This window comes from Achromobacter sp. 10T422, assembly GCF_056394065.1.
In genome coordinates, this window is record NZ_JBFTHD010000002.1 from 227449 (window position 1) to 681718 (window position 454270).

Annotated in this window: 405 protein-coding genes, 9 tRNA genes, 1 other RNA gene and 2 pseudogenes (2 of these 417 running past the window's edge); 265 read left to right on the forward strand and 152 right to left on the reverse strand. The window is 63.7% G+C overall.

The window, feature by feature from the left end:
• Positions 1–1517, reverse strand: the beginning of a protein-coding gene (locus tag AC1DB0_RS05185) for an Rne/Rng family ribonuclease (RefSeq protein WP_476757705.1). The gene continues 1615 nt to the left of window position 1, outside the view; 1517 of the gene's 3132 nt are visible here — the first part of the coding sequence; its start codon is at positions 1515–1517; the stop codon falls past the left edge of the window.
• 524 nt (positions 1518–2041) lie between these two features.
• On the opposite strand from AC1DB0_RS05185, the gene AC1DB0_RS05190 reads away from it, so the two are divergent.
• From AC1DB0_RS05190 to msrQ, 4 genes are all read left to right on the forward strand, one after another.
• Positions 2042–3004 carry an RluA family pseudouridine synthase gene (locus AC1DB0_RS05190; protein ID WP_175169603.1) on the forward strand — a complete coding sequence of 321 codons (963 nt, stop codon included), beginning with the start codon at positions 2042–2044 and terminating at the stop codon, positions 3002–3004.
• Between the two features lie 2 nt (positions 3005–3006).
• Positions 3007–3672: an HAD family hydrolase gene (locus AC1DB0_RS05195; RefSeq protein WP_054424046.1), complete on the forward strand. Its 666-nt coding sequence runs from the start codon at positions 3007–3009 to the stop codon at positions 3670–3672.
• Between the two features lie 171 nt (positions 3673–3843).
• Positions 3844–4806, forward strand: a complete 963-nt coding sequence (gene msrP / locus AC1DB0_RS05200; protein ID WP_054424696.1) for a protein-methionine-sulfoxide reductase catalytic subunit MsrP — start codon at positions 3844–3846, stop codon at positions 4804–4806.
• 8 nt (positions 4807–4814) lie between these two features.
• Complete coding sequence (msrQ, locus tag AC1DB0_RS05205) at positions 4815–5462, forward strand: protein-methionine-sulfoxide reductase heme-binding subunit MsrQ (protein WP_476757704.1); 648 nt, start codon at positions 4815–4817, stop codon at positions 5460–5462.
• A gap of 26 nt (positions 5463–5488) precedes the next feature.
• On the opposite strand, the gene AC1DB0_RS05210 is transcribed toward msrQ, so the two are convergent.
• Genes AC1DB0_RS05210 through AC1DB0_RS05220 form a run of 3 tightly spaced genes read right to left on the reverse strand, consistent with a single transcriptional unit; the run spans position 5489 to position 7586 of the window.
• On the reverse strand, positions 5489–6274 hold the full coding sequence (locus AC1DB0_RS05210; protein ID WP_342067119.1) for an N-acetylmuramoyl-L-alanine amidase: 786 nt from the start codon (positions 6272–6274) through the stop codon (positions 5489–5491).
• 2 nt (positions 6275–6276) lie between these two features.
• Positions 6277–6987 (reverse strand): SAM-dependent methyltransferase, encoded by a 711-nt coding sequence (locus AC1DB0_RS05215; protein ID WP_476757703.1) that lies wholly within the window; start codon positions 6985–6987, stop codon positions 6277–6279.
• Complete coding sequence (locus tag AC1DB0_RS05220) at positions 6984–7586, reverse strand: Maf family nucleotide pyrophosphatase (protein WP_476757702.1); 603 nt, start codon at positions 7584–7586, stop codon at positions 6984–6986. The genes AC1DB0_RS05215 and AC1DB0_RS05220 overlap by 4 nt, the downstream gene beginning before the upstream one ends.
• Before the next feature lie 119 nt (positions 7587–7705).
• On the opposite strand from AC1DB0_RS05220, the gene AC1DB0_RS05225 reads away from it, so the two are divergent.
• The 18 genes from AC1DB0_RS05225 (at position 7706) to AC1DB0_RS05310 (ending at position 24602) form a co-directional block, all read left to right on the forward strand.
• On the forward strand, positions 7706–8302 hold the full coding sequence (locus AC1DB0_RS05225) for a YceD family protein (protein ID WP_054424694.1): 597 nt from the start codon (positions 7706–7708) through the stop codon (positions 8300–8302).
• 52 nt (positions 8303–8354) lie between these two features.
• Positions 8355–8537 (forward strand): 50S ribosomal protein L32, encoded by a 183-nt coding sequence (gene rpmF / locus AC1DB0_RS05230; protein WP_006218037.1) that lies wholly within the window; start codon positions 8355–8357, stop codon positions 8535–8537.
• A 59-nt stretch (positions 8538–8596) separates the two neighbouring features.
• Positions 8597–9664: a phosphate acyltransferase PlsX gene (plsX, locus tag AC1DB0_RS05235; RefSeq protein WP_054424035.1), complete on the forward strand. Its 1068-nt coding sequence runs from the start codon at positions 8597–8599 to the stop codon at positions 9662–9664.
• Positions 9664–10650: a beta-ketoacyl-ACP synthase III gene (locus AC1DB0_RS05240; RefSeq protein ID WP_054424033.1), complete on the forward strand. Its 987-nt coding sequence runs from the start codon at positions 9664–9666 to the stop codon at positions 10648–10650. The genes plsX and AC1DB0_RS05240 overlap by 1 nt, the downstream gene beginning before the upstream one ends.
• Positions 10651–10743: 93 nt before the next feature.
• Positions 10744–11679: an ACP S-malonyltransferase gene (gene fabD / locus AC1DB0_RS05245; protein ID WP_054424031.1), complete on the forward strand. Its 936-nt coding sequence runs from the start codon at positions 10744–10746 to the stop codon at positions 11677–11679.
• A gap of 4 nt (positions 11680–11683) precedes the next feature.
• Positions 11684–12433 carry a 3-oxoacyl-ACP reductase FabG gene (gene fabG, locus AC1DB0_RS05250; protein WP_054424028.1) on the forward strand — a complete coding sequence of 250 codons (750 nt, stop codon included), beginning with the start codon at positions 11684–11686 and terminating at the stop codon, positions 12431–12433.
• Positions 12434–12647: 214 nt separating this feature from the next.
• Entirely contained in the window at positions 12648–12887 is a 240-nt protein-coding gene (gene acpP / locus AC1DB0_RS05255; RefSeq protein ID WP_003813816.1) for an acyl carrier protein, read from the forward strand.
• Positions 12888–13072: 185 nt separating this feature from the next.
• Positions 13073–14302 (forward strand): beta-ketoacyl-ACP synthase II, encoded by a 1230-nt coding sequence (fabF, locus tag AC1DB0_RS05260; RefSeq protein WP_175169606.1) that lies wholly within the window; start codon positions 13073–13075, stop codon positions 14300–14302.
• 492 nt (positions 14303–14794) lie between these two features.
• Positions 14795–15394, forward strand: coding sequence for an RNA polymerase sigma factor RpoE (rpoE, locus tag AC1DB0_RS05265; RefSeq protein WP_006218045.1), 600 nt, complete (start codon positions 14795–14797; stop codon positions 15392–15394).
• 12 nt (positions 15395–15406) lie between these two features.
• The gene (locus AC1DB0_RS05270; protein ID WP_476757701.1) at positions 15407–15919 is read left to right on the forward strand and encodes a sigma-E factor negative regulatory protein; all 513 of its coding nucleotides are present in this window, start codon (positions 15407–15409) and stop codon (positions 15917–15919) included.
• Complete coding sequence (locus AC1DB0_RS05275) at positions 15919–16998, forward strand: MucB/RseB C-terminal domain-containing protein (protein WP_476757700.1); 1080 nt, start codon at positions 15919–15921, stop codon at positions 16996–16998. The genes AC1DB0_RS05270 and AC1DB0_RS05275 overlap by 1 nt, the downstream gene beginning before the upstream one ends.
• 40 nt (positions 16999–17038) lie before the next feature.
• Positions 17039–18514, forward strand: coding sequence for a DegQ family serine endoprotease (locus tag AC1DB0_RS05280; protein ID WP_476757699.1), 1476 nt, complete (start codon positions 17039–17041; stop codon positions 18512–18514).
• Between the two features lie 228 nt (positions 18515–18742).
• Positions 18743–20536: a translation elongation factor 4 gene (gene lepA / locus AC1DB0_RS05285; protein WP_054424018.1), complete on the forward strand. Its 1794-nt coding sequence runs from the start codon at positions 18743–18745 to the stop codon at positions 20534–20536.
• A 23-nt stretch (positions 20537–20559) separates the two neighbouring features.
• Positions 20560–21444, forward strand: a complete 885-nt coding sequence (gene lepB, locus AC1DB0_RS05290) for a signal peptidase I (RefSeq protein WP_054424016.1) — start codon at positions 20560–20562, stop codon at positions 21442–21444.
• A 2-nt stretch (positions 21445–21446) separates the two neighbouring features.
• Positions 21447–22208: a ribonuclease III gene (rnc, locus tag AC1DB0_RS05295; protein WP_006218051.1), complete on the forward strand. Its 762-nt coding sequence runs from the start codon at positions 21447–21449 to the stop codon at positions 22206–22208.
• Positions 22205–23095, forward strand: coding sequence for a GTPase Era (era, locus tag AC1DB0_RS05300; protein WP_054424015.1), 891 nt, complete (start codon positions 22205–22207; stop codon positions 23093–23095). Before rnc ends, era begins: the two co-directional genes overlap by 4 nt.
• Positions 23088–23675: a DNA repair protein RecO gene (gene recO / locus AC1DB0_RS05305; protein WP_054424013.1), complete on the forward strand. Its 588-nt coding sequence runs from the start codon at positions 23088–23090 to the stop codon at positions 23673–23675. Before era ends, recO begins: the two co-directional genes overlap by 8 nt.
• Before the next feature lie 18 nt (positions 23676–23693).
• Complete coding sequence (locus AC1DB0_RS05310; RefSeq protein WP_054424011.1) at positions 23694–24602, forward strand: LysR family transcriptional regulator; 909 nt, start codon at positions 23694–23696, stop codon at positions 24600–24602.
• 44 nt (positions 24603–24646) lie between these two features.
• Here the strand turns inward: AC1DB0_RS05310 and AC1DB0_RS05315 are convergent, their stop codons facing one another.
• From AC1DB0_RS05315 to AC1DB0_RS05355, 9 genes are all read right to left on the reverse strand, one after another.
• Entirely contained in the window at positions 24647–25747 is a 1101-nt protein-coding gene (locus AC1DB0_RS05315) for a pyridoxal-phosphate dependent enzyme (RefSeq protein WP_476757698.1), read from the reverse strand.
• Between the two features lie 3 nt (positions 25748–25750).
• On the reverse strand, positions 25751–26731 hold the full coding sequence (locus AC1DB0_RS05320) for a M14 family metallopeptidase (RefSeq protein ID WP_476758617.1): 981 nt from the start codon (positions 26729–26731) through the stop codon (positions 25751–25753).
• A gap of 31 nt (positions 26732–26762) precedes the next feature.
• Entirely contained in the window at positions 26763–27719 is a 957-nt protein-coding gene (locus AC1DB0_RS05325) for a Bug family tripartite tricarboxylate transporter substrate binding protein (RefSeq protein WP_476757696.1), read from the reverse strand.
• A 90-nt stretch (positions 27720–27809) separates the two neighbouring features.
• Positions 27810–29099, reverse strand: coding sequence for an NTP/NDP exchange transporter (locus AC1DB0_RS05330; RefSeq protein WP_346552284.1), 1290 nt, complete (start codon positions 29097–29099; stop codon positions 27810–27812).
• Between the two features lie 3 nt (positions 29100–29102).
• Positions 29103–30020 carry an aldo/keto reductase gene (locus tag AC1DB0_RS05335; RefSeq protein WP_175169614.1) on the reverse strand — a complete coding sequence of 306 codons (918 nt, stop codon included), beginning with the start codon at positions 30018–30020 and terminating at the stop codon, positions 29103–29105.
• A gap of 83 nt (positions 30021–30103) precedes the next feature.
• On the reverse strand, positions 30104–30814 hold the full coding sequence (locus AC1DB0_RS05340) for a Bax inhibitor-1/YccA family protein (protein WP_054423999.1): 711 nt from the start codon (positions 30812–30814) through the stop codon (positions 30104–30106).
• A gap of 134 nt (positions 30815–30948) precedes the next feature.
• On the reverse strand, positions 30949–31353 hold the full coding sequence (locus AC1DB0_RS05345; protein ID WP_054423997.1) for a hypothetical protein: 405 nt from the start codon (positions 31351–31353) through the stop codon (positions 30949–30951).
• 67 nt (positions 31354–31420) lie between these two features.
• The gene (locus AC1DB0_RS05350) at positions 31421–31891 is read right to left on the reverse strand and encodes a DNA polymerase III subunit chi (protein WP_054423995.1); all 471 of its coding nucleotides are present in this window, start codon (positions 31889–31891) and stop codon (positions 31421–31423) included.
• Positions 31892–31913: 22 nt separating this feature from the next.
• Positions 31914–33425, reverse strand: coding sequence for a leucyl aminopeptidase (locus tag AC1DB0_RS05355; protein ID WP_342067110.1), 1512 nt, complete (start codon positions 33423–33425; stop codon positions 31914–31916).
• A 57-nt stretch (positions 33426–33482) separates the two neighbouring features.
• On the opposite strand from AC1DB0_RS05355, the gene lptF reads away from it, so the two are divergent.
• Positions 33483–34604: an LPS export ABC transporter permease LptF gene (lptF, locus tag AC1DB0_RS05360; protein WP_054423991.1), complete on the forward strand. Its 1122-nt coding sequence runs from the start codon at positions 33483–33485 to the stop codon at positions 34602–34604.
• 107 nt (positions 34605–34711) lie between these two features.
• Here the strand turns inward: lptF and AC1DB0_RS05365 are convergent, their stop codons facing one another.
• On the reverse strand, positions 34712–35632 hold the full coding sequence (locus AC1DB0_RS05365; RefSeq protein ID WP_476757695.1) for a LysR family transcriptional regulator: 921 nt from the start codon (positions 35630–35632) through the stop codon (positions 34712–34714).
• Positions 35633–35836: 204 nt separating this feature from the next.
• On the opposite strand from AC1DB0_RS05365, the gene AC1DB0_RS05370 reads away from it, so the two are divergent.
• The 4 genes from AC1DB0_RS05370 to AC1DB0_RS05385 all read left to right on the forward strand — a co-directional run bounded on the left by AC1DB0_RS05370 (position 35837) and on the right by AC1DB0_RS05385 (position 40254).
• Positions 35837–37054: an ABC transporter substrate-binding protein gene (locus tag AC1DB0_RS05370; protein ID WP_476757694.1), complete on the forward strand. Its 1218-nt coding sequence runs from the start codon at positions 35837–35839 to the stop codon at positions 37052–37054.
• A 97-nt stretch (positions 37055–37151) separates the two neighbouring features.
• Positions 37152–38645, forward strand: coding sequence for a CoA-acylating methylmalonate-semialdehyde dehydrogenase (locus tag AC1DB0_RS05375; RefSeq protein WP_054423987.1), 1494 nt, complete (start codon positions 37152–37154; stop codon positions 38643–38645).
• Between the two features lie 95 nt (positions 38646–38740).
• Positions 38741–39685, forward strand: a complete 945-nt coding sequence (locus AC1DB0_RS05380) for a CysB family HTH-type transcriptional regulator (RefSeq protein WP_054423985.1) — start codon at positions 38741–38743, stop codon at positions 39683–39685.
• Positions 39686–39930: 245 nt separating this feature from the next.
• Positions 39931–40254 carry a DUF2325 domain-containing protein gene (locus AC1DB0_RS05385; protein ID WP_035212827.1) on the forward strand — a complete coding sequence of 108 codons (324 nt, stop codon included), beginning with the start codon at positions 39931–39933 and terminating at the stop codon, positions 40252–40254.
• Positions 40255–40439: 185 nt separating this feature from the next.
• On the opposite strand, the gene AC1DB0_RS05390 is transcribed toward AC1DB0_RS05385, so the two are convergent.
• A complete protein-coding gene (locus AC1DB0_RS05390; RefSeq protein ID WP_054423983.1) occupies positions 40440–41102 on the reverse strand; it encodes a C40 family peptidase in 663 nt (220 codons plus the stop codon).
• 219 nt (positions 41103–41321) lie between these two features.
• Here AC1DB0_RS05390 and AC1DB0_RS05395 point away from each other — a divergent pair, with 219 nt between their 5' ends.
• The 6 genes from AC1DB0_RS05395 (at position 41322) to ltaE (ending at position 49499) form a co-directional block, all read left to right on the forward strand.
• On the forward strand, positions 41322–43277 hold the full coding sequence (locus AC1DB0_RS05395; RefSeq protein WP_082387099.1) for a propionate--CoA ligase: 1956 nt from the start codon (positions 41322–41324) through the stop codon (positions 43275–43277).
• Positions 43274–43681 carry a heme-binding protein gene (locus AC1DB0_RS05400; RefSeq protein ID WP_006218075.1) on the forward strand — a complete coding sequence of 136 codons (408 nt, stop codon included), beginning with the start codon at positions 43274–43276 and terminating at the stop codon, positions 43679–43681. Before AC1DB0_RS05395 ends, AC1DB0_RS05400 begins: the two co-directional genes overlap by 4 nt.
• On the forward strand, positions 43678–45021 hold the full coding sequence (locus tag AC1DB0_RS05405) for an MFS transporter (RefSeq protein WP_476757693.1): 1344 nt from the start codon (positions 43678–43680) through the stop codon (positions 45019–45021). The genes AC1DB0_RS05400 and AC1DB0_RS05405 overlap by 4 nt, the downstream gene beginning before the upstream one ends.
• Before the next feature lie 367 nt (positions 45022–45388).
• Positions 45389–47368 carry an acetate--CoA ligase gene (acs, locus tag AC1DB0_RS05410; RefSeq protein WP_054423977.1) on the forward strand — a complete coding sequence of 660 codons (1980 nt, stop codon included), beginning with the start codon at positions 45389–45391 and terminating at the stop codon, positions 47366–47368.
• A 126-nt stretch (positions 47369–47494) separates the two neighbouring features.
• Entirely contained in the window at positions 47495–48382 is an 888-nt protein-coding gene (locus tag AC1DB0_RS05415; RefSeq protein ID WP_156336619.1) for a DMT family transporter, read from the forward strand.
• A gap of 106 nt (positions 48383–48488) precedes the next feature.
• The gene (gene ltaE / locus AC1DB0_RS05420) at positions 48489–49499 is read left to right on the forward strand and encodes a low-specificity L-threonine aldolase (protein ID WP_476757691.1); all 1011 of its coding nucleotides are present in this window, start codon (positions 48489–48491) and stop codon (positions 49497–49499) included.
• A gap of 15 nt (positions 49500–49514) precedes the next feature.
• Here ltaE and aptA read toward each other — a convergent pair whose 3' ends face one another.
• Both aptA and AC1DB0_RS05430 read right to left on the reverse strand, forming a co-directional pair.
• Entirely contained in the window at positions 49515–50840 is a 1326-nt protein-coding gene (aptA, locus tag AC1DB0_RS05425; protein ID WP_454668423.1) for an omega-aminotransferase AptA, read from the reverse strand.
• Between the two features lie 147 nt (positions 50841–50987).
• Entirely contained in the window at positions 50988–51869 is an 882-nt protein-coding gene (locus tag AC1DB0_RS05430; protein WP_476757690.1) for a GntR family transcriptional regulator, read from the reverse strand.
• A gap of 212 nt (positions 51870–52081) precedes the next feature.
• On the opposite strand from AC1DB0_RS05430, the gene AC1DB0_RS05435 reads away from it, so the two are divergent.
• The 5 genes from AC1DB0_RS05435 to AC1DB0_RS05455 are packed head-to-tail and all read left to right on the forward strand — an operon-like array spanning position 52082 to position 58412.
• Complete coding sequence (locus tag AC1DB0_RS05435; RefSeq protein WP_476757918.1) at positions 52082–53182, forward strand: C45 family autoproteolytic acyltransferase/hydolase; 1101 nt, start codon at positions 52082–52084, stop codon at positions 53180–53182.
• 21 nt (positions 53183–53203) lie between these two features.
• On the forward strand, positions 53204–54799 hold the full coding sequence (locus AC1DB0_RS05440) for an ABC transporter substrate-binding protein (RefSeq protein ID WP_476757689.1): 1596 nt from the start codon (positions 53204–53206) through the stop codon (positions 54797–54799).
• Between the two features lie 6 nt (positions 54800–54805).
• Positions 54806–55750 carry an ABC transporter permease gene (locus tag AC1DB0_RS05445; protein ID WP_054423966.1) on the forward strand — a complete coding sequence of 315 codons (945 nt, stop codon included), beginning with the start codon at positions 54806–54808 and terminating at the stop codon, positions 55748–55750.
• 8 nt (positions 55751–55758) lie between these two features.
• Positions 55759–56595: an ABC transporter permease gene (locus AC1DB0_RS05450; RefSeq protein ID WP_476757688.1), complete on the forward strand. Its 837-nt coding sequence runs from the start codon at positions 55759–55761 to the stop codon at positions 56593–56595.
• Complete coding sequence (locus AC1DB0_RS05455) at positions 56592–58412, forward strand: dipeptide ABC transporter ATP-binding protein (protein ID WP_476757687.1); 1821 nt, start codon at positions 56592–56594, stop codon at positions 58410–58412. The genes AC1DB0_RS05450 and AC1DB0_RS05455 overlap by 4 nt, the downstream gene beginning before the upstream one ends.
• A gap of 4 nt (positions 58413–58416) precedes the next feature.
• On the opposite strand, the gene AC1DB0_RS05460 is transcribed toward AC1DB0_RS05455, so the two are convergent.
• The 3 genes from AC1DB0_RS05460 to AC1DB0_RS05470 form a co-directional block, all read right to left on the reverse strand.
• Entirely contained in the window at positions 58417–58761 is a 345-nt protein-coding gene (locus tag AC1DB0_RS05460) for an antibiotic biosynthesis monooxygenase family protein (RefSeq protein ID WP_054423959.1), read from the reverse strand.
• An 87-nt stretch (positions 58762–58848) separates the two neighbouring features.
• The gene (locus AC1DB0_RS05465) at positions 58849–59685 is read right to left on the reverse strand and encodes an NAD-dependent epimerase/dehydratase family protein (RefSeq protein ID WP_476757686.1); all 837 of its coding nucleotides are present in this window, start codon (positions 59683–59685) and stop codon (positions 58849–58851) included.
• 112 nt (positions 59686–59797) lie between these two features.
• A complete protein-coding gene (locus AC1DB0_RS05470) occupies positions 59798–61444 on the reverse strand; it encodes an electron transfer flavoprotein-ubiquinone oxidoreductase (protein WP_054423955.1) in 1647 nt (548 codons plus the stop codon).
• Positions 61445–61557: 113 nt separating this feature from the next.
• Here AC1DB0_RS05470 and AC1DB0_RS05475 point away from each other — a divergent pair, with 113 nt between their 5' ends.
• From AC1DB0_RS05475 to AC1DB0_RS05485, 3 genes are all read left to right on the forward strand, one after another.
• A complete protein-coding gene (locus AC1DB0_RS05475) occupies positions 61558–62007 on the forward strand; it encodes an acyl-CoA thioesterase (RefSeq protein WP_054423953.1) in 450 nt (149 codons plus the stop codon).
• A 291-nt stretch (positions 62008–62298) separates the two neighbouring features.
• Positions 62299–62997, forward strand: coding sequence for a CoA transferase subunit A (locus AC1DB0_RS05480; protein WP_054423951.1), 699 nt, complete (start codon positions 62299–62301; stop codon positions 62995–62997).
• A 12-nt stretch (positions 62998–63009) separates the two neighbouring features.
• A complete protein-coding gene (locus AC1DB0_RS05485) occupies positions 63010–63663 on the forward strand; it encodes a CoA transferase subunit B (protein WP_054423948.1) in 654 nt (217 codons plus the stop codon).
• Between the two features lie 95 nt (positions 63664–63758).
• Here AC1DB0_RS05485 and AC1DB0_RS05490 read toward each other — a convergent pair whose 3' ends face one another.
• The gene (locus AC1DB0_RS05490) at positions 63759–64217 is read right to left on the reverse strand and encodes a GNAT family N-acetyltransferase (RefSeq protein WP_054423946.1); all 459 of its coding nucleotides are present in this window, start codon (positions 64215–64217) and stop codon (positions 63759–63761) included.
• 193 nt (positions 64218–64410) lie between these two features.
• Here AC1DB0_RS05490 and AC1DB0_RS05495 point away from each other — a divergent pair, with 193 nt between their 5' ends.
• The 9 genes from AC1DB0_RS05495 to AC1DB0_RS05535 all read left to right on the forward strand — a co-directional run bounded on the left by AC1DB0_RS05495 (position 64411) and on the right by AC1DB0_RS05535 (position 75606).
• Positions 64411–65286 (forward strand): MurR/RpiR family transcriptional regulator, encoded by an 876-nt coding sequence (locus AC1DB0_RS05495; protein ID WP_054423944.1) that lies wholly within the window; start codon positions 64411–64413, stop codon positions 65284–65286.
• Positions 65283–66263 (forward strand): isoaspartyl peptidase/L-asparaginase family protein, encoded by a 981-nt coding sequence (locus AC1DB0_RS05500; protein WP_054423942.1) that lies wholly within the window; start codon positions 65283–65285, stop codon positions 66261–66263. The genes AC1DB0_RS05495 and AC1DB0_RS05500 overlap by 4 nt, the downstream gene beginning before the upstream one ends.
• 44 nt (positions 66264–66307) lie before the next feature.
• Positions 66308–68194: a dipeptide ABC transporter ATP-binding protein gene (locus AC1DB0_RS05505; RefSeq protein WP_476758618.1), complete on the forward strand. Its 1887-nt coding sequence runs from the start codon at positions 66308–66310 to the stop codon at positions 68192–68194.
• Between the two features lie 66 nt (positions 68195–68260).
• A complete protein-coding gene (gene gsiB / locus AC1DB0_RS05510; RefSeq protein WP_054423938.1) occupies positions 68261–69814 on the forward strand; it encodes a glutathione ABC transporter substrate-binding protein GsiB in 1554 nt (517 codons plus the stop codon).
• A gap of 89 nt (positions 69815–69903) precedes the next feature.
• A complete protein-coding gene (gsiC, locus tag AC1DB0_RS05515; RefSeq protein WP_054423936.1) occupies positions 69904–70824 on the forward strand; it encodes a glutathione ABC transporter permease GsiC in 921 nt (306 codons plus the stop codon).
• A 7-nt stretch (positions 70825–70831) separates the two neighbouring features.
• A complete protein-coding gene (gene gsiD, locus AC1DB0_RS05520; protein WP_054423934.1) occupies positions 70832–71731 on the forward strand; it encodes a glutathione ABC transporter permease GsiD in 900 nt (299 codons plus the stop codon).
• 109 nt (positions 71732–71840) lie between these two features.
• Positions 71841–72935: a DmpA family aminopeptidase gene (locus AC1DB0_RS05525; protein ID WP_476757684.1), complete on the forward strand. Its 1095-nt coding sequence runs from the start codon at positions 71841–71843 to the stop codon at positions 72933–72935.
• A gap of 20 nt (positions 72936–72955) precedes the next feature.
• Positions 72956–73801, forward strand: a complete 846-nt coding sequence (locus AC1DB0_RS05530; RefSeq protein ID WP_175169624.1) for a M55 family metallopeptidase — start codon at positions 72956–72958, stop codon at positions 73799–73801.
• Positions 73802–73815: 14 nt separating this feature from the next.
• Positions 73816–75606 carry an aminopeptidase P family protein gene (locus tag AC1DB0_RS05535; protein ID WP_476757683.1) on the forward strand — a complete coding sequence of 597 codons (1791 nt, stop codon included), beginning with the start codon at positions 73816–73818 and terminating at the stop codon, positions 75604–75606.
• A 107-nt stretch (positions 75607–75713) separates the two neighbouring features.
• Here the strand turns inward: AC1DB0_RS05535 and AC1DB0_RS05540 are convergent, their stop codons facing one another.
• Positions 75714–76688 carry a hypothetical protein gene (locus AC1DB0_RS05540; protein ID WP_476757682.1) on the reverse strand — a complete coding sequence of 325 codons (975 nt, stop codon included), beginning with the start codon at positions 76686–76688 and terminating at the stop codon, positions 75714–75716.
• 223 nt (positions 76689–76911) lie between these two features.
• Here AC1DB0_RS05540 and AC1DB0_RS05545 point away from each other — a divergent pair, with 223 nt between their 5' ends.
• The 4 genes from AC1DB0_RS05545 (at position 76912) to ftsB (ending at position 80872) form a co-directional block, all read left to right on the forward strand.
• Positions 76912–78564: a CTP synthase gene (locus tag AC1DB0_RS05545; protein WP_175169627.1), complete on the forward strand. Its 1653-nt coding sequence runs from the start codon at positions 76912–76914 to the stop codon at positions 78562–78564.
• Between the two features lie 217 nt (positions 78565–78781).
• On the forward strand, positions 78782–79066 hold the full coding sequence (locus tag AC1DB0_RS05550; RefSeq protein ID WP_006223888.1) for a DUF1330 domain-containing protein: 285 nt from the start codon (positions 78782–78784) through the stop codon (positions 79064–79066).
• Between the two features lie 4 nt (positions 79067–79070).
• Positions 79071–80357: a phosphopyruvate hydratase gene (gene eno / locus AC1DB0_RS05555; RefSeq protein ID WP_054423924.1), complete on the forward strand. Its 1287-nt coding sequence runs from the start codon at positions 79071–79073 to the stop codon at positions 80355–80357.
• 71 nt (positions 80358–80428) lie between these two features.
• The gene (gene ftsB, locus AC1DB0_RS05560) at positions 80429–80872 is read left to right on the forward strand and encodes a cell division protein FtsB (protein WP_175169628.1); all 444 of its coding nucleotides are present in this window, start codon (positions 80429–80431) and stop codon (positions 80870–80872) included.
• A gap of 140 nt (positions 80873–81012) precedes the next feature.
• Here the strand turns inward: ftsB and AC1DB0_RS05565 are convergent, their stop codons facing one another.
• The 14 genes and pseudogenes from AC1DB0_RS05565 to AC1DB0_RS05630 form a co-directional block, all read right to left on the reverse strand.
• A complete protein-coding gene (locus AC1DB0_RS05565) occupies positions 81013–81759 on the reverse strand; it encodes a TadE/TadG family type IV pilus assembly protein (RefSeq protein WP_476757680.1) in 747 nt (248 codons plus the stop codon).
• Positions 81760–81850: 91 nt separating this feature from the next.
• A complete protein-coding gene (gene hslO / locus AC1DB0_RS05570; protein WP_175169630.1) occupies positions 81851–82780 on the reverse strand; it encodes an Hsp33 family molecular chaperone HslO in 930 nt (309 codons plus the stop codon).
• 73 nt (positions 82781–82853) lie between these two features.
• Positions 82854–83375: a gamma carbonic anhydrase family protein gene (locus AC1DB0_RS05575; RefSeq protein WP_054423916.1), complete on the reverse strand. Its 522-nt coding sequence runs from the start codon at positions 83373–83375 to the stop codon at positions 82854–82856.
• Positions 83376–83596: 221 nt separating this feature from the next.
• Positions 83597–85243, reverse strand: a pseudogene (locus AC1DB0_RS05580) (acetate--CoA ligase); the annotation flags it as partial.
• A 129-nt stretch (positions 85244–85372) separates the two neighbouring features.
• The gene (locus AC1DB0_RS05585) at positions 85373–86245 is read right to left on the reverse strand and encodes a UDP-2,3-diacylglucosamine diphosphatase (protein ID WP_156336610.1); all 873 of its coding nucleotides are present in this window, start codon (positions 86243–86245) and stop codon (positions 85373–85375) included.
• Positions 86246–86348: 103 nt separating this feature from the next.
• Positions 86349–87260, reverse strand: coding sequence for a DUF2167 domain-containing protein (locus AC1DB0_RS05590; RefSeq protein WP_476757679.1), 912 nt, complete (start codon positions 87258–87260; stop codon positions 86349–86351).
• Between the two features lie 129 nt (positions 87261–87389).
• A complete protein-coding gene (locus AC1DB0_RS05595) occupies positions 87390–87905 on the reverse strand; it encodes an RDD family protein (RefSeq protein WP_054423913.1) in 516 nt (171 codons plus the stop codon).
• A gap of 244 nt (positions 87906–88149) precedes the next feature.
• On the reverse strand, positions 88150–88338 hold the full coding sequence (locus AC1DB0_RS05600) for a hypothetical protein (protein WP_035212795.1): 189 nt from the start codon (positions 88336–88338) through the stop codon (positions 88150–88152).
• 256 nt (positions 88339–88594) lie between these two features.
• Entirely contained in the window at positions 88595–89950 is a 1356-nt protein-coding gene (locus tag AC1DB0_RS05605; RefSeq protein WP_476758637.1) for a THUMP domain-containing class I SAM-dependent RNA methyltransferase, read from the reverse strand.
• Between the two features lie 556 nt (positions 89951–90506).
• Positions 90507–90935: a CopD family protein gene (locus tag AC1DB0_RS05610; RefSeq protein ID WP_006218118.1), complete on the reverse strand. Its 429-nt coding sequence runs from the start codon at positions 90933–90935 to the stop codon at positions 90507–90509.
• Positions 90936–91076: 141 nt separating this feature from the next.
• Positions 91077–92528, reverse strand: coding sequence for a bifunctional 2-methylcitrate dehydratase/aconitate hydratase (locus AC1DB0_RS05615; RefSeq protein WP_476757678.1), 1452 nt, complete (start codon positions 92526–92528; stop codon positions 91077–91079).
• 72 nt (positions 92529–92600) lie between these two features.
• Positions 92601–93794, reverse strand: a complete 1194-nt coding sequence (gene prpC / locus AC1DB0_RS05620) for a bifunctional 2-methylcitrate synthase/citrate synthase (protein ID WP_476758619.1) — start codon at positions 93792–93794, stop codon at positions 92601–92603.
• 96 nt (positions 93795–93890) lie between these two features.
• Complete coding sequence (gene prpB, locus AC1DB0_RS05625) at positions 93891–94781, reverse strand: methylisocitrate lyase (protein ID WP_054423906.1); 891 nt, start codon at positions 94779–94781, stop codon at positions 93891–93893.
• Positions 94782–94966: 185 nt separating this feature from the next.
• Entirely contained in the window at positions 94967–95956 is a 990-nt protein-coding gene (locus tag AC1DB0_RS05630) for a malate dehydrogenase (protein WP_054423904.1), read from the reverse strand.
• 372 nt (positions 95957–96328) lie between these two features.
• Here AC1DB0_RS05630 and AC1DB0_RS05635 point away from each other — a divergent pair, with 372 nt between their 5' ends.
• The 9 genes from AC1DB0_RS05635 (at position 96329) to AC1DB0_RS05675 (ending at position 104445) form a co-directional block, all read left to right on the forward strand.
• On the forward strand, positions 96329–97108 hold the full coding sequence (locus AC1DB0_RS05635) for a GntR family transcriptional regulator (protein WP_054423901.1): 780 nt from the start codon (positions 96329–96331) through the stop codon (positions 97106–97108).
• Between the two features lie 121 nt (positions 97109–97229).
• A complete protein-coding gene (gene sdhC / locus AC1DB0_RS05640) occupies positions 97230–97646 on the forward strand; it encodes a succinate dehydrogenase, cytochrome b556 subunit (protein WP_006223904.1) in 417 nt (138 codons plus the stop codon).
• Positions 97647–98030 carry a succinate dehydrogenase, hydrophobic membrane anchor protein gene (sdhD, locus tag AC1DB0_RS05645; protein ID WP_054423899.1) on the forward strand — a complete coding sequence of 128 codons (384 nt, stop codon included), beginning with the start codon at positions 97647–97649 and terminating at the stop codon, positions 98028–98030. It abuts the gene before it with no gap.
• Positions 98031–98033: 3 nt separating this feature from the next.
• Positions 98034–99812: a succinate dehydrogenase flavoprotein subunit gene (gene sdhA, locus AC1DB0_RS05650; protein ID WP_054423897.1), complete on the forward strand. Its 1779-nt coding sequence runs from the start codon at positions 98034–98036 to the stop codon at positions 99810–99812.
• 18 nt (positions 99813–99830) lie between these two features.
• Positions 99831–100547 carry a succinate dehydrogenase iron-sulfur subunit gene (locus AC1DB0_RS05655; RefSeq protein ID WP_006218127.1) on the forward strand — a complete coding sequence of 239 codons (717 nt, stop codon included), beginning with the start codon at positions 99831–99833 and terminating at the stop codon, positions 100545–100547.
• Positions 100548–100588: 41 nt separating this feature from the next.
• The gene (locus tag AC1DB0_RS05660; protein ID WP_006218128.1) at positions 100589–100849 is read left to right on the forward strand and encodes a succinate dehydrogenase assembly factor 2; all 261 of its coding nucleotides are present in this window, start codon (positions 100589–100591) and stop codon (positions 100847–100849) included.
• A gap of 20 nt (positions 100850–100869) precedes the next feature.
• Positions 100870–102180, forward strand: coding sequence for a citrate synthase (locus AC1DB0_RS05665; protein WP_025141293.1), 1311 nt, complete (start codon positions 100870–100872; stop codon positions 102178–102180).
• A gap of 100 nt (positions 102181–102280) precedes the next feature.
• On the forward strand, positions 102281–103402 hold the full coding sequence (locus AC1DB0_RS05670; RefSeq protein WP_441370650.1) for a hypothetical protein: 1122 nt from the start codon (positions 102281–102283) through the stop codon (positions 103400–103402).
• 146 nt (positions 103403–103548) lie between these two features.
• Positions 103549–104445, forward strand: a complete 897-nt coding sequence (locus AC1DB0_RS05675; RefSeq protein WP_476757916.1) for a LysR family transcriptional regulator — start codon at positions 103549–103551, stop codon at positions 104443–104445.
• Here the strand turns inward: AC1DB0_RS05675 and AC1DB0_RS05680 are convergent.
• From AC1DB0_RS05680 to mdeB, 3 genes are all read right to left on the reverse strand, one after another.
• Positions 104435–104887: a DUF2214 family protein gene (locus tag AC1DB0_RS05680; RefSeq protein ID WP_054423893.1), complete on the reverse strand. Its 453-nt coding sequence runs from the start codon at positions 104885–104887 to the stop codon at positions 104435–104437. The two genes, AC1DB0_RS05675 and AC1DB0_RS05680, sit on opposite strands and share 11 nt — an antisense overlap.
• Before the next feature lie 196 nt (positions 104888–105083).
• Complete coding sequence (locus AC1DB0_RS05685; RefSeq protein ID WP_054423891.1) at positions 105084–107381, reverse strand: NADP-dependent malic enzyme; 2298 nt, start codon at positions 107379–107381, stop codon at positions 105084–105086.
• A 181-nt stretch (positions 107382–107562) separates the two neighbouring features.
• Positions 107563–110250 (reverse strand): alpha-ketoglutarate dehydrogenase, encoded by a 2688-nt coding sequence (gene mdeB, locus AC1DB0_RS05690; protein ID WP_175169634.1) that lies wholly within the window; start codon positions 110248–110250, stop codon positions 107563–107565.
• A 220-nt stretch (positions 110251–110470) separates the two neighbouring features.
• On the opposite strand from mdeB, the gene AC1DB0_RS05695 reads away from it, so the two are divergent.
• Entirely contained in the window at positions 110471–112522 is a 2052-nt protein-coding gene (locus tag AC1DB0_RS05695; protein ID WP_476757675.1) for an OPT family oligopeptide transporter, read from the forward strand.
• A 41-nt stretch (positions 112523–112563) separates the two neighbouring features.
• On the opposite strand, the gene AC1DB0_RS05700 is transcribed toward AC1DB0_RS05695, so the two are convergent.
• From AC1DB0_RS05700 to puuE, 4 genes are all read right to left on the reverse strand, one after another.
• On the reverse strand, positions 112564–114069 hold the full coding sequence (locus tag AC1DB0_RS05700) for a nucleobase:cation symporter-2 family protein (RefSeq protein ID WP_175169636.1): 1506 nt from the start codon (positions 114067–114069) through the stop codon (positions 112564–112566).
• Between the two features lie 282 nt (positions 114070–114351).
• Complete coding sequence (locus tag AC1DB0_RS05705; RefSeq protein ID WP_346552302.1) at positions 114352–115581, reverse strand: M20 family metallopeptidase; 1230 nt, start codon at positions 115579–115581, stop codon at positions 114352–114354.
• A 4-nt stretch (positions 115582–115585) separates the two neighbouring features.
• Positions 115586–117364, reverse strand: coding sequence for a 2-oxo-4-hydroxy-4-carboxy-5-ureidoimidazoline decarboxylase (uraD, locus tag AC1DB0_RS05710; protein ID WP_476757674.1), 1779 nt, complete (start codon positions 117362–117364; stop codon positions 115586–115588).
• A gap of 11 nt (positions 117365–117375) precedes the next feature.
• Positions 117376–118320, reverse strand: a complete 945-nt coding sequence (puuE, locus tag AC1DB0_RS05715; protein WP_476758620.1) for an allantoinase PuuE — start codon at positions 118318–118320, stop codon at positions 117376–117378.
• Positions 118321–118516: 196 nt separating this feature from the next.
• Here puuE and uraH point away from each other — a divergent pair, with 196 nt between their 5' ends.
• Both uraH and AC1DB0_RS05725 read left to right on the forward strand, forming a co-directional pair.
• Positions 118517–118867 (forward strand): hydroxyisourate hydrolase, encoded by a 351-nt coding sequence (gene uraH / locus AC1DB0_RS05720; protein WP_054423877.1) that lies wholly within the window; start codon positions 118517–118519, stop codon positions 118865–118867.
• 331 nt (positions 118868–119198) lie between these two features.
• Positions 119199–120404, forward strand: a complete 1206-nt coding sequence (locus tag AC1DB0_RS05725) for a urate hydroxylase PuuD (protein WP_175169640.1) — start codon at positions 119199–119201, stop codon at positions 120402–120404.
• Positions 120405–120485: 81 nt separating this feature from the next.
• On the opposite strand, the gene AC1DB0_RS05730 is transcribed toward AC1DB0_RS05725, so the two are convergent.
• Positions 120486–121502: a 1-aminocyclopropane-1-carboxylate deaminase gene (locus tag AC1DB0_RS05730; RefSeq protein ID WP_346552305.1), complete on the reverse strand. Its 1017-nt coding sequence runs from the start codon at positions 121500–121502 to the stop codon at positions 120486–120488.
• Between the two features lie 192 nt (positions 121503–121694).
• Here AC1DB0_RS05730 and AC1DB0_RS05735 point away from each other — a divergent pair, with 192 nt between their 5' ends.
• The 8 genes from AC1DB0_RS05735 (at position 121695) to AC1DB0_RS05770 (ending at position 133616) form a co-directional block, all read left to right on the forward strand.
• Positions 121695–122165: an Lrp/AsnC family transcriptional regulator gene (locus tag AC1DB0_RS05735; RefSeq protein WP_054423870.1), complete on the forward strand. Its 471-nt coding sequence runs from the start codon at positions 121695–121697 to the stop codon at positions 122163–122165.
• 327 nt (positions 122166–122492) lie between these two features.
• The gene (locus AC1DB0_RS05740) at positions 122493–125360 is read left to right on the forward strand and encodes a 2-oxoglutarate dehydrogenase E1 component (protein ID WP_054423868.1); all 2868 of its coding nucleotides are present in this window, start codon (positions 122493–122495) and stop codon (positions 125358–125360) included.
• Positions 125361–125463: 103 nt separating this feature from the next.
• Entirely contained in the window at positions 125464–126696 is a 1233-nt protein-coding gene (odhB, locus tag AC1DB0_RS05745) for a 2-oxoglutarate dehydrogenase complex dihydrolipoyllysine-residue succinyltransferase (RefSeq protein ID WP_476758621.1), read from the forward strand.
• 129 nt (positions 126697–126825) lie between these two features.
• Entirely contained in the window at positions 126826–128253 is a 1428-nt protein-coding gene (gene lpdA / locus AC1DB0_RS05750; RefSeq protein ID WP_054423864.1) for a dihydrolipoyl dehydrogenase, read from the forward strand.
• Positions 128254–128332: 79 nt separating this feature from the next.
• On the forward strand, positions 128333–129424 hold the full coding sequence (gene zapE / locus AC1DB0_RS05755; protein ID WP_175169642.1) for a cell division protein ZapE: 1092 nt from the start codon (positions 128333–128335) through the stop codon (positions 129422–129424).
• A gap of 111 nt (positions 129425–129535) precedes the next feature.
• Entirely contained in the window at positions 129536–130066 is a 531-nt protein-coding gene (locus AC1DB0_RS05760) for a sigma-70 family RNA polymerase sigma factor (RefSeq protein ID WP_476757673.1), read from the forward strand.
• Positions 130059–131018, forward strand: coding sequence for a FecR domain-containing protein (locus AC1DB0_RS05765; RefSeq protein ID WP_342066435.1), 960 nt, complete (start codon positions 130059–130061; stop codon positions 131016–131018). Before AC1DB0_RS05760 ends, AC1DB0_RS05765 begins: the two co-directional genes overlap by 8 nt.
• Before the next feature lie 138 nt (positions 131019–131156).
• Positions 131157–133616, forward strand: a complete 2460-nt coding sequence (locus tag AC1DB0_RS05770; protein WP_441370727.1) for a TonB-dependent siderophore receptor — start codon at positions 131157–131159, stop codon at positions 133614–133616.
• Positions 133617–133707: 91 nt separating this feature from the next.
• On the opposite strand, the gene AC1DB0_RS05775 is transcribed toward AC1DB0_RS05770, so the two are convergent.
• The 8 genes from AC1DB0_RS05775 to AC1DB0_RS05810 form a co-directional block, all read right to left on the reverse strand.
• Positions 133708–134727, reverse strand: coding sequence for an extracellular solute-binding protein (locus AC1DB0_RS05775; protein WP_476757672.1), 1020 nt, complete (start codon positions 134725–134727; stop codon positions 133708–133710).
• 34 nt (positions 134728–134761) lie between these two features.
• Positions 134762–136414 (reverse strand): ABC transporter permease, encoded by a 1653-nt coding sequence (locus AC1DB0_RS05780; protein ID WP_054423852.1) that lies wholly within the window; start codon positions 136412–136414, stop codon positions 134762–134764.
• On the reverse strand, positions 136411–137460 hold the full coding sequence (locus tag AC1DB0_RS05785) for an ABC transporter ATP-binding protein (protein ID WP_054423850.1): 1050 nt from the start codon (positions 137458–137460) through the stop codon (positions 136411–136413). The genes AC1DB0_RS05780 and AC1DB0_RS05785 overlap by 4 nt, the downstream gene beginning before the upstream one ends.
• Before the next feature lie 63 nt (positions 137461–137523).
• Positions 137524–138324, reverse strand: coding sequence for an inositol monophosphatase family protein (locus AC1DB0_RS05790; protein WP_054423848.1), 801 nt, complete (start codon positions 138322–138324; stop codon positions 137524–137526).
• A gap of 9 nt (positions 138325–138333) precedes the next feature.
• The gene (locus tag AC1DB0_RS05795) at positions 138334–139944 is read right to left on the reverse strand and encodes an FAD-dependent oxidoreductase (RefSeq protein WP_476757671.1); all 1611 of its coding nucleotides are present in this window, start codon (positions 139942–139944) and stop codon (positions 138334–138336) included.
• Positions 139941–141161 (reverse strand): NAD(P)/FAD-dependent oxidoreductase, encoded by a 1221-nt coding sequence (locus AC1DB0_RS05800; RefSeq protein WP_476757670.1) that lies wholly within the window; start codon positions 141159–141161, stop codon positions 139941–139943. The genes AC1DB0_RS05795 and AC1DB0_RS05800 overlap by 4 nt, the downstream gene beginning before the upstream one ends.
• 20 nt (positions 141162–141181) lie before the next feature.
• A complete protein-coding gene (locus tag AC1DB0_RS05805; RefSeq protein WP_342066440.1) occupies positions 141182–142114 on the reverse strand; it encodes a 4-hydroxyproline epimerase in 933 nt (310 codons plus the stop codon).
• A gap of 201 nt (positions 142115–142315) precedes the next feature.
• Positions 142316–143230: a dihydrodipicolinate synthase family protein gene (locus AC1DB0_RS05810; RefSeq protein ID WP_054423837.1), complete on the reverse strand. Its 915-nt coding sequence runs from the start codon at positions 143228–143230 to the stop codon at positions 142316–142318.
• 253 nt (positions 143231–143483) lie between these two features.
• Between AC1DB0_RS05810 and AC1DB0_RS05815 the strand changes: the two genes are divergently transcribed.
• The 5 genes from AC1DB0_RS05815 to AC1DB0_RS05835 all read left to right on the forward strand — a co-directional run bounded on the left by AC1DB0_RS05815 (position 143484) and on the right by AC1DB0_RS05835 (position 147978).
• A complete protein-coding gene (locus tag AC1DB0_RS05815) occupies positions 143484–144116 on the forward strand; it encodes a DUF4198 domain-containing protein (RefSeq protein WP_476757669.1) in 633 nt (210 codons plus the stop codon).
• Between the two features lie 23 nt (positions 144117–144139).
• Positions 144140–144421, forward strand: coding sequence for a DUF3649 domain-containing protein (locus tag AC1DB0_RS05820; RefSeq protein WP_175169648.1), 282 nt, complete (start codon positions 144140–144142; stop codon positions 144419–144421).
• Positions 144418–146166, forward strand: a complete 1749-nt coding sequence (locus tag AC1DB0_RS05825) for a PepSY-associated TM helix domain-containing protein (RefSeq protein ID WP_476757668.1) — start codon at positions 144418–144420, stop codon at positions 146164–146166. Before AC1DB0_RS05820 ends, AC1DB0_RS05825 begins: the two co-directional genes overlap by 4 nt.
• On the forward strand, positions 146163–146486 hold the full coding sequence (locus tag AC1DB0_RS05830) for a DUF3325 domain-containing protein (protein ID WP_054423829.1): 324 nt from the start codon (positions 146163–146165) through the stop codon (positions 146484–146486). Before AC1DB0_RS05825 ends, AC1DB0_RS05830 begins: the two co-directional genes overlap by 4 nt.
• A gap of 172 nt (positions 146487–146658) precedes the next feature.
• A complete protein-coding gene (locus AC1DB0_RS05835; RefSeq protein WP_054423828.1) occupies positions 146659–147978 on the forward strand; it encodes a tryptophan--tRNA ligase in 1320 nt (439 codons plus the stop codon).
• A gap of 109 nt (positions 147979–148087) precedes the next feature.
• On the opposite strand, the gene AC1DB0_RS05840 is transcribed toward AC1DB0_RS05835, so the two are convergent.
• Together AC1DB0_RS05840 and tex are read right to left on the reverse strand one after the other, a co-directional pair.
• A complete protein-coding gene (locus tag AC1DB0_RS05840) occupies positions 148088–148600 on the reverse strand; it encodes a hypothetical protein (protein ID WP_054423826.1) in 513 nt (170 codons plus the stop codon).
• Between the two features lie 289 nt (positions 148601–148889).
• Complete coding sequence (tex, locus tag AC1DB0_RS05845; RefSeq protein ID WP_175169651.1) at positions 148890–151268, reverse strand: RNA-binding transcriptional accessory protein Tex; 2379 nt, start codon at positions 151266–151268, stop codon at positions 148890–148892.
• A 213-nt stretch (positions 151269–151481) separates the two neighbouring features.
• Between tex and AC1DB0_RS05850 the strand changes: the two genes are divergently transcribed.
• A complete protein-coding gene (locus AC1DB0_RS05850) occupies positions 151482–153599 on the forward strand; it encodes an ATP-dependent DNA helicase (RefSeq protein ID WP_476757667.1) in 2118 nt (705 codons plus the stop codon).
• A gap of 132 nt (positions 153600–153731) precedes the next feature.
• Here the strand turns inward: AC1DB0_RS05850 and AC1DB0_RS05855 are convergent, their stop codons facing one another.
• Positions 153732–154520: an outer membrane protein assembly factor BamD gene (locus AC1DB0_RS05855; RefSeq protein WP_054423821.1), complete on the reverse strand. Its 789-nt coding sequence runs from the start codon at positions 154518–154520 to the stop codon at positions 153732–153734.
• A 107-nt stretch (positions 154521–154627) separates the two neighbouring features.
• Between AC1DB0_RS05855 and AC1DB0_RS05860 the strand changes: the two genes are divergently transcribed.
• The 10 genes from AC1DB0_RS05860 to AC1DB0_RS05905 all read left to right on the forward strand — a co-directional run bounded on the left by AC1DB0_RS05860 (position 154628) and on the right by AC1DB0_RS05905 (position 164085).
• Positions 154628–155647: an RluA family pseudouridine synthase gene (locus tag AC1DB0_RS05860; RefSeq protein WP_082387097.1), complete on the forward strand. Its 1020-nt coding sequence runs from the start codon at positions 154628–154630 to the stop codon at positions 155645–155647.
• Positions 155635–156444, forward strand: a complete 810-nt coding sequence (gene pgeF / locus AC1DB0_RS05865; protein ID WP_476757666.1) for a peptidoglycan editing factor PgeF — start codon at positions 155635–155637, stop codon at positions 156442–156444. Before AC1DB0_RS05860 ends, pgeF begins: the two co-directional genes overlap by 13 nt.
• Positions 156445–156567: 123 nt before the next feature.
• Entirely contained in the window at positions 156568–158205 is a 1638-nt protein-coding gene (locus tag AC1DB0_RS05870; protein WP_447981224.1) for a PHA/PHB synthase family protein, read from the forward strand.
• 77 nt (positions 158206–158282) lie between these two features.
• Positions 158283–159020 (forward strand): acetoacetyl-CoA reductase, encoded by a 738-nt coding sequence (gene phbB, locus AC1DB0_RS05875; protein ID WP_054423812.1) that lies wholly within the window; start codon positions 158283–158285, stop codon positions 159018–159020.
• A gap of 121 nt (positions 159021–159141) precedes the next feature.
• On the forward strand, positions 159142–159720 hold the full coding sequence (gene phaR, locus AC1DB0_RS05880; RefSeq protein WP_054423809.1) for a polyhydroxyalkanoate synthesis repressor PhaR: 579 nt from the start codon (positions 159142–159144) through the stop codon (positions 159718–159720).
• 209 nt (positions 159721–159929) lie between these two features.
• Positions 159930–160466, forward strand: coding sequence for an iron transporter (locus AC1DB0_RS05885; RefSeq protein WP_054423806.1), 537 nt, complete (start codon positions 159930–159932; stop codon positions 160464–160466).
• 32 nt (positions 160467–160498) lie between these two features.
• The gene (locus AC1DB0_RS05890) at positions 160499–160822 is read left to right on the forward strand and encodes a cupredoxin domain-containing protein (protein WP_056322182.1); all 324 of its coding nucleotides are present in this window, start codon (positions 160499–160501) and stop codon (positions 160820–160822) included.
• 13 nt (positions 160823–160835) lie between these two features.
• Complete coding sequence (locus AC1DB0_RS05895) at positions 160836–161687, forward strand: FTR1 family iron permease (RefSeq protein WP_054423804.1); 852 nt, start codon at positions 160836–160838, stop codon at positions 161685–161687.
• Positions 161688–161726: 39 nt separating this feature from the next.
• Positions 161727–163124: a 4Fe-4S binding protein gene (locus tag AC1DB0_RS05900; RefSeq protein ID WP_054423801.1), complete on the forward strand. Its 1398-nt coding sequence runs from the start codon at positions 161727–161729 to the stop codon at positions 163122–163124.
• Between the two features lie 88 nt (positions 163125–163212).
• On the forward strand, positions 163213–164085 hold the full coding sequence (locus tag AC1DB0_RS05905) for a PhzF family phenazine biosynthesis protein (RefSeq protein WP_476757665.1): 873 nt from the start codon (positions 163213–163215) through the stop codon (positions 164083–164085).
• A gap of 97 nt (positions 164086–164182) precedes the next feature.
• Here the strand turns inward: AC1DB0_RS05905 and AC1DB0_RS05910 are convergent, their stop codons facing one another.
• From AC1DB0_RS05910 to AC1DB0_RS05920, 3 genes are all read right to left on the reverse strand, one after another.
• Positions 164183–164521 carry a BON domain-containing protein gene (locus AC1DB0_RS05910; protein ID WP_054423796.1) on the reverse strand — a complete coding sequence of 113 codons (339 nt, stop codon included), beginning with the start codon at positions 164519–164521 and terminating at the stop codon, positions 164183–164185.
• 95 nt (positions 164522–164616) lie between these two features.
• Entirely contained in the window at positions 164617–164781 is a 165-nt protein-coding gene (locus AC1DB0_RS05915; protein WP_006218179.1) for a DUF1328 domain-containing protein, read from the reverse strand.
• A gap of 44 nt (positions 164782–164825) precedes the next feature.
• Positions 164826–165026: a CsbD family protein gene (locus AC1DB0_RS05920; protein ID WP_054423793.1), complete on the reverse strand. Its 201-nt coding sequence runs from the start codon at positions 165024–165026 to the stop codon at positions 164826–164828.
• A gap of 369 nt (positions 165027–165395) precedes the next feature.
• Here AC1DB0_RS05920 and AC1DB0_RS05925 point away from each other — a divergent pair, with 369 nt between their 5' ends.
• A complete protein-coding gene (locus tag AC1DB0_RS05925; RefSeq protein WP_476757664.1) occupies positions 165396–165518 on the forward strand; it encodes a hypothetical protein in 123 nt (40 codons plus the stop codon).
• A gap of 121 nt (positions 165519–165639) precedes the next feature.
• Here AC1DB0_RS05925 and cphA (AC1DB0_RS05930) read toward each other — a convergent pair whose 3' ends face one another.
• Entirely contained in the window at positions 165640–168210 is a 2571-nt protein-coding gene (gene cphA / locus AC1DB0_RS05930; protein ID WP_175169655.1) for a cyanophycin synthetase, read from the reverse strand.
• Positions 168211–168224: 14 nt separating this feature from the next.
• On the reverse strand, positions 168225–170840 hold the full coding sequence (gene cphA / locus AC1DB0_RS05935; protein ID WP_175169656.1) for a cyanophycin synthetase: 2616 nt from the start codon (positions 170838–170840) through the stop codon (positions 168225–168227).
• A 270-nt stretch (positions 170841–171110) separates the two neighbouring features.
• Between cphA (AC1DB0_RS05935) and AC1DB0_RS05940 the strand changes: the two genes are divergently transcribed.
• Complete coding sequence (locus AC1DB0_RS05940; RefSeq protein ID WP_054423783.1) at positions 171111–173396, forward strand: cyanophycin metabolism-associated ABC transporter; 2286 nt, start codon at positions 171111–171113, stop codon at positions 173394–173396.
• 21 nt (positions 173397–173417) lie between these two features.
• Positions 173418–173888, forward strand: coding sequence for a cyanophycin metabolism-associated DUF1854 family protein (locus AC1DB0_RS05945; protein WP_175169657.1), 471 nt, complete (start codon positions 173418–173420; stop codon positions 173886–173888).
• Between the two features lie 31 nt (positions 173889–173919).
• Here the strand turns inward: AC1DB0_RS05945 and AC1DB0_RS05950 are convergent, their stop codons facing one another.
• Positions 173920–175050: a GNAT family N-acetyltransferase gene (locus AC1DB0_RS05950; RefSeq protein ID WP_476757663.1), complete on the reverse strand. Its 1131-nt coding sequence runs from the start codon at positions 175048–175050 to the stop codon at positions 173920–173922.
• Positions 175051–175148: 98 nt separating this feature from the next.
• Between AC1DB0_RS05950 and AC1DB0_RS05955 the strand changes: the two genes are divergently transcribed.
• From AC1DB0_RS05955 to AC1DB0_RS05970, 4 genes are all read left to right on the forward strand, one after another.
• On the forward strand, positions 175149–175973 hold the full coding sequence (locus AC1DB0_RS05955; protein ID WP_476757662.1) for a ferritin-like domain-containing protein: 825 nt from the start codon (positions 175149–175151) through the stop codon (positions 175971–175973).
• A gap of 24 nt (positions 175974–175997) precedes the next feature.
• A complete protein-coding gene (locus tag AC1DB0_RS05960; protein ID WP_476757661.1) occupies positions 175998–177224 on the forward strand; it encodes a lytic murein transglycosylase in 1227 nt (408 codons plus the stop codon).
• 112 nt (positions 177225–177336) lie between these two features.
• Positions 177337–177750 (forward strand): YidB family protein, encoded by a 414-nt coding sequence (locus tag AC1DB0_RS05965; RefSeq protein WP_054423777.1) that lies wholly within the window; start codon positions 177337–177339, stop codon positions 177748–177750.
• A gap of 86 nt (positions 177751–177836) precedes the next feature.
• A complete protein-coding gene (locus tag AC1DB0_RS05970; protein WP_476757660.1) occupies positions 177837–178760 on the forward strand; it encodes a DUF4434 domain-containing protein in 924 nt (307 codons plus the stop codon).
• Positions 178761–178775: 15 nt separating this feature from the next.
• Here AC1DB0_RS05970 and AC1DB0_RS05975 read toward each other — a convergent pair whose 3' ends face one another.
• The 16 genes from AC1DB0_RS05975 to ompA form a co-directional block, all read right to left on the reverse strand.
• A complete protein-coding gene (locus tag AC1DB0_RS05975) occupies positions 178776–179906 on the reverse strand; it encodes an acyl-CoA dehydrogenase family protein (protein ID WP_175169661.1) in 1131 nt (376 codons plus the stop codon).
• 9 nt (positions 179907–179915) lie between these two features.
• Positions 179916–180587, reverse strand: a complete 672-nt coding sequence (locus AC1DB0_RS05980; protein WP_346552324.1) for an alginate O-acetyltransferase AlgF — start codon at positions 180585–180587, stop codon at positions 179916–179918.
• A 3-nt stretch (positions 180588–180590) separates the two neighbouring features.
• Entirely contained in the window at positions 180591–182069 is a 1479-nt protein-coding gene (locus tag AC1DB0_RS05985; RefSeq protein WP_476757659.1) for an AMP-binding protein, read from the reverse strand.
• A 31-nt stretch (positions 182070–182100) separates the two neighbouring features.
• Positions 182101–182340, reverse strand: a complete 240-nt coding sequence (locus tag AC1DB0_RS05990; protein ID WP_054423768.1) for an acyl carrier protein — start codon at positions 182338–182340, stop codon at positions 182101–182103.
• 25 nt (positions 182341–182365) lie between these two features.
• Complete coding sequence (locus AC1DB0_RS05995; RefSeq protein ID WP_346552326.1) at positions 182366–183946, reverse strand: MBOAT family O-acyltransferase; 1581 nt, start codon at positions 183944–183946, stop codon at positions 182366–182368.
• 9 nt (positions 183947–183955) lie between these two features.
• On the reverse strand, positions 183956–185053 hold the full coding sequence (locus tag AC1DB0_RS06000; protein WP_476757658.1) for an alginate O-acetyltransferase AlgX-related protein: 1098 nt from the start codon (positions 185051–185053) through the stop codon (positions 183956–183958).
• Positions 185054–185057: 4 nt separating this feature from the next.
• Entirely contained in the window at positions 185058–186050 is a 993-nt protein-coding gene (locus AC1DB0_RS06005; RefSeq protein ID WP_054423762.1) for an alginate O-acetyltransferase AlgX-related protein, read from the reverse strand.
• A 31-nt stretch (positions 186051–186081) separates the two neighbouring features.
• Positions 186082–188895 (reverse strand): NfrA family protein, encoded by a 2814-nt coding sequence (locus tag AC1DB0_RS06010; RefSeq protein ID WP_476757657.1) that lies wholly within the window; start codon positions 188893–188895, stop codon positions 186082–186084.
• Positions 188892–190589 (reverse strand): glycosyl transferase family protein, encoded by a 1698-nt coding sequence (locus tag AC1DB0_RS06015; protein ID WP_175169666.1) that lies wholly within the window; start codon positions 190587–190589, stop codon positions 188892–188894. Before AC1DB0_RS06015 ends, AC1DB0_RS06010 begins: the two co-directional genes overlap by 4 nt.
• A 12-nt stretch (positions 190590–190601) precedes the next feature.
• Complete coding sequence (locus AC1DB0_RS06020) at positions 190602–192818, reverse strand: hypothetical protein (RefSeq protein WP_476757656.1); 2217 nt, start codon at positions 192816–192818, stop codon at positions 190602–190604.
• Between the two features lie 34 nt (positions 192819–192852).
• Positions 192853–194013 carry a non-hydrolyzing UDP-N-acetylglucosamine 2-epimerase gene (wecB, locus tag AC1DB0_RS06025; protein ID WP_476757655.1) on the reverse strand — a complete coding sequence of 387 codons (1161 nt, stop codon included), beginning with the start codon at positions 194011–194013 and terminating at the stop codon, positions 192853–192855.
• Positions 194014–194436: 423 nt separating this feature from the next.
• Positions 194437–194826: a transfer-messenger RNA gene (gene ssrA / locus AC1DB0_RS06030) on the reverse strand.
• A gap of 92 nt (positions 194827–194918) precedes the next feature.
• On the reverse strand, positions 194919–196097 hold the full coding sequence (locus AC1DB0_RS06035) for an MFS transporter (protein WP_476757654.1): 1179 nt from the start codon (positions 196095–196097) through the stop codon (positions 194919–194921).
• 352 nt (positions 196098–196449) lie between these two features.
• Entirely contained in the window at positions 196450–197124 is a 675-nt protein-coding gene (locus AC1DB0_RS06040; protein WP_054423750.1) for an HAD-IA family hydrolase, read from the reverse strand.
• Positions 197121–197849, reverse strand: coding sequence for a bifunctional 2-polyprenyl-6-hydroxyphenol methylase/3-demethylubiquinol 3-O-methyltransferase UbiG (gene ubiG, locus AC1DB0_RS06045; RefSeq protein ID WP_054423749.1), 729 nt, complete (start codon positions 197847–197849; stop codon positions 197121–197123). Before ubiG ends, AC1DB0_RS06040 begins: the two co-directional genes overlap by 4 nt.
• A 152-nt stretch (positions 197850–198001) precedes the next feature.
• Positions 198002–198583, reverse strand: coding sequence for an outer membrane protein OmpA (gene ompA / locus AC1DB0_RS06050; RefSeq protein ID WP_006218200.1), 582 nt, complete (start codon positions 198581–198583; stop codon positions 198002–198004).
• A 413-nt stretch (positions 198584–198996) separates the two neighbouring features.
• On the opposite strand from ompA, the gene gyrA reads away from it, so the two are divergent.
• The 15 genes from gyrA (at position 198997) to cysM (ending at position 215733) form a co-directional block, all read left to right on the forward strand.
• Positions 198997–201666, forward strand: a complete 2670-nt coding sequence (gene gyrA / locus AC1DB0_RS06055) for a DNA gyrase subunit A (protein ID WP_054423747.1) — start codon at positions 198997–198999, stop codon at positions 201664–201666.
• Positions 201666–202796, forward strand: a complete 1131-nt coding sequence (gene serC, locus AC1DB0_RS06060) for a 3-phosphoserine/phosphohydroxythreonine transaminase (protein WP_167390130.1) — start codon at positions 201666–201668, stop codon at positions 202794–202796. The genes gyrA and serC overlap by 1 nt, the downstream gene beginning before the upstream one ends.
• Positions 202789–203874, forward strand: coding sequence for a prephenate dehydratase (gene pheA / locus AC1DB0_RS06065; RefSeq protein WP_054423743.1), 1086 nt, complete (start codon positions 202789–202791; stop codon positions 203872–203874). Before serC ends, pheA begins: the two co-directional genes overlap by 8 nt.
• 11 nt (positions 203875–203885) lie before the next feature.
• Positions 203886–205007 (forward strand): histidinol-phosphate transaminase, encoded by a 1122-nt coding sequence (gene hisC, locus AC1DB0_RS06070; RefSeq protein WP_175169668.1) that lies wholly within the window; start codon positions 203886–203888, stop codon positions 205005–205007.
• On the forward strand, positions 205004–205906 hold the full coding sequence (locus tag AC1DB0_RS06075; protein WP_476757652.1) for a prephenate dehydrogenase: 903 nt from the start codon (positions 205004–205006) through the stop codon (positions 205904–205906). The genes hisC and AC1DB0_RS06075 overlap by 4 nt, the downstream gene beginning before the upstream one ends.
• A gap of 5 nt (positions 205907–205911) precedes the next feature.
• Positions 205912–207234: a 3-phosphoshikimate 1-carboxyvinyltransferase gene (aroA, locus tag AC1DB0_RS06080; RefSeq protein ID WP_476758622.1), complete on the forward strand. Its 1323-nt coding sequence runs from the start codon at positions 205912–205914 to the stop codon at positions 207232–207234.
• A gap of 12 nt (positions 207235–207246) precedes the next feature.
• Positions 207247–207933 carry a (d)CMP kinase gene (gene cmk, locus AC1DB0_RS06085; protein WP_054423736.1) on the forward strand — a complete coding sequence of 229 codons (687 nt, stop codon included), beginning with the start codon at positions 207247–207249 and terminating at the stop codon, positions 207931–207933.
• Positions 207934–208170: 237 nt separating this feature from the next.
• Positions 208171–209883 carry a 30S ribosomal protein S1 gene (rpsA, locus tag AC1DB0_RS06090; RefSeq protein ID WP_006393619.1) on the forward strand — a complete coding sequence of 571 codons (1713 nt, stop codon included), beginning with the start codon at positions 208171–208173 and terminating at the stop codon, positions 209881–209883.
• Between the two features lie 3 nt (positions 209884–209886).
• Positions 209887–210246 (forward strand): integration host factor subunit beta, encoded by a 360-nt coding sequence (locus AC1DB0_RS06095; protein WP_054423734.1) that lies wholly within the window; start codon positions 209887–209889, stop codon positions 210244–210246.
• A gap of 180 nt (positions 210247–210426) precedes the next feature.
• On the forward strand, positions 210427–210741 hold the full coding sequence (locus AC1DB0_RS06100; RefSeq protein WP_050447861.1) for a LapA family protein: 315 nt from the start codon (positions 210427–210429) through the stop codon (positions 210739–210741).
• Between the two features lie 60 nt (positions 210742–210801).
• Positions 210802–212016: a lipopolysaccharide assembly protein LapB gene (lapB, locus tag AC1DB0_RS06105; protein WP_054423732.1), complete on the forward strand. Its 1215-nt coding sequence runs from the start codon at positions 210802–210804 to the stop codon at positions 212014–212016.
• Complete coding sequence (rfaE1, locus tag AC1DB0_RS06110) at positions 212013–212954, forward strand: D-glycero-beta-D-manno-heptose-7-phosphate kinase (protein WP_175169671.1); 942 nt, start codon at positions 212013–212015, stop codon at positions 212952–212954. The genes lapB and rfaE1 overlap by 4 nt, the downstream gene beginning before the upstream one ends.
• Positions 212951–213940: an ADP-glyceromanno-heptose 6-epimerase gene (gene rfaD / locus AC1DB0_RS06115; RefSeq protein WP_054423726.1), complete on the forward strand. Its 990-nt coding sequence runs from the start codon at positions 212951–212953 to the stop codon at positions 213938–213940. The genes rfaE1 and rfaD overlap by 4 nt, the downstream gene beginning before the upstream one ends.
• A 230-nt stretch (positions 213941–214170) precedes the next feature.
• Positions 214171–214731: a ComEA family DNA-binding protein gene (locus tag AC1DB0_RS06120; protein ID WP_054423725.1), complete on the forward strand. Its 561-nt coding sequence runs from the start codon at positions 214171–214173 to the stop codon at positions 214729–214731.
• Positions 214732–214824: 93 nt separating this feature from the next.
• Positions 214825–215733, forward strand: coding sequence for a cysteine synthase CysM (gene cysM / locus AC1DB0_RS06125; protein ID WP_054424663.1), 909 nt, complete (start codon positions 214825–214827; stop codon positions 215731–215733).
• A gap of 129 nt (positions 215734–215862) precedes the next feature.
• On the opposite strand, the gene AC1DB0_RS06130 is transcribed toward cysM, so the two are convergent.
• On the reverse strand, positions 215863–216843 hold the full coding sequence (locus tag AC1DB0_RS06130) for a Bug family tripartite tricarboxylate transporter substrate binding protein (RefSeq protein ID WP_476757649.1): 981 nt from the start codon (positions 216841–216843) through the stop codon (positions 215863–215865).
• Positions 216840–217616, reverse strand: a complete 777-nt coding sequence (locus AC1DB0_RS06135) for an IclR family transcriptional regulator (protein ID WP_476757648.1) — start codon at positions 217614–217616, stop codon at positions 216840–216842. Before AC1DB0_RS06135 ends, AC1DB0_RS06130 begins: the two co-directional genes overlap by 4 nt.
• A 66-nt stretch (positions 217617–217682) precedes the next feature.
• Between AC1DB0_RS06135 and AC1DB0_RS06140 the strand changes: the two genes are divergently transcribed.
• On the forward strand, positions 217683–218732 hold the full coding sequence (locus tag AC1DB0_RS06140) for a cyclase family protein (RefSeq protein WP_175169675.1): 1050 nt from the start codon (positions 217683–217685) through the stop codon (positions 218730–218732).
• A 105-nt stretch (positions 218733–218837) separates the two neighbouring features.
• Here the strand turns inward: AC1DB0_RS06140 and mltB are convergent, their stop codons facing one another.
• Complete coding sequence (mltB, locus tag AC1DB0_RS06145) at positions 218838–219992, reverse strand: lytic murein transglycosylase B (RefSeq protein ID WP_476757647.1); 1155 nt, start codon at positions 219990–219992, stop codon at positions 218838–218840.
• Positions 219993–220002: 10 nt separating this feature from the next.
• Between mltB and AC1DB0_RS06150 the strand changes: the two genes are divergently transcribed.
• The 17 genes and pseudogenes from AC1DB0_RS06150 to AC1DB0_RS06230 all read left to right on the forward strand — a co-directional run bounded on the left by AC1DB0_RS06150 (position 220003) and on the right by AC1DB0_RS06230 (position 240435).
• Positions 220003–220926: a histone deacetylase family protein gene (locus tag AC1DB0_RS06150; RefSeq protein ID WP_082387094.1), complete on the forward strand. Its 924-nt coding sequence runs from the start codon at positions 220003–220005 to the stop codon at positions 220924–220926.
• A 70-nt stretch (positions 220927–220996) separates the two neighbouring features.
• A complete protein-coding gene (locus AC1DB0_RS06155; protein ID WP_054423710.1) occupies positions 220997–221746 on the forward strand; it encodes an electron transfer flavoprotein subunit beta/FixA family protein in 750 nt (249 codons plus the stop codon).
• A 2-nt stretch (positions 221747–221748) separates the two neighbouring features.
• Positions 221749–222678: an electron transfer flavoprotein subunit alpha/FixB family protein gene (locus tag AC1DB0_RS06160; protein WP_054423708.1), complete on the forward strand. Its 930-nt coding sequence runs from the start codon at positions 221749–221751 to the stop codon at positions 222676–222678.
• A 194-nt stretch (positions 222679–222872) separates the two neighbouring features.
• Entirely contained in the window at positions 222873–224564 is a 1692-nt protein-coding gene (gene aspT / locus AC1DB0_RS06165) for an aspartate-alanine antiporter (protein WP_054423706.1), read from the forward strand.
• A gap of 112 nt (positions 224565–224676) precedes the next feature.
• Positions 224677–226500: a bifunctional aspartate transaminase/aspartate 4-decarboxylase gene (locus tag AC1DB0_RS06170; protein ID WP_476758623.1), complete on the forward strand. Its 1824-nt coding sequence runs from the start codon at positions 224677–224679 to the stop codon at positions 226498–226500.
• A 33-nt stretch (positions 226501–226533) separates the two neighbouring features.
• Positions 226534–228234 (forward strand): aspartate-alanine antiporter, encoded by a 1701-nt coding sequence (aspT, locus tag AC1DB0_RS06175; protein WP_054423702.1) that lies wholly within the window; start codon positions 226534–226536, stop codon positions 228232–228234.
• A gap of 72 nt (positions 228235–228306) precedes the next feature.
• Positions 228307–230133 carry an acyl-CoA dehydrogenase gene (locus tag AC1DB0_RS06180; RefSeq protein WP_346552336.1) on the forward strand — a complete coding sequence of 609 codons (1827 nt, stop codon included), beginning with the start codon at positions 228307–228309 and terminating at the stop codon, positions 230131–230133.
• Positions 230134–230225: 92 nt separating this feature from the next.
• The gene (locus tag AC1DB0_RS06185) at positions 230226–230867 is read left to right on the forward strand and encodes a peroxiredoxin (protein WP_054423700.1); all 642 of its coding nucleotides are present in this window, start codon (positions 230226–230228) and stop codon (positions 230865–230867) included.
• Between the two features lie 213 nt (positions 230868–231080).
• The gene (locus AC1DB0_RS06190; protein WP_054423699.1) at positions 231081–232109 is read left to right on the forward strand and encodes a sulfate ABC transporter substrate-binding protein; all 1029 of its coding nucleotides are present in this window, start codon (positions 231081–231083) and stop codon (positions 232107–232109) included.
• Positions 232110–232133: 24 nt separating this feature from the next.
• Positions 232134–233024 (forward strand): sulfate ABC transporter permease subunit CysT, encoded by an 891-nt coding sequence (gene cysT / locus AC1DB0_RS06195; protein ID WP_054423698.1) that lies wholly within the window; start codon positions 232134–232136, stop codon positions 233022–233024.
• Positions 233021–233923, forward strand: a complete 903-nt coding sequence (gene cysW / locus AC1DB0_RS06200; RefSeq protein WP_054423696.1) for a sulfate ABC transporter permease subunit CysW — start codon at positions 233021–233023, stop codon at positions 233921–233923. The genes cysT and cysW overlap by 4 nt, the downstream gene beginning before the upstream one ends.
• Positions 233924–233949: 26 nt before the next feature.
• Positions 233950–235014: a sulfate/molybdate ABC transporter ATP-binding protein gene (locus tag AC1DB0_RS06205; RefSeq protein ID WP_054423694.1), complete on the forward strand. Its 1065-nt coding sequence runs from the start codon at positions 233950–233952 to the stop codon at positions 235012–235014.
• Positions 235011–235781 carry a phosphoadenylyl-sulfate reductase gene (locus AC1DB0_RS06210; protein WP_082387093.1) on the forward strand — a complete coding sequence of 257 codons (771 nt, stop codon included), beginning with the start codon at positions 235011–235013 and terminating at the stop codon, positions 235779–235781. The genes AC1DB0_RS06205 and AC1DB0_RS06210 overlap by 4 nt, the downstream gene beginning before the upstream one ends.
• Positions 235782–235821: 40 nt before the next feature.
• Positions 235822–236730, forward strand: coding sequence for a sulfate adenylyltransferase subunit CysD (gene cysD, locus AC1DB0_RS06215; RefSeq protein ID WP_054423693.1), 909 nt, complete (start codon positions 235822–235824; stop codon positions 236728–236730).
• A gap of 41 nt (positions 236731–236771) precedes the next feature.
• On the forward strand, positions 236772–238070 hold the full coding sequence (locus tag AC1DB0_RS06220) for a sulfate adenylyltransferase subunit 1 (protein WP_342066462.1): 1299 nt from the start codon (positions 236772–236774) through the stop codon (positions 238068–238070).
• 212 nt (positions 238071–238282) lie between these two features.
• Positions 238283–239572: pseudogene (locus AC1DB0_RS06225) on the forward strand (PA0069 family radical SAM protein); the annotation flags it as partial.
• Positions 239573–239946: 374 nt separating this feature from the next.
• Positions 239947–240435 carry a hypothetical protein gene (locus AC1DB0_RS06230; protein WP_054423689.1) on the forward strand — a complete coding sequence of 163 codons (489 nt, stop codon included), beginning with the start codon at positions 239947–239949 and terminating at the stop codon, positions 240433–240435.
• Positions 240436–240449: 14 nt separating this feature from the next.
• Here the strand turns inward: AC1DB0_RS06230 and AC1DB0_RS06235 are convergent, their stop codons facing one another.
• Positions 240450–241322, reverse strand: coding sequence for a DMT family transporter (locus AC1DB0_RS06235; RefSeq protein WP_342066464.1), 873 nt, complete (start codon positions 241320–241322; stop codon positions 240450–240452).
• Positions 241323–241531: 209 nt separating this feature from the next.
• Here AC1DB0_RS06235 and rplS point away from each other — a divergent pair, with 209 nt between their 5' ends.
• Both rplS and AC1DB0_RS06245 read left to right on the forward strand, forming a co-directional pair.
• Positions 241532–241912 carry a 50S ribosomal protein L19 gene (gene rplS / locus AC1DB0_RS06240; protein ID WP_054423686.1) on the forward strand — a complete coding sequence of 127 codons (381 nt, stop codon included), beginning with the start codon at positions 241532–241534 and terminating at the stop codon, positions 241910–241912.
• A 123-nt stretch (positions 241913–242035) separates the two neighbouring features.
• Entirely contained in the window at positions 242036–242767 is a 732-nt protein-coding gene (locus AC1DB0_RS06245) for a CoA pyrophosphatase (protein WP_054423683.1), read from the forward strand.
• A 185-nt stretch (positions 242768–242952) separates the two neighbouring features.
• Here AC1DB0_RS06245 and rsgA read toward each other — a convergent pair whose 3' ends face one another.
• Positions 242953–243915, reverse strand: coding sequence for a ribosome small subunit-dependent GTPase A (gene rsgA, locus AC1DB0_RS06250; RefSeq protein ID WP_254600527.1), 963 nt, complete (start codon positions 243913–243915; stop codon positions 242953–242955).
• The gene (locus tag AC1DB0_RS06255; protein ID WP_054423682.1) at positions 243912–245162 is read right to left on the reverse strand and encodes a M48 family metallopeptidase; all 1251 of its coding nucleotides are present in this window, start codon (positions 245160–245162) and stop codon (positions 243912–243914) included. Before AC1DB0_RS06255 ends, rsgA begins: the two co-directional genes overlap by 4 nt.
• Before the next feature lie 61 nt (positions 245163–245223).
• Here AC1DB0_RS06255 and orn point away from each other — a divergent pair, with 61 nt between their 5' ends.
• Complete coding sequence (orn, locus tag AC1DB0_RS06260) at positions 245224–245769, forward strand: oligoribonuclease (protein WP_054423681.1); 546 nt, start codon at positions 245224–245226, stop codon at positions 245767–245769.
• Between the two features lie 147 nt (positions 245770–245916).
• Complete coding sequence (locus tag AC1DB0_RS06265; protein WP_427946617.1) at positions 245917–246543, forward strand: NAD(P)H-hydrate epimerase; 627 nt, start codon at positions 245917–245919, stop codon at positions 246541–246543.
• Between the two features lie 88 nt (positions 246544–246631).
• Here AC1DB0_RS06265 and paaX read toward each other — a convergent pair whose 3' ends face one another.
• The gene (gene paaX / locus AC1DB0_RS06270; RefSeq protein WP_346552341.1) at positions 246632–247564 is read right to left on the reverse strand and encodes a phenylacetic acid degradation operon negative regulatory protein PaaX; all 933 of its coding nucleotides are present in this window, start codon (positions 247562–247564) and stop codon (positions 246632–246634) included.
• Positions 247565–247736: 172 nt separating this feature from the next.
• On the opposite strand from paaX, the gene paaA reads away from it, so the two are divergent.
• The 9 genes from paaA to paaK all read left to right on the forward strand — a co-directional run bounded on the left by paaA (position 247737) and on the right by paaK (position 255941).
• A complete protein-coding gene (gene paaA, locus AC1DB0_RS06275) occupies positions 247737–248726 on the forward strand; it encodes a 1,2-phenylacetyl-CoA epoxidase subunit PaaA (RefSeq protein WP_054423676.1) in 990 nt (329 codons plus the stop codon).
• A gap of 109 nt (positions 248727–248835) precedes the next feature.
• Positions 248836–249120, forward strand: a complete 285-nt coding sequence (paaB, locus tag AC1DB0_RS06280; RefSeq protein ID WP_050447891.1) for a 1,2-phenylacetyl-CoA epoxidase subunit PaaB — start codon at positions 248836–248838, stop codon at positions 249118–249120.
• 15 nt (positions 249121–249135) lie between these two features.
• On the forward strand, positions 249136–249900 hold the full coding sequence (paaC, locus tag AC1DB0_RS06285; protein WP_175169684.1) for a 1,2-phenylacetyl-CoA epoxidase subunit PaaC: 765 nt from the start codon (positions 249136–249138) through the stop codon (positions 249898–249900).
• The gene (gene paaD, locus AC1DB0_RS06290; protein ID WP_054424656.1) at positions 249897–250403 is read left to right on the forward strand and encodes a 1,2-phenylacetyl-CoA epoxidase subunit PaaD; all 507 of its coding nucleotides are present in this window, start codon (positions 249897–249899) and stop codon (positions 250401–250403) included. Before paaC ends, paaD begins: the two co-directional genes overlap by 4 nt.
• Before the next feature lie 13 nt (positions 250404–250416).
• On the forward strand, positions 250417–251502 hold the full coding sequence (paaE, locus tag AC1DB0_RS06295) for a 1,2-phenylacetyl-CoA epoxidase subunit PaaE (protein WP_175169685.1): 1086 nt from the start codon (positions 250417–250419) through the stop codon (positions 251500–251502).
• Between the two features lie 45 nt (positions 251503–251547).
• On the forward strand, positions 251548–253212 hold the full coding sequence (paaN, locus tag AC1DB0_RS06300; protein WP_476757645.1) for a phenylacetic acid degradation protein PaaN: 1665 nt from the start codon (positions 251548–251550) through the stop codon (positions 253210–253212).
• A 13-nt stretch (positions 253213–253225) separates the two neighbouring features.
• A complete protein-coding gene (gene paaG, locus AC1DB0_RS06305; RefSeq protein ID WP_054423669.1) occupies positions 253226–254014 on the forward strand; it encodes a 2-(1,2-epoxy-1,2-dihydrophenyl)acetyl-CoA isomerase PaaG in 789 nt (262 codons plus the stop codon).
• Positions 254014–254484, forward strand: coding sequence for a hydroxyphenylacetyl-CoA thioesterase PaaI (gene paaI, locus AC1DB0_RS06310; protein WP_175169687.1), 471 nt, complete (start codon positions 254014–254016; stop codon positions 254482–254484). The genes paaG and paaI overlap by 1 nt, the downstream gene beginning before the upstream one ends.
• Positions 254485–254621: 137 nt before the next feature.
• Positions 254622–255941: a phenylacetate--CoA ligase PaaK gene (gene paaK, locus AC1DB0_RS06315; protein ID WP_054423660.1), complete on the forward strand. Its 1320-nt coding sequence runs from the start codon at positions 254622–254624 to the stop codon at positions 255939–255941.
• A 99-nt stretch (positions 255942–256040) separates the two neighbouring features.
• Here the strand turns inward: paaK and AC1DB0_RS06320 are convergent, their stop codons facing one another.
• From AC1DB0_RS06320 to radC, 6 genes are all read right to left on the reverse strand, one after another.
• Complete coding sequence (locus AC1DB0_RS06320) at positions 256041–257444, reverse strand: MATE family efflux transporter (RefSeq protein ID WP_175169688.1); 1404 nt, start codon at positions 257442–257444, stop codon at positions 256041–256043.
• Positions 257441–259171, reverse strand: a complete 1731-nt coding sequence (locus tag AC1DB0_RS06325) for an ArnT family glycosyltransferase (protein WP_054423656.1) — start codon at positions 259169–259171, stop codon at positions 257441–257443. The genes AC1DB0_RS06320 and AC1DB0_RS06325 overlap by 4 nt, the downstream gene beginning before the upstream one ends.
• A gap of 124 nt (positions 259172–259295) precedes the next feature.
• Positions 259296–259562: a type B 50S ribosomal protein L31 gene (locus tag AC1DB0_RS06330; RefSeq protein ID WP_006218255.1), complete on the reverse strand. Its 267-nt coding sequence runs from the start codon at positions 259560–259562 to the stop codon at positions 259296–259298.
• Between the two features lie 271 nt (positions 259563–259833).
• Positions 259834–260682, reverse strand: a complete 849-nt coding sequence (kynA, locus tag AC1DB0_RS06335; RefSeq protein WP_054423651.1) for a tryptophan 2,3-dioxygenase — start codon at positions 260680–260682, stop codon at positions 259834–259836.
• Between the two features lie 184 nt (positions 260683–260866).
• The gene (gene kynB, locus AC1DB0_RS06340) at positions 260867–261493 is read right to left on the reverse strand and encodes an arylformamidase (protein WP_006218257.1); all 627 of its coding nucleotides are present in this window, start codon (positions 261491–261493) and stop codon (positions 260867–260869) included.
• A 137-nt stretch (positions 261494–261630) separates the two neighbouring features.
• Positions 261631–262308, reverse strand: coding sequence for a RadC family protein (gene radC, locus AC1DB0_RS06345; protein ID WP_175169690.1), 678 nt, complete (start codon positions 262306–262308; stop codon positions 261631–261633).
• A 49-nt stretch (positions 262309–262357) separates the two neighbouring features.
• Between radC and AC1DB0_RS06350 the strand changes: the two genes are divergently transcribed.
• From AC1DB0_RS06350 to maiA, 3 genes are read left to right on the forward strand one after another with little or no spacing between them, the layout of a single operon-like run.
• Positions 262358–262834 (forward strand): FKBP-type peptidyl-prolyl cis-trans isomerase, encoded by a 477-nt coding sequence (locus AC1DB0_RS06350; RefSeq protein WP_156336599.1) that lies wholly within the window; start codon positions 262358–262360, stop codon positions 262832–262834.
• Positions 262834–263811 (forward strand): 4-hydroxy-3-methylbut-2-enyl diphosphate reductase, encoded by a 978-nt coding sequence (gene ispH / locus AC1DB0_RS06355; RefSeq protein WP_175169692.1) that lies wholly within the window; start codon positions 262834–262836, stop codon positions 263809–263811. Before AC1DB0_RS06350 ends, ispH begins: the two co-directional genes overlap by 1 nt.
• 47 nt (positions 263812–263858) lie before the next feature.
• Entirely contained in the window at positions 263859–264503 is a 645-nt protein-coding gene (gene maiA, locus AC1DB0_RS06360; RefSeq protein ID WP_054423640.1) for a maleylacetoacetate isomerase, read from the forward strand.
• A gap of 131 nt (positions 264504–264634) precedes the next feature.
• Here the strand turns inward: maiA and AC1DB0_RS06365 are convergent, their stop codons facing one another.
• The 4 genes from AC1DB0_RS06365 to AC1DB0_RS06380 form a co-directional block, all read right to left on the reverse strand.
• Complete coding sequence (locus AC1DB0_RS06365; protein WP_476757644.1) at positions 264635–266077, reverse strand: DegQ family serine endoprotease; 1443 nt, start codon at positions 266075–266077, stop codon at positions 264635–264637.
• A 78-nt stretch (positions 266078–266155) separates the two neighbouring features.
• Entirely contained in the window at positions 266156–267490 is a 1335-nt protein-coding gene (locus tag AC1DB0_RS06370; protein ID WP_427945197.1) for an ATP-binding protein, read from the reverse strand.
• On the reverse strand, positions 267487–268146 hold the full coding sequence (locus AC1DB0_RS06375; protein ID WP_054423629.1) for a response regulator: 660 nt from the start codon (positions 268144–268146) through the stop codon (positions 267487–267489). The genes AC1DB0_RS06370 and AC1DB0_RS06375 overlap by 4 nt, the downstream gene beginning before the upstream one ends.
• Before the next feature lie 152 nt (positions 268147–268298).
• Positions 268299–268374 (reverse strand) — tRNA-Thr (locus AC1DB0_RS06380).
• 232 nt (positions 268375–268606) lie between these two features.
• On the opposite strand from AC1DB0_RS06380, the gene AC1DB0_RS06385 reads away from it, so the two are divergent.
• The 4 genes from AC1DB0_RS06385 (at position 268607) to AC1DB0_RS06400 (ending at position 271605) form a co-directional block, all read left to right on the forward strand.
• Positions 268607–268682, forward strand: a tRNA-Asn gene (locus tag AC1DB0_RS06385).
• Between the two features lie 145 nt (positions 268683–268827).
• Positions 268828–269829, forward strand: coding sequence for a CobW family GTP-binding protein (locus AC1DB0_RS06390; protein WP_427945193.1), 1002 nt, complete (start codon positions 268828–268830; stop codon positions 269827–269829).
• Between the two features lie 115 nt (positions 269830–269944).
• Entirely contained in the window at positions 269945–270850 is a 906-nt protein-coding gene (locus AC1DB0_RS06395) for a LysR family transcriptional regulator (protein ID WP_476757643.1), read from the forward strand.
• A 473-nt stretch (positions 270851–271323) separates the two neighbouring features.
• Entirely contained in the window at positions 271324–271605 is a 282-nt protein-coding gene (locus tag AC1DB0_RS06400; protein ID WP_476757642.1) for a hypothetical protein, read from the forward strand.
• Here the strand turns inward: AC1DB0_RS06400 and AC1DB0_RS06405 are convergent.
• Positions 271584–271660 (reverse strand) — tRNA-Met (locus AC1DB0_RS06405). The two genes, AC1DB0_RS06400 and AC1DB0_RS06405, sit on opposite strands and share 22 nt — an antisense overlap.
• A 62-nt stretch (positions 271661–271722) precedes the next feature.
• Here AC1DB0_RS06405 and scpB point away from each other — a divergent pair.
• The 8 genes from scpB to typA all read left to right on the forward strand — a co-directional run bounded on the left by scpB (position 271723) and on the right by typA (position 283443).
• Positions 271723–272835, forward strand: coding sequence for an SMC-Scp complex subunit ScpB (scpB, locus tag AC1DB0_RS06410; RefSeq protein WP_476758624.1), 1113 nt, complete (start codon positions 271723–271725; stop codon positions 272833–272835).
• Positions 272836–272870: 35 nt separating this feature from the next.
• Positions 272871–274712: a pseudouridine synthase gene (locus tag AC1DB0_RS06415; RefSeq protein ID WP_054423623.1), complete on the forward strand. Its 1842-nt coding sequence runs from the start codon at positions 272871–272873 to the stop codon at positions 274710–274712.
• Between the two features lie 518 nt (positions 274713–275230).
• Positions 275231–275737, forward strand: a complete 507-nt coding sequence (gene rimP, locus AC1DB0_RS06420) for a ribosome maturation factor RimP (RefSeq protein WP_054423621.1) — start codon at positions 275231–275233, stop codon at positions 275735–275737.
• Positions 275734–277212 carry a transcription termination factor NusA gene (nusA, locus tag AC1DB0_RS06425; RefSeq protein WP_054423619.1) on the forward strand — a complete coding sequence of 493 codons (1479 nt, stop codon included), beginning with the start codon at positions 275734–275736 and terminating at the stop codon, positions 277210–277212. Before rimP ends, nusA begins: the two co-directional genes overlap by 4 nt.
• 95 nt (positions 277213–277307) lie before the next feature.
• Positions 277308–280406 carry a translation initiation factor IF-2 gene (infB, locus tag AC1DB0_RS06430; protein ID WP_476758625.1) on the forward strand — a complete coding sequence of 1033 codons (3099 nt, stop codon included), beginning with the start codon at positions 277308–277310 and terminating at the stop codon, positions 280404–280406.
• Positions 280407–280429: 23 nt separating this feature from the next.
• Positions 280430–280831 (forward strand): 30S ribosome-binding factor RbfA, encoded by a 402-nt coding sequence (rbfA, locus tag AC1DB0_RS06435; RefSeq protein WP_006218273.1) that lies wholly within the window; start codon positions 280430–280432, stop codon positions 280829–280831.
• A gap of 39 nt (positions 280832–280870) precedes the next feature.
• Entirely contained in the window at positions 280871–281623 is a 753-nt protein-coding gene (gene truB / locus AC1DB0_RS06440; RefSeq protein WP_054423615.1) for a tRNA pseudouridine(55) synthase TruB, read from the forward strand.
• Positions 281620–283443, forward strand: a complete 1824-nt coding sequence (typA, locus tag AC1DB0_RS06445; RefSeq protein ID WP_054423613.1) for a translational GTPase TypA — start codon at positions 281620–281622, stop codon at positions 283441–283443. Before truB ends, typA begins: the two co-directional genes overlap by 4 nt.
• Before the next feature lie 101 nt (positions 283444–283544).
• On the opposite strand, the gene AC1DB0_RS06450 is transcribed toward typA, so the two are convergent.
• Positions 283545–283943, reverse strand: coding sequence for a tautomerase family protein (locus tag AC1DB0_RS06450; RefSeq protein ID WP_054423611.1), 399 nt, complete (start codon positions 283941–283943; stop codon positions 283545–283547).
• A gap of 106 nt (positions 283944–284049) precedes the next feature.
• On the opposite strand from AC1DB0_RS06450, the gene AC1DB0_RS06455 reads away from it, so the two are divergent.
• Together AC1DB0_RS06455 and AC1DB0_RS06460 are read left to right on the forward strand one after the other, a co-directional pair.
• Positions 284050–284913, forward strand: coding sequence for a LysR family transcriptional regulator (locus tag AC1DB0_RS06455; protein WP_476757640.1), 864 nt, complete (start codon positions 284050–284052; stop codon positions 284911–284913).
• Between the two features lie 125 nt (positions 284914–285038).
• Positions 285039–286463, forward strand: coding sequence for a M20 family metallopeptidase (locus tag AC1DB0_RS06460; RefSeq protein WP_476757639.1), 1425 nt, complete (start codon positions 285039–285041; stop codon positions 286461–286463).
• A 92-nt stretch (positions 286464–286555) separates the two neighbouring features.
• Here AC1DB0_RS06460 and AC1DB0_RS06465 read toward each other — a convergent pair whose 3' ends face one another.
• Positions 286556–287236 (reverse strand): LOG family protein, encoded by a 681-nt coding sequence (locus AC1DB0_RS06465; protein WP_447577317.1) that lies wholly within the window; start codon positions 287234–287236, stop codon positions 286556–286558.
• Here AC1DB0_RS06465 and polA point away from each other — a divergent pair.
• The 3 genes from polA to AC1DB0_RS06480 all read left to right on the forward strand — a co-directional run bounded on the left by polA (position 287235) and on the right by AC1DB0_RS06480 (position 291834).
• Positions 287235–289952 carry a DNA polymerase I gene (polA, locus tag AC1DB0_RS06470; protein WP_054423605.1) on the forward strand — a complete coding sequence of 906 codons (2718 nt, stop codon included), beginning with the start codon at positions 287235–287237 and terminating at the stop codon, positions 289950–289952. The two genes, AC1DB0_RS06465 and polA, sit on opposite strands and share 2 nt — an antisense overlap.
• Positions 289953–290150: 198 nt before the next feature.
• The gene (locus AC1DB0_RS06475; protein WP_175169697.1) at positions 290151–290990 is read left to right on the forward strand and encodes a ZIP family metal transporter; all 840 of its coding nucleotides are present in this window, start codon (positions 290151–290153) and stop codon (positions 290988–290990) included.
• A 55-nt stretch (positions 290991–291045) separates the two neighbouring features.
• Positions 291046–291834: a dienelactone hydrolase family protein gene (locus AC1DB0_RS06480; protein ID WP_054423599.1), complete on the forward strand. Its 789-nt coding sequence runs from the start codon at positions 291046–291048 to the stop codon at positions 291832–291834.
• Positions 291835–291979: 145 nt separating this feature from the next.
• Here AC1DB0_RS06480 and AC1DB0_RS06485 read toward each other — a convergent pair whose 3' ends face one another.
• Positions 291980–293641, reverse strand: coding sequence for a Na/Pi cotransporter family protein (locus tag AC1DB0_RS06485; protein WP_054423597.1), 1662 nt, complete (start codon positions 293639–293641; stop codon positions 291980–291982).
• Between the two features lie 175 nt (positions 293642–293816).
• Between AC1DB0_RS06485 and AC1DB0_RS06490 the strand changes: the two genes are divergently transcribed.
• Positions 293817–295208, forward strand: a complete 1392-nt coding sequence (locus AC1DB0_RS06490; protein ID WP_175169698.1) for an L-serine ammonia-lyase — start codon at positions 293817–293819, stop codon at positions 295206–295208.
• A gap of 179 nt (positions 295209–295387) precedes the next feature.
• Here the strand turns inward: AC1DB0_RS06490 and htpX are convergent, their stop codons facing one another.
• Positions 295388–296269, reverse strand: coding sequence for a protease HtpX (gene htpX / locus AC1DB0_RS06495; protein ID WP_054423593.1), 882 nt, complete (start codon positions 296267–296269; stop codon positions 295388–295390).
• Between the two features lie 155 nt (positions 296270–296424).
• On the opposite strand from htpX, the gene AC1DB0_RS06500 reads away from it, so the two are divergent.
• Positions 296425–297279: a DMT family transporter gene (locus AC1DB0_RS06500; RefSeq protein ID WP_175169699.1), complete on the forward strand. Its 855-nt coding sequence runs from the start codon at positions 296425–296427 to the stop codon at positions 297277–297279.
• Positions 297280–297309: 30 nt separating this feature from the next.
• A complete protein-coding gene (locus tag AC1DB0_RS06505) occupies positions 297310–298167 on the forward strand; it encodes a sulfurtransferase (RefSeq protein ID WP_175169700.1) in 858 nt (285 codons plus the stop codon).
• An 89-nt stretch (positions 298168–298256) separates the two neighbouring features.
• Here the strand turns inward: AC1DB0_RS06505 and AC1DB0_RS06510 are convergent, their stop codons facing one another.
• A complete protein-coding gene (locus AC1DB0_RS06510) occupies positions 298257–298826 on the reverse strand; it encodes a phosphonate degradation HD-domain oxygenase (protein WP_054423586.1) in 570 nt (189 codons plus the stop codon).
• A 54-nt stretch (positions 298827–298880) separates the two neighbouring features.
• On the reverse strand, positions 298881–299744 hold the full coding sequence (locus AC1DB0_RS06515) for a LysR family transcriptional regulator (RefSeq protein ID WP_054424647.1): 864 nt from the start codon (positions 299742–299744) through the stop codon (positions 298881–298883).
• Positions 299745–299891: 147 nt separating this feature from the next.
• Between AC1DB0_RS06515 and AC1DB0_RS06520 the strand changes: the two genes are divergently transcribed.
• The 5 genes from AC1DB0_RS06520 (at position 299892) to AC1DB0_RS06540 (ending at position 305966) form a co-directional block, all read left to right on the forward strand.
• Complete coding sequence (locus AC1DB0_RS06520) at positions 299892–300965, forward strand: putative 2-aminoethylphosphonate ABC transporter ATP-binding protein (RefSeq protein WP_054423584.1); 1074 nt, start codon at positions 299892–299894, stop codon at positions 300963–300965.
• A gap of 100 nt (positions 300966–301065) precedes the next feature.
• Positions 301066–302814, forward strand: a complete 1749-nt coding sequence (locus AC1DB0_RS06525; protein ID WP_476757915.1) for a putative 2-aminoethylphosphonate ABC transporter permease subunit — start codon at positions 301066–301068, stop codon at positions 302812–302814.
• Positions 302815–302829: 15 nt separating this feature from the next.
• A complete protein-coding gene (phnX, locus tag AC1DB0_RS06530) occupies positions 302830–303660 on the forward strand; it encodes a phosphonoacetaldehyde hydrolase (RefSeq protein WP_175169701.1) in 831 nt (276 codons plus the stop codon).
• A gap of 139 nt (positions 303661–303799) precedes the next feature.
• The gene (locus tag AC1DB0_RS06535; protein ID WP_054423577.1) at positions 303800–304822 is read left to right on the forward strand and encodes a putative 2-aminoethylphosphonate ABC transporter substrate-binding protein; all 1023 of its coding nucleotides are present in this window, start codon (positions 303800–303802) and stop codon (positions 304820–304822) included.
• Positions 304823–304835: 13 nt separating this feature from the next.
• Positions 304836–305966 (forward strand): TIGR03364 family FAD-dependent oxidoreductase, encoded by a 1131-nt coding sequence (locus tag AC1DB0_RS06540; protein WP_447577318.1) that lies wholly within the window; start codon positions 304836–304838, stop codon positions 305964–305966.
• Positions 305967–306100: 134 nt separating this feature from the next.
• Here AC1DB0_RS06540 and AC1DB0_RS06545 read toward each other — a convergent pair whose 3' ends face one another.
• The 3 genes from AC1DB0_RS06545 to AC1DB0_RS06555 all read right to left on the reverse strand — a co-directional run bounded on the left by AC1DB0_RS06545 (position 306101) and on the right by AC1DB0_RS06555 (position 309755).
• Complete coding sequence (locus AC1DB0_RS06545; RefSeq protein ID WP_054423573.1) at positions 306101–307246, reverse strand: aromatic ring-hydroxylating oxygenase subunit alpha; 1146 nt, start codon at positions 307244–307246, stop codon at positions 306101–306103.
• 292 nt (positions 307247–307538) lie between these two features.
• Positions 307539–308549 (reverse strand): acyltransferase, encoded by a 1011-nt coding sequence (locus tag AC1DB0_RS06550; RefSeq protein ID WP_346552357.1) that lies wholly within the window; start codon positions 308547–308549, stop codon positions 307539–307541.
• Positions 308550–308786: 237 nt separating this feature from the next.
• Positions 308787–309755, reverse strand: coding sequence for a Bug family tripartite tricarboxylate transporter substrate binding protein (locus tag AC1DB0_RS06555; RefSeq protein ID WP_054423569.1), 969 nt, complete (start codon positions 309753–309755; stop codon positions 308787–308789).
• A 174-nt stretch (positions 309756–309929) separates the two neighbouring features.
• On the opposite strand from AC1DB0_RS06555, the gene AC1DB0_RS06560 reads away from it, so the two are divergent.
• From AC1DB0_RS06560 to AC1DB0_RS06615, 12 genes are all read left to right on the forward strand, one after another.
• Entirely contained in the window at positions 309930–310784 is an 855-nt protein-coding gene (locus tag AC1DB0_RS06560; protein WP_476757637.1) for an IclR family transcriptional regulator, read from the forward strand.
• 82 nt (positions 310785–310866) lie between these two features.
• Positions 310867–311133, forward strand: coding sequence for an exodeoxyribonuclease VII small subunit (locus tag AC1DB0_RS06565; protein WP_054423561.1), 267 nt, complete (start codon positions 310867–310869; stop codon positions 311131–311133).
• Between the two features lie 7 nt (positions 311134–311140).
• A complete protein-coding gene (locus tag AC1DB0_RS06570; protein ID WP_054424643.1) occupies positions 311141–312052 on the forward strand; it encodes a polyprenyl synthetase family protein in 912 nt (303 codons plus the stop codon).
• 53 nt (positions 312053–312105) lie between these two features.
• On the forward strand, positions 312106–313968 hold the full coding sequence (dxs, locus tag AC1DB0_RS06575) for a 1-deoxy-D-xylulose-5-phosphate synthase (protein WP_476757636.1): 1863 nt from the start codon (positions 312106–312108) through the stop codon (positions 313966–313968).
• Positions 313969–314156: 188 nt separating this feature from the next.
• On the forward strand, positions 314157–314954 hold the full coding sequence (folE2, locus tag AC1DB0_RS06580; protein WP_054423559.1) for a GTP cyclohydrolase FolE2: 798 nt from the start codon (positions 314157–314159) through the stop codon (positions 314952–314954).
• A 7-nt stretch (positions 314955–314961) separates the two neighbouring features.
• Positions 314962–315885: a DUF817 domain-containing protein gene (locus tag AC1DB0_RS06585; RefSeq protein ID WP_476757635.1), complete on the forward strand. Its 924-nt coding sequence runs from the start codon at positions 314962–314964 to the stop codon at positions 315883–315885.
• Positions 315886–316126: 241 nt separating this feature from the next.
• The gene (gene rpsF, locus AC1DB0_RS06590; protein WP_054423556.1) at positions 316127–316501 is read left to right on the forward strand and encodes a 30S ribosomal protein S6; all 375 of its coding nucleotides are present in this window, start codon (positions 316127–316129) and stop codon (positions 316499–316501) included.
• A gap of 51 nt (positions 316502–316552) precedes the next feature.
• The gene (priB, locus tag AC1DB0_RS06595; protein ID WP_054423554.1) at positions 316553–316876 is read left to right on the forward strand and encodes a primosomal replication protein N; all 324 of its coding nucleotides are present in this window, start codon (positions 316553–316555) and stop codon (positions 316874–316876) included.
• Between the two features lie 110 nt (positions 316877–316986).
• Entirely contained in the window at positions 316987–317259 is a 273-nt protein-coding gene (rpsR, locus tag AC1DB0_RS06600) for a 30S ribosomal protein S18 (RefSeq protein WP_006218308.1), read from the forward strand.
• Positions 317260–317274: 15 nt separating this feature from the next.
• Positions 317275–317730, forward strand: coding sequence for a 50S ribosomal protein L9 (rplI, locus tag AC1DB0_RS06605; RefSeq protein ID WP_054423552.1), 456 nt, complete (start codon positions 317275–317277; stop codon positions 317728–317730).
• 126 nt (positions 317731–317856) lie between these two features.
• Entirely contained in the window at positions 317857–318696 is an 840-nt protein-coding gene (locus tag AC1DB0_RS06610) for a hypothetical protein (protein WP_476757634.1), read from the forward strand.
• Entirely contained in the window at positions 318693–320075 is a 1383-nt protein-coding gene (locus AC1DB0_RS06615; protein ID WP_054423547.1) for a replicative DNA helicase, read from the forward strand. The genes AC1DB0_RS06610 and AC1DB0_RS06615 overlap by 4 nt, the downstream gene beginning before the upstream one ends.
• Before the next feature lie 66 nt (positions 320076–320141).
• Here the strand turns inward: AC1DB0_RS06615 and AC1DB0_RS06620 are convergent, their stop codons facing one another.
• The 5 genes from AC1DB0_RS06620 to AC1DB0_RS06640 all read right to left on the reverse strand — a co-directional run bounded on the left by AC1DB0_RS06620 (position 320142) and on the right by AC1DB0_RS06640 (position 323987).
• Positions 320142–321119 (reverse strand): bile acid:sodium symporter family protein, encoded by a 978-nt coding sequence (locus AC1DB0_RS06620; protein ID WP_054423545.1) that lies wholly within the window; start codon positions 321117–321119, stop codon positions 320142–320144.
• A gap of 111 nt (positions 321120–321230) precedes the next feature.
• Complete coding sequence (gene pdxA, locus AC1DB0_RS06625; protein WP_476757633.1) at positions 321231–322211, reverse strand: 4-hydroxythreonine-4-phosphate dehydrogenase PdxA; 981 nt, start codon at positions 322209–322211, stop codon at positions 321231–321233.
• Positions 322208–322516, reverse strand: a complete 309-nt coding sequence (locus AC1DB0_RS06630) for a hypothetical protein (RefSeq protein WP_054423541.1) — start codon at positions 322514–322516, stop codon at positions 322208–322210. Before AC1DB0_RS06630 ends, pdxA begins: the two co-directional genes overlap by 4 nt.
• Before the next feature lie 254 nt (positions 322517–322770).
• Complete coding sequence (locus AC1DB0_RS06635; RefSeq protein ID WP_050446088.1) at positions 322771–323229, reverse strand: Lrp/AsnC family transcriptional regulator; 459 nt, start codon at positions 323227–323229, stop codon at positions 322771–322773.
• Between the two features lie 152 nt (positions 323230–323381).
• Entirely contained in the window at positions 323382–323987 is a 606-nt protein-coding gene (locus AC1DB0_RS06640) for a hypothetical protein (protein ID WP_054423539.1), read from the reverse strand.
• A 174-nt stretch (positions 323988–324161) separates the two neighbouring features.
• Here AC1DB0_RS06640 and AC1DB0_RS06645 point away from each other — a divergent pair, with 174 nt between their 5' ends.
• Together AC1DB0_RS06645 and AC1DB0_RS06650 are read left to right on the forward strand one after the other, a co-directional pair.
• Positions 324162–324407 carry a hypothetical protein gene (locus AC1DB0_RS06645; RefSeq protein WP_054423536.1) on the forward strand — a complete coding sequence of 82 codons (246 nt, stop codon included), beginning with the start codon at positions 324162–324164 and terminating at the stop codon, positions 324405–324407.
• Between the two features lie 222 nt (positions 324408–324629).
• A complete protein-coding gene (locus AC1DB0_RS06650; protein ID WP_245636340.1) occupies positions 324630–324860 on the forward strand; it encodes a hypothetical protein in 231 nt (76 codons plus the stop codon).
• A gap of 7 nt (positions 324861–324867) precedes the next feature.
• On the opposite strand, the gene AC1DB0_RS06655 is transcribed toward AC1DB0_RS06650, so the two are convergent.
• Positions 324868–325437 carry a DedA family protein gene (locus tag AC1DB0_RS06655; RefSeq protein ID WP_441370695.1) on the reverse strand — a complete coding sequence of 190 codons (570 nt, stop codon included), beginning with the start codon at positions 325435–325437 and terminating at the stop codon, positions 324868–324870.
• Positions 325434–326873: an aminotransferase-like domain-containing protein gene (locus AC1DB0_RS06660; RefSeq protein WP_476757632.1), complete on the reverse strand. Its 1440-nt coding sequence runs from the start codon at positions 326871–326873 to the stop codon at positions 325434–325436. The genes AC1DB0_RS06655 and AC1DB0_RS06660 overlap by 4 nt, the downstream gene beginning before the upstream one ends.
• A gap of 170 nt (positions 326874–327043) precedes the next feature.
• Between AC1DB0_RS06660 and AC1DB0_RS06665 the strand changes: the two genes are divergently transcribed.
• The 4 genes from AC1DB0_RS06665 (at position 327044) to AC1DB0_RS06680 (ending at position 329634) form a co-directional block, all read left to right on the forward strand.
• Positions 327044–327421, forward strand: a complete 378-nt coding sequence (locus AC1DB0_RS06665) for a hypothetical protein (RefSeq protein WP_054423530.1) — start codon at positions 327044–327046, stop codon at positions 327419–327421.
• 24 nt (positions 327422–327445) lie between these two features.
• Positions 327446–327522, forward strand: a tRNA-Met gene (locus AC1DB0_RS06670).
• Between the two features lie 196 nt (positions 327523–327718).
• Positions 327719–328063, forward strand: coding sequence for a hypothetical protein (locus AC1DB0_RS06675; RefSeq protein WP_054423528.1), 345 nt, complete (start codon positions 327719–327721; stop codon positions 328061–328063).
• Between the two features lie 320 nt (positions 328064–328383).
• Positions 328384–329634, forward strand: a complete 1251-nt coding sequence (locus AC1DB0_RS06680; RefSeq protein WP_476757631.1) for a TIGR03862 family flavoprotein — start codon at positions 328384–328386, stop codon at positions 329632–329634.
• Between the two features lie 56 nt (positions 329635–329690).
• Here the strand turns inward: AC1DB0_RS06680 and AC1DB0_RS06685 are convergent, their stop codons facing one another.
• The 4 genes from AC1DB0_RS06685 to AC1DB0_RS06700 form a co-directional block, all read right to left on the reverse strand.
• Positions 329691–330092 (reverse strand): hypothetical protein, encoded by a 402-nt coding sequence (locus AC1DB0_RS06685; protein ID WP_054423525.1) that lies wholly within the window; start codon positions 330090–330092, stop codon positions 329691–329693.
• Positions 330093–330158: 66 nt separating this feature from the next.
• Positions 330159–330518 carry a hypothetical protein gene (locus AC1DB0_RS06690; protein ID WP_054423524.1) on the reverse strand — a complete coding sequence of 120 codons (360 nt, stop codon included), beginning with the start codon at positions 330516–330518 and terminating at the stop codon, positions 330159–330161.
• Positions 330519–330694: 176 nt separating this feature from the next.
• Complete coding sequence (locus tag AC1DB0_RS06695; RefSeq protein WP_054423523.1) at positions 330695–331735, reverse strand: LLM class oxidoreductase; 1041 nt, start codon at positions 331733–331735, stop codon at positions 330695–330697.
• Between the two features lie 110 nt (positions 331736–331845).
• On the reverse strand, positions 331846–332481 hold the full coding sequence (locus tag AC1DB0_RS06700; RefSeq protein ID WP_476757630.1) for a glutathione S-transferase family protein: 636 nt from the start codon (positions 332479–332481) through the stop codon (positions 331846–331848).
• Positions 332482–332614: 133 nt separating this feature from the next.
• Here AC1DB0_RS06700 and AC1DB0_RS06705 point away from each other — a divergent pair, with 133 nt between their 5' ends.
• The 6 genes from AC1DB0_RS06705 (at position 332615) to AC1DB0_RS06730 (ending at position 337887) form a co-directional block, all read left to right on the forward strand.
• Complete coding sequence (locus AC1DB0_RS06705; RefSeq protein ID WP_476757629.1) at positions 332615–333529, forward strand: LysR substrate-binding domain-containing protein; 915 nt, start codon at positions 332615–332617, stop codon at positions 333527–333529.
• 144 nt (positions 333530–333673) lie between these two features.
• Positions 333674–333805 (forward strand): entericidin A/B family lipoprotein, encoded by a 132-nt coding sequence (locus AC1DB0_RS06710; RefSeq protein ID WP_054423521.1) that lies wholly within the window; start codon positions 333674–333676, stop codon positions 333803–333805.
• A gap of 127 nt (positions 333806–333932) precedes the next feature.
• Positions 333933–334364 carry a BPTD_2524 family lipoprotein gene (locus AC1DB0_RS06715; RefSeq protein ID WP_476758626.1) on the forward strand — a complete coding sequence of 144 codons (432 nt, stop codon included), beginning with the start codon at positions 333933–333935 and terminating at the stop codon, positions 334362–334364.
• Between the two features lie 3 nt (positions 334365–334367).
• Positions 334368–334778: a hypothetical protein gene (locus AC1DB0_RS06720; RefSeq protein ID WP_054423519.1), complete on the forward strand. Its 411-nt coding sequence runs from the start codon at positions 334368–334370 to the stop codon at positions 334776–334778.
• A 101-nt stretch (positions 334779–334879) separates the two neighbouring features.
• Positions 334880–336172: an aspartate carbamoyltransferase gene (locus tag AC1DB0_RS06725; RefSeq protein WP_054423518.1), complete on the forward strand. Its 1293-nt coding sequence runs from the start codon at positions 334880–334882 to the stop codon at positions 336170–336172.
• Positions 336173–336465: 293 nt separating this feature from the next.
• Positions 336466–337887, forward strand: coding sequence for a diguanylate cyclase (locus AC1DB0_RS06730; RefSeq protein ID WP_175169715.1), 1422 nt, complete (start codon positions 336466–336468; stop codon positions 337885–337887).
• 87 nt (positions 337888–337974) lie between these two features.
• On the opposite strand, the gene AC1DB0_RS06735 is transcribed toward AC1DB0_RS06730, so the two are convergent.
• Positions 337975–338874, reverse strand: coding sequence for a recombination-associated protein RdgC (locus tag AC1DB0_RS06735; protein WP_175169716.1), 900 nt, complete (start codon positions 338872–338874; stop codon positions 337975–337977).
• A 150-nt stretch (positions 338875–339024) separates the two neighbouring features.
• Here AC1DB0_RS06735 and AC1DB0_RS06740 point away from each other — a divergent pair, with 150 nt between their 5' ends.
• Positions 339025–339234 (forward strand): hypothetical protein, encoded by a 210-nt coding sequence (locus AC1DB0_RS06740; RefSeq protein WP_054423516.1) that lies wholly within the window; start codon positions 339025–339027, stop codon positions 339232–339234.
• Positions 339235–339766: 532 nt separating this feature from the next.
• Here the strand turns inward: AC1DB0_RS06740 and AC1DB0_RS06745 are convergent.
• From AC1DB0_RS06745 to AC1DB0_RS06755, 3 genes are all read right to left on the reverse strand, one after another.
• On the reverse strand, positions 339767–341428 hold the full coding sequence (locus tag AC1DB0_RS06745; RefSeq protein ID WP_054423515.1) for an MFS transporter: 1662 nt from the start codon (positions 341426–341428) through the stop codon (positions 339767–339769).
• Between the two features lie 221 nt (positions 341429–341649).
• Positions 341650–343026 (reverse strand): sensor histidine kinase, encoded by a 1377-nt coding sequence (locus AC1DB0_RS06750; RefSeq protein ID WP_156336667.1) that lies wholly within the window; start codon positions 343024–343026, stop codon positions 341650–341652.
• Between the two features lie 115 nt (positions 343027–343141).
• Complete coding sequence (locus AC1DB0_RS06755; RefSeq protein WP_006225021.1) at positions 343142–343831, reverse strand: response regulator transcription factor; 690 nt, start codon at positions 343829–343831, stop codon at positions 343142–343144.
• A 306-nt stretch (positions 343832–344137) separates the two neighbouring features.
• Between AC1DB0_RS06755 and recA the strand changes: the two genes are divergently transcribed.
• Complete coding sequence (recA, locus tag AC1DB0_RS06760) at positions 344138–345199, forward strand: recombinase RecA (protein WP_054423513.1); 1062 nt, start codon at positions 344138–344140, stop codon at positions 345197–345199.
• 92 nt (positions 345200–345291) lie between these two features.
• Entirely contained in the window at positions 345292–346056 is a 765-nt protein-coding gene (recX, locus tag AC1DB0_RS06765) for a recombination regulator RecX (protein WP_476757628.1), read from the forward strand.
• 47 nt (positions 346057–346103) lie between these two features.
• On the opposite strand, the gene AC1DB0_RS06770 is transcribed toward recX, so the two are convergent.
• Positions 346104–347021 (reverse strand): LysR family transcriptional regulator, encoded by a 918-nt coding sequence (locus tag AC1DB0_RS06770; protein ID WP_054423509.1) that lies wholly within the window; start codon positions 347019–347021, stop codon positions 346104–346106.
• Positions 347022–347172: 151 nt separating this feature from the next.
• Here AC1DB0_RS06770 and metE point away from each other — a divergent pair, with 151 nt between their 5' ends.
• The 12 genes from metE to ppa all read left to right on the forward strand — a co-directional run bounded on the left by metE (position 347173) and on the right by ppa (position 363625).
• Complete coding sequence (gene metE / locus AC1DB0_RS06775; protein WP_476757627.1) at positions 347173–349470, forward strand: 5-methyltetrahydropteroyltriglutamate--homocysteine S-methyltransferase; 2298 nt, start codon at positions 347173–347175, stop codon at positions 349468–349470.
• A 135-nt stretch (positions 349471–349605) separates the two neighbouring features.
• Positions 349606–353631 carry a Pls/PosA family non-ribosomal peptide synthetase gene (locus AC1DB0_RS06780; protein WP_476757626.1) on the forward strand — a complete coding sequence of 1342 codons (4026 nt, stop codon included), beginning with the start codon at positions 349606–349608 and terminating at the stop codon, positions 353629–353631.
• Positions 353632–353766: 135 nt separating this feature from the next.
• A complete protein-coding gene (locus AC1DB0_RS06785) occupies positions 353767–354369 on the forward strand; it encodes a DUF2889 domain-containing protein (RefSeq protein WP_175169766.1) in 603 nt (200 codons plus the stop codon).
• 10 nt (positions 354370–354379) lie between these two features.
• On the forward strand, positions 354380–355540 hold the full coding sequence (gene sucC, locus AC1DB0_RS06790) for an ADP-forming succinate--CoA ligase subunit beta (RefSeq protein WP_476757625.1): 1161 nt from the start codon (positions 354380–354382) through the stop codon (positions 355538–355540).
• Between the two features lie 103 nt (positions 355541–355643).
• Entirely contained in the window at positions 355644–356525 is an 882-nt protein-coding gene (sucD, locus tag AC1DB0_RS06795; RefSeq protein WP_054423501.1) for a succinate--CoA ligase subunit alpha, read from the forward strand.
• Between the two features lie 283 nt (positions 356526–356808).
• On the forward strand, positions 356809–357507 hold the full coding sequence (locus tag AC1DB0_RS06800) for a TerC family protein (RefSeq protein WP_175169720.1): 699 nt from the start codon (positions 356809–356811) through the stop codon (positions 357505–357507).
• A gap of 110 nt (positions 357508–357617) precedes the next feature.
• Positions 357618–358337, forward strand: a complete 720-nt coding sequence (locus tag AC1DB0_RS06805) for a TerC family protein (RefSeq protein ID WP_054424631.1) — start codon at positions 357618–357620, stop codon at positions 358335–358337.
• Positions 358338–358455: 118 nt separating this feature from the next.
• On the forward strand, positions 358456–359403 hold the full coding sequence (hemC, locus tag AC1DB0_RS06810) for a hydroxymethylbilane synthase (RefSeq protein ID WP_054423497.1): 948 nt from the start codon (positions 358456–358458) through the stop codon (positions 359401–359403).
• The gene (locus tag AC1DB0_RS06815; protein WP_346552372.1) at positions 359403–360203 is read left to right on the forward strand and encodes a uroporphyrinogen-III synthase; all 801 of its coding nucleotides are present in this window, start codon (positions 359403–359405) and stop codon (positions 360201–360203) included. The genes hemC and AC1DB0_RS06815 overlap by 1 nt, the downstream gene beginning before the upstream one ends.
• Before the next feature lie 37 nt (positions 360204–360240).
• Positions 360241–361434 (forward strand): uroporphyrinogen-III C-methyltransferase, encoded by a 1194-nt coding sequence (locus AC1DB0_RS06820; RefSeq protein WP_054424630.1) that lies wholly within the window; start codon positions 360241–360243, stop codon positions 361432–361434.
• A gap of 5 nt (positions 361435–361439) precedes the next feature.
• Positions 361440–363062, forward strand: coding sequence for a heme biosynthesis HemY N-terminal domain-containing protein (locus AC1DB0_RS06825; RefSeq protein ID WP_175169722.1), 1623 nt, complete (start codon positions 361440–361442; stop codon positions 363060–363062).
• A 32-nt stretch (positions 363063–363094) separates the two neighbouring features.
• Positions 363095–363625, forward strand: coding sequence for an inorganic diphosphatase (gene ppa, locus AC1DB0_RS06830; protein WP_046802833.1), 531 nt, complete (start codon positions 363095–363097; stop codon positions 363623–363625).
• Here the strand turns inward: ppa and AC1DB0_RS06835 are convergent, their stop codons facing one another.
• The 4 genes from AC1DB0_RS06835 to AC1DB0_RS06850 form a co-directional block, all read right to left on the reverse strand.
• Complete coding sequence (locus AC1DB0_RS06835; protein ID WP_054423491.1) at positions 363626–364462, reverse strand: IclR family transcriptional regulator; 837 nt, start codon at positions 364460–364462, stop codon at positions 363626–363628. It abuts the gene before it with no gap.
• A 15-nt stretch (positions 364463–364477) separates the two neighbouring features.
• Positions 364478–365239, reverse strand: a complete 762-nt coding sequence (locus AC1DB0_RS06840) for an SDR family NAD(P)-dependent oxidoreductase (RefSeq protein ID WP_447981261.1) — start codon at positions 365237–365239, stop codon at positions 364478–364480.
• On the reverse strand, positions 365239–366450 hold the full coding sequence (locus tag AC1DB0_RS06845) for an ABC transporter substrate-binding protein (protein ID WP_054423487.1): 1212 nt from the start codon (positions 366448–366450) through the stop codon (positions 365239–365241). The genes AC1DB0_RS06840 and AC1DB0_RS06845 overlap by 1 nt, the downstream gene beginning before the upstream one ends.
• Positions 366451–366553: 103 nt before the next feature.
• Complete coding sequence (locus AC1DB0_RS06850; RefSeq protein WP_054423485.1) at positions 366554–366952, reverse strand: cupin domain-containing protein; 399 nt, start codon at positions 366950–366952, stop codon at positions 366554–366556.
• Between the two features lie 174 nt (positions 366953–367126).
• Between AC1DB0_RS06850 and AC1DB0_RS06855 the strand changes: the two genes are divergently transcribed.
• From AC1DB0_RS06855 to AC1DB0_RS06885, 7 genes are all read left to right on the forward strand, one after another.
• A complete protein-coding gene (locus AC1DB0_RS06855) occupies positions 367127–367906 on the forward strand; it encodes an SDR family NAD(P)-dependent oxidoreductase (RefSeq protein ID WP_054423483.1) in 780 nt (259 codons plus the stop codon).
• Between the two features lie 11 nt (positions 367907–367917).
• A complete protein-coding gene (locus AC1DB0_RS06860) occupies positions 367918–368685 on the forward strand; it encodes an ABC transporter ATP-binding protein (protein ID WP_342067497.1) in 768 nt (255 codons plus the stop codon).
• Position 368686: 1 nt separating this feature from the next.
• Positions 368687–369379, forward strand: a complete 693-nt coding sequence (locus AC1DB0_RS06865) for an ABC transporter ATP-binding protein (protein WP_054423479.1) — start codon at positions 368687–368689, stop codon at positions 369377–369379.
• Between the two features lie 13 nt (positions 369380–369392).
• The gene (locus tag AC1DB0_RS06870; protein WP_054423476.1) at positions 369393–371270 is read left to right on the forward strand and encodes an ABC transporter permease; all 1878 of its coding nucleotides are present in this window, start codon (positions 369393–369395) and stop codon (positions 371268–371270) included.
• A complete protein-coding gene (locus AC1DB0_RS06875) occupies positions 371270–371572 on the forward strand; it encodes a Dabb family protein (RefSeq protein ID WP_175169727.1) in 303 nt (100 codons plus the stop codon). The genes AC1DB0_RS06870 and AC1DB0_RS06875 overlap by 1 nt, the downstream gene beginning before the upstream one ends.
• Before the next feature lie 82 nt (positions 371573–371654).
• Positions 371655–372350, forward strand: coding sequence for a fumarylacetoacetate hydrolase family protein (locus tag AC1DB0_RS06880; RefSeq protein ID WP_476757624.1), 696 nt, complete (start codon positions 371655–371657; stop codon positions 372348–372350).
• A gap of 44 nt (positions 372351–372394) precedes the next feature.
• Entirely contained in the window at positions 372395–372526 is a 132-nt protein-coding gene (locus tag AC1DB0_RS06885) for an entericidin A/B family lipoprotein (protein WP_008164311.1), read from the forward strand.
• An 81-nt stretch (positions 372527–372607) separates the two neighbouring features.
• Here the strand turns inward: AC1DB0_RS06885 and AC1DB0_RS06890 are convergent, their stop codons facing one another.
• From AC1DB0_RS06890 to AC1DB0_RS06900, 3 genes are read right to left on the reverse strand one after another with little or no spacing between them, the layout of a single operon-like run.
• Positions 372608–374308, reverse strand: coding sequence for a PhoH family protein (locus AC1DB0_RS06890; RefSeq protein ID WP_054423471.1), 1701 nt, complete (start codon positions 374306–374308; stop codon positions 372608–372610).
• 55 nt (positions 374309–374363) lie between these two features.
• A complete protein-coding gene (locus AC1DB0_RS06895; protein WP_054423469.1) occupies positions 374364–374828 on the reverse strand; it encodes a peroxiredoxin in 465 nt (154 codons plus the stop codon).
• On the reverse strand, positions 374825–375286 hold the full coding sequence (locus tag AC1DB0_RS06900) for an Mth938-like domain-containing protein (protein ID WP_054423467.1): 462 nt from the start codon (positions 375284–375286) through the stop codon (positions 374825–374827). The genes AC1DB0_RS06895 and AC1DB0_RS06900 overlap by 4 nt, the downstream gene beginning before the upstream one ends.
• Positions 375287–375548: 262 nt before the next feature.
• On the opposite strand from AC1DB0_RS06900, the gene alaC reads away from it, so the two are divergent.
• The 4 genes from alaC (at position 375549) to AC1DB0_RS06920 (ending at position 379914) form a co-directional block, all read left to right on the forward strand.
• Positions 375549–376736, forward strand: a complete 1188-nt coding sequence (alaC, locus tag AC1DB0_RS06905) for an alanine transaminase (RefSeq protein ID WP_476758627.1) — start codon at positions 375549–375551, stop codon at positions 376734–376736.
• 47 nt (positions 376737–376783) lie between these two features.
• On the forward strand, positions 376784–378088 hold the full coding sequence (locus AC1DB0_RS06910) for a homoserine dehydrogenase (protein WP_054423463.1): 1305 nt from the start codon (positions 376784–376786) through the stop codon (positions 378086–378088).
• Positions 378085–379494 carry a threonine synthase gene (gene thrC / locus AC1DB0_RS06915; RefSeq protein WP_476758628.1) on the forward strand — a complete coding sequence of 470 codons (1410 nt, stop codon included), beginning with the start codon at positions 378085–378087 and terminating at the stop codon, positions 379492–379494. Before AC1DB0_RS06910 ends, thrC begins: the two co-directional genes overlap by 4 nt.
• Before the next feature lie 198 nt (positions 379495–379692).
• Entirely contained in the window at positions 379693–379914 is a 222-nt protein-coding gene (locus AC1DB0_RS06920) for a YgdI/YgdR family lipoprotein (protein WP_054423458.1), read from the forward strand.
• A 71-nt stretch (positions 379915–379985) separates the two neighbouring features.
• Here AC1DB0_RS06920 and AC1DB0_RS06925 read toward each other — a convergent pair whose 3' ends face one another.
• Together AC1DB0_RS06925 and pepN are read right to left on the reverse strand one after the other, a co-directional pair.
• Positions 379986–381005, reverse strand: a complete 1020-nt coding sequence (locus AC1DB0_RS06925; protein ID WP_054423457.1) for a class 1 fructose-bisphosphatase — start codon at positions 381003–381005, stop codon at positions 379986–379988.
• A 10-nt stretch (positions 381006–381015) separates the two neighbouring features.
• On the reverse strand, positions 381016–383721 hold the full coding sequence (pepN, locus tag AC1DB0_RS06930; protein WP_441370709.1) for an aminopeptidase N: 2706 nt from the start codon (positions 383719–383721) through the stop codon (positions 381016–381018).
• A 149-nt stretch (positions 383722–383870) separates the two neighbouring features.
• Between pepN and AC1DB0_RS06935 the strand changes: the two genes are divergently transcribed.
• Positions 383871–384509, forward strand: coding sequence for a DUF4136 domain-containing protein (locus AC1DB0_RS06935; protein ID WP_054423455.1), 639 nt, complete (start codon positions 383871–383873; stop codon positions 384507–384509).
• Between the two features lie 86 nt (positions 384510–384595).
• Here the strand turns inward: AC1DB0_RS06935 and AC1DB0_RS06940 are convergent, their stop codons facing one another.
• Positions 384596–384976, reverse strand: coding sequence for an H-NS histone family protein (locus tag AC1DB0_RS06940; RefSeq protein ID WP_054423454.1), 381 nt, complete (start codon positions 384974–384976; stop codon positions 384596–384598).
• 883 nt (positions 384977–385859) lie between these two features.
• On the opposite strand from AC1DB0_RS06940, the gene tldD reads away from it, so the two are divergent.
• The 10 genes from tldD to glcF all read left to right on the forward strand — a co-directional run bounded on the left by tldD (position 385860) and on the right by glcF (position 397503).
• Positions 385860–387320, forward strand: coding sequence for a metalloprotease TldD (gene tldD / locus AC1DB0_RS06945; protein ID WP_175169731.1), 1461 nt, complete (start codon positions 385860–385862; stop codon positions 387318–387320).
• A gap of 242 nt (positions 387321–387562) precedes the next feature.
• On the forward strand, positions 387563–388672 hold the full coding sequence (gene aroG, locus AC1DB0_RS06950; RefSeq protein ID WP_476758629.1) for a 3-deoxy-7-phosphoheptulonate synthase AroG: 1110 nt from the start codon (positions 387563–387565) through the stop codon (positions 388670–388672).
• Positions 388673–388772: 100 nt separating this feature from the next.
• The gene (locus tag AC1DB0_RS06955) at positions 388773–390182 is read left to right on the forward strand and encodes an FAD-binding oxidoreductase (protein ID WP_342067558.1); all 1410 of its coding nucleotides are present in this window, start codon (positions 388773–388775) and stop codon (positions 390180–390182) included.
• Between the two features lie 277 nt (positions 390183–390459).
• On the forward strand, positions 390460–391428 hold the full coding sequence (locus tag AC1DB0_RS06960; protein WP_476758630.1) for a Bug family tripartite tricarboxylate transporter substrate binding protein: 969 nt from the start codon (positions 390460–390462) through the stop codon (positions 391426–391428).
• A 6-nt stretch (positions 391429–391434) separates the two neighbouring features.
• Positions 391435–391953 (forward strand): 2,4'-dihydroxyacetophenone dioxygenase family protein, encoded by a 519-nt coding sequence (locus tag AC1DB0_RS06965; protein WP_476757621.1) that lies wholly within the window; start codon positions 391435–391437, stop codon positions 391951–391953.
• Positions 391954–391963: 10 nt separating this feature from the next.
• Positions 391964–392680: an SDR family NAD(P)-dependent oxidoreductase gene (locus AC1DB0_RS06970; protein ID WP_476757620.1), complete on the forward strand. Its 717-nt coding sequence runs from the start codon at positions 391964–391966 to the stop codon at positions 392678–392680.
• 5 nt (positions 392681–392685) lie between these two features.
• Positions 392686–393510, forward strand: coding sequence for an IclR family transcriptional regulator (locus tag AC1DB0_RS06975; RefSeq protein ID WP_476758631.1), 825 nt, complete (start codon positions 392686–392688; stop codon positions 393508–393510).
• A 132-nt stretch (positions 393511–393642) separates the two neighbouring features.
• Positions 393643–395142 carry an FAD-linked oxidase C-terminal domain-containing protein gene (locus tag AC1DB0_RS06980; RefSeq protein WP_054423441.1) on the forward strand — a complete coding sequence of 500 codons (1500 nt, stop codon included), beginning with the start codon at positions 393643–393645 and terminating at the stop codon, positions 395140–395142.
• Between the two features lie 12 nt (positions 395143–395154).
• Complete coding sequence (gene glcE / locus AC1DB0_RS06985) at positions 395155–396261, forward strand: glycolate oxidase subunit GlcE (protein ID WP_054423439.1); 1107 nt, start codon at positions 395155–395157, stop codon at positions 396259–396261.
• Between the two features lie 6 nt (positions 396262–396267).
• On the forward strand, positions 396268–397503 hold the full coding sequence (gene glcF / locus AC1DB0_RS06990; RefSeq protein WP_054423437.1) for a glycolate oxidase subunit GlcF: 1236 nt from the start codon (positions 396268–396270) through the stop codon (positions 397501–397503).
• Between the two features lie 83 nt (positions 397504–397586).
• On the opposite strand, the gene AC1DB0_RS06995 is transcribed toward glcF, so the two are convergent.
• The 5 genes from AC1DB0_RS06995 to AC1DB0_RS07015 form a co-directional block, all read right to left on the reverse strand.
• A complete protein-coding gene (locus AC1DB0_RS06995) occupies positions 397587–399026 on the reverse strand; it encodes an NAD(P)(+) transhydrogenase (Re/Si-specific) subunit beta (RefSeq protein ID WP_054423436.1) in 1440 nt (479 codons plus the stop codon).
• Positions 399023–399340, reverse strand: a complete 318-nt coding sequence (locus AC1DB0_RS07000; RefSeq protein ID WP_006388447.1) for an NAD(P) transhydrogenase subunit alpha part 2 — start codon at positions 399338–399340, stop codon at positions 399023–399025. Before AC1DB0_RS07000 ends, AC1DB0_RS06995 begins: the two co-directional genes overlap by 4 nt.
• Before the next feature lie 2 nt (positions 399341–399342).
• Entirely contained in the window at positions 399343–400461 is a 1119-nt protein-coding gene (locus tag AC1DB0_RS07005; protein ID WP_054423435.1) for a Re/Si-specific NAD(P)(+) transhydrogenase subunit alpha, read from the reverse strand.
• Positions 400462–400726: 265 nt separating this feature from the next.
• Positions 400727–401602: an N-formylglutamate amidohydrolase gene (locus AC1DB0_RS07010; protein ID WP_476757618.1), complete on the reverse strand. Its 876-nt coding sequence runs from the start codon at positions 401600–401602 to the stop codon at positions 400727–400729.
• A gap of 70 nt (positions 401603–401672) precedes the next feature.
• The gene (locus AC1DB0_RS07015) at positions 401673–402662 is read right to left on the reverse strand and encodes a Bug family tripartite tricarboxylate transporter substrate binding protein (RefSeq protein ID WP_054423433.1); all 990 of its coding nucleotides are present in this window, start codon (positions 402660–402662) and stop codon (positions 401673–401675) included.
• Between the two features lie 224 nt (positions 402663–402886).
• Between AC1DB0_RS07015 and AC1DB0_RS07020 the strand changes: the two genes are divergently transcribed.
• The 3 genes from AC1DB0_RS07020 to AC1DB0_RS07030 all read left to right on the forward strand — a co-directional run bounded on the left by AC1DB0_RS07020 (position 402887) and on the right by AC1DB0_RS07030 (position 405870).
• Entirely contained in the window at positions 402887–403813 is a 927-nt protein-coding gene (locus AC1DB0_RS07020) for a LysR substrate-binding domain-containing protein (protein WP_175169738.1), read from the forward strand.
• Positions 403814–403821: 8 nt separating this feature from the next.
• Positions 403822–404940 (forward strand): tRNA 2-thiouridine(34) synthase MnmA, encoded by a 1119-nt coding sequence (mnmA, locus tag AC1DB0_RS07025; protein WP_175169739.1) that lies wholly within the window; start codon positions 403822–403824, stop codon positions 404938–404940.
• Between the two features lie 108 nt (positions 404941–405048).
• Positions 405049–405870 (forward strand): sulfite exporter TauE/SafE family protein, encoded by an 822-nt coding sequence (locus AC1DB0_RS07030; protein ID WP_054423430.1) that lies wholly within the window; start codon positions 405049–405051, stop codon positions 405868–405870.
• Positions 405871–405979: 109 nt separating this feature from the next.
• On the opposite strand, the gene AC1DB0_RS07035 is transcribed toward AC1DB0_RS07030, so the two are convergent.
• Entirely contained in the window at positions 405980–406591 is a 612-nt protein-coding gene (locus tag AC1DB0_RS07035; protein ID WP_054423429.1) for a glutathione S-transferase, read from the reverse strand.
• Positions 406592–406752: 161 nt separating this feature from the next.
• Here AC1DB0_RS07035 and purB point away from each other — a divergent pair, with 161 nt between their 5' ends.
• Positions 406753–408129 carry an adenylosuccinate lyase gene (purB, locus tag AC1DB0_RS07040; RefSeq protein ID WP_054423428.1) on the forward strand — a complete coding sequence of 459 codons (1377 nt, stop codon included), beginning with the start codon at positions 406753–406755 and terminating at the stop codon, positions 408127–408129.
• A gap of 58 nt (positions 408130–408187) precedes the next feature.
• On the forward strand, positions 408188–408646 hold the full coding sequence (locus AC1DB0_RS07045) for a c-type cytochrome (protein ID WP_175169740.1): 459 nt from the start codon (positions 408188–408190) through the stop codon (positions 408644–408646).
• 93 nt (positions 408647–408739) lie between these two features.
• Here the strand turns inward: AC1DB0_RS07045 and AC1DB0_RS07050 are convergent, their stop codons facing one another.
• The 3 genes from AC1DB0_RS07050 to AC1DB0_RS07060 all read right to left on the reverse strand — a co-directional run bounded on the left by AC1DB0_RS07050 (position 408740) and on the right by AC1DB0_RS07060 (position 410924).
• The gene (locus AC1DB0_RS07050) at positions 408740–409432 is read right to left on the reverse strand and encodes a cytochrome b/b6 domain-containing protein (RefSeq protein WP_054423426.1); all 693 of its coding nucleotides are present in this window, start codon (positions 409430–409432) and stop codon (positions 408740–408742) included.
• A gap of 110 nt (positions 409433–409542) precedes the next feature.
• A complete protein-coding gene (locus AC1DB0_RS07055; RefSeq protein WP_054423425.1) occupies positions 409543–409827 on the reverse strand; it encodes a hypothetical protein in 285 nt (94 codons plus the stop codon).
• 737 nt (positions 409828–410564) lie between these two features.
• On the reverse strand, positions 410565–410924 hold the full coding sequence (locus AC1DB0_RS07060; RefSeq protein ID WP_054423423.1) for a hypothetical protein: 360 nt from the start codon (positions 410922–410924) through the stop codon (positions 410565–410567).
• Positions 410925–411069: 145 nt separating this feature from the next.
• On the opposite strand from AC1DB0_RS07060, the gene AC1DB0_RS07065 reads away from it, so the two are divergent.
• The 4 genes from AC1DB0_RS07065 (at position 411070) to AC1DB0_RS07080 (ending at position 413901) form a co-directional block, all read left to right on the forward strand.
• Complete coding sequence (locus tag AC1DB0_RS07065; protein WP_476757617.1) at positions 411070–411576, forward strand: GNAT family N-acetyltransferase; 507 nt, start codon at positions 411070–411072, stop codon at positions 411574–411576.
• Between the two features lie 122 nt (positions 411577–411698).
• Positions 411699–412403, forward strand: a complete 705-nt coding sequence (locus AC1DB0_RS07070; protein WP_175169744.1) for a DUF3053 family protein — start codon at positions 411699–411701, stop codon at positions 412401–412403.
• Between the two features lie 67 nt (positions 412404–412470).
• On the forward strand, positions 412471–413562 hold the full coding sequence (locus tag AC1DB0_RS07075; protein WP_175169745.1) for an AI-2E family transporter: 1092 nt from the start codon (positions 412471–412473) through the stop codon (positions 413560–413562).
• A gap of 117 nt (positions 413563–413679) precedes the next feature.
• On the forward strand, positions 413680–413901 hold the full coding sequence (locus AC1DB0_RS07080; RefSeq protein ID WP_054423419.1) for a hypothetical protein: 222 nt from the start codon (positions 413680–413682) through the stop codon (positions 413899–413901).
• A gap of 31 nt (positions 413902–413932) precedes the next feature.
• Here the strand turns inward: AC1DB0_RS07080 and AC1DB0_RS07085 are convergent, their stop codons facing one another.
• Positions 413933–415795 (reverse strand): DUF4153 domain-containing protein, encoded by a 1863-nt coding sequence (locus AC1DB0_RS07085; protein WP_476757616.1) that lies wholly within the window; start codon positions 415793–415795, stop codon positions 413933–413935.
• A 271-nt stretch (positions 415796–416066) separates the two neighbouring features.
• Between AC1DB0_RS07085 and AC1DB0_RS07090 the strand changes: the two genes are divergently transcribed.
• The gene (locus tag AC1DB0_RS07090; protein ID WP_175169747.1) at positions 416067–417641 is read left to right on the forward strand and encodes a sensor domain-containing diguanylate cyclase; all 1575 of its coding nucleotides are present in this window, start codon (positions 416067–416069) and stop codon (positions 417639–417641) included.
• A 521-nt stretch (positions 417642–418162) separates the two neighbouring features.
• Positions 418163–419071 carry an aromatic amino acid DMT transporter YddG gene (gene yddG / locus AC1DB0_RS07095; RefSeq protein WP_054423415.1) on the forward strand — a complete coding sequence of 303 codons (909 nt, stop codon included), beginning with the start codon at positions 418163–418165 and terminating at the stop codon, positions 419069–419071.
• Positions 419072–419103: 32 nt separating this feature from the next.
• Here the strand turns inward: yddG and AC1DB0_RS07100 are convergent, their stop codons facing one another.
• Positions 419104–419295 carry a hypothetical protein gene (locus AC1DB0_RS07100; protein WP_054423414.1) on the reverse strand — a complete coding sequence of 64 codons (192 nt, stop codon included), beginning with the start codon at positions 419293–419295 and terminating at the stop codon, positions 419104–419106.
• Positions 419296–419557: 262 nt separating this feature from the next.
• Between AC1DB0_RS07100 and AC1DB0_RS07105 the strand changes: the two genes are divergently transcribed.
• The 3 genes from AC1DB0_RS07105 to AC1DB0_RS07115 all read left to right on the forward strand — a co-directional run bounded on the left by AC1DB0_RS07105 (position 419558) and on the right by AC1DB0_RS07115 (position 421264).
• A complete protein-coding gene (locus AC1DB0_RS07105) occupies positions 419558–419809 on the forward strand; it encodes a hypothetical protein (protein WP_476757614.1) in 252 nt (83 codons plus the stop codon).
• Between the two features lie 133 nt (positions 419810–419942).
• Complete coding sequence (locus AC1DB0_RS07110; RefSeq protein WP_054423412.1) at positions 419943–420134, forward strand: hypothetical protein; 192 nt, start codon at positions 419943–419945, stop codon at positions 420132–420134.
• A 209-nt stretch (positions 420135–420343) separates the two neighbouring features.
• Entirely contained in the window at positions 420344–421264 is a 921-nt protein-coding gene (locus AC1DB0_RS07115) for a hypothetical protein (RefSeq protein WP_054423411.1), read from the forward strand.
• A gap of 211 nt (positions 421265–421475) precedes the next feature.
• Here the strand turns inward: AC1DB0_RS07115 and AC1DB0_RS07120 are convergent.
• From AC1DB0_RS07120 to egtD, 3 genes are all read right to left on the reverse strand, one after another.
• A tRNA-Met gene (locus AC1DB0_RS07120) sits at positions 421476–421552 on the reverse strand.
• A gap of 120 nt (positions 421553–421672) precedes the next feature.
• Positions 421673–422989, reverse strand: a complete 1317-nt coding sequence (gene egtB, locus AC1DB0_RS07125; protein ID WP_476757612.1) for an ergothioneine biosynthesis protein EgtB — start codon at positions 422987–422989, stop codon at positions 421673–421675.
• A 35-nt stretch (positions 422990–423024) separates the two neighbouring features.
• Positions 423025–424002, reverse strand: a complete 978-nt coding sequence (egtD, locus tag AC1DB0_RS07130; RefSeq protein ID WP_054423409.1) for an L-histidine N(alpha)-methyltransferase — start codon at positions 424000–424002, stop codon at positions 423025–423027.
• A 330-nt stretch (positions 424003–424332) separates the two neighbouring features.
• Here egtD and AC1DB0_RS07135 point away from each other — a divergent pair, with 330 nt between their 5' ends.
• Together AC1DB0_RS07135 and AC1DB0_RS07140 are read left to right on the forward strand one after the other, a co-directional pair.
• Positions 424333–424665 (forward strand): ElaB/YgaM/YqjD family protein, encoded by a 333-nt coding sequence (locus AC1DB0_RS07135; protein WP_054423408.1) that lies wholly within the window; start codon positions 424333–424335, stop codon positions 424663–424665.
• A 135-nt stretch (positions 424666–424800) separates the two neighbouring features.
• On the forward strand, positions 424801–426165 hold the full coding sequence (locus AC1DB0_RS07140; protein ID WP_175169769.1) for a phospholipase D-like domain-containing protein: 1365 nt from the start codon (positions 424801–424803) through the stop codon (positions 426163–426165).
• A 99-nt stretch (positions 426166–426264) separates the two neighbouring features.
• Here the strand turns inward: AC1DB0_RS07140 and AC1DB0_RS07145 are convergent, their stop codons facing one another.
• The 4 genes from AC1DB0_RS07145 to AC1DB0_RS07160 all read right to left on the reverse strand — a co-directional run bounded on the left by AC1DB0_RS07145 (position 426265) and on the right by AC1DB0_RS07160 (position 431361).
• A complete protein-coding gene (locus tag AC1DB0_RS07145; RefSeq protein ID WP_054423407.1) occupies positions 426265–427905 on the reverse strand; it encodes an FMN-binding glutamate synthase family protein in 1641 nt (546 codons plus the stop codon).
• A 127-nt stretch (positions 427906–428032) separates the two neighbouring features.
• On the reverse strand, positions 428033–429259 hold the full coding sequence (locus AC1DB0_RS07150) for a YeeE/YedE family protein (protein ID WP_054423406.1): 1227 nt from the start codon (positions 429257–429259) through the stop codon (positions 428033–428035).
• 220 nt (positions 429260–429479) lie between these two features.
• Entirely contained in the window at positions 429480–430436 is a 957-nt protein-coding gene (locus AC1DB0_RS07155) for an AEC family transporter (protein WP_054423405.1), read from the reverse strand.
• Positions 430437–430464: 28 nt separating this feature from the next.
• Complete coding sequence (locus AC1DB0_RS07160) at positions 430465–431361, reverse strand: DMT family transporter (RefSeq protein ID WP_476757912.1); 897 nt, start codon at positions 431359–431361, stop codon at positions 430465–430467.
• Positions 431362–431473: 112 nt separating this feature from the next.
• On the opposite strand from AC1DB0_RS07160, the gene AC1DB0_RS07165 reads away from it, so the two are divergent.
• A complete protein-coding gene (locus tag AC1DB0_RS07165; RefSeq protein ID WP_082387090.1) occupies positions 431474–431932 on the forward strand; it encodes a GNAT family N-acetyltransferase in 459 nt (152 codons plus the stop codon).
• Between the two features lie 107 nt (positions 431933–432039).
• Here AC1DB0_RS07165 and AC1DB0_RS07170 read toward each other — a convergent pair.
• Positions 432040–432124 (reverse strand) — tRNA-Leu (locus tag AC1DB0_RS07170).
• Between the two features lie 161 nt (positions 432125–432285).
• Between AC1DB0_RS07170 and AC1DB0_RS07175 the strand changes: the two genes are divergently transcribed.
• The gene (locus tag AC1DB0_RS07175) at positions 432286–432897 is read left to right on the forward strand and encodes a tRNA-uridine aminocarboxypropyltransferase (protein WP_476757611.1); all 612 of its coding nucleotides are present in this window, start codon (positions 432286–432288) and stop codon (positions 432895–432897) included.
• 221 nt (positions 432898–433118) lie between these two features.
• Here AC1DB0_RS07175 and AC1DB0_RS07180 read toward each other — a convergent pair.
• A tRNA-Leu gene (locus AC1DB0_RS07180) sits at positions 433119–433203 on the reverse strand.
• 84 nt (positions 433204–433287) lie between these two features.
• Positions 433288–433372: transfer RNA gene (locus tag AC1DB0_RS07185), tRNA-Leu, on the reverse strand.
• A gap of 225 nt (positions 433373–433597) precedes the next feature.
• Here AC1DB0_RS07185 and rnr point away from each other — a divergent pair.
• The 12 genes from rnr (at position 433598) to AC1DB0_RS07245 (ending at position 446407) form a co-directional block, all read left to right on the forward strand.
• Positions 433598–436066 carry a ribonuclease R gene (gene rnr, locus AC1DB0_RS07190; RefSeq protein ID WP_054423402.1) on the forward strand — a complete coding sequence of 823 codons (2469 nt, stop codon included), beginning with the start codon at positions 433598–433600 and terminating at the stop codon, positions 436064–436066.
• Positions 436067–436208: 142 nt separating this feature from the next.
• The gene (gene rlmB, locus AC1DB0_RS07195) at positions 436209–436946 is read left to right on the forward strand and encodes a 23S rRNA (guanosine(2251)-2'-O)-methyltransferase RlmB (RefSeq protein WP_054423401.1); all 738 of its coding nucleotides are present in this window, start codon (positions 436209–436211) and stop codon (positions 436944–436946) included.
• A gap of 48 nt (positions 436947–436994) precedes the next feature.
• Positions 436995–438239, forward strand: coding sequence for a cystathionine gamma-synthase family protein (locus AC1DB0_RS07200; RefSeq protein WP_342067570.1), 1245 nt, complete (start codon positions 436995–436997; stop codon positions 438237–438239).
• 58 nt (positions 438240–438297) lie between these two features.
• The gene (locus AC1DB0_RS07205; RefSeq protein ID WP_054423399.1) at positions 438298–438978 is read left to right on the forward strand and encodes a Fe2+-dependent dioxygenase; all 681 of its coding nucleotides are present in this window, start codon (positions 438298–438300) and stop codon (positions 438976–438978) included.
• Between the two features lie 357 nt (positions 438979–439335).
• Positions 439336–439608, forward strand: coding sequence for an HU family DNA-binding protein (locus tag AC1DB0_RS07210; protein WP_003812968.1), 273 nt, complete (start codon positions 439336–439338; stop codon positions 439606–439608).
• A gap of 156 nt (positions 439609–439764) precedes the next feature.
• Positions 439765–439840: transfer RNA gene (locus tag AC1DB0_RS07215), tRNA-Val, on the forward strand.
• A gap of 451 nt (positions 439841–440291) precedes the next feature.
• Positions 440292–441089: an energy transducer TonB gene (locus AC1DB0_RS07220; protein WP_054423398.1), complete on the forward strand. Its 798-nt coding sequence runs from the start codon at positions 440292–440294 to the stop codon at positions 441087–441089.
• A 1-nt stretch (position 441090) separates the two neighbouring features.
• Entirely contained in the window at positions 441091–442056 is a 966-nt protein-coding gene (locus AC1DB0_RS07225) for a MotA/TolQ/ExbB proton channel family protein (protein ID WP_082387088.1), read from the forward strand.
• On the forward strand, positions 442056–442562 hold the full coding sequence (locus AC1DB0_RS07230; RefSeq protein WP_054423397.1) for an ExbD/TolR family protein: 507 nt from the start codon (positions 442056–442058) through the stop codon (positions 442560–442562). The genes AC1DB0_RS07225 and AC1DB0_RS07230 overlap by 1 nt, the downstream gene beginning before the upstream one ends.
• Before the next feature lie 66 nt (positions 442563–442628).
• A complete protein-coding gene (locus AC1DB0_RS07235) occupies positions 442629–443300 on the forward strand; it encodes a response regulator transcription factor (RefSeq protein ID WP_006218435.1) in 672 nt (223 codons plus the stop codon).
• Between the two features lie 156 nt (positions 443301–443456).
• Complete coding sequence (locus AC1DB0_RS07240) at positions 443457–444482, forward strand: sensor histidine kinase (RefSeq protein WP_054423396.1); 1026 nt, start codon at positions 443457–443459, stop codon at positions 444480–444482.
• A complete protein-coding gene (locus AC1DB0_RS07245) occupies positions 444479–446407 on the forward strand; it encodes a potassium transporter Kup (RefSeq protein ID WP_054423395.1) in 1929 nt (642 codons plus the stop codon). The genes AC1DB0_RS07240 and AC1DB0_RS07245 overlap by 4 nt, the downstream gene beginning before the upstream one ends.
• Positions 446408–446947: 540 nt before the next feature.
• Here AC1DB0_RS07245 and argG read toward each other — a convergent pair.
• Positions 446948–448288: an argininosuccinate synthase gene (argG, locus tag AC1DB0_RS07250; RefSeq protein WP_054423394.1), complete on the reverse strand. Its 1341-nt coding sequence runs from the start codon at positions 448286–448288 to the stop codon at positions 446948–446950.
• Positions 448289–448557: 269 nt separating this feature from the next.
• On the opposite strand from argG, the gene AC1DB0_RS07255 reads away from it, so the two are divergent.
• The 3 genes in view from AC1DB0_RS07255 to AC1DB0_RS07265 are tightly spaced (at most 4 nt apart) and all read left to right on the forward strand, a layout consistent with a single transcriptional unit that may run on beyond the window.
• Complete coding sequence (locus tag AC1DB0_RS07255) at positions 448558–450057, forward strand: efflux transporter outer membrane subunit (protein ID WP_476757608.1); 1500 nt, start codon at positions 448558–448560, stop codon at positions 450055–450057.
• A 4-nt stretch (positions 450058–450061) separates the two neighbouring features.
• Complete coding sequence (locus AC1DB0_RS07260) at positions 450062–451234, forward strand: efflux RND transporter periplasmic adaptor subunit (RefSeq protein WP_175172019.1); 1173 nt, start codon at positions 450062–450064, stop codon at positions 451232–451234.
• A protein-coding gene (locus tag AC1DB0_RS07265) for an efflux RND transporter permease subunit (protein WP_476757607.1) crosses the window boundary here: on the forward strand, positions 451231–454270 show its 5' portion. 143 nt of this gene lie beyond the right edge of the window; 3040 of the gene's 3183 nt are visible here — the first part of the coding sequence; its start codon is at positions 451231–451233; its stop codon lies beyond the right edge, outside the window. Before AC1DB0_RS07260 ends, AC1DB0_RS07265 begins: the two co-directional genes overlap by 4 nt.

Consider the following 454270-nt stretch of genomic DNA (forward strand, 5'->3'; position numbering starts at 1 on the left):
GGGGCTTCAACCAGCTCGAAACTGGTCTTCAGCTCTTCCAGGCGCGGGTCATCATGGCGCAGGCGTTCGATGTGGTGATGCGGCGTTTCCAGATGCTTGTTCGGAATCAGCATCAGGTTGACCTTCAGGCGGGCTTCCATCTTGGTGATGTCGGCGCGCTTTTCGTTCAGAAGGTAAGTGGCCACATCGACCGGCACCTGGGCGTGGACCGCCGCGGTGTTTTCCTTCATCGCTTCTTCTTGCAGCAGGCGCAGCACGTGCAGGGCGCTGGACTCGGCATCGCGGATCACGCCGGTGCCGTTGCAACGCGGGCAGGTGATGTGCGAGCCTTCGTTCAGGGCCGGACGCAGGCGCTGACGCGACAGTTCCATCAGGCCGAAGCGCGAAATCTTGCCCATTTGCACGCGGGCACGGTCGAAATGGAGCGCATCACGCAGGCGCTGTTCAACAGCGCGCTGGTTCTTGCTGTCTTCCATGTCGATGAAGTCGATGACGATCAGGCCACCCAAGTCGCGCAGGCGCAACTGGCGGGCCACTTCGTCGGCGGCTTCCGAGTTGGTGCGCAACGCGGTTTCTTCGATGTCGGCGCCGCGCGTGGAGCGGGCCGAGTTCACGTCGACGGAAACCAGCGCTTCGGTGTGGTCGATCACGATGGCGCCGCCGGAGGGCAGTTGCACCGTGCGCGAGTACGCCGTTTCAATCTGGTGTTCGATCTGGAAACGCGAGAACAGCGGGATATCGTCGCGGTAGCGTTTGACGCGCTGGACGTTGTCCGGCATCACCACGCTCATGAACGCGGTGGCCTGGTCGGCGATCTCGTCGGTATCGATCAGGATCTCGCCGATTTCGGGCGAGAAGTAATCGCGAATGGCCCGGATGACCAGGCTGGATTCCAGATAGATCAGGATGGGCGCGGAGTTGTCGCGGGCCGCGCCGTCAATGGCGGTCCACAGCTGCAACAGGTAGGACAAGTCCCACTGGAGCTCTTCGACGTTGCGGCCAATGCCTGCGGTGCGAGCAATGATGCTCATGCCCTGGGGCAGCTCAAGCTGCTCCATGGTGTCGCGCAGTTCCTGGCGGTCTTCACCCTCGACACGGCGGGAAACGCCACCGCCACGGGGGTTGTTGGGCATCAGGACCAAGTAGCGGCCAGCCAGCGAGATGAACGTGGTCAGGGCTGCGCCCTTGTTGCCGCGCTCTTCCTTTTCGACCTGAACGATCAGTTCCTGGCCTTCGCGCAGCGCATCCTGGATGCGGGCGCTACGAACGTCCACGCCTTCCTTGAAGAAGCTGCGGGCAACTTCCTTGAAGGGCAGAAAGCCGTGACGGTCTTCACCGTAGTTGACGAAGCAAGCCTCGAGGCCGGGTTCGATCCGGGTAATGACACCTTTGTAGATGTTGCCTTTGCGTTGTTCGCGGCCGGCAGTCTCGATGTCGAGGTCGATGAGTTTTTGCCCATCAACGATAGCGACGCGTAATTCTTCCTGATGCGTCGCATTGAACAGCATGCGCTTCATGAGAGGGTTTCTCCGTTGTCATGACGCGCCGATATCGGCGCGTGACCTCGGGTCACTCGGGCTGCGGCTGAAGCGGGCAAGAAATGCGGACCGTACCTGGGCGGCGCCCAGGCGTATCCGCCGCGGGTCAGGCGGGCACGTCGTGCCGTGGGGCACGGGGTTCTGTCAGCAGGAGGGTCAGCTTCACTGAATGTGGTTTGACGGAAAAATTGCTGTGAACGGCAGTTGCGGTCGGATTGGTTGCCTACACGCAGCTGGTGCTTTAAATATGCGACGATTCTTGCAGTGCTTCAGAGCCGCTTGCGGCATGCAACGGACCTGCTGGGACAGCGGGCAAAGTGAATGCCACACCACTATCCGGCAGGGCGCGGTTGCGCCGGCGACCAAGAGACCCAGGGGTTGAATCAGCAGGCAGTACAATAGCGGCCCGCGCGCTCGACGGAGTTGCGTACTTGTTTGCATCTCTACGCCAGGCGGCTAGTTCAGCCCCTTAAGGCTGTCCCGATTATATGTCGCTTTCCGCAATGCGCAAAGAAACTTCCTCCCCCATATCCCCCTCTAAAGCCCCCCCCGCCGTCCGCATGGTGGAGGTCGATGCCGAGCAAGCTGGCCAGCGTCTGGATAACTTCCTGATGCGCCTGTGCAAGGGCGTCCCCAAAACACATATCTACAAAGCCATCCGTGGCGGCGAAGTGCGTGTAAACAAGGGACGCATCTCCGTCGACTACCGCATCGCCGCGGGCGATATCGTGCGTATTCCGCCTTTGCGGCTGCCCGACCCCGGCAAACCCCGGCCCGTGCCTGGCGCGGAATTTCCGGTGGTGTTTGAAGACGATGCGCTGCTGGTTGTGGACAAGCCGGCGGGCGTGGCGGTGCACGGCGGCAGCGGCGTGTCCTTCGGCGTCATCGAGCAATTGCGCGCGGCCCGGCCCGACGCCAAGTTCCTGGAACTGGTGCACCGGCTGGATCGCGAGACCTCGGGTCTGCTCATGGTGGCCAAGAAGCGCAGCGCGCTGCTGGCCCTGCACGCCATGCTGCGCGAAGGCAAGGGCGACAAGCACTATCTGGCCCTGGTTGAGGGCGACTGGGTCAATGATCGCCAGCACATCAAGCTGAGCCTGTCCAAGTGGACCACCCAGTCCGGCGAGCGCCGCGTCAAGGTGGACCCGGACGGCCAGACGGCGCACACCATCATCACGCTGAAGCAGCGCTTCGGCGGTTATAGCCTGGTTGACGCCGAGCTGCGCACGGGCCGTACTCACCAGATCCGCGTTCACCTGGCGGCCAGCGGCTTTCCCATCGTGGGCGATGACAAGTACGGTCATGATGATGTGCGCGCGGAGTTCTCCCGCATGGGATTCGGCCGGATGTTCCTGCACGCCCATCAATTGACGCTGGCCCACCCGGTGACGGGCGAGCCCCTGACCCTTACCGCCGAACTGCCCCCCGCGTGCCGGCAAATACTGAAAAAACTGGAGTCGGTCTGATTATGTCGTCGTATTCGCTGGTCGTTTTTGACTGGGATGGCACCTTGATGGATTCCACGCACAGCATCGTGGCCGCCATTCAGGGCGCGTGCCGCGATCTGGAGTTGGCGGTGCCGTCGGCGTCCGAGGCCAGTTGGGTCATTGGTCTGTCCCTGGAAAGCGCCTTGCGCCGTGCCGTGCCGGAATTGACGCAGGCCATGATGCCGCGCTTCCTGGAGCGCTATCGCACTCACTACCTGCTGCGCGATCCGGAACTGCGGCTGTTTGACGGCATTCCCGAATTGCTGGCCGAATTGGCCGGCCAGAACGTCCGGTTGGCTGTTGCCACGGGCAAGAGCCGCGTTGGCTTGACGCGTGCGCTGGCCGCGACCGGCCTGGGCCCCTTGTTTGATGCGACCCGTACCGCTGATGAAACCTTCAGCAAGCCGCACCCCGCGATGCTGCATGAACTGATGCAGGAATTGGATGTGGACCCCGATCGCGTCGTGATGGTGGGCGATACCTCGCATGACTTGCAGATGGCGGTCAATGCGGGGGTGCATGGGTTGGGCGTGACGTACGGTGCTCACACCCTGAAGGAACTTCAAGGTTGTGCGCCGCAGGCGGTGCTGGATAGCGTGCCGCTCGTGCGCGATTGGTTGCTGCCGCGCGTAACCGCCAGCGTCTGACCGGCCATACTGATCGTTGCGTTGCCGGACGGGAACGTCCGGCAACGCCAAAGGTCAATCTGAAAGTTCCTATCCGCAGGCGTGCCGCCGCGGAATATCATGGGACCGCGCAACGTCTATGACATGCGCTGGGTGCGGCCATGGCTGGCTGGCGCCGAACCGGAGACCATGATGTTGATACGCAAGCCCGACGATATTCTTCCGTCCGAAATCACTGACGAGGCCGTCTGGCGCTCGCGCCGCGACCTGATGCTGCGCGCCGGGCTGACCGCCGCCGCCGTCGGTTTGCCGGGTTGGGCAACCCGCAGTGCGTTCGCACAAGAGGCCGGTGCGCTGCCAGCCAAGCCGAACGGCTCGCTCAGCGTCATGGACAAACAGACGTCGCTTGCCGACGTCACGTCCTACAACAACTACTACGAATTTGGCGTCGACAAGGGCGACCCCGCCGCCAATGCCGGCAAGTTGCAGACGCGCCCTTGGACGGTCACCGTCGAGGGCGAGGTCGCCAAGCCGCGCACCTTTACCATCGAAGAACTGCTGAAACTGGCGCCCATGGAAGAGCGGGTCTATCGCCTGCGCTGCGTGGAAGGCTGGTCCATGGTGATTCCGTGGGTGGGCTATTCGGTATCGGAACTGCTCAAACAGGTCGAACCCACCGGCAACGCCAAGTATGTTGAATTCGTCACGGCCGTGCAGCGCGAGAACATGCCGGGCGTGCGCGCCGCCATCCTGGAATGGCCCTACGTGGAAGGCCTGCGCATCGACGAAGCCATGAATCCGCTGGCCATGCTGGTGTTCGGCCTTTATGGCAAGGTGCTGCCCAATCAGAACGGGGCGCCGCTGCGCTTGGCCGTACCGTGGAAATACGGCTTCAAGTCGGCCAAGTCCTTGGTGAAGATCCGCCTGGTCGAAAAGCTGCCGGTGTCGTCCTGGATCAAGGCCGCGCCGCAGGAATATGGTTTCTACGCCAACGTGAACCCCAACGTCCCGCACCCGCGCTGGAGCCAGGCCACGGAACGCCGCATCGGCGAAGACGGCTTGTTCAGCCCCAAGCGCAAGACCTTGATGTTCAACGGCTATGGCGAGCAAGTGGCGTCGCTCTATCAGGGCATGGACCTGAAAGCGAACTACTGAGCGCGCTCATGCCTGACGTTTCAACGCGGTCTTCGGTGGCGCCGCCGCGCAAGACACAGCTGTCCGCCAAGACGGTGGGGCGGTTCAAGCCTGTCTTGTTTCTCTTGGGCCTGGCGCCGTTCGCGCGCTGGATCTGGTTGGGCGTGAATAACGGCCTGACTGCGAACCCGGTTGAGTTTCTGACCCGGTCGTCCGGCACGTGGACGCTAGTCTGCCTGCTGGTCACCCTGGCGATCACCCCGTTGCGCCGTCTGACCGGCCAGCCCGCCTTGGTGCGCCTGCGCCGCATGTGCGGCTTGTTTGCGTTCTTCTATGGCGCCATGCATTTCACGGCCTGGGTCTGGTGGGATCGCGGGTTGGACCCGGCCGCCATGCTGCAAGACATCGGCGAACGCCCCTTCATCACGGTGGGATTTGCGGCGTTCGTGTTGATGACTGCTCTGGCTGCGACCTCCACGCAGTGGGCCATGCGCAAGCTGGGCAAACGCTGGCAGCAGCTGCATCGTGCCATTTACGCCATCGGCCTGTTGGCGGTGCTGCATTATTGGTGGCACAAGGCAGGCAAGAACGATCTGGCGCAGCCCGCCCTGTATGCGGCGGTGCTGGCCTTGCTGCTGGGCTGGCGGATCGTGGCGTGGTGGCGGCGCAGGAGCTGACGTTCGCCAGCCTGCTTTGCCATTCCCTACGGAATCGCCAACATGATCGCAGCGGTTTCCGCGTCGGGCTGGCCATCGTATCGCGCCGGGCGGTAGTGCATCTGGAATGCCGCCAGCGTGTTGATGGTGGCCGGGTCCAGCACGCCATTTTGCGGGCTGGTGTAACCCAGGCGCTGCAATTGCGCTTGGAACCAGGCCACGTCCGGCACGCCTTGCGCTTGCAGGCGCGTCAGATGCTCGGCAGCGCCGGTTTCGTCGTACCAGCGTCCAATGCCGGCTGCGGCCAGCGTTTTCCACGGGAACAGCGGGCCAGGATCAACCTTGCGCTGCGGCGCGATATCGCTATGGCCCACAACGTTCTCGGGGGCGATGCCGTGGCGTTGGATGATGTCGCGCAGCAGTATCGTCAGCGCCCGCACCTGACGGTCGTTGTAGGCGTGCCAGACGGGTTTGCCGTCCGGGCCTTCCGTCCAGCCGGGGTTCACGATTTCGATGCCGATAGACGTGCTGTTCATCGCAATGTTGCCGTACCAGGAGCTGGCGCCGGCATGCCAGGCAGCCCGGTTCTCATCGACCAGCCGATAGGCGCGCCCGGCATCGTTGATGAGATAGTGCGCGCTGACCTTGCCGCGCGACAGCAGTTTCATTGAGGTCGCGTCGTCGACCGTGGTGTAGTGCACAACGATGCTGCGCACGCGGCTGGCCTGGCTGACGGCGGTGACTGAGGTGTCCAGGTCCAGTCCGGCCGGGCCGCGCGTGGCGCAGCCGGCCAGCACTGCTGTCGCCAGCAGGGTGGTGATAAGGCGGAACATGGTCAGCGGGCCAGGTAGAGGAACAGCGTGGGCAGCTTGTCCAGTTGCGGGGCGGGCAGCTTCTTCCAGTCGGCCACCGTGTGCGTCACGACCCATTCATCGGCTGTCGTAACCGAGCGCGCCACGCACAGCTTGGTGTCGCCCTTCAGGCTGGTCAGGAGCGTCGCGAACATGGCAGCGTTGCGATACGGGGTTTCGATCAGCAGTTGGGTCTGGTTGTGCTTGGCAGAGTGCTGTTCCCAGGCTTTCAGCTGCTTGGCGCGCTCGCCCGGATCGACGGGCGCATAGCCGTGGAAGGCGAAGCGTTGGCCGTCCAGGCCGCTGGCCATCAGGCCCAACAGAATGGAAGAGGGGCCAACCCAGGGCTTGACGGTGATGCCCAGCCGATGGGCAGCGTCCACGACCTTGGCGCCGGGGTCCGCCACGGCTGGGCAGCCGGCTTCGGAAACCAGTCCGATTTCCGCGCCTTGCTTGATGGGGGTAAGCCAAGTCTTGATCTGGGCGGCGTCCACCTTGTCGGTCAGCGTGTGGATGGTGATTTCCTGCAGCGGCCGGGTGGTGCCGATCAGCTTCAGGAAGGCGCGAGCCGTCTTGGCGTTTTCGGCGATGTAGGTGTCCAGCCGTCCGGCCAATGCGCGAACTTCAGTGGGCAGCCAGCGTTCGGCCGGCGCGTCACCCAGGCTGACGGGAATCAGGTGCAGCGCGCCGCTCATGCCGGCGCGCCCGGTGCGTCCAGCGGGTCCAGCCCGAACAAGCCCAGCATGCGGGTGAGTTCGATCAGCGGCAGGCCGATAATGGCGGTCGGGTCGTTGCTCTGGATGCTCTCCATCAGCGCGATGCCTAGGCTTTCCGCCTTGGCGCTGCCTGCAGTATCGTAAGGTTCTTCGGCCCGCAGATAGGCGTCGATAGCGTGATCCGACAGTTGGCGGAAGCGGCAGCGCGTGATGATGTCTGCTTTTTCAACGCGCTGGCCATCCGTCACGGCCAGTGCGCTGTGAAATTCCACGGTTTGACCCGACAGGGCGCGCAATTGCGCCTGGGCGCGAAGGAAATCCCCCGGTTTGCCGATCGGCGCGCCGTCCACGGTGGCGACCTGATCCGAGCCGATCACAAGGCTGCCCGGGTGCTTGGCGGCAACCGCCATGGCCTTCGCAACCGACAGGCGCAATGCCAGCGCCGCGGGCGTTTCTCCCGGGTGTGGCGTTTCGTCTACATCGGGTGAAATGGTCGAAAAGGGCAGTCGCAGGCGCGACAGCAATTCTTTGCGGTAACGCGAGCTGGACGCGAGGATCAGGCTAGGCTTGGAAGGCATGCGGTATTTGACGGTTAAGCGTAAGTCGCAGTATTATCTAACGTTTTGCGGGATTTTTGCACCAAAGAGCCTCTGGGCACGTGGCGCAACCCGTAAATGCAGAAGACATCTGCAAAGGACTGATCATTAAGCGCATCGATGCATTCGCATTTGCCCATAGTGGCAAGGAAGCGCATGGCACCATACCTCTTGTGCGGTTTTCGCGCGCGGTTGAAGGGTTACCCGAACAACCGCTGGGCGACGCCGGGCTTGTGACTTGGTCCGTGCGGGGTGAGGTGGGCAAATCTGGTTTGATGCTTGGCCGGCCCTTGCTGCACGTTCACGTGCAAGCGAACCCGGTGCTGGTGTGCCAGCGGTGCAATGTGCCGTTCGTGTATCCGGTCGATAGCGATGTCCTGTTGCAGCTGGTTAAGTCTGAAGCTGATCTCGATGATGGTTTCACCAACGGTGATCAAACCGATGGTTATTCCCGCGAGGACGATGAAGACGAAGAAGGAAATGGTTTTGTGTCCAGCCAACCTGAAAAGGTGGTGGGTTCACATCATTTTGATCTGCTGGCCCAGATTGAAGATGAGCTCATTCTGAGCGTTCCGTATGTGCCCAAGCATGATGTATGCCCGGGCGCGCAGGCCAAAGTCAGCGAAGCTCCTGAAGAGCCCGCTGTCAAGCGTCCGTCGCCGTTTGCGGTGCTGGAACAACTGAAGCACAAAGATTGAGATCAACATCGGGCCGCATCGCGTACAATGCGCCCCGTTTCTAGGAGTCATCATGGCCGTTCAACAAAACAAGAAGTCCCCCTCCAAGCGCGGTATGCACCGTTCGCACGATTTTCTGGTTGCTCCGTCGACCGCCATCGAGCCGAACACCGGTGAAACGCACCTGCGTCACCACATCAGCCCCAACGGCTTTTACCGTGGCCGCAAGGTCCTGAAGACCAAGGCCGACGAATAAGGCCCCCGGGCCGAACTCGTACTCGGACCAATTCGGCTACGCGCTGATACCTGGCACCCGTGATACGCATCGCCATAGACTGTATGGGCGGAGACTTCGGTCTGCCCGTCACGATTCCGGCTGCGATCGAGTTCGCCCGGCAATTTCCGGATACCCGGCTGTTGCTGGTCGGGCTTCCCGACGCTATCGAAGCGGCGCTCTCTGAGCACCGCGACGTGGCGCGCGATCGTATGGAAATCGTGGCGGCTTCTGAAGTCGTCACCATGGACGACCCGGTTGAGGTCGCCCTGCGCCGCAAAAAAGACTCCTCCATGCGCCTGGCCGCCCAGTCCGTCAAGGACGGGCGCGCCGACGCCTGCGTTTCCGCGGGCAATACCGGTGCGTGGATGGCCATTTCACGCTACGTGCTCAAGACGCTGGACGGCATTGACCGCCCCGCGATCGCCACGTCCATTCCGAACCAGACGGGCCGCGCCACCACGGTGCTGGACCTGGGTGCGAATGTGGACTGTTCGGCCGAGCACCTACTGCAATTCGCCATCATGGGCGCCGCACTCTCGCAGGCGGTGGACCATCGTGAGAACCCCACTGTGGGCTTGCTCAACATCGGCGAAGAAGTCATCAAGGGCAATGAAGTCGTCAAAGAAGCGGCAGAGCTTCTGCGCGGCAGCCCCTTGAATTTCTACGGCAACGTGGAAGGCAATGACATCTTCAAGGGCACGGTCGACGTCGTCGTTTGCGACGGTTTCGTCGGCAACGTTGTGCTCAAGTCCGTTGAAGGGCTGGCGAAGATGCTGTCCAGCATCATTCGCGAAGAGTTCAAACGCAACATCTTTACCCTGCTGGCCGGCGCCATCGCCAAGCCGGTGCTCAACCGTCTGCGCAATCGCGTCGACAACCGTCGCTACAATGGCGCCGCGTTGTTGGGTTTGCGCGGCGTGGTCATCAAGAGCCACGGTTCCGCGGATGTCTACGCCTACGGTTTTGCGTTGCAACGAGCTCGCGAAGCTGTAGTGAGTAAACTGCTGGAGCGCACCGCTCAGACGGTCGCTCAGATTACCAAGCGCGTTCAATCAGAAGAGGGCGTCGCAACGCCCTCGCAGAACGTGGCTGGGGACACCGCTTGATGGATACCGCAATGAAATATTCCGTGATCGCGGGCACCGGCAGCTTCCTGCCGGAACGCGTGGTTTCGAATGACGAACTGGCAGCGGAACTGGCGACGCGCGATATCGCCACGTCCGATGAATGGATCGTCGAGCGCACGGGCATCCGTCAGCGCCACCTTGCCGAGCGTGGCGTCACGACCAGCCAGCTCGCCACCGAAGCCTCGCGCCGCGCGCTGGCCGATGCGGGCGTTGAAGCGTCCGACATCGACCTGATCATCGTCGCCACGTCTACCCCCGATTTCGTCTTTCCCAGCACGGCTTGCCTGGTGCAGGCCAACCTGGGCGCCAAGGGTTCCGCCGCGTTCGACGTGCAAGCCGTGTGCAGCGGCTTCGTCTATGCGCTGACTACCGCTGACAGCTTCATCCGCGCGGGCCGTGCCCGTTGTGCGCTGGTGATCGGCGCGGAAGTGTTTTCGCGCATCCTGGACTGGAACGATCGCAGCACCTGCGTGCTGTTCGGTGACGGTGCGGGCGCGGTGGTGCTGAAAGCCTCCGACACGCCCGGCATCATGGCCGCGCAATTGCACGCCGACGGCAGCCAGATGAAGATCCTGAGCGCCGCGGGCAACGTGGCGTATGGCGACGTGACGGGCGATCCGTTCCTGCGCATGGACGGCCAGGCAGTGTTCAAGCAGGCGGTCACGGTGCTGGACCGCTCGGCGCGCGATACCTGCGCCGAAGCGGGTGTCGAGCTTGCCGAGGTCGATTGGCTGATCCCGCATCAGGCCAACGTTCGCATCCTGAATTTCCTGGCGCGCAAGCTTGCCGTGCCCGTTGAAAAAGTCGTCATTACCGTTGATAGCCACGCCAACACCTCTGCGGCCAGCGTGCCGCTGGCCCTGGATGCCGCGCGCCGCGATGGCCGCGTCAAACCCGGTCAGCTCATTCTGATGCAAGGCGTGGGCGGCGGATTCACCTGGGGCTCGGTGCTCGCCCGCATGTAAGGGCGCGTCCGGGCTGCGCGGCGCAATGCGCCGCCGCCTGGAGAGCGCGCCTGACATTCCTCACAGATACTGAATCAATCAAACCGGTCACTCATGAAAATCGCTTTTGTCTTTCCCGGCCAAGGTTCGCAAGCTGTCGGCATGCTGGATGCCTGGTCGGATGTTTCCGCCGTTACCGATACCGTCGCCCGTGCCTCGCAGGCGCTGGGGCAGGATCTGGGCGCGCTGATCGCCCAAGGGCCGGTGGAACAGCTCAACCTGACCACGAACACTCAGCCCGCCATGCTGACCGCAGGTGCTGCGTTCTACGCCGCCTGGTCCGCAGCGGGCGGCCGCAAGCCTGATGTCGTCGCCGGCCACAGCCTGGGCGAATACGCCGCGCTGACGGCCGCCGGCGCGCTTGCGCTGGAAGACGCCGTGCGCCTCGTGCGCGTGCGCGCTGACGCCATGCAAGCCGCAGTGCCGGTCGGCACGGGCGCAATGGCCGCCATTCTGGGTCTGGACGACGATGCCGTGCGTGCCGCGTGCGCCGCCGCCGCGCAAGGTGAAGTGGTCGAAGCCGTGAACTTCAATGCGCCCGCCCAGGTTGTGATCGCGGGCCACAAGGCCGCCGTCGAACGCGCTTGCGAGCTGGCCAAGGCTGCGGGCGCCAAGCGCGCGCTGCTGTTGCCGGTGTCCGCCCCGTTCCACTCCAGCCTGCTCAAGCCCGCCGCCGATGTGCTGGCTGGTGCGCTGGCTGGCGTGACGGTGTCGGCGCCCCAGATTCAAGTCATCAACAACGTCGACGTGGCGTCCCCCACCGACCCCGCTGCCATCCGCGATGCGCTGGTTCGCCAGGCGTGGCATCCTGTGCGCTGGGTTGAAACCCTGCGAGCCATGAAGGCGCAAGGCGTCACGCACGTCATCGAATGCGGTCCCGGCAAGGTGCTGGCCGGTTTGACCAAGCGTATCGACCCCGAACTTACCGGCCTGGCCATCACCGACCCCGCTTCGCTTGAAGCCGCGTTGGCCGTCGTTAACGGAAATTAAAGACATGGATAACTCGATCGAACTGCAAGGCAAGATCGCGCTGGTGACCGGCGCCACGCGCGGCATCGGCCGCGCCATCGCCCAGGAATTGGCTGCGCGCGGCGCAACCGTTGTGGGCACCGCCACGTCCGAATCGGGCGCGGCCGCCATCACCGAAGCGCTGGCGCCGTTTGGCGGCCGGGGCGTGGTGCTGAACGTGACCGACGCCGAAGCCTGCGACGCCCTGATCGACGCGCTGGGCAAGGAAGGCGGTGGTCCGCACATCCTCGTCAACAACGCCGGCATCACTCGCGACACGCTCGCCATGCGCATGAAGGACGACGATTGGTCGGCCGTGCTGGATACCAACCTGACGTCGGTGTTCCGCCTGTCGCGCGCCGTGTTGCGCAGCATGATGAAGGCCCGCTGGGGACGCATCATCAACGTGACTTCCGTGGTGGGCTCGAGCGGCAACGCCGGCCAGGCCAACTACGCCGCCGCGAAGGCGGGCGTGTCAGGAATGTCGCGCGCGCTGGCTCGTGAGTTGGGTAGCCGCAACATCACCGTGAACTGCGTCGCACCGGGTTTCATCGACACCGACATGACGCGTGCGCTGGCTGAGAGCCAGACCACCGCCTTGCTGCAGCAGATTCCGCTGGGCCGTTTGGGTTCGCCCGAAGACATCGCCCATGCGGTGGCCTTTTTGTCCGGGCCTCAAGCGGGTTACATTACCGGCACCACCCTGCACGTCAACGGCGGGATGTACATGCAATAAATCACGAATTGCGCGCAAGGCGGCCCACGCTGCCGTGCCTCCACCGGGTTCCGGGCGGGGCTGTGCGCGATTCACCGGAAGCGCCGCATACCGGTATTTCTGAGCCCTCTCGGGCAACAGATCCAGTGCGCGGTGTTATTTTTGTCACGGCCAGGCGTTGCTTTCCTCTACGCTTGGCTATAATTCGCGGGATTTTTCCCAATTGGAGATCTGCATGGAAAGCATCGAACAGCGCGTCAAGAAGATCGTCGCTGAACAACTTGGCGTGAACGAAGCCGAGATCAAGAACGAATCCTCCTTCCTTGACGACCTCGGTGCCGATTCGCTCGACATGGTCGAACTGGTCATGGCGCTCGAAGACGAATTCGAGACCGAGATCCCCGACGAAGAGGCCGAAAAGATCACGACCGTGCAACAAGCGATTGACTACATCAATTCGCACGGTAAGCAGTAAGCTCAGCCTATATCCTTCTGGTTGCCCGAATTTCGGGGCCAATCAGGAAACGGGGCGGTTTCAGGAATTTGCCGTGTGGTCCGCGTGCGGGAAGGGCGTTGTAAAGCCCGACCCGCTTTCGCGTGGATCACACGAGCAGCGCATCCCGAAAGCCGCCTTTCTTTTGTCTGTTTGAGGAGTCATCCGTGAAGCGACGTGTCGTCATCACTGGCCTTGGTATCGTTTCGCCCGTAGGAAGCGACCTGACCACCGCTTGGGACAATATCGTCAACGGACGTTCTGGCATCAGCCGCATCACCCGTTTCGATCCCTCGGCCATCACCACGCATATTGCTGGCGAAGTCAAAGACTTCGACATCAGCACCTATATCTCGTCCAAAGAAGCCCGCCAGATGGATACCTTCATCCATTACGGCCTGGCCGCCGGGATGCAGGCATGGCGCGATTGCGGCCTGGAAGTCACTGAAGCCAATGCCGAGCGCATTGGCGTGATCGTGGGTTCCGGTATCGGCGGTTTGCCGCGCATCGAAGAAACCCAGGTCGAATATATGGCCAAGGGTCCGCGACGGATCTCTCCGTTCTTCGTGCCGGGTTCGCTGATCAACCTGATCTCCGGTCATTTGTCCATTGCCTACGGCATGAAGGGCCCCAGCTACGCTGTCGTGTCGGCTTGCACGACCGGCCTGCACTGCATCGGCGACGCTGCTCGCCTCATCGAGTACGGTGATGCGGACGTCATGGTGGCAGGCGGCGCTGAGTCGACCGTGTCGCCGCTGGGCATTGGCGGTTTCGCTGCCATGCGCGCCTTGTCGACCCGTAACGATGATCCTCAGACGGCTTCGCGTCCCTGGGATCGCGACCGCGACGGTTTCGTCCTGGGCGAAGGCGCAGGCGTACTGGTGCTGGAAGAGTACGAACACGCCAAGAAGCGTGGCGCGCGCATTTATGGTGAGCTCGCCGGTTATGGCATGAGCTCCGACGCGCACCACATCACGGCTCCGGACAAGGACGGCCCGCGCCGCGGCGTCATCAACGCGCTGCGCAACGGTGGCCTGAATGCCGACGACATCCAGTATGTCAACGCACACGGCACGTCCACGCCTCTGGGTGACAAGAACGAAACCGAAGCGCTGAAGCTGGCGTTTGGCGATCACGCCAAGAAGCTGGTGGTCAATTCGACCAAGTCCATGACCGGGCACTTGCTCGGCGCGGCCGGCGGCATCGAGGCCGTGTTCACCACGTTGGCGGTGTACAACCAGGTTTCGCCTCCCACGATCAACATCTTCAATCAAGATCCGGAATGCGATCTGGATTACTGCGCGAATGAAGCGCGGCAGATGAAGATCGAGGTCGGCCTGTCCAACTCGTTCGGCTTCGGCGGCACCAACGGCTCCATGGCCGTGCGCCGGGTCTGATTTGGCAGGCTCCGACGCAGGGCGCTGGTCGTTTCAGGTGCCTGTGGAGCACCCGCGCCGCGTCAGCACGCTTTGCGCGCTGGCGCTCGCGGCCACCGCAGCATCCGTGCTGACCGTGGCGTCCTGGTACGGCATGGCATGGGCAGCGGGCGCGATAATCGCGCTGCTGCTTATGCCCGCCGGGCTGTTACACTCGGCACGAAGTGGCCCGTCCCCGGTATCGGCATTACGCACGGCAACCGGAGCGGGGCGCTGGCAGGTATGTTTGCCGCAAGGCTGGCAAGATGCCGAGCTGCGGCATCAGCAGCGCGGCTCGCGCTGGCTGACGCTCACTTTGCAGCCTTTGCCCACCGGGAGTACGGCCTTTACAAATAGCACCATTACCCTCACCGTCTGGCAGCGGACGTTGCGACCTGAGTCCTGGCGGCGTCTGTGCCTGCTGACGGGCACGGCGCGGCGCGCGCGCACGGCGGCACGCCCGCAGGAGGCGTCATGAGCGAACGCGAAGTCGACGCAGAATTGGTCGCGCGCGTTCAGCGGGGCGACAAAAAGGCATTCGATCTGCTGGTGCTGAAGTACCAGCGCAAGATTCTCCGACTGCTGGCCAGAATGATCCGCGATCCCTCGGAAATCGAGGACGTAGCTCAGGAAGCGTTCATCAAGGCCTATCGGGCCTTACCCCAGTTCCGGGGGGATAGCGCCTTCTACACCTGGCTGTACCGTATCGCCATCAATACGGCGCGCAACTGGCTGGCCTCGCAAGGCCGGCGTCCCAGCGCGCCCAACGCGATAGAAACGGAAGACGGTGAAACTTTTAACGAAACCGACAACCTAACCGATATAAGCACGCCGGAATCCATGGTTGCCAGCCGCGAAATCGCCGAGACGGTGAACGCGGCGATCGAGGAATTGCCCGAAGAGTTGCGCACCGCAATTGTCCTGCGTGAAATCGAAGGTATGAGTTACGAAGACATCGCCCAGAGCATGGATTGCCCGATCGGTACGGTGCGCTCCCGCATTTTTCGTGCGCGAGAAGCCATTGCGACCAAATTGCGTCCATTGCTTGGCACCGATGCCGAGCGTCGCTGGTAAGGAGTGGCAGTCATGCAAACCGCAGCCAAGTCCGTTGAAATCACCGAATCCTCCTGGGAGGAATCGGTTTCCGCCTGGATGGACGGAGAAGATTCCGACGATATATTTCCCAGTCTGTTGTCCAAGGAAGGACGTCAGACCTGGGACGCCTATCATTTGATCGGTGATTCCCTACGTAATTCTGATCTGGCATTGACGCCCAGCGCGGCTTTCCAGTCGCGCCTGGCGCGAGCGCTCGACGCTGAATTGCCTATCGTGGCGGCGCCTCGGCGCCGTTCGCCATTGCGCGTTGGCCTGTCCGGCCTGGCGGTGGCGGCAGCCGTTGCCACGGTCGCCTGGGTCGCGCAGCCCTACCTGACGGGCACGCCCGCCACGGAAGTGCGCGTGCTGGCCGATGCCAGCGGCACTCCCGCCACTGCCTCCGCCGATGATTCGGGTCTGCGCGACTACCTGGAGGCCCATCGTCAGATGGCGGGTCCCAGCGCCGTGCGTCAGGTCTCGTTCGACGTCGGAGCGGGGCGTTGATGGCGGTGGTGTTACCAACTCGTTGGCCGCGCGTCGCCTCCTGGCACGCACACCGCGCTGGCTGGTTCGCCGCCACCCTGCTGACCGCTTTTCTGGCCGCGCACGAACCTGCGCGCGCCGCTGACCCGGCGCCGGCCACGGACGACGTCGTTCAGCTCTTGTCGCGTATTCAACAGGCCGCCCGCAAGCAGGACTACGCGGGCGTGTTCATGTATCAGCAAGGCGAGATGATCCAATCGTCGCGCCTGGTGCACGTTTTGGACGGTACCGGCGAGCGCGAGCGTCTGGAGATTCTGGACGGCCAGCCGCGCGAGTACCTGCGTCATAACGAAGACGTTCAGTGCCTGATCCCCGAGCGCAAGACCGTGCTGATCGAGCGTCGCCGCGGCGATCGCTTTCCCGGCTTGCTGTTGGGCGATCCGGCCAATCTTTCCGAGCACTACAAGATCCGTACAGAACCCGCGCTACATCGTGTGGCAGGCCGCGAATGCCGCTTGATCACGATCGAGCCGCTGGATAAGCTGCGTTACGGTTATCGCCTTTGTGCCGACGTCGAAACCAATCTCTTGCTGAAAGCGCAGACGCTGAACGCCGCGCGTGGCGTGGTTGAGCAGGTGTCGTTCACGTCGTTGCGCCTGGGCTCGGAAGTTGATCCGCAGTTGTTGACCTCGCGCTGGAGCACGCGCGACTGGAAGGTGCTTGAGCCTTCGATGACGCCGGTCGACCTGATGGCCCAGGGCTGGCGCATTCCTGCGCCCAAGGGCTTCAAGGTGATCATGCAGGTGGCGCGTTCGATGGGGCGCGGCGCAACGGTCAGCCAGATGGTCTTGTCCGACGGGTTGGCGGCAATCTCGGTGTTCATCGAGCCTTACGACAGCCAGCGCGGCCATCATCCGCCGCACGGCGCCGCCCAACGCGGCTCCATTACGGTCTATGGCGCGCGCATCGCAGACTTCTGGTTGACGGCCGTGGGCGAAGTGCCCGTGGCGACGCTGGAACAGTTGGCGGAAGCGACAGAATATGTGCCCGCCGCACCTGCGGCAGCAGCGCCGGCGGCCGGGGCTGCTGGGTCCAAGTGACCTGCGGCTCGGCCAGCAAGCAGCAATTTCGGAGTTACTTATGAAAGCAATGACGGTGTCGAACGCTTTTTTCCGGCGCTTTCTGGCGGCTGTGGCGGCAGGGGTTTTCCTGTCCACGGCCTACGTGCCCGCTTCGGTCGCGCAGACGCCGACCGTGGCGTTGCCCGATTTCACGGGCATTGTTGAAAAGGCCGATCCCGCGGTCGTGAACATCCGCACGACGGCCACCGTGCCCGTGCGCGGCCCTGGTCCTGGCGGCAGCGGCACCGACCCGTATGAACTGTTCCGCTGGTTCTTCGGCCCCGACATGCAGCCCCCGGGCCAGTCGCCCACTCCCCGCCAGCGCCCGCAGCCTTCACAACCTGAAGAGCGCACCGTACCGCGCGGCGTGGGTTCCGGCTTTTTTGTGTCCGACGATGGCTACATCCTGACGAACAACCACGTGGTGGTAGACGCCACGGATATTTACGTCACGCTGACCGACGGCCGCGAGTTCAAGGCCAAGGTCATCGGCACGGACGAGCGCACGGATGTGGCGCTGATCAAGATCGAAGCCAAGGACATGATTCCGCTGGTCATTGGCGACCCCAAGAAGCTGAAGAAGGGCCAATGGGTGCTGGCCATCGGTTCGCCGTTTGGCCTGGATTCCACGGTCACCTCGGGCATCGTCAGCGCCATCGGCCGCGACACCGGTGAATACCTGCCGTTCATCCAGACGGACGTGGCGGTCAACCCCGGTAACTCCGGCGGCCCGCTGATCAACCTGGATGGCGAGGTCGTGGGCATCAATTCCCAGATCATCTCGCGCAGCGGCGGCTTCATGGGCATTTCGCTGGCAATCCCGATCGACGAAGCCATGCGTGTGGTGGACCAATTGCGCGCCACGGGCAAGGTGACGCGCGGCCGTGTGGGCGTGCAGATCGGTGAAGTGGGCAAGGATGTGGCCGAAGCCATTGGCCTGCCCAAGGCCGAAGGCGCGCTGGTCAGCAGCGTGGAAGCCGAAGGCCCCGCCGAGCAAGCTGGCGTGCAGCCGGGCGACGTCATCCTCAAGTTCAACAATGAACCGATCAAGCGCTGGTCTGACCTGCCGCGTATCGTGGGCGAGACCAAGCCGGGCACCAAAGCCGACATGGAAGTGTGGCGCAAGGGCAAGAGCATGACGCTGTCGGTCAAGGTCGGTGAAATCCCGACCGAGAAGACCGCCGCCGCTGGCAAGAAGCCCGCACCGGTGCCGGAAGTGACCAACGCTCTGGGTCTGGGCGTGGTGGATGTGCCGGCCGATGTGCAGAAGAAATTGCGCATCAAGGGCGGGGTTCAGGTCAAGGTGGCTGAAGGCGCAGCAGGCAAGGCCGGCTTGCAGGAAGGCGACATTGTGTTGGCTCTGAACGACACTGACGTCACCGGCGCCAAACAGTTCGCCGAGCTCGTGGGCAAGCTGGATAAGACGCGCGCCGCAGGGTTGCTGGTTCGCCGAGGCGATCAGACGCAGTGGGTCGCAGTGCCCGCCTCGAAGTAACAGGGCGACAGGCCCCCTGACAGGGGCTTTTTGCCAGGGGCTGGTCCCTAGGCAAAAAAAATTGCCCAAGACCAGCTAAAATGGCTGGTTGCCGCAAGAGGGGGCGCTTGGCGCCCCCTCGTTTTGCCCGGGCTTTGCCCGCCAGCGCCCCTCTCGTCAGCCGTGCGTACTCCGGCGGCGGTGTCTTCCGGCTTAGTGCCGAGTGTTCCGTCCCTTATAATTTCAAGCATGCAGCATATTCGCAACTTCTCCATCATTGCCCACATCGATCATGGCAAATCGACCTTGGCCGATCGCCTGATCCAGCGCTGCGGCGGATTGGCGGATCGCGAAATGTCGGCGCAGGTGCTCGATTCCATGGAAATCGAGCGCGAGCGCGGCATTACCATCAAGGCCCAGACGGCCGCTCTGCACTACAAGGCGCAGGACGGCAAGATCTACAACCTGAACCTGATCGACACCCCGGGGCACGTTGACTTCTCGTATGAAGTCAGCCGCTCGCTGTCGGCCTGCGAAGGCGCGCTGCTGGTGGTGGACGCGTCGCAAGGCGTGGAAGCGCAAACCGTCGCCAACTGCTACACCGCCATCGAGCTGGGTGTGGAAGTGGTGCCCGTGTTGAACAAGATGGATCTGCCGCAGGCCGATCCCGAAGGCGCCCGCCAGGAAGTCGAAGACGTCATCGGCATCGACGCCTCTGAAGCCGTGCTGGCCAGCGCCAAGACGGGCATGGGCATCGACGAAATTCTGGAAACCATTGTGGCCCGCGTGCCGGCGCCCAAGGGCGACCCCGACGCACCGCTGCAAGCGCTGGTCATCGACTCGTGGTTCGACAACTACGTGGGCGTGGTCATGCTGGTGCGCATCATCAACGGCGTGCTCAAGCCCAAGGACAAGATCCTCTTGATGGCCTCCGGCGCCACCCACCTGTGCGAGCAGACCGGTGTGTTCACGCCGAAGTCGCAGCAGCGCCCGCATCTGTCGGCGGGCGAGGTTGGCTTCATCATCGCCGGCATCAAGCAGCTGGAAGACGCCAAGGTGGGCGATACGGTCACCCTGGCCAACAAGCCGGCCGCCGCTGCGCTGCCGGGCTTCAAGGAAGTGAAGCCGCAGGTGTTCGCCGGCCTGTACCCGGTGGAAAGCTCCGAATACGACCAACTGCGCGATTCGCTCGACAAGCTCAAGCTGAACGACGCCGCTCTGATGTTCGAGCCGGAAGTCTCGCAAGCGCTGGGCTTCGGTTTCCGCTGCGGCTTCCTGGGCCTGTTGCACATGGAAATCGTGCAAGAGCGCCTGGAGCGCGAATTCGATATGGACATCATCACCACCGCGCCGTCGGTGGTGTATGAAGTCGAGCAGCGCGATGGCTCCGTCATCACGGTGGAAAGCCCGTCGCGCATGCCGGAAGTGGGCAAGATCCAGGACATTCGCGAGCCCATCGTGAAGGTCACGCTGTTCATGCCGCAGGACTATGTCGGCCCCGTGATGACGCTGTGCAATAACAAGCGCGGCTCGCAGGTCAACATGAGCTATCACGGCCGTCAGGTTCACCTGGTGTACGAGATCCCGCTGGCGGAAATCGTGCTGGATTTCTTCGACAAGCTGAAGTCGGTGTCGCGCGGCTATGCCTCGATGGACTACGAGTTCCTTGAGTACCGCTCGGCTGATGTGGTGCGCGTGGACTTGCTGATCAACAACGACCGCGTTGATGCGCTGGCCGTGATCGTCCACCGCAGCAATGCGCGCCATCGCGCCCGTGATGTCGTGACCCGCATGCGTGGCCTGATCCCGCGCCAGATGTTCGACGTGGTAATCCAGGCAGCCATCGGCGCCGAAATCATTGCGCGTGAAAACGTGAAGGCGCTGCGCAAGAACGTGTTGGCCAAGTGTTATGGCGGCGACATCTCGCGCAAGAAGAAGCTGCTTGAAAAGCAGAAGGCCGGCAAGAAGCGCATGAAGCAGGTGGGTAGCGTTGAGATTCCGCAGGAGGCGTTCCTGGCCATCCTGCAAGTGGAAGACAAGTAGAACCAAAAGAAGGCGGTTAGCTGATGAGTTGGAACTTTGCCCTGATCCTGTTTGTTCTGCTGGTCTTGACCGGCATTATCTGGGTGCTTGATCTGGCAGTGCTACGGCGTGGCCGTGAAGCACGGGCGCAAGCGGCAATGGCGCAGTACGATGCGGCCCTGATCGGCGACGCGCACGAAGCCGAGCGGCTGCGCCGCGAAGCCGGGGACGCCGCCCGCCGCGTGCCGTGGTGGATCGAATACGCCGTCAGCTTCTTTCCCGTCATCCTGTTCGTGTTCATGCTGCGTTCGTTCGTGGTTGAGCCGTTCCGGATTCCGTCGGGTTCGATGTTGCCGACCTTGCAGTCTGGCGACCTGATCCTGGTGAACAAGTTCAGCTATGGCTTGCGCTTGCCCGTCATCGACAAGAAGGTCGTCGACATCGGCAAGCCCGCGCGCGGCGATGTGTTTGTGTTCCGCTACCCGGTTGATCCGGACGTGGATTACATCAAGCGCGTGGTCGGCCTGCCTGGCGACGAGATCGCTTATCTGGACAAAAAACTGTACGTAAACGGCGAATTGGTGCCGCATGTGCGCGACGGCGACTACTTCGAGCCGGATCGTGTGTCGTATATCGCACAATATAAAGAGAAGTTGGGCGACGTTGAGCACAAGATCCTGCTAGATGAAGGCAAGCCGCAAGATTATTCGCCGATGTGGCAATTTCCTCACCGCGAGAACTGCCAATACAGCCGCAATGGGGTACGCTGCAAAGTACCCGAAGGCAGTTATTTCGCCATGGGCGATAATCGGGATAACAGCGCAGACAGCCGATACTGGGGCTTCGTTCCGGAATCCAATATCGTCGGACGCGCCTTCTTCATCTGGATGAATTTCAGCGATCTCAGCCGCATTGGCCGGTTCAACTGATTATGTCGCTAGCCACGCTAGAAAACCGCCTGGATCACCACTTCGGTGATCCAGCCTTGCTTGAACAGGCACTGACGCATCGCAGTCATGGTGCGCGTCACAACGAGCGTTTGGAATTCCTTGGGGATTCCGTGCTGAACTTCGTTGTGGCCGCCATGCTGTTTGAACGCTATTCCAAAATCGACGAAGGCGACTTGTCGCGGCTGCGGGCCAATCTGGTCAAGCAGGCCTCGCTGGCCGACATCGCCCAACGCCTGGAGCTGTCGCAGTATCTGCGCCTGGGCGAAGGCGAACTGAAAAGCGGCGGGTTCCGCCGTCCGTCGATTCTTGCCGATACCGTCGAGGCGCTGTTCGGCGCCGTCTTCCTGGATGCGGGCTTTGATGCCGCGCGTCGCGTGATCGTGCGCCAGTACCAGCCGGTACTGGCCTCGGTCGACCCCAAAACGCTGGGCAAGGACGCCAAGACCTTGCTGCAAGAATTCTTGCAAGGCCGCAAGCTGGCGCTGCCGTTGTACACGGTGGTGGCCACGCATGGCGCGGCTCACAGCCAGCAGTTCGAAGTCGAGTGTGCCATTCCGGCGCTCGAGATCAAGGTTACGGCGCCCGGCGCCAGCCGCCGTGCCGCCGAGCAATCGGCGGCCAAGCTGGCTTTGGAGGCCGCGCTGGCCATCAGCCCGGCCACCAAGGCTGCCCGCAAGTCGGGCAAGGCGCGCAAAACCGCGCAATTGTCGCTGCCTGTGGCAGTGGCTCAAGAGACTAAATGAGCGATACCCCTTTTCGTACCGGCTTTATTGCCATCGTTGGCCGCCCCAATGTGGGCAAGTCCACGCTGACGAACGCCCTGATCGGTTCCAAGATTTCCATCGTGTCGCGCAAGGCGCAGACCACGCGCCACCGCATCCATGGCGTGCTGACGCGCGAGCACGAGCAGTTCGTTTTCGTTGACACCCCGGGTTTCCAGACGCGCCATGGCGGCGCCATGAACCGCATGATGAACCGCGTGGTGACGCAGGCTTTGGCCGACGTTGACGTGGTGGTGCATGTCGTCGAAGCCGGCAAGTGGTCGGAAGGCGACGCGAAGCTGCTGCCGCTGTTGCCCAACCCCGAGCGCACGATTCTGGTCGTCTCGAAGATTGACCAAATGAAGAATCGCGATGATCTCTTCGCCTTCGTGTCCAAGATCATGGCGCTGCATCCGTTCGGCGCCGTGGTGCCCGTCAGCGCCACGAAGAAGCAGCAGCTGGATCAACTGCTGGAAGAAATCGCGACCCGCCTGCCGGAAGGCGAGGCGATGTTCGAAGAAGACACGCTGACCGATCGCCCCATGCGCTTCATCGCCGCCGAACTGGTGCGCGAGAAGATCTTCCGCCTGGTCGGCGACGAACTGCCGTACGGCTGTACCGTCGTCATCGAGCAATGGGAAGAAACCGACAAGGGCGCCAGCATCAACGCCTGCGTGGTGGTCGAGCGCGACAGCCACAAGCCCATCCTGCTGGGCACGGGCGGCATGCACATGAAGCGCATCGCCTCGGAGGCGCGGCAAGACATCGCCAAGCTGCTGGACAAGCCCGTGCACCTGGAGGTCTATATCAAGGTGCGCAAGGGCTGGTCCGACCGCGAGGGTGCGCTCCGCGATCTGGGCTATGAGTAGACGGGCGCCTCGCGTCCAGGACCGCCCGGGATTTATGTTGCACGCCACTGCGTGGCGTGAAACTTCCCTTATTGTTCAAACGTTCTCCCGCGATCATGGCTGTGTGGCCATGGTCGCCAAGGGCGCCAAGCGCCCGTACTCCGTGCTGCGCCCTGTCTTGTCGGCCTTTCAGCCCTTGCTGCTGTCCTGGACCGGCAATGGCGACGTCAAGACGCTGACGCGCGCCGAGATCGCCGGCATCCGTCCGCTGACGGGCACCGCGCTGATGTCCGCCTGGTACATGAACGAGCTGCTGCTGCGTTTGCTGCCACGCGAAGACGCCCACCCCTTGCTGTTCGATGCCTACGACATGGCCTTGCAGCAGTTGTCCAATGGCACGCGCGCCGCTGGGGCCTTGCGCCGCTTTGAATGGACGCTGCTGCGCGAAACCGGCTATGGCGTCGATGAGGCCGCCCCCGATTTCGAAGACACCACGATCGAGCCCGCATTGCGGCGCGATCTGCGTGAGCGATTGTCCGAGATTCTTGCCGGCCGTCCGCTGTCCACGCGGCGCGTGCTGATGGATCTGCAACGCATCTGAGCGCGTGTCGCCCCGCCTATGACCTTCACGCTAAAACAGGTCGAGACGTTTCGCACCGTCTATGAAACGGAAAGCGTGACCGCGGCGGCGCGCCGGCTGGACGTGTCGCCCGCGACGGTCAGCGCCACCTTGGCGGCACTGGAAGCCAGCATTGAATTGCGCCTGTTCGAACGCGTGCGCCAGCGCATGCAGCGCACGCCGGAAGCCACACTGCTGTACGAGGAAATCCGCCGCCTGAATGTGGGCCTGGAAAGCCTGGGGCGCAAAATCCGCGCGATCCGTGGCGCTGCCCAACCGCGATTGCGCATCGGCTGTATCCACGCCTATAGCGGGGCCATCGTCAGCGACGCCATCTCGCGTTTCCGCGAGCGCTATCCCGATACGCCGCTGTACCTGCAAATTCGCGACTCCAATACCCTGCGCGACATGGTGGTGTCGGGCGAACTCGACCTGGCCATGGTGGCCGATGAGTCCGAGCTGGAAGGGCTGCGGGGGCATCGGCTGGCCAGCTTGCGCGCCGTAGCCGTCTTTCCGGCGGGGCATGCGTTATCGCGCGTGGAGCGTGTCGATTTTGCCCACCTTGCTGACGAAGATGTGATTGCGTTGAACGCCGAGGATGGCTCGCGCAAACGATTGGATGCGTTGTTGCGCCAAGCGGGCCAGAGCCTGCGCGTGGCGATCGAGACCCCGTATTCCAGCACCGTGTGCCAACTGGCGCTGGCCGGGCACGGTGTGGGCATCGCCAACCCGGCGACGGCGGTGGGCATGGAGGCCGCAGGGCTTTCCTATCGACCTCTTACCGCCTTGGTGCATTTTGAATGCCACATGATCCTGCATGGCAGCCGGCCCTTGTCCGAGGCGGGTAAATTCTGGGCCACCTGCCTGCGCGGCGTGCTGGCTCCGCTGGTGGATCGCTTCGGTGTCTAGCGCCGGTTCCTGCGCTGTTGCAGGAACCAGCGACAGACAACAGATCAGCCGCGACGTCCGTCGGAAGTCACCATCAGTACGACCGAAGACTCGGCATCCAACACGCCCGCGCGGCGCAGCTGGGACACGGCCGCCAGCGCGGCGGCGGACGACAGCTCGGCGCTGATCCCCTTGCGTGCCAGACGCTGCTGCGCCTGGGTGGCTGCTGCGTCAGACACGTCTACGGGCGTTCCCCCCGACCGTTCCAACGCGGCCAGCGATTGCAGCGTGCAGGTGCCACCTGCAATCGAATACTGCTCCGTTGCGCCTTCCCACAGGCCGCGCGCATCGCCCGTAGCCAGGGCCTGCGACAAGCGCGCGTACGGTTCGACGGCGTGCAGGCGGGGCAGGCGAGCGATGCGCCCGGTGTCGAACAGGTGCTGCCACCCCAGAAAAATTCCCCACAGCAGATCCCCGCGCGCCGTGGGAACGATGATGTCCGTGGGCGCGCCGCATTGATCGAAGATTTCCCGCGCGATGGGCTTATAGCCTTCGACGCCATAGGGATGCGTGCCGACCGGCGGATTCAGGTAGTTGGTGCCGGCAAACGCCCCGTGGTTGCGGCACAGGTCTTCCACATAGGGCCAGCGCGCCAGGCTGTCGTCAAAGGCGCTGAGCGTGGCCCCGAAGCGTTCCATGGCCTCCCGTTGCAGGGGCGGGCAGTTGCGGGTGATGGCGATATCGGCGTGCAAACCGGCAGCGGCGCAGTACGCGGCGATCGAAACGCCAGCGTTCCCGCTGGACGCGGCCGCCACGCGGGTAGCGCCGCTTAAGGCCGCGCGCGACACCAACTGGGCTGCCATCCGATCCTTGTGGCTGCCGGTGGGGTTGGCGCCTTCGCACTTGAGCCAAAGCTGCCCGACGCCTTCGGCTTGTGCAAGGTCTGCGGCGTCCAGGCAGGGTGTGGCGCCTTCGCCCAGCGTCACCGGCGCCAGCACCGGCAAGGGAATCGCATCGTCCCTGTCCGTGGGCGTGTAGCGGCATTCCAAGGTAGCGGGGTGGCCCGCTGCCAGGCAAGTGGGGCAGCCTTCGGGGTAGTCACCGGGGGGCCACAGGCTGGCGCACCGGATACAACGCAGGCCGGACAATCTAGGGTTCATCTGCATGGGTCAGTATTGTGAAGCAAGGGAGTCCAGGGGACGGGCGGGCGCGACTTGAATCAGGCAATCGCCCGGGTCGCTTCGGGCGATGGCGCGTAGGCAGACCACGGTGCCCGTCTGCGGGCTAAGCAAGCCCTGCATGGGCTTATCGGGCCGGGCAGGCTCAATCAAACGGCCAATGCGTTGGCCCGCCGTGATGATCTGCCCCAGCTCGACGCTGGGCACGAACACACCGGCATCGCTTGCCCGCAGGGTGGCGGCAGGCACGTCCAGGTCGTAAGTCTGAACGGCGGGATACGTCGGGCGCGGGGCGTTCGGCAACAGGCCCAGTTCGCTCAGGCAACCCAGCAGCCCATCCCGGCACCCATCGGCAAGGCTGCTGCGGGTTTCCCGGCCGCCTCCAATTTCTGCGCTCAGGCGCAACACGCCGTGGCGGCTGGCGGCAGCAGGCATCGAGCCGGCTTCATTGCCGCGAAAGAACATGCAGTGTGGCAAGCCGAAGGCGCGCGCCAGCGCCGGCAGGCGTTCGTCGAAGGCGTCGTCGCCGTATCGCGTGATGACGGACGACGGCACATAGCGCAGTGACGCGCCGCCGCTGTGTACGTCGATCATGGCCTGGATGTGCGGCAACAGCTTCGCTTCCAGGGCGGCGGYCACGCTTTCGGTATAGCCACGCGCCGGCGCGCCCAGGAAGGCGCGGTTCAAATTGCCGCCGTCATTGGGTGATAGCCGGGTGCCAGCCAGCGAGGCTTCGGCATTGACGGCGGGCAGCAGATAGACGGTGCCGCGTTGCAGAACCGTGGGCAGGTGGTGCCACAAGTCCAGGATGGCCGCCTGGCCTTCCCATTCATCGCCGTGCACGCCGGCAATCAGGGCAACGGCCGGGCCAGGACCCGCCTCAACGCGCAGCATGGGAATGGTGACGCGGCGGTACGCCGACTCGTTGGTGGCGGCGGCGACGGAAAAATCTTCGCGGCTTACGCGGACCATGCGGCGCCTCCGGCGGGGCTGCACATCCGGTTCAATCCAGCGTAGCGGCCTTGATGATGCTTTCCCATTTGGGCAGCTCCTTGCGAATCTGGGTTTGTACATCCTGGGGCGTGCCTCCCAGGGGTTCTTGCGAACGGCTGCGCAGTTCTTTTTCGACGTTCTCTGATCGCAACGCCTGGTTCATGGCGGCATTCAATTTGGCGACGACGGCGGGCGGCGTGCCGGCCGGTGCAATCAGTGCGCTCCAGGCCGATTGCTCGTAGTTGGGGTAGCCCTGTTCGGCCACCGTCGGCACATCGGGGTTGGACGCGGCGCGCGACTTGGTCGTTACCGCCAGCGCACGCAGTCGGCCGTCCTTCAGATTGCCGATCAGGGGAGGCAGGTTTTCCATCATGGAATCGACGTGGCCGCCAAGCAGGTCGGACAGTTGCGCCGCGGTTGCCTTGTAGGGAATCTGGCGCACGGCAGCGCCGGTTTGCGCGATGAATAGCTTCACGCCGACTTCGCTGGTCGTGCCCGGGTCTGCCGACGTCATGGTCAGGCGGTCGGGCTGGGCGCGGCTGGCTTCGATGAAGCTTTTCAAGTCGCGGTACGGCGACGCGGCGTTCACCACGATGACGTTCGGCGTTTCAGCCACCAGGCCGATCGGCGTGATATCGCGGTTCAGGTCATAGAGCTGCTGCTTGAATAAAAAGCGATGCAGCACCAGCGTGCCAACGTGGGCGTAGCCGATGGTGTAGCCGTCGGCGGCGGCTCGCACGACGGCCTGCGTGCCGATGCGGCCACCCGCGCCCACGCGATTTTCCACAACGACGGGTTGACCCAGCTGCCGGCTCATTTCCTGGCCGATCAGCCGGGCGGTGATATCCGCATTACCGCCTGCGGCGGCGGGCACGATCAGCGTGATCGCGCGGGCCGGATAGTCGGCGTGAGCGGCCGTTCCGGCAAGGCAAAGCAACACAGCGGCAAGACAGGCAGTGCGTTTCATGACGATTCCCGAGGCGTTGAGAGCTGCGCCATTGTGCGGTCGTCATCCGTGTATGCCGTTTGTTTTTATAAGATGGATGTTTGGAAAAATCTAACGGTTGTATTTCTGCTTTGCGTCGGCCTTGGCCCCCAAGCCGTAGCCCACTGCCGCGGCGGCCAGGGCAACGGCTGCGCCCAGCAGCGCAATCAGCGCGGCGCCGTAGCCAAGCGTGTCCACGCCAGTCTTGACCCATCCACTGGCGGCATCCCCGCCCCGGTACACCACGGTGTCGATGACGCTCTTGGTTTTGTATTTATCTTCGGCAGGCACCGCGGTGAACAGCATTTCGCGCCCCGGCCGGATCAGGGCGTATTCACCCGCGCGGCGCAGGATCATCGCGGCAGCCAGAACGCCAAAGACAGGAAAGGCGGCAAGCGCCAGAAATGACACCCCTACGGCGAGCGGCACCGCAGTCAATAGAAAGCGCAGCCCCAGGCGCGCGGCAATCCGGCCAGACAGAAAGAGTTGCGATAGCAGCGCCAGCGTCTGCACGGTGAAGTCCAGCGCGCTGAACACGCGCAGGCGTTCGGCCGTAGTGGGGAACGTGTCCGCAACAAGCCGCGCCTGCTCCATGTACAGAAAGGTATTCAGCGTGGCCAGCAAAATCACCAATAGCGAAATGCCCAACAGGAAGCGCGACCGGAAAATGCGGGAAATGCCAGCCAGGATGGCGCCCTGGATGGGTTGCTGCATATCCTCTGGGCCAATCTCCATGCGCGTTTCGGTGCGCCAGCGCAGCAGCCACTGCTTCAGGGGCAACGTGGCCGTCAGCAACAGGGCTGATAACAAGAGCAGACCGGCCGGACCCAGCGCGCCCGCCAACAACGCGCCGAGTAACGGCCCGCACAGCCCGCCCGCGCTGGCGCCCGCAGCGATCAGTGCGAACAGGCGCTTGGCCGATTCCATGCGGAACACGTCGGCCATCAGGCTCCACGCGATAGAGACCACGAACAGGTTGAACACTGACAGCCACACATAGAACGCACGCGCAGCCCACACGCTGTCGGGCCGAAGATAGAGCAAGGCCGCAAACCCCGCCATGGTCAGGGCGAACAGACTGTAGACCCAGGTCAACAACGTGGCGCGCGGCACCCGGGCGGACAGCCAGCCGAACAACGGCACCACCGCCAGCGTCGCCACGAAGGTTGCCGTGAACAGCCATTGCAATTGATTCACGCCGGCTTGGATGCCCATCGTCTCGCGGATGGGGCGCAGCATGAAATAGCCGCAGAACAGAAAGAAGAAGAACGCGAAGCCGCACGCGGCGGGCGCGATTTCGTCTTCATGGATGCCCAGCGCCCGCGCCGCGCGTTGGCGCAGGGAGTAGAGGGCGTCAGCCATCGCTTAAGCCAGCAGGGCGGCGATGCGTTCGCGCATGGCGGCGTCGGGCTGCCGGCCAAACCCGGCGAGCACGTTGTCGGCCATGTTGGCTGGCTTGGACGTGGCGGGAATGACGGCGGTGACGGCGGGGTGTCCGATGATGAATTTCAGGAACAGCTGCGCCCACGAGGTGCAGCCGATTTCCGCGGCCAGGGCAGGCAGGGCGCGGCCCTTTACCTGGCGAAATAGCGCGCCGTCTTGGAACGGACGGTTGATCAGCACCGCCACGCCGTTAGCCTGGCAGGCAGGCAGCAGGCGCTTTTCGGCGCTGCGCGCACCCACGGACAGATTGATCTGAAGGAAGTCGGGCTTCTCGCTTTCAACCAGTTGGGTCAGTTCGTCATGCGCGTAGTCGGTGTAGTGCGTGATGCCGACGTAGCGGGTGACGCCTTGCTGCTTGAGCTCTCGCAGCAGCGCCAGCTGGTTGCGGGTGTCGATCAGGTTGTGGACCTGGATGAGGTCAAGCTTATCGCTGCGCAGCCGCTTCTGGGACTGGCGTACCTGTTCCATGGCGGATTCGCGGCCGGTCGTGCCGATCTTCGTCGCTAGAAACACCTGTTGGCGCAGGCCGCCATGACGCGCCAGCAAGGCGCCCACGACGGCTTCGGCCTGGCCGTAGCTGGGGGCGGTGTCGATCAGGAAGCCGCCTTCCTTCATGAAGGTGTCCAGCACCTGGGCCAGCGGCGCCATCGCCGCAGCGTCGTCGGGCGGTGCGTTGAAGGTGTCGGCCGTGCCTAGACCGATGACGGGGATTTGCTCGCCGGACGCGGGTATCGCCCGGCTGAGCATGGCCTGTTTGACGCTGAGCGCACGCGCGGCGCCGGCGGGTCCCAGCAGCGCGGCGCAGGTAGCGGTCTGAAGGAATCGGCGGCGGTCGGGCATGGAAAGCGCTCCTGGTGAAAAGCCGAAATAAAAAAAGGCCTACATGCGAATGTAGGCCTTTTGCTGAGTCTTGCGACCGGCGATTACTCGCGGTTGCCGCCGAAGATGCCCAGCAGCATCAGCAGGTTCGAGAAGACGTTGTAGACGTCCAGGTAGATGGCCAGCGTGGCGGACACATAGTTGGTTTCGCCACCATTCACGACACGTTGCAGGTCAACCAGCATGAAGGCCGAGAAGATGACAATGGCCATCACCGAGATGGTCAGCATCAGGGCCGGCAGTTGCAGGAAGATGTTGGCCAGGGCTGCGACCAGAATCACGACCGCGCCAATGAACAGGAATTTCTGCATTCCCGACAAGTCGCGCTTGATGGTGGTGGCCAGCGTGGCCATCGTGCCGAACACGATTGCCGTGCCGCCGAAGGCCGTCATGACCAGCTGCGAGCCGTTGCTGAAGCCCATCACGAAGCCGAGCAAGCGCGACAGCATGATGCCCATGAAGAACGTGAAGGCCAGCAGCAGGACAACGCCCATCGAGTTGTTCTTGTTTTTCTCGATGGCGAACATCATGCCGAATGCGCCGACCAGAAACACGATGGCGGACAGACCGGGGCTTGCGCCCATGACACGGTTGATGCCGGTGTAGAGGCCGACCGCGGCGCCCAGCACCGTGGGGATCAGCGAAAGCGCCAAGAGCCAGTAGGTGTTGCGCAGGACCTGGTTGCGAGCGACCTCGCCCGGCGCGCCGGCAACCGAGCCGGAACGATTAAAAGGGGACGGACGATATTCGTTCATGGAGAACTCCTGTGTACGGCAAAAATGGTGATTGCCTAGAAGGCTTAGATGGGAAGGATACCTTACAGTTCCCTGAAGAATCCAGTTTTTGGAAGATTTAGACCGGCTGTCGGACGCGCTTTTCGCGCCGGGCGTTAGCCGGGTTTTACCTCGCTAAGCACACGGGCAACGATACCCGGTAATTCAGCATCCATGCGCGTTTGCATGTGGTCGATGGCGTCGGCCAGGGCGCGGCGCATCAGCTGTTCCACCTCGGCTTGCAGGCGGGCGGACAGCACCGAGGCGTCGGGTAGAGCGGCGGGGGCGGGCGTTTGCAGCGCGGCGGCGTAGACGGCCGGCGCCTCGTCCACATCCCAATCATGGCCTTGCCCATCGGCGACATCGGTCAGCAGCGGAAATGCGTCGTCGGCGTCCGTGTCATCGGCCAGATCCGTCAGCAGGGGGGCGTCGGGCTCCGCCGGACCCAGAGGCGCGTGCAGCGTCGGCTCGGCCCGTTGGGTCAAGGTAGGGATGCCGGGATCAGTGGGGCGAGCGGGCATGGGAACTCCCGAAGTTTTCAAATGGCGTGGCGGGCGGGGCGATGGCCCGCCGTGCTGGATGGGGCAATCAGGCGCCAGGGGGCTGGCGGCTGAGATCGTGGCTTTGCGGCGTGTGGCCGGCGTTCTGGTAGACGCGCCAGCGCTGACGGGCGGCCTGCTTGTCGTCCGGGTCATCCGACACGATTTCAAGCAGGCGCTCGAAGGCGTCAAAGCCGGGCGGGCAGTCGTTGTCCAGATTCAGCAGCCAGAGCGGGGACGTGTCGCCACTGTCTGCGGGCCGGGCGGCCAGCGCCGCTTGTTGCGGATCGCCTGCCGTCAGCACCACGGGCGTTTCGGACGCCAGCGGGTCATTGGCCAGCACGTGCGGCACGAAAGCCGTGTCGTCGAACGCCCACAGCATGCGGTCAAACGCGGCCAAGCGCGAGCCGTCTTTACAGTACACCACCAGCCGCTGCCCAGCCAGGAAGCGCTTGCGCACCACCTGGCAGGCGGTACGCAAGCGGTCGGGCGCGCCGAAGGCGAAGTCGATCCGCGTCATGCCCGGTTCCGTTGCAAGGGCTTCAAACCTGGTCCAGCAGGTATTGCATCAGCAGGGGCACGGGGCGGCCGGTGGCGCCCTTGTCCTTGCCGCCGCGCCACGCGGTGCCGGCGATGTCCAGGTGGGCCCACGGATAGGCCTTGGTGAAACGCGACAGGAAGCACGCTGCGGTCACGGCGCCGGCCGGGGGGCCGCCGATGTTGGCCAGGTCGGCGAAGTTGGACTTCAGCTGTTCTTGATAGGCGTCGTCCATCGGCATGCGCCAGGCGGTGTCCAGCGACTGGCGGCCGGCAGAAGCCAGGGCCTCGGCCAGGGCGTCGTCCTTGGAGAACAGGCCGGTGTTGACGTTGCCCAGCGCCACGACGCAAGCGCCGGTCAGCGTGGCGATGTCGATGACGGCGGCCGGCTTGAAGCGTTCGGCGTAGGTCAGGGCGTCGCACAGGACCAGGCGGCCTTCGGCGTCGGTGTTCAGGATTTCGATGGTCAGGCCGGCCATGCTGGTGACGACATCACCCGGCTTGTTGGCCGTGCCGCTCGGCAGGTTTTCGCAAGCGGGGATGATGCCGACGACGTCCAGCGGGAGCTCAAGCTCGGCCAGTGCGCGGAACGAACCCAGCACGCTGGCGGCGCCGCACATGTCGTACTTCATTTCGTCCATGGTGGCGGCGGGTTTGAGCGAGATGCCGCCGGCGTCGAACGTGATGCCCTTGCCCACCAGCACGATCGGGCCTTGCGCCGACTTGGCGGCCTTCTTGGCAGCCGCCTTGGCGCCCGCGTGGCGCAACACGATGAAGCGCAGCGGTTCAGCGGAGCCGCGTGCGACGGACAGGAACGAGCCCATGCCCAGCGCTTCGACCTGTTTCTTGTCCAGCACTTCCACCTTCACCGACTTGAACTCGCGGGCCAGGCGCTTGGCCGTGTCGCCCAGGTAGGTCGGGGTGCAGATGTTGCCGGGCAGGTTGCCCAGGGTGCGGGTCAGCTCCATGCCGTTGGCGATGGCGTTGCCTTCACGCAAGCCCTTCTGGGCCTGGGCGGACTCGGCGCGCTCGACGATCTGAACGATCTTCTTCAGCTTGGGGCGGGCGTCGCGGTCGGGTTTGCCGAAGCTGGCGTCGTAGTGATAGGTGGCGTTGCCGGCTGCGATGGCGGCGCTGCGGGCGCGAGCAATGACGGGCACGTCCGCGATCGCATTGGCGACCAGCGTGGACACGCCTTCGGTCAGTTGGGCGGCAACGCAGACCGAGGCGAATGCCTGCTCGGCCGACGCGTGCGCGCGGGCGGAGTATTCATCTTGCTTGCCCAGGCCCACCAGCACCACGCGTTGCGCGGTAACGCCGGGCAATGCGCGCAACGTCAGGGTGGAGCCGGCGCGTCCGCGGAACTCGGCCTTGACCACGGCGCGCACGGCGCCGTTGGATGCACGGTCGATGATGTCGGCGGCGGGGCTCAACACGCCATCCGCGAACACCCCGACAGCCAGGGCGGCGGTTTTAACTTGGTGCAGGGAAGCAGTGGTCTGTGTGCTAAATTCCATGAGGGTTTCCCGTGTGCGTCTGTGTATGATGCGGTCGATTATCCCGCATATTCTCCCATGTCTCTATTTAAACGCTCTGTCGTCAGCGAGATCACCAGTCACGCTGGCGTTGTCTTTTCCACGTTGCTCATCGTGTGGCTCAGCGTGCTCCTTGTGCGCCTGCTCGGTGAAGCCGCGGGCGGCAACATCGGAGCCGACGTCGTTCTCGTGCTGGCCGCGTTGTCGACCATCACTGCGTTGCCGACCATCCTGGCCGTCTCGATCTTCATCGCGGTGCTCACGACCGTCACGCGCAACTACCGTGAATCCGAAATGGTGGTGTGGTTCGCCAGCGGCCTGTCGCTGGCGGATTGGCTAAAGCCCGTGCTGCGCGTGGCCGTTCCCGTTGCCTTGGCGGTGGCGGGCCTGACGCTTGTGGCCGCGCCTTGGGCGTACCGCCAGATCGGCGAATACCACGAGCGCTTTGAACAACGTTCCGACTTGTCCAAGGTCACGGCTGGGCAGTTCGCGGAATCGTCCGGCGGCAACCGCGTGTTCTTCTCCGAAGACCCCATCACGCCCTCTGACGAACTGGGTAACGTGTTCGCGCGCGAGACCGGCCCTGAATGGTTGAGCGTGTTGACCGCAAGCAGCGCCCACAGCGAAACCTTGCCCAATGGCGACCGTTTCCTGGTGCTGGGCGAGGGCCACCGCTATGACCTGAAGCCCGGCACGCCTGAGATCCGGCTGGTGCACTTCGATAAATACGGGCTGCGTCTGGAAAGCAAGGCGGGGGGCGACCCGATCGGCGAAGCGCGGGCTGCGGCCGAGCGTTCGTCCAAGGCGCGCACCACGATGCAGCTGGTGGCGGACAACACCGACAGCAGCTGGTCACAAGTGATGTGGCGGATCTCGTTGCCGCTGGCGGCGCTGAATCTGGCGTTGCTGGCCATTCCGCTGGGAGCGGTGAACCCGCGCCTGGGCCGGTCGGGCGATTTGCTGATCGCGGGTCTGGTCGGTTTGCTCTATATGAACCTGATCAACCTGTCGCGCGCCTGGATTTCCAACGGCAAGCTCAGTTTTGGCGTGGGCGTGTGGGCCATCCATGGCGCGGTGGCGCTGCTGACCGTGTTCCTGCTCATGCGGCGCTTGCGAGTGAAGGCGCCCAAGAACGGCGCCAACAGCGCGGCCCCCACGTAACGATCAGGCGAGCGGCTGATGCGGGGGGCTGCGGCCCTCGCGCCTATCTTGCCGTTCCTGCTGTTCCTGCCGCCCCTGCCTTTCCTGCCTTTCCTGCCGTTCTTGCCTCAAGGCAGGTATTTCATCGTGCCGCGCTTGCCGGCCAGCAGGTCGGCATTCTTCAGCACCGACTTGCGGATGAACTCCCACAAGACTGTCACGCGCTTGAGCTTGCGCAGGTCTTCGTGGCAGTACATCCAAAACGATCGTGTGATCTCTACTTCATTTTCCAGCACCGGTTTCAGCCGCGGGTCTTGCGCGGCGATGAAACACGGCAGGATGGCCAGCGACTGCCCTTGCAGCGCGGCGTGATACTGCGCCACCACGCTGGTGCTACGCAGCACCACCTTGCTGGCCGGCAGCAAATCTTCCAGATAGCGCAGGCGCTCGCTGAACAGCAATTCGTCGACATAGCCGATGAACGTGTGCTCGGCCAGATCCGTGCGGGTTGCGATCGGTTTGTGGCGTGCCAGGTAACCGGGCGTGCCGTACAGGCGCAGGGTGTAATCGCACAGCTTGCTGCACACATAGGGACCACGCTGGGGACGTTCGATGGTGATGGCCAGGTCTGCTTCGCGCTTTGACAGGCTGACAAAGCGCGGCACCGGCAGGATGTCCAGCGTGATGTGCGGATAGCGGCGCTGGAAGTCGGCCGCAAGCGGTGTCAGCACATAGCTGCCGAAGCCTTCGGTGGCGCCAATGCGTAAATGGCCCGACAAGGCCTGGCCGATGCCCGACAAGTTTTCGCGCGCGGTATGCACCGTGCTTTCCATCTGTTCGGCGTGGACGAACAAGCGCTGGCCGTCGTCCGTCAGCACAAAACCCGCGCTGCGTGATTTTTCGAACAGCAGGGTGTCGAGCTCGGTTTCCAGGGCCCGGATGCGGCGCGACACGGTCGTGTGCTCCACCCCCAATTTGCGTGCGGCGGCGCTCACCCGCTGGGTGCGGGCCACTTCCAGAAAGTACCGCAGGCTGTCCCAATCCAACACGATTTCATCCTTATGGCGCGCGGCGCCGAACCCAATACTGCTTGTGCATGAATGCACAAGGAATGTGCATTTCTAGTGTTGCTTGTTGATTTTCACACATCTACACTGGGCCGGCAGGCCTCGGGGCATTGCCCTGAGAGTCGCAGGCCGCAAAGACGGCGCATAACGCTACACATCAGCGCATAACACTCAGGAGACAAATCCATGAAATTGCACGCACGCGGGCTGGCCGCAGGCTTGTGTCTGGGCGCATTGTTGGTGAGCCAGGCGCAGGCGGCCGACAAGCCGCCAGTGAAGATCGGCATTCTGACGGACATGTCCGGCACCTACGCCGGGATGGGCGGGGCGGGTTCGGTCGCGGCGGCGCAATTGGCCATTGACGATTGCCTGGCCGCCGAGTGCAAGGGCATGAAGATCGAACTGGTCTCCGCCGACAATCAGAACAAGGCGGACGTGGGCGCGGCCAAAGCGCGCGAATGGTTTGACCGCGACGGCGTGACGGCGATTGCCGACCTGACGAACTCTGCCGTGGCGCTTGCCGTGCAAGTCATTGCGCGCGAAAAGAACAAGGTCGTGATGTTCTCCGGCCCGGCCACGACGGCGCTGACCAACAAGGAATGCTCGCCTGTTGGCTTCCATTGGATGTTCGACACCTATTCGCAATCCGCGGGCGGCGCCAAGGCCACCGTGCGTGCTGGCGGCAAGTCCTGGTACTTCATTACGGTGGATTACGCCTTTGGCCATTCGCTGGAAGCGGACACGGTGAAGGCCGTGAAGGCGCTGGGCGGCACCGTCGCCGGCAGCGTGCGCCATCCCTTGAACGCGCCTGACTTCGCGTCCTATCTGTTGCAGGCGCAAAGCTCCAAGGCACAGGTCGTGGCGCTGGCCAATGGCGGGCAGGACACGGTCAACGCCGTCAAGCAGGCGCGCGAATTTGGCATCGTGGCGGGCGGGCAGCGGCTGGTGTCGCTGCTGATCTTCCTGTCGGACCTGCGTGCCCTTGGGCTGGAAAGCGCTCAAGGCTTGTCGTATGTGGACGGCTTTTATTGGGATTACGACGACGCCTCGCGCGCCTGGTCCGCGCGCTTCGAAAAGGCCTTCCGTGGCCTGAAGCCCACGATGACGCAGGCCGGCGTGTATTCCAGCGTGTTGCATTACCTGCGCGCGACAGCCGCCGCCAGCAGCACCGACGGCAAGGTCGTGGCCGACAAGATGCGTGAACTGCCCATCAAGGACCCGATCATGCGCAACGCATCGATCCGCCCCGATGGCCGCGTCATCCACGACATGTACCTGTACGAAGTGAAGAAGCCCGCGGACTCCAAGGGCGGCTGGGACTATTCGAAGCTGGTGGCCACCATTCCGGCGGCCGAAGCCTTCCAGCCCCTGGCCGATTCGAGCTGCCCGCTGGTGAAGAAATAAGCCTGGCGCGCTGGCCGGGCCATTGTCCGGCCGGCGTGTTTGACGATTCATGAACGCGGATTCATCCGCATCGACTACGCAGTGTGAGGAGCATCAAATGAGTGAAGTCCCCCGCGTTCCGCTATTGATCGGCGGCAAGCTTGTGCAGTCCCAAACCACCGAATGGCGAGACGTGATCAACCCCGCCACCCAGGAGGTCGTTGCCAAGGTGCCCTTCGCGACCCGCGAAGAACTGGACCTGGCCGTCTCCAACGCCAAGGAAGCATTCAAGACCTGGCGCAACAGCGGGCAGGGCACGCGCATGCGCGTCATGCTGAAGTTCCAGGAGCTGCTGCGCGCCAACACCGGCAAGCTGGCCGAGATGATCACGCGCGAACACGGCAAGACGCTGCCTGACGCCGAGGGCGAGATCGGCCGTGGCCTGGAAGTGGTGGAGCACGCGTGCTCGATCGCCAACCTGCAATTGGGCGAGTACGCCGAAAACGCCGCGTCCGGCATCGACGTCTACACCCTGATCCAGCCGCTGGGCGTGTGCGCGGGCATCACCGCGTTCAACTTCCCGGTGATGCTGCCGTGCTTCATGTTCCCCATCGCCGTGGCCTGCGGCAACAGCTTCGTGCTGAAACCCTCTGAACAGGACCCGACCGCGTCCCTGTTCCTGGCCCAGCTGGCGCTGGAAGCCGGCCTGCCCCCGGGCGTGCTGAACGTGGTGCATGGCGGTCCGGATACGGCCAACGGCCTGTGCGAACACCCGGACATCAAGGCCGTGTCGTTCATCGGTTCGACCCGTGTCGGCACGGAAATCTACAACCGCGCATCGGCGGCCGGCAAGCGTTGCCAGTCGATGATGGGCGCCAAGAACCACTGCGTGATTCTGCCGGACGCCGATCCCGAAGTGGCGCTGAACCAGCTGGTGGGCGCGGCATTTGGCGCAGCCGGCCAGCGCTGCATGGCGTCCTCGGTTGCCGTGTTGGTGGGCGATGCCCGCAACTGGCTGCCCGACTTCGTTGAGCGTTCGAAGAAGCTGAAGGTCAACTCGGGCACCGATCGTGAAGCTGATCTGGGCCCGCTGGTGTCGCCCAATGCCAAGAAGCGTGTCGAAAGCCTGATTCAAAAGGGTGTGGACGAAGGCGCCAAACTGCTGCTGGATGGCCGCAACCTGAAGGTGTCGGGCTTTGAGCAGGGCAACTTCGTGGGCCCGACGATTTTCGACGGCGTGAACGAAGACATGACCATCTATACCGAAGAAATCTTCGGACCGGTCCTGTGCTGCGTCGGCGTCGAAACGCTGGAAGACGCGGTGGCGTTCATCAACCGCAACCCCAACGGCAACGGCGTGGCGCTGTTCACCCAGGACGGCGGCGCGGCGCGCTACTTCCAGAACAACATCGACGTGGGCCAGGTAGGCATCAACGTGCCGATTCCCGTGCCGGTGGCGTGGTTCAGCTTCACAGGTTCGCGCGGTTCCAAGCTGGGTGACCTGGGCCCCAACGGCAAGCAGGCGGTTCAGTTCTGGACGCAGACCAAGACCGTGACGGCGCGCTGGTCCGCACACGCCAAGACCGTGAACACCACGATCTCGATGCGCTGAAAGGGGGACGCCTTGCTCCTAAGCTTATATTAATAAGTTATATAACAAGGCGTCCTTATTACTTATAATTGGCCCATCTATCAGGGGCCAATTTTATGAACCTCCAGCAATTTCGCTTTGTGCGCGAAACCATCCGGCGCGACTTCAACCTGACCGAAGCCGCCCGGATGCTCTATACCTCGCAGCCCGGAGTGTCCAAGGCCATCATCGAGTTCGAAGATGAGCTCGGCATCAAGATTTTCGAACGCCATGGCAAGCGCATCAAAGGCCTGACCAAGCCGGGTCTGGCGGTGTCGCAGGTGATCGACCGCATCATGCGCGAAGTCGACAATCTGAAGAAGGTCAGCGACGAATTCGCCCGCCGCGATGAAGGCGGTTTGGTGATTGCGTGCACGCACACGCAGGCGCGCTATCTGCTGCCCCGCGTGATTCCTGCCTTCCGCAAGCAATTCCCCAAGGTGCACTTGTCGTTGGCTGAAGGCAGCCCCGCGCAGTTGGCGGAAATGGTGCTGCACGAGCAGGCCGACCTGGCGCTGGCAACCGAGTCCTTGGCCTTGACGCCCGGCTTGGCCACCTTGCCCGTCTACGCCTGGGAGCACACCGTGGTGGTGCGCCCGGATCATCCTTTGGCCGAGCTGACCTCCAGCGCCGCCAAGCGCCTGTCGCTGGCGCAACTGGCCGAATTCCCCATCGTGACCTACGACCGCGCCTTCACGGGCCGCAGCACAATCGACGAAGTGTTCGCCAACCAGGGCATTCACCCGGACATCGTGCTGGAAGCCATTGATGCCGACGTCATCAAGACCTATGTCGACGTGGGCCTGGGCATTGGCATCATTGCTGGCGTGGCCTATGACCCGCGCCGCGACTCCAATCTGGTTGGCCTGCCCGTGGGTCACCTGTTCGGCACGCACACCACCCGCGTGGGCGTGAAGTCGGGCGTGTTCCTGCGCGACTACGTCTACACCTTCCTGGAAATGCTGGCGCCGTCGTTGACTCGCGCCGTCGTGACCGAGGCGGTGCAGGGCGCGCCGAAGTAAGCGAATTGGACGGCTGGCTTGCCCGGCAAAAAGAAGCGCGGCGTCTTGAGATGCCGCGCTTTTTTTTGCCCCTGAAACGGGGCGACCGGCTGGAGAGCCGCGAGTTCCCTAGCTGATAGCAAATCTCACTATCCCTCTTGATAAGCTCATAAATATAATTAAATAAGAACCGATCTCATTTAAGTTGACTAAAAAATAGGAATCATTATCATTACATCCAGGCTCAACGACCAGTGAGGTTCATCATGACGGCAGGACTCAGTGCAGTAGTAGTTGGCGCAGATCGACTGGGCAATATTCCGGATCTGCTGAAAGGACACAATATTTCGATCACGCACCACATCAGTGGCCGCGATCCGTCGCACCAGAAGAAGACGCTTCAACTGCCTTCCGGCACGCAACTGGTCATCTTGCTGACCGACTTCCTTGGACACAACGTCATGAAGACCTTCCGCAACGCCGCGCAGCGTGGCGGCATCCGGGTCGTGGCTTGTCGCCGTTCGGTATGCAGCATGCAGCAAGCGTTGCAGCAGTGCGGCCTGTGCCCGCGCGCTGGCACCGTCCACTGAATGCCTGTTTTGCCGCTGGAACACAAAAACACTGGGGAGGCCGAAACGGCCTGCGGCTGAAAGGGCGATAGGCCCTGGACCGCGAAGAGCAAAAGCAAAACGCCGTCAGACTGATGTCTGACGGCGTTTTGCTTTTGGGGGATGGCGCCTGGCGCATCGCTTCTGCGACGATGCCAGGAACCGAATCAGTTTGCGGCGCGGGCGGAAGCCATCAGGCTGTTGTCCAGGCGGCGGGCGCCGTTGTAGCGCTTGGTCCAGTAGGCCATGGTCATGCTTTCGACACGCACGACGCCACCGGCGCTGGGCGAGTGCACGAAGCGGTCGTCGCCCAGGTAGATGCCCACGTGCGAGTAGCGGCGGCCCATCGTGTTGAAGAAGACCAGGTCGCCGGCCTTGAGTTCGTTCTTGGCGACCGACACGCCTTGCTGGGCGATTTCGGCAGCGTTGCGCGGCAGCTTCAGGCCCAGCGAACGTTCGGCCGAGTAGGCGACGAGGCCGCTGCAATCGAAACCGGTGTCGGGGGTGCTGCCGCCGAAGCGGTAGCGGATGCCCAGGTAGTTCAGGGCTTCGCTGACCATGGCGTTGTCGCTGTTGACGCCCGATTGGGCTTGGCGTTGACGTTCGCGCTTGAATTTTTGCACCACCAGCATGCCGATGGGGTCATCGGCGGTGGCTACCCATTCCATTTCGTACGGATCAATCTCGGACGTATGGGCGGTTGACTTCTGGTTAGTGCCAGCACAACCTGCCAGGCCGGCCACACATGCCATCAACGCGAGCGTACGCAGCCCGCGCTTTGCCTGGCCAGTGGATGAATTGAATCGCGCGATTATGGAGTGTCGATGCATTCGCCTGGGATGACTTGCCGGATGACAGCAAAAACCACGGGATTAGCCGTGGATCGGGCCGAAATGTCAGCAAAATCAACAATTATCTACAACTTCGCGGGGATTCTACCAAACTTTCACTACCGTTCTTGGACAGATCGGTAATGATTCCATGCAGCGTGGACATTTGGCGGAACTTTTTGACTTGTGGCAAGCCTCGTGCAAGGTTCGCCTACCAGAATGACCAAAAGATTCGAGAAGAAATCAATCAGCCTTAAGGCGTATGAACAATACCAGGAGACACAAATGCAAAAAACCCGGGATTTCCATTACAGATCATTGCATGACCGCGATGCGTTCTGGCGCGAGGAGGCCGGGCGCGTGCATTGGGAGACGCCGTTTCAGTCTGTCCTGGATTTCTCCAAACCGCCATTCGCCAAGTGGTTTGTAGGCGGCAAGACCAATCTTTGCTACAACGCCGTCGACCGCTGGCTGCCCACGCAGGCTGACAAGCCCGCCTTGATCTGGGTGTCCACCGAGGTGGATCGCGAACAGATCTACACGCGCCAGGACATCTACGAAGAGGTCAACGCCGCAGCCGCCATGCTCAAGGAGCTGGGCGTGGGGCGGGGCGACCGGGTGCTGCTGTACATGCCGATGGTGCCGGAAGCGGTGTTCACGATGCTGGCCTGCGCCCGGATTGGCGCGGTGCACTCGGTGGTGTTCGGCGGCTTTGCGTCAGTCAACCTGGCCCAGCGCATCGACGACGCGGCGCCCAAGGTGGTGGTGTGCACGGATGGCGGGTCGCGCGGGGGCAAGGTCGTGCCGTACAAGCCCTTGCTTGACCGGGCGCTGGGGCTGGCAAAGTCGCCGCCTGCCGCCGTCGTCGTGTTTGACCGCGGCCTGGCGCCGTTTGAACCCGTGGCGGGCCGTGACCTGGACTACGCGACGTTGCGTGCGCGCCATCGCGGTGCGCGGGTGCCGGTGCAATGGCTGGAATCGTCCGAGCCCAGCTACATCCTCTATACGTCTGGCACCACCGGCAAGCCCAAGGGCGTGCAGCGCGACACGGGCGGTTATGCCGTGGCGCTGGCGTCGTCCATGGAATACCTGTTCAACGGCCGTGCGGGCGACACTTTTTTCTGCACCAGCGATATCGGCTGGGTGGTTGGCCACTCTTATATTGTGTATGGCCCCTTGATCGCCGGGCAGGCGACCGTGCTGTACGAAGGCACGCCCGTGCGCCCCGACGGCGCCATTCTGTGGAAGCTGGTGGAGCAGTTTGGCGTGAACACGCTGTTTTCGGCGCCAACGGCCGTGCGGGTGCTCAAACGTCAGGACCCGGCGCTGCTCAAGCGCCACGACGTCTCCAGCCTGCGCGCTGTGTACCTGGCGGGCGAGCCGCTGGATGAGCCGACCGCGCACTGGATTGCCGATGGCTTGGGCAAGCCCATCATCGACAACTACTGGCAGACCGAATCCGGCTGGCCCATTCTGTCGGCCCAGCCCGGCGTGGAGAACGTGCCCACCCGCTTTGGCAGCCCCTCGTTTCCCGTCTATGGATTCGACGCGCGCATTGTCAGCGAGTCCACCGGCGAAGACCTGGGGCCGGACGAAAAAGGCGTCGTGGCCATTGTGCCGCCCCTGCCGCCAGGCGCCATGTCCACCATCTGGGGCGATGACGAACGGTTTGTGCAGACCTATTTCACGTCCATCCCCGGGCGCCAGGTGTATTCGACCTTTGATTGGGGGCGGGTGGACGCCGACGGCTATTGGTTCATCCTGGGCCGCACCGATGATGTGATCAACGTGGCGGGCCACCGGCTGGGCACCCGCGAGATCGAAGAATCGGTCAACAGCCATAGCGGAATTGCGGAATGCGCGGTGGTGGGCGTGGCCGATGCGTTGAAGGGCCAGGTGGCCATGGCCTTCGCGGTGTTGAAGAATCCCGCCGGGGCCGAGACCGCCGAAGGGGCAAAGCAGCTGGAAGGCGATATCATGCGGCTGGTGGAAGATCAGCTGGGAGCGGTGGCTAGACCCGCCCGGATCCGATTTGTGGGCGCGTTGCCCAAGACCCGATCCGGCAAAGTCTTGCGCCGTGCGATCGTCGCCGTGTGCGAAGGCCGCGATCCCGGAGACCTGACGACCATTGAAGACCCAACCGCCCTGGAACAGATCAAGGAGTCGCTGCAATGAATACCAAACCCGTGCTGAGCGCCGAAGACGTCAAGAAGATCCTCGCCGCGGCCGAAGCACACGCCGTGCAAAACAAGTGGGCCGTGACCATTTCGGTGGTCGATGACGGTGGCCACCTGCTCGGCATGCTGCGTCTGGACGACGCCGCCCCGATCTCGGCGCACATTGCACCCGCCAAGGCCAAGACCGCCGCGCTGGGCCGCCGTGAATCGCGCATTTACGAAGAAATGATCAACAACGGCCGCGTGTCGTTCCTGTCGGCGCCGCTGATCGAAGGCATGCTGGAAGGCGGCGTGCCGGTTACCGTCAACGGCCATGTCGTGGGCGCAGTCGGCGTGTCGGGCGTGAAGTCGACCGAAGACGTGCTGATCGCGCAAGCTGGCATCGCCGCGCTGGGCCTGTGAGTCAGACGAACCTGCCGGAGCCGTCGCCTGACGGTTCCGCGCCGAACGCCGGGGACACGGGCGCAAGCCCGTTGAACCCTGGCGTGAAAAAACGCGAAGTCTGGGCCTGGGCCATGTACGACTTCGCGAATTCCGGCTACACCACCGTGATCCTCACGGCGGTGTTCAGCACCTATTTCGTTGGCGTGGTCGGTGGGCGCGCCCCATGGGCCACGCTGGCCTGGACCGCGGCGTTGTCGCTGTCCTATCTGCTCATCATGCTGACGATGCCCACGCTGGGCGCGCGCGCGGACGCAAACGGCAGCAAGCGCCGCCTGCTTTACACCAGCACCGTCGGCTGCGTGGCGGCCACGCTGGTGTTGACGCAAGCGGGGCCAGGCGATGTCTGGCTGGCATTGGCCGCCATCGTCGTCTCCAACTATTGCTACTGCGTGGGGGAATCCGTGGTGGCCGCCTTCCTGCCTGAACTGGCCCGGCCGCAAGCGCTGGGGCGGGTGTCGGGCTGGGGCTGGAGCTTCGGTTATTTCGGCGGCATGCTCACGCTGGGGCTGTCGCTGGTTGTGGTGACGCAGGCCGAAGCGCGTGGCATGACGGCGGAACATTTCGTGCCGTGGGTCATCGTCGTCACGGCCACCGTCTTTGCGCTGGCCGCGCTGCCGTCTTTCTTCATGCTGAAGGAACGCACGCGCCCGCAGGCAGACAAGCCCGAAGCGCTGCACATGCTCAAACGACTGGCTTATGCGTGGCGCGAGACCGGGCAGCACTATCCCGAATTCCGCCGGCTGCTGATGTGCATCGCCTGCTATCAGGCGGGCATTGCGGTGGTGATCACGCTGGCCGCGGTCTACGCGTCCGAGGTCATGGGGTTCACCACGCCGCAGATCATGCTGCTGGTGTTCACGGTGAACATCGGCGCAGCGGTGGGCGCGTTTTCATTCGGCTATGTGCAAGACCGCATCGGCCATAAGCCCGCGCTGGCCATTACCTTGTGTGGCTGGATCGTGATGGTGCTGGTGGCGTACGCGGCCACGACCGCGCCCGTGTTCTGGGTGGCCGCCACCTTGGCCGGGCTGTGCATGGGCACGACCCAAAGCGCGGGCCGCGCCATGACCGGCGCGCTGGCGCCTGCCGGACGCCTGGCCGAGTTCTTCTCGCTGTGGACCTTTGCGGTGCAATTGGCCGCTGTCATTGGTCCGCTGACCTACGGCATGGTGACGTGGCTGACGCACGGCGATCATCGCCTGGCCATCCTGGTGACGGGCCTGTTCTTCGTGGGCGGACTCATCCTCTTGTCGCGCGTAGACATGAAGCGCGGCCTGGCCCGCCGCGCCGCGATCTGATCGTCATTTGATCTTGATGTGATCTTCATCTGATCTTCACGCGCGCCCAGTGCCGCGCGCCTGATCGGGCTGCTATCCTTATGAACTGCCTTCGAGGCATCGCGTGCAGCACGCGATGCCTCAAGCTGTTTGCTTTGCACTGCTATGCAGGTGCGTTGTTTGCTTGTTGTGCCGCTTGAGTCAACGCCGTTTCGGCGTGTTTGCCTTAAGTCCGCATCGTCAGGTTGCTGCGTTCAGGCGGGTTTGCGGGCTCCGGCCCGCATTTTGCGTAAGGTGCCCGTAAGAGCGTGGCGATACGGTGGTGGGTGAATAAGAAAAGTGCAAAACAGCGGCATCAACAACAAAATCACCGATTGGAGACAAGATCATGTCGAATGCTATTGAGTCCGTACTGGTAGAAACCCGCGTCTTCCCGCCGCCCGAGCGTGCGGCGCAGGGCGCGGCGATTCCCAGCATGGACGCCTATAACGCGCTGTGCGCCCAGGTCGAGAACGATTTCGATGGCTTCTGGGCCGGTCAGGCCCGCGACAACCTGCAATGGACCAAGCCGTTCACGCAGGTGCTGGACGAATCCGACGCCCCGTTCTACCGCTGGTTCGGCGATGGCGAACTGAACGTCTCCGCCAACTGCCTGGACGTGCACCTGACCAACGGCAACGCCGACAAGACCGCCATCATCTTCGAAGGCGATGACGGCACGGTGAACAAGGTCAGCTACCGCGAACTGCTGGCGCGCGTGTGCCGCTTCGCCAATGGCTTGAAGGCACTGGGCTACAAGAAGGGCGACCGCGCCATCATCTACATGCCCATGTCGATTGAAGCCGTCGTGGCCATGCAGGCCTGCGCGCGCTTGGGCGTGACGCACTCGGTGGTGTTCGGCGGCTTTTCGGCCAAGAGCCTGCAAGAACGCATCGTGGACGTGGGCGCGTCGCTGGTCATCACGGCTGATGAACAGGTGCGCGGCGGCAAGACCATTCCGCTGAAACCCGCCGTGGAAGACGCCATCGCCATGGGCGGTTGCGAGGCCATCTCCAAAGTCATCGTGTACCGCCGCACCGGCGGCAAGGTGGCATGGAACGAAGGCCGCGATCTCTGGATGCATGACGTCGAGGCCAACCAGCCCGACACCTGCGAGCCTGTGCCGGTCAACGCCGAGCACCCGCTCTTCATTCTTTACACCTCCGGCTCCACGGGCAAACCCAAGGGCGTGCAGCATTCGTCGGCAGGCTATCTGCTGTGGGCGCTGCTGACGGTGAAGTGGACCTTCGACGCCCGCAAGGACGACGTCTACTGGTGCACGGCCGACGTGGGCTGGGTGACCGGCCACACCTACATCACCTACGGCCCGCTGGCCGCCGGCCTGACGCAGGTGGTGTTCGAAGGCGTGCCCACGTATCCCAACGCCGGCCGCTTCTGGGACATGATCGCGCGCCACAAGGTCACCACCTTCTACACCGCGCCGACCGCCATTCGTTCGCTGATCAAGGCGTCCGAAGCCACGCCCGACGCGCATCCGAAGAATTACGATCTGGACAGCCTGCGCATCATCGGCACGGTGGGTGAACCAATCAACCCCGAGGCCTGGATCTGGTATCACAAGAACGTCGGCCGCGAACGCTGCCCGATCGTCGATACGTGGTGGCAGACCGAAACCGGCGGCCACATGATCACGCCGCTGCCGGGCGCCACGCCGACCAAGCCGGGCTCGTGCACGCTGCCGCTGCCGGGCATCGCCGCCGCCATCGTCGATGAAACCGGGGGCGACGTCGAAAAGGGCAATGGCGGGTTCCTGGTCATCAAGCGCCCGTGGCCCGCGATGATCCGCAACATCTGGGGCGACCCGGAACGCTTCAAGAAGAGCTATTTCCCGTCGGAACTGCGCGGTTACTACCTGGCCGGCGACGGCGCGCAACGCGACGCGGACGGCTATTTCTGGATCATGGGCCGCATCGACGACGTGCTGAACGTGTCGGGCCACCGTCTGGGCACGATGGAAGTGGAATCGGCGCTGGTGTCGCACGAGCTGGTGGCTGAAGCCGCCGTGGTCGGCCGCCCCGACGACACGACCGGCGAAGCCGTGGTGGCGTTTGTGGTGCTCAAGCAGGCGCGCCCGGAAGGCGAAGAGGCGCAAGCCATCGCCAAGCTGCTGCGCGACTGGGTGGCCAAGGAAATCGGCCCCATCGCCAAGCCCAAGGACATCCGCTTTGGCGACAACCTGCCCAAGACGCGTTCGGGCAAGATCATGCGCCGCCTGCTGCGTGTCGTGGCCAAGGGCGAGGAAGTCACGCAAGACGTGTCCACGCTTGAAAATCCGGCCATTCTGGAGCAGCTGGCCAAGCCCTTGTAATCACATCTGGCCATGAATGGCCCGTTACGCTCTTTATGACAGGAGCATAATGTCAGACGCCCGCACCGGTTAATCGCTGGTCCGGGCGTCTTTTCTTTTCCCCCCTTACAAGACGGAGCCATGGAAGTGAGCCGCAGCAGTTTCGATCGCGCAGGGCTAGCCCTGATGTTCAGCACCATCGTGGTCTGGGCGGGCAGTTGGATCGCGATGAAACTGATCGTGCCTTACATCGGCCCCTTCGACTTCGTGGCGTTGCGCTACGTGGTGGGCAGCCTGGTGCTGTTCGCGATGGCCATCGTCACCCGGCGTCCGCTGGGCATGCCGCCCTGGAAGCTGACCCTGCTGATCGGCCTGACGCAGACAGCGGGCTTTCAGGGTTTCGTCCAGACCGCGCTGGTGTCGGGCGGCGTGGGCAAGGTGTCGCTGATGGCGTACACGATGCCGTTCTGGGTGGTGCTGTTTGCATGGTGGCTGCTGGGCGAGCGCCCGTCGATTCGTCACGGCCTGGGCATCGGCCTGGCCGCCATCGGACTGGTCTGCTTTGTGGAACCCTGGAATGGGCTGGGCGATATCCGGCCCGTACTCTTGGGCCTGGGCAGCGGCTTGTGCTGGGGTATTGGCACGGTGCTGTCCAAGCGCATGTTCGAGCGCCACGCGCCGGACGTGATGACGTTTACCGCCTGGCAGATGTTGTTTGGCGGGCTGGTCATGGTGCCTGTGGCCTATCTGGTTCCGCAGATAACGGCGCAGTGGGGCTGGCAGCTGTGGACGGGCATGACCTATATCGTGCTGATCGCCACGGCGGCGGGCTGGCTGCTGTGGTTGCAGGTGGTGCGCCGCGTGCCCGCGTCGATTGCCGGGCTGTCGAGTCTTGGCGTGCCGGTTGTGGCCATGCTGCTGGCGTGGGTGGTCCTGTCCGAACGCCCCTCGATGGGGGAGCTGGGCGGCATGGTGCTGATCCTGGCCGGCATATTTGTTGTGAGCCGTGCCGCGCCTGCCGCGCGTTCATCCTGATTTCGCATCCTGATTCTGCACGCTGATTGCGCCTCTGCATTCCGCCATTGCATTCCGCCATTGCATTCCGCCTCTGAATCCTCTTCTATTTCCCCAAGGACTTCCCATGATTGATCTGCGTAGCGACACTGTCACCCGGCCATCCGCGGCCATGTTGCAGGCGATGGTTTCCGCCCCGTTGGGTGACGACGTGATGGGCGACGACCCCACCGTGATCCGCTTGCAGTCGGCGGTGGCTGAGCGTGCCGGCAAGGCGGCCGGCCTGTTCTTCCCGTCTGGCACGCAAAGCAATCTGGCGGCGCTGATGGCGCATTGCGACCGGGGCGACGAATACCTGGTGGGCCAGCTGGCGCACACCTACAAGTACGAAGGCGGCGGCGCGGCAGTGTTGGGCAGCATTCAGCCCCAGCCGATCGAACACGCGGAAGACGGCTCGCTGCCGCTGGAAAAGTTGGCTGCGGCGGTCAAGCCTGAGGGTGACCCGCACTTCGCCCGTACGCGTTTGCTGGCCTTGGAGAACACCTTCCACGGCAAGCTGATTCCGGCCAGCTACATTCAGGCCGCAACCGACTGGGCGCGTTCGGTGGGCCTGGGCACGCACCTGGATGGCGCGCGCGTGTTCAACGCGGCCGTGGCCAGCGGCAAGCCCTTGGCTGATATGTGCGAGCCGTTCGACTCGGTCTCTATCTGTTTTTCGAAAGGGTTGGGTGCGCCGGTGGGTTCGGTGCTGGTGGGCAGCCAGGGGCTGATTTCGCGCGCGCGCCGCTGGCGCAAGATGCTGGGCGGCGGCCTGCGCCAGTCGGGCGTGCTGGCGGCGGCGTGCCTGTATGCGTTGGAGCACAACGTGGACCGGCTGGCCGACGACCACGCCAATGCCCGTGCCTTGGCCGAGGGCTTGCGCGGCATTCGTGGCGTCAAGGTGCTGAGCCAGGACACGAACATGCTGTTCGTGCAATTCGAACCGGCCCGCTGTAATGCCTTGACGGCCGCACTCGCCAATGAAGACATCCTGTTGCGCGCGGTTTATGACGGCCCGACGCGCCTGGTCACGCACCTGGATGTGTCCGCTGGCGATGTGCAGCGGGTCATCCAGGCGGTGGCGAAGCACCTTCGCTGAACGGCGGCCGGCCCTTCAGGCGCTGGCGCGCAACACGTCCGCCAGCACTGAGAACAGCTCGTCGATCTGAGCGCGCTCGATGATCAGCGGCGGCGACAGCAGCATGGTGTCGCCCGCCGACCGGATCAGGCAGCCGCGTTCCAGGCAGGCGTTGTGCACGGCATAGGCGCGCTGGCCGGGCTGGCCTTCCAGCGGTGCAAGCTCGATGGCGGCCAGCAGGCCGATGTTGCGGATGTCGACCACATGCGGCAGCCCCTTCAGGCTGTGCGCCGCGTCCTCCCAGTACCGCGACAACTCCTGGCTGCGTTGGAACAAGCCTTCGCGGCGGCAGATCTCCAGCGTGGCCAGCCCGGCGGCGCAGGCCACCGGATGGCCCGAATACGTATAGCCGTGCGATAGCTCGATGGCGCTTTCCGGCCCTTGCATGAAGGCGTCGTACACGTGCTGGCGCACCAGCGTGGCGCCCATCGGAATGGCGCCGTTGGTCAGGCCCTTGGCGCTGGTGATGATGTCGGGCGTGACGCCGAAGTACGGCGACGCGAAGGCGCCGTCGATACGGCCAAACGCGCAAATCACTTCATCGAAAATCAGCAGGATGCCGTGCGCGTCGCAGATTTCGCGCAGCCGTTGCAGATAGCCGCGCGGCGGCACGATGACGCCCGTGGAACCCGCTACCGGTTCAACGATGACGGCGGCGATGGTCGATGCGTCATGCAGGGCCACGATGCGTTCCAGCGTGTCGGCCAGGTGGGCGCCCCAGTCCGGCTGACCGCGCGTGTAAGCCATCTGCTGGCGGTCATAGGTGTGCGGCAGGTGGTCCACATAAGGCAGCAGATTGCCGAAGGGCTTGCGATGCCCGGCAATCCCCGACACCGACAAGCCGCCGAAGCCCACGCCGTGATACGACCGTTCGCGCCCGATCAGCCGCACGCGCTGGCTCTGGCCGCGTGCGCGGTGATAGCCCAGCGCAATCTTCAGGGCGGTGTCCACCGCCTCCGATCCGGAGTTGGAAAAGAACACGTTGGAAAAGCCGGCGGGCGCTTCCTCGCACAACGCATCGGCCAGTTCGAAGGCCAGCGGGTGGCTCATCTGGAACGAGGGCGCGTAATCCAGTTCATACGCCGTGCGCGAAATGGCCTCCACGATTTCCGGGCGCCGATGGCCCGCGTTCACGCACCACAGGCCCGCAATGCCATCCAGCACGCGGCGGCCGTCAGGGCGGATGTAGTGCATGCCTTCGGCGGCGGCAAACAGAACCGGATTGCGCTTGACCCGCCGGTTGGCAGTGAACGGCATCCAGTAGGCGTCGGAATGAGAGGGAAGGGTGGGGGTTGAAGACATGACGATCCTGCTTTGGGGTAAGTTCAGGTTCGGCTATTTTGTATTAAAGAAACTATAAATACAATACTGGCAGTCAGGCATCCGGTGCGTACAGGCGTGCGCCATCCTGCCCGGCCAGAGGGGCGGGCAGGTCAAATCGCAGGGGAATCAGGAGGCTTGGAGCGACGTCTTCAGGTGGCGCCGCATCAGTTGCGCCGCCCATTCCTGGTCGCCGGCTTCCAGCGCTTCGATGATTTGCAGGTGTTCGTTGCTGGAGTTCACGAAGCGGGCGTCGCGATAGAACGCCGCGTGTTCTTCCAGACGGCGCAATTGATTCTGTTGCTGCACCGCTTGCAGGATGTAGCGGTTGCCCGAGAAGCGCGCCAGCAATTCGTGGAACGACGCATTCAGGCCGAAGAACTCGGTGGCCGAGATGCCGGCATCGTCGCGCTGAATCAGGGCTTCGTGCGCGGCGCGCATGCGCGCAAGCGCCGCCTTGTCTACGCGGAAAGTGGGTTCCAGCAGGCCCGCGCATTCGATCGTCATGCGGAAACGGTAGCTCTCGCTAAGCGCCTCGGCGCTTTCCAGCGATGGCGCGAACTGCCATCCGTGCCCTTTGCGTTTTTCGATCAGCCCATCTGCCGACAGTTGCAGCAAGGTCTTGGCGAGCACGCTGCGCGGCACGTCATAGCGTTGGAGCAGATCGCGTTCGGTAAAGGTTTCGGGCAGCCCGCGCGCGGCGCGGTCATCGATCAGCCGGCGGGTCAGCTCGTCTTGCGACGGGCCTGCTCCTTCGATGGCGGGCGCCGATCCCGCCGCGTGTTCCGCCACCGTGTAACCGCTGTTCGGCCGGTGCGTGATCAGGCCCTGGGCGGCCAGCAGCCGCAGCGCGCCGCGCACCGGCGTGCGCGATACCTCATAGGCCGCGGCCAGGGTTTCTTCAGACAGGTGGTCGCCCGGCTGGTGCCGCCGCGCCACGATGTCTTCCGCAATATGGCGCGCCAGGTCGACTTGCAGCGGCGTGGGGCGAGCAGGGGCGGCGGTGGACATGGCGCGTGGGGAGGTGGCGTGGGCAGCAAAGGAAGAATGTTACTTGAGACCCGCACTTGGGAACCGTAGTGGATACCGCTCTTTTTCGGTCAGGCTGGGCAAACCCTAATATTGAACTTTTATCTATATTAGTACAAAATCTGGCCGTCGATTCTGACCGTTTTCTTGCAGGCCGCTTGGCCGGCCTTACTCGGAGTGTTGCGAGCGTGACAATGCCTACCCCGTTTCCCCTGGTCGACGTCCAGGGCAGTGCTTATGAACGTGGCCGCCAGCATGGCGCCGCCGTGCCGGAGCGCGTGGCGCGCAGCGTGGCCTTGTACCGGGGCCAGCTGGAGCGCCGTGGCGTGAGCGCGGCCCGTCTGAAGGAACTGGCCGCCGCGATGGTGCCGGTGGTGGGGGACTACGACGCCGCCTATCTGGAAGAGCTGCGCGGCATTGCCGACGGGGCGGGCCAGACGTTGGAAGACGTGGTGGTGATCAACTGCCGCACCGAAATGATGTTCGGCCACGCCGAGCTGGGCCGTGCCAGAAAAGGGCTGGACGATGGCTGCACTGGCCTCATCGTGCTGCCCGAAGCCGCGGCGGGCGGCAAGCTGATGCATGCGCATAACTGGGACTGGCGTGAAGAATGCGTCGACACCGGCATCGTGCTGCGCATGCGCCGCGAAGACGGCCCCGACCTGCTGATGTTCACCGAAGCGGGCAGCCTGGCGCGCCACGGCTTCAACAGCGCGGGCGTATCGCTATCGGGCAATTTCCTGTCCTGCGAGCAGGACTACCAGCGCCCGGCCGACGTGCCGCTGGTGCTGGTGCGCCGCAAGATGCTGGAATCCACCAACATTTGCAACGCCATGAAAGTGCTGTGGGCGTCGCGCCGCTTCTGCTCCAACAACCTGATGCTGGCGCAGGCTCAAGGCGAGGCCGTGGACCTGGAGTGCGCGCCCGACGAAATCTTCTGGATCACGCCCGAAGACGGCCTGCTGGTGCACGCCAACCATTGGGTGAGCCCGCCCGCACGCGCCAAGCTGTTCGACAAGGGGCTGGCCGCCAACCCCGATTCCATCTACCGCCAGCGGCGCGTGCAAGCCATGCTGGCCCGCGCCCAAGGCAGCGTTGACTGGGACACCGTCAAACGCATTCTGGCGGACGACTTCGCCGCGCCCGATGGCGTGCTGCGTTCGCCCAAGGCCGCCAGCTTCGACAGCATTTCGGCCACGGTGGCCACCACCCTCATGGAGCCGGAAAGTGGCGTGATGTGGATCGCGCGCAAGCCCTATGAAGGCCGCAACTTCGTTGAGTACCGGCTGTTCTGAGCCGCGCTTTAAGGACATTCCATGACTCTGCAAGCCTTGCGCGTAAAGCGCGTGCTGATGTTATCCGCAGCCCTGGCCGGCGCCTTCACGGGCCTGCCGGGGCTGACCCAAACCCCAGCGCAACCCCAAGCGCAAACCCCGGCCCCCATGCCCGAGATCCGCTATGCGGAAGGCTCGGGCACGCCGACGTCCGTGCCGGGCGGCCGCTCGCGCAACACCTCCACCGACAACGTGCTGGCGCATGTGGTTGAAGCGCTGGTCGCGTTGCGTGCCGACATGAGCGTGGCGCCGATGCTGGCCGACAGCTGGACGCTGTCCGCCGACAAGCGCAGCTACACCTTCACGTTGCGCCCCGGCGTGACGTTCCATGACGGCTCTCCCATGACCTCGGCCGACGTCAAATGGAGCTACGACTACCTGACTGGCGCAAAGTCCGAGTACAGCTGCAAGAACCTGTACGACGGCACCAAGGGCGCCAAGGTCGTCGGCGTGGAAACGCCCGACGCGGCCACCGTCGTGTTCAAACTGGACCAGCCTTACGCGCTGTTCCTGGATCAGATGGCCAGTGTGCAATGCCCGATGCCCGTGCTCAGCCCGAAAAGCGTGGGCGCCGACGGCAACTGGGTCAAGCCGGTCGGCACCGGCCCGTACGTGCTGGCCGAATGGAAGAAAGAGCAATACGTCCTGTTGACGCCGTACGCGGGCTATAAACCGCGCAGCGAAGCGGCCAGCGGCATGGCCGGCAAGAAAACGGCATCGGCGAATGTGCGCTTCGTGGTGATTCCCGACGCGGCCGCGCAGAAGGCGGCGCTGATGGCGGGCCAGGTCGATGCCTACAACGCCGACGAAGACAATCTGCCCGCCAAAGACCCGCGCTGGAACATCGTCACCGAGCAAGGGCTGGACACCGTCAACCTGCTGATGCAGACGCGCGCGCCGTTGCTGTCGGATGCGAACATGCGCCGCGCGATTGCGCTGGCGCTGGATTTTCCGGCCATCGCCCGCGCGTTGAACAACGGCCAGGCCGCCTACAACCCGTCGCTGGTGCCGGCGGCAAGCCTCTATTACTCGGACGCTGACCGCGCGGGCTACGAAAAGAATCTGAAAGAGGTCAAGCGCCTGCTGGAGGCCGCCGGCTACCGCGGCGAACCGTTGAAGCTGCAAGCCAACAAGCGCTACCCGTACCTGTATCGCGTGGCGGTCGTCACGCAGCAATTGCTGAACAAGGCCGGCATCAAGACCGAGCTGGACATGTTGGAGTGGGGCACGCAGGTGACGAATTTTCGCGAAGGCAAATTCCAGTTGATGGCGTTCGCCTATTCCGCGCGCACCGAGCCCGCGCTGATGTTCCGCGACGTGATCGGCGACAAGGCGAAGACGCCCATGGCGCAATGGGAAAGCCCCGAAGCCGCCGCCATTCTGGAAGGCATCGAAGCCGAATCCGACCCGGCTGTGCGCAAGCAGGCGTTCGACAAGCTGCACACGCTGATGCTGCGCGATACGCCGCTCTTGATGTACTACAACAAGCCGGGCTATGTCGTTGTGTCGAGCCAGTTGCACGGCTTTACTGGCTGGCCGCTGCGCAAGCCGCGTTTTTTCAACGTCACCAAGAACTGAGGCGCCGTGCTGGGCTATCTAACGAAGCGCATCGCGGCGGCGGTGCCCACGGTCATCGTGGTGACGGTGCTGGTGTTCGCGATGATCCGCGCCATTCCCGGAGACCCGGCGTCGCTGATGCTGGGCGACATCGACAACCCCGCGCTGCTGGCCGAAATGCGCCACGCGCTGGGGCTGGACCAGCCGGTGGCCAAGCAGTTCCTGATCTGGGTCACGAACGCGTTCCAGGGGGATCTGGGCATGTCGATCGCCCGGCGCGAACCTGTCATGCATCTGGTGTTGACGCATTTTGCGGTGACGGCGCAGGTGGTGTTGACGGCCACTTTGCTGGCCTGCCTGGTGGCCATTCCCGCCGGCATGATCGCGGCGTGGCGGCAGAACCGGCGCGCCGATACGGCCATCGTGTCCACCTCCATTCTGTTCGTGTCCATGCCCAGCTTCTGGGTGGGCATCCTCTTGATCTGGCTGTTCGGCGTAAAGCTGAATTGGCTGCCGGTGTATGGCTTTGAATCCCTGGCGCAAGGCGGCGTGGGGGCGCTGAAGTATCTGGTGCTGCCCGTATGCGCGATCGTGCTGACGGAAATTGCGGCCATCACGCGGATGATGCGCGCCAGCACCATTGAAACGCTGCGGCTGGAATACGTGGCGCATGCGCGCGCCAAGGGCCTGCCTGAGAAGCGCGTGATGCTGCGCCACGTGCTGCCGAATTCTTTCGGCCCCACGCTGACGGTCATCGGCTTGATGCTGGGCCATCTGCTGTCGGGCGCGGCGGTCATCGAAACCGTGTTCACCTTGCCCGGCATCGGCCGGCTGCTGGTGGAAAGCATCTATGCGCGGGACTACCCCGTGGTGCAGGGCTGCCTGCTGTTTATTGCGTTGTTGTACGTGGCGGTGAATCTGGTGGTGGATCTGCTGTATCCGCTGTTCGACCCGCGCGTGAAGCTTCAATAGGAACCGTCATGACGGGTATCAAACCGGGTTTCAAACACACCAACGCCGTCCTGGGCGGCGTGTTGGTCGGGGGCGTGGTGCTGCTGGCGCTGGTCGGGCTGGTGTACACGCCGCACGATCCGCTGGAAGGCGACCTGCTGGCGCGCTTTTCGCCGCCGTCGGCAGAGTATTGGCTGGGCACCGACGAGTTCGGCCGTGATGTGCTGTCGCGGCTGATGGCGGGCGCGGGCGTCAGCGTGGCGGTGAGCGTGTTTTCGGTGTTGCTGGCGCTGGTGCTGGGCACGACGATTGGCGTTGCCGCGGGCTATGCGGGCGGCTGGGTGGATCGCGGCATCAGCGTGGTGGTCGAGTCGATGATGGCGTTTCCCGGCTTGCTGTTGGCGCTGGGCATCATGACGGTGCTCGGCCCGTCGAAGTGGGGCGTCGTTCTGGCGCTGGGCCTGGCGTATTCGCCGTCGGTGTCGCGCATTGCACGCGGCGCGGCGTTGTCACTGCGGCAGCGCGACTTCGTCATCGCGTCGCGCGCCACGGGGCATAGCGGCTTGTGGACGGTGTTTCGCCATGTGCTGCCCAACTGCGTGGCGCCTTTGCTGATTTTTGCGACGTCGATTTTCGGCTCGGCGCTGTTGGCGGAGAGCGCGCTGTCCTTTCTGGGCCTGGGCGTGCCGCCGCCGCTGGCCACTTGGGGCGGCATGCTGTCCGAAAGCCGCAACGCCATGGACCAGGCGATCTGGCTGGCGCTGTTTCCCGGCGCGATGATTTCGTTGAGCTTGCTGGGCATCAACTTGCTGGGCGATGCCGTGCGCGACCGGCTGGACCCCCGCATGCGTGGAGTGATGGCATGAACGCTCGTGGCTTGAACCCTGGCGCGACCACCGAGCCTCTGCTGGCCGTCCGCGATCTTGAAATCCGCTTTCCCGGCAAGCGCGACGCCGCGCCCGTCGTCAACCGCGTGTCGTTCGACCTGCACGCGGGCGAATCGTTGTCCATCGTGGGCGAATCCGGCAGCGGCAAGACGCTGATCGGCAAGGCGCTGTTGGGCTTGTTGCCGGACGCCGCGCGCATCACCCACGGCCGGGCATTGTTCGACGGAAAAGACGTGCTGCCGCAAAGCGCACGCGATTGGCAGGCCACGCGCGGCACCGGGATCGGCATGGTGTTCCAGGAACCGATGGTGTCCTTGAACCCGGCGTTTCGCGTGGGCGAACAATTGATCGAAGCGCTGGTCTTGCGCCGAGGCATGACGCGTCGCGCGGCGTGGGATGCGGCCATCCAGATGCTTGAACGCGTGCGGGTGCGCGATGCGCGCGATTGCATGAAGCGGTATCCCCACGAGTTCTCTGGCGGCATGCGGCAGCGCATTCTGCTGGCGGGTGTGATGCTGTTGAAACCCCGCTTGCTGATTGCCGATGAGCCCACCACGGCGTTGGATTGCGTCGTGCAAAAGGAAGTGCTGGACCTGATGGTCGAGCTGACGCGCGAGCAAGGCACGGCGCTGATCTTCATCAGCCACAACCTGGCGCTGGTGGCCGCTTACACGCAGCGCGTGCTGGTGATGTGCCGGGGCCGCGCGGTGGAAATGGGCGAGGTGTCGCAAGTGCTGTCGCGTCCGGCGGACCCGTACACCTTGAGCCTGCTGGATGCGCTGCCCAAGCGCGGCCCGGCGCGCGCACCCGTAACCGCTGCGCCGATTCTGCAAGTGGAGCGCTTGGCGATCGACTACGCCGTGCGTGGCGGCTGGCGCCGCAAGCGCACCGTGCGCGCCGTGCATCAGGCGAGCTTTCAGGTGGCCCCGGGCGAGACGCTGGCCATTGTTGGCGAATCGGGCAGCGGCAAGACCACTGTCATGATGTCGATTCTGGGCCTGGTGCCGCAGGCGCAGGGGCGCATTGCGCTGGATGGCCAAGCGTTGCCGCCTGGCGGCGAGGGCAGCATCTGGCGCACGGCGCGCCGCCGCATCCAGATGGTGTTCCAGGACCCGTACTCGTCGCTCGATCCGCGCATGACCATCGGCGCGCTGGTGGGCGAGGGGCTGCGGCTGGAGGCGGGCATCACGCCAGATGCCCGGAAACAGCGCGTGGATCAGGCGTTGCGCGATGTGGGCTTGGCCGACGGCTATGCCGAGCGCTATGCGCATGAGCTGTCGGGCGGGCAACGCCAGCGCGTTGCGATTGCGCGGGCGCTGGTGATGCGGCCGGAAGTGATCATCGCGGATGAACCCGTGTCGGCGCTGGACGTGACCGTGCAGAAGCAGGTGCTGGAAACGCTGATGTCTTTGCAGCGTTCCTATGGCTTTGCCTGCCTGCTGATCTCGCACGATCTGGGCGTGGTTGAGCAGATCGCTGACCGCGTGGTGGTTATGTTGCGCGGGCATATCGTCGAGGAAGGATCGCGCGACGAAGTGTTCGATCATCCGACGCATCCGTACACGCGCCGGCTGTTGCAGGCCGTGCCCGAATTGCGCGGCAATGCGGCGGAGGGATTCCGTGTGGAAGTGCGCGACCTGCCTGCTGGTGCGCGCCGCGCCGATGCGGACTACTTTGATCCGTCCCACAACGCGGACGTGGCCGCGCCCGCCATGACAGCGGTGGCGGCATCCGGCGCCACGCATCGCGTTGCGCTGGCTGCCAGCGTGGCGTTGGCCGAAACGGTAGCAGCCTGACGCATCAACCGTGCCGGCTGCGGCTGTCGGCGGGCGCTTCGTCGCGGGCGTTCATGCCGTAGTCGCGCAGCACCTGCGCCACGCGCAGCCGATAGTTCTGGAACACGCCGCCGCGTCCCGCTTCCTGGGCGCGGCGGTGCGACTCCAGCGAGCGCCAGCGCTTGACGGCGTCTTCATCGCGCCAGAACGACAGCGACAACAGCTTGCCCGGCGTGCTCAGGCTTTGAAAACGTTCCACCGAGATGAAGCCGTCGATGGTCTTGAGCTCGTCGATCAAACTGGCGGCAATGTGCAGATAGGGATCGGGGTTGCCGTTGGCGGGTTCAACTTCGAATATCACGGCGATCATAGGGTGGGTTCCTTGAGCAAATCAGATCGGGACAGTATTCGCCACCTTTGCCATCAACGATTCGATGCACGCCGAACTGTGCCGGTGTCAGCCCGTGTCCGCCAGCAGCGCCGCGTACCCCTGGCGGGAATCTGGCCATTGCAGCGTGAAGCCGCTGGTGCGCAGCCGTGCGTTGCTGAGCTTCTTGCTGCCCACATTGGCAGGGGCCGGGGCGATACGCGGCGCGGGTGCGCCGATCATGGCTGCAAGCTCGGCGTAGAGCGTGTGCAGCGGCAGCGGCGTGTCGTCGCAGCCGATGTAAACCGGATCAACCTTGGGCAACAGCGCCAGATGCACCACGGCGGCGGCCGCGTCGTCGATGTGGATGCGGTTGGCCCAATGTTCAGGCTGTGTCGGCGCGCCTGCCGCGCCGCTGCGCAGCCGCTCGATCAATTGCAGCCGGCCTGGTCCGTACAGCCCCGCCAGCCGCAGCGCGGTGGACGACAGGCCGCGCGCGGCCAGCGCGGCTTCCGCTTCAAGCAGCACCTTGCCGTTGAAGCCTTGCGGCGCGGGCGGCGTGTCTTCGGTGACCCAGTCGCCTTGGTGTTCGCCGTACACCGCGCTGGATGACACGAACACCACGCGTTTGAGTTCGGACGTATTCAATGCGTTCAGCACGTTCTGCACGCCGTCGATGAAAACGCCGCGATACAAGGCCTCGTCGCGCCCGCCGGGGGCGGGCAGGTGGATCAGCCGCGTCACGCCTTGCGGCAACGTGGGCAGGGTGTCGGCGCGCGTGATGTCGCCTTGCAGCCATTGGATGCCGCTGTCGTCGGCGGGCGGGTGGCGGCGCAGCGCGTGCACGTGGTCGCCGCGCGCCAGGAAACGCCGGGCCACGCGCTGGCCAAGATCGCCGCAGCCAATGAGCAATATGCGTTCAGTCATGATGTGCCGCCTGAAAAAAAAGGCACCCCAAGAGGTGCCTTGTGGCAGGGGATGCGCCCCTGGCCGGGCGCCCCTAGCCGGGGGCGCCTAGCCGGGGGCGCCCTAGCCCTGATTACATGCCGCTGTACACCGGCCCTTCGCCGCCTTGCGGCGCCACCCAGACGATGTTCTGAGTGGGGTCCTTGATGTCGCAGGTCTTGCAGTGCACGCAGTTCTGCGCGTTGATCTGCAAGCGGTCGGCGCCGTGGTCGTCCTTGATGAACTCGTACACGCCAGCGGGGCAGTAACGCGCTTCCGGGCCGCCGTACTTGGCCAGGTTGACCTGCACCGGTACAGATGGGTCTTTCAAGGTCAGGTGGATAGGCTCGTTTTCTTCGTGGTTGGTGTTCGAGATGAACACCGAGCTGAGCTTGTCGAAGGTGAGCTTGCCGTCTGGCTTCGGGTAGTCAATGCGGGCGCATTGCGATGCCGGTTGCAGACAGGCGTGGTCTGGCTTGCTGTGGCGCAGGGTCCAGGGCATCTTGCCCTTGAGCAGCAGTTGCTCAACGCCAGTCATTACCGTGGCGATGGTGCGGCCCTTCTTGAACCACTGCTTGAAATTGCGCGCCTTGTTCAATTCGGCGTGCAGCCACGAGGCTTCGAAGGCCTTCGGGTAGGCGGTGAGCTCATCCTGGCGGCGGTCGGCGACGAGCGCGTCGAACGCGGCTTCGGCGGCCAGCTTGCCGGACTTGATGGCGGCGTGGCTGCCCTTGATGCGGGACGCGTTCAGGAAGCCGGCTTCGCAGCCAACCAGCGCGCCGCCCGGGAACGTCAGCTTGGGCAAGGACAGCAGGCCGCCTGCCGTGATGGCGCGCGCGCCGTAGGCAATGCGCTTGCCGCCTTCGAACGTGCCGCGGATGGCGGGGTGCGTCTTGTAGCGTTGGAATTCGTCGAACGGCGACAGCCAGGGGTTGGCGTAGTCCAGGCCGACGATCATGCCGACGGCCACGATGTTGTTGTCCAGGTGGTACAGGAACGAACCGCCGTAGGTGTCGGAATCCAGCGGCCAGCCAGCCGTGTGGATGACGAGGCCCGGCTTGGATTGCGCCGGGTCGACTTCCCACATTTCCTTGATGCCGATGCCGTAGGCTTGCGGGTCGCGGCCGTCGTCGAGCTTGAAGCGTTCGATCAGCTGGCGGCCCAACTGGCCGCGCGCGCCTTCGCCGAAGACGGTGTAGCGCGCATGCAGTTCCATGCCAGGCTGGTAGTGGTCGGTGTGCGAGCCGTCGCGGGCGACACCCATGTCGCCGGTGGCCACGCCGCGGACAGCGCCGTTTTCGTCGTACAGCACCTCAACCGCGGCAAAGCCCGGGAAGATGTCCACGCCCAGCGCTTCGGCCTGCTCGCCCATCCACTTGACGACGTCGCCCAGGCGGACGATGTAGTTGCCTTCGTTGTGGAAACAGGGGGGCAGCAGCCAGTTCGGCGTGGCGCGTGCGCCGTTCTGGGACAGGAACAGGAACTTGTCCTGCGTGACGGGCACGTTCAACGGCGCGCCTTTTTCCTTCCAGTCGGGGATAAGCTCGGTCAGGGCCAGCGGGTCCATCACGGCGCCAGACAGGATGTGCGCACCCAGCTCCGCACCCTTCTCAAGGACGCAGACACCGATTTCCTGATTCTTTTCAGCGGCCAGCTGCTTTAGACGGATTGCGGTGGCCAGGCCGGCGGGTCCACCGCCAACCACGACCACGTCATATTCCATCGACTCGCGTTCAGACATTTGCAAAGCTCCCCGTATGTATTCCATATTTGGCTGGAAGTATTATCGGCGATTGTATTGCAGGCGGAGGCCGTGCACGCCTTCGTATTTCTTTTAGCCTTCAGGAGTAATTGGTGAACCCGGACAATCTGTCTGCGCGGATTCTGGCGGTGGGCGATACCCATCAAGTGGAATTGCCTTTGCGTTGGGGCGACTCTGACGCCTTGAATCATCTGAACAACACGCTGTATTTCCGCCTCATGGAAGAGGCTCGCATGCAGATTCTGTACGACGCGGGCTTTGAGTTGCCCGCCGATAACGGCGCCATCCTGGCCCATGCCTCGTGCGATTTCCTGCGTCCGCTGACCTATCCCGCCACCGTCCGCGTGACGCACAAGGTGACGCGTATCGGCCGTTCCAGCGCGGAATTCGAGCTGCTGCTGGAAAAGGTGGGCGACGACGCCGGCCCCTATGCGCGCGGCCGCAATGTGCTGGTCTGGATGGACTACGTGGCCAATACGTCCGCCCCGTGGCCGCCCGAGGTGCTGGCGCAGATGGCCACGCAGTTCCAGGCAGCCGCTTGATGACGGTGCGTGCGGGCGGGGCGGGCTCCTCCATAAAAGCCCACGACGCATTGCCCGTCATGCCGTTAAAATCAAGCGCAAAATCACAAAAGAAATAAAGGGGCGCGCCACCCTCGGCGCCGTCACCCAGAGACATCGGGCCGTTTTTCGATGCCATCCGGGGCCGACGCCGGCAGCCGCGCTCCAAGGAAAAACAGGGCTCTCCCCGAATTTCTTGATCCCCAGGCGGGAACACCGTGCAAGCGGCGGGGCGGGCTCTCTTCGGTTAGACCTTAACTAGGAGTTGGAGCGATGGACAAGGTTTTTGCAAGCGCCCAGGAGGCGCTGGCAGGCATCGTCAAGGACGGTCAGATGATCGCCGTGGGCGGTTTCGGCCTTTGCGGTATTCCCGAAGCCCTGATCGCCGCGCTGCGCGATTCAGGCGTGAAGGACCTGACTTGCATCAGCAATAACGCAGGTGTTGACGGTTTTGGCCTGGGCCAGCTGCTCAACACGCGCCAGGTCCGCAAGATGATCGCGTCCTACGTGGGCGAGAACAAGGAATTCGAACGCCAGTTCCTGTCGGGCGAGCTCGAGCTTGAGTTCACCCCGCAAGGCACGCTGGCCGAGAAGCTGCGCGCCGGCGGCGCGGGCATTCCCGCGTTCTTCACGCGTACCGGTGTGGGCACCATCGTGGCCGACGGCAAGGAAATCCGCGAGTTCGACGGCCAGCAATACGTGATGGAGCGTTCGCTGGTGCCGGACGTGTCGCTCGTCAAGGCGCACATCGCCGACCGCAGCGGCAACCTGGTGTTCCGCAAGACGGCTCGCAACTTCAACCCGAACGTGGCCATGGCCGGCAAGTTCACGGTGGTMGAAGTCGAAGAGATCGTTGACACCGGCAGCCTGGACCCCGACCAGATTCATCTGCCCGGCATCTATGTGCAACGGATCGTGCTGAACACGACGCCGGAAAAGCGCATCGAACAACGCACCACTCGCCCGGCCTAAGGAGAAAACGACATGGCATGGTCCCGCGATGAAATGGCGGCGCGCGCCGCGCGCGAGCTGCAAGACGGTTTTTATGTGAACCTGGGTATCGGCCTGCCGACCCTGGTGGCCAACCACGTGCCCAAGGGCGTTGAGGTGTGGCTGCAATCTGAAAACGGCCTGCTGGGCATTGGCCCGTTCCCCACCGATGATGAAGTCGATGCTGACCTGATCAACGCCGGCAAGCAAACGGTGACGACGCTGCCGGGCTCGTCGATCTTCTCGTCCGCCGACTCGTTCGCGATGATCCGCGGCGGCAAGATCAACCTGGCCATCCTGGGCGCGATGCAGGTGTCCGAAAAGGGCGATCTGGCCAACTGGATGATCCCGGGCAAGATGGTCAAGGGCATGGGCGGCGCAATGGACTTGGTGGCCGGCGTAGGCCGTGTCGTGGTCCTGATGGAGCACGTGGCCAAGAAGAAGGACGGCACGGAAGACATCAAGCTGCTGCCCGAATGCAATCTGCCGCTGACCGGCGTGGGCGTGGTCGACCTGATCATCACCGACCTGGGCGTGATGGAAGTCACCGAAAACGGCCTGAAGCTGCTGGAAACGGCGCCGGGCGTGACGGTGGATGAAATCCAGTCCAAGACGGCTGCGAAGCTGGACGTGTCGGCGGTTAAGTGACCGGTAAACCCGTAACTCGGTAAACCCGTAAACCCGTAAACCCGCTGCCGAAGTTCCAATGAAAACGCCCCGCACGGGGCGTTTTCTTTTGGGCGCTAGGCCGTCTCGTTCAGCCGCATCCCCACATGCGGGATGCCATCTTCGATGTATTCCTCGGTGACCTGCACAAAGCCATGGCCGCCGTAGTAATTGCGCAAGCGGGCTTGCGCGCCCAGGTACATGGCGCGACCGGGCCAGCGCTGGCGGACTTCCGCCATGGCGTGGCGGATCAGCTCGTGGCCCAGGCCCTGGCCGCGCGTCCACGGCGCGGTGATCACGCGGCCGATTTCAATCTGCCCGTCTTTCAGCGACGGGTCCAGCATGCGGCAGTAAGCCGCCAACTGGCCGTCTTGCCACGCCATCAGGTGCGACGTCTGGCCCAGCAGATCCTTGCCATCCATGTCCTGGAAGATGCAGTTCTGCTCGATGACAAACACTTCCGAGCGCAGCCGAAGGATCGCGTAGATCTCGGGCACGGTGAGTTCCTGGTGGGGCTTACAGATCCAATCGGGCATTGCGTCAATCCAAGTCGACAAGGGGGTGAAAGTGGAGCGCGGATAGCGTACCTCAAACCGGCCCCGTTTCTTTTGATGCACTGTTACATATATTCACGGGTATACCCTTAGTATGAAAAGGAATTTTCTTATTTAAAATTTGTGTGTAAACAGATTTACACAAACATCCGCTACGACTCACCCCCCGGAATCGATGAACAAGGCCGCACTTACGATCGCTGATCGGATCGCCCGGGCTCAGCCCGCGCTGAGCCGGACGCAGCACAAGATGGCCGAGTACGTGCTGGCGCATCAGTTCCGCGCCGCCACGATGACCATCGACGAATTCGCGGCGGCGGTGGGCGTATCGGTGGCCACGGCGAACCGCTTTGCGCGCGCCCTGGACTTGCCCGGCTACCCGCAATTCCGCGCCGAACTGGCGCGCGGATTCGAAGCCGCGCTGGAACCCGTTGAAAAGCTGCGCACGGAACTGGCGCATTCCGCCAGCGCTGTGCAGATCTTCGCCGCCACGCTGGAAGAAGACATCCGCAACGCGCAGCGCAACCTGCAATCGCTGGATTCCGCGGCCTGTGAGCAGGCGGTGGACGCCATTCTGGCCGCCGACCGCGTGTTCATCATCGGCTTTGGCGCCAGCGGTTTCCTGGCTGGCCTGCTGCAACGCGGCCTGTGCATGCACCTGCATTCGGTTGAATCGCTGGCCGGTCCCGGCGGCGTGTCGCATGCGGCACGCCAGATGTCGCGCATGACCGCTAAAGATCTGGTGATTGCGATAGGCTTTCCGCGTTACCTGGCCGACACCGTCACGCTGGCCGCGGCCGCCAAGCAGGCCGGCGTGCCGGTGCTGGTGCTGACCGACAAACCCACGTCTCCGCTGGCGCCCACGGCATCCGTCGTGTTGTACGCGTTTTCCGCGCGCCAGCTGATCCCCAATTCCGAAACCGCCGCGCTGGGCTTGATCGAAGCCCTGTCCGCCGCGGTGGCTTATCGAGCCAAGAATTCCGTCGCGGCCGCCGCTGGGGTGACCCAGTCCGTGATGCCGTGGCTCATCCATGGAGTAGGTAAACGATGATTCAACCCGTGATTGCCATTCACGGTGGCGCCGGCGCGATGTCCCGCGCGGCCATGTCGCCCGAGAAAGAACAGGAATATCTGGCCGCCCTGGAGTCCATCCTGACCGCCGGCCAAGCCGTGCTGGCCAATGGCGGCAGCGCGCTGGACGCCGTCACTGAAGCCGTCCGCCTGCTGGAAGACTGCCCGTTGTTCAACGCTGGCCACGGCGCAGTGTTCACCAGCGCCGGCACCCACGAGCTGGACGCCTCCATCATGGACGGCGCGACGCTGCGTTCGGGCGCGATTGCCAACGTGAACTGCGTGCGCAACCCGATTTTCGCCGCGCGCCGTGTCATGGAAAACAGCAAGCATGTGTTCTTCGTGGGCGAGGGCGCTGAAGCCTTCGCCAAGGAAGAGGGCCTGGACATCGTTGACCCGTCGTATTTCTCGACCGAAGCCCGCCGCGAACAATTGCTGCGCGTGCAGCGCGAGACGCCGGATGCCGCTGTGCTGGACCACGACGGTCAAGCCATGGTCGCCCGCGGCCAACCCGCGCCGGCCGACCCGCTGGACGCCGACAAGAAGTTCGGCACGGTGGGCGCGGTAGCCGTGGACGCCCAGGGCAACGTGGCCGCCGCGACCTCGACCGGCGGCATCACCAACAAGCAGGTTGGCCGCGTCGGCGACGCGCCGATGATCGGCGCCGGCACCTATGCCAGCAACAAGACCTGCGCCGTGTCCACGACGGGCACGGGCGAAATGTTCATCCGCATGGTCGCGGCTTATGACGTCGCGGCGCAGATGGAATATTGCGGCGCGTCGCTGGAAGCGGCGGCCAATCGCGTCGTGATGGAAAAGCTGCCCACCATCGGCGGCAAGGGCGGTCTCATCGCCGTCGACGCCCAGGGCAATGTGGCTTTGCCGTTCAACACGGAAGGCATGTATCGGGGTTACGCCCGCGTAGGCGAGAAGCCCGTCACCGCGATTTATCGTTAAGCGGCGGCAGGTTCGTTTTTTCAGTATTTGGGGAATGAAAAGAGATGGTTGATCGCGCAAACAGCCTGGCGCTGCCGGAAAACCGCGTGGTCCAGGTCGACGACCTGACGGTGCGCTTCGTAGGGTCGGAGCGTACGGTCGAAGCCGTGCGCAACMTGTCGTTCCATGTGGACCGGGGTGAAACCCTGGCCATCGTGGGCGAATCGGGTTCGGGCAAGTCGGTGACGTCCCTGGCTCTCATGCGTCTGGTGGAACATGGCGGCGGCCGCATCGCCCAGGGCCGCATGGCTCTGCGCCGGCGCAACGGCTCCGTGATCGACCTGGTCGGTTCCAGCCAACGCGTCATGCGCAATGTGCGCGGCGCCGACATGGCCATGATTTTCCAGGAGCCGATGACCTCCTTGAACCCGGTGTTCACGGCCGGCGACCAGATCGCCGAATCGATCCGTCAGCACCAGGGCAAGGATGCCGCCGCCGCGCGCGCCGAAGCGCTGCGCATGCTGGAACAAGTGCGCATCCCGGAAGCCAAGTCGGTGCTGGACCGCTACCCGCATCAACTGTCGGGCGGCATGCGCCAGCGCGTGATGATCGCGATGGCGCTGGCCTGCAAGCCGGCGTTGCTGATCGCTGACGAACCCACCACCGCGCTCGACGTCACCATCCAGGCGCAGATTCTGCAACTGATCCGTCAGCTGCAAGAAGAAATGCACATGGGCGTGGTGTTCATCACCCACGACATGGGCGTGGTGGCTGAAGTGGCCGACCGCGTGCTGGTCATGTACCGCGGCGACAAGGTTGAAGAAGGCCCGTCTGAACAAGTGTTCTCGGCGCCGCAGCACACCTACACCAAGGCGCTGCTGTCGGCCGTACCGAAGCTGGGCGCCATGGAAGGCACCGATCTGCCCGCGCGCTTCCCGCTGCTGCAAGTGGAAGGCCAGGTTCAGCCCGTGGCGGAACCCGGCATCACCAGCACGCAGGAAGTGCCGGCCGCCAAGCGCGAACCGATCCTGAGCGTGCGTAATCTGGTGACCCGTTTTGATCTGCGCGGCGGCATTCTGAGCCGCGTGCAGCGCCGCGTGCACGCCGTGGAGCAGGTCAGCTTTGATCTGTACCCGGGCGAAACGCTGTCGCTGGTGGGCGAATCGGGTTGCGGCAAGTCCACGACCGGCCGTTCGCTGCTGCGTCTGGTGAACAGCCAGGGCGGCGAGATCAAGTTCGGCGGCCGTGACATCGTGCGCCTGAAGAACAACGAACTGCAATCCCTGCGCCGCGATATTCAATTCGTGTTCCAGGACCCGTTCGCATCGCTGGACCCGCGCGTCACCGTTGGCTTCTCCATCATGGAGCCGCTGCTGGTGCACGGCGTGGCCAAGGGCCGCGATGCCGAACGCCGCGTGGCTGAATTGCTGGAGCGCGTGGGCCTGCCGCCGGAAATGGCGCAGCGCTATCCGCATGAATTCTCGGGTGGCCAGCGCCAGCGCATCTGCATCGCGCGCGCGCTTGCCCTGAACCCGAAGGTGGTGATCGCGGACGAATCCGTGTCGGCGCTGGACGTGTCGATTCAGGCGCAGATCGTGAACCTGCTGATCGACCTGCAACGCGACATGGGCATTTCGTTCCTGTTCATCTCGCACGATATGGCCGTGGTTGAACGCGTCAGCCATCGCGTGGCCGTGATGTACCTGGGCCAGATCGTTGAGATCGGCCCGCGCCGCGCCATCTTTGAGAACCCGCAGCACCCGTACACCAAGAAGCTGATGTCGGCCGTGCCGATCGCCGATCCGGCACGCCGCCATCTGAAGCGCACCTTGTTGTCCGATGAAATCCCCAGCCCGATCCGCAAGCTCGGCGACGAGCCGGTGGTGCAGCCGCTGGTGCAGGTTGGAACCGATCACTTCGTCGCCCGTCATCCGGTCGGCGGCGCGTATTGAGTCCGTTGTCGTACTTGTTTTTCTTCCACCAAACCCCCTAATTCCATTCTGGAACCAGGAGTTGCAATGATGAAAGTTCTGCGCCCCACCAAGCTGATGGCCGCCGCTGCGGTGGCCTTCGGCGTGCTCACTTCGCCGCTGGCGCATGCTGCCAAGGACGTGACGTTTGCCGTCTCCATCGCACTGGAAACGCTCGATCCGTACAACACCAACAGCACGCTGAACCAAGCCGCGGGCAAGGCCTACTACGAAGGCCTGTTCGAATTCGACAAGGACCTGAAGGTTCAGAAGGTGCTGGCCACCGACTACACCGTCAGCGAAGACGGCTTGGTCTACACGTTCAAGCTGCGTCCCGGCGTGAAGTTCCACGACGGCACCGACTTCAACGCTGAAGCGGTCAAGATCAACTTCGATCGTCCGGCCAACCCGGAAAACCGCCTGTCGCGCTACATCCAGTTCAGCGTCATCGACAAGACCGAAGTGGTCGACCCGATGACCATCAAGATCACGCTGAAGAAGCCGTTCTCGGCCTTCATCAACGCGCTGGCCCACCCGGCCGCCATGATGATCTCGCCGGCAGCCCTGGCCAAGTACGGCAAGGAAATCGGTTTCCACCCGGTGGGTACGGGCCCGTTCGAATTCGTCGAATGGAAGCCGGCTGAATACCTGAAGGTCAAGAAGTTCGACGGCTACTGGAAGAAGGGCTACCCGAAGGTCGACACGCTGACCTTCCGTACCGTGACCGACAACAACACGCGCGCCGCCGTGGTGCAAACGGGCGAAGCGCAGTTTGCTTTCCCGGTGCCGTTCGAACAAGCCGCCGTGCTGTCCAAGAACGACAAGCTGGACGTGGTCGATCACAAGAACTCGATCATGGCCCGCTACCTGTCGATGAACACGCAGCAAAAGCCGTTCGACAACCCGAAGGTGCGTGAAGCCATCAACTACGCCATCAACAAGGAAGCCCTGGCCAAGGTCGCTTTCTCGGGCTACGCCACCGTCGTTGACGGCGTCGTGCCGACCGGCGTGGACTTCGCACACAAGACCGGCCCGTGGCCGTACGACATCAAGAAGGCCAAGGCCCTGCTGGCTGAAGCCGGCTACCCGAACGGCTTCGAAAGCCAACTGTGGTCCGCCTATAACGACGGCACCTCGGTGAAGGTGGTTCAGTTCCTGCAACAGCAGCTGTCGCAAGTCGGCATCAAGGTCCAAGTGGAAGTGCTGGAATCGGGCCAACGCGTGCAGCGCGTTCAACAGGTGCAAAAGCCTGAAGACGCCAAGGTCCGCATGTACTACGCCGGCTGGTCGTCCTCGACCGGTGAAGCCGACTGGGGCCTGCGTCCGTTGCTGACCACCGCCGCTTTCCCGCCGGTGCTGAACAACGTGTCGTACTACTCGAACAAGTCGGTGGACGACGGCATCCAGGAAGCCCTGGCCACGACCGATCGCGCCAAGAAGACTGAAATCTACAAGACCGTTCAGGAAACCATCTGGAAGGACGCCCCGTGGGCCTTCCTGGTGACCCAGAACAACCTGTACGTGAAGTCGAAGAACCTGTCGGGCGTGTATGTGGAACCGGACACCTCGTTCTGGTTCGGCGACATCGACCTGAAGCAGTAAACCTAGCAGTCACTCTCAGGGCCTTCGGGCCCTTGTAAGGCCACATACGGCGGGGGCGCGGTGTCCCCGCCGATGTTGCAGGAATTTCAATGCTGACCTACATCGTCAAACGTCTTCTGGGCATGATCCCCACGCTGCTGCTGGTAGCCGTGGTCGTGTTCCTGTTTGTGCACATGCTTCCGGGCGACCCGGCGCGACTGGCCGCGGGCCAGGAAGCCGACCAGCAAACCGTTGAGCTCGTGCGCAAGGAACTTGGGCTGGATCTGCCCCTGCCGCAGCAGTTCGTGCGCTACTTCAGCCACATGCTGCAAGGCGACCTGGGTACGTCCTTGCGTACCAAGCGCCCCGTCTCGACCGAGATTTCCGACCGCTTCATGCCCACCTTGTGGCTGACGCTCGCCAGTATGGTGTGGTCCGTGTCGTTCGGCATGATCATCGGGATCGTGTCGGCGGTCTGGCGCAATCGCTGGCCCGACCGGCTTGGCATGACCCTGGCGGTGTCAGGTATTTCTTTCCCCGCATTCGCGCTGGGCATGATGCTGATGCAGGTGTTCTCCGTGAACCTGGGCTGGTTGCCCACGGTGGGCGCCTCGACCTGGCAACACTACATACTGCCGTCCATCACCCTGGGCGCCGCGGTGGCCGCCGTGATGGCGCGATTCACGCGGGCATCGTTTGTGGAAGTCATTCAGGAAGACTTCGTGCGCACAGCGCGCGCCAAGGGCCTGACTGAGCGCCGCGTCATCATCAAGCACGCGTTGCGCAACGCGCTGATTCCCGTCGTGACCATGATGGGCTTGCAGTTCGGCTTCCTGCTGGGCGGCTCGATCGTGGTCGAGACCGTGTTCAACTGGCCCGGCCTTGGCCGCCTGCTGGTGGACGCCGTGACCCAGCGCGACTATCCGGTGATTCAGGGCCTGGTGCTGCTGTTCTCGCTGGAATTCATCCTGATCAACCTGATTGTCGACGTGCTCTATGGCGTCATCAATCCCAGCATCCGTTATAAGTGAGGCGGCCATGAGCAATACGACACCCGCCACGACCATCGCCGCCGTTCCGAAGAACGATGTGCGCACGCCCGCCACCGAGTTCTGGCGCAAATTCAAGAAGCAGAAGCTGGCCGTGGGCGCAGGGCTCTTCGTCCTGCTGCTGGTCGTGGTCGCGGTCTTCGCGCCCTGGATCGTGCCGTTCGACGCCGAGAACTTCTTCGACTATGACGCGCTGAACGCCGGGCCGTCACTGACGCACTGGCTGGGCGTGGACTCGCTGGGCCGCGACATCTTCAGCCGCATCGTGATGGGCGCGCGGATCTCGCTGGCTGCGGGCTTCCTGTCGGTGGCCATGGGCGCCATCGTCGGCACCTTCATGGGCTTGATGGCCGGTTACTACGAAGGCTGGTGGGAACGCATCACGATGCGCGTCTCTGATGTGCTGCTGGCCTTCCCAGGCATGCTGCTGGCCATTGGCGTCGTCGCCATCCTGGGCTCCAGCATGATCAACGTGATCGTGGCCGTGGCCGTTTTCAGCGTGCCGGCGTTCGCCCGCCTGGTTCGCGGCAACACGCTGTCGATCAAGCAGATGACGTATGTCGAAGCGGTCAAGAGCGTGGGCGCGTCCGACTGGACCATCATCATGCGCCACATCCTGCCCGGCACGATCTCGCCGATCGTGGTGTACGGCACGATGCGTATCGGCACGTCGATCATCACCGCCGCCAGCCTGTCGTTCCTGGGCATGGGCGCATCGCCTCCCACGCCGGAGTGGGGCGCGATGCTGAACGAAGCGCGCGCCGACATGGTCATCGCCCCGCACGTGGCGATCTTCCCGGCGCTGGCGATCTTCCTGACGGTGTTGGCATTCAACCTGTTGGGCGACGGCTTGCGCGACGCGCTCGATCCCAAGATCGATCGCAAGTAATAGGCGCCCCCGGCCCGCCCGACAGGCGCGGCGCAGGGGCAGCACCTTCCAGCCGCCGCTCCCGGACTCGGGGCGGCGGCGTTTTGCATTAAGGACCTTGGCGAAAACCATGGACACACAAGCGCTGGACCTTCCCCGCATCGGCGTGCTGCCGTCGGGTCCGCTGGATTCGATTTGCGACGTGGGCGATGTCACTGTCGGGCACAGCACGCTGGCCGACGGCGCGCAGCAGACGGGCGTCACCGTCGTGCGCCCGCACGCCGGCGACCCGTATCTGGACAAGGTGCCCGCCGCCGCAACCGTGTTGAACGGTTTCGGCAAAAGCACCGGCCTGATTCAGGTACAGGAATTGGGCGTGCTGGAAACGCCCATCGCACTGACCAACACGTTTGGCGTGGGGACCGTGGCCAACGCGCAAATCCGCCAGGCGCTTGCGGCCAACCCCGGCATCGGCCGCGGCATGGCGACGGTGAACCCGCTGGTCTTTGAATGCAATGACGGCTATCTGAATGACATCCAGGCGCTGGCGGTGCAGGAATCGCACTACGCCGACGCTTATGCCGATGCGGCCAAACCCTTCGCGCAGGGCGCGGTGGGGGCGGGGCGCGGCATGTCGTGCTTTTCATTCAAGGGCGGTATCGGTTCGGCGTCTCGCGTGGCGTCGATCCAGCCCGGTTTGGAATACACCGTCGGCGCGCTGGTGCTGGCCAACTTCGGCCGCTTGCCCAACCTGACCGTGGCGGGCCGCCCGTTCGGACGCCGGCTGGCCAGCAAGCTGGACCAAAGCCTGGCGCAGCAAGGCGAGAACGCGGTGATCGTGCCGGAGAAGGGCTCCATCATCTTGCTGCTGGCTACCGACGCGCCGCTGGATGCGCGCCAACTGCGCCGGCTGTCGCTGCGCGCCGGGGCAGGGCTGGCGCGCACCGGTTCCGTGTTCGGCCACGGCAGCGGCGACATCGCCCTGGCGTTTTCCACGGCCTACACCGTCCCACAATTGGCCGAGCAACCCATGCCGGCACTGGCGATGCTGCACGAAACCCGTATCGACCCCCTGTTCGAAGCGGCCGCCGAGGCCTGCGAGCAGGCCATCATTTCCGCGCTCTGGCATGCCGATGGCGTGACGGGGCGAGACGGCCATCACCGCGCCGCCATTCGCGACGCCGCGCCGCAATGGCGTCAGTGGCTGTCTGACACTGCATTCTGAATCTCTCGAAGGCTGATCCCATGAAGATCCTGATTTCCACCGATATCGAAGGCGTCGCCGGCGTCTTCCACCCCGAACAAGTCCGCGCCGGCAACGGCGAATACGAGCGCGCCCGCGCCTGGATGACCGCCGAGGCCAACGCGGCCGTGCAAGGCGCCATTGCCGGCGGCGCCGAAGACATCCTGGTCAACGACTCGCACGGAGGCTTTCGCAACCTGCTGCCCGACGGCCTGGACGAACGCGCACGCCTGGTGCTGGGCAAGCCGCGCTACCTGGGCATGATGGGCGGCCTGGAAGAGGGCTGCGACGCCGTCTTCATGATCGGCTACCACTCGCGCTCGCAAGGCCGCGGCATTCTGGCGCACACGATCAACAGCTTCGCGTTCGCGCGCGTGTTCATCAACGGCATGGAACTGGGCGAAGCGGGCCTGTACGGCGCGCTGGCGGGTGAAATGGGCGTGCCGGTGATCTTGGCGACGGGTGACGACGTATTCATCTCGGAAACCCGCGACACGTTCCCGGGCGCCGAATGGGTGCAGACCAAAGTGGCCCATGGCCAAGGCAGCGGCGTGACCTTGTCGCCCGCCGCGTCTCGCCGCGCCATTGCCGCTGCCGCCGAAACGGCCGTCCGCAACCTGAAAGCGGCCTCGGGCAAGTCCAGTGGCGGAAAAGCCATTCCTTTCCGCATTCCCGCCCCTATAGAATGCCGGTTGCAGACGCAGAGTGCGGCGCTCGCCGACCTGTTCTGCATGTGGCCCACGCTGGAACGCGTGGACGGCGTCACCTTGCGATTCACCGTGGATAGCATGCAGTCGGCCGTCCGCACGCTGAACAGCCTGGCCGCCATGTCTTTCATGTTGCGCTAAGGATTCCATCCCCCATGTCTAGCACCGACGCCCGTATTGCCCAATTGCGGCAGGCCATGAGCCGCCGCGGCCTGTCCGCCTATATCGTTCCGTCTTCGGACCCCCATCTGTCCGAGTATCTGCCGGCGCGCTGGCAAGGGCGGCGCTGGCTGTCGGGCTTCACGGGGTCCGTGGGCACGCTGGTCGTCACCGCTGATTTCGCCGGCTTGTGGGTGGATAGCCGCTACTGGGTGCAGGCCGAGGCGCAACTGGCCGGCACCGGCGTGCAGCTGATGAAGATTGCGCTGGCCTCCACCCCCGGCCATGTCGACTGGCTGGCTGCCAACACCCGCGCGGGCGACGTCATCGGCGTCGACGGCCAGGTATTGGGCCTGGGCGCGTTCCGCGCCTTGTCGGCGGCGGCGGCCAAGTCGGGCGCCACGCTGGAAATCCGCGAAGACTTGCTGGATGAAGTCTGGGCCGACCGCGCCGGCTTGCCTGACGCGAAGATCTACGAACACGTTGCGCCCGAAGCCTGCGTCACGCGTGCCGACAAGCTGGCGCAAGTGCGCGACGCGATGCGCGCCCAGGGCGCCGACGTGCATTTCATCTGCACGGTGGACGACATCGCCTGGCTGCTGAACCTGCGCGGCGCGGATGTGGACTACAACCCGGTGTTCGTCGGCCATGCGCTGATCGGCCTGGACCACGCCACGCTGTTCGTCGCCGACGGCAAGATTGATGACGCCTTGCGCGCCACGCTGGCCGCCGATGGCGTTGAAGTGGCTGCCTATGCACAGGCCGCCGATGCCCTGGCTTCGCTGGAGCTGGATCAGAAGCTGCTGATTGATCCGGCGCGTGTGACCTGCGGCGTGTTCCATGCCATGGACCCGGCGGTGCCGCGCATTGAAGCCATCAACCCGTCTACCTTGTTCAAGTCGCGCAAGACCGACGCGGAACTGGCCCACGTGCGCCAGGCCATGGCGCAAGACGGCGCGGCCCTCTGTGAATTCTTTTCGTGGTTCGAAGGCGCGCTGGGCAACGAGACCATTACCGAACTGACGATCGACGAGCAGATCACCGCCGCCCGCGCCCGCCGTCCGGCCTATGTCTGCCCCAGCTTTGCCACCATCGCCGGTTTCAACGCCAACGGCGCCATGCCGCATTACCGCGCCACGCCGGAATCCCATTCGACGATTGAAGGCGATGGCCTGCTGCTGATCGATTCGGGCGGCCAGTACCAGGGCGGCACCACCGACATCACCCGCGTCGTCGCCGTGGGCACGCCCAGCGCCGACCAGAAGGTGGACTTCACGCTGGTGCTCAAGGGCATGATCGCGCTGTCGCGCGCGTCGTTCCCGCGCGGCACCCCGTCGCCGATGCTGGACGCCATTGCGCGTGCGCCCATCTGGGAAGGCGGTGCGGAATATGGCCACGGCACGGGCCATGGCGTGGGCTACTTCCTGAACGTGCACGAAGGCCCGCAAGTCATTTCGTATCGCGCGATGCCTGGCCCGCACACGGCGATGGAGCCGGGCATGATCACGTCGAACGAACCGGGCATCTATCGTCCGGGCCGTTGGGGCGTGCGTATCGAAAACCTGGTGGCCAACCGCAGCTGGCTGACGTCCGAACTGGGCGAATTCCTGTGCTTCGAAACGCTGACGCTGTGCCCGATCGACACGCGCTGCATTGAACCGTCGCTGATGCGCGCCGATGAAATCGCGTGGCTGAACGACTATCACAAGACGGTGTTCGAACGCCTGTCGCCGTTGGTTGAAGGCGAGGCCCTGGCCTGGCTTGCGCGCCGCACGGCAGCGATCTGATCACGCGCGTGAATGCATGAAAAAAGGCCGCGGGCAATTTTGCCCGCGGCCTTTGTGCTTTGCCTGCGGCCTTTGTGTTTTGCGCGCGGCTTTTTTGTGTGCGGTGTTCAGTGGTCCGAAGCGTGCCGGGTGGAAGGGGTGTAAAGCGCCAGCTTTCCGACCAAGCAGCCCAACACCAGCAGCGCGGCATATACCAGCAGCGTCACGGCGGCCGTCACATTGGATTCCGCCACGCGCATCAATTGGCCCAAGCTCATGGCTCGAATGGCCAAAAAGCCCATGCCGACACCCAGCACCTGCGCCAGCCAGAAGGCCAGCGTGCCGTGGACCACCGCACGCGCTTGGCGCGCGGCGCCGATCGGTCGCGGCAGGATTTTCAGGCAGACCTGCGTGCACAGCACCAGGATGATGGCGGGCAGCGCCAGGTAGCCCAGCGCGTATTCCAGCCAGCCCGCGCTGAGCATCTGCATTTGCAGGTAGCCGCCCAAGGCGAGCGACACACTCAATTGCCAGCCCAGTACCGTCAGCCCAGAGCTCCAGGCCGCGTGGCGCTGTTCATACGCCGGACCACCGGCGGGGCCGGCAGGCTGCACGGTCCACGTGGCGATGCGCACGACGAGATACGCGCCAAGAATTTCCAGGACGATGGTCAAGGCTCGGATGAACAGCCCCATGGCAATGAAGTTGCCCACCCCGCCGGCGCGCTCCATGACGTACTGCATCATCACGTTGTGCAGGTACGCCGAGGCGGCCGACACGATCAACGAGTAGAGCAACAGCAAGGCGATGAAGGTGCCGAAGAGCTTGCGGGGTTCGTCCACGGCCTGCGTGTCGTGCTGCCGCAGCCAGCGGTGCATGGCGCCCCACACGGTCAAGCCGACAAAGACGGTCGACGCGGCAATGGTGGTCAGCAGCGGCAACAGGAATTGCGGCTGGCTGTACATGTCGCGCAGCAGCTCGGACTGGGGCAGCCCGAACACCGAGTAGCTTTGCACCAGCGCGGCGTAGGCCACGCGCACGATGACTGCCGTCAATGCCAGACGCCAGGCAAGCGAGGAGGGGGGGCGGGCGGGATCGATCATCAACATTGTCCGAAGCGTGTTGAGAAAAAACAGCAGTCGAAAAAAATAGGGATCGAACATAGCACGGCGCTGGGGCGCGCCATGCAACAGGCTGGCCGTGCTTGCGTTTCTAGTGCTGCCAAATGTTACGCGTCATCGCTAGGGGAAAACCCAAATAACCTTCGCCTCCCGGCTATAATCCAAATTTCCCGCACGCGCCCGCTCGTCCCGGGTGCTCATTACGATGACCAAATACGTATTTGTCACCGGCGGAGTGGTGTCTTCCCTGGGCAAGGGCATCGCCGCTGCGTCGCTCGCCGCCATCCTCGAGTCGCGTGGTTTGCAGGTCACCATGCTGAAGCTCGACCCGTACATCAACGTCGATCCGGGCACGATGAGCCCCTTCCAGCACGGTGAAGTGTTCGTCACGGAAGACGGCGCCGAAACCGATCTGGACTTGGGCCACTACGAGCGTTTCATTTCCGCTCGCATGCACAAGGTGAACAACTTCACCACCGGCCAGATTTACGAATCGGTGCTGCGCAAAGAGCGCCGTGGCGACTACCTGGGCAAAACTGTCCAGGTGATTCCGCACATCACCAACGAAATCCAGGACTTCATCGCCCGTGGCGCCGAAGCCGGCTGGAACGGCAACACGGACGTCGCGATTGTTGAAATCGGCGGCACCGTGGGTGACATCGAATCCCTGCCTTTCCTGGAAGCTGCTCGCCAGATGAGCCTGCGCATGGGCCGCAACAATGCTGCCTTTGTGCATCTGACGCTGGTGCCCTTCATCGCCTCCGCCGGCGAACTGAAGACCAAGCCCACGCAGCACTCGGTGCAGAAGCTGCGCGAAATCGGTATCTATCCGAACGCGCTCTTGTGCCGTGCCGACCGTCCCATCCCGGACGACGAGCGCGCCAAGATCTCGATGTTCTCCAACGTGCCCCTGGACGCGGTCATTTCCGTCTGGGACGCCGACTCGATCTACAAGATTCCCGCCATGCTGCACAAGCAAGGCGTGGACAACATCGTCTGCGAAGCGCTGGGCCTGACCCCGCCGCCGGCTGATCTGTCCATGTGGGACAACCTGGTCGAAGCCCTGGAGCACCCGCAGCACCAGCTGACGATCGGCATGGTCGGCAAGTACGTCGACCTGACCGAATCGTACAAGTCGCTGACGGAAGCCCTGGTCCACGCCGGCATCCATACGCGCTCGAAGATCAACATCGAGTACATCGATTCGGAAGACATCGAAACCCGCGGCACCGACCAACTGAAGCACCTGGACGCCATTCTGGTTCCGGGCGGCTTCGGCAAGCGCGGCACCGAGGGCAAGATCGCCGCCATCCGCTACGCCCGTGAAAACGGCGTGCCGTACCTGGGCATCTGCCTGGGCATGCAGCTGGCCGTCATCGAGTTCGCGCGCCACGTCGCCGGTCTGGGTGGAGCCAACAGCACGGAATTCGATCCGTCGGCGCCGCACCCCGTGGTGGCCCTGATCACCGAATGGATGGACCGCGAAGGCAAGGTCGAAAAGCGCGACAACTCGTCCGACCTGGGCGGCACCATGCGCAAGGGCGCGCAACGCGTGCCGATCAAGCCGGGCACCCGTGCGCAGACCATCTACGGCGACGAAGTGAACGAGCGTCACCGTCACCGCTACGAGGTCAACAACGTCTACGTGCCGCGCCTGGAAGAGGCCGGCATGGTGATCAGCGCCCGTACGCCGTCCGAGAACCTGCCGGAAATGATGGAACTGCCCGACCACCCGTGGTTTGTGGGTGTGCAGTTCCACCCGGAGTTCACGTCCACGCCGCGTGATGGCCACCCGTTGTTCTCCAGCTATATCCGCGCCGCCATCGAGCAGAAGTCTCGCCGCGGTCAGGAGGCGTAATGCCCGTCTGCGGTCTCGAGTTCCGTAAGCGGATCTTCGGGGCCGCGGGCCGTTCGCCCAGCGCCGCCCTATACGGCGGCGCTTCTTTCGGATACAACCAATTAGCATCGGATATGCGTCGCCGTGCCGCCTTGAGCGACACTGGCGGCTTTGCCGTATCCGGCGTGCCGTATCACGCATCAGATACCAACCAACGCAACTGCTCTGAAGGAACCCCATGAGTGCTTATCTCATCGCCGACGTCACGGTGACCAAGCCCGCGCAATACGAGGACTACAAGCGTCTGTCCACGCTCGCCATGCGCGCGTACGATGCCAAGATCCTGGTGCGAGGCGGAGAGTCCAAGCACCTTGAGGGCCGTGAGCCTGGCCGCACCGTCGTCATGGAGTTTCCGTCCATGGCCGCCGCCCAGGCCTTCTACGACTCCTGGCAGTACCGCCGCGCCCGCAATGCCCGCGAGGGTGCGGCCGTCATGAATATGTTTATCGTTCAGGGAATGTAAAGTCATGAGTGCAATCGTCGATATCATCGGCCGCGAGATTCTGGATTCGCGCGGCAACCCCACCGTGGAATGTGATGTGCTGCTGGAATCCGGCGCCATGGGCCGTGCGGCTGTGCCGTCCGGCGCATCCACGGGCGCCCGCGAAGCCATCGAGCTGCGCGACGGTGACAAGAACCGTTATCTGGGCAAGGGCGTGCTGCGCGCCGTTGAAAACCTGAACACGGAAATCTCCGAAGCGCTGATGGGCCTGGACGCCCAGGAACAGACCTTCGTCGATCGCACCCTGATCGAGCTGGATGGCACCGAGTCCAAGGAACGCCTGGGCGCCAACGCGATCCTGGCCGCCAGCATGGCCGTGGCCCGCGCCGCCGCCGATGAATCCGGCCTGTCGCTGTACCGCTATTTCGGCGGCAGCGGCCCCATGAGCATGCCCGTGCCGATGATGAACGTCATCAACGGCGGTGCGCACGCCAACAACACGCTCGACCTGCAAGAACTGATGATTCTGCCGGTGGGCGCAGGCAGCTTCCGCGAAGCCCTGCGTTGGGGCGCTGAAGTCTTCCACATGCTGAAGAAGCTGATTCACGGCCAGGGCATGTCCACGGCTGTTGGCGACGAAGGCGGCTTTGCCCCCAACGTGCCCAGCCATGAAGCGGCTATCCAGCTGATCCTGAAGGCCATCACCGAAGCCGGCTACGAGCCGGGCACGCAGATCGCCCTGGGCCTGGATTGCGCCAGCTCGGAGTTCTACCGCGACGGCAAGTACACGCTGGCTGGCGAAGGCGGCATCTCGCTGTCCTCGCAAGAGTTCACCAACCTGCTGGCCACGTGGTGCGACAAGTACCCGATCATCTCCATCGAAGACGGCATGGCCGAAAACGATTGGGACGGCTGGAAGCTGCTGACCGACCAACTGGGCAAGAAGGTGCAATTGGTGGGCGACGACCTGTTCGTCACCAACACCAAGATCCTGCGCGAAGGCATCCAGAAGGGCGTCGCCAACTCGATCCTGATCAAGATCAACCAGATCGGCACGCTGACCGAAACCTTCGCCGCCATCGAAATGGCCAAGCGCGCCGGCTACACCGCCGTCGTGTCGCACCGTTCGGGCGAAACCGAAGATTCCACCATCGCCGACATCGCCGTGGCGACCAACGCCATGCAGATCAAGACGGGTTCGCTGTCCCGTTCGGATCGTATGGCCAAGTACAACCAGCTTCTGCGTATCGAGGAAGAGCTGGCTGAAGTGGCGTCGTATCCTGGCTTGGAAGCTTTCTACAACCTGCGTTGATGGGAAGCGCGGTTGCGGCGCCTGGCGCCGCGGCCGCATCCGCGCCACGACTGCTCTGAGGGTTCTCGCGTATGCGCCTGTTGTTCCTGGTGCTGTTCGTGCTGGTAGGCTTGATCCAATACCCGCTGTGGCTGGGTAAGGGCGGCTGGTTCAAGGTCTGGGATCTGCAACGCCAAGTGGCCGAGCAGCGCGAGACCAACGAAGGCCTGCGCGCGCGCAATGCGGCGCTGGAAGCCGAAGTGCGCGACCTTGAAGGCGGTTCTGGCGCGGTTGAAGAGCGCGCCCGTGGCGAGCTGGGCATGATGCGCGACGGTGAAGTGTTCGTTCATATCCTGCCGCAAAACACGCAACCGCCCGCAGCCGGCGCCACGCTGTCGACCGATGCCGGCGCCAAGCCGCCTGCCACGCCTGCGCGTGCCAGCGCACCGGCTGCCAAGCCACCCGCCAGCCGCGCGGCGGCGACGGCGCCCAAGCCCCCTGCCAACTCGGCAAACAACGCCACGACCCGGCACTAGCGCTTGCAATTGCGCTTGCACTTGCACTTGCACTTGCACTTGCCCTAGCACTAGCACTAGCACTAGCACTAGCACTTGCCCTCGCACTTGCACTAGCACTAGCACTAGCCATAGCCCTAGCGCTAAAGCTGACCTCGGTGTCAGCCTCGGCCTGCGCCGCAATGCATCTTGCGGCAGGCGCCGATCACCATGCCCGGTGGCATGGGCTTGAGCCCCGCCCAATCGACCGGGTGCGTGTGCATCTCCATTTCCAGTTCCAGCTGTATCGGCAATAAGCCCCTGGCCTGCGCCTGGCCGGCATAGCTGGTGGCGTCTGCTCGCGCGAGCAGGGCCAGCACGGCTTGCATCGGCGGCAGCAACGGTTTGTGCAGATAGGTCAGCCGCAGTGTCAGCGTGTTGGCGTCGAAGATGGTCGCGCTGCCCGGCCTGGCCGGCCGGCGCACGTGCTGCAAGTCTTGGTAGTCATTGTCGATGGCGCGCCGGCCGGGCGCCGCTTGTACGCGTAAATCGGCCCGGCCGTGTTCGCGAAACGCGCGGGCGTCGGGCTGAAGGATTTCGATTCGCCACGGCGTCAGGCCGCTTGTTGCGGACAATGCGGCGTGGCCGAGCTTCAGCCGGGCGCGCGCCCCGTCTTCCCCTTGCGGGCCGACATAGAGCGGCAGCAATCCTTGTAGAAATGCATCGCGCATAGGTGCCGGATGCCCGTGCGCGGTGGCGCCCGCGCGGCCGGCTTCGATCAGCGCCTGATGCGCCATCTGACGCACGGTTTGCCAGCGGGCGGCCTCGATGCCGAGCAATCCCAGCAGTAGCACCATGGCCCCGGCGACGGCAAATTCGAGGGCGGCGGCGCCGCGCTGCCGGGAACGGGCAAAGAAAAAGGCGGTCATGGCTGCGCAGTGTGGCGCGGGCATGACCGCCTGTCGATACGGATAAGCCGAAGGGATGAAAACGTCCCGCCAGGAGGCGGGACGCGGGAAATCAGTGCACCGTCGGGGGCGCGTCGTCCGGCGGCGGTTGGTTCGGCGTGAACAGGGCGGCGCAGTCAACGGCATCGAACTTGTACGGCTTGCCACAGAAGTCGCAAGACACATCGACCTGGCCGCGTTCAGCCAGGACGCTGTTGACTTCTTCTTCGCCCAGCGAGCGCAGCATGCTGGCCACGCGTTCGCGGGTGCACGGGCAGTGCCAACGCACCGACGCGGGCTCGAAGGCCACCAGCGTGTCTTCCCAGTACAGGCGGTGAATCAGCGTGTCGATATCGGCTTCCAGCAGCTCGTCGCGCTTCAAGGTGCTGGCCAGCGCGTTGGTGCGGTCCCAGGTTTCAGCGGCCGACTGTTCGGTCAGCAGCGGGGCGTCCGTGCCGCCATGGAAGGGCAGGCGCTGGATCAGCATGCCGGCGGCATGGTCGGCATCGGCCGCCAGCCACAGGCGCGTGTCCAGTTGCTCGGACGCTTTCATGTAGTGTTGCAGGGCCTCTGCCACCGTGTCGCCTTCCAGCGGCACGATGCCCTGATAGGTCTGCTGGCCCGGCAGCTTGCGCTGCGGGTCCAGCACCACGATGAAGCGGCCGTTGCCGCCCGGGTTCAGCAGGCTTTGCATGGTGCCGTCGGCCGGCACGTCCTGGCCTTCGCGCACCTTGACGGTGGCGCGCAGGCTCAGGTCAGAGCGGCATTCCACCACCAGCAAAGCGATGGGGCCGTCGCCCTGGATCTGAAGCACCAGCGAGCCATCAAACTTGATGTTGGCGGCCAGCAGCGTGGACGCGGCCACCAGTTCGCCCAGCAGGTGGGTGATGGCAGGCGGGTAGTCGTGATTGGCCTGAACGGCCTTCCAGGTTGCGTCAAGGCGCACGGCCTGAATGCGGACGCTGCGGTCTTCGGTGAGGTATTTTTTAAGCTGATCGGTCATAGCGGAATGTTAGCCGATCAGGCCGCCTATTCCCCCTGCTGGCAGCAGGGGGTTCGGCGATTGCCCGGGGGGATCAGGCCAGCCGTTTCAGGGCCGTCTTGTAGTGTTGGCCCCGCGCCACGTAATGCGCGGTGTTCTTGTGCAGATTGGCGATTTCTTCTTCCGAGAGTTCGCGCACGATCTTGCCAATGCCGATCACCAGCGAGTTGTCGGGAATGACCCGGTCTTCGGGAATGATTGCGCCCGCGCCGATCAGGCAGTTGCGGCCGATGACCGCATTGTTCAGCACGATGGCCTGCATGCCCACCAGCGCACCTTCGTGGATCGTACAGCCGTGCAGCATGGCCTGGTGGCCCACGGTGACGTTGGGGCCGATCGTCATGGGACAGCCGCTGTCCACATGCAGCACGCTGGATTCCTGGATATTGGTGCCATGGCGGATCACGATGGCGTCGTTGTCGCCCCGAATCGACACGTGCGACCAGATGCTGACGCCTGCCTCCAGCGTGACATTGCCGATGATGTCGGCACTGTCCGCCACGTAAGCGGCGGGGTCGATGCGGGGGATCAGGTCGTCAAGCTGGTAAATGGGCATTACGTCTCCGATTGCTGCTCAGGGCCTCTGGGGGCCGGTTCAATGTTGTCGTCGGCCACGGCGGTCACCGCAGGCGGGGCGGGGGCAGCCGCAGGTTCCGGCTGGGGCGTGGCCCCCGGCGCGGCTCCCTGCGTGGGCGCCGAAGTGGGCCCGGAAGGTGACGCCGGCGCGGCCGTCATCGGCTCGGACACGGGCGGCGGGGCCGCCGCCGCGATGGCGCGGGCGCGTTCTTCTTCGCGCAGGCGCAGAATGCGGCGCTGGATCTTGCCGGTGGTGGTCATCGGCAACGCGTCGACGAACTCGATCTCTTTCGGGTACTCGTACGGCGCCAGGCGCTCGCGCACATGTTCCTGCAAGTTTTCGATCACATCGGACCGGTCTCGATGGGCGAACTCCGGCGTCAGCACCACATAGGCTTTGACCAGCGCGCCGCGTTCGGCATCCGGCTTGGGCACGACCGCGGCGTTGGCAACCGCCGGATGCCCGATCAGGCAGCTTTCGATTTCTCCGGGGCCGATCCGGTAGCCCGCCGACTTGAAAACGTCGTCGGCGCGGCCGGCGTACCAGAGGTAGCCGTCGGCATCCACCGAGGCCAGATCACCGGTCAGGCACCAATCGCCCTTGAACTTGGCCTGGGTGGCGGCTTCGTTGCGCCAGTAGCCCAGGAACATCACCGGGTCGGGAAAGCCGTGGATGTCCAGCCGGTTGACGGCGATCTCGCCGATTTCTCCGGGGGCGACAGGCTGGCCGTCATCATTGAGCACGGCCACCTGGTGGCCAGGATAGGGCCGGCCCATGCTGCCGGGCCGGGCGGGCCAGCGCCGTTGGCTGTTGCCCACCACGTAGTTCATTTCCGTCTGGCCGAACATTTCGTTGGGCGTCACGCCGAGCGCTGACTGGCACCATTCAAAGACGGTTTCACCCACGCTTTCGCCCGCGCTCATGATGGAGCGCAGCGCCAGCTGGTAGCGGCCGCGGGGTTCCGGCACCGCCTTCATCATCATCTTCAGCGCGGTGGGGAACAAGAAGGTGTTGGTGACCTGATAGCGCTCCATCAACTCAAAGGCGCGCTCGGCAGAAAAGCGCCCGCGCGTGCCGACGATGGGATGGCCGAAATACAGCGTGGGCAAGAGCGCGTCCATCATGCCGCCCGTCCAGGCCCAGTCGGCCGGCGACCAGAACACGTCAGCGGGCTTGGGGAACCAGTCTTGCGAAGCGACGAAGCCGGGCAGGTTGCCGATCAGTACGCTGTGCGGCAACAAGGCGCCTTTCGGGGCGCCCGTTGTGCCGGAGGTATAGAGCAGGATGGCGGGGTCGGACGAACGCGTCGGGATGGCCTTGAATTCGCTGGGCTGACGGGCAAGCAGGCTGCGCCAGGGCAACACGCGCTCGTCCGCGAAACCAATGCCGATCACTTGCTGAAGATTGGGGCAGTTGTCGCTCACGGCCAGCAGGTTAGCGCTTGAGGCATGGTCCACGATGGCGACGCGTGTTTCCGAGTCTCGCAAGCGGCTTTCCAATGCCTCGGGGCCGAACAAGGCCGACAAGGGCAGCACGACGCCGCCGACGGTGTAGATGGCCATGTGGGCGACGACGGTTTCAGGGCGTTGCCCCAAAACGACACCGACCCGATCGCCGCGGCCCACGCCCATCTTCACCAGGCCGTTGGCCAGCTGATTCACGGCCTCCGCCAAGCGGGCATAGGTCCAGACCTCGCGGTTGCCGGATTCATCTTCGTAGTAGATGGCAATGCGCCGCGCATCCGGACTACTGGATGCCCAGCGGTGGCAGCACGCATCCGCGATGTTGAACTGGGTGGGAACCAGCCAGCGGAATGATTGGTAGAGCGCCTGATATTGGTCGTTCATGGCCCTATGTTGTAAGCATGTTGCAGCTGCGTGAACGGGGCGGCTCGCCCGTTGCCTCAGATGCAAGCATGACCTAGAGGGCCGTGAACTGCAATATCCCCGTTGCGTAATGGGGACGCATACGGGTTATCACGGGTGTTTGCTTTGGCGGCGCAGCGCTGAGGGCAGGGCGGGCAACGACAGCGAACGCGGCGGCCGGACCGAGGGTTCCGTCTGCCGTTCGGCCTGAATGGCGGCCCAGTCCAGCAACTGCAACTGGCCGTCGTGGGTTTCGGCCAGGGCCGACAGGCTTTCCACCCAATCGCCATCATTGCAATAGAGGATGCCGCCCACGTCGCGCAGTTCGGCCTTGTGGATGTGGCCGCACACAACGCCGTCCAGCCCGCGCCGGCGCGCTTCGCCCGCCAGGGCTTCTTCGAAGTCGGTAATGAACGACACCGCGTTCTTCACCTTGTGCTTCAGGTATTGCGATAGCGACCAATAATGCATGCCCAGCCGGTGGCGCAGCCGGTTGAAATGGTGGTTAATCCACAGAGCCAACTGGTAGAGCCCATCGCCCAGATGCGCCAGCCAGCGGCTGTGCTGAATCACGCCGTCGAATTGATCCCCGTGCAGCACCAGCAGCCGCAGGCCTTTCGCGGTGACGTGCACGTCTTCATCCAGGATTTCAATGTCGCCAAACGCAAACCCCGCGAACTCGCGTGCGAATTCGTCGTGGTTGCCGGGGATGAACACCACCCGTGTTCCATTGCGCGCCTTGCGCAGAATGCGCTGGATGACGTCGTTATGCGCCCGCGGCCAGTGCCAATGCTTGCGCAATTGCCAGCCGTCCACAATGTCGCCCACCAGATATAGGGTGTCCGAATCGTTGTGGTCCAGGAAATCGAGCAGGAATTCCGCCTTGCACCCGGCAGTGCCCAGGTGAATATCGGAAATCCAGAGAGCACGCCAGTGCGCGGGTCGGATTTCGTTCACGGTCGCTTCCATGTGGGCTGTCGTCATGCTTCAGGATGAAATCATCCGGCGATGACGGGCGTGTGAAGCTTCCGTGACGCAGTTGTGACGGTAGGGCAGCCACCCGCCCCGCCACCGTCACGGGCTGGAATCAGCCGGGTTGCTGCGGGTCGGACTTCTTGCCGCGCAGACGCTTCCACAGCCCGCCGCCCAGCGCAGCCGCGGCCAGAATGCCAACCTTCGCGAACTTCGCCAGGAACGCGGCGATCACCGCAAACAGGCCAAGCTTCTTGGCGGCCACCCCCGCCACCAGCGCGGCCAGCCCATATTCCGCGACCTTGTCGGTGGACGAATCGAAGTCCGCGTAGCGTTTGCCGTCCACGTAGTTCAGGTTGTCCAGCAGCGCCAGCACCGCGGTCTTGTCCTTGGGCACCAGGCTTTGCTGGGTGATGAGGTCCAGCGTGATGTAGCCGTCGCGCCCGAGCGCGTAGGTGTTGTAGTTCACGGTCGGGTCTTCTTCCGCGCCCGCGCCCTTATGCTTGGCCGCCACCGACCAGACCAGGCGCTGGGTGTTGCTGTCGTACTTGGGCGCTTCGACCCAGCCGTCCACGCTCAGCTCCGGGAAGCCGCGCTTCTTGCGTTCTTCGTTGGATTGCTCGGTGCCTTCGCGCAGGCTGTCCAGCAATTCGCTGACGTTCCAATTGCGGGCGTCGTCGTCCTTGATGTAGCCGGCCTTGTCGAAATTGACGGTGACGACCCAGTCATCATCGTCGCTCTTGGGCATGACGACGCCCAGCAGCGACGGGTCTTTGCCATTGCCATAGGCTTGCATCAGCCGTTCGGCCTGCAAGCGCGGCACGAAGAACATGTTCTGCGGCAGGTGCACGACCGCCTGCTCGCCCAGCTTCACATCGGCCGGCCCTTGCTGGGCGGCGGCGAAAGCGGCTTTCATGGCGGATTCGATTTCTTGCTGGGCGGACGCATTCTGCGCCCAGGCCCCAGTGGGCAGAAAGAGAAGCGCGCTGGCGGCGGCCAGCGACAGGCGTGAAAGGAAAGCGCGCATGAGAGTCTGGAGGCGTCTGTTTAAAAGGGGCCTCATTGTCTTTGCGGTCGACTTTCAACTTTCTGAAAGCCCCCAGCGAATTCGCCGCAGGTTTTTTCGGGATGTAACGTGCTGTGTAAGGTTGGCCAATCAGCGCGCTTTCTGGCGCTGCGGCGCATTGCGCAGGCGGGTGCCTAGCAAGCGGTCGTGCAGGAATTGGCCGTCGGGGTCGAACCACGACCAGATGAAAATGGTGAAGGGCGCGGCCACGATGAACATGTCCATTGACGCCCAGCCCGTGAGGCTGGCGGCGCCCCAGACCACGGCAGCGCCTGCCAGCACCAGCGGCCAGACCAGCACGTAGCGCAGAATCAGGCGGGGGATGCCGGGGGTGTTGCCGTCGCGGTCAACGAGCCGGATGTTCCAGGTCTTCATGGGCAGCGTCTGCCCGCGCCGGCGCCAGCACAGCACGAAGTAGGCGCCAATCGCCACGAACAGCCACGCCTGCCGGGCCGAGCGCAGTTCCAGCGCATTTTTGCTCTGTGTGAGCGTATCCAACAGATAGCCCGCAAGAAACACCACGCCAAACAGCAGCACGGCTTCGTACATCATGCAGGCAAATCGGCGCAGCCGATTGGGGGTCTGGTCGAGGGCGTCTGTCGTCATGGGACGCCATTATCCAATAAAAGGGGGCCCCCACGGTGCGCCGCTACGCGGCTTCCTGCCCCCCGAGGGGGCTTTTTCCCCTTGGGGCGGCCCGGCGGGGAAAAGGGCGCCCCACGGTGCGCCCCTACGTGGCTCCCGAGGGGCGAAAAAAAACCCGCCGGTAAGGGCGGGTCTATAAAAGGGGCTATGCAGCCCCCAAGGGGAAAATCGTTCGGACCTTAGCGCTTAAGGCCCAGGCCTGTCTTTAGGCTGCGGAGTGCGCGTTCTTGGCGCTCGTCTTGCCAGCCAGGGCCTTGACGCCGTGGGCCAGCTTACGCAGGCCTGCGGCCAGAGCCCGCATCGGATGCGGACGGAATTGTTCTTCAATAGCCTGGAGCATCAGTTGGCGCTCGAGTTCGTCGGTCAGGCGGATGGTGTTGTTCGGGTTGATCACGTTAGCCTCCACGGGCTTGCACAGTTGTTTGCTACTAGGGATAACCCGAATTATAGGGTTTACCCTGAAACTGTGCAAGCGGGAGGTGCAAGCAGGTGCAACTTGGCAACACCTTGGTGCTGATAATGCCCCAAAACCGAGCGGCGGGGCACCATAAGCAAAGATACGGGCGCCATGTTGCGGCGCTTTTACAACGTGAGGGCGGACAGGCTTGTCGAGACTGCGCCCGGGGAGAAACCGCCCCGGGCGCGTGCGATCAGGCGTCGCGGTAGCCGGCGGCGACCAGTTCGAAGCCGAACAGGCGGCAGTCCAGCGCGCCGTTGTGCAGCGGCACGCGGCGCTTGGGCTTCAAGCGCATCTGATTGGGCAGGGTCAGGTCGCTGGTGATGACATGCAACTGCCAGCCGGCGAAATTGCGCTTCAGGCACGAGGCCCAATCACGCCACAGCTCGGCGTCCTGCTCGGTCAGCATGCGTTCGCCATAGGGCGGATTGGTGACAATCCAGCCGTGGTCGGCGGGCGCCGTGATCTCGCGGGCGTCACCCACTTCAAAGCGGATCGAATCGGCCGTCAGCCACGCGCGTTCGGCGTTGTTCTGGGCGAATTCGATGGCTTGCGGGTCCAGGTCGTAACCCACCAGCGGGGCGTCCAGCTGGGGCAGGATGCGCGAGCGGGCATCGTCCTTCAGGTCGCGCCAGCGGTAGGCGTCGTGATCGCGCAGGCGCTCGAAGCCGAACGGGCGCGAAATGCCCGGGGGCACGCCCAGCGCAATCCAGGCCGCTTCGATCAGGATGGTGCCCGAGCCGCAGAACGGGTCCAAGAGCGGCGCCGCCGGGTCCCAGCCCGCCAGGGCCAGCATGCCGGCCGCCAGGTTTTCGCGCAGCGGGGCCTCGCCCTTGTCCAGACGCCAGCCGCGCTTGAACAGCGATTCGCCCGACGTGTCCAGATACAGCGTGGCCGTATGGCCCGTCAGGAACAGGTGGACGCGAGCGTCGGGGCGCACCGTGTCGATGCTGGGGCGTTCGCCTTCCAGTTCGCGCAGGCGGTCGCAAATGCCGTCTTTGGCGCGCAGATTGCAGTACTGCAGGCTTTGCACCGGGCTCTTGATGGCCGAGGTGTCCACGCGCAGTGTTTGTTCCGCGCCAAACCAGCGTTCCCAGGGCGTGTCGCGAGCCAGGTCCAGGATGTCGTCTTCGTGCGAAATCTCGGCGTGGGCGACTTGCACCAGGATGCGGGTGGCCAGGCGCGAATACAGATTCGCGCGCTGCACGCCCGCCCAGTCGGCGGTAAACGAGCAGCCCGCGCGGCCGGCCTTGGCGTCGTCATAGCCCAGCGCCTGCATTTCGGCGGTCAAGGCCTCTTCCAGCCCTTGGGGGCAGGGGGCGAACACCGTGAACACTTCCGCCTGGCGCGGTTCGCGCGGACGGCGGCTGCGGGTCTCGACCGTGGGCGTGCGCTCGCGGGAATAATCCCGTTCGTCGGCGGTGTGCGCTTCCGGTTCGTGCTGGTGTTCCGGCTCGGCCATGAATTCCGGCGCGGGGCCATCTTCTTCGAACGGATCGTAGAAGCGGCCGTCGGGCGTGGCGGGGGCGATGTATTGGTCGTCGCGCAGGCGCGGTGCGCGTTGCGGCGGGCGTCCCGAGCGCGCGCTGGGGGCGCTGGAGGGGGCCTCGCGGCGCGAGTCGTCGGAACGGCTGCGCGTGGACGGGCCGCGATCCGCAGAGCGGCGATCGGTCGGGCTGCGATCAGTCGGGCTGCGGTCAGCGGCGCCACGGCTGGGGCCACGACTGGGCTGGTTGCGATCGTACTGGCCGCGTTCGGACGAACGGCGGTCAGATTGACCTCGCTCAGACGGCCCGCGATCGTACTGGCCACGTTCAGAATGACCGCCGCGAGGCGCCTGTCCCCGCGCACCCGCTCCGGGCTTGCGGCGCGCCTCTTCTTCCTGGCGGCGTTGATAGCCTTCCGGGTCTTTCTGGCGTTCTACGTTTTCTTTGGTGCGCGAAATCTGCGCGACCAGCCGGGCGCGTGCGCCAGCTCGGACACGCTTGGGCGCCTCTTCGGCGTGGGCGTCGCGCGCCGTTTTTTTGATCGACAGCGTCTTGCGCGGGCGGTCCTGTTCATCAGAGGACATACGAATCCTGGCGAATGTGCAAAGGTAGGGGGAATCAGAAGGGTTTGACGACGACCAGCGCCACCACCACCAAGAGCAGCAAGACGGGAACTTCGTTGAACCAGCGATAGAACTTGTGCGAACGGGTGTTTTTGCCCTGTTCGAATTTACGCAGCATCAAGCCACAGGCGTGATGGTAGCCGATGACGAGCAAGACGAAAAAGAGTTTGGCGTGCATCCAGCCGTTACCCGGGCCCACGCCGATGCGATAACCCAGATACAGCCACATGCCGAACACGATGGCGACGACGGCCAGAATGGTGGTGAAACGGTACAGGCGGCGGGCCATGCCCAGCAGGGTGGCCTGCACGGAAGCGTCCGATTGCTGCGCCAGATTCACGAAAATGCGCGGCAGATAGAACAGTCCGGCGAACCAGGACGCGATGAAGACGATATGAAAGGTCTTGACCCAAAGCATGGCCATGGCGGTGTCCGATCGAGGAAAGCCGCATTGTAAGGCCGGTGGGTAGTGGCTGCGGGAGGGCATCGTAGGATGGGTGGCCCGCGGTGCGGCTGTTCTAAGAAATTGAATGCAGAACGGGCGCAACCCATCAAACGGCGCACCCTAAATCACGTACAGGTCTACGTATTCATGCACCGGCATGGCCTCAAGCGCCTGCTGGTTCAGCGATACGGTCAGGATGCGGCGCTGCTGCTTGGTGGGGAACATGCGGGCCAGGTTGGTGCGGAACTTGGCTTCCAGCAGCGGAATGCCGTCGGCGCGGCGGCGCTTGTGGCCGATGGGGTATTCGCAGACGACTTCATTGAGCCGCGTGCCATCGTTGAACTCTACCGTCAGCGCGTTGGCAATCGAGCGCTTGTCGGGATCGTGGTAATCGCGGGTGTAGGCCGGGTCTTCCACGCAGACGATCTTGTCGCGCAGCGCATCGATGCGCGGATCGCGGGCCACGTCGTCTTCGTAGTCGGCAGCTGTCAGCCGGCCGAACAGCACCGGCACAGCCACCATGTACTGGATGCAATGGTCGCGGTCAGCCGGATTGTTCAACGGCCCCTTCTTGTCGATGATGCGGATGCACGCCTCATGCGTGCGTATCTTGATGGCCTTGATGTCGTCGGCGGTCTTGCCCGCTGACTTCAGCTTGTCGTGGATTTCCATCGCGCATTCCACGGCGGTCTGCGAGTGGAATTCCGCCGGGAACGAAATCTTGAACAGCACGTTCTCCATCACGTAACTGCCATAGGGCCGCTGGAATTTGAACGGCTGGCCTTTGAAGAGCACATCGTAAAAGCCCCAGGTCTTGGCGCTGAGCACCGACGGATACCCCATTTCGCCCGTCTTGGCGATCAGCGCAAGGCGCACGGCGCGGCTGGTGGCGTCGCCCGCGGCCCAGCTTTTGCGGCTGCCGGTGTTAGGAGCATGGCGATAGGTGCGCAGGCTTTGGCCGTCGACCCAGGCCAGCGACACGGCGTTGATCACTTCATCGCGGTCCAGCCCCAGCATCTGCGCCACGACGGCGGTGGACGCCACCTTGACCAGCACGACGTGGTCCAGACCGACCTTGTTGAAGGAGTTTTCCAGCGCGATGCAGCCCTGGATTTCGTGCGCTTTGATCATGCTCGTCAGCACGTCGCGCATCAGCAGGGGTGCTTTGCCGGCAGCGACCGCCGTGCGCGACAGCCAATCGGCCGTGGCAAGAATGCCGCCCAGATTGTCCGATGGGTGGCCCCATTCGGCGGCAAGCCAGGTGTCGTTGAAATCGAGCCAGCGGATGGCGGTGCCGATGTTGAACGCGGCCTGGATAGGATCAAGCTGGAAAGAGGTGCCCGGCACTTTGGCGCCGTTGGGCACCACCGTGCCAGGCACGACCGGCCCCAGCAGCTTTTTGCACGCCGGATATTCCAGCGCTTCCAGGCCGCAGCCCAGCGTGTCGATCAAGCAGTTACGGGCGGTCTCGTACGCCAGGCTGCTTTTGATCTCGTAGTTAAGAACGTAGTCCGCGATATCAACCAGGACCTGGTCGGGCTCGGGGCGTACGTTAGAGATTGGGGCGGACATTGCGAACCCTCCTTAGCGAAGAAGTCAATACAGGTGGCCATGCCGCGCCGCTCTCGTTGTGGTGGGCTCGCCTTACTTGCGCTTGTCCAGCGGCACGAACTTCTGATCTTCCGGGCCGACGTAGTTGGCGGTGGGGCGGATGATCTTGTTGTCGATGCGCTGTTCAATGATGTGGGCCGACCAGCCTGCCGTGCGCGCGATGACGAACAGCGGGGTGAACATGGCGGTGGGCACGCCCATCATGTGATAGCTGACGGCCGAGAACCAGTMCAGGTTCGGGAACATCTTCTTGATGTCCCACATGACGGTTTCCAGGCGTTCGGCGATGTCGAACATCTTGGTGCTGCCGGCCTTCTTGGACAGCTTCTTCGCCACTTCCTTGATGACCTTGTTGCGCGGGTCGGACACGGTATAGACCGGGTGGCCAAAGCCGATGATGACTTCCTTGGCTTCGACGCGGCGGCGGATGTCGGCTTCGGCCTCGTCCGGCGTTTCATAGCGCTTTTGTACATCAAACGCCACTTCGTTGGCGCCGCCGTGCTTGGGGCCGCGCAAGGCGCCAATGGCGCCGGCGATCGACGAGAACATGTCCGAACCCGTGCCCGCGATGACGCGCGCGGTGAAGGTCGACGCATTGAATTCGTGCTCGGCGTACAGGTTCAAGGAGATGTGCATCGCCTTGACCCATTCGTCGCTGGGCTTTTCGCCGTGCAGCAAGTGCAGGAAGTGGCCGCCGATGCTGTCGTCGTCGGTTTGCACGTCGATCATGTGGCCGTTGTGGCTGTAGTGATACCAGTACAGCAGCGCCGAACCCAGGTTGGCCATCAGGCGGTCGGCGATGTCGCGCGCGCCCGGGGTGTTGTGGTCGTCTTTTTCAGGCAGCACGCAGCCCAGCACGGACACGGCGGTGCGCATCACGTCCATCGGGTGGCTGGAGGCGGGCAGCGCTTCCAGCGCCACTTGCAGCTGGGCGGGCAGGCCGCGCAGGCTCTTCAGCTTCTGCTTGTACGCGGCCAGTTCGGCCTTGTTGGGCAGCTTGCCGTGGACCAGCAGGTGAGCAATTTCCTCGAACTCGCTGGTGTGGGCGATGTCCAGAATGTCGTAGCCGCGGTAGTGCAGGTCGTTGCCGCTGCGGCCCACCGTGCACAGCGCGGTGTTGCCTGCGACCACGCCCGACAGGGCGACGGATTTCTTGGGTTTGAAACCGGCTTTCTCTTCCGGCTTCGCGTCCGGCTTGGCTTCTTGCTTTTTGGCAGCCGTGCTCATGTCTCTACTCCTTTTCTTTCGCTGTGGTCGATGCAATGGGGATACTCGTGGCGCCGCGCGGGTGGCGCGGCGCCGGATACCAAAGGCATGGCGGGATTACGCTTTGCCCTTCTGGAAGAGCGCATCCAGTTTGGATTCGAATTCGTGATAGCCGATGCGGTCGTACAGCTCTTCGCGCGTTTGCATCAGGTCCACCACATTTTTCTGGTGGCCGTCGCGGCGGATGGCGGTGTAGACGGCTTCGGCGGCCTTGTTCATGGCGCGGAAGGCCGACAGCGGGTAGAGCACCATGCCCACGCCCACGCTCTTGAGTTCTTCAACGGTGAACAGCGGCGTCTTGCCGAATTCGGTGATGTTGGCCAGTACCGGCACCTTGACGGCTTTGACGAAGCGGTCATAGGTGGGCAGGTCGTAGGCGGCTTCGGCGAAGATCGCGTCAGCGCCGGCTTCCACGCAGGCCAGCGCGCGTTCGATGGCGGCGTCCACGCCGTGGGACGCAATGGCGTCGGTGCGGGCGATCAGGTAGAAATCGGAATCGGTGCGCGCGTCGGCCGCTGCCTTGACGCGGTCGGCCATTTCTTCGGTGGTGACGATTTCCTTGCCCGGGCGATGGCCGCAGCGCTTGGCGCCGACCTGGTCTTCGATGTGGCAGGCGGCCGCGCCGAACTTGATCAGGCTTTTGACGGTGCGGCCGATGTTGAACGCCGACGGGCCAAAGCCGGTGTCGATGTCCACCACCAGCGGCACGTCGCACACGTCGGTGATGCGGCGCACGTCGGTCAGCACGTCGTCCATGGTGTTGATGCCCAGATCGGGCAGGCCCAGGGACCCCGCCGCCACACCGCCGCCAGACAGGTAGATGGCGCGATAGCCGGCGCGCTTGGCCAGCAGTGCGTGGTTGGCGTTGATGGCGCCAATGATTTGCAGCGGGCTTTCTTCGGCGAGGGCGCGACGGAAGAGGGCGCCGGGCGATTCGGGTCTGGACATGGAAGTCTCCGTTTCTTTTATGACTAGCCCACGACCTTATCGCGGGTCCGGAATATAAATCTGTCCCCTACGCGACAATCGCCGGCGGCGGGGCAGCGAGACAGATGTATGTTTCGGATGGATGTTTCGGTCTTGCTTAGGAATTGGGCCCGCGTGAGCGGGCCCAATTCTGATTCAAGCGCTGCTTACTTCAGCAGGTCCTTGACGCCGTCGCGCTCTTCCAGGAGCTCTTTCAGCGTGAAGTCCAGGCGCTCACGCGAGAAGGCGTCGATTTCCAGGCCTTCAACACGCTTGTATTCGCCGTTTTCGGTCGTGACCGGCACGCCGTAGATGATGCCTTCCGGAATGCCGTAGGAGCCGTCCGACGGAATACCCATCGTGACCCACTTGCCGTTGCTGCCCAGGACCCAGTCACGGACGTGGTCGATGGCGGCGTTGGCGGCCGAAGCGGCCGAGGACAGGCCACGGGCTTCGATGATGGCGGCGCCACGCTTGCCCACGGTCGGGATGAACGTGTCGCGGTTCCAGGCGTCGTCATTGATGAGCTTGGTGAGCGACTCGCCGCCGACGGTGGCGAAGCGGAAGTCCGGGTACATCGTGGGCGAGTGGTTGCCCCACACGACCAGCTTTTCAATGGCGGCAACCGGCTTGCCCGATTTGGCCGACAACTGCGACAGGGCGCGGTTGTGGTCCAGGCGCAGCATGGCGGTGAAGTTCTTTGCCGGCAGGTCCGGCGCCGACTTCATGGCGATGTAGGCGTTGGTGTTGGCGGGGTTGCCGACAACCAGGACCTTGACGTTGCGGCTGGCCACGTCGTTCAGGGCCTTGCCCTGCGCCGTGAAGATCTGGGCGTTGACGGACAGCAGGTCCTTGCGCTCCATGCCGGGGCCGCGCGGACGGGCGCCAACCAGCAGGGCCACGTCGGCGTCCTTGAAGGCGGTGCGGGGGTCGCTGTGGGCGGTCACTTCCTGCAGCAGCGGGAAGGCGCAGTCATCCAATTCCATGATGACGCCCTTCAGGGCCTTTTGCGCTTTCTCGTCGGGGATTTCCAGCAGTTGCAGGATGACGGGTTGATCTTTACCCAGCATTTCGCCAGAGGCGATGCGGAATAGCAGTGCGTAACCGATTTGGCCGGCGGCGCCGGTGACGGCGACACGCAAGGCAGGCTTGGACATGGACGTTCTCCGTAATGGTTTGGCGAGAAAAATCTCACCAATCAGTGTAATCGTTGGGGCATCAAAAACAGCGCGCACGAACAAGCCAGCGCGGGGCCCTGACAGCCGTGAATCCTAGAACGATTTCCAGGGGGCGTCAAACGCTCTTCTATCTTATATAAGACATAAGACGTTGGACAGCGTCCCGCCCGATATGCCACAATAGAGCGTTTATTCGAATGCGTTGCAGCACGGCCCGCTGTGCTCTTTCTAGCGCATTTTGGATGTGGGTTTACACCGTGCATCGGCATCGTACGTTTGCATTGTGTTTCGCATCGTTTTTTGCGCTGCCCTCCCATCATCCGGATGAACATGACACTTTCAAGAAGATCCATGGCAGAGCCTCGGCCCGAAACCTCCTTACGCACACGCGCCGCCCGTTCAACGGGCGAGGGGGCCGCTTTCAGTCCGCTCTATCGCCAGATCAAGGATCTGCTCGTTCAAAGCCTTGAGCGCGGTGAATGGAAGCCCGGTGAACTCATCCCCAGCGAAATCGATCTGGCCGCCCGTTTTCAGGTGAGCCAGGGCACGGTGCGCAAGGCGGTTGATGAGTTGGCCGCCGAGCACATGCTGCTGCGCCGCCAGGGCAAGGGCACGTTTGTCGCCACCCACCACGAAGCCCGCGTGCGTTACCGTTTCCTGCGCCTGGCCGCCGATGAAGAAGGCGAGCCCGGCCGAGCGGAAAGCCGTATCCTGGAATGCCGCCGCCTGCGTGCGCCCGCTGAAATCGCGCGCGCCCTTGACCTGCGTGCTGGCGAAACCGTTGTCATGATCCGCCGCCTGCTGTCCATGGGGCAGACGCCCACCGTCGTGGACGACATCTGGCTGCCCGGTTCCATTTTCCGTGGACTGACCCTGGAGCTGCTGACCGCCAACAAGGCGCCGCTCTATGGTCTGTTCGAATCCGAGTTCGGCGTCAGCATGGTGCGCGCGGACGAGAAGCTGCGCGCAGTGATTGCGCCGGCCGAAGTCTGTCCCCTGCTTAATGTTCCGGCCGGCACGCCGTTGTTGCAGGTGGATCGGGTGTCTTACACCTATGGTGACCGCCCCATGGAAATTCGCCGGGGTTTGTACTTGACCGATCGATACCACTACCGCAATAGTCTGAATTGATGAGCTTTTTAACTACGATTTGATACCAACCCAATCTCTGGGCGAAAATACTGTGTTTGCCCGAAAGGGCCACGGCACTTTCGCCGTCACGATTCCCTAGTTCCGAAACACCGAGGCCGTCATGTCCGACACCGCTGCCAAGCCACGTCCGCAGTTTCGCAATATTGGGCTTGCCCAAGTTGCGTTCTCCTATCGCCTGCCCCTGGCCGGCAAGCTGTCCATCCTGCACCGCATCAGCGGCATTTTGCTGTTCCTCTGTTTGCCCTTGGTCATCGTGCCGCTGTTCGCAGCTAGCGTGGCCGCACCGCAATCGTTCGCCTGGATCGCCTCCATCGCGGCAAACCCGATCGTCAAGCTTGTCTTCCTGGTCCTGATCTGGGGCTACCTGCATCACTTCTGTGCTGGCATCCGCTACCTGTTGCTGGACTTGCACATCGGTATCGACAAGCTGTCGGCCAAGAAAAGCGCCGGCGTGGTTTTCGGTGTCAGCCTGGCGCTGACGCTGGTGTTCGGTCTCAAACTGTTCGGAGTGCTGTAAATGGCCGCCGCTAAAAACTACGGACCCAAGCGCCTGGTCGTTGGCGCCCACTATGGGGTCATGGATTTCATCATCCAGCGCATCACCGCCGTCATCATGGCCGTGTATACGCTGGTGCTGCTCGTCGGCATCTTGACGATGCCTGCCTTCACGTATGAACACTGGGTCAAGCTGTTCAATTTCTACGTGGGCTTCATTCCGGTTGGCCAGATCCTGGCCTCCCTTGCATTCATTGCGTTGGCCTGGCATGCCTGGATTGGCGTGCGCGACATCTGGATGGACTACGTCAAGCCGGTGGGCCTGCGCCTGCTGCTGCAAGTGCTGACGATCCTCTGGCTGGTCGGTACGGTCGTTTACTTCGCGCAAATCCTCTGGAGCATTTAAGCCGTGGTCTCTGTCATGAAATCCTTGCCGCGCCGCCAGTTTGATGTGGTGGTCGTTGGCGCCGGTGGAGCCGGCATGCGTTGTTCGCTGCAACTGTCCCAAGCGGGCCTGTCCGTTGCAGTGCTGTCCAAAGTGTTCCCCACGCGTTCGCACACCGTTGCCGCACAAGGCGGCGTGAGCGCCTCGCTGGGCAACATGAGCGAAGACAACTGGTACTGGCACATGTACGACACCGTCAAGGGGTCGGATTGGCTGGGCGACCAGGACGCCATCGAATTCATGTGCCGTGAAGCGCCGAACGCCGTGTACGAGCTCGAGCACTTCGGCATGCCGTTTGACCGCAACCCCGACGGCACGATCTACCAGCGTCCGTTCGGCGGTCACACCGCCAACTTCGGTGAAAAGCCGGTGCAGCGCGCCTGTGCCGCCGCCGACCGCACCGGCCACGCGCTGTTGCACACGCTCTACCAGCGCAACGTTGCCGCGCGCACCCAGTTCTTCGTCGAATGGATGGCGCTGGACCTGCTGCGCAACGAAGCGGGCGACGTCGTCGGCGTCACCGCTCTGGAAATGGAAACGGGCGAAATCTACATCCTGGAAGCCAAGACCACGGTGCTGGCCACCGGCGGCGCTGGCCGTATCTGGGCCGCTTCCACCAACGCCTTCATCAACACCGGTGACGGCCTGGGCATGGCTGCGCGCGCAGGCATCCCGCTGCAAGACATGGAATTCTGGCAGTTCCACCCGACCGGCGTTGCTGGCGCGGGCGTGCTGATCACCGAAGGCGTGCGTGGCGAAGGCGGCATCCTGTTGAACAAGGATGGCGAACGCTTCATGGAGCGCTATGCGCCCACGCTGAAGGACTTGGCTCCGCGTGACTTCGTGTCGCGTTCGATGGACCAGGAAATCAAGGAAGGCCGCGGTTGCGGTCCGGACGGCAGCTACGTCGTCCTGAAGCTGGATCACCTGGGCGCCGACGTCATCAACAAGCGTCTGCCCTCGATCCGCGAAATCGCCATCAAGTTCGGTAACGTCGACCCGATCAAGGAACCGATCCCCGTCGTCCCGACCATTCACTACCAGATGGGCGGTATTCCGGCCAACTACCACGGCCAGGTGCTGTCGCGCGAAAACGGCGAGAACAAGGTCGTCAACGGCCTGTACGCCATCGGCGAATGCGCCGCGGTGTCGGTGCACGGCGCCAACCGCCTGGGCACGAACTCGCTGCTGGACCTGATCGTCTTCGGCCGCGCCACCGGCAACCACATCGTGAATTCGCACCCGGAGCGCCAGCGTGCGCACCAGGACCTGCCGAAAGAAGCCGTGGAATTCTCGCTGGACCGCGTGAACAAGCTGGAATCGCGCACCTCGGGCGAAAAGACCCAAGACATCGGCAACGCCATCCGCTTCTCGATGCAGCGCCACTGCGGCGTGTTCCGCACGCTGGAACTGCTGAACGAAGGCGTGACGCAGATCGAAGATCTGGCCAAGCAAGCCGACAATATCTACTTCAAGGACAAGTCCAAGGTGTTCAACACCGCGCGCGTCGAAGCGCTGGAACTGGCCAACATGACCGAAGTGGCCCGCGCCACGATCAAGTCGGCCGCTGCCCGTACGGAAAGCCGTGGCGCTCACGCGCTGGACGACCACCCGACGCGCGACGACGAGAACTGGCTGAAGCACACGCTGTGGTACTCCGAAGGCAGCCGCCTGGATTACAAGCCTGTGCAGATGAAGCCGCTCACCGTTGAGTCCTTCCCGCCCAAGGCGCGTACCTTCTAAGTCCGGATAGAGCCCATTATGAGCACCAAGAGAATCGTCAAGTTCGAAATCTACCGCTACGATCCGGACAAGGACGAGCGCCCGTACATGCAGAAGCTGGACGTTGAACTCCAGCCCACCGACAAGATGCTGCTTGATGCGCTGGTGCGCATCAAGAACGACGTCGATGACAGCCTGGCCCTGCGCCGCTCGTGCCGTGAAGGCGTGTGCGGTTCGGACGCCATGAACATCAACGGCAAGAACGGTCTGGCCTGCACGACGAACCTGCGCGAATTGAAGGAACCCATCGTTCTGCGTCCGCTGCCGGGCCTGCCCGTCATCCGCGACCTGATCGTGGACATGACGCACTTCTTCAACCAGTACCACTCGATCCGTCCGTACCTCATCAACGACGCGCCGCCGCCCGAAAAAGAGCGCCTGCAGTCGCCCGAGGCGCGCGAAGAGCTGGATGGCCTGTACGAGTGCATTCTGTGCGCGTGCTGTTCCACTTCCTGCCCGTCGTTCTGGTGGAACCCGGACAAGTTCGTCGGCCCGGCCGGCCTGCTGCAAGCCTACCGCTTCATCGCCGATAGCCGCGACGAAGCCACCGGCGAGCGTCTGGACAACCTGGAAGATCCGTACCGCCTGTTCCGTTGCCACACCATCATGAACTGCGTCGACGTCTGTCCGAAGGGCCTGAACCCGACGAAGGCCATCGGCAAGATCAAGGAACTGATGGTTCGCCGTACGGTCTAGTGTCTATCTAGCGTGAAGACTTTTGTATTTWTGGTGTAACGATGAGCAGGCTAACTGAACTGGAGCGGGCGCGTCTGCGTTGGCGGGCGCGCCGCGGCCTGCTCGAAAACGACTTGATCATCACTCGGTATCTTGACGCTTACGAGGCTGAACTTACCGATGATGATGTGGCCGCATTGACCCAGCTGTTCGAGATGGGAGACAACGATCTTCTCGACCTGCTGCTGGCCCGTAAGGAACTCGAAGGCGACCTGGACACCCCCAGGCTTCGGGGCATTATTGGCCAGATGCGCGCACTCTGATTAATGTGAGAGGAAATAACATGAACCTGTCTGACAAAAAAGCCACTCTATCCTTCTCGGATGGCAGCGCACCCATTGAGTTCCCTGTCTACAAGGGCACGGTCGGTCCGGATGTGATCGACATCCGCAAGCTGTATGGCCAGACGGGCATGTTTACGTTTGACCCGGGCTTCATGTCCACGGCCGCTTGCGAATCGGGCATCACGTACATCGACGGCGACAAGGGTGAACTGCTGTACCGCGGTTTCCCCATCGAGCAATTGGCCGTCAATTGCGACTTCATGGACATCTGCTACCTGATTCTGAACGGCGAACTGCCGAACCAGGAACAGAAGGCTGACTTTGATTCGCAAGTGACCCATCACACGATGGTCAACGAGCAGCTGCACTTCTTCCTGCGCGGCTTCCGCCGTGACGCTCACCCGATGGCCGTGCTGACGGGTCTGGTTGGCGCGCTGTCCGCGTTCTACCACGACTCCACCGACATCACGAACCCGCAGCATCGCCACATCTCGGCCATCCGCCTGATCGCCAAGATGCCGACGCTGGTTGCGATGGCGTACAAGTACTCGCAAGGCCAACCGTTCATCTACCCGCAGAACGACCTGTCCTACACGGGCAACTTCCTGCGCATGATGTTCGCCACGCCGTGCGAAGACTACAAGGTCAATGAAGTCGTCGAGCGCGCGCTGGACCGCATCTTCATCCTGCACGCTGATCACGAGCAAAACGCGTCGACCTCCACCGTGCGCCTGTGCGGTTCGTCGGGCACCAACCCGTTTGCCGCCATCTCGGCTGGCGTGGCTTGCCTGTGGGGCCCGGCTCACGGCGGCGCCAACGAAGCTTGCCTGCAAATGCTGGAAGAGCTGCAAGCCAACGGCGGCATCGCCAAGGTTGGCGAGTTCATGGAGAAGGTCAAGGACAAGAACTCGGGCGTGCGCCTGATGGGCTTTGGCCACCGCGTCTACAAGAACTACGACCCGCGCGCCAAGCTGATGCAAGAAACGTGCAAGGAAGTGCTCTCGGCCCTGGGCCTGGAAAACGACCCGCTGTTCAAGCTGGCCATGGAACTGGAACGCATCGCCCTGTCGGACCCGTACTTCGTGCAGCGCAAGCTGTACCCGAACGTGGACTTCTACTCGGGTATCGTCCAGCGCGCCATCGGCATCCCGACCTCGCTGTTCACGGCCATCTTCGCGCTGGCCCGCACGGTGGGCTGGATTGCCCAGTGGAACGAAATGCTGTCGGACCCCGATTACAAGATCGGCCGCCCGCGCCAGCTGTTCACGGGTTCCGTGACCCGCGACGTGCCCCCGATGGACAAGCGTTAATCCGCTTACCCTTCGGCAGGACACTCACAAGAAACCGCCTTCGGGCGGTTTTTTGTTGCCTGCCGCTTGGGTGCTTCTCCGGCGGGAAGAAGCGGATATCATGCTGGCCATGATTCCTGTCTCACTGCCATCAGCCAATTTTTACCTGTTGCTTTCCCTGGGCCTGCTTGCCGGGGTCGTGCTGGCCATTTGGGGCGTGGTGCTGGCCGTCAGCGCCAGCCATCGCCGAACCGTCCGTAAGCACTGGAAGAAGTCGGCCGTGCTGTTCGTGGTGTTGGCGGTGCCCTTTGCCTTCTTCGCCTGGGTACACACCATCGTCTGGCAAATTGAGCGCGAGAGTGAGCGGGCCGAGGCCGCGCGCAACGTGACGCTGGAACAAGCGGCTACCGTGGGCGGCGTGGCAATGCCCGCCGGCACCCGGCTGAAGTTGCAAGACGAAGGGCAGCTGGAAACGTACGTCGAGGCCGAATTTCCTGCGCCCACGCCCATCTTCGGCGTGCACACCCTGCTTGCGCGCCGATATCTGGACACCGAATACGAAAAAGACACGTACGAGCTGATTCGCCGGTATCCGCGAAATATCGTCCTGAAAGGCCAGGGTGACCAACTGGTGCAGGGGTGGCGTTGCGACAGCACGCAGGACATCGAATTTGACACCGAATCCGACGGCGCCATGAAGGCCCTGAACCAATGCACGCTGGGTAGCGGCAACGAGGTCGAGGGAATTGCGATCCATGCGGGTTCGGTGTTGTATGGCTCGACCGGCACGGTATATGTGGACGGCTCGAGCGACCCTGACCGCTGGCGCATCGAAGTAAAAGATCCCGTGGCGGTGAAGGTGTTCGGCCTGATGTTGAGCGAGCCCCGGATATATCTGGATATTGACCGGCGCTTGCTGCGAGTCAGCGACGCGGAGCTTGCCTGCCGCGTGCAGCGGGGGGGCTTTGACTATGCCGAGGGCACGCAGGTCAAGACCATCAGGCGCGTGATCGATGGGCAGCGCGAGCCTTTTCCCGGCGTACTGGTGTTCAGCCCGGGGGAAGGGCGGGTGGCCAGGCGCGAGGGCCATGCCGACGTGCCAGAAGGCATGTCAGTCATGCAAGCGTTCGACGGAACGCTCGCCGGCATTGTGACGAACGATGAAGTCGGCGTCTTTAAGTTCGCGACCTTCGTCGTCGGCGACGAGGAGCCAAAGCCCCCTGCGCGCGCACGCTGCCCGTAGCGGCATGAGGTGGCCGCGTTTGCAGCACCCATTAAGAAATTCTTAAAAGTCTGGCCCGACAATGCGGCTTGCCGCCGGTGTTGACACGCCGGCTAAACCGTAACGGAGACCCGCCGGATGAGACTGCCGTGAGAAGCCTGCACAGCATGGAGCTGTTTGCAGAGGTAGCCAAGGCGCGCAGCTTCAGCCGCGCCGCCGTCGTGCTGGGGCTGCCGAAATCGACACTATCGCGCCGGGTGGCGGAACTGGAGCGCTCGGTGGGCTTGAGCCTGCTGACCCGCAGCACCCGCAAGGTTGAACTGACCGGCGCGGGCGAGATTTATCTGGAACGCTGCCTGCGCATCGTGGAAGAGGCGCAGGTTGCGCACGAGGAATTGCAGGCGCTGACCGCCACGCCCTCGGGCCTGTTGCGCATCAACATGCCGGCCACCTTCGCGACCGATGTGATGGCGGAAATTTTCCTGGGGTTCTCGCGCCGTCACCCGGAGGTGGCGTTTCATGTGAATCTGGCCAGCCTGGAACATGCAGACCGCGTGGCCGAGCCCTGCGATCTGACGATCAAGATTGGCGAGTTGCCCGAATCTTCGCGCATCGCCAGAACGCTGGGTGCGCTGCGCGTGCATCTTTACGCATCGGAAGACTATCTGTTGACTCACGGCGCGCCCACGCATCCGTCGGAATTGACGGCGCATGAATGCATCGGATTTCGGGCGCAAGACAACGGGGCGTCGACGCGTTGGCAGCTTGTCCGCGGCAACGAGCAGGTCAGCGTCATGCCCGGCAGCCGGTTTTCGGTGAATGAAGCGGGCATGGCGCGCCGGCTGGCGATGCTGGGCGCGGGCATCGCCGCGCTAGGCGGCGACCAGACCGAGCTGGAATCATCCGGCGGTTTGCGGCGCGTGCTGCCTGAATGGAGCCTGGGCCCGTTTCCCGTGCACGTCGTCACGGAAACCCGCTTGCTGCCAGCCCGGGCCCGGGCATTCGTCGATTACCTGATCGCCTGCCTGGCCAAAGGCTGGCCGGCGTCAACGGCTACACGCTGATGTGGCGCGCCATCAGCACGGCGAACAGCGGCAGGAAGATGAACAGGTGCGACTCAATCATCACCCAGCGCCGTACGCTTTTGATCTCTGGCGCGGCCGGCACGAAGCCCGCCTGCTGACGGGATTGTTTCGCCCAGCGCAGGATCTTCAGCGTGGGTGGGATCGAACAGAGCGCAATGATGACGAACAGCGTGATCTTGGCGTGGAACCACGGTGAGCTCATGTAGAACGCCGCGCCTTTCGCACCCAAGGTCAGGCGCAGCAGGCCGGTGACCAGCACCAGGATGGCGCTGACGCCATAGAGGCGGTCATAGATGATCAGCCGCTTCACGCCATTGGCGGTAAGGTCGGGGCGCAGCAGCACGGCTTCGGCGGTCAGCACCACCACCATGACGAAGATAGCCAGGTAGTGGAACCAGGCATAGAGGGCATCGGCCAGCATGTCGTCTCCAGAAAAGTGACAAGCTCGGTTTTACCATCCGCCTGGGGCCGCAGACTATCTTCGCGCGTGAACTATCGCGACACGATGGCGGGTGGGATGCCGCTGTGGGGCGCGGCTGTGGGATGCGGCTGTGCGATGCCGCCCAATGAAAACGGGCGCCCCGTGGGGCGCCCGTGCGGCTAAAGCGCGTTGGTGATCAACGGCGCTTCTTGGCGGCGTCAGCGGCTTCCTGCTGCGCATCCACAACGGCCAGCGCCGTCATGTTGACGATGCGGCGCACGGTGGCGCTGGTCGTCAGGATGTGCACCGGGCGTGCCGCGCCCAGCAGGATCGGGCCCATCGCGACACCATTGCTGCCCGTCATCTTCAGCATGTTGTACGTGATGTTGCCGGTGTCCAGGTTCGGCATGACCAGCAGGTTGGCGCGGCCCTTCAGCGTGCTGTCCGGGTAGGCCAGAACGCGGATCTTTTCCGACAGGGCGGCGTCGGCGTGCATTTCGCCGTCCACTTCCAGGTCAGGCGCGCGTTCTTGCACGAGCTTGCTGGCGGCGGCCATCTTCTTCGACGACTCCGTCACGCGGCTGCCAAAGTTCGAGTGCGACAGCAGAGCAATCTTCGGCACCACGCCAAAGCGCAGCATTTCGTCGGCAGCCTGGATCGTGATGTTGGCCACTTCTTCCGACGTCGGGTTTTCGTTGACGTGGGTGTCGGTGACGAACAGGGTCTGGTCAGGCAGCATCAGCACGTTCAGGGCGGCGTACGTCTGGCCTTCCTTCTTGCCGATGATTTCGTCGATGTACTTGAGCTGGTTGTCGTATTTGCTGGCCACGCCGCACAGCAGCGCGTCGGCATCGCCACGGCGCAGCAGCATCGCGCCGATCAGCGTGTTGTGCTTGCGGATCATCGCCTTGGCGATGGCCGGCGTCACGCCTTCACGGCCCTTCAGCTGGTAGTACGCGTTCCAGGTTTCGTTGAAGCGCTCGTCGTCTTCCGGGTCAACGATTTCGAAGTGCTCACCGGCCACCAGGCGCAGGCCGGCCTTGTTGATGCGCATTTCGATGACCGACGGACGGCCGATCAGGATCGGGCGGGCCAGCTTTTCGTCGGCCACCGTTTGCACGGCGCGCAGGACGCGTTCGTCTTCGCCGTCAGCGTAGATGACGCGCTTGGGCGCCTTCTTGGCTTGGGCGAACAGCGGACGCATCAGCTGGCCGGAGTGGTACACAAAGCCCATCAGCTTTTGGCGGTAGGCTTCGATGTCTTCGATGGGGCGGGCTGCCACGCCGGAGTCGGCGGCAGCTTGGGCCACGGCCGGCGCGATCTGGAAAATCAGGCGCGGGTCGAAGGGCTTCGGGATGATGTAGTCGGGGCCGAACGACAGTTCCTGGCCGGCGTAGGCGCGGGCCACTTCATCGTTCTGCTCGGCTTGCGCCAGATCGGCAATGGCCTTCACGCAAGCCAGCTTCATTTCTTCCGTAATGCGCGAAGCGCCGGCATCCATGGCGCCGCGGAAGATGAAGGGGAAGCACAGCACGTTGTTGACCTGGTTCGGGTAGTCCGAACGGCCGGTGGCGATGATGCAATCCGGGCGGGCGGCCTTGGCCACTTCCGGGCGGATTTCCGGTTCCGGGTTGGCCAGGGCCAGGATCAGCGGACGGTCGGCCATGGTCTTGACCATGTCGCCCGTCATGACGCCGGCGGTCGAGCAGCCCAGGAACACGTCGGCGCCGTTGACCACATCGGCCAGCGTGCGCGCGTCGGTCTTCTGCGCATAGCGCTTCTTGTTGGGTTCCATGTTTTCATCGCGGCCTTCCCAGATGACGCCGCGGGAATCCACCACGAAGATGTTCTCGCGCTTGACGCCCAGGTGGACCAGCAGGTCCAGGCAAGCGATGGCGGCGGCGCCGGCGCCGGAGCAAGCCAGCTTGACCGAACCGATGTCCTTGTTCACGACCTTCAGGCCGTTCAGGATGGCGGCCGACGAGATGATGGCGGTGCCGTGCTGATCGTCATGGAAGACGGGAATCTTCATGCGCTCGCGCAGCTTCTTCTCGATGTAGAAGCACTCGGGCGCCTTGATGTCTTCCAGGTTGACGCCGCCCAGCGTGGGCTCCAGCGCTGCGATGATGTCGACCAGCTTGTCCGGATCGTTCTCGGCCAGTTCGATGTCGAACACGTCGATGCCGGCAAACTTCTTGAACAGGCAGCCCTTGCCTTCCATGACCGGCTTGGCGGCCAGCGGGCCGATGTTGCCCAGGCCGAGGACGGCGGTGCCGTTGGTGATCACGCCCACCAGGTTGCCGCGCGAGGTGTACTTCGAGGCGGCGTCTTCACCTTGGTCGAAGATGGCCATGCAAGCTGCAGCCACGCCGGGCGAGTAGGCCAGGGACAAGTCGTCCTGGTTGGCCAAGGTCTTGGTCGGCACGACCGAGATTTTGCCGGGGGTGGGATAGGCGTGGTAATCCAACGCCATTTTGGTAAGAGTGTCGTCCATGGGATCGGGGCCTCTGAGGCACTAACTAAAAAAGAAAACGGGATGACAAACGGCGGGCTCGCGGCCCGCCGGTTTCTTTGCGAAATGCTTAGGGAACGCCCGTATTTCACCAGAAAGCGCGCACGATTGGTTGTTGCAGTGCAGCGAGCGGACGCTTTTGATCAAGAACGAGTCGGATTTTTTACGATTCCCAGGGAGGCGTTCCTCGCGTATGGGCGTTAAGTTTCTTGCGCAGCGTGTTGGCGTCTTCCTGGCGGCCCAGGCTGTCCAGCGCGTACAGCACGATCCAGTCGGCGCTGACTTCGAAGAAGTCGCGCAGCTGCGCGCGCGTATCGCTGCGGCCGAAGCCATCGGTGCCCAGCGTGCGGTAGGGGGCGGGCACCCAGGCGCGGATCTGGTCAGGCACGGCGCGCACGTAATCGGTGGCCGCGATGACGGGGGCGTCGCTGCCGCCCAGGCACGTGCGGACCCAGTCGGCGCCGGGCGCTGCGTCCAGGCCCAACACGCGGGCGCGTTCGGCTTCGCGGCCGTCGCGGGCCAGCTCGGAAAAGCTGGTGACGCTCCAGACTTCGGCGTCCACGCCGTGCTGATCGCGCAAACGGTCGGCGGCCATTTCGGCTTCGCGCAGCATCGGGCCTGCGCCCAGCAGCCGCACTTGCGCCTTGCCGCGTGCGGCGCGCAGGCGATACAGCCCGCGCAGAATGCCTTCGCGCACCCCGGCGTCGGCGGGCATGTCGGGCTGCGCCAGGTTTTCGTTCGTGACCGTCAGGTAGAAGAATTCGTCGCGCTGCTCGTCCAGCATGCGCCGCATGCCGTGTTCGACGATGACGGCGACCTCGTACGCGTAGGCCGGGTCGTAGGCGCGGCAGTTGGGCACGGCGGCGGCCATGATGTGGCTGGAACCGTCCTGGTGTTGCAGCCCTTCGCCACCCAGCGTGGTGCGGCCCGATGTGGCGCCCACCAGAAAGCCGCGCGTGCGTTGGTCGGCGGCGGCCCAGATCAGGTCACCGATGCGCTGAAAGCCGAACATCGAGTAATAGATATAGAAGGGCAGCATCGGCAGGCCGTTCACCGAGTAGCTGGTGCCGGCCGCCGTCCACGACGAGATCGCGCCGGCTTCGGTGATGCCTTCCTCAAGAATCTGGCCGTCGCGCGCTTCGCGGTAGTACAGCACCGAGCCGATGTCTTCGGGTTCGTACAACTGGCCTTGAGCCGAGTAGATGCCGATCTGGCGGAACAGGTTGGCCATGCCGAAGGTGCGGGCTTCGTCGGCCACGATGGGCACGATGCGCGAGCCCACGGTGCTGTCCTTGAGCAACGCGGTCAGCATGCGCACGATGGCCATCGTGGACGACATTTCCTTGCCGTCGGCGGCCAGCGCGAAGCGTGCCCAGTGTTCGGCATCCGGCGGCGTCAGGCGCGGCGCTTCGGTGCGGCGGCGTGGGATGTGGCCGCCCAGCGCAGCGCGGCGCGCTTGCAGATGGCGCAGTTCGGCGCTGTCTTCAGCGGGCCGATAGAACTTGAGCGCCAGACAATCGGCGTCCGAAATCGGCAGCGCGAAGCGGTCGCGAAACGCCAGCAGGGCCTCGTCGTCCAGCTTCTTTTGCTGGTGCGTGGTCATCTTGCCCTGGCCGGCGGCGCCCATGCCGAAGCCTTTCTTGGTCTGCGCCAAAATCACCGTGGGCTGCCCACGGTGCTGCGCCGCGCGGAGATAGGCGGCGTGAATCTTCACCATGTCGTGGCCGCCGCGATGCAGGCGGTCGATGGCCTCGTCGGTCCAGTCAGCAACCAGCGCGGCCAGTTCGGGGTTCTGGTTGAAGAAGTGGGCGCGGTTGAACGCGCCGTCGTTGGCGGCAAAGGTTTGGAATTGGCCGTCAACGGTGTTGGCGAATGCGCGGGCCAGCGCGCCGCTGGTGTCGCGCCTGAGCAGAGCGTCCCAGTCGCTGCCCCAGACCAGCTTGATCACGTTCCAGCCCGCGCCCGCGTACAGCGTTTCCAGTTCGTCGATGATGCGGCCGTTGCCGCGCACCGGCCCGTCCAGCCGTTGCAGGTTGCAGTTGACGACGAAGACCAGGTTGTCGAGCTTTTCACGTGCGGCGAGCGTCAGGGCGGCGATGGATTCGGGTTCGTCCATTTCGCCGTCGCCAAAAATGCCCCAGACCTTGCGGTCGCCGCCCGGCACCAGCGAGCGGTGTTCCAGGTAGCGCATGAAGCGGGCTTGATAGATGGCGTTGATGGGGCCGATGCCCATTGAACCGGTCGGGAATTGCCAGAAGTCCGGCATCAGCCACGGGTGCGGATAGGACGACAAGCCGCGCAAGCCGCGTGACGTGGCCGTGATTTCCTGGCGGAAGTGCGCCAGGTCGGCCTCATTCAGAAAGCCTTCCAGATAAGCGCGGGCGTAGACGCCGGGCGCCGAATGCGGCTGCATGTAGACCAGGTCGCCCGGGCCATCTTCGGACTGCGCGCGGAAGAAGTGGTTGAAGCCCACTTCAAACAAATCGGCGGCCGATGCGTAGCTGGCAATGTGGCCGCCCAATTCACCGTGCGCCTGGTTGGCGCGCACCACCATGGCCAGCGCGTTCCAGCGGTTGATGCGGGCGATGCGTTCTTCTACCGCCAGGTTGCCGGGAAAGGGCGGTTCCTGGTCGGCCGGAATCGTGTTCAGGTAGGCGGTGCGCGTCTGGCTGTTGGCGCGCAGCCCCAGCGAGGCGGCATGCCCCAGCAGGTTATCCAGCACATAGCCGGCGCGGCCAGCGCCTTCCGCGTCAACCAGTGACTGCAAAGCGTCGCGCCATTCGGCGGTTTCGGCGGGGTCGGCGTCGTGCGGGTGATCGGCGTCGGGGGCGGGGTGGCTCTGGTCGCGCATCGTGAATATGTCTCCTGTTATCGCTCCATGCTAGACCTGTGTCGATGGCATGAGTGATCAAATTCCAGGGCGGATGTACCAGCTTTCAGCATAATCTTTTGCCAGCCTTTCCATTGCCGGCAGCTTCTGCCGCCAGGCGACGCTTACGCGTGGTGACCACTGGGTGGACGCTGAAGCGCTAGAATGCGCGGTTTAGCAGAATTCCAAACGGGAGACTTCAATGACTCAACCCGTCAGCGTCCCGGCAAACGTCACCCTTCCGGAGCTTACGTTCCGCGGCGTCTTGCTCGGCGCACTGATCACCGTGATCTTCACGGCCTCTAACGTCTTCCTGGGGCTGAAGGTGGGCCTGACGTTCTCATCCGCCATCCCCGCTGCGGTGATTTCGATGTCGGTGCTGCGTCTGTTCAAAGACGCCAACATCCTTGAAAACAATATGGTGCAGACGCAGGCCTCGGCCGCGGGCACCTTGTCTTCCATCATTTTCATCCTGCCTGCGCTGGTCATGATGGGCCACTGGCAGGGCTTTCCGTTCTGGCAGACGCTGGGCATTTGCGCGGCCGGCGGCATGCTGGGCGTGATGTTCACGATTCCGCTGCGCCACGTGATGGTGGTGCAAAGCGACCTGCCGTACCCCGAAGGCGTGGCCGCCGCAGAGATCCTGCGCGTGGGTAGCGCCGAGCGGGCGCAAGATGCCGCGGAAGACAGCGGCGGTGCATCGGCCAAACCGGCTGCGACCGGCATGGGCGACATCGTGGCGGGTGGCGCGGTGGCTGCGGTCGTCAGCTTTGCCGCCAGTGGCTTGCGGGTGCTGGGCGACAGCGTCAGCGGCTGGTTCGCGTGGGGCGGCGCGGTATTCCGTCTGCCGATGGGATTTTCCTTGGCGTTGCTGGGCGCCGGCTACCTGATCGGCATCGTCGCGGGCTTGGCCATGCTGACCGGCCTGATCATCTCGTGGGGCATTGCCGTGCCGGTGCTGACCGCCATGGGCGACATGCCCGTTGATATGTCACTGGCCCAGTACGCCACCGGACTGTGGTCGTCGCAGGTGCGCTTCATCGGCGCGGGCGTGATCGGCGTGGGGGCAATCTGGACGTTGGCCACCTTGTTCATGCCGATGGCGCGTGGCGTCAAAGCGTCGTTCTCGGCGTTGACGAAGGCGGGCGCGGCGCGGGCCGGTAAGGCGCCGCGCACCGAGCGCGACTTGTCCGCGGGCTGGATCTCGGTAGTGACGCTGGTGCTGGTGGTCGTTCTGGTGATTACCTTCCAGGTGTTCCTGGCGGGCGCGCCCTTGTCGGCCGCCGCCATCTGGAAGCTGGTCGCCTATGCCGTGCTGTTTGCATTCGTATTCGGCTTTCTGGTGGCCGCGGCTTGCGGCTACATGGCGGGCTTGGTGGGTTCGTCGACGAGCCCGATTTCAGGCGTGGGCATCGTCGCCATCGTGCTGGTGTCGCTGTTGATGTTGGCGCTGGGCGGCGAGTTGCTGGCGGTGCAGAACGGCGTGCAGATGGCGATTGCGCTGGCCATCTTCAGCACATCGGCGGTGGTGGCCGTGGCCTCGATTTCCAACGACAACCTGCAAGACTTGAAGACGGGCTGGCTTGTCGGCGCCACGCCGTGGCGTCAGCAGGTGGCGCTGTTGATTGGTTGCGTGGTGGGCGCGGCAGTCATTTCCCCGGTGCTGGAACTGCTCTACAACGCTTACGGTTTTGCGGACGCGATGCCGCGCGACGGCATGGACCCCGCCCAAGCCTTGTCGGCCCCGCAGGCGACGTTGATGCTGGCGATTGCGCGCGGCATCTTCACGCATCAATTGAACTGGACGATGATCCTGATCGGCATGGCCGTGGGCGTGGCGCTGATTGTGGTGGATGAAATCCTCAAGCGCACTTGCCGCGTCGCGCGCATCCCCGTGCTGGCGGTGGGCATCGGCATTTATCTGCCGCCCACCGTGGCCGCGCCCATCGTGGCAGGGGCGGTGCTGGCGTGGCTGCTTGAGCGCGCGTTGCGCCGCCGTGCCGCCGCCGCGGGCAAGCCTTACGAGCAGTTTGCAGACGCGGCCAACCGCCGTGGCGTGCTGATTGCGTCTGGCTTGATCGTTGGTGAAAGTCTGGTGGGGGTGTTGATGGCGGCCATTATTGGCGGCGCGGGTACGGACGCGCCGCTGGCGATCGCTGGCGAGACGTTCGCGAAGCCCGCGTCCTACCTGGGCCTGGCGGTCTTTGTGATGGTGGCCGTGCTGTTCTGGCGCCGGGTGATGCGCCTGGCCTGATGGGCTTTAAACGCCGCGGCCCAGGGCCGCGGCGGCGACGGTCAGTGTTCTTCGGCTTGCAAGGCGGCCGTGATGATGGCGCGCTCGTCGTGCGTGGCGCCGTTCAGGAACAGGTTGAGCAACACGGCCGACAGCGACGCCAGCAAAATGCCCGACTCAATCAGCGTATGCAGCGAGTGCGGCATCCATTGCTTGAAGTTGGGCGCGATCAGCGGCACCATGCCGACCCCGATCGACACCGCCACGATCATCGCGTTGTGGCGGTTGCCCTTGAAGTCCACGCCGGACAGGATGCGGATGCCCGTGGCCGTCACCATGCCGAACATGACGATGCCCGCGCCACCCAGCACTACGGTAGGCAACGATTCCACCAGCGCCGCCATCTTGGGCAGCAAACCTAGCACCAGCAGAATGATGCCGCCCGCCACGCAGACGAAGCGGCTCTTCACGCCCGTTACCGCAACCAGCCCGACGTTTTGCGAAAAGCTGGTGTAGGGAAACGTATTGAAAATGCCGCCGAGCAAGGTGCCCAGGCCATCGGTGCGCAGGCCGCGCGCCATGGCTTGCTGGGTGATTTCGCGATCCGTCATTTCGCCCAGCGCCAGGAACATGCCGGTGGATTCGATCATCACCACAACCATGATCAGCGACATGCTCAAAATCAGCATGGGGTCGAATTGCGGCATGCCGAAGTGAAAGGGCAGCACGATATCGAACCAGTCGGCCTGGCCGATTTTTTCGAACGTCATGATGCCGGTTGCGGACGCCACGACGGCGCCGATGACGATGCCTAGCAGCACCGAAATGTTGGCGATGAAGCCGCGCGTGTACTTCACGATCAGCAGTATCGCCACCAGCACCAGCGCTGCAATGCCCAGGCCGGTCAGGTCGGCGTACTTGGGGTTGGGCATGGACGGCATGATGGCGAAGCCTTGCGGCACGGGCGGAATCGCGCTGCCCGGGGAGGTGACGTCGGCCAGCCATTTGGCATAGATGGGGTCAACGATGACGGGGGCGGTGGGGCCGGACGGATTGCCGAAGATCCAGTTGATGCCCACGCGCATCAGCGTGATGCCGATGACGGTGATGATGGTGCCTGTTACGACGGGCGGAAAGTAGCGCAGCATGCGGCTGATCAAGGGGGCGATGAGGATCGACACGATGCCCGCCCCGATGATGGTTCCGAACAGCAGCTGGGCGCCCGCCTGCCCGGGGTTGGCGTTGGCCATCGCCACCATCGGCGCAACCGCCGCAAAGGTGACGCCCATCATGACGGGCAGCTTGATGCCGAACCATTGCGTGGCGCCCAGCGTTTGCACCAGGGTCACCAGCCCGCAACAGAACAGGTCGGCCGAGATCAGCATGGCCACTTCGTCAGGCGTGAGGTTAAGCGCCCGGCCCACGATCAGTGGCACAGCCACGGCGCCGGCATACATCACCAGTACGTGTTGCAGGCCTAGCGCCGCGAGCTTGCCATTGGGCAGGCGCTGATCAACGGGATGGATGTCTTGCGACGCGCTGGATGGCGCGGACGATGCAGCCTGCATGGGAAGTCTCCTGGCGGAGTGGAATGTCGGTCGGGAAAATCCTGAAAAGCCTTTCTTGTGTACGAGGAATGTATACAGGCAGGGTTAAGGTTCGAAATAGAGGAAAACCCGCATTAAATTGACATGAAAAGTTACTTAATGAAGGAATTGTACGAACGTGGGGATGCCGCGGACAGGGCTGCCGCCAGGCCGGACAGGGTGCCGCCGGACTTAAGAGGAAGGGGGATGCGCGGGCACGACGCGCATCGGGTGGCGCCGTGCCCGGTTCAGTCAGACGATTTATCAGACGGGATGAAGCAGGTCTGCCAGCGTGCGGGCAATGACCTTGGTGGCGCGGCGCAGGTCTTCCAGCACCACGCGTTCATCGTTGCGCTTGGCGTGCGATTCCAGCACCGTGCGCGGCCCCGCACCGTAGATCACGCCGGGAATGCCGGCTTCAGCATACAGGCGCACATCCGTGTACAGCGGCGTGCCCATGGCGGGTATGGGTTCCCCAAAGAGGGCTTCGCCATGCTTCTGGATGGCGGCAACCAGCGGCTGGTTACCCGGCAGCGGGCGCATGGAATTGGCCAGCAACAGGCGTTTGATGTCGATGCTGATGCCGGGCATGGAGGCGGCCGCGTCCTGGATGATCTGACGAATGTTCGCTTCGACTTCCGCCGCATTTTCTTCGGGGATCATGCGCCGGTCGAGCTTGAAGCTGACCTTGCCAGGAACCACGTTGGTGTTGGTGCCGCCTTCAATGCGTCCGACATTCAGGTAGGGGTGGCTGATGCCGGGAACGTCGGACGTGATGCGCTGGTATTGCTCGTTCTGCGCATACAGCGCGTTCAGAATTTTGACCGCGCCTTGCAGCGCGTCCACGCCGGTGGACGGAATGGCGGCGTGCGCCATCTTGCCGTGCACGGTCACTTCCATCTGCAGGCAGCCGTTGTGCGCGGTCACGACTTCATAGCTGAAGCCCGCGGCAATCATCAGGTCGGGCTTGGTCAGGCCTTGCGACAGCAGCCAGCCGGGGCCCAGCAATCCGCCAAATTCTTCGTCATAGGTGAAGTGCAGTTCGACCGCGCCGTGCGTGGGGCGCGCCACGGCTTCCAGCGCGCGCACGGCGAAGGTGAAGCTGGCGAAGTCGCTCTTGCTGACGGCGGCGGCGCGGCCATACAGGCTGCCGTTATCGATCTCGGCGCCGTAAGGGTCGTGCTGCCAGCCGTCGCCCGGAGGCACCACGTCGCCGTGCGCGTTCAGCGCCACGCGGCGGCCGGGACCGTACTCGCGCCGCACGATCAGGTTGGTGATGGACTCCATGCCGTAGTCCTTGACCTGCTCGGCGGGCACGGTGTGCGCTTCGGCGTCGAAGCCAAAGTCTTGCAGCAGTTCGGCGGTGCGGACGGCGTGGGGGGCGTTGTTGCCGGGAGGCGTGTCGGTGGGCACGCGCACTAGCGATTGCAGGAAGCGCACTTCCTCATCAAAGTGGGCGTCTACCCAGGCGTCGAGTCGGGCGTAGTCGGTCATGGTTTTAGCGTGTGATGTCGTTGGCAACGTCGTCCAGCAAGCGCTGCATGGCAAGCGCGGCCAGCTGGATGTCGTCGCGGGTGGTGGATTCGCGGGGGTTGTGGCTGATGCCGGAATTCTGGCCGCGCACGAACAACATGGCCTGAGGCATGACTTCGTGCAGCTTCATGGCGTCGTGGCCCGCGCCGCTAGGCATGCGGTGCAGCGGCACGCCCAGCGCGTCAACGGCGCGTTCCCAGCGCTGTTGCCAGACCGGGTCGCTGGGCGCGGCGGCGGCGCGCATGGTTTCTTCAAGCGCGTAGCGCAGGCCGCGGCGTTGGCAGATGGCGGCAAGCTCGGCCAGCACGTCGTTCACCAAGGCGTCGCGTTGCGGGTCGCTGGGGGCGCGCAAATCCAGGCTGAAACGGCATTCGCCCGGCACGACGTTGATTGAACCGTTGGGCACTTCCAGCATGCCGATCGTGCCGACCGAATCGCCGTCGCGCGCGGCGCGCTGCTCCACATACAACGCCAGTTCGGCGGTGGCGGTGGCCGCATCGCGGCGGCGGTTCATGGGCGTGGTGCCGGCGTGGCAGGCCATGCCGAAGATCTGCGCCTGGTAGCGCACGCTGCCGTTGATGGACGTGACGATGCCCAGCGGCAGGCCCATTTCGAACAGCACGGGGCCTTGTTCGATGTGCACTTCGATAAAGCCCAGATAGCGGGTGGGATCGCGGCGCAGCTTGGGGATGTCGTCAATGCACAGGCCGGCGTGCAACATGGCGTCGCGCATCGTGATGCCTTGCGCGTCTTTCTGGTCCAGCCATTCGGGTTTGAAGTCGCCGATCAAGGCGCCGGAACCCAGGAAGGTGGCGCGGTAACGCTGGCCTTCTTCTTCGGCAAAGCCGATGACCTCTAGGTGATAGGGCAGGCGGCGCCCCTGGCGATGCAGTTCGCGCACGCAGGCCATCGGCACGAAGATGCCCAGCCGGCCGTCGTACTTGCCGCCGTTGCGGACGGTGTCGTAGTGGCTGCCGGTCATCAGTGTGGGGGCGTCGTCGCGGCTGGCGCGGTAGCGGCCGACCACGTTGCCGACGGCATCGATCTCGACTTCATCGAAGCCGCAGTCGCGCATCCAGTGCGAAATGCGTTGCGCGCAGGCGCGGTGCGCCTCGGTCAGATACGTGACGGTGAGCTGGCCTTTTTCGGCGTAGCCCGGGTCGCTGTGAATGCTGAGCCGTTCCTGCCAGTCCCAGATATCGTTGCCCAGCGTCAGGTCGACACCGAATTTGTCGGCCATGCGGATTTCGACGATGCGGTGAATGTTGCGCAGCGCTTCGCTGATTTCGACGTCCGGCGGGTTGTCGAGCCGGCGGGTGAATTCATCGATGATCTGCTGGCGGTTCAACCCCGTGCCGCGCGCGCCGCGCACAGCCAGGATGAAGGGAAAGCCGAAGCGGGCGTTGTAGTCGGTGTTCAGTTGCTGCAACTGCGCAAGCTCTTCGGGCGAGCAATGCGTGAGCCCCGCCTGATCCTGTTCTTGCGTGGATTCGGCGGTGAGGCTGTTGCGCAGCATGGCGCGGCCGGCCAGCTCCGGGTGGGCGCGGATCAGCGCCAGCCGGGCTTCGATATCGGCATCGTCCAGCACCTGGCGCATCTGGTCCTGCAAATGGGCCAGCGACCGGAACGGGCGGGCGGCCAGCGCCTGCCGGGCGATCCAGGGCGAATGCTCGTACAAGCCGTCGAGCATGGCCACGGCGTTATCGGGCGTGGCGGCGTTGAGTTGTTCCAGCGTGTAGGCCATGGTCGGAGCGCTTAGCGGTTGGGAAGGTAGGGGTGGGTGRCTTTCCAGTGCCGGGCGATGTCCAGCCGGCGGCACACCCAGACGCGGTCATGGCTGGCAATGTGATCCAGAAAGCGTTGCAGCGCCGTGATGCGCCCGGGCCGGCCGAGCAGCCGGCAGTGCATGCCGATGCTGAGCATCTTGGGCGCGTCCTCGCCTTCGGCGTACAGCACATCGAAGCTGTCTTTCAGATATTGGAAGAACGGGTCGGCGTGCGAGTACCCCTGGGGCAGCGCGAAGCGCATGTCGTTGCAGTCCAGCGTGTAGGGCACGATCAATTGCGGCACGACGGCGCCGTCCGTCTTTTGCACCTGCATCCAGAAGGGCAGGTCGTCGCCGTAGTAATCGCTGTCGTATTCGAAGCCGCCGTAGTCGGCAACAAGCCGGCGCGTGCGCGGGCTGTCGCGGCCGGTGTACCAGCCCAGCGGGCGGCTGCCGGTCAGTTGCGTGATGGCGTCCATGCCCAGTCGCATGTGCTCGCGTTCGGTGGCTTCATCCACGTTCTGGTAGTGGACCCAGCGCCAGCCGTGGCAGGCGATTTCGTGACCCAGTTCGGTGAACGCCGCCGTCAGTTCCGGGTGACGCTGCAAGGCCATGCCCACGCCGAAGACGGTCAGCGGCAGTTGCCGCTTTTCGAATTCTCGCAGGATGCGCCAGACGCCCGTGCGCGACCCGTATTCATAGATGCCTTCCATGCTGAGATGGCGGTCCGGGTAGCTGGCGGGGTTGAACATCTCGGACAGGAATTGTTCGGAGCCGGCATCCCCGTGGAGCACGGAGTTCTCGCCGCCTTCTTCGTAATTCAGCACGAATTGCACGGCGATTCGGGCGCGGCCCGGCCATTGCGCGTGCGGCGGATTGCGGCCATAACCGACCAGGTCGCGGGGATACGGAAGCGTGGAATCGTAGGTGTTCATGAATGGACGGGCGGATAGCCTGAAAGCGCGGACGTTGATGACCCTGAACTTGAAACCCCGGGCAGAAGCACGATGACGGGGAGTTTCATGATGGGCTAAACAATAGCTGGAAAGCAATTAGCTGTATACAATTTATGTACATCATTAAGGATAACCATGATATCGCCCGGCGGTACGAGGGCATGAGGAGACAAGATTGGGCCTGACCACACACGTACTCGACACCATGCACGGCTGCCCCGCAGCGGGGATGGCCGTTGCGCTTTACGCCACCGAGGGCGCGAGCGCCACGCTGCTTAACCAATTCACGCTGAATGACGACGGCCGCAGCGCCAAACCGCTATTCACCGATCAAGACCTGAAGGTGGGCACGTACCGGCTGGTGTTCGATGTGGCCGGCTATTTCAAGGCGCGCGGCGTGGCCTTGCCCGAGCCCAACTTCCTGAATCAGGTCAGCCTGGATTTCGGCGTGGCCCACGCAGACCAGCACTATCACGTGCCGCTGCTTGTCAGCCCCTGGAGCTATTCGACGTATCGCGGCTCGTAGGCTGGCACGCAACTCGCTCACGGCTCACGGCTCACGGCTCACCGCTCACCGCTCACCGCTCACCGCTCACCGCTCACCGCTCACCGCGCGCAACAGGCAGCGCTTCAGTTTGCATCGCGCGACGTTCCGCTTGCCCGGCCTAGGGTATTCCTGATGCCGAAACGGGCGCTGCTGCATAGCCTTGTGAACAAAACCTGCATACAATTTCGCGGATCTTGATCGCAGCGGTGCATGGCCCCAAGCCTTGTGCGCGATCGTCTTCTGCTTACAGCGCCCGCGGTGGTGAGCAGTGTGGCGGAGCCTTACAGGCCCGCCCGCTGCGGGGGCGTGAATGGAAAGCTACTACCTGGATTGGGTCAATCTGCTGCTGCGTTGGGCCCACATCATTACCGGCATCGCGTGGATCGGCACGTCGTTCTACTTCGTGATGCTGGACAACAGCCTGGAAAAACCGCGCGACGCGGAATCGCTGGACAAAGGCGTAGGCGGCGAGCAATGGGCGGTGCACGGCGGCGGCTTCTACAACATGCAGAAGTACGCGGTGCAACCCAAGAAGCTGCCCGATCATCTGCATTGGTCGTTCTGGGAAAGCTACAGCACATGGCTGACCGGCTTTGCGCTGTTCACCATGTCGTACCTGTGGAACGCCAGCACCTATCTCATTGATCGTTCAAAGATGGACTGGCAGCCCTCGACCGCCGTGGCGGTGGCGCTGGCCTTCTTTGTCGTGTTCTGGATTGTCTACGACGGCATCTGCCGGCTGTTCGGCCGTGGCAAACATGGCGACACCATCGTCGGTGTGTTGATCGCGGTGTTCATCGCGTTGGCGTCGTGGCTGGCCTGCCACTGGTTTGCAGGCCGCGCGGCGTTCCTGCTGGTGGGCGCCATGATGGCCACCACCATGAGCGGCAACGTGTTCTTCTGGATCATTCCCGGTCAAAGGAAGAACGTGGCGGCGATGCGGGCGGGTAAGCCCGTCGACCCGGTCAACGGCCAGCGCGGCAAGCAGCGTAGCGTGCACAACACCTACTTCACGCTGCCGGTGGTGTTCACGATGATGAGCAACCACTACAGCTTCACCTACACCCATCAGTACAACTGGATCGTGCTGCTGCTGATCATGCTGGGCGGCGCGGCGATACGCCAGTTCTTCGTGGTGCGCCATCGTTTCAAGCTGGGCAATGCGCGCAATCCGCTGCCGTATGTGTTGCTGGGTATCGCGGTGCTGGGCCTGACCATCATCTGGATGCGGCCCGCGCCGGTGGCGGCGTCTGCGGCCGTGGCGCCGCCCGCCGACGTCGCGTTCACGCAAGTGCGCCAGGTGTTCGACCAGCGCTGCCTGCTCTGCCACGGCGCGCAGGTGCAGATGAAGAACGTGCGGCTGGATTCCGTGGAGCAGATCGCCACCCACGCGCAGGCCGTCTACCAGCAAGTGGTCGTGTCGAAAATCATGCCTATGGCCAATTCCACCGGCATGACCGACGACGAACGCGCGTTGATCGGCGCCTGGTTCCAGGCGGGGGCCAAGACGAACTGAAGCGGGCAGGGCGGGCCGGTTCAGCGCAAGTCGCCCGCCGGCCAGCCCATGGAACCGAAGCCTTGCGCCGGGTAGCCGTCTTCAGCCGTTGCGGTACAGAAAGCTATAGGCGTTGATCGCCGGCACCCCTCCCAGGTGCGCATACAGAACCTTCGACCCGGCGGGAATTTCGCCGCGGCGGATGATGTCCATCATCCCCTGCATGGACTTCCCCTCGTACACCGGGTCGGTCATCATGCCTTCCAGCCGCGCGCAAGTGCGGATGGCTTCGTTGGTTTCGGCGGATGGCAGGCCGTAGGCGGGATAGGCATAGCGTGTGTCGAGCACCACGTCGCTGTCGGCAATGCCTTGTTCCAGCCCGACCATGTCGGCGGTGCGCCGCGCAATACGCAGAATCTGCGCACGCGTTTGATCCGGCGTGGCGGACGCATCGATGCCAATCACGCGGTCGGCGCGGCCATCGGCCGCAAAGCCCACCACCATGCCCGCTTGCGTGCTGCCTGTGACGGCGCACACGACGATGTAGTCGAACTTGAAACCCAGCTCGGCTTCCTGGCGCCGCACTTCCTCGGCGAAGCCCACATAGCCCAGCCCGCCCAGTTCGTGGTCGGACGCGCCGGCCGGAATGGCGTAGGGCTTGCCGCCGCGCTTTCTGACGTCTTCCAGCGCTTCTTCCCAGCTGCGCCGAAAGCCGATGTCAAAGCCCTGGTCCACCAGCCGCACATCGGCGCCCATCAGGCGGCTCATCATGATGTTGCCGACGCGGTCGTAGACCGCATCCGAATAGTCCACCCAGTTTTCCTGAACCAGCACGCAGGCCAGCCCCAGCTTGGCGGCCACCGCGGCCACCATGCGGGTGTGGTTGGACTGGATGCCGCCGATCGTCACCAGCGTGTCGCAGCCTTGCTCAAGCGCCTGCGGAATCAGGTATTCCAGCTTGCGCAGCTTGTTGCCGCCGAACGCCAGGCCGCTGTTGCAGTCTTCGCGCTTGGCGTAGATCTCGACCTTGCCGCCTAAGTGCGCGGACAGGCGGTTGAGCTTTTCGATGGGGGTGTCGCCAAAGGTCAGGCGATGACGGGGAAAGCGTTGCAGATCCATGCGGACTCCTGAGGGTGACGTTCCGGCCGGCGGGATGGCGCGGATGGAAAAATCATAGGAATCGCAGCGATATGCGGTCAATTGCGTATTTTTATCCGTTCCGTCATTTAAGGGTTTTAATAATCGTTGCCTGAGAATAAATATTTCGAATATAAAAACAAATACGAAATTAAATTTTTAGGGACGTATCAAATGGCCGCGCTCGCAAGTCTGGACCGCATCGACCGCCACATCTTGCGCGTCTTGCAAGACGATGCGCAGATCACCAATCTGGATCTGAGCACGCGCGTGCATTTGAGTCCGGCCGCGTGCCTGCGGCGCGTTGAAAAATTGAAGGCCGAAGGCGTCATCAAAAAGACGGTCGCGTTGTTGGAACCGGCTGACGTCGACATGGCCACGCTCGTCATCGTGGGCGTGGTGCTGGACCGCTCCACGCCCGAGTCCTTCACCGACTTTGAAGAAGCGGCGCGAGGCATCAGCGGCTGCCTGGAATGCCACTTGGTGGCCGGCGAGTTCGACTACTTTCTGATGCTGCGCATACGGGATCTTGAACGCTTCAACAAGCTGCATGCGGGCGAGATCATCAAGCTGCCTGGCGTGCGCCAGATTCGTACTTTTTTCGTGCTGAAAGAGATCTTGTCGACGACCGCGTTGCCGGTGTGACGCGGCTAATGCGCAACACTCTTCTTTTAGCGGCTAAAAAATGACGCGCTGCGGCATTTTGGATTAACAGAATTTGATGGTGCGTAGACGGCGCAATGTCAGGGGTTGCCAGGACATTCCAAAGCCGCATGGCGGCATTCCGAATCGGCTTTTGCATCACAGAAATGCAGGAAGACGGCCGTAAACTCAAAGGGTTATACTGCTCGGCATACGGCTTTCAAGGCTTGTACGCGCCTTCTGCCCCTGCTATCCGCTTAACGGGAAGCCCGTGCTGCGGAAGGTTTTCCTGCATCGTGTCGAGTGAAGCACTCGTAAAGGTGAAGCGATATGTCTTCGGAAATAGAATCTCTATCCACGTCTTATCTCTTTGGGGGTAACGCCCCGTATGTTGAGGAGCTTTACGAAGCCTACCTCGACAATCCCGGTTCGGTTCCTGATAACTGGCGCGAATATTTCGACCAGTTGCAGCACGCTCCCGCTACCGACGGCCAGGAATCCACTCGCGACCAGGCCCACGCTCCCATCGTCGAATCGTTCGCCCAGCGCGCCAAGGCCAATGCCTTTGTGCAACGTACGGCCGAACCCGATCTGAGCGTCGCCAGCAAGCAAGTGTCGGTGCAATCGCTGATTGCTGCCTACCGTTCGCTGGGTTCGCGCTGGGCCGATCTGGACCCCCTCAAGCGCCAAGAGCGCCCGCCGATCCCGGAACTCGATCCCGCCTTCTACGGCCTGACCGAAGCCGATCTGGATCAAACCTACTCGGCCACCAACACCTACTTCACGACCGCCAGCACCATGACGCTGCGCGACATCCTGAAGGCGCTGCGCGACACGTATTGCCGCAGCATCGGTGCTGAATTCACGCACATCTCCGACCCCGCCGCCAAGCGCTGGATTCAGGAACGCCTGGAAACCACGTTGGGTGCGCCGACCTACTCGGTCGAAGAAAAGCGCCACATCCTGCAGCAGCTGACCGAGTCCGAAGGCCTCGAGCGCTTCCTGCACACCAAGTACGTTGGCCAGAAGCGTTTCTCGCTGGAAGGCGGCGAAAGCTTCATCGCCTCGATGGACGAAGTGGTGAACCACGCCGGTGAAAACGGCGTCCAGGAAATCGTGGTCGGCATGGCCCACCGCGGCCGCCTGAACCTGCTCGTGAACATCATGGGCAAGATGCCTGGCGACCTGTTCGCCGAGTTCGAAGGCAAGCACGCCGAAGGCCTGACCGACGGCGACGTGAAGTACCACAACGGCTTCTCCTCCGACCTGTCCACCCGTGGCGGCCCGGTCCACCTGTCGTTGGCGTTCAACCCGTCCCACCTTGAAATCGTCAACCCCGTGGTCGAAGGCAGCGTGCGCGCTCGCCAGGAACGCCGCGGTGACGCCGAAGGCAAGTCCGTGCTGCCGGTGCTGGTGCACGGCGACGCGGCTTTCGCCGGCCAAGGCGTGGTCATGGAAACCCTGAACCTGGCCCAGACGCGCGGCTACGGTACGGGCGGCACGCTGCACATCGTCATCAACAACCAGATCGGCTTCACGACGTCTGACCCGCGTGACTCGCGTTCGACGCTGTACTGCACCGACGTCGTCAAGATGATCGAAGCCCCGGTGTTCCACGTCAACGGCGACGACCCCGAAGCCGTGGTGTTCGTCACCAAGCTGGCGCTGGACTACCGTCTGCAATTCCGTCACGACATCGTCGTGGACATCGTTTGCTTCCGCAAGCTGGGCCACAACGAGCAAGACACCCCGTCGCTGACGCAGCCCCTGATGTACAAGCGTATCGGCCATCACCCCGGCACGCGCAAGCTGTACGCCGACAAGCTGACCACGCAAGGCGTGCTGGCTGAAGGCGAAGCCGATCAACTGGTCAAGGACTACCGTCAGCTGATGGAAGACGGCCAGCGCACGATCGAACCCGTGCTGACCGACTACAAGAGCAAGTACGCGATCGACTGGTCCCCGTTCCTGGGCGCCAAGTGGACCGACCAGGCCGACACGGCTGTGCCGCTGGCTGAGTTGAAGCGCATCGGCGAACGCATCACGACGGTTCCGGAAGGCTTTACGGTGCACCCGCTGGTCGCCAAGCTGCTGAACGACCGCCGCACGATGGCCAAGGGCGAATTGAACCTGGACTGGGGCATGGGCGAACACCTCGCTTTTGCGACCCTGGTGTCCTCGGGCTACGCCATCCGCATCACCGGCCAGGACTCGGGCCGTGGCACGTTCACGCACCGCCACGCCGTGCTGCACGACCAGAACCGCGAACGCTGGAACGACGGCACCTACATTCCGCTGCAGAACGTGTCGGAAGGCCAGGCTCCGTTCACCGTCATCGACTCCGTGCTGTCCGAAGAGGCGGTGCTGGCCTTTGAATACGGTTACTCCAGCGCTGAACCGAACACGCTGACCATCTGGGAAGGCCAGTTTGGCGACTTCGTCAACGGCGCCCAGGTCGTGATCGACCAGTTCATCAGCTCCGGCGAAGCCAAGTGGGGCCGCCAGTCGGGCCTGACCCTGATGCTGCCGCACGGCTACGAAGGCCAAGGCCCCGAGCACTCGTCGGGCCGCATCGAGCGCTTCCTGCAACTGTGCGCCGACAACAACATGCAAGTGGTCCAGCCGACCTCTGCCTCGCAGATCTTCCACGTTCTGCGCCGCCAGATGATCCGCCCGTTCCGCAAGCCGCTGGTGCTGTTCACGCCGAAGTCGCTGCTGCGTAACAAGGACGCCGGCTCCCCCCTGACCGATTTGGCAGGCGGCAGCTTCCAGCCGGTGATCGGCGAAGTCGACGACACCATCGACGCCAGCAAGGTCAAGCGCGTTCTGGCTTGCTCGGGCAAGGTGTATTACGACCTGGTCAACGCCCGCCGTGAGCGTGGCGCCGACAACGTCGCCATCGTCCGCGTCGAGCAGCTGTACCCGTTTGCGCACAAGTCGTTTGAAACGGAACTGCGCAAGTACCCGAAGGCCACCGAAGTGATCTGGGTTCAGGACGAACCGCAGAACCAAGGCGCCTGGTTCTACGTTCAGCATCACGTGTACGAGAACATGGTGGAAGGCCAGAAGCTGGGCTACGCCGGCCGCGCCGCGTCGGCATCGCCGGCCGTGGGCTACCTGGCCAAGCACCAGGAGCAGCAGAAGGCCCTGATCGAAACGGCTTTCGCGCCCAAGTTCAAGGTCATGTTGACGAAGTAACCCTGACTTGATGCATGCGCCGCGCGCGGCAAGCGTTTTGGAACTCGATTTCGAACCTTGCCGCGCCGCGTGACCAGAACACAAACTTTACGGAACAAACAAAATGGCTATTACCGACGTCGTCGTCCCCCAACTTTCCGAATCCGTTTCCGAAGCGACCCTGCTGACCTGGAAGAAGCAGCCGGGCGCTGCCGTTGAAGCGGACGAAATCCTGATCGAAGTMGAAACCGACAAGGTTGTGCTGGAAGTGCCGGCTCCCGCTTCGGGCGTGCTGGCTGAAATCGTCAAGGGCGATGGCAGCACCGTGACCTCGGGCGAAGTGCTGGCCCGTATCGACACCGCCGCCAAGGCTGCCTCCGCCGCGACCGCTCCCGCCGCTGCCCCCAAGGCCGCTGAACAAGCCGCTGCCGCTCCGGCCGCTRCTGCCCCGGCCTCGTCCGCCGCTGCTGGCGTGGCCTCGCCCGCCGCTGCCAAGATCCTGGCCGAGAAGGGCGTTGACGCCGCTTCCGTGTCGGGCACCGGCCGTGACGGCCGCGTGACCAAGGGCGACGCCCTGGCCGCCAGCGCACCCGCCGCCAAGGCCGCGCCTGCCAAGGCCCCGGCTGCTCCGGCCCCGACCACGCTGTCGCTGGACGGCCGTCCGGAACAGCGCGTGCCGATGAGCCGCCTGCGCGCCCGCATCGCCGAACGCCTGCTGCAATCGCAGCAAGAAAACGCAATCCTGACCACGTTCAACGAAGTGAACATGCAAGCGGTCATCGATCTGCGCAGCAAGTACAAGGACAAGTTCGAAAAGGAACACGGCATCAAGCTGGGTTTCATGTCGTTCTTCGTCAAGGCCGCCGTTGCCGCCCTGAAGAAGTACCCGCTGATCAACGCGTCGATCGACGGCAAGGACATCATCTATCACGGCTACTTCGACATCGGTATCGCTGTCGGCAGCCCGCGTGGCCTGGTGGTGCCGATCCTGCGCAACGCCGACCAGCTGTCCATCGCTGAAATCGAAAAGACCATCGCTGACTTCGGCCGCCGCGCCGCTGACGGCAAGCTGGGCATTGAAGAAATGACCGGCGGCACGTTCTCGATCTCCAACGGTGGCGTGTTCGGTTCGATGCTGTCGACCCCGATCATCAACCCGCCGCAATCGGCCATCCTGGGCGTGCACGCCACCAAGGATCGCGCTGTTGTCGAAAACGGCCAGATCGTCATCCGCCCGATGAACTACCTGGCGCTGTCCTACGACCACCGCATCATCGACGGCCGCGAAGCCGTGCTGGGCCTGGTCGCCATGAAGGACGCCCTGGAAGATCCGCAGCGCCTGTTGCTGGACCTGTAATCTCGACGCTCCGCGCGGCGCCGCACCGGGCCTTCCGGATCGCGGCGCCCCGGCCGGCCCACGGCTGGCCTCCGGCTCGCAAACACCGGGCGGGGCGTGTTCCACCCCACACTCAATCGCGAGAACACTATGTCCAAACAATTTGACGTCGTCGTGATCGGCGCAGGCCCTGGCGGCTACATCGCCGCCATTCGCGCAGCGCAACTCGGCATGTCGGTCGCTTGCATCGACGCCTGGCAGAACGGCCAAGGCGGCCCGGCTCCTGGCGGTACGTGCACCAACGTCGGTTGCATCCCGTCCAAGGCGCTGCTGCAATCGTCCGAGCACTTCGAACAAGCCAACCACCACTTCGCCGAGCACGGCATCGAAGTCAAGGGCGTGAGCCTGAAGCTCGATACGCTGATCGGCCGCAAGAACACGGTGGTCAAGCAGAACAACGACGGCATCCTGTACCTGTTCAAGAAGAACAAGGTCACGTTCTTCCACGGCAAGGGCCAGTTCAGCGGCCAAGTGGAAGGCGGCTGGGCCATCAAGGTCACCGGCACCGCCGAAGAAGACCTGGTTGCCAAGCACGTCGTGGTGGCAACGGGTTCGTCGGCGCGTGAATTGCCCGGCCTGCCGTTTGACGAAAAGGTCGTGCTGTCCAACGACGGCGCACTGAACATCGGCGCCGTGCCGAAGACGCTGGGCGTGATCGGCGCTGGCGTGATCGGCCTGGAAATGGGCAGCGTGTGGCGCCGCCTGGGTTCGGAAGTCACGATCCTGGAAGCCATGCCGGAATTCCTGGCTGCTGCCGACGGCCAAGTGGCCAAGGAAGCGCTGAAGGCGTTCACCAAGCAAGGCCTGAACATCCAGATGGGTGTGAAGATCGGCGAGATCAAGGCCACCGCCAAGTCGGTGACCGTGCCCTACGTCGACGCCAAGGGCGCCGAGCAGAAGCTGGTGGTCGACAAGCTGATCGTCTCGATCGGCCGCGTGCCTTACACCGGCGGCCTGAACGCCGACGCCGTGGGCCTGAAGCTGGACGAACGCGGCTTCGTGGCCGTGGACGGCGATTGCAAGACCAACCTGCCGAACGTCTGGGCAGTGGGTGACGTGGTGCGCGGCCCGATGCTGGCGCACAAGGCCGAAGAAGAAGGTGTGGCGGTTGCCGAGCGCATCGCCGGCCAGCATGGCCACGTCAACTTCGACACCGTGCCGTGGGTCATCTACACGTCGCCGGAAATCGCCTGGGTCGGCAAGACCGAACAGCAGCTCAAGGCCGAAGGCCGCGAGTACAAGGCTGGCAGCTTCCCGTTCCTGGCCAACGGCCGCGCTCGCGCGCTGGGCGACACCACGGGCTTTGCCAAGGTGATCGCTGACGCCAAGACCGACGAAGTCCTGGGCGTGCACATTGTGGGCCCGATGGCCTCGGAGCTGATTTCGGAAGCCGTGACCATCATGGAATTCCGTGGCGCCGCTGAAGACATCGCCCGCATCTGCCACGCGCACCCGACGCTGTCGGAAGCCGTGAAGGAAGCCGCTCTGGCCGTGGACAAGCGCGCGCTGAACTTCTAAGCGTCCTTGACCTGAGCTAGACAGGGGGCGGGTTCAAGGACCCGCCCTTTTTTCATTTTGGTTGGTTGAGCTAAGCCCCATGAACGTCCGCGAATACTACGAACACGCCCTGGCCGAACGTGGCTACAAGCCCGATGCCGCGCAAAAGCTGGCCATCGACCGCTTGCAGCGCTATTACGACGAATGGGTCAAGTTCAAGTCGATGCGCTCGAACGCGCTGAAGAAGCTGCTGAATCGGCCCGACGTGCCTCGCGGCGTGTATCTGTGGGGCGGGGTGGGGCGCGGCAAGAGCTTCCTGATGGATGCCTTCTACGCGACCGTGCCGGTGGTGCGCAAGACGCGTCTGCACTTCCACGAATTCATGCGTGGCGTGCATCGCGAGCTGGAAGAAGTGAAGGGCATGCAAGATCCGCTGGACGAAGTGGCCAAGCGGGTCGCCAAGCGCTACCGCCTGATCTGCTTTGACGAATTCCACGTGTCGGATGTGGCCGACGCGATGATCCTGCACCGCTTGCTGCTCAAGCTGTTCGAATACGGCACGTCGTTTGTGATGACGTCCAACTACGAGCCGTCCACGCTCTACACCGATGGCCTGCACCGCGACCGCGTGCTGCCCGCCATTGCGCTGATCCAGTCGCGCATGGACGTCATGAACGTGGATGCCGGCGTGGATTACCGCCGCCGTTCGCTTGAGCAAGTGCAGTGCTTTCACACGCCGCTGGACGAGCACGCGCAGGCCGCGTTGCAAAAGGCGTTCGACAGCCTGGCCGACACGCCGCCGCAAGACCCGGTGCTGCATATCGAGCATCGCGAGATTCGCGCGCTGGCCTTGGCGGGGGCCGTGGTGTGGTTTGATTTCGCAACGCTTTGCGGCGGCCCGCGTTCGCAGAACGACTACCTGGAACTGGCCAACCGCTTCCACGCCGTGATCCTGTCTGGCGTGCCGAAGATGGGGCCGCGGCAGGCTTCCGAAGCGCGCCGCTTCACGTGGCTGATCGACGTGTTCTACGACCACCGCGTGAAGCTCATCATGTCGGCCGAGTGCGAGCCGGAAGAGATCTACACCGAAGGCGCGCTGGCCAATGAATTCCATCGCACTGTGTCGCGCATTCTTGAAATGCAGTCGCGCGAATACCTGGAATCGGAACGCCGCCTGACCGCGACGTTGTAGTAATGCCGCATCCGGCCCCTGTTACATGGGGCTGGCGTGCATAAGATTGGTAATGCAAGTCATTATCACTTAAGATTTTGAGACTTTTGGTCCCGTACCGCTGTCTCAACTGTGTCCTCCTCCGTCCTTTCCTCATCGGCACCGTGCGCTGACGCTATCGCGCCTGTCGATGGCCTGTACCGCGATCATCGCCCCTGGCTGTTCGGCTGGCTGCGCCGCAAGCTCGGTTGCGAGCATCGCGCCGAAGATCTGGCGCAGGATGTTTTCGTGCGCGTGATCCAAGGGCGCAAGGCCGTGCGCGCCAACGAGGCCCGCGCCTTGCTGACCACGATTGCGAAGGGGCTGGTCGTGGACCACCAGCGCCATGCCGCGCTGGAAAACGCCTACCTGAGCTATCTGGCCACGTTGCCCGAAGCGTATGCGCCGTCGCCCGAAACGCAGACAGAACAGCTGCAATCGTTAAAGCAACTGGACCGCCTGCTGGATGGCTTGCCGCCCAAGGCGCGCGCGGCATTTCTGATGTCGCAACTGGACGGGCTGACGTATCCCGAAATCGCCCAGCGCCTGAACGTATCCCTGAGTTCCGTCCAGCAGTACATGGTGCGCGCGATGTCCGCGTGCTACACGGCGTTCTATGAGTAACGCCGCAGGCCGCATGCCGCCGGACCCGGTCGTGCGCCAGGCGATTGCCTGGTGGGCCAAGCTGCAATCCGGCTTGGCTGACGCGCACGACCGGGAATCCTGTCGGGCCTGGCTGGCCGCGGACGCCGCGCACCAGCAGGCCTGGGACCGCTTGCAGGCCATTGGCCGTGACGCCCGCCGCGTGCCAGCGGCCCTGGCGCACGCGGCCTTGAATGCGCCGCCGTCACACGGCCGGCGGGCGGCGCTGCGCAGTTTGCTGGGGGTGACGGCGCTTGCCGCAACGGGCTGGGCGGGATACCGGCACACGCCCTGGCAGCGCCTGGCGGCCGACGTGAGCACAAGCATTGGCGAGCGGCGCACGGTGGCGGTTGCCGATGGCTTGAGCATTACCTTGAATAGCGACAGCGCCGTGCGCTTGCGGCTGAGCGGCAACGCGCGCGGCATCGATCTGCTGCGCGGCGAAATGCTGGTCGACACCGCCATGCGTCCCGGCGTGGACGCCTTGCGCGTAGACACGGGGTATGGCGAGTTGCGGGCGGAACACGCCCGCTTTGACTTGCGCCGTACCGATACCGGATCGCGCTTGGGCGTGTATGAAGGCAGCGTGGCCTTGCTGCGCGACGGCGTGTGGACGCATGCCGCCGCGGGCGAACGGCTGGCCTTTGCAGATGACGGTCTGCTTCACCGCAACGCGTCGGACCCCGACCGGCTGGCCTGGGTCGACGGCCTGGTGGTGGCCAAGGAATGGCGGCTGGATTATTTCGCGCAGTATCTGGCGCGCCAACGCATGGGCGTGATTCGCGTGGACCCGGCCGTGGCCGCTTTGCAGTTGTCAGGCGTGTTCCCGCTGGACGACGCCGAACGCGCGCTGAAGGCGCTGGAACCCGCGCTGCCCATCACCGTAACGCGGCACACGCAATATTGGCTGCAAGTGAGCCCGCGTCAGATTTGACCGTTACAATTTTTTTGCCCGACGCATTGCAGGTTTTTGATCCCCATACGGAAAGGCAGAGATAGACCACCGTACAGGGAGAGTTTTGTGTCTGCTTCATCTCAATCGCGCCTGCGCGCCACATTGACCGCCGGCCGCATGGCCGTGCTGGCCGCCACGTGCGCGGGCGCGCTTGCCGCGGGCATGCCCGCCGCCTGGGCGCAGTCCGCACCGGCCGCCGCCGCCAATGCGTCGCGCACGTATCAAATTCCCGCTGGCCAGTTGGCCGACGCCTTGACGCAATTCGCGCGCAGCGCGGGCGTGGTCCTGTCGTTTGACCCCGCGATGGTGCGGGGCTTGCGTTCGGACGGGCTGAATGGCGCGTACTCGGTGGGCGCCGGCTTTGCCCGCCTGCTGTCGGGCAGCGGTCTGCAAGCACGCGGGCAGTCGGGCAACACCTGGACGCTCGTGCCTGCGCCCACGTCGTCAGGTGACACGCATGTGCTGGCGCCGGTGACGGTGTCCGGCATGGCGGACAGCGCGTTGGCGCCCACGGTGGGCTATGTGGCCACGGCCAGCGTCAGCGCCACCAAGACGGATACGCCGTTGATTGAAACGCCGCAGTCGGTGTCCGTTGTGACGCGTGAACAGATCACGGAGCAGGGCGCGCAGACCTTGAACCAGGTGCTGCGCTACACGGCGGGCGTGGCGACCGAATCGCGCGGCGCCACCGCCACGCGTTTGGACCAGTTCAGCGTGCGCGGCTTTTCCGCGTCAAGCTACCTGGACGGCCTGCGGGTATTTGGCGGGCGCGATGCCTTGCCGCAAGTGGACACCTACCGCCTTGAGCGCGTGGATGTGCTGAAGGGCCCGGCGTCCGTCATGTACGGGCAAGGCGGCCCGGGCGGCGTGGTGAACCAGGTCAGCAAGCGCCCCTTGGCCGAGACGCTGCGCGAAGTGGAAGTGCAGGTCGGTAACTACGACTACGGCCGCGCCAACTTCGATTTCGGCGGCCCCGTGGATGAAGAGGGCAAGTACCTGTACCGCCTGGTGGGCTCGGGCTATATGTCCGACGGCCAGATCAAGGACACGAAAGAACGCCGCTACTTCGTCTCGCCGGCTTTCACGTGGAAGCCCAATGGCGACACGTCGCTGACGGTGCTGACGAACTTCCAGCGCGACCCCGACATGGGTTCGTATGGCGCGGCGCCTGCAATGCGCACGCTGTTGTCGGCGCCGGATGGCATCCGTCTGCCGGCTGATTATTACGATGGCGATGCGAATTTCGAGAAGAGCGATCGCAAGAGCTATTCGCTGGGCTACGTGCTGGACCACCGCTTCAACGACACGTTCAAGGCGACGCAAAGCCTGCGCTGGACGCGGTCCGAGGCCAAGTACCGCAGCATCTACGGCGCCATGACGAACAACTACGGCTACACGGACAACACGTACCTGTACCATCAGCGCGCGTCGATCGCGACCGATGTGGATGTGGGCGCGCTCACGATCGACAACAACATGCAGGCGCGTTTCAACACTGGCGTGTTCGGACACACGGTGCTGCTGGGCTTTGACTATCAGCACGTGAAGACCGATACCTTGTCGGGCTTTGGCTCGGCCCCGGCGCTGTCGGTGCTGAACCCGAATAATCATCAGAACATTCCGGTGCCGGCGTTCTCGTCGGATGCGACCTCCAAGCAATATCAGACTGGTCTGTACTTCCAGGACCAGATCAAGATCGATCGCTTGTCCGTGCTGCTGGGCGGGCGCTATGACTGGTCGCGCACGGTGGGTGAAACCACCACCATCTCCACAGGGCGCGTCGCGCCGTCGTCGTTGAATGCGGAAGCGTTCACGGGCCGCATGGGCGTGATCTACAACTTCGACAATGGTGTGGCGCCGTACTTCAGCTATTCGGAATCGTTTGAGCCGCAATCCGGCACGGGCTGGCAGAACGTGCCGTTCAAGCCGATCGAAGGCAAGCAGTATGAAGTGGGCATCAAGTACCAGCCGCCTGGCACCGCCACGATGCTGTCGTTTGCGGCCTTTGATATTCGCCGCGAAAACATGACGACCACCGATCCCGACCCGACGCACGTGTGCGGTACGGCAGCCGGGCGGTGCTCGATCCAGGCTGGTGAATTGCGCACGCAGGGTATTGAACTGGAAGCCAAGACGGAGCCGATGCGCGGCCTGACGCTGGTGGCGGCGTATTCGTTGATGGACAACGAATACTCCAAGGCCTATCCCAGCGTGGCCGGGCTGGACCTGAAGGGCAAGACGCCCGCCGCCGTGCCGTCGCAGCAAGCGTCGGCGTGGGCGCGTTACCAGTTGCAGGAAGGCCCGCTGGCCGGCATGGGCGTGGGCGGTGGCGTGCGCTACATCGGCTCGTCGTACGCGAACGAAACCAACACCCTGAAGGTGCCGTCGGTAACGCTGTTTGACCTGATGCTGGACTACGACATGGGCCGCGTGTCGCCCACGTTGAAGGGCATGCAGGTCGCGCTGAACGTACAGAACCTGTTCGACAAGGAATACATCGCGTCTTGCTCGGGCGAGTCGTGGTGCTGGTACGGGTATCAGCGTTCGATCAAGGCCAGCCTGCGGTACCGCTGGTAAACGGAAAGCGCGGGAACAGGAAAGCGGCCTTTGTGGCCGCTTTTTTTATGGGTGACTATTTGTGGCCGCCTGCTGGCCCTGGCGCTACACGTTACGCGCTGCGCGCCGCCGCCACATGCGCCCGCCACCGCGCCAGGAACGCGTCGCGGTCGGCGGCGGCGGCGGCTTCGTCCACTGGCACGATCTTCACGTCGTCCAGCGCGGGCATGTCGAGATGCTTGCTGACGTCGATGTCGCTGCGGCTGGGGCGGCGGTAGGCGTTTTGCAGCAGCGCCACTTGCATGTCGCGCGACAGCAGCAGGTCGTACATGCGTTTGGCGGCGGCCGGGTTCGGGGAATTCTTCACCAGCGCCATGTTGTCCGCCACGGTGAACGTGCCGTCCTCGGGGTACAGGATGCTGATTTCCTTCTGGCCGCCCGCTACGTAGGGGTAGGCGGTGGATTCGAAAGTGATGCCGACGGCGTATTCGCCTTGCCCCACGCTGCGCACCACATGCGAGGCGGCGCTGGAGACGCTGACGTTGCGCGCCAACGCCTTCAGGCCGTCTTCGCCCAGCACGCGTTCTATCCCCCACAGCGCGGTGAAGGCGGTGGAGCTGTTGCCCGGGTCGCCGATGATGATCTTGCCCTTGAAGCGGCGGTCGGTCAGGTCGGCCCAACGGACGGGGGCGGGGCCGGAGAGCTGCCGCGCGTTGACCATGCCGACCACGATGTGCAGATTGGCCGCCGTCCATAAGTCATCGGGGCCGTGCAGGTGGCTGGGAATGGCTTCGGCTTCCGGCGAACGGTAGGGTTCGAACAGGCTGCGATAGCCGTGCATGACGTTGGCGCTGGACGTCCAGAACACGTCCCCTTTGGGCTGGCCGGCTTCGGCCTCGATCCGCCTGAGCAACTGGCTGCTGCCACCCACAACGGCGCTGGGTTTGACGTGGGGCATCACGTCGCGCGCGATGTCGCTGGCGGTGTCGACAGATTGTGAGTTCAGCGTCGTGTAGAGCACGACCTTTTCGCTGCGTTGAGCCTTGGCGCGCGTGGGCAGCGCCGAGATGCCGCCCGTGACGGCCAGCAGTTTGAGCACCTGGCGGCGGTTGAGAGAAGGAAGCTGGATCATGGGGTTCCCCTTGAGACGAGTGTGAAAGAAAGGCTCAGGCGAAGAGCCGGATGCGAAATACCCGGGTCGCCAGCAGCACAGGCGCCAGGATCACCGTGATCAGCACAAGCCCGTAGGCCGACGCCTGGGCCATGAGGCCGCTGTCGATCAGCCGGAAAATCTGAATGGGTAAGGTCTCGTGTCCCGGCGAATACACGATCACCGATGCGCTGAGTTCGGACACGGTGGTGGTCCAGGTCAGCACGGCGGCGGCCGCGATGGCGGGCGCCATCAACGGCAGGACCACCTTCAGAAAGGACGTGAAGGGCGGCACCCCCAAACTGACCGAGGCTTCTTCAATGGAGTCGGGCAGGTTGAAGAGCGTGGACGAGGCATTGCGTACGCCGAAAGGCAAACGCCGCACGATGTAGGCCAGCACGATCAGCGACGCCGTGCCAGACAAGTCGAACGCGCCGTGGCCGAAGGTCATCAGCAGGCCGATGCCGATGACCGTGCCAGACAACGCCAGCGGAATGGCGCTCAGGTAGTCCAGCCAGGGCGTCAGCAAGTTGCGCTTCTTGACGATCAGATAGCTGGCCAGCGTGCTGAACGCGATGGCGATCAAGGTGGCCGCGCCCGCGTAGCCGATGGAGTTCACGACAGGCGCGGGCGCATTGACCAGCACGCGTTCCAGATGGGCGATGGTCCATTCTCCCCAACGCATCACGGGACCGTGCGCGCGGGTGAATGCGCCGACCGCAAGCGTGCCTAGCGGCAGCATCGACATCCCCATCACAACCAGCGCGGCGCATGCCATGGCCGCACCACGCGGGCCGCGCATCGGGGTCTCTGGCGCGCCGCGTCCTTGCGTGATTTCGTAGCGCCCGCGCGAGACGATCCAGCGTTGCAGGAACAGCGCCAGCATGACCAGCGAGATCGATGTCGTCGCCAGCGTGCTTTGCATGACGGGGTCGCTGCCGGTTTCCGAGACCGACGCCTGATACGTCAGCACCGATAGCAGCTCTACACGATGACCCAGGATCATTGACGTGGCGAAGTTGCCTACGACCATGGTGAAGACCAGCAGCGCGCTGGCCAGAATGGCGGGCATGACGACGGGCGCCATCACCTTGAACCGCGACACGGGCGGCGACGTTCCCAGGCTTTGCGCGGCTTCTTCCAATTGCGAATCGAAGCCGCGTATGGCTGCCAGCGTGCCGATGTAGATGTAGGCGTAATACGTGAAGGTCATGACGGTCAGCAGGCCCGGCCAGCCGTAGAACGACGGCGGGTCCAGCCCCAGCCCATCGCGCAGCGCACGCGTGAGCACGCCGTTGTTGCCCAGAATCATCAGCCAGGTTTGCGCGCCGATGACCTCGGGGATGACCAGCGTGATGAGCGGCAAGATCGATACCAGGGCTTTGCCAGGGTAATGGTGGCGCGCGGTCAGATACGCGAGCGGCACGCCGATGCCGGCGGCAAGCACCGTGACGCCGGCGCCCAGCAGCAAGGTGTTGCCGATGGCGCGCAGGTATCGCGGATCGGATATCAGAATGTGCCAGCCTGACTGGCCGGCGTCATCGCGGGCGAGCACACTGGCCGACAGAATGTTCAGCACTGGCCACACCAAAAAGACCAGCAGCATCGCCAGAACGGCCACGGACAGCCACGTCCATGGCGAGCGGAGCAGGGCGATCAGGCGCTTCATGATGCAAGCACCAGTGTCTTCTGCGGATCAAACATCAAGCCGATCTGCATGCCCCGGCCCAACGGCGACGTTTGGCCGCCATGTACGTCCACGTTCATGACGCGCCCGCTGGGCAGTTCCACCCGGTAATGCATCTTGATGCCCAGGTATTGTTCGGCCAGGATGCGGGCGGGCACGCCGGCTTCGGGTTGCGTGGATACGCCGATGTCTTCGGGGCGTGCGACCAACACGGCTTGCCCGGATAGCGGCGCGGGCGCGTGGGCGGCGACGGGGTGGCCGTCAAGCTCCAGGCGGACGGACCCTGATGCCGATGCCACGCATTGCACTGGCAGCAGATTGGCGGCGCCAATGAAGTCGGCGACATAGCCGCTGGCAGGCTGGCCATAGACGTCGCGCGGCGTGCCTAATTGCGCCACGCGGCCCTGCTCCATGACGGCGATCTGGTCAGACAGGGCGAGTGCTTCTTCCTGGTCATGGGTGACAAAGACGGTGGTGATGCCCGCTTCGCGCTGAAGTTCGGAAATGGTCTGCCGCACCTGGATGCGCAGCTTGGCGTCCAGGTTGGACAGCGGCTCGTCCATCAGCAGCACTTGGGGCTGGATCACCAGCGCGCGGGCAAGCGCCACGCGTTGACGCTGTCCGCCCGACAGCTCGGCAGGCAGGCGCGACGCATATTGCGCCAGCCCCACGCGGTCCAGCGCGGCCGCCACTCTTTGTTTGATCAAGGCCAGCGGCACTTTGCGGGCACGCAGGCCGTAGGCGGCGTTGTCAAAGACGCTGCGGTTGGGAAAGAGCGCGTAGTCCTGAAACACCATGCCGATGTTGCGCTGATGCGCCGGCACGCGCGTGACGTCGTTGCCGCCGAACGACAAGCGGCCGGATTCGACGGGGATGAAGCCTGCCAGCGTGCGCAGCAAGGTGGTCTTGCCGCAGCCGCTGGGGCCGAGCAACGTGAAGAAGCAACCCGGAGGAATGGCCAGGTTCAGGCCGTCGATGACGCGTTGTTTGCTATATGAGATGCAGAGATTTTCAATGCGGATATCCATGGCAGGCGGCTCCTGGCTCAAGAGTAGGCACATCAACGAACAACAGCAGGCAAGCAGCGGGAGTCAGGGCAGGGCGGGTCGTAGCAGGCCCAGCGCTTCGCGGTGACGGGCAGGGTCGCCCGCGGCCAGAATCTGCGTGGCGGGGTTGTCCAGGCTGAGCGCGCGGCCGTGCCAATCGGTGATGACGCCGCCCGCCCCTTGAATGACCGGCACGAAGGGCGCGTAGTCGTAAAGCGCCAGCTTGGCGTCGATGGCGACATCGGTGCGCCCGCACGCCAGCAGCCCGTATGCCAGGCAGCAGCCGCCGTAGATGCGCCAGCGGGTGCGCTCGCGCAGCGCCTGGAAAGCGGGCAGTTCATCGGCGGCGTAGAAGTCGGGGTTGCTGGTGCTGAGCATGGCGTCGCCCATGGCGTCGCACGGGCGCGTGTGGCAGGGCTGGCCCCGGTGCCGGGTGGGCTGGCCGGCGGCGCCAACCCAGCGGTCTGCGGTCGAGGGGAAGTCCATGACGCCGATCACGGGTTCGCCGCGATGCAGCAGGGCGATCAGCGTGCCGAATACCGGTACGCCAGCCAGGAAGGGCGCGGTGCCGTCGATGGGGTCAAGCACCCAGACGTATTCGGCGTCCGATCTGACAACGCCGCCTTCTTCGCCGTAAATGCCGTGGTCGGGATAGGCGTGTTCGATGCGGGCGCGCAGATGCGCTTCAATGGCGTGGTCCAACGCGGTGACAAGGCTGCGGTCTGGCTTGATGTCGGGGCGCGGCACGCTGTGTTGCCCCGTCGCCAAGTAGGGCGCGAAGCGTTCGCGGGCCTCTTGGGCTAGGCATTCAGCGAAGACGATGAAGGGAGCCAGGCGGTCTGTCATGAGGTTTCCTTATTCGGTTGAGCTGCTGCTTGAAGGCGGCGGGCGGCCATCTGGAGCGAGGCTGGCGCCCACGCCCGCCAGCGTGCCGATGCGGGCGGGCGCAAGCAGGTGCTTGGGCGGCGCGGGCGTCCAGCCGTACAGGGCTTGCGTGGCGGCGCCACACACGCGCCCCTGACAGGCGCCCATGCCGCAGCGGGTGTGCAGCTTGGCGTCGATCCAGTTCTTGCAAGCGGCCAGGGCGGATTGCGGGACGTCTTCGCAGCGGCAGATCAGCGTGTCGGGGCGAGCCAGCGTCAAGAGGGGCGAGCGCAGCGCGAAATGCCGGCGCACGGTGTTGGCAAAGCCTTGCCATCGCGCGAGGTCGGGCGCAAGGTGTGCGGCCTGCGCCAATTCGCCAATCGCCGCGTGGCCCGCGATGGCCCCCTGGATTTGCGACCGTTCGCCGCCGCCAATGCCGGTGCATTCGCCCGCCGCGAAGACGCCGGGGACAGAGGTTTGAAGCAGATCGTCCACTTGCAACGCCTGATGCGCATCCAGTTCGCATCCCAGCATCTGGCCCAGTTGGGTATTGGGGATCAGGCCGAAGCCGCAGGCCAGGCGGTGGCAGGCGATCTGTTCTTCGCCATCGGCGCGACGCAGGCGCACGTGCTGAAGCCGGCCGTTGCCGCTGGCCTCAAGCACATGGCTGGCGCTGCGGTATTGCGGGTGCAACAGAGTGATGGCTTGCAAGGCTTTGCCCGGCCAGCGCGGCAGGCCGCTGGCAAAGCGCAGGAGTGCGCGCCAGTCGGCCTGTTCGGCAATGCGTACAACCGTGGCCCCGGCTTCGCGTGCGGTGCGGGCGGCGGCCAGCAGCAGCGGCCCGGTCCCCGCGATGACGATGCGCTGGCCGCGCAGCGAGGTGCCGGCCTTGACCAGCGCCTGCAACCCACCGGCACCGGTGACGCCGGGCAGCGTCCAGCCGGGAAACGGCAGCAGCAATTCGCGCGCGCCGGTGCAGAGAATCAGTGAGTCGCAATGCTGGGTCCAACCCTCGCGCGCATCTTCAAGCAGCAGCGCGGCCTGTCCGGGTTGGCCGGCCAGGCCCACGACGCGCGTGCCGCATAGCAGCGTGATGTTTGCGTGGCGTGCCAGCTGTTCGCGCAGGCGCTGCGCCTGGGCAGGCAGGGCGGCAGCGGGGCCGTCGCGCCAGATTTGTCCGCCTGCGGCGGGGTTGTCATCCACCAGCACGATGGCGCGTCCGCTGGGGGCCGCCGCCAACGCCGCCGCCATGCCGGCTGGGCCGGCGCCAACAATGAGCAGGTCGCAGGTGCGGTGTTGGCCAGCTGCCCGATCCGGTACGCCGGCCCAGGGCGTTGGGTCGAGAACGGTGTCGACGCGCATACCGTCGTGGCAAGGGGTTTGGCAGGCCAGGCGCAAGTGGCCGTCGACCAGCACTCGGCATTCATGGCAGATGCCCATCCCGCAAAACGCTGCACGCTTTTCGCCCGAGACAGAGATGCGGGAATTGCCGGGTGCGCGCAGGGCGAGCGCGGCGGCGACGCTGCTGCCCACGGCGACGCGCAAGGATTGGCCGTCGAGCTGGATGCGCAAGCGTGCGCAGTCGGGCGGAGTCTTCGTCATGGCGTGACCTCGTCGAAGGAGCGGGATGCGGCAAATGGAGTGGGGTCCAGCGGCGTGGCTGCGCCGGTCATCAGCGCGGCCAGCAGGCGGCCGGTGGCGGGGGCCGTGGTCACACCCAGGCCTTCATGGCCGACCGCCAGCCACAGCTTGTCGCGCGAAGGGTGGCGGCCGATCAGCGGAAGCCCATCCGGGGGGGCGGCGCGCACGCCCGTCCAGGTGCGGATGAGGTTCAAACCGGACAGGCCCGGCAGATAGCCGATCGCGCGCCGGAGCATGCTGGCCAACACGGCGGGTTCGACGGCGGCGGTGAGGGCGGTGTCGGAGGCGGAACCCGCGGCGGAACTCACGGCAGAACCCGCCGCAGACCCCACGGCAGAACCCACCGCAGAACCCGCCGCGTATTGCCGGTCACCGATTTGCCGGGAGGACCCGATCAGCAATTGGCCGGTGGGGCGGGGCTGCACGTTGAAGGCCACTGCGGCGCCTTCGCGCTGCTGGGTACTGGCCGTGTAGCCGAGCTCAACCAATTGATGGCGGATACCGGTGGGGTAACGGTCGGTGATGGCCAGATGGCCTTTCTTGGGATGCAGAGGCAGGTCGTCACACAGCCGGCTTGCCAACATGCCCGCTGCCAGCACGATGGCTTCGGCGGTGCGCCGGGAACCGTCGGACAGGACCACGCCTTGCGCGTCGATCTTGCAGACTTCAACGGCTTCGAAAGACAGACACGGAGGGGCATGCGTGAGCAGCCAGCGGGCGGCACTGGGCGCATAGATCAGCGCGTCGCCGGACACTTGCAATGCGCCGGCGAGTCCGGCGCGCAAGGCCGGTTCGGCTTGCGCCAGTTGTTGTGCGTTCAACAGCGTGGAGGACACCCCGTGCTCCAGCAAGCGGCGCTGCTTGCACTCGGCCTCTGCCATGTCGTGATCGCTTTCGGCCACCCACATCGTGCCGCAACCGGTATAGGCGCATGCCGGGTCCGTGTGGTTCATGCGGGGGCCCCATTCGCGCCAGATTTCCAATGAGGCGGCGCTTAACGCCAGTTCGGCCGGGTGGGCATCCATGGCGACCAAATGCCCCATGCCGGTTTGCGTGGCGCCCCCCAGCCGGGCATCCACCACGCGTACCGACAAGCCGGCCAGCGCCAGTTCGTGCGCGCAGGCCGCGCCGATGATGCCGGCGCCGATGACCAGCACGTCTGTATGACCGTGAGACATATAAAGCCCCCGTCGTGGAATTACAGCCGGATGCCCCAGCCGAAAGGATCGTCCGGCGGAATCAGCAAGGTGGATTCCGCGCAGACATAGGCGCGGCCTCGAATGGTGGGGATGATGTGGTCGCCGTCGCGTACATAGCTGGCTTCGAACACGCTGCCAATCACGCTGGCCTGGCGCCAGACTTGCCCAGGAGCGAGCTTGCCATCGGCCGCCAGGCAGGCCAGCTTGGCGCTGGTGCCCGTGCCGCAGGGCGAGCGGTCATAGGCGTTGCCGGGGCACAGCACGAAGTTGCGGCTGTCGGCTGCCGGGTCGGGTGCGAACAGTTCGATGTGGTCGATTTCGGCCCCATCCGCGCCCGTAATGCCCGCTGCCGCCAGGGCCAGCCGTACGGCCCGTGCGTAATGAGTCAGGGCGTCGAGGTTGTCGGGCGCGACGCGTTGATCGTGTTCGCCGATCAGGAAGAACCAGTTGCCGCCCCAGGCGACATCGCCGACGACCTCGCCGTAACCCGGCACGTTGACGCGCACGGCGTGATGCCTGCGGTACGCGGGCACATTGCGCACGCTGACCGCGCCGTCGTCGTGCAGCGTGGCGCGGACAACGCCAACGGGCGTTTCGATGCCGTGTTCACCCGGGCCGATGCGTTTCAGATAGGCAAGCGTGGCGACCAGGCCGATGGTGCCGTGGCCGCACATGCCCAGGTAGCCGGCGTTGTTGAAGAAGATGACGCCAGCGGCGTTGGCCGGGTCTGCGGGTTCGCACAGCAAGGCGCCCACGATGACATCGCTGCCCCGGGGCTCCTGCACGGTGGCGGCGCGCCACGCATCGTGATCGGATGCCAGCCGGCGTTGCCGGTCAGCCATGCTGCCCGCGCCCAGCGCAGGAAAACCGGCCACGACCAGCCGGGTGGGCTCACCGCCCGTGTGGGAATCGACGACACGGATCTGTTTCATTGACGCGCCTCATCTGCAAGGGAGTGAACGGCCAACCGTGATGGCCAACGACTACGGCCAGCCACGACAGTCAGCCGCCAGGGGGAGCCGTCACGGCCAACCACTAGGGCAAGCCGCCACGGCCAACCTTTGACCGGCTCAGTCTAGGCAATTAGCGGCGTGACGTCGCCCGAAGCGTGATGGCGATGTCACGCATATGCCTTACGGAACGGATTGGTATTGAGCCGGACGCGTGGCCAGCGCCTGTGCCACCACGCGTTCGATCAGTGCGCGCTCTTCGCCGATGACGGGCAGGCGAGGGCGGCGAACGTGTTCGGTGCCGACGCCGACCAGCACGTCGATCAGCTTCAGGTTTTGCACGAGCTTGGTGGACACGTCCAGATGCAGCAGCGGCGTCATCCATTGATAGAGCGCCAGGGCTTCCGCGTGCTTGCCGGCTTTCATCAAGTCATAGAGCGCCACGGTTTCGCGCGGGAAGGCGCAGCCTACGCCGGCCAGCAGGCCATCGCATCCCAGCGCCAGCCCTTCGTAGGCGAGATCGTCCACGCCCAGGAAGATCTGGTAGCGGTCGCCGACGGCGTTGCGCAGGTCGGTCACGCGGCGGGTATCGCCCGAGCTGTCTTTGACGGCTGCAAGCCATTTGCAATCGGCAAGCTCGGCCATGTGCGCGGGGCTCAAGTCCACGCGATAGGCGATCGGGTTGTTGTAGACCATCACGGGCTGCTGGGCGGCATCCGCCATGGTGCGCACGTTCTGCATGGCTTCGCGGGCGTCAGCGACGTAGATCAGCGAGGGCATGACCATGAATCCGGCCACGCCCAGCTTGTTGGCGCCGTCGATAAATCGCAGGGCTTCACGGGTGCTGGTCTCGGACACGTTGGCCAGAACCGGGATGCGGCCGCCGGCGGCGTCCAGCGCAATCTTGGTGACTTCCAGCTTTTCTTCCAGCGTCAGCGTGCTGGCCTCGCCCAGAGAGCCGCAGGTGACGACGCCGTGAATACCGTTGCGAATCTGGAAGTCGATGTGCTTGGCCGTGCCTTCGGCGTCGATGCGTTCATCGGCGTGGAACTTGGTGGTGATGGCGGGAAAGATGCCAGTCCAGCGAGGGTGGGTCATGACGGACTCCTGGTTGAGGGGGCGTTAGGAACTCAAAATATACGTTAAATATATTTAAAGAGAAGGGGTAAGCCATGAGGGTTAACCAGCGCAAAGTGTCAGGCCCCAATTTTTAGCTGTGGATCTTAGTGAGAATGGTTATAATTCAGGCCCTGTCAAACAGGCATTGGCCGCGGGGCTTGCCTGTTGTGGTGATCGGACTGAAGACAAGACCCACAAGACCCACAAGATCCACAATGAGGAAAAATCGACAATGAAATTCGCAAGGACTTTGGCCGCTATTGCCCTGTTGGGCTCGGCAGGCGCCGCGCAAGCGCACTTTGTTTGGTTGGAACGCACCGCCGAGGGTCCGGCCAAGGCGTACTTTGGTGAGTGGGCCGATGACCTGCGCGAAAAGCGCGATGGCTTGTTGGGCAAAGTCCTGGTGTCGCCGGTGGTGACGGCAGCCGATGGCAAGACGCTGAAGGCATCGGCCGAAGGCGCCGACTTCGTTGAATTCGCAGCCGCTGGCAAGGGCGACGTCCGCCTGGCTCAGCCCATCCAATTCAAAGACACGCTGGTGAAGTACGGCGCCAAGGCCGGCCGTGCGGATACGCAAGGCAAGCTGGATCTGGAACTCGTCCCCACCGCCGCAGACGCCAACACCTTCGTGCTGCAATTCCAGGGCAAGCCGCTGGCCAAGACCGAAGTCACCGTGTTCGGCCCGCCGAAGTGGGAAAAGCGTTTCTACAGTGATGAAAATGGCCGCATCGAAATCACGACGCCGTGGCCCGGCCAGTACGTGCTGGAAGCCGCGCACGTCGAAGAGAAGGCGGGCGAGGCTGATGGCAAGACCTACGCCAAGATCCGCTACGTTTCCACCCTGACCTTCAACGTGTCCAAGTGAAAGCTCCCGCAGCCGGCGCAGGCATGATGCGCTATCGAATGGCCGTATTTTCCAGGGCGGCTGCGGCCATCCTGGGCGGCTATGCCCTCGCCTCGGCGGCTGCGGCTTGCCTGGCCGTCTGGCTGCCCATGGGGCGGGCGGACGCCGTCACCACGGCGCAGATGTTGTCCTTCGTGGTCTACGCCTGTGGCGTGATCTGGGTGTTCGCCACGCGCAACGCCTGGCGCGCCTGGGCGGGCATCCTGATCCCTGCCGCCGTGCTGGGCGCGTTGTTCCTGGCCGGCCGCACGATGGGGGTGGCATGAAGGCAGGCAAAGCCCGCGCGCAAGGCGAAGAAGGCCTGCGCCAGTCCATGTCCTGGTTGCATACCTGGGCGGGGCTTATTTTTGGCTGGGTGTTGTTCGCGATGTTCCTGACGGGTTCGCTCGCGTTTTTCCGGCCCGAGATCACGCGCTGGATGCAGCCGGAAATTCAGGTGCAGGCCCTGCCTGCCGTGCAAGCCGTGGAGATGGCGCAACGCTATCTGAATGAGAATGCGCCGGACGCCAAGCGCTGGTTCATCACGCCGCCCACCGCTCGCGAACCGCTGACGCTGCTGCTGTACCAGGTTGCCAAGCCCAAGCCGGGCGAGCGCGGTTTCGTGCGCGTGAAGCTGGATCAGAACGGGCAGGAAGTCAAAGGCCGGGAAACACGCGGCGGCGAGTTCTTCTACCGCTTCCATTTCGAATTGGAAACCGCGTACCCGTGGGGGCGCTGGCTGGCCAGCATCGCGGGCATGTTCATGCTGGTGGCGATCATCAGCGGCATCATCACGCACAAAAAGATATTCACCGATTTCTTTACCTTCCGCCCTAAAAAGGGTGGGCAGCGCGCCTGGATGGACGGCCATAACGTGCTGTCGGTATTGGGGCTGCCGTTTCATCTGATGATCACCTTCAGCGGCCTGATGCTGTTCATGGTGATGCTCATGCCGGCCGGCATCAACGCCGTCTACGAGAATCCGCGCCAATACACGGACGACGTTTTCAAATCGTTCAAGGTCACGCCACCGCTGAATCAGCCCGCCCCGCTGCTGCCGATTGCGCCGCTGCTTGAGCAGGCGCAGCAACACTGGCAGGGCCGCGTCGGCCGCGTCACCGTCAATAACCCGGGCGATGCCGGCGCCACCGTGACGATGGTGCGCGACGCCGCCGATGGCGTGTCGTATGGGCGCTTGGCGCCGTACATGCGTTTTGATGGCGTGACTGGGAAGTACCTGGAAGGCGAGGATGACCTTAGCGGCACCGTGCAGACGGCCGGCACCATCATCGGCCTGCATCTGGGCTTGTTTGCTGAACCGCTGTTGCGCTGGTTCTACTTTGTGGTCAGCCTTGCTGGCACCGGCATGGTCGGCACGGGGCTGGTGCTCTGGATCGCCAAGCGCCGTCAGAAGGCGCGTCCGGGCGATGCCCGCGAGGCCTTTTCGCTGCGTCTGGTCGATGGCCTGAACGCAGGCACGATCGCGGGCGTGGTCTTTGGCGTGGCTGCATTTTTCCTGGCCAACCGCCTGCTGCCCGCTGAGATGCCCGGCCGCCAACTCTGGGAAGTGCGCGCGTTCTTTTCGGCGTGGGCGCTGTCGCTGGTCTATGCCTTCGTGTTCCAACGCCGCAAATGGCAAGACCTGCTGGCCGTGGCGGCTGCCGCGATGGCCTTGGTGCCGGTCGTCAATGCGTTGACCACGTCGCGTCACCTGGGCGTGTCGCTGCCGCAGGGCGATTGGGTGATGGCCGGTTTTGACCTGACCTGCCTGGCCACGGCGCTGTTGTTCGCCTGGATGGCGCGCAAGGCGGCGCGGGCCCGCAAGGCGCCTGCGACGCAGCCGGCACGCGCTGCCGCCAAGCCGCGCGCTGCCGCCAAGCCGCACGCGGAAAAAGGGGCTGCCGCTGCGCCTGCCGCTGCCGCCGCGCCCGCCGCCTCCACCCGGCACCCGTCTTCCCCCGTTGCCGAGGCGCCCGTGACGAAGTCCGCCCCCAGTGCCGTCGTTTATGAACCGCGAGGTGATACGCCATGACGCTTGCCGCCTTCTGCCTGGCCTACGCGGGGTTTTCCGCCCTGTGCCTGGGCATGGACCGCCACTACGAAGATCTGTTCGATCGCGCCATGCCCCGGCGTCATCGAGTGCCGTTGCGCGCGTTCGGCTGGATCGCGCTGGCCTTATCGCTATGCGCGTCCGCCGCGGTGTGGGGCTGGAGCTACGGCACGGTCGAGTGGATCGGCATCCTCAGCATTGCCGGCCTGCTGCTGATCTGGTTCCTGACCTTCCGCCCGCGCGCCGCGCTGACCACGGGCGGGGTGTGCGCCCTGGCGGCGCCGCTCTTGGCGGTGCTGTAAGTTCGCCGGCCGGCTCGGGTTGCGCCGAGCCAGCCCTGATCGAGCCGGGCTGAGCCGGGCTGAGCCGAGCTGAGCCATTCCACGCATCCCGGCGACGAAGACGCCCGCCCGTCGGCTGGGCGCTCCGGCACGTTACACTGCTCGTTTCCCCTAGCAAACGCCTCTTCGCCCCATGAATACCCGCGTCCTTACTGGCATTACCACCACTGGCACCCCCCACCTTGGCAACTATGCGGGCGCTATCCGGCCCGCCGTGCAGGCCAGTACGCAGCCCGGCGTGGACGCATTCTTTTTTCTGGCGGACTATCACGCGCTGATCAAGTGCGATGATCCGGCGCGCGTTGCGCGTTCCCGCCTGGAAATCGCGGCGACCTGGCTGGCCGTGGGCCTGGACCACGATCGTGTCACGTTCTATCGCCAGTCCGACATTCCTGAAATTCCCGAACTCAGCTGGCTCCTGACCTGCGTCACGGCCAAGGGCCTGATGAACCGCGCGCACGCCTACAAGGCGTCGGTGGACCAGAACGTGGCCAAGGGCGTGGAGCCCGACGACGGCGTCACGATGGGCTTGTTCTCGTATCCGATCCTGATGGCCGCGGACATCCTGATGTTCAACGCGAACCGCGTGCCGGTCGGCCGCGATCAGATCCAGCATCTGGAAATGGCGCGCGACATCGCCCAGCGCTTCAACCACCTGTACGGCCGTGATTACTTCACGCTGCCCGAAGTGGTGATCGAGGAAGACGTGGCGACCTTGCCCGGCCTGGATGGCCGCAAGATGTCCAAGAGCTACAACAACACCATTCCGTTGTTCGAAGGCGGCGCAAAGGCGCTGCGCGCGTCGGTGATGCGCATCGTGACCGATTCGCGTGAACCCGGCGAACCCAAGGACGCCGAGAGCTCGCACCTGTACACGCTGTACCGCGCATTCGCCACGCACGAGCAATCGGCGGCGTTCCGCAAGCAGTTGGAAGAGGGCATGGGTTGGGGCGACGCCAAACAGGCGCTGTACGAGCATCTGGAAAACCTGCTTGCGCCGATGCGCGAGAAGTACGTTGACCTGATCGCCAACCCCGGCCGCATCGAAGACATTCTGCAAGCCGGCGCCGCCAAGGCGCGCACGCTGGCGCTGCCGCTGATGCAGGAACTGCGCGAGGCCGTGGGCCTGCGCAACCTGAACGCGGGCGCCACGGCGGGCAAGGCGCAGGGCAAAAAGGAAAAGGGCAAGGGCGCGCGCTTCGTCAGCTTCCGCGATGAAGACGGCGCTTTCCGCTTCCGCCTTCTGGCTGCCGATGGCGAAGAGCTGCTGTTGTCGCCGGGCTTTGCCAATCCGAAGGACGCGGGCGGCTTGATGCAAACGCTGAAGTCCGATCCCTCGGACGCGGTGCTGACGGGCCTGCTGCAAGGGGCCGACACGGCCGCGGCCGGGGATGTGGACCCCGTCCTGTTGGGCCGCGTGCGCGACGCGCTGGTGTCGATGTCTCAGGAATAAAAGGGATAGCGGGGCAGTGTTGCGGCATCATGCGCCGCTGCACGCGCCGCACGCTCAGGCCAGATTACGACGCGGTATGGGATACGGTCCCATCCGCGTCGTTTCACATTCAGGCTGCGCGCGCGTTCGCGTTGGCGACGATGCGGCCATCGCGCACCTGGAAACGCTGGGCGTTGCCCTGGCCCGCGATCTCCAGCATGTCGCCTTCCGAATAGCCCGTGACGTTCGGGCAGTCGAGCCATTCCGGGTTGATGAACGGAAAGTACTTCAGCGTGCCGCTTCCCTGGCTGACGAAGTCGAAGGTCGTGTTGGCGACCACTTCGGGGTCCCATTGGCTGGCGTCGAATACCAGCGCGCAGCCCGCGCCGATGCGGTACACGATGCTGGCGCCCATGCTGGCGAAACCCAGCGCGCCCACATGCAGCTGCGCGCCGTTCTGCAATTCGATGATGCGGGTGCCCAGGCGTTCCAACGTGATGTGCTTGAAGGTGACTTCCGCGCCATCAACGATCAGGTGCGCATATTGGCCCAGCGTGACTTCGTTGTAGGCGCCGCCCGCGCCGGCTTCTTTTTCGGTGATCGTTGCCGCTTCATTGGCGGCAAGCGTAATGGTATTGCGCATGACGAATCGCTCTCCGGGCTTTCAGGGTAGGGGCGCTTTTTTTGGATTTCTTGCCTGATAGACGGTTCGCGCCGCGGTTCGCCTGATCATGGATGTTTGTGCCTGCCGAGTTCCCCAACGCCACCGGCTTTTATTATTTGGACACAATTCGATATTTTCCCTTATTTTTAGATTGCTTGATTGAGGGAGCGCAAGGAAATCGCCAATCTAAGGGAAAGTCCTAAGCTAAAGAAAAAGCCCGGCGCATGCGATGCGCCGGGCTTTGTGATGAGCGGTGAATCTTCGGGAATCAGCGCTTGAGCTTGGCGAAGGCGTCGGCCATCGCGCTGTTCATGCCGCCTGCGGCTGCGCCTGCGTTGCCGCGGCCGCCATCGCTTTGCGAACGGCGCGGGCGGTCACCGCCCTTGGGCGCGTCGCCGCTGCGGCGAGCCGGGGCAGCGGTGTCGTTCAGGCGCATGGTCAGCGCGACGCGTTTGCGCGCGGCGTCCACTTCCAGCACCTTCACGCTGACCGTCTGGCCCACGCGCACCACATCACGCGGGTCCTTCACGAACTTTTCGGCCAGCGCCGAAATGTGGACCAGGCCGTCCTGGTGTACGCCGATGTCAACGAACGCGCCGAAGTTGGCCACGTTGGTCACGACGCCTTCCAGGATCATGCCCGGGTACAGGTCGTTCAGCGTTTCCACGCCTTCCTTGAACTGCGCGGTCTTGAACTCGGGGCGCGGATCGCGGCCGGGCTTTTCCAGTTCGGCGAAGATGTCGCGCACCGTGGGCAAGCCGAAACGCTCGTCGGTGAAATCGGACGGCGACACGCCTTTCAGGGCTTCGCGCTGGCCGATGATCTGCTTCACTTCCGCCTTGATCTTGGCGACGATGCGCTCGACCACGGGATAGGCTTCGGGGTGAACCGACGACGCATCCAGCGGGTTGTCGCCGTTGGGAATGCGCAGGAAGCCGGCGGCCTGTTCGAAGGCCTTTTCGCCAAAGCGCGGCACCTTGCGCAGGATTTCACGCGTGGGGAACGCGCCGTTCTCGTCGCGCCAGGCCACGATGTTCTTGGCCAGCAGCGAGTTCAACCCGGACACGCGAGCCAGCAACGCAGCCGATGCCGTGTTGACGTCCACACCCACCGCGTTAACGCAATCTTCGACCACGGCGTCCAGCGAACGCGCCAGCTCGCGCTGGTTGACGTCGTGCTGGTACTGACCCACGCCGATCGCCTTGGGATCGATCTTGACCAATTCGGCCAGTGGGTCTTGCAAGCGGCGGGCGATAGACACGGCGCCGCGCAGCGTCACGTCCAGGTCGGGGAATTCCAGGGCGGCGGTTTCCGATGCGGAATACACCGACGCGCCGGCCTCGGAGACCACCACGCGGGTGACCTTCAGGTCGGGGAAGCGTTCCATCATGTCGCCCACCAGCTTCTCGCTTTCGCGCGATGCGGTGCCGTTTCCGATGGCGATCAGGTCCACCTTGTGGCGCGCCACCAGCGCGGCCAGCGTGTTGATCGTGCCTTCACGGTCGCGGCGCGGTTCGAAGGGGTAGACGGTGGTGGTGTCGACGACCTTGCCGGTCTGGTCGATCACGGCAATCTTGCAGCCCGTGCGGATGCCCGGGTCCAGGCCCAGCACGGCCTTGGGGCCGGCAGGCGCGGCCAGCAGCAAGTCTTTCAAGTTGGCGGCGAACACGCGAATGGCTTCGGCTTCGCCGCTTTCGCGCAGGCGGCCGATCAGTTCGCTTTCGAATGCCGTCAGCAGCTTCACGCGCCAGGTCCAGCGGCAGACTTCGCCCAGCCAGCGGGCGCGCGGCGTGGCGTCCAGCGCGAACAGGCCGTTGCCCAGCTTCAGGAAGTTGGCGATGCGCGCCACGCACGGGTGCGGCAGTTGCGCTTCCAGCTCGGCTTCCAGGCCCAGACGCAGTTCCAGCACGCCTTGCTGGCGGCCGCGCAGCAGCGCCAGGATGCGGTGCGAGGGCAGCGTGCGCAGCGGCTCGTTGAAGTCGAACCAGTCGCGGAAGTTGGCGCCCTCGGTTTCCTTGCCGTCGATCATCTTGGAGTAGATCAGGCCGGTGGACCACAGGTGTTCGCGCATGTCGGCCAGCAGGTCCGCGTTTTCCGCGTAGCGCTCGGCCAGGATGTCGCGCGCGCCGTCCAGCGCCGCCTTGGCGTCGTTGATCGACGCTTCGGGGTTCAGGTACTGCGCGGCCAGCACGGCGGGGTCGCAGGCAAGGTCCGCCAGGATGGCGTCGGCCAGCGGTTCCAGACCGGCCTCGCGGGCGATCTGGGCGCGGGTGCGGCGCTTGGGCTTGTACGGCGCGTACAAGTCTTCCAGGCGCTGCTTGGTGTCAGCCGTGGCGATTTCCTGCTGGAGCTCGGGCGTGAGCTTGCCCTGCTGCGAGATGGATTCAAGGATCGAGCCGCGGCGCTCTTCGAGTTCGCGCAGGTAACCCAGGCGCACTTCCAGATTGCGCAGCACGGTATCGTCCAGGCCGCCAGTGGCTTCCTTGCGATAGCGAGAGATAAACGGCACGGTGGCGCCGTCATCCAGCAGTTCCACAGCCGAAGCGATCTGGGAGGCGCGCGCGCCGAGCTCGGTGGCGAGCTGCGCGACGATGCGGGCGTTGTCGACGCCGGCGGCGACGTTCGTGATAGCGGAAGTTTCAGACATCTCTATACGACGACAAAAAGGAAAAACAAGGGGCGGATTGTGCCATAAGCCACTGTTACAGAACGTGTGAGGGTGGACCGATCTGTCCCTGCGCGAGCCGGATCAGGCGGCTGCACCGAGTATCATTTGGTCCTTTCCCACATCAGTGTCTGGCGGCCGTACCGTATGGGTACCGGTATCTCCGAAGACGCCGACTGACACTAGGCTGCCGTAATGCTGGACCTGGATATATCCGAATTTTTTGACGAGGACGGGCCGCTGGCCACGGCCATGCCCGGCTACAAGCCACGCCCTTCGCAGGTGGAATTGTCGCAGGCGATTGGCGACGCCATTCAAGACCGCGCCACGCTGGTGGCCGAAGCCGGCACCGGTATCGGCAAAACCTGGGCTTACCTTGTACCCGCCTTCATCCAGGGCGGCAAGGTGCTGATTTCCACCGGTACCCGCACGCTGCAAGACCAGTTATTTGCGCGAGACCTGCCGCGCGTGCGCGCGGCGTTGGCCGCACCGGTCACGGCCGCGCTGCTCAAGGGCCGCGGCAATTACGTCTGCCACTATCACCTGGAACGCTTGCAGGGCGACGAACGCGCCTTGAAGTCGCGCACCGAAATCCAGCAATTGCGCCAGATTCAGGTGTTCGCCGGCATCACCAAAACGGGCGACCGCAGCGATCTTGCGCAGGTGCCTGAAGACGCCGACATCTGGCAGCGCGTGACGTCCACGCGCGAAAACTGTCTGGGCCAGGAATGCCCGCGCATCCGCGACTGTTTCGTCGTGAAGGCGCGCCGGCAGGCGCAGGAAGCTGACGTCGTGGTCGTCAACCATGCGCTCTTCATGGCCGACCTGGTGTTGCGCGAAGAGGGCGTGACCGATCTGCTGCCCGAAGCCGACACCGTCATCTTCGACGAAGCGCATCAGTTGCCCGACACGGCCACGCGCTTTCTGGGCAGCAGCGTGTCCACCCACCAACTGATGGACTTTGGCCGCGCGCTGGAAGTGGCGGGGTTGGCGTATGCCCGCGAGGCCGCCAAATGGAGCGACGTCAGCCGGCATCTGGAAACCGCCGCGCGCGAACTGCGCCTGGTCTGTGCGCCGCTTGACCGCATGCCGGGCCGCAAGGCCACGTTCGACGCCATTCCCAACCCCGAGGAATTCGACGAGGCCCTATTGGCCTTGCGCGAAGCCGTGGATACGGCCACCAAGGCCTTGGGCGTGGTCGCGGAAAAACACCCTGACCTGATGGCGGCTGCGCGCATCGGCGCCGAGATTTCGGTGCGGCTCAAGCGCTGGGCCACGCCCGGCCGTGCGGATGCCGGGTTTGCCGACGAAGGGTGGGGCCGGGACGATCAAGCCCCCGAGCCGGCCGCCGCTGACGCCATCGCCGTGCTGGGCGACGGGGCGTCCACGCCTGCGGCCATTCTGGAAGGCGTGGCCGCCGCAGCTGAACAATGGACGGGGCCTGCGGTGCGCTGGGTCGAACACGGCCAGCACCATGTCCGCCTGCATTCGGCGCCGTTGTCGGTGGCGCAGGCTTTCTCGAAATACCGCAAGCCGGGTCAGGCCTGGATCATGACGTCGGCCACGCTGTCGGTGAATGGCGAGTTCCATCATTTCACCAGTCAGCTGGGGTTGGAAAAGGCGCGCACGGGCAAGTGGGAGTCGCCGTTCAATTACCCGGAACAGGCCCTGCTGTTCGTGCCGCGCGGCATGCCCGAGCCGCAGTCGCCGCAGTTTCTTGACCGCTTCGTCGACACGCTGATGCCGTTGCTGGAAGCCAGCCCCGGCGGCACGCTGGTGCTGTGCACGACCTTGCGCGCCGTGGAGAAGGTGGCGACCTTGCTAGCCGATGCCTTCGACGATGCTGGCCATGATTGGCCGCTGCTCAAGCAAGGCGAAGGCACGCGCCGGGACCTGCTTGACCGCTTCTGCAAGCTCAAGCATCCGGTGCTGGTGGGTAGCGCCAGCTTCTGGGAAGGCATCGACCTGCCCGGCGATGTGCTGACGTTGGTGGCCATTGATAAGTTGCCATTCGCGCCGCCCGATGATCCTGTCATCGAAGCCCGGCTGCGGGCCTGTCGGGCCCAAGGCGGCAATCCGTTTTCGGAATACCAATTGCCCGAAGCCGCCATTTCGCTCAAGCAGGGCGCGGGCCGGCTGATTCGTACCGAGTCGGATTGGGGTGTGCTGATGGTGGGCGATGCGCGTCTGGTGGAAAAGCCTTACGGCAAACGCCTGTGGCGCGGGTTGCCGCCCTTTGCGCGAACGCGCGAACTGGAAGAGGTGCTGGCGTTCTATCGCCGCAAGCAAGAGGGCGGGGAAGGCCAAGGCTAAGACCAAGGCTAAGACCAAGGCCAAGGCCAAGGCTAAGACCAAGGCCTATGCCCCCCGGTTAAAAAAAAGCTCCTCGAATAATTCGAGGAGCTTTTTCTTTTCCCATGCGGGGAAGGCCGAGCAGCTGACGAATCAGTCGAACGGGTTCCACCAGCTGCGATCCGCCTGCAGACCCTTGGTCTTGAAGTCGCTGTTGGGGTAGTTCTTGTCGTACACGCGCTGCGCATCGTTCTTCAGTTCGGTCATGCCCAGCTTGTCGTAGGACGAGACCATCAAGTACAGCGCTTCTTCGGTGGCGGGGGCGCCTTCGAAGTCGGTGATGACGGTTTGCGCACGGTTGGCGGCGGCCACGTAGGCGCCGCGCTCGTAGTAATAACGGGCGACGTGCACTTCGTTCATGGCGATGGTGTTGACCAGCCACGCCACTCGCTTTTCGGCATCTACGCTGTACTTGCTATCCGGGTAGCGCTTGATCAGCTCGTTGAACGCATCGTAAGACGCGCGCAATCCCTTGGGGTCGCGTTCGGCCGGGTCCTGGCCCGTGATGTTGGTCATGAAGGCGCTGGCCGGCGTGAAGTTGATCAGGCCCTTCAGGTACAGCGCGTAGTCGGTGCCGGGGTGGTTGGGGTAGAGCTGCTGGAAGCGGTCAATGGCGGCCAGGGCTTGTTCGTTTTCGCCGTCTTTCCAGTTGACGTAGGCCAGTTCAAGCAGGGCTTGCTGGGCATAGACGCCGAAGGGGTAGCGGCTTTCGATGGCGGTCAGGCGCTCGCGCGCTTCTTTCCAACCGCCCGAGGACATTTCGGACTTGGCGTCAGCGTAAAGCTGTTCGGCGCTCCAGTTGGTGGTCTTGTCGTACTTGCTGTTGGTCGAGCCGCAACCGGCGATGACGATGACGGCAAATAGCGCGATAACCACGCGCAAAACCGGCCCGCTTCGGGATGCGGGGTTCGAGGGAGCTGCGGAGTGGTGAATCACGAGAATCGTATCCTTGGTGTTAGCATGGCAGGCTGATTATATGATTTGTCTCCATGTCTGATACAGCCGCCGGCACAGATCTCGTTTCCGACGACGAACTCCTGGGCCTTCCTGACGAAAATGCGGACGGAAATCCCGGGGAAAACCGGGGTGAACCGCAACTTGTAACGGTTCCTTCCAGCACCAAGGCCGATCGGCTCGACAAGGTTCTGGCCGGGCTGATGCCCGACCATTCCCGCAGCCGTCTGCAAGGCTGGATTGAATCCGGCAATGTGCACGTGAACGGTGCTCCCGGCAAGATCCGCCAGACGGTGGGCCCCGGCGACGAGCTGCTGGTATGGGCCCAGCCCGCCCCCGACGCCCGCGCCTTCACGCCCGAACCTGTTGAATTCACCGTGGTGGGCGAAAGCCCCGACTGGATCGTCGTAAACAAGCCTGCCGGCCTGGTCACGCATCCGGGCGCGGGCAATTGGAGCGGTACGCTGCTCAACGGCCTGCTTTACCGCTACCCGGAATTGGCGGCCGTGGCGCGTGCCGGCATTGTTCACAGGCTGGACAAGGACACCTCCGGACTCATGGTCGTGGCCCGCAATGAAAAGGCCCAGACGCATCTGGTGCGCCAGTTGCAGGCACGCAGCATGGGCCGCGAATACGTGGCCCTGGCCCATGGCTGGGTCGCAAACGGTGGCCGTGTTGAGCGCGCCATTGGCCGCGATTCCCGCGTGCCCATCCGCATGAGCGTCGAGCGCCCCGTGGCGCCCAAGCCCGCCATTACCAATTACGCACCGGTCCGCCGTGGCCAGGTTGACCCCGGCGGCCGCGTCACGGAAGTGGTGTGCCGCCTGGAAACGGGGCGCACCCACCAGATTCGCGTGCACATGGCCAGCCTGGGCCACCCGCTGCTGGCCGACACCATCTATGGCGGCAAGAACATCGCGGGGGCGCAGCGCCAGATGCTGCACGCCCGCGCCCTGCATTTCGATGATCCGGGCGGCAACGGTGAAGTCCAATTCGCCGCCGCCGTGCCCGCTGACATGACCCTGGTCCAGGAAAGCATTGCATGGAACGCGTGATCGCCAGCCTGCCTGTCGTAACCGGCCCCCAGTGGGCCGGCGTGAACTACTTCTGCACGACACGCGCGGGCGGCGTGGGCGTGGCCCCGCATGACACCCTGAACCTGGGGCGCCGCGCGGGCGACAACCCCGACACCGTGGCCGAGAACCGCCGCCGCGTGCGCGCCGCCGTGCCGGCCGAGCCGCTGTGGTTGCGCCAAGTCCATGGCAGCGAAGTCGTGGATGCGGACGCGATGGATGCGGCAAGTGAACCCGCGGCAGGCGAATCCACGACGGGCGCACCCGCGCAGGATGAACCTGCCGTGGACGCCAGCGTCACGACGCAGCCGGGCCGCGTGCTGGCCATCATGGTGGCTGATTGCCTGCCCGTCGTTATTACCGATTCCAAAGGCCTGGTGCTGGGCGCGGCGCACGCCGGCTGGCGTGGCCTGTCGGGCGGCGTGCTGGAAAACACATTGGCCGCCATGCGGGCCAAGGCGCCGCAGGCCGAAGGCTGGCGCGCCTGGGTGGGCCCCGGCATCGGCCCGCAACATTTCGAAGTGGGCCAAGACGTGCTGGATGCGTTCACGGCCGATGATCCCGCCACGGCGCGTTACTTCACGCCGCGCCCGGGGCTATCGGGAAAGTGGCTGGCCGACCTCGCCGGATTGGCCGATTTCCGCCTGCGCCGCGCCGGGGTACAAGAGGTGGCGTTAAGCGGCTTGTGTACCGTATCGGCCTCGGATCGCTTCTTCTCTTATCGGCGCGACGGCGAAACCGGACGCATGGCATTGCTGGCCTGGCTCGACCCGGTTTGATCTTGCGCAAGGCCGGCAGGCGGGGTTGAGTCCTACCCTGATTGCCTCCTTGTATACCCGCATTGACAGTCCTGGACCCGGAATGCAACATCAATCGAGCAGTGTCGATAACAAGGTGTCGAAGTGAACGCCAATCTCTCCGCAGGACCCATTCCGGTGAGCGTGGCACCGGAAATCCTGGCCGACATTCAGGCCGAATTCTCTCGCGAGTGGCAGCGCCTTTGCGACGATGCCCGACGCGGCGCGCTTGCGCCCCTGGCTGACCGCCGCTTCGCCGGCGACGCCTGGTCCGCCAATAGTTCGCATCTGCTGATGGCGCACACGTATCTGCTGTCGGCGCGCGCCATGCAGCGCATGGTTGACGCCGCCCAGGTCAGCGAACCCATGCGCAACCGCCTGCGCTTTTCCATCATGCAATGGGTGGATGCGCTGTCGCCGTCGAACTTCCTGGCGCTGAACCCGGACGCCCAGCAATCCATCGTGGAAAGCGCGGGCCGCGCGCTGAACGAAGGGCTGGCGAATCTGCTGGGCGACGTCAAGAAAGGCCGCATCACGCAAACCGACGAATCGCAGTTCGAGATCGGCCGCAACGTGGCGGTGACGCCGGGCGAAGTGGTCTACGAGAACACGCTGTTCCAGCTGATCCAGTACACGCCGTCGACCGCCACGGTGCACGAACGCCCGCTGGTGATCGTGCCGCCGAACATCAACAAGTTCTACATCCTGGATCTGCAGCCCGAGAATTCCTTCGTGCGTCACGCGGTGGAGCAGGGCTTTACGGTGTTTCTGGTGTCGTGGCGCAACCCGGTGGCAAGCGACACCGACGGCATCGACCGCGCCACCTGGTCCGACTACCTGGACAACGCCGTGCTGCAAGCGCTGCGGGTGGCCAGCGACATCACCAAGCAACCCAAGGTCAATGCGCTGGGCTTCTGCGTGGGCGGCACGATGCTGGCTTCCGCGCTGGCGCTGGCTGAAGCGCGCGGCGAGCATCCGGTGGCCTCGCTGACGCTGCTGACCTCGCTGCTTGATTTCCACGACACGGGCATCCTGAATGTCTTCGTGGACGAAGCGCACGCGTTGCTGCGCGACCATCAATTAGGCAACGGCGGGTTGATGCCCGGCCGCGACCTGGCCACCACGTTCTCGTTCCTGCGGCCCAATGAGCTGGTCTGGAACTACGTGGTCGGCAACTATCTGAAGGGCCAGAAGCCGCCCCCGTTCGATCTGCTGTTCTGGAATGGCGACAGCACCAATCTGCCGGGTCCGTTCTTTTCCTGGTACTTCCGCAATACCTATCTTGAAAACAATCTGAAGGTGCCGGGCCGTGCGCAAGCCGCCGGCATGCCGCTGGACCTGACGCGCCTGACGATGCCGGCGTACATCTTCGGGTCACGCGAAGACCATATCGTGCCGTGGGTGTCGGCCTACGCGTCCACGCAGCTGCTGCGCGGACCGCAACGCTTCGTGCTGGGGGCCTCGGGCCACATCGCGGGCGTGGTCAATCCGCCGGCCAAGAAACGCCGCAGCTATTGGGTGGCGGACGGGCTGGGCAAGCAGGGGCACGACGACATGCCCGGCGACCCCAATGCCTGGTTCGCACAAGCGGCCGAGCACGCGGGCAGTTGGTGGCCCGATTGGACAGACTGGCTGTCGCAGCATTCGGGCAAGCAGATCAAGGCGCGTACAAAATTAGGCAATGCCAAGCACCAGCCGATCGAGCCGGCGCCTGGCAGGTATGTGAAGGTCCGGGCAGCCTGAAACCGCCCTGCGCGGTTGGCCCAGGCCAATAAGAAAGTTAATCAACGAGGCGTCCGTCGCACACAGGAGGAAGTCCAATGAGCGGAAAACTGGCTTACGTAACAGGCGGGATGGGCGGTATCGGCACCTCTATTTGCCAGCGCTTGGCCAAGGATGGCTTTCGCGTGGTGGCAGGTTGCGGCCCCAGCCGCAATTACCAGCAATGGCTGGATGAGCAGGCAGCACAGGGCTACACGTTCTACGCATCGGTGGGCAACGTGTCGGATTGGGATTCCACGGTAAAGGCTTTCGAGAAAGTCACCGCGGACCTCGGGCCGGTCGATGTGCTGGTCAACAACGCGGGCATCACCCGCGATGGGCTGTTCCGCAAAATGAGCGCCGATGATTGGCGCGCTGTGATCGACACCAACCTGAACAGCCTCTTCAACGTGACCAAGCAGGTCATTGAAGGCATGGTTGAACGGCAGTGGGGCCGCATCGTCAACATCAGCTCGGTGAATGGTCAGAAGGGCCAGTTCGGCCAGACCAACTATTCCACGGCTAAGGCCGGCATCCATGGTTTCACCATGGCGCTGGCGCAGGAAGTGGCTAGCAAGGGCGTCACGGTCAATACGATCTCGCCGGGCTACATCGGCACGGACATGGTTCGCGCCATCCGTCCCGAAGTGCTGGAAAAGATTGTGGCCACCATTCCGGTGCGCCGCTTGGGCACGCCCGAGGAAATCGCTTCCATGACGTCGTGGCTGGCTTCTGATGAGTCGGGTTTTTCGACGGGCGCAGACTTCTCGCTCAACGGCGGCCTGCACATGGGCTGATGCTGGCAAGCGGGGCCGCCGTGGGCGGCCTCAGGCGCCGGAAGGCCTCGGGGAGAGGGCCTTCCGGCATTACACTCCACCTTATTCGAAGTCTAAGAGATCGCCCGATCCGGGGACACACATGACGCAAGCACAAACCGGCGCCAGCCTGCGCCTGATTAAAAAGTACCCCAACCGTCGCCTATACGACACCCGGACCAGCACCTACATCACTCTGGCAGATGTCAAGCAACTGGTTCTGGCCAATGAAGAATTCCAGGTTGTCGACGCCAAGAGCGGCGAAGACCTGACCCGCAGCATTCTCTTGCAGATCATTCTGGAAGAGGAAAGCGGCGGCATGCCCATGTTCTCGTCGAACATGCTGTCGCAGATCATCCGTTTCTATGGTCATGCCATGCAGGGCATCATGGGTTCTTATCTTGAGAAGAACATCCAGGCCTTCATGGAAATCCAGACGCGCATGGCCGAGCAGTCCAAGGGCCTGTACGGCAGCCAGTTCGGGCCCGAGGCCTGGACGCAGTTCATGAACGTGCAGACGCCCATGCTGCAGAACATGATGAACAACTACATCGATCAGAGCAAAAACCTGTTCGTGCAGATGCAGGATCAGATGCAGGACCAAACGCGCGCGATGTTCTCGACCTTCCCGTTCACGCCCGGCAGCACGCCGGGCACGGGTACGGGTACGGGCCGCAAGTAAAGCCCGACATCCGTTCGTTCAAAAGCCGGTGTGGCAACAGCCCCGCCGGCTTTTTTGTGGCCTGCCGCCGTTTGAGCAAACGCAATAATCCGCCCCTTTTGGGGTCCCATAGTTCAGGGATATGTCAGTTTTTTTCGTTACATTAATGAAAACGGTTCTTGTTTAGCTTCTTAGAACCGCCATTCATTTGTGTCTCAAGGATTATGCACATGATCAAGAAAGCCTTGGCGCTGGCCATCGTCGCTCTGAGCGTGTCTGCCGCCAACGCGGCCGAATACCCCATCGGCAAGCCGGTTGAAAAGGGCGGCATGGAAATCGGCGCGGTGTATCTGCAGCCGATCGAAATGGACCCGCCCGGCATGATGCGCGCCGCCAAGGATTCCGATGTGCACCTTGAGGCCGACATCCACGCCACCGCCGGCAACAAGACGGGCTTTCCGGAAGGCGAATGGGTGCCGTACCTGGTCGTKAACTTCGAGATCCAGAAAGTCGGCAGCCAGAACGTCCAGAAGGGCACCTTCATGCCCATGGTCGCCAACGACGGCCCGCACTATGGCGACAACGTCAAGCTGGAAGGCCCGGGCAAGTACAAGCTGAAGTACACGATCCTGCCGCCGTCCGAAAACAAAATGGCCCACTTCGGCCGCCACATCGACAAGGAAACCGGTGTGGGTCCGTGGTTCGAGCCGTTCGAACTGGAATATGAATTCGTCTACGCCGGTACCGGCAAGAAGGGCGGTTACTGATCGTGCGCCGCCTGCTTAACGGAGTTGCCGCGCTGCTGATCGGCCTGGCCGGTGTTGCCGGCATGGCGCCTGCGCAGGCGGATGAACTGCCGACGTTCACACTCAGGTTCAAGCCGGACGGCACGTTCGAGCCGGCCACCCTGGAAGTGCCCGCCGGCCGTTTCAAGATTGAACTCATCAACGAAAGCAACGAGCCGGTGGAATTCGAAAGCATTCCGCTGCGCAAGGAAAAAGTCCTGGGACCCGGGGTGAAATCCTTTGTGGTGATCACCATTTCGCGTCCCGGCGAGTATCCCTTCTTTGATGACTTTCACCAAAGCGTGAAAGGCACCCTGGTCGTCAAGCCCAAGGAATAAGCGGTAGCTATACATGGAACAAGTCCTCTTTATCGTCTGGCGTGAAAGCGTCGAAGCCTTGCTCGTGGTGGGTATTTTGTACACCTGGCTGCGTTCTACGCCCGAAGGCAAGCGGGGGCTGAACTATCTGTGGGGCGGCGTTGCGGCGGGTCTGGCGCTGGCCGTGGCCTTGGCGCTGGTGCTGCTGGGCGTGTCGTCCTGGCTCAGCGACGAAGGGCAGGAATGGTTCCAGGCCATCATGTCGCTGGCGGCATGCGCACTGGTCGTGCAGATGGTTGTATGGATGAAGAAGCACGGGCGCACGCTGAAAGGCGAGCTTGAAAGCGGGGCGCGCAGTTCGGTTGCCAATGACAACTGGTGGGGCCTGTTTGTGCTGGTCGCCATTGCGGTTGCCCGCGAAGGCAGCGAAACCGTGGTGTTCCTGTACGGCACCGTGTCGGCGGGCGAAGGCGGCAGCGACATGCTGAAGCTGGCGCTGGCCGGTGTGGCGGGCTTTGCCGTGGCGCTGCTGACGTTCTGGCTGTTGCAACTGGGCGGCAAGCTGATTACGTGGCGCCGGTTCTTCCGCGTGACCGAAATTCTGCTGTTGCTGCTGGCCGGTTCGCTGTTGGTTGGCGGCCTGGACCATCTGATTTCGCTGGATGTCTTGCCCACCATTATCGACCCCGTGTGGGACAGCTCGTGGCTCTTGAGCGACAGCACCGGCGTGGGCAAGGTCCTGGCCGACTTCGCCGGCTACCGCGCGTTGCCCGCCCTGATCTCGGTGTTGTTGTGGGTGGCTTACTGGATTGTGGTCTGGGCGCTGTTGCGCTGGGTGGGCAACAAGCCCGTCCGCGCGCCGGCCGCCGCTCGGAGCGCGTCCTGATTCCGGTTTGATGCCGGACTGAACAATGAAGGTTTGACCATGGCAGCTGTACTCGGGAGGGTGACCTCCCGGATCGCCGACTTTCTTCGTGACCATGCCCCGCTGTTGCGCAAGCTGCAGTGGGGCATTGTCGCGATGTACGCGTTCCTGTTGATCGTGCCTGTGCTCCTGCCGTTGCCGGACAACACGGCATCGGTGTTCAACAATCTGACGATCGTTGCGCAGTTCGCTTTCTGGGGCGTCTGGTGGCCGTTCGTGCTGATCTCCATGCCGATTCTGGGCCGCGCCTGGTGTGGCTGGCTGTGTCCCGAAGGCATGCTGACCGAATGGGCCAGCGAGCGGGGCCAGGGCCGCGCCATTCCCAAATGGATGCGGTGGGGCGGCTGGCCGTTCGTGGCCTTTGCGCTGACTACGATCTATGGCCAGCTTGTCAGCGTCTACCAATATCCGCTGGCCGTGCTGGCGGTGCTGGGCGGCTCGACCGTCGCCGCCATGATCGTCGGCTGGCGCTATGGCCGCAGCAAGCGCGTGTGGTGCAAGTACCTGTGCCCGGTCAACGGCGTGTTCAATCTGCTGGCCAAGCTGGCGCCCTGGCACTTCAAGGTTGACGAAGAAAAGTGGCGTCACCCGGTCATCCGCATTGAACCCATCAACTGTGCGCCGCTGGTGCCCCTTCGTCACATGAAGGGCGCCGGCGACTGCCACATGTGCGGGCGTTGCAGCGGCTACCGCGGCGCCATCGAGCTGACCGCGCGTTCGCCCGAAGAAGAAATCGTGAACGTGGCCGACGGCGACGGCTGGCAGACCGCCTTGCTGTGCTTCGGCCTGATGGGCATTGCCATCGGCGCCTTCCTCTGGAGCGCCAGCCCCTGGTTCGTGACGGCCAAGCAATGGGCCGCAACCTGGCTGGTCGAGCACGACATCATGTGGCCGTTGATGGACAACGCGCCCTGGTTCATCTTGACCCACTACCCGGACGTGAACGACAGCTTCTCGTGGCTGGACGGTGCAGGCATTCTGATGTTCGTCGTCGGCGCAACCATCGTGGTGGGCGGCTCAAGCTTCCTGTCACTGTGGCTCGCCGACCGCCTGGCGCCCGCCGCAATGGAAGCAGACGCCCGGGCGACTGGCTGGATTCGCCCCGGCGTGCACAAGCTTGCGCAGGCGCTGATTCCGTCGGCTGGCATCGGCGTGTTCCTGGGCTTGTCGGCCACCACCGTCAACCTGCTCAAGCACGAGGGGGTGCAAGCCGCGTGGGCAGGCCCCGTGCGTTTCACCTTGCTGACGCTTGCCGTGTTGTGGACCTTGCGTCTCTTCGCGCGCCTGCTCACGCAGCGTCAAACCCGGGGCTGGCGCAAGGCTGCGGCCTGGCTGGTGCTGGTGGCGGGCCTGGCACCGTTCTGCATGGCCTGGGTGTTTTTCTTTGCAATCTGGTAAGAACCGCTTGATAGCCTGAGGCCGGGCGCTGCGATACAGTGGAAGGCTGCGCCGGACTGGCCGGCGGCCTTCTTCTACACGCCTCTTCATGACTTCTTACGCGTTTCGCCTGCTCAACGTTTTCGCGTCTACCCCCTTCAGCGGCAACCAGCTGTGCGTGTTCGAAGACGCGCGCGGCATGGACGACGCCACCATGCTGAATCTGGCGGCCCAGTTCAATCTTTCCGAAACCACCTTCATCCTGCCGTCCGAACAGGCGGATGCGCACGTGCGCATCTTCACGCCAGGCTACGAAATGAAGTTCGCGGGGCACCCCACCATCGGCACCTCGCAAGTGGTGCGCGATCTGCGCCAAACCGGCGATGCATTGACGCTCGAATTCAAGGCCGGCGTCGTGCCCGTGCAAGCCAGTGGCGACACCTGGACCTTCACGGCACCATGCCCCGGTGGCGTGCGCACCGCGCCGCCTGAAATGGACCGTGCCGAGATCGCCAGCCTGATCGGCCTGAACGCCGATGACCTGCTGGGCGATCCCATCTGGGTCGATACCGGCGCTGACCAATTGCTGGTGCCGCTGGCCAGCGTTGATGCCGTGCGCCGTGCTGCTCCCGATTCATCAAAGCTGAGCCGCTGGCAAGTCAGCAGCCTGGGCCGCAAGACCCTATATGTGTTCGCCTTCGACGAAGGCAATGTGCAAGACGAACGCCAGATCGTCGTGGCCCGCTACTTCTTCGCCAAGGCGGGGGGCGGCGTGGACGAAGATGCCGGCACGGGTTCGGCCTGCGCGAATCTGGGCGGCTGGCTGATTCACCAGAAGCGTCCCTTGCCCGCCCGCATCCTGGTCGAGCAGGGTGATCAGATGGGCCGGCCGTGCCGCTTGCTGCTTGATGTGCTGGCTGATGGCCGCATCCAGGTGGGCGGCCGCGCATTGGAGATCGGGCGGGGCACCGTCACCCTCTAAGCCCATCAACGATTCCGGTCAGCCAAAAAAAACGGCGCCCGTGTCAGACACGGGCGCCGTTTGGCTCTCTAGGCCTCGGTATGGAATGCGGCCTTGCTTACTTCTTGTTCTTGGCCGGGTCGACCTTGATGTTGTTCATCACTTGCTTCACGCCTTCCACGCCACGGGTGACGGTGGCTGCGTGATCGGCTTCGGCTGCGGTGCCGACGGTACCCGTCAGGGTGGCGACGCCGTTGTTGGTTTCCACTGCAATGTCCAGCGCGCTCAATTGCTTGTCGGCAACGAAGGCGGCCTTGACCTTCGTCGTGACCGTCGCGTCAGAGGCGTACTCGCCCACGGACTGCTTCGGCTTGCCGTCATCGGCCGCAAATGCCATGGAAGTGAAGACAGCGCCCGTACCCAGTGCGGCGGCGGCGATCAGCTTGCGAATTTCCATAGTCGTGCTCCTTATTTTCGTATTGTCTGGCGCCGTGATGGTTCATGCGCCAGACGTTCAATATTCGTGTTGGGTATCCGTGCTATCTGCGTGTTCTATTTCTTTCGAAGGGCGCCGCTCAAGATGGACAAGAGCGCCAGCACCAGGAAGACAAAGAACAGGATCTTGGCGATACCCGCGGCCCCGGCGGCAATGCCGCCAAAGCCGAGAACCGCCGCGATGATCGCGATGACGAAGAAAACTACGGCGTAATGCAACATGTCAGCTTCTCCAGAAGTTTCGACCGATCAAGGCGGGGCAGGAATCAGGGATTGCGGTCGAAGAAATCCCGGACTTCCTTCTGAGCATCTTCCTTGGTCTTGCCATAACGCTCCTGGATCAAGCCAGCCAGGCGTTCGGCGTTGCCTTCCGTACGGGTCAACTCGTCGTCGGTGAGTTCACCCCAGGCCGCTTTGGCCTTGCCGGTCAGTTGCTTCCACTTGCCGGCGATGATGTCGTTATTCATGGTGACCTCTCTTTGTCTGCGTGCGACACAAGGCTTATGGCCTATAAGTCCTGCATTCGCGGTTGAGTTGGACACTGATCAGCTAGCCCCTACCGTACGAGTCGGCCATAGGGGCTGTCAAACCTGGCTGTGGGTAAATGTAACTGCCGAATTGGCCCCCTGTAGCCCGGTTTTTCGACGGAAATCGGCAGCCGAGGAATGCCGCTCAAGAGTTACATTCCCGCAATGTTTTGTCCCCTTTTGAGCGGGGCTAGTAACGGGAGATACGGGGTTTTTGCGCGATATTCGCCCTGGCCGATGGGGGTGCGCCCCGGTATAGTCGTGACGGAACTCGTCGAGGTTCATCAACAGGAAAGGGAGAGGGTACGCATGACGCAACGACTTTGCAGCGCAATCTTGCTGGCGCTGGCCGCCATGGCGGCAGTAGGGTGCACGCACGTGACGGATCGGTATCAGGCCACGGTGCCCGCAGTGGTGACGCCAAGCACGTAAGGGCGCTGCCAGATAGGTGTGCTGCCAGGTAGGGGCTGAAAGATTGGGCCAATCATGCAAACGGGGCGCCTGAGCGCCCCGTTTGCATTGCCGTTGCCGCTGTCAGGCTGCGGCCGCGGGGTCAGCCCTGCGCGATACGCTGCGCAATGTGCTCCAGCGCCTCTTCCACCTGGTCCACCAGGATCAGGCACAGATCGCCGGCCGACAGCCGACCCAGCGCGGTATCGATGGCCAGGAACTCGCCATGGATCTCTTCGATATGCTGGGTGCGCGGCGCGCCGACCAGGCCTTCTTGCAGCAACGCCAGCACTTCGCCATCGGCGCGGCCACGTTGGCATTGGTCCTGATACAGCAGCACGTCGTCAAACGCCGCGCCAAGGATTTCGGTCTGCATGCGGATGTCTTCATCGCGGCGGTCGCCCGCCCCGCTGATGACCACCGACCGGCGCTTGGCGGGCATGGCGTCCACCGCGCGCACCAGGGCCAGAATGGCGTCGGGGTTGTGGCCGTAGTCCGCAATCACCGTGGCCCCGCGGTAGTCGAACACGTTGAAGCGGCCGGGGGCCGTCTGCGCGTCGTTGACGAAGGTGGCCAGGCCACGGCGAACGATGTCCCAATCCAGGTTCAACGCCCAAGCAGCGGCAATCGACGCCATGGCGTTTTCGACCTGGAACGTGATCGTGCCGTTGCGCGTCAGCGGAATCTCGGCAAGCGGAAAACGGGTTTCTTCCGCACCCTGGGCCGCCACGATGGCGTCGCCATCGCGATACACCGACCGCAGGCCCTGCGCGCGATGCGTCGCCAACACCGGGTGATTGCGGTCTTCGGCGAAGTAGGTGATCGAACCCGGGCAGCTGGACGCCATCTCGGCCACGATCGGGTCGGCGGCATTCAACACCGCCGTGCCGGACGGATGCACATGCTGGACGATGACGCGCTTGACGACCGCCAGGTCTTCCACCGTGCTGATATAGCCCAGGCCCAGGTGGTCGCCCATGCCGATGTTCGTGACGATAGCCACATTGCAGCGGTCAAACGCCAAGCCTTCGCGCAGGATGCCGCCGCGCGCCGTTTCGAACACGGCGGCGTCGACGTCGGGGTGCATGAGCACGCTGCGGGCGCTGCGCGGGCCGCTGCAATCACCCGTGTCGATACGCAGGTTGTCTACGTAGACGCCGTCGGAATTCGTCATGCCAACGCGGTTGCCGGCCGTGCCCAGAATGTGGGCGGTCAGGCGCACCGTGGTCGTCTTGCCGTTGGTGCCGGCCACGGCCACGACCGGAATCCGGCCGTCGTCGCCGTCGGCGTACATGTTGGCGATGATGGCCTCGCCCACCGGGCGGCCCTTGCCGAACGAGGGGTTCAAGTGCATGCGCAGGCCGGGCGCGGCGTTCACTTCCACCACGCCGCCGTGCTGCTCTTCAAGCGGGTAGTGCACGCTTTGCGCCACCACGTCCACGCCGCAGATATCCAGGCCGATCATGCGGGCAGCCGACACGGCGCGCGCGGCCATCTCGGGGTGCACTTCGTCGGTCACGTCAGTGGCCGAGCCGCCCGTGCTCAGGTTGGCGTTATTGCGCAGGAAGATCAGCGTGCCGGGAGGCGGCACGGAATCGGCGTCGAAGCCCTGCTTTTTCAGCGTGGCCAAGGCAATGTCGTCAAAGCGGATCTTGGTCAGTGACGTTGCGTGCCCATCGCCACGCAAGGGGTCGGCGTTGACCTGGTCCACCAGTTGGCGGATGGTCTGCTGGCCGTCGCCCGTGACTTGCGGCGGGTCACGGCGCGATGCCGCCACCAGCGCGCCGCCCACCACCAGCAAGCGGAAATCGTGGCCGGGAATATAGCGTTCAACGATGACTTCCGAGCTGATTTCTTCGGCCACTTCAAAGGCCTGGATCACACGCTCGCGCGTTTCGATGTTGACCGCCACGCCGCGCCCCTGACTGCCGTCGCGCGGCTTGACGACCACGGGGCCGTTCAATTCCTGCGCGGCTTCCCAGGCTTCTTCAGCCGTGGTCACGGAACGGCCCATCGGCACCGGCACGCCGGCGGCGTCCAGCAGCATCTTGGTCAGGTCTTTGTCTTGTGCGATCGATTCCGAGATGGCGCTGGTCAGGTCGGTTTCGGCGGCCTGGATGCGGCGCTGCTTGCTGCCCCAGCCAAACTGCACCATGCTGCCTTGCGTCAGGCGGCGGAACGGAATATTGCGCACGACGGCCGCGTTCACGATGGCCCCGGTGCTGGGTCCCAGGCGCACGTCTTCGTCCAGTTCGCGCAGGCGCTTGAGCGCGTCAGCCAGGTCGAACGGCGTGTCATCCAACGCGGCGCGCACGAGCTGCTGCGCCAGGTCCATCGCCAGCAGGCCGACTTCTTCTTCGCTGTATTCGACAACGACCTGGAACACGCCGGGCTCGATGGTCGAGTGCGTGCGGCCGAAGGTGACGGGGCAGCCGGCGTGCGCCTGCATCGTCAACGCTACGATCTGCAAAACGTGGGCAATCGACACGGCGTCTTGATGGCCTTCCGGGCGCATCAGCCCCATCTGTGGCAGGCGTGCGCGCAGGCGGGCTTCGAACTCGGGCAGGTTGTCGATGGAGCACTCGGCGTCGGCGCACGAAACAATGGCCTCGATCGCGGTGTTCTTGCTCCACAGATTGGGGCCGCGCAGGGCCCGGATACGGGAAACTTCCATGGCAGGTATTCCTGTCAGTATTGTTGAATCCAGCGGCGCACCAGATCGATGGTGGGGCCAGAGAAGGCTTCGTCGGATTGCAGCAGCGCGAAGTCGCCCGCCGCGATGCCGTTCAGCACGCTCTCGATGGCTTTGCCATGGTCCGGCTCGTCCTGGATGTCTTTCACGCGGCTGCCTTGCGACAAGCCCTGGCGCAGCAGCGCGCGCGCCTCGCCGTCGGGGCGCTTGCTCTTGACGGTCTTGTCGTCATAGAGCACGACGCGGTCAAAGGCGTCGCCCAGCAGGCGGCCCTGTTCGATCAGATCGGCATCGCGGCGGTCGGCGCCGGCGGAGTAAACCGCGGCGCGCGTCGTCGACGGGAACTGGTCGATGGCGGCGATCAGCGGGCGCAACGCCGAGGCGTTGTGCACGTCGTCCACCACCACGGTGCCGCCGTTACGCTCAAACAGCGTGAACTGCCACGGCGCGTCGGCCTGGTCGATATCGAAGGTTTCGATGCCGGCGCGGATCAGTTCCACGGGGATGTCCAGCGCCCAGGCGGAGCCCACGGCGGCCAGCACGTTTTCCACCTGGAAGGCCACGCGTCCGCCATGCGTCAGCGGAATCGCGGCCACATCGGCCAGCCGTTCTTCGCGGGCGCCTTGCGCCAGGATGATGCTGCCGTCGCGCACGAATACGGCGCGGCCATCTTGTTGCAGATGGGCGGCGATGGCGGGCAGGGCGGGGTCGATGCCGAAGAAGATCACGGCGCCGTCGCACAGCTCGGCCATTTCCACCACGCGCGGGTCGCGTGCGTTGAGCACGGCGGCGCCCGTCGGCAGCACCACGTCAACCTGCGTGCGGAACACATTGAACATGCGCTCCGTCTCGTTGATGTCGAAGTCGCCCAGATGGTCGGCGTCGTCGATGTTGGTGACGACGCCAACTTGGCAGCGGTCATAAGCCAGGCCTTGGCCCAGGATGACGCCGCTGTCGTTTTCGATGACGGCGGCATCCACGTTGCGGTTCATCAGCAGGCGGGTGCCCGACGCGAAGTCGGCGCGGTCGCCCTTTTGCACCAGGCGGCGGTCCAGGTACAGGCCTTCGCTGCAAGCCAGGCCCGTGCGCTTGCCCGACAGATGCAGCAGGCGGGCAACCAGTCGCGCGACCACGGTTTTGCCGTTGGTGCCGGTGACGCCCACGATGGGGATGCGGCCCGCATCGCCTTCGGGGAACAGATGGTCGACGATGGCGCGGCCCACCGGGCGCGGCGTGCCGTCAGCGGGCTTCAGGTGCATCAGCAGGCCGGGGCCGGCGTTGACTTCCACGATGGCGCCGCGCTGCTCAGCCAGCGGCCGGGTGATGTCTTCGGCCACCAGGTCCACGCCCGCGATATCCAGGCCCACCACGCGGGCGGCCAGCGTCACGGTGGCGGCAATGCTCGGGTGCACGCGGTCGGTCACGTCGAAGGCGACGTTGCCGCTGCGCTGCACCAACACGCGCTGGCCGTCGGCCGGCACGCTGTCTTCCGACATGCCCTGGCGCGCAATTTCCAGCCGGGCGGCGGAATCCAGGCGCACAAAGTTCAGCGGATGGTTTTCAGTGCGGCCACGGCGCGGGTCGATATTGATCTGGTTGTCGATCAGTTCGGTAATGGTGGACTTGCCGTCGCCCGTCACCCAGGCCGGTTCGCCGGCGGCGGCGGCCACCATGCGGTTGCCCACCACCAGCAAACGGTGTTCGTTGCCCAACACGAAGCGCTCGACGATCACGCCGCTGCCTTCGTCCACCGCCACGCGGTAGGCGGACACCACCTCTTCGCGGGTCGTCAGGTTGGTGAATACGCCACGGCCGTGGTTGCCGTCGTACGGCTTGACCACAACGGGCAGGCCGATGTCTTCGGCCGCTTCCCAGGCGTCGTCTTCGCTGCGCACCAGGCGGCCTTCCGGCACCGGCACGCCGCAGGTCGACAGCAGTTCTTTGGTCAGGTCCTTGTCGCGCGAAATGCCTTCGGCGATGGCGCTGGTGCGGTCGGTTTCGGCCGTCCAGATGCGGCGCTGGGCCGATCCGTAGCCGAACTGCACAAGGTTGCCCTCGAACAGGCGGATGTAGGGAATGTCGCGGTCATCGGCGGCGTCCACGATGCAGGCGGTGCTGGGACCCAGGCAGTGCCGGTCCACCAGCGTGCGCAGCTTGGCAATAGTGGCGGGCACGTCGAACGGGCGGTCTTCAATGGCCGCCATGACCAGGTCGCGGGCTTCGTTCAGCGCCGTGCGGGTGACCTGTTCCTGCCAGGCGCGCACCACCACTTTGTAGACGCCGCGGGTCGACGTTTCGCGGGCTTTGCCGAAACCGCCGCGCAAGCCGGCCAGGTTCTGCAATTCCAGCGTGACATGTTCAAGAATGTGGCCGGGCCAGGTGCCTTCTTTCAGGCGGGCCAGGAAGCCGCCGCGGACGCCGGGGCTGCAACGGTGCTCGATCAGCGACGGCAACCATTCAGACAGGCGCTCGTAAAACCCGGGAATGGTGTTGGACGGATAGTCCTCCAACTCACCAATATCCACCCACGCTTCAAGGACCGGGCGATACGTCCAAATGTTCGGGCCGCGCAAAGCCACGACATCGAGAAATTCAATGTCTTTCTTTTTCATGTTTTAATTTACTTGAGAAGCAGGTTGGCACGCGCGGACGCCCCTATGTAAGACCGCGAATTTACTGGCAAATTTATGGGGTTGCGCTTTAAGAATAATGCCAACGAGTGGGGGATCCCAGATATTCCTAATTAGAAAAATCGGCTGCTACTATACGACGCCTTCAAGGCGTGAACTCGTTGTGTTGTAAGGAAGGGACACGTTTGCCGCCGTTGGTGGTAAACCGGTTGCCGCCTAGTAGGGCAGAGTCCTGGCCCGGTATGCGTTCCAATGAAAAAACCACACCTGCTTTCTGGCCTTGCCGATGCCTTTCCTGCCGCCTGGCGGGATGAAATCCGCGCTGAATTAGCGGACGGCGAAACCTTGCTGGCCTGGGTTGAAATAGACCTGGACCAGCGGCTGAAGTTCCAGCCGGGGCTGATTGCAGCTACCGACCGTCGGCTATTGGCTCGTAATGCTGCCGATAACGGCTGGGAATCGTGGGTCTATGGCCCCCAATTAACGCTGAATCTTACCGATCACGCGGGCGCCGCCGTGCTGGAATTGCACGACGACACCGCGCGTCTGGCCATCTGGCGTTTCACGCTGGCCCGCAATCCGGCCGCGCTGCGCCTCTTGTCGCACTTCGAGTCGCAACAGGCGATCCGCCTGTCCGGCCATCAGGAAGAGGCGCCGCAGGAACGCAACTGCACCATCTGTAATAACGTTATTCCCGCGGGCGAGGAAGAATGCCCCACCTGCAATCAAGAGCAGGCGGCGCCGTCTTCCACCTGGGCGCTGTTGCGCCTGTGGCGTTTTGCCCGGCCGTATCGTGGCGCTTTGCTGGCCGGTTTTGTGCTGACGTTGCTGGGCACGGCTGCGACCCTGGTGCCGCCGTACCTGACGATGCCGCTGATGGACGACGTGCTGATTCCGTTCCAGAACGGCGCACCCATTGATTACAGCAAGGTCCGCCTCTACCTGAGCGGTCTGTTGGCGTCCGCCATCCTGGCCTGGGGGCTGGGCTGGGCGCGCACCTACATTCTGGCGTGGGTCAGTGAGCGCATCGGCGCCGACTTGCGCACCACCACCTATGAACACTTGCAGCAGCTCTCGCTGGAGTATTTCGGCGGCAAGCGCACGGGCGATCTGATTTCCCGTATCGGTAGTGAGACCGACCGCATTTGCGTGTTCCTGTCTTTGCATCTGCTGGACTTCGCCACCGACATCCTGATGATCGTCATGACGGCGGTGATTCTGGTGTCCATCAACCCCTGGCTGGCGCTGGTTACGCTGGTGCCGCTGCCGTTCATTATCTGGATGATCCACGCGGTGCGCGACCGCTTGCGCCACGGCTTTGAAAAGGTCGACCGCATCTGGTCCGAGATCACGAACGTGCTGGCGGACACCATTCCGGGCATCCGCGTGGTCAAGGCGTTTGCACAGGAAAAGCGCGAAGTGGCGCGCTTTCGCGAAGCCAATAACCGCAACCTGGAAGTGAACGACCGCGTGAACACGACGTGGTCGCTGTTCTCGCCCACGGTCACGTTGCTGACGGAAGTGGGCCTGCTGGTGGTGTGGATTTTTGGTATCTGGCAGGTGTCGCAGAAGCAGATTACGGTGGGCGTGCTGGCCGCATTCCTGGCGTATATCGGGCGCTTTTATTTGCGCCTGGATTCCATGAGCCGCATCGTCTCGGTGACGCAGAAAGCGGCCGCGGGCGCCAAGCGCATCTTCGATATTCTTGACCACGTTTCCAGCGTTCCCGAACCACAGAATCCGGCCAAGCTGCCGCACATCAACGGCCGCATCGAACTGCGCGATGTGGGGTTCCGCTACGGTAATCGGCAAGTCATTCGCGGACTGGACCTGACCATCGCCCCGGGCGAGATGATCGGCTTGGTAGGCCATAGCGGGTCGGGCAAGAGCACGCTGATCAACCTGATCTGCCGCTTCTACGACGTGTCCGAAGGCGCGGTGCTGGTGGATGGCGCCGACATCCGTTCGGTGCGCGTGGCCGACTACCGCCGCAATATTGGTTTGGTGCTGCAAGAGCCGTTCCTGTTCTTCGGCACCATTGCCGAGAACATCGCCTACGGCAAGCCTGACGCCACGCGCGATGAAATCGTGGCCGCCGCCCGCGCGGCGCATGCGCACGAGTTCATCCTGCGCCTGCCGCATGGCTACGATTCGCTGGTAGGTGAGCGCGGCCAGGCCTTGTCCGGCGGTGAACGCCAGCGTATTTCGATTGCGCGCGCCTTGCTGATCGACCCGCGCATCCTGATCCTGGACGAAGCCACGTCGTCGGTGGACACCACCACGGAAAAGGAAATTCAGAAGGCGTTGGACAATCTGGTGCGCGGCCGCACCACTATCGCCATCGCGCACCGCCTGAGCACGCTGCGCAAAGCAGATCGCCTGGTTGTGCTGGATCGTGGCCAGATCGTGGAGCAAGGGCCGCACGAAGAATTGATGGCCCGCGAGGGCGCCTACTATCGTCTCTACCAGGCGCAGGCGCGCCAGGCGGAAGCCGACGCCCAAGCGTCGGACGGCGAAAACATCGCCGCCGTGGCCTGACGCGGACCCAGGATTATCGTCATGACGTTGCCCACCTTTCAATTGCGCCGCAATGCCTTCGGGCGCCTGGAATACCAATCCGCCGATGGCGAAATGCACGAAGGCGTGCTGCCCGTGCGCGCCTTTCCGATCAGTGAAGCGGGCCGCGGCCTGTCGCTGGTGACTGCCGACGGCCACGAGCTGGTGTGGATCGAACACCTGTCCGACGTTCCGGCTGAGCCGCGCGCGCTGATCGAGGAAGAGTTGGCGGGCCGTGAATTCATGCCCGAAATCCGCAAGCTGGCCAGCGTGTCCACGTTTGCCACGCCCAGCACCTGGAAGGTGGAAACCGATCGCGGCCCGACGTCGTTCACGCTGCGCGGCGAAGAAGACATCCGCCGGCTCAGCCCGCAGACGCTGCTGATCGCCGACAGCCACGGCATCTTCTATCTAGTGCGCGACATCCTGTCGCTGGACAAGCACAGCCGTAAACTGCTGGACCGGTTCCTGTAAACGTGTTGCCTACGCGTTGCCTACGCGTTGCCTACGCGCTGCCCTTGAACGGCGTGTGCGCTTCCAATTCACCCAAATAGTCCGTCACCGCCGACGTTTCTTCGTCCAGGAAGTTCTGGATCGCCTCGGCGAAACCGGGGTGGGCGACCCAATGCGCCGACCACGTTGGCGTGGGCAACAGGCCGCGCGCCATTTTGTGTTCGCCCTGCGCGCCGCCTTCGAAACGTGCAATGCCGTGCGCGATGCAATACGCGATGGACTGCATGTAGCAGGTCTCGAAATGCAGCCCCGGCACGTATTCCGTCGCGCCCCAGTAGCGCCCGTAAAGCGCATCGCCGCCCGCCAGATTTAACGCCGCCGCCACCGGCTCGCCCTCGCGCTCGGCCATGATCAGCACAAAGGCATCGGGTTGTTCGCGGTAGGCGCGCAGAAAGAAGTCGCGATTCAGATAAGGCGGGTTGCCGTGCTGAAAATACGTGCGGCAATAGCAGTCATAGAAGAAGGCCAGATCGGCCTCTTGAATATCGCTGCCGCGCAGCCACCGGAACGCCAGCCCGGCGGCGGCCACCTTCTTTCTGTCTTGCCGGATTTTCTTGCGCTTGTCGTGGCTCATTCGCGCCAGGAACGCGTCAAAGTCCGCAAAGCCGTCGTTGGTCCAATGAAACTGCACGCTCTCGCGAATCATGAAACCGGCTTCGCGAAGCACGCGCATATCGGCGTCAGACGGAAACAGCAGATGCAGCGACGACACCTTGACCTCTTCGGCAAAGGCCACCAAACCGCGCACGAGCGTGGCGCGGTCTTCATCGTTAGATGCCAGCAGGCGCGGACCCGTCACCGGCGTGAAGGGGATGGCCGACAGCAGCTTGGGGTAGTAGCGCATGCCGTGGCGCTGGAAGGCGTCGGCCCAGGCGTAGTCGAACACGTATTCGCCACGAGAATGGGATTTCAGATAGAGCGGGGTGGCTGCGACCAGCCCACCATCGCGCCACAGCGCCAGATAATGCGGCGCCCAACCCGTCTCGGGCGCGGCGCAGCCCGTTTCGTGCAGCGCGCACAAAAACGCGTGCCGCAGAAAGGGCTGGTCCCCGGCCAACGCGTCCCAGGCTTGGGCGTCGATGCGGGACAGGGCGGTTTCAATGGTCAAGCGCAGGGAATCCATTCGTGAATGATAAAGTCTTCGTCAACGCACGGTCTTGAAACCGTTCGTTTTTTTCAGGTTTTGCGGCGGCTTCGCGCCGCTTGGGATTCGCAGACATCATGGATAGCAACACGACCCCTTCCGCCAAGGAAGGGTCAGGCTCGCACTGCCTTCGCGGCCAGGCTCTCGCCGCGCTTGCCGCGCGCGAGTGGCCCGAGAAAATGGCGGCGGTGCGCGCAATCAGCGATAGCGCCGTGATGGACTGCCAGCGCGAATTCTCGACGCCGCAAGGGTTGCCCGGCCGGCCCGCGCGGCCAGAATTGGTGGCGCCCGGCTTGGTCAAGCACCGCTCCATGGCCACGCTGGAAGGGCGCGCGGCGTTGCTGCACGCGCTGGCCCATATTGAATTCAACGCGGTCAATCTGGCGCTGGACATCCTCTGGCGCTTCGCCGGTATGCCCGATGCGTTCTACCGGGATTGGCTGCGTGTCGCCCGCGAAGAGGCCTATCACTTCGATCTGCTGCGCCAGCGGCTGGACACCTTGGGCTATGCCTATGGGGATTTTCCGGCGCACAACGGCTTGTGGGACATGGCCGAACGCACGCGCGGCGACCTGCTGGCCCGGCTGGCGCTGGTGCCCCGCACGCTGGAGGCGCGCGGCCTGGATGCGTCGCCGATGATCCGCAACAAATTGGCCGGGGCGGGGGATGCGGATAGCGCCGCCATTGTGGACATCATCCTGCGTGATGAGATCGGCCACGTCGCCATCGGCAACCACTGGTTCAAACTGCTTTGCGCGCAAGCGGGCTACGAACCCGTGGCCTGCTATGCCGATCTGGCGCAGCGCTATGACGCCCCCCGCTTGCGCGGCCCCTTCAACCTGGAGGCCCGCCGTGCGGCCGGCTTCGACGACGCCGAACTCGCCGCGCTGCAAGCGGGTTGATTCGACCCCAAAGGAATTCTTCGCATGACCTCCCGATTGGCCTCCGTGCTACCCCGCGCCGCCTTGACCTTGGCGGGGGCGCTTTGCATCGCGACCGCCCACGCCGCTGACCCATTCGCCACCTGCCTCGCGCAATTGCGCGGCCCTGCGCTGAAAGCGGGTGTGTCCGGCGCCACCTTCGATACGCACACCGCGGGCCTGACGCCCGACATGGCGGTGATTGACCTGCTGGACGCCCAGCCCGAATTCAAGACGCCCATCTGGGATTACATGGCCGGGCTGGTCGATGACGAGCGCGTGGCGGATGGCAAGGCCGGCATGGCGCGCTGGCAGTCCGACCTGGACCGCGCCGCCTCGCGCTATGGCGTAGACCCGGCCACCATTGCGGCGGTGTGGGGCGTGGAAAGCAATTTCGGCCGTACGCTGGGTGGCCGGCCGCTGCTGACCTCGCTATCGACGCTGTCGTGCTTTGGCCGCCGCCAGGCGTATTTCCGGGGTGAGTTCTTCTCGACGCTGAAGATCATCCAGGACGAGCACATCGCGCCCGACCGGCTGGTGGGCTCCTGGGCGGGCGCGTTCGGCCAGACGCAGTTCATGCCGTCCACCTACTTGCGGCTGGCCGTGGATTTTGATGGCGATGGCCGCCGCGATCTGGTCGACAGCGTGCCCGATGCGCTGGCGTCCACCGCCAATTTCTTGAAGCGCGCCGGCTGGAATCCGTCGCTGGCCTGGGGCTACGAGGTCAAGCTGCCTGCTGGGCTGGACACATCGGGCGCCGGGCGCAAGAACAAGCGTCCGATGTCGTCGTGGGCCAAGCAAGGGGTGACGCGCGTGGATGGGCAAGCCTTGCCGGTCGGCGACACCCCCGCAGGCCTGTTGCTGCCCGCTGGACGCAACGGCCCCGCCTTCCTGGTCACGCGCAATTTCGATGCGCTGTATTCGTACAACGCCGCGGAAAGCTATGCGCTGGCTATCGCGCATCTTTCGGATCGGCTGCGTGGCGGTGGGCCGCTAGTTCAAGCCTGGCCAACCGATGACCCCGGCCTGTCGCGGGCGGAACGGCGCGAGCTGCAACGGCTGCTGATTGCCAAAGGCTATGACGTCGGCGAACCCGATGGCATGATCGGCGCCCGGACCCGTCAAGCCTTGCAGGCCGCGCAGCGCGAACTGGGTTTGCCCCCGGACGGCCGCGCGGGGCAGAAGGCATTGAAGGCACTGAAAGCGTCCGCCGCCAATAAAGCACCGGGCTGAACCCCGCCAGATTTACAAGTTTTGCAAAGATCCGGCCCCCGGTAACGGGGCTGACATGCGTTACGCCAGCCACCGCCCTATACTGGTTTTCCGATTTTTCAGGAGCACGATGATGAGTCTGTTGGATACCTTGGCCTCGATGGCCGGTGGCGGTCAGCAAGGGGGCTCCGCGTCATTGCTGCCTGCCCTGATCGAACAATTGAACAAGTACCCGGGTGGGCTGAGCGGCCTGATCGCCAGCTTCCAGAAGGGCGGTTTAAGCGAAATCGTGGCGTCCTGGGTCGGCACAGGCCAGAACCTGCCGGTCAGCCCCGACCAGCTTGGCGCGGTGCTGGACCCTGGCGTCGTCAATGAACTGGCCGCCAAAACCGGCCAGGACACGGATTCCGTCTTGGGTTCGCTGTCGTCCTTGTTGCCGCAACTGGTCGACAAGGCCACGCCGCAAGGCGAGGTGCAACCCGGCCAGCCCTTCAACCCGACCGACCTGCTGGCCTCGCTGGGCGGCCTGTTCGGTAACCGCGGTTAAAGACAGTACAGGTTCTTCTCCTGACACGCTGTCTGCTTGCATCCCCCACCCGCCGGCGCCTGTTTCAGGCGCTGGCGCTGGGCGCCTTGGCCCCGCTGGCGGCTTGCGCGCCGCCCCTGTCCTTGAACGCCACGTTCCTGCAGCTTTGGCGCAGCCACCTGGAGCTGAAGCCTGAAGACTGGCGCGTGCGCTTGTCGGCCTATCGCCGGCTGGGCTGCCGCGAGATCTTCCTGCAATGGGCGGGCCTGGAAGGCGGCCGTCCGGATGACTGGATGGCGCCCGACGCCGTGCTGCGCATGATCTTCGACGAAGCCGAACGCCAGGGGCTGGGCGTGCATGTGGGCCTGCCTTATGACCAGCGCTGGTGGGATGTGCTGGCCGGCAAGGACAAGGCGGCGTTTACCGGTTATCTGGACCAGACGCGCGCCCGTGGCGTGGCGTATATGCAGTCCGCGCCTTGGCCCAAGCGCCGCGCGTTTCGCGGCTGGTATCTGCCCTACGAACTTGAGCAATACAACTGGGCGTCTGAAGAAAGGCAGGCGCAGCTGATCCCGTGGCTGGACGCGTTTTCGCGCACGGCGCAGGCAACCAGCCGCGGCGTGCCTTGCATCTCCACTTATCACAGCCGCCTGCCCACCGAGGGTTCGCTGATGAAGCTGTGGAGCGGCATTCTGGATCGCGTGCGCATCCATCCGATGATTCAGGATGGCGTGGGCGTGGCGGGCCTGGCGAACTATCAGGCGCTGGCGCCGCTGCATGACATGCTGCTGGCGCGCCGCGCCTCGTTCGACCTGATCCTGGAACTGTTCGAAGAGCTGCCTTCGGGCAGCACCGATGGGTCTACCTTCAAGGCGCGTTCGGCTGACTTTGACCGCGTGAAGCAGCAGTGGGAAGTGGCTCGCGGCTACGGCGCCAAGCGCGTCGTGGCGTTCGCCATGGAACCTTGGGTGATCGACAACACGCCCGAAGCGCGCGCGCTGATGCGTGCCTGGCTGGCGGCGCGCGTCTAAGCGCGCCCACCCGGCTCAGTTGAAGCTGCGGCCGATAATTTCCAGCATGACTTCACTGGTGCCGCCAAAGATGCGCAACGCGCGCGCGTCCACCCAGGCGCGGCCAATGCCGTACTCCGCCATATACCCATAGCCGCCGTACATTTGCAGCAGGTCGTCCAGCACGCGCCCCTGGATTTCGGTGGCATTCAGTTTGGCGATGGCGGCGGTGGTGGGGTCCAGTTCGCCTTCCATTTGCCGCGCCAGGCAATCGTCCAGGAACACGCGCAGCATCGTCGTTTGCGCACGCGCGTTGGCCAGTTTGAAGCGGGTATTCTGGTAGTCGATGACGCGGCGGCTGAAGACCTTGCGGTCGCGCGTGTACTGCGCGGCTTCATCCAGCATGCCTTCCACCGAGGCCGCCGCGCGCAAGGCAATTGCCAGCCGTTCGCGGGCGAGTTCACGCGTCATATATTCGAAGGCGGCGTTCTCTTGGCCCAGCAGGCAATCCGCCGGCACGCGGACATCATCAAAGTACAGCTCGCACGTGTCCTGGCTGTGCTGGCCGATTTTGTTCAGCGCGGTGCCCTTGGTGTAGCCGGGCAGGTTTTCCTCGACGCAGAACAACGACAAGCCGCGCGCTCCCAGGTCAGGGTCAGTGCTGGCCAACACGATCGCCAGGCCGGCGTTCACGCCATTGGTAATGAACGTTTTCTGGCCGCTCAGCACGTAGCTGTCGCCATCGCGGCGCGCGCGCGTGCGGATGGCTTTGAGATCGCTGCCCGCGCCGGGTTCGGTCAGCGCAATGGCGCCGATGACGTCACCCCGCGTCATGGCGGGCAGCCAGCGGTCTTTCTGCGCATCGGTGCCAAAGTTCAGCAGATAGGGCGACACCATGTCCGAATGAATTGAAAAGCCGATGCCCAGAAAATTGGCATGCGCCAGCTCCTCGATCACGACGGCGGAATGGCCGAAGTCACCGCCCAGTCCGTAAGGGTCGGGCAGGGCGCAGTTGAGCAGGCCTTCGTCGCCGGCACGCTTCCACAGCGCGCGCGGGGTGACGCCGGCCTTTTCCCATTCGGCGTAGTGGGGCGCGATTTCGCTGGCGACAAAGCGCCGCACTTGGTCGCGGAACAGTTCGTGGTCATCCCGGAATACGCGTCGCATGATGCCTCCTTAGCGGCTGTACGGGTCCGTGGCGCTGACCTGTCCGCGTAGAACGGGCGCGGCGGCGGTGCCGGTCAGGAACAGGCTGTAGTGGTCGCCGGGTTGCAGCGCGGGCAGCGGTTGCGGGGGCGAGACCGCCGCGCCGCAGCCCGTGGCCAAGGTGGCGCTGACCGGGTTGATGGCGCGGGCGGCGGCGGCGCCGGGTTTGACGTCCTGGAACAGCACGGGGCCGGACGGGCTCACGCTCAATTGCCCAGCCGCGCAATCGGCCGCCAGGTTGTAGAAGCGCAGTTCCGCCTTCAGCGCGTCCTGCGCGCCGTTGCTGTCGTCGATAACGGCGAACGTCAGCGTGCCGCCATCGCGCTTCGGAATCAGCGTGCTGAAGGTGTCAGGCGCGACCTGCAATGTGGCGGCGGGCTTGCCATCCACCTGCACGGTGAAGGGCTGATTGCCTTTGACGATGGCGTAGGTGGTGGCGGGCTTGGCCGCGCCGGGTTCCTGCGCCGGGCCGTTGGCGATCTGCACGCGCAACGGCGTTGCGTCAGGGTTCACGATGCGCACGAATGACGAGCCGGCAGGCGGACGGGCGGCATACAACTGCGCGAACGCGCCTTCAGCGGCTGCGTTGCCGGCAAGTGCAGTCAGCGCAACGGCCACCGCCAGGCGGGAAGGAATGAACATGATTCAAGACTCCGGTTTTTTGCTGAGGCGGGCGTCCAGGTACAGGCGCGCCAGCTGTTTGCGATCTGCCTTGTCCGTGGTGGTCGTCGGGAAGCGATGGCAGGCGACGAGTTCTGACGGGATCATGTAGGGCGGCAGACGCCGGCCCAGCACGGCTTTCCACTCGTGCAGGTCTGGCGGCAGCGGCTGCACGCCGTCAGGGCCGGAAGCCGCCGGTTCAACAAAGCCGATCAGCCGCACAATGGCGCCGTCGGGGCGGCGCAGCGCAACGGTGGCGCCTGCGCGCACGCCGGGCAGTGTGGCGATGGCGGCATCAATTTCGGCGAGTTCGATGCGATAGCCGTGCAGCTTGATCTGGTCGTCGATACGGCCACGGAAGGTGACCAGGCCTTGATTATCGATCTCGCCCAAATCCCCGCTGCGATAGCCGCGTTTGCCATTGCGCGTGAACATGCGGGTGGCGTTCAGGTCGGGGCGGTTCAGGTAGCCGCGCATGACGTGGTCGCCTGCGATGCTGATTTCACCGTTCTCGATGAACACGTCGGCATAGGGTTTGGCGTGGCCGATGGGAAACGGATTCGGCGCGGCGGCGCGCAGGGCAGCGTCGATTTCGACCCACGTCGTGGAGCACGTGGCTTCGGTCGGCCCGTAGGAATTGATGATGCGCGCATCCGGAAAGCGCTGCCACAATTCTTCCGCCATCGGCGGCGTCAGCGATTCGGCGCCGAAGACGAAGACGCGCAAGCCGGGCAGGTGAACGTGATTGAAATCGGGGTTGAACAACTGTTGGCGCACGAACGACGGCGTAGACGCCCAGACGTTGATGCGCGTGTCCGCCAGATACTTGATGAACGCGTCACGCTCGGCGATGACCTCGCGCGGGCACAGCACGCAGGTGCCGCCAAGCGCTAGCGCCCCGATCCAGTTGAACAGCGAGAAATCGAAACTGAACAGCATCTGGTCCATGAACGCGGGCGCCGCGCCCAGGTTCAGGCAATCGCGAATCCAGCCGGCAAACAGCATGACGCTTTCGCGGCCGATCTGCACGCCTTTTGGGTCGCCCGTGCTGCCCGACGTGAACATGACGTAGGCCAGGTCTTTTTCGGCCAGCGGCGCAGGCGCGGCGCTGGCGGGCAGGAAGATGTCGGCTTGCGCGTCATAGCGCAGCCCGGCATTGACCAGTTGGCCGATGCGCGCAATGCGCTCGGGCGGGTTGATCACGTCCACCGGCACGAACGGCACGCCCAGCCGCAGGCATCCCAATATCGCCACCAGAAACGCCGCTTCCTTGTGGCCGGATATTGCCAGCGGCGCGGCATCGTGGCCGCCCGCCAGGCCAGCCTGGCCCGCCGACAGTATCCAGGCGTTGGTAGCGGCTTTCAATTCGCTCCACGTCATGGCGCCTTGCGCGTCCACCACCGCCACGGCGTCGGCGTTTGTGGTGATGTCGGTGAAGTCGTAGGTGCTGAAATCGAAACGCATCGGCCGTTCTCCTGACTGCGTGTGGGCGCCTTCAGGCGCGGCCGTTCTCCGCGATGAAGGCGGCAAGCGTGTGCACCGATTCCAGATGCACGTCGATTTCAGTCGGCGGAATCTTGCAGCCGAATTCACGTTCGACGGCCAGCGCCAAGTCGACGGCGGCCAGCGAATCCACCAGCCCGGAATCGATCAGCAGGGTGTCGGGGTCGACCTTGGTCAGGATGATGCCTTCGATCATGTCGGCAACCTTGGTTTCGATGGTCTTGATGTCCATTGCATGCTCCGGGACCGCGCGGCGGTCAGAATTGGAAATAGAGGAAACGGGTTTCTTTGTGCAGGTTTACCAGGCAAAGAAACAGCAGCACCAGCATGGCGACAAGCCACGCTGTGTTGGGGCGCCACCGCATGAACGCGCGCGGCGCTTCCTGCGGCTTGAACAGCGCGGGTGAATAGCGGCCCAGAATCTGGTGCGCGTTGGGCGTGAACCAGGCAATGCCCAGCAGCACAATCGTGTACAGCAATTGCATGTGATGGCCCACGATCACGCGCCACGCGTCGCCCCAGGCCAGGCCCGCCACATGCGTGGACAGGTCCAGTGATTCCATGCCGCGTGCGCCCACCATGCCCTGCATCAGCAGCATCGCGTCGCCCACGCCATGCGCGCGGAAAAACGCCTGCGCCACCAGCACGGCCACGAACGTCAGCAGAATGCAGGTTGCGCGTTTGATCACGCCCACCTGGCGCGCCGCGGCCGGCTTGCGGCCCACCACGAAAATGCGCCACGCATGGTTCACCGACAGGTACATGGCGTGCAGCAGGCCGAACACAATGAACTGAAAGCCCGCGCCGTGCCACACGCCGGCCAGCGTCATCGTGAACAGCGTGGGCACCACGATGCTGCTGGCGAATCCGCCGGGGGTGCGGATGCCTGCGGAGCCCACGGGCAGGTTGCGGTCTGTGCGCCATGTCGACACCGCCATCGCCACCGGGTAGTACAGATATGCCGTGATGTAGCGCGTCAGTGTGATGTGCCAGCGCGCCCAGAAGTCGATGATGCTGCTGGCTTTGTAGGGCGAATTGAAATTCAGCGGGAAGCGGATGCCAAACATTTTGGCCAGGCCCAGCGCCATGTCCGAATAGCCCGAGAAATCAAAATACAGCTGCAAGGCGTAGCAGACGCTGGCGCCCCACGAGCCCCAGAACATCAGTTCGCCCGGTGCGGCGAAACCCGCGTCGGCATAGGGCGCGATGCCGTCGGCCAACAGCACTTTCTTGGCCAGGCCGATGACGAACAGCATCGCGCCCACCGACAGGTTTTCGGCCTTGAAGCGGTAGTTTTCCGGCTGTGCGAACTGCGGCATCATTTCTTTGTGATGCAGGATCGGGCCGGCGATCAGGTGCGGAAAGAACGTCACGAACAACACATAGCTGAGCAGGCTGCGTTCCTTCACCACGCCCGCCTTGCAGTCGAGCAGGTAGCCGATCTGCGTGAACGTGAAGAAAGAAATACCCAGCGGCAGGATGATGTCGTCCATCGTCGTGCTGGTGACGCCCAAGTCGGTCAGGAAGTTCAGCAGCGTAGCGAAGTACTTGTAGTGGAACAACAGCACCAGGTCGGCGCCCACGCCGAACGCGACGATCATCCCCTGCAATTTCGGCCGCGCCGTGTTGTGCAGGATCAGCTGGCTGATGAGGTAGTTGAACGCAATGGACCCGGCCAGCAGCACCACGAACTGCGGGTTCCACCAGCCATAGAACACCAGGGATGTCAGGCACAGCCACAGCGCCGCCAGGCGCACGTTCAGCGGGCCTACCGCGTAGTACACGGCCAGCGTGACGGGCAGGAAGATCAGCAGGAACAGGTAGGAATTGAATAGCATCTTGGTTCGCTACGGCAGGCGGGCCAGCACGGCTTTTTCGTCCGCGGTCAGCGGCAGGGACAAGGCGTTTTCCGAGAACTCCCAGATCAGCAGCTTCAGGCTCTTGGGCCATCGCTCACGCTGCTGCAAGGCAATCTGCAACGCGCCCGAGAACTGCCCGCCATCCAGGCTCATGTTCCAGACCTCGCGGCCCAGGCCCATGCCCAGCCTTTCGGCAAACTGGCTGCGGCGGCCGTTCGAGGTGCCCGCCAGCAGCACTTGCACCGGCGGCGCTTCATCCAGCAGGCCGCCTGCGCGCACGGGTTCGATCTTTTGTTCCGACACCACTTCCAGCTCGGGACGCCAGCCGGGCCGCGCATGTTCCAGGCCGGCCAGCACGATCAAGTCGCCCATGCGTGGCGCGGGCGGGGCGGGAGGGTCGGTCTTGAATGCTTGATTGCCGGGGCCTTGCAGCAGGGGCAAGGCGGCTTCGGCCACGCGTGTGGCGGCGGCTTGTGCGCCTTGCGCGTTCAGGTGGACGTCGGTGCGGAAAAAGCGGGGGGCGGGCGCGGCTTGCAGCGCGTCTCGCAAGTCCACGAAAGGCACGCCTTGCTCGCGCAGCGCGTTCTGCCAGGCGTCCAGCGTCTGGCGCATCGGCAGCGATACCGGCAGGCCGCAGAGCCGGTCGGCTTCGATGCGCGATTTATCCGGCACCGCCACCACCAGCACCTGCACCTGCTTCTGACGCAGTTCATTCACCCAATGCCGCATCAGCCGCAGGCGTTCATTGAAGACATGAACGCCTGGCGGCGGACGCAGCCCGTCGCGGTAGAACAGCCACTGCGGGCAACCCATGGCGACTTGATCGCCCAAGTCGCCCAGCGCGCGATACCGCAACGACGCGTTCCACGTGTCGAGCTCCGTCTGCATGGGTATGTGCAGCGCCTTGTTCAAGACGCTGCCCGCTGACCCATCCACCCACGCGGGCGGGGCGACCTCGGCTGGGCTGATCTGGGCTTTGACGAGGCACCACGCGCCCCAGCCCATGCCCAGCGCCAGCAACACGGCGACGACGGCCGCGTGCAGCCGATGGCTGGGCGGGGCAGGCTTGATGTCGGACGGTTCCACGGCGTTATTGGGAGGCAGCCTGCCCGACGGCCGCCTTCATGCGGCTGCGCCACGTGTCGGCGCTCATGATGGACGCGTTGTCCCACAGCCCCTTGGCGTCAGGCCCTTGCGAATACGTCGGCTCAAACATCTGCCAGACCAGCACCTGCGGCTTGTTCTGCTTGAACGCGGGCGACTCCAGGTATTCCAGCAGCATGATCCAGTGGCCAACGTTGCCGGGCTTCCAGTTCACGGACACGGGGCGGTCCAGCGCGTTGGACAGCTTTTGCGGAAAGCCGAAGTACGGCTGCACCATGCTGTGGCCCGTCACGTGGACGGGGGCGGGCGCATCGTCCAGCAGGCTTTGGTTGTCGGCCTGGCGGCGCACGGTGAAGGTTTCGCGGCCCGCTTGTTTGCGCTGGTCCGGCGTCAGGAACAGTTCGGCCAGATCGCCATAGCGGCGTTCATTCACGACGCTGCCCAGCGGCATGCCGGTGCCCGGTTTGCCCGCCAGCGCCTTCACATCTTGCTTGATGCGCTGCGCGAGCGCCTCGGCAGTGGCGTCGGCCGCTGCCTGCGTCCAATGCTGGTCGGTGCGATAGAACACGTCTTGTCCGCCGTCCTTCACCCGCTTGAGCACGGCTTCGTCATCAAATGTCGACACGCCCGCCTGCTTGAGCTTGTCTTGAATGGTCTGATAGCGCTTCTTCACGTCCGCGCTCAGCGACTTTCCATCGGGCAGCTTGTCTTGATAGAAAAGGGTCTTGTCGGGCAGCACCAGCACTTCCAGCTGAATGCCCTTGGCCGCCAGCGCATCGCGGGTCTCGCGCACCAGTTGCGTCGCGGCGTCGATGCCGCGCGTATCGACTTGGGTCAGGCTGCCCCAGCCCGGAAAGAGCCAGTTATCTTTGCCCTGGATCACGATGGACGAGCCTTCTTGCGCGTGGGCGGCCACGGCCAGCAGCGCGGCGGAAAACCCAAGCGCCATGCGGCGGGAAAAAGGTAAGGTGATTTTCATGAAGCTCCTTTCGCTGCGGTTTGGCGAGTGGTCAGTACGACAGGGTCAGGTTGATGAACAGGCCCCGGGCCCGGTCAGCCGCGCCGCCGCCAATGTTGAATCGATACTGCGTGGTCAGGTCCAGATACGACCGGGGCGCGTTGTAGTGGTCTTCGCGGAACCAGTAACGGATGTTGAAGCCGGGGCCCGCGCCCATGGACCACGATGAGCCGTTGCCCAGCAGGTTGTAGGAATCGGTGCCGTCGATGTCCAACCCCGATACGCGGTTGCGGTTCGACAGCCAGTCCGCGCCGATCACGGCGTACGGGAAGAACACCAGGCGGTCGCTGATGGCGTCCACGCGGTAGCTGCGGCCCACGCGTAATTCTCCGGCGCCGAAGGCCTGGTCACGCTTGAGCTTGCCCGAAGATTTTTCCCCGTCTACGCCCGTGGCGTTGTCGCGCATCCAGAGCTTGGCATTCATGTCCTGCCACGAATAGCCGGCTTGCACATAGCCTTCCATCGTGAACCAGTCGGGGCGGTCGATGCGCAGCGTGGTGCCTTCGTAAAAGCCATACGTGACATACGCCAGCCAGCCGCCGCTGCCGGCATCGGTTTGGTAGTGGGCCGTCTCGTTGTCGCGGTTCAGCGCGCAGCGCAAGCGGGATGGGTCGGGGCTGAACGTGCCGCGCCGCGTGGCGGTGCCCAGGTTGAACTGGCGTTCCAGGCCAAAGGTCAGGCCCACTTCGGTAGACGGCGTGAAGCGCATGCCCAACGAACCCACCGTGGTGGGAATGCCCGCCAGCCCCTGGTTGGTGGCTTCGTTGATGTCGATGCTGCCGCCGCAAGGATCAGACACCGTCTGGCTCGTCGTCTTGCCGCCCTTGTCATACAGCGTGTTGGACAAGCGGCCGTACAGCTCGAAGGTCTGCGTGGACGAGTTCAGGAAATCCGACGGGCGCCAGAAAATTTCGGCGGTGCTGAACACGGCGTCACCCGGTACGGTGACCGCAGCGCCGCCCAGCCCCGACGACGCGGGCCGCGCGCCGCGATAGCCGGCCGAGAAATAGCCGCCCCATTCGCGCGACAAGCCCCCGATGCCATTGCGCGTGTCAAAGCGCTGCTGCGGCGTCAGTTCCAGTTTTCCGGCATCCGCTTCATCGATGGCTTGCTTCAGTTTTTCGACCGCGCCGCGCTTGTCGCCGACGCCAGACAACGCATAGCCCTCGTCCAGAATGACCGTAGGCGGAGCCTTGCCGGTGGCGCGGGCCGCTTGAAAATCTTGCAGCGCCAGCTTGGGCTGCTTCATGCGTTGATGCAGATAGCCGCGTTGCATCAACAGCGTGGGGTCATCGGGTTGCGCCGCCAGCGCGTCGCTCATGCGTTGATTGGCTTCGGCCAATTGCTGGCGGTTGCCTGCCGCCAGGGTGGTGGTAAGCAGGCGTTGCAGTTCTTTGTTGGCGGGGTCTTGCTCGACGGCTTTGCGCGCCTGGGTGATGGCTTCTTGATAGTCCTCGCGCGCGTAGGCCGCATAGGCCAGCGCGGCAGGGCCGCCGCTGCCGGCCGCATCCGACGGCAGCAGCTCGCACGAGGTGCCGTAAGGCGTGTCGCGGCAATCTTGCACGGGGGCCGGGTAGTTCGCCAGCGTCAAGGTGGCGGGTACGGCAGGTTTGGAACGCGCGCGCTGGATGCGTGAGTCGGCGGCCTCGTCCTTGGCGCCCTTGGCGCCCAAGGGCTGAACCAGCGCGAGTGCGCGCGCGTTCTCGCCCGCCGCCAACGACGCGTCGGCGGCAATCAGGCGGATGTTGCGCTTCTGGTCGTCGTCCAGCCAATCTTGTTTGAGCGCGGCGTCGAAGTCCTGGTTTGCCAGATCGGTCTTGCCCTGGCGTTGGCGCAGATAGCCGCGCATGACCAGCGCCACGGTGTTCTCGTCGTCCTGCTTCATAGCATCGGTGGCGGCGTCTTCGGCGGCCGCCAGCTGGTTGTCCAGCATCAGCGCCGTCATCAGCAGCAAGCGATGGCTGGCGGTGTCGGGCGCTAACGCCACGGCCTGACGCGCCAGCGGCACGGCATCGCCCGGCCGGTTGGCGATCAGCGCCTGATAGCCTTCTTCAGCCGGCTTCACGGCCATGCGCCGTTTCATCGTCTGGCGCCGCGCGGTCAGGTCGTTCTTGTTGGGCGCGCCCAGCGTAATGGCCTTGTCCGCTGCGGCCTCGGCTTCGGCATACAGGTTCTGAGCTTCCAGGGCGTCCAGCCACAGCATGGCCCACGCGCCTTGCTTGGGGTCGATGCGGAACGCTTGTTCCGCGCCACGCGCTGCCGCCTGGTAGTCGGCGCGGTTGTAGTCGGCATACGCGCGGGTGGCGATGGGAAAGCCGCGTTGGTAGGCCGACGAAGTGGCGGCACTACCCGCAGCACTACTCGCAGCACCACCGGCAGCGCGTGCCGCGGGACGCGCGGTGGTTTGCGGGCGTAGGTTGGCGCGCGCCTGACGCAAAGCCGGCGTGTCCAGCCCATTCTTGATGGCGTCGGCCGCCGCCTGATCCGCCTCTTTCAGCTTGCCTTGTTTTTGCAGCGAGTAAATCAGCAGCAGGCGCAACCGCTCAACGTCGGGCCGCAACGCGATGGCGGACTCCGCTTGCTGCTGCGCCAGCTCGTATTTGCCTGCGTCGTAGTTCTTGTAGCCCTCGTCGGCAAACTGCCAGGCAGCGCCTTCCAGCGGCGCTTCCGCTTTGGCCGCGTTGGCGGGCGCGTGGGTTTGTGCTGGGGGTTGCGATGGGGTTTGCGCTAGCGCGGCCACGGGCGCGGCGGTCCACACGCTAGCCAGCGCGGCAGACAACAGGAGCGTACGGGTCAGCGGAGTCATGTGGTCGCGGGTTTGTCTTCGGAATGCGAGGGCGGCGCATCGGCTTCACCCGCTTGTTGAAAATCGATGGCTTCGTTCAATGTGCGTTCATCCAGCCAGCCTTGTTCCATCAGGATCTTGCCCAACGGCTTTTTCTCGCGGGCTTGAATCTCAAGCGCCCGCGCCAGCGTGTCCTGATCGATGGCCTGCCAGGACAGCAGCAATTCACCCAGCCGCTTGCGCTGCTGCGACAGCTGATCCGTGCTGGGGAAGTCATGCATGGTCTTGTCCCAGGCCAGACGCTTGCCGGTGATCAGATGCACGATGAACAGCCGCCAGGCGCGTGCCGCCGCCATCGCGTTGATGAAGTTGCCCACGATCATCCGCGGGATCGACAGCATGGCGTGTTCCCACCCATACATGTGGCCGACGAAGTACGCGCGCTGCACCACGCGCAACAGCAGCGCGACGGCGTTGATCCACATCAGCGTCACCAGCCAGCCGCCCGGCTTGAAGTACGACGGGTAATACACCGTCCACCAGCCGAATTTATCGGCCAGGAAGAACAGAAAGAAATTGGCCAGCAACACGTACGCAAGGATGGCGATGAACGACGTGACCAGCCCCTTGCGATCCCGAAACAGCAGGTACTTGGTGGCAAATGATCCCGTCCAGCCCACTTGCTGCCAACCTTGCAAGCCAATACCCAAGGTCCAGCGCGCCTTCTGGCGATAGGCCGTGCGGAAGGTGTTGGGAAAATACTCACGCACGCCCAGTGGCATGCGGATGGTCGATATTTTTTCAGGCCCGAGACCAAACCAGGAGTCCCGGCGCGTGACGTATTCCACGCGGAACTTGCCGAAGATCTGCTTCATGCCGCGCTGGGCCAGGCGCGCGCCGATGTCGTAGTCTTCCGTCAGCGTATCGGTGTTGAAGGGCTGGTTGTTGGTTTCGGCGGCCAGCGATTCCAATGCATGGCGCGAAAAGCATGTGCCCACGCCCGCCGACGGCACCATCCTGGACAGGCTTTCGCGCACCACCAGGTCTTTCGTGTGCCACTCGGCGAACTCATCCATATAGGTGCCCGCCACCAGCTCATACCAATGGCGCTCCAGCGACGTCACCGGCAGCTGGATGAAGTCGATACGCGGCAGCAGGTAGTTGTAGTACTTGAGTTCCAGCGGGTGCAGCACGTCTTCGCTGTCATGCAGGATGACGCCGGCAAACGGCTCGGGCTGCTTTTCGTTTTGCGCAAAGATGGCCTGCACGATCCAGTTCAGGCAATCCGCCTTGCACGTCGGCCCGTCGTGCGGCACTTCCACGCGCACCAGCTGGCGATAGCGCCGCCGCATCCGCTCCACTTCATCAATCGTGCGCTGGTCGTTCTGATACGTGCCCACGAAGATCATGTAGTTCTTGTATTCCAGCGTCGACACCATGGTTTCGAGCATCGACGAGATCACGTCGTACTCCAGCCACGCGGGCACCATGATGGCCAGCGGCTGCTCCGGCTTTTGGCGCAGTTGCTCGGCGGTAAGCGGCGCGTAACGGCGCTTGACCGTCAGGGAACGCTTCAGCTCGCGCAGCCAGAACCAGCCGTCGATGAACAGATCATCCAGGCTTGAGAGCAGGATGATCACGCCCACGACGGCGGTCACGACTTCCAGCCCGCGGTAGTAATCCGCGATGAAGTAGGGCCAGTAAAGCGAAGACATGGCGCTTCCGGTTTACTTGTTGTCCTTGTTCTTCCTGCGGTTCACCCGCAAGGCGACGATCAGGATCAGGATCAGCACCAGCATGCTGATGCTGATGGCCGGCACGCTCCACGAGATATAACGGCGCCATTCAAAGAAGGCGCTTTCGCCTGCGCCGGGCGGGTGGCTGGCGTCGGGGTTGGCGCTGTCGATCCACGCCACCGGCCCCGTTGCGCCGATGATGGCAACATTGCCGCGGTTCAGCACGAAGGGCGCATCCAGCATGCCCGGATGCTGGCCCAGCGTGTGCCACAACAAGCCGTCTTGCCCGCTGCCGCGGACGACTTCAGCGGTGCTCAGGTGATCCAGGCCAGAGATGTCGAGCCAGGTTGCGGCCTTGCCGTCCACCTTCAGTTGCTTGCGGTCGGTGACCTGGACCATGGGCTTGGCGCCGTCGACGGCCACTTCCATCGCCAGGAACGGGCGGGTCGGTTTGACGGCTTGGCCTGCCGGCGCCACCGACAATTCCGCGCGCGTCACCGACATGCCGCTGGCGGACGCGATGCCGATCACGCGCTTGATGTTGTCGGGCGCGTCGGCCAGATAGCTGTCGGGGATGATCAGTTGCGGCGAGCCTGCCAGCAGCGGCAAGAGGCCGACGAAAGTGCCGTCGGGTTCGGCGCGCTCGGGCTTCACGTAGCTCGTCGGTAATACGTTGACCGGGTAGCCTTGGGGAATCTCGTTGCAGTCCACGGAGACCGGCTGGCGCTGGAACGTCACGCGCACGGCGTTGGTGACACCCAGCGCATAGCCAGGCACGCGTGCCGTCAACCGTTCGGGCTTGCCGTCCGCGTCCAGTTGCTTGGCCGACAACAAAATGCCGTTCCAGAACACCGACGCCACGGGCCGGGTCGACGATGCGCCGGGCGCGGCGGCCAGGTCCAGCACCAGCTCGCCGGGCATGCGGCCGTCGGCGGACACGGCCGCCAGCGGGAACGTCGTGTTCCAGTCGCCACGCGCGACCACATCGAAGCTGTCGGCGGAACCGCCCAGCGCCGTCAGGCGCAGGCCGCCATCCGCGAAAGTCTGCGGCGGCGTGGCGGTCTTCACGTTGACCTGGCGCGTGACCAGGATGCGGCGCCAGGCCGTGTCGAAGGCGCCCGCGCCTTGCGCGCCCGCATCGGCGGCGATAGCGATGACGGCCTGCCGGCCCAGGGCCAGCAGCCGAATGTCTTTGGACGGCAGGTCTGCGCCGGCCAGCGGCATGCGCTGCTGGCGCCATGCCTTGAACGCGTCGGCGGCATCGGCGTCGGACGCCAGCTGCGCCTGCAAGGCGTCCAGCGCTTCGTTGTAGCGGGCGCGCAGCGAGGCGTCGGCGATCACCACGTCGCCACTGACGGCGGGGGCGCCCAACACCAGCAGCGCACCGATCTCGGCGGGGCTGGCGAGCTTGTGCTTCTCTTGATTCGCCACGGCTGCAAATGCGGAGACCTGTTCCAGGCCCGCCGGCGTTTGCAGGCCGCGCGTATCGACCTCGTCTCCCACCGACGGGAATGCACGCACCGACACGCGCTTGCCCGTGCGCTCCATGGCCACGCCGATGCGCCATGCGCTATCGAAAGCCTGCTGGCCCAGTTTGTTGCTGGCGACCATCAGCACGGGCTTGCCGGGCAGCGTGCCCCACGCGTCGTCCAGGTTGCCGATGGCCGAGGCGTCGTAGCGGTAGCTCAGCCGGGTTTGGGGCGAAATGGTCAGGGCGTTTGCCGTGGCGCGATTGCTTTCGCAGTGGCGCAATGCGATTTCCGATTGCCAATCCACCCCCAGGCGCAGGAAGCCCGACTCGCGGCTGCGGCGCTCAACCGCCAGATTACGCGTAACGGTGCCGTCGCCATCGGCAATGCGCTGGGCCGATTGCGGCACGCCGTCCAGCCACAGCACCATGCTGGTCCGCCCCGGCTCGCCCTTGGTGTACTTGGCGTCAAAGTTCACGGTGGCGTCCGAAATGGGCACGCCACGCGGCACGGGCAAGTAGAAGTCTTGCCGGGCGTCGCTATTGCTAAGCACGACGGGTTCACTGATACCCAGATCTTGCAGCGTGGTGTTGCGCGTCACCCAGTCGTCGCTTTGCAGGCGGCGCAGCGCGTCTCCAGCGGGGCTGGCCATCGCCGTCAACGGAAGCAGCAGGCCGGCGGCCATCAAGGCACGGCATAAGGTACGGGCAACGGGGTTGGGCAGGGCAGGGTGGGGCATGGGGGCTCCGGGCAGAATTACGTCGCAGGGGGCKTCAGGCGGATGGGGCGGCAGCTGATCCGTAAGGATCAAACTCCGACACGGCGCGGCCGCACAGCGCGTCCACGATGCGTTGGCTGGCGCGGCCGTCGCCATAAGGATTGATGCGTCGTGAGAACGACGAATGAAGGTCAGGGTTGTCCAGCAAGCGGGTCACTTCGGTGACGATGCGCCGCGTGTCGGTGCCGACCAACGCCACCGTTCCGGCTTGCACGGCCTCGGGGCGCTCGGTGACGTCGCGCATCACCAGCACAGGCTTGCCCAGGTACGGCGCTTCTTCCTGCACCCCGCCCGAGTCGGTCAGGATGAGATAGGCGCGCTGCATGAACCAGACGAAGTCCAGGTAATCCAGGGGATCAATCAGATGCACGTTCGACAAGCCGGCCAGTTCCGTCATCACTACATTGCGCACCTGCGGATTCAAATGCACGGGATAAACGATTTGCAGGTCTTCGCGTTGCGCGAGTTCAGCCAGCGCGGCGCAGATGTGCTTGAAGCCATCGCCAAAGCTCTCGCGCCGATGGCCCGTGACCAGCAGCAGGCGCCGCGACGGGTCGATCCATTGGTATCGGGCTTCGAGCTGCTGCGCCAGCGCGCCTTGCGGCTCAAGCTTGGCGCAAGTCATCGCCAGCGCGTCGATCACGGTGTTGCCGGTAATGGTGATCCGGCCCGCCAGGTTTTCGCGCATCAGATTGGCGCGTGACTCCGCCGTGGGGGCGAACAGCCAGTCGCCCACCGCGTCCACGACGCGCCGGTTCATTTCTTCGGGAAAGGGCATCGCCAGATTGCCCGTGCGCAAGCCGGCTTCGACGTGGCCAATGCGCACACGGCGGTGGAATGAGGCCAACGCGCAGGCGGACGCGGTGCTCGTATCTCCGTGCACCAGCACGCAGTCAGGCTGTTCGGCCTCAAGCACGCTGTCCACCCGGCTGATCAGCCGCGCATACAGTCCGTTCAATGTTTGATTGGGAACCATGATGTCCAGGTCATGCTGGGCGCGCAGATCAAACAGCGTCAACACCTGGTCCAGCATTTCCCGATGCTGCCCCGTCACGCAAACCACGCTCTGGATTTGCGGCTCCTGCTGAAGCGCGGTCACCAACGGCGCCATCTTGATGGCCTCGGGGCGGGTGCCGAAAATGGAAAGGACTTTCATCGCAAGAGTGACCTCACAGACGCCGGCGGCTTTTCCTTGTTTGATTATGTCTTGAAAGTATTCGTAATATGTGACGGATTATTTCGGATCTGAGCAAGATCAACGGCACTTTCAGTCACGTATTGCGAGGAGGCAAGAAATGCCTCATAGACAAAATAGGGTCAGGCTTGATGGCGAATCGTTTTGAATTTCCGTTCTTGATGCCTCGGCGTTACCGACAGTTGCGTGGGCAAATGTCGTGGTCGGGCAACAAGGGCTTAGAAGATAACGCGATTAAGCGCCTTGGTCGGGGCTAGCTGCGTCAAGGATTGCAAAGCTTCTGCGTGGCGTTTGGTTGGAATATTTCATTTGCCGCGCACAAAAAAAATGGCCAACTCCGAAGAGTTGGCCATTTGCTAAAGCACTGTGCAATAAAGCGGAATTTGGTGGAGCCGGGGGGAATTGAACCCCCGTCCGCAAGCCCTCTGCAATCAGTTCTACATGCGTAGTCGATTTATTTAGTTTTAACTTTGGACTTAGCCAACCGACAGGCCGGACCAAAGCGATTCACGTAATTTAAATCTGAGCCGTGTGACCCCAGCGCAGACCGATTCCTTGTGAATGTCGCTGCTGTGGTTCGAGGGTTACCCCCCTAGGAAGTTGCCTTCCTCCACCTGACCCAAGGACAGATCAGTGCAGCGGCTCACCGCTTAAGCGGCGAGAGCGAAACGCTCGTCGTTGGCGTTTGTAGTGTTTCCAGTGGTTTAACGAGCGAACTGGTGCTCGGCATGCCCTGAGTTGTTTCGCGACCCACGTCGAATCCGGATCGGCCCCAAGAACTTTCTATTGTACTGGTAAACGTCATAGCCTGCTGCATTTCCGCGCGCCACCCGTCATGGCGTGGCGCGGCGCGCACGCGCAGGGGTTCAGGCGGCGTTGGCGCAGGCTGTCTTGGCTGGCGCGCGGGGGCGTGACGCGGCCATCAGCACAAGGGCCAATCCCACCGAAATCGCCACGATGACGGAGGCGGCCCAACCCAGCGACGCCAGCCCGTAGTGGTCGATGACGTTGCCACCCACCACGGCGCCCAGGCCAATGCCGATGTTGGCGCCCGAAATGTTCAAGGACGCGGCAAAGGCGGGCGCTTCCGGCGCCGCCTTCATCAGGCGCACATGGCACACGATGAACAACGCCGCCTGCGCAATGCCCCAGATGCCCAGGGCGATTGCCAGCAGGCCGTGCGATTGCATCACGGGCGCCACGAAGGCCAGGCCGGCCGCCATCATGGATGAAAACAACGCGGTGGCGCCCAGCGGGCTGCGGTCGACTATGCGCCCGCCCAACGTATTGCCGATGAGCCCCACGCCGCCAAACGCCATCATCGTCCAGCCGACGATCTGTCCATTGAACCCGGCCAGGCGTTCGAGCATGTCGGCCAGATACGTATAGGCCGTGAACATGCCGGTGAACACCAGTAGCGACAGCATCACGTGGCCCAGCACGATCGGGTTGCGAAGAATGCGCAGCTGCGTGACCAATTTGACGCTGTCGGCGCGGATGCGCGTGCTGGGGAAGGCAAGCAGCAGCAACAGCGCCTTGGCGAAGGCAACGCCCGACAGCACCCAGAACGCGGCGCGCCAACCGAATGCGTCCGAGATCAGCACGCCAATGGGAATGCCGAACACGGTGGCGGCGACGATGCCGAACGCGACCATGGAAATCGCACGGCCAGCACGGGCCGGGCCCACCAGTTCCACGGCCGTGGCGCTGGCCAGCGACCAGAACACCGGCAGCGCCAGCGCGGGCACGAAACGGGCCGCCGCCATGACCCAGATGTTCGGCGCCATGGCCGCCACGGCGTTGGACACGCCAAACAAGGCCAGCACGCCGATGAACAGGCGCTTGCGTTCCATGTTGGCCATCAAGGCCGTCAGCAGGGGGCCGGTCGCCGCGACGGTGAACGCGAACAGTGAAACCAGCAATCCTGCCTGCGATACGGTGACGTCCAGGTCACGGGCGAGACCGGGCAGCAGCCCGACGATCAGAAATTCGGTGGTCAGAATGGTGAAACCGGCGGCAGAAAGTAGCAGGATGGGCAAAAGCATAGGCATTCCTCTGGCGCGAAGCCGAATGGCGGCGCGCGGGGGCAGGGCGTTGTAGGCGGACTAAAAGGTCAAAGGTGCGCGGCGCGGTATGGCCAGAGCACGGTGCACGTCGGGAGTAAGCCGTCGGCGGGGAGGGATGTCGTTGCGAAAGCGGGCTTGCGCAACACCGGCGTCAGCCGGAATGGCAATCGGTAAGCGCCCGAATGCCATGCATGGTTCACACTTTAGGGGAGTTCGGAATCCGGATAAAGGGGCCGAGTCCGGATAGATTGTTCGCGCAGGGCAACCAATATGCGCGAACCGGTGTCAGAAAGCGGGCGGGGCCAGACAAGGCCCCCCCGGCTTTGGGCGATCAGCGCACGTCGGCAGGCAACAGCGGCTCGATGGCGGCCCAGAGTTCTTCGGGCGTGTAGGCGCAGGTCTCCGCTTCCCACGCCGTGATGTTGTCGTCTTCACCCACGTAACCGTAGGCGGCCGCAACGGCCGGCATACCTGCTGCGTGCGCGGCCTGGATGTCGCGCAGATCGTCGCCCACATAGACGCAGCGGTCGGTGGCGAAACCGGCTTCACGCGCAGCGTGCTGCAGCGGCAGCGGGTGCGGCTTGGCGTGGGCGGTGGTGTCGCCGCAGACCAGCACGGCGCTGTCGCGCGTCAGGTCCAGGAATTCAACGATCGGCAAGGTCAGGTACGTGACCTTATTGGTGACGATGCCCCACGACAGGCCGCGGCGGCGGATGTCTGCCAGCAGCGATTCGATACCCGGGAACAGTTTGCTGTGTACGGTCGAATTCGCGGCGTAGTCTTCCAGGAACTGCAGGCGCGTCGGCTCGTAATCCGGGTCGCCGGGTTTCAAATCCAGCGCCACGCGCAGCAGACCGCGCGCGCCTTGCGAGGCCACGGGGCGCAGCGCTTCGTAGGCCATGGGTTCCAGGCCGCGGCGCGTGCGCTGCTGGTTGGCGGCGGCGGCCAGGTCGGGGGCGGTGTCGGCCAGGGTGCCGTCGAAGTCGAACAGAATCAGGGCGCTCATTTGCGGGTAGCCATCAGGTAGTTAACCGACGTGTCGGACGACAAGGTGTAGATCTGGGTAATGGGGTTGTATTCCATGCCGCGCATGCTGATGGGCTCCAGGCTGGCGGCGCGGGCCGCAGCGGACAGTTCGCTGGGTTTGATGAACTGGTCGTAGCTATGCGTGCCGCGCGGCAGCAAGCGCAGCACGTATTCGGCGCCCACGATGGCGAACAAAAACGACTTGGCGTTGCGGTTCAGTGTCGAAAAGAACACCCAGCCGCCCGGTTTCACCAGCGTTGAGCACGCGCGCACGATCGAGGCCGGGTCGGGCACGTGTTCCAGCATTTCCATGCACGTGACCACGTCATACTGGCCGGGCTGCTCCGTAGCCAGTTCTTCGACGGGCACCTTGCGGTATTCGACCTTCACGCCCGATTCCAGGCCATGCAGGCGCGCCACTTTCAGGGATTTGTCGGCCAGATCGATGCCGGTCACGTCTGCGCCGCCGCGCGCCATCGCCTCGGACAGGATGCCGCCACCGCAGCCCACATCCAGCACCTTTTTGCCGGCGAGGCTGCCCGCGCATTCCTGAATCCATTCCAGGCGCAGCGGATTGATCGCATGCAGGGGCTTGAACTCGCTCTCGGGGTCCCACCAGCGGCTGGCCAGGGCGCTGAACTTGTCGAGTTCTGCCTGATCGGCGTTGACGGCAGGGCGATCGGAGTCGTGAATTTGCGTGGTCATGGGAAGGTCCAGCGAAAGGCGACGCTATATATATAGAGGGGCCCGTCCGCGCGAGGGCGGGGCGGCTACGCGCCATGGCACCGCATTGGTGCATGACGGACGAAAAAAAGGGCCTCGCTATGCGAGGCCCCTTATTGTAGCTAGTCCGGCAATTACTTGCGGCTACCCACGATTTCGATTTCAACGCGACGGTTTTGGGCACGGCCCTCTTTCGTCTTGTTGGAAGCGATCGGGTTCAGCTCACCCTTGCCTTCCGTGTAGATACGGTTCGGGTCGATGCCCTTGCTGACCAGGTAGGTCTTGACCGAAGCGGCGCGGCGCTCGGACAACTTCTGGTTGTAGGCTTCCGTGCCGATCGAGTCGGTGTGGCCAACAGCAATGATGGTTTCCAGCTCGATACCGCGAGCTTGCTGGGCGACTTGGTCCAGCAATTGACGGCCTTCGGGCTTCAGGGTCGACTTGTCGAAGTCGAAGAACGTGTCAGCATTGAACACGACCTTTGCCGCCATCGGGGCCGGCTTCGCCTTCTGTTGTGCAACCGGGACACCGTCGCAACCGGGGATACCGGTGGCAGGGGTCCAGAAAGCATCGCGCCAGCACAGTTCGTTCGTACCGTTTTTCCAAACGTTACCGAACGGGTTGCGCCAGTTGTCCACGGTTTGCGCGGAAGCTACACCAGAGGCCGTGACGGCGGCGAAGGCGAGCGCCAGAGCGAATTTGGAGGGTTTGTTCATGTTTCTCCTCGTTGAGCTTGAAGCTGGATAAGTGACTCGCAGCGAACCCCCGCCGCATATCAGGAAAACGGGGCCAGTATAGCAACGCCAAGAGCTGGTTCAAAGGAATAGCTACTGGGTTTCCTGCGTGCTGGAAACAATCTTAAGGCATTTGGGGGCCTTTGGCTTCCCTGGAGAGGCGCATTAACGCTGGATACGACGTTTTCGGCACTCCATCGGTTTTCCCTGTTGGTTTTTGACAACAGGGCCGCCGGGCGCGGTCGGGCGGGCGGGTCGTTGGCCTGATCGGCGACCGCGGCAAGCGCCTTCCAGGCAGCTTGCCACGACCCTGCCGGCCTGGAATGGAATCGAATGATAGAATTTCCTGTTTACCCGGCCCGGGTTCCTCCTTACACGATTCTGTCGTTATATATATGGATTCCTTTGCCAAGGAGACGCTTCCGGTTTCGCTGGAAGAAGAGATGCGCCGCAGTTACCTCGATTACGCGATGAGCGTGATCGTTGGGCGGGCGCTACCGGATGTGCGGGACGGGCTCAAACCCGTCCACCGGCGCGTGCTCTACGCGATGCATGAGCTGAACAACGATTGGAATCGCGCCTACAAGAAGTCGGCGCGTATCGTCGGGGACGTCATCGGTAAGTACCACCCCCACGGCGACCAGTCCGTCTATGACACCATCGTCCGCATGGCGCAAGATTTCTCAATGCGCTACATGTTGGTTGACGGTCAGGGTAACTTCGGCTCGATCGACGGCGATAACGCCGCGGCGATGCGTTACACCGAAATCCGTCTGGCCAAGATTGCGCACGAGCTGCTGGCCGATATCGACCAGGAGACGGTGGACTTCGGCCCCAACTACGACGGCAGCGAACAAGAACCGCTGCTGTTGCCGTCGCGGCTGCCCAACCTGCTGGTCAACGGCAGCTCGGGTATCGCGGTGGGCATGGCCACCAACATTCCGCCCCACAACCTTCAGGAAGTGGTCGACGGCTGCCTGTACTGCCTGCGCAATCCGGCCTGCACGGTTGACGAGCTGATCGAGCTCATCCCGGCGCCGGACTTCCCCACGGGCGGCATCATCTATGGCATGTCCGGCGTGCGCGAAGGCTATCGCACCGGCCGCGGCCGCGTCATCATGCGCGCCAAGACCCACTTCGAAGACATGGAAAAGGGCAACCGCCAAGCCATCGTCATCGACGCGATTCCCTACCAGGTCAACAAGAAGACGCTGCAGGAACGCATTGCCGAACTCGTCAACGACAAGAAGATCGAAGGCATCTCCGATATTCGTGACGAGTCCGACAAGGACGGCATGCGCCTGGTCATCGAGCTCAAGCGCGGCGAGGTTCCCGAGGTTGTTCTGAACAACCTGTACAAGAACACGCAGCTGCAAGACACCTTCGGGATGAACCTGGTGGCGCTGGTCGACGGCCAGCCCCGCCTGCTCAACCTGAAGCAGATGATCGACTACTTCCTGCAGCATCGCCGCGAAGTGGTCACGCGCCGCACGGTGTTCCAGCTGCGCAAGGCTCGCGAACGCGGCCATGTGCTGGAAGGCTTGGCCGTTGCACTGGCCAACATCGACGATTTCATCGCGATCATCAAGGCCGCGCCGACGCCTCCCGTCGCCCGCCAGGAATTGATGGCGAAGTCGTGGGATTCGTCCCTGGTTCGCGACATGCTGTCGCGCGCCGACGGCGACACCCCGGGCGGCCGCGCAGCATTCCGCCCCGACGATCTGGGCGTTGAGTTCGGTCTTCAAGGCGACGGCCTGTACCGTCTGAGCGACACGCAGGCTCAGGAAATCCTGAACATGCGCCTGCAACGCCTGACCGGGCTTGAGCAGGACAAGATCGTTGGCGAATACAAGGACATCATGTCCACCATCGCCGACTTGCTCGACATCCTGGCGCGCCCCGAGCGCATCACGACGATCATCAGCGACGAGCTGCAAGCCATCAAGGCCGAATTCTCGACCGGCACGAAGGACACGCGCCGCTCGGAAATCGAGATGAACGCGACCGAGCTCGACACCGAAGATCTGATCACGCCGACCGACATGGTCGTGACCTTGTCGCATGGCGGCTACATCAAGAGCCAGCCGCTGTCCGAGTACCGCTCGCAAAAGCGCGGCGGACGCGGCAAGCAAGCCACGGCGATGAAGGAAAACGACTGGATCGACCAGCTGTTCATCGCCAATACGCACGATTACCTGCTGTGCTTCTCGAACCGCGGCCGCGTGTACTGGCTGAAGGTCTGGGAAGTGCCCCAAGGCACGCGCAACTCGCGCGGCAAGCCCATCGTCAACATGTTCCCGCTGGCTGACGGCGAGAAGGTCACGGTGGTGTTGCCGGTCAAGGAATTCAGCGAAGATCACTACGTCTTCATGGCGACGTCGCGCGGCACGGTCAAGAAGACCCCGCTGTCCGACTTCTCCAACCCGCGCAAGGCCGGCATCATCGCCGTTGACCTTGACGATGGCGACTACCTGATCGGCGCCGACCTCACCGACGGCAAGCATGACGTCATGCTGTTCTCGGACTCCGGCAAGGCCGTGCGCTTCGACGAAAACGACGTGCGTCCGATGGGCCGCAATGCCCGCGGCGTGCGCGGCATGATGCTGGAAGAAACGCAGACCGTCATCGCGCTGCTGGTTGCCGGCGACGAAACGCAGACCGTGCTGACCGCCACCGAAAACGGCTACGGCAAGCGCACCCCGATTGGCGAATACACGCGCCACGGCCGTGGCACGAAGGGCATGATCGCCATCCAGACCAGCTCGCGTAACGGCAAGGTGGTGGGCGCGGTGCTCGTCAACCCGACCGACGAAATCATGCTGATCACCACTGGCGGCGTGCTGGTGCGTACCCGTGTCGCGGAAATCCGCGAAATGGGCCGCGCCACGCAAGGCGTCACGCTGATCAACGTGGATGACGGCAGCACGCTGTCCGGTGTGCGCCGTGTCGTGGAAAGCGATGCTGACGACGACGGCGAACTGGACGAAGACGTCCAGGCTGACGGCGGCGACGACAGCAACGGTGCAGCAGACTCGACGGATTCGACGGAACCTACGGAGCAATAATGGCCCGCCCCTGGAACTTCTCGGCAGGCCCCTCGGCCTTGCCCGAGGTGGTATTGCAGCAAGCAGCAGCTGAGATGCTGGATTGGCATGGCAGTGGCATGTCGGTGATGGAAATGTCTCATCGCGGCAAGCACTTCGTGCAGATCTGCGACGAAGCCGAATCCGACCTGCGCGAGCTGCTGGGCTTGCCCGCGGATTACGCGGTCATGTTCATGCAAGGCGGAGGTTCCGGGGAGAACGCCATCGTTCCCATGAATCTCATGGGACGCCGCAGCACGCCGGCTGCCGACTTCGTCGTGACGGGCCATTGGTCCAAGCGGTCGTACAAGGAAGCCGGGCGCTATGGCAGCACCCATGTCGCGGCAAGCAGCGAGCAAGCCATCCAGCTGGATGGCCGCGAGCAGGCGCCGCTGACTTGGGTGCCGCCGGTCGATACCTGGAATGTGCGCAAGGAATCGGCCTACCTGCACCTGTGCAGCAATGAAACCATCGGCGGCGTCGAGTTCATGGACTGGCCCGACACCGCCGCGCTGGGCGCACCCGACGTGCCGTTGGTCGTCGATGCGTCTTCGCATTTCCTGTCGCGTCCGATGGACGTGACGCGCTGCGGCATGATGTATGCCGGCGCGCAGAAGAACGCGGGCCCGGCTGGCGTGACCATGGTCATCGCCCGCCGCGACCTGATCGGCCACGCCTTGCCGATCTGCCCGTCCGCCTTCGATTACGCCAATGTGGCCGCGGATCATTCGCGCTACAACACGCCGCCGACCTTCGCGATCTACGTCGCGGGCCTGGTGTTCAAGTGGGTCAAGGCCAATGGCGGCGTGGCGGGCATGGAAGCCGCCAACAAGGCCAAGGCCGACCTGCTGTACGGCTATCTGGACAGCACCAATTTCTATCGCAATCCCATTCACGCTCCCGTGCGTTCGCGCATGAACGTGCCGTTCGTGTTGCGCGATGAATCGCTGAATGACGCCTTCCTGCAAGGCGCCGATGCGGCGGGTTTGACGCAACTGAAGGGCCACAAGAGCGTGGGCGGCATGCGTGCCTCCATCTACAACGCCGTTCCCCTTGCCGGGGTGTCGGCGCTGGTCGAGTACCTGAAGGAATTCGAGCGCCGCTATGGATGAAGATCTGCAGCGCAAGCTGCGTCCCTTGCGTGAACGCATTGATGCGTTGGACGCGCAGATCCTCGACCTGCTCTCGCAGCGCGCACGCGCCGCGCTGGAAGTGGGCGAGGCCAAGCATGCCGCGCAAGCGGACGGCCCGGTGCTGCGCCCCGAGCGCGAAGCCGAAGTCATCCGCCGCTTGCAGCAGATCAACCCCGGCCCGTTCCCGAATGCGGGCGTGGCGTCGGTATGGACCGAGATCATCTCGGCTTGCCGTGGCCTGGAGCGCGGCATGACCGTGGCGTATCTGGGTCCGCAAGGCTCGTTTTCCGAGCAAGCCGCGTTGGAGCATTTCGGCCACGCCGTGCAAAAGCTGCCGTGTGCGTCGTTTGATGAAGTCTTTCGTGCCGTCGAAGGCGGCCAGGCCGATGTGGGCATGGTGCCGGTGGAAAATTCCACCGAAGGCGCCGTCAACCGCAGCCTGGACTTGCTGCTGAACACACCGCTGACGATTCTGGGCGAGCGCTCGCTGGTGATCCGCCATTGCCTGATGTCGCAGTCGGGCAGCATGGACGGCATCAAAACCATCTCCGCGCATCCGCAAGCGCTGGCGCAGTGCCAGGGCTGGCTGACGCGCAACTATCCCGATGTGGACCGCGTTGCTGCGTCCAGCAATTCCGAAGCGGCCCGCGCCGCCGCGGGCGATCCCACCATCGCGGCAATCGCCGGCGAAGTGGCGGCGCCTGCCTGGAATTTGCAGGTCGTCGCGGCCGGCATCCAGGACGATCCGCACAACCGCACGCGCTTTTTGGCCATCGGCAATATCCAGCCGCTGGTCAGTGGCAAGGACAAGACCAGCCTGATCCTGGCGGTGCCGAACCGTGCGGGCGCGGTCTACGAAATGCTGGCGCCGCTGGCGGCAAACGGCGTGTCGATGACGCGCTTTGAGTCGCGCCCGGCGCGCACCGGCCAGTGGGAATACTACTTTTACGTTGATGTCCTGGGTCATCGTAATGATCCGAACGTCGAGCGCGCCCTTGCTACCCTGCAGGCGCAGGTTGCCTATCTGAAAGTGCTGGGTTCCTACCCGGCGCCGTGAGCCTCCACACCATGACCACCGCATCCAAGCCCCTCGTTGCTCCCGCGCACGTCAGCGCCATCGCGCCTTATCAGGCGGGCAAGCCCATTGAAGAACTGGCCCGTGAGTTCGGGCTGGACCCGGCGGGCATCGTCAAGCTGGCGTCGAACGAAAACCCGCTGGGCATGCCGAAGTCGGCGCGTGCCGCCATGTTGGCCGCCGCCGAGTCGCTGGCCCGCTATCCCGATCCCAATGGCTTTGACCTGAAGGCGGCGCTGGCCGAGCGTTATGGCGTGCCGATGAACTGGATCACGCTGGGCAACGGGTCCAACGACATTCTGGAAATCGCGGCGCTGGCGCTGCTGGAGCCGGGTTCGTCGGCGGTGTATGCGCAGCATTCGTTCGCCGTCTACCGCCTGGCCACGCAAGCGCGCGGCGCGCGCCACATCGTGGTGCCGGCGCAAGACTATGGCCATGATCTGGATGCAATGTTTGACGCCATTGCCGACGACACGCGCCTGCTGTTCATCGCCAACCCCAACAACCCGACGGGCACCTTCGTGCCGGGCGACAAGGTCGCGTCCTTCCTGGAACGCGTGCAAGCTGCCCATGGCGACCGCGTTACGGTGGTGCTGGACGAGGCCTATAACGAATACCTGGACCCGGAACACCGCTTCGACAGCACCGCGCTGGCGCGCCGGTTCCCGAACCTGATCATCTCGCGCACGTTCTCCAAGGCCTATGGTCTGGCGGGCTTGCGGGTGGGCTTCTCGGTGGCGCAGCCTCCGCTGACCGACCTGCTGAATCGTGTGCGTCAGCCGTTCAACGTCAACACGCTGGCGCAGGCCGCGGCGATTGCTGCGTTGGGCGATGCGGCCTATCTGGAAGAGGCCTATGCCTCGAACAAATCGGGCAAGGCGCAGCTTTGCGCGGCGTTCGACCAGCTGAAGCTGCGCTACGTGCCCAGCTACGGCAACTTCGTGCTGGTGCATGTGGGCGACGCGCCCCGCATCAATCTGGAATTGCTCAAGCGTGGCGTGATCGTGCGCCCGGTGGCGGGCGATGGCCTGCCGGAATGGCTGCGTGTGTCGATCGGCTTGCCGGAAGAAAACGCCCGCTTCATTGATGCCCTGACCGCCATTTTGTCCGCATGAACGACGCGTTACCTTCTACGAATCAGGGGGCCGCTGGCCCCCTGATTCCTGTATTGGCCGTGGTGGGTGTGGGCCTGATCGGCGGTTCATTTGCTGCGGCGTTGCGCCGGGCAGGCCAGGTTGGCCGCGTGTTAGGCGTGGGGCGCAATGCGTCATCGCTTGCGCGCGCCGTTGAGCTGGGGCTGATTGATGAAGCGGTCAGCGCGGAAGACGCAGCCGCTCGGGCGGACCTGGTGCTGCTGTCCACGCCGGTTGGCGGCTTGAAGAACGTGCTGGCGCGGATGCTGCCGCACTTGGGCGCAGGCACGGTATTGACCGATGCAGGCAGCACCAAGGCCGAGGTTGTCGAAGCCGCGCGCGACGCGCTGGGCGAACACATCGGGCGTTTCGTGCCGGGCCACCCCATTGCGGGCGCCGAGCGTACGGGGCCGGATGCCGCCGATGCTGATCTATATAGCCAGCGCACCGTCATTCTGACGCCGCTTGCCGAGAACACCGCCGCTTCCATCGACCTGGTGCGCCGCGCGTGGCAAGCCTGCGGCGCCAGTGTGATCGACATGGATGCCGATGCGCACGACCGCGTGCTGGCCTCGGTCAGCCATCTGCCGCACTTGTTGTCGTCGGTGTACATGGAGCAGGTGGCGACCGCCGCTGATGCCCCGACCCGGCTGGCGCTGGCCGGCAGCGGCTTTCGTGATTTCACGCGCATCGCGGCGGGGTCGCCGGAGATGTGGCGCGACATTTTTCTGTCTAATCGCGACGCGATGCTGGCCGAGCTTGCCGATGTGCGCGCCGTGCTGGATCGCGCTGAACGCGCCATTGCCGATGGCGATGACGCCGCTTTGCTGGCCCTGCTGGACACGGCAGCCCAGGCGCGCCGTCATTGGCGCAAGGAGTAGCTGACATGAACGCTATGGCTTATCTGGAGCTGCCGCGCGTGCGGCAAGCGCAGGGCGTGATGGCCTTGCCCGGTTCCAAAAGCATTTCCAACCGCGTGCTGCTGCTGTCGGCCATTGCCGAGGGCACGACGGTCATCACCGGCCTGCTGGATTCTGACGATACCCGCGTCATGCTGGGCGCCTTGCGCCAATTGGGCGTGCAGGTGTCTGACCTGGATGCCGGCCGCGTCACCGTCGAGGGCGTGCGGCGTTTTCCCGTGGAAAGCGCGGACCTCTTCATGGGTAATGCCGGCACCGCGATTCGTCCGCTGACGGCCGCGCTAGCCTTGATGGGTGGCGACTACCGCTTGTCGGGCGTGCCGCGCATGCATGAACGCCCCATTGGTGATCTGGCGGATGCCTTGAATGCACTGGGCGCCCGCATTGATTACTTGGGCCAGCCGGGCTATCCGCCGCTGCACATCGGCCGCGGCGACATCGCCGAGGACGCTGTCACGCGCGTGCAGGGTTCCGTGTCCAGCCAGTTCCTGACGGCATTGTTGCTGGCCGCGCCCTTGCAGGCGGGCCGCAGCGGCAAGCCCGTCACGATCGAAGTGGTGGGCGAGCTGATCTCCAAGCCCTACATCGAAATCACGCTGAATCTGATGGCGCGCTTTGGCGTGCAGGTGCAGCGTGATGGATGGAGCCGTTTCGTGATTGAAGGCGGCGCGGGTTATCGCAGCCCGGGTCAGATCGCGGTGGAAGGCGATGCGTCGACGGCCTCCTACTTTCTGGCGCTGGGCGCCATTGGCGGCGGCCCGTTGCGCGTGACGGGCGTGGGCGCGGACAGCATCCAGGGCGACGTTGCGTTTGCCGACACGCTGGCGCAGATGGGCGCCACGGTCACGTATGGCCCCGACTGGATCGAAGTGTCGGGCGTGCGCGTGGCCGACGGCGCGCGGCTGAAGGCCTTTGATACCGATTTCAATCTGATCCCCGATGCTGCCATGACGGCCGCCGCGCTGGCCCTGTATGCCGACGGCCCGTGCCGCCTGCGCAACATCGGCAGCTGGCGCGTGAAGKAAACCGACCGCATCCACGCCATGCAGACCGAGCTTGAAAAGCTGGGCGCGCAGGTGGAATCGGGGCCGGATTGGCTGCGCGTCATTCCCCCGGCGCAGGACGCCTGGCGCGATGCGCACATTGGCACCTGGGACGACCACCGCATGGCGATGTGCTTTTCGCTGGCGGCCTTCGGCCCGGCGGCGGTCAGAATTCTGGACCCTGGCTGCGTTAGCAAGACGTTCCCGGGTTACTTTGATGTCTACGCGAGCCTGGTATCGGCCTAGCGAAAAACCTACATGACTTTGACTTCTTCGATTGATTCTCCCGTGGCTGCGGTCATCACGATTGACGGGCCCACCGCGTCAGGCAAGGGCACCGTGGCGCATCGCGTCGCCAAGGCGCTGGGCTGGGACGTGCTGGACAGCGGCGCGTTGTACCGCCTGACGGCACTGGCCGCCATCAAGCAGGGCGTGGCCGCGGACGACGAGCCGGGTGTGGCCCGCGTGGCCGAGACGCTGGATGTGCGCTTTGACGGTCCCCACGTCTACCTGGAAGGCGCCGACGTCGGCCACGACATCCGCCGCGAGGAAGTGGGTAATTTCGCCTCCCGGGTGGCGGCTTTTCCGGGTGTGCGCCAAGCGCTGCTCGAACGTCAACGCGCTTTCCGCCTGCCTCCCGGGCTGGTGGCGGATGGCCGCGATATGGGCACGGTGGTCTTTCCCGATGCGTCCCTGAAGGTGTTCCTGGTTGCCGACGTGGTCGCCCGGGCGGAGAGGCGGCGTAAGCAGTTGATCGAAAAGGGAATTTCTGCTAATCTAGACGACCTTCTGCGAGATATGCGCGAGCGAGATGCCCGCGACACCCAGCGCGCCACGGCGCCGCTTGCTCCCGCAGCAGACGCACATGTGCTGGATTCGTCCAATTTGACGATTGCAGAAACAGTGCAGGCAATACTGGATTTCTGGCAACAAGCGCAAAAATAGTCCAACCGCTATGGCTGAAAAGCAGTAGCTGAAAGGCGATAGCTGAAAGGCAGTAGCCGAAAGGCGATAGCGCAGACAGCCAGAAAATTTTATTAGGCCCTGTTCTAGCCAGGCGCAACCCCCCACGGGCCACCCCGCAGGGGCGAACCGGCAAACAGGTATTTTGACTCCACTGTGGCGGGCAATCCGCTGCGGTGTGTTCTTAACGGCCATTTCGGCCCAATGGATTTCAACCCCATGTCTTCCGTTTCCACTACCGCCACCGGCGGCGAAAGTTTCGCCGACCTTTTCGCACAAAGCCTCAAGAGCCAGGACATGAAGTCCGGCGAGGTCATCAGCGCCGAAGTCGTGCGCGTCGACCATAATTTCGTCGTCGTCAACGCCGGCCTGAAGTCCGAAGCGCTGATCCCCCTGGAAGAGTTCCTGAACGACCAGGGCGAGCTCGAAGTGCAACCCGGCGATTTCGTCTCGGTGGCCATCGATTCCCTGGAAAACGGCTACGGCGACACCATCCTGTCGCGTGACCGCGCCAAGCGCCTGTCGGCCTGGCTGCAGCTGGAAAAGGCCCTGGAAAACGGCGAACTGGTTACCGGCACCATCACCGGCAAGGTGAAGGGCGGCCTGACCGTCATGACCAACGGCATCCGCGCGTTCCTGCCGGGTTCGCTGGTGGATCTGCGTCCGGTCAAGGACACCACCCCGTACGAAGGCAAGACCCTCGAATTCAAGGTCATCAAGCTCGACCGCAAGCGCAACAACGTTGTGCTGTCGCGTCGCCAAGTGCTGGAAGCCAGCATGGGCGAAGAGCGTCAAAAGCTGCTCGAAACCCTGCACGAAGGTGCTGTGGTCAAGGGCGTGGTCAAGAACATCACCGACTACGGCGCGTTCGTTGACCTGGGCGGCATCGATGGCCTGCTCCACATCACCGACATGGCATGGCGTCGTGTGCGTCACCCGTCCGAAGTCCTGCAAGTGGGTCAAGAAGTCGAAGCCAAGGTCCTCAAGTTCGACCAGGAAAAGAGCCGCGTCTCGCTGGGCGTCAAGCAGCTGGGCGAAGATCCGTGGGTGGGCCTGGCTCGCCGCTACCCGCAAGGTACCCGCCTGTTCGGTAAGGTCACGAACCTGACCGACTACGGCGCCTTCGTCGAAGTCGAAGCCGGCATCGAAGGCCTGGTTCACGTCTCCGAAATGGACTGGACTAACAAGAACGTCGACCCGCGCAAGGTTGTTACCCTGGGCGAAGAAGTCGAAGTCATGGTCCTGGAAATCGACGAAGACCGTCGTCGTATCTCGCTGGGCATGAAGCAGTGCCGTCAAAACCCGTGGGAAGAGTTCGCTACGAACTTCAAGCGCGGCGACAAGGTCCGCGGCGCCATCAAGTCGATCACCGACTTCGGCGTGTTCGTGGGTCTGCCTGGCGGCATCGACGGCCTGGTTCACCTGTCCGACCTGTCGTGGACGGAAACGGGCGAAGAAGCCGTGCGCAACTTCAAGAAGGGCGACGAGATCGAAGCCGTGGTTCTGGGCATCGATACCGACAAGGAACGCATCTCGCTGGGCATCAAGCAGCTGGAAGGCGACCCCTTCAACAACTTCGTCGCCACGTTTGACAAGGGCGCGGTTGTTCCGGGCACCATCAAGTCCGTCGAAGCCAAGGGCGCTGTTGTTACGCTGTCCGTGGACGTTGAAGGCTACCTGCGCGCTTCCGAGATCTCCTCGGGCCGCGTTGAAGATGCCACCACCGTTCTGAACGCTGGCGAAAACATCGAAGCCATGATCGTCAACATCGACCGCAAGACGCGTTCGATCCAACTGTCGATCAAGGCCCGCGACAACGCTGAGACCGCCGAAACGATCCAGCGCATGTCCGACGCCAGCGCTTCGTCCGGCACCACCAACCTCGGCGCGCTGCTGAAGGCCAAGCTGGACCAACAGCGCAACGACGGTTAATTCGTGACCAAGTCGGAGCTGATCGCCGCCTTGGCGGCCCGCTATCCTCAGCTGGCCGCCCGCGACACCGATTACGCGGTCAAGACCGTTCTGGATGCAATGACCCAGGCCCTGGCCTCGGGTCAGCGCATCGAGATCCGCGGTTTTGGAAGCTTCTCGTTGTCGCAGCGGTCTCCCCGCATCGGTCGCAATCCGAAATCCGGCGAACAAGTGCTGGTGCCTGGTAAACAGGTGCCGCACTTCAAGGCGGGCAAGGAATTGCGCGAACGGGTAGACCTGGTCGGCGGCAATGACGAGGACGCTCAATCTTCTGGATCGAGTGAACCGATGGCGTCCATGGCAGGTTTGCACGCCATGCATTGACGTATCGGCTAGTAAAGGCTGCCTACGGGCAGATCGGACCGAGAACAGGCCCCTTGAGAAATCAAGGGGCTTTGTTTTTTCCGGCCGCCGCCGTGCAGCCGTGATGCGGGGATTTTTTTTCTTGGGACCTTTAAGACGTCGCTTACAATTGACAGTCTTGAATTCTTTGGAGCATGCGTCATGCGCTATCTAGTCTGGGCCCTGCGATTGCTCGTGTTTATTGCGGTATTGATGTTCGCCTTGAAGAACACCGATCCGGTTGCCGTGAAGTTCTACGCGGACTACGTCGTGCAAGACGTGCCGTTGATCGTCGTGATGCTGGTGGTGTTTGTGGCGGGCGCCTTGTTTGGCCTGCTGCTGACCGTGCCCGCCGCCATGCGCCGCCGCCGCGAAGCCATCCGCTTGCGCCGCGAGCTGGACCGCGTGCAGGCTGCGGTGAATGGCACCACGCCTGTCGTGCCGCCCGAAGCCGTTGCGCCGATGTCGCCGCTGTAATGGCGCGCCGATCCTTGCACGCCGTCAATTTCGCACTGAATTACCGCAAGAGCCCGAAACGTGGATTTTGAACCTTGGTGGTTGATTTTCGTGCCGGTGTTGTTCGCGCTGGGCTGGTTGGCCGCGCGCTTCGATATCCGGCAAATGCTTCGGGAAACCCGCAGCCTGCCTGACTCGTATTTCCGGGGCCTGAACTTCCTGCTCAACGAGGAACCCGACCGCGCAATTGACGCCTTTGTCGAAGTCGCCAAACTGGACCCGGAAACGACCGAGCTGCACTTTGCGCTGGGCAGCCTGTTCCGCCGCCGTGGCGAGATGGAACGCGCCATCCGCGTGCATCAAAGCCTGCTAAGCCGCTCCGACCTGCCGGCTGCCGAGCGTGAGCACGCGCAGCATGAATTGGCGCAAGACTTCCTCAAGGCTGGCATGCTCGATCGCGCCGAAAGCGGGTTCGAGCAATTGAAGGACACGCGCTATGCGCTGCCCGCCTTGCGTTCGCTGATCCGGATTTTTGAATCCGAACACGACTGGCCGCGCGCGATTGAAGCCGTCAAGACCTTGCAAGGTTTGGTTGATGAGCCGGTGCCGCAGATCGTGCACTACTACTGCGAACAGGCGCAGACGGCGCTGTCCGCCAAGCCGGCGGATGTGGATGCCGCGCACAAGGCGCTGGACGCCGCTGATCACGCCTTGTCCACGACCGACCCGGCCGCGGGCAAGGGCGCGATGGTGCGCACTGCCATGCTGCGCGCCCGCCTGGCGTTGATGGAGCAAGATCCCAAGCGCGAACGGCTGTACCTGGAGTCGGTCATGACCGACGCCCCCGAATTTGCGGGACTCGTCGCCGAGCAGTTGCTGGCCAATTACCGCGCCGCGAATCAGGTGGAAGCGGGGTTGGACTTCCTGCAAAAGCAATATCAGCGCCATGCGTCGCTGGATCTCTTCAACGTCGTGTTCCGCGAGCTGCGCGTGCAACAGGGCTCGGTCGTGGCTTGGGCGTTTGCGCGGGGTGCGCTGCGCAGTCATCCGTCCCTGCTGGGCCTGGATCGCTTGCTGGAAGCCGAGCTGGCCAACCCGGATGCGGGCGCCGAGCAAGGGCCGGTGCCTGGCGCCGATCTGACGCTGTTGCGCAGTCTGATCCACAAGCATACGCAACGGCTGGACCGCTATGCGTGCCGTAGTTGCGGTTTTCAAGCGCGTCGTTTTTACTGGCAATGTCCCGGCTGCAACGCCTGGGAAACCTACGCGCCGCGCCGTCTGGAAGAACTTGAATGAAGCCTTTCCCCGCCGAAGCCATTTCGCATAGCCGCGTTCTCGTGGTCGGCGACATCATGCTGGACCGCTACTGGTTCGGTGAAGTCGAACGCATCTCGCCGGAAGCGCCGGTGCCGGTGGTGCGCGTTGCGCGTCGCGAAGACCGCCTGGGCGGCGCCGCCAACGTGGCGCGCAACGTGGCGGCCTTGGGCGGCCACGTGACGCTTGTGGGCGTGCTGGGCGCGGACGAGGCGGGCGACAGCATCCGCCGTTTGTCCGCTGAAGCCGGCATCCAGGCTGACCTGATCGCCGACCCATCCTTGCACACCACGCTGAAGATGCGCGTGCTGGGCCGCCAGCAGCAGCTGCTGCGCGTGGACTTTGAACAGCATCCGGAGCAGGCCGCACTCGACAGTGTTGACGCCGCGCTGGCGCGTCATCTGGCCAACCACGACATCGTTGTGCTGTCCGACTACGCCAAGGGCGTGCTGACCCGCGTCGAGTCGCTGGTGGCCATGGCGCGCCATGCAGGCATCCCGGTGCTGGTGGACCCCAAGGGCGATGACTACGCGCGCTATCGTGGCGCAACGCTTGTTACCCCGAACCGTTCGGAAATGCAGCAGGCCGTGGGCCGCTGGAATTCCGAAGCTGAACTGACCGATCGCGCGCAGCGCCTCCGCGCTGACCTGGACCTGGAAGCCTTGCTTGTGACGCGTTCCGAGCAGGGCATGACTTTGTTTACCGATACCGGACGTGACCACATCGATGCGCAAGCGCACGAGGTGTTCGATGTGTCCGGCGCGGGCGACACCGTGCTGGCCACGCTGGCCGTCTCGCGCGCCATCGGCTTGCCGTGGGCCGAGGCGATGGGCTGGGCCAACAAGGCCGGCGGCATTGCCGTGGGCAAGCTGGGCACGTCCGTCGTCACCGCCGCGGAATTGGCAGGAGAACCCTCATGATCGTCGTAACCGGAGCCGCAGGCTTCATTGGCAGCAATCTGGTGCGCGGGCTGAACCGCCGCGGCATCACGGACATCATCGCGGTGGACGATCTGACCGAGGGCGACAAGTTCGTCAATCTGGTCGATTGCCAGATCGCCGAGTACATGGACAAGGACGACTTTCGCCGCCGCGTCGTTGACGGCAGCCTGCCCGCCGTGCGCGCCGTGCTGCACCAGGGCGCGTGTTCGGACACGACCGAGCGCAACGGCCGCTACATGATGGACAACAACTACCGCGTCACGCTGGAGTTGTTCGAGTTCTGTCAGGAGCGCCGCATTCCGTTCCTGTATGCGTCGTCCGCTGCCGTTTATGGCGGGTCGTCGATCTATGTCGAAGATCCTGCCAACGAAGGCCCGTTGAACGTCTACGGCTACTCCAAGCTGCTGTTCGACCAGGTCCTGCGCAAACGCATGAACAGCCTGACCGCGCAGGTTGTTGGCCTGCGCTATTTCAACGTCTACGGCCCGCACGAGCAACACAAGGGTCGCATGGCTTCGGTGGCGTTCCACAACATGAACCAGTTCCTGGAACACGGCCATGTGCGCCTGTTTGCGGGCTGGGACGGTTACGTGGACGGCGGGCAGAGCCGCGATTTCATCTCGGTGGAAGACGTGGTGGCGGTCAACCTGCACTTCCTGGATCACCCGGAACAGTCGGGCATCTTCAACTGCGGCACCGGGCGCGCCCAGCCGTTCAATGACGTGGCGGCGGCCGTGGTGAACACCTTGCGCGCGGAACGTGGCGAAGCCGAATTGACGCTCGCGCAATTGGTGGAGCTGGATCTCATCCGCTACATCCCGTTCCCGGACGATCTGAAGGGGCGCTATCAAAGCTATACGCAAGCCGATGTGACGCAGCTGCGCACGGCGGGCTTTTACGCCCCGATGCGGGATGTGCAGACGGGCGTGGCCGAGTACGTGCGGTACTGGCGCGCGCGTCGATAAGTGCTTGATTGAGCGCTGCAATAAGTGCTGCATCAGTGCTGCACGAGTGCTGCAATTCGCGCGGCGCATGTCGTGAAAAAAGAAGCCACCGATTTGGTGGCTTTTTTTTCGTCTGCGTAGTTGCCGAGGTGGATCAATCCGTTCACTGCGCGGCCCAAGCGCGGGGCGGGCGGCCATCATCCAGGGGTGGCGCAACAACCGTTGTGCACAGATCCATTCAGGAGACACCCATGAATTCATTTATCGAGTCCACCCCCACCGGATTGCTGCCGTGCTCGTCAACCCACGCGCTTCGTCCGCCGATGGCGGCCATGCGTGCAAAGCGTGGCCGGCATGCGTTGCGGCGTGCAATGGGGGCACTGTTGGTCACGGTCGGGCTAGGCTTTGTCGCGCCCCAGGCCCACGCGCTGGACGTCAATCAGGCCAACGCCCAACAATTGGAGACGATTCGCGGCATCGGCCCGCGCACGGCCGAAGTCATCATTGCCGAGCGCGACCGGGGCGGCAAGTTCGAATCGTTTGAAGACCTGGCCGAACGGGTGCGCGGTATCGGTCAGAAAAAGGCGCAGGCCTTGCAAGCGGCAGGCTTGCAGGTGGGCGACGGGGAGCCGTCATCCGCGGTGGGCAAGGGGGCCGCGGGCAGCGCGACGGAAGTCGCCAAACCGGGTGAAGCCAAGCCGGCGACGGGGGCTGGCGCCGGGGCTGCGGCCAAGTCTGGGTCCAGAGCCGCCGGCAAGTCTGCTGGCGTTCCAGCCGGTGGGTCCGGCTCTGCGGCCGCCGTGCGGCCCTGAGCTTCCCAGCCACTCGGAAATTCACTCGGGAACCCCTGGCGGGAGCGCGGCTTTTCGCCGCGTCTGCCGCCGGGCGGAGTTATGATCGACCGCATGACTACTACCTATCCCACTATCGAGCAGACCGTCGGCAACACGCCGCTGGTCCGATTGCAGCGCATTCCGGGTGCCGCGGGCGCCGCGCGTGGCAACGTCATCCTGGCCAAGCTGGAAGGCAATAATCCCGCCGGTTCCGTGAAAGACCGCCCGGCCTTGTCGATGATCAATCACGCGGAAGCACGCGGCGACATCAAACCGGGCGATACCCTCATTGAAGCCACCAGCGGCAACACGGGCATTGCCCTGGCCATGGCGGCTGCGATGAAGGGCTACCGCATGATTTTGATCATGCCGGACAACCTGTCGGTGGAACGCCGGGCGGCCATGGCGGCCTATGGCGCGGAATTGATCCTGACGCCGGCCGACAAGGGCGGCATGGAGTACGCGCGCGACTTGGCCACTGAAATGCAGGCAGACGGCCGGGGCGTGGTGCTGGATCAATTCGCCAACCCCGACAACCCGCGCGCGCACGTCGAAACCACGGGGCCTGAACTCTGGACCCAGACTGATGGGCGCATCACGCATTTCGTCAGCGCGATGGGTACGACGGGCACGATCATGGGCGTGTCGACTTACCTGAAGTCGCGCAATCCGGCGGTGCAGGTGGTGGGCGCACAACCCGCAGAAGGCTCGCAGATTCCGGGCATCCGTAAATGGCCCGAGGCCTATCTGCCGAAGATCTTCGACCGCAGCCGCGTCGATGCGTATGAATCCATCGAGCAATCGGAAGCCGAAGTCATGGCGCGCCGGCTGGCCGCGGAAGAGGGCATCTTTGGCGGTATCTCGTCCGCTGGCGCGCTGGTCGCTGCGCTGCGCGTGGCCGAACGCGTCAATGACGCCACCATCGTCTTCATCGTGTGCGACCGCGGCGACCGCTATCTGTCCACCGGCGTGTTCAACTGATATCTGGTTTTTCGGCAGCCTGACGGGCTGCCGAAGCAAACAGCCCGGCCCAGGAATAGCCTTTCCTGGCCGGGCTGTTTCCATTGCGGGACTGCCATGCGGCCGTAAGCGCCGCGTGGCAGTCCTGCGTTATTCAGGCTGAATATTCGCGTCTTTCATGACCTTGATCCAGCGTGCGCTTTCCGCAATATTGAAGGCTTCCGCTTCCTGGTAGCCCATCGTGCTGGGCAGCGTGCCCTGCGATTTCAGGGCTTCGACGACCTTCGATGATTTCGACGCCTCGACCATGGCTTTGTTGAGCTTGGCGATGATGGGCTCGGGCGTATCCTTGGGCACCCACATGCCGTACCACGTGACGATATCGAAGTCGGGCAGCACGGTTTCGGCGATGGTGGGCACGTTGGGAAGATCGGCCAGCCGCGTTTTGGTGGTGACGGCAAGCGGAACGACCTTGCCGCTCTGGATCAGCGGAAGCGCAGGCGCCAGCGGGGCGTACATCAGATCGACATGGCCGCCTGCGACATCGGTCAGGGCCGGGCTGCTGCCGCGGTATCCAACGTGCGAGATGGAGGCCTTGGTGGACGTATTGATCAGTTCACCGGCCAGATGCGGCAGCGTGGCGATCCCGGGGGAGGCGAAGGTCAGTGTGCCCGGCTGCGCGCGGGCGTGCTGGATCAGGTCGGCAAAGGTCTTGAACTTGGAGGTGGGCGGGACGACAGCCACCATCGGCACCGTGCCCAACACGCCTACCATCCTGAAGTCCTTGATCGGGTCAAAACTCAGGTTCTTGAACTGGGCGGGGTAGATACCCTGAACGGACGGATTCATCAGCAGCGTGTAGCCGTCAGCGGGGGCCCGGGCGACCTGAGCCGCGCCGATTGTGCCACTGGCGCCTGCGCGGGTTTCAATGACCAGCGGCTGGCCCAGAATTTCCCCCATTTGCACTGCGACCACACGGCCCACCACATCGGTCGGGCCGCCAGCCGCCCACGGCATGATGACGCGTATCGGTTTGTCCGGATAAGTGCCTTGCGCTTGCGCGCCGGCCAAGGGGAGTCCGGCGGTGGTGATCATCGTGCATGCCGCGGCAAGAAAGCTGCGTTTGTTCATCTACTGTCTTCTCCAACAAAGGTGAGGTTGGCGGAGGGCAGGGCCGCATGCAGCAGCGCCTTGACCTCTTCCAGTTGTTTTCCAGTGGTGGCTTCGTTTTTGAGCATGCGGCCCAGGGGGCCGGCCACCACAATGGCAAAGGGTTGTTCATAGGCCCGGAACCCGAGCGATACGGACATCACGTCTTCGACGTTTTCACCGACCGAACGCTGCCAGCCCCGCGCGACTCCTGCCTGCAGGTCGCAATCAAAGGTATCGCGGGCGGTGATAGTGCTGTCCGTGAACGCAGTGAATCCGCTATAGGCCTTGAACCATTTTTGGCGTTCCTCCGGCGGCAGTACGGACAACAGCGCCTTGCCTGAGCTGGTGGCGTGCACCGCTTTGAATCCGCCGGGCTGGTGGGAGAAGCGGATCGTCTGCTTGGATTCAGCCACGATCAGGTAGACGACCTTGTCGTCGGCCAGCTTGGCCAGCAGGGCGGTTTCCCCGGTCAGGTCGCGGACTCGTTCCAGCACGGGTTCGATGACCGCATTCAAGGGGTCGCTGCGGCAAATCAGCGTGGCGACGTGGATCAGCTTTTGGGTCGGGTAATAGCCGTGCTTCTTGCCGATTTCATAGAGATAGCCGCGGGCCACCATGGTTTTGAGCAAGCCATGGCAACTGGACAGCGGGATCTGCATCTGGGCGGCGATTTCGCTGTACAGCAATGGCTTCTGCTCCTCGGCAAAGAGGTTCAGTACATCCAGAACTCGAGCAGCTGTTTTCACATCCATGATGTTAGTATCCTATACGTGATAAATTTATGTCAATCCGCTTTCAACGCCAAGGAGTTGCGACGCATGAGATGGAAGAACCGTCCCGAAGGATCGAACTGGGGAGACTTTGGGCCTGACGATCAGCGCGGTTGCCTGAATTACATCACTCCCGAGAACGTGTTGATGGGCATAGGCGAAGTCCGCCAGGGCCTGAGCTTCTGCCTGTCGCTGCCGCTGGACTATCCCGGCGGCAATGGTGTGAATGTCAGGCGTCTTCCGCCCAAGCTGCGTCCCACGGAACGGGACGGCGACCAGTACATGAATTTCCCGCTGGGGCGCCTGCGTCCGGGCTGCGTGGACGTGCTGAGCGACGATATTGTCGAAATGAGCCTGCAGTACTCGACGCAGTGGGATTCCCTGGCGCACGTAGGCGCGTTGTTCGATGCGAATGGCGACGGCCTGCCTGAACGCGTCTACTACAACGGCTACCGGCCCAATGATCACGTGGTCGGCCCGGTGGACTACGACGTAGACAACGGTTTTGCCAAGACCGATCTGGGGCAGGGCGTGGCGTCAAATGCCAAGAAGCTGGACATCACGCAGCTGGCTGAATCCTGCTTGCAAAGCCGCGGCGTGATGGTCGACTTGGCCAAGCACTATGGCCGGGCACAGAAATCCGTCGGCTATGACGATCTGATGCGTATTCTGGAAAGCGATCGGATCGAGATCGAGCGGGGCGATATCGTCCTGTTCCACACCGAGTTCGGCGACGCCTTGCTGGAGAAGAACCGCGAGCCGGATGCGCATACGCTGCACGAGATCTGCGCGGGCCTGGATGGCAGCGACGAGAAGCTGCTGCAATGGATTTCGGATTCGAAAGTGGCGGCGATGGCATCCGACAACCATGCGCTGGAGATCTACCCCACGCAAAAGCCCAACGCCTGCTGCGCCGCGTTGCCGCTGCATCATCATTGCATCTTCAAGCTGGGCATGCCGATTGGCGAGATGTGGTATTTGGGCCAGCTTGCGCGATGGTTGCAAACCAATGGACGCAGCCGGTTTTTGCTGACAGCCCCGCCTCTGAACCTGCCGGGCGCGGTGGGCTCGCCCGTCACGCCGGTGGCCACCGTGTGAGGCCGTCGGCCAACTTGGGCGAGGCGGCCTGAGGCATTCGGCGGTACGCATGAAAAAGCGGCGCCTGGACTCACGCCCAGGCACCGCTTTTTTCTGACAAGAAGATCAGCGGTTCACGCGGGCTTCAATCTCAGCGGCCAGATCAGCGACCGACGTGGCGTAGAAGTAGCTGCGGTTGTATTTCGTCAGCGCGAAAAAGTTGGGCGTGCCTACGCGGTACTGGGCGGTGCCCCGGGCCTCTTCCACCAAGTCGACCACGCCCAGCGGCTGGCCTGCCCAACCCGTGGCCGACGCGCCCGGTTGCAGGCGAGCGCCTGCGGCTGACAGGGCGCTCCAGCTTTGCTTGGGTTCCAGGCCGCCATCGACAAGCGCTGTCGGATCAGCCGGCAGCACCACGGGTGCGAACACCGGCAGACCGCGTTGCCAGCCATGTTGGGCCAGGAAGCTGCCCACCGACATGATGGCGTCCTGCGTGTTGTTCGTCAGGTCGATATGGCCGTTGTCGTCGCCGTCCACCGCGTAATGCATGATGCTGGTCGGCATGAATTGCGGCATGCCGATGGCGCCGGCGTACGAGCCCCGCGTTTCCAGTTCCAGCTTGTCTTTCATGACCAGCGTCAGGAAGTCGCCTAACTGGCCGCGGAACATCGTGGCGCGTTCGGGCTTGTTGGGATCGGGGTAGTCAAAGGCCAGCGTGGCCAGCGCGTCCAGCACCCGGAAGTTGCCCATGTTGCGGCCATACAGCGTTTCGACTCCGATGATCGACGCAATGATGGGCGCGGGTACGCCAAAGCGCTGCGCGGCCTGATTGAGCAGGTCGCGGTTTTCGTTATAGAACTCCACGCCCCAGCCGATGCGCTTGGGCTCGACAAAGCGCGAGCGGTACGTCAGCCAGCTGCGCCAGATCTTCTTGCCCGGCGGGGCGGGCGCAATCAGGCGCGACACCGTGGCGTTGTAGCGCGAACTTTCCAGCGCCTTCACCATGGGGTTCAGCGGCAGGTTGCGTTCGGCGGCCAGTTCTTCCACGAACGCACGCACTTCCGGCCGCAAGGCGCCGGTGGCGGTCAGCGTGGCGGGCGCGTCGTCCGGCAGTTCGGAGCCTGGTGTCGGCGTACTAGGTCCGATGCGGATAGCTGTGTTGCCAGAGGCGGCCACCGGTTGGGTGGCAAGGGAATTCGGGGCAGAGGGAGCGGTGGTGGAGCAGCCCGCCAACAGGGCGGAAAGCGCTCCGAGTTGCAGTAATCGCCGACAGATGAACATAATCTTCCTTATGGAGACCATGTATCTTACCCACCCCGCATGCCGCTTGCATGAAATGGGCAGTTGGCATCCCGAAAGCCCACAGAGGCTGGACGCCATTTCCGACCAGCTATTAGCCAGCGGCTTGATGCCCTATCTGGACGACCGGCAGGCGCCTCAGGCGTCGCGCCATGACGTGCTGCGCGTGCACACCGTCCAGTATCTGGACAGTTTGCGAGAACATACGCCGGACCAAGGGTATTACCCGATAGATCCGGACACCCTGATGAATCCCCACACCTATGAAGCCGCGCTGTATGCCGCCGGCGCGGGCGTGGCGGCGGTGGATGCGGTGATGGGCGGCGAGGCCCGCACGGCGTTCTGCGCGGTGCGTCCGCCCGGGCACCACGCCTGCCGTTCCCAGGCGATGGGGTTCTGCTTCTTGAACAACGTGGCCATTGCGGCGCGCCATGCGCTGGAGTTTCACGGCCTGTCGCGCGTGGCCATCGTTGACTTCGATGTGCACCACGGCAACGGCACCGAAGACGTGTTCGCGGGCGATGAGCGCGTGCTGATGTGCAGCTTCTTCCAGCATCCGTTCTTTCCCAACAGCGGCGCCGAGCACCCGGCCGACAACATGATCAACGTGCCGGTGGCCGCCTATACGGGCGGGGCCGCCGTCAGGACGATCGTCACCGACACCTGGCTGCCGAAGCTCGACGCGCACCGGCCGGAACTGATCCTTGTGTCAGCAGGCTTTGACGCGCACCGCGAGGACGACATGGGCCAGATGGGCCTGGTGGAAGCCGACTATGCGTGGATAACGGAACAGCTCGTCGATGTGGCCGAACGCCACTGTCAGGGGCGGATCGTCAGTACGCTTGAAGGTGGTTACAACTTATCTGCCCTGGGTCGCAGCGTGGTTGCGCATATACGAGCGCTGGCTAAGCTGTAGAATCAGGAAAAAATTGTGCAATGCGATCCCGGCGCATGCCGGGTAATTATTTCCATTTGGAGGCTGCGGGATGAAGGTGTTGGTACCTGTCAAGCGCGTCGTTGACTACAACGTCAAGGTGCGCGTCAAGTCGGATCAGACTGGCGTGGATATCGCCAATGTGAAGATGTCCATGAACCCCTTTGACGAAATCGCCGTCGAAGAAGCGACCCGGTTGAAAGAGAAGGGTGCCGTCGCTGAAGTCGTGGCGGTTTCTTGCGGCGTTGCGCAATGCCAGGAGACGCTGCGCACCGCCATGGCCATTGGCGCCGATCGCGGCGTGCTGGTCCAGACCGATGCCGAACTGCAGCCGCTGGCTGTCGCCAAGCTGTTGAAGGCGCTGGTCGACAAAGAGCAGCCGCAACTGGTCATCCTGGGCAAGCAAGCCATCGACGACGACGCCAACCAAACCGGCCAGATGCTGGCCGCGCTGCTGGACTGGCCGCAAGCCACGTTCGCCAGCAAGGTTGAACTCGCCGACGGCAAGGTCACGGTCACGCGCGAAGTGGACGGCGGCCTGGAAACGCTGACGCTCACGCTGCCGGCTATCGTCACCACCGACTTGCGCCTGAACGAGCCGCGTTACGTCACGCTGCCGAACATCATGAAGGCCAAGAAGAAGCAGTTGGACACCGTCACGCCCGAAGAGTTGGGTGTTGATGCCGCGCCGCGCCTGAAGACGCTGAAGGTCAGCGAGCCGCCCGCCCGCAAGGCAGGCATCAAGGTGGCTGACGTTGCTGCCCTGGTGGACAAACTCAAGAACGAAGCGAAGGTGGTCTGAACATGACGACGCTGGTTATTGCCGAACACGATAACGCCCAGTTGAAGGGCGCAACCCTGAACGCCGTCGCCGCCGCCGCCAAGATCGGAGGCGACGTGCACGTGCTGGTCGCTGGCGCCAACGCGCGCGCCGTGGCCGATCAGGCCGCCGCCGCTGCCGGTGTCGCCAAGGTCCTCTTGGCCGACGCGCCGCAACTGGCCGACGGCCTGGCTGAGAACGTCGCCGCCCAAGTGCTGGCCGTGGCATCGAACTACAGCCACATCCTGTTCCCGGCTACCGCCTCGGGCAAGAACGTGGCGCCGCGCGTTGCGGCCAAGCTCGACGTGGCGCAGATTTCGGACATCATCGGCGTGGAATCCGCCGACACGTTCCAGCGCCCGATCTATGCGGGTAACGCCATTGCCACCGTGCAATCGGCCGACGCCGTGAAGGTCATCACCGTGCGCACGACGGGCTTTGACGCCGTTGCGGCGCAAGGCGGTTCGGCTGCGGTGGAAGAAATTGCCGCCGTTGCCGATTCGGGCAAGTCCACGTTCGTGGGCCGCGAAGTCGCCAAGAGCGACCGTCCTGAACTGGCCGGTGCGCGCGTGGTGGTGTCGGGCGGCCGCGGTCTGGGCAGCGCCGAAAACTTCAAGATCCTGGACCCGCTGGCTGACAAGCTGGGCGCGGCGCTGGGCGCTTCGCGCGCTGCGGTCGACGCCGGCTACGCGCCGAACGACTGGCAAGTGGGCCAGACGGGCAAGATTGTTGCGCCGCAGCTGTACGTGGCCGTGGGTATCTCGGGCGCCATCCAGCACTTGGCCGGCATGAAGGATTCGAAGGTCATTGTGGCCATCAACAAAGATCCCGAAGCCCCGATTTTCGGCGTGGCCGATTATGGTTTGGTGGGCGATCTGTTCCAGGTTGTGCCCGAACTGACTGGCGCGCTGTAAGCCGCCTGTTCAAGGTGTTTGAAGAGCCCGTGGATTAACGTCCACGGGCTTTTTTTCGTCTCCGATATTTTGCGACGATCTAATTCGTCTGTCGTATTTCTTTTGAATTTCTGAAAGATTCTGATAATGTGTTCCGCGCGCATCGGGATTGTTCGCGCACGTGCTTGGCCTGTACAGAACGAAGGAGATTCGGGATGGATTGGTTCTTTGACACATTGCGGAAGTACCCTGAATTAGCGATCTTTCTGACCCTCGGTTTAGGGTATTGGATCGGAGCCAAAAAGCTTTTTGGTTTTAATTTAGGCGCGGTAACAGGTACTTTGCTGGTCGGTGTGCTGGTCGGACAACTAGACATCACGATTGCCCCCATTCTCAAGCAGGTGTTCTTCCTGCTTTTCCTCTTCGGTCTAGGCTACGGCGTCGGACCACAATTCTTCCGCGGCATGAAAAGCGATGGCCTTCCCCAGGTTATCTTCGCGGTCATCATTTGCGTTATCTGCTTGTTGGTCACGTGGGCAACCGCCGTGGGCTTTGGCTTTGATGCCGGCACCGGTGCGGGGCTGCTGGCCGGCGCGCAAACGATTTCCGCAGTGATGGGCGTGGCCACGGACACGATCAACGGCCTGAGCGTCGATGCCGCAACCAAGAAGCAGTGGATCGACAGCATCCCGGTCGCCTACGCGGTCTGCTACATCTTTGGCACCGTTGGCAGCGCGTGGCTGCTGGCCTCGCTGGGCCCGAAGCTGATGGGCGTGGACATCGTCAAAGAGTGCAAGGAATACGAAGCCAAGATGTCCGGCAGCAGCGACTCCATGGAGCTGTCCGGCTACCGCAAGTTCACCGCGCGCGCCTACAAGCTGGATCACGCCGAACTCATCGGCAAGACGGTTGGCGAACTGGAAGCGAAGTTCGTCGATGCGCGTGTGTTCGTCGAACGTATTCGGCGCGGCGATCAAATCATCGATAACGACTCCACCACCGTGCTCCAGGCCGGCGATGTGCTGGGCGTGACCGGGCGCCATGACGCGCTGGTCTTGCAGGCCGGCGGCATTATCGGCAACGAGGTTGAAGACCGCGACGTGATCAACCTGCCTGCCGAGATCGTTGAAGTGGTGCTGACCAACAAGAATGTGGCCGGCAAGACGCTCAAGGAACTCGCGGAAAACGAGACCGTGCGCCAACTGGGCCGCGGCGTGTTCCTGCGCAAGGTGGTGCGTGGCGGCCATGAGATGCCCGTCAATTGGGGCTTGAAGCTGGACCGCGGCGATCGCCTGTTCATCCTGGGCGCCAAGCGTGACGTTGAACGCGTGGTGGGCAGGCTGGGGTATGTGGACCGCGCGACCGAGCAGACCGACATGGTGTTCGTGGGCTTCGGCATCTTGCTGGGCGGCCTGTTCGGCTCGCTGGTGCTGACGGTCAGTGGCATTCCCATCACCTTGTCGACGTCTGGCGGCGCGCTGATTTCCGGCCTGATTTTCGGCTATCTGCGTTCTGTGCACCCAACCTTCGGCCGCGTGCCGGAGCCCGTGCACTGGTTCCTGACCTCAGTCGGGTTGACGGCCTTTGTGGCCGTGGTCGGCATTACCTCCGGGCCAGGCTTTGTCCAGGGCTTCCAGCAATTGGGAGCCAAGCTTTTTGTGGCCGGCATCATCGCCACCAGTGTGCCAATGATTCTGGGCGTGTTCATCGCCCGCTATGTCTTCAAATTCCATCCGGCCATCGTGCTGGGCGTCTGCGCAGGCGCTCGCACGACCACGGCTGCGATCGGCCAAATCACCGAAACGGCGAAAAGCCAGGTGCCCGCCCTGGGCTACACGGTGCCTTATGCGATCGGCAATACCCTGCTCATCATCTGGGGCATTGTCATCGTCATGCTCATGACTTAGTGGGACGCCCCGCAAGCCTCGTGGCTTGCGGGCAGCACACCGGGGCGGCGGGCACGCTCGCTCGCACTACCCCGGCAAGCGCTAATCACAACGCAAACAGGAGTACTGAAAAATGGCTTCCACCGCGCCTCTTACCGTCAGCCTGGCCTCGGCCTTGAAAACCACCCGTTCGCGCCAGCGCGACCTTGAGCAGTTGTCTCCCTTTGAGCTGAAGGATTATCTGATTACGCTGGCCAAGGACAATCAGCACACGGCTGCCTTGACCATGTTGAACGCTGGCCGCGGCAATCCGAACTGGATCGCCACCGAGCCGCGCGACGCCTTCTTCCTGTTGGGCCAGTTCGCCATGAAGGAAGCCCGCCGCGTGCGCGATGACGCCATTCTGGCGGGCATGCCGGGCAAGAAGGGCTGCGCGGACCGCCTGCGCAAATTCCTGTCCAAGCACAAGGGCGAAGACGGCTACGACTTTCTGGTCGGGGTGCTTGAGTACGGCGTGAAGATCAAGAACTTCGACCCCGATGAATGGATTCATGAACTGACCGACAGCATCATCGGCGACAACTACCCTGTGCCGCCGCKCGCGCTGGTGCATATCGAACAGATCGTGCACGACTACCTGATCAAGGAAATGTGCGACGGCCGCCCGCCCAAGGGCAAGTTCGATCTGTTCCCGGTTGAAGGCGGCACCGCCGCCATGTGCTACATCTTTGACTCGCTGATGCAGAACGGCCTGCTGAAGCAGGGCGACACTATCGCGCTGTTCCTGCCGACGTTTACGCCGTATATCGAAATTGCCCACCTTGAGCGCTTCCAGTTCAAGATTGTGGCCATCAATGCCAACAGCATGCGCGCCGACGGCACGCACGATTGGCACTATCCGGCGTCCGAAATCGCCAAGCTTGAGAATCCGAAGATCAAGCTGGCCGTGACGGTGAACCCCAGCAACCCGCCGTCAGTGGCGTTCAGCCCGGTCGAGATGAAGCAGATCGTGCGCCTGATCCGCAAGAATCCTGACTTGGTGCTGGTGACCGATGACGTGTACGGCACCTTCGTGCCGAACTTCCGTTCGCTGATGGCTGAAGTGCCGCACAACACCATTTGCGTGTATTCCTTCTCGAAGAACTTCGGGTGCACGGGCTGGCGCCTGGGCGTTATTGCCACGCACGAGAAGAACACGATGGACCGCCGCATCGCTGAACTGCCGGCGTCGTGGAAACAGCGTCTGAACAAGCGCTACGGCGCCATGACGATGGAACCCGAGAAGCTCAAGTTCATCGACCGCATGGTGGCCGACAGCCGCAACGTGGCGCTGAACCATACGGCGGGCCTGTCTCTGCCGCAGCAGGTGCAGATGGGCTTTTTTGCGCTGTCCCACCTGCTGGACCTGAAGGACGCCTACAAGCATCTGACCATGCAGATCGTGCGCGCCCGCCGCGATTCTCTGTGGAGCGGGCTGGGCATTCCGCTGCCGCCCGAAGATCCGATGCGCGGCTGGTATTACGTGGAACTGGACTTCATGGTCTGGGCCAAGGTCATGTATGGCGACGCCTTCTGCAAGTACATGACGAGCAACTACGAACCGGTGGACTTCCTGTTCCGTCTGGCCGAGAAGTCAGGCGTGGTGCTGATGGATGGGGGCGGTTTTGGCGGCCCGCCGTGGTCGATCCGTATCTCGCTGGCGAACCTGGACGACGGTGACTACGCCAAGATCGGCAAGTACATGGTCGAGTGCGCGACCGAGTACGTCGAAGCCTGGAAGGCGTCCGAGCTGGTGCGTTCGGGCCCGACGGCAGGCAAGGGTCAGACGCTCAAGGCAGGCGCCGCCAAGAAGGCCGCCAAGACGGCGGCGAAGAAGGTAGCCAAGACGGCGGTGAAAAAGGCAGTGAAGAAGGCGGATACCGCCGCCAAGTCGGCCAAGAAGGCGACCGCACGCTAGCAGACGCAGGCAACTACAGGGCGACATGACCTCATGACGTGCTCAATCGGGTTTTTCAATAGCGTCCCCATCGCTGTGTTGTTCGTGACGGTGGGTTTGGGATACCTGATCGGCAAGCTCAAGGTCGGGCCGATTCAGCTGGGCGGAGTGTGCGGAACACTCATCGTCGCCCTGCTGATCGGCCAGACGGGCTGCCAGATGCGCGGCGACTTGAAAGAGGTTGCGTTCGCCCTGTTCATCTTCGCCATGGGCTACTCCGGTGGCCCGCAGTTCTTCGCCAACCTGAACCGTTCCAGCCTGCGCTACATCGCGTTGCCGATCATCGAGGCGCTGCTGGTGCTGACCATCGTGCTGGCCGCGGTGCCGTTGTTTGGCCTGGATGCCGGCACGGCAGCGGGTCTTGCGGCGGGGGCGGCGACGGAATCGGCGGTGGTGGGTACGGCGGCCGAAGCGCTCAAGCATCTGGGGCTGGCCGACGCCGAAGTGCAGCGCATGGAGGCCAACATCGCCACGGCCTACACGCTGACGTACCTGGTGGGCCTGATCAGCATCGTCTTCTTCACCAGCCAGGTCGCGCCCGCGCTGTTGCGCATCAACCTGCGCGAGGCGTCCAAAGCGTTGGAAGAGAAGCTGGGCGTGGCCTCGGGCGACAGCGAAGAAGCCAACCTGCCCACCTTGCCGCGCCTGGTCGGGCGCGCCCATGTGGTCAAGGACGCCGACGGCATGCACGTGGGCGACGTTGAAGCGCAATTGGGCGGACGCACGGTGATCAGCCGTATTCTGCGCAATGGCGAAGTGGTGGACGCCACGCCCGAAGACACGCTGAAGACGGGCGATATCGTCGTGGTGCTGGGCTTGCGCCGATTTGCGCTGCGCGCGGGGTCGGTCGTCGGCCCCGAGATCCAGCTGCCTGAAGGCCATGTGGATGACCTTCAGCTGAGCGAGCTGGCGGTAATCGTTAACAAGAAGGCCATTAACGGACACACGGTGGCCGAACTGTCCAAGCGGCCCGGTGCGCGCCGGGCGCGCGGCGTCTTCGTGCAATCCATCATGCGTTCCGGCCATGTGTTGCCGCTGACGCCGGCCACCGTCGTGCAGTATGGCGATCTGGTCACGCTGGTGGGCACCGAGCCTGAATTGTCGGAAGCCGGTGCGGCGCTGGGTAACGAACTGCGCCGCAGCGGTATTACGGACCTGGTGTTTCTGGCCTTCGGCATTCTTGCCGGGCTGATGATCGGCAGCCTGAGCGCGCGCATGTGGGGCATTCCGGTGTCCCTGGGCAGTGGCGGCGGGGCGCTGGTCAGTGGCCTGGTCTGCGGTTGGATCAACGCCAAGCGGCCTTCATTGGGTCATATCCCCGGCCACGCCGTGCAGCTGCTGAAAGACTTGGGGCTGGCCGTATTTGTGGCCTGCGTGGGATTGTCGGCGGGGCCGGAGGCGGTGTCGCTGATCCGAGAGCACGGCGCCGTGCTGCCGTTGATTGGCTTGCTGGTGTCACTGGGGCCTGCCTGCCTGTCGCTATGGGTGGGCCACAAGATCCTGAAGATTGAAGGGCCCCTGCTGGTGGGCGCCATTGCCGGCCAGCACGTCAGCACACCCGCAATCAGCGCCATCTTGAATGCCAGCGGCAGCTCCGTGCCGCTGTTGGGGTACACCGTTACTTACGCGATCGCCAACGTGTTGCTGCCGGTGCTGGGGCCGATCATTGTGTCATTGGCGTACCATCTGAGTTAAACCGCACACATCAAGAATCGCAGTAGACACGAGGCGCCCGGCGCCTCGCTGTCATTTGCCCACGGAGACGCAATGCCCTATGTCACCCCGCTACAGGATTTCCGCTTCGCGCTGAAAGAGCTTGCCGGCCTGGACGCCATCCTGAAACTGCCCGGGTTTGAAGAGGTTACCCCCGACCTGGTGGACGCCATCCTGGACGAGAACGGCCGCTTCGTTGAGCAGGCCGTGGCGCCCCTTAACGTGCCAGGCGATACGCAGCCGCCCGTCTGGAAAGATGGGCAGGTCACGACCACGCCCGGCTATGCCCAAGGGTTCAAGGACTATGCGGCAGGCGGCTGGCAGGGCTTGCAGCACCCGCAGATGTGGGGCGGGCAAGGGCTGCCGAAGCTGGTGGCGGCAGCGCCGGGCGAAAATATCCAGGCGGCCAGTCTGGCGTTTTCCTTGTGCCCGATGCTGACGGACGGCGTGATCGAAGCCGTGCTGACGGTGGGGTCGGAGGCGCAGCGCAAGCAATATGTGCCGAACCTGATCGCCGGCAAATGGACGGGCACCATGAACCTGACCGAGCCGCAGGCCGGGTCGGATCTGGCCCAGGTCGCCACGCGCGCGGTGCGCCAGGACGACGGCACGTTCCGCCTGTTCGGGCAGAAGATCTTCATCACGTTCGGCGAACACGACCTGGCTGAGAACATCATCCACCTGGTGTTGGCGCGCACGCCGGATGCGCCGGCGGGTGTGAAGGGCATCTCGCTCTTTATCGTGCCGAAGTTCCTGGTCAATGCCGATGGCAGCCTGGGCAAGCGCAACGACGTGTGGTGCGCATCGCTGGAACACAAGCTGGGCATCCATGGCAGCCCGACGGCCGAGCTGCTGTACGGCTCGGGCAAGGGCGATGTCGGCGAAGGCGCGGTGGGCTATCAGGTGGGCGAGCTGAATCGCGGCCTGGAATATATGTTCATCATGATGAACGCGGCGCGCTACTCGGTGGGCCAGCAGGGCATAGGCGTGTCTGAACGCGCGTATCAGCATGCGCTTGCCTATGCGCGCGAACGCGTGCAGGGCCGCGCGGTGGAAGGGTCGCCAGGGCCGGTGGCCATCGTGCATCACCCGGATGTGCAGCGCATGTTGTTGACGATGAAGGCGCTGACGGAAGCGGCGCGTGCGGTGTCCTACGTGACGGCCGCGGCGCACGACAAGGGCACGCATCATCCTGACCCGGAACAGCGTTCACGCAACCGCGCTTTTTACGAATACATGGTGCCGGTGGTGAAGGGCTATTCCACCGAAATGGCCGTGGAAGTTGCCTCGCTGGGCATTCAGGTGCACGGCGGCATGGGCTTCATCGAGGAAACGGGCGCGGCTCAGTTTTACCGCGACGCGCGCATTCTTCCCATCTACGAAGGCACCACCGCCATTCAGGCCAATGATCTGGTTGGCCGCAAGACGCAGCGTGACGGCGGCGCCACCGCCTACGCGGCCATCGCGGCGATGCGCGAAACGCTGCGTGCGGTGGAAGCGGAATCGACCCGGGCGGCGGCGAACGAGCGCGATGCGCTGCGCCTGCTGCGCGACAACCTGGACAGCGCCATTCAGGCCTATGAAGCCGGCGTGGGCTTTATTCTTGAGCAGTCGGCCGCCAACGTCCGGGCCGTTTATTCCAGCAGCGTGCCGTACCTGATGCTGGCGGGCGTGGTGCATGGCGGCTGGCAGATGGCGCGTGCCGTGCTGGCCTGCCGCAAGCACATTGCCGCGGGGTCCACCGACCCGTTCCATTCGTCAAAGATCGCAACCGGATTGTTCTATGCCGCGCACATCCTGCCGCGCGCATTGGCGCTGTCCGCGGCGGTGCGCGCTGGCGTCATCGCAGACGCTTGCGGAGCGGCTTCAGATATTGCATAAGGTTATATGGCTTGCGTATTTCCTCCACCGAAGGTTTGATGGAAGAATCGTTTCACACGAGCCCCTCTCAACTGCATTGCATAGGAGACACCATKAGTCATCTACGTCTGGGCGATACCGCCCCCGATTTCGAGCAGGAATCCTCGGCCGGCCCCATCCGCTTCCACGAGTATCTGGGCAATAGTTGGGGCGTGCTGTTTTCGCACCCGGCCGATTTCACGCCGGTGTGCACGACCGAATTGGGCTACACGGCCAAGCTGGCTGACGAGTTCGCCAAGCGCAACGTGAAGGTGCTGGCCTTGTCGGTGGACGGCACCGATTCCCACTCGAAGTGGATCGAAGACATCAACGACACGCAATCGACCAAGGTCAATTTCCCGATCCTGGCCGACAAGGACCGCAAGGTTTCCGAGCTCTACGACATGATCCACCCGAATGCCAACGCCACCCTGACGGTGCGTTCGGTGTTCATCATCGATCCGAACAAGAAGGTGCGCCTGATCATCACGTATCCGGCCAGCACGGGCCGTAACTTCAACGAGATCCTGCGCGTCATTGATTCGCTGCAACTGACCGACAGCCACAGCGTGGCCACGCCGGTCAACTGGGAAGATGGCGACGATGTGATCATCGTTCCGTCCCTGCAAGACGAAGCCGTGATCAAGCAGAAGTTCCCCAAGGGTTACAAGGCCGTGCGCCCGTACCTGCGCATTACGCCGCAACCGAATAAGTAAATTCGGAATTTGGGGGGTAGACCTCCCCATCCGAACGCGGCGTTCAGCCGCCCGAACCACCGCCTTTCTCATAGGGAAACGCGGTGGTTTTTTTTATGCGTAAGACTTGTCCTATATGCCTGGAGGCGATGAGCAATCAAAAAATGATTCGTTCCGTTCAGAATGTCCTGCCAGCACACTTGCTTCCACATTGCCAAATACAGGGAGCAAGGGATGTCTTTCAGGAAAGCCGGTTGGTTGGCCGCGTTGGCGGCGGTGACAGTTTCGCTGGCGGCGATCGCCCCGGCTCACGCGCAGCAAAAACAGACCTTGCTGAACGTGTCCTACGACCCGACGCGCGAGCTCTATCGCGCCATCGATGACGCCTTCATCAAGCAGTACAAGGAAAAGGCCAACGTCGACCTGACGATCCGCCAATCCCACGGCGGTTCCGGCCGCCAGGCGCGCTCGGTCATCGACGGGCTGGAAGCCGACGTGGTGACGCTGGCGCTGGCTTATGACATCGACGCCATCGCCGACCGCGGCCTGGTGCCCGAGAACTGGCAGACCCGTTTGCCGCAAAACAGCTCGCCCTATACGTCCACCATCGTGTTCCTGGTGCGCAAGGGCAACCCCAAGGCCATCAAGGACTGGGACGATCTGGTGAAAGACGGCGTGCAAGTCATCACCCCGAACCCGAAGACCTCGGGTGGCGCGCGCTGGAACTATCTGGCCGCCTGGGCCTATGCGCTGGAGAAGAACGGCGGCAGCGAAGAGAAAGCCCGCGCGTATGTCGGCGACCTGCTCAAGCATGTGCCGGTGCTGGATACGGGCGCACGCGGCGCCACCACCACCTTCGTCGAACGCGGTGTGGGCGACGTGCTGCTGGCCTGGGAAAACGAAGCCTTCCTGGCGTTGGAAGAGCTGGGTCCGGACAAGTTCGACATCGTGGTGCCGTCGCTGTCCATTCTGGCCGAACCGCCGGTGGCCATCGTCGACAAGATCGTCGACAAGAAGGGCACCCGCGCCGCCGCGCAGGCCTATCTGGAATTCCTGTACACACCCGCCGCGCAGGAAATCATTGCGAAGAACTATTACCGGCCCATCGACAAGACGGTCGCCGCCAAGTACGAAAGCAAGTTCCCCAAGGTCAAGCTCGTCACCATCGACGACAAGATCTTCGGCGGCTGGCGCAAGGCGCAGAAAGATCACTTCAGTGATGGCGGCACCTTCGACCAGATCTACCTGCCGCAAAAGAAATAATCAGACGACGATCGGACGACGGCCATGACGACTGCCTCGAACCCGACGGCAAACGGCGCGCAAGCGCCTTTTGCCGTTCGGCGCAATAGCCCGGGCGTGCTGCCCGGATTCGGCATTTCCATGGGTTACGCGGTGCTGTATCTGAGCGTGCTCGTGTTGATCCCCCTGGCAGCCTTGCCCATCAAGAGCGCGGAACTGGGCTGGCAAGGGTTTTGGGACGCCGTGACGGCGCCTCGGGTGATGGCGTCTTATCAGCTGACGTTCGGCGCATCGCTGATTGCGGCGCTGGTGAATCTGGTGTTCGGCACGGTTGTCGCCTGGGTGCTGGTGCGCTATCGCTTTCCCGGCAAGAAGATTCTGGACGCGCTGGTGGACTTGCCGTTCGCACTGCCGACGGCGGTGGCGGGCATTGCGCTGACCGCGCTGTATTCCCAAAAGGGCTGGTTGGGCGGGCCGCTGTCTGAATGGTTTGGCCTGAAGGTCGCGTTCACGCCGCTGGGCATCGTGATTGCGCTGATCTTCATCGGCGTGCCGTTCGTGGTGCGCACCGTGCAGCCGGTGCTGGAAGACGTTGAACGCGAAATCGAAGAGGCCGCGGCCAGCCTGGGCGCGAGCCGCTGGCAGACCATCCGCCGCGTCTTGCTGCCCACCATCACGCCTGCACTGATGACGGGTTTTGCGCTGGCGTTTGCGCGCGCGGTGGGCGAGTACGGCTCGGTGGTGTTCATCGCCGGCAACATGCCCATGGTGTCCGAGATCACGCCGCTGCTGATCATTTCCAAGCTTGAACAGTTCGACTACGCCGGCGCTGCCGCCATCGCCACCGTGATGCTGGTGTTGTCGTTCGTGCTGCTGCTGGTCATCAACCTGCTGCAAGGCTGGCAGGCGCGCCGCAACCTGGGGAGGCTCGCATGAGCGCATCGGATCGTCCCGCCCATCTGACCGAGCCGCGCTGGGTGCGCGGCATTCTGCTGTTCATCGCGTTGGCGTTTTTGACGCTGTTTCTGCTGGTGCCGCTGGCCGCTGTTTTCGCCGAGGCATTCAAGAAAGGCTGGCAGCTGTATCTGGACGCCATCGTCGAACCGGACGCGTGGTCCGCCATCAAGCTCACGTTGTTGGTGGCTGCGATTGCGCTGCCCGTGAACCTGGTGTTCGGCGTGGCGGCAGCCTGGGCCATTACCAAGTTCCAGTTTCGCGGCAAGCAGTTCCTGATCACGTTGATTGACCTGCCGTTCTCGGTGTCGCCGGTGGTGGCCGGGCTGGTGTTCATTTTGCTATTCGGCACGCAAGGCTGGCTGGGCGGCTGGTTGCAGGACCACGACATCAAGATCGTCTACGCCGTGCCGGGCATCATCCTGGCGACGCTCTTTGTCACCTTCCCGTTTGTGGCGCGCGAATTGATTCCGCTGATGCAGGCGCAGGGCAGCGAAGAAGAGCAGGCGGCGCTGACACTCGGCGCCAGCGGCTGGCAGATCTTCTGGCGCGTGACGCTGCCGAACATCAAGTGGGGCCTGCTGTACGGCGCCATTCTGTGCAACGCGCGCGCCATGGGGGAATTCGGCGCGGTGTCGGTGGTGTCCGGGCAAGTCCGGGGGCTGACCAACACGATGACGCTGCACGTCGAGATTCTCTACAACGAATACCAGTACTCGGCGGCATTTGCCGTGGCGTCGCTGCTGGCCTTGCTGGCGCTGGTGACGCTGGTGGCGAAGAACGTAGTCGAGTGGCGCAACGCGCGCTTCCTGCGGGCGGCCGACCTGCCGGTCGAATACCCCGGCCAACCGGCGGCAACCCTCAAACCGGCCGTCGCCTGACGCGCCCGGTTCAGACGGAGACAAGCATGAGTATCGAAGTTCGTAATCTATCCAAGCAGTTCGGCCAGTTCCGGGCGCTGAATGACGTATCGCTGCACATCGAAACCGGTGAACTCGTGGCGCTGCTGGGGCCGTCGGGCTGTGGCAAGACGACGCTGCTGCGCATCATCGCGGGTCTTGAAGCGCCGGATTCCGGCAGCGTGCTGTTTGCGGGCGAAGACGCAACCGCGGTGGACGTGCGCCAGCGTCAGGTGGGTTTCGTGTTCCAGCACTATGCGCTGTTCAAGCACATGACGGTGTTTGAAAACGTGGCCTTCGGCCTGCGTGTGAAGCATCGTTCGCAGCGTCCGCCGGAAGACCAGATCAAGCGCAAGGTGCATGAGCTGTTGACGCTGGTGCAATTGGACTGGCTGGCCGACCGCTACCCGGCGCAACTGTCGGGCGGGCAGCGTCAACGCATTGCGTTGGCCCGCGCGCTGGCCGTTGAACCGCGCGTGCTGTTGCTGGACGAACCGTTCGGCGCGCTGGACGCCAAGGTGCGCAAGGAACTGCGGCGCTGGCTGCGCCGGCTGCATGATGAACTGAATGTGGCCAGCGTGTTCGTCACGCATGACCAGGAAGAAGCGCTGGAAGTGTCCGACCGCGTGGTGCTGATGAACGCCGGCCGTATTGAGCAGGTGGGCACGCCGCGCGAAGTCTGGGAAGGCCCGGCCACGCCGTTCGTTTATGGCTTTCTGGGCGACGTCAACCAATTGCAGGGCGTGGCGACGCGTGGCGTTTGGGAAGGCGCTGGGCTGTCGCTGCCCGCGCCTGATCTGGCGCAAGCGGATGCGCAGCGTGCCACCGCCTATGTGCGCCCGCACGAGTTCGACATCGAACGTTATCGCGCGGGCGGCGAGGGGATACCGGTGCGGCTGGCGCATGCGTATCTGGCCGGACCCAGCGCGTATCTGGAACTGACCCGCCAGGATTCCGACGCCATCATCGAAGCCGAAGTGCCCGAGTACCAGTACCGGGAGCTGAACCTGCGCGATGGCGAAACTCTGTTGGCGCGTCCCCGGCGCGCCCGTATTTTTGCGGTGCAGCCATGACGACTGTATCTGCGCGTTCTGTTGATCGCTCGTCCGATCTTCTCGCCAACCTGGAACCCGCGTTGGCCCAACGCTGGCGCGACCTGGTCGAGCGCCTGGCGCAAGTCCAGCGCCGCTATCCGGATGCCGCGCTGGCCTCGTCGCTGGCGGCCGAAGACATGGTACTGACGCATGCCATCTACGAATCGGGCCTGGACCTGGAAGTCTTCACGCTGGATACCGGGCGCCTGCATGCCGAAACGCTGGGCGTGCTGGATGCCGTGCGTGCGCGTTACGGGCGTGATGTGACGGTCTACCGGCCTGTTGCCTCCGCCGTCGAGGAACACGTGGCGGCGCATGGCGCCTACGCCTTCTACGAAAGCGTGGACTTGCGCAAAGCCTGTTGCCAGATCCGCAAGGTCGAGCCGCTCAAGCGCGCTCTGGCCGGACGCGGCGCGTGGATCACCGGCCAGCGCCGTCAGCAATCCACCACGCGCGGCGAACTTCCGCTGGAAGAGCAAGACGCGACGTTCGGCCTATACAAGTTCAACCCGCTGGCCGAGTGGAGCGAAGACGACGTCTGGAATCTGATCCGGGCGCTGGGCATTCCGTACAACCCGCTGCACGACCAGGGCTACCCGTCCATCGGATGCGAACCCTGTACGCGCGCGATCCGCCCGGGCGAAGACCTGCGGGCGGGGCGCTGGTGGTGGGAGTCGTCCGACTCCAAGGAATGCGGCCTGCACGCGGGCAACCGGGTCATCAGTGTTGTGGCGCGCGGCGATTGACGCCGTCCATGAATTCGAAATCTGTTTTAGGGGAATACCTATGTCTGCTGTGATCCAACGCAGCCACCTGGATTGGCTGGAATCGGAAGCGATATTCATCCTGCGCGAGGTGGCCGCTGAAAGCGAAAAGCCCGTGCTGCTGTTCTCGGGTGGTAAAGATTCCGTGGTGCTGCTGCGCCTGGCTGAAAAGGCCTTTCGCCCGGGACGCTTTCCGTTCCCGCTCATGCACATCGATACGGGTCACAACTTCGATGAAGTGATTGCGTTTCGCGACCAGCGCGCCGCCGAACTGGGCGAAACCCTGATCGTGCGCAGCGTGGAAGATTCGATMAAGCGCGGCAGCGTGGTGCTGCGCCGCGAGACCGATTCGCGCAACGCGGCGCAAGCGGTCACCTTGCTTGAAGCGATCGAAGAATTTGGCTTTGACGCCTGCATTGGCGGCGCGCGTCGCGATGAGGAAAAGGCGCGCGCCAAGGAACGCATCTTTTCGTTCCGCGACGAATTCGGCCAATGGGACCCCAAGGCGCAGCGCCCGGAACTGTGGAACCTGTTCAACACCCGCGTGCATCGCGGCGAGAACATGCGCGTCTTCCCGATTTCGAACTGGACCGAACTGGACGTCTGGCAATACATCCAGCGCGAACAGCTGGCGCTGCCGTCGATCTACTACAGCCACGAGCGCGAGGTGGTGCGCCGCAAGGGCCTGCTGGTGCCGGTGACGCGTTTGACGCCGCCGCAAGAGGGCGAGCAGGTCGAGCGCCTGCCGGTGCGTTTCCGCACGGTGGGTGATATTTCCTGCACCTGCCCGGTGGCGTCTGACGCCGCCGACACCTACGCCATCATCGCCGAGACGGCGGTGACGGATATCACCGAGCGCGGCGCCACGCGCATGGACGACCAGACTTCCGAGGCCTCGATGGAGCGCCGCAAGAAGGAAGGCTATTTCTGAATGCACGATACGCCGGCTGCGGCCGGCGGCAGGGGACGCACATGAACGCACTGAATGATTCTTTCCTTTCCGGCGCCGGCACGGGCGTGCTGCGCCTGATCACGGCGGGTTCCGTCGACGACGGCAAGTCCACGCTGATCGGACGCTTGCTGTACGACAGCAAGGGCGTGTTCGCGGATCAGCTGGACGCGATCTCGCGCGCCAAACACAAACGGGTGGCGGGCGACGGCATTGATTTTTCGCTGCTGACCGACGGCCTGGAAGCCGAGCGCGAGCAGGGCATCACGATTGACGTGGCCTACCGCTACTTCTCGACGCCCGCGCGCAAATTCATCATCGCCGACGCACCGGGGCACGAGCAGTACACGCGCAACATGGTCACGGGCGCATCGACGGCGGACGTGGCCGTCATCCTCATCGACGCCACGCGCGCGGCCGACGGCAAGCTGTTGGCGCAAACCAAGCGTCACAGCACCATCGCGCGCTTGCTGGGCATCCGCCACATTGTGGTCGCGGTCAACAAGATGGATCTGGTTGATTGGGACCGCGCTGTGTTCGAACGCATCCGCGATGCGTATGCGGATCTGGCGGGCAAGCTGGGCATCGAACACTTCGATGCGCTGCCCTTGTCGGCGTTGAATGGTGACAACGTGGTCACGCTGTCGCCGAAGACGCCGTGGTACGAAGGCCAGCCATTGCTGGCGCTGCTGGAATCGCTGGACCTGGCCAGCGATGGCCGCGCGTTGCCGCTGCGCTTCCCGGTGCAATGGGTGGCGCGTCACGACGGAGACCGCAAGGAAGATTTCCGCGGTTATGCCGGGCGCGTGGCCAGCGGCGTGCTGCGTCCGGGCGATGCCATCACCGTGCAACCGTCGGGTGTCAGCGCAGTGGTGCGTGAAGTGCGAGTGTTTGATCGCGTGCTGGATGAAGCGGTGGCGGGTGATTCGGTCACGCTGGTGTTGGACCGTGATGTGGATGTGTCGCGCGGCGATGTCATCGTGCATACCGCCGCACCCGCGCAAGTCACGCGCGAGTTCGAAGCCGAGTTGTGCTGGCTCGATTCGCAAGCGTTGAACCCGGCGCGCAAGTATCTGTTGAAGTCGGGCACGCGGCTCACGTCGGCGAAGATTCGTGCGGTGTTGTCGCATCGTGACATCCATGAATTGCAGGAAGTGGAGAACACCGAGGGCACGTTGCGCATGAACGATATCGGACGCGTGACGTTCACCACGCGCGAGGCATTGGCGGTTGATCGTTATGCCGATGTGCCTGCCACCGGGGCCTTTATTTTGATCGACGAGGCCACGCACCAGACGGCTGCCGCAGGCATGTTGCGGTAAGTGGGGTTGGGGCCGGAAAACAACAAAACCCGGCCCGGATTTTTGGTGTTGTATTTCATCCAAACTCAATGCTGGTGCGGCTCTCCGGGCAATATCGCCTGATGAAATCGATTTGTTCAGACGGCGTCCGCGTCTTGCGGTAAAGTTGGGCTGTCTTACGAAAAGGCTTTTGGTGCTTGTCAAAACCACTGTGTTTTTGTACAGTAGTTTTTATGGCACGCACCGATCATTCTTTTCCCGCCGGTTCTGGGTCCCCGGCTGCCGCCCCCGCCGCCTTGCGCGGTCGGGGTGCGGTTACTAATGTTCGGCATCGCTTTCAGCGCGATGACCGCGTGCAGGTCGACGATGGCTGGTCCTCGTCAGGTCTGCCGGCGGATTTTGTTGAATCCGTCCCTGATAGTTTTTCGTCTGACCTCCCCTCCGAATTCTCCGATCAGGCTTCTGATGTGGCCGACGCGCGTTCTGGTTCGCGTTCAGGTTCGACGATCATCCCAATCCTGCCCGACACCCGCATTGCGCCGCCCCTCCCCAGGACCACCGTCACGGCGGAAGAAGCGCGCAAGATGCTGTCGCGCAACGATTCGCCCGATATCCCCTTTGATGTCGCCGTCAATCCCTACCGGGGTTGCGAGCACGGCTGCGTGTACTGCTACGCCCGTCCCACCCATTCCTACCTGGGCATGTCGCCCGGGCTCGACTTCGAAACCCGCCTGGTCGCCAAGGCCAATGCCGTGGAAGCGCTGCGCGCTGAGCTCGGGAAGCCGGGCTACAAGCCGTCGCCCATCAACATCGGATCGGCCACGGATGCTTACCAGCCGATTGAACGCGATTGGCGGCTGACCCGGGGCATGCTCGAGCTGATGCTGGAAACCCGGCATCCGCTCACCATCGTCACGAAGAATGCGCTGGTCGCCCGCGACCTTGATCTGTTGGCGGCATTGGCCGAACAGAAGCTGGTGGTGGTCTACATGAGCATCACCACGCTGGACGCCGGCATGGCCCGCACGCTGGAGCCGCGCGCCGCCGCGCCCTGGCGCCGCCTGGAGGCCGTGCGCAGCCTCACCGACGCCGGCGTGCCGGTGGGCGTGCTGGTGGCGCCGGTCATTCCGTTCATCAACGATGAGTCCATGGAACACATCCTCCAGGAATCCAAGGCGGCCGGCGCGCATTACGCCAGCTACACCGTCTTGCGCCTGCCCTGGGAGGTCAAGACCCTGTTCGAAGACTGGCTCAACACCCATTACCCCGACCGCGCCCAGCGCGTGTTGCACCGCATTGAAGACCTGCGCAATGGCCGCCGCAATGATCCCAACTTCGGTTCCCGCATGCGCGGTACCGGCATCTGGGCCGATTTGCTGCGCCAGCGTTTCGCCGTGGCAACGCGCAAGCTGGGGCTGAACCGCCAGCGTCTGGCGCTGGACTGCGATCGCTTCCAGCCGCCGCTGGCGCCTAACGCCACGGCGTCGCTGTTTTCCGCAGGCCAAGCCGGTCAGGTTGGCCAAGGTGGCCAAACGTCCCAAACGGCCCAAACGGCCCAAGCGGCCCAAGCGGCCCAAGCGGCCCAAGCGGCCCAAGCGGCCCAAGCGGCCCAAGCGGCCCAAGCGGCCCAAGCGGCCCAAGCTGGCCATGGCCAAGGTGCCGGTTTCGCCCAAGCCGCTGGCGCCTCCTCTACCGATTTCCTATCCCCGGTTGGCGCGCAAGCGTCTTCAGGGGTCCCTTTTTCCGATGGCCTGCCCGCACTGAGTGGCGCGGTTGGCCGCGGTGCGCGCCAGTTGCGCGCATTGGCGGCCGGGCAGTTGTCGTTGTTTGACTGATCGCGGCTTGCCGCCGCGTCGGCCGCTGCGGCGGCGTGGAATCGTTTCTCCAAGGAGTTCCTATGAACACCGCTGATATTTCCGTTTTGTCGGACGAGCTCGTCGTGTCGCTGAACCCGCTGCGTCGCGGCGCCTATCGCGCCCGCGCCGTGTGCGCCAAGCTGGCCGGTCTGGCCATGCCCTGGAACACGTCGGCAGACGCCGAGCCGCGTCAGCGCGTACGCTCAAGCACGCGGCCTGCACGCTGGCCTTTCCCGCCCGTGCCGGTGGAAGAGGGCGCGCTGTCAGGGCAAGCGGCCAACGTTTCCGTCGGCATGCCGATGCCGGTGGCTCGGCCCATGGCGGATACCGCTGGCTTGGTGGCTGCACCGGCTTCGCCCAGCCTGCCCGCCGCAACCGCTGTGCGCGAGCGCAGCCTGGGTAACGCCACGGTGGAACCCGTGACGTCTCAGGTCACCATGAAAGCCATGGTGCTGGATGTGGTGATGGTGTTGGCCTGGGGGGCGATCATCCCTGGCTTGATGTGGTTGGGCGCGGCCGCAGGGTTCTAAGGCCGGCCGGTTTTTCAGCTGGAGCCCAGCAGCACGACGCCGATCAGGATCGACACGCAACCGGCCAAGCGGCCCGGTCCGACCTTTTCGCGCAGCAGGAACATGCCGGCCAGGGTGCCCAACATCATGGACATCTCGCGGGCAGGGGCCACCAGACTCAGCGGTGCACCGTTGCGCAAGGCGTACAGCACCAGGATGTACCCCAACGGCGACAGCAGCCCAACCGCCAGCGCCAGATGCCAGTGTCCGCGCATGGACTCCCAGGCTTGAGCGCGCCGGCTCAGCATGTGAGGCGTCATCATGGTGGTGCGGGTGACACAGGTGAACCAGTCGAACAGCACGGGGCTGATCAGCAGCACCTTGACGCCATAGGCGTCCACCACGGTGTAGGCCGCAATGAACAGGCCGATCACGACGCCCCAGCGCACGCCCACCCAGGCCTGCGCCTGCTTGAAGATGGCCAGCCGCCCTTGGGTCGCGATCAGCAGCACGCCGATCACCACGCACAGCATGCCGACGATGCCGGTGCTGGTGGCGGGTTCGCCCAGCAGCAGAAAAGCGCCTGTGGTGGAAAGCAGGGGGCCGGTACCGCGAGCAATGGGATACACCACCGACAGATCCGCCACCTGATATCCGCGTTGCAGGCACAGGCTGTAGCCCAGATGCAACAGGCTGGAGGTCAGGATGGCGCCCACGATGGGCCAGGTCCAGGTCATGCCGTCGTGCAGCAACACCCAAATCACCCAGGGTGCATAGAGCACCGAGGCGCACAGGCCGTAGGCGAAGACGAAGGGAGCGCCCACCATGGCCGCGCGCTTGGCGAGCAGATTCCACGTTGCGTGGGCCATCGCCGCCAGGACGACCAATAACAGGGACGTATACGACATGAGGGAACAGCGTCAGATGACGTGTTTGTTACAGAAGCAGCAAGGGTACAGCAACGCCGCGGGAAGGTCGCCATTCTACCCGACGCCTAACGAAATTTTTGGTGTAGAATCATTGGTTTGCCAAATCTCATCCTCTGCTTGCGGCATCAGCAACAACATCGATCGGCAAAAGTTTTAGTCCGCAAAGACATGATGATCTAGGAGTTCTAATGAACCTTATCGCTATCCTGGAACAGGAAGAAATTGCCCGTCTGACCGGCGGTCAAGCCAAACCTGAATTTGCTCCTGGTGACACCGTCATCGTGAGCGTGAACGTCGTTGAAGGCACCCGCAAGCGCGTGCAGGCTTTCGAAGGCGTTGTCATCGCCAAGCGCAACCGCGGCCTGAACTCCGCGTTCACCGTGCGCAAGATTTCGTCGGGTGAAGCCGTGGAACGTACGTTCCAGCTGTACTCGCCGCAAATCGCCGGCATCGAAGTCAAGCGCCGCGGCGACGTGCGCCGCGCCAAGCTGTACTACCTGCGCAACCGCTCGGGCAAGTCGGCACGTATCAAGGAAAAGCTGGTCAGCAAGCAAGCCCCGGCGGCTTGATCGCTTATCGGCACACGGCCCTACCAGTGTCGGACGTTCGCGCCATTCAGCGTTTCCGTCCGGCACAGGTTTCCGGGTTAAAAAGGCACCTGCGAGGGTGCCTTTTTCTTTTTGCAAAGCCGTATGTCTGATTCCTCGTATTCCGCGCGGCCCCGACGGCCGCTCGTGCGTCCCGGCTTCGATCCGGCGACGCAACCGTGGGTAGTGGCCAACGATTCTCTGCCGGCCGTGCCTGCCAATCTGTTGACCCCGGATTCTTTGCGGGGCACGCTGACCCAGCCGTCCACCTGGACGCTGGAGCTTTCGCGCGACAACGATCTGCGCTATCCCGGACGCGAAGGCACGCCTGTGCCAGCCGCCGTGTTGATTCCGCTGGTCACGCGCGATAACGGCGTTCACATCATGCTGACGCAGCGCGCGGCGCACCTGCATGACCACGCGGGGCAGATCAGCTTTCCCGGCGGCCGCATTGAAATCAGTGACCCGACGCCTGTCGATGCCGCGCTACGCGAAGCTCAAGAAGAAACCGGTCTGCCCGCCAATTTTGTTGAAGTGCTGGGCAGCATGCCGCCGTACCTGACGGCGACGGGCTTTTCAATCATTCCGGTGGTGTCGTTGGTACGCCCCGGGTTTGACCTGGCGCCCGACGCGTTCGAAGTGGCCGAGGTGTTCGAGGTGCCGTTGTCCTTCTTGATGGACCCGGCCAACCATCGGTTGTACGAAGCGCGGCTGGATGATGGCCGCGTGCGCAACTATTACGGCATGCCTTACGGCAAGCATTTCATCTGGGGCGCCACCGCCGGGATGTTGCGCAACCTCTATCACCTGCTGCGTCACGGCCTGGCCCCGCGCTGAAACTGGCGCTGAAACTGGCGCTGAAACTGGCGCTGAAACTGGCGCTGAAACTGGCGCTGAAACCGGCGCTGAAACCGACGCTGAAACCGGCACGCATCAAGCGTGTCGGCTAAGGCCTTCGGGCTCAGGCGTAGTGTCCGGCGTACTGGCTCAGACGCGGGTGGCGCGGGCTGTGAAGCCCCGCGTCAATACCGCTGCTGCCCCGCCAGGTTCTCTTCCAGGATGCGCTGGTACAGCGCATACCGCAGCGGATTGATCTGCCCCGACTCCAATGCTGCCACGACACCGCAGCCCGGTTCTTGCCGGTGCGTGCAGTTATAGAAGCGGCATTGCTCAATCGGTTTGGTGAATTCCGGGAAGCCGCGAATGATGTCGTCGCGGGTCAGATGTTGCAGGCCGAACGCCTGGAATCCCGGGGAATCGATCAGATCGCCGCCCGGCTCGGGCAGGTGATACAGGCGCGTGCTGGTCGTGGTGTGCTTGCCCATGTCCAGCGCCGTCGAGTGCTCGCGGGTGGCCGCGCGCGCATCGGGAACCAGCGCGTTGAGCAGCGTCGATTTGCCCATGCCGCTTTGGCCCAGCAGCAGGTTGGTGCGGCCGGCCAAACGCGGGGCCAGCAGCGTGTGGACGTTGTCGGGTTCCAGCGCGCTGAGTTCAATGACGGGCACGCCCAAGGCGGCGATCGGCGCCAGACGCGCTCGCGCGGCGGGCAATTCGTCCACCAGGTCGGTCTTGTTCAACACGATCAGCGGCGAGATGCCAGCGCTCCAGGCGCCGGCCAGTGCGCGGCCAGTCAGGTCGTCTGAAAACGTCGGCTGCACGGCAATCACGATCAGCAGCTGGTCAACGTTCGAGGCGAACTGTTTGGACCGCATTTCGTCAGAGCGATACAGCAGATTGCTGCGCGGCAGGATGGCGTCGATAGCGCCTTCGTCCTTGCCTTGCGGCGCGATTTGCACGCGGTCGCCCACGGCGGCGCCGGCTTTCTTGCCGCGCGGGAAGCACTTGCGCACCGAGCCGTCGGCAAGCTCTACCGTGTAGTGGCGGCCGTGGGCCGCGATGATGCGGCCTTCCAGCAAGGTGCTTGCGGCCTGCGCGGCAGACGCTGCGCCAGCGGGCGCATTTTTGGTTTTGCGCGGGGCGCTCATGCGGCAGCCGCCATCAGGTGGCGGATGCGCTCGGCGGCGGGGGGATGGCTATCGTAGAAGGCGGAATGCACAGGGTCGGGAGTCAGCGTGGCGGCGTTGTCGTCGTAGAGTTTGACCAGGGCGGAAACCAGGCGTTCGGGCGAACTCTGTTCGGCCGCATAGCGGTCCGCTTCGAATTCGTCGCGGCGCGAGTACCAGCTGGCCAACGGCGTGAACATGAAAGTGAAAACAGGAATGACCAGGAAGAACAGCAGCAGCGCCATGGCGTCGTTGCGCCCGCCCAGTTGCGGCAGCACGCCCAGGTCCACGTAGAACCAGGGTTGCTGGGAGATCCAGCCCAGGATGGCGAAGAAAACCAGCGCGCCGCCAAAGCTGAAGATGACACGCTTGATGATGTGGCGCTTGGCGAAATGACCCAGTTCATGGGCCAGCACGGCTTCAATTTCATCGCCGTTCAAGCGGGCGAGCAGCGTGTCGAAGAACACGATGCGGCGCGAACGGCCAAAGCCCGTGAAGTAGGCGTTGCCATGCGCAGAGCGGCGCGAGCCGTCCATCACGAACAGGCCATTCAGCGCGAAGCCGCAACGTTGCGCCAGGCGCTGGATGCGGCCTGCCAGGTCGGGGTCGGACAGCGGCGTGAACTTGTTGAAGAGCGGCGCGATGAACATGGGGTAGACGACCAGCAGCACCAGGTTGAATACCGTCCACAGCGCCCACGCCCAGATCCACCAATAGGTGCCCGCGCTACCCATCAGCCACAACACGGCGGCTGCCAGCGGCAGGCCCAGCACCGCGGCCACGAGCAGGCCCTTGGCGGTGTCGGCAATGAACAGCTCGGGCGTCATCCGGTTGAAACCGAAGCGCGCCTCCAGCTTGAACTGCCTCCACAGCGTAAAGGGCAGCCCCAGCAGGCCCAGCAGCAGCGCCACCACCACCAGCAACAGCATCTGGCGCAGGAAGTCATTGCTGGTAAGCTGGCCCACCATCAGGTCGATGAATTGCAGCCCGCCCATCAAGGTCAGACACACTAGCAGGATCGCGTCATAGGTGCGTTCCAGCATGCCCAGCTTGACGCGGGCAACCGTGTAATCCGCCGCACGCTGATGACTGGTCAACCCGATACGGTGAGAGAATTCAGCAGGCACTTCATCGCGATGGCGTGCAACGTGCCGAATCTGGCGCGTTGCCAGCCACAGGCGCACGGCCATGTCGGCCAGCAGGAAAGCTACGAACAGCAGTGTGAACATGGGCGAAGCGGTGAGCTCAAGTAGGGATGTGCGAAAATCGCGTGTTTTATAGGCAAATTATATGGCTGTGAACGAAAATCGCCTGGTCTGGCTCGACATGGAAATGACGGGGCTGGAACCTGAGAAAGAACGCATCATCGAGGTGGCCGTCGTGGTGACGGAGCCCGATCTGACCGTGGTTGCCGAAGGCCCCGTGCTGGTGATTCACCAGCCCGACAGCCTGCTTGACGCCATGGACAACTGGAACAAGTCCACGCACGGCAAAAGCGGCCTGATCGACAAGGTCAAGGCGTCGACGGTGACCGAGGCGCAGGCAGAGGATACGCTGTTGGCGTTTCTTGCGCAGCATGTGCCGGCAGGTAAGTCGCCGCTGTGCGGTAACACCATCAGCCAGGACCGCCGCTTCATGTTTGCGTACATGCCGCGCCTGGAACAGTTCTTCCACTACCGCAACCTGGACGTCAGCACGCTGAAGGAATTGGCGCGCCGCTGGGCGCCGGCTGTCTACAAGGGTTTCGAAAAGAAGAGCCGCCACGAAGCGCTGGCCGATATTTACGAATCCATCGACGAACTCAAGTACTACCGCGAGCACTTCCTGAAAGTGTAAGAAATCGGGGGCGGCCTGAGGGCGTAAACGGGCCACGGCCCGCCCGCCTGCGGTCAGCCGCCAGCCGTCAGCGGCTAGTGGCTCGCCCCCCAGCTCGCAGCCCCCCAGCTCGCAGCCCCTCAGCCCCGGGCGCTAGCCGTCCCCGCCATGCCGTCCGACTTCGAGTCCTACTCTGTCACCCAAATCCGCCGCGCTGAGCAGCTTGCCCTGGCTGAAGGCCGGGAGTTGATGCCGCTTGCGGGCAAGGCGGCCGCCGAGTTCATCGCGGCCCGCTATCCCCATCCAATCTCCATCCTGGTCTTGGCCGGCCCCGGCAATAACGGGGGCGACGCGCTGACGGCAGCCAGCCTGCTGCGCGAGCGCGGGGATGAGGTTGTCGTCCTCTTGCCATCTGGCCCCGGCAAATTGCCGCCGGATGCCGCCGCCGCGTGGCAGGCTTGGTCTGATAAAAAAGGGCCGGTGCTGACGGAATTACCGGCTCATTCGGCGTTCGATGTGGTGATCGATGGCCTGTTTGGCATCGGGCTGAATCGGCCGTTGAGCGATTCGTGGCAGGCACTGGTGGACCAGGTGAATGCCTGGCGCTTGCCCGTGTTGGCGCTGGACGTGCCCAGCGGAATTGACGCCGACACCGGCGCGGCATTGGGCCGGCCGGTGCAAGCACGGTGGACGTTGTCGTTCATCGGTATGGCGCGCGGGCTGGACGTCCCTGGTGCGGGCCGCGATGCCGCGGGCGAGCGGTATGTGGACACGCTCGGAGTTGTGATCGCCTAGGGATTGCGTAGTGACTGCGTAGTGACTGCGTAGTGATTGCGTAGTGATCGCGACGGAAACCAGACCGCCTCCCGCGCTGTAGCCAGACTCAGTTGGCGGGCCGGCCGCCGAAGCGCGCATCCACGTCCGGTTTCAACGGCGCGTAGCGCTCGTTATCCTTTCCCGCCAGCACATCCAGATGCGTTTCCGACGCATCGAACACCTTCCAATAAATCCGCCCGCAAAGCTCGCGCGCCGCATGCCCTGGCCAGTTGTCGGGCAGCATGGGCCCCGGCAATTGGGGGTCATGCAGCACGATCCGGCGCCAGTTGTGCAGCAGCATGACGCGGATGATGAAGGCGTCAGCCGGCGCCGGCGTCTCTTCCAGCAGCTTTTCCAGCGGGCCGAAATTTCGCGAGAATTGCCGGTACTGCTCGGCCACGTCGTCCAGGTTCCAGCATTGCGAGGCCAGGCTGGCGATCGGCAGTCCGCCCGCGCCAGCCAGATCACGAGCCGACAGCACCAGCGCCCGGTCCGGAATGCCCAGCTTTTCCAGAATGTCGTGCGCAGCCCGCGCCTCGGTGTGCGGGTGGGCGAACAGCCCCGGCGCGATCATGCCGAAGCCTTCCCACACCAGCTCGCGGCGCAGCTCCGCACGTTCGGCCAGGCCATTGCCCGTGCGCGGCAACGCCACCAGCGTCCATTCGCCGTTCCAGTCTTGCGCCGCGCCTTCGTAGATGCGCTGCGAGGCATGAGCGGTGTGTCTCAGCCCTTGTTCGGAAATCTGGTACAGGCTGCGCCGCCCGTGCCGTTCTGATTGCAGCCAGTTCTGGGCAACCAGCCGGAAGACGCTCGTGCGCAGCAGGCGTTCATTGATGCCCAGCGGGGCCAGCAGTTCGATGAGATCGCCCAGCCAGATAGCGCCGCCGTGAGGCGCGAGCGCGTCTCCCAGCAAGCTGACGCAGAGCGATTTGGCGCGAGGCGGGTCGCTTTTCAACAACCGGGACAGGAAACGGTCCAAAGGCGACGTAGGGTTTGCCATAGGGTGGGCCGCAAGCGGCCGATATCAGGATCTGCAATATGATACATAAATCCAATGTGATACAGATTTGAGTTTGACAATGGTTTTTTTGTATTAAATAATCCGCCTATGACATGACGGCGCTGCGGAACGTTTGCTTTGCGTTTTCGCAAACCGTCTCAAGGAGACAAACATGTACGCTCAACTCGTCGAAACCGGCGTCAAGCAGGTCAAGACCGCGGACCAGCTTGAAGGCCGCGAACAGACGTTCCAGCGCCGCATTGACGACGGCGTGCGCATCGAAGCCAAAGACTGGATGCCGGATGCGTACCGCAAGACGCTGGTCCGCCAGATCTCGCAGCACGCGCATTCTGAAATTGTCGGGATGCTGCCGGAAGGCAACTGGATCACCCGCGCGCCGTCGCTCAAGCGCAAGGCCATTCTGTTGGCCAAGGTGCAAGACGAAGCCGGCCACGGGCTGTACCTGTACAGCGCCGCCGAGACGCTGGGCGTGTCGCGCGATGACCTGATCGACGACCTGCACGCTGGCCGCGCCAAGTACTCCAGCATCTTCAATTACCCCACGCTCAGCTGGGCCGACATCGGCATGATTGGCTGGCTGGTTGACGGCTCGGCCATCATCAACCAGATCCCCCTGTGCCGCTGTTCCTATGGCCCGTACGCGCGTGCCATGGTGCGCGTCTGTAAGGAAGAGTCCTTCCACCAGCGCCAGGGCTACGACCTGCTGATGCAGATGTGCCTGCACGGCACGCCCGAGCAAAAAGCCATGGTTCAAGATTCGCTGAACCGCTGGTGGTGGCCCGCTCTGATGATGTTCGGCCCCTCGGATGCCGATTCGCCCAACAGCGCGCAATCAATGGCCTGGAAGATCAAGCTCTTCTCCAACGACGAGCTGCGCCAGAAGATGGTGGACCAGACCGTGCCGCAGGCCGAATACCTGGGCCTGACCGTGCCGGACCCCGAACTCAAGTGGAACGCCGAACGCGGCCACTACGACTTCGGCGAAATCGACTGGAGCGAGTTCTACGCGGTGCTCAAGGGCAACGGCCCTTGCAACCGGGAACGCCTGGCCGCGCGCGTCAAGGCGCACGAGGACGGGGCCTGGGTGCGCGACGCGCTGGTCGCCTACGCGGACAAGAAGGCGCAGCGCAAGGCCGCTTGAAGCGAACCGGCCCACGCGCAACTGCGTTTCTCTTTTCCACCCGCGACATCACCTCATCATTGCCGTCCGGAGCGCGCCGCGCGCGCCCGGCATTTCAAGGATATTCATCATGAGCAAAGACTGGCCTTTGTGGGAAGTGTTCATCCGCAGCCAGCATGGCCTGGCGCATAAGCACGTCGGCAGCCTGCATGCCTCTGACGCCGAAATGGCGATCAACCACGCCCGCGACGTCTACACGCGCCGCAATGAAGGCCTGAGCATCTGGGTCGTGCGCGCCTCCGATATCTCGGCAAGCAGCCCCGGCGACAAGGAACCCCTGTTCGAACCGGCCAACAGCAAGGTTTATCGGCATCCCACGTTTTTCCCGATGCCTGACGAAATCAAGCACATGTAAGGCGGCGGGGGAGACATGGACAAGACTCTGTTTGAATATCTGCTGCGCCTGGGCGACTCGTCGCTCATCCTGTCGCAGCGGCTGGGCGCCTGGACGGGCCACGGCCCGATCCTCGAAGAAGACCTGGCGCTCACCAACACCGCGCTGGACTTGCTGGGCCAAGCCCGCATGTGGCTGACGCTTGCGGGCGAAGTCGAAGGCGCTGGCCGCGATGAAGACGCGCTGGCCTATCACCGCGACGCGCATCAGTTCCACAACGTGCTGCTGGTTGAACGCGACAACGGCAACTACGCCGACACCATGGCGCGCCAGTTCCTGTTCGACGTCTGGCACTACTTCCTGCTGCAACGGCTGGAGCAGTCCGCTGACGAACGCGTTTCCGCCATCGCCGCCAAGTCGATCAAGGAAGTGACGTATCACGTGCGCCGCTCATCCGACATGGTCGTGCGCCTGGGCGACGGCACCGATGAAAGCCACGCCAAGATGCAGGCCGCCATCGACGACGCCTGGCGCTTCACCGGCGAACTGTTCGCCGATGACGCCGTGGATCAGGACGTGGCCGCGCGTGGCATCGGCTGTGATCTGTCTGCCCTTCGCGAACCCTGGATCGCCCACGTGCGCGACGTGCTGGAAGAAGCCACGCTGACCGTGCCGGATGACGCTGCCGCCAACCATCTGGCCTATCGCGGCGGGCGCCAAGGCAGGCACACCGAAGCGCTGGGCTACGTGCTGGCCGAAATGCAGTACCTGCCGCGCGCCTATCCGGGAGCCACGTGGTGAACGCGCTGGCGCCCATTTCCGCCGACCAGGTCTACACCTGGCTGCAAGAGGTCCCCGATCCGGAGATCCCCGTGCTGTCCGTGGTGGATCTGGGCGTGGTGCGGGACGTGACCTGGGACGGCGGCACCTGTGTCGTCGTCATCACGCCCACGTACTCCGGCTGCCCGGCCATGCGCGAGATCACGCAAGACATCCAGCAGACGCTGGCGCGCCATGGCGTGGGCGAGGTTCGTGTCGACACCCGCCTGGCGCCCGCCTGGACGACCGACTGGATGAGCGAAAAGGGCCGTGAAGCGCTCAAGGGCTACGGCATCGCCGCGCCCGCTGAACGCGCCATCGACATCTCGGGCATCAGCCGCCGCGCCGCCGCCCCCGCCATTGCGTGCCCGCGCTGCGGTTCGCACGACACGCGGATGGTCAGCAACTTCGGGTCCACGTCATGCAAGGCGCTGTATCGCTGCGTGTCTTGCCGCGAACCCTTCGATTATTTCAAGACTCACTGAGAGCGGTTTCAAGATGAGCAACCAATTTCATTCCTTGAAGGTGGCCTCGGTGGCGCGCAACACGCGCGATGCCGTCGTCGTGACCTTCGATCTGCCCGACACGCTGGCGGACGAGTTTGCGTTTCTGCCGGGGCAGTACCTGACCCTGCGCACGCAGTTAAATGGCGAAGAGCTGCGCCGTTCGTATTCGATCTGTTCCGCCCCGCACGACAAGCTGCTGCGCGTGGCGATCAAGAAGGTCGACGAAGGCACGTTCTCAAGCTGGGCCAACCAGGAATTGCAGCCGGGCCAGACGCTGGAAGTGATGGCCCCGGCCGGCAACTTCACCGTGGATTTCTCGCCCGAGAACCAGCGCCATTACGTGGCCTTTGCGGTGGGCAGCGGCATCACCCCGGTGTTCTCGCTGGTGAAAACCGCGCTGTCCATCGAGCCGAACAGCAAGTTCACGCTGTTCTTCGGCAACCGCGCATCGTCGGCGGTGTTGTTTCGCGAAGAAATCGAAGACCTGAAGAACCAGTACATGGAGCGTTTTTCGCTGGTGTACGTCATGAGCCGCGAAACGCAGGACATCGAACTCTTCAACGGCCGCCTGGATGGTGACAAGGTTGACCAGTTGATGTCGGCATGGATGAGCCCCGAGGATATCGATTACGCTTTTGTCTGTGGCCCGCAGACCATGACGGAAAGCGTGGTCGAGCACCTGCAGGCGCGCGGCATTCCCAAGGCGAACATCAAGTTCGAGCTGTTCGGCGCCCCCAAGGGCCCGCGCGCGCTGCGCACCGGCCAAGACGCCCGCCAGGCGCCCGGCAAGGGGCAGTGCGAAGTCACCGTGGTGCAAGACGGCCACAGCCGTAAATTCGTGATTGATAAGAACAAAGACAGCGTGCTGGATTCGGCGCTGGCGCAAGGGATCGAACTGCCGTATTCGTGCAAGGGCGGGGTGTGTTCCACCTGCCGCTGCAAGGTGATCGAAGGAGAAGTCGACATGGATGCCAACTTCGCCTTGGAAGACTACGAAGTGGCGCGCGGTTTCGTCTTGAGCTGCCAGAGCTTCCCGGTCAGCGACCGCCTGGTCATCGACTTCGACCAGGAAACCTGACACGGCGCAGCCGGTCAGACACAACATATTCATTGGAGAGACGCAGTGTCCCAGAAATTCTTCGAACGCCATCAGCCCCTGCTGGAACAATCCCTGGCTGCCGCCGCACTGCGCGGCTACTGGAGCCCGTTTGCCGAATCGCCCAGCCCCCGCAACTATGGCGAAACCGCCAACGACGACGGCCGCGCCGCGTTTGAAGCGCTGAAGGGCAAGCCTTTCCCGCTGAACCTGCATGATGCCGACGGCACCGTGGGCAGCGAGAAATCTCCTTATGGTTTTGATCTGGGCATCACGTATCCGCACGTGCCCGTCGACAAGCTCATCGCCGCTTCCAAGCGCGCGCTGGAAGACTGGCGCCGTGCCGGCCCCCAAGCGTGGGTGGGCGTGTCGCTGGAAATTCTGGCTCGTCTGAACAAGCTCAGCTTCGAGATCGCCTACGCGGTTCAGCACACCACCGGCCAAGGTTTCATGATGGCCTTCCAGGCGGGCGGCCCGCACGCGCAAGATCGCGGCTTTGAAGCCGTGACCTACGCGTGGCAGGAAATGTCGCGTATTCCGGGCGTGTCCATCTGGGAAAAGCCGCAGGGCAAGAACGACCCCATCCGCATGGAAAAGCAATTCACTGTGGTGCCGCGTGGCGTGGCGCTGGTGATCGGCTGCTCGACGTTCCCCACCTGGAACGGCTACCCAGGTCTGTTTGCCAGCCTGGCCACTGGCAACACCGTTATCGTCAAGCCGCACCCCGGCGCCATTCTGCCGCTGGCCATCACCGTGAAGGTCGCGCGCGAAGTGCTGCAAGAAGCAGGCTTTGACCCCGACGTGGTGTTGCTGGCCGCACACGAAGCCGGCGACGACACCGCGCAAAAGCTGGCGCTGGACCCGGCCGTCAAGATCGTTGACTTCACCGGCAGCACCGCCAACGGCGACTGGCTGGAAAACAATGCCCGCCAGGCGTTGGTTTACACCGAGAAGGCCGGCGTCAACCAAGTCATCATCGATTCCACCGACGACCTGAAGGGCGTGGCGCGCAACCTGGCGTTCTCGCTGGCGCTGTATTCGGGCCAGATGTGCACCGCACCGCAAAACATCTACGTGCCGCGCGATGGCATCAACACGCCGGAAGGCCGCGTCAGCTTTGATGACGTCGCCGCCGCCCTGGGCGTGGCGCTGGAAAAGCTTGGCGCCGACGCGGCACGCGCCGTCGAATTGACGGGCGCCATCCAGAACGAAGGCATCGTCGAACGCATCGAAAAGGCCCGCGCACTGGGCCTGCCGGTGGTGGCCGACAGCAAGACGCTGACGCACCCGCAATTTGAAAATGCCCGCGTCCGCACGCCGCTGCTGCTGCGCACGGAAGCCGGCAACGCTGCCATCAGCCAGGAATGGTTTGGCCCGATCGCCTTCGTGGTGGCGACGGACTCCACCGCGCACAGCGTCCAGCTGGCGCGCGATAGCGTCATCCAGCACGGCGCGCTGTCGCTGTCCGCCTACACGACCGACCCGCAAGTGGCCGATCAGGTGCAGGACGCGGCGGAAGTGTCGGGCGTGTCCTTGTCGTTGAACCTGACGGGGGCAGTGTTCGTCAACCAAACCGCGGCCTTCAGCGACTTCCACGGCACCGGCGCCAACCCGGCCGCCAACGCGGCGCTGTCCGACACGGCCTTCGTGTCGAACCGCTTCCGCGTGGTGCAAACCCGCCGTCACGTCTGACAGGGCGACGCTTATGAGCTATCAGGATATTCAATTTGATTTGTCCAACGGCATCGCGCGTCTGACGCTGAACCGCCCGGACAAACTGAACAGCTTCACCGCCAACATGCACGGCGAAGTGGCCGACGCGTTGACGCGCGTTGAAACCGAAGGCGCGCGCGTGCTGGTGCTGACGGGTGCTGGCCGCGGCTTTTGCGCAGGCCAGGACTTAAGCGAGCGCAAGCCCGCCGAAGACGGCACGCCGCCCGACCTGGGCGAAACCGTCGACAAGTTCTACGGCCCGCTGGTGCGCCGCCTGAACGCCTTGCCCATGCCCGTTGTGGTGGGCGTGAATGGCGTGGCGGCCGGCGCGGGCGCCAACTTGGCGTTTGCGGGCGATATCGTCATCGCCAAGGCCTCGGCCAATTTCATCCAGTCGTTTTGCCGGCTGGGCCTGATTCCCGATACCGGCGGCACCTTCGTGCTGCCGCGCCTGGTTGGCCGGGCGCGCGCCATGGGCTTGGCGATGTTGGGCGACAAGCTCAGCGCCAAGCAAGCCGAAGAATGGGGCTTGATCTGGCAATGCGTGGCGGACGAAGAATTCGACGCCACGCTGAACCGTCTGGCTCAACATTTTTCGACGGCGCCCACCAAGGGCCTGGCGTTCACCAAGCGCGCCTTGCAGGCCAGCTTGGCGAACGACCTGTCGACGCAGCTGGACCTGGAACGCGACATGATGCGCGAACTGGGCCGCAGCGCCGATTACGCTGAAGGCGTGGCCGCGTTCCTGGGCAAGCGCGAACCGCAATTCAAGGGGCAATGATGACCGTGCACGTTCCCACTGTTGAGGTGCCGAGCGATCCCCAGGAATTGGCGCAGGCCGTTGGCACCGTGATGTATGCGGGCGACGCGGCATCGCAGGGCTTGGACATGAAGGTCGAAGACATGGCGCCGGGCTATGCGCGTCTGACGATGCGCGTGCGCGCCGACATGCTCAACGGGCACAAGACCTGCCATGGCGGCTTCATCTTCGCGCTGGCCGACAGCGCGTTCGCGTTCTCTTGCAATTCGCGCAATGTCAGCACGGTAGCGTCCGGCTGCACGATCGACTATCTGGCCCCGGGCTTCGAAGGCGATCTGCTGACCGCCGTGGCAGAAGAGCGGTCGCTGGCCGGCCGCACGGGTGTATACGACGTGACCGTCACGAATCAAGACGGGCGCAACGTCGCGCTGTTCCGAGGGCGGTCCTATCGCATCAAGGGCCAGATCGTGGGGGTCCCCGCCGAGGCCTGAGTGGCAGGCCTGCGGCACAACGCTGAACCCGTCATCCAACCAAAGACAAGATCGCCGGCCAAGCGGCGCGCGCATGGGGGTGTTGCCCCCGGCGCGGCCCGGACCGGTGTAGAGCGAATTTCAGGAGAGAGATAACCATGTCCAACACCATAAGCAAGCCGGGGCTGGACCCCATCGAGCATGCCAGCGAGGACGAGCTTCGCGCGTTGCAGCTTGAGCGTCTGAAGTGGAGCCTCAAGCACGCATACGAGAACGTTGCGCACTACAAAAAGGCCTTCGACGAAGCGGGCGTGCATCCGGACGATTTGAAGCAGCTGTCCGATATTTCCAAGTTCCCCTTCACGACGAAGAAGGAACTGCGCGACAACTATCCGTTCGGCATGTTTGCGGTGCCGCGCGAGCGCATTTCGCGCATTCATGCGTCCAGCGGCACGACGGGCAAGCCGACGGTTGTGGGCTACACCAAGAGCGACCTGGACAACTGGGCCAACCTGGTGGCGCGGTCGATCCGCGCAGCCGGCGGCAAGCCGGGCGACACCGTGCACATCGCCTACGGCTACGGGCTGTTCACGGGTGGCCTGGGTGCGCACTACGGTGCGGAACGCCTGGGCTGCACGGTCATCCCGATGTCGGGTGGCCAAACCGAAAAGCAGGTGCAGCTGATCAATGATTTCCGTCCGGACATCATCATGGTCACGCCTTCCTACTTCTGCAATATTCTCGAAGAACAGCGCCGCCAGGGTATTGATCCGCGTCAAAGCTCGCTGCGTATCGGCATCTTCGGCGCTGAGCCGTGGACGGGCCAGATGCGCGCCGACATCGAGGCCGAAGCCGGCATCGACGCCGTGGACATCTACGGCTTGTCGGAAGTGATGGGCCCGGGCGTGGCCAGCGAATGCGTGGAAACCAAGGATGGTCCGGTGGTGTGGGAAGACCATTTCTACGCCGAGATCATCAACCCGGACACCGGCGAACCCGTGGCCGATGGCGAACCCGGCGAGCTCGTGTTCACGTCGTTGACCAAGGAAGCGATGCCCATCATCCGCTACCGCACGCGTGACCTGACCCGCCTCTTGCCGCCCACCGCGCGCAGCATGCGCCGCATTGGCAAGATCACGGGCCGCAGTGACGACATGCTGATCGTGCGTGGCGTGAACATGTTCCCGACGCAGGTCGAAGAGCTGGTGCTGAAGATCGCGCAACTGGCGCCGCACTATCAGCTGGTGCTGTCGCGCACGGGCAATATGGACGAGCTTGAAATCCTGACGGAAGTGCGCGCCGAGTTCTCGGGCCTGTCGGACGACGAACGCAACAACCTGGGCAAGCAGCTGCAACATGCCGTGAAGACGCACATCGGCGTCAGCGCGCGCATCCAGGTGTCTGATGCTGGCCATGTCGAGCGCACGTTGACGGGCAAGGCGCGTCGTGTGATCGACAAGCGTCCGAAAGTGGTCTGATCCTGGCCCTTGGCCCTTGGCTCCTGGCGTAATTCAGTCAGGGAATAAAAATGGCAGCCTTTTCGGGCTGCCATTTTTTTGGATTCAAACGCTGAGAGCTTACTGTTGCGCCATCGTCCGCACGATGCGGCGGTACCAGAAGTGGAGCAGGGCGGCAGACAAGGCCAGCCCAACCATCGCCATCAGCCACATGCTGCCCGCGCCTTCGGGCGAACCCGGCACCAACACATTGCGGATGCCATCCAGCCCGCCACGGCCCGGGCCGAAGCCAAACCACCAGCCGCCGACGAGCCCAACGCCCGCTAGCGCCACCATTTGCAGCAGCAACGGCACCACCGCCACCTTGTAGGCGCGCAAGAGGTAGGAGTTGATGCACTGCATGGAATCGAACAAGTGAAACAGCGGCAGTACCGCCAGCAGCGTCGTGGCCACGGCGGCGACTTCGGCGTCGTTGGTATAGGCGGCAAGAATAAGCGGACGGCCGGCCAGCAGCACGGCCGCGGTTAGCAACGCGCCGATCAGGCCCAGCGCCAAGCCGGCCATGCCCGTGCGATGCGCGTGCGCCATATTGCCGGCGCCAATGGCTTGCGCGGTCAGCGCGGCGGTGGCCACGCCCAGCGCCATCGGCATCATGTAGCACAGCGCCGCCAGGTTCGACATGATCTGGTGGCCGCCCGTGACGAAGGTGCCTTCGCGGGCCACCAGCAGGGCCATGAACGTGAAGGCCGACACTTCCACCAGGTACGAGCCGCCCATCGGGATGCCCAGGCGCAGCAGTTCCTTCAGCGTCTTCCAGTCGGGTTTGCCCACGCGAAGCTGGAAGCGGCGGTAGAAGCGGTCATGCGTGATCACCCACAATCCCAACCCCAGGCTCATCCACGACACGATGGCCGTTGCCAGGCCGGCGCCGGTCGCGCCCATGGCGGGCAGGCCAAAATTGCCGTAGATCAACAGCCAGTTGAAGAAGGCCTTGAAACCGATGGCCGACAGGTTGATCGCCATGACGAGCTTGGGCCGCGACACGGACGTGCCCAGCGCGTAGATGGTGCGGAACACCAGCGCGGCGGGCAGCGCCAGCACCAGCGCTTGCAGGTAGGAGCCAATGCGCTCGCGCACGCCAGGGGCGACGTTGCCCGACATCGATAGCCAGACATCCGGGAATAGCATCAGGATGGCGCCCACCACCGAAAGCCCAAGCGCCAGCCAGACGCCCTGGCCCCAGCTGCGGCCCACTTCGTGATTGTTGCCCGCGCCGTAGTGCTGGGCCAGGATGGGAATCAGGGCGTGCACAACGCCCATCAGGCCCACGAATACGGTGATGTAGATCGAGGCCGATAAGGCCATCGCGGCCAGATCGCTGGCGTTGGAGTGGCCCGTCATGGCGGTGTCCAGCACGCCGAACGAGATGCCGGCCCACTGGCTGATCAGCACCGGCCAGGCCTGCTTGGCAATGCCGCGCAGGGTGGCGCCGAATGACATCGGCGCCGTGTTCACGGCATTCATCGGTTGGGGCCGACTCGCAGCAGGCGGAAGACTTCCTGCCGGTCGGCGCGGCGGCCGCCTTGCCACAGCACGTCGGCGCCGTCGCTATACGCGGCGGTGTTGTCGCGCAGGCTTTGATTGCTGGTCTGTTGCAGGATCAGCGTGCACTTGGCGTCGAACGTGAAGCTCAAGTTATTGAAGATCAGGAACGAGGCGCGTTGGCCGCTGCCCAGGCTCAAACCCCGCACGCATTCACCGGGCCGTTTGTGTTGTTCCAGCGCCTGCGCCAATTGACCCGACACCGTGCGATAGCTGCGCGCGTAGTCCACGGCAGGCTGCCACAGCAGCACCAGCAGAATCCACGTCACCGTCAGGCCGCCTGCGGACAACACCGTGCCGCGCCACAGGGCTTGCGGACGCACGCGCAGCCGCCACACCACCAGCGCGATCCAGGCCACGGTGAAAATCACGGCGAGCGTGAATGCGCCCCACGAAATGACGGGCTCGTAGCCGGTCGTCTGGCGGGCGATGTTGCGGGAGATCTGTGCGGGCCAGTGGAAGTGCAGCGCCACCCAGCCCAGCCAGGCGGTTGCAGCCGTCAGCGAGAAGCACATGACGGCAAACCAATCAAGCGTATTGACCACGCCGCGGCGCAGCGTTGGCAGCGAGAACGCACCCAGCACGGCGCACGGCACCGCCAACAGGACGTACTCGGAATCGGTGGCTTCTTCCAGGCCGAACAGCACCAGCGCCGAGCACACCAGCAGCATCAGCGGCAGCCAGATGTGGGGGGCGTAGATCCAGGCGCGCCAGCGCCAGACGGCCAACAGCGCCAACGGCCAGGTGGGCCACAAGTACCAGGGCAGGTCGCGCAGCGTGCGCCCGATGTCATGCCACGACGGCAGCGCAAAGGACGACAGGTTCCAGGTCTTCCAGTTGCGTATCCAGTACTGGCTGGTTTCGCTGGCAGGAATCCACCAGGCGAGGATCAGCGCAACGGTCAGCAGGGCCGCCCAGGGCAGCCAGCGCTTGCACTTCCACAATTGGCTGCGCGGGTAGAAGGCCAGCAACGCGCCGATCATGATGGGCACGGCGCCGACCCAGCCGCGCGTCAGGAAGCTGGCGGCCAGCGCGATGCCTAGCGTCGTGGTGCCAGTGAAGGGGCGGTCGACGCTGCGCGCCAAGGAATAGAAAGCCAGTGCCTGGCACGCCATGATCGCCGGCACAACCGTGGTTTCATGCGTGCGCTGCAGGATGCCCACGGTGGCCAGCAGCAGCAGCAAAGCGGCGTCGGCCAGCATGCGGCCGTAGTCGCGTGGTTCAGGTTCGCCGCCAAAGGGCAGGGCCAGCGGTTGGGCTTCGGCGCGGCGGCCCAGCAGATAGGTGCCGTACCAGACGCTGGTCGCGGTAATGCCAAACCACAGCAGATTGGGCAGGCGGCCAGCGGTGATGTCGCCAATAAAGGGGCCAAACAGCCAAATGCAGATGGCGCCCACCCAGGTAATCAGCGGGCCTTCTTCGGCGTGCGCCAAGTGGCCCACTTGCGGCAGCAGCCACGTGATGCCGCCTTCGCGGATCGCCGTGATCATCGTCGCCAAACCCACCGCATCATCCGTTTTCCACGGGTCGCGCATGAACAGGCCGGCCACGACATAGGCCAGCGCCAAGCCCAGCAAAATCAGTCTGGGGAGCTTCGCGGTCGCCACGGAGGTGAGCCGGGCGGGAGTGGAAAGAGAAAGTGGGGACACGGGCGTTAATGTAACCGAGTGATCTGGTTGCGCCAGCCCCCAGTATGCAAGAAGCCGTCTAGGGGGGAAAAAAAAGCAGCCCGAAGGCTGCCTTTTTGCTGTGACTCCCGTAGGAGCAACAGGATCAGGAAGCGGACTTGACCGTGCCGGCCGTACGGGCGAAGCGGGCGCGGAACTTTTCCACACGGCCGGTTTCGACGATACGCGTTTGGGCGCCGGTGTAGAACGGGTGCGATTCGGAGGTCACGTCGCACTTGAAGAGCGGGTACGTCTTGCCGTCGATTTCAACGGTTTCGCGCGTGTGGACCGTCGAACGGGTGATGAACTTGTTGCCCGTTTGCAGGTCGGCGAAGACGACTTCGCGGTATTCGGGGTGAATGCCTTCTTTCATGGTGCTTAATCCTTGGACCCGCTAGGGAGTCTTTCTCAAGAGTTAGGGTCGCCAGCCAGGACGCGAAAAGCGGGTTACAGGGGTTCGATATTTTGGCTGACAACGATGGGTTGCCGCTGCGAAATACCGAATCACTGAATCACTTATGCGAGGACTCTAGCCACGTATCCAAAAAGTAACCCCAAATTCTAGCACGGGAAAATCCTGCTACGCCAGGGCAAAAGGGGGCTGCGGCGTGCGTTGCCTTCGGTGCCGAATAAGGGGACGGATTTCAAAGTTCCGTGCGCAGTTTCCAGATTTCCGGGAACAGCACGACGTCCAGCATGCGCCGCAGGTAATCCACGCCCGACGTGCCGCCCGTGCCGCGTTTGAAGCCGATGACGCGTTCGACCGTCGTGACGTGGCGGAATCGCCACAGCCGGAAGGCGTCTTCCAGATCAGTCAGCTTTTCGCCCAACTGATACAGATCCCAATAGCGGTCGGTGTCGCGGTAAACCGTCAGCCAGGCGGCTTCCACGCCTTCAGAGGATTCGTACGGCTGGGTCCAGTCGCGGTCCAGCCGGTCGGCGGGAACCGTGATGCCCTGACGCGCCAAGAGGCGCAGCGCTTCGTCGTACAGCGAAGGCGCGACGTAGGCGCTTTGCACCTGAGCCAGCAGGTCTTCGCGATGCGCATGGGGTTTGAGCATCGCGGCGTTCTTGTTGCCCAGCAGGAATTCGATCTGGCGGTACTGATAGCTTTGAAAGCCGCTGGAACGGGCCAGGTAGGGGCGCAGCGCGGAATATTCGGGCGGCGTCATCGTCGCCAGCACATCCCAGGCGTGAACCAGCTGCTCCATGATCTTGCTGACGCGCGCCAGCATCTTGAAGGCGGGTTGCAGGCGGTCGGCCGCCACGTTGGCGATAGCGGCGCGCAGCTCGTGCAGCATCAGCTTCATCCAGAGTTCGCTCGTCTGATGCTGAATGATGAAGAGCATCTCGTTGTGCTCGGGCGACAGCGGATGCTGCGCGCCCAGCACTTCGTCCAGATGCAGGTAATCGCCGTAGGTCATGTCGCGCGTGAAATCGAGCTGCGCTTTTTCCTGGTGGACGATGTCTTCGGGGCGGTGCGGGCAGCTCATGCTTGGCCTCCGTGGCAGGGCGGGGCGGCGCGGCGGGCTGACGCGGGCAGGGCGCGCCAGCCGGGCGCGCGGGGGCGGGCGCAGGCAAGCGCCGCACAGAGGGTGTCAGACAGGTTCATGGTCGTGCGTCTTCGAGAGCGAGCGGGCCGGCGTGAGGCGGCCGCTCAAAGGCCAGCGGACCAGCCTACAGTTCGCGCAAGACGGCGCGAACCGGGCTGGCATCAGCCTGGACCAAAGCCAACGGCAGGGCGATCAATTCGTAATCGCCTTCCGGCACATCATCGAGCACCAGGTTTTCAAGCACCCGCATGTCGTGCCGCAAGATCGTGTGATGGCTGTCCAGGGTCTTGCTGGACGCGGGGTCGATGCTGGCGGTATCCAGTCCGATCAGCATGACGCCGCGTTCGGCCAGCCATTCGATGGTCTGGGGCGCGTAGGCGGAGAAATCGTCGGTCCACCAGTCTTGCGCCGCGTGCTTGGCGGTGCGCACGAGCACGCGCGGAGGAAGATTCAGGGCCGCATGGGCCAGGTGGTCGGTGGTGATCAGCGGGCCGCAGTCGATCGCGTGGATCACGCGGCAGGGGCCTAGAAAGGGTTCCAGCGACACCGCACCGATGGCCGCGGCGCCGTTCTGATAGTGCAGCGGGGCATCCGCATGCGCGCCGATATGCGGCGACAGTGTGATTTCACTGACATTGACCGGACAGCCGGGCGTAAGCGACCACTTCCATTGCTGGCGGTACGGCGTGTCGCCGGGAAAAACAGGCGACGCCGTGGAGACGGGCGGGGAAATGTCCCACAAGCGTTTCATCAGAAGCGTTTCAAGTCTGGCAGGGAAGGGGCAGGCAAAAGCGGGGCCGGCAAAAACGGCAATCGGTCATGCGAATAGGTTAAAGCCTAAAGCAATTCCGGGCGGTAGTCTAACGAATTCCGGCGGCGCGCGGGGAGCTACATGCCGCCCAGTTCGGCCATGGAGATGACGGCTGCCCCGGCGACGATCAAGTGGTCGATCAGTTTGATGTCCACCAGCGCCAGCGCCTGTTTCAGCTGCTGCGTGAAGCCGCGGTCGGCGGCGCTGGGTTCGGCCAGGCCCGACGGGTGGTTGTGCGCCACGATCAGGGCGGCGGCGTGGTGGCGCAGCGCCTCGCGGACGACTTCGCGCGGGTAGACAGACGCCTGCGACAGCGTGCCGCGCGCCAGTTCGCCCGTGGCGATCACGCGCAACTGGTTGTCCAGGTAGAGCGCGATGCAATGTTCCACCTGGCGATGTCCCAGCGCTGTCATGCAATAGCGTTTCACCTGGGACGGGTGGCGCAGGGCGTCGGCGCGCGTCAGGTCTTCCTCGACGGCCCGGCGGGCCAGTTCCAGCAGCGCGGCCAGGGTGCAGGCTTTGGCGGCGCCCAGCCCGGAAACGGTCATCAATTCGTCGGGTGTGGCCCCTAATAAGCCCCGCAACCCTGAAAAACGCTCGAGCAGGCGGCTGGAAAGATCCACCACGTTCAGCCCGGGAATGCCCGTGCGCAGGGCGATGGCGAGCAGTTCCGCATCCTGGAGCGCAGCGGCCCCGTGGCGCAGCAGACGCTCTCGGGGACGCTCGTGTTTTGACAGCCGGACAGACAATTTCATAAGAGGCTCTAAAATCGGGGTTTATCCAATATCCATACGGTGGCAGATCTTGAGCAGCGCCTCTAACGAAGTGAACGTTTTTGTCCGTCAGGATTCCTACCTAACGCTGCATTACCGCATCACGCTCGCGTCCGGTCCTGGCAAGGATTCGGTCTTCGCCGATACCTTCGACGGCCGTCCCGGCACGCTGCAAATGGGCAGCGGCCAGTGGGCGCCCGGCATGGAAGCCGCGCTGATCGGCCATGCCGAAGGCGAAAAGTTCAGCGTGACGCTGGAGCCGGCTGACGCCTACGGCGACCGCAACCCCGAGCTGATTCAGCGCGTTACGCGCGGCATGCTGGCCGAGCACGCGGGCGCCGACGCCACGTTCGAGCCGGGCGACCTGGTGGAATTCACCGCGCCCAACGGCGGGCGTTATTCTGGCGTTCTGAAAGAAATCAACGATGAGTCGGCACTGTTCGACTTCAACCACCCGCTTGCGGGCATCAGCTTGCGCGTCGACGTGGCGCTGCTGGGAGTTCTCTGATGAGCAAGGCCGTTACCGCCGTCGACGCTGAAGTCCTGCTGGCTCAGCCGCGCGGCTTCTGTGCCGGTGTGGACCGCGCGATCGATATCGTCGAACGCGCGATCGAACTGCATGGCGCGCCGATCTACGTGCGTCATGAGATCGTGCACAACCGCTATGTGGTCGAAGACCTGCGCGCCAAGGGCGCCATCTTCATTGACGAGCTGGACGACGCGCCCGCGGGCGCCATCGTCGTGTTCTCGGCGCATGGCGTGTCCAAGGCGGTGCGGGCCGAAGCGGAATCGCGCGGCTTGCAGGTGTTTGACGCCACCTGCCCGCTGGTCACCAAGGTGCATATTGAAGTGGCGCGCATGCGTGCGGCCGGCCGCGAGATCATCATGATCGGTCACAAGGGCCACCCCGAGGTCGAGGGCACGCTGGGTCAGGCCCAGGGCGGCATGTATCTGGTCGAGACCGTGGAAGACGTGGCGGGCCTTGAAGTGACCGACCCCGAAAACCTGGCCTACGTCACCCAGACGACCCTGTCCGTCGATGATGCGGACGCGGTGTCCAAGGCGCTCAAGGCGCGTTTCCCCAGCATCGTCGAGCCCAAGAAAAGCGACATCTGCTACGCCACCCAGAACCGTCAGGACGCGGTGAAGGTGATGGCGCCGGATTGCGATCTGGTGCTGGTTGTGGGTAGCGTCAACAGCTCAAACTCGAATCGTTTGCGCGAAGTGGCCGAGCGCAAGGGCGTGGCGTCTTATCTGATCGATGGCGCGCAATCGATCGACCCGGCGTGGCTGGTGGGCCGCAAGCGCATCGGCGTCACGGCGGGCGCTTCCGCCCCCGAGATCCTGGTGCAACAGGTGATCGACCGCGTGAAGGAATTGGGCGCGGTGTCGGTGCGCACGATGCCCGGCCTGGAAGAAAATGTGGCGTTTCCGCTGCCCAAGGGCTTGTCGCGCAAGGCCGCGCAAACGGAATCGCTGGAATAAGCGGCCGCCGCCCGGCGCGGCGCCAGAAAAGACTTCAAGGAGACTTCATGCAGTTGTATAGCTATTTCCGCAGCTCGGCCGCGTACCGCGTGCGCATCGCCTTGAACCTCAAGGGCTTGCCGTACGAGACAGTGCCGGTGCATCTGCTGAAGGATGGCGGCCAGCAGTTGTCGGAGGGCTATCGCAAGCTGAATCCGACGGCGCTGGTGCCTACGCTGATTGACGGCGATGCGGTCATTGGCCAGTCGCTGGCCATCATTGAATACCTGGAAGAAACGCACCCCGACGTGCCGCTGTTGCCCGCTGACGCAATCGGCCGCGCGCGCGTGCGCGATCTGGCGTTGGGCATTGCGTGCGACACGCATCCGTTGAACAACCTGCGCGTGCTGAAGTATCTGAAGCACACCCTGGGTGTGGATGAAGCCGCAAAGACTGCCTGGTACAAGCATTGGGTGCATCAGGGGCTTGAGGCCCTGGAATCGCAACTGGCGCGTTCCAGCGCCACGGGTAACTTCTGTCACGGCGATACGCCGACCATTGCAGACCTGTGTCTGGTGCCGCAAGTGGCCAATGCGCAGCGCTTCGAATGCGATCTGTCGTCGATGCCCAATGTGGTGCGTATCGATGCCGCTTGCCGCGCGCTGCCGGCTTTTGCAAACGCCGCGCCGGGCAAGCAGCCCGACGCGGAGTAGGACGAGCCGACGCCGTACGACCCAAAGTCCTGAGACTCGAAGTCATACGGCGCCGATCGTAAAGCGCCGATCGTAAAGCGCTGATCGTAAAGCGCCGTTCGTAAAGCGCCGTTCGTAAGGCGCGGATGCGCTTAGCCGATCTGCACCGGCACGAAGATCTTGTCTTCGCCGCGCTGCACCAGCAGCGCAACCGTCTTGCCAGCTTTCGACAGTTCCGCCTTCACCTGCGCGATATCGCGCACGGGTACGCCGTTCAAGGACAGCAGCACGTCACCCGGTTCGATGCCCGCTTTGGCGGCCGGACCGGCCGAGCGCTCAATCAGCAGGCCTTCGGTGCCAGACGCCTGTTGCTCTTGCGGGCTCAGCGGGCGCAGGGCCAGGCCCAGTTGGCCGCGCTGCACGTCCTGATCCCCTGACGCCGTTTGCGACTTGTCCTTCGGCACGCCGCCCAGCGTGGCGACGAGTTCCTTCGGCGCGCCGGCACGCCAGACATCCAGCTTGATCTTCTCGCCGGGCGAGGCCAGCGTGATCATGGATGCCAAGTCACCAGAAGACACGATGGTCTTGCCGTTGATCTGCCGTACCACGTCGCCCGGTTGCAGGCCGGCCTTCTCAGCCGCGCTGCCTTTCTCGACGCTGGACACCAGTGCGCCGGACGGCGACTCCAGCTTGAACGAGTTGGCCAGGTCTTGATTCACTTCCTGCACCGTCACGCCCAACCGCGCATGCTGCACCTTGCCGTGCTGCAAGATCTGGTCCTTGATCTTGTAGGCCACATCGATGGGGATCGAGAACGACAGGCCCTGGAAGCCGCCTGTGCGGCTGTAGATCTGCGAGTTGATGCCCACGACTTCGCCGCGGTCGTTAAACAGCGGGCCGCCCGAATTACCCGGGTTGACGGCCACGTCCGTCTGGATGAACGGCACCGACGTATCGTCCGGCAGCGAACGCCCCTTGGCGCTGACGATGCCGGCCGTCGCGGTGTTCTCCAGGCCGTAGGGCGAGCCAATAGCCAACACCCATTCGCCCACCTGCAATTGGTTGACGTCACCCACCTTCACGACGGGCAGGTTCTTGGCGTCGATCTTGAGCACGGCCACGTCCGTCTGCGGGTCGGCGCCCAGCACCTTGGCCTTGAACTCACGGCGGTCGGTGAGCTTGACGGTCACTTCCTTGGCGTCTTGCACCACGTGCGCATTGGTCAGGATGGTGCCGTCGTTGCTGATGATGAAGCCCGAGCCTTCGCCGCGCATCGGTACTTCACGCGCTGGCATGCGGCCGCGCGAGCCGGGGATCTGGCCAAAGAACTGGGCGAAGGGATCACCATCGTCGGCCGACACCTTGCGGGTGCCACTGACGCTGATGTTGACAACGGCCGGCCCGAAGTCGCGCGTGATCTGCGCGAAGTTCGGCGGGCTGGAGGTATTGATCGATTGCGGCGCAGCGGCGACGGCCGGCGCGTTGGCCGCCATCGACACGCCGCCCATCACGGCGGTTGCGCCAGCGCCGCCAATGGCGCCAGCGGCCAGCAGCGCCAGCATCAGGCGCGAGGGTTTCATTTGCGAGGTCTTCATGTCGGCTCCTGGGTTCATGTTTGAGGACATGACGCTATCTTCGGGCCTGACACTTAGGTGAATCTTAAATCGCCGAAATCATCCGCGAAGGGGGAATTCCACGCGTGCGCGCAGCCCGTGGCTGCCGGGGGCGTCTTCCAGGAAAATTGCGGCGTGATGGCGGTCGGCGATGGCGCGGGCGATAGACAGCCCCAGGCCGCTGCCGTGCTGCGTATTGCCTTCGGCGCGGTAGAAGCGGTCGAAGACGCGTTCACGTTCGGCGGGGGGAATGCCGGGGCCTTCGTCGTCAATTGTGAAAGACACCTTGTCTTTCGCTTGATCCAAATGCAGCCGGATGCGCCCGCCTTCCGGTGAGTGCTTGATGGCGTTGTCCAGCAGGTTGCGCGCCAGCAGCACCAGCGCGTCGCGGTGCCCTTGCATGACGGCTTCATCGGCGCCGTCCATGTCGATGGTGATCGACTTGGTGTTCGCCTGCGGCAGGTTTTCAGACAGGGCCTGACGCAGCACGTCGGCCAGATCCACGGGGGCGGCGGGTGTCTGTTCGGCTGTGCTTTCGTGGCGGGCCATGGACAGCAACTGTTCGACCAGGCGTGTGGCGCGGTCGATGCCGGCGGCCAGGCGCTGTTCGGCAATCTGGCGGGCGTCTGGGTCGCTGGCGCGTCGCAGCGCTTGCAGTTGCAGGCGCAGTGCCGTCAGCGGAGATCGCAATTCATGGGCGGCGTCTCCGACGAATTGCTTTTGTTGCGCGAACGCGCCTCGCATGCGTTCCAGCAGCAGATTCAGTTCCACGATTAGGGGGCGGATTTCATCGGGCAGCCCCGTCACGCTGACGGGCGACAGGTCTTCGGGCTGCCGCGCGGCAACCTGTTCGCGCGCGCGATTGACGGGGCGCAGCGACCAGCTCACCACGCACCAGATGATCAGCATCAGAACGGGCGCCGCCGCCGCAATGGGCGCGATGGTGCGCAGAGCCAGCGCGCGCGCCATGTGCTTGCGCACGTCCATGTCCTGCGCAACTTGGATCACCTGGAAGGGCGTCGCCAGTGAATACACGCGATACGTGGTGCCTTCCATTTTGGCGTCGGAAAACCCCAGCACGATCTGGTCGGGCAGGGGGCGGCGCGAACGCGAGTTGAAGACGCGCAGGCCGTCAGGCGTCCAGATCTGGATGATCAGGTCGTCGGCCATGGGCGTGGCGGCGCCGCGGTTGTGCGTCGGGCCCGTGCTGAGCAAGCCATCGCCCGTGCCGAGTGACAGGGCGGTGCGTTGCAGCAGCGAATCAAAGATGTCGTCGGCCTGCGCGAGCGTGCTGCGATAGGCGATGGCGGCTTGCGCCAGCGCGCCGACCACGATGGCGGCCAGCAGGAAGAACAGCAGACGGGCTCGTAGCGAGTCGCTAAGCCGAATGCTCATGTTTTGGGAATGACATAGCCGACGCCTCTGACGTTCTGGATCAGGTTCGGACCCAGTTTCTTGCGCAGGCCATGAATATAAACCTCAACCGCGTTGCTGCTGACGCTGTCTTTCCAGCTGTAGAGTTTTTCTTCCAGCTGGGCGCGCGAAAAGATCATGCCCGGGCGGGCGATCAGGGGTTCCAGTACGGCCCATTCGCGGGCGGTCAGCGCAACGGGCGTGCCATCTACCATCGCCGCATGCGATTGCGGGTCGATGGTGATGCCTTCGTGCTCAAACACGGGCTCGGCGCGCCCGGCGCTGCGGCGGATCAGCGCGCGCATGCGGGCCAGCAGTTCGTCTACGTCGTACGGTTTGACGACGTAGTCGTCCGCGCCGGCGTCCAGCCCCGCGATGCGGTCGCTGACGGCGTCGCGGGCGGTGGCGATCAGGACCGGCGTGCGGTCCTTGCGCGTGCGCAGGTCGCGCAACAAGGTCAGGCCGTCGCGCTTGGGCAGGCCCAGGTCCAGCAGAATCAAGTCATAGGTGTCGGTGCGCAAGGCCAGCTCGGCAGCGTTGCCGTCCTTGACCCAGTCGACGGCGTAATGCTCCGCGCGCAGGCAGTCCAATACGCTTTCACCGATCATGATGTCGTCTTCGACGAGAAGGATGCGCATGGTGGTCTTCGCTTGGCTGATGGAAAATCCAGCAAGTTGGACGCGTGTGGGGCGGATGGAGTTCCCGTGAACGGGCCGCCAAGGGAAGGGGCGCTCGAGCGAAGGATGCGCGGAAATGAAAAAAGCAGCCCGAGAGGGCTGCTTTTTGAATTTGGTGCCGGCAATAGGAGTCGAACCTACGACCTTCGCATTACGAATGCGCTGCTCTACCAACTGAGCTATGCCGGCAAGACCATTTGCTTCAACTTCTGCGTGCCGGTGTTGAATTCGGCGATGCTGAACAACAAGCAAAACATCTTTGTTTCTTCCCGTTCACTGGCCTGTTTTTAGGGCCTGATCTGGAAAGACCGAAATCATATCAGAGTTTTTTCGCGATGGGAAACAATCGACGCAAAAAGATCTAAAAATTCTGCGATTTGCATGCGCCAAAAATTTAGTTCATAATTACGTTCTTGGCAGGTCCCCGATAGCTCAGTCGGTAGAGCGACGGACTGTTAATCCGCAGGTCGCTGGTTCGAGCCCAGCTCGGGGAGCCAAAACAAATACCGAACATCAAGGCCACTCACGCAAGCGAGTGGCCTTTTTGTTTTCCGCGGCCCAGGTCGGGCGCCCTCTGTTGTACGCTGCGCGATCCGCTTCCATGGTGGGGTGGGCGCAATGAAACGGGTTGGGTCGAAGGCAATGGAAGACGATAAGCGCATTGGCGTGACCGTGATTTCGGGGTTTCTGGGCAGCGGCAAAACCACGCTGCTTAACCGCTTGCTGCACGAGCCGGCATATGCCGATGCGGTTGTCGTCGTCAACGAGTACGGCGATATCGGCGTGGACCATCACTTGGTGCGCCTGGCGCCAGCGAATGTGGTTCTGATCGAAGGCGGTTGCCTGTGTTGCGTGGTTAGCGGCGCGGTGGTCGACACCTTGCGCGATCTGTTCATGTTGGCGGTCAGCCGCCGGATCAAGCCGTTTCGTCATGTGCTGATCGAAACCAGCGGGTTGGCTGATCCAGCGTCCATTCTGTTCATGCTCAAACACGACCATTTTTTGGCCGAGCGCTATGCGTATCGCGGCGCGATCGTGCTGGTTGATGTGCGCCATGGTGAAGCGCAATTGGCCACGCAGCCCGAGGCGTCCCGGCAACTGGCCTTGGCGGATACGGTTGTGCTCAGCAAGTCTGACCTGGCGGATGCGGCGCAATTGCGGCGGGTGGAGCAGGCGGTTGTTGCGATCAACCCGGGTGCGCAGCGGTGTGTGCAGCGTCAGGATTCGCCGTTGGCGGGTGTGTTGCGCGACGGCCCGGATGTGCTGGCGCGGCGGGATGGCGTTGCGCTGTCGAATTGGCTTCAGGCATTCGCCCAGCCGGCTGCTGGCCGGCATGCGCAAGTCGCCAGTTTTTCACTGACCTTGTCTTCGCCGATGGGCCGTGCTGCTTTCCTGGCGGGGGTGTCGCGAATTCAGGAACGCTTCGGCCAGGGGCTGTTGCGCATGAAGGGGCTGGTGTGTTTCGAAGGCGAGGCGCTGCCCTGCGAGGTGCACGGTGTGCATGGTGAGTTGTATCCCTTGCGCGGCCTCGCGCAATGGCCTGGGGATGATCGATCTTCGCATCTGGTCTATATCGTCCGTGGCTTGGATGCGGACGAGGTGCGGGCTGCGGTTTGCGAGGCGCTGGGCCAGTCGTCTGCCTGATGTGGGTGCAGGGCCGGTCGGTCGGTTCTGTGCGCAAAATGTCTCATATTCGGCGCGGATGTTGCACAGAAATACGGTATAAACGGTACGGTCTGATGCAAGAATCGAGACAATCATGGATCGTCTGAAAGCCATGCAGGTGTTCGTGGAGGTCGCTGACCGGGGTAGCCTGTCGGCGGCCGCTGTCCATTTGGACATGTCGCGAGCGATGGTGTCGAGGTATCTGGCCGAGATGGAGCAGTGGGTGGGGGTGCGCTTGCTGCACCGCACGACACGCCGCCTGAGTCTGACGCCAGCCGGTGCGGAAACCCTGCCGCGCTGCCGGCAGATGCTGGATATGGTGGGGGATCTGCGCAATGCGGTCTCCACGCCTGAAGATACGCCGCGCGGCTTGTTGCGCATCACGACCAGCATGTCGTTTGGCGCCAGGCATCTGGCCGGCGCCGTCACGGATTACGTCAAACAGCATCCAGGCACGTCGGTGGATCTGATGCTGGTTGAGCGCGCTGTGAACCTGGTCGAAGAGCGGGTGGATCTGGCGGTGCGCATCACCAATGATCTGGACCCGAATCTCATTGCTCGCAAGCTGGCCGTCTGCCGTTCGGTGGTCTGTGCGTCACCGGACTATCTGGCGCGCGAGGGCGTGCCGGCGCGCGTCGAGGATCTGTCCTTGCGCAATTGCCTGACCCATTCTTACTTCGGCAAGAGCTTGTGGCGTTTTGAGCGCGATGGCCAGCCGGTGGATGTTCCTGTCAGCGGAAATATCAGCGCTAACGAGGTGTCGGTGCTGTGTGGCGCCGCGCTGGAAGGGGCGGGCATTGCCATGTTGCCAACCTACTACGCGGGGGAGCATCTTGCTGCGGGCAGGTTGAAGGCGATTTTGCCGCAGTGCAAGCCTCAGGAATTAGGCATTTATGGTGTGTATGCATCGCGTCGCCAAATGCCGCTGATTCTGCGTTCAATGCTGGATTTTCTGGTGGATCGGCTCGGTTCTGCGCCATGGGACAAGCCTGCCGGATAAATTCCCCGGCGCGTATTGCGGGCCCGTGGGCTTGAGGGTGAGGGTTATGGCGGTATAATTTACGAATTGCTCGCGCAGATTTGGAAGCCGCCGTTTTGGCAACTTAGGCAAGCCCATGTTTGCGAGCGGTGGTCTTCGAAAATATCTAAGAATCGTAAGTCCGGCCTGGATCAGGCTATTGCATCGCGAAGGAGTCTTCGCATGTACAAGGGGCGCATGGGTTCAGGGCGCGGCAGCTCGCCGCGATACCGTATCCATGCTTTGATGGCCCAGGTCTTGATACTGATTGCCACGGGATGACGACGCCGGGTGCCGGCGTGTCCCGCAGGCTTGTTGGCAAGTGATGCCAGCTTTCCAGAATTTGCTTAAGGCGTCTGTCGCGACACGAATCGGACAGGCTTATCGCCCTATCTTGATCGGCGCGGCCGTTTTGCCGCATCGCCGTCATGCATGGCAGTCAACGCAGGAAACTTGTGAACACTACGCAAATCAACGCCGTCTGTAGCGGGTCCGTCCGAGTGCTGGCTCGTGTCGAGGCGCGGATGGCTGTGGAAGTGCGTGGGTGGTTGGCGTGTGCCACTGCTGCAAAAGCGGGTGCAAAAGAAGTCGCCGAACACAATGCCCAGCAAAGCGCAGCACAAATGAGCGCTGCACAAATGAAAAGCGCGGAACGCATGAAAATCGTCGCGCAAATGAAAAAGGCCTGGCGAAATCGCCAGGCCTTCATCAAATTTGGTTGCGGGGGCAGGATTTGAACCTACGACCTTCGGGTTATGAGCCCGACGAGCTGCCAGACTGCTCCACCCCGCGTCTGAGAAAAGAATATTAACCTTATTTCCAACCTAGCGCAAGTTAGCCCTTTTTGAATTTGAATGTCGATGAACGATAGCGAGGCAATACTCGTGCTGGAAACCGCGCTTTTATGTGCGGTGCAGCCGATGCAACTGTCCGATATGCGCAAGCTATTCGGGGACGATGAACAATTCGACAACAGTAAGCTGCGTGCGCTGTTGGAGACGCTGCAGGCCAATTGGGCCGATGGCGGCCTTGAGCTGGTGCAGCTGGCAAGCGGTTGGCGCTTTCAAAGCCGCCCGCATATGCAGCGCTACCTTGAGCGGCTGAGTCCTGAAAAGCCGCCCAAGTATTCGCGCGCCGTGATGGAGACGCTGGCGATTGTTGCTTGGCGTCAGCCGGTAACGCGTGGCGATATTGAAGATATCCGTGGCGTCACTGTGTCTTCGCAGATCGTGAAGGCGCTGGAAGATCGGGGGTGGATCGAAGTGATCGGGCATCGTGATGCGCCCGGCCGGCCAGCCCTGTTCGGCACCACGCGCCAGTTCCTGGACGATCTCGGGCTGCGGGCGCTGGATGAGCTTCCGCCGCTGGAGTCGGCACAGGCTGCCGCCGCGTTGGCGGGGCTGGATCTGGGAGAAGTGCAGCAAGTGATGGGTGAGGTGCCGGGTGAAGTGCCGGGTGAAATACCGGTCGAAAGTGCTGAAAATGACACTATCCCCGTTGCGGAATTGTCTGTTTCGGAAGACGATGCACCCATAGCCCCGGTCGATAGCGTAGAATCCGTCGTTTCGCGCACAGAAGAAGGCGCGATTCCCGCCGACGAACCCACCGTCCGGGAGCAAGCCGAAGGCTTGTCCGATACGCCGACCCTGTCCGGTTTTCCCGACGACAGAGCCGGTAACGACATTTCCGATATAGCCGCCGAATCCCCTGAGGACGGTGCTGCAAAGGAAAGTGTCGAGAACGCAAAACACGCGGAACCGACCGACCCGATTGACGAGACCGATCACGCAGCGCCTGGCGCCGCTGGGCATGAGCCCGATTTCGGCCTTGATGATCCTGTTCGGCCCGACCCCGATGCCGCCTCCGTGGCCTCGGATGAAACGGACCCGGCGCGGCCTGGCGCCAGCCGAGATTCGGCGTCCCCTGATGATGACGAGCCTACCMCTGGCAGGCCTACCCAAGTTTGAAATTCGGAGCTGTCCCAGTGACAACGAATACAGCAATGCAGGACGACAATCCCCGTTCGGATGACACCGTTTCCAACGGTCAGCCGGAATCCTCCGCCGCGCGCGAGCCGGCTGCCGAAGGCGAGGGCGCAGCCCGTGGCCGCGGCCGCAAGCTGAGGACGCCGTTCCGTCGCCGTCGTGGCGATGCAACGGGCGAGCAAGCACCCGCTGTCGAAGGCCAGCCCGCGGCTGCCGCCGCCCCGGTCGAGTCGCCTGACTCCCGCGGTGGTGAGCAGGAAGCCGAGCAGGCTCTGTCGTACCTCGAGACGGCGGACCGCATGGAGCAGCGCCTGGGCAAGTACCTGAACAGTGATTCGGTCATGCCCAAGCTGCACAAGGTGCTGGCGGATGCCGGTATCGGTTCGCGCCGCGAAATGGAAGAGCTGATTGTTGCTGGCCGCGTGTCGGTCAACGGCGAGCCGGCCCATATTGGCCAGCGCGTGGCTCCGAACGACCAGGTTCGCGTGAACGGCAAGCCGATCATGCGCGTGAACACCAAGAAGCCGCCGCGCGTGATCCTGTATCACAAGCCGGCAGGCGAAATCGTCAGCCATGACGACCCGGCAGGCCGCGCCAGCGTGTTCGCGCGCTTGCCCAAGCTGCGCACGGGCAAGTGGCTGTCGGTCGGCCGTCTGGACTTGAACACTGAAGGCCTGCTGATCTTCACGACCTCCGGTGACATGGCCAACCGCATCATGCACCCCCGTTATGGCACCGAGCGCGAGTACGCGGTGCGCGTGCTGGGTGAAATGGACGAAGCGCAGCGCCAGTCGCTCGTGGATGGCATCGAGCTGGAAGACGGCTTGGCGGCATTCGGCGCGCTGGATTATCTGGGTGGCGACGGCAGCAACCGCTGGTATCGCGTGACCTTGCAAGAAGGCCGCAACCGCGAAGTCCGCCGCATGTTTGAAGCGGTTGGCGTTACGGTCAGCCGCCTGATCCGCACCCGTTTCGGTGATGTGGTCCTGCCGCGCACGTTGCGCCGGGGCCGCTGGGAAGAGTTGGATGGTTCGTTGGTCACCGCGTTAATGGTCCAGCTTGGACTGTTGCGTGAAGACGACGAATCTGGCGGTAATCGCCGCCGCTCGAAGCAGCCGCAATCGCATGACAGCGCGCTGCCTCCGGGCTTTGGCACGATGGATCGCAACGGGATGAACGGCGCGCGTATCGGCCGTCGCGGCAAGCTGCAAGGCGGTCGCTTGGGCAGCGCGGGTCAAACGGCCGCGTGTCCGTCCGATCCGTTCGGCACGGGTTTGATGATTGCTGGCGGTTATGCCAATGGCCATCCGCTGGCTGCGGAAGGCGCAGGCGGTAATCGCAAGGGTGGCAAGCCAGGTGGCCGTTCGGCGGCGCCGGGCGGTGGCCGTCCGGGCGGCAAACAGGGTGGTAAGCCTAGCGGCAACGCAGGCGGCAAGCCTGGCGGCAAACCGCGCGGTCCGCGTTCGGCGGCGGCCAATGGCCCGTCGGGTAACGTGGGTTCGGCGGATGTGGCCGTGGGTAATGTGGCCGAGGCGCCTGTGGGCGGCGGCCGCAAGCCTTCTGGTGGCAAGCCGGGTGGCAAGCCTGCGGGTGCGCGTGGCGGCAACGCCGGCGGCCGCAATGGCAAGCCGGCGGGTGCTGGCGGCCGGGGTGGCAACAAGGCTGAAGGCCCGCGCGGTGCAGGCAATTCAGCAGCCAACAAGGGTCCGGGCGCAGGCGGCAAACCGCGCGCTCCACGTAGCGCCTCGTCGTCTTCGCCTTCGTCGTCGGCTCGCGGTGATGATTGGCAGCCGCGTGGCGCATCGGCCCACGAGTCCCGTCTGGGTGTGATGGGCGGACGCGGCCGTCAGGGCCGCTGAGCGTTGCTGGCGGCGGCGCTAGCCGCGCCGCCGGGCACGATGTGTCCCGCATAACGGTAAGCCCGTGACGAATCAGGCGTTTTTCCAGTTTATCTGGTAAAATCAATGGTTTTCATGGCTTCGCGTCATTGCTTTTTGTCAGGCAAGGGCGGTTGGCATGGTGCTTATTGCTCTGCTGTGGCGTGCAAATATCGCAATGCGAGGCAGGGCAACGCTGGAAAAGCAGTGCTAGGGCAGTGCTAAAAATGCAGGGCTGAATATGCCCCGCTAAGAACGCAGTGCTAGTAGCTTTAAGCAAGAGCAGTTGGCATCGGAATTTGCGCCAAGTGCCGTCGGGTCCGCAGGTCGGGCTGGGGCGGCCAAGGTTGAGAAACCCTGCGGGGGTTTCGTGGCGCAAACCACAAATTAGGTCGCAATATAGGGCGCTGCCCAGCATTGCTCCTTACGTGTAGTAGGGAAGCGGCTGGGCTCTGCGCAATATCGGTGGGCTGGGCGTGCAGCCCATTTTTTTTGAGTATATGGCTGATTTATTCGCATTGACCGAAGAGGCTCTGGCCGGCATGGACGTCGAACTCGTGGACGTCGAGCGTGCCGCCCTGGGCCTTTTGCGCGTAACGATCGATCGGGTCGGCGGTGTGCGCATCGAAGACTGTGAACAGGTGTCTCGCCAATTGTCGCGGGTGTTTGAGGTCGAAAACGTCGACTACAAGCGCCTGGAAGTTGGCTCGCCGGGCATTGACCGCCCGTTGCGCAACGAGGCCGAGTTCCGGCGCTTTGCTGGCGAGCGCATCGAGATCAAGCTGCGCGAGGCATTAGACGGACGTAAGGTCTTCTCTGGCACGTTGACCGTGCCTGAAGACGACGCCGCCGCCTCGGACGCTGCTGCTGGGATGCACAAGACCGTCGTGTTCGGTCTCGAATTTGAGGCAAAAAAGAACGACATCCAGGTGTTGAATTTCACGGTCGATGATATCGAGCGTGCAAAACTGGATCCCGTTCTGGATTTCAAGGGCAAAAAGCGATGAGTCGCGAAATTCTTCTGTTGGTCGATGCCTTGGCGCGTGAAAAGAACGTCACGCGTGACGTCGTGTTCGGTGCTCTGGAAAGTGCGCTGGCCTCGGCCATGAAAAAGCGCTTCAAGGATGATGCGGACATTCGTGTCGCCATCGATAGGGAAACCGGCGATCACGAAGGCTTCCGCCGCTGGCTGGTGGTGCCGGACGAAGCCGGCCTGCAAGAACCCGACAAGCAGGAAATGCTGTCGGACGCGGTGGAAATCGTTCCTGGCATCCAGGAAGGCGAGTACATCGAAGAGCCGCTTGAACCCATCGAATTCGGCCGTATCGGCGCGCAGGCGGCCAAGCAGGCCATTCTGCAAAAGATCCGTGACGCCGAGCGCGAACAGGTGCTGAACGACTTCCTGGATCGTGGCGAAACCATTGTGTCCGGCACGATCAAGCGCATGGACAAGGGCGACGCCATTGTCGAAACCGGCAAGATCGAAGCGCGCCTGCCCCGTTCCGAGATGATTCCGAAGGAAAACCTCCGGGTCGCCGACCGCGTCCGCGCCTATGTGTTGCGTGTTGACCACGCCGCGCGTGGCCAGCAGGTGATTCTGTCGCGCACCTCGCCCGAGTTCATCCGCCAGTTGTTCGAGAACGAAGTTCCGGAAATCGAGCAGGGTCTGCTCGAGATCAAGGCTGCTGCCCGTGATGCGGGTGTGCGTGCGAAGATCGCCGTCGTGGCATACGATAAGCGGATCGATCCCATCGGCACGTGCGTGGGCATGCGTGGTTCGCGTGTTACTGCAGTGCGCAATGAGTTGGGCGGCGAGCAGGTCGATATCGTGCTGTGGTCGGAAGACCCCGCGCAGTTTGTCATCGGCGCCCTGGCGCCGGCCAACGTCGAATCGATCGTCGTTGATGAAGACAAGCATGCGATGGACGTCGTCGTCGACGAAGAAAACCTGCCCAAGGCGATCGGCGCCAAGGGTCAGAACGTGCGCCTGGCGTCCGAACTGACTGGTTGGCAGATCAACATCATGACGCCGGAAGAAAGCCTGAACCGCCAGGAAGTCGAGCGGTCGGGTCTGCGCACCACGTTCATGAGCAAGCTGGACGTTGACGAGGAAGTCGCTGACATCCTGATCGACGAAGGTTTTACCGGTATCGAGGAAATCGCTTACGTGCCCATGCAGGAACTGCTGGAAATCGAAGCGTTTGACGAAGACACCATCAATGAATTGCGCGCCCGTGCTCGCAATGCGTTGCTGACTGAGGCAATTGCCCAGGAAGAGCGCCTTGAGACCGCACAGGATTTGCTTGAACTCGAAGGCATGACGCAAGAGCTGGCTGGCAAGCTGGCCGAGCGTCAAGTGCATACGCGTGATGATCTGGCCGAATTGGCAACGGACGAACTGGCGGAAATCGCCGGCTTGACCGAGCAGGAAGCCAGCGACCTCATCATGCGTGCCCGTGCCCATTGGTTCGACGAAGAATAACCAAAAGGACACGGGTCTGCGGTGGGTAGTGCTGATTTTATCCACCGCAAGTTCACGTTGTTTGTAATAGCTGCATATAGGGAAGAGAGAGCCTAATGTCGAGTAACACCGTCGCCCAGTTCGCTACCGAGCTGAAAATGCCTGCCAATGTGCTGCTGGATCAGCTGCGCTCGGCTGGTGTTGACCTCAAATCGGTTGACGATTCCGTCACCGACAGCGACAAGGCGAAATTGCTCGAATCGCTGCGTCGCGCCCACGGCGCGACCGAAGGCAAGAAGATCACCCTGACGCGCCGCCAAACGTCCGAGATCCGGCAGGCTGACGCCACCGGCCGCTCGCGCACGATTCAGGTCGAAGTGCGCAAGAAGCGCGTGTTCGTCAAGCGTGATCCCTCCGAAATCGCCCTGGAGCAGGCCGCGTCCGCGCGTGCTGATGAAGAAGTCTCCGTCGAAGAAGAGCAGCAGGTGTCCGCGCCGGCTGCATCCGAGGCGCCTGCCGTGGTCGAGCCTCGCGAGACCACTCCCGTGCAGGCGGAGGCTGCGGCCCCCGTTGAAGCGGCAGAGCCTGTTGCTGTAGAAGCGCCCGCGCCGGTTGAAGCGCCCGCGCCTGTTGAATCCGTCGCGGCCGAAGTGCCCGCCACCGTCGAGGCGCAAGCCCCCGAAGTTCAGGCCCAGCCTGAACCCGAACCGACGCCGGCGCCTGCTCCTGCCGAGCCCGTGGCCGAAGAGGCCAAGCCCGAAGTTAAGACTGAATCCACCGAGCCCAAGGCTGAAGAAGCCAAGCCGGAACCTGTTGTGCTAGCTAATAAGTCCGAAACACCTTCCCCCCAGGCCAATGCGCCGATCGCCCAGGCTCAGCCTGCTGCGAAGTCCGAATCCGTGAAACCCGCTGCCAAGCCCGAGGCCGCCGCGCCTGCGCCGACGCCTGCCGCACCTGCTGCGGCCGCCGCACCGGCTCCCGCCGCCAKGGTGGGCAATCGCGCCGACAACCGCCGCGCTGGCCCGCCGCTCGCCGCCTCCGCTACGTCGGGTGGCCGCGATGAGGCCCGCCGCGCTGCAGAAGCCGAAGCCGCTGCCCTGCGCGAGATGCTGAACCGTCCGCGCAAGGTGCTGCGCGCCCCCGAGCCGGAGGCGCCTGCTGCTGCCGCCGCTCCGATTTCGGGCACGCTGCACAAGCCGGCTGGCAAGCCGGGTGCCACTCCTGGCGCCAAGAAGGACGCCAAGCCCGCCGCTCCTGGCACGAAGAAGACCATCAAGACCGCCGAAGTCGCTTCGACCTGGTCTGATGACGCTTCGCGCAAGAAGCCCGCTGACAAGCCGGCAGCCCCGGCCAGCCGTGATGGCTGGCGTGCAGGCGGCAAGGGTGGTGGCAAGGGCGGCGGCCGTGGTGGCCGCAACCAGCAGAATGACCGCCGCAACGAGCCGGCACCCGCCGAATTCATCGCACGTGAAGTTCACGTGCCGGAAACCATCAGCGTGGCCGACCTGGCGCACAAGATGTCCGTCAAGGCCGCAGAAGTCATCAAGCAGTTGATGAAGCTGGGCCAGATGGTCACCATCAACCAGGTGCTGGACCAGGAAACGGCCATGATCGTGGTCGAGGAACTGGGCCACGTGGCAATCGCCGCCAAGCTGGATGACCCGGAAGCGTTCCTGGACATCTCCGCAACGGTTTCCGAAGCCGAACAACTGCCGCGCGCCCCGGTCGTGACCGTCATGGGCCACGTCGACCACGGCAAGACCTCGCTGCTGGATTACATCCGCCGCGCCAAGGTTGCCGCGGGCGAAGCCGGCGGCATTACGCAGCACATCGGCGCCTACCACGTTCAGACCGAACGCGGCATGGTGACCTTCCTTGACACCCCGGGCCACGAGGCGTTCACCGCCATGCGTGCCCGCGGCGCCAAGGCCACCGACATCGTCATTCTGGTGGTGGCTTCCGACGACGGCGTGATGCCGCAAACGCGTGAAGCTATCCACCATGCCAAGGCTGCGGGCGTGCCCATGGTCGTGGCCGTGACCAAGATCGACAAGCCGTCGGCCAACCCGGAGCGCGTCAAGCAGGAACTKGTTGCCGAACAGGTTGTGCCGGAAGAATACGGCGGCGACGTGCCGTTCGTGGGTGTGTCCGCCAAGACCGGCGAAGGCATCGACGACCTGCTCGAAAACGTGCTGCTGCAAGCCGAAGTGCTGGAACTGAAGGCGCCGGAAGACGCCCCCGCCAAGGGTCTGGTCATCGAAGCCCGTCTGGACAAGGGCCGCGGCCCGGTCGCGACGATTCTGGTGCAAAGCGGTACGCTCAAGCGCGGCGACGTCGTGCTGGCCGGCGCAAGCTTTGGCCGCGTGCGCGCCATGCTGGACGAAAACGGCAAGCCGATCCAATCGGCCGGCCCGTCGATCCCGGTGGAAATCCAGGGTCTGACCGAAGTCCCGGCCGCTGGTGACGAACTGATGGCCCTGTCCGACGAGCGCAAGGCGCGCGAAATTGCACTGTTCCGCCAAGGCAAGTTCCGCGACGTCAAGCTGGCCCGCCAACAGGCCGCCAAGCTGGAATCGATGTTCGACAACCTGGGCGAGGGCACGCAAACGCTCACGCTTATCGTCAAGACCGACGTGCAAGGTTCGCAGGAAGCGCTGGTGCAGTCGCTGGTGAAGCTGTCGACCGACGAAGTCCGTGTGCAAGTGGTGCACGCGGCTGTTGGCGGCATCTCGGAAACCGACATCAACCTGGCTATCGCCTCGAACGCTGTCGTGATCGGCTTTAACGTGCGTGCGGAAGCAAGCGCCAAGAAGCTGGCCGAAAACAACGGCATCGATGTGCGCTACTACAACATCATCTATGACGCCGTGGATGAAGTTAAGGCAGCCATGTCGGGCATGCTGGCGCCCGAGAAGAAAGAAGAAATCATCGGCCTGGTCGAAATCCGTGAGGTCTACAGCATCTCGCGTCTCGGCAACATCGCCGGTTGTATGGTGCTTGACGGCATCGTCCGCCGCGATTCCCAGGTGCGCCTGCTGCGCAACAACGTGGTTCACTGGACGGGGCATCTCGAATCGCTGCGCCGCTTCAAGGACGACGTCAAGGAAGTCAAGTCGGGCTTCGATTGCGGTCTTACGCTGCGCGGCAACAATGACATCCAGGTGGGCGACCAACTGGAAGTCTTTGAAATCAAGGAAATCGCGCGTACGCTGTAAAGCGTCGCGAGGCATTATTGCTAATGAGCCGTCACAAGTCCAAAGCCATCCCCGGCCGCAATCTGCGGCTGGCCGACCAGATCCAGAAGGATCTGGCCGAGATCATCCAGCGCGAAATCGATATGTCTCGCGCTGGCCTGATCACGCTCTCCGGTGTGGAATTGTCGACCGACTACGCGCATGCCAAGGTGTGGTTCACGGTTTTGGGCGCTGAGCCCGAAGCCGCCACTGCCTTGCTGAACGAAAAAGCCGGTTGGCTGCATTCTCAGCTCTACAAGCTGTTGCACATTCACACTGTCCCCACTTTGCGTTTCTTCCACGACGAGCAAATTGCCCGTGGTATCGAAATGTCGATCCTCATCGACCGCGCAAACCGGCCCGGCCCGCACTCGGGCGTGCCCGACGAACCTGAAGACCAGTCCTGATCGGGCTGTCGTCACTGCTTTTTCAACCGGATTTCGACGATGGCTAAACGACGCGGGCTTGCGCTCGACGGTGTGCTGTTGCTCGACAAACCCGTAGGTTTGTCGAGTAACCACGCTTTGCAACGCGCCAAACGCGCCATGGACGCGGCGAAAGCCGGTCACACAGGCACGCTGGACCCCTTTGCCACCGGCTTGCTGGTGTGCTGCATGGGTCGCGCAACTAAAATTTCCGGCGCGATGCTGAACGCCGACAAGGCTTATCGCGCTACGCTGCAATTTGGCAGCGAAACCGATTCTGGCGACCTGACCGGCAATGTCGTGTCGACCGCCGAGCCGGGTTTTGCCGTAGAGGAACAGGCATTGCGCGACGCGCTGTCACGTTTCTCGGGCACGATCGAACAGATTCCGCCGATGTACTCCGCGCTCAAGCGCGACGGCAAACCGTTGTACGAGTACGCGCGCGCCGGCATCGAGCTGGAACGCGCTCCGCGACAAATCACGATACACCGCATCGAGCTGTTGTCCCTTTCGGGGACGCAGGCAGAGATCGATGTGGCTTGCAGTAAAGGCACATACATCCGAACACTGGCCCAGGACATCGGGCGCGTGCTGGGCTGTTTCGCCCACCTGACGGCGCTGCGGCGCACGCATGTCGGGCCATTTTCTCTGGAACGCGCCGTTGAGCTGGAAGCCTTGCAGGCCATGCCAGACCCGAAGCAGGCATTGCTTGCACTGAACGAATTGCCGGAGGGCTTGCTGCCCTCCACCCTGACCTTAAAGGACTCGCTATGACTCGCGCCTTGCGCAACGTCGCCATCATCGCCCACGTGGACCACGGTAAAACAACCCTGGTCGACCAGCTGCTGCGCCAATCCGGCACCTTCCGCGAAAACCAGGCGCTGACCGAACGGGTCATGGACTCGAACGATCTGGAAAAAGAACGCGGCATTACGATTCTGGCCAAGAACTGTGCCGTTGAATACGAAGGCACGCACATCAACATCGTCGACACCCCGGGACACGCGGACTTCGGCGGTGAAGTCGAACGCGTGCTGTCCATGGTTGACGGCGTGCTGCTGCTGGTGGACGCCGTTGAAGGCCCGATGCCGCAGACCATCTTCGTGACGCGCAAGGCGCTGGCCCTGGGCCTGAAGCCGATCGTGGTCGTCAACAAGGTTGACCGCCCGGGCGCCCGTACCGACTTCGTCATCAACGCCACGTTCGACCTGTTCGACAAGCTGGGCGCGACCGAAGAACAGCTGGACTTCCCGGTGGTGTACGCCTCGGGTCTGTCGGGCTACGCCGGTCTGACCCCGGACGTGCGCGAAGGCAACATGCGCCCGTTGTTCGAAGCCATTCTGCAGCACGTGCCGCAGCGTGACGACGACCCCAATGGCCCGCTGCAGATGCAAATCATCTCGCTGGACTACAACAGCTACGTCGGCAAGATCGGCGTGGGCCGCATCAACCGTGGCCGTATGCGCCCCGGCATGGAAGTGGCTTACAAGTTCGGTCCGGAAGGCCAGGGCGGCCGCGGCCGTATCAACCAGGTGCTGAAGTTCCACGGTCTGGAACGCGTGGTGGTGGATGAAGCCGAAGCCGGCGACATCGTGCTGATCAACGGTATCGAAGAGCTGGGCATTGGCTGCACCGTCACCGACGTGGCCACGCAAGAAGCGCTGCCGATGCTGCGCATCGACGAGCCGACGCTGACCATGAACTTCATGGTGAACACGTCGCCGCTGGCCGGCCGCGAAGGCAAGTTCGTGACCAGCCGCCAAGTGCGTGACCGCCTGGACCGCGAACTGAAGTCCAACGTGGCGCTGCGTGTGCGCGACACGGGCGACGACACGGTGTTTGAAGTGTCGGGCCGTGGCGAACTGCACCTGACGATTCTGCTGGAAACGATGCGCCGCGAAGGCTACGAGCTGGCCGTGTCGCGCCCGCGCGTGGTGTTCAAGGAAGTCGACGGCGTGAAGTGCGAGCCGTTTGAATCGCTGACGGTTGACGTTGAAGACGCTCACCAGGGCGGCGTCATGGAAGAGCTGGGCCGCCGCAAGGGCGACCTGCAAGACATGCAGCCGGACGGCCGTGGCCGTACCCGCCTGGAATACCTGATCCCGGCCCGCGGCCTGATCGGTTTCCAGAACGAGTTCCTGACGCTGACGCGCGGCACGGGCTTGATGAGCCACATCTTCCACGAATACGCCCCGATCAAGGAAGGTTCGATTGGCGAGCGCCGTAATGGCGTGCTGATCAGCCAGGACAACGGCGACGCCGTGGCCTACGCACTGTGGAAGCTGCAAGACCGCGGCCGCATGTTCGTGAACCCGGGCGATGCGCTGTACGAAGGCATGATCATCGGCATCCACAGCCGCGACAACGACCTGGTCGTGAACCCGATCAAGGGCAAGCAGCTGACCAACGTTCGCGCCTCGGGCACCGACGAAGCCGTGCGCCTGGTTCCGCCGATCCAGATGTCGCTGGAATACGCTGTTGAATTCATCGACGACGACGAACTCGTGGAAATCACGCCGAAGTCGATCCGTCTGCGTAAGCGTCACCTGCTGGAAAACGAACGCAAGCGCGCCGCGCGCGACGCCGCTGTCTAAGCCACGCTGGGGCTAAGGCTCCTTGCGGTTCGGCAGCAAAAGAAAAGCCGCACACCTTCGGGTGTGCGGCTTTTTTTTCAGCTTTGACGCTGACCAGTGAATTACACGCCGTTTTGCTGGTGCCGGTATTCCTGTGTGGCGCCGCCGTAGCCGTATGCCGCGGCGCGCGCATCGATCACATGCACGTAAGAGCATTCGTGGAGCTCGCCCAGAATCTCTTGGAACGCCGCGTAGATCTCCTTGATGAAGCGCGCCTTTTCGCCCTTGGTGTTGGTCTCGTCGGTGACGCTGATGTCCAGGTGGAAGGCATTCTTGCCCAGTTCCGACAGCGGCTGGCCGCCGATGAACCACAGGTCATGCGGAATATGCTGCAACGTGATCGCGATGACGGGCAGCTTTTTCCCCAGTACGGACTGGGTCAGGCCGGCAACGGATTGCACCACGCGGCGGTTGATGGCGGGGTCGGACTGGCCCGAGAGATGAACGACGATGTGGGGCATTTTGGCTCCTGAAAGGGGAAGGGACAGGGCCAGTGTAGGCAGCCGATTGACATCGGAAAAGCGGGAAATTACGATTCAATCCATCGATAAATCCGTTGGATAAATCATGTCGGGATTCGATCTGGACCAGTTGCGCACACTGGTTGCCGTGCTGGATGCAGGCAGCCTGACGGCGGCCGCGCCCAAGGTGTTTCTGTCGCAGTCGTCCGTCAGCGAGCAGATGCGCAAACTGGAAGACCGTGCTGGCCAGCCGCTGCTCGTGCGCGGCAAGACGGGCGTGACGGCCACGCCCGCAGGTGAACGCCTGTTGGCGCACGCGCGCGCCATTCTGGCTTTGAGCGACGAGGCCTACCGCGATCTGCGCGGCGTGGCGCTGCAAGGCGAGCTGCGGCTGTTCATCACTGACTACTTTCGCCCCGGTGACGTGGCGCGCATGCTGCGCCGCCTGAACGAGCAATATCCGCAAGTGCGGCTGCACGTCACCATCATGAAAAGCGGCGCGATCGAGGCCGCCTATGAACGCGGCGAGATTGATGTCGGCATCTCCATGTCGATCCAGGAACGTGGCGCGCCCCGAGCCCGTGCGCAAGGCGCGCTGCTGCGCCGCGAACCGTTGCTGTGGATGGCGGCGGAAGGCGCAAGCGCGCCGCAACATGACCCCTTGCCGCTGCTGGTGTTGCCCGAAACGTGTGCGCTGCGTCAGTACGTAGAGCGCTTGCTATCCCGGCGAGGCGTGCCCTATACCGTGTCGCATGTGGCCTCTGGCGTGGCCGGTTTGCAATTGGCGATTTCGGCGGGGTTGGGCGTGGCCTGCCTGAATGAATCGGCGCTGGCGCCAGGCATTGCGCGCTTGCACGCGCCGGGTTTGCCGGCCTTGCCGATGGTGGAATTCCGCCTGTTGCCCGCGCGCGCCGGCGAGAGCGAATTTATCGGACTTGCGCGCGAAGCCATCATCAAGGCGATGGCCTGATCCGGCGAGCGCCCCGCATTCGCTCTGGCTTCACGCCTGGAAATGATTGAAACTGCCGGAACCAAGCTGGACGAATCACAGGCTTTTTTCACCGAGACAGGATCATCCCTTTCACTGGAGAAGCAATGGGTGCCATCGATACACTTGCGCCGTTCATCGACGCGCGCAGCGACCGTTATGCCGACTTGAGCGACCGCATCTGGAGCCTGGCCGAGCTGCGCTATGACGAGCATAAGTCGGCCGAGCTGCACATCGCGATGCTTGAGGAAGCGGGCTTTCGCGTCACGCGCGACGCCGCCGGCATTCCCACTGCATTCGTCGCGGAAGCCGGCCGGGGCGGCCCCGTCATTGCCATTCTGGGCGAGTACGACGCGCTGTCCGGCTTAAGTCAGGAAAGCGGCGCCTTTGCCTGTGCGCCGTCGCCCGAGACGCCCAATGGCAACGGCCACGGTTGCGGCCATCATCTGCTGGGTACCGCCGCACATTTCGCCGCCGTAGCCGTCAAGGAATTCCTGGAGGCCAAGCAGTTGCCGGGCACGATCCGGTTTTACGGCTGTCCGGCGGAAGAGGGCGGGTCGGGCAAGACCTTCATGGCGCGCGCGGGGTTGTTTGATGATGTGGATGCGGCGCTGACGTGGCACCCGGCATCGCACACGGGCATTTTTTATCAGTCGTCACTGGCCAACATCCAGGCCTACTTCCGCTTTCGGGGCATCGCGGCGCACGCGGCGAATTCTCCGCATCTGGGCCGCAGCGCGCTGGACGCGGTGGAGTTGATGAACGTGGGTGTGAACTATCTGCGCGAGCACATGGTGCCGGACGCGCGCGTGCATTACGCCGTGACCAACAGCGGCGGCATTTCGCCCAACGTGGTGCAGGCGCGTGCCGAAGTGCTTTATCTGGTGCGCGCACCGATCAATTCGCAGGCGGCCGACCTGTATGAGCGGGTGAAGAACGTGGCGCGCGGCGCGGCGTTGATGACCGGCTGCGAGCTGGAAATCGTGTTCGACAAGGCCTGCTCAAACTACATGCCGAACCGCGTGCTGAACGACGTGATGTACGCCAACATGCAGGCGCTGCAAGGGCCGGCCTACACGCCGGGCGAAGAGCAGGCGGCGCGCCGCATGTGGGATGCGATCAGCGAAGACGACATTGATAACGCGGGTAAAAACCTGGGCGCCGTGCTGCGCAACCCCACGCCCTTGTTCGCGGGCGTGGCGCCGTTTGATCCGGCCAAGACGGAGATCAGTTACGGTTCTACCGACGTGGGCGACGTCAGCTGGGTGACGCCCACGGCGCAGTGCTGGGGCGCTTGCTACGCCTATGGCACGCCGTTCCATTCGTGGCAGATGGTGGCGCAGGGGAAGATGTCGATGGCGCACAAGGGCATGGTGCATGCCGCGAAAATCATCGCGGCGACCGCAGCAGATTTGTATACGCAGCCGGAAGCGTTGGCGCGCGCCAAGGAAGAATTGCTTGAGGCGCGCCGCGGTCAGCCGTATGTGTGCCCGATCCCGGCCGATGTCGTGCCGTCGTTTATGCGCAAATAATCTTGGCTTGGGAAGCCGGCACGAAATCCAGGATGTGACACGACACGCCCCGTCGCCAGGCGGCGGGGCGTGTCTGTTTTCCTGATCAGGAATCAGGCCGGCAGCGACGGCGCGTACTGCGCTTCGGATGTGACTTTGTCGTGGAATTCCACGACACGGCGCACGACCTTGACGGGATCGTCTTCGATGATGAAAAGATCCAGGTCATGCGCGCCGATCATGCCGTTGCTCAACACCTGGTCGCCCAGCCATTCGACCAGGCCAGACCAGTATTCACTGCCCACCAGCACGATGGGTGCCGGCGGAACCTTGCCCGTCTGGATCAGCGTCAACGCTTCGAAGAGCTCGTCCAGCGTGCCAAATCCGCCCGGCATCGCCACGTAGGCGAAGCTGTGCATGAAGAACGTTGCCTTGCGCGAGAAGAAGTATTCGAACGACAGGCTGATGGTTTGGTATTCGTTGTTGTGCGCTTCGTGCGGCAGGCTGATGTTCAGCCCGATGCTGGTGCCGCCTGCTTCGAATGCGCCCTTGTTTGCGGCCTCCATGATGCCGGGGCCGCCCCCAGCGATCACCGCAAAACCGGCGCCGGCCAGGGCGGCCGAAATCGCAACGGTGGTTTCATAGTGGGGGGAATTGCGGCTGACTCGTGCGCTGCCGAAGACGCTGACTGCGGGCCCGATGTTTGCGAGCTTGTCTGCCGCCGTCCGTATCTCTGACATAATCAGCGGAATTTGTTTGCCGGCGGGTGTTTCCATATCTGCCTTTGTAACCATGAAAAAAACCTTATTACTGGTCGACGGTTCAAGTTACTTGTACCGCGCTTTCCACGCTATGCCTGATTTGCGCAATGCGCAAGGCGAACCTACGGGTGCGCTCTACGGCGTGGTGAACATGTTGCGCAAGCTTGTATCTGACCACAAGGCAGAGTATGCCGCATGTATTTTCGATGCTCGCGGCAAGACCTTCCGGGACGACCTCTATCCCGAATACAAGTCGCACCGTCCTCCCATGCCGGAGGACCTGGCCGCGCAGATCGAACCCATCCACCGCGCCGTGCGCGCGCTGGGCTGGCCGGTGCTGGCCATTGAAGGGGTGGAAGCCGATGACGTGATCGGCACCCTGGCCAAGCGTGCCACCGAACACGACGTGCACACCATCGTCTCTACGGGTGATAAAGACCTGGCGCAGTTGGTCAACAGCCACGTCACGCTGGTCAACACCATGACGGGCGAAGTGCTGGACGAACCTGGCGTCGTCAATAAATTCGGCGTGCCCGCAGACCGCATCGTTGACTACCTGATGCTGGTGGGCGACACCGTGGACAACGTGCCGGGCGTCACCAAGGTCGGCCCGAAGACGGCCGTCAAATGGCTGACTGAATTCGGTTCCATCGATAAGCTGATCGAAGGCGCCGATGGCATCAAGGGCGTGGCGGGCAACAACTTGCGTGAAGCCATTCCGAACTTTCCGCTGACGCGCCAACTGCTCACGGTCAAGTACGACTGTGACTTGACCGGCCATATCGAAAGCGTGGACGACCTGACGCCGCGCGCGCGCGACGACGCCACGCTGACCGAGCTGTACGAGCGCTATGGTTTCCGCACCTGGCTGCGCGACCTGACGGGCGACGCCGAGCGCGTGCCCACTGGGGATGCGCGCGTTGCAGCCGAGGCGCCGGCGGCGCCTACTGAAATCGACTACCGCATCATTTCCGACTGGGCTGAATTCGACGCCTGGTTTGAGAAGCTGCAAGGCGCATCGCTGGTGGCGCTGGATACCGAAACGACTTCGCTTGATCAGATGCAGGCGCGGCTGGTTGGCTTGTCGCTGGCGGTGGAGCCGGGCGTGGCCTGCTACATCCCCGTGGCCCATCGCGGCCCGGACGGCGCCACCCAACTGCCCAAGGCCGAAGTGCTGGCGCGATTGAAGCCGTGGCTGGAAGACGCCTCGCGCGCCAAGCTGCTGCATCACGCCAAGTACGACGCCCATGTGTTCGCCAACGAAGGCATCAAGCTTGCGGGCATCACCGACGACACGATGCTGCAGGCCTACGTGCTGGAATCGCATCGCGGCGTGGGGCTGAATGATCTGGCCCAGCGCTATCTGGGCCGCAGCGGCGTGTCGTATGAAGACCTGTGCGGCAAGGGCGCCAAGCAGATCGGCTTTGACGAAGTGGCGGTGGACAAGGCCGGCCATTACGCGGCCGAAGACGCAGACTTCACCTTGCAGCTGCATCAGGTGCTGCGCCCAATGGTGGCGGCCGACGAAGGCTTGAACCGCATCTACCAGCTTGAGATCCAGGTGTCGGCGGTGCTGACCACCATCGAACGCAATGGCGTGAAGGTGGATGCCGCTGAACTCGGCCGCCAAAGCCACAAGCTGGGCCAGGAAATGCTGCGGCTGGAACAAAAGGCCTATGAACTGGCCGGCCAGCCGTTCAACCTGAATTCGCCCAAGCAGTTGGGCGAGATCCTGTTTGAGCGCATGCAGCTGCCCGTGGTGCGCAAGACCGCAAGCGGCGCGCCGTCTACCGACGAAGACGTGCTGACCAAGCTGGCGCAAGACTATCCGCTGCCGCAGGTGCTGCTGGAATATCGGGGCTTGTCCAAGCTGAAGTCCACGTACACGGACAAGCTGCCGCGCATGATCAACCCGAATACCGGGCGCGTGCATACGCGCTATTCGCAGGCGGCGGTGATCACGGGCCGTCTGGCGTCGTCTGATCCCAACTTGCAGAACATTCCGGTGCGCACCGAGGCTGGCCGCCGCGTGCGCGAAGCGTTCATCGCTGAACAGGGCGTGTTGCTGTCGGCGGACTATTCGCAAATTGAATTGCGCATCATGGCGCATGTGTCCGACGACGAAAACCTGCAACGCGCCTTCGCCGCTGGCGAGGACATCCACCGCGCCACGGCCTCGGAAGTGTTCGGCGTGGCCTTGCCGGATGTGTCCACCGAGCAGCGCCGCGCGGCCAAGGCCATCAACTTTGGCTTGATCTACGGCATGGGCGTGTTCGGCCTGGCGTCCAACCTGGGCATCACGCGCGACGCGGCGCAGGCGTATATCGACCGCTACTTCGCCCGCTATCCCGGCGTGGCGATGTACATGGAAAATACCCGCCGCTTGGCGCGCGAACAAGGCTATGTGGAAACCGTATTCGGCCGCCGGCTGCAATTGCCGGAAATCCGCGGGGCGTCGGGCCCGCGCCGGCAGGGCGCAGAACGGGCCGCCATCAACGCGCCCATGCAAGGCACCGCGGCTGACCTGATCAAGATGGCCATGGTGGCCGTGCAAGATTGGCTGGAAGCGGAAAAGCTGCAAACGCGCATGATCATGCAGGTGCACGATGAACTGGTGCTGGAAGCACCGGACGCCGAGATCGACGTGGTCAAGGAAGCGTTGCCCCGTTTGATGTGTGCAGTGGCTGAGCTGCGCGTGCCGCTGGTGGCCGAAGTGGGCATGGGCAAGAACTGGGAGCAGGCGCACTAAGGGCGGCTAGGAAGGGCGACCAGGAAGGGCGACCAGGAAGGGCGACCAGGAAGAAGGGCGCCCACTGGTGGCGACTGCACCCCGCGCCGTTTTGCTGGCTTGAACATCGGTGGGCCGTCTTCGGACGGCCCATTTCCGATTTTGGGATTGCAACAATATAATGTTGCGCTTCCCTCCCGCCTTTATTGCGTCCCCCAAATGTTGCTGCTCTGGGTCTTGCTTGCCACCGTAACCGGCGGGCTCATCGCCGTCTTTGTCGCCAGCTGGCTGGCCTACAGAGTGTTTGCCCAATACCTGCATCACATGGTCAGCCTGTCGGTGGGCGTGCTGTTGTCGGTGGCGCTGTTGCACCTGCTGCCCGAGGCCTTTGAAGGCGCGGTGGGCGATGCCCATGCGTTGTTCGGGCTGATGCTGGCTTCGCTGATCGGCTTCTTCGTGCTGGAGAAGATTGCGCTGCTGCGCCACAGCCATCACCACGAAGGCGACGGCCATCACCATCACAAGGGCCACGACCATCACGAAGCGGGCCGTGGCGGCATGTTGATTCTGATCGGCAGCTCGTTGCACAACCTGTGCGACGGCGTGCTGGTGGCGGCGGCCTTCCTGACCGACCCGCTGCTGGGCGTGCTGACGGCGGCGTCGATCATCGTGCATGAAGTGCCGCACAAGCTGAGCGATTTCGTCGTGCTGCTGAACGCGGGCCTGGCGCGCCGCCGGGCGTTTTCGCTGATTCTCTTCACCAGCTTGTGTTCAGCCGTGGGCGGCATAATAGGGTACTTCGTGCTGCAGCAGGCGCAGGGCTGGGTGCCGTATGTCTTGGTGGTTGCCGCCAGCAGCTTCCTCTATATCTCGGTGGCCGATCTGATGCCGCAGATGCACGAACGGGTATCCCTTTCGGATGCCGTCCCGCAATTGCTGCTGGTAGGCGTGGGCGTGGTGCTGATCTACAGCGTGACGACCCTGATGCACCATGGACACGAGCACGGGGCCGAAGCCGGCCACGGCGCGCCCCATGCGGAGCACGCTCACACGCACTAGGACGCGCGCGGACGGGATGCCCGGCCGTCTTCGATTCCACCCTAGGAGTGTGCCCATGAGTTTTTCCGCCGCCGCCGGTAACGTCGCGCCTACCGTCATCCATACCGACACGGATGGACTGGTCCACGGGGATTTCAAACTGCCCGTGGCCGATGGTTCCATCGCCGCCTATTACGCGGCCCCTGAAGGCCGCCGCGACCTGCCCATCGTGCTGGTCGTGCAAGAGATCTTCGGCGTGCACGAGCACATCAAGGATCTGTGCCGCCGCGTGGCCAAGGCCGGCTACCTGGCCGTTGCCGCCAACCTGTACGAGCGCCAGGGCGATGCCTCGGTCTACACCGACATCCCCAAACTCATCGCCGAACTGGTCAGCAAAGTGCCGGACGAGCAGGTGTTTGCAGACCTGGACGCCAGCGTGGCCTGGGCCGCGCAGAACGGCGGCGACGCCAAGCGTGTGGCCGTGACGGGTTTTTGCTGGGGCGGCCGCCTGACCTGGATGTATGCCGCGCACAATCCCGATGTGAAGGCGGGAGTGGCCTGGTACGGCAAGCTGAGCGTCGGCCATGGCCCGCTGATCAAGCGTGTGGCCTTCGACGTGGTGAACGAATTGCACGGCCCCGTGCTGGGCTTGTACGGGGCTAAGGACGCCAGCATTCCGCTGGCCGACATCGAGACCATGAAGACAAAGCTGGCTGCGGGAAATGCCGCCGCCAAGCAGTCGGAATTCGTCGTCTACCCGGATGCCGACCACGCGTTCCTGGCGGACTACCGCGCCAGCTACAAGCCGGAAGCGGCGAAAGATGGCTGGAGCCGGATGCTCGCTTGGTTCCAGCGCTATCTGTAGGGACGAGGCGCAGGCATCCTTGAACGAAGGCGCCAATAAGCGTGGGCGCCAATAAGCGTAAGCGCCCATAAGTAAGCGCCCATAAATAAGCGCCCATAAATAAGCGCCCATAAAGAAACCGGCCCAAGGGCCGGTTTCTTTTTGTTCAGTTCCCGGCTTCGCGCAGCCGGCTCGGCAGCAGCTCGCCGTGCCGGGCTAGCAGCGGGTAAGCCGCCGCGCCCACCAGATGCGAGTTGATGCCCTTCATGTCGCGCAGGATATCCAGATACAGCGCGCCGACTTCGGCGGCGTCGACCTGACCGGCCTTGATCTTTTGCAGGTGCGTCTCGGATGCCTGGATTTCGATGTTGCGGAAACGCGCCTTCTCGCCGGCAAGGGCCCGGGCCTGGCGCAGATCGTCGTTGACGAACAGGGCCGCGGCTTGGCGCTCGTTGGCGATCAGCTGGCCCAGCGTATCGTCCAGGCTGGCGCGCTGTTCGGGCGAGAAGGTCCAGCCCTGTTTGCGCAGCTTGGCGACGTGGCTCAAGAGGCCGTGGTGGGCGATGTCGCCCGCATGGCCGATGTTGCTGGTGAAGGCCAGGATGTCGTCCATGCGCTGCACGTCGTCGCGCGTCATGTTTTCCTGATCCAGCGTGGCCAGGTACGTCGTGATGGCGTTTTCCAGCTTGTCCAGCGCGGCGTCCAGCTGGCGCGCCTGGACCATGCGGTGGCGGTTGTCGCGCTTGAAACCGGCGCGCGCGTACAGCAGCAGCGTTTGCACCATATCGGCCATGCGCAGCGCTTCGCGTGCGGCGTTGCCCAGCGCCACGGCCGGCACGTCGTGCGCCCACTCGTCCAGATATTGGGGACGGGAAGGGTCGTTCGGGTCGGCGCGTTTGGGCAGCCAGCGGGTGAGCAGGGCGGCGTAGGGCGTGAGCAGCGGCAGGAACACCAGGGCGATCACCGCGTTGAACAGCGTGTGGAAGTTGGCCACGGCGCGTGCCGGGTCGCTGGCCATGTCGCTCATCAGCGGTTGCAGCACGGGCAGCAGAATCAGGCCGGCCAGCACGCCCAGCACGCGGGTCAGCAGGTTGCCCAGCGGCAGGCGGCGGGCGGCCGGGTCGTCGCCCGTCACGCCTTCGATCATCGGGTTGATGGCGGTGCCCAGGTTGGCGCCCAGCACCAGCGCAAAAGCCACGTGCGGCGCCACCATGTGATGGCTGGCCAGCGACATTACCAGCACCACAACCGCCACGCTGGAGTGCGCGGCCCAGGTGAAGGCGGCCGACAGCAGCACGGCAGCCACCGGCTGGGTGGACAGCGCGTCAAGAATCATGCCCAGCATGGGGGCGGTCTGGAACGGCTCGAAAAGCTCAACGAGTTGATGCAGCGACAGCAGCAACAGCCCCAGCCCGATGAACACCCGGCCCAGGTCGCGGGTGCGGCCCGGCGGATAGCGCCGGAACATCCACACGCCCGCCAGGATCAGGATGGGAGCAAGCGAAGTCAGGTCAAACGACAGCAGCTGAACGATCAGGGTGGTGCCGACGTTGGCCCCCAGCATCGCGGCCAGGGCGGGCACCAGGCCGACCACGCCGCCTGCGGCGAAGCCGGTAATCATGAGGCCGGTGGCGGTGCTGCTTTGCAGGGCGGCGGTGATGCCCAGCCCGGCGGCAAAGGCACGCAAGCGCGTACCCAGCGCTTTGCCCAGCGCCGCGCCCAAGGCCGCGCCGAAAGCGCGCTGGACGCCCGTTTGGACCATGTGCACCCCCCAAAGGAGGAGCGCGACGTAGCCGGCGAAGTCAAGCAGGGTAATAAGTCCAGACATCCAGGGGTAGTTCCGTTCTTTTTATGACATGAAATAATTCTGTAATGATCGCACGCCTGACCGGGCGGCGAAACCCGGCGGCGCAATACAGCTTACGCGCGTCGGGCCTTTACTGCGCGCGGCTGTGGCTGCGCGTATCATTGCCTGACTATTCTTAGATGTACTGGAGTTTCGCGTGGCCGTTTCCGTATTCGATCTGTTCAAGATAGGCATAGGCCCGTCTAGCTCCCATACGGTGGGCCCGATGCGGGCCGCATTGCTATTTGCGCAGGGGCTTGAACGCGACGGCCTGATCCCCCAAGTCGCCTATGTGCGCGCCGAAATGTACGGCTCGCTGGGCGCCACCGGCAAGGGCCACGGCACCGACAAGGGCGTGCTGCTGGGCCTGATGGGCGAAGCCCCCGACACGGTTGACCCGGCGGCGATTGCCGGCATGCTGGCCTCGGTGCGCGCCAGCCGCCAACTGCCCCTGCTTGGCCGTTTCCCCGTCCCCTTCATCGAGAAGGAACACATGGTGTTCTACCGCCGCGAAGCGATGGCCGAACACCCCAATGGCATGAAGTTTCACGCCATGGGCGCCAATGGCGAGTCGCTGCGTGAATCGCGCTATCTGTCGGTAGGCGGCGGCTTTGTCGTGACGGCCGGCGCGTCGAACAGTCAGGTCATTGCCGCGCATAACCAGTTGCCGTATCCGTTCCGCTCGGGCCGTGAGCTGCTGACCATGTGCCGCGAAAGCGGCATGACCGTGGCGCAGCTGATGATGCAAAACGAGCTGACCTGGCGCGAAGCGTCGGAAACGCACAGCGGGCTGGACCGTATCTGGCAGGTCATGCAGGACTGCGTGGCGCGTGGCTGTGGCATCAATTACCCGGAAGCCGATGGCGAATTGCCCGGCCCGCTGCGCGTGCGCCGCCGCGCCCCCGAGCTCTACCGCAACCTGACGCAGCGCGCCGAGCGCACCTTGTCCGACCCCTTGTCGGTGATGGACTGGGTCAACCTGTACGCCATGGCCGTCAACGAAGAAAACGCGGCCGGTGGGCGTGTGGTGACGGCGCCGACCAACGGCGCAGCCGGCATCATCCCGGCCGTGCTGCATTATTACGACCGCTTCGTGCCGGGCGCCAACAGCGACGGCGTGCGCAATTTCCTGCTGACCGCCGCGGCGGTGGGGCTACTGTACAAGTACAACGCGTCGCTGTCGGGAGCCGAAGTGGGCTGTCAGGGCGAAGTGGGCGTGGCGTGTTCGATGGCTGCGGGCGGCTTGGCGGCCGCCTTGGGCGGCACGGTCGAGCAGGTAGAGAACGCCGCCGAGATCGGCATGGAGCACAACCTGGGCCTGACGTGCGACCCCGTGGGCGGGCTGGTGCAAATTCCCTGTATCGAGCGCAACGCCATGGCCTCCATCAAGGCCGTGAACGCGGCGCGGATGGCGCTGCGCGGCGACGGGCAGCACTATGTGTCGCTGGATTCGGTCATCAAGACGATGCGCGAAACGGGCGCCGACATGAAGACGAAGTACAAGGAAACCGCGCGTGGCGGCTTGGCGGTGAACATCGTCGAGTGCTGATCCAGGCGTGACCGGGCGCGTGGCGTAGGCCTTCATTCTGGCCGTGACCCGGGCCTTTATCATCGGCGTGACCGGGCCTTGATCCGGCGCCCGGCACATCGATCCGGCAACCAGCCGGCCCAAGAAAAAGCCCCTCTGACGAGGGGCTTTTTGCTGCCTGCCTGCAAGTGGTGCTGGGGTCAGACCACGCGTGCGTTTTGCAGGGCGGCGATACGGGACGGGATCGGCGGGTGCGAGGCGAACATGGCTGCCAGGCCGCCCTTGCCGGTGATGCCGGAAGCTTCAAACGACTTGGGCAAATCGCCCGGCTCCAGGCCGCCCAGGCGCGCCAGGGCGCGGATCATCGGTTCGCGCGCGCCCATCAGGTGAGCCGAACCGGCGTCGGCGCGGTATTCGCGCTGGCGCGAGAACCAGGCCACGATGATCGAGGCCAGCACGCCGAAAATGATTTCACAGACCAGCACGGTGATGTAATAGCCCGGGCCGATGCCGCGTTCGTTCTTGAACACGACGCGGTCGATGAAGTAGCCAACCACGCGCGCCAGGAAGACGACGAACGTGTTCACCACGCCCTGGATCAGCGTCAGCGTGACCATGTCGCCGTTGGCGATGTGGGCCACTTCGTGCGCGAGCACGGCCGCGACTTCTTCTTCGCTCATGCTTTCAAGCAGGCCCGTCGACACGGCAACCAGCGAGTCGTTCTTGAACGCGCCGGTGGCGAATGCGTTGGGGGCGCCTTCATAGATGGCGACTTCCGGGCGGCCGATGCCGGCGCGGTCGGCCAGCTGGTGCACGGTGTCGACCAGCCAGGCTTCGCGCTGGCTGCGCGGCGCGTTCGGGTCCAGCACTTGTGCGCCGGTGCTCCATTTGGCCATCGGCTTGCTGATCAGCAGCGAGATGATCGCGCCGGTAAAGCCCACGACCACCGAGAAGATCAGCAGCGCGTTGAGGTTCAGGCCATTGGCGGTGATGTAGCGGTCTACGCCCAGGATGCGCAGCGTGGCCGACAGCACGAGCATGACGGCCAGGTTGGTGATGACGAACAAGACAATGCGTTTCATGTTTTTTGTGTTCCTCTGCGAGCGGGAAATACCCGGGGTTCGACATGGCGGCGGCCCGCCAGTTCCCCGACTCGCCGGCACCGCTCCCGGTGACGGAGAGTATAGTATCGCTTTCCCCTATTTCTCCCCCACTTTTCCCTTAGCGCAGACCCCCAATGCAGGCTCTTTGGATGTTGCTGGCGTCCGCCATGTTCGCCATCATGGGGTCGTTCGTGAAGCTCGGCACCGAGCACGGCGCGTCGTTGCCGCAGATCGTGCTTTTCCGCGGGCTCCCCTCCGTCATTCTGTTGCTGCTGTGGGCGCGCGCCGGCCGGCAATCCATCATCCCCACCAGTTGGAAGCTGCACATCTGGCGCAACTTGTCTGGCGTCACGTCGATGTGGCTGGGGTTTTTCGCGATCTCGCATTTACCGCTGGCTACCGCCACCAGCCTGAACTACACGGCGCCGCTGTTCATCGCCTGTTGGATGTTGGGCTGGGGCGGCGCGCAGCGCGACCCGGTGCGCATCATTGCTGTGGCGCTGGGTTTTCTGGGCGTGATCGCCGTGCTGCGTCCCAGTATTACCGACGACCAGTGGCTGGCCGCAGTGATGGGGATGGGCGCGGGCGCCATGTCGGCCATCGCCATGATGCAGATCCGCCAATTGGGCCGCATCGGTGAACCCGAGTGGCGCACCGTGCTGTTTTTCTCCGTGGCGGTCTGCGTGTCGAGCCTGGCCGGGCTGTGGTTTGAAGGGTGGGGCCAGGCCGACTGGCAGGGCTACGCATCGCTGTTTGGCGTGGGCGTGGCGGGCATGTTTGGCCAGTTGGCCATGACCCGGGCCTTCGGCATGGGCTCAGCCCTGCTGACGGCGGCGTTGCAGTACAGCACCATTATTTTCGCGGCCTTGCTGGGCATGGGGTTCTGGGGCGACCATCTGGACGCCCTGGCCTGGGCCGGCATGGGCTTGATCATTTCTGCGGGTCTGCTGTCGGTGTGGCGCACCATGCGCGACCCCAAGCCGACCTGACCCGCCTCTTTTCGATCAGGAGCACCCCGAATGACGATGACACTGATTTCCGCCGCCGACCTGGCCGCACGCCTGGGCGCGAGCGATGCGCCTGACGTGCGCATCTTCGATGTGCGCCATGACCTGACCAACCACGCCGCGGGCCGCCAGGCTTATGACGCCGGCCACCTTCCCGGCGCGCGTTATCTGGATCACGAAACCGAGCTGGCCGCGCCGCGCACCGGCAAGAACGGACGCCATCCGCTGCCGTCGCGCGCCGAATTCGGCGCCTTGATGGCCGCGCACGGCGTCACGCCGCAAACGCTGGTGGTGGCGTATGACGCCAGCGGCGGCATGTACGGCGCGCACTTGTGGTGGATGTTGCGCTGGCTGGGCCATGAGCGCGTAGTGGTGCTGGATGGCGGCTGGCAAGCCTGGGTGGCTGCGGGTCTGCCGACCACGACCGAGGCCGCGCCGGCAGTCAAGGCGGGGCAACCGGTGGAACCCGGCGCATCGCTCGCGGGTGCCGTCGACGCCCGCGCCGTGCTGGACAACATCGCCCAGCCGTCCTTCACCGTGATCGATGCACGCGCCGCCAACCGCTATCGCGGCGAGGTCGAGCCGATGGACCCGGTGGCCGGCCACATCCCCGGCGCCCTGAACCGCCCCAACGGCGAGAACCTGCAAGCCGACGGCCGCTTCAAATCCGCCGAGCAATTGCGCACCGAATTCTCGGGCCTGCTGGCAGGGCGCGACCCGGCAGCAATTGTCCATCAGTGCGGCTCGGGCATTACTGCCTGCCACAACCTGCTGTCCATGGAGATCGCGGGCTTGTCCGGATCGCGCCTGTACCCGGGCTCGTGGAGCGAGTGGTGCAGCGACCCATCCCGCCCGGTGGCCAAGGGCTGAAGTAGGAGGCTGCCGGGCCAAGGCAGCCGACGAGCCAGGGCAGAGGCCGCCGCGGGCTTCAGCTAGCGCCGCCGCGCCCTAGCCGCGCATCACCAGATCGCCGCCAGCTTGACCCGCCCGGAGACGCTTTCGGCGATCTCCAGGAAATGGTCCAGGGGCGGCGTCGCCAGCCCCGGCACCTTGGCCATATCGTCCCAACGCCTTAGACGAATCGCATCCGGCGCACCCGGCATGCTGGCGAAATCMACCGCCTGGCCCGCATCGAAACTGCCCCCTTGCAGCGCCAGGCTGCGCTTGGAGTCCTCCGAGAGCGACGCTTCATATTGCGGCTCCACGTAGCAAAGATAGCGCTTGGCTTCAACATGGAGCCGGATGGGGTCCAGCACAGCCGAACTGAACAGCCCGCGCAGGAAAGGCAGCACGAAATATTGATGCTTGTCGTCGATGCCGCGCAGCGTGGGCGTGCCGGGCCGGTCCGCAATCAGGTGGCCCAGGTCATGCAACAGGCAGGCCGTGATCAGTTGCGCGTTTGCGCCATTGCGTTCGGCCAGCGATGCCGTTTGCAGCGCATGCCGCAAATGGCTCACGGACTCGCCGTGATAGGAACGGTGCCCCCGTTCCAGGAAAATCTGCTCGATGTCTTGCAAGGTCAAGGCCATGGTTGTCTCCTGAGTGGCCGCAAGGGGGAGGGGGCGGGCAGTGACCGTTGACGGTCAGCCGGCTGCCGGCGCCATCTCCAGAAAGCGCGCGATCAATTGCACCGGTTGGCGCTCGCGCAGGCAGTACAGGTATTCGTTCATCATGATCTCGGCCCCCTGGATATCCAGGGCCGCCAGATCCGGATGGGACGGGATTTCACGCGACGGGATCAGGCTGATCCCCAGGTCGCAAAGAATGGCTTGCCGGATCGATTCGCGGCTGCCGATCTCCAGCGTGCGGCGCACTGTGACGCCGGCCTGCGCCAGCGCGTCTTCGGTCAGCTGACGCGTCATGGAGCCGGGTTCGCGCAGCAGCACCGCATGGTCGGCCAGATCGGCCAGACGCACCTTGCCGCGCCGCGCCAGCGGATGGTCGCGGTGGGTGACAACGCGGATCGGGTCGGCGGCAATCATCCGGCGGTACAGATGCTTGTCATCCATCAGAAAAGAAGACGTGGCAATCTCGATGCGGTAGTCGTGCAGCGCTTGCAGCATCGACTGCGAATTGCCGATGGTCACCGTCAGGTCGATGCCCGGATAGCGCTGGTTGTACCGGCGCACGGTATCCATGATGTAGAAGGGGCCTGTTGCGCCAATGCGCAGGTTGCCTTCACGCAGGTCGCTCGCGTCGCGCAGCCGGAAATCGATTTCGGTTTCCTGCTGCACCAGCTTTTCCACCATGGGCATCAGGCTGTGGCCGGCGTCAGACAGCCGCATGCCGCGGCCTTGCCGGTGGAACAGTTCAACGCCGTAACGCGACTCCAGCTGGCGCAGTTGCCCCGTCACCGTGGGTTGGCTGACACCCAGTTGGGCGGCGGCTTTGGTGACGGTGCCGCAGCGAGCCACGGCGTAGAAGGATTTGAGTTCGGCGACAAGCACGATGGTGAGGGCGGGAAAGGGACGCAATGCGCAAGACCGCCAGTACACCAAAATAATTTGATGTTTTTATTACTGCATTTGCGCGAAGTGTCATAAACGCTCAATACGCGCCTTCCATACTGCCTTCGTTCCCAGACCGGAGGCACCATGCCCCAACCCGATAGCGCCTTTCTCTCAGTACGAAATTTAGTGAAACGATTCGGCAGCCACACGGCGCTGGCGGACGTCTCGCTGGATATCCGCGCCGGAGAGCTGGTGTGCCTGCTGGGCCCGTCCGGGTGCGGCAAGACGACGCTCTTGCGCGCCATTGCCGGGCTGGAGCGCCAGGACAGCGGCGCGATCGTGCTGTCGGGCCGCGATATTTCTTACGCCGAACCGCAAGAGCGCGACTACGGCATCCTGTTCCAGTCCTATGCGCTGTTTCCCAACCTGACCGTGGCGCAGAACGTGGCGTACGGCCTGAGCGGCAAGCGCGCGCATCGCAAGCATGTCGCCAGCCGGGTCGAGGAAATGCTGACGCTGGTTGGCCTGGCGGGCGCGGCGGATAAATATCCGGGACAGATCTCGGGCGGCCAGCAGCAGCGCGTGGCCCTGGCGCGCGCGCTGGCCCCGTCGCCCTCATTGCTGTTGCTGGACGAACCGATGTCGGCGCTGGACGCCCGCGTGCGTGAACATCTGCGCATCGAGCTGCGTGCGTTGCAAAAGCGGTTGTCCATTACGACGCTGATGGTGACGCATGATCAGGAAGAGGCCATGGTGATGGCCGACCGCATCGCCGTCATGAATGGCGGCGTCATTGAACAGTACGGCACGCCGCGCGAACTGTATCGTCAGCCGGGCTCGGCCTTCATTGCCGACTTCGTGGGTGAAGCGAACTGGCTGCCGTTCGAACGCGTTGATGCTCACCGAGCGCGCGTCGGCCGTCAGGAACTGGCGGTGGACGAGGCGTTGGGCGGCCAGTCGGGCAAGCTGTTTGTGCGCCCCGAAGCGGTGCGCGTCACCATGGCGCGCCCGGAAGAACCCAATTCGATGTTGGCCGATGTGCTGGACGGCGTGTTCCTGGGCCGCGGTTACCGCCTGGCCTTGCGGCTGGAAGGGGTGCCCGGGTCCACCGTGCATTCCATCGTGTCCCCCGAAATCGGAGACGCCCTGTTGGGCCCTCACGCTGCCAGCCGTTGCTGGGTGGAGCTGCCGCGCCATGCGATTCGCGCCTACGCTTGAGCCCGTCATGACCGGTTCGCCTTCCGTGGCTGAGACCCCCTCCGCGCCGATGGCCGCTGCCACTGTGTCTGCGGCCATGCCGGCGGGAATGCCGGCAGCAATGCCGCCCCCCGTGTCCGCTAAAACGCCAGCCAACAGTCCCGCGCTGGCCTTGGGCCGCCGTCCCATGCCCGCCTGGATCGGCGCGCTGGGTTTGACGATGGGGCAGGGCGCGCTGGTCTTGTTTCTGGTGCTGTTTCTGGCGCTGCCGTTGATCGCCATCCTGGCCAAGTCCGTGACGGATAACGACGGCGCCTGGGCGGGCTTGTCGGTCGTCGGCAGCATCATCGGCGCTGAAGGCTTTCTGCCGATGGTCGGGCGCAGCCTGACGGTAGGCATCGTGACCATGCTGCTGGTCGTGCCTTGCGCTTACGCGTTTGCCTACGGCCTGACGCGTACGCGTCTGCCGGGCAAGGGCCTCTTGCGCACCATCGCCTTGCTGCCGCTGCTGGCCCCGTCGCTGTTGCCTGGCATTGCACTGGTCTACCTGTTAGGCAACCAGGGCCTGCTCAAGGGGCTGACGGGCGGCGCCACCATCTACGGATTCTGGGGCATCGTCGTGGGCGAGGCGTTCTACACCTTCCCGCACGCGCTGATGATTCTGCTGACCGGCCTGACGCTGGCCGATGGGCGCCTGTACGACGCGGCGCGCGCCATGGGCGCAGGGCCGTGGCGCACCTTCATGACCGTCACCTTGCCCGGCACGCGTTATGCCGTGTTCTCGGCCTGCTGCGTGGTGTTCACGTTGACGGTCACTGATTTCGGCGTACCCAAGGTGGTGGGCGGTGACTACAACGTGCTGGCCATGGAAGCCTACAAAGCGGTGGTCGGCCAACAGAACTTCCCCAAGGGCGCGGCGATCGGCATCTTGCTGCTGCTGCCGGCCTTGCTGACCTTCGTGCTGGACCGCCGCCTGCGTGCCCGTCAAGGCGCCCAGATGAGCGGCCGCGCCCAAGCCTACGCGGCGGGCCAGAACCGCCGCCGTGACGCTGCATTCCTGGCGCTGGCGGGCGTGATGGCCGCCTTCCTGCTGCTGATCATCGGCGTGGCCGTCTGGGCGTCCTTCGTGAAGATGTGGCCGTACAACCTGTCGATGTCGCTGCGGTCCTACGACTTCGACAACATGGACGGCGGCGGCTGGCTGGCCTGGCGCAACAGCTTGCAGCTGGCGTTTTGCACGGCCCTGATCGGCACGGCCGTGGTTTTCGTGGGCGCCTGGATGATGGAAAAGGTGCCGGCGCGCGGCCAGGTGGCGCGCGGTTTGCGCGGCGTGGTCAGCATGCTGGCGTTGATGCCGATGGCCGTGCCTGGCCTGGTGCTGGGCCTGGGCTACATCTTCTTCTTCAACAGCCTGATGAATCCGCTGAACATGTTGTACGGAACCATGCCGCTGCTGATCTTGTGCACGGTTGTCCACTTCTACACCAGCGCGCATCTGACGGCCGCCACCGCGCTGAACGCGCTGGACCCGGAATTCGAAGCGGCATCCGCGTCGCTGAAGGTGCCGCGCATGACGACGTTCCTGCGCGTGACTTTGCCGATGTGCCTGCCCGCCGCGCTGGATGTCGCCCGCTACCTGTTTGTTTCCGCCATGACGACCGTGTCGGCCGTGGTGTTCCTGTACAGCCCGTCCACGGTGCTGGCCGCCGTTGCCGTGCTTAACATGGACGACGCTGGCTTCATCGGCCCGGCCGCCGCCATGTGCACGGTAATCATGGCCAGTTCCGCCACGGCGGCTCTGGTGTTGCATCTGGCCAGCCGTGCGCTGGTGGCGCGCAGCCAGGCCTGGCGCCGTCCCGTGGCTCTTTGAACGCTTATTTCTAGGATGACCCTCATGACTGTTTCTTCCTTGCCCGTGCAGCTGGAAGCCGTGATCTTCGACTGGGCCGGCACGCTGGTCGACTTCGGTTCGTTTGCCCCCACCAAGGTGTTCGTGGATGCGTTTTCGCAGTTCGGCATGGAGGTGTCGCTGAAAGAGGCCCGCGGCCCGATGGGCATGGGCAAGTGGGATCACATCCGTGCGCTTTGCGACCAGCCCGCCATCGCCAGCCAGTACCAGGCCCAGTTTGGCCGCCTGCCCACCGACGACGACGTGACCGCCATCTACGAACGCTTTCTGCCGATGCAGATGGAGAAGGTTGCGCAGTATTCGGCGGCCATCCCCGGCGCGGCCGAGCTGCTGCGCGCGCTGCGCCAGAAGGGCTTGAAGATTGGTTCGTGCTCGGGCTACCCGGACAGCGTGATGCGCCGCGTGGTTGAACGCGCCGCCTCTGAAGGCCTGGAACCCGATTGCATCGTGGCCAGCGACGACGTGCCGCGCGCGCGCCCCGCACCCGCCATGGCGCTGAAGAACGTGGTCGAACTCGGGCTGTCCGATGTGGCCGCCTGCATCAAGGTGGACGACACCGCGCCCGGCATTGAAGAAGGCCGCCGCGCCGGCATGTGGTCGGTGGGCTTGCTGTTGTCGGGCAACGCCGCCGGCCTGACGCTGGACGAATACCTGAGCCTGGACGAGGCCGGCCGTGATCGGGTGCGCGCCGACGCCAGCCGCGAGCTGTCATCCGCTGCGCCGCATTACCTGATCGACACGGTGGCCGATCTGCCGGCCGTCATCATCGACATCGAAGCCCGTCTGGCACGAGGCCAACGACCCTGAGTTAGCGCTTTCTTCCGGCCTCGCCGGACGCTGTTTCCCTTTCTGTTTTTACCTTGCACCGCAGCCGGCAGCCGCCGGCAGTGGGGGCGACCTTCACCCTTTTTTTGCGCAATTTTTCCGCTCATCTACGGAGTTCCACATGAATCGCTACAAGCTGCTTGCACTGGCCGCCGCCCTGACGGGCGTGATGGGCGCCGCCTCCGCCGAGACCACGCTGACGGTCTACACCGCGCTCGAAGCCGACCAGATCAAGGTCTACCAAGCCGCATTCGAAAAGGCCAACCCCGACATCAAGATCCAGTGGGTGCGTGATTCCACCGGCATCATCGCCGCCAAGCTGCTGGCCGAAAAAAGCAACCCCAAGGCCGACGTGATCTGGGGCCTGGCCGGCACGGCGCTGGGCCTGATGGACAAGGAAGGCATGCTGCAACCCTACGCCCCCAAGGGCCTGGACCAGATCGCCGCCAACATGCGCGACGCCAAGGCCGAGCCGTCTTGGGTGGGCATGGACGGCTACGCCGCCGCCATCTGCTTCAACACCATCGAAGCCGAAAAGCAAAAGCTGCCCAAGCCCACGTCGTGGCAAGACCTGACCAAGCCGGTCTACGCCGGCAAGATCGTCATGCCGAACCCGGCTTCGTCCGGCACGGGCTTCCTGGACGTCAGCGCCTGGCTGCAAATCTTTGGTGAAGAAAAGGGCTGGGCCTATATGGACGCCCTGCACAAGAACATCGGTTCGTACACGCACTCGGGTTCGAAGCCTTGCAACATGGCGGCCGCGGGCGAGTTCCCGATCGGCGTGTCGTTCGACTACCGCGCGGCCAAGCTGAAGGCCGATGGCGCACCGGTTGAAGCCGTGTTCCCGTCGGAAGGTCTGGGCTGGGAAGTGGAAGCCACCGCCATCATGAAGGGCACGAAGAACCTGGACGCCGCGCGCAAGCTGGCTGACTTCTCGGCCAGCCGCGAAGCCAACGAGCTGTACAAGGCCAACTTCGCGGTGCTGGCGATTCCGTCCATCGCCACGGTCAACCCCAACCTGCCGGCTGACCTGACCAAGCGCATGATCAAGAACGACTTCGTGTGGGCCGCGACGAACCGCGAACGCATCATCGCCGAGTGGACGAAGCGCTACGACGGCAAGTCGGAACCCAAGAAGAAGTAAGGCGCGGCCAGCCATGAAAACGTATGACGTAATCGTGGTGGGCGCGGGCATGCTTGGCATCGCCCACGCCTGGGCGGCCGCCAAGCGCGGCCTGTCGGTTGCGGTGATCGAGCGCAGCCGTCAGGCGCACGGCGCCACGATCCGCAACTTCGGCCAGGTCATCGTGACGGGCCAGGCGCCCGGCATGATGCTGTCGCACGCGCAGCAGGCCCGCGAACTGTGGCTGGACCTGGCGGGCAAGGCGGGCTTTCATGTGCGCGCCAATGGCGCACTGGTGCTGGCCCGCAATGCCGATGAAGCCGCTGTCTTGCAGGAATTCGCGGACACGCGTTTGAAGCAGGAAGGCTATCGCGCCGATCTGCTGTCAGCGCGTGACGTGGCAGGCCTGTACGGCGGGCAATTGGCGCATCACTGCATGGCGCTGCGCGGCCATGACGACCTGCAAATCTATTCCCGCGAAGCCTTGCCCGCCATCACGGCGTACCTGGCCGAATCGTTGGGCGTGACTTTCATTACCGGCACGCTGGCGCGCGCGGTGGAAAATGGCCTGGTCGGCACCACCGCGGGTGAATTCCAAGGCAAGCACGTGTTCGTCTGCCCGGGTCACGATTACCTGACCCTGCTGCCCGAACGCTTCGCACGGCTGAACCTGGAAGTCACGCGTTTGCAGATGTTGCGCGCGGCGTTCGAGACGAACCCCATCGCATTGGACCGCCCCGTGCTGACGGGCTTGTCCTGCGTGCATTACGGTGCGTTTTCGGATTTGCCCACGGCGCAGACGCTGCGTGACGTGATCCAGGCCCGCACGCCGATGCTGCTGGAAAACGGCATCCATCTGCTGATCAGCCCCACGCCCACGGGCGAACTGATCATCGGTGACTCGCATCGTTATGGGCAGGACGCGTTCCCGTTCAACGACGAGGCGGTCGACAACGCCATGCTGGACTTGGCGTCGCAGGCATTGGGCGCGCGCCTGCGGGTGATTGAACGCTGGCAGGGCGTGTATGGCGCGCACGGGCCGGCGCCGTTTTCGGTGATGCCGGTGGACGCGGCCACGACGGTTGCCGTGATGCACTCCGGGGTCGGTATGACGGTGGGGCTGGCGATCGGTGAACGGACGGTGGCGGGCGTGATTGGAAAGTGACCCGGAAGTGACCCGGAACTGATCTGGAAGTGATTCGGACCAGCCCCGGAACTGATCGTCCGTTTAGCCTTGCCCAAGCAAAAGGGCCTCGCTTGTCTCTGCGAGGCCCTTTTTTTATTTCCGCAATGCCTGGATTACAGGTCTTGCATGATGCGCCGATACCATTCGTGGAAGTGCTGCATGCCGTCTTCCATGGGTGATTGGTACGGGCCGGTTTCGTTCACGCCGCGCAGCATCAGCGCCTTGCGGCCGGCGTCCATGCGTTCGGCGATTTCATCGTCTTCGATGGCCGTTTCCATGTAAGCCGCGCGCTGGGCTTCAACGAATTCGCGTTCGAACGCCGAGATTTCCTCGGGGTAGTAGAACTCAACTACGTTGATGGTTTCCTGCGGGCTCTTCGGGTACAGCGTGGACAACACCAGCACGTGCGGATAGAGCTCGATCATGTGGGTCGGGAAGTACGTGACCCAGACCGCGCCGAAGTCCGGTGCATCGCCATCGCGGAACGACAAGAGGCGGTCGTGCCATTGCTTGTACACATCCGAACCCGGCTGCGCCAGCGCATTGTGCACGCCCACTTTCTGCAAGCTGTACCAGTCGTTGAATTCCCAGGTCAGGTCGTCGCACGTGACGAAGCGGCCCAGCCCCGGGTGGAACGGACCCACGTGGTAATCCTCGAGGTAGACCTCGATGAACGTCTTCCAGTTGTAGTTGCACTGATGCACTTCAACATGGTCCAGCACGTAATCGCCGAAGTTGAATTCCGGACGCGAGAACAGCGGGGCCATGTCGGAGGCCGGATCGCGCGGGCCTTCGAACAGCAGGCCGTGGCAATCGCGCAGGCGGAACTTCTGCAGATTCATGCAGGGCGTGGTGGCGAACTGCGGCGCGCCCAACAACTCGCCTTGGTTGTTGTACGTCCAACGGTGCAGCGGGCAAACGATGTTGCCGCCGGTAGCCTTCAGATTGCCGTGCGTATTGCAGTTGCCGGTCACGTTGCCGGCTTCGCCGCCCAGCATCAAAGCCTGACGATGACGGCAGACATTCGAGATGAGTTCAACGCCTTGCTGGTTGCGAACCAGCACGCGTCCTCCGCCTTCCTGGGTCAACGACCGCCAATCCCCGATGTCGGGCACCAATTTCTGATGGCCGACGTACTGTGAGGATTGCTTGAAAATGAGTTCTTGCTCGCGGGCAAAGAGGGCTTCGTCAAAATAAGCGCTGACGGGTAGCTGGGTGCGAGCTGGCACGACATGTGCCATCCGACCGATGTCGGTCATGATTCCCTCCGCTCGGATAAAAAAGCCAGGACGGTTTGAGCTCTGCCAAGCGCTTTTGTTCAAGCCCAGCGTGATTGCAAACCATCGTTGCAAACGCTTGAGCTCAACGTCGAGCTTGGCTACATCCGTGCTGGCGCGAAGAAAAATCGGTGTCTGGCCGATCAAATAAGCCGTGAATTGTACCCCAAGGGATTCCCCCACGCCCGTGAAGATCGGTGAAGCTTGGTGAAGATCCAGAGGGGCATGATGGCCCCGCCACAAAGGCGAATCAACCCTTTGCGGCGTAGGTCTTTCAGACGAGCCTTCGGGTGGCGGGGTGGCGGCGCATCAGCCAGCTGCTGGCGGCCGATAGTGCGAAGACCGCCAGGGTCAGCAGCGGCACTATCCAGGCGTCGCGTTGGCCGCCTGTGAAAGCGCCCGCGCGGTGCGCGATGTCCAGGAAGACGGGGTGGATCAGATAGACGCCAAAGGTCAGCGGCGCCAAGGCGGTCAAGCGCGGCAGGCGGGGCGAGGACACGATCCATTGGAAGGCCGCCAGTGACATGAATGGCACGGTCAGGCTGAAGTAGTCGTAGAAATAAGTGTCCAGGGCGTGGCCATTGGACATAAGGCTGACGCCCAAAGCGGTGGCGGCGACGCTGGCCATAAGCATCAGGCCGGGGCGGGGGATGCGCATATCGCCATCAAAAATCAGGCGGCCGGCCACGAAGTAACCCAGGTACGGCAGGAACCACGTCAGGAAGAAACCGTGCGGCGCGCCGAGCGCGCGCCGGTACAGGGCATCCAGAATGGCCACGCCCAGAATGCCCACAACCCACAGCGCGCGGCCGCGCGGCGTGCTGCGTGCGTAGAGCAGGCGGGCCAGCGGGGCGAACAGGTACAGCCCCACGATCATGTACAGATACCAAAGGTGGTAATACGGTTCGCCTTGGGCCACCTTGCGCGGCCAGAACGAGAAATCGACGCGGCCGTCATCCCACCAGTCGAGCCCGGTGCGCCAGGCCAGATAGAACAGGGTCCAGAACACCAGCGGGGCGCAGATGCGCGCCATGCGGCGGCTGTAGAACTGGCGGGCGTCTTGGGGCTTGTGGGGGTCGAGCAGCAGGGCGCCGCTGACCATGACGAAAACCGGCACGCACCAGCGCGCCGCCGAGTCGTACAGATTGGCGGCCAGCCACGCGCCGCCGCCATACGCGGCCGGATCGCTGACGATCAGCGCGGCGCTATGGAGCAGCACGACGGCCACGGCCGCCAGCCAGCGGGCGGCGTCCAGGCGGGCGTATCGGTCTTCGGTCTGATGCATCGGGTTCCCGCTGGGTGTTTCGCTGCTTCACCATAGCAGCGACCCACGCCCGTCTTCTGTATCCAGCGGTTAGGCAAGGCGTAAAAAACCGACAGGGCCTGTGAAGGCGCTGTCGGTGGAAAGGGCGGCGTGCCCGGTGGGACGCCGCCAACTCGCGGGCCGGCGAGGCCGCGAACGATTTGTCACGAAACCGTTTGCCCGGTTGCCGGTTGCCCGATGGCGCAGCGCGCCGCGGGCTTATTGCAGAACGATGTTCGCCTGTTTGATCAGTTGCGACACGATGGGCTGTTCGGTCTTGATCTGCTTGTCCAATTCAGCCGCCGTGCCGGAACGCGGGTCGATCCCCATATCCAGCATGCGCTTTTTGACGGCTTCATCCTTCAGCGTTTCGGTCAGCGCGGCTTGCAGCTTTTCCAGTACCGGGGCCGGCGTGCCCTTGGGTGCCACGAAGCTGAACCAGGCGGTCATGTCGAAGGCCGGGTAGCCTTCTTCGGCCAGCGTTTGCAGCTTGGGCAGCGTGGCCAGGCGCGAGGGGCTGGTGATGGCGAACACCTTGACCTTGCCCGCGTCCGCTTGCGGCATGCCGGTGGCGACCATGTCGAAGAACAGGTCCACGTCGCCGCTGATCAGCGCGGGCAGGGCCTGGGTTGCGCCCTTGAAGGGCACGTGCAGGATGTCGATGCCGGCGCGTTCCTTGAACAGTTCGCCCGCCAGATGCGACGAGGTGCCGGGGCCGAACGTGGCGAAGGTCAGCTTGCCCGGGTTCTGCTTGGCATAGGCGACCACGTCCTGCGTGCTGTTGAACGGGCGCTTGGGGCTGGAAAGCAGCACCAGCGGGCCAACGCCCACCATGCCGATGTGCGCGAAGGCGTCCGGGTCGTACGGCAGTTCCTTATACAGATAGCGGTTCGTGACGAGCGTGGAGTTGGTGGCCATCAGGATGGTGTAGCCGTCCGCTTGCTCGCGCGAGACGAATGCCGCGCCGATCGACGTGCCGGCGCCTGCCTTGTTCTCGACGATCATGGGCTGGCCCAGCGTCTTGGCCATGCGTTCGGCCAGGATGCGCGTCAGCACATCGGTGGCGCCGCCCGCCGGGAAGGGCGAGACGACCTTGATCGGGCGGGCCGGGTAGGTGTCGGCCTGCGCGCCCAAGGCGGCGGCGCTGAGCAATACGGTGGCCAGCAGTTTGATGCCTGTGCGAATCATGTTTTTCCCCTTGAAATCGCGTGCATGAGTGGATCGCCGGGCCTGGCTTGGTTGCGCTGCGGTGCTTTGGGGGCATCGCGCCAACTTGCCAGGTCTCCTTGGATGATTTAAATTCCGTTATATGGAATTTAGTTTTGTTATTCGGAATAAACTATAAAAACGAAGCGAATAGAAATGCAATCTTTTTCTGACTCCAAGCGCGTCATTCACGCCGCCGCCAAGCCCGACGAAACGTTGGAACTCAGCCAGCCCGCCCGCCGCAAACGCACGGCTGGCGTGGGCGAAGGCGCCAATTCGCCCGACTTCATCACCGCGCTTGCGCGCGGGCTGGACGTCTTGCGCTGCTTTCGCCATGGCGTGACCGCGCTGGGCAATCTGGATCTGGCGCGCCTGACCGGCCTGCCCAAACCCACCATCAGCCGCATCACGTACACGCTGACTGAGCTGGGCTACCTGCGCTATCACCCGGACACTGGCAAGTACTCGCCCGGCTACGGCGTGCTGGCGCTGGGCTTTGGCCTGTTGGCCGGGCTGGAAGTGCGCGAACTGGCCAAGTCGTCCATGACGGACCTGGCGCGAGACACCGGGGGCGCGGTGGCGCTGGGCGCATTCGATGGCGACGCCATGACCTATGTGGAAGCCATCCACGGCTCGTCGGCGCTGTACCTGCGCCTGCCGGTCGGCTATCGCGCCAGCCTGGACAGCGCCATGGGGCGCGCGTATCTGGCCAGCCTGCCGGCGGACGCCTGCGATGACGTCACGGCCAGGCTCGGCCCGGCCGCGCCGCCCGCCGACGCCATCGTGCGGGCGCGGGCGGAATTGCAAGAATCCGGCTGCTGTTTCGCGCTGGGGGAGTGGCAGTCGGGCATCAACGCCGTCGCCGTGCCGTTCACCTCCATTACCGGCGAAGGGGTCTTCGTGATGAGCTGCGGCGGCCCCGCCAGCCTGTTACCCGAGGCCGAGTTGCGCACGCGCGTGGGGCCGGCATTGCGGGCCGCCATTGCGGGACTGGCGGGGTCATCGACCTGATCATTGCGCTGCATCAAGGTCCGGCGTGGCTATCTCGTACAATTCACGAATTGATCCACCCCTAGCGCCCTCGGAGACCCGTTTGGCCACACCCGCACAAGCCGATCCGCAGATCGATGACCGTCCCTTGCCCCAGGATTTCGAAACGGCCCTGGCCGAATTGGAATCGTTGGTTGCGGCCATGGAAGACGGCTCGTTGCCGCTTGAGCAATCGCTGACTGCCTACCGGCGCGGCGTTGCCTTGACGCGCGTCTGCCAGGAACGCCTGGCGCAGGCCGAACAGCAGGTCAAGGTTCTGGAAGGCGACCTGCTGCGCCCGCTGGACCCGGCGGCGCTGGATGACGAATAAGAATCCGATGAAGCAAACTCAACTCCCCTTCGCGGAGTGGTTGCACGGTCGTGTGCGGCATGTCGAAGACGTGCTGGATGACCTGATGCCCCCCGCGGATGTGCTGCCCGTCCGTCTGCATGAAGCCATGCGCTACGCCGTGCTTGGCGGTGGCAAGCGCGTGCGCGCCGCCATGGTTTACGCCGCGGGGCAAGCCTGCCCCGTCAGCGGCAGCGTGCTGGCCATCGAGGCCTCTCTGGACCGTGCGGCGGCGGCGGTGGAACTGATTCACGCCTATTCGCTGGTGCACGACGACCTGCCTTGCATGGACGACGACACGCTGCGCCGCGGCCGGCCCACCACGCACGTGCAATTCGACGAAGCCACCGCCATGTTGGCGGGCGACGCCTTGCAACCGCTGGCGTTTGACCTGTTGGCGTCCATGCCGATTGCGCCCGCGCTGATCGTGCAGGCCACCCAATCGCTGGCGCGCGCCGCCGGCAGCCAGGGCATGGCGGGCGGTCAGGCAATTGACCTGCTCAGCGTCGGCCATTCGCTGTCGCGCGATGAACTCCAGACCATGCACAGCATGAAGACCGGCGCTATGCTCGCGTGCAGCGTTGCGCTGGGCGGCATCGTGGCCGGCGCCAGTTCGGCCTCGCGTCAGGCCTTGGACGCGTACGCGCAAGCCATGGGTCTGGCGTTCCAGGTGGTGGACGATATTCTTGACGTCACCGCCGATACGGCCAGCCTGGGCAAGACGCCGGGCAAGGACGCGGCGGAGAACAAGCCCACATACGTGTCGCTCCTGGGCCTGTCCGAAGCGCGCGCGTTTGCCGAAGAATTGCGTGTGGCCGCGCTGGCGGCGCTGGAACCGCTGGGCGACGCCGGCTTGCGCCTGGCGCAACTGGCCGATTTCATCGTCCTTCGAGACCGCTGATCCGTGACTAGCCCGGCCTGAGTCCAGGCCGGGCCAACGAACCCCATAAAAGCATGACGACTGATTTATTGGACCGCATTCAATCCCCGGCAGACCTCAAGCGCCTGGATCGTCGCGAGCTGAAAAAGCTTGCTGACGAGCTGCGCGGCTTCGTGCTGGAGTCGGTATCCAAAACGGGCGGGCACCTGTCGTCCAACCTGGGCACGGTCGAGCTCACGCTGGCCTTGCATCAGGTGTTCGACACGCCGCATGACCGCATCGTCTGGGACGTGGGCCACCAGTCCTATCCGCACAAGATCCTGACGGGCCGCCGCGCCGGCATGGCCAAGCTGCGCCAGCAGGGCGGCATCTCGGGCTTTCCCAAGCGCAGCGAATCCGAATACGACGCCTTTGGCACCGCGCACTCGTCAACGTCCATCTCGGCTGCGCTGGGCATGGCGGTGGCCTCGCGCAATGCGGGCGTGCAGCGCCAGCACATCGCCATCATTGGCGACGGCGCCATGTCCGCCGGCATGGCGTTCGAGGCCATGAACAATGCGGGCGTCACGCCCAACATCAATCTGCTGGTGATCCTGAACGACAACGACATGTCGATCTCGCCGCCGGTGGGGGCGCTGAACCGCTACCTGGCGCGCCTGATGTCGGGCCGTTTCTACGCTACGGCCAAGAACGTGGGCCGCGCCGTCCTGCAGCACGTGCCGCCGGTGCTGGAACTGGCTCGCCGCTTCGAAGAGCACGCCAAGGGCATGGTCACGCCGGCTACGTTGTTCGAAGAGTTCGGCTTCAATTACGTCGGCCCCATCGACGGCCACGACCTGGACGCGCTGGTGCCCACCTTGCAAAACCTGAAGGCGCTGCAAGGCTTGCAGTTCCTGCATGTGGTGACCAAGAAAGGCCAAGGCTACAAGCTGGCCGAAGCCGACCCGGTGCTGTATCACGGCCCCGGCAAGTTCGACCCGGCCGTCGGCATCCAGCAGTCCAAGGCGCCCGGCAAGCGCACCTTCACGCAGGTGTTTGGCAAGTGGCTGTGCGACATGGCTGAAGCGGATTCGCGCCTGGTCGCCATCACCCCCGCCATGCGCGAAGGCAGCGGCCTGGTGGAATTTGAAAAGCGTTTCCCGCTGCGTTATTTCGACGTGGGCATCGCCGAGCAGCACGCCGTGACGTTCGCCGCGGGCGTTGCCTGCGAAGCGCAGAAGCCCGTCGTTGCCATCTACTCCACGTTCATGCAGCGCGGCTATGACCAGTTCATCCATGACGTCGCCCTGCAGAACCTGGATGTGACTTTCGCGCTGGACCGCGCGGGCATCGTCGGCGCTGACGGCGCCACGCATGCCGGTAACTACGACACCGCTTTCTTGCGTTGCGTGCCGAACATGGTCGTCGCCACGCCGTCCGACGAAAGCGAAACGCGCTTGCTGTTGTCGACCTGTTATCAGTACCCGGGCCCGGCATCGGTGCGCTATCCGCGCGGTGCGGGCTGTGGCGCGGTGGAAGACGCTGGCCTGGGTACCGTTGAGCTTGGCCGCGGCATCGTGCGCCGCGAGGGCAAGAAGATTGCCATCCTGGGCTTCGGCACGCTGGTGCAGCCAGCGTTGGCCGCAGCCGGCAAGCTGGACGCCACGGTGGCGGACATGCGCTTCGTGAAGCCCATCGACCGCGAATTGATTCTGGACCTGGCCAGCCGCCACGACGCGCTGGTCACGATTGAAGACGCCTCCATCATGGGGGGGGCGGGTAGCGCCGTGCTGGAAGTGCTGAGCGCCGCCGGCGTACAGATTCCGGTGCTGCAACTGGGCCTGCCGGATGTCTTCATTGACCACGGCGAGCAGTCGGCCCTGTTGGCCGGCGTGGGCTTGGACGCCGCCGGTATCGAGCAATCGATTCGCACGCGCTATGCCGATCTGCTGGCGTAAACGCATACCGCGAGCCCGGACGAAGGCGCGGCTTTCGTCCGGAATCTGAAACACACTGTTCCGGCCCCGCCAACCTACGAATAGAAGGGTTTTCCCTGGCGCAGGCGGGGGTTTGGGCGATAATGGCCCTCTCTCAAAGTTTCCTAGGCCGAGCGCGAGCGACTGATTGCCTAGACAGGTACGCTGAAATGAATTCTCCGATCGACCCCGCCATCGTGATGCCCGACGTCCAGAGTTCGGCGGACACCCGGCACATCCCGATCCAGCGCGTGGGCATCCGTGGCGTGCGCCACCCCATGCTGATTGAAAGCGGCGACGGCTCGCCCCAAGGCACCGTGGCCAACTGGACGCTGACCGTGGCGCTGCCGCCCGAAGAAAAGGGGACGCACATGTCCCGCTTCGTGGCGCTGCTGGAAAAGTATCGCAGCACCCCCATGACGCCGGCCCTGTTCCGCGCCATGGCCGCTGACATGCTGCCGCTGCTGCACGCCGAACGCGGCGACATCACGGCCGCCTTCCCGTACTTCATCAACAAGTCAGCCCCGATTTCCGGCGTGCAAAGCCTGCTGGACTACGAAGTTCAGTGGATCGCCCGCGCGCAGAATGATGGCGTGGAATTTGAGCTGGTCGTGCAGGTGCCCGTCACCAGCCTCTGTCCGTGCTCGAAGGCCATCTCGGAATACGGCGCGCATAACCAGCGTTCGCACGTCACGGTGTCGGCCATTCTGGACGGCGACATCAGCATGGACGGCGTGATCCGCCTGATCGAAGAGGAAGGGTCGTGCGAACTGTGGGGCCTGCTCAAGCGCCCCGACGAAAAGTACGTCACCGAACGCGCTTACGACAATCCCAAGTTCGTCGAAGACTTGGTGCGTGACGTGGCTGCCCGCCTGAATGCGCATCCCGGCATCGCCCGTTATCGCGTCGAGGCCGAAAACTTCGAATCGATCCACAACCACTCGGCCTACGCCGTCGTGGAAGGCTGAGCGTTCCGTGAGCCATCCGGCGGCCAGTGACTGGCCGCTTATCGCGGCGCTGCAAGCGTGGGAATCGCGGCTGGCCAATCATTTGGCCGGCCGCGGCCGTTTTGGCGTGGCGCTCTACGAATTTTTCCGCTTTGGCGTCAAGCAAGCCTGGGCCTGCCTGTTCGGCGGGCTGATGTGCGCGCTGCTGTTGGGCACGCACTGGTGGTATCCCAAGGATGCGCTGCTGGCCCGCTACGATTTCCTGACGCTTGCGGCGCTAGGCATTCAAGCCCTGTTGCTGGCGCTGCGCATGGAAACCTGGAGCGAAGCGCGCGTGATTTTGATGTTCCATGTGGTCGGCACCGGCATGGAGCTCTTCAAGACCGCGGCCGGTTCCTGGATCTACCCCGAAGCCAGCGTGCTGCGTATTGGCGGCGTGCCGCTCTTTACCGGCTTCATGTACGCCGCGGTGGGCAGCTACCTGGCCCGTGTCTGGCGCTTGTTCGATTTCCGTTTTCGCGCGCATCCCCCCATGGCTGCCACGGTGGCGTTGTCGGTGCTGATCTACGTGAATTTCTTCGCGCACCACTTCATCATGGATTTCCGGTGGGTGCTGTTCGCGCTGACCGCGGTGCTGTTTGCGCGCACCTGGGTGTATTTCCGGATCTGGCGCGTTTATCGCCGCATGCCCTTGCTGTTGGGCTTCGTGCTGGTGGCCTTGTTCATCTGGTTCGCCGAAAACATCGGCACCTTTGCCAACGCCTGGCGCTATCCCAACCAGACGCATGTCTGGCAATGGGTGTCGATTGCCAAGCTCGGCTCGTGGTTCCTGCTGATGATCATCAGCTATGTGATGGTCAGCGTGGTGAACCGGCCCCAGGAAATCGGTGTTGCCGATCTGCCGCAGCCGGCGGGGCAGGGCGGCGAAAATAGTCCGTCCCTGATTTCCTGACGCTCAGCTCGCTTGCGCCCTGACACTCAATCGGTAATAATCGAGGGCTTTCTTGCTCGACCGCCCATGGTTTTTGGGTAGCGGGCTGCCCCTTGCGGGCCTAGAGCATCCTATGTAATGAGCTTAAAAGCGAAGCGCTGAAAAGCGCGGCACTGCTTTTTAAGCGTATTGCAAAAACCCATGATGGAAAGCACGGGTTCGGGACGCCAGGCCAGCGAGACATTCTCAAGGAGTTTTACTCATGCGTCACTACGAAGTAGTGTTTATCGTTCACCCCGACCAAAGCGAGCAAGTGCCCGCCATGGTCGAACGTTACCAAGCGCTGGTCACGGGCCAAGGCGGCTCGGTTCACCGCCTGGAAGACTGGGGTCGCCGCCAACTGGCCTACCCGATCCAGAAGCTCGTCAAGGCTCACTACGTTTGCCTGAACATCGAGTGCGGCCAAGCCACGCTGGATGAGCTGGAACACTCGTTCCGCTACAACGACGCCGTTCTGCGCCACCTGGTCATCAAGACCAAGAAAGCCCAGACCACGCCCTCGATCATGATGAAGTCGGTCGAGCGTGAAGAAGCCCGTAAGGCTTCGGCAGAAGCTGCCCCGGCTCAGGCCGAGTAAGCAGGGCTCACGCAGAGCTCATCCCATGAAGTCCCCTCGGTGCCTGGCAGGATGAATCAGCTGGAACTCAGCGCCCGCGTTCTCGAATGCGAGCCTTTGCGCCACACTCCCGCCGGACTGCCTGCACTGGAAATGGTGCTGGCGCATGAGTCGGAAGTCATCGAAGCCGGCCACCCGCGCCGTGTCGAATTGACGATTACGGCTGTGGCACTGGGCGATCTGGCGTTGCTGTTGAAGAACACCGCTTTAGGGTCTGAATTGCTGGTGCAGGGGTTTTTGGCTCCCGCGCGCAAAGACTCGGTGAAGATCAAGCTGCATTTGCAGCAGGCACGCAAGGTCAGCGGTAGCGCAGGACGCGATCCGCAGGTGGCTTGAAAGGGTTGAGCAACAGGTGCGAAAGCGCCTTCTGAATACGGATAGGTTATGGGGAGTTGGACCCGGTTATCGATAACCGCCCAGTCCCCTCAAACATAGAGGCACATATCATGGCTTTCTTCGGAAAACGCAAAGAAAAACGCAAATTCACGCAGCAGAACCCGCTCTTCAAGCGTCGTAAGTTCTGCCGCTTCACCGCAGCCGGCGTCGAAGAGATCGACTACAAGGATCTGGACACCCTGCGCGACTTCGTGCAAGAAAACGGCAAGATCATCCCGGCTCGTCTGACCGGCACCAAGGCAATCTACCAGCGCCAGCTGGACACCGCCATCAAGCGCGCGCGCTTCCTGGCTCTGTTGCCTTACACCGACAACCACAACTAATCCGGGGCACTGAAAATGCAAGTTATTCTGCTCGAAAAAGTCGTCAACCTGGGCAACCTGGGTGAAGTCGTGCGCGTGCGTGATGGTTACGCCCGCAACTTCCTGATCCCCCAGCGCAAGGCCCGTCGTGCTACCGACGCCGCTCTGAAGGAATTCGAAGCCCGCCGCGCCGAGCTGGAAAAGGCTCAAGCTGAAAAGCTGGCCGCTTCCCAAGCTCTGGGCGAACGCGTCGCTGGTTACCAACTGAAGATCGTTCAGAAGGCTGGTGTTGACGGCCGTCTGTTCGGCTCGGTCACCAACGCCGACATCGCTGAAGCGCTGAAGAAGGCCGGTTTCGAAGGCGTTGAAAAGGCGCAAGTGCGTCTGCCCAACGGCCAGCTGAAGTCGGTTGGCGAGTTCCCGATCCAGGTCGCCCTGCACGCCGACGTAGTCGTCGACGTCACGGTTCTGGTTGAAGGCGAACTGTCCTAAGCCGGTACCCGCAGTAAAAAGAAGCCGGCCCGCGCGCCGGCTTTTTTTCTTTTTGCCCGGGCGCCATCGCGCATTGCCTTTGCGCGCCCCGCTTGAAGCACTCCCTTGCTTTCCTCAGAGGACCCCTTGACTCAGCCGCCCGTTCATCACAATGCGCCGCCCGGCCTGCGCCCCTGGCTCGACAGCGTGGATGCGTTGCGTGAACCTTCGGTGCGCGACGTGACGATCGACGGGGTTCGCTGCATCATCAAGCGCCGCCGGCCAAGCTTTGTCCGCGGCGTCAGCTATGCGCTGCGTTACGTGCGGGCCTTCTTGCTGGGCGTGGGCTGCAAGCTGTTCCTGGGCGAATTTCCGCGCCCTGGCGTGTTGTTGAAGAATGGCCTGACCCACGAGGCCGCGCGCCTGTCGACGCTGTTGCAGGCCGGTTGCCGCGTCCCGGAAGTGTGGTGGCAAGAGCAGGGCCTGCTGGTGCTGGAATACGTGGGCGAGGATCTGGCTGACCTGATCCGCAACGAAGATTCCACGTCGCAGCTGTGGCTGACGCGCGCTGCCGCCACTGACTTGGCGGCGTTTCACGCCCGCGGGATGTGGCACGGTGGTGCACAGATCCGCAACGTCACCTTGCGCGACGGCGAGTTGTGGCGCATTGATTTCGAAGAAAACATTGGCTCGACGCTGTCCCGCCCGCTGGCCCAGGCGTACGATCTTTTCCAGATGCTGTCGTCTCTTGCGTCCCTGCGTAAATTGCCGGACGACGTGGCCGTGACCCTGGGTACACTGGCCCTCGACGTGTATCTTGAGAGCAACCCCGACCCCGAGGTCAAAGCGCGGCTGACCCGCCTGGCGCGTATCCTCTGCGGTCTGGCGACGCCCCTGCGTCCCCTGTTGCGCCGCCTGCCGTCGCGCGACGTCCAAGGATTTTTCCGCGTTGCGGACATCCTGCAGCCATTACTATTGAAGTCATGAACACACCTGCCGATCCCCAGCTTGAATACCTGCGCGTTCCTCCCCATTCCATTGAGGCGGAACAATCGGTGTTGGGCGGCCTGCTGCTGGACAACACCGCGTGGGACCGCATCGCCGACGTGCTGGTCGAAGAAGACTTCTACCGCCACGATCATCGTCTGATCTGGCACCACATTGCCCGCCTGATCGGGCTGGCGCGTCCCGCCGACGTCATCACCGTCAATGAATCGCTGATCAGCGCCGGCAAGGCCGAAGATTCCGGCGGCCTGGCCTATTTGAACGCGCTGGCGCACAACACGCCGTCGGCCGCGAACATTCGCCGCTACGCCGAAATCGTGCGCGAGCGCGCCATGCTGCGCAAGCTGGTGTCGATTGCCGACGAGATCTCGTCGGCCGCCTTGAACCCGCAGGGCAAGGAAGCGCGCCAACTGCTGGACGAAGCAGAATCCAAGGTCTTCAAGATCGCGCAGGAAGGCTCGCGCGGCGCCGCCGGGTTCCAAGAGATTCAACCGCTGTTGACCCAAGTGGTGGAACGCATCGACGAGCTCTATCACCGCGAAGGCACGTCTGACGTGACCGGGGTGCCGACGGGCTTCACCGACCTGGACAAGATGACATCCGGCATGCAGGGCGGTGACTTGATCATCGTGGCCGGGCGCCCGTCCATGGGCAAGACCTCGTTCTCGATGAACATCGGCGAACACGTGGCCATCGAACAGGGCCTGCCGGTTGCCGTGTTCTCGATGGAAATGGGCGCGGTGCAGCTGGCCATGCGTATGTTGGGTTCGGTGGGGTTGCTGGACCAGCACCGCATGCGTACCGGCAAGCTCATCGCAGATGACTGGCCCCGTGTGACGCACGCCGTGCAGCTCATGCAGGATGCGCAGGTCTACATTGATGAAACGCCCGCCCTGAGCCCGATGGAAGTGCGTGCGCGCACCCGCCGCCTGGCGCGCCAATGCGGCCAGCTGGGCCTGATCATCATCGACTACCTGCAACTGATGTCGGGTAACGGCTCGGGTGAAAACCGGGCGACCGAAGTGTCGGAAATCAGCCGTTCGCTAAAGGGCTTGGCGAAGGAACTGAATTGCCCGCTGATCGCGTTGTCGCAGCTGAACCGAAGCCTGGAACAGCGCCCCAACAAGCGTCCCGTGATGAGCGACTTGCGCGAATCCGGCGCTATCGAACAGGACGCCGACGTGATCCTGTTCATCTATCGCGACGAGGTTTACAACCCCGATTCCCCGGACAAGGGTACGGCCGAGATCATCATCGGCAAGCAGCGTAACGGGCCGATCGGCACGGTGCGCCTGACCTTCCAGGGCTCCAGCACGCGCTTCCTGAACTTCTCGGGTGCGCAGCCGCGCGATATGTACTGATCCGCCGCGGGCAGGCATGAAAAAACCGCGCTTCATGGCGCGGTTTTTTTTGTGTGGCGGCAGGCGTCAGCCTTCGATTTCGGGACGCTTGCCGTAACGCGCGGCCAGCACGCCGCACACCATCAACTGGATCTGATGGAACAGCATCAGCGGCAGCACGATGGCGCCCACGGCGTGGCCGGCAAACAGCACCTGCGCCATCGGAATGCCGCTGGCCAGGCTTTTCTTCGAACCGCAGAACAGCAGCGTGATGCGGTCTTCGATACTGAAGCCAAACATCTTGCCAGCCAATGCCGACAGGCCCAGCGCCAACGCCAGGATCACGGCGCAGCACACCACCAGGCCAACCAGCGCCGGGATCGGCGTGGTGCTCCACAGGCCTTCATTGATGGCTTCGGAGAAGGCCGTGTAGACGACCAGCAGGATCGAACCCTGATCGACAAACTTCAGCATTGCCTTGCGCTTGTGCACCCAGGCGCCAATCCAGCGGCGGGCGAACTGGCCCAGCACGAACGGCAGCAGCAGCTGCAGCATGATCTTGCCGACGGCATCGAACGAGATCGGCGCGCTGCCCGCATTGGCCACGACCGTGCCCACGAGCAGCGGGGTCAGGAAGATGCCCAGCAGGCTCGAGGCGGACGCGCTGCACACGGCGGCGGGCACGTTGCCGCGCGCCATCGACGTGAACGCGATGGCCGATTGCACGGTGGCGGGCAGGCAGCACAGGAACAGGATGCCCAGGTACAGCTCGGGCGTCACCAGCGGTTCCAGCACGGGCTTGAGCGCCAGGCCCAGCAGCGGAAACATCAGGAACGTGGCGGAGAAGATCGTCAGGTGCAGCTTCCAGTGCGTCAGGCCGGCAATGATGGCCTCGCGGGACAAACGCGCCCCGTGCAGGAAGAACAGCAGGCCGACCGCAATATTGGTGATCCAGCCGAAGATCACCACGCCTTGCCCGTGCGCGGGCACGATGCTGGCGATGATGACGGTGCAGATCAGGTAGAGGGTGAAGCGGTCGGGCAGAAGGCGGACAAGGCGTGACATGGAAGGGGTAGGGGAGCAGACGGAAAGCGGCGGCGCGCAGCAGGCGCCGGAAACGGGGCGTATTGTAGTCCCGCTATCGCCCGGAGCCGAAGCCGCCGGGCGTTGCGTGGGCTAAGGCGTCATCGCCAGCGCAAGATCAAAGGCCGCGACCAGCGACGCCTGATCGGCGATGCCGCGCCCGGCGATGTCGAAGGCCGTGCCGTGGTCGACGCTGGTGCGCACAAACGGCAGCCCCACCGTGACATTCACGCCGTGGTCCAGCCCCAGGTATTTCACCGGAATCAGACCCTGGTCGTGGTACTGGGCCACGACGATGTCGAATTCGCCGCGGCGGGCGCGCATGAAGATCGTGTCGCCGGGCCAGGGGCCGCTGGCGTCGATACCTTCGGCGCGGGCGCGTGCGATGGCGGGTTCGATGATGTCGATGTCTTCGCGGCCGAACTTGCCGCCTTCGCCCGCATGCGGGTTCAGGCCGGCCACGGCCACGCGCGGGGCCGCGATGCCCATCTGCCGGCACGCGCGGTCGGCCAGGCGCATGGCGGTCAGTTCGGCCTCGGGCGTGATGCGGGCAATAACGTCGGCCAACGCCACGTGGATGGTCACCAGCAAGACGCGCAACTCATCGTTGGCCAGCATCATCGCGAAGTCCGGCGTGGCGGATCGCTCGGCCAGGATCTCGGTGTGGCCGGGGTAGTCGATACCCGCCTCGTGCATGGACTTCTTGTTCAGCGGAGCGGTGACAATCGCCCGGATGCGGCCGGCCTGCGCATCATCGATGGCGGCGCACACGTAGTCGTAGGCGCCGCGTCCGGCGGCGGCGCTGATCTGTCCCAAAGGCAGGTCGGCGGGCAGCGCGGGGCTACAGGCCACGACGTGAATGCGGCTGGCATCGGGTTCTGCCTGACCCACATCGCTGATTTCCACAATATCCAAACGCGCGCCCAGTTGGGCGACTGCGCGGCGCAATGCGCCCGCATCGCCATACACCACGCAGGGGGAGCTCAGCCCTTGTGCATAGGCCTTGACGACAATTTCGGGGCCGATGCCGGCGGCATCGCCCATGGTGATGCCCACGGGCAACGAAGCGTTCACGATTTGGGTTCCTTGGGCGGGTCGATGACGCCGCATTCGAACGTCACGGTGGCGCGCTTGGAACCCAGGCCCGTCGCATGGTTGGACGTCACTTTCGGCTTTTGCATCTTGCGGCCGATTGAGGTGCAGTACTGGTCGGCGCGTTGCAGCGTCTGGTTCTTGAGCTCAACCCAGGTCAGCAACTGCGTGCCCGAGCTATAGGTGACGGTGTACGTGTTCTTGTCGACGGGCGTGACCTCGCTCATGCTGGAACAGGCAGTTAGCAAGGTGAGCAAGGCGGCGGCGGGGGCAAGGCGTGCAAGCATGGGGCGTCCAGAAATCACGTTATCCGCCATTACAACACCATGTCGGGCAGGGAGAAAAGACGGGCCGCTTCAGACGGGTTCGTCTGGGCGGCCGGGCTGATGGCGCTTGAAGGAGCGGCGACGGCGCCGTAGGGAGCGGCGACGGCACGTTAGGGAGCGGAGGCCGCGCCTTAAGCTGCGGAGACTGCGCCTTAAGCTGCGTAGACCGCGCCTTAAGCTGCGGCGACTGCGCCTTAAGCAGCGGCGACTGCGCCTCAGGGGGCGGCGACGGCGCTGCGGCGGTCCACCTTGCGGCTCAGCACGATCGACGTCTGCGTTTGCTTCACGCCGTCGATCAGGCCGATGCGGTCGAGCAAGTCATCCAGCTGTTCATGCGTTTCGCAACGCAGGAAGATCAGGTAGTCATACGGCCCGCTGACGGACGACACTTCTTCCACTTCCGGCATGCGCTCCAGTTCGCGGATCACCGCCGCGGGCGTCTTGGGCAGCACGCTGATGAAGCAATACGCGCGTACCGCGGCTTCTTCCAGGCGGCGGCCCAGGCGCACGCCGTAACCCGACACGATGTGCTCACGCTCCAGGCGGGCGATGCGCGCAACGACGGTTGTGCGGGCCAGCCCAAGCTTGCGCGCAAGGATCGCCGCGGGCTCGCGCGCGTTGGCCGAGAGCAGGCTGAGCAGTTGCCGGTCGATGTCGTCGAGTCGTTCGTTCATGCGGAAGGCGGGTGGCGAAAGCAGAGTGCCGACGGTACAGGCGCGGACCAGCCCGCGTCAATGCGATACGGGCACGTCATTGCATGGCGGCAGGTTCAGTGCGATGCAACGGCGTCAGTGCGATACGGCCGCATTTCTGCGGCAGGGCCACGTTAACCGTCTGATTCGGGCGGAATCCCGCCGTGATAGATGCGGCCATCAAATTCGAAGCGCGTGATGGTTTTGTGCGCGGCGTCGAAAATGCGGTCGCGGCTGGCGTCGTCCAGTCCGTCGTGGTCGGCAAAGCGAAAGCGGCACAGGTCGATATCGCTGTCGTAGAACACCGAGTTCACGAAGCGGCTGACGTCGGCCTCGTGGGCGAAGTGCGCGAACTCGCGCAACTGCTCCATTTCGTGGAACGCGCCATTCCGGCTGACCAGCAGCATGCCGAATTTGCGCTCTTCGTCCGCCACGGGCTCAGGCGCAGGCGGCGCGGCGTCCGCCAAGGGATCTTCGTAATTGAAGTGGGCGCCGGCTTCGCGCATGGCGTCCAGCACCTGTTGCCATTGCCGTTCATCCAGCGTCAGGCGGGCCATCATGTAGAACAGGCGCTGCCGGCCCAGCCCACGGGGTTCAGGGCCGCCCACGTAACTGGGCCATGGCGTGGCGGCGTCTAGCCCGGCCAGCTCCGCCATGCGCGCGTCGCTGAAACCCAGTTTGTCCTGCAAGCGCTGCAGGGATTGGGCGTCCGGGGGTGCATAGTCTTGGATCGTCTTCATGAGCGCGCTCCGATGGCCCCGGCGCCGCGGGTGGCGGCCGGTGGCGTGCGCCGCGGTGCCCCAGCGGCTACGCTTGATGCTAGCGCGGTGCGTGGCGCTTGCCTAGCGGCGTTGGGGCGGCCGCAAGCGTCATGCTAGGATTTGCGCCGACTATCAATGCCAGGAGGCTCAGCCATGGATATCCAAGAACAAATCGCCGTCATCGTCCACACCATTTCGCACCAGGGCGGCCGCATCGACGCACTGAATTCGACGCTGCTGTCGATGCTGCATCTGGTGAAGGCGTCGCCCGGGTTGCGTGAAGCAATCGAAGCCCAGTTGGAGCAGAACTACTCCAGCCTGTTGGCCCGTTCCGAGAACCCGCAATACGTGGCCGGCTTCGAAAGCGTGCGCGACATGATCACGACCGCGCTGAAGTAAAACGCGAAAGTTACCCACAGCTTCTGTGGACAAGCCTTGGGATAGTGCGGGCATAGTTCCGCATTTTCCTTTAATTACAAGGGCTTGGGTGGGGCGGTCAAAGGTGGCTCCATTTGCGTGTTTTGCGCACGCGTTTCAATGTCCTCCACAGGCCCGTCAAGCCGGGTAATATGCGGCCCCATGCGGAATCAGTATCGATTGGAACACCCGGGCGGAGCCTTGTTGGCTCGCGTTTCGGAAGCAGCAAAGCTGGCGGCGTTCGACCCCGGCAAACTTACGCCCGAGGCTCGTCAGAGCTGGGAGCGAATGGGCCATGGCTTCAAGGCCTGGCACGACTTCGACCAGCGTCACCCCATCTTGCGCCGTCTGGCGCTGCTGCCATTCATTGGCGGCTGGTACCGCAATGCGCGGCGCCGCCACGTGCTGCGCGCAAGCGGCCGGATCGTCTGCTGACGGCCGCCTAGCGCCGCATTCGCCGCCGGGATATCAGGTGGTAGGCCAGCCCGATCACCACGCCAATCGCCACGGCCACCGCCAGTTTCGTTTCCACGCCGTGCAGGCGTCCAAGTAACGTCTCGATGGTCTGGCCGAATGCATAGCCGACCAGGCTGAAGCACACCGCCCAGATGGTGGCGGCGATGGCGTTCAGCACCAAAAAGCGCAGCGGCGGCACGCGCGACATGCCCAACGCCACGGGCCCCACGGTGCGCAGGCCATACAGGAATCGCAGGCTCAAGATGAAGCCGTGCGGATAGCGGTCGATGGCGGCCAGCGCTTTTTCGAACGCGGGCTTTTCGCGGATACGCCGCACGAAGCGATGGTCGCGATAACGGCGGCCCAGAAAGAACAGCAGCTGGTCCGCGATGAAGGACCCGGCGAACGCGCACAGCATCACATACGGCAAGTGCATCAGATGCTGGTGAGCGAGAAAGCCCGCGAACACCACCACGCTTTCGCCTTCCAGAAACGTGCCGCCCAGCACGGCCCAGAGGCCGTAGTCAACGATGAACTGATGCAGCGACGGATTCATGCGCCGCCTTCGCCAACAATGCGCGCCAGCGTCAACAGCGCGCGCGAGATCTCGGGCGTGGTGCGCTGGCCGCAACTGATCCGCAGGAAGTGGTTGTAGCGCGTGCCATTTGAAAACATGGCGCCCGGGGCGACGCGTATGCCTTGTTGCAGCGCGGCTTCGAACACGTCCATGCCGGAGCGGCCGCCAGGCATTTCCACCCATAGCAGCATGCCGCCTTGCGGCACGCTCAGCCGGGTGCCGCGGGGAAAGTGCGCGGCAATCGCTTCGGCCGTCTGGTCGCGTTGGCTCTTCAATTGCCGCCTCAGCCGCGCCAGGTGCCGGTCATACGCGCGCGACCCCAGGAATTCGGCCACGGCAATCTGCGCCAGCGGTTCGTTGGGGCGGCTTTGCGCAAACTTCAGCATGGCGATGCGCGCCTTCCAGCGGCCCCCCAGCAGCCAGCCCAGACGCATGCCCGGCGCCAGCGTCTTGTGCATCGACGAGCAATAGATAACGTTGCCGGTCGCGTCCCACGACTTGGCGGCGGCAAGCGGCGTGTCTTCATCGGTCAGCGCGCCATAGGTATCGTCTTCGATCAGCGGCACTTGCTGGCGTTCGCACAGCGCCACCAGACGCGCCTTTTCAGCGTCCGGCATGACGCAGCCCAGCGGGTTCTGAAAGTTCGGCACGACGACCACGGCGCGAATATTGCCGTGCGTCTGAAAGGCCAGGTCCAGCGCTTCGATGGACAAGCCGTGCTGCGGGCTGGTGGGAATCTCCAGCGCCCGCATTCCCAGGCTTTCCAAGATTTGCAGCAGACCAAAGTAAGTGGGCGACTCGACGGCAATCGTGTCGCCGGGGCGGGCCACCGCACGCAAAGCCAGGTTCAACGCTTCGATGCAGCCATGCGTGACGATGACGTCATCCGGCGTGGCGTTGATGCCATTGGCCAGCGCGCGCCGCGCGAGCACCGTGCGCAGCTCCGGGTGGCCTTGCGGCGGAACGGGGCTCACCAGCACGTGCGGCGTCATCCGCAGCGCGCGCGTCATCGCTTGCTTCAGCGCTTCCATGGGATAAGCCTCAGGCACCGCGGCCGCCAGCGCGAAGTTGGCGCTGACCGGGTGCGCCTCGCATTTGGCGATGAAATCGGACACCCGGTCGTGGATGCCCACATACTGCGCCGCCCCAAGCGTCTGGCGAATGTCGGGCTCGTTGACGGGGGGGATGCTGTTGCGCCGGGGGGAAAGCACGAAGTATCCCGAGCGCGGCCGGGCTTCGATCAGGCCGTCGTCTTCCAGTTGGCGGCAAGCTTGCAGCGCGGTGGACAGACTGACGTGGTGGGTTCGCACCAAGGTGCGCACGGAGGGCATGCGCTGGGCGGGCGCCAGAACGCCCGTCTGAATGGCGCGCCGGTAATGGTTCGCCAAGCGAAGGTACAGCGGTTGTGGGTCCATGCGCCGATCATGCTCCCCGAGGTTGGACGGAAGGAAGGCACAGATTGCAGAAAAGTACACCATAACAGCAGCGAAATCGAGAGTCTGCATCGGTACAGAAAGCCCGGGAGTGTGGCTGTTGCGCAGAGCAGGGCGCGCGTAGCCTGTCATTGTCCGACTGGAGAATATTCATGACCCCCGATACCCGCCCTGAACCCCTGGCCCGCCGCCTTGAAATCGCCTCTGGCGCGTCCCGCACCCTGGCGCTGCGCGCGGGTGCAAGCGTCGTTTGTCTTTCCGGCAGTATCCGCATCGACGAACCCGCCGCAGGCGCCGAAGCCGCTAGCAGCCTGCATCTGCCGGTTTCCGCACACGTCAATGCGGGCGAGGCGCATGGGGTGGCTTCAGGCGGCGTACTGCGCGTGACGGCAATTAAAGGCGCCGAAGTGATTTGTGTGGACGTTCCAAGCCCGTTCACCCGTTTTTTTGGGGTCGCAACGAAAATATTTCGCCTGAATCGGGCCAAATTAGCGAAAAAAGGCCTGGGTGCGCTGCACAAGATTTCATAATGGTGTATGATTCATCACATCAGACGCGGGGTGGAGCAGTCTGGCAGCTCGTCGGGCTCATAACCCGAAGGTCGTAGGTTCAAATCCTGCCCCCGCAACCAGTTTCAAGAAAAAAGCCGCGATGCAAATCGCGGCTTTTTTCGTTTGGAATTTGGTTTGATGTTTTCGCCTGGCGTTTGCCTTGGATCAATCGATTGTTCCAACCCGGAGTTTCCCGGGTGTTCCTGCGCGCACAGGCCTTGAACGCTGAGCTACCATGGGTCACGCGCGCTAGTTCGCCGCACTCGAGGAGGGTCCATGGGTACCGCAAAATACGATCATCCTGGTTACGTCGCCGACACCGGCGCTGAAGGCAAGTATCACGTGGGCATCTGGTGCCCGCACGGCTATCCCGCCCACATCCACATCGGCCGCCCCGCGGAACGCGGCGATCCCCAAGCGCTGCTGCGCTTGCGCATTCCCGACGGCGTATTCCAGTCCCTGCCTGATGATCCTGAAACCCTGTGCCGCCGCGCGCTTGGGCAGGCAATGGGCGCGGGGCTGCTGCGAACGGTAGCGGTGGATGGCGAATATCAGGAACTGCGTTTTGAGTTGGATTCCGAACCCTGGTCCGGGCCCATGCAGGCGGCGGGTAACGCCTGAATCGTTGAAAGTTACCCACAACGACTGTGGACAAGCCTTGGGATAGCCTCTGCGCATGTCCAATTTGTCCTGTCATAACAAAGGCTTGGCGCCTGCGGTCAATAAGTGGCCGGCGCCGGGCCTTTTTCTTGTTGGCGCCCCTTGCCGATAAGCCTTTGATGCGCGGAGCGGTCCGCCAGCCGGATTCGCACTGAGCCGCCATGCGACAATCTTTCCCCTTGCGGCGCGCCCGGCGTCGTATTCGTCATTGATGGCTTCGATCCTCTCTTCATGTTTCGCCTTCCGTTCCTTTACGTCCCCGCTCAGAACGGGGTAGCCCCATGACGCTGAACGCTTCCAAGCGTGTCGCCGTGATCGGCGGGGGGCCGGCTGGCCTGATGGCGGCGGAAGGGCTGGCCGCGCAGGGCGTGCAGGTTGACGTGTTTGACGCCATGCCGTCGGTGGGCCGCAAGTTCCTGATGGCGGGGCGGGGCGGGTTGAATCTGACCCATAGCGAAGCGGCCGCGCCATTCTTGGCGCGGTATGGTGAGCGCGCGGCGCAGGTCGCGCCGTGGCTTGCGGCGATGGATGCTACGGCGTTGCGTGAATGGGCGCATGCGTTGGGCATCGAGACGTTCGTGGGTTCGTCGGGCCGCGTGTTTCCGCAGGAGATGAAAGCGGCGCCGATGCTGCGGGCCTGGCTGGCGCGGCTGCGCGCAAGCGGTGTGCGCTTTCATATGCGGCACCGTTGGCTGGGGTGGCCGGAAGGTGTGGCGCCATCGCCCGCGATGCTGCGCTTTGATACGCCCGATGGCGTGCAGACGCAAACGGCGGACGCCGTGGTGCTGGCCTTGGGCGGCGGCAGCTGGGCCAAGTTGGGTTCAGACGGCGCCTGGGCCGACGGCTTGCAGGCGCATGGCATTACGGTCGCTCCTCTGCGTCCGGCCAACTGCGGTTTTGATGTGGCGTGGTCCGAGCACTTCCGCCAGCGCTATGCGGGCCAGCCGGTTAAATCCGTGGCGATGTCGTGCGCGCGAAAGGATGGGATCACGCCCGCCCGCCAAGGTGAATTTGTGGTGTCGGAAACCGGCATCGAGGGCAGCCTGGTTTATGCGCTGTCGGCGCCGTTGCGTGACCAGATCGATGCCGGCGGACACGCTGTCGCCTTGCTGGATCTGGCGCCGGATTGGCCGCAGGAAAAGGTCACGGCGGCCGTGACGCATCCGCGTGGCGCACGGTCCATGTCCAGTCACCTGCAAAGCCGGATGGGGCTGACGGGCGTGAAGGCGGGCTTGCTGCGCGAATGCGCGTCGGCGGAAGATTTCAAGGACCCGGCGCGCCTTGCGGTTCGTATCAAGGCCCTGCCGCTGACGCTCGTGCGTGCCCGTCCCATTGACGAGGCGATCAGCACGGCGGGCGGCGTGGCATTCGATGCGGTCGATGCGGGCTTGATGCTGCGGGCGGCCCCGGGCGTATTCTGCGCCGGCGAAATGCTGGATTGGGAAGCGCCCACCGGCGGCTATCTGCTGACGGCCTGCATGGCCAGCGGCGTGGTTGCTGCAAACGGGGTAGGGGACTACCTAAGCAGGTAGGCCGGGGCATGTCAGCCAGGGGCGCGCATCCGCTCGGGGCGCGCCAGCCCGCGTGATCAGGAAACCGACGGGTAAGGCGACACGCCCAGTGGCGAGCGCGGCGCCAGGTCTCCTACGACATGGCCCACCACGGGCGGACCGCCTTCGGGTTGCGTGATGATGCCGATGACGCGGGTAATGGCGCTGGCGGGAATAGCGGTGCCCTGAGCCGGGTCTTGCACCAGTTGCCAGATGGTGGCGCTGGGAACGGCTTCTGCATCGGCATCTGCCGACGTGTCAAGGCAACTGCGGGCAAAGAAGGACCAGTCAGACGCGTTACAAGGCAAGCCGTGCGCGGTGGCCAAACGGGCCAGCGCCAGAGGTGCATCCGCCTGGCTCGCGGCGTGTTGGGCGGCGGCGCCCAGCGAGACGTCCAGCGACAGCAAGCGGAGAAACTCTACGACGTTGTCAGTATTCATTATGGGTCCCCTGTAAAAGCTGTTCTGGTCCGGGCCAATTGCATGCCGCCGGTCGTTCGGGGTGAGTCAGCCGGCGCCTTGGCCCAGCATCGACACCAGTGATTTTTTCAGGCGCGCCGAGAAAATCGGTACCGTATGGGAAACGCCATTGCGATCCACGCCTTCCTTGAGCTCGACCGATTGCCCCAAAAAGATTTCCGGCGCGGCGTTGATTTCGTTGTAGCGGGCAAGCAATTCATCTACATGTTCTTGCGCGTCGGCCAGCGTGCTGCTGTCCGCGAGCTTGCCAGCGGCATGGGCTTGCAGAATTCGATGCAGATCGTCGATGAACAGCGCCAAAGCCGCTTGTCCACGGCATTGAGGCTGTTCCCAGCCCCAACCCGAAGGGGCGGAACCAGCGATCTGCGAAACAGGTTTTTTATTCATTTGCGCATCCTAATCCATTGCCGGCAAATACGCGACAGCCGTACCCCGGCCGTATTGTCACGGCCGCGTAAGGGCGGTTACGGGGTTTCGTCGCCAGGGTTACAAAGTGCGGGCAGGTCTTCTGTCGCGCGCCAGGCGGGCCGCATTGTAGGCGGGAATGCGTACGGCTTTTTGATCTACCAGCGGGTTGAGTCGGGGGCGGGGCCCTCATGGGGCGGGAAATGGGGTAGCACTTCTTCCGCCAGTTCCTGGATGACTTCGGCGGCCGGTCTATCTGAAAACTGGATGCCCAACGCGGCATGGTTGACGCCCGCCTCGCGCCAGCGGGCAAGCAGGTCAAGCAGGCCCTTGCGCCCGGTGCGCAACACGTAACCGCCGCGCAGCGGGGTGCGCGGATGGTCAGGGTCAGCGCTCAGGTCCAGCCATTCATTGGTGACATGAGGCCGGAATCCGCCGTCTGGAATGCGCGCCCGCCATGCGCTGATCTTGTCCGCCAGCCGCAATGGCCCGTTCGTGTCGTGCGTGCTTTCCGGATAGGTCAGCCAGCCGTCGGCGTGTTCACCTACCCACTGCGGCGTCTGGCGGCACGACCCCGTAATCAGCAGCGGGATGCGTCCCGTAGCCGGTTTCGGCAGCAGTTGCGGGCCATCGAAGCGGCCAAGCGGAGATTCAATGGCGCCGTGGCGGGCCTGGATCAGTTGACGGAAATCGGACACGGTCTGTGCGAAGCGTTCACCGCGCCGCGCGTGCTCCAACCCATAGGCCGGGAATTCGACGGGACGGTCGCCCGACGCAATGCCCAGCACCAGACGCCCGCCTGATAGGCGATCAATGGTGGTGGCGGCTTTGGCTAGATCAATCGGATGGCGCAGGGAAAATATGGCGCTGCCGGTGGCCAGCGCGATGCGTTCTGTGCGCGCGGCCAGATACGCCAGATAGGTATAGGGGTCAAAGACTTGGCCGGCATCGCCGAACCCCGGGTCGTACAGCGGCACGTCGCGCACCCAGACCGCGGCAAACCCGGCGCGGTCAATGCTGGCAACCAAGTCGGCCTGTCCGGCCAGCACTGCCATGTCTCCCTGATAGAAGCGCAGCGGTAAGAAGATGCCCAGCGTCAGTTGGCCTGGGGCGAACATGCGTTGGTAGCCGGGATGGCCGGCGAACGCGGGCGCCGAGGCGCCGGTGAGCAAGGATGAGGCGGGAAGCGTGTGAGACATGTTAGTCGAAGGCGGGGTGTCAGGGGCGTGTATCAGGGGGGGATATCAGGCGCGGATATCAGGCGCAGATATCAGGCGCGGATATCAGGCGCGGATATCAGGCGCGGATATCAGGGGCGGGTGGCCGGATGGGGCAGAGAGATGCCGCGTTGCACGGCGGGGCGCCGCGCGGTGCGTTGATGCCAGGCGCTCAGATGTGGGTAGTGGCTGAAGTCGAAGCCCGCGATGCCCGCGATATGCGTCCAGCCGAACGTGGCGATATCCGCAATGGAAAAGGCATCTCCAGCCAGCCACGGGCGGTCGGCCAGGCGGCCGTCCAGCGTGGCGAAAGCGGCTTCGCTCAGTTCCCGGTAGCGCGCAATGGCGGCCAGATTCGGCTCGTCGGCAAAGCACTCAAAGTGCACGCGCTGGCCCAGCACGGGGCCCATGCTGGCGCTGTGGAACATCAGCCACACGATGGCATCCCATCGCGGGCCGGGTTCGCTGGGAAGCAGGCGGCCGGATTTTTCGGCCAGATACAGCAGGATGGCGGCGGACTCAAACAGCGTGACGCCTGTGTCGTGGTCGACCAGTGCGGGAATCCGGCCGTGCGGGTTCAGCTTCAGGAAGGCGGGTTGGCGGTGCTCGCCTTGGTCGATACGCACGTGGTGCAGGCGGTAAGGCAGGCCCAGTTCCTCAAGGGCGATGGTGGCCTTGAAGCCATTGGGTGAGCTATCGGTGTAAAGGTGCAGGGCGGGTGGTTGCATGCCGTTTTCAAGAAAGTAGTTAAGCTATTGCCATTAGGCGATAGGCCGAGCGGTAATCTTGCTGTGTCACGCTCGCGTCGTAAAACGATGAATCGTCGATCATGAAGTTAGTTTTTCTAAACAAAGGTGCGTGATGGGAGCAGTGATGCCATTGCTGGCGCTGCGGGCGTTTGCGGAAGCCGGCCGTCTGGGCAGCTTCAAAGCGGCGGCGGCGCGCATGGGGGTGACGCCAGGCGCGGTCAGCCAGCAGATCCGGTTGCTTGAGGACCGTGTGGGCGCGCCCTTGTTTGTGCGGGAGCGCCATGGCGTGCACCTGACCGAAGCCGGTGCGCAAGCCCATCCCGGCTTGGTGCAAGCCTTCGAGCTGATCGAGAAATCGCTGACTCGGCTGGAATCCAGCGCAGCGCGCCGGACGTTGACCATCAGCACCGTGCCCGCGTTTGCCGCCAGCTGGCTGGTGCCGCGGCTGGGGCGATTTGCCGAGCTGCATCCCGGCATCGAAGTGCGGGTCGAGGCCACGTCCAAACTGGTCGACTTCCAGCGCGACCGGATCGACGTCGCCTTGCGCCATGGCCTGGGCGACTACCCGGGTCTGGCCGTCATGCCGCTGATGGCGCCGGTGATGCTGCCGGTGGCTAGCCCGGCGCTGTTGCGCGATGGGCCCGCGTTGCGCCAGCCGTCGGACTGCCTGCGCTATCCCTTGCTGCAGGACTCGGATCGCGCTGACTGGACGCTGTGGCTGCAAGCGCACGGCGTTCCGCCCGATGACGCCGCGCGGCGCGGCTCCAGCTTTGACGATGACTTGCTTTTGCTCAGGGCGGCGGCGGCCGGGCAGGGCATTGCGTTGGTGCCGCAAGACCACGCGCGGGACGACGTCGCGTCCGGCCGATTGCAGGTGGTGCTGCATTTGCCCTGGCCGATGCGCTTTGCCTATTACGCCGTCAGCCTGCCTGATGCGGCGCGGCGGCCCGATGTGCGCCGCTTCATCGATTGGCTGGCCGAAGAAGCGCAAGAACCCCAAGAGATCCAAGAGACCCCAGAGATCTGATGACGCCGGCGCAGCGGGCGGCGTGGTGTCGTCACAGCGGGATCACCGACCGCGTGCAGCCCCTCCGCCTCATCCGATTGATGCGCAATCCAGGGTCTTTGGGGTATGCTGACTTCGGTTTCCACGCCTAGACAGGAGATGTTTATGAAGAACAAAGTCGTTCTCGTCATGCTGCTTTCGATTGCCGCGCTTTCGGCGGGCTGCAACACCGTTGCGGGCGCTGGTAAAGATATCCAGCGTGGTGGCGAAAAGATCGAGGGCGCCGCGGAAAAGTAGTTGGTCCCCTCGGCCAATGTCAGGCTGGCTCAAGGCCACGCGCGAAATGTCCCAGGCATTTCCCGCGTGGCCTTTTTGCAGCCGCTGGCATAATCGCGGAAGTCCGAATTTCAATGCGGGAAGAATCATGAGCAAGTCAGTATGGGCAGGTGTGGCGTTGGCAGTGCTGTTGGCCGGCTGCGCAAGCAAAGGGGTCTACGAGGCCGATAGCGTGCGTAAAGAAACCTTCAGCGTCGACACCAACTATCAGGCCGCTTTCCGCCGCGGTGGTGAATATGTCCGCTCATGCCATGTGAATGTGCAGCACCCCTATGGCGTGGCCTACGCCTGGCGCCACAGCCTGGGCGAGAAGGGTGCGCCCGATGAGATCCAGCTGTACAAGGTGGGCGAGCCGGCCACTGTGCTTGAACTGATTTCCGCCGAAGCCGACGGCCCGGCCAAGTCCAAAGTCACGGTGACGGTACTGGGTAAAGGGCGCTGGKACGAGGCCGAAATCGCCGCCGCACGCGCGTCGATCCAAAGCGCCACGCCCGTGTGCCGCACCGGCAACGGCAGCTGACGCATGGACCCCCGCGCCCAGCAGATACGTTCTTCAGGCCTGTCGTTCTCGCTGCTTGCGGGCGCGTTTCGTTTCCTGGGATGGTTGAACGGGGGCGCGGCGCTGGCGCTGGTGGCGTTTTCGTTGGGCATTGTTGGCGGCGACATCGCCGCCCCTGATCTTCAATTACCCCTGGCCCTGTTCCTGGCGGGTCTCGTGGCTTCCTGCCTGGGTCTGCTGTTTGCCTACCTGGCGCAAGTGAGTTTGTTGCGTCAGGGCTACACGGGACACATGACGCGCGGCCACTGGCCAGCCCAACTGCTGGCGATGATCTGCTATCTGCTCGCGGCGCTGACATTCTGCGCGGCGTGCTGGTTCTCGCTGGGGCAGGCGGCGCATGATGCGCAGCAGATGACGTCGTACGCTAGCCGGTGAAAATAAGGGGTAAACCCCTATACGCAAAAGTGTTGGACTTGCACTTGCGTTGAGAATAATATGCGCGGTGCGTATATAAATCCTCTTTCTCGAGGCCCGTCATGACCATCTCCCAGCAAGCCTTCCTGCGCGACGCCATGCGCCGCCTGAACCTGACGCGCGACGTGTTCGCGACCCGGATCGGCGTCAAACGCCGCGCCCTGGACACCTGGCTGTTGCCCGAAGGCTCGCAGGAATTCCGCGCCATGCCGGAAGTGGTGCAGCGTTTTGTCAGCGAAATCGTGCAGAACGGGGTGCTGCTGGAAAAATATACGCAAAGCGTACAAGACGGCCCTCTGCGTGAGCGCATCGCCGTGGAAGGCAAGCATCAGCTGTTGTCGGTGGACCAATTCACGCGCGAGTCGGTTGAAGACCTGTTCCGCGTGGCCGACATGATGCAGCCCATCGCACGCCGCCAGAAGGTGTCGCGGGTGCTGGAAGGCGCGGTGTTGGGCAACCTGTTCTTCGAAGCCAGCACCCGTACCCGCGTCAGCTTCGGCTCGGCCTTCTGCCGTCTGGGCGGCTCGGTGTGCGACACCACGGGCTTCACGTTTTCGTCGATGGCCAAGGGCGAATCCATTTATGACACCAGCCGCGTCATGAGCGGCTACGTGGACGCCATGGTGATCCGCCATCCGGACCAAGGTTCCGTGGCTGAATTTGCACGCGCGACGAACATCCCGGTGGTCAACGGCGGTGACGGCCCCGGCGAGCACCCCAGCCAGGCCTTGCTGGACCTGTACACGATCCTGACCGAGTTCTCGCGCCTGGGTAAGTTGCTGGACGGCGCGCACATCGCCATGGTGGGCGACCTGAAGTACGGCCGTACCGTGCATTCGCTGATCAAGCTGATGGCGCTGTACAAGAACGTGAAGTTTTCGCTGGTGTCGCCCAAGGGTCTGGAGATGCCGAGCTACATCATCGAGCAGGCGAGCCGCAACGGCAACATCATCGAACAGAAGACGTCGCTGGCCGAAGGCCTGGCCGGCGCCGACGTGATCTACGCGACGCGCGTGCAGAAAGAGCGCTTCGCCAACGAAGAGAACGAAGGCTACACGCCCGACTTCCAGATCAGCCGCGCCATCATCGACGCGTATTGCAGCCCCGAAACCATCGTGATGCACCCGCTGCCGCGCGACAGCCGTCCGGGCGCCAATGACCTGAGCGTGGACCTGAACCACGATCCGCGTCTGGCCATCTTCCGCCAGACCGACAACGGTATCCCCATTCGCATGGCGATTTTCGCGGTGCTGTTGGGCGTGGAAGGCTTGGTGCAGCACTCGCTGCGCGATGTGACGTGGCAGCACCCGTCGCACGTGGGTCCGGATGACTCCGTGTTCCACGGTCTGGAATAAGTGGTGCCCTCAAAGTAAAGTGCCCCCGCGCTGCACTCGCCAGCAGCTCGCTGGCTGCCCCCCCGAGGGGGCTCGCCCCGCCTCGGGGCGGCCCGGCGGCGGGGCGCCCTGATCACGTGGCGTGACACGCAAGCCGGGGCAGCTCAAGCGCGCTGGTCAGCGCTACTGCGCCGACGTGACACGCAAGCCGCGTGCCCCTGGCGGCCTTTTTGTGCTTTTGAAGGATAATCCGCGCTGGTTTTCTGTCGCGTGTCGTTCCAAGACACGGGCGGCGATTTTAGGGCGGATGAGTTATGTCTTCGAGCAACAGCGCGATGCCGGTGTGGTCGGGTGGCGCCGGTCAGGCGTGCTACCTGAGCGCGTCAAACGCGCAGGCCTGGGAAGCGGTCTATCAATCGGTTGACGCCTACACGCGCGGCCAGGTCGCAGCGGTAGTGGGCGATAGCGCCAAAGAATTGGTGGACGCCTTCTATTCCACCTTGCTGGCGGATGTTGAGGCCGGGCCGCGTCTGTCGCACGAGATCGTTGCGACGCGCTTGCACAACGGCATGAAGTATTGGCTGAAGGGCCTGCTCTGTGTGCGCGATCAGGGTGATATCGTCGCGCTGATGGCCACGCAGAAAAAGGTGGGCGAAGTGCATGCGCGCGTGCATATTCCGATCCATCTGGTGATGGCCGGCGCCCGCGTTCTGAAAAACGAAATCTCGGCCCGTTTGCGCGCCAGCGATCTTGACGGCATGGCCGCGTCCATCGCTACCCAGTACGTCTGTAATCTGTTTGATCTGGCCATTGAGCAGATGAGCCGCGCCTTCATGCGCGACATCAACCGCGGCGCGCGCAATGACGAGGCGTATCGCTTGTTCGCCCTGGGGCAGAACATTTCCACTGAGCGCGAGCGCCAGCGCGCCGCCCTGTTGGAGTGGAGCCAGGCAGTGTTGATCGGCCTGCATTACCGCGCGCCGGAACAGGCGCTGCCCCGTTTGGCGGCGTCAGAATTCGGCCTGTGGCTGCAACACAAGGGCGGCGTGCTGTTCGAAAGCGCACCGGCCCTGCGCCAGATCACCGAAGCTGTGACGCGATTGGATGACGTGGTGCTGCCGCAGCTGATGATGGCCGAGGCCCAACGGCAGATGTCCTTGCCTGATCAGGTGCGTGAACTGCAAGAATTGGTGGCGCGCATTAAGCATTTGCTGAACGGCCTGTTCGACATGGTGGCCGAGATCGAAAGCGGCAGCGATCCGCTGACGAATGTGTTGAACCGCCGCTTCCTGCCTTCGGTGATCGGGCGCGAGATCGCAATCGCCAGCCGGCAAGAAAGCCGCTTTTCGGTGCTGCTGCTGGATATCGACCATTTCAAGGCCATCAACGACGCGCATGGGCATTCGGGTGGCGACCAGGTGTTGCGCCAGTTTGCCGAGGTGGTGCATCAGTCGTGCCGGTCCAGCGATTTCGTCTTCCGGTATGGCGGTGAAGAGTTCCTGGTGGTGCTGGTCGACACCGGCCAAGAGGCCGCGCTGGCTGCCGCTGAAAAGCTGGGCAACGAGATCCGCCGGCACGATTTCACGATTCCCGAAGTGGGGGCGTTGCGAATTACAGCGAGTATTGGCGTGGCGACCTTTGACGGGCACCCGGATTACGCCTATTTGATTGATCGCGCCGACAAGGCCTTGTATCGCGCCAAGCAGGCGGGGCGCGATCAGAGTGTAGCGGCTTGATAAGACGGCGATATTTGCGCGCCCGCCAATAAAAAGGCCGCTCTGTTCCAGAGCGGCCTGTCGCGTTCAGCGTGATGGCGTCAGCAATCAGATTTTCTTTTCGCCGCCCAGCGCGTCGACGAGCTCGGCCATCATCTTGGCCAGTTCGCCCGTCATCAGCATCATGTCGGAATCAAACTTTTCGTCGTCGTTCGTGGCGACGCCTTCGTTGCCTTCTTTCAGCACGTCCAGCGGCGACACGCGCTTCACATCCAGGCCTTCGGTCAGCACGAACGAGATGCGGTCGGCCCACGTCATGGCCAGGCGGGTGCACTGCTTGCCCGACTGGATGTGGCGGCGCACGTCGTCAGCGTCGATGGAGTGCTTCACGTAGCGGATGGCCGCGCCGCTTTCGCCGGACGAACGCAGCTCGGTGTCTTGGTCGATGGTGAAGTTCGACGGCGCTTCGTCTTCAGCCAGCCAGCCCGTCATGGCAGACGCGGGCGATTGCGCCACGTACAGGTTTTCCAGCGGGAAAGGGTCCACGCACTTGGCCAGCAGGCCAATGACTTCGTCAGCCTTGGCGGACGCGGCGGCGTCGATCACCAGCCAGTGATTCTGCGGGTCGATCCAGACGCGGGTGTCGCGGTACACGCTGAAGGCGCGCGGCAGGAGCTCGTCCGTGACGCGTTCCTTGATTTCCTTCATCTGCTTGCGGCCCGGCTTGTAGCCTTGCTGCTCTTCGATTTCCTGGGCGCGCGCCTTGGCGACCTGGTTCACGACCGTGCCCGGCAGCAGCTTTTTCTCGGCACGCAGCGACAGCAGGATCTGGCCGTTCACAACGTGGGCAAGCCCGCCGTTTTCGCGCGGCGGCACCCAGCCCAGGCTTTGCATTTCAAGGTTGTTGCCCGCTTGATAGGCGTGGCGCGCAAGCGTTTCTTCAAGCTGATCGCCAACGAGAGTCCACGGCGAGGAGAGGCGGTAAATCTTGAGGTTTTTGAACCACATGAGCGTCGGCCAAAAGGGTTGATTCTATACGACGCAGCCGGTTTGCCGAAGTGCGATAAACCGCAAGCGACAGACGACACGTTCTGTCACTGACACATTCCAGGCGATGCGTTAACTTCCGCGCACCCACATGGAATCGGAGAGGAATACATGAAAATCATTGGCGCCATCCTGATCGTCCTGGGCATCGCAGCCCTGGCCTACAAGGGCTTTAACTACAAGTCCGAAGAGACCGTTTTGCAGATCGGTTCGGTGAAGGCTACGGCCGAAACCGAGAAGTCGGTGCCGATCCCGACGTGGGCCGGCATTGCCGCCATCGTGGCGGGCGTGGTGGCCTTCGGCGTGGGCATGCGCCGCTGACCCGGCTGGCCGGCAAGTCCGGCGCGATGAACAGAAATGGCGGCCGCTACGCGGTCGCCATTTTTTTATTGGTGCGAAGGGCGGCGGCAGATGGCGCGCGCAAAAAAAAGCGGCCCGGCTCAATAAAGGCCGGGCCGGTACGGGAGCACACAATACCGCGTCATAAAAGGCTCGCGGGGAACGCGGTATCGGTGTCAGAACACTAGCCCTGCAATCGTCTGACAGGGGGATCAATCGTCAGCCGATCTGGCGCAAGGCCGTAATCTGAGGCGCCAGTCTAAGCGCGAGGGTCTGACATCGTCCTGAAAGTGGGGGGGATATTTTGGCAATAGGTAACGACCACCGCATCAGCACCCCAGTCTTCGCAAAAATAGCCTTTTTCCCGCCGGGCCGCCCCAAGGGAAAAAAGCCCCCTCGGGGGGCAGCAAGTGCGCAAAGCGCGCGCAGCGTGGGGGCACAAAAAAAAAGCTCCATAAGGAGCTTTTGAAAGGCCGGGCAGGCGCAGCAGTCCCACCCGGCGGGGGATGGCCGTTTATTCGTTGATGTCGTTGTCCTTGGATTCGCGCACGAACAGCGTGCCGATGACCAGGGTCATGACTGCAATGATGATCGGGTACCACAAGCCGTCGTAGATGTTGCCGGTGGCAGCCACGACCGCGAAGGCGACCGGGGGCAGGAAGCCGCCGAACCAGCCGTTACCGATGTGATACGGCAAGCTCATCGAGGTGTAGCGGATGCGGGTCGGGAACATCTCCACCAGCATGGCGGCGATGGGGCCGTAAACCATGGTCACGTACAGCACCAGGATCGCCAGCAGCACGACCACCATGACGTTGTTGCTTTGCGCCGGGTCCGCCTTGGCCGGGTAGCCGTGGCTGCGGATCGCTGTGGTCAGCGCCTTGTCCAGTTCAGCGGCCTTGGCCTTGAAGTCGGCGGGGGCCATGGCCTTGCCGTCAAACGAGGCGAACTCGTCGTTGCCGATCTTGACCTTGGCCAGCGAGCCTGCCGGCGCCGTTTCGTTCTTGTAGTTCACCGAGTTGCGGGCCATGAAGGACTTCACGACGTCGCAAGAGCTGGTGAACGCGGACGTGCCCACCGGGTTGAACTGGAACGAGCAGGTGCTGGGGTCGGCAATCACCGTGACCGGGGCCGTGGCCTGAGCCTTTTCCAGCGCCGGGTTGGCGAAGTGCGTGATGCCTTGGAAGATCGGGAAGTAGGTCGCGGCAGCGATCAGGCAGCCCGCCATGATGATGGGCTTGCGGCCGATCTTGTCCGACAGCGCGCCGAAGACCACGAAGAACGGGGTGCCGATCAAGAGCGCGATGGCGATCATGATGTTGGCGGTATTGGCGTCAACCTTCAGCGTCTGCGTCAGGAAGAACAGCGCGTAGAACTGGCCCGTGTACCAGACCACGGCCTGGCCGGCGGTCAGGCCCAGCAGCGCCAGGATCACGACCTTCAGGTTCTTCCACTGGCCGAACGATTCAGCGATCGGCGCCTTCGAACCCTTGCCTTCTTCCTTCATGCGCTTGAAGGTCGGCGATTCGCTCAGTTGCAGACGAATCCACACCGAGATGCCCAGCAGCACGACCGAGATCAGGAACGGAATGCGCCAGCCCCAGGCTTTGAAGTCGTCTTCGCCCATGACCGTGCGGATGCCCAGGATGACGAGCAGCGACAGGAACAGGCCCAGGGTAGCGGTGGTTTGAATCCACGAGGTGTAGAAACCACGGCGGCCGTGCGGAGCGTGTTCGGCGACGTACGTGGCCGCGCCACCGTATTCACCGCCCAGCGCCAGGCCCTGCAGCAAGCGCAGCACGATCAGGATGGCCGGAGCGGCCAGGCCGATGCTGGCGTAGCTGGGCAGCACGCCGACCAGGAACGTCGACAGGCCCATGATCACGATCGTGACCAGGAACGTGTATTTGCGGCCGACCAGATCGCCCAAACGGCCAAACACCAGGGCGCCGAAGGGGCGCACGGCGAAGCCCGCGGCGAACGCCAGCAGCGCGAAGATGAAGCCCGCGGTGGGGTTCACGCCCGAGAAAAAGTGTTGCGCGATGATGGCTGCGAGCGAGCCATATAGATAAAAGTCGTACCACTCGAAAACCGTGCCCAAAGACGACGCGAAGATGACGCGGCGTTCATCCTTGGTCATCGGGCGCGGTTCCGCGGAAGGACCGCGGCCTGCCATGGTTGTTGTGCTCATGATGTCTCCTCGTTTTTTTGGCCAGCGGTTGTCCGCCGTGCTGGGCCCTTTGCCGGCGAGCCGACATCGAGCTATACGCAACATTGAGGCGCGAGGCTGACGAGGTTCTGACGTAATCCTTACCTGAATCTTAAAATTGAAACATTGTGTAAGCGTTGCGCGCGGGGCTAGGGATAGTCCTTAGCCCGCTGCGGGCAGGGTTGCGCTCAGCTTTCCAGCAAATCCGGGTGGTCGGCGTACATCGGAAACACCACGCGGATGCGGGTGCCGGGCAGGTCCGAATGTGCGGTGGGATGGTCGCTGATCAGGACCGTGGCCTGATGCTTCTGCGCAATTTCGCGCACGATGGCCAGCCCCAGGCCGCTGCCGTCCGACGCCGTGCCCAGCACGCGGTAGAAGCGGTCGAATACGCGTTCGCGTTCTTCGGGGGGAATGCCCGGGCCAGAGTCTTCGACCTCCAGCACGGCTTCGTCGCCAACCCGCTGCACGCGCACGGTGATGTGGCCGCCGCGGGGGGTGTAGCGCAAGGCGTTGTCGACCAGGTTGTTCAGCAGCTCGGCAAGCAATAGCGGGTTGCCGCTGATCTCAACCGGGTCGTCCGACCCTTCGAAACCCAGATCGGTGGCAAGCGACAGCGCCTGGGGCACCCAGTGCATCGCTTGCTCGTAGGCGATGGCGTTGAGATCGGTGCGGGTCAATCCGATCGCACTGGGATTTTCCGCGCGCGCCAGCAACAGCAGCTGGTTGACCAGACGTGTGGCGCGTTCGGAACCCGTCACCAGCTGGCGCAGGCTGGACTGCATTTCTTCGGGGCTGGCATCGCGCAACGCCAGCTCGGCCTGCGTGCGCAAGCCGGCCAGGGGCGTCTTCAATTGATGCGCCGCGTCCGCCACGAAACGACGCTGCGCCTGCACGTTGGCGGACAAGCGGTCCAAGAGATCGTTCATGGCCGCCACCAGCGGCGCGATTTCCGACGGCGCGGCGCGCTCATCGATGGGCGAAAGATCATCAGGACGGCGCGCGCGCAGGCGCTGCTGCAACGCATTCAATGGCGCCACGCCGCGCGACAGCCCGAACCACACGAGCAGCACGGCAATCGGCAGCACCACAAACTGCGGAATGATCACGCCTTTGATGATGTCGTTGGCCAGCTGGGTGCGCTTCTCGACGGTCTCGGCCACGATCAGCAGCGCGGGCTGCGTGTTGGGCAGGTTCAGGTCCACCCACGTGAAGGCCAGCCGGATGCCGAAGCCGCGCATGGTGTCGTCTTCGTATTGGACCTCGCCGGGGCGGGGCTGGCCCACGGTGGCGGGCAGGGGCAACGCGCGGTCGCCGCCCAGGTATTCGCCGCGGCTGCCCAGCGCCAGCCAGAACACGCTGTCGGTTTCATCGGCGCGCAGCACATCGCGTGCAGGGTCCGTCATCTTGAGTACCGCGCGGCCGTCTTGCGCGTGAACCTGGCGCGTCAGCACATGCAGGTTATTGGCCAGCGCCCGGTCGTAAGGCACGTTGGCGATGTTCTGCGCGACCACATACGTGATGGCGACGCTCATGGGCCACAGCAGGAACAGCGGCGCGAGCATCCAGTCCAGGATTTCGCCCAGCAGCGAACGCTGGGGCGGCGCGAAGCTCGGGCCCTTGGACCCGGCTTGCATGATATCCAACGCTTCCTGATTGAGCGGCTCAGGTCCTGCAGGCTCAGCTGGCGAGGTACGCGGCACCCTGGTCCCGCTCCAGACAGTAGCCCAGGCCGCGCACGGTCACGATCTTCACGCCGCTGGGCTCCAGCTTCTTGCGCAGCCGGTGCACATAGACTTCGATAGCGTTGGTGCTGACTTCCTCACCCCATTCGCACAAGTGGTCCACCAGCTGCGTCTTGCTGACCATGCGGCCGCTGCGAGTCAGCAGAATTTCCAGCAGGCTGACTTCGCGCGCGGACAGGTCCAGCGTCTGGTCATCAACGATGGCCACGCGGCCCGTCTGGTCGAACAGCAGCCGGCCGTGCTTGATCATCGTGGCGCCGCCGCCCGCGCCGCGCCGGGTCAGGGCGCGCACGCGCGCTTCCAGCTCGGACAGCGCGAAAGGCTTGGCCATGTAATCGTCGGCGCCCAGGTCCAGGCCCTTGACGCGCTGCTCGATGCTGTCGGCAGCGGTCAGGATCAGAACGGGCAGGGCGGAGTTGCGGGCGCGCAGGCGGCGCAGCACTTCCAGCCCGGCCAGTTGCGGCAGGCCGAGATCCAGGATGAGCAGGTCAAAGGCTTGGGCCGCCAGGGCAGAATCGGCGGCCAGCCCGTCGCGCACGGCGTCCACGGCATAGCCGTTGTGGCGCAATGACCGGGATAGACCGTCGGCCAGAATGCTGTCGTCTTCAGCGATCAGAATACGCATGGGCTGCAAATGAAGGGGTCCCTGTGGCGCCGGCGCTTTGCGCGCTGGCCACCCCTCTATGGGGGGCTATCCGCCTTGTGGGCGGCCCGGCGGCGGAAAAGGGACGAAACGCCGGGGTCGGCTTCGATTCTGTCATAGGCGGCCGGGCTTGCCCACTCAGGGAATACGTGCAAAACTCTGGCACACTGGTTTTTTGTACAGTACAATCCGATGCCATAATCTGAACCTGATTCAAAACAGCAATGCTGCGGTTCAGGCCCCAGCCGCAACCACCAGATACCAGATACGTTACAGACAGGACATTACATGGACGACAAAACCTCCAAGGCCGCCGCTTCGGAAAAGGCCAAGGCGCTTGCCGCCGCGCTTTCGCAGATCGAAAAGCAGTTCGGCAAGGGCTCGATCATGCGCTACGGCGACAACGAGGTCTCGCACGACATCCAGGTGGTTTCCACGGGCTCGCTGGGTCTGGACATCGCTTTGGGCGTTGGCGGCCTGCCGCGCGGCCGTGTGGTCGAAATCTACGGCCCGGAATCGTCGGGCAAGACGACCCTCACGCTGCAAGTCATTGCTGAAATGCAGAAAATCGGCGGCACTTGCGCGTTCGTCGACGCGGAACACGCGCTGGACGTGCAATACGCCAACAAGCTGGGCGTGAACCTGACCGACCTGCTGATCTCGCAGCCGGACACGGGCGAACAGGCACTGGAAATCACCGATGCGCTGGTGCGTTCGGGTTCGGTTGACCTGATCGTCATCGACTCGGTCGCCGCGCTGGTGCCCAAGGCTGAAATCGAAGGCGAAATGGGCGACTCGCTGCCCGGCCTGCAAGCCCGTCTGATGAGCCAGGCGCTGCGCAAGCTGACCGCCACGATCAAGCGCACCAACTGCATGGTCATCTTCATCAACCAGATCCGCATGAAGATCGGCGTCATGTTCGGCAACCCCGAAACCACGACGGGCGGCAACGCGCTGAAGTTCTACGCCTCGGTGCGTCTGGACATCCGCCGCATTGGCTCCATCAAGAAGGGCGATGAAGTCGTTGGCAACGAAACCCGCGTCAAGGTTGTGAAGAACAAGGTCGCGCCGCCGTTCAAGCAGGCTGAATTCGACATCATGTACGGCGCCGGCATCTCGCGCGAAGGCGAAATCATTGACTTGGGCGTGGCCGCCAGCGTGGTGGACAAGTCCGGCGCGTGGTACAGCTACAACGGCAATCGCATTGGTCAGGGCAAGGACAATGTTCGCGAATACCTGAAAGAGCACAAGGAAATCGCGATCGAGATCGAGAACCGCGTTCGCGAGAACCAGGGCATCGTCAGCCGCGCCGCCGAATTCGTGCCCACGGCCGAAGACACCGCCGAATAACGCAATTCGGACGCCGCCAGCGCTTCGGCCTGGCGATATATGCGGCAGGCGCCACTACGGGCCTGCCGTTTTGCATAGAAAGCAGGAAGCGCATGAGCTGGAAATCGACTCCCGCGTCAGCCGACCGTCTTCGCGCCAAGTTGGATGACGAGTTTGAAACCGTCGCCAAGCCCCAGGGCTTGCGGCGCACTTCCGACGCGCGCCGCGAAAAAGAAGCTGCGGCGGCCGAAGACGCATCCGCCTCCGCGCCTGACGTATGGCAGCGCAGCTCGGAAACACGCAATGCGGCAACACGCGGCTCCGCGCGCGGCCGTGGCACGGCGCGTAACGACGCAAGAGCGGGCGTAGAGGTTGGACCAGAAACAGGATCGGACGCGAACGAAGGCGCCGCAGCCGCCGATGGCAAGCCCGAACGTAAGGGGCCGTCGCTGAAGATGCGCGCCGTGGGGTATTTGTCGCGGCGTGAACACGCCCGCGAAGAACTCGCCCGCAAGCTTGCCGCCTATGCCGACGACGCGGACGAGGTCGAAGCGGTGTTGGACGCGCTGGAAAAAGAAGGCTGGCTGTCCACCGAGCGCTTTGCGCAAAGCCTGGTGCATCGCCGCGCATCGCGCCAAGGCACGGCCCGCATCGTGCAGGAATTGCGCCAGCATGGGGTGGACGACAACCAGGTCGCCGAACTGCGCGACCAGCTTCGCGCCACGGAGTACGACCGCGCGCTGGAAGTCTGGAAGAAGCGCTTCGATGCCAAACCGGCCGACCGCGCCGCCTACGCCAAGCAAGCCCGCTTTCTGGCCAGCCGCGGCTTTGCGCACGACGTCATCCGCCGCATCTTGGGCGACAGCGACGAAGACTGATCCGGCCGCCTTGCGGTATTTGGCCTGCTTGCTTCAGCCTTCCCGCATCACTTCGCCGACTTGATGCCCGATAGCGTCTTGAAGCAGACGTCGCGCGTGATGGTCAGGAATTCATCGATGTACGACGTGTCGGTGTCTTCGCTGCGCACCGTGGCGTACAGCGTGCGCCATACCCCTTGCGGCCCCAGCCGGCACAGCCGCAACCAGCCTTGATTCATGTATTCCGTCAGCGCCCAGTTCGGCAGCGCCGCCACGCCGCGGTTGCTGGCAACCAGCTGCGCGATGATGGGCGTGAGTTCCGCCTTGCGGATGGCGGCGGGCTCAACATCCGCCGGGTCCAGGAAGGCGGTGAACACGTCCAGGCGCTGCTTGTCCACCGGATAGGTAATGAGCGTCTGATCGGCCAGTTGGTCCGGCATGATGAATTTGCTGCCAGCCAGCGGATTCGATTCCGACACGGCCAACACCAGCTCGTACTTGAACAGCGGCAGATATTCCACGGAATCCAGCGGCTGCGGGTCTGACGTGATCACCAGATCGAGGTCGCCGCGCACCAGGGCGGGCAGCGGCGCAAACGAGAAGGCCGCCGACAAGTCCAGCGCCACGTCCGGCCATTGCACGCGGAAAGCGTCTAGCGCCGGCATCAACCATTGGAAGCAGGAATGGCAATCAATGGCCAGATGCAGGCGCCCCGTGCGCCCCGCGGCCAGACGCTGCAATTCGCGTTCGGTGGCGCGAATGCGCGGCAACACCTCGTCCGCCAGCGCCAGCACGCGCAAACCGGCAGTGGTCAAGCGGGCGGGGCGGGTACGGCGGTTCAATAGCGGCGTACCCAGGCGGGTTTCCAGGTCGCGCAACTGATGCGACAGGGCGGATTGGGTCAGGTGCAGGCGCTCGGCGGCTTCTTGCAGGCTGCCGCCTTCGCGGATGGCGGTCAGCGTTTCAAGATGGCGAATTTCTAGCATGGGGCGGGGAGTGGCTCAGGGGCGGACTGGATGAGGAATTATTGTATGAGATTTCCTCATCTTATAAATGTAGACATTGATTTTGATTCATATAAGTTAGCCTGCACAATAGCCATCACTTGAACAAAATTTGTCTTACGGTGGCATTGTCATGACGACTATTCATAATCTTGGGTTCCCTCGCATTGGCGCGCAGCGCGAACTCAAGCGCGCGGTGGAAGCGTATTGGGCTGGCAAGCAGACCGTTGAAGCGCTGGAAGAAACCGGCCGTGAACTGCGCGCCAAACACTGGAAACGGCAAGCCGCCGCCGGCCTCAAATTCGTGCCCGTGGGCGACTTCGCCTGGTACGACCAGATTCTGGAATGGTCCACGCTGCTGGGCGCCGTGCCGGCCCGCTTCGGCCAGAAGAACAGCGAGCCGGTCTCGCTGGACACGCTGTTTCGCATGGGCCGTGGCCGCGCGCCCACGGGCAAGCCCGCCGCCGCTTGCGAAATGACCAAGTGGTTCGACACCAACTATCACTACATCGTGCCGGAACTGGTTCCGGGCCAGACCTTCCGCATCGCCCGTGAATCGCTGTTTCAGCAGGTGCAGGAAGCGCACGCGCTGGGCCACGCCGCCAAGCCCGTGATCCCGGGTCCGTTGACCTGGCTGTACCTGGGCAAGGGCGACGCCTTTGCCGGCGGCGCTGCCGACGCAGGCAAGCTGCAATTGCTGGCTGCGTTGCTGCCGGTGTACCAAGACGTGCTGGCCCGCTTCGCCAAACAGGGCGTGCAATGGGTGCAGATCGACGAACCGATCCTGGCGCTGGACCTGCCAGAAGCCTGGCGCGATGCGTTCAAGCAGGTCTACGGCACGCTGGCCGCCAGCCCCGTCAAGCTGTTGGTCGCCACCTACTTCGACGGCTTGAAAGACAACCTGGCCACCGCGCAAGCGCTGCCGGTAGCAGGCTTGCACGTGGATCTGGTTCGCGCGCCGGAGCAACTGGCTGACGTCGTGGCCGGCCTGCGTGCGGGCCAGGTGTTGTCCGCCGGCATCATCAACGGCCGCAACATCTGGCGTACCGACCTGGACGCCGCCATCGCCACGCTCGCGCCGGTCAAGCAGCAACTGGGCGATCGCCTGTGGTTGGCGCCGTCGTGCTCGTTGTTGCACGTGCCGGTGGACCTGGCCAACGAAACCGAACTGGATGGTGAACTGATCAGCTGGCTGTCGTTCGCCGCGCAAAAGCTCGAAGAACTGAGCCTGCTGGGCCGCGCGCTGGAAAGCGCAACCGAGCCGTCCCTGCAAGATGGCCTGATCAGGCAGCGCGCCGCCTTGGCCGCCCGCCGAGCGTCGCGCCGTATTCACAACCCGGTGGTGGGCCGCCGCATGGCCGCCGCCGAGTCGGTGTCGCGCGACCGTGCGCCGTTTGCCGGCCGTATTGCGCGCCAGCAAGAACAGTTGGGCTTGCCCGCTTACCCGACCACCACCATCGGCTCCTTCCCGCAGACGGCGGAAATTCGTGCGCTGCGTCGCGACTGGAAGGTCGGCGCGCTGACGGATTCCGGTTATGAGTCCGCCATTCGCAAGGAAATTGAGGAAGTCATCCGCTTCCAGGAAAAGGTGGGCCTGGACGTGCTGGTGCACGGCGAACCCGAACGCAACGACATGGTGGAATACTTCGGCGAGTTGCTGGCCGGCTTCGCGTTCACCAAGCATGGCTGGGTGCAAAGCTATGGCTCGCGTTGCGTTAAACCGCCGATCATCTTTGGCGATGTGGCGCGCCCCGCGCCGATGACGGTGGGCTGGTCGTCGTACGCGCAGTCGCTCACTGACAAACCGGTCAAGGGTATGTTGACCGGACCCGTGACGATTCTGCAGTGGTCGTTCGTGCGTGACGATCAGCCGCGTGAACAGACGTGCCGCCAATTGGCGCTGGCGTTGCGCGATGAAGTCGTGGACTTGGAGAAGGCGGGCATCAACGTCATCCAGATCGACGAACCCGCCATCCGCGAAGGCCTGCCGCTGCGCCGTGCCGATTGGAAGGCGTATCTGGATTGGGCGGTGGACTGCTTCCGCTTGTCGACCGCTGGCGTGCGCGACGAAACGCAGATTCACACCCACATGTGCTATTCGGAATTCAACGACATCATCGAATCGATTGCGGCGATGGATGCCGACGTGATCACGATTGAAACGTCACGTTCCAACATGGAGCTGCTCAAGGCGTTTGAAGACTTCGATTACCCGAACGACATTGGCCCGGGCGTGTACGACATTCACTCGCCCAACGTGCCGGACGTGGATTGGATGGTGGGCTTGATGCAAAAGGCGGCTGCCCGCCTGCCCAAGGAACGGCTGTGGGTGAATCCTGACTGCGGTCTGAAAACGCGCGCCTGGCCGGAAACCGAAGCCGCGTTGATCGGCATGGTGCAAGCGGCTCGCGCGTTGCGCCAGTCTGCATAAAAGGGCTTCATCAAAAGCCCTCGTGGTGTGCAAGCGATGCCCATCACGAGGGCTTTTTTTATTGAAGTCTTGAACGAATTCTTGCGGCGCCGGTCCATAAGCAAAAATCCTCACAGCCGGATTGTTGCCGTTCCTATGATTCTCCAAGGCCCTTATCGGCCAGATCTGCTTCGCGCGGAAACGCTGCCCGATATTCTGGAAGCCACGATCCTGCGGCATCCCGCCGCCATCGCCATTCACTGGCTGGATCAATCCCTCACCTACGACACGCTTGGCGCACGCGCCGACGTGGCCGCGCACCATCTGATCGAAGCCGGCGTGCGGCCTGGCGATATCGTGGGCCTGTGTTTGCCGCGCGGCGCCGACCTGTTGGTGATGCAAGCGGCCATCGCCAAGGCCGGGGCCGCCTGGCTGCCGTTTGAATCTGACACGCCGCCTGACCGCATGCTTGTCTGTTTGCAAGACGCGGGCGCGAATGGGTTGATTGCGGGCGCGGAAGTCCGGTTAGACGGAATGATCACGTGGACGACGTGGGCGCTGTCGGCGCCTGCGGACGGCCCATTGCGCAAGCGGGAAGGGCTGTTGCCCGAGCATCCCGCTTACGTCATCTACACGTCCGGCTCCACGGGCAAGCCCAAGGGCGTGCCCATCAGCCAGGCCAGCATCTGCCATTTTCTTCGTAGCGAAAATGAAGTGCTGGGCGTGCGCCATGGCGACAAGGTCTACCAGGGGTTCTCGGTGGCCTTCGACATGTCGTTCGAAGAGATATGGATCAGCTACCTGGTGGGCGCGAGTTTGTGGGTGGCGCCCAAGATGTTGACGACGGACCCCGAGGGCCTGCCCGACGCGCTGGTGCGCGAAGGCGTCACGGTGCTGCACGCGGTGCCGACGCTGCTGGCGCTGTTCGCGCACGACGTGCCCTGCCTGCGCATTGTGAATCTGGGCGGCGAAGTGTGCCCGGACTTTCTGGTGCCGCGCTGGGCCACGCCTGGCCGGCGCTTGTTCAACACTTACGGGCCGACGGAAACGACGGTGTCGGCCAGCTTGGCCGAATTGCTGCCGGGCCAGCCCGTCACGATCGGCACGCCGTTGCCCAATTACGGCATGTTGATCCGTGGCGACGATGGCGCGGTGCTGCCGCAAGGGCAGGTGGGCGAGCTCTGTATTACCGGCCCTGGCGTCGCGGGCGGCTACCTGGGCCGTCCCGAACTCACTGCCGACAAGTTTCTGGCCAACCCCCGGCCCAGCGGCGAGCACGACACGCGCATGTACCGCAGTGGCGACCTTGCCCGCATCGACGAGCAGGGGCAGATCCAGTGCCTGGGCCGCAGCGACGATCAGGTCAAGGTGCGTGGCTTTCGCGTTGAGTTGGGCGAGATCGAAGCCGCGCTGTACCGGCAGCCCGGCGTGGGCGCGGCGGCAGTCGTCTTGCGCGACCTTGCTGGCATCGAGCAACTGGTGGCCTTTCTGAAACCGGAAGGCGAGGCCCGGCTGGATCTCCACACATTGCGTGCAGCGCTGGCGCAGGAGCTGCCGGCCTACATGATTCCCGCCCGCTTTGAACGCGTGAGCGACGTGCCGCGGTTGACCTCGGGCAAGATCGACCGCAAGACGCTGAAGGCGCAACCATTAGAGACGGTGTCCGCGCCCAGTGGCGAAGACGACGAACCCGTCACGCCGGGCGAGCGGGCATTGTTCGACGCGCTGCGCCCGCTGTTCCCCGGACAGCCGCTGCGGCTGGCCAGCGATTTCTTTCGCGACCTGGGCGGCCATTCCCTGTTGGCCGCGCGGCTGGTGTCGTCGCTGCGCAAGCATCCGCATTTTTCCGCACTGACGATGCACGAGCTTTATCAGCATCCCGGTGTGGGAGCGTTGGCGGCGCGCCTGGATGCGCTGGCTGTGGCCAGCACGCCGGACCGCGTCAACGAGTCAGCCAGCCGGCAAGGCGGTCAACACGGTGACGCGCAAGGCGGGGGCGCCTGCCCACCCGATGCCGCCATCGAACGCGCGCCTGAATGGCGGCGCTGGACTTGCGGCTTGGCGCAGTTGGCCGCGTTGCCGCTGTTGATCGGCGTGCGCATGCTGATCTGGCTGACGCCGTTTTTCACGTATCACTACTGGACGGGCGACGAGGGCGATTCGGTCTGGCGCGCGGTGGCGATGTCGATCGCCGCCTATCTGGCTTGCAACCTGTTGAGCTTCGGCGTCGCTGTCGCGTGCAAGTGGGGCATTCTGGGCCGGCTCAAACCGGGCCGTTATCCGCTGTATGGCTGGCTGTTTTACCGGTGGTGGCTGGTAGACCGTGTGCTGGATATTCCGCCGGCGCATCTGCTGGCGGGTTCGCCATTGCAAGTCTGGTATTTGCGCGCACTGGGCGCACGCATCGGCCGCAATGCCGCCATCAGCCGGGTTTCCGTTCGCGCGCCCGACCTCTTGACGATAGGCGATGGCGTCAGCGTTGGCGCCGCCGTCAACCTGGAGAATTTCTCGGTGAAGGGCGGCGTGTGGGACGTGGCGCCGATCACGCTGGCCGACAACGCCTATGTGGGTTCGTATGCGGTGCTGCAAGGCGATGTGTCGATGGGCGAGGGCGCGCGGCTGGAAGGCTTGTCGTCATTGGCATCGGGCGCGCGCGTGCCGGCCGGGCAGGTCTGGACCGGCGCGCCGGCCAAGCATGACCCTGTCGCGCGGGCGGCTGATCTGCCGCCGCGGCCCGAGCGTGCGAGCCGCTGGCGCCGGCTGGATGTGCTGGCCTACGCCACGGGCGGGACGCTGATCGCCGCCTTGTTCTTCATGCCGGTGTTCCCGAGCTTTGTGCTGATTGATTGGATCGATGCGCGCTGGCTCGACCTGATGAGCGCCCGCACGCCCTGGCCTTACGCCTTTCTTTGCTATCTGCTGTTGGCGTTGCCCGCCAGCGCGTTGCTGTTGTTCTTGACGGTGCTGGTCTCGGCCATGCTGCGCTGGGCGCTGCTGCCCCGGCTGTCGAGCGGGCGCTGGCCGGTGTACGGGCAGATCTACCTGCGCCGCTGGCTRACCAACCAGATCCAGGAATCCAGCCTGAGCGTGCTGCACGGCCTGTATGCGTCCATCTACGCTGGCACTTGGTATCGGCTGCTGGGCGCGAAGGTGGGCCGCGGCACTGAAATTTCCACGGCGATGGGCATCGTGCCCGACATGCTGACGCTTGGCCGCGACAGCTTCATTGCCGACGGCGTCATGCTGGGCGACGAAGAAATCGACCGGGGCTGGATGACGATGCGGCCCACCATCATCGGCAACCGTAGCTTCGTTGGCAACGGCGCGTATGTGCCCGATGGCTCGGTGCTGCCCGACGATGTGCTGATCGGCGTGCAGAGCCGTGCGCCCTCAAACGCCCGCATGGCCAGCGGGCAGACGTGGCTGGGCAATCCGCCGCTGGCCTTGCCCGCGCGCGAGCAGACGGCGGGCTTCCCGGCGCATCTGACGTTCCGGCCCAGCTTCGCCCGCAAGATCGCCCGGGGCGCGGTGGAAGGCATGCGCATGATCTTGCCGCTGGCGGTCGTGATTGCAGTGGGCTATCTGACGGTGATGAAAGTGATCCCGATCGCCGTGGCCCAAGGCTTTCTGGGCGCGTTCGATGAACTGATGCTGGCGGGCGTGCTCTACGGCATTGGCACTTTCCTGTTCCTGGTGCTCTTGAAGTGGGCCCTGGTGGGCCGCTACCAGCCGCGCGCCGAACCGATGTGGACGCCGTTTGTCTGGAAAAGCGAAGCCGTCACCAGCTTGTACGAGTCGATCGCCGTGCCGAACTTCTTCAACTTCCTGCGGGCGACGCCCTGGCTGCCGCTGGCCCTGCGCTGCATGGGCGCGCGGATCGGCAAGCGCGTCTTCATGGACACCACCGACATCACCGAATACGACTGCGTGTCGATCGGCGACGACGCGGTGCTGCACGCAGGCTCTGGCCCGCAGACCCATCTGTTCGAGGACCGCGTCATGAAGATCGGCCAGGTTCGGATCGGCAATGGCGTCAATGTTGGGCCGCGCAGCACCATCCTGTATGACACCCACGTCGAGGACGGGGCGCGGCTGGGGCCGCTGACGCTGGTGCTCAAGGGGGAAAGCATCCCGGCAGGGCAGGCCTGGATGGGCAGTCCGGCCACACCGTGGACGGCATGATCGCCTGCGCCGACGTTGCGTCCCCTTGCAGGCGGCTCCATCAAGACGGTTGATCGCGGGCCGCCTGCGCTATACTTTGAAGGTTTTGTTGCCGCGCACCATGCGCAGGCCATCTTCGCCCCGCAGGCCCCCAGCATGCCCTTGCCACCGCCGGATTACCCTCGCCAACCTCTGCACACGCGTTCCATACGCGTGCAGTCGTATGCGCGCGAAGACGGCAACTGGGATCTGGAAGCCGAGCTGATCGACGTCAAGGCGTACGATTTCCCCAAGAGCGACGGCGAGATGTTCAAGGCCGGGCAGCCCATTCACCATATGCATCTGCGCATCACCATCGACGAGAACTACTCGATCCTGGCGGCGCAGGCTGTCTATGATGCGGCCCCTTACGGTCGTCATTGCATGGCCATCGAGCCGGCTTACACTGATTTGATCGGCATGAATCTGCTTAAGGGATTCCGCCGCCAGGTCAAGGAGCGGTTCGGGCATGTAGAGGGCTGTACGCACATGACCGAGCTGTCGCAGGTGCTTCCCACCGCGGCGGTCCAGACCATGGCTAACCGCCGGCGGCAGGAAACCAACCCGAACCGGCGTCCATTCCAATTGGATGGCTGTCATGCGCTAAGCACCGACGGCCCGGTGGTGGCTGAGCACTATCCCAAGTGGTACACCGGGGGTAGCGCTGAGGCATCGGCCGATTCGTCCTCCGATTCACCTTCTCTTTCTCATACGTCCTGACAGGTAACACATGAAAATCCACGAGTATCAAGGCAAGGAACTGCTGAAGCAATTTGGCATCCCGGTGCCGCGCGGGATTCCCGCTCTTTCCGTCGACGAGGCCGTGGCTGCCGCTGAAAAGCTGGGTGGACCGGTGTGGGTCGTCAAGGCACAAATCCACGCGGGTGGCCGCGGCAAGGGCGGTGGCGTCAAGCTGGCGCGCTCGCTGGACGACGTCCGCAAGCTGGCCTCGGAAATCCTGGGCATGCAGCTGATCACGCACCAGACTGGCCCGGAAGGCCAGAAGGTTCGCCGCCTGTACATCGAAGACGGCGCCGACATCCAGAAGGAATACTACGTGTCGCTGGTCACTGACCGCGCCACGCAAAAGGTTGCCTTCATCGCTTCCAGCGAAGGCGGCATGGACATCGAGGAAGTGGCTCACTCCACTCCCGAAAAGATCATCACCGAATACATCGACCCGCTGACCGGCCTGTCCGCTGAGCAAGCCACCAAGATCGCCAACGCGATCGGCCTGCCCGCCGACTCCACCGCCCAATCCGTGGACGTTTTCCAGAAGCTGTATCAGTGCTACATGGAAACCGACGCGTCGCTGGTTGAAATCAATCCGCTGAACCGCGACGGCAAGGGCAACATCATCGCCCTGGACGCCAAGTTCAACTTTGACCCCAACGCCCTGTTCCGTCACCCGGAAATCGTCGCCTACCGCGACCTGGACGAAGAAGATCCCGCTGAAATCGAAGCCAGCAAGTTCGACCTGGCCTACATCCAGCTCGACGGCAACATCGGCTGCCTGGTGAACGGCGCCGGTCTGGCCATGGCCACGATGGACACCATCAAGCTGTTCGGCGGCGAGCCGGCCAACTTCCTGGACGTCGGCGGCGGCGCTACGGCCGAGAAGGTCACCGAAGCGTTCAAGATCATGCTCGCGAACAAGAGCGTGAAGGCCATTCTGGTCAACATCTTCGGCGGCATCATGCGCTGCGACGTCATCGCCGAAGGCGTGATCGCTGCTTGCAAGGCCGTCAACCTGAACGTGCCGCTGGTCGTGCGCATGAAGGGCACCAACGAAGAACTCGGCAAGAAGATGCTGGCCGACTCCGGTCTGCCGATCATCAGCGCTGACACGATGGCCGAAGCGGCCACCCGCGTCGTAGCCGCCGTCAAGTAAATATGCCCCCTCGCCGCGCCCCGTTGTGGCTTGCTGCCCCCCAAGGGGGCGCTTTCCACCTTGGGACGGCTCGGCGGTAAAAGAAATTGCCAAGGATTCACAAATGTCGATTCTGATCAACAAGGACACCAAAGTCATCACCCAGGGCATCACGGGCAAGACGGGCCAGTTCCACACCCGTATGTGCCGTGAGTATGCCAATGGCAAAGCCGCCTTCGTGGCCGGCGTGAACCCCAAGAAGGCGGGTGAAGACTTCGAAGGCGTGCCGATTTTCGCTACGGTGAAAGACGCCAAGGCTGACACCGGCGCGACCGTGTCCGTCATTTACGTGCCGCCGGCTGGCGCCGCTGCTGCGATCTGGGAAGCTGTTGAAGCCGAACTGGATCTGGTGATCTGCATCACCGAAGGCATCCCCGTCCGCGACATGCTGGAAGTGAAGAACCGCATGAAGGCCAAGGGCAGCAAGACGCTGCTGCTGGGCCCGAACTGCCCGGGTCTGATCACGCCGGACGAAATCAAGATCGGCATCATGCCCGGTCACATCCACCGCAAGGGCCGCATCGGCATCGTCAGCCGTTCGGGCACCTTGACGTACGAAGCCGTGGCGCAAGTCACCGAGCTGGGCCTGGGTCAATCCAGCGCCGTCGGCATCGGTGGTGACCCCATCAACGGCCTGAAGCACGTCGACGTCCTGAAGATGTTCAATGACGATCCCGACACCGACGCCGTCATCATGATCGGCGAAATCGGCGGTCCGGACGAAGTCAACGCCGCTGAGTGGGCGAAGGACAACATGAAGAAGCCGGTCGTCGGCTTCATCGCTGGTGTCACCGCTCCTCCTGGAAAGCGCATGGGCCACGCTGGCGCCCTGATCTCCGGTGGCGCCGACACGGCCGACGCCAAGCTGGAAGTCATGGAAGCTTGCGGCATCCGCACCACGCGCAACCCCTCCGAAATGGGCAAGCTGCTCAAGTCGGTGCTGTAAGTCTTTCAGCATTGCGCAAAAAAGCCCGCTTCGGCGGGCTTTTTTTTTGCGTGCTTGTGACACGGCAGGCAGAAATTTCTACGGCTTTCCTAGGGAAATCCCGTGTCCATAACGCGGTCGTCAAAACATACGGAAAGCTGAACGAAACTATAATGAAAGAAATTTCGCACGTACCCAGCAAGAATGCCGTCGGGCTCGCACCAAGACGGTCAGTACGATTTTCGTTTTCATCATCCATTCATTTGGTTTGTCCTAGGGGGATCATCACCTGGGAAAGAGAGGCATGGAACTTAGTTCAGCGGCATTCTGGATAGCGTTGCTCCAGATCATTTGGGTCAACATTCTGCTATCAGGCGACAACGCCGTGGTTATTGCGCTGGCAGCGCGTTCGTTGCCGCCGGCGCAACAGAAGAAAGCGATCACGATCGGCTCCGCCGCCGCGATCATCATGCGTATCGTGCTGACCTTGGTGGCGGCCAAGCTGTTGCTGCTGCCGTATTTGAAGCTGATCGGCGCGCTGCTCCTGGTCTACATCGGCGTGACGCTGCTGTTGCCGGAAGGCGAAGACGACGGCGCGGGCAAGACGCAAGGTAATCTGCTGACCGCAATTCGCACTATCATGATTGCCGACCTGGTCATGAGCCTGGACAACGTGGTGGCGGTTGCCGCTGCGGCGATGGGCGACACGACCTTGCTGGTTTTGGGCCTGGCCATCAGCATCCCCTTGGTCATCTTCGGCAGCACGCTGCTTCTGAAGGTCATCGAGCGCTTCCCGGTCATTGTCTGGGTCGGAGCTGCGTTGTTGGGCTTTATTGCAGGTGAATTGCTGGTGGGAGATCCCGCCTTGCAGGAACCGGTGGCGCGTATTGACGCGGCATTGGGTGTGACTCACCACACGTTCGAGCTCATGACGGGCGTGCTCGGCGCACTGCTGGTGCTGGCAATTGGTAAAGTTTTGCTGATGCGCCAGAAAGCTGAATGAAAGCTGAATTACAATAATTAGTTGTTCGAATGATCCTGCCGCGCATGGCGCGGCAGGATGGCCGGCTCGGGACCGGCCTTTCTTTTCATAAATGCCTTCGGGGGTTAAAAGTGCTTGAGTTTTTCCAGACGCTGAGTTGGGCAGCGGTATTCCAGATCATCCTCATCGATATCCTGCTCGGCGGCGACAACGCTGTGGTCATCGCGCTGGCTTGTCGCAACCTGGCGCCCAAGCAGCGCATGCAGGGCATCCTGTGGGGCACCGCAGGCGCCATCATTCTGCGTGTCGTGCTGATTGCTTTCGCGCTGACGCTCCTGTCGATTCCGTTCCTGAAGGTCGTTGGCGGCCTGCTGCTGGTCTGGATCGGCGTCAAGCTCCTGATCCCCGAAGACGATGCGCATGGCAACGTGAAGGGGGGAACCTCCATCGCCGCGGCCATCAAAACCATCATCATTGCTGACTTCGTGATGAGCCTGGACAACGTGATCGCTATCGCCGGCGCGGCCCAGAACGCCCACGCCGACCATCAGATCGGTCTGGTCGCCTTTGGCCTGATCGTCAGTGTGCCGATCATCATCTGGGGCAGCACGCTGGTTCTGAAGCTGATCGACAAGTACCCGCTGGTGATTACGCTGGGCGCTGCGCTGTTGGGCTGGATCGCCGGTGGCATGCTGATTACCGATGTGGTTGTCGAACGTCAATTCGGTGTTCAGCCCACTACGGTTAAAATCGGTGCAGAAATTATTGGCGCCTTGCTCGTTGTTGTCCTTGGACGGTGGCTGGCAAGCCGCAAAACCGCTTCCAAGGAATCAGCACATGAGTCTGCGTAGATCCGTCGATCCCCAGCAATCCGAATCGGGCCTGAGCCTCCTTCAGGGCCTTTTCGTCCTGGCCATCCTCGGGATAGTCGCGACGGTCATCGTCTCTAATTTCGTTTGATGACCGCTCGTGCCTCTACCGCAACGCCTGGTCATTGCGACCCGCGCCAGCCGGCTTGCCCTTTGGCAAGCTGAGCATGTGCGCGACCGGCTGCGCACGCTGTACCCAGCGTGCGCGGTTGAGCTCCTTACCCTGACGACCCGAGGCGACCAGATCCTCGACCGCACCTTGTCCAAGGTTGGCGGCAAAGGACTGTTCGTCAAGGAACTCGAAAACGCGCTGCTCGACGGGCGTGCCGATCTTGCCGTGCATTCGTTGAAAGACGTGCCGGTGGATCTGCAAGCCCCGTTCGAGCTTTGCGCCGTTCTTGATCGCGCGGACCCGCGCGATGCCTTCGTGTCCAACCGCTATGCAACGCTGGCAGAACTGCCGGCGGGCGCCGTCGTGGGCACGTCCAGCCTGCGCCGTGAATCCCAGATTCGCGCGCGCTACCCGGAACTGGTGGTCAAGCCGCTGCGCGGCAACCTGGACACCCGCCTGGGCAAGCTGGACAAAGGTGAATATGACGCCATTGTGCTTGCCGCGGCCGGTCTGGATCGGCTGGGCCTGGGCGCGCGTATCCGCAGCCTGCTGGACCCCGCCGATAGTTTGCCGGCAGCCGGGCAGGGCGCTTTGGGCATCGAGATCCGCGACGACCGCGACGACATGCGGGCCTGGCTCGCGCCGTTGATCAGCAGCGCCACGACGGCTTGCGTGCAAGCTGAACGCGCCGTGTCCCGCACGCTGGGCGGTTCCTGTCAGGTGCCGCTGGCGGCCTTTGCCGAACTCTCGGGCGACACCTTGTCGTTGCGCGCCCTGGTGGCGTCAACCGACGGAGTCCGTATCGTCCGCACGACGCGCACCGGCCCCGCGGCCGATGCCGACGCGCTGGGTGTGGCGGCCGCGCAGGAATTGTTGGACGGTGGCGCTGCCGCCATCCTCCAGGAACTGCTGCAAGCCGACCCGCGGCCGGACTGATGTCCACCGCGCCGCGAGTCGCCATCCTGACGCGGCCCGCGGGCCGCAACGAGGCGCTGGCCGGCCGTCTGACCGACGCCGGCTGGTCCGCCTGCATCCTGCCGGCGCTGGAAATCCATCCGCTGCAAGTGGCCGCAGCGGACTTGCCTCGGCCGGCCGACTTCGACATGGTGGTGTTCGTCAGTGGCAATGCGGCCAAACAGTATCTGGATCAGCTCGCGCACGCCGATGGCCAAGCCGCTTGGCCGGCGGGCGTGATCGCCGCAACCGTCGGCCCCGCCAGCGCACAGGCGCTGCGCGAGGCGCCCGCTTTTGGCGCGAATACAACAGTCCTGCATCCTGGTGATGATGCGCCCAGCCACGATTCCGAAGCCTTGTGGAACGTGCTTTGCGGCCTGCCGCAATTGCCCGCCCGCGTGCTGCTGGTGCGAGGCACGCAGGGCAGGGATTGGCTGGGCGACACGCTCGAAGCGCAGGGCGCGGCCGTCACGCGCCACGCGGCGTATTTGCGGCGGCCGGCCCTCTGGGACGATGCCGCGCTTGCCGCCTTGCGGCAATGGGCAGATGCGGGCGTGCCGGCCACCTGGCTCATCACCAGCGGCGAAGGCGCCGATGCCGTGCGGGCCTGTGTGGACGCCGCCGGCCTGTCTTCCTGGTGGGCGCGCTGCCGCTTCGTGCTGACGCATCCCTCGCTCGCGCGCCGCGTGCCGCCAGGCTGTCATGACAGTGGCGCGACAGAAATGGTAAAAATCTGCTTGCCCAACGACGAGTCGATATTCCAGGCTTTTGTTGCTGCTTGATTCGTTGCATCGGACTGACACCGAATACAATCGCGTCATGACAGACAAGACTCCCGCTACCGATCCGGTCGTTAACACGGCCGCCCCGGGCGCAAGCGCGCCCGCATCGGCCCCGGCCGATCCCGTCAAGGCCCGTCCGGCCAAGCGCGGCAATGGCCCATTGGTCACCGCCCTGATAATCGTCATCCTGCTAGCCGTGGGCTTAGGTTATGCCCTGTGGAAGCAGCGCACGCAATTCGTGTCCGCCGGACGCGAGGTCGCGTCGCGTATCGACACGCTGTCCGCCGATGTGGCGCAGGCTCGCAAGGACACGCGTGAAGCGCTGGCCCTGGCGCAAGCGCAGGCCGGCCGCGTGGGCGAGCTTGAAGACACCGTGCGCGAAACCCAAAGCCAATACAACGCGCTGCAACAGGCGTGGCAGAACTTCAACGACAGCGCCAGCGACGAACTGCTGGCCAACGACGTCGAACGCCTGCTGACCATCGCCAACCAGCAACTGCGTCTGGCCGGCAACGTTTCCAACGCCATCGTCGCGCTGGAAACCGCGCAATCCCGTTTGGCGCGCGCCGACCGCCCGCGCTTCTCCAGCTTGCAGCAAGCCATCAACGGCGACCTGGATCGTCTGCGCGCCGTTTCCACCGTCGACATCCCCGCGCAATCCGCCCGTATCGAACGCCTGGTGGCAATGGTGGGCAAGGCGCCCTTGCTGGTGCCTGACGCCGCCGCGCCGGGTGTGGTCGCCGCCGGTGAGCCGCGCCCCGCCGTGGCCCCCGCGCCCGCCGTGGACCCGCAGGCCGGCTTGCCCGCCGACGCGCCCTGGTGGCAGCGCTGGCGCGCCGAGGTGGTCTCGTGGCCTGGCCGCGCCGGTTCGGCGCTGGCGCAGGAACTGGGTGGCTTGATCACGATCCAGCGTGTGGACGAACCCGCCGCGTTGCTGCTGTCGCCCGAACAGGCCGATCAGGTGCGCGCCACGCTGCGCCAACGCCTGCTGACCGTTCAACTGGCCATGCTGATGCGTCAGCCCGCCGTGTGGAAGAGCGAGCTCGACAACGTCGGCGTCACGCTCGCCAAGTATTTCGATAACCGTTCCCCCGATACCGTCGCCGCCCAGACGCTGGCGCGCGAACTGGCGCAGACCGACATCGCCGTGCGCATGCCGGACGTGTCCGACAGCCTGAACGCTGTCGCCGCTTTGCGGGCTGCGGGTTTCAAGACTAGCGGGCAGGACTGAGCCTTATGCGTACCTGGTTCTGGACCCTGCTGCTCGCCGTCATCGCCGTCGCCCTGGCGGTGGTGCTGCGCTCGCATTCCGGCAACGTGCTGTTGCTGGTCTGGCCGTGGCGCATCGGAATGTCGCTCACGCTCGCCGTACTGCTGATCGTTGCGGCTTTCATCGTGCTGTACGTGGGCTTGCGCGTGCTGGCGTGGCTGTTGGCCATTCCTGATCGCGTCCGCGTCTGGCGTGGCAAGCGTGCGCAAGCGCGCGACCACGAATTGCTCGAACGCGGTTGGATCGGCTTGCTGGAAGGCCGCTACACCCACGCCGAAAAAGATCTGACCAAGCTGCTTGAGCAGACCAAAGTGCAGACCCGCCGTGTGCTGGCCGCGCTGTCGGCTGCGCGCGCTGCCCATGGTTTGGGCGAGTTCGACCGCCGCGACCGCCTGCTGGCCACCGCACAGGAACACGCCGGCACCGACCCGGGTCTGGTGGAAGCCACGGCCACGGTTTCGGCCGACATGCTGCTGGACCAAGGCCGTGCCGAACGCGCACTGGCCGTGCTGGCGCCGCTGGCTGACGGCGGCGCCCGCCACCTGCACACGATGCGCCTGCTGCTGCGCGCCCACACCGCGCTGCATCACCACGAGCAAGTCTTCACGCTGGCGCGCGGGCTGGTCCGCCGCAATGCGCTGGCCCGCAGCGAAGCCGATCTGCTGATCGACGCCTCGGGCGCGGCACGCTTGCGTGCGGCGGCCAGCTCGGCCAACAGCGATGCCTGGCGCGCCATCTGGAAAGACCTGAAGGCCGAAGAGCGCCTGCTGCCCGATGTGGCGCTGGCGGGCGCTGCGGCCTTTGATGCGGCCGGCGAAGCCAATGAGGCGGCCCGCGTGCTGGAAGCCGCCATTGCCGTGAAGTTCAACCCGACGCTGGTGGCGGCCTATGCCCGCTGCGAAGCCGAACAGGTGTCGCGCCGTCTGGCCAAGGCCGAGACGTGGCTGCAACAGCGCCCGACCGATCCCGATCTTCTGACCGCGCTGGGCATGCTGTGCCTGAACGGCCAACTGTGGGGGCAGGCCGAGCGCTATCTGCTGCGCAGTCTCAGCCGCCGCAGCGATGCCCAAACGCATGCGTTGTTGGGCAGCCTGTATGACCGCCTGGATCGTCCCGCCGACGCGGTGCGCCACTGGCGTCTGGCCACGGCGGCCAGCATGGCCTTGCCGGTGCTGGCGGTGGATGCGGCCTTGCCCGCGGCCGACACCGGTTCCGATCCCTATCGCGTGGACGCCGAAGGCGGCTATGCGGTGGGTCTGTCGGACACGGACGGCGACGCCGACGTTGGCGGCGATTATCCGGCGCTGCCGCCTTCGGTGGCGGCATCGGCTTCCGACTATGTGCTGGACCCCGATGCGCGCGTCAGCAAGGATCAGCATGCTCGCGCGTTGGCGCCGGAAGACGCGCCGCTTGCCGGCGGCACGTCCGATATCGACGAGTACTTCGACAGCGCCCCGATCCCGGCGGCGGCTTTCGATGAGCCCGTGCCCACGTACTCGCCGGCGCCTGCCGCCAGCCCGAAGCCCGCGCCTGCCGCGGCGCCGGTGCCGGCGACCAAGCCGCCGTTCAAGGACGACGGCTCGCTTTGAACATTTCTTCAGACAAACAACAAGGTTGAATCATGAGTCTTGATCGCGTCTCCCCTGGCAAGAAGCTGCCGGAAGACTTCAACGTCATCATCGAAATCCCCATGAACGCCGACCCGGTGAAGTACGAGGTCGACAAGGACACGGGCGCGATTTTCGTTGACCGCTTCATGCTGACCGCCATGCACTACCCGTGCAACTACGGCTACATCCCGCAAACCCTGTCGGACGACGGTGACCCTGCCGACGTGCTGGTCCTGACCCCGTTCCCGATCCAGATCGGCGCCGTCGTGCGCTGCCGCGCCATCGGCGTGCTGGAAATGGACGACGAGTCGGGCGGCGACGCCAAACTGTTGGCCGTGCCGATCGAAAAGCTGTACCCCCCGTACCGCAACATCAAGTCCTACGAAGATCTGCCGACCGAAGACGTCGCGCGTATCCAGCACTTCTTCGAGCACTACAAGGACCTGGAAAAGGGCAAGTGGGTCAAGGTCAAGGGCTGGAAGGGCGTTGATGCCGCTCACGAAGAAATCGTGAACAGCGTCGAACGCTACAACAAGGCCTGATCATGCTTTGGGCCGCGCCGGTGTCGAACCGGCCGGCGCCTTGATGCGGCGCGGCCGCGACGGCATGATGCCGATCGCCGCCGCGCCGTTGCTTTGTGGCGCCTGCAAGTTTTGCGAGACCTCGGCGGCGGCGACCTGGATGCGGGCTTGCAGCACGTCCAGCCGTTCCGGTGATGTGTGCGCTTCGGCCGCAATGAACACCAAGCTGCCGACCACCTTTTGTTCGGGGCTGAAAATCGCCGCGCCGATGCCCATCAAGCCGCGGTCGACCTCGCCATGCGAGACGCACACCCCCGCCGTGCGCAGCCGTTTCAGGTTGGCGCGGAACGCATCCCAGTCATCGCCCAGCCCGGCTTCGCGGATTTCGGCCGCGTGCCATAGCATCAGGTTGCGCAACTGGTAAGGCGGCAGGTTGGCCAGGATGGGTTTGGCCGTGGCGCCGCGAAACATCGGGAACGGACGGCCGCGCGCATAGCTGGATTCGATGGAGTGGTCGGTCCAGTAGCGGTCCACGCACATGACCTTGTCGCCGTAATAGCTGCACAGCATCAGGTTGGCATGGAGTTCGTCGCCGGTTGCGCGCATGACGTCGCGCGCGGCGCGCATCAGCGGATCGTGCTGGCGCAGGTGGCGGTCCAGTTCGATGATGCGGGAACCCAGCACATAGGCGCCGCCGGCGGTTGGCGCCAGCAGGCCGCTTTCGGTCAGCGACTTCAGATAGCGGTAGGCCGTGGCGCGCGAGCACTCCAGATGCGCCATGACGTCCTCCTGGAACGCGGCGGTGGTGTCGTCGCGAAAGAGGTCGAGTATGGACAGCATGCGATCGGGAGTGCTCATTGCTTCTGGGTGTGCCTAGTGAATGTGGAAGCCGCCGTTGACGTCGACCACGATGCCGGTTGAATAAGAGGACAGGTCCGAGGCCAGGAAAACGATGGCCTGGGCAACTTCGGCGGGCGAGCCGAAACGTTGCAGTGGAATGCCATGTTTGAGTTCTTGTTCCCAATTTTCGCCGAATTTCCCCAGCGTCATGTCCGTTTCGATAATGCCGGGGGCGACGCAGTTGGCGCGGATGCCTCGCGGCCCCAATTCGCGCGCCAGGGCCTTGGTGAAACTGATGACGCCGCCCTTGGATGCCGCGTAGTGCGAACCGCCCAGCAGCCCGCCGCCGCGCAGCGCCGCGGTGGAACCCAGGTTCACGATGGCCGGGCGCCGCGTGCTTTCCAGCAGGGCGGGCAGCGCCGCGTGCGTGACGTTGTAGGTGCCGGTCAGGTTGACGTCGATCATGCGGCGGAACTCGTCTTCGTGCAGGTCCCAGATGCGCGTGGCGGCAACGATGCCCGCGTTATTGACCAGCACATCGATGCCGCCCAGCGCCATGCGGGCCTGCTCGATCGCGGCCTCGCACGAGACACCGCGCGACACGTCGCAGTGCAGGTCGACACGGCCGTCGGCGAGCACGCCCACGCCGCCCTCGGGGTAGGCGTAGTCCAGCACCGCCACCGTGGCGCCGTGCGCCAAAAACAGGTCCACCACCGCCGCGCCGATGCCCCGGGGGTTTGCACCCCCGGTGACAACGGCGCGCTTGCCGGCCAGCAGTGCAAGCGCGCCGTCCATCACGACTTCACCAGCGAGCAGCCGCCGTCCTTCAGCGGGCGGAACGCTTGTTCGGCGGGAATCTTGCGCACCAGGTTGTAGTAGTCCCAGTCGCGCTTGGACTCCGATGGCTTCTTGACCTGGAACAGATACAGGTCGCGCATGACGCGGCCATCTTCACGGATACGGCCGTTTTCGGTCATGAAATCATTGATGGGCGTGTCGTGCATTTTCTTCAACACGGGTTCGGACGCGTCCGTGCCGGCAGCCTTGACCGCGTTCAGGTAGTGCATGGCGGCGCTGTAGTTGCTGGCCTGCACCATCGACGGCATGCGCCCCGTGCGCTTGAAGTAGCGTTCGGACCATTGCCGCGCGCGGTCGTCCTGGTCCCAATAGAACGGTTCGACCAGATTCAGCCCCTGCGCGTATTCCAGCCCCACGCTGCGCACATCGACGATGCTCATGAAGAGGGCGGCCACGCGCTGCTTGCTGCCCATGATGCCGAATTCAAATGCCTGTTTGATGCTGTTGATGGTGTCGCCGCTGCCGTTGGCCAGGCCGATCACCTGCGCCTTGGAAGCTTGCGCCTGCAACAGGAACGACGAGAAGTCCGAGCTGGCGATAGGGTGGCGCACGCTGCCCACCACTTGTCCGCCCTTGGCTTTCACCACCGCCATCGCGTCGCGTTCCAGCGAGTGGCCGAAGGCGTAATCGGACGTGATGAAGTACCAGCTCTTGCCGCCGTCTTCCATCACGCCGTTGGCCACGCCGGTGGCATAGGCGTAGGTGTCGTACGTCCAGTGCATGCCGTTGGGCGAACACGCTTTGCCCGTCAGGTCGGCCGAACCCGCGCTGGTGAAGATGACGACGCGCTTCATCTGGCGGGTCAGGTCCTGCACGGCCAGCGCGATAGCCGAATTGGGCACGTCCAGAATCAGGTCCACCTTGTCGTTCTCGTACCAGCGGCGCGCAATGGACACCCCGATATCCACCTTGTTCTGGTGGTCGGCCGAGATCACTTCAATGGGCTTGCCCAGCACGGTGCCGCCGAAATCCTCGACGGCCATCTTCACGGCTTCCACGCCGAACTTGCCGGACAGGTCCGCCATCATGCCGGACTGATCGCCCAGCACGCCGATCTTCACGACATCATCGGACACCTGCGCCATGGCGGGCAGGGATACGGCGCCCAGCACGCAGGCGGCAAGGCTGTTCTTGAAACGGGTCTTCATGGGGGTGTCTCCTTGGGGGTCTTGGTTCTTTTGCGCGCCGCCCTGTGCCGGGCGGTCATGCGGTCTTGCGGATTCAAGCTGAATCCTGCCGGGGCAGGCGGACTTACTCCAGCGTCTGGCCAGCGTAAGCGTCGATAAACAGATTGGGTTTCAGGAAAAAGCTGAGCACCAGCGCGCCGTTGGGCGCGCGCGCCACGTGTTGATTGCCGCGAGGGCGCCAAACGTAGTCGCCCGCGCAGACCTCGCCTTCGGCGTCCACGATGGAGCCTTCCAGGACGTAGGTCTGTTCGACTTCAACGTGTTCATGCAAAGGCAGTTCCGTGCCGGGCTGCCAGCGAAACAGCGCGGTGAGCAGGCCGGATTCCTTGTCCTGCATCAGCACCTTCATGTCGATGCCTTCCACCTGCGTGGGTTTCCAGGGCAGATCAGCCACTTTCAGAAAGCGTGAGGCCAGCGGCGGCAGCGCGTTGGCCGCGGGGCAGCCGGGGGTTTCGAGGGCCATGAATGTCTCCTAGCCAGAACTCGTTATGGAAGAAAAAGCAAGAATCTTGTTATTGAGTGTTTAAAAATAGTCGCGTATATTGAGATTGATGTCAACTTTGTTTTTGCATCTGGAAAGCAGGGACGACACAGGCCGGGCCTAGAGATCCGGTGCATATAAGACAAGGAGACAAGCTTGAAACACGACTATCTGGACCAGACATTTGGTCTGGCGGGACGCGTCGCGCTGGTGACGGGCGCGGCCAGGGGATTGGGTTACGCCATTGCGCAGGCGTTGGGCCGCGCGGGGGCGCAGGTGGTGGTCAACGACCTGTCGCAGGACGCTTGCGATGCTGCTTGCGCGCGGCTCGCGGGTGACGGCATCACGGCGCATGCATCGCCTTTTGATGTGGCCGATGCCGCCGCCGTGGCCGCAGCCGTGAGCCAGCTGGAAGAGGCCGGCCTGTTCATCGACGTGCTGGTCAGCAACGCCGGCAATCAGAATCGCAAAGCGGTGGTCGACATGACGCCCGCCGAATGGCAGGCGCTGCAAAACGTCCACGTGAACGGCGCGTTCCATTGCGCGCGGGCCGTCTTGCCCGGCATGGGCAAGCGGGGCTTCGGCCGCATTGTGCTGATGTCGTCCGTGGCGGGTCAGGCCACCATGCCGAACATCGCCGCTTACGCGACCGCCAAGGGCGCGATTGCCGCGTTCACGCGCGCGCTGGCCGTGGAATACGGCGCCAGCGGCGTCACGTGCAATGCCCTGGCGCCGGGATTCGTGCGCACGGATTTCACGCAGGGCTTGCAGGATAATCCGCAGTTCCAGTCGTTCCTGTCGACGTCGGTGCCGGTCGGCCGCTGGGCGACACCCGAAGACATTGCCCCCGCTGTGGTCTACCTGGCGTCGCCGGGCGCGTCGTTCGTCAACGGGCATGTCCTGGCGATCGACGGCGGCCTGCTGGCCCGCATGTAAGGAACCCCGCCATGACCTCAAGCACCCAAGCGGTTTTATCCGCACAGGGGCTGGTCAAGCGGTTCGGCGGCTTCAATGCCGTCGACGGCGTGACCCTTGCCCTGCAGGAAGGCTCTATCCATGCGCTGATTGGCCCCAATGGCGCGGGCAAAACCACCTGCTTCAATCTGCTGACCAAATTTCTGACGCCGGACGCGGGCGTCATTCACTACCGCGGACGCGACATCACGGCGTTGGCGCCGGAAGAGATCGCGCGGCTGGGCATCGTCCGCTCGTTCCAGATTTCGGCCGTGTTCCTGGGCCTGACCGTGCTGCAGAACATGCGCGTGGCGCTGATGCGCCAGCATGGCGACGGGCTGCGCTTCTGGCGCAGCCGGCGCAGCGTGGATCGCCTGAACGATCGCGCCATGGAACTGCTGGACGCGGTGGGCCTGGCGAACCTGGCCAGCACCACGGCGGCGCTGTTGCCGTATGGGCGCAAGCGCGCGCTGGAAATTGCGATGACGCTGGCGCTGGAACCCGAAATCATGCTGCTGGATGAACCCATGGCGGGCCTGGGGCAGGAAGACGTCGCCCGTATCGCCGCGCTGATCCGGCGGGTGTCGGTGAATCGCAGCATCCTGATGGTGGAGCACAACCTGTCCGTTGTGGCCGATCTGTCCGACACCATCACCGTATTGGCGCGCGGCGCCGTGCTGGCGCAAGGCGACTACGCCGCGGTGTCGCGCGATGAGCGCGTCATCACCGCCTACATGGGCTCGGACGAGGAGGCGCACTGAGATGCTGGCAATCAAAGACCTCAACGCCTGGTATGGCGAATCCCATGTGCTGCATGGCGTGGACATTGATGTGAACCGGGGCGAACTCGTCACCATCCTGGGCCGCAACGGCGCGGGCAAGACGACGACGCTGCGCGCCATCATGGGCATCCTGGACAAACGGCGCGGCTCGATCCGGCTGAACGGACAGGAAACCGTGGGCATGGCGCCGCATCGTATCCCGCGTCTGGGCGTGGTGTATTGCCCCGAAGAACGGGCGGTGTTCCGCAGCCTGAGCGTGACCGAAAACCTGATGCTGCCGCCGCGTCTGGCGGCAGGCGGCATGTCGCTGGACGAGATCTACACGCTGTTTCCGAACCTGCGCGAACGCAGCGACAGCTCGGGTGGCAACCTGTCGGGCGGCGAACAGCAGATGCTGGCGATTGCGCGCATCCTGCGCACGGGCGCCCAACTGATCTTGCTGGACGAACCCACCGAAGGCCTGGCGCCGGTCATCGTGCAGCAGATCGGGCAGGCCATCCGCACGCTCAAAGAGCGGGGGTTCACCATCGTGCTGGTCGAGCAGAACTTCCGCTTCGCGACCAAGGTGGCGGACCGCCATTACGTCATGGAGCACGGTTGCGTGGTCGACCAGTTGTCGGCGGATGAGGCGCGCCGCGATCCTGCCCGCATCGCGCGCCGTCTGGGCGTCTGAGAGGAGAAGGCCTGTGTTCGAAATTTTCGGTGTGCCGTCCACGGCACTGTTCGGCCAGCTCCTGCTTGGCCTGATCAACGGTTCGTTCTACGCCTTGCTCTCGATCGGGCTGGCGGTGATTTTCGGCCTGTTGAACATCATCAACTTCGCCCATGGCGCGCAGTACACGGCGGGCGCGTTTCTTGCCTGGATGCTGCTGAACTATCTGGGCGTGAACTACTGGGCCGCCCTGGTGCTGGTGCCGCTGATCATGGCGGTGTTCGCGGTGGTGGTCGAGCGTTTGCTGATCTCGCGCACGTATCGCATGGATCACCTGTACGGCTTGCTGCTGACGTTTGGCATCGCCTTGTTGATCGAGGGCGCGTTGCGGCAGGCCTATGGCGTGTCGGGCCTGCCGTACATCATCCCCAAGGCGCTGAGCGGTGGCGTGAACCTGGGGTTCATGTTCCTGCCCTGGTATCGCGGCTGGGCGGTGGCGGTGTCGCTGGTGCTGTGCCTGGCGGTGTGGGTCCTGATCGAGAAAACGCGCGTGGGCGCCATGCTGCGCGCGGCGACCGAGAACCCGACCATCGTGCGTTCCTTCGGCATCAACGTGCCGCTGCTGATCACGCTGACCTACGCGCTGGGCGTGGCGCTGGCCTCGGTGGCGGGCGTGATCGCGGCGCCCATCTATCAGGTCAGCCCGATGATGGGGTCGAACCTGGTGGTGGTGGTGTTCGCGGTGGTTGTGATCGGCGGCATGGGCTCCATCATGGGGGCCATCGTCAGCGGCTTCGGGCTGGGCATCATCGAAGGCCTGACCAAGGTCTTCTATCCCGAGGCCGCGAATCTGGCGATCTTCATCATCATGGTGCTGGTGCTGCTGTGCAAGCCGGCGGGCCTGTTCGGCAAGCCCCTGCAAGTGCAGAACGTGCTGGCCGCCGAAGCCACGCGCGAGCCCGTGCAACTGAGCCGGCGCGCGATGCGTATCGCCATGGCGGTGCTGGCCGTCGTGGCGTTGGCCGCGCCGTGGTTCGTGTACCCGACGTTCCTGATGAAGGTGCTGTGCTTCGCGCTTTTTGCGGCGGCGTTCAACCTGCTGGTGGGGTATGTGGGCCTGCTGTCGTTTGGCCATGCAGCGTTCTTCGGCGCGGCCGCCTACGCCACGGGCATCGTGATGAAGCTGCTGGGCGCCACGCCCGAACTGGGGCTGTTGGCGGGTGTGTTGACGGGCGGACTGCTGGGGCTGCTGTTCGGCGCCATCGCCATCCGGCGCCAGGGCATCTACTTCGCGATGATCACGCTGGCGCTGTCGCAGCTGGTCTACTTCATTGCCGTGCAGGCTGGGTTCACGGGCGGCGAAGACGGCTTGCAGAGCGTGCCGCGCGGCAAGCTGTTTGGCCTGATCGACCTGGAAGGCGTGATGCCGATGTACTACTTCACGCTGGCCGTCTTTGCGCTGGGCTACGCCTTCGTGCTGCGCGTGCTGAATTCTCCCTTTGGCGAAGTGATCCGGTCTGTGCGCGATAACGAGCAGCGCGCGCGCTCGTTGGGGTATTCAACGTCGCGCTACAAGCTGCTGGCGTTCACGCTGTCGGCCTCGGTGGCGGGTCTGGCGGGCGGGCTGAAGGTGCTGGTGTTCGGCGTGGCCTCGCTGACGGACGTGCACTGGCACGCCAATGGCGAGGTAGTGCTGATGGCGCTGCTGGGGGGCATCGGCACGGTGTTCGGCCCGCTGGTGGGGGCATTCACCTTTGTGTCGCTGCAGAACTATCTGGCGCCGCTGGGTTCCTGGGTACTGATTGTCCAGGGCGTGATCTTCGTCTTGTGCGTGCTGCTGTTTCGAGACGGCATCATGGGGTTGGTGTCGCGTGCCTGGCTTGCCGCGACCCGCGTGAAAAAGGAGTCCTGATGTTTCTGCATGTCGTGATGTTGCAACTGTCGGCGGCTGCCGACGCCCAATTCCATGCGCGCGTCCAAGGTTATTGCGACCGCATCCTTGCCGAATGCGAGGGGGTGGCGGGCTACGCGTTCCGGCCCAACCAGGCCAGCCGCGCCGACGGGCTGACCCATGCCGTGGTGGCGGCCTTTGCCGACGGCCCGGCGCATGACCGCTACCAGGTCTCGCCCGCGCACCAGGAAATGAAGGCCTATATGGCAAACTTCATCGAACGCCTGGTGGTTTTTGACGGGGATATCCCTACGTTTTCCTGAACAAAACAGCGCAGCGCGTTCCTCCCGGAAAGGGATAAACTCGCGGATGATTTTTCACGTATCTGTCATAGGTTGATCACTCATGGACTACGTATTGCCTCCCCAGCCGCCCGTGGCGGCTCCTGTTGCCGGTAGCGCCGCGCTGTTCCCGGTGCGCCGCGTGTACTGCGTCGGCCGCAACTACGCCGAGCACGCCAAGGAAATGGGCTTCACCGGCCGTGAAGATCCGTTCTTTTTCTGCAAGCCGGCGGACGCCGTGCTGAGCATGGCCGACGGTGAAACCGGCAAGATGGCCTATCCGCCCAAGACCTCCAATCTGCACTACGAGATGGAACTGGTCGTGGTGCTGGGCAAGGGCGGCCGCGACATTCCCGTCGAAGAAGCCAACGACTGCGTGTGGGGCTACGCGCTGGGTCTGGACATGACCCGCCGCGACCTGCAAGGCGAAATGAAGAAGCAGGGCCGCCCCTGGGAAATCGGCAAGGCGTTCGATCAATCCGCGCCGATGGGCCCGATCCACCCGCGCAGCGTCGTGGGCACGCTCGACAAGGGCGCGATCTGGCTCGACGTGAACGGCCAGCGCAAGCAGTCCAGCGACATTTCGCAGATGCTGTGGAACATTCCGGAGAGCATTTCCTATCTGTCGGGCCTGTTCGAACTGCAACCGGGCGACATCATCTTCACCGGCACCCCCGAAGGCGTGGGCGCGGTGGTGCAGGGTGACGTCATCACGGGTGGTGTCGAAGGCCTGGGCGAACTGCGCGTGCAGATCGTCTGACGCCAGACAGTCCCGTTTCACTATTTTGTTCAGGAGTTGACAGCATGCGCGGCAAGATCGTGCTGACCGCCTTCGTCGTATTCGGATTTGTGCTCGCCGGTTGCAATACCGTTGCGGGCATGGGAAAGGATATGTCCCGGGCCGGCAATGCCATCACCAACGCGGCCGACAAGTAATCCCCGGCGTCGTTGTGTTCAGGCAAGAAAAAGCCCCTTGAGCAATCAAGGGGCTTTTTTTATGCGAAGCAGAACCGTGCTTTACAGCACATCCCCCGCATAGTCGGCCAGGCGCGAACGTTCGCCGCGCTGCAAGGTGACGTGGCCCGAATGCGGCCAGCCCTTGAAGCGGTCGACGACGAACGTCAGGCCCGAACTGCCTTCGGTCAGATACGGCGTATCGATCTGGGCGACGTTGCCCAGGCAGATCACCTTGGTGCCGGGGCCCGCGCGGGTCACCAGCGTCTTCATCTGCTTGGGCGTCAGGTTCTGCGCTTCGTCGATGATCAGGTACTTGTTCAGGAAGGTGCGGCCGCGCATGAAGTTCAATGACTTGACCTTGATACGCGAACGAATCAGGTCCATGGTGGCGGCGCGGCCCCAGTCCCCGTTGCCTTCGCCTTCGCCCATGTTGAGCACATCCAGGTTGTCTTCCAGCGCGCCCATCCAGGGCAGCATCTTTTCTTCTTCCGTGCCGGGCAGGAAACCGATGTCTTCACCGACAGGCACCGTGACGCGGGTCATGATGATCTCGGTATAGCGCTTGGTTTCCAGCACCTGCGTGATGCCCGCCGCCAGCGCCAGCAGCGTCTTGCCGGTACCGGCCTGACCCAGCAGCGAGACGAAGTCGCACTCCGGGTTCATCAGCAGGTTCATGGCGAAGTTCTGCTCGCGGTTGCGCGCCGTGATGCCCCAGACATTGTTCTTGCCGTGGGTGTAGTCGCGCAGGGTCGCCAGCACCGCCATCTTGCCGCTGACTTCGCGCACTTGCGCGTACAGCGGCATCTGGCCTTCAAAGTAGACGAACTGGTTGACGACAAACTGCGAGCACAGCGGGCCATGGATGCGGTAGAAGGTGGTGCCGCCTTGCTGCCAGGATTCGACATCCTTGCCGTGCTTGTTCCAGAAGTCTTCGGGCAGTTGCATCACGCCCGAATACATCAGGTCGGAATCTTCCAGGACGTGGTCGTTGAAGTAGTCTTCCGCGGCCATACCCAGCGCGCGCGCCTTCAGGCGCATGTTGATGTCTTTCGACACCAGCACGACCTCGCGCTGCGGGTACTTTTCCTGCAAAGCGCGCACCACGCCCAGGATCTGGTTGTCGGCCTTGCCCATGGGCAGATCGGACGGCAGGGTGCTGTGGATGGCGGTTGTCTGGAACAGCAGACGGCCGGTGGCGTCCTTGTTGCCCAGCTTGGCAAGTTCCAGCCCTTCATCCAGCTGCGTGGTGTCTTGCACCAGCGCATCCAGCGAACGGCTGACCTGACGCGCGTTGCGCGCCACTTCCGACATGCCTTTCTTTTGGTGGTCGAGCTCTTCCAGCGTCATCATCGGCAAGAAGATGTCGTGCTCTTCAAACCGGAACAGCGAGCTGGGATCGTGCAGCAGCACGTTCGTGTCCAGAACAAACAGCTTGCGCGGTTCGTTCTGCGCACGAGGCTTGGCGCGCTTGGCGGGGGCGGGCTTGGCCGGGCGCGTTTCCGTGCGGGGGGCAGCAGCAGCAGGAGCAGGGGGTGGAACCTGGCGCGCGGGCGCGGGAATCTGCGCCTTGCGGGCCGGAGACGCCATGCCGTCGAGTTCGGGCTGGACGAGAAGCTCGTCCTCGTCGTCGTCAGCAAGAACGGCTTGGGTGTTGGACCGCGCAGCGGCGGTCTTGGTGGTGCGGGCCTGCGCCCGGGCGGTTTCGCCCGAGGGGAAGGTCAGGATGGCTGCGGGACGGGTGGGCAACTTCGGAAGCGGCATATGCGTCACTCTCCAGGGTGGGCCGGCTTAGCGCCTGACGGGTATTCCTGTACAGCTAACCGATGCTTTTTGCGGCCTGCAGGACTTCCTTGGCGTGACCCGGGACCTTCACCCCGCGCCACTCCTGCACCAGCACGCCATAGGCGTCGATCAAAAAGGTGCTGCGTTCAATACCGCGCACCTGCTTGCCGTACATATTCTTCTGCTTGATGACGCCGAACAGATTGCACACGGTTTCGTCGGCGTCGGAGATGAGCGGGAAAGGAAGTTCGTACTTGGCCTTGAAGTTCTCATGCGACTTCAGCGAGTCGCGCGAGATTCCAATCACCACGGCGCTGGCCGCCAGAAATTCGGCGTTCAGGTCGCGGAAGTCCTGGCTTTCGGTGGTGCAGCCAGGCGTGTTGTCCTTGGGGTAGAAATACAGGATCACGGCGCGGCCCTGGCATTGTTCCAGGCTGATCGGACCAATGGTGCTTTCAGCGGTGAACATCGGGGCGGGCTTGCCGATACTGGGCGTCATTTCTGGGGTTCTCCGTTCGGGGGGATGAGGGCCACGACCACGCGTCGGCCCTCTGCCATCAGGATGTTGTAGGTGCGAGAGGCGGCGTGCGTGTCCATGATCTCGACGCCGATGCCCATGGTCAACAGGGGACGCAGCACTTCAGGACGCAGGAACTGTTGCCGGGCGCCCGTGCCCACCAGCAGCACTTCGGGCGCATTGGCCGGGCGGCTGGGGCTGGCTTCCGGTTCGTCCAGAAAGGCCATGGGATCGCGGACGGGCTCGACTAAGCCGGCCGCCTGATGCAACAGGGAAGAGGTGATGTCGGCCGGCGACTCAACGGGCCATTCGGACACTTCGCCTTCGGGGCCAAAAGCGACCGAGGAGGAAAAACGTACCTGGTTGACCTCGATATAACCCTCACCGTACGCGGTGACAGTGTTCAGAGCGGCCGTCGCAGGATCGGTATGCAGCTTCAATAAAAACTCCGGCTTTATGGGCTTGATAATAGCGCATCAAGATGACCTGATGTTGCGCAGTATCCACTCGGGAAATGGGGGTTTTTCCGCCCCATTTGCCGCCTAGGCGTCGTTGCGCTAGATTACAGGGTTTTGTTGCGCTGCAAACGTGTGCGGGCGCGGCGTTCAGCCCCTGCGGGTCATTCCTGCGTGTCATCCCTGCCTGTCACCCCTACGTGTCACCCCTGCGTGTAGCCTTGAGTTTTACCCCTAAGGATTCCCCATGAGGAAGTTCTCTCGCATCGAGCGATTGCCTCCGTACGTTTTCAACATTACCGGCGAGCTCAAGATGGCGGCGCGTCGGCGGGGCKAGGACATCATCGACATGTCCATGGGCAATCCGGATGGCGCAACGCCCAAGCACATTGTCGACAAGATGGTGGAAGCGACCTCGCGTCCGACCACTCACGGCTACTCGGTGTCCAAGGGCATCCCGCGTTTGCGCAAGGCGATCTGCGACTGGTATCAGCGCCGTTACGCGGTAGAGTTCGACCCGGATTCCGAAGCCATTGTCACCATCGGCTCCAAGGAAGGCCTGGCCCACTTGATGCTGGCCACGCTGGACCGCGGCGACACCGTGCTGGTGCCGAACCCGAGCTACCCCATTCACATCTACGGCGCTGTCATCGCCGGCGCCAACATCCGTTCGGTGCGCATGACGCCGGGCGTGGATTTCTTCGAGGAACTGGAACGCGCCGTGCGCGAATCCTTCCCGAAGCCCAAGATGATGGTGCTGGGCTTTCCCAGCAACCCCACCGCGCAATGCGTGGACCTGTCATTCTTTGAACGCGTGGTGGCGCTGGCCAAGGAACACGATATCCTTGTCGTGCATGACCTGGCCTACGCCGACATCACGTTCGACGGCTATGTGGCCCCGTCCATCATGCAGGTGCCCGGCGCGCGCGATGTCGCCGTCGAGTTCTTCACGATGAGCAAGAGCTACAACATGGCGGGCTGGCGCGTCGGCTATATGGTCGGCAACCGCGAGCTGGTCAACGCGCTTGCGCGCATCAAGAGTTATCACGACTACGGTACCTTCACGCCGATCCAGGTGGCGTCCATCGCTGCGCTGGATGGCCCGCAAGATTGCGTGAACGAGATCGTGGCCCAGTACCAAAGCCGCCGCGACGTGCTCGTGCGCGGTCTGCACGAAGCAGGTTGGAATGTGGAAATTCCCAAGGCGTCCATGTATATCTGGGCGCAAATCCCCGAGCCCTACCGGGCAATGGGCTCTTTGGAATTTGCCAAGCGTGTCCTGTCGGATGCGAAAGTAGCCGTGTCCCCCGGGATCGGCTTCGGCGAGTACGGCGACGACTACGTACGCTTCGCTCTTATCGAAAACGAGCAGCGCACCCGCCAAGCGGTGCGCGGCATCAAAGATATGTTCCGCAAGGACGGATTGCTGAAATGAATACCCCCCTACGCTCACCCGTCTCGCATGGCCCCGAGGGCAGCGCGATGAATCCCATGAAGGTGGGCCTGCTCGGACTCGGCGTGGTTGGCGGCGGCACGTGGACCGTGCTGTCGCGCAACGCGGAAGAAATTGCACGCCGCGCTGGCCGCCGCATTGAAGTCACGCGCGCCGCTGTGCGCGATGTGGCCAAGGCGCGCGCCCGCGTGGGCGACTCGATCCTGGTCGACACCGACGTGCACGCGCTGGTTCGCGACCCCGAAATCGATATCGTCGTTGAGCTGATTGGCGGCGACACGCTGGCGCTGGAGCTGGTGATGGAAGCCATCGCCAACGGCAAGCATGTCGTCACCGCCAACAAGGCCCTGCTGGCCAAGCACGGCAACGAGATCTTCGCCGCCGCTTACGAGCGTGGCGTCATGGTCACGTTCGAAGCCGCGGTTGCCGGCGGCATCCCAATCATCAAGGCGATCCGCGAAGGCCTGACCGCCAACCGCATCCAGTGGGTGGCCGGCATCATCAACGGCACCACCAACTTCATCCTGTCCGAAATGCGTTCGCGCGGCCTGCCGTTTGCCGACGTGCTGGCCGAAGCCCAGCGCCTGGGCTACGCCGAAGCCGACCCGACGTTCGACGTGGAAGGCGTGGACGCCGCGCACAAGCTGACCTTGCTGGCCTCGCTGGCCTTCGGCGTGCCGGTGCAGTTCGACCGCGCCTACATCGAAGGCATCTCGAATTTGGCCGCCGAAGATATCGAACACGCCGAACGTCTGGGCTATCGCATCAAGCTGCTGGGCGTGACCAAGCGCCGCCCCGACGGCATCGAGCTGCGCGTACACCCGGCGCTGGTGCCGTCCGAGCGCCTGCTGGCCAACGTGGAAGGCGCGATGAACGCCGTGCTGGTCAAGGGCGACGCCGTCGGCCCCACGCTGTACTACGGCCAAGGCGCGGGCGAAGAGCCCACCGCATCGGCCGTGGTTGCCGACCTGGTTGACGTGACGCGCCTGCACACGGCCGACCCGGGCAACCGCGTGCCGCATCTGGCGTTCCAGCCGGACGCCATGTCTGACACCCCGATCCTGCCGATCGAACTGGTCAGCACGTCGTACTACCTGCGCCTGCGCGTGGATGATCAGCCCGGCGTGCTGGCCGATATCGCCCGCATTCTGGCTGACCGCTCCATCTCGATCGGGTCGATGATTCAGCAGCCGTCGCACATCGGCGGCGCCGACATCATCTTCCTGACGCATGAAGCCGTGGAAGGCAACGTCAACCAAGCCATCGAGCGCATCGAGTCCCTGCCGTTCGTGCGGTCCAAGGTCACGCGACTGCGCGTGGAGAACTTGACATGAAATACGTCTCTACCCGTGGCGGCATGAACGCCCTGGAATTCTCGGACATCCTGCTGGAAGGCCTGGCGCCCGATGGCGGCCTGGCCATGCCGGAGCAGCTGCCGCAGGTGTCCGAGCAAACGCTCGAATCCTGGCGCGGCCTGTCCTACGCGGACTTGGCGTTCGAAGTGTTGTCGCTGTTCGCCACCGACATTCCCGCGGAAGACCTGCGCCGCCTGACGCGCGCGGCCTACACGCAAGAAATCTTCAACAGCGAAGACATCGTCCCGCTGCGTCCGCTGGAYGGCGGCCTGTCGCTGCTGGGCTTGTCCGAAGGGCCGACGCTGGCTTTCAAAGACATGGCCATGCAGTTCCTGGGCCAGGTCTTTGAATACGTGCTGGCCAAGCGCGGCACCACGCTGAACATCGTGGGCGCAACCTCGGGCGACACGGGCTCAGCCGCGGAATACGCCTTGCGCGGCAAGCAGGGCGTGGCCGTGTTCATGCTGTCGCCGCACGGCCGCATGAGCGCCTTCCAGCGCGCGCAGATGTATTCGCTGCAAGACGAAAACATCCACAACATCGCCGTGCATGGCGTGTTCGATGAAGCGCAGGACATCGTCAAGGCCTTGGCGGGCGATCTGGAATTCAAGACGAAGTACCGCCTGGGCGCGGTGAACTCCATCAACTGGGCGCGCATTGCAGCCCAGGTGGTGTACTACTTCCACGGCTGGCTGCGCGCCACCGACAAGCCGGGCCAGCAGGTGTCGTTCGCCGTGCCCTCGGGCAACTTCGGCAACATCCTGTCGGGCCATATTGCGCGCAGCATGGGTCTGCCCGTGCGCCGCCTGGTGCTGGCCACGAACGAGAACAACGTGCTGGAAGAATTCTTCCGCACGGGTATCTACCGTCCGCGTCCGGCCGAGCAAACCTACGCCACGTCCAGCCCGTCCATGGACATCTCGCGCGCGTCGAACTTCGAGCGTTTCGTGTTCGATCTGGTCGGCCGCGACGCCGCCCGCGTGAAGGCGTTGTGGACCGCGCTGGCCAAGGATGGCTCGTTCGACCTGTCCGACCTGCTGCCGGAATTCGAATCGCGCTACGGCTTCGTGTCGGGCCAGAGCTCGCACGAAGACCGTCTGGCGACCATTCGTTCCGTGTACGAAGAAACCGGCGTGCTGGTTGACCCGCACACGGCTGACGGCGTGAAGGTTGCGCGCGAATTTGTCGAGCCAGGCGTGCCGATGCTGGTTCTGGAAACCGCCTTGCCGGCCAAGTTCTCCGAGACCATCGAAGAAGCGCTGGGCCGTCCTGCCACGCCGCCGGGCAATCTGGCGAATCTGGAATCCTTGCCGCAACGCGTGGAAGTCATGGAATGCAGCGTCGCCGCCGTGCGCCGTTTCATCGAKGCCAACGCCAAGGTGTGAACCGCCTGGCGGAAACGTGTAACCGCTTGCGGTTTCTGTAAGCGCAAAACCCCACTCAGGCCCGTCCTGCGTGGGGTTTTTTTACGATGTGGGACATCGTGATTACGTTCTCATGCATTTTGACCACAACCCGACACGGATTAGGGGCCGGATTACCGATACAGTGAATCCACCTAATCACACTTGGAGAACACGCCCATGAACCTGAAGACCATGACGTTGGCCCTGGTGGTGACCGGAGTTGGGGTGCTGGCCGGCTGCTCGTCGCCCTCGGTCATTCAGAATCGGGACGGAAGCTCGACCGTAACGCCCGACACGCCGTCGTACGATAAAAAGTCCGGCATGTATGAATACGACAAGGACGGCAAGAAAGTCCAAGTCAACAAGGACGACGTAAAGTCCATTGAAGAGGTCAAGTAACCCCTGCTGCGCAACCCGCGCAATAAAAAAAGCCCCTTGAGAAATCAAGGGGCTTTTCAATGGGGCGACGATTACTTCGCCGCTTCTTCCGCGTGGTAGCGGCCGACGCGCTCGACTTCGTTCTTCGAACCCAGGATCACGCTCACGCGCTGGTGCAGCGTGTCGGGCTGGATTTCCATGATGCGCTGCGTGCCGGTGATCGACGCGCCGCCTGCCTGTTCGATCAGGAAGCTCATGGGGTTGGCTTCGTACATCAGGCGCAGCTTGCCGGCCTTGCCGGGTTCGCGGGCGTCCCAGGGGTACATGAAGATGCCGCCGCGGGTCAGGATGCGATGCACGTCCGCCACCATCGAGGCGATCCAGCGCATGTTGAAATCCTTGCCCAAGGGGCCGGTCGACCCAGCCAGGCAATCGTCGATGTAGCGCTTCACGGGCGGGGCCCAGTGGCGCATGTTCGACATGTTGATGGCGAATTCCTTGGTGTCTTGCGGCACCTGGATGTTCTCGTGCGTCAACACCCACGAACCCATTTCGCGATCCAGCGTGAAGCCCACCACGCCGTTGCCGATGGTCAGCACCAGCATGGTCTGCGGGCCGTAGACAGCATAGCCGGCCACCACCTGCTTGTCGCCCGGTTGCAGGAAGTCCTGCTCGCAGACGGGGGCGCCCGACACGTTATGGGGGGCGTGCAGCACCGAGAAAATGGTGCCGATGGACACGTTCACGTCGATGTTCGACGAGCCGTCCAGGGGATCAAACAGCAGCAGGTATTCGCCCTTGGGGTAGCGGTTCGGGATGAGATGGATGGTTTCCATTTCTTCCGACGCCATGGCCGCCAGGTGGCCGCCCCATTCGTTGGCTTCGAGCAGAATTTCGTTGGACAGCACGTCCAGCTTCTTCTGCACTTCGCCCTGGACGTTTTCGCTTTCCAGGCTGCCCAGCACGCCGCCCAAGGCGCCCTTGCTGACAGCGTGACTGATGGCCTTGCAGGCGCGCGCGACCACTTCGATGAGCAGACGCACTTCCGGTGCAAGGGCTTGGGCGGAGCGTTGTTGCTCCACCAGGTATTGAGTCAGAGTTTTACGTTTCAAAAAGGTCTCCCTATGCTGCGAATTCTAATGCCTTGGATACGATTTCCTGCACGTTGCGCGACAGGCCTTCATGCGCGCGCACCTGTTGCAGGGCGGCCTGCATGGGCGTGCGCAGCGCCGGAACAAAACGCGACCAGTTGTCCAGCGCGCGGGCAAGGCGCGCTGCGATTTCCGGATTTAGTGCGTCCAGCGCCAGCACCTGCTCGGCCCAGAACGTGTAGCCGGAGCCGTCCGGGTGATGCATGCCGCGCGCATTGTTCAGGCAGAACTGGAAAATCAGCGCGCGGGCGCGGTTCGGGTTGCGCAACGTGAACGCGGGGTGCGTCATCAGCTCGCGCGCCGTTTGCACGGTGGTTGAACGGGCGGCGGCCTGCAGGGCGAACCACTTGTCGACCACCAGCGGATTGTCGCGCCACTTGTCGTAGAACGCGGCCAGCGCTTCCTGCGGGAAGTCGCCTTGGCCGTAATTGATCAGGGCCGACAGCGCTGCCATGCTGTCCGTCATGTTGCCCGCGCGGTCGTACTGCTGTTCAGCCAGGCGCTGGGCATCATGCTCGCCAGCGGCCATCAGGTGGCCGAGCGCCAGGTTCTTCAGCGCACGCATGCCGGCCGGCACGGGGGCGGGGCTGTATTCACCCGGCGTCTGGTTCTGCTCGAATGCCTGACGGAATTCGGCGGCCAGTTGGCGTCCGAGTTCGGCGCGCAGGAAGTCGCGGGCAACGGCCAGCGCAGGCGGGTCCACCGCTTGCATGCGCTCGGCCAGCGTCTTCTCGGACGGCAGCGCCAGCGCGCGGGCGCGGTAGGCGGCGTCAATCACCGGGTCGGTCAGCAGGGCGCGCCAGGCCTCGATGAAGGCGGCGTCGGCGTGCAGCGTGCGGCCGGCTTGGCGGGCTTCGGCCAGCGCCAGAATCTGGCGCGTGGCCAATTCCTGGCCGGCTTCCCAGCGGGCGAACGGGTTGGTGTCATGGGCGGACAGCAGCGCAAGCTCTTCGTCGGTCCAGTCGTAGTCGACGATGACCGGGGCCGAGAAGTCGCGCAGCAGCGACGGCACGGGGCGGTCGGCAATGTCTTCGAACACCCATTGCTGGCTTTGCGTGGTGAGCTCGAGCAGCGCGGTTTCCTTGGCCGCGCCGTCATGGCGCAGCGGCAGGGCGCGGCCGTCTTTGTCCAGCAGGCCAATGGCAAACGGGATGTGGTACGGCGCCTTGACGTAGTCGGCGCCGGCTTTTCTTTCGACGCCTACCGGCTGGCAGTCCTGCGTCAGCGTGACTGTGCAGCGGCGGGCGGCAGCGTCATGGTCCAGGCGGACGGTGACGCGCGGCGTGCCGGCCTGGCGATACCAGCGGCGAAACACCGACAAATCGCGGCCGGGGTGTTGGCGCACGTAGACCGATTCCATGGCGGCAACGAAGTCGTCGCAGGTGACAGCCTGGCCGTCGTGGCGGCGGAAATACTCGTCCATGCCGGCGCGGAACCCGGCTTCGCCCAGCAGCGTGTGCTGCATGCGGATGACTTCGGCGCCTTTCTCGTACACGGTAGCGGTGTAGAAGTTGCCGATTTCCTGGTAGCTCTCGGGCCGGATGGGGTGAGCCATGGGGCCGGCGTCTTCGGGGAACTGAGCGGCGCGCAGGGCGACCACGTCGTCAATGCGCTTGACGGCGCGAGCGCTGGCGGCTGCCGCCTCGTCCATGCCATGCGCCATCATGTCAGCGCTGAATTCCTGGTCGCGGAAAACGGTCAGGCCTTCTTTCAGGCTCAGCTGGAACCAGTCGCGGCAGGTGACGCGGTTGCCCGTCCAGTTGTGGAAGTATTCGTGCCCGATAACGGATTCGATGCCTTCGTAGTTGGCGTCGGTGGCGCTGTCGGCGTCCGCCAGCACGTAGGCGGCGTTGAAGATGTTCAGGCCCTTGTTCTCCATCGCGCCCATATTGAAGTCGTGCACGGCGACGATCATGAAGCGGTCCAGATCCAGCTCCAGGCCGAAGCGGGTTTCGTCCCAGCGCAGCGCGCGCACCAGCGAATCCAAGGCCCATTCGGTTTTGGTTTCGGAGCCCGGGTCGCTATATACCTGCAGCAGCACGTCGCGGCCGCTGGCCGTCTTGACTGTGGTTTCGCGGTGCGTGAGGTTGCCGGCAACCAGCGCAAACAGATAGCAGGGCTTGGGGAACGGGTCTTCCCATTCGACCTCGTTGCGGCCGTCGGGCAACTGGCGCGACGCCATCAGGTTGCCGTTACTCAGCAGCACCGGGTATTGCGGCTGAGCCCGCAGCGTCACGCGGTAGCGCGACATCACGTCGGGGCGGTCGGCAAACCAGGTGATGCGGCGAAAGCCTTCGGCTTCGCATTGCGTGAAGAAATTGCCACCCGATACGTACAAACCCATCAACGTGGAGTTGGCCGACGGCTTGCAGCGGCTGACGATTTCCACGGTGGCGTCTTGGGGCAGGCCGTAAATGGCCAGGCTGTGATCCGACAGGTGATAGCCGTCGGCGGCCAGCGCCTTGCCGTTGACGCCTACCGAGACGAGTTCCAGGTCTTCTCCATCCAGGATCAGAGCGGCGTCGGCGCTGGCGCCGGACTTGCGCTGCACGTGCATCGTGCAGCGCACTTCGGTGGCGTCGGGCGCCAGATCGAAGGCCAGAGCGACTTCGGGAATGTCGTAGGGGTAGGGCTGGTAGTCCTTGCGATAAACGGTAATGGGCGTGTCGGTGCGCATGGAGTTGCAGTCCTGGTTGAACGAGGAGTCTATTGTAGTAGGTGGTCGCGAGCGCTAGGCTGGGGCGTGCGGACTACGGCAAACTTTTTGCCGTGGCCCCAGTCAAAGCTCAGTATGATGGCGCCGTCGCGCGCTACAGGAGTCGCAATATGTCCAGAATGTCCATGTTCAGAGTTGGCCGTTGGGCCGGATTATTGGCCGTGGCGGGGGCGCTGACATTGACGGGCTGCGCAGCCCCTACGGTGTCGGCTCGGGTCACTTCTTTCCAGCAATGGCCAACCGGCGTTGAAGGTCAGACCTATCAATTCGTCGCGTCCGACCCTAACCAGGTCAATAATCTGGAATACCAGTCTTATCAGGATATGGTCCGCGCCGGCATCGGCGCAACCGGGCTGATCGAAGCCCAACCCGGGGCGAAGGGCCGCTTTGATGTGTCGTTCACGTACGGCACCAGCCAAACCCAGATCATGGTGCGCCGCCCCTATGACCCGTACTTCTATGGCGGTTATGGCTATGGCGGCTACTACGGTGGGCGGCCTTGGGGTCCGGGCTACGGCTATTGGGGCCCGGATTGGGTCGATGTCCCCATGGCGGTCCAGCGCAATACGCTGAACTTGAAGATCCGCGATACCCAGCGGGGCGGGGCTGAGGTTTATCGTTCCACCGCCTTCATACTCAGCCAGGGTGATGATTTCATGCGCACAATGCCCTATCTGGTGCGCGCAATATTTGACAATTTTCCCGGAAATAACGGAGCGGAACGCGAGATTGAATTTCCGCTTCGCTAAGTCTGACTGCCTTCTGACTACGTTTCATAAATAAAATCGGCGCACCAAATTGGTGCGCCGATTTATTTCTTACTGCAGAATAGCTTTTATTCTTTGATGAGAAAACTGTCGCGTGTAGCGCCAGTTGCTTCTTCAGCAGCGAGCCAGCGCGGTGCTTTACCGCGGCCGCTCCAGGTTTCGCCAGTTTGCGGGTGGCGATACTTCGGCGCTACGGCGCGCTTGGCGGTGGCGGGGCGGGCAGCCGCGCCAGCCTTGCGTCGGCCGCCAGTGGCCGCGCGAGCCGGCTTGCCGGCGCCATAGGCAGCGATGATTTCTTCGGGCGTGATGTCGTACTCACGCATCGAGGTAATGATGGAAGAGATCACGGGCTTGCGGCGCTTCGTTTGAAGGACTTCTGCCTTCTTTTGAAGCTTGTTGATTTCTTTCTCGATCTTTGCTTGCAGTGCTGCGTATGTTTCTCGGGCCATGGTTTATTCCTGATTATGGAACTGCTTTAATCGCCGGCGAAGTTATGTTTATTTGTTGTGCTTCGCATAATACAGAAGTTACGCCTTGACTTCTCTATTTTCGGACTAATTACTTTGTATCAAAAGAGACGCAGAGCCTTTAGCCGCGCGGATATGCCTCTGGAACAAGTATTGGGAAGGATATTCCCAAATTTGGGACGGATTGAAACAAATCAGCCGTCGGCTCACAAGGCGGACGAAGACGGTGCATAGGCCCCATTTCGGAGCATATTTGTTTCATACGGCGGGCGAATCGAAGGAGGGCAGGCGCCGTGAACCGGATTTGGGGGCAAGTTGCTCTGATTTAAAGTCTACGAGGAGAACGCGTTTTCAGAAGCGAGGTCAGACGACCTAACTGCCCCTACTTGTACTGATGGGCGCCGCCGTCATGCATTTTGGCATTCTTGGTTTATGAGAATGATATGGAGGAAAAAGTGGTGCTCAGGCAATTTGGGCTGCATTTTCTTACCACTTGTATGACGACCTGGCAGGACGCGGGGCCCCTTGTCTGCCAAGATTGCGAAATCGGCTTTGTAAGCGATGTGTAAGCAAATCACGTGCAAAAAACTGTTATGTGATCGAACAATCTTTGGTCGTAATTGCTTAACTTGATACTCAGTATTGCGTCCCCATCTGATTCACCTGTGAATAATCGACGGCATTTTCCGCAGCCGCCAATCGCCGTCCAGCGCGTGCCTTGAGGATGCCGCTGGCCTCTGCCATCGAGGTGTGTCTCTTTTGACGCTTGAGCGGGACGCCGGACCCCGGTCGGCGGTACGATACGGTCTTGAGCGTCCACGCATGTGCGCACCCGTGCCGCGCCGATGCCCCCTGAATAGAGCCTATGAAAATCATTGATCCCGCCATTGCATCCCTTGCCACCGCTAAATCGCTGCTGCTCGACCCCTGGGGTCTGACCGAAGCCGACATGGCGCGCGCACTGGGTGAAATCTTCACCCACAAGGTCGACTACGCGGACCTGTACTTCCAGTACACGCGCAGCGAGGGGTGGAGCCTGGAAGAGGGCATCGTCAAAACCGGCAGCTTTTCCATCAGCCAGGGTGTGGGCGTGCGCGCGGTGAGCGGCGAGAAAACCGCCTTCGCCTATTCCGATTCGCTGTCAGCAGACGCGTTGCTGTCATCCGCGCATGCCGTGCGCGGGATTGCGCGCCGTGGCGCCGGCAAGGTCAAGGTGGCGGCGCAGGTCGAAGCCGAAATGGGCCGTAGCCTATATGCCGACATTGATCCCGTGGCCACGTTGAGCGCCCCTGAAAAGGTTGCGCTGCTGGAACGCATTGAACGCATGGCGCGCGCCCGCGATCCGCACATCATTCAAGTCATGGCGGGCCTGGGCGCTGAATACGATGTGGTGCTGGTGGCCGGCAGCGATGGCCGTTTGGCCGCCGACGTGCGCCCGCTGGTGCGCCTGTCGCTGACCGTGATCGCCGAGCGCAACGGCCGCCGCGAAATGGGTCACGCTGGCGGTGGTGGCCGCCTGGGTCTGGCCTACTTCACCGACGAGATGCTGCAAGGTTATGTGGAACGCGCCGTGCACGAAGCCATGGTGAACCTGGAAGCGCGCCCCGCACCCGCCGGTGAAATGACGGTGGTGCTGGGTTCGGGCTGGCCCGGCATCCTGCTGCACGAGGCCGTGGGCCACGGGCTGGAAGGCGACTTCAACCGCAAGGGCTCCAGCGTGTTCTCGGGCCGTATCGGTGAGCGGGTGGCGTCCAAGGGCGTGACGGTGGTGGATGACGGCACGCTGCCTGACCGCCGCGGCTCGCTGAACATTGACGACGAAGGCAACGCCACGCAACGCAATGTGTTGATCGAAGACGGCATCCTGCGCGGCTACATGCAAGACACGTTGAACGCGCGCCTGATGAAAACCGCCGCCACCGGCAACGGCCGCCGCGAATCGTTCGCGCATCTGCCGATGCCGCGCATGACCAACACCTACATGCTGGCCGGCGACAAGCCAGCCGAAGAAATCGTGTCGTCCGTCAAGCGCGGCCTGTACGCGGTGAATTTCGGCGGCGGCCAGGTCGACATCACCAGCGGCAAGTTCGTGTTCTCGGCCTCCGAGGCCTACATGATCGAAGACGGCAAGGTGACCTATCCCGTCAAGGGCGCCACCCTGATCGGCAACGGCCCTGACGCCATGACCCGCGTCACCATGATCGGCAATGACTTGCAGCTGGATTCGGGTGTGGGCACTTGCGGCAAGGACGGCCAGAGCGTGCCGGTGGGCGTGGGTATGCCGACCGTGCGCATGGAAGGCCTGACCGTGGGCGGCACCGCCTGAGCGTGAATTCAGGCCGTCGCATCCTTAAAAAACGATGTGACGGCCAAAAAGTTTTGTGCTAGAGTCAATCCCCATGAAATTCGCGTCCCCCGCCTTTTACTTTTATTTTTATAAGTTTCTGAAGCCGCTGGCGGAGGAAGGGACGCGCTCAATCTGAAGTTTGGAAAGAATCCCCCCCAAAAAAGCCGCCAGCGAACTGGCGGCTTTTTTTGTGCCGCCGGGATCGGAATAGACCGATCGGGATGGACCCCGTTGGCGGGCAACCCAGGAGCAGTCCCGTGTCACACAATACCGACGACCTTCGTATTCGAGAAATCAAGGAACTGAATCCGCCCGCGCACGTGATGCGCGAGTTCGCGTGCACGAAAGAGGCGTCTGATACCGTTTTCGCCGCTCGCCAAGGCATGCACCGCATCCTGCACGGCATGGACGACCGCATGATCGTCGTGATCGGGCCGTGCTCGATCCACGACACGCGGGCTGCCATCGAATATGCGAAGCGTCTGAAGCCGGTGCGTGACCGCCTGAGCGCCGACCTGGAAATCGTGATGCGCGTGTATTTCGAGAAGCCGCGCACCACCGTCGGTTGGAAGGGGCTGATCAACGATCCCGACCTGGACGGCAGCTTCGATATCAATAAGGGCGTGCGCGTGGCTCGTGAGCTGCTGCTGGATATCAACAGCCTGGGGCTGCCGGCGGGTTGCGAGTTCTTGGACATGATTACGCCGCAATACATCGCGGATCTGGTCTCCTGGGGGGCGATCGGGGCTCGGACGACGGAAAGCCAGGTGCATCGTGAGCTGGCCTCCGGCCTGTCGTGTCCGGTGGGGTTCAAGAACGGTACGGATGGCAATGTGAAGATCGCGGTCGACGCGATCAAGGCGGCGTCGCAGCCGCACCATTTCCTGTCGGTGACCAAGGGCGGGCATTCGGCGATTGTGTCGACGGCCGGCAACGAAGACTGTCACGTCATCCTGCGCGGCGGAAAAACGCCGAACTACGACGCCGCCAGTGTCGACGCGGCCTGCCAGGACGTGTCCAAGGCCGGTCTGGCGCAACGCATCATGGTTGACGCCAGCCACGCCAACAGCAGCAAAGACCCCGAAAACCAGCCGCGCGTGATCGACGACGTGGCGCGCCAGATGGAAGCGGGCGACGCGCGCCTGGTGGGCGTCATGGTGGAAAGCCATCTGCTGGGCGGCCGCCAGGACATGGTGCCCGGCAAGCCGTTGGTGTACGGCCAAAGCATCACCGATGGCTGCATTGATTGGGATGCGTCGGTGGCGGTGCTGGAACGCCTGGCGCATGCGGTGCGTGAACGCCGCCGGGTCGCGCTGACCTCTGGCAAGTAAGGCAAGACACACCGCAAGCCGCCTGCCTGGGGCGGTTTGCGGTGCAGCATGCGTTGCGGCGTAGAATATTCCGGTTAACGAACCCGAGAACACGCTGATCATGAACGCTCCCTTGCACGCTGAAACGTTGCGCCGCGCGGTGCCGGCCGCCTGTCTGGATGCCCTGCGCGCGCGCTTTGGCGACCGCCTGTCCGAGTCCTCCGCCGTGCGTGAACACCACGGCCGCGACGAGTCGCCGTATCCGCCCATGCTGCCGGACGCCGTTGTCTTCGCGCACACCACCGAAGAAGTCGCCGAGGTCGCCAAGCTGTGCAATGAGCATCGCGTTCCGTTGATTCCGTACGGCGCGGGCTCGTCGCTGGAAGGCCACATCCTGGCGATCCAGGGGGGCATCAGCCTGGACTTGTCGCAGATGAACAAGGTCTTGGCGATCAACGCCGAAGACCTGACCGCCACCGTGCAGGCAGGCGTGTTGCGCAAGCAGCTCAATGAAGAAATTCGTAGCACCGGCTTGTTCTTCCCGATTGATCCGGGCGCCGACGCCAGCCTGGGCGGCATGGCCGCCACGCGCGCATCGGGCACGAACGCCGTGCGCTACGGCACCATGCGCGAAAACGTGATGTCGCTGACGGTGGTGACCGCCGATGGCCGCATCGTCCGTACCGCCGGGCGCGCGCGTAAATCGTCGGCGGGCTACGACCTGACGCGCGTCTTCATCGGCAGCGAAGGCACGCTGGGCATCATCACCGAAGTGACGGTGCGCCTGTACCCGCAGCCCGAAGCCGTGTCGGCCGCGGTCTGCAACTTCCCCACGCTGGACGACGCCGTGCAAAGCGTCATCGAAATCATCCAGATGGGCGTGCCGATTGCGCGCGTCGAGTTCATGGACGCGGCCAGCGTGCGTTCGGTGAACCAGTACAGCAAGCTGACCCTGCGCGAGACGCCGCTGCTGGTGTTCGAATTTCACGGCAGCCCGGCCGGCGTGCAAGAGCAGGCCGAAACCGTGCAAGCCATTACCGCCGAACACGGCGGCATGGACTTCGAATGGGCCGAACGCCCCGAAGACCGCAGCCGCCTGTGGACCGCGCGTCACAACGCCTACTTTGCCGGCCTGCAACTGCGCCCCGGCTGCCGCGCCAGCACCACCGACGTCTGCGTGCCGATCTCGCGCCTGGCGGATTGCGTGCGCGACACGGTCGAAGAACTGGACCGCGCCAGCTTCCCGTACACCATCGTTGGCCACGTGGGCGACGGCAACTTCCACGTGCTGATGCTGCTGGACGCCGACAATCCCCAGGAATGGGAAGAGTCGGAAACCATCAACCACAATCTGGTGCGCCGCGCGATTGCCGCCGACGGCACCTGCACGGGCGAACACGGCGTGGGCTTGCACAAGATGCAATTCATGGCGGAAGAGCACGGCGAAGACGCGTTGGATTTGATGCGCAGCCTGAAGCACGCGTTTGATCCGAACAACATCCTGAACCCGGGCAAGATCGTGTCCTGGTAAACATCCAGGGCAAGGGGCGCGGCGGATGATGCTGCGCGCCTTACAACGCTTTTCCGAAAAGCCGACGGCATCGCCCGTCGGTTTTTTTTTGCCTGATTGCCCTCGGAGCATCGCAACGGATACCGCGAATTTTCCAGTGACACGGCAAGCCAAATCCTTTATTCTGAATTTTCGTAGACAATTGTCCACAATATGGACAAATAAAAATACCGTCTGCGAGTTCCACAAAGCGGATCGGGTTTCAACAGAAAACCCGGCCAGGACAAAGGAGACAAGGATGTTGATGAGACAAGGCTTGATGGTGGCCAGCCTGATTGCGGCGGGCTTGACGGCATCGTTGCCAGCGCATGCGCAGGCGGCGGATTCCTATCCGAACCAGCCCGTCACGCTGGTGGTGCCGTTCCAGCCGGGCGGTGGCACTGATGCCGTGGCCCGCACCTTCGCCAAAGTGTCGGCGCAGTATTTCCCGAAGGGCATGGTGGTGCTGAACAAGTCCGGCGCGGGCGGCGCGGTGGGCTGGAAATATGTGCTGAACAGCAAGAACGACGGCCACACGCTGACGGTCGTGACCGCGGAATTCGTGATCCTGCCGCTGCTTGGCCTGTTCGACCACACGTACAAGGACTACACGCCGCTGGTGCAGTTGAACGCCGACCCGGCGGCCATCGTGGTGCCGGCCAATTCGCCCTACAAGACGCTCGAAGAATTCATGGCGGCCGCGAAGAAAGCGCCCGCCACCTTGAATGTGGGCACCTCTGGCACCGGCTCCATCTACGACGTGGCGCTGAGCGCGTTCGAAGTGAAGTCGGACACGCGCTTCACGCATATTCCGTTTCCCGGTTCGGGGCCGGCGTTGCTGAATCTGTTGGGTAGCCAGCTGGATGCGGTGGCGACCAGCCCCGCCGAAGCCTCTGAATACGTGCGGTCTGGCAAGCTGCGGCTGCTGGTCTTGATGAGCGACAAGCGCGTGCCGGAATTCCCCGACGTGCCAACCGCCAAAGAGAAGGGCCTGGATGTGGCCTATGGCACCTGGCGCGGCATCGCCGGCCCCAAAGGCATGCCGCCCGCCACGGTGGCCAAGCTGAAGGAAGTCTTTGAAAAGGTGGCGCAGGACCCGCAACTGATCTCGGCGATCAAGGCGCAGAACCTGGGCTATGTGTACGCCGATGGCGACACCTTCGAAAAGAAGATGGCGGCCGAGACCGCTGATTACGCCCAAGTCCTGAAGACCTTAAGCATCAAGTGAGCCGCGATGACGACGACATCCGCCGTACCCACCCCATACCGTTACCCCAATCCCAAGGAAGCGCTGCCCGACATCGTCGTGCCAAGCGTGATTCCGGATGACGAGCGCGTCTGGGTGCCGCAAGCCGACAACGTCTGGTTCCGGCCGCTCTGTCTGAACGTGTCGCAGGGCTATTGGATGAACCTGCTGCGCGTGCGCAAGTCGGGCGTGCTGAGCTGCCACCGCCATCCGCAAGCCGTGCACGGCTACGTCATCAAGGGATCGTGGCGGTATCTGGAACATGACTGGATTGCGCGCGAAGGCAGTTATGTCTTCGAGCCGCCCGGCGAAACACATACCTTGTTTGTGCCTGACGACGTGGAGGAAATGATCACCATGTTCCAGGTCAACGGCGTCATGTATTACTGCGACAGCGAAGGCCGCCATACCGGATACGAAGACGTGTTCACCAAGCTGGACATGTGCCGCAAGCACTACGAAAGCGTGGGGCTGGGCGCCGACTACGTCGATCAATTCGTGCGCTGAGGGCATTGCCATGAGTTTTCAGACAGGCTTGTTCAAGGGCAAGACCGCCGTGGTGACAGGCGGCACGCAAGGCTTGGGGCATGGTGTGGCTGACGCGCTGGCGCGATTGGGTGCGCGCGTGATTGCGGTGGGCTTGCCTTCTTCCGAAGCCCCGCCGGCTGGCGTCGAGGTGGTGACGGTGGACGTCACGCACGCAGAAAACGTAGCGGCGTTTGCCGCCACGCTTGATCGCGTGGACATGCTCATCAACTGCGCGGGTGTGATCTTCCGGCAAGAAGAGTTCAAGCTGCCGGTATTCGAGCGGGTGCTGGACATCAACCTGACGGGCACCATGCGCATGTGCGAAGCCTTGCAGCCGCAACTGGCGCGCGCAGCAGGGTGCATCGTCAATACGGCGTCGATGCTGAGCTTCTTCGGGGGCGGGCTGGTGCCGGCCTACAGCGCCAGCAAGGGCGGGGTGGCGCAACTGACCAAGTCCCTGGCCATTGCTTATGCTGATGCGGGCATCCGCGTGAATGCGGTGGCGCCGGGCTGGATCGCCACGCCGCTGACCGAGGCCCTGCAAAAAGATCCCGCACGCGCCTCGCGCATTCTGGAACGCACGCCGCTGAAACGGTGGGGAACGCCAGCGGATGTGGCGCAAGCCGTCGTGTTTTTGTGTTCGCCTGCGGCCGCGTTCATGACGGGGGTGGTGATGCCGGTGGACGGGGGCTACATGGTAACCTGACCCGCGTGAAAATCGCTCGCGACAAGCCCTCGTCAAGCTCAGCCTCCGGCGCCAAACCGGTCGCCGGCACGGCCTCGTTTTCCAAGTTCATGCGCGTGCTGGATGTGATTGCATCCAGCGGCGAAACGGCATGGACGGTGAACGAACTGAGCGCCAGGCTGGGCTACCCGCGCCCCACCATTTACCGCATTGTCGATGCGCTGCTGGYCGAGCAGTTGATCGTGCAGCAGCGCAACGGCCAGACCTTTGGTTTGGGGCCGCGGCTGGTCAGCCTGGCGAGCCGTGCGCTGGAAAGTTCCGACATCCGGCAACTGTGCAAAGACCATCTGTTCGATCTCAAAGAGCACACACAAGAGACCGTGCATCTGGCGGTGCCGGACCGGTCGGAAATGACCTACATCGACAAGCTGGAAAGCCCGAAGGCGGTGCGCATGAATTCGCGCCTGGGCAGCCGCGTCACGATGTATTCCAGTTCGGTCGGCAAAGCGTATCTGGCGCAGTTGGAACCGGATGCGCGCAACGCCATCATTCAAACCCTGGATTTCAAGGTGTTCACCGCGGCCACGCTGCGCACGCCGAACGCGTTGCGCCAAGAGCTTGAGCAGATCCGCCGCCAGGGCTTTGCGGAAGACCGCGAAGAAAACGAGAAGGACATCTTCTGCTTCGGTTGCGCCATTACCGGCAAGCAAGGGCAGCCGGTGGCGTGCGTCAGTTTGAGCATTCCGGCATTTCGCATGAGCGAAAACCGCGTGGACAGTTATATCCAGCCGCTGGTCGACACCTGCGCGGCCATCTCCCGGAAACTGGCGCTGCTGGATTATTCCGCCTGATTGCGTGCAGCTTTTCAGCGACAAAAATCGCACCTATTACGGCTGGTTACGTGTCGCTGCGCCCCGGTCGTTGCATGGATGCGGGTAAATCCCGGCCTGTTTTAACAGTGCGCTCGCGCTATTGTTGCGCTCATGAATTCACTGGTCGAAACCGGCCTGGCACAAGTGCAGGCGCCTTATTCGTTGCAGCAGCTCATCGAGGCGTTGTCGGCCGCGTTGCCCGCGCACTGCGTGTTGTTTCGCGAAGAAGATACCCGTCCCTACGAGTGCGACGGGCTGTCGTTATATCGCGCGCTGCCGGCTGTTGTGGCATTACCCGAAACCGAAGAGCAGGTGCAGGCCGTCATGCGGATCTGCAAGCGGCTGAACGCGCCTATCGTCGCACGCGGCGCAGGCACGGGCCTTTCTGGCGGCGCCATGCCGCACAGCCAAGGCGTGCTGTTGGGCCTGTCCAAATTCAACCGCATCAAGCATATCGATCTGGCCAGCGCCACGGCGGTTGTGCAGCCGGGCGTGCGAAACCTGGCCATTTCCGAAGCCGCATCACCTTATGGCCTGTACTACGCACCTGACCCGTCCAGCCAGATTGCCTGCTCCATCGGCGGCAACGTTGCCGAGAATTCCGGCGGCGTGCATTGCCTGAAGTACGGGCTCACCGTACACAACGTGCTGCGCGTGCGCGTCGTCACGATCGATGGCGACATCGTTGAACTGGGTTCCGAAGCGCCGGATGCGCCGGGCCTGGATCTGCTGTCTGTCTTTATCGGCTCCGAAGGCATGCTGGGCGTGGTCACCGAAGTGACCGTCAAACTGATTCCGAAGCCGGCCTGTGCGCAGGTCGTCATGGCCAGTTTTTCCAGCGTGGAAGCGGCCGGTAATGCGGTCACGCAAGTGATTGCGGCGGGCATGATTCCAGCTGGCCTTGAAATGATGGACCGCCGCGCGACCCACATGGTCGAACCATTTGTGTGCGCCGGCTACGACATGGACGCGCAAGCCATTTTGCTTTGCGAGTCCGATGGCACGCCCGAAGAAGTGGCGCACGAAATCGCGCGCATGGAAGCGGTGTTTCGCGATGCCGGCGCCACGCGCTGCCAGGTGTCCACGTCCGAGGCCGAGCGCCTGAAATTCTGGGCCGGCCGCAAGAACGCGTTTCCGGCTGCGGGGCGCGTGTCACCCGATTATTACTGCATGGACGGCACCATTCCGCGCCGCCATCTGGCGCGCGTGCTGGGCGCCATTGAACAGATGGAAGATGAGTTCGGGTTGCGCTGCGCCAACGTGTTCCATGCGGGCGACGGCAATCTGCATCCGCTGATTCTGTTCGATTCGAATAAGCCGGACGAGGTGGAGCGCGCCGAGAAATTCGGTGCGGCCATTCTTGAGCTGTGCGTGCAGGTAGGAGGAACCGTGACCGGAGAGCACGGTGTGGGTATGGAGAAGATAAATCAAATGTGCGTGCAATTCTCTCGCGAAGAACTCGACGCGTTCCTGGCGGTCAAGCGGGCGTTTGATCCGCCGTGCCTGCTGAATCCTGAAAAAGTCATTCCCACGCTGGCCCGCTGCGCCGAATACGGCAAGATGCACGTCCATGCGGGTGAGATGCGCTTCCCCGATCTCGCCCGTTTCTAGGACGTATCCCCTATGGATTTTGTCCTGTCGGAATTGTGCGACCAGGTCATGACAGCCCGTGCCGGCCACAAACCATTGTTTGTGATGGGTGGCGGCAGCAAAGCGTTTTATGGCAATTACCGGCCGGTAACGCCGCAAGATGGCCACTGCCTGCTGGACATGACGCCGTATCGCGGCATCGTCAGTTATCACCCTTCTGAACTGGTGGTGACGGTGCGCGCGGGCACGCCGCTGGCCGAACTGGAAGCGGCCTTGGCCGAGAACGGTCAGATGCTGGCTTTCGAACCGCCGCATTTTGGCGAGTCCGCGACCGTGGGCGGTTGTGTGGCGGCAGGGCTGTCCGGCCCGCGCCGCATGAGCGCCGGTGCCTTGCGCGACTTCGTCTTAGGAACGCGCTTGCTGGATTCGGAAGGGCGCATCCTGTCGTTTGGCGGCGAGGTCATGAAGAACGTGGCGGGGTATGACGTGTCGCGGCTGCTGGCCGGATCGCACGGCATCTTCGGCGCCATCCTTGATGTGTCGATGAAGGTCGTGCCGCGGCCGATGGAAGAACTGACGCTGGTGCTGCCCGCCACGCAGGCGCAAGCGCTGGCCAGTTTTGCCTTGTGGCGCGGCAAGCCGCTGCCCATTTCCGCCACCAGTTGGACGGGCGACGATGGCGACGGCCAGGGCGCAATGCATGTGCGCCTGTCCGGCGCGCCGCCCGCCATTGCCAGCGCGCGGCAAGTGGTAGGCGGCGACCCGATGGACCCGGATGCCGCGCAAGCCTGGTGGCGTGGCCTGCGTGAACAGACCCACGAATTTTTTGCGCCAGACCGGCCCTTGTGGCGCCTGGCATTGCCGCCGACGGCCGCCTCGTTGGGGTTGGGTCCCACGCTTATCGAATGGGGCGGTGGACAGCGCTGGCTGACTGGTCCTCGTGACGCCACGGAACTGCGGGAGGTCGCCGCGCGCTTGGGCGGCCATGCCACGCTGTTTCGGGCGGGCGCTCTCAAACCGCCAGCCGATGGCGTGTTTCATCCGCTGGCGCCGGGCGTTGCATTGATCACGCGGCGGCTCAAGCAGGAACTCGATCCCGCCAGTTTGTTCAACCCCGGCCGCCTGGTCCTGGAGCTATAGCGCATCATGCAAACCAACCTGGCATCCTGGGCCCGCGACACCGAACTGGGCAACGAGGCCGACGCCATTCTGCGGCGGTGCGTGCATTGCGGTTTCTGCACGGCCACCTGTCCGACGTATCAGGTACTGGGCGACGAGCTGGACAGCCCGCGCGGCCGCATCTATCTGATCAAGCAAGTGCTGGAAGGCGCCGAACCCACGCAGTCCACGCAACAACACTTAGACCGGTGCCTGACCTGCCGCAATTGCGAAACAACATGTCCTTCAGGGGTCGAGTACGGCCATTTGATTGATATTGGCCGCAAGATCGTGGACGAGCGCGTGCCGCGTTCCTGGGCGGAAAAAACCAAGCGCAATCTGCTGCGCCGAACCATGCTGTCGCCGCTGTTCGCGCCGGCGATGCGGGTGGGCCAAGCCATGCGCGGTTTGCTGCCCGATGCGCTCAAACGCAAGGTGCCGGAACGCCGCGATGCGGGCGCGTTGCCTGACGTGGCGGCGCACCCGCGCCAAGTGCTGATGCTGACGGGGTGCGTGCAGCCGGCGATGATGCCGACGATCGACGCCGCCACCATCCGCGTGCTGGATGCCGTGGGCATCGGCGCGCGGCTGGCGCCGGGGGCGGGCTGCTGCGGCGCGGTCAGCTTTCACCTGGATGCGCAAGACGAGGCGCTTGCGCAAATGCGCGCCAACGTCGACGCGTGGTGGCCGCTGGTGCAAGACGGGGCGGTTGAAGCCATTGTCATGAACGCGTCGGGCTGCGGCGCCATGGTGAAGGAATATGCGCATCATCTGAAGCATGATCCCGCCTACGCGCAGAAGGCCGCGGACATCGTGGCGCTGGTAAAGGATGTGGCTGAAATTGTCGCGCCGCATGCGGAACAACTGCGTGCGCGCTTGGCGCCGGGGACGCGCGCGGCGTTTCATCCGCCGTGCACGTTGCAGCATTGGCAGGGGCTGCGGCCGCTGTCGGAGCGCTTGCTGGCGGACTTGGGATTCGAGCTGCTGCCGTTTGCCGACCAGCATCTATGCTGCGGATCGGCAGGGGCGTATTCGGTGCTGAATCCGGAGATTGCGCTGGAGCTGCGCGACCGCAAGCTGGGCGCCATCGCGTCGAGCGGGCCGGATGTGATTCTGTCGGCCAACATCGGCTGCATCGGCCATCTGCAAAGCGGCACCGACACACCGGTGCGGCATTGGGTGGAAGTGGTGGATGCGCAGCTGCAAAAGGCGGTCGTCGCGTAAGGCCGCCGCGTTGCGATTAGGGTCAGGTCTCAAACACGGCAAGTCCACGAAGGCCTGATCTAGGCCTTCGTGGCCCGCGCAATTTATTCCACCGCCTTGACCATGTCTTCCAGCACCTTCTTCGCATCGCCGAACACCATCATCGTCCGGTCCATGTAGAAGAGCTCGTTGTCCAGGCCCGCGTAGCCGGACGCCATCGAGCGCTTGTTCACGATGACCGTGCGCGCCTTGTAGGCTTCCAGAATCGGCATGCCAGCAATGGGCGACTTCGGGTCGTTCTTTGCGGCCGGGTTGACCACGTCGTTCGCACCCAGCACCAGCACCACATCGGTCTGCGCGAATTCGCTGTTGATGTCTTCCATTTCGAAGACCTGGTCGTACGGCACTTCGGCCTCGGCCAGCAGCACGTTCATGTGGCCGGGCATGCGGCCGGCAACGGGGTGGATGGCGTACTTGACCGTCACGCCGCGCTCGGTGAGCTTGGTGGCCAATTCCTTTAACGCGTGCTGGGCGCGCGCCACCGCCAGGCCGTAGCCCGGCACGATGGTCACGCTTTCGGCATTGGTCATCAGGAAAGCGGCGTCGTCTGCGCTGCCCGACTTGACGCTGCGCTGCTGTCCATCGCCCGCATCCGCCGCGCCGCCCGCCTGACCGCCAAAGCCGCCCAGGATCACGTTGAAGAACGACCGGTTCATCGCCTTGCACATGATGTAGGACAGAATCGCGCCCGACGAACCCACCAGCGAACCGGCGATGATCAGCATCGGATTGTTCAGCGAAAAGCCGATGCCGGCCGCGGCCCAGCCCGAATAGCTGTTCAGCATGGATACCACCACGGGCATGTCCGCGCCGCCAATCGGGATGATGATCAGCACGCCCAGCACGAAGGCCACCAGCGTCATGATGATGAAGGGCGTCCATTCCTGCGTCAGCATGAACCACAAGCCGCAGCCCAGCATCGCCAGCGCCAGTGCCAGATTCAGCATGTGCTGGCCAGGGAACACGACAGGTGCGCCTTGGAACAGCCGGAACTTGTACTTGCCCGACAGTTTTCCAAACGCGATGACCGAACCCGAGAACGTGATGGCGCCGACGAAGGTGCCGATGAAGAGCTCGAAGCGGTTGCCGGTGGGGATCAGCATGCCGGCCGCGACGATGCCGAACGCATGCGGTTCCGCCACCACGGCCACGGCGATGGCGACGGCTGCCAAGCCGATCATGCTGTGCATGAACGCGACCAGTTCAGGCATCTTCGTCATCTCGACGCGGCGGGCCATCACGGTGCCGACGGTGCCGCCCACCAGCAGGCCCAGCACGACCCAGCCCAGGCCGATCGTGGCGGTGCCTTCGCGCGCCAGCCCCACAATCAGCGCCGCCGTGGTCAGCACGGCAATCGCCATGCCGGCCATGCCGAACGCGTTGCCCAGCCGGGATGTCGTGGGATGCGACAAGCCCTTGAGCGCCTGAATGAAGCAGACGGACGCAATCAGATAAAGCAGGGTGACCAGATTCAGCGAGATCATTTCGCTTCCTCCTTGGCCGGCTTTCTGTCCTTTTTCTTGAACATCTCAAGCATGCGGCGCGTGACGAGGAAGCCGCCGAACACATTCACCGCAGCCAGCGCCACGGCAAACACGCCCATGCCGCGCGCAAGGCCGCCTTCGGTCAGCGCGGCGGCCAGCATCGCGCCCACGATGATGATGGCCGAGATGGCGTTGGTGACCGCCATCAGCGGCGTGTGCAAGGCGGGCGTGACGTTCCACACGACGTGATAGCCGACATAGATGGCCAGCACGAAGATGATGAGGTTCATCAGGGTGGGGTTGATCGCTTCCATGTTCAGGTTCTCCGCAACACATTGCCGCCTTCGCACACCAGGCAGGCCGCCACGATTTCATCGTCGCGCTGGATCGCCAGCGCGCCGTCCGCATTGATGATGAGCTTCAGGAAATCCTGGATGTTGCGCGCATAGAGCGCGGACGCATCCGTGGCGACCAGGCCGGGCAGGTTGGTCAGCCCGATGATGGTCACGCCATGCTTTTCCACCACCAGGCCTTTTTCCGACAAGGGGCAGTTGCCGCCGCGCTCGACCGCCAGGTCCACCAGCACCGAACCCGGCTTCATGGCCGCAACCGTTTCCGCGGACACAAGCGTGGGGGCGGGCCGCCCGGGAATCAGCGCAGTGGTGATGACGAGGTCGGCCTGCTTGCAGCGTTCGGACACCAGCGCCGCTTGCCGCGCCATCCAGCTGGGCGGCATGGCGCGGGCATAGCCGCCCGTGCCTTGGGCGATCTCGCGTTCTTCATCGGTTTCGAACGGTACGTCGATGAACTTGGCGCCCAGCGATTCGACCTGTTCGCGCGCGGCAGGGCGCACGTCAGAGGCTTCGACCACCGCACCCAGCCGCTTGGCCGTGGCGATGGCCTGCAAGCCGGCCACCCCGGTGCCCAGCACGACGGCGCGCGCGGCTTTCAAGGTGCCTGCGGCGGTCATCATCATGGGGATCAGGCGGCCGTAGTGATGCGCGGCCAGCAGCACGGCCTTGTAGCCGGCCAGGTTCGCCTGGGACGACAGCACGTCCAGACTTTGCGCACGCGTAATGCGCGGCGCGGCCTCAAGCGCGAACCCAACGAGGCCTGCCGCGGCCATCTGTTCCAGGCCTTCGGCGTCGAAGGGATCAAGCATGCCGATGACGACAGCGCCCGATTTCATCTGGGGCAATTCTGCGGGAGAGGGCGCGCGAACCTTCAAGACGAGTTCCGCGCCCAGCGCATCCTGGGCGGAACCGAGCGTGGCGCCCGCGGCCTCATAGGCGTCATCCAGATAGCGGGCGGCGGTGCCGGCCCCACGCTCCACGACAACGGTGTGTTTGCCGCCTACGTACTTCTTGACGGTCTCCGGTGTTGCTGCGACACGGGTTTCCCCGTCTCGGGTCTCTTTTGGTATCCCGATGTGCATCGACGCCTCTCCTCAGAAGGTTCGCCGTAGTTATACACGCTAATGCTGTCCCCAAGCTGCGCTCATTGCATTCGCTTGCTGCCCCCAAAGAGGCTAGCCCGCCTTAGGGGGAGCGGTGGCGGGCTGGTGGGTTCTTTTTGAGGAGGGATGTTGTTGGCCAAAAAAAAAGCCCCATGGCGAACCATGGGGCTCGGGGTTTGCACCCCACTTGCTCCGGCCAGTCTTACCACGCCGCTGGCCGGCACCTGCACGCAAACGTCCGGCGTCAGGCCGTTTGCGCGCGAGTCCAGTTGATCAACGCAGCGGTCAAGTCGCGCAGATCGGCCTTCAGGCGGCCATAGTTTTCCGTCGGACGCAGCGTGACTTCGTCCATATACAGGTTGCGGTTGATTTCGATCTGCAAGCTGTGGCGGCCTTCTTCCGGGCGGCCAAAGGCGCGCACCAGTTCGACGCCCTTGTAGGGATCGTTCACCGTCACGTTGTAGCCACGTTCGCGCAGCCAGGCCGCGATGAATTCGCGGAAGGCCGGGTCGCTGGTGCTGCCGTCGCGGTCGCCCAGCACGAAGTCGGGGTGGACCAAGCCGGGGCGGTCGGTGGCGAAAGCGCCGGCAACGCTGGGCATGGAGTGGCAGTTGATGTGCCAGACCTTGCCGAATTTCTTGTGTGCCGAATCCAGCACTTGGCCAAGCGCGGCGTGGTACGGCCTCCAGCAGGCATTGATGCGGTGGCGCACTTCTTCCACCGTCAGCTTGCGGTTGTACAGCGGGGTGCCGTCATCCAGCATGCGCCAGATCAGGCCCTTGCCCAGCTTCACCTTGGGCGATGCATTGATGGCATCGGGCCAGGCTTCGTCCAGCAGCAGTTCGTCGATCTCGTCGGGCGCGCGGTTGGCGTCGATGTAGGCGCGCGGGAACGCCGCGGCGACCATCGGCACGCCCATATCGATGGCGTCGCCCCACAGGTCGTCAACCCAGGTGTCCTCGGCAGTGCGCAGTGCGCCAAAGTCCACCGCGGCCGCGAAATCGGGAGGGTAGGCGGTGCCGCTGTGCGGAGAGTCCAGCACAAGCGGGGCCGAGGGTTCCGAATCCGGATATTGCTGCGGAAGGTCGAGCCGGTAAGACAGGGGTTGGGTAATTCGCATATAGAGGTATTGCGTTCGTGAATCGGAGGCCCCCGCTGCACAAGCTTGCGCGGCGGGGGCCGAAGATCGCTTAGTCGATCTTCACGTTGGCTTCTTTGGCGATGCGCTTGTTCTTGGCGATTTCAGTGGCGATCTGCTTGCCGAAGTCGGCCGAGCTGTTGGCGGCGGGTTCAGCACCCAGCGCTTCCAGACGCGACTTGACGTCGGCTTCCGCGCTGACCTTCTGCACGGCGGCGTTCAGCTTGGCCAGAATCGGCTCAGGCAGCTTGGCCGGGGCGACCAGACCGAACCAGGACGCGTCGTTCACGGCCGGCAGGCCAGCTTCGGCGAACGTGGGCACGTTGGGCAGGCTGGCCACGCGCTTCGGGGAAGCGACGGCCATGGCGATCAGGCGGCCGGACTGCACGTGCGGCAGCGTGGACGGCAGGTTGTCATACATGACGTCGACCTGGCCGGCCAGTGCGTCGTTCAGCGCCGGGCCCACGCCACGGTAGGGAACGTGCATCAGGTCGGTGCCCGAGGCCATCTTGAACAGTTCGCCCATCATGTGCGAGACCGAACCGTTGCCGGCCGATGCGTACGTCAGCTTGCCCGGCTGGCTCTTGGCCAGGGTGATGAACTCGGCCATGTTCTTGGCCTGCACCTTCGGGTTGATCGTCATGATGTTCGGCACGGCTGCCAGGTTCGAGATGGGCGTGAAGTCCTTCTCGCCATCGAACGGCAGGTTCGGGTAGATGGCCGGGTTGATGCCGTGCGTGCTGACGGTGGCGATGCCAAGCACGTAGCCGTCCGGCGCGCTGCTGGCGACAAATGCGCTGCCGATCGAGCCGCCGGCGCCGCCGCGGTTTTCCACCACAACGGTCTGACCCAGTTCCTTGCCCAGCTTGTCCGCGAACAGGCGGCCGACGATGTCGGTGGTGCCGCCGGGCGGGAAGGGAACGATCAGGCGGATGGGCTTGCTCGGATACGCATCTTCAGCGTGCGCGATACCCGAGATCAGCGGCGTGGCCAAGGTCGCGGCAGCGACACAGAGGCCCAGGACTACATTACGGCGTTGCATGAATTCCCCTAATAAATGGAAAGCGGATGCGCAAAGGCAGACGCAAACGCAATGATTCTTTCCTGGCGGGGCGGTTTGCGCAAACGAAAGTTTCTCCGTAAGCTATGACTTTTTTTCATGCCTCTCTGTTGGCGGCACCGTTCGGGCGTTACTTTTGTGTAACTTTTCCGACACGTTTCGCTGATCTTTCGGGCCGGAGCCCCACCCATGCGTGGGGGCGAACCATGCGACGTTTCTGTCCCTCTTTAACCGATCTGCAGGCCTTCGAAGTGGCCGCCAGGCACAGCAGCTTTACGCGCGCGGCGCAGGAACTGTGTGTGACGCAGGGCGCCGTCAGTAAACAGGTGAAACATCTGGAAGAGTTCGTCGGCGTCGAACTATTCCTGCGGATCAGGCAAGGCCTGGTCCTGACCGAAGCGGGCCGCAGCTATCTGACCAAGATTCAGGCGGGGCTGGGCCAGATTGAGGCCGCGACCGTAGAGCTGATTGCGCACCAGGGGCAGGGCGGCACGCTCAACCTGACCTGTATGCCGACCTTCGGCGCGCGCTGGCTGATTCCGCGGCTTACCGCCTTCATGCGCCTGCGCCCCGACATCCACGTAGAGTTTCTGCCGCATCGCCAGGGCTACGATTTTTCGACGCCGGAACTGGATGCCGCGGTGCGCTTTGGCGAAGGGCTGTGGCCGGGCAGCGGGTCTGACTACATCGTTGGCCGGGATATCGTGCCTGTCTGTAGCCCGCGCCTGATCCCGGGCGGCTGCCCCACGCCGGAAGCGTTGCTGGCGTATCCGCTGCTGCACCACACGTCGGCCCTGGAAGGCTGGCGCGACTGGTTCGAGCAGGCCGGATGCGATTCCCGGCGCAGTCTGGAAGGGGCGCGCTTTGATCAGTACGCGCTCTTGTCGCAGGCGGCCGCGGCGGGGTTTGGCGTTGCGCTGATTCCGCGTTGCCTGATCGAAGACGAATTGCGCGACGGCAAGCTGGCCGTCGCCATCAAGCTGCCCATTCGCGCGCGCATGGGCTATTACCTGTGCTATCCCGAGCAGAAGGCCAACCTGCCTACATTGCAGGCGTTTCGCGCCTGGCTGATGGAAGTCTCGCGGGCGGCCGAGCCGCAGCCGCGGGAAGATGCCGTGTCCGATTTAAAATAAGCGCCATCATGAGTCAAATATCCACCAAGAAAGGCCGCGTTGTGGTCGGCATGTCGGGCGGGGTCGATTCTTCGGTCACCGCGTGGCTGCTCAAACAGCAAGGCTATGACGTCGTTGGCCTGTTCATGAAGAACTGGGAAGACGACGACGATTCCGAATACTGTTCCACCCGCCAGGATCTGCTTGACGCCGCCAGCGTCGCGGACCTGGTTGGCGTGGACTTCGAGTTCGTCAACTTCGCTGCTGAATATAAAGACCGCGTGTTCGCGGATTTCCTGCGCGAGTATTCCGCGGGCCGCACGCCCAACCCGGATGTGCTGTGCAATGCCGAGATCAAGTTCAAGGCATTCCTGGACCACGCCATGGCTTTGGGCGCCGAGCACATCGCCACCGGTCACTACGCGCGGGTGCGCGAGGTGCCGGCCGAGGGGGGCGGCACGCAGTTCCAGCTGTTGAAAGCGCTGGACGCCTCCAAGGATCAAAGCTACTTCCTGCATCGGCTGAATCAGGCGCAGTTGTCGCGCACGCTGTTTCCGCTGGGCGAGATCCACAAGACCGAGGTGCGCCGTATCGCGCACGAGATCGGTTTGCACAACGCGGCCAAGAAGGATTCCACGGGGATCTGCTTCATCGGCGAACGCCCGTTCCGCGAATTCCTGAACCGCTACCTGCCGACCGAGCCGGGCCCGATCCTGACGCCCGAAGGCCAGAAGGTCGGGCGCCACGAGGGCCTGTCGTTCTATACGCTGGGGCAGCGCAAGGGCCTGGGCGTGGGCGGTGTGAAGGGCCGCCAGCGTGAAGATGGCACGGCCGAAGCCTGGTACGTGGCGCGCAAGGATCTGGAGCGCAACATCCTCTACGTGGTGCAAGGGCATGACCACCCGTGGCTGTTGTCGGGCCAGTTGCAGGCGCAAGACGCCAGCTGGGTGGCCGGGCATCCGCCTGCCATCGCCAGCTATGGCGCCAAGACGCGCTACCGTCAGGCGGATGCGGCTTGCCGTCTGGAGCGCGCCGAGGGCGATACCTTTGCGCTGGATTTCACCGAGCCGCAGTGGGCCGTCACGCCCGGCCAGTCGGCTGTGCTTTACGATGGCGAGGTTTGCCTGGGCGGCGGCATCATCCTGTAAGGACGCCGTCTGGTGCGTGTGGGTCCGGACGAGGCCCCGCGGGTGCGATCCCTGCGGGGCCTTGTTCATGAGAAGCAAGTATTCAAAACAAAACAAGAGGAGACGGTTGTGGATGTGTCGATGTTGATTTGCCTGCTGGTGTTGGGCGCGGTGGTGGGGTTTGCCGCGGGGCTGCTGGGCATTGGCGGCGGGATGCTGCTGGTGCCTTTCCTGACAATGCTGTTCGCCTGGCAGGGCATGCCGGCTGATCTGGTCGTGCACGCGGCCATCGCCACGTCGATGACCTCCATCCTGTTCACCTCCGTGTCCAGCGTCCGGGCGCACCAGCAGCGAGGCACCATCAAATGGAACATCGTTTGGGCGATGGCGCCGGGCATCATCATCGGCGGGCTGGTGTCGGGCGGCGCTGTGTTCGCCGCGCTCAGCACCTTGTGGCTGTCGCTGTTCTTCGCGCTGTTCGTGGGCTATTCGGGCTGGAGCATGCTGCGCAACAAGAAGCCCAAGCCGGCGCGGCAGATGCCCGGCGTGGTCGGCACCAGCGCAGCCGGGGCAGGCATCGGTTTCCTGTCGGGCCTGGTCGGCGCGGGCGGCGGTTTCCTGTCCGTGCCGTTCATGGTCTGGTGCAATGTGGCGTTGCATAACGCCGTGTCGACGTCGGCCGCGCTGGGCTTTCCCATCGCGCTGGCCAATAGCGTGGGCTATGTGGTGTCGGGCCTGAACGAGGGCGCGTCGCGCCCCGGCATGCTGGGCTATATCTATTGGCCGGCCTTGCTGGCGCTGGTGTGCACCAGCGTGCTGACGGCGCCGATGGGCGCGCGCATGGCGCACCGCCTGCCGGTGCAAACCTTGAAGCGCGTGTTCGCCTGCCTGCTGTTCGCCTTGGCCGCCTACATGCTGTTCAAGGCCTGGCAGACGTTCGCCGCCCAATAGCGGGGTCGACAATACGCGGCCGGAATCTACCGGCCGCAGCAATGAAAATCGGCCGCATTTGCGGCCGATGTCTCTCAGGCGCCCATCGCGGATGGGCAGTCTGTGGCGGTCAGGCGGTCTTGGGAACCGTGTCCAGGAACGATTGCCGTTGGGACAGCTTGTCGTACAGGCGGGCCAGGTTCAGGTGGTTGGCACGCCAGTCAAGCTCGGCGAAGCGCAAGTCCAGGTAACCCAGCGCGCAGCCGACGGCGATGTCGGCCAGGCTGTAGTTGATGCCCATACAGTGCGCGTTTTCGCCCAGGCTCTTGTTCATGGCGTCGAGACTGGCGTGGATTTTGCTGAACTGGCGTTCAATCCATTCCGGGCTGCGTTGCACCTCGGGGCGCTGGTTTTCCTTGACGATGGCCACGCACGCATCCAGCAGGCCGTCTGCGATGGCTTCCCAGCACTTCACAGCCGCGCGGTCGCGGCCCTGTTGCGGGATCAGGCGGGCAACGGGAGACAGGGTGTCCACGTATTCAACGATGACGCGCGAATCGAACAGCGCGCCGCCGTCTTCCATGACCAGGCAGGGAACCTTGCCCAGCGGGTTGTACGTTTGGATCTGCGTGTCGGCGGACCAGACGTTTTCGAGTTCAAGCCGGTAGTCCAGCTTTTTCTCGGCCATGACGATACGCACTTTGCGTACGTATGGACTGGTAAGCGAGCCGATCAGTTTCATGGAGTCACAAGCGGAGTCGAAAAGCGGCCGAAGTATAGCAGGCCGTATGACGGTCTAACCGGCCGCCGGCCGGAATCTTCGCCAGTTTGCCACAATGTTGCATGCCCTCGGATGATAAAATCGTCGGGTTTTCCCATCCGTAGCCATTTCTTCTCCAGACCATGCAAATCGCCGATCAATTGAGCCAACTGAATGCCCTTTCGCCATTGGATGGCCGTTACGCTTCCCGGAGCGACGCGCTGCGCGGTCTGCTGTCCGAAGCTGGCTTCATGGCGCACCGTGTCGAAGTCGAGGTGGCTTGGCTCGTCGCCCTGTCCGACGCCGGCCTGCCCGAACTGCCCTCGTTCTCTGAAGCCGCACGCCAGCGCCTGCAACAGCTGGTGCAGGATTTTTCGGAATCCGACGCTGGCCGCATCAAGGACATCGAACGCGTCACGAACCATGACGTAAAGGCCGTTGAGTACTGGCTGAAGGAAAAAGTCGCTGATGACGCCGAGCTGGCCCGCGCCGCCGAGTTCATCCACTTTGCCTGCACCTCCGAAGACATCAACAACACCTCGCACGCGCTGATGCTGTCGCGCGCCCGCGACCAGGTCGTGGTGCCGCGCCTGCGTGAACTGGCCGCCAAGCTGAACGACATGGCTGTGGCCCAAGCTGACCAGCCGATGCTGTCGCGCACGCACGGCCAGCCGGCCAGCCCGACCACGCTGGGCAAGGAATTCGCCAACGTGGCCGCGCGCCTGAACCGCGCTATCGCCGCCGTCGAAGCCGTGGAACCGCTGGCCAAGCTGAACGGCGCCACCGGCAACTACAACGCCCACCTGTCCGCCTATCCGGAAATCGACTGGCCCGCCTTCAGCCAGCGCGTGCTGGCCGGCCTGGGCCTGACCCAGAACCGTCACACCATCCAGATCGAACCGCATGACTGGATGTCGGCGTTGTTTGACGCCATCACGCGCGCCAACATCATCGTCCTGGATCTGGACCGTGACGTCTGGGGCTACGTGGCCCTGGGCTACTTCAAGCAGCGCCTGAAAGAAGGCGAGGTTGGCTCGTCGACCATGCCGCACAAAGTCAACCCGATCGACTTCGAAAACTCCGAAGGCAATCTGGGCCTGGCCAACGCCGTGTTGCGCCACCTTGCCGACAAGCTGCCGATCTCCCGTTGGCAGCGCGACCTGACCGACTCCACCGTGCTGCGCAACCTGGGCGTGGGCCTGGGCTATTGCCTGGTGGCATGGGACGCGTGCATGCGCGGCCTGGGCAAGCTGGAAGTCAACACGGCCGCCATCGACGCCGACATCGACGCGTGCTGGGAAGTGCTGGCCGAGCCGGTTCAAACCGTGATGCGCCGCTATGGCCTGCCGCAACCGTACGAACAGCTCAAGGCTTTGACGCGCGGCAAGGGCATCACCGAAGAAGCCCTGCGAGAATTCATCCAGGGCCTGGCCTTGCCTGAAGAACCCAAGGCCCGTCTGCTGGCGATGACGCCGCGCTCGTACATCGGGCTGGCCGCCGAGCTGGCTCGGGCGGTATAGTCGCCATGCCGCGCGCGTCATGCGCGCGGCATCCTTGTTGTTCTTACGGGAGATTGCAATGAAGAAGTTGTCCACGCTTGCCGCGTTGGCCTGTATGACCGTTGGGCCGCTGTTGGCGACGACTGCGTCGGCGCAGTTCGCCAAGCCCGAAGATGCGGTCAAGTACCGCCAATCGGCGCTGACGCTGATGGCCTCGCATTTCGGGCGCATGACGCCGGTGGTCAAGGGCCAGGCGCCCTACGATGCCGCGCAGATCAAGGCCAACGTTGAAGTGTTGAAGACGTTGTCGGCGCTGCCGTGGACGGCTTTCGGTCCGGGTACGGAAGGCGGCGATGCCCGCCCCGAAATCTGGAGCGACGCCGCAGGTTTCAAGCAAAAGCAGCAAGCGTTCCAGGACAACATCGTGAAGCTGTCGGCAGCTGCTGACGCCGGCGATCTGGACAAGCTGCGCGCTGCCTTCGGTGATGTTGGCGCCAGCTGCAAGGCCTGCCACGATTCCTACCGCAAGAAGAAGTAAGGCGCGAGCCGTTCGCGGACGGCCTCGATCGCTGCAAACAAAAAGCCCTTCGAAAATTCGAAGGGCTTTTTGTTTTGTCCTGCGCGAGCGTGTTCAGGAAAAGGACATGTCGGCCACCACTTCCAGCGACCGTATCCACAACACCAATCCCGTCACGCAAGCGCCCAGCAACAGTGCGCGCAGCCAAACGGCAATGCCGTCTTGTGCGGGCGGCGTGCCGGCGGGCAGGTCCTTGGCGTCGACATCGCCGGTGATGATGGCGCGCACCAGGCGCTTGCGGCGAACCACCGCGTACCAGGCGACGGCGGCCAGGTGCAGCGCGATCAGCGCAATGATCACCCACTCGTTCAGCTTGTGCCACGAGGTCAACGCGCCGGCGGTGGCTTCGCTGACATAGCCGAACAAGGGGCCTTGCGTCATGATGTCGTCGGTGGTGAACAGCCCGCTGACGGCTTGAAAGCCGACGACAAGCAGCAGCGCCAGAACCGACAGCGCACCCAGCGGGTTGTGGCCGGCGGGGGCGGCCGCGCCTTTCAGGTAGCGGGCAATGGAACCGGGGCCGCGCACGAACTGGGTGAAGCGGACGTAGCGCGGGCCGACGATGCCCCACAGGATGCGGAAGATGATCAGGCCCAGCGCCGTACAGCCGAAGCGCACATGCCAATCCATATACAGGCCGCCCAGCTTTACGCTGACGAACGCGCCGACGATACAGACGACGAGCGCCCAGTGAAAGAGGCGGGTGGGAAGATCCCAGATGCGGATCGCGAGACGGTTGTTCTGCATGGTGAGCGTGCCCGGACTAAGGTGCTTGCGACTTTATCACGCGTAAAAAGCACTCGCCGCGCATGATGCGCGGCGAGATTGAACTGGCTCAAAGAGCCAGGGTATTGCGTTTAGTGCGTGGTATTGCTGCGCACGGACTCGATGCGATGCACGTGTTCGTGACGGAAGCGGATACGCTGGCCGGGCGCTTTTTGCGACGTTACGCCGCAAGGCACGACTTCCGTCGTGTAGGTCGTCGTGCCGTTGATCGGCGCGTTGAAGATGACCGTTGCGCGGATGGCCGGGCCGTTGGCCGGTTGCAGATAAACGATGTCGCCAATGTGGATCGGCGTGTTGTCCAGCGTCGTATGAGCCGGGCGTCGGATCAGGTCCGAGGTAGTGAAACGAGTATTCATGGTGTGTGTTCTCTTAAGTTCTAGTTATTAGAAAGCTGCGTTTTGTTCATGCCACGAAGGGGCGGACGTACCAAAAGCGCCTCGCGACTTCGCGTTTGCCATGTCCGGCCGGGTAACGTCTTTCAGACATATCGGACAGGCATGCATGACAGTAACGCACAAGTGTTGCCGTCAGTTTGCGCATTCTCATGTTTTTGCTTGCGCGCGTAACGGGGTGATGCGGCCGATGTCGTCAGTCAGTCCAGGACGGTATCGGTTCAGGCCAAGTGGCGTGCATGTTGGGGCATGCGCTCTTCAGGCCTGGGGTCCACGCAGAGCGGGTTGACTCTGGCGGTTGCTGTGCAGCTTTGTCGTGGGTACGACTCGGGCTGCAACGTGTCTTGTTGCTTCTTTCCAAACCGGACTGGCGGCATGGTGAAGATGTGTTTGGCTAATGCCGTGTGTTCCAGATGGAAGTCGGCGGCTTGCGTTTTCGCGTTATGGGTTTTCGCAAACCGGATCGAATTTCCGGGTGGCTGGCGGCTCGCGGTTTTCGCGGGTGGGGCCGGCCAAGCTCTGGAGGGGTACTTCCAGGGTGCTTTCCGTGCTTTCAGCCTATTTATTTTCGGAAATATGGCGGCGTGAAGGCACATCAACTAACGATGATATCGCTGGTTGGCAGGTTTTGCAAGTCTTTTTTGGGCCTGGGGCCTGGGCGCCGGATTTGCGCCCGGGGCCACGCACCCCCACGTTTGCGCTTAATGCTCCGCGCCGCGGGCTTGGCGTTGGGCTTCGATGATCAGCCCTTCCAGACGCGGGGACATCCGCAGCGCCACTTGCGCACCCATCGAGCCGTCCGGCTGGCGCTCGGTTTCCAGCGCCAGGCCGATATGCTCGTCCGTGAATGCCTCGGGGGCGGCGTCAAGGTCGGCATAGCGCGCCACCAAGGCGTCCACGGCCTTCTGTGCGCCGGCCAAGGCGTCGTCCGACAATTGGCCCTGCCCCAGATACTGGTTCACGACACGCGCCAGATCATTCATGAAATACAGCAGGGCGGCCGCGCCGCGGCAATCGGGCAGGGTGAAGCCCCAAGGGGCCGGGGAAGCGTGTTGAGTCATGGGTGAAGCCAGGCCAGGGTGACTAGCGGCCGTTGCGGCCGACATTGACATTGAATATAAGCCGGCATTTTACGGGAAGGCGCGGCAGCGGTTTGGCCGGCCCTGCGCATCGTGCATACTTCCTTGCCCCTGACCGTCTTGCCTCATGATCCGACCTGCCCAAGTAAGCGACCTGGCCCGCCTGGCCGATATCGAACGCTCCGCCGCGCAGCGCTTTCGCGGCACGCCCATGGCCTGGGCCGCCGACGGGGAACCGCTGCCGCTTGATGCACTGGTCGCGGCCCAGGCGGCCGGCCTGTTGTGGGTGGCGTTGCGTGACGGGCAGGTATGCGGTTTTGCTCTGGCCAGACCGATGGATGGCGACCTGTTCCTGGTGGAAATGTCAGTGGCCTTGCCCGCGCAAGGCCAAGGCCTGGGCCGAGGGTTGATGCAGGCCGTACTGGCGCACGCGCACGCGGCAGGCCGGTACGGGGCCGTGGTGCTGACCACCGATCGCGAGCTGCCATGGAATGCGCCGTTTTATCAACGGCTGGGCTTTGTGGAATTGGCGCTGCCGTATTCGGCGGCCGTGCACGCCCGTCTGCAATCAGAAGCGGATGCGGGTTTCGATGCCGCTCGGCGTTGCGCCCTGGCCTATCCGCTGCGGGCTTAGTCCCTGTGTCAACTCGCTTCGATCGCAACAAAATCCGCCCGCAAGCGGCCGTGGGCCAGCGCTTCGGGATAATCTGCCCCCATGCGCCCGCCATCCACGCAGCGGGCAAGGAGAGGATACGGATGTCACTGTGGCGAGCCTGCCTGGCAGGCCTGGCAATGGCCTCAATGCTGTTCATGACGGCCTGCGTCAATAAAGAACCCCAGGAACGCGTGGCGTTCATCCAGTTGCTGCAATCTCGCGTGACCAGCGACGCGCTGCTGCCGCTTGCCGCCTTGACCAAGGCCGAGAAGGAAGCGGTGGGTGACTACGACGACGCGTACGGCGTCATGACCGATTTCCAACAAGAAATGGCCAAGGCGGCCGGCTCGTTGCGCGACGTGCTGGCGGTGGAGACCCTGCGGTCGGTTGGCGAAATCGTGGAACGCAAAGCGGCGTTCGAGGCGGCTCGCAAAACCCTGGCCGACAGCGCGGGCAAGCTTCAGGACGCGCGCGCCAAAGCCGACAAGGCGCGAGCCGGCCTGACGCTGCCGGCCGACTTGGCGCCTGTCTACGACGGCGTTTATGACGATGCGGTGACCGCGCCCGCCGCCGAGCTGATGCAGGCCGCTACGCGCATGGATTCCGTGGCGCACGACGCAATAGGTATCGCGGATTTCGTCGCCGCCAACTCCGCCGAAATTCAGCTTGTGGATGGCCAGGCGCGTGTGGCCACGCCCACGCTCCAACAGGAACTGAACTTGCGATTGCAGGGCCTGAATGCGCAGTCGGCGGGCCTTGCCGAAGCGCGCGAAACCATCCTGCTTGCGGCTGGCCGGGGGTCTTGAAAGCGTCCGGTAGCAGGCGCTTTGTACAATGCGGGTCTCGCGGCGTTCGCCGTGCCTGGAACGGAATATGAGTCAATCATCCAGCTTGCACTTCAGGACCTTTCTGCTCCTGCTTGTCGTCGTCACCATCGCATTCGGCTGGTTATTGTGGCCGTTCTATGGCGCCGTGTTTTGGGGCGCCATTCTTGCCATTATCTTTGGGCCCTTGCAGCGCCGGCTGGTCAAGCGGTGGGGGGGCAGGCGCAATCTTGCCGCGCTGATCACCCTGTTGGGGGTCTTGCTGCTGGTCATCCTGCCGTTGGTCGCCATCAGCGGGTCGTTGGTGCGTGAAGGCGCGAACCTGTATCAGAGCATCAAGTCGGGCGAGCTGAATTTCGGCGCCTACTTTCAGCAGGCGATGGCGGCATTGCCTCCGTCGGTGCACGACCTGCTGGCGCGCTTTGATCTGGCCGACATCCCGAGCCTGCAAGAAAAGCTCAGCGCGGGCGCCATGCAGGCCAGCCAGTTCCTGGCGACCCAGGCCTTGAGCATCGGGCAGGACACGTTCCAGTTCGTGATCAGCTTCGGCATCATGCTGTACCTGCTGTTCTTCCTGTTGCGTGACGGGCCGCAGTTGTCGGCACGCATCAAGCGCGCCATGCCGCTGAGCGACGCGCACAAGCAGCATCTGTTTCGCAAGTTCACGACCGTGATCCGCGCCACCGTCAAGGGCAACATCGCGGTTGCGGCGGCGCAGGGCGCGTTGGGCGGCATCATCTTTTCGATTCTGTCGATTCAGGGCGCGCTGCTGTGGGGCGTGATCATGGGCTTCCTGTCGCTGCTGCCCGCCGTGGGCGCAGGCCTGATCTGGGCGCCCGTGGCCATCTACTTCCTGCTGACGGGCGCCGTCGTCAAAGGCGCGGTGCTGATCGCGTTTGGCGTGCTGGTCATCGGTATGGTCGACAACGTGCTGCGCCCGATTCTGGTGGGCAAGGACACGAAGATGCCCGACTACGTCGTGCTGATTTCCACACTGGGCGGCATGGCGCTGTTTGGTCTGAACGGTTTTGTGATCGGCCCGCTGATCGCCGCGCTGTTCATGGCCTGCTGGGACCTGTTCTCGCCGTCGTCGGATGAGCTGCTCGGCAACACGGAAGACGCGCCGCCGTCCGCCAAGTAAGGCCCGTGCGGGTGTATCGTGTAGCAGGGCCGGTCTTCACAGGCCGGCCCTTTTGCATTGCCGATTTTCTCTGCCGGCAATTTCTTTGCTGGCTTGCCCACACAGGAGCGCGTTGCAATGGAATGGAAACTGCATCGATCAGGCTGGATCGAAGAACGCAATTTCGATATTGAGTTCGCCGAGGTGCCCGAAGGGTTTCATGCGCGGGTACGCATCATCGGATTCCCCCCTCTTGAAGACACCAAGAACGTCTTTCCCACCGAGGCCTTGGCGGAGAAGGGCGCGCTGACCTTGCTCAAGAGTCAGTTTGCGGGCACGCCCGACCTGGAAGAAAAATAGCGCGGCGTCTGCCGCGCTTGGCCGTTKACGCCTAACGCAGCCTGAACAGGTTGTCGCCGATGCGCAGGTCTCGGTCGGTGCGGGGCTGCGTGCGCACCAATCCTTGCTTGAGCGCCTGCTGGATATTCGTGACGCCCGTCTCGTCCGCGGTGTCCATCGAAAAGCTGATGGCGGTCAGGTGGCCGCGCAGGCTCCATTCGCCCGCTGCGTCCGGCGTATAGATGGGCAGGCGCTCAACGGTGCTGGTCTGCACATCGCTGGGCGGGGTGACGTACAGCACGATGTCATCACGGCCGTCGCCCGTCAGATCGGCAAAGACCAGTTGGCAGCGGGGTTCCGCGGTTTGGCTGGACAGCCCCGTGGATGCGCCGGGCTTGGCTGGCGCGGCGCACGTTTTGGCTTGCGAGGGATAAGTCTGTATCAAGTACGCCCACCATGACGCCGGCACCTTGGTGTTCGCGGGGATCGTGGTGAAGGCGGGCACGTTCGCCATGTCCTGAGCTAGCTGCTGTGCATTGTCCGCCCAGCGGAAGTAGCCACTTTTCAACGCTTCTTTGGCAACGGCCGCAATGCGGGGGTCTCGTGCGTTGGCCGCCCCATCGGCCAGTTGCTGTACGGCTTCCACACCCCACTTTCCAAAGTCTTCACCGACACGGTAATACGTGAACTCGTGGGGATCGAGGCGTCCGTCGATCATGCGCTGCAACTGGCTTTCGGCCGCCAGGCGCAAGGGGTTGGCGACGGGCGTAATGAACGCCGCCAGCACCGCCAGCGTGGCGGCGGCGGTGATCAGGTTGGTAGCGGCCAACATCGGGTAGTAATGCTTGGGGCGCAAGGCCGCCCAGCTGTAACCCGCCCCATACAGCACCAGAATGCCGCTTGCGGCCACGCCCCAGGCGCGCAGCACGGTCCAGCCGTACTGGTCGACTCGGACGATGGCGCCGTACAGGGCCACGGCCGCCAGCGGCAGCAGGCACACCATGGCCGCACGCAGCAGCGCGCCCAGGCGCGGGCCGAATGGCGCGGCGTCCGCATGGTCTTGCCAGGCGGCGTTGATCAGCTTGATCCACACGAGCGAGAACGCAATCAGTGCGCCCGCCGACAATTGCACGGCCTGCAAGCCCAGCGCCATGCGGGCGGCGAGCGCCAGCGTGAAGGCAACGCCCACCAGCGTGACCAGCGGCAGCAACCACGCATTGAGCGTCAGCCACGAACGTTGCAGGGTGTCCGTCAGTGCGGGGCGGCGGCGTACGCCGACCAGGCATGCCGCCAGAATCATCGGCCATGCCGCGTAGCGGAACGTTGAGTTTTCGACAATCCGCTGCACGATGCCGATGCCGATCATCTTGAACATGGCGCCCGCCGCCGTCAGTAGCAGGCACACAGCCCCCGCCAGGAAAAGGCTCAGGGCCAGGTGGACGGCATTGCGCCACGCGGCGCGAAATACTGCCGGGTAATTCCATTGCGCGCGCGTGGCGTCCAGCGCCTGAATCACCGGCAGCAGGATGAAACCCGCCGTGCCGGTCAGCAGCATGGCAACGCCCATCTCGCTGTCCCGAAGCCAGCCGCCGCGCTCATTCGGCAACGCGCCAAACGCGGCCGTCAGCCCATAGGCGGTGAGGGCGGGCAGGATCAGTCCATAGACGGCCAGCGCAATCAGCCAGCGCCTGGGGCTGGCCATCCCCGCCAGCAGGGCGCCGGCCAGCGGCGCCAGCGCCAGCCATTGCAGCAGAAAGTACAGGCCGAAGGGATGGCCCCATGGCCACGCCTGGCGCGCCATGAGTTCATGCAGGGCCACCCCAAGCAGGGCCGCGATGACGCCATAGACCAGCACGGTTTTGTCGGGCGCGCTTAGAGCGCTGCCGGGGGGTACTTTAAGGGACGGATTATTCATGGCGGCGATAGTAACAACGCGCTCATTGGCCGGTATATGCAACGGGTTGCCATCCGTATCTGTCTGTCAGGAAGTCATCGCGCAGCGCAATATTTCGGAGTAAATTGGGGACGCGATGATGGGGGTTAATCAGGGCTTAAGCCCGTAATCCGGCCGTTGTGCGCGGATTGTGCGGTTGCGGGCTTCTGCAATAATTTCTGAATTTGATCCACCCGGCGCAATGATCGGGACGGACGTATCGGGAGGCGCATGGGTCCAAAAGAGGTAATCAATGGCTGACGGCGAAAGCCTGGCAGGCGTGAGAACGCGCCCGCAGCACCGGTATTCCATGCGGACCGGTTTGCTGGCCCTGGTCGTCACCTGTATTGCGCCGGCGCTGGTCGTGGCGTCGGTGGCGGTGTACGAAAGCTACGTTGTCCAAAAGGAACGCATCTTTCGCGACACCATTTTCCTTGCCCGCAATCTGGCGTCCATCCTCGACCGCGAACTGACTGGCGTGGAAGCGGGCGTGCAGATGCTGGCGTCATCCCCGGATCTTCTTAACGGTGATTTCGCGGGCTTTCATCAGCGTGCGCGGGAGTCAGTGCGTTTCCAGATCGTTGACAGCTATGTGCTGACCGACAAAGACGGCCGCCAGGTCCTCAACACGCTGGTGCCTTACGGCACGCCCCTGCCGCTTTCCGGCGCGCCCGAAGATTTAAGGCAGGTGTTTCGCGCGCGCTCTCCTGTGCTGACCCGCTTGTTCACGGGCGGCGTCAGCGGCAGGCCGACCATTGCGCTCGGCGTGCCCGTTCTGCGTGCGGGGGAGGTCGCCTATAGCCTGAACGTGGGCATTTCGCCCGACCGAATCGGGGCGGCGCTGGGCCGGCGCGCCTTGCCGGATGGCTGGGTGGCCGCCGTGCTGGACAGTTCCGGCACCATCGTGGCCCGCACTCGCGACGCGTCCAAGTTCGTGGGCGAGAAGGCCGTCCCTTCGCTGGCGCGCGCCGTCATGCAGGACGGCGAAGGCGCATTGGAATCCACCACGAAGGAAGGCACGCCCGTCTACACCGCGTTCAGCCGGTCTGCCGTGTCTGGGTGGACCGTCGCGGCCGGTGCGCCGATGACCTTATTGACTACCGACTTGTACCGTTCCATCGCCTGGCTAGCGTTGGGCACCTTGTTCGCGTTTGGCCTGGGGCTGTGGCTGGCGTTGCGATTGGCCAGCAGCCTGACGTCTGCGGTGCAAGGTCTGGTCGGCCCGGCATTGGCGCTGGGCGAAGGCCGTACCGTCGAACTGGCCGGCACCCGCGTCAAAGAGGCCGAGGAAGTCGGTACGGCGTTGTTGCAGGCCTCGCGCATGCTGGCGCACGCACAGCATCTGGCGCACTACGACCCGCTTACTGGCTTGTGCAACCGGGTGTTGTTCGGCGAGCTGATCTTGCGTGAATTGGCCGTGGCGCAGCGCAGTGGCGAACCCTTCGCCATTCTGGCGATCGACCTGGACGGGTTCAAGGCGGTCAACGACATGCACGGCCACGCCGCGGGCGACACCGTGCTGAAAGAGGCCGCCGACCGCATGGGCCGCGCCATCCGCGTGTCCGATGTGGCGGCCCGGCTAGGTGGTGATGAGTTCGCCGTCTTGCTGATGGGAGTCGGCAAGGAGCAAGCGCAACCCGTGGCCGAGGCCTTGGTCGACAGCCTGTCCTTGCCTTATCCGGGCATCCGCGTATCGGTGTCTGCCAGCGTCGGCATCGCGGTGTATCCGGAGTCCGGCATCACGATGCTGCAATTGCTGGAGCGGGCCGATGTGGCGCTGTACCAGGCCAAGGGGCAGGGCAAGCGGCGCGTGGCGTCCGACCTATAACGGTGATGTGGGTGGCCACGCCGCCCCGCCTCGTGGCGGGGGCGATTCAGACACCAGGACGCGGTGGCTGTTGGGGGGCGAGGGCCGTCAGGACTTCGCCTGATTTCAGCCGATACTGCTTGTCGCCCAGCGCGTCCACCTGTTCCCCTTCGGAGGTCCGAAGGATATAGCGCGTGGCGGGCGGGGGCGGCGAGTCCGGCGTGGGCGGACCGTCCGCTTGCAGGAAGACTTCTATCCGATAAAGCCGGCCAGACTCCGTGCTGGCAAGAACATCACTCAGTCTGCGTATTGAAATGGCCATGCGCCTGCTACTCCCTCTTCTTCACGGTTTCGGTGGGTATGTCGCGGTTGCGGGCACGGATTTTCCTCCGTGCGGGCTGGTCACTACGATAACGTTTGGTTTTCGCTACACTGCCCGGCTGCACGGCGCCCGTTCGCACGGCGCCCGCTTGCACGGCGCCCGCTTACACGGCGCCTGATTCAAGTGCAGGCAGCAGGACAACAGAAAAGCAGACACAGTAATGCAGATTTCTCCCGGCCGGAACACGGCCACCATCCTTGGGTTGCTGGCGATCGTGCTGTGGGGCACGGTCGTGGGTTTGATTCGTGGAGTCAGTGAGAATTTCGGCGCCATTGGAGGCGCCGCGCTTATCTATACGGTGGGTTCGATCTTCCTGGTTGGCTTGCTGGGGTTTCCGAAATTACGGCAATTTCCTCGGCAGTATCTTGTCGTCGGCAGCCTGTTGTTCGTCGCCTACGAGATCTGTTTGTCGCTCTCGCTGGGCTTTGCCAATGATCGCGCGCAGGCCATTGAGCTGGGCATCGTCAATTACCTGTGGCCTTGCCTGACGGTGGTGCTGGCGATCTTCATCAACGGGCAGCGGGCCAGCGCCTGGGTCGTTCCTGGGATATTGCTTTCCATCTGCGGCATCGTCTGGGTCGTGGGCGGATCAGGCGGATTATCGTGGGCGCGCACCGTCACGAATGTGTCGAGCAACCCCCTCAGTTATGGATTGGCGTTCAGTGGCGCCATTATCTGGGCGCTTTATTGCAACGTGACCAAGCGCTTCGCTGACGGCAAAAATGGCGTTGCGCTGTTCTTCATGCTGACTGCGGCGGTCTTGTGGATCAAATACTTCCTGAGCCCCGAGCCGCCCCTGGCATTTTCCGCGTCCGCCACGCTGGAACTCTGCGTGACCGGCGGCGCGATGGCGGCCGGCTATGCGTTGTGGAATGTGGGAATACTCAAAGGCAATCTGACCTTGCTGGCCACGGCGTCGTACTTCACCCCGGTGCTGTCGACCTTTTTCGCAGCCGTGTGGCTGTCCACCCACCTGACCGTGTCGTTCTGGCAAGGCGTGGCGATGGTCACCGCCGGTTCGTTGTTGTGCTGGGCGGCAACGCGAGGCAAATCCGCCCGGGGCGGGTAGCCCAGGGCGGATGGCTTGGGGGAAAAACGCGCCTAGTCGATCAACATGCTTTGGGCCACGGCGTAGCCCAGCGGGATCAACAGCAGCGAAGCAAAGGTGGAACTGACAATCGCCGCCGATATCTTCAGCCAGGGCTCGGGCCCCGCACTTTGAATCGTTTGAATCACCAACGCGACGATACCCATAACCATCAAACAGCTGATTACCACTGCTACGTAAGTCATGTTGTCTCCGTCCTCGCCTGATTAAAGGGGTGCGGCTGCCGCTGCTGCGGTCTAGATGTTTGATCTGATTGTGCGCCTGTATTGGCAGACTGCACCCTAGGGTTTTCCAGGCGCAACGCTTGCGATGTGGCGGTTTTGCCGCAGGGGATGCAGCATGAATTTCATGTGCGCGCGCAGCATTTCAATCGGCGTTCGATAAGGCCGTTTCAGCGTAGGGATTGCGCTACGATGGCGGCATCCCATCACAGAAAAAGGCGGTCCCATGCCGCAGAAATTACGCCCTGGCACGCGTGCCACGCTTCAGGTCAGGCAGCTCATGCCGGGCGAATTCGCATGGATCATCACATTGCTCGACCCTGAGAGCGGCAATGTGCATAGCACCAATTATTCGGAAAGACGCTATGGCAGCCAGGACGAGGCCTCTGCGGCGGGCAAGGCCGCCGTTGTGAAATTTCTGGGCAGCGATGGCAAAAATGTCACGAGCGTCCCCAAGGAAGCGAAGCCCAAGCCCTGATTCCGCCCTTGATGTTGCGCAAGATGAAGCCCTCGCCAGAGGGCTTTTTTGCGCCGGTGCGATATCGAAGCGGGGCCGGGAACGCGAATTGCTGTGCACCTTAGCGGCGCAATACGCGCCGGAGGAGCAGAACATGACCCCAATCCCGCATCGAGAGCCTGGCTTGCCCGACGACCTGTCGCCGGACGACCCTTCGCTACCCGGCAACTTGCCGCCCGACGATCCCTTGCCGGACCCGAATCAGCCGCCCGACGATCCGCCGTCGCACGATCCCACGCCGCCTGCGCCCGATCCGCGTATGCCTGGCGCCATTGATCTGGCTTGAGCGGCGGTTGCCTGCTCGCGCGCAATTCATCAAATCATGAGGAGTCCGATATGCGTTCCATCTTGCTGTGGCTGCTTGGCGTGCCCATTCCCATCATCATTTTGCTGGCGCTTTTCTGGCATTGACGTGTCTGCCGTTTCCCGCATCGGCGTTTGGGCTTGAAGCTGGCCTGAAGGCCGGCGCGATAAAACAATGAATAAGGAATCACCATGGAAAACGCATCATCAGTAGGCCAGCCATACGTCGCTGGCGTACCTACGCAAGAATCAGCGGTGTCGGCGGTGTCCTGGGCGGCCGTTTTCGCGGGCGCGGTGATTGCCGCCGCGCTGTCACTTGCGTTATTCGCCGGCGGCACGGGCCTGGGTTTTCTGTCGGTCTCGCCGTGGAGCGACGAGGGCATGTCGGCCCCCGCCGTTGGCATCAGCATCATCGTGTGGATGCTGTTCACGCAGATCATTTCTTACGGCATCGGCGGCTATGTGGCTGGCCGCTTGCGTACGAAATGGGTCGACGTGCATTCGGATGAAGTCTATTTCCGCGACACTGCCCATGGCTTTCTGGTGTGGGCGCTGAGCGCGGTGGTCAGCGCCGCGCTGTTGGGGTCCGCGATTGCGACGGTGGCTTCCGGCGCCGCGAAAACGGGCGCGACAGTTGCAGCCGGTGCGGGCGCGGCGGTTACCGCCACGGCAGCGGCTGGCGCTGCGGGTGCAGGGGGCGGCGGCATGGATCGGGCAACCGAATACCTGACCGACACGCTGCTGCGTTCGGACCGGCCCGATGCTGGCGGCGACCGCAATGCGGCCAAGACTGAAGTGGGCCGCATCGTGGCGATGAGCCTGGCGCGCGGCGACATCACGCCCGAAGACCGCGACTACGTCGTGAAGGTGGTGGCTGCACAAACCGGCCTGGACCCCGCCGTGGCGCAACGCCGAGTCGAGCAGACCATCGCCAACGCCAAGAAGGCGGCGGCGGACGCCAAGCAAAAGGCCAAGGAAGCGGCCGATGCCGCGCGCAAGGCAGCCGCTGCATTCGCGCTGTGGGGCTTCGCCTCGATGCTGATCGGCGCCTTCGTGGCAAGCTTGTCGGCTACGTGGGGCGGCAAGCGCCGGGATATGCTGCGCCGTCTGTAATTGTGGATGTGTAGTGAAGGGCGTCCCACGATGGGGAGTCCCGTGATGGGGCGTTCCGTGATGGGGCGCCACGATCCTTGTGGCGTCGTTGCCCGCGCCGCAATGTTGCCCACACCGCAATGTTGCCCACACCGCAATGTTGCCCACACCGCAATGTTGCCCACACCGCAATGCAAAAGGCCCTCACCGAAGTGAGGGCCTTTTTAATTCTTGGTGGCGCATCCCTGATTCGAACAGGGGACCTGCGGATTATGATTCCGTCGCTCTAACCGGCTGAGCTAATGCGCCAATCCTTGTTCGCTGTTTAGTAGCTACTTGTTAGTAGTGCTGAGCAACGAAGAACGAAATTCTAGCATGAAACTTTTTTCGTTTGCAAGCGGGTGCGGCGCAAAAAATTTAAGAAGCGTTTTATGCGTCTCGCGCCAGCCGGATGCCCGAGAATTGCCAGCGCGCATCCGGCGGGAAAAAGTTGCGGTAGCTGGCGCGCACATGGTCGCGCGGTGTGGCGCAGGAGCCGCCGCGCAACACGTACTGATTGCACATGAACTTGCCGTTGTATTCGCCGACCGCGCCGGCGTCTGGCTGGTAGCCGGGATAGGCGTCGTAGGCGCTGGACGTCCATTCCCACGTGTCGCCGAATAGCTGCACGGGGCCGCCCGAGCCGTTGCGGGCCGGGGCGGGGCGCGGGTCCAGATGGCCGTTTTCCAGCATGTTGGCGCGGCCGGGAAATGCGGGGTCGGCCAGTTGGCGGGCGGCGTATTCCCATTCGGCTTCACGCGGCAGCCGCACGCGAGCCCAGCGCGCGTAGGCGTCGGCCTCGAAATAGCTGACGTGAGTGACGGGCGCCTGGAGCTCAAGCTCTTGCATGCCGCGCAACGTGAAGATGCGCCAATCGTCGCGCTGTCCTTCCCAGTAAAGCGGTGCGCGCCAGCCTTCGGCGCACACGCGGTCCCAGCCTGCGGACAGCCAGAGTTCGGGCCGCTTGTAGCCGCCGTCGCGAATGAAGGCCTGGAACTCATGCTGCGTGACCAGCCGGTCCGCCAGATGGAACGGGGCGACCAGCACTTCATGCGCGGGGCCTTCGTTGTCGAACCCAAAGCCGCGGCCATCGTGACCGATGCGGGTGATGCCGCCTGCGTAGCGGGTCCAGCCGGCGGGCGTGCCAGGGGGAAGGGCGGCTGAGCCCGGCGCGATGTAGGCGGGCTTGAGCGGGTTGCAGGACAGCATGTGCTTCACGTCGGTCAGGATCAATTCCTGATGTTGCTGTTCATGGTTCAAGCCCAGTTCCAGCAACGCGTCAAAGGCCGGTTCATTGCCGCCCAGCCGGGAAATCAGGTCGTGCATGGCGCCATCGACATGCTGGCGGTATTGCAGCACATCAGACAGCGCGGGCCGCGACAGCAGGCCGCGTTGCGGACGCGGATGCTTGGCGCCGATGGCGTTGTAGTAGGAGTTGAACAGCATGCGGTACTGCGGGTGGAACATCGTGTACGGCGGGTGGAAATGCGTCAGCAGAAATGTCTCGAAGAACCACGTCGTGTGCGCCAGATGCCATTTGACCGGGCTGCAATCCGGCATGGATTGCACCTGGCAGTCTTCGGGGCTGAGCGGCGCGGCAAGCGCCGTGCTGGTGGAGCGCACGGCATCGTAGCGATCGTGCTGGCCGGCCTGCCCGCTGGCATAGGGTCCGGTGGCGGGGTGTGTCAGCAGGCAGGCAGGTTCCATGGCGATCCTCCAGTGGCGTTGAGGGCAGGTCCGCGTCAGGCGCGGGCGCTGAAAACGGAGAACCAGCCGCGGGCATCCGACCAGTGCACCACGTCGCGAAAGCCCGCGCGTTGCAGCAGATCGGTAAACGCGTCTGGCGTGAATTTGTAGGAATTTTCGGTGTGGATGCGTTCGCCAGCGGTGAATTCGCGTGCGCCGCCGGGCCATGTCACGCGGACGGCGCGTTGGGCTTCCAGGTGCATTTCAATGCGCGAGCGCTGGCTGTTGAACAGCGCCACGTGACGCCAGTCGGCCACGTCGAAGTCGGTGTCCAGCACGGTGTTCACGTGGCGAAGCAGGTTCAGGTTGAAGGCGGCGGTCAGATGCAGGGCATCGTCGTACGCGGGTTCCAGCACCTGCTTGGATTTGACGCGGTCCACGCCCACCAGCAAGCCGCCGCCGTCGCATTGCGCGCGGATGCGTTGCAGCATGGCTAGCGCGTCGTCGGGGCTCAGGTTGCCGATGCTGGAGCCGGGGTAAAAGAACAGGCGGTGGTCGGCCGGCACATTGGAAGGCAGCGCCAGCGTCTGGGAAAAATCCTGGCCGATCGCGGTCACGCTCAGGTCGGGATACGCCAGGCGCAGCCGCCGCACGGCGGCTTGCAGGTAGTCGGCCGAGATGTCGATGGGAATGTAATGCCGCGGACGCAGACGAGCGAACAGGTTTTCAGCTTTGACGCAGTCGCCCGCACCCAGGTCGATCATGGACGTGATCTCGCCCACATGCCGGGCGATGTCTGCGCCGTGTCGCTGGAAAATCTCGGCTTCGCAGCGAGTCGGGTAGTACTCAGGCAACTGCGTAATGGCGGTGAACAGCGACGAACCGAGCGCGTCGTACAAGAACTTGGGATCGATATGGGCGGGATCGTCCAGCAGACCGTCCCGCAGTTCAGCTTGTTCGGGACTCGGGGCCTGCGAACCACGCGCCAGGAAAGCCGGCGCGGCATGGGCAAGCACTGCAGAAGGGGAAACCATGCGTTCATTTCCTTTTTTTAGGCGGTTGAAGCGCATTGCAAGGGGCTATTGTGGCGGCCAGGGGGGTTGCGGTGTCAAGCGCTAAGCCAATGAATGCAATGGACTTTTACGAAATTGAGGCGGTCGTCACGCTTGTTGCGGCGGCACGTCTTGCCTTGCCCTTAGCAAGTTTCGCTCCGCTGAAATATCGAATTACGGCTGGTTGCCAAAGCTCGGGCGAAAGCGCCGAATGATCGGCACAATGGGGACATGGTCAAACGAGCATCTGGCCGGACACAGCGATGTGTCCGGCCAGGCACTTGAGAAGGCCCAACTTCATAAGGAGCGACTATGAATCGAAAGCACCAACGCGCCGAGATGGCTCTGCATCGCGACCGGGTCAACGACAGCTTTCACGAGCTGCTTGCGGGCACGGAAGACCTTTTGCGTTCGACGGCTTCTTATACCGGCTCCGAAATCGAATCGGCCCGTGCGCGTTTGAAGCAGCAGTTGGCCGAAGCGCGGGACCACTCGCGCGACTGGGAAGGCGCCGCGCGGGAACGCGCGTATCGCGCCAAGGCCTATGCCGATGAGTATGTGCACGAGCACGCCTGGAAGTCGGTTGGCGTGGCGGCACTGGTTGGCGCCCTGCTGGGGTGCCTGGTGGCAAGCGGCCGGCGCTAAGCCGCCGTTTCCATGAGGCCGTCTCCGGCCGCGGGCCGGATAGTAACGGGGCCGGGCACGCTCAGCGGGTTGCCCGGCACGCTGCCCGGCGTACGCCGTTGGGCGCAGGCGCTGATGCTGGCCTGCGCCACCCTCATGCTGGCCGCCTGCGCCAGCGTGCCTGATGCGCAGGAGCGTCAGGCGCGCAAGGCGCAAGCCGGCTTGTCCGCCGATGCGGCCCGCGACAGTTACCGCCAAGGGCAGGGCATTGCGGCGGATGCGAAGACGCCCAAAGATGATTTCCTGGCGCGCCATTTGGCCGTTGAACAAGCCGTCAGCGGCACACCTCTCATGGCAGGCAACCGCGTGCGGCTGCTGGCCGACGGCCCGAGCACCTATCAAGCCATGCTGCAATCCATCCGGCAGGCGCGCCGGTATGTGCACATGGAAACCTATATTTTCGATGACGACGCGGAAGGCGCACGCTTTGCCGACGCGCTGATTGGCGCGCGCAACCGGGGCGCCGAAGTGTCGCTGATGGTGGACGCCGTGGGCACCATCAAAACGCCTGATGCGCTGTTCCAGCGGTTGCGCGATGCTGGCGTGCAGGTCGCCGTGTTCAACCCCGTGAATCCGGCAAGCGCCCGTGCGGGCTGGTCGCCGAATCAGCGCAACCACCGCAAGGTGCTGGTGGTGGACGGCAAGGTCGGCTACGTGGGCGGTATCAACGTCAGCAGCGTGTATGAATCATCGCCAGGCTCGGGATCGAGCTCAGTGGTCGGGGCAAGCGGCGGCGGCGCGGATACCAAGGCAAAGGGTGACGCCAAGGCTGCGCCCTGGCGCGACACGCATCTGCGCATTGAAGGCCCGGCGGTGGCGCAGGTGGAACAGGTGATTCAGGCGGGTTGGGCGTCGCAATCCGACGAACCGATCAAGGGCGGCGGCACCAACATTGCGCCGGCGGTGGGCGCCACCAGCGTGCGCATCCTGGCCAACCAGCCTGATCGCAGCGACGGCTACACGGTCTACCTGACGCTGATGTCCGCGTTCGAAAGCGCGCAAAAATCCATCCACATCACGATGGCGTACTTCGTGCCGGACCCGGCTTTCATCGATGCTTTGTCCAGCGCCGCGCAGCGTGGCGTGGACGTGGTGCTGGTGCTGCCCGGGTTCAGCGATTCGTCGCTGGTGTTCAACGCGGGGCGCTCGCATTACACCGACTTGCTGCGCGCCGGCGTGAAGCTCTACGAACGGCGCGACGCCCTGCTGCACGCAAAGACGGCTGTAGTTGACGGCGTGTGGTCGACGGTCGGGTCCAGCAACATGGATTGGCGCAGCTTTGCGTTGAACTATGAGATCAACGCAGTGGTGCTGGGGCCGGAATTCGCGGGCGAAATGGAAGCGTTGTTCCAGCGCGATGTGGCGGACTCGGTGCAGATCACGCCAGAAGCCTGGCGCAACCGAGGCGCCGACGACCGCTTCATGGAGTTCTTCTCGCGGATGTTCGAGCGCTGGCTGTAGTGGGCTGTAGTGGGCCGTCGTTGGCCGCAGTTGGCCGTCGTACGCTTAGCCGTTGCTGAACATCCGCTGCTGAACATCCGCTGTCTGTTGCCTTGAAACTTAAGCGCGATGCTCCGCCAGCGCCGTCGTGATGTCTTGCGTCGGCTGGAACGAGCTTGCCTGCGCCATCGCCCAACCCACCCTGAAGACTTGATGGCGGAATTCGCCGCGCAGCAATTCGCCCGGCGCCAGTTCGGGGAACAGCGCGGACAGCAGGCGGATTTCGCTGGACGAAATGCGGCGCGCGATATGGTGCGGACGCAATTGGCCAGGGTGAGTCAAACCGGCTGCCGCTAGCAGTTCGGCCAGCGCATGCAGCGTGTTGCGATGGAAGAACGTCACGCGCTGCGCCTTGTCTGGCACGACCAGCGCGCGTTGGCGCAGCGGGTCTTGCGTGGTGACGCCAGTGGGGCATTTGCCGGTGTGGCAGGCCTGCGCCTGAATACAGCCAATGGCGAACATGAAGCCGCGCGCGGCGTTGCACCAGTCGGCGCCCATCGCCATGACGCGCGCCATGTCGAAAGCGGTGATGATCTTGCCGGACGCGCCCAGCTTGATGCGGTCGCGCAGGTTCACGCCGATCAGCGTGTTGTGCACCAGGCGCAGCGCCTCGCGCAGCGGCGTGCCGACGTGGTCGACAAATTCGACGGGCGCCGCGCCCGTGCCGCCTTCCGCGCCATCCACCACGATGAAGTCCGGCGTGATGCCGGTTTCCAGCATGGCCTTCACGATGGCGAACCATTCCCATGGGTGGCCCACGCAGAACTTGAAGCCCACGGGTTTGCCGCCTGAAAGTTCGCGCAGGCGCGCCACGAATTTCATCAGGCCGATGGGGGAGTCAAACGCCGAATGGCTGGCCGGCGAATTGCAGTCTTGCCAGGCCGCCACACCGCGCGCTTCGGCGATCTCGGGCGTGACCTTGCCTGCAGGCAGGATGCCGCCATGTCCGGGCTTGGCGCCCTGCGACAGCTTGATTTCGATCATCTTCACCTGCGGCGTACAGGCGTTCTTTACAAAGGCTTCTTCCGAGAAGGCGCCGTGCTCGTCGCGGCAGCCGAAGTAGCCCGAGCCAATGTTCCACACCAGGCTGCCGCCGGGTTGGCGGTGGTAGCGGCTGATGCCGCCTTCGCCCGTGTCATGCGCAAAGTCGCCTTGGCGTGCGCCTTCATTCAGCGCCAGAATCGCGTTGGCGGACAGGGCGCCAAAGCTCATCGCCGACACGTTGAACGCCGACATTGAATAGGGCTGCTTGCAGTCAGGCCCGCCCACCGTGACGCGGAAATCCGTGTCGTTGATGTGCGACGGCGACATGGAATGGTTGATCCATTCGTAGCGGTCGCCGTAGACGTCTTCCTGCGTGCCGAAGGGGCGCTTGTCGATCTCGCGCTTGGCGCGCTGATACACGATGGAGCGTTGCGCGCGCGAGAACGGCGCGGCTTGCGTGTCGTCTTCCAGGAAGTACTGGCGGATCTCGGGGCGGATGAATTCGAACAGGAAGCGCAGGTTGCCCAGCACGGGGTAATTGCGCCGGATGGCGTGGCGGGTCTGGATCAGGTCATAGACACCCAGCACGCCCAGCGCCGCCAGCGGCACGGCCGCCCATAGCCACCAGAGTGAACTGGTGATGGCCAGGAAGGCGGTGATGGCCGCGCCTGCCAGGGTCAATATAAAGGCCGTGTAGCGGCCGACAAACCAGCTCATAGTCCTCTCCGTATTGCGGAATGGAGCAACCATACACCAGCTCACCCCCCAGAAAAAAAAGACCCCCTTAATTAAGGGGGCCGATTCTGGAACACTGTTTTTCAGTGCCGGGGTTAAGCCGCGCGGCTTAGCAGCTGGACGCAGGCGGCGTCTTCTCAACCGCCAAGCCGAAAGCCGGGCGCAGGTGCACGCCCAGGGCGCTGCCAGCGAAGGCGGCCGGCAGCCACAGCCAAGCGTGYAGGCTGCCCGACAGGATGCCGCTGAAGTAGGCGCCGATGTTGCAGCCGAACGCCAGGCGTGAGCCATAGCCCAGCAGCAGGCCGCCAATGACGGCGCCAGCCAGCGAACGCGCGGGCACTTTCCACACAGGGGCGAACTTGCCCGCTGCGCTGGCCGCGGCCAGCGCGCCCAGCATCAGGCCGATGTCCATGACGGTGGTGACGTCTTGGCGCAGCGGTGCGCCCAGCGAGGGCTGCTTGCTCCAGTAGGTCCAGGTCGCCACGTCGCCGCTGACGGCGTTCAGGGCCTTGGCGCCCCACAGCGCAAAGGCTGACGTGATGCCCCACGGGCGGCCGGCCAGCGCCAACGTGGCAAAGTTCAGAACGACCAGCGCCACCCCGCCCCAGATCAGCGGCCACGGGCCTTGCAGCAGCGACACCGGACGCGCGGTGCGCGATGCAAACGACACCACATGACCGTGGCGGCGCTTCTCAAGCGCGGTGGCCACCCAGGCGATCAGCGCGAACACGGCCAGGTTGGCGGCAAGCGCCGGCGCCAGGCCCCAGGTCTTGATCAGCGACGTGGGCGCCAGCGCGGGCAGCGCCGACCACCAGCCGAAGTTGGCGGTGGCAATCACCGAACCGATGATGAAGAACAGCAAAGTCACCAGCATGCGGGTATTGCCGCCGCCCACTGCGAACAGCGTGCCCGAGGCGCAGCCGCCTCCCAACTGCATGCCGATGCCAAAGAGGAAGGCGCCCAGCACCACGGACACCCCCGGCGGCGAGACAAATCCCGTGACGGGCTGGCCGAACAGCGAGCCCGATGCCAGGAAAGGGAAGAACAGCAGCACGCCCACGCCCAGCATGAACATTTGCGCGCGCAGCCCCGCGCTCCGGCGATCCGACACGAACACGCGCCATGCTTGCGTGAAGCCGAAAGAGGCGTGGTACAGCGTGACGCCCAGCAGCGCACCGACCACCCACAGCGCGCCTTGGCGCCAGCTGACGGTCTGGTTCAGATAGAGCGCGCCGGCCAGCAGCAGCAACAGTGCAATCCAAAGCGGCTTGCGGTTGATCTGGATGGGCGGCAGGGCCGAAGAGGGCAGGGGCAGGGTCGAGGCGTTGGAGCTCATGGGTATCCCGATGGGATGGGTATCGTCAAAGCAAACGGGCGCATTGAGGGCGCCCGTAGGAATGTTGGAAGTTTAAGGCGGAGCGCAAATCTCCCAAACCAATAAATTCCGCTTGAATAATAACTAAAAGTTATTAAGGGCTGAGTCGCTTGCCGCCGCCACAGATGGCGTTCCAGACAATGCGCCAGGCTGCGGCGAAGTCGGCGGCGAGCAACGACGGTCAGGAAACAGGATGGGCGCTGATCCAGGCCACCAGCAGGCTGACGGTCAGCACCGAGGCCACGGTCGAGACGAGGATGGCGCGGGACGTAACGCGCGCATCGCGGCCATACATATTGGCCAGCATGAATGGGCCGGTGCCGATGGGCAACGCGCTCATCAGCACGGCGGTCCAGGCCCACAGCGGGGGCATGGAAAAAACATAGAAGGCCAGCACTGCCGTGACGGCGGGCTGCAGCAACAGCTTGCCCAGCACCAGGCGCAGTACGCCTGGGCCTGCGCTGGCCGTTTCCGTCTGCGCCAGGAACAGGCCGATCGTGACCAGCGCACACGGGCTGGCGGACGCGCCCAGCAAGGCCACGTAGCGGTCGATGCCTTCGGGCAGCGCGACGCCCGTCGAGGCCCAGGCCAGGCCCAGCACGGGGGCGGCCAGCAAGGGGTTGCGCGTTAGCGCCCGGCCGACTTTGATCAGCGTGGCGGCGGCGTTGGGGGTTTGCTGGCGGTCGAATTCAATCAGTGCGATGGCGAAGCCGAACAGCACGCTGGCGGTCAGCAGGGTGGTGAACGTGGCGGGCGCAAGGCTGTCCGCGCCCAGCAGCGCCAGGCACAGCGGAATGCCCATGTAGCCGGCATTCGCGTATGACGCCGCCAGCCCTTCGATGCTGCGGTCGGTGAGGGCGCGCCGCGTGTTCTTGTCAGCGCCCCGGCCCGGCAAAAACGCCACCAAAAACGTCACGGCGATGCCGCCGGCAAATGCGCCGACAAAACCCCAGTGCGCCATGTGCGCCAAGTCCACCTGCGTCATCGCCCGGAACAGCAGCGCCGGCAGCGACAGGTAGACCACGTAGCGGTTCAACGCGTCGGTCGCGCCGGGGCCAAGCACCTTTGCGCGGGCGGCCAGCCATCCGGTCAGGATCAGCGCAAAGACCGGCAGGGCGGCGGTGATGACGGCATTCATGGTCGAAGGCGAGGGCGCGGGAAGGCGCTCATTCTACTTGGCGAGCGCGGGCGCTGCGGGTGACCAGCAGAATACCCAACGCGGCCAACGCCATGCCTGGATAAGCCAGTGCGGGAATGGGTTCGCCCAGCGCCATCAACGCGAACACCGCCGTGCAGGGCGGCACCAGGAAGAACAGGGCGGATACGCGCGAGGCTTCGCCGTGCCGGATCATCGTCAGCAGCAAGGTGATGGCGATAAGCGAATTGCCCACCACCAGATAGGCCAGCGCGCCCAGCAGCGGGCCGGTCCATTCGATATGCATGGGTTCCAGCCAGAACGCCAGCGGCGCGGTGACCGCGAGGCCAACGGCGTACTGCACCAGATTGGACGTGACGGGATGCGTGGCGGTGCCGTAGCGCTTTTCGTACAGCGTGCCGCTTGTGATGCACAGCAGTGCGCCCACGGCGAACAGCAGCCCCAGCGGCGCCAGCACATCAATCGACGCCTTGGCGACGATGACGAGCGCGGCGCCCGAGACGCCCAGGCCCAGGCCAGCCCAACGCCGGAGGTCGACACGTTCCTGCGCGATCATCGGCGCCAGCAGTCCGATCAGAATAGGTTGCAGCGATGCGATCAGCGCCAGGCCGCCCGCGGACATGCCGAGCTTCAAAGACAGATACGTGCAACAGAAATAGCCCGCTTGCAGCAACAGCCCGACCATCGCCAGATGGCCCCAGGCGCGAGCGCCGCGCGGCAGCGGCGGGCGCATGATCAGCATGAAGGGCGCCAGAATCAGCACGACGCAGGCGTAGCGCACCGCCAGAAACGTCATCGGGTCGGCATAAGCCAGGCCGATCTTGAGCACGACGAATCCACTGGACCACAACAACAGGAAAAGCGCGGGCGCGATTTTCAGCCAGGTTGGGGGTGTGGCGGGCGTCATGTTGGGTGCAGGCAACGTGGGCAAGCCGCGATCGTACCCCTTTTCGGCTCGGTGTCATCCTTGCGAGAATGCGGCGTAGGATATTTATTGTTGATCCGTTGCACGCGAGGGAATGGAAATGTCGACCAATAAACCATCAAAAAAATCAGCAGTGCGTATTGCGCTCGGCACGTGGGACCGCTTGCGCCAAGACGCTTACTCGGTTCGATACGAAGTTTTTGTCGTCGAGCAAAAAGTCCCGCCCGAGGTTGAGCTGGACGATGACGATGCCGTGTCAGTACACGCCGTGGCGTATGGGCCGGACGGCACGCCGATGGGCACCGGCCGCTTGCTGCCCGATGGCCATATCGGCCGCATGGCCGTGCACAAGAAAGCGCGCGGCATGGGCGTGGGCGGGCAGTTGCTGGATGCGCTGATCGAGCAAGGCCACGGCGATGGCCATCGTATGTTGGTGTTGCACGCGCAAACACACGCCGCCGGCTTCTATCAGGCGCACGGCTTTGCGGTGGAAGGCGAGGAGTTCGTGGAAGCGGGCATTCCGCATGTGGTGATGACGCGCGAACTGAAGTAGGGCTAGGGCGCGTGCAAACCACGAAAAGCCAAAAGAAAAAACCCCGGTCGTTTTCACGAACGGGGTTTTTCTTGGCGCATCACGCAGGTACCTCGTGATGTAATAATTGGTGCCCAGGAGAGGACTCGAACCTCCACACCTTGCGGCACACGGACCTGAACCGTGCGCGTCTACCAATTCCGCCACCTGGGCGCTGTCGCTTCACTTGTTGCGTCGCTTTCGCTTCGTTTCTTGTTCAGCAGCAGAGGAACGAGATTATGCATACTTTTTTGAAGGTGTGCAAGCGACGGAGAATCTTTTTTCTCTCTTTCCGCATTTTTTCGTGCGGCCCACTTTCGCTATAGTGTCGCCCCATGTCTCGCCCTCTTTGCACGCGCTGCCTGCGCCCCGAATCGCACTGCCTGTGCGCGCTGATCCCGTCCTTGTCGTGCCGCACCCGCATCGTGGTGTTGCAGCATCCCAGTGAATCGCGTCACGCTTTGAACACCGCCCGGTTGGCGGTGCTGGGGCTGGCGGGTGCGCGGCGGGTGGTGGGTGAACGCTTCGAGCCGAGCGATTGGGCCGCGCCTGGCTACGCGCCTCGCTTGTTGTTTCCGGGGCCGGCCGCCGAGGTCTTGCATCCGGGGTATGGGCAGGATCTGGATCAGCCGATTCAATTGATCGTGCCGGATGGCACGTGGGGGCATGCGCGCAAGTTGCTGCACATCAATCCCGAGCTGGCGGCGTTGCCGCGCGTGATGTTGCCGCCGGGCTTGACCACGCGTTATCGCGTGCGTCATGCCGATATTCCGGGTGCGCTGTCCACGATCGAAGCCGTCACGCACGCGTTGAATGCGATCGAGGCGCCGATGAGTGTGGATGCGTTGCTGCGGCCATTCGAAGCGTTGATCGACGGGCAGATCGAAGGGATGGGTGAAGATCTTTATGCGCGGCATCATTTGCAGCGCAAGGTGCCATGGCGATGAGTTTGCAGTCGGGCAGGGCGTGCAGAAGATAATCCTGCGTGATTAATCTGCGGGCCATTTAAATGAATGGCTCGTGAAGGTGAATGGCTCGTGAAGGTTTCACGAATTGCGCGCGCAAAGCAAAAGCCGCGACATAGCAAAAGCCCCGAACATCTTTCGATCTTCGGGGCTTTTCGCCTTGCTATCCAATCAGCTAAGTGCTGATTCGACCTATATGCGGGTGGTGCCCAGGAGAGGACTCGAACCTCCACACCTTGCGGCACACGGACCTGAACCGTGCGCGTCTACCAATTCCGCCACCTGGGCAAAGAAAGAGCTGTTGGCTCTGACGTCTTACTTTTTACCTTTCACTATCTGACTCGCCCGAAAGCCAATCAGACTTAAATTCCGTGGTGCCCAGGAGAGGACTCGAACCTCCACACCTTGCGGCACACGGACCTGAACCGTGCGCGTCTACCAATTCCGCCACCTGGGCACTGAGAGATACTGTGTCAGAAGTATGTGATACGCTGCCGCTCTAGTTGCTTTGCTTTAGTTTGTGTTTTTAAAGCCTGAAAGCTTAAAAACGTTTAACTAAAACATGCGTCCTGAGCGCAGTTGGTTTTACAATGGGTCTTTCGACCCCTCTGACCATTTCTGCTTCAGTGTTCAGCCTTGGGCGAACCACAGAAGCTGCGCATTATATACGGAAATTTCAGCTTTGGCAAAACGATCGAATAACGAATCGAAAAACAACAGATCAACACCCTTGCCCGAAGCGCCGCCGGACTTCGACCCTGATGTCCCGTCCCGTGAAGCCATTTTGACGGCGCTGCGTTCCGCAGGCTCGCCGCTGTCTCCGGTTGAGTTGGCAGAGCGCATGGGCATCGAGCGCGCGGCGACGATGGTCGGTTTCGAGCGCCGGTTGGGCGCTATGGAACGCGACGGGCAATTGATGCCCAACCGCAAAGGCGTGTTGTTGCTCGCTACCAAATTGGACTTTGTCGCCGGCAAGGTGCTGGGGCATCGCGACGGTTTCGGCTTCCTGCTGCGCGATGACGGCGGCCCGGACTTGTTCCTGTCGCCGCGCGAAATGCTCAAGGTGCTGCATGGCGACCGCGTGCTGGTCAAGCCGTCGGGCGAATACCGGGGCAAGCCGGAAGGCACCATCGTTGAAGTCATTGAACGCCGCACCAACAAACTGGTGGGCCGCTTCCTGCACGAGCATGGCCTGTCCATCGTTGTGCCGGAAGACCAGCGCATCAAGCACGACATCCTGATTCCACCCAGCGACACCAACGGCGCCCAGCATGGGCAGGTGGTCGCGGTTGAAATCATGGAGCAGCCCACTCGCCACACGCAGCCGCTGGGCCGCGTGGCGGAAGTGCTGGGTGAAATCGATGACCCCGGCATGGAAATCGAAATCGCGGTGCGCAAGTTTGATGTGCCCGTCGAATTCTCGGAAGCCGCCCGCAAGCAGGCTGCACGCCTGCCTGACGTGGTGCGTAAAAGCGATCTCAAAGACCGCGTGGATCTTCGCGATGTGCCGCTGATCACCATCGACGGTGAAGACGCGCGCGATTTCGACGACGCCGTGTATTGCGAGCCGGTCGAACTCGGCACGGGACAGCGCAAGCGCCCGGGCTGGCGCCTGCTGGTAGCGATTGCCGACGTCAGCCATTACGTGCGCCCGGGCGACGCCATCGACGACGACGCCATCGAACGCGGCACCAGCGTGTACTTCCCGCGCCGGGTCATTCCGATGCTGCCGGAGTCGCTCTCCAATGGCCTGTGTTCGCTGAACCCCGATGTCGACCGCCTGGTGCTGGTCTGCGACATGGTCATTCCGGCAACCGGCGCCAAGGCCGGCACGGTCACGGCATACCAGTTCTATAACGCGGTGATGCACTCGCATGCCCGCACCACCTACACGAACGTCTGGGCGGCATTGCAGCAGCCGGGCGGCCCCGCCGCCGCAGCGATGCGCGCCGTGATGCCGCAGGTTCAGCATCTGTATGAGCTGTTCCAGTTGTTGGTGCAGGGCCGCAAGAAGCGCGGCGCGATCGATTTCGACACCGTCGAAACCAAGATCGTCTGCAACGAGCTCGGCCGTATCGAACAGATCGTGGCGTCGGTGCGTAACGATGCCCACAAGCTGATCGAAGAGTGCATGCTGGCCGCCAACACCTGCGCGGCCGACTTCATGACGCGCAGCAAGCATCCTGGCCTGTACCGTATCCATGAAGGCCCCACGCCGGAACGCCTGCAATCGCTGCGTGAATTCCTGCGCACGATGGGCTTGTCGCTGGGCGGGGGTGAAACGCCCACCGCCAAGGACTACGGCGACTTCCTCGACACCGTGCGCGGCCGCCCCGATTACCAGTTGCTGCAAACCATGTGCCTGCGCTCGATGCAGCAAGCCGTGTACAGCCCGGACAACATGGGCCACTTTGGCCTGTCGTACCCCGGCTACAGCCATTTCACGTCGCCCATCCGCCGCTACCCCGACCTGCTCACGCACCGGGTGATCAAGGCGTTGCTGGCTGGCCAGCGTTATGTGCCTAGCCTGGATGATCACCAAGCGGTGGTCATCGGCCGCACGCAAAAGGAACACGAGCAAGCCATCTGGGAAAAGATGGGCTTGGTGTTGTCGGCCAGCGAACGCCGTGCCGACGAAGCCTCGCGCGATGTCGAAGCCTGGCTCAAGTGCTGGTTCGTCAAGGAACGCGTGGGCGAAGACTTCAGCGGCACCGTCACCGGCGTGGCCAGCTTCGGCATCTTCGTCACGCTGGATACGCTGCACGTAGAAGGGCTGGTGCATGTGTCCGAACTGGGCGGCGAGTACTTCCAGTTCAACGACGCGCTGCATGAGTTGCGCGGCGAACGCACGGGCATGCGCTATCGCCTGACCGACAAGGTGCAGGTGCAAGTGGCCCGCGTCGATCTGGAAGCGCGCCGCATCGAATTCCGCTTGGTGCAGGGTACGAGTTTCGATGCCTTGCGCAAGGCGGCGGCCCGTGGGCCGGACGAGCCGGTGCGCCGCGTGAAGAAGGCGGCTGCGCCCAAGCCCGCTGCGCTCAAGGGTCAAACGGCCAAAGAGCGGCGTGCAGACGCCAAGAAGGCCAGCAAGCCGCCTCGGTCATCCAAGCGCGCCGCGCCGGCCAAAAAAGCCACGCACAAGCGGCACTGATCCCGCCCGATGTGTGCGCTTTATGGTCACCCTGTCTTAGGGCGGGGCGGCCATAAGGGGTAACATTGCGCTGATGGCCGGCTTGGTCCGGTGGCCCGCCCCCTCTGGGGCGGGTATTCGTTTATCTAAAGGTATTGCATCTATGGCGTCGACCCAAGTTCTAGCCGGGTTTCACGCGGTTGTCGCGCGGCTGCGCCACGCGCCCGAGTCGATCAAGGAAATCTATGTAGAAGCGTCGCGCCGCGACAAGCGCATGCAGACGCTCATCGAGCAGGCCGAAAAGGCGGGTTGCCGCCTGCATCCGGTCCCGATGGAGCGCCTTGACGGCCTGTCGCGCGGCACCCGCCATCAAGGCGTGGTGGCGCTGGCTGACGAACGCCAGTTGGCGGTGGACGTGGACGAAGTGCTTGACGTCATTGAAGGCCCGCCGCTGCTGCTGATTCTTGACGGCGTGACCGATCCCCACAATCTGGGCGCCTGCCTGCGCACCGCCGATGCTGCCGGCGTGCACGCGGTGATCGCACCGCGCGACCGCGCCGTGGGCCTGAACGCCACCGTGCAGCGCGTGGCTTGCGGTGCGGCCGACACCGTCCCCTATGTGATGGTGACCAATCTGGCGCGCACGATGCGCAGCCTGAAGGACCGCGGCGTGTGGCTGGTCGGCACCGATGACCAGGCCACCGACAGCATGCACCAGATCGATGCGCGCCAGCCGATGGCGTGGGTCATGGGCGCGGAAGGCGAGGGCATGCGCCGCCTGACGCGTGAAACCTGCGACCAGCTCGTGAACATTCCCATGCTGGGTTCGGTGGAAAGCCTGAACGTCAGCGTGGCCAGCGCCGTCTGCCTGTACGAAACCGTGCGTCAGCGCCAAGCCTGACCGGTTCAACCCTTCGTTTGTAGATCTTCCTTTACGCGTCAGCCCATCATGCACCAGAACGGCTTTACCACCACGATCCTCCATTCCGACCGCCAACAATCCGTCGAGCACGGAGCGGTGCACAAGCCGATGCATCCGTCATCGGAATTCGCTTACGACGACGCGCGCGAACTGGCTGCTGTGTTCCAGGGCAAGGCGGGCTTTACGTACGCGCGCCAAGGCACGCCGACCACCACGGCGCTGGAAGCGAAGATCAACCATATGGAAGGCGGCAAGGGCACGGTCAGCTTCGCCACAGGCATGGCGGCGTTGTCAGCCATCTTCACGACGCTGCTGCGCCGCGGCGACCACCTGGTGTCCAGCCAGTTCGTTTTCGGCAACACCAACAGCCTGCTGGGCACGCTGCTTGAGCTGGGCGTTGAAATCACCTTCGTCGATGCGACGGACGCCGCGCAGGTGCGTGCGGCCATTCAGCCGAACACGCGCATGGTCTTTACCGAGACCATCGCCAACCCGGGTACGCAGGTTGCTGACCTGGCCGTGATTGGCGAAATCTGCCGCGAAAAGCATCTGGTCTACGTGGTCGATAACACGCTGACCTCGCCGTGGATGTTCCGCCCGTCGACGGTGGGCGCGTCGCTGGTGATGAATTCGCTGTCGAAGTACATCGGCGGCCATGGCAATGCGCTGGGCGGCGCGGTGACGGATACCGGCCTGTATGACTGGGCGGACTACGCCAATATCTACGACGCCTATCGCAAGGGGGCGTCCACCAGCTGGGGCCTGACGCAGATCAAGAAGAAGGGCCTGCGCGACATGGGCGGCACGTTGGCCGCCGAACCCGCGCACCGCATTGCCGTGGGCGCTGAAACGCTCGCGCTGCGCATGGCCAAGCATTGCGCCAACGCACTGGCGTTGGCGCGCTTTCTGGAAGAGCACCCCGGCGTTGCCAAGGTGCATTACCCCGGTCTGGCCAGCCATGCGCAGCACGCGCGCGCGGCAGCCCTGTTCGGGTCGCGCTTTGGCGGGCTGCTGGGCGTAGAGCTTGCTGATGGCGTGGATTGCTTTGATTTCCTGAACCGCCTGCGCATCGTGCTGATGGCCACCCACCTGGGCGACACGCGTAGCCTGGCGCTGCCGGCCGCGCACACCATCTATTACGAGATGGGCGCCGAACGCCGCAAGCAGATGGGCATTGCCGACAGCCTGATCCGCGTGTCGGTGGGCATCGAAGACGAGGCTGATCTGCTGTTTGATTTCGATCAGGCGTTGAATGGGTGTCTGAAGGGATAATCCGACAAGCGCACGCAGGCCGCGTGGGTGCGGCTGTGATGACGCCAGGACAAGATTCATGCTGATACAGATCGCAGAAGTATTCACGCCCGACGAGGCGGCTGATATCCGGCGCAGATTGGATGCGTCCGAATGGGTGGATGGCAAGGTCACGGCGGGCTACCAGTCGGCCGAGGTCAAGCGCAACCGGCAACTGCCCGAACAGCATCCCTTGGCGCAGGAACTCGGCAACCTGATCCTGCAACGCCTGGCGACGAACAATCTGTTCATGTCCGCCGCCTTGCCGCGCAAGATCTTCCCGCCGCTCTTTAACCGCTATGAAGGTGGCGAGGCATTCGGCTATCACGTGGACAACGCGGTGCGCGGTATTGCAGGCACGGCCGAGCGCGTGCGCACGGACCTGTCGGCCACGCTGTTCTTTTCCGAACCTGATTCCTATGATGGCGGCGAGCTCGTCATCGATGACACCTATGGTCCGCGCGCCGTGAAGCTGCCGGCGGGGCATATGGTGCTGTATCCGGGCACGAGCCTGCACAAGGTGAATCCGGTGACGCGTGGCGCTCGCGTCAGTTCGTTCTTCTGGATGCAGAGCCTGGTGCGCGAAGACAGTCAGCGCGCATTGCTGCTGGATATGGATGTGGCCATTCAGCGCTTGAATCAAGACGTCGCGGGGCACGCATCGATCGTGCAGCTGACCGGCATTTATCACAATTTGCTGCGCCGCTGGGCTGATGTTTGATTCAGGCTTGAAGCGTTGTTAAGGGGTGTCGTGCAAACCCCGAAATGCGCGTTTTTGTTTATTGCGAAATCAGCTAAAAGCTAGTATTGGCGCGGGTTGTGGTGAGGTTTTCGCTTGACAGCCGCTCTACGCCAAGGCCTAATACATCTCTGCGTCGCTGACGGTTTGAAGGCATCAATGCCATCAAATCCTAAGCGGCGCAGCAGTTTAAAAGTTGTGCTTTGCAGCGCAAGAAAAAGTTTATCCACTGTCTGTTCGTCGTTTGTCGGGCCTAGCGTAAGTTGGTGGCGTCCCTGCATGACAGCCATGAACCGCACGGCCTCGCCAGACTCAATACCTTGTGAGGGGTACACCTGAATGAACAAAACCGAACTCATCGATCACATCGCCAGCAAGGCCGATATCTCCAAGGCTGCAGCCGGCCGTTCGCTCGACGCCCTGATCGGTGCCGTGAAGACCACGCTGAAGAAAGGCGGTACGGTCACGCTGGTTGGCTTTGGCACGTTTGCCGTGTCGGCACGCGCTGCGCGCACTGGCCGCAACCCGCGTACGGGCGAGACCATCAAGATCAAGAAGGCCAAGGTGCCGAAGTTCCGTCCGGGCAAGGCCCTGAAGGACGCCGTCAACTAATGGACGGCACGGCGGTCGCGGGGCTGGTCCCACGCGATTTGCCGACAATCACGCGGTCCGGTATACTCCGGCCCGCGTATTGCTTTTGAGTACCCCGAGTTGGCAGTTGCTTCACACGAAACCTCGTATTGAGGCGGCAACGGAAGTGTCAGGATCGGGTGCTTAGCTCAGTTGGTAGAGCGGCGCCCTTACAAGGCGTAGGTCACAGGTTCGACCCCTGTAGCACCCACCATCAAAAGCCATCGACGCCATCGGTTTTCCGCTGGCCGCCGATACACCCAGCAAGTCCGGAACCGGCAGGTTCCATGCAAAACCCGCACACGGCATCGTGGCGGGTTTTTTGTTTTCGGGCGCTGATATCTAGCGGTGCCTATCTGCGCAGATCGCTACACACCCTGCTGCACATCGCGTGACGCAGGGATGCCCGTGCACCTTCCTTAGGCGCTCATCCACGCCCCGCACTTACCCGCGCGCTTGCCGGTGTGCAAGCAATTTCGTAAGCGTTTTGTGCATCCTGGCTTGACCAGAATCAGCAGTGTTACGCTACTCCAGACGAAATAGGACGTGCGAATCATTCGCATTTAAGATATTATGTTCGGCTTGTACCGGCCAGCCGACGTTCCCCTTTTGCGCGCGTCCTTTCCCTGGCTGGCCGGCTAAGTCAATGCACCCCTGGCTGATTCATGCCTAGTTTTCAACGCGGTTGGAATTCTTCTTCGCCGTCTTCATTTGGTATACGCGCAGGCGCTGGCCTGGCGGTTGTCGCACTTCACGCGGCTGTGATCGGCGCCATTTTCATGGCTCCTGCGAATCGTCCTGAACTGGAGGAACCCGAGGCTGTCATGGTCAGTCTGGTGGATGCGCCCATCCCGCAGGTGGCTAAGGCCGAGCCCACGCCGGAAGTGCCGCAGCCCGTGGTGGAGCCGCCGCCCGAGCCCCAGCCCGAGATCGAGCCGGAACCCGAGCCCGAACCCGAACTGAAGCCCGAGCCGGAACCCGAGCCTGAACCGGTGGTTGAAAAGCCGCCGATGCCGGCCCCTAAGCCTAAGCCCAAGCCGAAGCCCAAGCCCCAGCCCAAGCAGGAAGTCAAACCCGAACCCAAGCCGGAAACGCCGCCTCCGCAAACGCCGCCCGCCGGCGCCACGGACGGGGCTCAGGCTTCGCAGAGTCCGCAGCAAGGGCCTCCGCCTGACCAGCCGGTCCTGGTGTCGAGTATTGAGTTCCAGGGCGCGCGCCCCATGCCCAACTACCCGATGGCATCGCGCCGCATGCGGGAAGAGGGGCGGGTGCTGGTGCTGGTGGAGATCAATACGCAGGGGCTGGTGGACCGCGCCACGATCGACACGTCGTCGGGATTCCCGAGGCTGGACGAATCCGCGCTGACCGCCGCCCGCAAGGCCAAGTTCAAGCCCTATACCCGTAATGGCGTGGCTTATGCCGCCAAAGCCAAAATTCCGTTCGATTTCGTAATGAGGAACTGAGATGTCCAACGCACTGCATAGCGCCACCCTGGTGGCGCAGGCGACCACCAGCCCGGCAGCGCCGGCCGCTGCGGGCGCCGCTGCGCCTGCCGCCGCCGCGGCTGCGCCCGCAGCCCAACAAGCCGCGACGACCGCGGGCGCGGTCGCCCAGCAATCGGCGGATGCGCTGCACAGCGCCGCTGCTGCGCTGCCGGCAGCCCCGGCTCCGGCTGCGGTTCCCGACATGGGCTTTCTGCACTTTGTCGCCCAGAGCGACTTCGTCGGCAAGACCCTGTTCGTCATCCTGATCCTGATGTCGCTGGTGACCTGGTACCTGATCCTGGTCAAGGCCGCCAGCAACGTCAGCATGCGCAAACGTTCGGCCGACTTCCTGAACAAGTTCTGGAACGCCAGCTCGCTGGAGCAGGTTGAGCACGAAATCAGCACGCACGGCGCGCGCGATCCGTTCTCGCATCTGGCCAGCCACGCCATGCACGCGCAAGCGCACCACAACAAGTTTGGCGCCACCAAGCTGGAAGAGTCGGGCAGCAACTCCGATTTCGTCACGCGCACCATGCGCAAGGTGATCGACGAAGAAACCGCCAAGCTGGAAAACGGCCTGACGGTGCTGGCCTCGGTGGGTTCCACCGCGCCGTTCGTCGGCCTGTTCGGTACGGTGTGGGGCGTGTATCACGCGCTGGTGGGTATCGGCCTGTCCGATGGCGTCACCATCAACCGTATCGCCGGTCCGGTGGGCGAAGCCCTGATCATGACGGGCCTGGGCCTGGCAGTGGCCATTCCCGCGGTGCTGGCGTACAACACGTTCGTGCGCAACAACCGCGTGTTCCTGTCGCGCCTGGATGCTTTTGCCCATGACCTGTTTGCGTTCCTGACCACCGGCCAGCAAGTTGCGCTGTCCGACGGCAAGGTGCGCGCCCTGCGTCGCCAGAACGGTAACGGCGCCGCGGTTCAACGCGGGAGCGAATAATGGCCTTTGGCAGCTTCGAGGGAAAAGGGTCCGGAAGCCATGCGGTTTCCGAGATCAACATGGTGCCGCTGATCGACGTCATGCTGGTGCTGCTGGTGATCTTCATCATCACGGCGCCGCTTCTGGCGCACTCGATCAAGATCAACATGCCCCAGGTGGCCGCCGAGCAGATCGAAGAAGAGCCCAAGACGGTGGACCTGGCCATTGACGCCAGCGGCGCAATGTTCTGGGACGAAAAGCCGGTCAATATCGATGACCTGCCCAATCGCTTCAAGTCGATCGCCGGCACCAAGCCGCAACCGGAAATCCGCATCCGCGCCGATCAGAACACCCGCTACGAAACGCTGGCCAAGGTCATGGCCTCGGCTCGCCGCTCGGGCATGTCGCGCATCGGGTTCGTGACGACGCCGCCGACAGGCGGGGCCGCCGCCGCTGAAGCGCCTGCCGCGGGCAGTGCCCCGGGGGGCGCAACGCCGGCTCCGGCCGGGGCACCGTCCGGCCGGTGAACGAATCCTGCTAGAAGGGGGCGCATTTCGCGCCCCTTTTTTTTCGGATCGCGCTAGAATCGCGGCATGCGAGTACTGGTAATCGAAGACGACACCACCCTGGGCCACGCGCTCCAGGAATTCCTGGCCGACCAGGGTTATGCGGTCGACTGGCTGACAGAAGGCGACCGTGTCCTGGGCGCTCTGGCAGGCCAGCCGTACGACCTCATGCTGCTCGACCTGAATCTTCCCGGCATGAGCGGGCTTGATGTGCTGCGGCAATTGCGCCAAGACGGCAATCAGGTTCCCGTGCTGATCCTCACCGCGCGTGATGGCATCGAAGACCGCGTTGCGGGCCTGGATGCCGGCGCTGACGACTACGTCACCAAACCCTTTGAACTGCCCGAGCTGGCGGCGCGCGTGCGCGCCTTTGGCCGGCGGCGCGCCGGTCAGGCCCAGCCGCTGATCGAAGTCGGCCCCCTGGTGTTCGATACGGTCGGCCGCGAAGTGCGCGCCAATGGCCAACGCCTGTCGCTGTCTGTACGCGAGCTCTCTGTGCTTGAGATGCTGATGGCCCGTGTGGGCCGCGTTGTGACCAAGCGCCAGATCGTGAACTCGTTGTCCGCCTGGGACGCCGATTTCAGCGAAAACGCGGTTGAAGTCTATGTGTACCGTCTGCGCAAGCGCCTGGAAGGCACGGGCGCCAGCATCCAGACGGTGCGCGGCTTCGGCTACATGCTGGATGTGGAAACGGCCTGACGGGCCGGGCGCGGCCGGCATGCTCCGGCTGCGCACTTGCATCCGCCACAGCGAGGGTATCGCGTCATGACGCACGAACGCACTCCTTCCGCTCTTACTCCCTCACGCCCCTTGCTCCCTTCACGCTCGCTGGCGCGGCATCTGGTGATACGCCTGATGCCGCCGATTCTGCTGCTCGTCCTGCTGGATCTTGCAGCCACGTGGGTCATCACGCACAAGATCGACATGTCGCTCTGGATGCTGGAAGACTTCTTCTGGCTGATGGTGGTGGGGCAGGTGGCGCTGATCGCGCTGTTCACCTGGGTGGTGGTGCAGGGCGTGCGGTCGGGGCTGCGGTCGGTGAACCATTTGTCGGAAGAAATCCGGCAGCGCTCCATCGACGATATGCAGCCGCTGGAAGTGGCGGGCGTGCCGGTCGAGATCGAACCGCTGGTGACGCACACGAACGACCTGCTGCTGCGGCTGGACGCCTCGCTTGCCGCGCAACGCCGTTTCATCGGCCATGCGGCGCATCAACTGCGCACCCCCTTGTCTGGCCTGCGGCTGGAATCCGAACTGATGCTGGCTCGCCCCTTGCCCGACGATGTGCGGGCGCGGGCCGAACGCATCAAGGCCGTCAGTGACCGCATGATCCGCCTGGGCCAGCAGTTGCTGGTGCTGGCGCGTGCCGATCCGAACGCACGGCCGCAAGACAGCTTTGTGCGTATCGACCTGTGCGAATGGGTGCGGGCGCATGGGGCCGAGTGGTTTCCGCGTGTGCGCGAGGCGCGCTATGAGCTGGATCTGGTGGCGCCGGATGCGCCCATCTGGATCGACGCCGACCCCCTGCTGCTGGCCGAACTCCTGGGCAACCTGATCGACAACGCCTTGCGCTACGGTAACGAAACCGGGCGCATCACGCTGATCGTGGGCGCCAACCCGCCGTCGCTGACGGTTGAGGACGACGGCCCCGGCATTCCCGCCGAAGAGCGCGACCGCGTGTTCGAAGCTTTTTACCGGTCGCCCACCGCTACGGCGGGCGGCTCGGGATTGGGCCTGGCGATCGTGCGCGAGATTGCGCACGCGCATGGCGCCTGGTGGAAGCTCACCAGCCGCCCCGACTTTTCCGGAACGCGGCTATCCGTTGTGTTCCCCGGCCCCCGCAAAGGGGCTCAACTTACTCGTCAAGAACCGACATCATGAGCCAAGCTTCGGCTGGTGTTCCTTCCCCGTCAGGCGCTCACGCAGGCGGGGTGCATGCACCATCGTCGCGCGCGGCGCTGATCATGGGCGCATTGGGTGTGGTGTATGGCGACATCGGCACCAGTCCGCTGTACACGCTGCGCGCCTGCCTGACCGGCCTGAGCGTGCACACGGACCTTGAACCTGCGCATTTGCTGGGCGTGCTGTCCATCCTGTTCTGGATGCTGATGGTGGTGGTGTCCTTGAAGTACGTGACGCTGGTGCTGCGCGCCGACAACCGGGGCGAGGGCGGCACGCTGGCGCTGCTGGAGCTGGCGGTGCGCAACCGTGACGGCAAATTGCGATGGGTGCTGATCGTGCTGGGCATTTTTGGCGCGGCGCTCTTTTATGGCGACAGTATGATCACGCCGGCCATTTCGGTGCTGTCGGCGCTGGAAGGGATCAGCATCGTGTCGCACACCTTGGATGCCTGGGTGGTGCCGATTGCGCTGGTGGTGCTGGTGGCGCTGTTCGCGATCCAGTCGCACGGAACAAGCGTGATGGGTAAGCTGTTCGGCCCCGTGATGCTGGTGTGGTTCGGCACCTTGGCGGCGCTGGGCGCGTGGCAGATCTGGCAGACGCCCGAAGTGCTGGCGGCGCTGAACCCGATGTGGGGCTTGCGCTTCATCATCGAGTTTCCGCTGATCAGCTTTGTGTTGCTGGGCGCGGTGGTGCTGGCGCTGACAGGCGCCGAGGCGCTGTACGCCGACATGGGCCACTTTGGCCGACCGGCCATTCGCAGCGCCTGGTTCAGCATGGTGTTGCCGGCGTTGACGCTTTGCTATTTCGGCCAGGGCGCGCTGCTGCTGCGCGACCCGACGGCAATCCGCAATCCGTTCTTCATGATGGCGCCCGAGTGGGGTTTGGCGCCGCTGGTGGCGTTGGCGACGATTGCAACCATCGTGGCGTCGCAGGCGGTGATTTCCGGCGCGTATTCGGTGACGCGGCAGGCGGTGCAACTGGGTTTCTGGCCGCGCATGCAGATTCTGCATACCTCGGCCGTTGAGAAGGGCCAGATCTATCTGCCGCAGGTGAACGCGCTGCTGTTGTGCGCGGTGCTGGTGCTGGTGCTGCTGTTCCGCAATTCCGACAACCTGGCCGCAGCCTACGGCTTTGCGGTGACGGGCACGATGCTGACGACGTCGGTGCTGGCGTTCGCGGTGCTGCCGCGCGGCACGACGGGCGTGAAGCGGATGCTGTGGTTTGGCGTGCTGGGCCTGTTGCTGTTGTTCGACGTGCTGCTGTTTTCGGCCAACGTGTTCAAGATTCATGAGGGCGGCTGGTTGCCGCTGCTGGTGGCGATCGTGGTGTTCACGCTGATGATGACGTGGCGCCGTGGCCGTCATCTGCTGTCTGATATGCAGCATCGGGATCGTCAGCCGCTCAAGGAATTCATGGAGCAGCTTGAGGAATACCCCCCGTCGCGGGTGCCGGGTACGGCGATCTTCATGACGATGAATTCGGGCAATGTGCCGCCGGCGCTGCTGCATAACCTGAAGCACAACAAGGTGCTGCACGACCACGTGCTGTTTCTGACGATTCTGGTGGCGGACGTGCCGTATATCTCGCCGGAAGAGCGTTTCGTGGTGAAGAAGCTGAGCGCGTCGAGCTGGACGGCGACGGTGAATTACGGCTTCAAGGAAGATCCGGATGTGCCGGAAGCGCTGCGGCTGGTGGCTGAAGCGTATCCCGAGCTGGATCTGGAACCGATGCGGACGTCTTATTTCCTGTCGCGGCAGACCGTGGTGGCGGCGAGAAAGCCGGCGCTGTGGCGGTGGCGGCGGGCGGTGTTCTCGTTCATGGCTCGGAATTCGACGCGGAGTACGAAGTTTTTCAAGATTCCGGCGAATCGGGTGGTGGAAATGGGAATGCAGGTGGAGTTGTAGGCGCTTTGGTTTTTGTGTTTCGCGGGTGGTGGGTTCTTTAGACGCCCTGCACGTCGGGGGCCTGGGGTGCGCGGGGCAACGATTGCGGTCCGGAGCCTTCGCTCCGGACTTCCCCTTTGTCATCTTCGTCACCCGCCTTCGGCGGGTTCCTTCAGATTCCCTCGGGCTTATCGACGCCCCGCGCACCCCAGGCCCCCGACGCGCAGGGCTCGGGTGGTGGAAACCTGACGGGCGCTGGGGCGAATGGTTTGCTTAGGGTTCGCGCCTACGGTGGTGGGTGGGGGAAGATCTTGCGGGGCCCGCGCCAGGCCGGCCGCGCGGGCGGCCTTTTGGCGCTTACGCGGTGTCTTGCGTTGGGGTGGTGGCGCTTCGTGAATGCGCTGGTCAATATGGCGTTGCGAATGCCGCGCGTAGGATGGGTGAAGCGCGCGAATACGCGCATAAGAACGACTGCGATCCATCGCCGCAACCCATCAATCCCAGACCCACAAAAAAAACCCCTCGACATCGTCGAGGGGTTTTTTGTTGGGCGTTGAAGAATTACTTCTTCTTCGCCGCGTCCGTCAGCTGGGGCAGCGACGTGCCGCTGGATGCCAGCAAACCCGTCTTCACGTACGTGAAGAGCTTTTCGCGGGTGTCGACGATGTCGAGGTTGCGCATGGTCAGTTGGCCGATGCGGTCTGCCGGCGTGAACGGGGCGTTTTCGACCTTTTCCATCGACAGGCGCTCGGGCGCGTACGTCAGGTTGGCCGATTCCGTGTTCAGCAGCGAGTAGTCGTTGCCGCGGCGCAGTTCGATGGTGACTTCGCCGGTGATGGCGCGGGCGACCCAGCGTTGGGCGGTTTCGCGCAGCATGATGGCTTGCGGGTCGAACCAGCGGCCTTGGTACAGCAGGCGGCCCAGCTTGCGGCCGTTTTCGCGGTACTGCTCGATGGTGTCTTCGTTGTGAATGCCGGTGACCAGGCGTTCGTAGGCGATGAACAGCAGCGCCAGGCCCGGGGCTTCGTAGATGCCGCGGCTCTTGGCTTCGATGATGCGGTTTTCGATCTGGTCGCTCATGCCCAGGCCGTGGCGGCCGCCGATGCGGTTGGCTTCCAGCAGCAGTTCGACCGGGTCGCTGTATTCCACGCCGTTCAGGGCGACCGGTTGGCCTTCCTCGAAGCGGACGGTGACTTCTTCGGCCTTCACGGCCACGTCGTCGCGCCAGAACGCCACGCCCATGATGGGCTTGACGATGCGGATGCCGGAGTTCAGTTGCTCCAGGTCCTTGGCTTCGTGGGTGGCGCCCAGCAGGTTGGAGTCGGTCGAGTAGGCTTTTTCGGCCGACATCTTGTAGTCGAAGCCGGCTTGGCGCATGTATTCGGACATTTCCGAACGGCCGCCCAGTTCGTCGATGAAGCGCTGGTCAAGCCAGGGCTTGTAGATCTTCAGGTCGGGGTTGGTCAACAGACCGTAGCGGTAGAAGCGCTCGATGTCGTTGCCCTTGAAGGTGCTGCCGTCGCCCCAGATGTTGACGTCGTCTTCCTTCATGGCGGCCACCAGCATCGTGCCGGTGACGGCGCGGCCGATGGGGGTCGTGTTGAAGTACGTGATGCCGGCGGTCGAGATGTGGAACGCGCCCGCTTGCAGGGCGGCGATGCCTTCAGCCACCAACTGCGCGCGGCAGTCGATCAGGCGGGCGTTTTCGGCGCCGTAGGCTAGGGCCTTGCGGGGGATTTCGTCGTAATCGGATTCGTCGGGCTGGCCCAGGTTCGCCGTGTAGGCGTACGGAATGGCGCCGTTATTGCGCATCCACAGAAGCGCTGCGCTGGTGTCGAGGCCGCCGGAAAAGGCGATGCCGACCTTCTGGCCGGTGGGAAGGTTCGGGAGGATAGTGGTCATTGTTTGAGGTGAGACGCCAACAGGACTTTGACAAAAGGCTTTGACAGCAGCAAGCCGCCAAACAAGAAAGGTAGCCGGCATTTTAACTCTTTTGACCGGGACGGGCGGGGCGGCTTGGGCCGCCGGCCGCATCTGTCCCCGTGAGGGCCTTGTCCGCCGCCCGCGCCCGCGAACCTGTCCGTTTTGTCAGGATGCGGACAGCGTGGGGTCCGGGACCCCTTTCTACAGTGGAACCCTATCCACAAGTGGCCGGGGACCCGGCTCGCGACATGAACACGGGAAATCGTATGGGGCCGCGTTGGGCGGGGGCGGGGTTGTCGGCCGTGCTGGCATTGGCCGGTTGCGCGGCCGGGCCGGATTACACGCGCCCGGCGATGGACCTGCCTGCCGCCTACAAGGAAGCCGGCCCGTGGAAGCCGGCCGAGCCCGGGGCGATCGACGGCAACATGCGCTGGTGGGAAGCGTATGGCGACGCCACGCTGAACACGCTGATCGACCAGGCCAACGCCGCCAATCAGACGATTCAGCAGGCGCAGGCCCAGTACCGCCAGGCGCGGGCGGCCGCTGACGCTGCGCGGGCCGGCTTCTGGCCCACGGTGGGCGTCAGCGCCTCTGCCCAGCGGGCGCGGGCGAAAAGCAATGGCGTGACGACGGTGTCCAATGGCTACGCCGCCGCGCTGGACGTGTCGTGGGAACCCGACCTGTGGGGCGCGGTGCGCCGCCAGGTCGAAGCCAGCGACGCCACGACCCAGGCCAGCGAGGCCAGTTTGGCCGCCGCCCGGCTCAGCATTCAGGCCGCGCTGGCGCAGGACTATCTGCAATTGCGGGCCGTGGACCGCGAAAAAGCGCTTTACGCCCGCACGCTGCAAGCCTATGCGCGCACCTTGAAGCTGACGCAAAGCCAGTACGACGCGGGCGTGGCCTTGCGTTCGGATGTAGCGCAGGCCGAAGCGCAACTGAAGACCGCACAGGCGCAGTCAATCGACCTGGACGCGTCGCGCAGCCAGCTGGAACACGCCATCGCCATTCTGACGGGGCGCACGCCCGCGCAGTTTGATCTGCCCGCCTTGCCGGCCGGCCAGCCCTGGACGTACCAGGTGCCGCCGGTGCCCACGGGCCTGCCGTCGGCGTTGCTGGAACGGCGGCCGGACATCGCAGCGGCCGAACGCAATGTGGCCTCGGCCAATGCGGGCATCGGGGTGGCGCGCGCGGCGTACTTCCCGTCGCTGGTGTTGTCGGCAAGCGGCGGCTTTGGCGCCGCCAGTTTCGCGCAGTGGTTCAACGCACCGGGCCGGGTCTGGTCATTGGGCGCGCTGTTGGCCGAAACCGTGTTCGACGGCGGCTTGCGCAAAGCGCGTGACGCGCAGGCCGTGGCGGTGTTCGATGCCAGCGCCGCGCAATACAAGCAGACGGTGCTGGGCGCATTTCAGGAGGTGGAAGACAACCTGTCCACGCTGCGCGTGCTGGACGATGAAGCGCGCGTGCAGGACGACGCGGTGGCCGCCTCGCGCTTGAGCGAGCAATTGGCCCTGGCGCAATACCGCGCGGGCACCACGACCTTTCTGACCGTGGCCGTCGCCCAAGCGCTGACCCTGTCAAACGAACGCGCCGCCGTGCAATTGCATGGCCGGCAGCTGGTGGCCAGCGTGGCGCTGGTGAAGGCCGTGGGCGGAGGCTGGAACGCCGCCGCCTTGAACACGCCCGATGCCGCCGCGCTGGCGGTGGCCGGCCCAGGGCAGGCCGCAAGCACAACTACCAAGAACGAGTGAGTCCATGGATCAAGTGTTGACTTCCCCCCATCGGCGCGCCGGGTTGCGCGCCGGGCTTGCGGCGCTGGCCGTCGTGGTGTGCGCGCTGGCGGTGTGGCTGCTGTTGCGCGATCGGGGCGCGCCGCCCGCCGCGCCGGACCCCGTCGTGCCCGTGGCGACCGTGCTGGTGCAACAGCAGGACGTCGCGCGTTATCTGACCGGGGTCGGCACCGTAACCGCGGCCGCCAGTGTCACGGTCAAGGCGCGTGTGGATGGGCAGCTGGACAGCGTTGGGTTTGTTGAAGGGCAGGACGTCAAGGCCGGCCAGGTGCTGGCCAACATCGACCCGCGCGCGTTGCAGGCGCAACTGGCGCAGGCGCAGGCGCAGCGCGCGAAGGATCAGGCCACCTTGCTGAACGCCCGCCTTGATCTGCAACGCTATACCCGCTTGCAGCGCGAAGACGCCGCCACGCAGCAGACGCTGGATGCGCAGCGCGCCCTGGTCGCGCAGCTGGAGGCGGCAACCCAGACCGACGACGCGCAGATCAGCTATGCCCGCGTGCAGCTGGACTACACGCGCATCGTGGCGCCGATTGCAGGCCGGGTGGGCGCGCGGCTGGTGGACCCGGGCAACATCGTGCACGCGGCGGACGCGAACGGGCTGGTCGTGATTAATCAGATCGACCCGATCACCGTGCAGTTCTCGCTGCCCGAAGAATCGGTGCCGGCCATCAACGCCGCCATGAACCTGGGCCAGCCTCTGCCGGTCGTGGCGTATGCGCGTGACAGTAATGAACCCTTGGAAACGGGCACGCTGGTGCTGCTGAACAACCAGATCGACACCACTACCGGCACCGTGCAGTTGAAGGGCCGGTTCGACAACCCGCGTCATCGGCTGTGGCCCGGCTTGTATGTGAACGCCCGCCTGGTGCTGGATGCGCATGAAAACGTGCTGACCGTGCCGGCGGCCGCCGTGCAGCGCAGCCAGACCGGCACCTTCGTGTACGCGGTGGACGGCAGCGGCGTGGCGCAGCCGCAAGCGGTAACGGTGGAGCGGATGCAGGACGGCCTGGCGATTATCCAGACTGGCTTGACGGCCGGGCAGCGCGTGGTGGTGGACGGGCAGTACAAGATCAAACCGGGCAGCAAGGTGCGTGAGCTGGCGGCAACCCCCGCCCCCGTGGGGAATGTGAAATGAGCATCTCGGCCAATTTCATCAAGCGGCCGATCGGCACGTCGCTGCTGGCGCTGGCGATTCTGCTGGTGGGCATCGCGGCCTGGCCGCTGTTGCCCGTGGCGCCGTTGCCGCAGGTGGATTTTCCTACCATCCAGGTGCAGGCCAACTTGCCCGGCGGCAGCCCCGAGACCATGGCGTCAAACGTGGCGCAGCCGCTGGAACGGCAGTTTTCGCTGATCGCCGGTTTGTCGCAGATGACCTCCGTCAGCGCTATTGGCAACACGCAGATCACCTTGCAGTTTGACTTGAACCGCAGCATTGATTCGGCGGCGGTGGATGTGCAGGCGGCCATCAATGCCGCCACCGGGCAGTTGCCGGCCAACCTGCCTAACCCGCCCACGTTTCGCAAGGTGAACCCGGCGGACGCGCCCATCATGGTGATGGCGGTGCAGTCCGACACGCTGCCGCTGATCCAGGTGAATGACTACGCCGACAACATCCTGGCGCAGCAGATTTCGCAGATATCCGGCGTGGGGCTCGTCAACATTGGCGGGCAGCAAAAGCCCGCCGTGCGTATACAGGTGGACCCGGGCAAGCTGTCGGCGCTGGGCTTGAGCCTGGAAGACATACGCGGCGTAATCGCCACCACCACCGTCAACCAGCCCAAGGGCACCATCGACGGCGCGCGCCAAAGCTTCACGACCTATACCAATGACCAGTTGCTGTCCGCCGCGCAGTGGAACGACATGGTGTTGGCCTACCGCAATGGCGCGCCGATTCGCGTGCGCGATGTGGGCGTGGCGGTGGATGGGCCCGAGAACACCAAGCTGGCCGGCTGGGCCTACGCGGGCAAGGCTTCGCCGCCTGACAACACGATCACCAACGGCCGATCCATCGTGTTGCAGATCAGCAAGCAGCCGGGCGCCAACGTAATCGAAACCGTGGACCGCATCCGCGCGGCGTTGCCGAGGCTTGAAGCATCGATTCCGCCGTCCGTGCATGTGAACACCATCATCGACCGCACGCAGACCATCCGTGCCTCCGTCACGGATGTGGAGTTCACGCTGACGCTGACCATCTTGCTGGTGGTGCTGGTGATCTTCCTGTTCCTGCGCAACGTGCCTGCCACGCTGATTCCCTGCGTGACGGTGCCGCTGGCGCTGATGGGCACCGCCGCCATGATGTATGTGGTGGGCTTCAGCCTGGACAACCTGTCGTTGATGGCGCTGACGATCTCGGTGGGCTTCGTGGTGGACGACGCCATCGTGATGCTGGAGAACGTGTACCGCCACGTCGAGGACGCCATGTCGCCACTGGAAGCCGCGTACAAAGGGGCAGGCGAAATCGGCTTCACCATCGTGTCGATCTCGGTGTCGCTGATTGCCGTGTTCATCCCGCTGTTGCTGATGGGCGGCATCGTCGGCCGCCTGTTCCGCGAATTTGCCGTGACCGTCACGCTGGCCATCGTGGTGTCGGTGCTGGTGTCGCTGACGTTGACGCCGATGCTGTGCTCGCGCTACTTGAAGAACCATCACGGCGAGCGCCACGGCCGGCTGTACCAGCTGTTTGAACGCGGCTTTGACGCCATGCTGCATGGTTACGAGCGCGGGCTGAAGCTGGTGCTGCGCCACCAGTTCGCCACCTTGTGCGTGTTCCTGGCCACGGTGGCGTGCACGGTGGCGCTGTTCCTGGTGATCCCGAAAGGTTTCTTTCCGCAGCAAGATACGGGCTTTATCTTCGGCTTTGCGGAGTCGGCGCAGGATTCTTCTTTCGCGTTGATGAACCAGCGCATGATCCAGATGGCCGACGTCATTCGGCAAGACCCGGACATCGCCAGCTTTGGTTTCAACGGCAGCCAAAGCACGTACAACACCGGCAACTTCTATATCGGCCTAAAGCCCAAGGACGAAGGCCGCACGGCGTCAGCCGACGAGGTAATCGGGCGGCTGCGCCCGCAACTGGCCAAGCTCGAAGGCGTGACGCTGTTCATGCAGGCGGGGCAAGACATCAACGTGGGCGGGCGCCTGTCGCGCACGCAATACCAGTACACGCTGACGGATTCCAATCTGGACGAGCTGAACGTCTGGGCCCCGAAACTGTTGACGGCGTTTCGCAAGTTGCCGCAATTGACGGATGTGGCCTCTGACCAGCAGAACAACGCGGCCACGGCTTCGCTGACGATTGACCGGGCGCGGGCCTCGTCGTTCGGCATTTCGCCCGCGCTGATCGACGCCACCATCTATGACGCGATCGGCCAGCGCCAGGTGGCGCAGTACTTCACGCAGATCAACAGCTATCACGTGATTCTGGAAGTGACGCCCAAGCTGCAACAAGACCCAAGCCTGTTTTCCAAGCTCTACCTGACCTCGCCGCTGACCGGGCAGCAGGTGCCGCTGTCTACCTTCGTGAAGCTGGACACGAACAAGACGGCGTACCTGTCGATCAGCCACCAGGGGCAGTTTCCGGCGGTGACCATTTCGTTCAACCTGGCGCCGGGCGCGTCGCTGGGCAGCGCCGTGCAGGCGATTCAGCAGGCGCAAAACCAGATGGGGGCGCCGGCCAGCCTGACGGGCGCGTTCCAAGGCACAGCCAAGGCGTTTGGGGATTCGTTGTCGACGCAGCCGTACCTGATTGCAGCGGCGCTGATCGCCGTCTACATCGTGCTGGGCCTGCTGTACGAAAGCTATATCCACCCGCTGACGATTCTGTCCACCTTGCCATCTGCCGGGGTGGGCGCGCTGTTGATCCTGATGCTGGGCGGCTATGACCTGAGCGTGATTGCGCTGATCGGCATCATCTTGCTGATTGGCATCGTGAAGAAGAACGGCATCATGATGATCGACTTTGCGCTGACCGCCGAGCGCGAGCACGGCATGGCGCCGGCCGAGGCCATTTACCAGGCTTGCGTATTGCGCTTCCGGCCCATCATGATGACGACGATGTGCGCGCTGCTTAGCGGCTTGCCGCTGATGCTGAGCCACGGCCAAGGGTCGGAACTGCGCCGGCCGCTGGGCTATGCGATGGTGGGCGGCCTGATCGTGTCGCAGGCGCTGACCT

What these genes read in the sequence shown, in the direction of transcription:
- AC1DB0_RS05460 (WP_054423959.1), bottom strand. Translation starts at nt 58,761, where the DNA reads ATGATCGCCGTGATATTCGAAGTTGAACCCGCCAACGGCAACCCCGAT.
- AC1DB0_RS05995 (WP_346552326.1), bottom strand. Translation starts at nt 183,946, where the DNA reads ATGCTATTCAATTCCTACCTGTTCCTGCTGATCTTCCTGCCCGTCACG.
- AC1DB0_RS05535 (WP_476757683.1), top strand. Translation starts at nt 73,816, where the DNA reads ATGTCTAGCACCGACGCCCGTATTGCCCAATTGCGGCAGGCCATGAGC.
- purB (WP_054423428.1), top strand. Translation starts at nt 406,753, where the DNA reads ATGCAAATCGCCGATCAATTGAGCCAACTGAATGCCCTTTCGCCATTG.
- glcF (WP_054423437.1), top strand. Translation starts at nt 396,268, where the DNA reads ATGCAAACCAACCTGGCATCCTGGGCCCGCGACACCGAACTGGGCAAC.
- AC1DB0_RS06210 (WP_082387093.1), top strand. Translation starts at nt 235,011, where the DNA reads ATGACGACTGTATCTGCGCGTTCTGTTGATCGCTCGTCCGATCTTCTC.
- sdhD (WP_054423899.1), top strand. Translation starts at nt 97,647, where the DNA reads ATGGCCGCCGCTAAAAACTACGGACCCAAGCGCCTGGTCGTTGGCGCC.
- AC1DB0_RS05815 (WP_476757669.1), top strand. Translation starts at nt 143,484, where the DNA reads ATGAAATTCGCAAGGACTTTGGCCGCTATTGCCCTGTTGGGCTCGGCA.
- paaB (WP_050447891.1), top strand. Translation starts at nt 248,836, where the DNA reads ATGAGCAAAGACTGGCCTTTGTGGGAAGTGTTCATCCGCAGCCAGCAT.
- mltB (WP_476757647.1), bottom strand. Translation starts at nt 219,992, where the DNA reads ATGTTCATCTGTCGGCGATTACTGCAACTCGGAGCGCTTTCCGCCCTG.
- lepA (WP_054424018.1), top strand. Translation starts at nt 18,743, where the DNA reads ATGCAGCATATTCGCAACTTCTCCATCATTGCCCACATCGATCATGGC.
- AC1DB0_RS06535 (WP_054423577.1), top strand. Translation starts at nt 303,800, where the DNA reads ATGAATCGCTACAAGCTGCTTGCACTGGCCGCCGCCCTGACGGGCGTG.
- aspT (WP_054423706.1), top strand. Translation starts at nt 222,873, where the DNA reads ATGGATTGGTTCTTTGACACATTGCGGAAGTACCCTGAATTAGCGATC.
- AC1DB0_RS07175 (WP_476757611.1), top strand. Translation starts at nt 432,286, where the DNA reads ATGTCTCGCCCTCTTTGCACGCGCTGCCTGCGCCCCGAATCGCACTGC.
- AC1DB0_RS05915 (WP_006218179.1), bottom strand. Translation starts at nt 164,781, where the DNA reads ATGTTGCATTACGCCGTAGTTTTCTTCGTCATCGCGATCATCGCGGCG.
- AC1DB0_RS05545 (WP_175169627.1), top strand. Translation starts at nt 76,912, where the DNA reads ATGACCAAATACGTATTTGTCACCGGCGGAGTGGTGTCTTCCCTGGGC.
- AC1DB0_RS07165 (WP_082387090.1), top strand. Translation starts at nt 431,474, where the DNA reads ATGGAAATGTCGACCAATAAACCATCAAAAAAATCAGCAGTGCGTATT.
- rpmF (WP_006218037.1), top strand. Translation starts at nt 8,355, where the DNA reads ATGGCCGTTCAACAAAACAAGAAGTCCCCCTCCAAGCGCGGTATGCAC.
- rfaD (WP_054423726.1), top strand. Translation starts at nt 212,951, where the DNA reads ATGATCGTCGTAACCGGAGCCGCAGGCTTCATTGGCAGCAATCTGGTG.
- AC1DB0_RS05340 (WP_054423999.1), bottom strand. Translation starts at nt 30,814, where the DNA reads ATGAACGAATATCGTCCGTCCCCTTTTAATCGTTCCGGCTCGGTTGCC.
- paaC (WP_175169684.1), top strand. Translation starts at nt 249,136, where the DNA reads ATGGACAAGACTCTGTTTGAATATCTGCTGCGCCTGGGCGACTCGTCG.
- AC1DB0_RS06075 (WP_476757652.1), top strand. Translation starts at nt 205,004, where the DNA reads ATGAACGACGCGTTACCTTCTACGAATCAGGGGGCCGCTGGCCCCCTG.
- AC1DB0_RS06710 (WP_054423521.1), top strand. Translation starts at nt 333,674, where the DNA reads ATGAAGAACAAAGTCGTTCTCGTCATGCTGCTTTCGATTGCCGCGCTT.
- paaE (WP_175169685.1), top strand. Translation starts at nt 250,417, where the DNA reads ATGAGCAACCAATTTCATTCCTTGAAGGTGGCCTCGGTGGCGCGCAAC.
- gyrA (WP_054423747.1), top strand. Translation starts at nt 198,997, where the DNA reads ATGGATTCCTTTGCCAAGGAGACGCTTCCGGTTTCGCTGGAAGAAGAG.
- AC1DB0_RS05975 (WP_175169661.1), bottom strand. Translation starts at nt 179,906, where the DNA reads ATGCGACGCGTATTCCGGGATGACCACGAACTGTTCCGCGACCAAGTG.
- zapE (WP_175169642.1), top strand. Translation starts at nt 128,333, where the DNA reads ATGAACGTCCGCGAATACTACGAACACGCCCTGGCCGAACGTGGCTAC.
- AC1DB0_RS07045 (WP_175169740.1), top strand. Translation starts at nt 408,188, where the DNA reads ATGAAGAAGTTGTCCACGCTTGCCGCGTTGGCCTGTATGACCGTTGGG.
- serC (WP_167390130.1), top strand. Translation starts at nt 201,666, where the DNA reads ATGGCCCGCCCCTGGAACTTCTCGGCAGGCCCCTCGGCCTTGCCCGAG.
- rsgA (WP_254600527.1), bottom strand. Translation starts at nt 243,915, where the DNA reads ATGAGCGCCCCGCGCAAAACCAAAAATGCGCCCGCTGGCGCAGCGTCT.
- AC1DB0_RS05550 (WP_006223888.1), top strand. Translation starts at nt 78,782, where the DNA reads ATGAGTGCTTATCTCATCGCCGACGTCACGGTGACCAAGCCCGCGCAA.
- AC1DB0_RS06120 (WP_054423725.1), top strand. Translation starts at nt 214,171, where the DNA reads ATGAATTCATTTATCGAGTCCACCCCCACCGGATTGCTGCCGTGCTCG.
- priB (WP_054423554.1), top strand. Translation starts at nt 316,553, where the DNA reads ATGAATCAGCTGGAACTCAGCGCCCGCGTTCTCGAATGCGAGCCTTTG.
- AC1DB0_RS06010 (WP_476757657.1), bottom strand. Translation starts at nt 188,895, where the DNA reads ATGACTCCGCTGACCCGTACGCTCCTGTTGTCTGCCGCGCTGGCTAGC.
- AC1DB0_RS05705 (WP_346552302.1), bottom strand. Translation starts at nt 115,581, where the DNA reads ATGACCGACTACGCCCGACTCGACGCCTGGGTAGACGCCCACTTTGAT.
- AC1DB0_RS07020 (WP_175169738.1), top strand. Translation starts at nt 402,887, where the DNA reads ATGCGACGTTTCTGTCCCTCTTTAACCGATCTGCAGGCCTTCGAAGTG.
- AC1DB0_RS05960 (WP_476757661.1), top strand. Translation starts at nt 175,998, where the DNA reads ATGACCTCCCGATTGGCCTCCGTGCTACCCCGCGCCGCCTTGACCTTG.
- AC1DB0_RS05465 (WP_476757686.1), bottom strand. Translation starts at nt 59,685, where the DNA reads ATGACTGAACGCATATTGCTCATTGGCTGCGGCGATCTTGGCCAGCGC.
- lepB (WP_054424016.1), top strand. Translation starts at nt 20,560, where the DNA reads ATGAGTTGGAACTTTGCCCTGATCCTGTTTGTTCTGCTGGTCTTGACC.
- AC1DB0_RS05540 (WP_476757682.1), bottom strand. Translation starts at nt 76,688, where the DNA reads ATGATCGATCCCGCCCGCCCCCCCTCCTCGCTTGCCTGGCGTCTGGCA.
- AC1DB0_RS05850 (WP_476757667.1), top strand. Translation starts at nt 151,482, where the DNA reads ATGCTGGACCTGGATATATCCGAATTTTTTGACGAGGACGGGCCGCTG.
- AC1DB0_RS07005 (WP_054423435.1), bottom strand. Translation starts at nt 400,461, where the DNA reads ATGCACATCGGGATACCAAAAGAGACCCGAGACGGGGAAACCCGTGTC.
- ompA (WP_006218200.1), bottom strand. Translation starts at nt 198,583, where the DNA reads ATGAACAAACCCTCCAAATTCGCTCTGGCGCTCGCCTTCGCCGCCGTC.
- maiA (WP_054423640.1), top strand. Translation starts at nt 263,859, where the DNA reads ATGCAGTTGTATAGCTATTTCCGCAGCTCGGCCGCGTACCGCGTGCGC.
- AC1DB0_RS06665 (WP_054423530.1), top strand. Translation starts at nt 327,044, where the DNA reads ATGACCCCCGATACCCGCCCTGAACCCCTGGCCCGCCGCCTTGAAATC.
- AC1DB0_RS06680 (WP_476757631.1), top strand. Translation starts at nt 328,384, where the DNA reads ATGACGCTGAACGCTTCCAAGCGTGTCGCCGTGATCGGCGGGGGGCCG.
- AC1DB0_RS06020 (WP_476757656.1), bottom strand. Translation starts at nt 192,818, where the DNA reads ATGCCCCACCCTGCCCTGCCCAACCCCGTTGCCCGTACCTTATGCCGT.
- AC1DB0_RS05590 (WP_476757679.1), bottom strand. Translation starts at nt 87,260, where the DNA reads ATGCGCGCTTTCCTTTCACGCCTGTCGCTGGCCGCCGCCAGCGCGCTT.
- AC1DB0_RS07210 (WP_003812968.1), top strand. Translation starts at nt 439,336, where the DNA reads ATGAACAAAACCGAACTCATCGATCACATCGCCAGCAAGGCCGATATC.
- AC1DB0_RS05280 (WP_476757699.1), top strand. Translation starts at nt 17,039, where the DNA reads ATGAAAGCAATGACGGTGTCGAACGCTTTTTTCCGGCGCTTTCTGGCG.
- phbB (WP_054423812.1), top strand. Translation starts at nt 158,283, where the DNA reads ATGAGCGGAAAACTGGCTTACGTAACAGGCGGGATGGGCGGTATCGGC.
- AC1DB0_RS07015 (WP_054423433.1), bottom strand. Translation starts at nt 402,662, where the DNA reads ATGCAACGCCGTAATGTAGTCCTGGGCCTCTGTGTCGCTGCCGCGACC.
- AC1DB0_RS05345 (WP_054423997.1), bottom strand. Translation starts at nt 31,353, where the DNA reads ATGCCCGCTCGCCCCACTGATCCCGGCATCCCTACCTTGACCCAACGG.
- AC1DB0_RS06965 (WP_476757621.1), top strand. Translation starts at nt 391,435, where the DNA reads ATGACGACGACATCCGCCGTACCCACCCCATACCGTTACCCCAATCCC.
- AC1DB0_RS07085 (WP_476757616.1), bottom strand. Translation starts at nt 415,795, where the DNA reads ATGAATAATCCGTCCCTTAAAGTACCCCCCGGCAGCGCTCTAAGCGCG.
- AC1DB0_RS06415 (WP_054423623.1), top strand. Translation starts at nt 272,871, where the DNA reads ATGCAGGACGACAATCCCCGTTCGGATGACACCGTTTCCAACGGTCAG.
- kynA (WP_054423651.1), bottom strand. Translation starts at nt 260,682, where the DNA reads ATGAGCTGCCCGCACCGCCCCGAAGACATCGTCCACCAGGAAAAAGCG.
- radC (WP_175169690.1), bottom strand. Translation starts at nt 262,308, where the DNA reads ATGAAATTGTCTGTCCGGCTGTCAAAACACGAGCGTCCCCGAGAGCGT.
- aptA (WP_454668423.1), bottom strand. Translation starts at nt 50,840, where the DNA reads ATGTCTTCAACCCCCACCCTTCCCTCTCATTCCGACGCCTACTGGATG.
- AC1DB0_RS05470 (WP_054423955.1), bottom strand. Translation starts at nt 61,444, where the DNA reads ATGTCTGAACGCGAGTCGATGGAATATGACGTGGTCGTGGTTGGCGGT.
- AC1DB0_RS05925 (WP_476757664.1), top strand. Translation starts at nt 165,396, where the DNA reads ATGACGCAACGACTTTGCAGCGCAATCTTGCTGGCGCTGGCCGCCATG.
- AC1DB0_RS06745 (WP_054423515.1), bottom strand. Translation starts at nt 341,428, where the DNA reads ATGGCAGGCCGCGGTCCTTCCGCGGAACCGCGCCCGATGACCAAGGAT.
- dxs (WP_476757636.1), top strand. Translation starts at nt 312,106, where the DNA reads ATGACGACTGATTTATTGGACCGCATTCAATCCCCGGCAGACCTCAAG.
- AC1DB0_RS06460 (WP_476757639.1), top strand. Translation starts at nt 285,039, where the DNA reads ATGGGTGCCATCGATACACTTGCGCCGTTCATCGACGCGCGCAGCGAC.
- AC1DB0_RS06135 (WP_476757648.1), bottom strand. Translation starts at nt 217,616, where the DNA reads ATGGATGTGAAAACAGCTGCTCGAGTTCTGGATGTACTGAACCTCTTT.
- AC1DB0_RS05615 (WP_476757678.1), bottom strand. Translation starts at nt 92,528, where the DNA reads ATGTCCGCCCCAATCTCTAACGTACGCCCCGAGCCCGACCAGGTCCTG.
- AC1DB0_RS06725 (WP_054423518.1), top strand. Translation starts at nt 334,880, where the DNA reads ATGACCATCTCCCAGCAAGCCTTCCTGCGCGACGCCATGCGCCGCCTG.
- fabG (WP_054424028.1), top strand. Translation starts at nt 11,684, where the DNA reads ATGGATAACTCGATCGAACTGCAAGGCAAGATCGCGCTGGTGACCGGC.
- AC1DB0_RS05375 (WP_054423987.1), top strand. Translation starts at nt 37,152, where the DNA reads ATGAGTGAAGTCCCCCGCGTTCCGCTATTGATCGGCGGCAAGCTTGTG.
- recA (WP_054423513.1), top strand. Translation starts at nt 344,138, where the DNA reads ATGGACGACAAAACCTCCAAGGCCGCCGCTTCGGAAAAGGCCAAGGCG.
- AC1DB0_RS05455 (WP_476757687.1), top strand. Translation starts at nt 56,592, where the DNA reads ATGAACGCTCGTGGCTTGAACCCTGGCGCGACCACCGAGCCTCTGCTG.
- AC1DB0_RS05985 (WP_476757659.1), bottom strand. Translation starts at nt 182,069, where the DNA reads ATGCGTTTCGATTTCAGCACCTACGACTTCACCGACATCACCACAAAC.
- AC1DB0_RS05500 (WP_054423942.1), top strand. Translation starts at nt 65,283, where the DNA reads ATGATTCAACCCGTGATTGCCATTCACGGTGGCGCCGGCGCGATGTCC.
- AC1DB0_RS06160 (WP_054423708.1), top strand. Translation starts at nt 221,749, where the DNA reads ATGACGACGCTGGTTATTGCCGAACACGATAACGCCCAGTTGAAGGGC.
- ppa (WP_046802833.1), top strand. Translation starts at nt 363,095, where the DNA reads ATGAGTCTTGATCGCGTCTCCCCTGGCAAGAAGCTGCCGGAAGACTTC.
- cphA (WP_175169656.1), bottom strand. Translation starts at nt 170,840, where the DNA reads ATGAAAAAGAAAGACATTGAATTTCTCGATGTCGTGGCTTTGCGCGGC.
- acs (WP_054423977.1), top strand. Translation starts at nt 45,389, where the DNA reads ATGTCGAATGCTATTGAGTCCGTACTGGTAGAAACCCGCGTCTTCCCG.
- rbfA (WP_006218273.1), top strand. Translation starts at nt 280,430, where the DNA reads ATGAGCCGTCACAAGTCCAAAGCCATCCCCGGCCGCAATCTGCGGCTG.
- cphA (WP_175169655.1), bottom strand. Translation starts at nt 168,210, where the DNA reads ATGGAAGTTTCCCGTATCCGGGCCCTGCGCGGCCCCAATCTGTGGAGC.
- AC1DB0_RS07115 (WP_054423411.1), top strand. Translation starts at nt 420,344, where the DNA reads ATGGAAAACGCATCATCAGTAGGCCAGCCATACGTCGCTGGCGTACCT.
- msrP (WP_054424696.1), top strand. Translation starts at nt 3,844, where the DNA reads ATGTTGATACGCAAGCCCGACGATATTCTTCCGTCCGAAATCACTGAC.
- argG (WP_054423394.1), bottom strand. Translation starts at nt 448,288, where the DNA reads ATGACCACTATCCTCCCGAACCTTCCCACCGGCCAGAAGGTCGGCATC.
- msrQ (WP_476757704.1), top strand. Translation starts at nt 4,815, where the DNA reads ATGCCTGACGTTTCAACGCGGTCTTCGGTGGCGCCGCCGCGCAAGACA.
- AC1DB0_RS06910 (WP_054423463.1), top strand. Translation starts at nt 376,784, where the DNA reads ATGAATCCCATGAAGGTGGGCCTGCTCGGACTCGGCGTGGTTGGCGGC.
- AC1DB0_RS05910 (WP_054423796.1), bottom strand. Translation starts at nt 164,521, where the DNA reads ATGGAAATTCGCAAGCTGATCGCCGCCGCCGCACTGGGTACGGGCGCT.
- AC1DB0_RS06885 (WP_008164311.1), top strand. Translation starts at nt 372,395, where the DNA reads ATGCGCGGCAAGATCGTGCTGACCGCCTTCGTCGTATTCGGATTTGTG.
- AC1DB0_RS05810 (WP_054423837.1), bottom strand. Translation starts at nt 143,230, where the DNA reads ATGACCCACCCTCGCTGGACTGGCATCTTTCCCGCCATCACCACCAAG.
- ftsB (WP_175169628.1), top strand. Translation starts at nt 80,429, where the DNA reads ATGCGCCTGTTGTTCCTGGTGCTGTTCGTGCTGGTAGGCTTGATCCAA.
- AC1DB0_RS05980 (WP_346552324.1), bottom strand. Translation starts at nt 180,587, where the DNA reads ATGTTCATTCCTTCCCGCCTGGCGGTGGCCGTTGCGCTGACTGCACTT.
- AC1DB0_RS05780 (WP_054423852.1), bottom strand. Translation starts at nt 136,414, where the DNA reads ATGAAGCGCCTGATCGCCCTGCTCCGCTCGCCATGGACGTGGCTGTCC.
- AC1DB0_RS05440 (WP_476757689.1), top strand. Translation starts at nt 53,204, where the DNA reads ATGACTCTGCAAGCCTTGCGCGTAAAGCGCGTGCTGATGTTATCCGCA.
- AC1DB0_RS07075 (WP_175169745.1), top strand. Translation starts at nt 412,471, where the DNA reads ATGAGTCAATCATCCAGCTTGCACTTCAGGACCTTTCTGCTCCTGCTT.
- rpsA (WP_006393619.1), top strand. Translation starts at nt 208,171, where the DNA reads ATGTCTTCCGTTTCCACTACCGCCACCGGCGGCGAAAGTTTCGCCGAC.
- AC1DB0_RS06720 (WP_054423519.1), top strand. Translation starts at nt 334,368, where the DNA reads ATGGACCCCCGCGCCCAGCAGATACGTTCTTCAGGCCTGTCGTTCTCG.
- AC1DB0_RS06615 (WP_054423547.1), top strand. Translation starts at nt 318,693, where the DNA reads ATGAACACACCTGCCGATCCCCAGCTTGAATACCTGCGCGTTCCTCCC.
- AC1DB0_RS07260 (WP_175172019.1), top strand. Translation starts at nt 450,062, where the DNA reads ATGGATCAAGTGTTGACTTCCCCCCATCGGCGCGCCGGGTTGCGCGCC.
- AC1DB0_RS07240 (WP_054423396.1), top strand. Translation starts at nt 443,457, where the DNA reads ATGCCGCCGATTCTGCTGCTCGTCCTGCTGGATCTTGCAGCCACGTGG.
- rpsF (WP_054423556.1), top strand. Translation starts at nt 316,127, where the DNA reads ATGCGTCACTACGAAGTAGTGTTTATCGTTCACCCCGACCAAAGCGAG.
- AC1DB0_RS05595 (WP_054423913.1), bottom strand. Translation starts at nt 87,905, where the DNA reads ATGACGACAGACGCCCTCGACCAGACCCCCAATCGGCTGCGCCGATTT.
- AC1DB0_RS06245 (WP_054423683.1), top strand. Translation starts at nt 242,036, where the DNA reads ATGTCTGATTCCTCGTATTCCGCGCGGCCCCGACGGCCGCTCGTGCGT.
- AC1DB0_RS06645 (WP_054423536.1), top strand. Translation starts at nt 324,162, where the DNA reads ATGGATATCCAAGAACAAATCGCCGTCATCGTCCACACCATTTCGCAC.
- AC1DB0_RS06730 (WP_175169715.1), top strand. Translation starts at nt 336,466, where the DNA reads ATGTCTTCGAGCAACAGCGCGATGCCGGTGTGGTCGGGTGGCGCCGGT.
- AC1DB0_RS05955 (WP_476757662.1), top strand. Translation starts at nt 175,149, where the DNA reads ATGGATAGCAACACGACCCCTTCCGCCAAGGAAGGGTCAGGCTCGCAC.
- hslO (WP_175169630.1), bottom strand. Translation starts at nt 82,780, where the DNA reads ATGACCGATCAGCTTAAAAAATACCTCACCGAAGACCGCAGCGTCCGC.
- uraD (WP_476757674.1), bottom strand. Translation starts at nt 117,364, where the DNA reads ATGGCCTACACGCTGGAACAACTCAACGCCGCCACGCCCGATAACGCC.
- AC1DB0_RS07105 (WP_476757614.1), top strand. Translation starts at nt 419,558, where the DNA reads ATGCCGCAGAAATTACGCCCTGGCACGCGTGCCACGCTTCAGGTCAGG.
- AC1DB0_RS05940 (WP_054423783.1), top strand. Translation starts at nt 171,111, where the DNA reads ATGAAAAAACCACACCTGCTTTCTGGCCTTGCCGATGCCTTTCCTGCC.
- AC1DB0_RS06995 (WP_054423436.1), bottom strand. Translation starts at nt 399,026, where the DNA reads ATGATCTCGCTGAATCTGGTCACCCTGCTTTATCTGATTGCGTCCGTC.
- gsiC (WP_054423936.1), top strand. Translation starts at nt 69,904, where the DNA reads ATGCTGACCTACATCGTCAAACGTCTTCTGGGCATGATCCCCACGCTG.
- AC1DB0_RS07010 (WP_476757618.1), bottom strand. Translation starts at nt 401,602, where the DNA reads ATGCGAATTACCCAACCCCTGTCTTACCGGCTCGACCTTCCGCAGCAA.
- lpdA (WP_054423864.1), top strand. Translation starts at nt 126,826, where the DNA reads ATGTCCAAACAATTTGACGTCGTCGTGATCGGCGCAGGCCCTGGCGGC.
- AC1DB0_RS05670 (WP_441370650.1), top strand. Translation starts at nt 102,281, where the DNA reads ATGCTGGCCATGATTCCTGTCTCACTGCCATCAGCCAATTTTTACCTG.
- lptF (WP_054423991.1), top strand. Translation starts at nt 33,483, where the DNA reads ATGTCTCTATTTAAACGCTCTGTCGTCAGCGAGATCACCAGTCACGCT.
- AC1DB0_RS05195 (WP_054424046.1), top strand. Translation starts at nt 3,007, where the DNA reads ATGTCGTCGTATTCGCTGGTCGTTTTTGACTGGGATGGCACCTTGATG.
- AC1DB0_RS06940 (WP_054423454.1), bottom strand. Translation starts at nt 384,976, where the DNA reads ATGGCCCGAGAAACATACGCAGCACTGCAAGCAAAGATCGAGAAAGAA.
- AC1DB0_RS05630 (WP_054423904.1), bottom strand. Translation starts at nt 95,956, where the DNA reads ATGTCCAAGCCTGCCTTGCGTGTCGCCGTCACCGGCGCCGCCGGCCAA.
- rnc (WP_006218051.1), top strand. Translation starts at nt 21,447, where the DNA reads ATGTCGCTAGCCACGCTAGAAAACCGCCTGGATCACCACTTCGGTGAT.
- AC1DB0_RS06750 (WP_156336667.1), bottom strand. Translation starts at nt 343,026, where the DNA reads ATGCTCGCGCCGCTGTTCCTGCTGTGGCCCATGAGCGTCGCCATCACG.
- AC1DB0_RS06550 (WP_346552357.1), bottom strand. Translation starts at nt 308,549, where the DNA reads ATGCATCAGACCGAAGACCGATACGCCCGCCTGGACGCCGCCCGCTGG.
- paaG (WP_054423669.1), top strand. Translation starts at nt 253,226, where the DNA reads ATGAGCTATCAGGATATTCAATTTGATTTGTCCAACGGCATCGCGCGT.
- AC1DB0_RS06485 (WP_054423597.1), bottom strand. Translation starts at nt 293,641, where the DNA reads ATGTCTGGACTTATTACCCTGCTTGACTTCGCCGGCTACGTCGCGCTC.
- rlmB (WP_054423401.1), top strand. Translation starts at nt 436,209, where the DNA reads ATGGCGTCGACCCAAGTTCTAGCCGGGTTTCACGCGGTTGTCGCGCGG.
- orn (WP_054423681.1), top strand. Translation starts at nt 245,224, where the DNA reads ATGGCTGTGAACGAAAATCGCCTGGTCTGGCTCGACATGGAAATGACG.
- AC1DB0_RS05965 (WP_054423777.1), top strand. Translation starts at nt 177,337, where the DNA reads ATGAGTCTGTTGGATACCTTGGCCTCGATGGCCGGTGGCGGTCAGCAA.
- AC1DB0_RS05310 (WP_054424011.1), top strand. Translation starts at nt 23,694, where the DNA reads ATGACCTTCACGCTAAAACAGGTCGAGACGTTTCGCACCGTCTATGAA.
- AC1DB0_RS07255 (WP_476757608.1), top strand. Translation starts at nt 448,558, where the DNA reads ATGAACACGGGAAATCGTATGGGGCCGCGTTGGGCGGGGGCGGGGTTG.
- AC1DB0_RS05830 (WP_054423829.1), top strand. Translation starts at nt 146,163, where the DNA reads ATGACGCTTGCCGCCTTCTGCCTGGCCTACGCGGGGTTTTCCGCCCTG.
- tldD (WP_175169731.1), top strand. Translation starts at nt 385,860, where the DNA reads ATGAAAATCATTGATCCCGCCATTGCATCCCTTGCCACCGCTAAATCG.
- AC1DB0_RS06635 (WP_050446088.1), bottom strand. Translation starts at nt 323,229, where the DNA reads ATGAACGAACGACTCGACGACATCGACCGGCAACTGCTCAGCCTGCTC.
- AC1DB0_RS05220 (WP_476757702.1), bottom strand. Translation starts at nt 7,586, where the DNA reads ATGCCTTCCAAGCCTAGCCTGATCCTCGCGTCCAGCTCGCGTTACCGC.
- AC1DB0_RS05725 (WP_175169640.1), top strand. Translation starts at nt 119,199, where the DNA reads ATGGAAAGCTACTACCTGGATTGGGTCAATCTGCTGCTGCGTTGGGCC.
- AC1DB0_RS05770 (WP_441370727.1), top strand. Translation starts at nt 131,157, where the DNA reads ATGGCCGTGCTGGCCGCCACGTGCGCGGGCGCGCTTGCCGCGGGCATG.
- AC1DB0_RS06320 (WP_175169688.1), bottom strand. Translation starts at nt 257,444, where the DNA reads ATGAATGCCGTGAACACGGCGCCGATGTCATTCGGCGCCACCCTGCGC.
- paaI (WP_175169687.1), top strand. Translation starts at nt 254,014, where the DNA reads ATGACCGTGCACGTTCCCACTGTTGAGGTGCCGAGCGATCCCCAGGAA.
- AC1DB0_RS06865 (WP_054423479.1), top strand. Translation starts at nt 368,687, where the DNA reads ATGCTGGCAATCAAAGACCTCAACGCCTGGTATGGCGAATCCCATGTG.
- sucD (WP_054423501.1), top strand. Translation starts at nt 355,644, where the DNA reads ATGTCGATTCTGATCAACAAGGACACCAAAGTCATCACCCAGGGCATC.
- AC1DB0_RS05920 (WP_054423793.1), bottom strand. Translation starts at nt 165,026, where the DNA reads ATGAATAACGACATCATCGCCGGCAAGTGGAAGCAACTGACCGGCAAG.
- mdeB (WP_175169634.1), bottom strand. Translation starts at nt 110,250, where the DNA reads ATGCGCGACCAGAGCCACCCCGCCCCCGACGCCGATCACCCGCACGAC.
- AC1DB0_RS06370 (WP_427945197.1), bottom strand. Translation starts at nt 267,490, where the DNA reads ATGAGCATTCGGCTTAGCGACTCGCTACGAGCCCGTCTGCTGTTCTTC.
- aroG (WP_476758629.1), top strand. Translation starts at nt 387,563, where the DNA reads ATGGACCCCGTTGGCGGGCAACCCAGGAGCAGTCCCGTGTCACACAAT.
- AC1DB0_RS05240 (WP_054424033.1), top strand. Translation starts at nt 9,664, where the DNA reads ATGGATACCGCAATGAAATATTCCGTGATCGCGGGCACCGGCAGCTTC.
- AC1DB0_RS06150 (WP_082387094.1), top strand. Translation starts at nt 220,003, where the DNA reads ATGGAGACCATGTATCTTACCCACCCCGCATGCCGCTTGCATGAAATG.
- AC1DB0_RS05680 (WP_054423893.1), bottom strand. Translation starts at nt 104,887, where the DNA reads ATGCTGGCCGATGCCCTCTATGCCTGGTTCCACTACCTGGCTATCTTC.
- AC1DB0_RS05215 (WP_476757703.1), bottom strand. Translation starts at nt 6,987, where the DNA reads ATGAGCGGCGCGCTGCACCTGATTCCCGTCAGCCTGGGTGACGCGCCG.
- gsiB (WP_054423938.1), top strand. Translation starts at nt 68,261, where the DNA reads ATGATGAAAGTTCTGCGCCCCACCAAGCTGATGGCCGCCGCTGCGGTG.
- AC1DB0_RS05325 (WP_476757696.1), bottom strand. Translation starts at nt 27,719, where the DNA reads ATGAAACGCACTGCCTGTCTTGCCGCTGTGTTGCTTTGCCTTGCCGGA.
- typA (WP_054423613.1), top strand. Translation starts at nt 281,620, where the DNA reads ATGACTCGCGCCTTGCGCAACGTCGCCATCATCGCCCACGTGGACCAC.
- AC1DB0_RS05330 (WP_346552284.1), bottom strand. Translation starts at nt 29,099, where the DNA reads ATGGCTGACGCCCTCTACTCCCTGCGCCAACGCGCGGCGCGGGCGCTG.
- AC1DB0_RS05400 (WP_006218075.1), top strand. Translation starts at nt 43,274, where the DNA reads ATGAATACCAAACCCGTGCTGAGCGCCGAAGACGTCAAGAAGATCCTC.
- AC1DB0_RS05385 (WP_035212827.1), top strand. Translation starts at nt 39,931, where the DNA reads ATGACGGCAGGACTCAGTGCAGTAGTAGTTGGCGCAGATCGACTGGGC.
- AC1DB0_RS05685 (WP_054423891.1), bottom strand. Translation starts at nt 107,381, where the DNA reads ATGGACGACACTCTTACCAAAATGGCGTTGGATTACCACGCCTATCCC.
- rpoE (WP_006218045.1), top strand. Translation starts at nt 14,795, where the DNA reads ATGAGCGAACGCGAAGTCGACGCAGAATTGGTCGCGCGCGTTCAGCGG.
- AC1DB0_RS06740 (WP_054423516.1), top strand. Translation starts at nt 339,025, where the DNA reads ATGAAAATCATTGGCGCCATCCTGATCGTCCTGGGCATCGCAGCCCTG.
- AC1DB0_RS07090 (WP_175169747.1), top strand. Translation starts at nt 416,067, where the DNA reads ATGGCTGACGGCGAAAGCCTGGCAGGCGTGAGAACGCGCCCGCAGCAC.
- AC1DB0_RS05190 (WP_175169603.1), top strand. Translation starts at nt 2,042, where the DNA reads ATGCGCAAAGAAACTTCCTCCCCCATATCCCCCTCTAAAGCCCCCCCC.
- AC1DB0_RS05530 (WP_175169624.1), top strand. Translation starts at nt 72,956, where the DNA reads ATGAAGATCCTGATTTCCACCGATATCGAAGGCGTCGCCGGCGTCTTC.
- AC1DB0_RS06695 (WP_054423523.1), bottom strand. Translation starts at nt 331,735, where the DNA reads ATGTCTCACACGCTTCCCGCCTCATCCTTGCTCACCGGCGCCTCGGCG.
- AC1DB0_RS06005 (WP_054423762.1), bottom strand. Translation starts at nt 186,050, where the DNA reads ATGAAAATCACCTTACCTTTTTCCCGCCGCATGGCGCTTGGGTTTTCC.
- AC1DB0_RS06815 (WP_346552372.1), top strand. Translation starts at nt 359,403, where the DNA reads ATGTCCACCGCGCCGCGAGTCGCCATCCTGACGCGGCCCGCGGGCCGC.
- AC1DB0_RS06540 (WP_447577318.1), top strand. Translation starts at nt 304,836, where the DNA reads ATGAAAACGTATGACGTAATCGTGGTGGGCGCGGGCATGCTTGGCATC.
- AC1DB0_RS06015 (WP_175169666.1), bottom strand. Translation starts at nt 190,589, where the DNA reads ATGTCTTCGCTTTACTGGCCCTACTTCATCGCGGATTACTACCGCGGG.
- AC1DB0_RS05315 (WP_476757698.1), bottom strand. Translation starts at nt 25,747, where the DNA reads ATGCAGATGAACCCTAGATTGTCCGGCCTGCGTTGTATCCGGTGCGCC.
- AC1DB0_RS07220 (WP_054423398.1), top strand. Translation starts at nt 440,292, where the DNA reads ATGCCTAGTTTTCAACGCGGTTGGAATTCTTCTTCGCCGTCTTCATTT.
- AC1DB0_RS06035 (WP_476757654.1), bottom strand. Translation starts at nt 196,097, where the DNA reads ATGCTTTTGCCCATCCTGCTACTTTCTGCCGCCGGTTTCACCATTCTG.
- AC1DB0_RS05730 (WP_346552305.1), bottom strand. Translation starts at nt 121,502, where the DNA reads ATGGATCTGCAACGCTTTCCCCGTCATCGCCTGACCTTTGGCGACACC.
- AC1DB0_RS07200 (WP_342067570.1), top strand. Translation starts at nt 436,995, where the DNA reads ATGCACCAGAACGGCTTTACCACCACGATCCTCCATTCCGACCGCCAA.
- rimP (WP_054423621.1), top strand. Translation starts at nt 275,231, where the DNA reads ATGGCTGATTTATTCGCATTGACCGAAGAGGCTCTGGCCGGCATGGAC.
- pepN (WP_441370709.1), bottom strand. Translation starts at nt 383,721, where the DNA reads ATGCGCACCGACACGCCCATTACCGTTTATCGCAAGGACTACCAGCCC.
- AC1DB0_RS05785 (WP_054423850.1), bottom strand. Translation starts at nt 137,460, where the DNA reads ATGGATATCCGCATTGAAAATCTCTGCATCTCATATAGCAAACAACGC.
- AC1DB0_RS05775 (WP_476757672.1), bottom strand. Translation starts at nt 134,727, where the DNA reads ATGATCCAGCTTCCTTCTCTCAACCGCCGCCAGGTGCTCAAACTGCTG.
- AC1DB0_RS06895 (WP_054423469.1), bottom strand. Translation starts at nt 374,828, where the DNA reads ATGACGCCCAGTATCGGCAAGCCCGCCCCGATGTTCACCGCTGAAAGC.
- AC1DB0_RS05820 (WP_175169648.1), top strand. Translation starts at nt 144,140, where the DNA reads ATGATGCGCTATCGAATGGCCGTATTTTCCAGGGCGGCTGCGGCCATC.
- pheA (WP_054423743.1), top strand. Translation starts at nt 202,789, where the DNA reads ATGGATGAAGATCTGCAGCGCAAGCTGCGTCCCTTGCGTGAACGCATT.
- rplS (WP_054423686.1), top strand. Translation starts at nt 241,532, where the DNA reads ATGAACCTTATCGCTATCCTGGAACAGGAAGAAATTGCCCGTCTGACC.
- AC1DB0_RS06920 (WP_054423458.1), top strand. Translation starts at nt 379,693, where the DNA reads ATGAACCTGAAGACCATGACGTTGGCCCTGGTGGTGACCGGAGTTGGG.
- AC1DB0_RS06735 (WP_175169716.1), bottom strand. Translation starts at nt 338,874, where the DNA reads ATGTGGTTCAAAAACCTCAAGATTTACCGCCTCTCCTCGCCGTGGACT.
- AC1DB0_RS06845 (WP_054423487.1), bottom strand. Translation starts at nt 366,450, where the DNA reads ATGAAGACCCGTTTCAAGAACAGCCTTGCCGCCTGCGTGCTGGGCGCC.
- AC1DB0_RS06390 (WP_427945193.1), top strand. Translation starts at nt 268,828, where the DNA reads ATGGAAGACGATAAGCGCATTGGCGTGACCGTGATTTCGGGGTTTCTG.
- AC1DB0_RS06675 (WP_054423528.1), top strand. Translation starts at nt 327,719, where the DNA reads ATGGGTACCGCAAAATACGATCATCCTGGTTACGTCGCCGACACCGGC.
- kynB (WP_006218257.1), bottom strand. Translation starts at nt 261,493, where the DNA reads ATGAAACGCTTGTGGGACATTTCCCCGCCCGTCTCCACGGCGTCGCCT.
- AC1DB0_RS05435 (WP_476757918.1), top strand. Translation starts at nt 52,082, where the DNA reads ATGCCTACCCCGTTTCCCCTGGTCGACGTCCAGGGCAGTGCTTATGAA.
- eno (WP_054423924.1), top strand. Translation starts at nt 79,071, where the DNA reads ATGAGTGCAATCGTCGATATCATCGGCCGCGAGATTCTGGATTCGCGC.
- AC1DB0_RS06475 (WP_175169697.1), top strand. Translation starts at nt 290,151, where the DNA reads ATGTTGCTGCTCTGGGTCTTGCTTGCCACCGTAACCGGCGGGCTCATC.
- AC1DB0_RS06890 (WP_054423471.1), bottom strand. Translation starts at nt 374,308, where the DNA reads ATGCCGCTTCCGAAGTTGCCCACCCGTCCCGCAGCCATCCTGACCTTC.
- AC1DB0_RS07140 (WP_175169769.1), top strand. Translation starts at nt 424,801, where the DNA reads ATGCTGGCCGCCTGCGCCAGCGTGCCTGATGCGCAGGAGCGTCAGGCG.
- AC1DB0_RS05790 (WP_054423848.1), bottom strand. Translation starts at nt 138,324, where the DNA reads ATGACAGACCGCCTGGCTCCCTTCATCGTCTTCGCTGAATGCCTAGCC.
- AC1DB0_RS07135 (WP_054423408.1), top strand. Translation starts at nt 424,333, where the DNA reads ATGAATCGAAAGCACCAACGCGCCGAGATGGCTCTGCATCGCGACCGG.
- AC1DB0_RS07080 (WP_054423419.1), top strand. Translation starts at nt 413,680, where the DNA reads ATGGAATGGAAACTGCATCGATCAGGCTGGATCGAAGAACGCAATTTC.
- phnX (WP_175169701.1), top strand. Translation starts at nt 302,830, where the DNA reads ATGACCCTCATGACTGTTTCTTCCTTGCCCGTGCAGCTGGAAGCCGTG.
- sucC (WP_476757625.1), top strand. Translation starts at nt 354,380, where the DNA reads ATGAAAATCCACGAGTATCAAGGCAAGGAACTGCTGAAGCAATTTGGC.
- AC1DB0_RS05805 (WP_342066440.1), bottom strand. Translation starts at nt 142,114, where the DNA reads ATGAAACAGATCCGTGTCGTCGATTCCCACACGGGCGGTGAGCCCACC.
- AC1DB0_RS05905 (WP_476757665.1), top strand. Translation starts at nt 163,213, where the DNA reads ATGACTTCTTACGCGTTTCGCCTGCTCAACGTTTTCGCGTCTACCCCC.
- AC1DB0_RS05900 (WP_054423801.1), top strand. Translation starts at nt 161,727, where the DNA reads ATGGCAGCTGTACTCGGGAGGGTGACCTCCCGGATCGCCGACTTTCTT.
- AC1DB0_RS07060 (WP_054423423.1), bottom strand. Translation starts at nt 410,924, where the DNA reads ATGACTCAACACGCTTCCCCGGCCCCTTGGGGCTTCACCCTGCCCGAT.
- recX (WP_476757628.1), top strand. Translation starts at nt 345,292, where the DNA reads ATGAGCTGGAAATCGACTCCCGCGTCAGCCGACCGTCTTCGCGCCAAG.
- folE2 (WP_054423559.1), top strand. Translation starts at nt 314,157, where the DNA reads ATGAATTCTCCGATCGACCCCGCCATCGTGATGCCCGACGTCCAGAGT.
- AC1DB0_RS06505 (WP_175169700.1), top strand. Translation starts at nt 297,310, where the DNA reads ATGACGATGACACTGATTTCCGCCGCCGACCTGGCCGCACGCCTGGGC.
- AC1DB0_RS06100 (WP_050447861.1), top strand. Translation starts at nt 210,427, where the DNA reads ATGCGCTATCTAGTCTGGGCCCTGCGATTGCTCGTGTTTATTGCGGTA.
- paaK (WP_054423660.1), top strand. Translation starts at nt 254,622, where the DNA reads ATGTCCAACACCATAAGCAAGCCGGGGCTGGACCCCATCGAGCATGCC.
- sdhC (WP_006223904.1), top strand. Translation starts at nt 97,230, where the DNA reads ATGTCCGACACCGCTGCCAAGCCACGTCCGCAGTTTCGCAATATTGGG.
- AC1DB0_RS07000 (WP_006388447.1), bottom strand. Translation starts at nt 399,340, where the DNA reads ATGGAAGCGATCAACCCCACCCTGATGAACCTCATCATCTTCGTGCTG.
- metE (WP_476757627.1), top strand. Translation starts at nt 347,173, where the DNA reads ATGACGACTATTCATAATCTTGGGTTCCCTCGCATTGGCGCGCAGCGC.
- AC1DB0_RS06465 (WP_447577317.1), bottom strand. Translation starts at nt 287,236, where the DNA reads ATGGTTACAAAGGCAGATATGGAAACACCCGCCGGCAAACAAATTCCG.
- AC1DB0_RS05485 (WP_054423948.1), top strand. Translation starts at nt 63,010, where the DNA reads ATGGCATGGTCCCGCGATGAAATGGCGGCGCGCGCCGCGCGCGAGCTG.
- AC1DB0_RS06265 (WP_427946617.1), top strand. Translation starts at nt 245,917, where the DNA reads ATGCCGTCCGACTTCGAGTCCTACTCTGTCACCCAAATCCGCCGCGCT.
- AC1DB0_RS06875 (WP_175169727.1), top strand. Translation starts at nt 371,270, where the DNA reads ATGTTTCTGCATGTCGTGATGTTGCAACTGTCGGCGGCTGCCGACGCC.
- AC1DB0_RS05210 (WP_342067119.1), bottom strand. Translation starts at nt 6,274, where the DNA reads ATGTTCCGCCTTATCACCACCCTGCTGGCGACAGCAGTGCTGGCCGGC.
- AC1DB0_RS05355 (WP_342067110.1), bottom strand. Translation starts at nt 33,425, where the DNA reads ATGGAATTTAGCACACAGACCACTGCTTCCCTGCACCAAGTTAAAACC.
- AC1DB0_RS06660 (WP_476757632.1), bottom strand. Translation starts at nt 326,873, where the DNA reads ATGGACCCACAACCGCTGTACCTTCGCTTGGCGAACCATTACCGGCGC.
- AC1DB0_RS05840 (WP_054423826.1), bottom strand. Translation starts at nt 148,600, where the DNA reads ATGCGCAATACCATTACGCTTGCCGCCAATGAAGCGGCAACGATCACC.
- AC1DB0_RS05450 (WP_476757688.1), top strand. Translation starts at nt 55,759, where the DNA reads ATGACGGGTATCAAACCGGGTTTCAAACACACCAACGCCGTCCTGGGC.
- rpsR (WP_006218308.1), top strand. Translation starts at nt 316,987, where the DNA reads ATGGCTTTCTTCGGAAAACGCAAAGAAAAACGCAAATTCACGCAGCAG.
- AC1DB0_RS07050 (WP_054423426.1), bottom strand. Translation starts at nt 409,432, where the DNA reads ATGCAGAACAACCGTCTCGCGATCCGCATCTGGGATCTTCCCACCCGC.
- AC1DB0_RS06500 (WP_175169699.1), top strand. Translation starts at nt 296,425, where the DNA reads ATGCAGGCTCTTTGGATGTTGCTGGCGTCCGCCATGTTCGCCATCATG.
- polA (WP_054423605.1), top strand. Translation starts at nt 287,235, where the DNA reads ATGAAAAAAACCTTATTACTGGTCGACGGTTCAAGTTACTTGTACCGC.
- AC1DB0_RS06455 (WP_476757640.1), top strand. Translation starts at nt 284,050, where the DNA reads ATGTCGGGATTCGATCTGGACCAGTTGCGCACACTGGTTGCCGTGCTG.
- AC1DB0_RS05895 (WP_054423804.1), top strand. Translation starts at nt 160,836, where the DNA reads ATGGAACAAGTCCTCTTTATCGTCTGGCGTGAAAGCGTCGAAGCCTTG.
- AC1DB0_RS05490 (WP_054423946.1), bottom strand. Translation starts at nt 64,217, where the DNA reads ATGCCCGATTGGATCTGTAAGCCCCACCAGGAACTCACCGTGCCCGAG.
- AC1DB0_RS06190 (WP_054423699.1), top strand. Translation starts at nt 231,081, where the DNA reads ATGTCTTTCAGGAAAGCCGGTTGGTTGGCCGCGTTGGCGGCGGTGACA.
- AC1DB0_RS06570 (WP_054424643.1), top strand. Translation starts at nt 311,141, where the DNA reads ATGAAGCAAACTCAACTCCCCTTCGCGGAGTGGTTGCACGGTCGTGTG.
- AC1DB0_RS07035 (WP_054423429.1), bottom strand. Translation starts at nt 406,591, where the DNA reads ATGAAACTGATCGGCTCGCTTACCAGTCCATACGTACGCAAAGTGCGT.
- egtB (WP_476757612.1), bottom strand. Translation starts at nt 422,989, where the DNA reads ATGGAACCTGCCTGCCTGCTGACACACCCCGCCACCGGACCCTATGCC.
- AC1DB0_RS06825 (WP_175169722.1), top strand. Translation starts at nt 361,440, where the DNA reads ATGCGTACCTGGTTCTGGACCCTGCTGCTCGCCGTCATCGCCGTCGCC.
- AC1DB0_RS06040 (WP_054423750.1), bottom strand. Translation starts at nt 197,124, where the DNA reads ATGAGCGCCCTGATTCTGTTCGACTTCGACGGCACCCTGGCCGACACC.
- AC1DB0_RS07245 (WP_054423395.1), top strand. Translation starts at nt 444,479, where the DNA reads ATGAGCCAAGCTTCGGCTGGTGTTCCTTCCCCGTCAGGCGCTCACGCA.
- AC1DB0_RS05525 (WP_476757684.1), top strand. Translation starts at nt 71,841, where the DNA reads ATGGACACACAAGCGCTGGACCTTCCCCGCATCGGCGTGCTGCCGTCG.
- AC1DB0_RS06705 (WP_476757629.1), top strand. Translation starts at nt 332,615, where the DNA reads ATGGGAGCAGTGATGCCATTGCTGGCGCTGCGGGCGTTTGCGGAAGCC.
- AC1DB0_RS05860 (WP_082387097.1), top strand. Translation starts at nt 154,628, where the DNA reads ATGTCTGATACAGCCGCCGGCACAGATCTCGTTTCCGACGACGAACTC.
- paaX (WP_346552341.1), bottom strand. Translation starts at nt 247,564, where the DNA reads ATGGCAAACCCTACGTCGCCTTTGGACCGTTTCCTGTCCCGGTTGTTG.
- AC1DB0_RS07155 (WP_054423405.1), bottom strand. Translation starts at nt 430,436, where the DNA reads ATGAATGCCGTCATCACCGCCGCCCTGCCGGTCTTTGCGCTGATCCTG.
- htpX (WP_054423593.1), bottom strand. Translation starts at nt 296,269, where the DNA reads ATGAAACGCATTGTCTTGTTCGTCATCACCAACCTGGCCGTCATGCTC.
- AC1DB0_RS07160 (WP_476757912.1), bottom strand. Translation starts at nt 431,361, where the DNA reads ATGACGCCCGCCACACCCCCAACCTGGCTGAAAATCGCGCCCGCGCTT.
- truB (WP_054423615.1), top strand. Translation starts at nt 280,871, where the DNA reads ATGGCTAAACGACGCGGGCTTGCGCTCGACGGTGTGCTGTTGCTCGAC.
- AC1DB0_RS06330 (WP_006218255.1), bottom strand. Translation starts at nt 259,562, where the DNA reads ATGAAAGAAGGCATTCACCCCGAATACCGCGAAGTCGTCTTCGCCGAC.
- wecB (WP_476757655.1), bottom strand. Translation starts at nt 194,013, where the DNA reads ATGAAAGTCCTTTCCATTTTCGGCACCCGCCCCGAGGCCATCAAGATG.
- era (WP_054424015.1), top strand. Translation starts at nt 22,205, where the DNA reads ATGAGCGATACCCCTTTTCGTACCGGCTTTATTGCCATCGTTGGCCGC.
- AC1DB0_RS07235 (WP_006218435.1), top strand. Translation starts at nt 442,629, where the DNA reads ATGCGAGTACTGGTAATCGAAGACGACACCACCCTGGGCCACGCGCTC.
- AC1DB0_RS06130 (WP_476757649.1), bottom strand. Translation starts at nt 216,843, where the DNA reads ATGAACAAACGCAGCTTTCTTGCCGCGGCATGCACGATGATCACCACC.
- glcE (WP_054423439.1), top strand. Translation starts at nt 395,155, where the DNA reads ATGGATTTTGTCCTGTCGGAATTGTGCGACCAGGTCATGACAGCCCGT.
- AC1DB0_RS05735 (WP_054423870.1), top strand. Translation starts at nt 121,695, where the DNA reads ATGGCCGCGCTCGCAAGTCTGGACCGCATCGACCGCCACATCTTGCGC.
- AC1DB0_RS07205 (WP_054423399.1), top strand. Translation starts at nt 438,298, where the DNA reads ATGCTGATACAGATCGCAGAAGTATTCACGCCCGACGAGGCGGCTGAT.
- gsiD (WP_054423934.1), top strand. Translation starts at nt 70,832, where the DNA reads ATGAGCAATACGACACCCGCCACGACCATCGCCGCCGTTCCGAAGAAC.
- AC1DB0_RS06960 (WP_476758630.1), top strand. Translation starts at nt 390,460, where the DNA reads ATGTTGATGAGACAAGGCTTGATGGTGGCCAGCCTGATTGCGGCGGGC.
- AC1DB0_RS05695 (WP_476757675.1), top strand. Translation starts at nt 110,471, where the DNA reads ATGACTCAACCCGTCAGCGTCCCGGCAAACGTCACCCTTCCGGAGCTT.
- AC1DB0_RS05395 (WP_082387099.1), top strand. Translation starts at nt 41,322, where the DNA reads ATGACCAAAAGATTCGAGAAGAAATCAATCAGCCTTAAGGCGTATGAA.
- AC1DB0_RS05495 (WP_054423944.1), top strand. Translation starts at nt 64,411, where the DNA reads ATGAACAAGGCCGCACTTACGATCGCTGATCGGATCGCCCGGGCTCAG.
- pgeF (WP_476757666.1), top strand. Translation starts at nt 155,635, where the DNA reads ATGGAACGCGTGATCGCCAGCCTGCCTGTCGTAACCGGCCCCCAGTGG.
- AC1DB0_RS06525 (WP_476757915.1), top strand. Translation starts at nt 301,066, where the DNA reads ATGCCGCCCCCCGTGTCCGCTAAAACGCCAGCCAACAGTCCCGCGCTG.
- AC1DB0_RS06180 (WP_346552336.1), top strand. Translation starts at nt 228,307, where the DNA reads ATGCCCTATGTCACCCCGCTACAGGATTTCCGCTTCGCGCTGAAAGAG.
- AC1DB0_RS05565 (WP_476757680.1), bottom strand. Translation starts at nt 81,759, where the DNA reads ATGACCGCCTTTTTCTTTGCCCGTTCCCGGCAGCGCGGCGCCGCCGCC.
- cysW (WP_054423696.1), top strand. Translation starts at nt 233,021, where the DNA reads ATGAGCGCATCGGATCGTCCCGCCCATCTGACCGAGCCGCGCTGGGTG.
- AC1DB0_RS05350 (WP_054423995.1), bottom strand. Translation starts at nt 31,891, where the DNA reads ATGACGCGGATCGACTTCGCCTTCGGCGCGCCCGACCGCTTGCGTACC.
- AC1DB0_RS07055 (WP_054423425.1), bottom strand. Translation starts at nt 409,827, where the DNA reads ATGAATACTCGTTTCACTACCTCGGACCTGATCCGACGCCCGGCTCAT.
- AC1DB0_RS06840 (WP_447981261.1), bottom strand. Translation starts at nt 365,239, where the DNA reads ATGGACGGCGCGCTTGCACTGCTGGCCGGCAAGCGCGCCGTTGTCACC.
- AC1DB0_RS05800 (WP_476757670.1), bottom strand. Translation starts at nt 141,161, where the DNA reads ATGTCTCACGGTCATACAGACGTGCTGGTCATCGGCGCCGGCATCATC.
- AC1DB0_RS06770 (WP_054423509.1), bottom strand. Translation starts at nt 347,021, where the DNA reads ATGCTAGAAATTCGCCATCTTGAAACGCTGACCGCCATCCGCGAAGGC.
- cysT (WP_054423698.1), top strand. Translation starts at nt 232,134, where the DNA reads ATGACGACTGCCTCGAACCCGACGGCAAACGGCGCGCAAGCGCCTTTT.
- AC1DB0_RS06690 (WP_054423524.1), bottom strand. Translation starts at nt 330,518, where the DNA reads ATGAATAAAAAACCTGTTTCGCAGATCGCTGGTTCCGCCCCTTCGGGT.
- AC1DB0_RS05275 (WP_476757700.1), top strand. Translation starts at nt 15,919, where the DNA reads ATGGCGGTGGTGTTACCAACTCGTTGGCCGCGCGTCGCCTCCTGGCAC.
- AC1DB0_RS07225 (WP_082387088.1), top strand. Translation starts at nt 441,091, where the DNA reads ATGTCCAACGCACTGCATAGCGCCACCCTGGTGGCGCAGGCGACCACC.
- AC1DB0_RS06220 (WP_342066462.1), top strand. Translation starts at nt 236,772, where the DNA reads ATGAACGCACTGAATGATTCTTTCCTTTCCGGCGCCGGCACGGGCGTG.
- AC1DB0_RS06860 (WP_342067497.1), top strand. Translation starts at nt 367,918, where the DNA reads ATGACCTCAAGCACCCAAGCGGTTTTATCCGCACAGGGGCTGGTCAAG.
- AC1DB0_RS06545 (WP_054423573.1), bottom strand. Translation starts at nt 307,246, where the DNA reads ATGACCGACATCGGTCGGATGGCACATGTCGTGCCAGCTCGCACCCAG.
- egtD (WP_054423409.1), bottom strand. Translation starts at nt 424,002, where the DNA reads ATGGTTTCCCCTTCTGCAGTGCTTGCCCATGCCGCGCCGGCTTTCCTG.
- AC1DB0_RS05700 (WP_175169636.1), bottom strand. Translation starts at nt 114,069, where the DNA reads ATGCAGGCTGCATCGTCCGCGCCATCCAGCGCGTCGCAAGACATCCAT.
- AC1DB0_RS05655 (WP_006218127.1), top strand. Translation starts at nt 99,831, where the DNA reads ATGAGCACCAAGAGAATCGTCAAGTTCGAAATCTACCGCTACGATCCG.
- AC1DB0_RS06255 (WP_054423682.1), bottom strand. Translation starts at nt 245,162, where the DNA reads ATGTTCACACTGCTGTTCGTAGCTTTCCTGCTGGCCGACATGGCCGTG.
- AC1DB0_RS05390 (WP_054423983.1), bottom strand. Translation starts at nt 41,102, where the DNA reads ATGCATCGACACTCCATAATCGCGCGATTCAATTCATCCACTGGCCAG.
- yddG (WP_054423415.1), top strand. Translation starts at nt 418,163, where the DNA reads ATGCAGATTTCTCCCGGCCGGAACACGGCCACCATCCTTGGGTTGCTG.
- cmk (WP_054423736.1), top strand. Translation starts at nt 207,247, where the DNA reads ATGACTTTGACTTCTTCGATTGATTCTCCCGTGGCTGCGGTCATCACG.
- AC1DB0_RS07100 (WP_054423414.1), bottom strand. Translation starts at nt 419,295, where the DNA reads ATGACTTACGTAGCAGTGGTAATCAGCTGTTTGATGGTTATGGGTATC.
- AC1DB0_RS07110 (WP_054423412.1), top strand. Translation starts at nt 419,943, where the DNA reads ATGACCCCAATCCCGCATCGAGAGCCTGGCTTGCCCGACGACCTGTCG.
- AC1DB0_RS06640 (WP_054423539.1), bottom strand. Translation starts at nt 323,987, where the DNA reads ATGAAGACGATCCAAGACTATGCACCCCCGGACGCCCAATCCCTGCAG.
- AC1DB0_RS06785 (WP_175169766.1), top strand. Translation starts at nt 353,767, where the DNA reads ATGCCCTTGCCACCGCCGGATTACCCTCGCCAACCTCTGCACACGCGT.
- rplI (WP_054423552.1), top strand. Translation starts at nt 317,275, where the DNA reads ATGCAAGTTATTCTGCTCGAAAAAGTCGTCAACCTGGGCAACCTGGGT.
- AC1DB0_RS05675 (WP_476757916.1), top strand. Translation starts at nt 103,549, where the DNA reads ATGGAGCTGTTTGCAGAGGTAGCCAAGGCGCGCAGCTTCAGCCGCGCC.
- AC1DB0_RS06685 (WP_054423525.1), bottom strand. Translation starts at nt 330,092, where the DNA reads ATGAATACTGACAACGTCGTAGAGTTTCTCCGCTTGCTGTCGCTGGAC.
- phaR (WP_054423809.1), top strand. Translation starts at nt 159,142, where the DNA reads ATGACGCAAGCACAAACCGGCGCCAGCCTGCGCCTGATTAAAAAGTAC.
- AC1DB0_RS06560 (WP_476757637.1), top strand. Translation starts at nt 309,930, where the DNA reads ATGCAATCTTTTTCTGACTCCAAGCGCGTCATTCACGCCGCCGCCAAG.
- recO (WP_054424013.1), top strand. Translation starts at nt 23,088, where the DNA reads ATGAGTAGACGGGCGCCTCGCGTCCAGGACCGCCCGGGATTTATGTTG.
- AC1DB0_RS05370 (WP_476757694.1), top strand. Translation starts at nt 35,837, where the DNA reads ATGAAATTGCACGCACGCGGGCTGGCCGCAGGCTTGTGTCTGGGCGCA.
- AC1DB0_RS05335 (WP_175169614.1), bottom strand. Translation starts at nt 30,020, where the DNA reads ATGCCCGACCGCCGCCGATTCCTTCAGACCGCTACCTGCGCCGCGCTG.
- rfaE1 (WP_175169671.1), top strand. Translation starts at nt 212,013, where the DNA reads ATGAAGCCTTTCCCCGCCGAAGCCATTTCGCATAGCCGCGTTCTCGTG.
- AC1DB0_RS05380 (WP_054423985.1), top strand. Translation starts at nt 38,741, where the DNA reads ATGAACCTCCAGCAATTTCGCTTTGTGCGCGAAACCATCCGGCGCGAC.
- mnmA (WP_175169739.1), top strand. Translation starts at nt 403,822, where the DNA reads ATGAGTCAAATATCCACCAAGAAAGGCCGCGTTGTGGTCGGCATGTCG.
- AC1DB0_RS05665 (WP_025141293.1), top strand. Translation starts at nt 100,870, where the DNA reads ATGAACCTGTCTGACAAAAAAGCCACTCTATCCTTCTCGGATGGCAGC.
- fabD (WP_054424031.1), top strand. Translation starts at nt 10,744, where the DNA reads ATGAAAATCGCTTTTGTCTTTCCCGGCCAAGGTTCGCAAGCTGTCGGC.
- AC1DB0_RS06850 (WP_054423485.1), bottom strand. Translation starts at nt 366,952, where the DNA reads ATGGCCCTCGAAACCCCCGGCTGCCCCGCGGCCAACGCGCTGCCGCCG.
- AC1DB0_RS05765 (WP_342066435.1), top strand. Translation starts at nt 130,059, where the DNA reads ATGAGTAACGCCGCAGGCCGCATGCCGCCGGACCCGGTCGTGCGCCAG.
- AC1DB0_RS06970 (WP_476757620.1), top strand. Translation starts at nt 391,964, where the DNA reads ATGAGTTTTCAGACAGGCTTGTTCAAGGGCAAGACCGCCGTGGTGACA.
- AC1DB0_RS05740 (WP_054423868.1), top strand. Translation starts at nt 122,493, where the DNA reads ATGTCTTCGGAAATAGAATCTCTATCCACGTCTTATCTCTTTGGGGGT.
- AC1DB0_RS06155 (WP_054423710.1), top strand. Translation starts at nt 220,997, where the DNA reads ATGAAGGTGTTGGTACCTGTCAAGCGCGTCGTTGACTACAACGTCAAG.
- AC1DB0_RS07070 (WP_175169744.1), top strand. Translation starts at nt 411,699, where the DNA reads ATGTCACTGTGGCGAGCCTGCCTGGCAGGCCTGGCAATGGCCTCAATG.
- AC1DB0_RS05835 (WP_054423828.1), top strand. Translation starts at nt 146,659, where the DNA reads ATGAATACCCGCGTCCTTACTGGCATTACCACCACTGGCACCCCCCAC.
- AC1DB0_RS06620 (WP_054423545.1), bottom strand. Translation starts at nt 321,119, where the DNA reads ATGTCACGCCTTGTCCGCCTTCTGCCCGACCGCTTCACCCTCTACCTG.
- AC1DB0_RS05430 (WP_476757690.1), bottom strand. Translation starts at nt 51,869, where the DNA reads ATGTCCACCGCCGCCCCTGCTCGCCCCACGCCGCTGCAAGTCGACCTG.
- ubiG (WP_054423749.1), bottom strand. Translation starts at nt 197,849, where the DNA reads ATGACCACGCAAATTCACGACTCCGATCGCCCTGCCGTCAACGCCGAT.
- AC1DB0_RS06880 (WP_476757624.1), top strand. Translation starts at nt 371,655, where the DNA reads ATGGACTACGTATTGCCTCCCCAGCCGCCCGTGGCGGCTCCTGTTGCC.
- AC1DB0_RS06980 (WP_054423441.1), top strand. Translation starts at nt 393,643, where the DNA reads ATGAATTCACTGGTCGAAACCGGCCTGGCACAAGTGCAGGCGCCTTAT.
- cysM (WP_054424663.1), top strand. Translation starts at nt 214,825, where the DNA reads ATGACTACTACCTATCCCACTATCGAGCAGACCGTCGGCAACACGCCG.
- AC1DB0_RS06450 (WP_054423611.1), bottom strand. Translation starts at nt 283,943, where the DNA reads ATGCCCCACATCGTCGTTCATCTCTCGGGCCAGTCCGACCCCGCCATC.
- acpP (WP_003813816.1), top strand. Translation starts at nt 12,648, where the DNA reads ATGGAAAGCATCGAACAGCGCGTCAAGAAGATCGTCGCTGAACAACTT.
- AC1DB0_RS05270 (WP_476757701.1), top strand. Translation starts at nt 15,407, where the DNA reads ATGCAAACCGCAGCCAAGTCCGTTGAAATCACCGAATCCTCCTGGGAG.
- ltaE (WP_476757691.1), top strand. Translation starts at nt 48,489, where the DNA reads ATGATTGATCTGCGTAGCGACACTGTCACCCGGCCATCCGCGGCCATG.
- aspT (WP_054423702.1), top strand. Translation starts at nt 226,534, where the DNA reads ATGACGTGCTCAATCGGGTTTTTCAATAGCGTCCCCATCGCTGTGTTG.
- AC1DB0_RS06755 (WP_006225021.1), bottom strand. Translation starts at nt 343,831, where the DNA reads ATGCGTATTCTGATCGCTGAAGACGACAGCATTCTGGCCGACGGTCTA.
- AC1DB0_RS06700 (WP_476757630.1), bottom strand. Translation starts at nt 332,481, where the DNA reads ATGCAACCACCCGCCCTGCACCTTTACACCGATAGCTCACCCAATGGC.
- AC1DB0_RS06235 (WP_342066464.1), bottom strand. Translation starts at nt 241,322, where the DNA reads ATGTCGTATACGTCCCTGTTATTGGTCGTCCTGGCGGCGATGGCCCAC.
- AC1DB0_RS05610 (WP_006218118.1), bottom strand. Translation starts at nt 90,935, where the DNA reads ATGGCCATGCTTTGGGTCAAGACCTTTCATATCGTCTTCATCGCGTCC.
- hisC (WP_175169668.1), top strand. Translation starts at nt 203,886, where the DNA reads ATGACCACCGCATCCAAGCCCCTCGTTGCTCCCGCGCACGTCAGCGCC.
- AC1DB0_RS05795 (WP_476757671.1), bottom strand. Translation starts at nt 139,944, where the DNA reads ATGACGAAGACTCCGCCCGACTGCGCACGCTTGCGCATCCAGCTCGAC.
- AC1DB0_RS06375 (WP_054423629.1), bottom strand. Translation starts at nt 268,146, where the DNA reads ATGCGCATCCTTCTCGTCGAAGACGACATCATGATCGGTGAAAGCGTA.
- AC1DB0_RS06655 (WP_441370695.1), bottom strand. Translation starts at nt 325,437, where the DNA reads ATGAATCCGTCGCTGCATCAGTTCATCGTTGACTACGGCCTCTGGGCC.
- tex (WP_175169651.1), bottom strand. Translation starts at nt 151,268, where the DNA reads ATGTCTGAAACTTCCGCTATCACGAACGTCGCCGCCGGCGTCGACAAC.
- AC1DB0_RS05635 (WP_054423901.1), top strand. Translation starts at nt 96,329, where the DNA reads ATGGCAGAGCCTCGGCCCGAAACCTCCTTACGCACACGCGCCGCCCGT.
- AC1DB0_RS07065 (WP_476757617.1), top strand. Translation starts at nt 411,070, where the DNA reads ATGATCCGACCTGCCCAAGTAAGCGACCTGGCCCGCCTGGCCGATATC.
- AC1DB0_RS06230 (WP_054423689.1), top strand. Translation starts at nt 239,947, where the DNA reads ATGAACACCGCTGATATTTCCGTTTTGTCGGACGAGCTCGTCGTGTCG.
- AC1DB0_RS06630 (WP_054423541.1), bottom strand. Translation starts at nt 322,516, where the DNA reads ATGCTTGCACGCCTTGCCCCCGCCGCCGCCTTGCTCACCTTGCTAACT.
- AC1DB0_RS06520 (WP_054423584.1), top strand. Translation starts at nt 299,892, where the DNA reads ATGCCCCAACCCGATAGCGCCTTTCTCTCAGTACGAAATTTAGTGAAA.
- AC1DB0_RS05990 (WP_054423768.1), bottom strand. Translation starts at nt 182,340, where the DNA reads ATGGACATCAAGACCATCGAAACCAAGGTTGCCGACATGATCGAAGGC.
- AC1DB0_RS05945 (WP_175169657.1), top strand. Translation starts at nt 173,418, where the DNA reads ATGACGTTGCCCACCTTTCAATTGCGCCGCAATGCCTTCGGGCGCCTG.
- AC1DB0_RS06800 (WP_175169720.1), top strand. Translation starts at nt 356,809, where the DNA reads ATGGAACTTAGTTCAGCGGCATTCTGGATAGCGTTGCTCCAGATCATT.
- AC1DB0_RS06205 (WP_054423694.1), top strand. Translation starts at nt 233,950, where the DNA reads ATGAGTATCGAAGTTCGTAATCTATCCAAGCAGTTCGGCCAGTTCCGG.
- AC1DB0_RS06935 (WP_054423455.1), top strand. Translation starts at nt 383,871, where the DNA reads ATGTCCAGAATGTCCATGTTCAGAGTTGGCCGTTGGGCCGGATTATTG.
- AC1DB0_RS05825 (WP_476757668.1), top strand. Translation starts at nt 144,418, where the DNA reads ATGAAGGCAGGCAAAGCCCGCGCGCAAGGCGAAGAAGGCCTGCGCCAG.
- AC1DB0_RS07230 (WP_054423397.1), top strand. Translation starts at nt 442,056, where the DNA reads ATGGCCTTTGGCAGCTTCGAGGGAAAAGGGTCCGGAAGCCATGCGGTT.
- ispH (WP_175169692.1), top strand. Translation starts at nt 262,834, where the DNA reads ATGAGCAAGGCCGTTACCGCCGTCGACGCTGAAGTCCTGCTGGCTCAG.
- AC1DB0_RS05660 (WP_006218128.1), top strand. Translation starts at nt 100,589, where the DNA reads ATGAGCAGGCTAACTGAACTGGAGCGGGCGCGTCTGCGTTGGCGGGCG.
- AC1DB0_RS07145 (WP_054423407.1), bottom strand. Translation starts at nt 427,905, where the DNA reads ATGAGCTGGTTTGTCGGCCGCTACACGGCCTTTATATTGACCCTGGCA.
- AC1DB0_RS06955 (WP_342067558.1), top strand. Translation starts at nt 388,773, where the DNA reads ATGAACGCTCCCTTGCACGCTGAAACGTTGCGCCGCGCGGTGCCGGCC.
- AC1DB0_RS06395 (WP_476757643.1), top strand. Translation starts at nt 269,945, where the DNA reads ATGGATCGTCTGAAAGCCATGCAGGTGTTCGTGGAGGTCGCTGACCGG.
- AC1DB0_RS06480 (WP_054423599.1), top strand. Translation starts at nt 291,046, where the DNA reads ATGAGTTTTTCCGCCGCCGCCGGTAACGTCGCGCCTACCGTCATCCAT.
- prpB (WP_054423906.1), bottom strand. Translation starts at nt 94,781, where the DNA reads ATGTCCAGACCCGAATCGCCCGGCGCCCTCTTCCGTCGCGCCCTCGCC.
- AC1DB0_RS05575 (WP_054423916.1), bottom strand. Translation starts at nt 83,375, where the DNA reads ATGCCCATTTACCAGCTTGACGACCTGATCCCCCGCATCGACCCCGCC.
- AC1DB0_RS06835 (WP_054423491.1), bottom strand. Translation starts at nt 364,462, where the DNA reads ATGAGCACTCCCGATCGCATGCTGTCCATACTCGACCTCTTTCGCGAC.
- AC1DB0_RS05950 (WP_476757663.1), bottom strand. Translation starts at nt 175,050, where the DNA reads ATGGATTCCCTGCGCTTGACCATTGAAACCGCCCTGTCCCGCATCGAC.
- AC1DB0_RS05585 (WP_156336610.1), bottom strand. Translation starts at nt 86,245, where the DNA reads ATGACGACAGCCCACATGGAAGCGACCGTGAACGAAATCCGACCCGCG.
- AC1DB0_RS06140 (WP_175169675.1), top strand. Translation starts at nt 217,683, where the DNA reads ATGAGATGGAAGAACCGTCCCGAAGGATCGAACTGGGGAGACTTTGGG.
- AC1DB0_RS06820 (WP_054424630.1), top strand. Translation starts at nt 360,241, where the DNA reads ATGACAGACAAGACTCCCGCTACCGATCCGGTCGTTAACACGGCCGCC.
- nusA (WP_054423619.1), top strand. Translation starts at nt 275,734, where the DNA reads ATGAGTCGCGAAATTCTTCTGTTGGTCGATGCCTTGGCGCGTGAAAAG.
- AC1DB0_RS06365 (WP_476757644.1), bottom strand. Translation starts at nt 266,077, where the DNA reads ATGAAGACCTCGCAAATGAAACCCTCGCGCCTGATGCTGGCGCTGCTG.
- paaA (WP_054423676.1), top strand. Translation starts at nt 247,737, where the DNA reads ATGTACGCTCAACTCGTCGAAACCGGCGTCAAGCAGGTCAAGACCGCG.
- AC1DB0_RS06555 (WP_054423569.1), bottom strand. Translation starts at nt 309,755, where the DNA reads ATGATTCGCACAGGCATCAAACTGCTGGCCACCGTATTGCTCAGCGCC.